Raw genomic sequence first — 461373 nt, 5'->3', positions numbered from 1 at the left:
CCGCCTGCTCAACTTTCTGCCGGGTGGCGGCAGAGACTTTCTCCGGGTTCATCAGCGCACGCGAAACGGTGGCGGTTGAGACGCCCGCTTTTTCCGCTACGTCTTTCATGGTGGCGGCGGGCGGTTGTTGATTCTGCTCCAACACATGCTCCTGACGCGTTATGGCGCGTTCGATTCTGTTTTGCCTGACCTAAAAGCAAGCCGGGCAACATTGTTAACGATTGCCCGGCTGGTTGTTACTTAATTTGCATAAAAATTGTGACTTATGCGACTTTTTTCGATCTGGCTCGCAGTGTCACGCGCATCAGCTCTCGGTGGGATCGATATCCAGCGTCCATTTTACTTTGCGCGCGGCGGGCAGGGTGGAAACCAGCGGCAATGAACTGCTCAGTAACTGTTGCAGACGCTGACGCGAAGGATGCTGGACCAGCAGCTGCCAGCGCCAGCGGCCGCTGCGTTTTGGCTGCAGGGCAGGCAGGGGGCCCATAAACCACATCGCGCTGTCATTGAGCGGGCTCGACTCCAGCAGATTTCGCAGCTGCTGCAGGAATTCCGCCGCTTGCTGATTATCCATATCTTCCGCCCGGAACAGCGCGTGGCGGCTCCATGGCGGCAGGAACACCGCCTGGCGCTCCAGCAGCGCCTGCTGGGCAAAGGCGAAATAACCTTTATGCAGCAGGGTCTGCAACAGCGGATGTTCAGGATGGTGGGTCTGCAGCAGCACTTCGCCCTGTTTACCGGCGCGACCGGCGCGACCGGCAACCTGAGTGTAAAGCTGGGCAAACCGTTCAGCCGCACGGAAATCAGCGGAGAACAGCGCACCATCCACATCCAGCAGCGAGACCAGCGTGACGTCGGGGAAGTGGTGGCCTTTTGCCAGCATCTGGGTACCGACCAGTATGCGAGCGCCGCCGCGATGGACATCGGCCAGATGCTGCTCCAGCGCACCTTTGCGGCTGGTGGTATCGCGGTCGATGCGCGATACCGGGATGCCGGGAAACAGCGAGCCGAGCTGCTGTTCCAGCTGTTCAGTACCGACACCCACCGGCAGCAAATGGGTCGAGCCACATTGCGGACACTGATTAGGCAGCGGTCGCTGGCTGTCGCAATGGTGGCAGCGCAGCTGGCGGTGGTGCTGATGCAGCGTGTAGTAGCGGTCACAGCGCGAACATTCGGCAATCCAGCCACAATCGTGGCATAGCAGGGCCGGCGAAAAGCCACGGCGATTCAGAAACAGCAGCACCTGATTGTCAGCCTGCAGATGCTGGCGCATTTTGCCGATCAGCGCCGGTGCCAGGCCGCCGGTCAGCTGCACGCCTTTCAGATCGATCAACTGTTGCAGTGCCGGTCGGGCATTACCGGCGCGTTTCGTCAGGTCGAGCTGACGATATTTACCGCTGCGGACGTTGTGCAGCGTCTCCAGTGCCGGCGTCGCCGATCCCATCACTATTGGGATGTTCTCTTCATGCGCGCGGAATACCGCCAGATCGCGTGCCTGGTAGCGCCAGCCTTCCTGCTGTTTATAGGAGCTGTCGTGCTCTTCATCAATAATGATCACCCCGGGGCGCGCCAGCGGAGTAAACAGCGCCGAGCGGGTGCCGATCACGATGGCCGTTTCGCCCCGTCGCGCGCGCAGCCATACCGCCAGCCGCTCACTGTCATTTAAGGCAGAGTGGAGCACATCGATCGGCGCATCGAAGCGCTCACGGAAACGGGCGATGGTTTGCGGGGTTAAGCCAATTTCGGGTACCAGCACCAGCGCCTGCTTGCCGCGTGACAGCACATTTTCCAGCACGCTGAGATAAACCTCGGTTTTGCCGGAGCCGGTGATGCCCGCCAGCAGCCATGCGGCATACTGTTCATCTTCTGCCCGGATTGCGCCAACCGCCATCGCCTGATCGGTATTCAGCCGCAGGCGTTCGCCTTTAATCGCGAAGGTGGTGCGCCAGTCATGCATCTGCGGCTGATGTTCATGCAGCTCACACAGACCTTTAGCCCGTAGCGCCTGCATTGCCGCATCCGTCAGATCGTGTTCGCTGACCTGATGACGATAGAGCGGCCGCTGACGCAGGGCGGCCAGCGCCTGCTGCTGTTTCGGCGCGCGTTTTAAGCTTTCGGGTGCCGTGGCGCGGCCCTGCTCGGTGATCACCCATTGCCATAATGGATTGTCCTGCGCCGGTTTACCCTGACGCAGCAGCACCGGTATCGCATGGCTCAGCACTTCACCGAGCGGGGAATGATAATAGCTGGCCGCCCAGTTGAGGATGCGCCACAACGACGGCGGATAGAGTGATTCACTGTCCAGCACCTCCGCAACGCGTTTCAGTTGCGCTTCCGGCAGATCGCTGTTGTCACGCAGCGCAACGACAATGCCGATCATTTTGCGGTTGCCGAACGGCACGCTCACGCGACCGCCAATCACCGGCTGCGCACCGACCGGGGGCAGATAGTCAAACAGACGGGGCAAGGGGACGGGCAGGGCAACCTGAACAACGGGCATAGCAATCTCTTTCCGGCTCAATCATCGGGGGAAGATAGTGTACACGCTGGCCCCGGTGGCGGGTATCTCAGCATATATTTGCAGCAATCAGAAGTTAGCTGTATAATGTTGCGCCTTCGGTGAGAAAGATCTTGCCGGAGTCCACCCTTTATTGTTCAACCGCGTGTGGTGCTGTGCGGGTTACGACCTGGTACGGAGAGCGACACGGCCTTATATGAGGTTTCCCATGAAACAAGGTATTCACCCGAAATACGAAGCAGTTACTATCAAATGTACCTGCGGCAACGAGATTCACACCCGTTCGACACTGACTCACGAACTGAACCTGGACGTATGTGGTAAATGCCACCCGTTCTACACCGGTAAGCAGCGTGAAGTGGCAACTGGTGGCCGTGTTGACCGCTTTAACAAGCGTTTCAGCGTGCCAGGCGCTAAAAAATAAGATTAAAAGGCACCTGAACCTGCGGGTTCGGCGGCAAGAAAAAACCCAGCTTCGGCTGGGTTTTTTTATGTCGTTTGCTTACAGGCGCATGCTTTTATTACAGACCGGTGCCCGGTACTGAGGGCGCCACAGGTTTATTCAGTTCAAGTGATGGTGTCATATAGTTACCATCCAGATCGCGGATACTGGCAATCTTAGGCGCATTAATGATGATGTTATCCGCCGTCATGGTGCCTGAAGTACAGAATATCCACCATACACAGGATGAATTACTGATTTTCTCATCGGTTGCCAGTGCTAAGGTTTCTGCTTTCAGGGTGCCGGTATTAGTGATTCCTTTATCACCAGATACACTTAATAGACCGGTAGCCTGCATAACCCCTTCATTGCGGACTTCTCCCGCCATAATAATGGCATTCTGAGCGGTCAGATTTGCAGCATTAGAGAACTTTTTAGCAGAAAGATAAGCCAGACTTTGCGAGGTGACATCGCCGCCTGACAGGAGGTTTATTTCCTTAACCGCATCCACACTGATTGCACCTGCCTGCAATGACCCTGAGTTGAGCACCTGGGTTTGGTAGAGGGCTTTGGTTACGCCGTCAACCGGGCCATAACCTGTCTCTATTACCAGATTATTCTCCGCTGTAATTTTACCTCTATTCTCAATATCACCCGATAAAGAAGCGATCTTTATATTGCCTGAGGTACTGATTGTCGCCTTTTCGCTATTATAAAAATTTCCCACTGTCGCAATGGTGGCATTAGCAGTGGTTTTAATCCCCCCCTCATTATGGAACGCGCCTTTTATCTTTAATATTGTCTGATCAGAAGACAAATCACCTTTATTTATCATTCCGTTGCTGGCAGACGCACTGATAAGGCCACTTTCAACGGTGCCATTATTAGTTAACGCCCCATTAGACGAAATATAAAGGCTGTTGGCGTTAAGTATGCCACTATTATTTACTCCTGCTCCCGCCTCAGTGGTTTGCAGTTGAATAACCCCCGCCGTTACGCCTCCCAGCGCGCTTACATCGATACTGTTATCGTAACGCTGGCTGTTTCCGTTTACAGTTACCTGTCCCGACACGATATCGTAATCATAGCTACCTGCAATCGCGTTCAACTGGCTGGTTTCAATCTGCCCCATAACATTAATTTTTTGTGCCAGCAGATCGGTATAGTCGGCTCCTTTCAGGCCATTACCACTAACATTAATCGAACCTTGTTCTACTTTAAAGCCGGTTAATACGCCGTCAGAGAATTTTGGCGTGCCGGTGGTGAGCGTGGCCCGACCGGTATTAATAAAGCCACAGCCAGAACAGCTAATGCCGTTAGGGTTGGCGATAATGACATCCGCTTTTTGACCAGCAACTTCTATATAACCGTTGAGAAAAGACGGGTTTTTTGAAATGACTTCATTAAGAATCAGGCTGGCAGGACCTTCCAGATTACTGTTATGCGCAATATTACCGCTTTCACGGATTAAATCTGTTGTACTGTTGTTAATGATCATGCCCTGAGAGGGTACATTGAAACTCTGGTACATATTATGCGAAAGACCATTTGCATCGGCTTTATTAATGTTAACCACCGTTGAACCGTTTGCATGGGTGTAACTGTCAAGTGCAGCAAAGGCTGGCTGGCAGCTGAGCGTGGCCAGAGTCGCCAGAAATAATAGATTCATTTTATGCTTTTTCATTTTTATCCCTTAAAGTATTGATGTTTTTAACGCTGTGTACTGTGGTTATGTAAAATAATCCTCGTTTTCTCAGTATTTCCATTGCAGAGAGAAACCCAGCGTAAGAGGATCGGTGTGAAAGCCCTGTGGCTTTTTAAGTGGTGTGCCGGAAAAAAGGTCAAGGTAAGTTTGCCGGTATTTACCCCGTACACCGACAACGCTGCCGATAACCGTTTTTCCTGTGTAATATTGTTGACTGTAATGCCCATAAATCTGACCTGCATCCACACCGAGATAAGGTTGCACGGCTTTGCCGGGGACAATCCAGCTAATATCGTTGCGCCAGAACCATCCTTTATTATCCTGCAGCGAATTTTCGCCATCGAAGCCGCGCACCGTCCAGCGGTTTGCCAGCGAAAAACGGTTAAGCGAAGAGAGGTTATCGGGCGAATACTGCAGGCTAAAATGGGGTGAATAGTTCAGCCAGTTACCGTAAAAAGGAAAGTTTAGTGAGCCTTCCAGGTCAAGGGTGACAATCCTGCCCTGGTTATCAATAAGCTTATATTCCTGCTCAACAGTCTGATGACTACCAAACCATGGCATCTTCTTTTGATAACTCAGGCTGGTCGCAAGGCTGGCATTATCGTAACTGAGCTGATGTTGCAATACGGCTTTCCATCCCGCATTTTTTTTATGCATGCTGGCGAGATTGAAATCATTGAGCGCATAGCGTGATTCGGTATTAAATATTTGCAGGCCAGCGGTGGTGGTCTGATGCTCGGTGCGTGAGATCAGGCGATTAAGTTGCGCGCTGTAGTAGCTGTTTTTATTATTCAGCCGCCAGTTGGCCCAGTTACCGGTCATGTATTGCTGATACTGACTCTGACTGGCGTACAGATCGAGCCACCAGTAACCCCATGGCAGGGAATAGCCTATTGATTTATTACTGTTCCCTTTTACCGTATGCCTCGGCGCAATGTCCTGGCCATAGGAGACATATAATGTGTCGCTTAAAGACGTCAAATTATTTAAATAAAGTGCCCCTCCAGCCTGGTAACGGCCGGTTGCAACCGAACCCGCATCATTGATCCATGCTCCCACCTGCCAGTATTTATCCTGCTCGCGCTGGATATAAATATCACTTTCACCTTTATTGCTGCCCGGTAATAAATTAATCTTTACCCTCGAGCCCGGAACTCGCTGCAGGTTAAAACTACCTTGTTCGAGATCGCTAAGTTCGAGAATGTCGCCCGCTTTCAGCGGCAGGGTGTTTCTGAGATTGATATAATCGCCACTTGCTTTATTAACCACGATATTGCCAATTTTACCGGCATTGATTTCAAAGGTTAATGCATGATCTGACAGATTCTGATTAGGTAAATCAACCCGCGTAGTGATATATCCCAGCCTGATGATTTCGTTTTGCAATGTTTTTGCCAGCAGACTTATGCCCGCAGTACCCAGACATTTACCTTCTGCCTGCGAGGTGAAATATTTTAATTTTTCAAGGTTAAGTTTTTCGTTATCCGGACTTAAATAAACCTTCTCGATTGTGTAGCAGTTCGATTCATCTGGAAAAGCGATCTCTTTATGCTTAATACGTTTTTGTTCAGACGCACTTTTTCCCGGTTTAGGGATTAATTGCTCTTTGCGTATTTGATCCTGCAAAAATGCATGCGTTTCGCTATTCTTTTCTGCCACAGGCAGCGCTGCACTCGCCCGGTCAGAAAAGGAAAAGATCGCCAGAGAAAACAGGTTAATAATTAATAAGAATGTCTTTTGTTTTTTTGTTATACATTTGACTGCCATCATGCTTCCTGCAAATAATTGCTTTTGCAGAAATTTTACGGAGTCAGCTAATCGGGAACAATAGTAATTCCTCCATTAACGCCTTGAATAGACTCTCATACGGGAATGAAATTCCCCTGCTAAAAATAGAATGGATATTAATAATTATCTTAATAAATTATTCTGGCAGAGATAAAAATCACCGCAGAGGAGGAAGGATAAAGAGGCATTAGCGCACAGAAAGGTCAGATGAGCAGCAGCTGTGTGGCGTCTGCTCATCTGAAACATAGCAATGTTAAGCGAAACAGGCCTGACGGATTAATATTCCCAGGTATCAGGATCGATACCCATGTCACGCATGATTTTTTTCGCTTCTTCCGGAATCTCATCGCTGCGCTCTTTACGCAGATCGACATCATCTGGCAGTGGCTGGCCGGTAAAAGCATGCAAAAACGCTTCACACAGTAGCTCACTGTTGGTGGCGTGACGCAGGTTGTTGACCTGACGACGGGTCCGCTCATCCGTTAAAATCTTCAGCACACTCAATGGGATAGAAACCGTAATCTTCTTGACCTGCTCGCTCTTCTTACCGTGCTCGGCGTACGGGCTGATATATTCGCCGTTCCATTCAGCCATGGGATACCTTAATTAATAAACGTTAAAAGTGAGGAAATCAGCGAATTATGCCTGATTTTTCCCTGCCTGACCCCTGATATGGCGGGTTTTCTTCGCTCACAGCGTCTGAATTGTCGGCTGAGCGCCAGGCGATGACGCATAATTTTAGCGGTTATTGCGTTTCTGCTCAATCTATACGCAAAGACATTTAGATGTCCAGATGTATTGACGTCTAATTAGAGGGTGATATCCTGTGCCTCAACATTTCACACTTCAGGAACAATAAGCCCTATGACGCGCAAACAGGCAACCATCGCAGTCCGCAGCGGTTTGAATGATGACGAGCAATATGGCTGCGTTGTCCCACCGATTCACCTTTCCAGCACCTATAACTTCCTGGATTTCAATGAGCCACGCGCACATGACTATTCACGTCGCGGCAATCCGACCCGTGATGTAGTGCAGCGGACGCTGGCCGAACTGGAAGGCGGGGCGGGTGCGGTATTAACCAATACCGGGATGTCGGCGATTCACCTGGTGACAACGGTGTTTCTGAAGCCTGGCGATCTGCTGGTGGCACCACACGACTGCTATGGCGGCAGCTACCGGCTGTTTGACAGCCTGAGCAAGCGCGGCGCTTATCGGGTGAAGTTTGTCGATCAGGGTGACCCGAATGCACTGCAGGCGGCGCTGGATGAAAAGCCGAAGCTGGTGCTGATTGAAAGCCCCAGCAATCCCCTGTTGCGCGTGGTCGACATCAGCGCTATTTGCGCGGATGCCCGCGCTGCCGGCGCCCTGAGCGTGGTGGATAACACCTTTATGAGTCCGGCGTTACAGAATCCGCTGGCGCTGGGCGCGGATTTGGTCATTCACTCCTGCACCAAATACCTCAACGGTCATTCCGATGTGGTGGCGGGCACGGTCATCGCTAAAGATCCTCAGCTGGCGACCGACCTGGCGTGGTGGGCCAACAATATTGGCGTCACCGGTTCGGCATTTGACAGCTATCTGCTGCTGCGCGGTATCCGGACTTTAGCGCCACGCATGGCTGCCGCGCAGCGCAATGCATTAGCCATTGTTGATTATCTGAAGCAACAGAAACTGGTGAAAAAGTTGTATCATCCTTCGCTGCCGGAAAACGCCGGACACGAGTATGCCGCGCGCCAGCAGCGCGGCTTTGGCGCGATGCTGAGCTTCGAGGTCGACGGTGATGAGGCTTTGCTGCGCCGCTTCCTGAAAGCGCTGCGGCTATTTACGCTGGCGGAATCACTGGGCGGGGTGGAGAGTCTGATTTCCCACACCGCGACCATGACGCATGCGGGAATGTCGGCAGAAGCGCGGGCCGCCGCCGGCATCTCCGACACGCTGCTGCGTGTTTCTGTCGGCATCGAAGATCACGAAGATTTAATTGCCGATCTGGATAATGCATTCCGGATCGCAGCCGAGGATTAAGCATGACGATTTCAGCAGGCGCGGGAACGCCGGATATCAGGCAGTTGCATAAATTTGGCGGCAGTAGCCTGGCGGATGCGCGCTGCTACCAGCGTGTAGCCAGCATTATGGCGGACTACAGCCAGCCGGGCGACATGATGGTGGTGTCAGCGGCAGGCTCGACCACCAACCAGCTGATTAGCTGGCTTAAGCTCAGCCAGAGCGATCGGCTGTCTGCGCACCAGGTGCAACAGGCTTTACGGCGTTATCAAAGCGAGCTGATTAGCGCGCTGCTGCCTGCTGAGATCGCTGAACCGTTAGTCTCAGCATTCATCCGCGATCTGGAAAAACTGGCCGCCCTGCTGGATGGCACGCTAACCGACGCGGTGTATGCCGAAGTGGTCGGGCACGGTGAAATCTGGTCGGCCCGTCTGATGGCGGCGGTGCTGAGCCAGCGTGATATGCAGGCCTGCTGGCTGGACGCGCGCGATTTTCTGCGTGCTGAACGGGCGGCACAACCCCAGGTGGATGAAGGCAAGTCGTGGCCGCTACTGCAAACTCTGCTGGCACAGCATCCGCACCAGCGCATCGTAGTGACCGGCTTCATCAGCCGTAACGACGCCGGTGAAACGGTGCTGCTTGGACGTAACGGTTCCGACTATTCGGCGACGCAGATTGGCGCGCTGGCTGGCGTCGGTCGCGTCACCATCTGGAGCGATGTGGCCGGCGTTTACAGTGCCGATCCCCGTAAGGTTTCCGATGCCTGCCTGCTGCCGCTGTTAAGGCTGGATGAAGCCAGTGAACTGGCGCGCCTGGCCGCGCCGGTGCTGCATACCCGTACGCTGCAGCCGGTCTCGGGCAGCGACATTGATCTGCAACTGCGCTGCAGCTACCAGCCGGAGCAGGGATCAACCCGTATTGAGCGCGTACTGGCTTCCGGTACCGGCGCCCGTATCGTCACCAGTCACGATGACGTTTGCCTGATAGAGATTCAGCTGCCGGAACAGCACGATTTCAGCCTGCAGCATAAAGAGATCGATCTGCTGCTGAAACGCGCCCAGCTGCGTCCGCTGGCGGTGGGCGTGCATCCCGATCGGCAGCTGCTGCAGCTCTGCTATACCTCTGAAGTGGTCAACAGCGCCTTTTCGCTGCTGCAGGATGCCGGTCTGCCGGGCCATCTGCAGCTGCGTGACGGGCTGGCGCTGGTGGCGCTGGTGGGCGCGGGCGTCACCCGCAATCCGCTGCATACTCACCGTTTCTGGCAGCAGTTAAAAGACCAGCCGGTTGAGTTTATCTGGCAGTCAGAAGAGCACATCAGCGTGGTGGCGGTGCTGCGCGTCGGGCCGACCCGGCACCTGATTCAGGGATTACACCAGTCGCTGTTCCGGGCGGAAAAGCGCATCGGCCTGATGCTGTTTGGTAAAGGTAATATCGGTTCACGCTGGCTGGAACTGTTCGCCCGTGACCACGAAAACCTGTCGGCCCGCACCGGATTTGAATTTGTGCTGGCCGGTGTGGCGGACAGCCGCCGCAGCCTGCTGAGCTATGACGGACTGGACGCCAGCCGGGCGCTGGCCTTCTTTGATGATGAAGCGGTGGAACGTGATGAAGAGTCGCTGTTTCTGTGGATGCGGGCGCACCCGTTTGACGACTTAGTGGTACTGGACGTCACGGCCAGTACGCCGCTGGCGCAGCAGTATCTTGATTTTGCCAGCCACGGTTTCCACGTCATCAGCGCCAATAAGGTGGCGGGTGCGTCGGACAGCCAGACGTGGCGGCAAATCCGTGATGCGTTTACCAAAACCGGCCGTCACTGGTTATATAACGCCACAGTGGGTGCAGGCCTGCCGATTAACTACACGGTGCGCGATCTGCGCGACAGCGGCGACACTATCCTGGCGATCAGCGGCATCTTCTCTGGCACGCTGTCGTGGCTGTTCCTGCAGTTTGACGGCACGGTACCGTTCACCGAGCTGGTGGACCAGGCGTGGCAGCAGGGCTTAACCGAGCCCGATCCGCGGGTTGATCTCTCCGGACAGGACGTGATGCGTAAGCTGGTGATTCTGGCGCGTGAAGCGGGATATGACATCGAGCCGGATCAGGTTCGGGTTGAATCGCTGGTGCCGGATAACTGCCAGCAGGGTTCGATCGACCATTTCTTTGAAAATGGTGAAGAGCTGAATGAGCAGATGCTGCAACGGCTGGAAGCCGCGCAGGAGCTGGGCCTGCTGCTGCGCTACGTTGCCCGTTTTGATGGCAACGGCAAAGCGCGCGTCGGTGTCGAAGCCGTGCGTCCGGAGCATCCTCTCGCCGCGTTGTTGCCGTGCGATAACGTTTTTGCCATTGAAAGCCGCTGGTACCGGGATAATCCGCTGGTGATCCGCGGTCCGGGTGCGGGACGTGATGTCACCGCAGGCGCAATTCAGTCAGATATCAATCGCCTGGCGCAACTGCTGTAATCCTTTCTTCTCAGGCGCTTCGGCGCCTGCTTTCTCTCCGTCCTCGCCCATTATGAATTTCCTTCAGGTTGAATGAAAATTTATCACCGTTGTTGATCATTTTTTAGTTGACGCTGAAGAAGGATTCGGTCATTTTGAACATCTGGACGTCTAAACGTATGGATGTTTGCAGGTCGACAGTTAACCGATGTGATCGATGAGGATGCAGGATGAGTTTCTTTCATGCCAATCAGCGCGAAGCGCTAAACCAGAGCCTGGCCGAGCTGAACGGGCAAATTAACGTCTCATTTGAATTCTTTCCGCCTCGTACCAGCGAAATGGAAGCGACGCTGTGGTCCTCAATCGATCGCCTGAGCAGCCTGAAACCAAAATTCGTCTCTGTCACCTACGGCGCGAACTCTGGCGAGCGCGATCGCACCCACAGCATTATTAAAGGCATCAAAGATCGTACCGGTCTGGAAGCCGCGCCGCACCTGACCTGTGTCGATGCCACGCGGGAAGAGTTACGCACCATCGCGCAGGATTACTGGAACAACGGCATCCGTCATATCGTGGCGCTGCGCGGTGACCTGCCACCAGGCGGCGGTAAGCCAGACATGTACGGCTGCGATCTGGTCTCGCTGCTGAAAGAGGTCGGTGATTTTGATGTTTCGGTTGCGGCTTATCCGGAAGTCCATCCGGAAGCCAAAAGCGCGCAGGCCGATCTGATTAACCTGAAGCGCAAAATCGATGCAGGCGCGAACCGGGCGATCACCCAGTTCTTTTTCGACGTCGAAAGCTATTTACGCTTCCGCGATCGCTGCGTGTCGACCGGTATCGACGTAGAGATCGTGCCCGGTATTCTGCCGGTCTCGAACTTTAAACAGCTGCAACGCTTCGCCACGCTGACCAATGTACGCGTGCCGGGCTGGATGAATGCGATGTTTGCCGGGCTGGATGATGACGCCGAGACGCGCAAAATGGTTGGCGCCAACATCGCGATGGATATGGTGAAGATTCTGTCGCGTGAAGGGGTAAAAGATTTCCACTTCTACACCCTGAACCGTGCCGAAATGAGCTATGCCATCTGCCACACCCTTGGGGTGCGTCCTGCCGCCGCGGCGGCCTGATTCGTCCGCTTCAGCCAATAAAAAAGTCGGGATTATCCCGACTTTTTTATTATCACTACCCGGCGCGAGTGCCACGCCGGCACCGGCTTAACCGGTATTGCGCATGCCGGCTGCCACACCCGCAATGGTCACCATTAATGCCTGCTCAACGCGAGCATCCGGCTCATCACCGCGGGCTTCCTGAGCGCGCGAACGATGCAGCAGTTCCGCCTGCAGCACGTTAAGAGGATCGGTATAGACGTTACGCAACGCAATCGACTCAGCAATCCACGGCTGATCGGCCATCAGGTGAGAGTCGTTAGCAATGGTCAGTACTGCTTTGATGTCCGCATCCAGCTGGTCGCGCAGCTGTTTGCCCAGCGGCCAGAGTGACTTTTCGACCAGCCGCTGATCGTAATATTCCGCCAGCCACAGGTCGGCTTTCGAGAACACCATCTCCAGCATGCCAAGGCGTGTGGAGAAGAACGGCCAGTCGCGACACATCGCTTCCAGCTGATCCTGATGGCCCGCCGCCATCGCCTGTTGCAGCGCCGCACCAGCACCCAGCCAGGCAGGGAGCATCAGACGGTTTTGCGTCCAGGCGAAAATCCATGGAATCGCACGCAGCGACTCTACGCCGCCGGTCGGACGACGTTTAGCCGGACGTGAACCCAACGGCAGTTTGCCCAGCTCCTGCTCCGGCGTCGCTGAACGGAAGTAGGGTACAAAATCTTCATTTTCACGCACATAGCCACGATACATCGCACAGGAGTCGGCAGAGAGCTGATCCATGATGTCGCGCCATTCGCGTTTCGGCTCCGGTGGCGGCATCAGGTTCGCTTCAAGAATCGCGCCGGTATAGAGCGACAGGCTGGCGATGGTGACTTCCGGCAAACCATATTTGAAGCGAATCATCTCGCCCTGTTCGGTGACGCGCAGGCCGCCACGCAGGCTGCCCGGTGGCTGTGACAGCAGAGCCGCATGTGCCGGTGCGCCGCCACGGCCGATGGTGCCGCCGCGTCCGTGGAACAGGGTCAGCGAAATCCCGGCCTTTTCACAGGTTTTGATCAGCGCATCCTGCGCCTGATACTGCGCCCAGCTGGCAGCCATGACGCCGGCATCTTTCGCCGAGTCAGAATAGCCAATCATCACCATCTGTTTGCCCTGAATAAAGCCGCGATACCAGTCAATGCTCAGCAGCTGGCTCATCACGTCGTTGGCATTATTCAGGTCGTCGAGCGTTTCAAACAGCGGTGCCACCGGCATGGCATAGTTGATGCCCGCCTCTTTCAGTAGCAGATGGACCGCCAGCACGTCAGACGGCGTTTTCGCCATTGAGATCACGTAAGCGGCGATCGAGCCCTGTGGGGCTTCAGCCGCAACGCGGCAGGTTTCCAGCACTTCGCGCGTCTCATCGCTGGGTTCCCAGCTGCGCGGCAGCAGTGGACGTTTTGAATTCAGTTCGCGGATCAGGAAGGCCTGTTTGTCCGCTTCGGACCAGCTTTCATAATCGCCGAGGCCGAGATAGCGGGTCACTTCCGCAATCGCTTCGGTATGGCGGGTGCTCTCCTGGCGCAGGTCGATACGCACCAGCGGCACGCCAAAGCATTTCACGCGGCGCAGCGTATCCAGCAGCTGGCCGTTAGCGATGATGCCCATGCCGCACTGCTGCAGCGACTGATAAATGGCATACAGCGGATCCCATAGCTGATCGTTTGAGACCAGCAGATCTGCCGGACGCGGCAGACGCTCGCCTTTCAGACGACGCTCAAGGAATGCCTGCGTGGTCATCAGCTGACTGCGCAGACGTTTCAGGATCATCCGGTAAGGTTCCAGCGCGTCCGGATCGCCGCTCAGTCGGCGCACTTCTTCGCTGCACTCCGACATCGACAGCTCAGAGATCAGCACGCCGATGTCGCGCAGGAACAGATCGGCCGCTTTCCAGCGGCTCAGTTGCATCGCGTGGCGGGTAATGGCGGCCGTGACGTTAGGGTTGCCGTCACGATCGCCGCCCATCCATGAGGTGAACTGCACCGGCACGAAATCGACCGGCAGCTTAATGCCGAAGGCGTCTTCGACCTGCTCGTTCAGCTCGCGCAGAAAGGCCGGAACGCCTTCCCATAAGCTGTTTTCGACCACCGCAAAGCCCCATTTGGCTTCATCAATCGGGGTCGGACGATATTTGCGGATTTCATCGGTGTGCCAGGCCTGCGCCACCAGCTGGCGCAGACGGCGCATAATCTGGTTACGTTCGTAGTCGGAAATGTCACTGTGATCGAGTTGCTTGAGGCAACTGTTGACCTCCACCAGCTTGTGAATCAGCGTGCGGCGGGTGATTTCGGTCGGGTGCGCAGTCAGCACCAGCTCCAGCGACAGCGACTCAATCGCCTCGCGGATTGCGGCTTCGCTGATATTTTTCTGCTGTTTCAGGGTCTCGAAGGTCTTTTTCAGCAGTTCAGGATGGTTTGCGCCTTCACCGCTGTGCGAAATGGTCTGATACTGCTCAGCCACGTTGGTGAGGTTGAGAAACTGGCTAAATGCGCGGGCCACCGGCAGTAACTCGTCATTGGAGAGGTTTTGCAGCGTATTAAGCAGTTCCTTACGATGAGTGTCATTACCTGCACGGGATGACTTGGAGAGCTTACGGATGGTTTCCACCCGGTCGAGGATGTTCTCGCCCAGCGCATCCTTAATCGTATCCCCGAGCAGTTTGCCGAGCATACTGACATTACTTCGCATTGCGGAATATTGTTCGTTCATTGGACCCTGACACCCTTATCGTCTTGAAAAACTTCTACACCCGACCCTTTTCAGGCAGCAGAAAAAGCAGCAACTTTATCTTCCCGGTAATGTACGGGGAATTTGCTCAGTTGCCGCCTGTCTGCAATCTGAAAATATCTGGATAGTTACCCGGTGGGCATAACAACGTCTTTTATCTAGCCACGTAAACCTGTCCACGTCAAATGCGTTAAAGTGGGGCGAACGTGCGGCTAACTAACCGAAATTCATGGAATTTATTTGGGACGGAGCGGGATAAGTTATTCTTATTGTTAAATCCCGCAGAATGACCGGGCATTTTACTGATATCACAGTGAAATGCCCCATTTGCTGTTAATCAGTGACAAAAATGCTGCACAACCTGACTGATAAGCGCCCGCGTCGGCTTAATAAATGCGGTATCAATAAATTCGTCTGGCTGATGCGCCTGATTGATCGAGCCCGGACCCAGTACCAGCGTCGGGCAGAGCTGCTGAATAAAGGGTGCCTCGGTGCAGTAGTTCACCACTTCGGTTGGCGTACCGAGTAATTTCTCGACCACGCTGACCAGTTCATGGTTCGCCGGGCATTCGTAACCCGGAATCGGCGGATGCAGCTCTGCGACCGTCACACGGCCAGGCCAGCGCGCACTGACCGGGGCCAGCGCGTCGTTCAGCAGTCCATCCAGATCGCTGAGCGATAAGCCCGGCAACGGCCGGATATCCATATGCAGTTCACAGCAGGCGCAGATGCGGTTAGCCGCATCGCCACCGTGAATATGCCCGAAGTTCATGGTGGGATAGGGAATAGCGAAACCATCGTGGTGATAGCGCTCTTTTAGCGTATTGCGCAGTTGCATCAGATGGGTGATCGATTCATGCATCAGTTCAATGGCGTTGACGCCGCGCGCCGGATCGCTGGAGTGGCCCGACTTGCCTTCAATACGGATCACGTTCGACAGGTGCCCTTTGTGCGCGCGAACCGGCTTGAGTGAGGTCGGTTCGCCAATAATGGCGCAATCCGGACGCAGCTGGGTCGATTCAGAAAAGTATTTAGCGCCGGCCATGGTGGTCTCTTCATCAGCGGTGGCGAGGATGTAGAGTGGCTTGCTCAGCGTCGTGACATCCACATCCCGCAGCGTATCGAGAATAAAGGCGAAAAAGCCTTTCATATCTGCGGTGCCGAGGCCGTAGAGTTTGTTGTCGTGCTCGGTCAGGGTAAAGGGATCGCGGGTCCAGCGGCCATCGTCGAACGGCACGGTGTCAGTATGACCGGCTAACAGCAGCCCGCCTGCGCCGTCACCGGTCCGGGCCAGCATATTAAATTTATTGCGGGTGCCGGGCACCGGCTGAACTTCAACGCTGAAGCCGAGGTCGCGAAACCAGCCAGCCAGCAAATTGATTAAAGTTTCATTACTCTGGTCCAGTGCGGCATCGGTTGCGCTGATTGACGGTGTGGCGATCAACTGGCGGTAGAGTTCGATAAAAGGCGGTAATTTTGTCTTCACTGTTGACGGTCCTTGAGTTAGGATGTATCAATATTCATGCATTAATAGTGAATAAAAATACATTAACGTCGTCTGCATGTGAACCTTAAATCGCTGCAAACGACATTGTGGGCAACGGGGCAAGGCCGCGACCCGGAACGTGTGACTGTAAAAAGGGTTACAGCCTGATGTTGAATACGCTGATCGTGGGTGCCAGTGGTTACGCTGGCGTAGAGCTCGCCACCTTCCTGAATCGCCATCCAGATATCAACATAACCGCTTTAGCGGTTTCGGCGCAAAGTCCCGATGCGGGTAAGCGCTTGTCCGATCTGCATCCGCAGCTGAAAGGGGTGGTGGATCTGCCGCTACAGCCGTTGAGCCATGCGGCGGAATGGGCAGATAAAGTGGATGTGGTTTTTCTGGCGACGGCCCATGAAGTCAGCCACGATCTGGCTCCGGAATTTCTCAAGGCCGGTTGTGTGGTATTCGACCTGTCCGGTGCCTTCCGCGTCAATGATCCCGCGTTTTATACCCGCTTCTATGGCTTCACCCATCAGCATGGCGACTGGCTGGATAAAGCGGTCTATGGCCTGGCGGAATATCAGCATCAGCAGATTAAGCAGGCACAGCTGGTGGCCGTGCCGGGTTGTTACCCGACGGCGGCCCAGCTGGCGCTGAAACCGCTGGTGGAGGCGGGCCTGCTGAATACGGCACAGTGGCCGGTGATCAACGCCACCAGCGGCGTGAGCGGCGCAGGGCGTAAAGCCAGCGTCGGCACCAGCTTTTGCGAAGTCAGCCTGCAGCCTTACGGTCTGTTCAACCATCGTCATCACCCGGAAATCGTGGCGCATCTTGGTACGCCGGTGATTTTCACGCCGCATCTGGGCAACTTCCCGCGCGGTATTCTGGCGACGATAACCTGCCGGTTAAATCCGGGCGTGAGCCGCGAAGACGTGGCGGCAGTGTTCCAGCGCGCGTATCACGATAAGCCACTGGTCCGGCTCTACGAGCAGGGCGTTCCGGCACTGAAAGCGGTGGTGGGTCTGCCTTATTGCGACATCGGTTTTGAGGTCCAGGATGAGCACCTGATTGTGGTGGCCGCCGAAGATAACCTGCTGAAAGGCGCCGCGTCGCAGGCCGTCCAGTGTCTGAATATCCGCTTCGGCTTCCCTGAAACCACCTCACTGACCTAACGGACGAGTAAACCATGACCAATCCATTGATTATCAAGCTGGGCGGTGTGCTGTTAGACAGCGAAGAAGCGCTGGCCCGTCTGTTTGATGCGCTGCTGACTTATCGCAGTGCCCATCAGCGTCCGCTGATTATTGTTCACGGTGGCGGTTGCCTGGTGGATGAGCTGATGAAAAAGCTGGCGCTGCCGGTGAAGAAAAAGAACGGCCTGCGCGTCACGCCGGCCGATCAGATCGACATTATTACCGGTGCGCTGGCGGGAACTGCCAACAAAACCCTGCTGGCGTGGGCCAAAAAAACCGGCATCAACGCGGTTGGCCTCTGCCTTGGCGATGCCGGCATGGTTAACGTCACCCCGTTTGATGAAGAACTGGGCCACGTGGGTCACGCCATGCCGGGTAACCCGGCGCTGATGAACACCCTGCTGGCCGCTGGTTATATGCCGGTCGTCAGTTCTATCGGCATCACTGACGACGGCGAACTGATGAACGTCAACGCCGACCAGGCTGCGACGGCGCTGGCATCGACCCTTGGCGCTGATTTAGTCTTGCTGTCAGACGTCAGCGGTATTCTCGACGGCAAAGGTCAGCGCATCGAAGAGATGACCGCCGACAAAGCTGAGCAGCTGATTACCCAGGGCATTATTACCGATGGCATGATTGTGAAGGTGCACGCTGCGCTGGATGCGGCGCGTACGCTGGGCCGCCCGGTGGATATCGCCAGCTGGCGTCACGCTGAGCGGTTGCCTGACCTGTTTAACGGCGTGCCCATTGGCACCCGGATTCTCGCTTAACGACTCTGATTCAAGGATTACGAAATGCAAACGCAAGGCATCAAAAAAATCGTTCTGGCTTACTCCGGTGGTCTTGATACTTCCGCCATCATTCCGTGGCTGAAAGAGAACTACGGCGGCTGTGAGGTGGTGGCGTTTGTGGCCGATATCGGTCAGGAGCGCAGCGATCTTGAAGGCGTAGAGAAGAAAGCGCTGCAGTCCGGTGCCTCTGAGTGTCACGTGGTTGATCTGCGTGAAGAGTTCATCAGCGATTACGTTTACCCGGTGCTGCAGACCGGCGCTCTGTATGAAGGCACCTATCTGCTGGGCACCTCGATGGCGCGTCCTATCATCGCGAAAGCTCAGGTTGAGCTGGCGCTGAAAGTGGGTGCGGATGCACTCTGTCACGGTGCAACCGGTAAAGGTAACGATCAGGTGCGTTTCGAAACCACCTACACCGCGCTGGCTCCGCAGCTGAAAGTGGTCGCGCCATGGCGTGAATGGAATCTGCGGTCGCGTGAAGCGCTGCTGGACTACCTGAAAGAGCGCAACATTCCGACCACTGCGTCGCTGGAAAAAATCTACAGCCGTGATGAAAACGCCTGGCACATCTCCACCGAAGGCGGCGTGCTGGAAAGCCCGGCCAATGCACCAAATAAAGATTGCTGGGTCTGGACCGTCGATCCTTTAGAGGCACCGGCTCAGCCGGAGGAAGTGACCGTGACCGTGGAGAAAGGTCGGGTGGTGGCAGTGAACGGCGAAAAACTGAGCCCGTTCCAGTGCCTGGAAAAACTCAACGTGATTGGTGCGAAACACGGTGTAGGCCGGATCGATATCGTTGAAAACCGTCTGGTCGGCATCAAGTCACGTGGCTGCTATGAAACCCCGGGCGGCACCATCATGGTCAACGCGCTGCGTGCGGTTGAGCAGCTGGTTCTGGATCGCGATAGCTTCAAATGGCGTGAGCAGCTGGGCCAGGAGATGTCTTACGTGGTTTACGACGGTCGCTGGTTCGCCCCGCTGCGTAAGTCAATTCAGGCCGCGGCAGAATCACTGGCTGAAGAAGTGAATGGCGAAGTGGTGTTGCAGCTCTACAAGGGCCAGGCAACGGCGACGCAGAAGCGTTCACCGAACAGCCTCTACTCGGAAGAGTTTGCGACCTTTGGCGAAGACGAAGTGTACGATCATCGCCATGCTGGCGGCTTTATCCGTCTGTTCTCGCTCTCTTCGCGCATCCGCGCCCTGAACGAGCAGAAGAAGTAATTCTCAGGCGAGGTGCGCCTCGTCTCACCGTTTGAGCTCAGGGGCGGCATTTATGCCGCCCTTTGTTTAATGATTTGAAGGAGTTTTCCCATGGCACTTTGGGGTGGACGGTTTACCCAGGCAGCAGATCAACGTTTCAAACAGTTCAACGACTCGCTGCGCTTCGATTACCGCCTGGCGGAGCAGGACATTATAGGTTCTGTCGCCTGGTCCAAAGCGCTGGTGACGGTGAATGTCCTGACCGGGGATGAGCAGCAGCAGCTGGAAGCGGCACTGACTGCCTTGCTGGCGGAGGTGCGCGCTAATCCTGAACAGATTTTGCAGAGCGACGCCGAAGACATCCATAGCTGGGTTGAAGGTCAGCTGATCGACAAAGTGGGTGCGCTGGGCAAAAAACTGCACACCGGCCGGAGCCGTAACGATCAGGTCGCTACCGATCTCAAGCTGTGGTGCAAAATGCAGGTTGAGGCGCTGTTGGGCGCAACGCGTGAGCTGCAGCAGGCGCTGGTAGTGACCGCAGAAGCGAACCAGGATGCAGTAATGCCAGGCTATACCCATTTGCAGCGGGCGCAGCCAGTCACATTTGCGCACTGGTGTCTGGCCTATGTCGAAATGCTGGCGCGTGATGAAAGCCGCCTGCAGGATACCCTGAAACGGCTGGATGTCAGCCCGCTGGGCTGCGGCGCGCTGGCCGGCACCGCCTATGAAATTGATCGTCAGCAGCTGGCGGGCTGGTTAGGCTTCGCCTCGGCGACCCGCAACAGTCTGGATACGGTTTCTGACCGCGATCATGTACTGGAGCTGCTCTCTGACGCCGCGATCGGTATGGTCCATCTGTCGCGCTTCGCCGAAGATATGATCTTTTTCAACACCGGTGAAGCGGGCTTTATCGAACTCTCCGACAAGGTGACTTCCGGCTCATCACTGATGCCACAGAAGAAAAATCCGGATGCGCTGGAGCTGATCCGGGGCAAATGCGGCCGGGTACAGGGCGCGCTGACCGGCATGATGATGACGCTGAAAGGCTTACCGCTGGCTTACAACAAGGATATGCAGGAAGACAAAGAGGGATTATTCGATGCGCTCGATACCTGGCTCGACTGTCTGCAGATGTCGGCGCTGGTACTGGATGGCCTGCAGGTGAAGCGTCCGCGTTGTCAGGAAGCGGCCGAGCAGGGCTATGCCAACTCTACTGAACTGGCTGATTATCTGGTGGCCAAAGGGGTGCCGTTCCGCGAAGCGCACCACATTGTCGGGGAAGTGGTGGTCGAGGCGATCAAACAGGGCGTGGCGCTGGAAGCATTGTCACTGGCGCAGTTACAGTCATTTAGCGCGGTAATTGAAGAGGATGTCTATCCGATTCTGGCACTGCAATCCTGTCTGGATAAGCGTAATGCGCAGGGTGGCGTTTCACCACAGCAGGTTGCCCGTGCCATCGACGAGGCGAAGCAGCGTCTGGCATAAAACACAGACAAAAAAAAGCGGGCATGTACATGCCCGCCAACCTCTAGCTTCAGAATTACTACTTTTTTTATAGGCACATCATCAAAGGGCCAGCACTCCCGGCTGACACAGAGATAGGTTTACGCTGACAGCAGGAACTGCTCAAGGTCATCGCTGCCGCCAATATGACGGCCACCGATAAACACCTGTGGCACCGTTGCCCGGCCGGAGACGGCACGCAGGCTGACGGTGGTGGCATCCTGTCCCAGCACGATCTCTTCGTACTGAATGCCGTGGTCCATCAGCAGCTGTTTGGCTTTGGTGCAGAACGGGCAGCCCGGTTTGGTAAAGACCGACACTGATTCCTGTACTTTAAATTCCGGTGCCAGATAACGCAGCATGCTATCGGCATCTGACACTTCAAACGGGTCGCCTGGCTTGTTCGGCTCAACAAACATTTTCTCAACTACGCCGTTACGCACCAGCATCGAGTAACGCCATGAGCGTGGGCCAAAGCCGAGATCGGCTTTCTCAACCAGCATCTCCATGCCGCGGGTAAACTCGCCGTTGCCATCGGGGATAAAGGTAATGTTTTCCGCCCGCTGTTCCGCTTTCCACGCATTCATCACAAAGGTGTCATTAACCGAGACACACAGAATGCTGTCTACACCGTGCTGCGCAAAAACGCCTGACAGCTCGTTGTAACGCGGCAGATGGCTGGATGAGCAGGTAGGAGTAAACGCGCCTGGCAGAGAAAAAACGATCACCGTTTTGTTGTTAAACAGCTCATCGGTGGTCACATCGACCCAGCGATCGCCCTGGCGGGTATGAAAAGTGACCTGCGGAACGGCTTTACCTTCCTGACTTGCAAACATTTTTTCTCCTTAATGGCGAACCGCTTATTTTGATGCGTGCATTATTCCCGCCCACCCTTGATAGGGCTAATCGTTCATTGCTATTCTATCTATCGCCACGGACTATCGTGGTCTGGAGGGTAATAATGAATATTCGTGATCTTGAATATCTGGTTTCGCTTGCTGAACACCGTCATTTTCGCCGCGCTGCGGATGCGTGTCATGTCAGCCAGCCCACGTTAAGCGGGCAGATCCGCAAGCTGGAAGATGAGCTGGGTGTGATGCTGCTGGAACGCACCAGTCGTAAGGTGCTGTTCACTCAGGCGGGCCTGCTGCTGGTGGATCAGGCACGCACGGTGCTGCGGGAAGTGAAAGTGCTGAAAGAGATGGCCAGTCAGCAAGGGGAAGCGATGTCAGGCCCGCTGCATATCGGCCTTATTCCAACCACCGGTCCTTATCTGCTGCCGCAAATTATTCCGATGCTGCATCAGACTTTTCCAAAACTGGAAATGTATCTGCATGAGGCGCAAACCCAGCAACTGCTGGCACAGCTCGACAGCGGCAAGCTGGACTGCGCAATTCTGGCGCTGGTCAAAGAGAGTGAAGCCTTTATCGAGGTGCCGCTATTTGATGAGCCAATGAAGCTGGCGGTCTATGCCGATCATCCGTGGCGCGATCGCGATCGGGTGCCGATGTCCGATCTGGCCGGCGAGAAACTGCTGATGCTGGAAGATGGTCACTGTCTGCGCGACCAGGCGATGGGCTTCTGTTTTGAGGCGGGCGCGGATGAAGATACCCATTTCCGGGCCACCAGTCTGGAAACGCTGCGCAATATGGTGGCGGCAGGCAGCGGCATTACGCTGCTTCCGGCGCTGGCGGTACCGCCAGAACGTATTCGCGATGGCGTGTGCTATCTGCCTTGCTACAAACCGGTCCCTCAGCGCACTATCGCGCTGGTCTACCGGCCGGGCTCACCTCTGCGCAGCCGTTATGAACAGCTGGCAGAGGCAATTAAAACCCACATGCAACATCATTTCGACACGGCGTTAAAACAGGCGGTTTAAGCCGTTTAAAGCCGCCACGCGATAGGCTTCGGCCATGGTAGGGTAGTTAAAGGTGGTATTCACGAAGTACTCAATCGTGTTGCCACCGTTTTTCTGCTCCATGATCGCCTGGCCGATGTGGATAATTTCGGCCGCCCGCTCGCCAAAGCAGTGAATACCCAGAATCTCCTTGGTTTCGCGGTGGAACAGAATCTTCAGGCTGCCCACATTCATACCAACAATCTGCGCCCGCGCCAGATGCTTAAACTGTGCACGACCCACTTCATAAGGCACCTTCATCGCCGTCAGCTGCTGCTCGGTTTTACCCACGGAGCTGATTTCCGGAATGGTGTAAATGCCAGTCGGGATATCTTCGATCAGGTGCGCTGAGGCTTCTCCTTTAATGATGGCCTGTGCGGCAATCCGGCCCTGATCGTAAGCAGCCGACGCCAGGCTCGGATACCCAATCACGTCACCGACCGCATAGATGTGCGGCTGTGCAGTCTGGTACATGCTGTTCACTTTCAGCAGGCCACGGCCATCCGCTTCCAGTCCGACATTTTCCAGCGACAGCGAATCGGTGTTGCCGGTACGGCCGTTGGCATACAGCAGACAGTCTGCTTTGACCTTTTTGCCCGATTTCAGATGAATAATCACGCCATCTTCCACCCCTTCAATCTTCTCAAACTCTTCGTTGTGACGAATCACCACGCCGCTGTTCCAGAAGTGATAAGAGAGGGAGTCGGACATCTCCTGATCGAGAAACGCCAGCAGACGATCGCGGGTGTTGATCAGGTCAACCTTGACGTTCAGGCCGCGGAAAATTGACGCATACTCACAGCCAATCACCCCGGCACCATAAATGATTACGTGGCCCGGTTCGTGATGCAGGTTAAGGATCGAATCTGAGTCGTAGACGCGCGGATGGGTAAAGTCGACGTCATCAGGATGATAAGGACGCGAACCACAGGCGATGACAAACTTCTCCGCAGTCAGACGTTCACGCGTGCCGTCAGGCTGTTCAATTTCGATGGTGTTAGCGTCAACAAAACGGGCATCACCCTGATAAAGCTCACAGCGGTTACGCTCATAAAAACCCTGACGCATCGCCGTTTGCTGGCTGATCACGTTTTCAGTGTGATTAAGAATGTCAGCGAAAGAGGAGCGGAGCAGTCGGGTGTGGTCGCTGTAGAGCGGATTTTGGTTGAATTCGATGATGCGACTGACGGCGTGGCGAAGTGCTTTAGAAGGAATGGTGCCCCAGTGCGTACATCCGCCGCCGATGTTGTGGTAGCGTTCGATCACTGCGATGCGCGCTCCCTGCTTCACCAGCCCCATCGCCGCACCTTCACCGCCGGGTCCTGAGCCAATCACAATGGCATCGTAATCGTAAGACTTTTGCATACCGATACGTCCTATTATTTATACATTTTTACAACGAGATTCTAACATCTCGCCGCGCACTTCTGAATTCTATCAGCGATTTTCATCACAGTTTGGCAAAGAGTGAGGTTCACAGGCAGTGACAAAGTTTGACGCTCTGTACGCTGAAAATTTTGTTATAGTGCCTCCTCAACACCGCAAAAGGCAGAGAGAATGGGCGTCAGAGCGCAACAAAAAGAACGTACACGACGCACACTGATTGAAGCAGCTTTCAGTCAGCTCAGCGCCGAACGCAGTTTTGCCAGCCTGAGTTTGCGAGAAGTTGCGCGTGAAGCGGGCATCGCCCCGACCTCGTTTTATCGTCATTTTAAGGATGTTGATGAGCTGGGTCTGACCATGGTGGATGAAAGCGGGTTGATGTTGCGACAGCTGATGCGCCAGGCGCGCCAGCGGATTGCCAAGGGCGGCAGCATCATTAAAACCTCGGTTTCCACCTTTATGGAATTCATCGGCAATAACCCCAATGCCTTTCGTCTGTTACTGCGGGAACGCTCCGGCACCTCTGCCGCATTCCGTGCCGCGGTCGCGCGTGAAATTCAGCATTTTATCGCTGAACTGGCGGATTATCTTGAGGTCGAAAACCGCATGCCGCGCAGTTTTACCGAAGCGCAGGCCGAAGCGATGGTAACTATCGTCTTCAGCGCCGGGGCAGAAGCGCTGGATGTCGATGCCGAACAGCGCCGCAAGCTGGAGGATCGTCTGGTATTGCAACTCCGCATGATCGCCAAAGGCGCCTATTACTGGTACCGCCGTGAACAAGAAAGACTGGCGGTCACCCTGGAAAAACCCGAAGAGCAATGAATAAGGATCAGGCCATGACCCACCCGAGTTCCCGCGATAAAGGCACATTATTACTGGCTTTTATTACCGGTTTAGCGATTAACGGCTCGTTTTCCGTGCTGTTCAGCGCTTTTGTTCCGTTTTCGATTTTTCCGCTGATCGCGCTCGGCCTGGCTGCCTGGTGTCTGCATCAGCGTTATCTGAACACCAACATGCCTGACGGTATGCCGGGACTGGCAGCGGCGTTTTTCCTGCTGGGGATTCTGGTTTATAGCGCACTGGTGCGGGCAGAATATCCGGATATCGGTTCGAACTTCATCCCGACCATTTTGATGGTGGCGTTGGTGTTCTGGATTGCGACGCGCTTTAAGCGCAATCGCAATCAGTAAGGGCGACAGATGAAACAACGGGAACCTCAGGGTTCCCGTTTTTTTCAGGCTTTGCGCGTCAGGAGTACGCCGCATTCCATATGGTGGGTATAAGGGAACTGATCGAACAGCGCCAGTCGCGTTACGTCATGCGTCTGCGACAGCGTCTGCAAATTTTCACTCAGCGTTTGCGGATTGCAGGAGATGTAAAGGATGCGCGGGTAAGCCTGCACCATCTTCACCGTCTCATCATCCAGTCCACTGCGCGGCGGATCAACAAAGATGGTCTCACATTCATAGCTGGTCAGATCAATCCCTTCCAGCCGATTGAAACGGCGCACGCCGGTCATCGCCTGGGTGAACTCTTCGGCGGCCATACGGATGATTTGCACATTATCAATCTGGTTAGCGGCGATGTTGTACTGCGCCGACGCCACCGACGGTTTGGCAATTTCGGTCGCCAGCACCCGGCGGAAATTACGCGCCAGCGCCAGTGAGAAGTTGCCGTTGCCGCAGTAAAGTTCCAGCAGGTCACCCTGCGAACCCTGGGTGACATCCAGCGCCCACTCCAGCATCTGAATATTCATCGCTGCGTTTGGCTGGGTAAAGCTGTTCTCAACCTGACGATAGATCATCTCACGTCCCGCCACCGGCAGACGTTCATCCACATAATCCCGATCGAGGCAGATTTTGGTTTTGGTGGCGCGGCCAATCAGCTGCACATCCAGGCCTTCTGCGCGCAGTTGATCGCGCAGTTCGCTGGCGGCCAGCTGCCACGCGTCATCCAGCTTACGGTGGTAGAGCAGCGAGATAACAATCTGATTGCTCAGGGTCGACAGATAGTCAATCTGAAACAGCTTATGGCGCAGTGTACGATTGTCGCGGATCGCCGCGATCATTTTGGGCATCAGCTGGTTGATCAATTCACTGGCGGCAGGGAATTGATCGACGCGGATCCGCTCGCGGGTCTGCTGATCAAAGATGATGTGATAGATGTCATCGCCATCGTGCCACAGGCGGAACTCTGCACGCATGCGATAGTGGCTGACCGGTGAACGGAACACCTCCACCTCGGGCGCAGCAAACGGCGTCATCATCGTCGCTAAACGACTGACTTTTTCCGCCAGTTGCGCGTCATATTGTTCAATAGGGAGATGTTCGGGTGTCATGTTCCGTCCTGATTAATAGCTTACCAGCGGGCGATTGTAGGGATTCACTTGCTGATGTCCAGTCCCGCAGCGATAAGAAGTTTGGAAGTCTGGACTTCCGTAGTGCCACTCCGTAGACTGCGTTCGCCGGCCTCAAGCCCGAGATAATAGGGAATCCAGTGTGAATCTGGAGCTGACGCGCAGCGGTAAGGAATGTCGTGGTGAGTGCAATTGCAGACACTGTCCTGCGGGATGGGAAGTCATCACCACTTATGGTTCCCAGCCCGAAGACCTGCCGGTGTACGTCGCTACTCGTACAATCATCGCGTGCTATTGATTGTATGCCTGCGGCATCCTGCTTTGTCTTTTGGATGCGATTAAAAAATGACTAAAACGACCGCATCGCTGTTCGCCTTTAGTGCAACGGCGGTTTCTCTCTGGGCACAAAACGGTTTTGCTCAGGGGAATGATGATACGCAAATAGTAACTGCCAATCGTTTCGCTCAGCCGGTATCCAGCGTGCTGGCCCCTGTCACGGTGGTGACGCGTAACGAGATTGACCGCTGGCAAGCCAAAAGCCTGACGGATGTGATGCGCCGCCTGCCCGGCGTCGATATCACCCAAAGCGGCGGCATAGGACAGCAAAGCTCGCTGTTTATCCGCGGCACTGAGTCCCGGCACGTGCTGATTCTGATCGATGGTATCCGGCTCAACCAGGCCGGCATTACCGGATCATCCGACCTCAGCCAGATTCCGCTTTCGCTGGTGCAACGCATTGAATATATCCGCGGCGCGCGTTCGGCAGTCTACGGTTCGGATGCGATAGGCGGCGTGGTCAATATCATTACAGGCCGTGCGCAACCGGGCACCACTCTGTCGGCTGGCGTCGGGTCCAACGGTTATCAATCATACGAGGGTTCCACCCAGCAGAAGTTGAGCGACGCGACCAGGCTGACCCTCGCCGGTAACTATACCTATACCAAAGGGTATGACGTGGTGGCCGGTTATCCCAACGCGTATGGTCCGGCACAGCATGATCGCGATGGGTTCATGAGCAAAACCCTGTACGGCAATCTGGAGCATCAGTTCAGTGATGAACTCAGCGGCTTTGTGCGTGGATACGGTTTTGATAACCGTACCGCCTACGACGGGTCAGATAGTTATGATGCCAGCTACAGCAACATTATCGGCCTGGCTGATACCCGTCAGCTGTATAGCCAGACCTGGGACACGGGTTTGCGCTTCAATCATGATGTCTATTCGACCCAGCTTATTGCCAGCTATGGGCGTACCAAAGACATCAATTACGATCCGCGCAACGGACGCTACGGGGCGGCGTCGACTTTCGACGACGTGACCCAATACAATCTGCAATGGGGCAACAGCGTGCAGATTGGGCAGGGCGCCATCAGCGCCGGGGTTGACTGGCAGAAAGAGACGACGCAACCGGGGACCAACTATCTGGCAGACAGTTATGAACAGCGTAACACCGGATTTTATCTGACCGGCCAGCAGCAGTTTGGCAGCGTGACGCTTGAAGGTGCGGTACGCGGTGACGATAACAACCAGTTTGGCTGGCATAACACCTGGCAGACGGCAGCTGCCTGGGAATTTATCTCCGGGTATCGCGCTTTTGCCTCTTACGGTACCGCGTTTAAGGCACCGAACCTCTCTCAGGTTTACAGTCCTTTTTATGGTAACCGCGATCTCGATCCGGAAAAAAGTAAGCAGTGGGAAGGCGGGTTTGAAGGTCTGACCGGGCCGCTTAACTGGCGGATTTCCGGCTATCGAAATGACATTGATAACCTGATTGATAGCGACCCGGCGACCTATCGCTACTACAACATTAAGCAGGCGCGTATTAAAGGTGTGGAAGCGACCGCTTCATTTGATACCGGGCCGCTGGCGCACCAGCTCTCTTACGATTATGTCGATGCTCGTGATGGCAGCACCAATCAGCCGCTAATCCGTCGGGCTAAACAGCAGGTGAAGTATCAACTCGACTGGACGCTGTATGAGTTCGACTGGTCAGTGACGTATCACTATCTGGGCGATCGTTATGATACCGACTTCAACAGCTCCCCCAGCCGTCGGGTGAAGCTGGGCGGTGTCAGCCTGTGGGATGTGGCGGTCTCATATCCGCTCACTTCACAACTCACGGTTCGTGGTAGAATTGCCAACCTGTTCGATAAAGATTACGAGACAGTGTATGGCTATCAAACCCCAGGACGAGAATATTACCTCAGCGGCAGCTACAGCTTCTGATTTGCGACCCACCGTGCTGGTATTCGACTCCGGCGTCGGTGGGCTTTCCGTCTATGATGAGGTCCGGCAACTGCTGCCGGATCTTCACTATCTTTACGCCTTCGATAACGCCGGCTTTCCCTATGGCGAGAAAAGCGAAACCTTTATTGTGGAACGCGTGGTGGCGATTGTTGATGCCATTACCCAGCGTTATCCGCTCTCTTTAGTGATCATCGCCTGTAATACGGCCAGCACCGTCTCCCTGCCGGCGTTGCGTGAGCGCTTTGCTTTTCCGGTGGTCGGGGTAGTGCCGGCGATTAAACCGGCGGCGCGTATGACGCGTAATGGCGTGGTGGGCCTGCTGGCGACGCGCGCGACGGTGCGTCGTCCTTATACTCACGAACTGGTGGCGCAGTTTGCGGGTGCCTGCAACATCGAAATGCTGGGCTCGGCGGAGCTGGTGGAACTGGCAGAAGCCAAGTTGCATGGTGCAGAGGTTGCGCTGGAAGCCGTACGCCGGATTGTTCAGCCGTGGCTGCGCATGGCGGAGCCGCCGGATACTGTGGTGTTGGGCTGTACCCACTTTCCTTTATTGCGTGACGAGCTGCAGCAGGTATTACCGGAAGGTACCCGCCTGATTGATTCAGGTGCGGCGATAGCGCGCCGTACGGTATGGCTACTGGAACACGAAGCGCCCGAAGTGCGTTCTTCGCAACAAAATGTGGCATTTTGTACCGAACTGGATGGAGAAGCTGTTCAGTTATTACCCGTTCTACAGCGTTATGGCTTCCCATTGCTGGAAAAACTGGCAGTTTGACGGCTTTTAGTTGAAAAAATCAGCACTCAGAATTTTATTTGAAATTAGCACTTGTCAGCCTCCGGAAACTCCCTATAATGCGCCTCCACTGACACGGAACACCGGCTTACGGAGAGACGGGTCAGCAGGCACAGGAGACTGCGCCGCCGGAGAAAAGCTTCTGAAAAAGAAGTTGACTCTGAAGGAGGAAAGCGTAATATACGCCACCTCGCGACAGACGGTTAACCCGCTGCTCGCACTGCTCTTTAACAATTTATCAGACAATCTGTGTGGGCACTCGCAGGATTGATATCAGCGTCTCCGGACGTAAAAAATATCAAGTCTCACGAGTGAACACATAATGAAATTCATTATGACGTTTTACAGATGAGCACCGCTTAACTTGTTTAAGCAAATCAAACTTAAATTGAAGAGTTTGATCATGGCTCAGATTGAACGCTGGCGGCAGGCCTAACACATGCAAGTCGGACGGTAGCACAGAGGAGCTTGCTCCTTGGGTGACGAGTGGCGGACGGGTGAGTAATGTCTGGGGATCTGCCCGATAGAGGGGGATAACCACTGGAAACGGTGGCTAATACCGCATAACGTCGCAAGACCAAAGAGGGGGACCTTCGGGCCTCTCACTATCGGATGAACCCAGATGGGATTAGCTAGTAGGCGGGGTAATGGCCCACCTAGGCGACGATCCCTAGCTGGTCTGAGAGGATGACCAGCCACACTGGAACTGAGACACGGTCCAGACTCCTACGGGAGGCAGCAGTGGGGAATATTGCACAATGGGCGCAAGCCTGATGCAGCCATGCCGCGTGTATGAAGAAGGCCTTCGGGTTGTAAAGTACTTTCAGCGGGGAGGAAGGCGATGCGGTTAATAACCGCGTCGATTGACGTTACCCGCAGAAGAAGCACCGGCTAACTCCGTGCCAGCAGCCGCGGTAATACGGAGGGTGCAAGCGTTAATCGGAATTACTGGGCGTAAAGCGCACGCAGGCGGTCTGTTAAGTCAGATGTGAAATCCCCGGGCTTAACCTGGGAACTGCATTTGAAACTGGCAGGCTTGAGTCTCGTAGAGGGGGGTAGAATTCCAGGTGTAGCGGTGAAATGCGTAGAGATCTGGAGGAATACCGGTGGCGAAGGCGGCCCCCTGGACGAAGACTGACGCTCAGGTGCGAAAGCGTGGGGAGCAAACAGGATTAGATACCCTGGTAGTCCACGCCGTAAACGATGTCGACTTGGAGGTTGTTCCCTTGAGGAGTGGCTTCCGGAGCTAACGCGTTAAGTCGACCGCCTGGGGAGTACGGCCGCAAGGTTAAAACTCAAATGAATTGACGGGGGCCCGCACAAGCGGTGGAGCATGTGGTTTAATTCGATGCAACGCGAAGAACCTTACCTACTCTTGACATCCAGCGAACTTGGCAGAGATGCCTTGGTGCCTTCGGGAACGCTGAGACAGGTGCTGCATGGCTGTCGTCAGCTCGTGTTGTGAAATGTTGGGTTAAGTCCCGCAACGAGCGCAACCCTTATCCTTTGTTGCCAGCGATTCGGTCGGGAACTCAAAGGAGACTGCCGGTGATAAACCGGAGGAAGGTGGGGATGACGTCAAGTCATCATGGCCCTTACGAGTAGGGCTACACACGTGCTACAATGGCGCATACAAAGAGAAGCGACCTCGCGAGAGCAAGCGGACCTCACAAAGTGCGTCGTAGTCCGGATCGGAGTCTGCAACTCGACTCCGTGAAGTCGGAATCGCTAGTAATCGTGGATCAGAATGCCACGGTGAATACGTTCCCGGGCCTTGTACACACCGCCCGTCACACCATGGGAGTGGGTTGCAAAAGAAGTAGGTAGCTTAACCTTCGGGAGGGCGCTTACCACTTTGTGATTCATGACTGGGGTGAAGTCGTAACAAGGTAACCGTAGGGGAACCTGCGGTTGGATCACCTCCTTACCTGAAGATACCTTCCCGCGCAGTGCTCACACAGATTGTCTGATAAAAAGTAACGAGCAGAAAAAACCTCTACAGGCTTGTAGCTCAGGTGGTTAGAGCGCACCCCTGATAAGGGTGAGGTCGGTGGTTCAAGTCCACTCAGGCCTACCAAATTTCTTCTCATGCTGCGTTATGCGCGCGGTCGTTTACCCAAGTAAACGTCCCTTACGCATGCCTTGCCTGAAAAGAAATTGCATCCTTAACGCAAGGATGTTTACTCGGTTGAGTGGTAGTAGTGGTCTCTGCAGTAACTGTATGGGGCTATAGCTCAGCTGGGAGAGCGCCTGCCTTGCACGCAGGAGGTCAGCGGTTCGATCCCGCTTAGCTCCACCATACCGTTTTACTGTTTTTTCTGAAAAATACTTCAGAGCGTACCGGCAACGGTGTGCTGCGAAGTATTATGCTCTTTAACAATCCGGAACAAGCTGAAAATTGAAACGACGCAGCGCGTTATTCCTCCGTAATAAGGAATAACAAGGCGATGCGTTCGAGTCTCTCAAATGCTTGCAGCACGCAGCGTTGAAAAACGCCTGTGGGTTGTGAGGTTAAGCGACTAAGCGTACACGGTGGATGCCCTGGCAGTCAGAGGCGATGAAGGACGTGCTAATCTGCGTAAAGCGACGGTAAGGTGATATGAACCGCTACAGCCGTCGATGTCCGAATGGGGAAACCCGGTGCACTCAGTGCATCATTGCAGCATGAATACATAGTGCTGCAAGGCGAACCGGGGGAACTGAAACATCTAAGTACCCCGAGGAAAAGAAATCAACCGAGATTCCCCCAGTAGCGGCGAGCGAACGGGGAGCAGCCCAGAGCCTGAATCAGCTTGTGTGTTAGTGGAAGCGTCTGGAAAGTCGCAGGGTACAGGGTGATACTCCCGTACACAAAAACACACAGGCTGTGAGCTCGATGAGTAAGGCGGGACACGTGGTATCCTGTCTGAATATGGGGGGACCATCCTCCAAGGCTAAATACTCCTGACTGACCGATAGTGAACCAGTACCGTGAGGGAAAGGCGAAAAGAACCCCGGCGAGGGGAGTGAAACAGAACCTGAAACCGTGTACGTACAAGCAGTGGGAGCCTTCTTTATGGGGGTGACTGCGTACCTTTTGTATAATGGGTCAGCGACTTATATTCTGTAGCAAGGTTAACCGTATAGGGGAGCCGCAGGGAAACCGAGTCTTAACTGGGCGTTAAGTTGCAGGGTATAGACCCGAAACCCGGTGATCTAGCCATGGGCAGGTTGAAGGTTGGGTAACACTAACTGGAGGACCGAACCGACTAATGTTGAAAAATTAGCGGATGACCTGTGGCTGGGGGTGAAAGGCCAATCAAACCGGGAGATAGCTGGTTCTCCCCGAAAGCTATTTAGGTAGCGCCTCGTGAACTCATCTTCGGGGGTAGAGCACTGTTTCGGCTAGGGGGCCATCCCGGCTTACCAACCCGATGCAAACTGCGAATACCGAAGAATGTTATCACGGGAGACACACGGCGGGTGCTAACGTCCGTCGTGAAGAGGGAAACAACCCAGACCGCCAGCTAAGGTCCCAAAGTCATGGTTAAGTGGGAAACGATGTGGGAAGGCACAGACAGCCAGGATGTTGGCTTAGAAGCAGCCATCATTTAAAGAAAGCGTAATAGCTCACTGGTCGAGTCGGCCTGCGCGGAAGATGTAACGGGGCTAAACCATGCACCGAAGCTGCGGCAGCGACACTATGTGTTGTTGGGTAGGGGAGCGTTCTGTAAGCCGTCGAAGGTGGCCTGTGAGGGCTGCTGGAGGTATCAGAAGTGCGAATGCTGACATAAGTAACGATAAAGCGGGTGAAAAGCCCGCTCGCCGGAAGACCAAGGGTTCCTGTTCAACGTTAATCGGAGCAGGGTGAGTCGACCCCTAAGGCGAGGCCGAAAGGCGTAGTCGATGGGAAACAGGTTAATATTCCTGTACTTGGTGTTACTGCGAAGGGGGGACGGAGAAGGCTATATCAGCCGGGCGACGGTTGTCCCGGTTTAAGCGTGTAGGTGTGTGTTCCAGGCAAATCCGGTTCACTTTACACTGAGGCGTGACGACGAGGCACTACGGTGCTGAAGTGATAAATGCCCTGCTTCCAGGAAAAGCCTCTAAGCATCAGGTAACACAAAATCGTACCCCAAACCGACACAGGTGGTCAGGTAGAGAATACCAAGGCGCTTGAGAGAACTCGGGTGAAGGAACTAGGCAAAATGGTGCCGTAACTTCGGGAGAAGGCACGCTGGCGCGTAGGTGGAGGGACTTGCTCCCCGAGCCGAAGCCAGTCGAAGATACCAGCTGGCTGCAACTGTTTATTAAAAACACAGCACTGTGCAAACACGAAAGTGGACGTATACGGTGTGACGCCTGCCCGGTGCCGGAAGGTTAATTGATGGGGTTATCCGCAAGGAGAAGCTCTTGATCGAAGCCCCGGTAAACGGCGGCCGTAACTATAACGGTCCTAAGGTAGCGAAATTCCTTGTCGGGTAAGTTCCGACCTGCACGAATGGCGTAATGATGGCCAGGCTGTCTCCACCCGAGACTCAGTGAAATTGAACTCGCTGTGAAGATGCAGTGTACCCGCGGCAAGACGGAAAGACCCCGTGAACCTTTACTACAGCTTGACACTGAACATTGAGCCTTGATGTGTAGGATAGGTGGGAGGCTTTGAAGCGCAGACGCCAGTCCGCGTGGAGCCAACCTTGAAATACCACCCTTTAATGTTTGATGTTCTAACGTGGCCCCGTGATCCGGGGTGCGGACAGTGTCTGGTGGGTAGTTTGACTGGGGCGGTCTCCTCCTAAAGCGTAACGGAGGAGCACGAAGGTCAGCTAATCACGGTCGGACATCGTGAGGTTAGTGCAATGGCATAAGCTGGCTTGACTGCGAGAGTGACGGCTCGAGCAGGTGCGAAAGCAGGTCATAGTGATCCGGTGGTTCTGAATGGAAGGGCCATCGCTCAACGGATAAAAGGTACTCCGGGGATAACAGGCTGATACCGCCCAAGAGTTCATATCGACGGCGGTGTTTGGCACCTCGATGTCGGCTCATCACATCCTGGGGCTGAAGTAGGTCCCAAGGGTACGGCTGTTCGCCGTTTAAAGTGGTACGCGAGCTGGGTTTAGAACGTCGTGAGACAGTTCGGTCCCTATCTGCCGTGGGCGCTGGAGAATTGAGGGGGGTTGCTCCTAGTACGAGAGGACCGGAGTGAACGCACCACTGGTGTTCGGGTTGTCATGCCAATGGCATTGCCCGGTAGCTAAGTGCGGAAAAGATAAGTGCTGAAAGCATCTAAGCACGAAACTTGCCCCGAGATGAGTTCTCCCTGACCCTTTAAGGGTCCTGAAGGGACGTTGAAGACGACGACGTTGATAGGCCGGATGTGTAAGCGCAGCGATGCGTTGAGCTAACCGGTACTAATGACCCGTGAGGCTTAACCTTACAACGCCAGAGGCGTTTTTGAGGGACAGATTTTCAGCTTGTGACGGATAAAAATTAGCGGGAACGAAGGATTCTGCGGCATGGCGCACGGTCATGACGTAAAAGATTCGTTCCGTGCACCAAGATTTGCCTGGCGGCTGTAGCGCGGTGGTCCCACCTGACCCCATGCCGAACTCAGAAGTGAAACGCCGTAGCGCCGATGGTAGTGTGGGGTCTCCCCATGCGAGAGTAGGGAACTATTTGTTCCTTTTCCCCTGACAAGGAAAGCAGCAGGAACAGACGGGTATCAGCCAGTAGCTGATAGCTGTGAAAGAATCGGTGGAGCGGTAGTTCAGTTGGTTAGAATACCTGCCTGTCACGCAGGGGGTCGCGGGTTCGAGCCCCGTCCGTTCCGCCACCCTATTTAGGGGCGTAGTTCAATTGGTAGAGCACCGGTCTCCAAAACCGGGTGTTGGGGGTTCGAGTCCCTCCGCCCCTGCCAGAAAACGATCCTTTGCTTCGGCAAAGGATTTTTTTTTGCCTGTAAAAAGCCCAAAACAAAAAACCAGCTAAAATGCACTGGCTTTTGACGCGTATTTATCCCACCTTCCTGCTGTTAATTCAGTTGTTTTGCCTCACCAGAACCGGAAACTTCAGCAGCTGACGAATATGCGCTTGCTGATCGCTGTTCTGTAACCAGACGGCATACAGCGGGCGTACCGCGACCGGCGTATCGGGAATAACCATCAGTTCACTGTAAAGGCCATGCCAGAAGTCAGGCAGAAAGGCGCAGGCGCCGGTGGTGTGTAACAGCTCTCGTGTCACATGCGCCGATGTCGTGGTCAGAACCGGCACGTCATCCCCGCCCGAGAGATAGCTCTCATGCTGATGAAAATCGGCACCCCATTCCAGCTTAATATAGTCATACTTCTCACGTTTCTCACTCTGGCGCGCGCAAAACAACGCCAGTGAGATATGGCCAATCTGCTGGCTGGTCAGCTCATCCATTTTAGGGGCTTCTGTGGTGATCAGCAGATCCAGCTGACGCTCATGCAGCTGCTTAACCAGCAAATGACGCTGTGCCACACGTGCTTCTAAATGCAGGCTCTCCCGGTTCTCATACAGCGTCTGCAGCCACGGAGTGAGATAAGCCTCCCAGAGCGAAGCACTGGCACCAATTGACAGCTCATGATGCTGCTGAGTGTGGGAGACCTCCTTCTTAGCCATCAGCCAGGTGCTCATCAGACTCTCGGCATACGGCAATAGCCGTTCGCCTGCTGCCGTCAACCGTATGTTGTTGCGGTGTCTGGTAAAAAGATTAACACCAAGCTGATTTTCCAGCTGACGGATGCGAAAACTGACAGCAGATTGCGTAAGGTAAAGTGCTTCCGCAGCACGCCCGAAATGGCGTGTGCGGCTCACTTCCAGGAAAGTCTTCAGTAATTCCGTATCCACAGCGTTCTCCCAAAAATTGTTTGTCGTATAGATTTAAATGTTTTGTTTTACACTCTGTCAAGCCTATCTAATACTCCGCGCCATAAATAGTAAGGCTTAATAGAATCAGGAGCGTGTAACATGGCGGAAAGCTTCTTAACCGAAAATCGTTTCTTTGATAACAAACATTACCCACGTGGTTTTTCACGTCACGGTGATTTTACGATTAAAGAAGCCCAGCTTCTTGAACGCCACGGTTTCGCCTTTAATGAGCTTGATTTATCAAAGCGTGAACCTGCAACAGAAGAAGAACGGTTATTTATCGAAGTGTGTCGTGGTCAGCGTGAGCCGCAAACAGAAGCTGAGCGTGTATGGACCAAATACATTACACGCATCAAGCGTCCGAAGCGTTTTCACACTCTGTCTGGCGGGAAACCGCAGATGGATACTGTCGAAGATTTCAGCGACAGCGACGACTAATAAAAAGGGGCTTATGCCCCTTTTTTTATTGCAGGCTGTTATGCAGATGGATCATTAACCGGTCAATGCTGCGATAGCTAACTGCCTCCTGTAAATGGGTACGGTTTATTGTTGTTTCTCCCGCCAGATCGGCCAGCGTACGAGACACTTTCAAAATTCGCTGCCATGCCCGGACCGATAACCCCAGCTTCTCCAGCACCGACTCCAGCCATTCAGCATCTTCTTTGCCAATCTGACACCAGCGCAGAATTTCTGCGTTGTTCAAATGAGCATTAATCTTGCCTGCGCGCGCCAGCTGGATCGCGCGTGCAGCGACGACCCGCTGACGTACTGTCGCCGATCCTTCTGCTGTCCGGCGTTGTTGACGCAGCATCCCGCTGGGCAGCAGCGGAACTTCCAGCGAGAGATCAAAGCGATCAAGAAAAGGCCCCGACAATTTACTGAGATAACGCAGTACCTGCTGGGGTGAGCAGCGATTGTGTTGCCCCTGATAATGTCCGGTGGGACTGGGATTCATCGCGGCAATCAGCTGAAACCGCGCCGGGTAGGTCACTTTTGCCCGGGCACGGGAAATGGCAATCAGCCCCGATTCTATCGGTTCGCGCAGTGAGTCGAGTACCCTGCGATCAAATTCCGGTAATTCATCTAAAAACAGCACACCATTATGTGCCAGAGAGATTTCACCGGGCCGCGGTAACGAGCCGCCGCCAATCAGAGCATAGAGTGAGGCGCTGTGATGAGGCGACCTGAACGGCCTTGTGCGCCACTGTCGATGTGAAAGATGGCTGTTGACCAGGCTGGCGATCGCCGCACACTCCAGTGCTTCCTGATCGCTTAAGGGCGGCATAATACCTGGTAGCCGGGTCGCCAGCATGGTTTTGCCGGTGCCGGGCGGGCCAATCAGCAACAGGTTATGCCCACCCGCGGCGGTAATCTCTAACGCTCTGCGACCCTGCTGCTGTCCAATAATGTCAGCCATATCGTCGCCATGCGCTTCATTCTGGTCGTCAGGATAGGCGGCGACCGGCAGCACGAGTTGATTATGCAAAAAGGCGCACACCTCACTGAGATGCGAAGCAATCAGTGATGCATCCTGACGAATCAGTCCGACATCGGACTGGTTTTCGCTTGAGAGCACCAGTTGTCGCCCGGCCTGCATCGCCACCATCGCCGCAGGAATCGCGCCCTGAACACGACAGAGCGCGCCATCAAGGGCAAGCTCACCCAGAAACTCATAGCGGGTCAGCTTGTCCGCAGGAAGCTGTTCAGAGGCAACCAGAATGGCAATCGCCATCGGCAGGTCATAGCGTCCGCCTTCTTTCGGTAAATCCGCCGGCGCCAGGTTGATGGTGACCCTTTTAGCCGGAAACACAAACCCGCTATTGATGATGGCGCTGCGTACCCGCTCACGCGCCTCTTTTACCGTAGTCTCTGGCAGGCCGACCAGCGTCAGCGCGGGCAGACCATTGCTGATATGTGCTTCGATAGTCACCAGGGGGGCGTTTACCCCCAATGCAGCGCGGGTCAGGACTTTTGATAATGACATACTCGCTCCTTAAGGCTGCCAGTCTGCGGTCAGTCAAAAAGAAAAGCGAAAGCCTGATCGGCCTGTTGCGGGGTGAAGCACAGCAGATCGTTAATCGTTGCACACTGTGACAAAACGATAAGAGACTGTACGCAAATTCAGCAAAATATTATTACGGCACTAAAGTGATGAATATTTATCATCCGCAAATTATCCGTTTTATTACAACCCGATAGGTCAATAACTACCCCCGGCTACTGAAAAAAGCAGACAAAAAATGTTGTGTAAGTGCCCCTGACTATGTTAACTCTGTAGGCATTACTTCGAACACGAAGAAGAATTGAATAACACATGAAAGCCCTTCTACAAGTGATTAGCCTGGTTGTGATTAGCGTGGTGGTGATTATTAACCTACCGTGCGGGGCTACACTTGGAGAAAGAAAGGCTTAAAAATCAAGCCTCGAATCCGAAAAAACCCCCGCACCGAAAGGTCCGGGGGTTTTTTTTTGACCAGGCAAAATATCAGTAAATCCACAAGGAACAAACAATGAACAGTAGCATAAAATTCTGTTGTTCCGGTCAGGACACAGGAGAATAGCGATGACAGGTGCACAGTGGGTAGTTCAGGCTTTACGCGCGCAGGGTGTCGATACCGTATTCGGTTACCCTGGCGGTGCCATCATGCCGGTATACGACGCGCTCTACGATGGCGGCGTGGAACACCTACTGTGTCGTCATGAGCAAGGCGCAGTGATGGCCGCGATTGGTTATGCGCGTTCGACCGGTAAAACCGGTGTCTGCATTGCAACCTCCGGACCAGGCGCAACCAACCTGATCACCGGCCTGGCCGATGCGATGATGGACTCGGTACCCGTTGTGGCGGTAACCGGCCAGGTCTCTTCCGCCTTCATTGGCACCGACGCGTTTCAGGAAATCGACGTGCTGGGTTTATCGCTGGCCTGCACCAAACACAGCTTTCTGGTCGAGTCGTTAGATGAGTTGCCTGCGATCATGGCCGAAGCGTTTGCCCTGGCGCAGTCGGGCCGTCCGGGTCCGGTACTGGTTGATATTCCTAAGGATATTCAGATTGCACAGGGTGAGCCTGTGCCGCATCTGGTGCCGGTAGAAGAGGGGATAGACCTGCCGCATCAGGCGATTATCGAAGCCCGTGCGCTGATGGCGCAGGCAAAAAAACCGATGTTCTATATCGGTGGCGGCGTCGGGATGGCGCAGGCAGTGCCGGCGTTGCGTGCGCTGGCTGAAGAAACCGGCATCCCTGCCGTAGCAACCCTGAAAGGGCTGGGCAGCGTCGATGCCGACAGCGAACTCTATCTCGGTATGCTGGGTATGCACGGCACCAAAGCGGCCAACCTGGCGGTGCAGAGCTGTGACTTACTGATCGCGGTCGGTGCGCGCTTTGACGACCGGGTAACCGGCAAGCTGGACACCTTCGCCCCTCACGCCAGCGTCATTCACCTTGATATCGACCCGGCTGAACTGAACAAATTACGCCGCGCCCACGTCTCCCTGCAGGGTGATCTTAACCATCTGCTGCCAGCGCTGAGCCAGCCGTTGCACATCGATGCCTGGCGCAATGAGGTTAAAGCGCTCAAAGCCAGCCACAACTGGCGCTACGATCATCCGGGTGACGCCATCTATGCGCCGCTGTTGCTGAAGCAGCTCTCCGATCGCAAGCCCGCCAGCGCGGTGGTGACGACCGACGTCGGTCAGCATCAGATGTGGGCGGCGCAGCATATGGCGTTTAGCGCGCCAGAGAATTTCATCACCTCCAGCGGCTTAGGCACCATGGGATTCGGCTTACCGGCCGCCATTGGCGCGCAGGTCGCCCGGCCGCAGGACACCGTCATCTGTGTCTCTGGCGATGGCTCAATCATGATGAATATCCAGGAACTGGGCACCATCAAACGTGGCAAGCTGCCGGTCAAAATCGTGCTGCTGGATAATCAGCGTCTCGGTATGGTCCGCCAGTGGCAGCAGCTGTTTTTCGATGGTCGCTACAGCGAAACCAATCTGTCCGATAATCCCGATTTCCTGACGCTGGCCAGCGCCTTCAATATCCCCGGCCAGCGCATCACCCGTAAAGAACAGGTCGACGCCGCACTTGATGCTCTGCTGAACAGCGAAGGTCCCTACTTCCTGCATGTTGCAATTGATGAGCATGAAAACGTCTGGCCACTGGTACCGCCGGGTGCCAGCAATGCAAACATGATGGAGAAAACCGTATGAACCAGCATCAATTGTCTATCGAAGCCCGCTTTCGCCCTGAAATATTGGAGCGCATCTTACGCGTGGTGCGTCACCGCGGTTTTCAGGTTTGCTCAATGAACATGGCCTCAGTGGCCAACGCTGAAAACATTAATATCGAAATGACCGTTGCCAGCCAGCGCTCCGTCGATTTACTGTCTTCGCAGTTAAGCAAACTGATCGATGTCGCCTGCGTTCAGATTCAACAACAGACAACACAACAAATCCGCGCCTAGCCGCGAGAGGGAATAAAAATGAGCACGAAGAAAGCAGACTTTATTTGGTTCAATGGCGAGATGGTTAAGTGGGAAGAGGCGAAGGTTAGCGTCATGTCCCACGCGTTGCACTATGGTACGTCGGTATTTGAAGGCGTGCGCTGCTACGACTCTCACAAAGGACCGGTTGTGTTCCGTCATCGCGAACACATGCAACGTCTGCACGACTCCGCCAAAATCTATCGTTTCCCGATTAAAAGCAGCGTTGATGAGCTGATGGAAGCGTGCCGCGAAGTCATCCGCGTCAATAAACTGAAAAGTGCCTATATCCGTCCGCTGGCGTTTGTCGGTGACGTGGGCCTGGGTGTGAACCCGCCAGACGGTTTCAGCACCGATGTAATCATTGCCGCCTTCCCATGGGGTGCTTACCTCGGTGCCGAAGCGCTGGAAAATGGTATCGATGCGATGGTTTCTTCGTGGAACCGCGTAGCCCCGAATACCCTGCCAACGGCGGCTAAAGCCGGCGGTAACTACCTCTCCTCATTGCTGGTGGGCAGTGAAGCCCGTCGCCACGGCTATCAGGAAGGCATTGCGCTGGACACCAACGGCTACATCTCGGAAGGTGCCGGTGAAAACCTGTTTGAAGTAAAAGATGGCATTCTGTTCACCCCGCCATTTACCTCTTCAGCGCTGCCAGGCATCACCCGCGACGCCATCATCAAACTGGCGATCGACATGGGTATCGAAGTTCGCGAGCAGACGCTGTCACGCGAATCGCTCTATCTGGCGGATGAGATTTTCATGTCCGGTACCGCAGCAGAAATCACGCCGGTGCGTAGCGTTGACCGTATTCAGGTTGGCGAAGGCAAACGTGGCCCGATTACTGCCCGTATCCAGCAGGCCTTCTTTGGTCTGTTCACTGGCGAAACCGAAGACAAATGGGGCTGGTTAGATCCGGTAAACCCGTAATCAGATTCAGCGCGGGCGTTATCTGACGCCCGCGAGCCTATTCTTACTGGAGTAAATAGAGCATGCCTAAGTACCGTTCCGCCACCACCACCCACGGCCGTAACATGGCGGGTGCTCGTGCCTTATGGCGCGCGACAGGAATGACCGACGACGATTTCGGTAAACCGATTATCGCAGTGGTTAACTCATTCACCCAATTTGTACCCGGCCACGTTCATTTGCGCGATCTCGGCAAACTGGTCGCCGAGCAGATCGAAGCGTCAGGCGGTGTGGCCAAAGAGTTCAACACCATCGCGGTGGACGACGGTATTGCCATGGGTCATGGCGGCATGCTGTATTCACTGCCTTCGCGTGAGCTGATCGCTGACTCCGTCGAGTACATGGTCAACGCGCACTGCGCCGACGCCATGGTCTGCATCTCTAACTGCGACAAAATCACTCCGGGAATGCTGATGGCGTCGCTGCGCCTGAATATTCCGGTGATCTTCGTTTCCGGCGGACCGATGGAAGCGGGTAAAACCAAGCTTTCCGATCAGATCATCAAGCTGGATCTGGTTGATGCGATGATTCAGGGTGCCAACCCGAACGTCAGCGACGCCGACAGCGAGCAGATTGAACGTTCAGCCTGCCCGACCTGCGGCTCCTGCTCCGGTATGTTCACCGCCAACTCGATGAACTGTCTGACCGAAGCGCTTGGCCTGTCACAGCCAGGCAACGGTTCACTGCTGGCGACCCACGCCGATCGTAAAGAGCTGTTTATCAACGCCGGTAAGCGCATCGTCAGCCTGACCAAACGCTACTACGAGCAGGATGATGTCAACATGCTGCCGCGTAACATCGCCAACAAGGCCGCTTTTGAGAACGCCATGATGCTGGATATCGCGATGGGCGGCTCCACCAACACCGTGCTTCACCTGCTGGCAGCGGCACAGGAAGGCGAGATCGACTTTAATATCTCCGACATCGATCGCCTGTCACGCAAAGTACCTCAGCTGTGTAAAGTGGCGCCAAGTACCCCGAAATACCACATGGAAGATGTGCATCGCGCGGGTGGCGTCTTCGCCATTCTCGGCGAGCTGGATCGTGCCGGCCTGTTCGACAGCAGCGCCCGTAATATCCTGCAGCAGACCATGCGTGAAACGCTCGATCAGTACGACATCATGCTAACCAAAGATCAGGCAGTGAAGGATATGTTCCGCGCCGGTCCGGCCGGTATTCGTACCACCCAGGCGTTCTCGCAGAATTGCCGCTGGGATACGCTGGATGACGACCGCGCAGAAGGCTGTATCCGCACCCGCGAGCACGCTTATTCACAGGATGGCGGCCTGGCCGTGCTGTACGGCAACATCGCGGAAGATGGCTGTATCGTTAAAACCGCCGGCGTGGATAAAGAGATCCTCACCTTCAGCGGTCCGGCCAAAGTCTATGAAAGCCAGGATGATGCGGTTGAAGCGATTCTGGGCGGTAAAGTAGTGGCGGGCGACGTGGTGGTGATCCGCTACGAAGGGCCTAAAGGCGGTCCTGGCATGCAGGAGATGCTCTACCCAACCACCTATCTGAAGTCGATGGGACTGGGCAAAAGCTGCGCGCTGATCACCGATGGCCGTTTCTCTGGCGGAACATCCGGCCTCTCTATCGGTCACGCCTCGCCTGAAGCAGCCAACGGCGGCACCATTGCGCTGGTCAAAGATGGCGACACTATTGAAATCGATATCCCTAACCGCGGCATTAAGCTGGCCGTGCCGGATAACGAACTGCACGCCCGCCGTGAGGAACAGGAAGCGCGCGGTGATGCGGCGTATACGCCAGTCAATCGTCAGCGTGAAGTTTCTTTTGCGCTGCGTGCCTACGCATTACTCGCGACCAGTGCTGACAAAGGTGCGGTCCGCGATAAGAGCAAGCTGGGAGGCTAAAATGGCCGAGTCTCAACCGCTACCCGAGGCGCCCTGTGGCGCCGAGTATTTGCGCGCCGTGCTGCGTGCGCCGGTGTATGAAGTGGCACAGGTAACGCCACTGCAGGTTATGGAAAAAATTTCATCGCGTCTGGGCAACACTATTCTGGTGAAGCGTGAAGATCGTCAACCGGTGCACAGTTTCAAACTGCGCGGGGCCTACGCGATGATCGCCGGACTGAACGAAGAGCAAAAAGCGCGCGGCGTGGTGACGGCATCAGCTGGCAACCATGCGCAGGGCGTGGCGCTCTCCGCCAGCAAGCTGGGCATTAAGTCGCTGATTGTAATGCCGCTGGCGACAGCCGATATCAAGGTTGATGCAGTGCGCGCATTTGGCGGTGAGGCTTATCTGTTTGGCGCCAACTTTGACGAGGCAAAAGCCAAAGCGATTGAGCTGTCAGAGCAGCGGGGCTACACCTTTGTGCCGCCTTTTGACCACCCGGCAGTGATTGCCGGGCAGGGAACGCTGGCGATGGAGCTGCTGCAACAGGACGCGCATCTGGATCGGGTGTTTGTTCCGGTTGGCGGCGGCGGCCTGGCGGCTGGCGTGGCGGTATTGATTAAGCAGCTGATGCCGCAAATCAAAGTGATTGCAGTGGAGTCTGAAGATTCCGCCTGCCTGAAAGCGGCGCTGGAGGCGGGCCATCCGGTCGATCTGCCGCGCGTCGGACTGTTCGCTGAAGGCGTCGCGGTCAAACGTATCGGCAGTGAAACCTTCCGGCTGTGTCAGGCCTATATCGACGACATCATTACCGTCGACAGCGATGCAATCTGCGCTGCGATGAAAGATCTGTTCGAAGATGTGCGGGCCGTGGCGGAACCCTCTGGCGCGCTGGCGCTGGCGGGCATGAAAAAGTACATCCAGCAGCACGACATCAAAGGCGAACGGCTGGCGCACGTCTTATCGGGCGCTAACGTCAATTTCCACGGACTGCGTTACGTTTCTGAGCGTTGCGAACTGGGCGAACAGCGCGAAGCGTTGCTGGCGGTGACCATTCCGGAACAGCAGGGCAGCTTCCTGCGGTTCTGTCAGACGCTGGGCGGACGATCGATTACCGAGTTCAACTACCGCTATGCCGATGCCGACAAAGCCTGCATTTTTGTTGGCGTGCGGCTGACCCGCGGTCTGGAAGAGCGCAGCGAAATCATCAGCCAGCTCACCGACAGCGGTTACCAGGTGGTCGATCTTTCTGATGATGAGATGGCCAAGCTGCACGTGCGTTACATGGTCGGCGGACGGCCCTCCAAGCCGCTGCGTGAGCGGCTGTTCAGCTTTGAATTCCCGGAAGCGCCAGGCGCCTTGCTGAAATTCCTGCAAACGCTCGGCACCCACTGGAATATTTCGCTGTTCCACTACCGCAGCCACGGAACTGACTACGGTCGGGTACTGACGGCGTTTGAGCTGGGCAACGATGAGCCGCGCTTTGAAGAGCATCTCACCGACCTGGGTTATGACTTTCACGACGAAACGCAGAACCCGGCATTCCGCTTCTTCCTGGCGGGCAGCTGATTACAACTGACTCCAGAAAGCACTGATCAGCGGCTCGCCGAGCCGCTTTTTCTGCACGCAGACACCGAGTTCAAACGGTGCCACTGATTCAACATTCTCCAGCATCATGACGCGGTTGCGCACCGGTTCCGGGCTGTTCTCCAGCACCACGTCCGGCAACAGGGCGATACCGCATCCCAGCGCCACCATGGAAACAATCGCCTCATGGCCCGATACCGTGGCGTAAATTAACGGATTCGCAATGCGATGACGGCGGAACCATAAATCGATACGCCGGCGCGCCGGTCCCTGCTCCGGCAGGATAAACGGGATTTGCGACCACTCCGGCACTGCCTGGGTGGCCTGAGTCCGCACCGCGCAGGGCAACGCTGGCGCAATCAGCACCAGCGGAATCAGCCCGAGCGGCATAAAATCGATGCTGGCCGGTAAGGTTTCAGGTCGTCCGGCAATCGCCAGATCGGCTTCGCCGGAGTGCACTTTTTCAACCGCATCGGCGGCATCGCCGGTGTTAAGTTTGATTTCTACCTGCGGATGCTCGGCACGAAAACGGTCGAGGATCGGCGGCAAATGGCTGTAGGCTGCGGTCACCGAGCAGAACAGGCGCAGCTCGCCGCTGAGCGACGGGCCGTTAAGATCCATCACGTGGCGCAGCTGCTGATACTGCAACAGCGTCTGCTGTGCAAACTGGCGCAGGCGTTCACCCGCTTCTGTCAGCGTGACGGTGCGGTTATCACGCAGAAACAGCGCGTGACCGACATCCTCCTCCAGCCGCTGAATCTGGCGCGAAAGCGTGGAGGGACTGACGTGCATCGCACGCGCGGTGCGGCCGAAGTGGCAGCTTTCGGCCAGATGAAGAAACAGTTTCAGATCTCGTAAATCCATATGCGCGTCGCCTTAACGTGATGTTGCATTTATTGCAATGTGACGTTGTTAATATATCAATTTAAGCAACAGAATTCCTGTCATATGATGGGGTCATTCGCGGCGCTGCACCACACGCCGTCCCTGAACAAAAAAAGCAAACACAACCTCACTGGAGTACCCATGGCTAACTATTTCAACACATTGAACTTGCGCAACCAGTTAGCGCAATTAGGTAAATGTCGTTTCATGGCGCGCGAAGAGTTCGCTGATGGCGCCAGTTTCCTGAAAGGCAAAAAAGTCGTTATCGTTGGCTGTGGCGCGCAGGGCCTGAATCAGGGTCTCAACATGCGTGATTCCGGTCTGGATGTCGCCTACGCACTGCGTGCCGAAGCGATTGCGGAAAAACGCCCATCATGGCGCAAAGCGACCGATAACGGTTTCAAAGTGGGTACCTACGAAGAGCTGATCCCGCAGGCGGACCTGGTCGTTAACCTGACGCCGGACAAGCAGCACTCCGCAGTGGTTCAGGCGGTTCAGCCTCTGATGAAAGATGGCGCAGCGCTGGGATACTCGCACGGTTTCAACATCGTGGAAGTAGGTGAAACCATCCGTAAAGACATCACCGTAGTGATGGTCGCGCCGAAGTGCCCGGGCACCGAAGTGCGTGAAGAATACAAACGTGGTTTTGGTGTGCCGACGCTGATCGCGGTTCACCCGGAAAACGATCCTAAAGGCGAAGGCATGGCGATTGCCAAAGCCTGGGCGGCTGCGACCGGTGGCGATCGTGCTGGCGTGCTGGAATCCTCCTTCGTGGCAGAAGTAAAATCTGACCTGATGGGCGAGCAGACCATCCTGTGCGGCATGCTGCAGGCGGGTTCATTGTTATGTTTCGATAAGCTGGTGGCAGAAGGAACCGATCCGGCCTACGCCGAAAAACTGATTCAGTTTGGCTGGGAAACCATCACCGAGTCGCTGAAGTTCGGCGGCATCACGCTGATGATGGATCGCCTCTCTAATCCAGCAAAACTGCGTGCTTATGCACTGTCAGAACAGCTGAAAACCATCATGGCACCGCTGTTCCAGAAGCATATGGATGACATTATTTCGGGTGAGTTCTCTTCCGGTATGATGGCTGACTGGGCCAACGACGATAAAAACCTGCTGACCTGGCGTGAAGAGACCGGCCAGACTGCGTTCGAAACGGCCTCACAGTATGAAGGTAAAATTGAAGAGCAGGAGTACTACGACAAAGGTGTATTGATGGTAGCGATGGTTAAAGCGGGCGTTGAGCTGGCGTTTGAAACCATGGTTGATGCCGGCATTATCGAAGAGTCAGCCTATTATGAATCGCTGCACGAGCTGCCGCTGATTGCCAACACTATCGCCCGTAAGCGCCTGTATGAAATGAACGTGGTCATCTCCGATACCGCTGAATACGGCAACTACCTGTTCTCATTCGCCGCGGTGCCGTTGCTGAAAGAGTTCATGACCACGCTGCAGCCGGGTGACCTGGGTAAAGCGGTTGAAGGAACGCAGGTAGATAACGCGCAGCTGCGTGACGTCAACGAAGCCGTTCGCCAGCATCCAATTGAAGCGGTCGGCCGCAAACTGCGTGGCTACATGACTGACATGAAGCGCATCGCTGTCGCCGGCTAATTAGCGTCACCACCGTTTTCAGCAAAACAAACCCCGGCTTGCCGGGGTTTTTTGTTTATCAATCGATGGGCACCTCCTGTAGACGTGCCTATGGTCTGGCCGCTTCACTGTGAAACCGTAGCTGTACAAGCAACACGGTCAGATCGGAAAGACGCAAAATCCGCCTTCCCTGGCACGCCTGGCTCGCGCGATTACGCATCTCATCCCTGAGTGCACCCGTCACCGGGCCAATGACTGGCGTTTTTTTCCCGGGGACGGATGCTTTCCTCCTCTACCCGTATTGCCTGCGCATTGAGTTTATTCGTTGCGGCCAGAATTACCCTGATTGGGTTTGTGAGCCGTCTGAAGCGTTCCGCTGACCGCCTGAAACGTATGCCGAAGTCAACGCGATGGGCGCATACGCCTGTAGCAAAGCATCGCGGGCCAGGGATGGCCCGCGCTGAGCATGCCAGGGATGGCGTCTTTTGCGTCTTTGCGAAAGGCGTATGCGCCCTGAGCCTGCGCACTAACCTCAACACGACGCCTTTAGGGCTGCGCATTAACCTGAGCCTTCAGCCTGCCGTTTTTCTACCTGATGATGCCAGCGCCAGGCGAGAGCCATAAAAAAACCCGGCGGCTGCCGGGTTTTTCAATGACCTTCATACGACGGGATTAGACGTCATACAGCGTCTGATTGCGCGTCTCTTTACAGGCGATCAACGCAATCAGCGTCAGCACCGCCATCGAAGCCAGATACAACCCTACCGCCTGCAAACCGTAATTGGCATTCAGCCAGGTGGCGATATAGGGCGCGACAGAGGCACCGAGAATCGACGACAGGTTGTAGGAAAACGATGCGCCGGTATAACGTACTTCAGTCGGGAACAGCTCTGGCAGCAGCGCGCCCATCGGACCGAACGTCAGACCCATAATGCTCAGACCCAGCAGCAGGAAGCCCATCACCAGCGCCTGTGAACCCGATCCTAACAGCGTCGGGAACAGGAATGAAAAGGCAATAATCATTAGCGTAATGGTGATCATCGTTTTACGACGACCGAACCGGTCAGCCAGCAGACCGGCAATCGGCACCATTACGCCAAAGCCAATCACGGCTAACATCAGCATCCACAGCATATTGTTACGCGGAATGCCCAGTCCGGCCGGTGCCGGCGTGGTGCCGTAACTCATCGAGTAAACGGTCATGATGTAGAACAGGGTATAGGTCGCCAGCATGATAAAAGTGCCGAGAATGGTGGCGGTCAGGTGCTTACTCAGCAGTGCGGCAATTGGTACCCGCACCTGTTTTTTCTCTTTCTGCACTTTGGCAAACACCGGGCTTTCATGCAGTGACACCCGCACATAGAGGCCGATCAACACCAGCACCGCAGACAGAATAAACGGCACACGCCAGCCCCACTGCATGAACTGCTCATCGGTCAGCAGCCATGACAGCAGCAGGAAGGTCCCGTTAGCGAAGAAAAAGCCAATCGGAGCACCCAGCTGGGGGAACGACCCATACAGTGCGCGCTTCTTCGCCGGGGCATTTTCGGTGGCCAGCAGCGCCGCGCCGCCCCATTCTCCGCCGAGTCCCAGACCCTGACCAAATCGTGCCAGCGCCAGCAGCAGCGGAGCCAGCACGCCAATGGTTTCATAACCCGGCAGCAGGCCGATCACCACGGTCGAGATCCCCATGGTCAGCAGCGAGGCGACCAGAGTGGCTTTACGGCCAATGCGATCGCCAAAGTGACCAAACACCGCCGAACCAATCGGGCGTGCAATAAACGCGATCGCAAAGGTCGCCAGTGACTGTAGCGTGGCGACGGTGGCGTCACCCTGCGGGAAAAAGATGTGCGGGAAAACGATGACCGCGGCAGTGGCATAAATATAAAAATCGAAGAACTCAATGGCCGTACCGACCAACGAGGCGATCACCACTTTGCTGCGCGAATTAACCGGCGTGGGGTCCTGTTGCTTGTCGAGTGTTTCTGAGATGGAGGCTTGCATAACTGTTTCTTATTTGTAAATACAGATAAAGAATCTTACGCACCTGCCAGACGTCATTCAATGCTGAAACCCGCGTCGTTACTGGCTTCGCCGGGCAAAGAGAGGATAATTTCTGAGGTCCGGGGAATGTCGGAGGATGTCGGGGTAAACCGGGCTAAATCTGGCGGGATACTCTACGAAAGGGCTAAATAAAAGTGACCCCTCAGCTATTCATCCTGTTACATGGATAAAAAATAGCCTCGGGGTGATATTTTCCGCTGTTGTTAACTGATAGTGATTATTGCGGATGCGAAGAGCGACCAGCCTGTGGCATTTGCGGGTCGTCTTTATATTTGGCGGTAGCGATCCAGGCGGCGCAGAACAGCGTCAGGCGGGCAAAGAAATAGAAGAACGCCATCAGACCGAGCACCGAACCAAACGCCGCGCCAGACGGTGAGGTCGCCAGCTTCGGCAACGTCAGCGTCATAACGAATTTGATCACCTCGAAACCGACCGCCGCCAGCAGCGTACCGCGGAACAGCGCTTTCTTGCGCGGCTTGTGACGCGGCAGGATCCAGAAAATCCATAAGAACAGCAGGTAGTTAGCCAGCACTGAAATCGAGGTGGCGATAATGGTCATCGCCGGGCGGAGCCAGTCGATGCCATCCAGTCCCAGCGCGCTGACAATCATCGCCTGTGCCGAACCGGCAACCGAGGTCAGCGACAGCGTAATCACCAGCGCCAGCATCAGGCCGGTCAGCGACAGGAAATCGCGAATATAGCGTTTCCAGATTTTCTCTTTATCGTCGGGTTTGCGTTCCCACACGTCGCGCGACTGGGCGCGGATCGCTTCCCGCAGATTTCCCATCCAGTTAAGACCCGAATAGAGCGCCAGCAGTAACCCGGTAATACCGACGGTGGCGCGCTGCTGAATCGCTGTATTGACGGTATTTTTCAGGGTGGTGGCCAGCGTCGGATCGCTGATGCTGCTGACGATTTTGTTGATGATATCGGTCAGCAAATCCTGGTTCGATGCCAGCACAAAACCGACGGCGGCAAACGACACCATCAGAATCGGAATCAGCGATAAAAAGGAGAAGTAGGTAATCGCTGCGCCAAACTGGCTGCCGAGCCGATCGTTAAACCGCTCCAGCGCGCGAATAAAGTGTGCCACCGCCGGAATCGCCTGAAACCAGGCGGCAAAGCGCGAAACGCGCACAATCGATTGGTCAACAGAATGGTTGCCGGTTTTAATATCGATCAGCGGCTTTGGCGGCTGCGTATCCTGTGAATTTTCCTGCTTGTCTGTCATAGACCTTCACTGTCCTGTTTATCATTAAAATCAAAGTATAGCCGCTCAGGTGACGTACTCCTGTAGTACCTGACTCAGCCACTCCATAAATACCCGCACCCGTCGGGCGACGTTGCGCCGATGCGGATAGAGCAGGTGGATCGGCATCGGCCTGGCGGGAAAGTGGTGCAGTACTTCAACCAGTTCACCCTGCTCAAGCAGCTTCTGAATGCCGATCGCCGGCACCTGAATAATGCCTAAGCCGGCCAGACAGGCGGCGCGGTAGGTCTCGGTACTGTTCACCGTCACTACGCCACCGGTGTGCACATAGTGGCACTGCCTGCCGTCAAAATATTCAAACCCTGGCGACGGCTGACCCAGTTGCTGGCTGTAGTGCACCATGGCGTGCTGCGACAACTCTTCCAGCCGGATTGGCCTGCCGAAGCGCGAAAGGTAGCCGGGGCTGGCGCAATTGATCAAGGTGTAAGTCCCAATTTTTCGCGCAATTAAACCTGAATCTTTCAGCTCGCCGACCCGAATCACGCAGTCAAATCCTTCGCGGATCACATCGACCTGACGATCGCTGCTGCTCAGCTCAATCTCCACGCCCGGATAGTGCTGCAAGAACTCCGGCAGCCGCGGCAGGATGAAGCCGGTCGCCATCGCCACTGACATATCGACCCGCAGTTTGCCGCTGAGCGTGGCGGGATCGTGCTGAAACAGGCTGTCCATATCGTCAATCATCGACAGCAAATCAAGGCAGCGATCGTAATAGACCAGGCCATCCTGCGTCAGTTGTACCCGGCGGGTAGTGCGATGCAGCAGGCGGGTCGCCATCTGATTTTCCAGCGCCTGAATCTGCCGCGACACGCTGCCTTTGGGTAAACCTAAACTTTCTGCGGCGCGGGTAAAACTGCCCATTTCAGCAACCCGAACAAACACCTGCATTGCGTGAATTTTATCCATGTTGTGCACCGATTGTTGTTCTTAATGAAACAGTGATCTCTATTTCGATCTGTTTATAGATCAATTATTCAGGAATATCTTTAAACCGTGTTCAATTTTCCAACAGGTGTGCAACATGAATCATAAAATTGCGTTAATTACCGGAGCAAACCGCGGTTTAGGCCGCAATGGGGCGTTAAAACTGGCTGCCAGAGGCGTTGATATCATACTGACCTATCGCAGTCACGCCGACGAGGCCCAGGCGGTAGTGAAAGAAATTGAAGCGCTGGGAGCCCGCGCGGTGGCGCTGGCGCTGGATGTCGGTGAAAGCAGCCGCTTTGATGCGTTTGTTGAGCAGGTCCGCCAGCAGCTGCAGCAGCACTGGCAGCGCGAGCGGTTTGACTATTTAGTGAACAACGCCGGTCATGGCCATTACAAAGCCTTTACCGACACCACCGAACAGGAGTTTGACGCGCTGGTTAACGTCCATTTTAAAGGACCTTACTTCCTGACGCAGAAGCTACTGCCGCTGATGCAGGATGGCGGCCGCATCCTCAATATTTCCAGTGGTCTGACGCGGCTGGTGTATCCGGGTTCCGGCACCTACGCGGCGATGAAAGGGGCGATGGAGGTCCTGACGCGTTATCAGGCGAAAGAGCTGGGTGCGCGGCGGATCCGCGTCAATATCCTGGCGCCGGGCGCAATTGAAACCGACTTCGGCGGCGGTCGGGTGCGTGACACCAAAGAGCTTAACGATCAGATTGCCGGCCTGACTGCACTGGGTCGGGTGGGATTGCCGGATGACATTGGTGACGCCATCAGCGCCATTCTGAGTGACGAAACCGGCTGGATCACCGCCCAGCGTATCGAAGCGTCAGGCGGCCAGGGAATTTAATCGCCGTCGGCCTGGCGGACAGGAAATCTACCGGGCCGCGGCGTGTCAGAGTGAAATAGTACCGTCAATCACCGTCACGGTATTGCCGCCAATCCAGATTTCATCTCCGGCAAAAGAGACCTGCACCCGACCCGCGCGTTGCAGTACGGTGCCCTGACGCACCCGGTAATCGGTGGTCTGGCCGGCCGCCGCGAAGTAACGGGCCAGGCAGGCGTTGGCGCTGCCGGTGATCGGATCTTCGGTCAGGCTGCCATGTTCAACCAGCAAGCCGCGCACTTCATACTGCTCACTTTCGCCCTGTGGCAAACGGCCGAAGGGCATCACCCCCGTCACGCCGGCATGTTTAAGCAGCCGCTGCAGATCGCTGACGTTGGGCTGAAGCGCCAGCACCGCGTCGGCGCTGACCATCGGCACCAGCAGCCAGCGAATCCCCATATCCACCACCGTCGGGCTTTGGGTCAGATCGAACGCGTCGCTGTTTAACGCATTGCCCATCAGGGCGTCCTGCCATGGCGTAATGGTGGCTGTCGGGGCGGCAAACGCCAGCGCGCCGTCTGCGGCAATCCTGATCCGCACGTTACCGACGCCGCACTGCTGCACAATTTCGCCCGGCGTCCGGGTCGGCCAGCCCGCTTCCAGCAGCGCATGCGCGGTGCCGAGCGTCGGATGACCGGCAAACGGCAGTTCACCCTCGACGGTAAAAATGCGCACCCGATAATCTGCCTGGGCATCCTGGGGCGGCAGCACAAAGGTGGTTTCCGACAGGTTGGTCCAGCGGGCAATGGCCGCCAGCTGGCTGTCGCTCAGCCCCTGGGCATCCATGATCACCGCCAGCGGATTACCGTTAAAGGCGGATGAGGTAAACACATCGACTTGCTTAAACGCGACCTTCATTGTCACTCCTTGCTTATTGTGGTCAGACCGGCCTTTTCTCTGCCGGATGATTGCTTATAGCAGGTAACAGGACTATGAATAAGTTAAAGATTTCACTGGAGACTGTGAATGTTAACCATCCTCGGACGTACCTCTTCTATTAACGTACGCAAAGTGTTGTGGCTCTGCGCCGAGCTTGACCTCGATTACCTGCGGGAAGAGTGGGGCGATGGCTTTCAGTCAACCCACTCACCTGAATTTATGGCGCTTAACCCGAATGCGATGATCCCGGTGCTGAAAGATGACGAGCTGGTGATCTGGGAATCCAACGCCATCCTGCGCTATCTGGCAAACGCCTATGGCGGCGAATGGCTCTACCCGCTCCACCCGCAGTCGCGTGCGCCGATCGATCAGTGGATGGACTGGCAGTCTACCGAGCTCAACACCTCATGGCGCTACGCTTTTATGTCACTGGTGCGTCACTCGCCGGCCCATCAGGACCCGCGCCTGCTGGCGGCAGCCTGCAAAGGCTGGTCGCATACCATGAGTATTCTCAACCAGCAGCTGGAAAAAACCGGCCGCTACGTCGCCGGGCGCAACTTCACCCTGGCGGATATACCGGTTGGCCTGGCGGTGAACCGCTGGTTCGAAACGCCGCTCGACCATCCTGATTATCCGGCGGTGCGCCACTATTACGAGCGCCTGACCGAGCGCCACGGCTACACCGTCTGGGGCCGCAACGGCACCCCGTGATCCTCGCCAGAGGGCAGGCCGGCTAACTCGCAGGCTATTTCACCGGCGCGGCGGATTGCCCAGCTGTAGCGATCGTCAAACGGATAGCAGCAGGAGAGGCGCAGCGCGTGGTCATAGCGTTCGCTGAGCGAGTAAAGGGCGCCAGGCGTGACGCAAATCTGCTCCTGCAACAGCCGATCAAACATCTCGGTAGTATTAACGCCGCCCGGCAGTTCGACCCAGAAGACAAAGCCACCGCGCGGCAGCGTGGCGCGGGTGCCCTGCGGGAAGTGGCGGGCGATTAATCCGCGCGCCTGATCCAGATTGGCGGCATAGCGACGGCGCAGGGTGCGCAGATGGTGATCGTAGCCACCGTTTGCCAGAAATTCCGCCAGCGTTTCCGACAGCAGCGCCGATTCCGCCATCGACGACACCGCTTTTAACCGGGCAATGGCGCTGTGGAAGCGCCCGGCGGCGATCCAGCCGATACGAAAATCGGGTGCCACGGTTTTGGTAAAGCTGGTGCAGTAGAGCACCCAGCCATCGCGATCAAAGGCTTTTACCGCCGGTGAGAGCGGCCAGTCGAACTGCAGTTCGTCATACAGTCCATCCTCAATCAGCGGAACGTGGTAAGTATTCACTAACTTCGCCAGCCGCTTCTTGTTTGCCAGCGACATGCAGTAGCCAAGCGGATTCTGGGCGCTCGGCATGGCGATCAGCGCCTTAATACGCTGCTCCTGTAGCAACATCTCCAGTGCATCCAGCGACAGGCCATGCTGTGGATCGGTCGGAATTTCCAGCGCCTTCAGGCCCAGCGACGCCAGCAGCGGAAACAGAAAGAAGTAGGTCGGCGACTCCAGTCCGACGCAGTCGCCCGGCTGCGTCACGGCCCGCAGCGCCAGCTGCAACGCCTCCATGCAGCCATGGGTCAGGGTGATCTCATCGGCGGTCAGCGTCTGTCCGGCGTGCAGCGCCCGCCGCGCGATCTCCTCCCGTAAGCGCTCACTACCGGGCGGAAGCGCATAGCGCCCAATCATATTGGGATGACGGCGCAGCAGCGCGGCGGTTATCCGGCCGATACGTGCCGCAGGAAACAGCTCACTATCCTGCGGGCAGGCCAGCGAGATATTGATGTAGTCGGGATGATTCTGGGCGGCAAACACCTTATCAATCAGGTCGAGCTTTTCACTGCTGGGATCGCGCACCCGGGCTTTATGCGAATCGTGCCGGGTCACCGCCGGCAGCACACCGCGCACGTAGTAGCCCGACTGGGGACGCGCCTCAATCAGGCCGCGATCTTCCAGCAGCTGCCAGGCGTTCAGCACGGTATTGACGCTGACCTGGTGCGATTGCGCCACGCGCCGGATGGCAGGCAGGCGTTTGCCGGGCTTCAGCGTGCCCTGATGGATCGCCTCAGCGAAGTTGTCAGCCAGCTGCTGATAGAGCCGCTGATCGGGTGAAGGAGCAAGGGACACAATAGCCTCCGGACGCGATGGGTACAATTGCTGTTAATCGAAACTGTAACCATCACAATAGTGATTTTGTGTCACTGTTACCATTCCTTTTCCCGCCGTAGCATGAAGCTCTGTTGATAATCAGGAGTGCCATCATGCTCGATCCCTCTTTTTTCAGTTACGTGACCGTTATGTCGATTACGCCTGGCCCGAATAATTTGCTGCTGGCGACCTCAGGCGTTAATTTCGGCATGCGCCGCACGCTGCCGATGGTGTTTGGCATACTGGTGTGTTGTGCGCTGCAAACGGTGATCGCCGGGGTCGCGCTGGAGCTATTACTGCACTGGATGGCGGCGATTCGCCTGCCGCTGACGCTGGCAGGCTGCGCCTATCTGTTGTGGCTGTCGTGGAAGATTTTTCGGGCGGCGGCACCGGAAGCGCGCAGTAAACCGCAGCCCATGACGCTGCTGGGCGGCGCCTGTTTCCAGGCGATCAATCCCAAAGCATGGCTGATGGCGACCAATGTGGCACTGTTGTACAGCGCCAGCAGCGGCGTACTGACGGTGATGATCGGCTTTATGCTGCTGAATCTGCCCTGCATTTTGATCTGGGCTGCGCTCGGCGATCGCCTGCGCAGCCATCTGCAAATTGCCTGGAAGCGTCAGCTGTTTAACAGCCTGATGGCGCTGTCGCTGGTGGCGACCACCGTCTGGATGCTGACGGACGCGTTGCAGGCGGTTTAATCCGGTGCGCCGGGTGCCGTTGCCGACGGCCATTTCCAGTTCTGCACCTCCGGCACATCTTCACCGTGTTCACGCACGTAGCGATGATGTTCAGCGATGCGCTCCTGCAGATCGTCCAGCAGCTCAGGATGCGCATCAGCCAGCCCCGGCACGCGCAGGATCGCCTCCTGCGCCAGATGATAACGGTCAAGCTCATTCAGTACCGTCATATCGAAAGGCGTGGTGGTGGTTCCCTCTTCAATAAAGCCGCGCACGTGGAAGTTACGGTGATTATTGCGCTGATAGGTCAGCCGATGCACCAGCGTCGGATAGCCGTGGAAGGCGAAAATAACCGGTTTATCCACGGTAAACAGCGCATCAAACTCCTGGTCTGACTTGCCGTGTGGATGCTGCTCCTGGGTCTGCAGCGCCATTAAATCGACCACGTTAACCACCCTGATTCGCAGCGCGGGCAGATAGCCACGCAGCAGGTCAACCGCCGCCAGCGTTTCCATGGTCGGCACATCACCGGCACAGGCCATCACCACATCCGGTTCGGCATCGTCCGGCGTGGTACCGGCCCAGCGCCACTCTCCCATGCCCGCTTCGCAATGGCGAATCGCGCTCGGCATATCCAGCCACTGCGGCGCGGGCTGCTTACCGGCCACAATCACGTTGATGCGATCCCAGGTACGCAGACAGTGATCGCCAACCCATAACAGCGTATTGGCATCGGGCGGCAGGTAGATGCGCACGATATCGGCTTTTTTATTGGCAACGTGATCGATAAAGCCCGGATCCTGATGGCTGTAACCATTATGGTCCTGACGCCAGACGTGAGAAGAGAGCAGGTAGTTGAGCGAGGAGACCGGCTTACGCCAGCCCAGTTTGCGCGTCACTTTGAGCCACTTGGCATGCTGGTTAAACATCGAATCGACGATATGAATAAAGGCTTCGTAGCAGTTGAACAGGCCGTGACGGCCGGTCAGCAGATAGCCCTCCAGCCAGCCCTGACACTGGTGCTCGCTCAGGATCTCCATCACCCGGCCATCGCGTGCCAGCTGCTCATCGTAAGGTTCTATTGCTTCCAGCCAGGTGCGGCTGGTGGCATCAAATACGGGCGTCAGACGGTTAGAGGCGGTTTCGTCCGGGCCAAACAGGCGGAAGTTATCGAGGTTACGTTCAAACAGGACCCGCAGATAGCGGCCGAGCTGTTCGGTGGCCTGCGCCATCTGCGAGCCCGGCTCACCGGTATCGAAAGCAAATTCGGCAATATCTGGCGTATCCAGTTCGCGACGCAGCAGGCCGCCGTTGGCATACGGAGAGGCGCCCATGCGTTTATCGCCCTGCGGTGCCAGCGCCTGCAGCTCCGGTTTCAGCCGTCCCTGCTCGTCAAACAGATCGTCAGGCTGATAGCTTCGCATCCAGGCTTCGAGAATCTGACGATGACCTTCATCCTCACGGCAGGCCGCGACCGGCACCTGATGCGCCCGCCAGAAACCTTCCACTTTTTTGCCATCCACGGTTTTGGGGCCGGTCCAGCCTTTCGGGCTGCGCAGCACAATCATTGGCCAGCGCGGAACGCCGCTGCTGGCTTTGCCCGCGCGCGCCTGCTGCTGGAAGGCGGCTATTTTACTGAAGGCGTTATCCAGCGCTTGCGCCATCAGCGGGTGCATTTCTTCAGGCCGATCGCCGCTGACGAACAGCGGCTCATAGCCGTAACCGCTGAACAGCTGGCGCAGGTCTTCATCACTGCTGCGGCCGAGGAGGGTCGGATTGGCAATCTTGTAACCGTTGAGATGCAGAATCGGCAGCACCGCACCGTCCCGCGCAGGATTGAGGAATTTAATGCCGTGCCAGCTGGAGGCCAGCGGCCCGGTTTCCGCTTCGCCGTCGCCAATCACGCACGGCACAATCAGTTCCGGATGATCAAATGCTGCGCCAAACGCATGCGCCAGCGAGTAGCCCAGTTCGCCGCCTTCATTAATGGAGCCGGGCGTTTCCGGTGCCGCGTGGCTGGGAATACCGCCTGGAAAGGAGAACTGCTTAAACAGGCGTTGCATACCCGCTGCATCCTGGCTGACATGCGGATAAATTTCGCTGTAGCTGCCTTCCAGCCAGGTATTGGCGACCATGCCGGGACCACCATGACCCGGTCCGCAGACATAGATCAGATTCAGATCGCGCTGGCGAATAATCCGGTTGAGGTGAGCATAAATAAAATTCAGACCGGGCGTGGTGCCCCAGTGACCCAGCAGGCGGGGTTTGATGTGCTCTGGCTTCAGCGGTTCGCGCAGCAGTGGATTGTCCATCAGGTAAATCTGCCCGACAGACAAATAGTTAGCCGCGCGCCAGTAGCGGTCAAGAAGCTCGAATTCCGGTGCAACGTTGGGTTGAGACATGCCGTTTCCTTCTGAAAGTTCAGCTAAACGATCTCTTAACCCTAATAGAGAATAGGGCAGTCAACCAGGCGAGCGGCAAACAAAAAGGCCCCACAGCGGGGGCCTTGAGAGAGCAGGGACTGAATTACTTACCGACAACAAACGCGGTTTCGCGCCCTTCATCGTTGGCCGCCATCGGCGTGACCGGGGTGTAATCGAGCTGCAGAATACGGCTGGTTTCCGCCAGCACTTTCTCGGTCAGCGCCACGTCACCGTTCAGCTTGCGGCCCCAGGACGGAATAACGGCCCGGATTTTATTCTGCCATTCTGGCGATGCCATCTGCTCAGGGTAGACCTTATGCAGCAGCTCCAGCATGATCGGCGCAGCCGTTGAGGCTCCTGGCGAAGCACCCAGCAGCGCCGAAATCGAGCCATCCTGCGAGGCAACCACTTCGGTGCCAAGACGCAGTACCGCGCCCTCTTTCTCATCTTTTTTGATGATCTGCACGCGCTGACCGGCGGTGACTAAACGCCAGTCTTCCTGCTTCGCCTGTGGCACATAGGCGCGCAGGGCATCCATCCGATCGCGATCGCTTTGCAGCACCTGATCCATCAGATATTTCACCAGATCAAAGCTTTTCAGCCCGACTTTAACCATCGGCAGCATATTGCTGCTGTTCAGCGAGGTGAACATATCCAGCAACGAACCCTGCTTCAGGAACTTGGTGGAGAAGGTGGCAAACGGCCCGAACAGCAGCACCTGCTTGCCATCCAGCACGCGGGTATCGACATGCGGTACCGACATCGGCGGTGCGCCGACGCTGGCTTTGCCGTAGACCTTGGCCATGTGCTGCGCCACCACCTGCGGATTTTCAGTCACCAGGAATGAGCCGCCCACCGGAAAACCGGCATAGCCGTTGGCTTCCGGTACGCCTGCTTTCTGCAACAGCGGCAGCGCCGCGCCGCCAGCACCGATAAAGATATTTCTGGCGGTCAGGGTTCGGCGGGTGCCGCTTGCCAGACACTGCAGCGTAACCTGCCAGCGGCCATCGCTCAGCCGCGTCAGTTCACGCACTTCCTGACGCAGACGCAGACGAAAATTGTCTTTCTTTTCTAAAGAAGCGATCAGCTGGCGCGTCACTTCACCGAAATTGACGTCGGTTCCCATTTCGGTCCAGGTGGCCGCCACTTTCTGACTGCGGTCACGGCCTTTCATCACCAGCGGGATCCATTCGGCAATCTGCTGCGGATCTTCGGAGTAGGCCATGCCACGGAACAGGGTGCTTTTCTGCAATGCCTGAAAGCGTTTGCGCAGGAACGTGACATTGTCGTCGCCCCAGACAAAGCTCATGTGCGGCGTGCTGTGGATAAAGCTTTTTGGATTGCGCAGGTTGCCCTTCTGAACCTGTGAGGCCCAGAACTGACGGGAAATCATGAACGATTCGTTGATCGTCACCGCTTTGGAGATGTCGATGCTGCCATCGGCACGCTGTGGCGTATAGTTCAGCTCGGCCAGCGCGGCATGGCCGGTGCCTGCATTGTTCCAGCCATTGGATGACTCTTCTGCCACGCTGTCCAGCCGCTCTACCATTTCGATAGACCAGTCCGGTTCCAGATCCTGCAGCCATGCGCCCAGGGTGGCGCTCATCACGCCCGCGCCAATCAGCAACACGTCAACGTCTTTGCGCTCCTGCGCGGTAGTGGTGTCCTTTGCCATGGCACTCATCGCGAGCGCAAGGTTTACAGCTGAATTGCACATGAGGCGACATCTCCTCTTCTGTTGACCTGAAGCTCAACAGTTTTGCAGGCGAAATAGTCACGCTTCTTTCGAGCGCGTTGCGCTATTTCTCAAAGGTTAAGACTCAGGTATAGGTTAAAGCGGTGATAACGGGTTAACTGCACGTTATGCTTTGTCATGCGAATATAACATTCTCGCATCTGAATTAAACATTTGTTTATTTTTTAAATGCAGAAATGATTCAGCATAAGAATTAATCATAGCGGTCGCGGCAGTATAAGCGGATTTTTATCGATAACTCAGTGGGTTAACGGAATCGGTTGTTGCAGGAACGCGCCATTGTGGTGCAGCGCCTGCTGCGCGGGTAACCGAGAGGAATTATTTAATTCACTGAATTTCAGGCAGTTATCGGCGGGTAAGGAATAGTCTAAAAGTGCATCAACGGCGGTTTCAGGCACATGGTGTAAAAATAATGTTACATTTTTGTGAGGATGAAATGCGCGCGCCACGGCGCACGCATCGAACGGGATCACTGACCGGACACAGCTGCCGGGAGCTTTTTCAGACTGATTGCCATGCGGTTGTAGGTGTTCATCAGACCGATGGCGATATTCAAATCGACTATCTCTTTTTCGCTGAAGCAGGCCTGAAGGGCGGCATAATCCTCATCGGGTGCGCCCGCGCTGGCGATCAGCGTCAGGCACTCCGCCCAGCGCAGGGCCGCCTTCTCGCGATCGCTGAATAAATTCCCCGATTCATTCCACACTGCGGTCAGCACAATTTTATCCCAGCTCACCTCCGCTTTATGCAATGCTTTGCTGTGCATGTCGATGCAGTAGGCGCAGCCGTTAAGCTGCGAGATACGCAGGAACACCAGTTCCAGCAGGGTTAACGACAGGTCGGTTTGTGTCAGATAGTGATAAACACCACCGAGCGCTTTCATCCCAGCCGGGGCGACTTGATTAAAATCGATACGTTCACTCATTTTTTTGCCTCATTGATGTGGATTGAGGCGATTGTCGGTTTTTCCATGGAACAGTAAAAGTGCCAAAAAATGACGATTTAACTGGCCCATCGATCTTCACTACGCTAACGCTGAAACGCGGGCAGGCGCGGGGACTGAGTGAGCAGCTGCGGCAGCAGATTGAGCAGGCAATAATCGATCGGCGCTTGCCGCCGGGCGCACGGCTTCCTTCCTGCCGTGATTTAGCGGCCCAGCTCGGCGTCGCACGCGGTACGGTGCGCGCCAGCTATGACATGCTGGTGGATCGCCAGTTTCTGCAGACCCGGGGCGCGGCCGGCACCTTTGTGAACCCGCTGCCGATGCTGAGTGAGACGGCTGGTGCACAGGCAAAAGTGCAGGCTGGTGTGCATGCAGTACCGCTGTCACTGCGCGAGGGCGAAGAGAATGACGACTCGCCGCCCCTGACGTTCCAGATGGGCATCCCGGCCAGCGACAGCTTTCCGGCCAAAGTCTGGCTGCGCATTCTGCAACGTCAGACACGGGCGCTGGTCGGTAAACCGGCCAGTTACCCCGATCCACGCGGCACGCCGGCACTGCGTCAGGCACTGGTTGCCTGGCTGGCGGTGGCGCGCGGGGTACGCTGTCATGCCGATCAAATTTTTATCACCAACGGCTATGCCGGGGCGATGGGCCTGATTGGCCTGGCAATGGATTTTCAGGGGAAACAGGCGTGGCTGGAAGATCCAGGCTTTATGGTCGCCCGGCGGGCGATAGAAACCCTGCGGGTAAGGCCGGTTGCCGTGCCGGTCGACGCCGAAGGTTTGCAGGTTGAGGAAGGTCTGGCGCGGGCACCGGATGCGGCGTTTGCGCTGGTCACGCCGGGCCAGCAGGCACCGCTCGGCGTAACGATGTCGCCGGCACGCCGCCATGCGTTGCTTAACTGGGCCAGCCGCCAGCAGCGCTGGATCATTGAGGATGATTATCTGGGCGAACTGCAGCCCGGCCACCGGGCTGCACCGGCGCTGGCGGCGCTCGACAGTGAGGGCCGGGTGCTGCATATCGGCACCTTCAGCAAATCGCTGACGCCGCGCTTGCGGCTCGGCTTTTTAGTGGCGCCACCCGCTCTGGTCTCGCGCTTTGCGGATGTCAGTGCGCTGTTAGCCCCTGCATCGTCGGGACTGCTTCATGATGCGGTGGCGGTGTTCCTGCGGGAAGGGCACTTCATGCGGCATCTGCGGCGCATGAAGCGGGTCTACCATGAACGACTGGAGCAGATGATGGCCGCTCTGCAACCCCATTTTCCCGCGGTGCAACGTGCCGGGCTGTCGGTGATTGTCAGGTTGCCGGCCGGTACGCCGGATCGGCTGATTGCGCAGCAAGCATTGGCCTATGGTATGGCCCCGTCACCGCTGTCGATCTGGTATCAGCGCGACGAACAACGCTGCGCCGGACTGCTGCTCGGAGCGGCTCAGTTACCGCGAGACGGCTATGCGCGCAGCGCAGCCCGCCTGAAAGCGCTGGTCGATGCGCATACCGCCCGACTCAGCTGCTGAACCAGCGACGCCAGACGAAGCGAATCACAAAAAACTCCACCGTGCCCAGCAGTAAAAACCAGATACAGAACACCAGGGTGTAGAGCTGGTTAAGATCCTGCAAATGCAGCATCTGCTGCAGGTGCTGTGCCATTGACAGGCTAAAGGCTGGCGCAGGCAGCAGCAGGGCAGAGAGAAACCCCAACAGCAAAATGCCGCCAGGCACGATTAACGTTTCAAAAGGGTTATTCATAACGGGCATCCGGTAATAATAAGCCGGGCATTTTCCGGCAATCCGCGCTGGGGTTCAATCAGGGAATGCAGACGCTGCGGCCAGACAAGCCCGAAATCCGCCCGGAAAACCATCAGAAAATGCTTTGCCACCATCGACTTAGCGCGAAACATAGCGAATGATAAAAGTTATAGCCTTGGCTATACTTAAATCCATGATTTTACTGTCTTTTTATCTTTGCGGTTGCGTGGTAGACTGCGCGCACTTTTTCATTACTGAACACTTTGTGTGGTGAATACAGCGTGAATTGCCGCTTTTTCGCCCCAGGTGAATAAATCATGACCTTTATTGCCACCTTAATTCTTGCCCTGGGTATGTCGATGGACGCGTTTGCTGCTGCACTGGGCAAAGGTGCCACCTTGCATCGTCCTGGTTTTAAAGAAGCGCTGCGCACCGGTCTGATTTTTGGCTCAATCGAAGCCTTAACGCCGCTGATTGGCTGGGCGCTTGGCCTGGCCGCCAGTCGTTACATCATGGCGTGGGACCACTGGATCGCTTTTATTCTGCTGGCGTTTTTAGGCGGGCGGATGATGATGGAAGGTTTTCGTCAGACCGCCGTCGCTGAACCCTGCGAAGCGCCGCAAAGCCATGGCTTTATGGTACTGGCCACCACCGCAGTGGCGACCAGCCTTGATGCGCTGGCGGTCGGTGTGGGCCTGGCCTTCCTGCAGGTCAACATTATTACCACTGCGCTGACCATCGGGGCCGCTACCACCGTTATGGCCACCACCGGCGTGTTGGTGGGACGCTTTATTGGTCCGGTACTCGGCAAATGGGCGGAAGTGCTCGGCGGTCTGGTGTTGATAGCCGTCGGTGCGACCATCCTGCTGCAGCATCTTGGTCAGGCTGCTTAACGGCTTTTTGCGCATAAAAAGCGCAATTTTGTGATCCGGTTCAAAATTTATTGCCGATAAAACGCGCTGAAGTTATACTTTTCGCGTATTTCTTCAACTAATTTTGCATCAGGTGTCACATGAAACGCATTTTTAACTACGTGTTCCGCGCTTACGTCGAGACCTTCAAACACGTACCGCCGGGTGCGATGTACTAAGCACTCCGCAAGAAACCCTCGATAATCGCGGTCAGGGATCGACCGATGATTATCACTTTTTCTTCTGTTCCAGCCTCTCTGGTTAGCCTCATTCTGCTGTTCTGATTCGCTTATCGGCTGTTGTCATAAGCGTCGCCTCTGACTATACCCTCAGGTTATACCCCAGCATTAAACAAGCATTCGTCTCGCTGTCATCCGCATGAAATATTCAGCTCAGGCCCTATCACCTGTCTGAAAAAGAGAAACGTCATGCTGATCCCTCAACCCTATCTACTTTTCCTTGGCGATGTCACCGATCCGCTGGCGGCGAAAACGGCGCGCGGCATTCAGGTCTGGCGTCCGGAACAGTGCGTTGGCGAAATGTCCCTGCCCGGCTGTACCGTCAGTCTGGGACTTGAGACGCTGGACATTGTCAGTGCCAAAGCGCGCGGTGCGAAAACGCTGGTACTGGGAACCGCTAATGCCGGTGGCTATCTACCGGCACACTGGCTTGAAACCGTGACCGGCGCAATTAAAGCGGGCCTGAACGTGGCCAGCGGTTTGCACCATCGTCTGGCCGATGAGCCGGAACTGGTGGCGCTGGCGGCAGAACACGGGGTGGCGTTGTTTGATATCCGCCATATGCGGCCAGCACTGACGGTCGGCAGCGGTAAAAAACGTAGCGGCAAACGGGTACTAACGGTGGGCACCGACTGCTCTGTTGGCAAGATGTACACCTCACTGGCCCTGGAAGCGGCGATGCGCGATCGCGGCATGAAGGCGGATTTCCGCGCCACCGGCCAGACCGGCATTCTGGTAGCCGGTGAGGGTATCGCGATTGATGCAGTGATCGCTGACTTTATCGCCGGGGCCGCCGAAGCGCTGTCACCGGCGAATGAAGACGATCACTGGGATATTGTCGAAGGTCAGGGCTCGTTGTTTCACCCCTCTTATGCGGGCGTCAGCATGGGGCTGATTCACGGTGCGCAGCCGCACTGGCTGGTGATGTGTCATGAGATGGGACGTCCGCATATGCGCCACCTGCCGCATCAGCCGATGGTCAGTCTGGCAGAGTGTGTGGAAGCCAATTTGCGGGCGGCCAGCGTAACCAGTGATCAGGTGAAGCTGGCCGGATTCGCCCTCAACACCTCCGGTTACGGTGAACAGCAGGCCCGCGACTATTGCGCACAGGTCAGTGCAGAATTTGGCGTGCCGGCTACCGATCCGGTGCGGTTTGGTATTGATGCCATCGCGGCACTGTTGCAGGAACGTGGCTGAGATGCGCCGCATGCAGATCGCGGTGGCTGAACTGCCGCTGGCGAAGCCCTTTGCAATTTCACGCGGCACCCGCACTGCCGTCACGGTGATTCGCGTCACGCTGGAGCAGGACGGTTTTATTGGTCTCGGCGAGTGCACGCCGACGCCGCGCTACGGCGAAAGTATCGCCAGCGTCAGTGCGCAGCTGGCGGCACTGCAAAGCGAAATCGAAGCCGGACTGAGCCGTGCGGCGTTACAGAATCGACTGGCGGCAGGCGCGGCGCGCAACGCGCTGGACTGTGCCCTGTGGCGGCTCAATGCCGCCCGGGCCAGAGAGACGCTCTGGCAGCAAACCGGCCGTGAAAAGCCACATGCTGTGGTAACAGCGGAGACCCTGAGTCTGGACAGCATTGAACGCATGGCGAGTGCCGCCGCGGACGCCGTATCACGGGGCGCACTGCTGCTGAAAATCAAACTCGACCACCAGCACATTGTCGGGAAAGTGGCGGCCATCCGCGCCGCTGCTCCCGAGGCGACGCTGATTATCGACGCCAATGAGGCCTGGCACGGTCTCGATCTGCCTTCGCTCTTCACCGCCCTGCAGGCGTATGACATCGCCATGATTGAGCAGCCCTTACCAGCGGGTCAGGATAGCGAGTTACTGGATTTTCCCCATCCGATTCCCGTTTGTGCTGATGAAAGCTGCCATACCGTGGCGGATATCGCCGCGCTGCGGCATCGCTACGAAATGATCAACATCAAGCTCGACAAGTGCGGCGGCCTGACGGAGGCGCTGGCGATGGTGGCCGCCGCCCAACAGCAGCACATGCGCCTGATGGTGGGCTGCATGCTTGGCTCATCGCTGGCGATGGAGGCGGCACTGCCGGTAGCAATCGGCGCAGAGTATGTCGATCTTGATGGGCCAATCTGGCTGGCGGCTGACAGCTCGCCCTTCCTCTCGTATTCGCAAGGCCGTATCTGGCTTTAACGCACCCGGAGCAACGATGACGGACACTTCTTCTCTTAATCCGACCGCCCGGAGTGCCGCTGCGCCGGTTCTCACCATTGACAATCTTTGCGTCAGTTTCCGCGGACGCAGCGGCGTACACCGGGCGCTGAATGGCATCTCGTTTGAGATCAACCCTGGCGAAATCGTCGCGGTAGTGGGGGAAAGCGGATCGGGAAAATCTGTTACATCTCTGGCCATTATGGGGCTGTTAGCCGCCTCAGCGCGCACCGAACGCGGCTCAATTCTGTTTCGCGATCGCAGCGGTAAGCAGCACGATCTCAGCACCCTCAGCGAAGAACAACGACGCAAGCTGCGCGGCCGCGAAATGGCAATGATCTTTCAGGAGCCGATGACCTCGCTGAATCCGGTATTGCGGGTAGGCGACCAGCTGACGGAGGCGCTGCGCGATCACCAGCTGTGCGATAACGCGCAGGCGACAGCGCGGGCCCGAACATTGCTGCAGCAGGTACGGATAGCAGATGTTGATCGGGTGATGAAAAGTTACCCGCACGCACTCTCCGGCGGCATGCGGCAACGGGTAATGATTGCGCAGGCGCTGGCCTGCGATCCGCAATTGCTGATCGCCGATGAGCCGACTACCGCGCTGGATGTCACCGTTCAGGCGCGCATCCTGCACATCCTGCGCGATTTGCAGCAGCAGAAGCAGATGGCGGTGCTGTTTATCACCCATGATATGGGCGTGGTGGCAGAGGTCGCCGATCGGGTGGTGGTGATGTATCGCGGTAACGTGGTCGAACAGGGCCCGGTAGCGGAGATCTTCAGCGCGCCTCAGCATGACTACACCAAAGCGTTATTAGCCGCGGTGCCGAAGCTGGGTGATATGCGCGAGCATGCCTGGCCGCAACGTTTCCCGCTGCTGGGCGCGGCCGCGACGCCCGCCGGCAGCCAGAAAACCGCCCGCTATGACCAGCAGCCGCTGCTCGACGTGCGCGGCCTGAAAGTGTACTTCCCGGTTCGAAGCGGCATTTTCTCAGCGCTGACGCATCGGGTTCACGCGGTGGAGCAGATTGACTTCAGGCTGTGGCCAGGTGAAACGCTGGCAATTGTCGGTGAAAGTGGCTGCGGTAAATCGACCACCGGACGGGCGCTGATGCGTTTGCTGACCAGCGAGGCGGAAAGCATCTATTTTCAGGGCAACGAAATCGCCACGCTGAAGGAGGCGCAGTTTCAGCCGCTGCGTCGTGAAATACAGATGGTGTTTCAGGACCCTTATGCCTCACTCAATCCCCGGCTGACCGTTGGCTTCACCATTGCCGAACCGCTGCTGTTGCACGGGCTGGTCTCCTCGCTCAGCGAAGCCACACCGCAGGTTGAGGCACTGCTGAAAAGTGTCGGTCTGTCCCCTGAGCACGCCCAACGTTATCCCCATGAGTTTTCCGGCGGTCAGCGTCAGCGTATCGCCATTGCCCGCGCCATGGCGCTGCGGCCCAAAGTGATCATCGCCGACGAAGCGGTGTCCGCGCTGGATGTGTCAATACAGGCACAGGTGGTGAACCTGATGATGGATCTGCAACAGCAAACCGGCGTGGCATGGATTTTCATCTCGCACGATATGGCCGTGGTGGAACGCATCGCCAACCGTGTGGCGGTGATGTACCTCGGGCAGATTGTCGAGATTGGCCCGCGTCAGTCACTGTTTAACCAGCCACAGCATCCTTATACCCAACGACTGCTGGCCTCGGTGCCGGTGGCCGATCCGCTCAGCCGTCCGGTTCGTCAGTTTGATGACAGTGAAATCCCCTCGCCGCTGCGCAGGGCAGGAGAGACGGTAGAAAAAAACCGTTACCGCCAGGTCGCGCCCGATCACTGGGTGGCCGAATCCCCTTTGTTGCGTTAATTCATCAATACCAGGAGACACCATGAAGCCATTATTACGTCGCACTACTCTTGCCACGGGATTGCTATTGTCTCTGGCCACCGTCGCCGCGCAGGCACAGGATTTGCGCATTTCAATGTATGCCGATATTACCGGTCTGGATCCGCACGATACCTCCGACAACATCAGCTACTCGGTGCAAAGCGGCATTTTCGAACGTCTGTTCCAGTTCGATGCCCGAATGACGCTAACCCCCTGGCTGGCGACCGGCTACACCAGTAATGAAGATGCTACCCGGTTCACCCTCACGCTGCGGCAGGGCGTGACGTTTCAGGATGGCACCCCCTTTAATGCGGAGGCGGTGAAAGCCAACCTCGATCGCCTGGCCGACCAGAGCAAAGGGCTGAAGCGTAATAGCCTGTATCGCATGATTAAAACCGTTACCGTGCTGGCACCCGATAAAGTGCAGATCGACCTTAACCAGTCATTTGGTGCGTTTATTAATACGCTGGCGCATCCATCAGCGGTGATGTGGAGCCCGGCGATCCTCAGCCAGTATCCGCAGGAGGCGCAGCTGCGGCTGCATCCGGTCGGCACCGGTCCGTTCCGGTTTGTGGCGTGGCAGCCGGGCAAAACCGTCAGCATGGTGAAATATGACGGCTACTGGAAAACCGGCTGGCCGAAAGTCGACAAGGTAATTTTCTCGCCGAGTCCGGAAGATGCGACCCGGGTGGCGGCACTGAAGTCCGGCCAGGTTGATGCGATCTATCCGCTGCCGTCAGACCTGATTGGCACGGTGCAGAGCGACACGAAGCTGGCTATTCAGCGCGATCCCAGCATTTACCTCTACTACATGGCGATCAATACCCAACACAAAGCGCTGGCTGATGTGCGGGTTCGTCAGGCGATTAACTACGCCATCGACCGCTCGCTGTGGCTGAAAGTCGGTTTCGCCGGAATGGGCACGCCCGCCCGTTCAGCCATCCCCGAGGGTGTCCAGTTCTATCAGCCACAGAGTGAGCCCAACTATCGCTATGCGCCGGATGAAGCCAAAAAGTTGCTGCAGGCGGCGGGTTACGGTCAGGGACTGGACCTTAAACTGTGGTGTACCAATGCCACGGCCAGCGTCCGGGCTGCGCAGTTCCTGAAGGCGCAACTGGCGACGGTCGGTATCCGCGTCACGGTCACCCCGATGGATTCCGGTAGCCGCAACGCGAAGCTGTGGGGTGTGAAGGATCCAAAGCAGGCGGAGTTTGACCTCTATTACGGTGGCTGGTCGACCTCAACCGGCGATGCTGACTGGGCGTTGCGTCCGCTGTTCGCCACCGAATCCTGGGTGCCGACCTCCTATAACGTCTCCTATTACAGCAATCCGGCTGTGGATAAAGCGATCGCCGGCGGACTGGCTACCGCCGACCCGGCAAAACGCGCCGCTGCTTACGCTGAGGCGCAGACCCTGCTGTGGAAAGCGGCCCCCATCGCCTTCCTTGGTACGCCCGATAACTTAGTCGGCAAACGCAAAGGGCTGAACGGCGTGTCGATGCTGCCGGACGGTAACCTGCTGTTTAACCAGGCCGCGTTTGAATAAGTGAGTGTGCGGCCGCCCGCCGCTGATAGCGCCAGCGGGCAACCGTGCATAGCGGCTTTCACTGAGTCAACCGAAAGGATCGCCATGTTCGCCTATATCCTCCGACGACTGCTGGAAATGATCCCGGTTCTGCTGGTGGTTTCATTACTGGTTTTTGGCTTTATTAAACTGCTGCCAGGCGATCCGGCGCGCATCTATGCCGGGCCGGATGCGCCAATCGAGGCGGTGGAAGCTGCCCGTCAGCATCTCGGCCTTAACGATCCGCTGCCGCAGCAGTATCTGCACTGGATCGCGGGCCTGCTGCGCGGCGACCTGGGCGTCACCTATCGCACTCAACAGCCGGTAACCGAGGTGATCCGGCAGGGCTTTATGCCCACGCTGTGGCTGGCGCTGGCGGGTTTCAGCTGGTCGGTGCTGCTGGGCCTGATGCTCGGCGTTATCGCGGCGTTGCGGCGTGGCAAGTGGCTCGACTGGACGCTGATGAGTCTGGCGGTTGGCGGGATCTCAATGCCCGCATTCTGGCTCGGACTGCTGCTGATTCAGTTCGTCGCCATGCCGTTTGGCCTGTTCTCAGTCAGTGGCTTCAGTCAGCCATCCGATTTGATCCTGCCTGCGATTACGCTCGGCTCGTCGGTCGCCGCGGTGATGGCGCGTTTCACCCGCTCGGCGTTTCTTGAAGTCGCCCAGGAGGACTACGTACGCACCGCCCGGGCGAAAGGTTTACGTCAGCGGCTGGTCACCTGGAAACACGTGATGCGTAATGCGTTGATCCCGGTGATCACCATGCTTGGCCTGCAGTTTGGTTTTCTGCTGGGGGGATCGATCGTGGTCGAAAGCGTCTTCAACTGGCCCGGACTGGGCTGGTTGTTGATCGAGTCGATCAAGTCGCAGGATCAGCCCGTGATCCAGGCGCTGGTGATGCTGTTCGTGTTCGAATTTATCGCCATCAATCTGCTGGTTGATCTGCTTTACGCGGTGGTCAATCCCGCGATTCGTCTGAAATAGGAGACGCTGATGAGCGAAACTCTCTCTGTTGCGGTGCCGGAAGCGATTCGGTCGCCGTGGCGCGATTTTCTGCATGCGTTGGTGCGTAACCCGCTGGCGCTGGTCTCTGGCGGATTTGTGCTGCTGTTGCTGCTGGTGGCGCTATTCGCGTCCTGGCTGGCACCCTGGGATCCGATGGCACCGGACTGGATGGCCCTGTCAGCGCCGCCTTCCGCCGCGCACTGGATGGGCACCGACGACCTGGGGCGCGACGTGATGAGCCGGATTATCTACGGCGCGCGCATCTCGCTCTACGTCGGCGTGGTCTCTGTCACGCTCGGCATGCTGGTGGGGATCGTGCTGGGCCTGCTGGCTGGCTACTACGGCCGCTGGGTAGATATGCTGATCATGCGCGGCTCGGATGTGCTGTTCGCTTTTCCGGGCATGCTGCTGGCAATTGCAGTGGTGGCGATTCTTGGGCCTGGTCTGAACAATGTGATCATTGCCGTCGCGGTATTCAGCGTGCCGGTGTTTGCGCGCATCGTACGGGCCTCCACCCTGTCGCTAAAGCAGGCGGCCTACGTTGAAGCAGTGCGCTGCGCCGGTGCGCCGGATCGGGTGATTCTGCTGCGCCATATTTTGCCGGGTACGCTGCCTAACGTTATTGTCTATTTCACCCTGCGTATCGGCACCAGCATTCTCACCGCCGCCGGGTTAAGTTTTATCGGCCTCGGACCGGAGCCGGATGTGCCGGAATGGGGCAACATTCTTGCCATGAGTCGCAGCATGATGATGGCGGGTGCCTGGCACGTCAGTGTCTTTCCCGGGCTGGCGATCTTTATCACCGTACTGGCGTTTAACCTGCTGGGCGATGCCCTGCGAGACACGCTGGACCCGAAACTGAAGAGCTGAGGATGAATTTTCAACAGATGCAGCGTGATGTGCTGCTACAACGCTGGCGCAGCGAGCGTCAGCTTGGCCTGCCGCGCAGCACGCCAGGTGAACACAATCGGATCAGCGATGTGCCAGGCGTGCGCGTCGGCCATTTTACGCTGGATCAGGGTGAGCAACAGAGTGGGGTGACGGCGATCATGCCGCCGGGCGATAACCTGTTTAGTCAGCCGCTACCCTGTGGCGCGGCGGTATTTAACGGCTTTGCCAAGCCGGTAGGACTGGTGCAGCTGGAGGAGTTAGGGCTGCTGCAAACGCCGATTCTGCTCAGTAACACGCTGGCCGTTGGCACGCTGTTCACCACTCTGGTACGGGATGCTATCCGGCGCAATCCCGAGCTGGGCCGCAGTTTACCCACGGTGAATCCGCTGGCGCTGGAGTGCAACGATGGCTGGCTCAACGACATTCAGGCGCTGGCGATCACTGAAACGATGGCGCAGCAGGCGATGGCGAGTGCCAGCGTGGAGTTTGCCCGTGGCAGCGTCGGGGCCGGTCGCGGCATGAGCTGTTTCAGTCTGAAAGGCGGGATTGGCACAGCTTCACGTTGCATTGAACCGCTTAACGCTTCGCTCGGGGTACTGGTGCTGGCTAACTTCGGCGCGCTGACGGCATTAACCCTGGACGGCGTTCGCCTCGGCGAGATGATTGCGCCACTGTTGCCCGAACTGGCACCTCAGCGGGATGCCGGCTCGATCATTATCATCATGGCGACGGATGCGGCGCTGGATGCGCGTCAGCTGAAACGGCTGGCGCGTCGGGCCGGGGCCGGTTTAGGCCGTCTCGGCAGCTACTGGGGTCACGGCTCCGGAGATATTGCCGTCGCCTTTTCCACTCAGCCGTCACCCCAGCCACCTGACGATGCGAGGCTGGAGCCGCTGCTGGCCGCCGCGGCGGATGCCACCGAGCAGGCGGTGCTGGATGCCTTACTTTGCGCCACTGCAGTGACCGGCTTTCGCGGTCATCATCGTCCGGCGCTGTCTGAGGTGCTGGATCAGCTGGTTTCACACGGAGAAGCGATGCGATGAGAATTTTTATTTCTGCCGATATTGAAGGAATTGCCGGGGTGATGCGCCCGGAACAGTGTGCGCCGGGCCATGCCGAACATCAGCTGGCACGCGGCCTGATGGAGCAGGAGGTGAATGCCGCCATCGACGGGGCCTTTGCCGCCGGAGCAACCGAGGTGGTGGTGGCCGACAGCCATGCGCAGATGACCAACCTGCGGGCAGAGCAGATCGACAGCCGCGCCCGGCTGGTACAGGGTAAACCGCGCGGCCTGTCGATGGTGGAGGGGCTGCAACAGCAACGCTTCGACGGCATGATGTTTATTGGCTTTCACAGCGCCGCCGGCGAAGCTGGCGTGCTGGCACACACCATCAACGGGCGGGCATTCTGGCGTATTGAGGTCAACGGTCGGGTGATGGGAGAGAGCGATCTCTATGCCACCGTCGCCGCAGAGTACGGTACCCCGCTGTGGCTGGTAAGCGGCGACGATTGTCTGCAACGCTGGATCGGCGAGCACTATCCTGCGGTGGATTATGTGGCGGTAAAACGGGCGATTTCCCACACCTGCGCTGAATCACTCAGTCCGCAGGCGGCGCAGCAGGCAATCCGCACGGCGGCTGAACAGGCGGTGCGTCGCGCTGACCGCCAGCCAGTCTCGTTACTGACCGCGCCGTATCAGCTGCGGCTGCAGGCCAGTAAACCGGTGCTGGCCGATTTGTTCAGCCTGATCCCCGGCGTGACGCGGCTCGATGCGGTCACGGTCGGTTATCAGGCTGACGCGATGGCAACGCTGATCGGGTTACTCAGTGCATTTTCTTACCTCGCCAGCACCCAGAATTAAACACCGGAGATCCGATGAGCAGAACTCTGTACGATTTTCTGCGCGACATTTGTTACCCTGCGCGGCTCTTTGCTCAGTAAAATCTGAAAATACGCGATTACAACGAGGCAGCAATGCAGCTTTGCAGTTTTTATCTTCCTGACCAGGACAAAAAAAGTTTCGGCCTCGTGCTGGAGGAGGGCGTGGTCGATCTGGGTCTGCGGTTCGGTTCCGCCTGCCCGGATCTCAAAACCTTTCTGACCCGTTCATCGCTGGCCGATCTCAGCGCTTTTCACGCCGTGCCGGTCGATTATCCGTTTAGCGCCATCCGCTTTCTGCCGGTAATTGAGAACCCGGGCAAGGTGTTTTGCGTCGGGATGAACTACGCCGATAAACGAAAAGAGTTTGCCGAGACGCTCGATGCGCCGACGCTGTTTGTGCGTTTCGCCGACTCGCTCACCGGGCATCAGCAGCCGCTGCAAAAGCCTGCTACTACTCAGGAGTTCGACTTTGAAGGTGAGCTGGCGGTGATCATCGGCAAAGCAGCCCATCAGGTCAGCGCCACCAACGCGCTGGAGGCGGTGGCGGGCTACAGCTGCTTTATGGATGCAACGGTGCGCGACATGCAGTTTACCTGGTTTACCGCCGGCAAAAACTGGCCGCAGACCGGCGGCTTTGGCCCGTGGATGACCACTGCGGATGTCATCCCCGATCCGCAGCAGCTGGCGATCAAAACCTGGCTAAACGGACGGGAAGTGCAGAATGATACCACCGGCAGTATGGTGCACCCGGTAGCAAAAATTATTGAATATATTTCGGCCTTCAGTCCGCTGTCGCCCGGCGATGTGATTATTACCGGATCGCCGGGTGGCGTCGGTAAAAAACGCACCCCGCCGCTGTTTATGTTCTCCGGCGATGTGGTCGAAGTCGAAATTGAGAAGATCGGCCGCCTGCGCAATACCATTGCCTGATCGCGACAGTGGCCGCCCGCTTCATTCGGGTGAGCGCTGAAAAGTGACCACCCGGCTCCGGCTCAGCTGGAGCCGGATGCGGTCCTCGTGACGTTGAATCACAAAGCGTTTTTGCCACGGGCCATCTTTGCCGCTGGCCAGTACCCGATCCTGCCCCAGCGACCGCAGCGTGGCGGTCTGTGCTGCCGGGCCGATTCCCATCGTCAGACGATCGCCGGTCACCTGCAGTTCTGCCTGCTGTGCTGGCGCATACCAGCGACCCTGTAGCGCCGCTATGTCAGCATCATCTGGCTGCACCGGCAGAAAGCGCCGGGCGACATGACCGATCTCGCCGACAACCGCCGTGCCCTGCTGGCGCAATCGCAGCGGAAAGGTACTGGAGAGTGAAATGGCATCGCCGTGCACCTCATCACGCCGCAGCGTGTCGCTCGCGCCGAGCCAGGTCGCGGTGTCGCCAGCGATCTCCAGCCAGTCCGCCTGGGGTGCCTCAGCGACATACAGCCCTGGCCGCAGATCGTGACCCTGTTGCGGTAAAGAGCGATTGAGCAGGGCCGCCATCACCCGCAGGGCATTTTCTGAGGTCACCGTATCTTCCCGATTGGAAACCAGTGCCACCCCGAGCCGCAACTCCGGATGCAGCAGAAAATAACTTTTATAGCCGGCGTGTGAGCCGCCATGACCAAACACCGTCTGACTTCCAAGCGTGCTGCTGGTCAGCCCAAGGCCATAGCCGCTGGTGCGCCCATCGGTCAGCAGGCGCGGGGCGCTAAGACGTTGCAGTACGCCCGTGCCCGGTCCGCTGTCGGCCAGCAGAGATTGCAGCCAGCGCGTCAGGTGACGCAGGCTGCCCGCCACGCTGCCGGAGGCGGAGAGATGCAGTCCGGCACTGGCCAGCAGCCAGCGCTGACCATCATGCCAGTACCCCGGCACCAGCCCCGGCACCACGTCAAACCAGCTGTCAGCGGCGGTCAGCTCAATGCCCAGCGGATCGCAGATATACTGTTGCAGCAGCGCATCAAAACTGACGCTTTTGGCATTCAGCGCCGCCTCCACCAGCCGGTAACCGGTATTGGTGTAAGAGATCTCACTGCCTGGCGGATAGTTCAGCGCGCCCTCACTGGCGATATAACGCAGCAGCACGTCAGGTTGGGTGGCGTTATAGAGTGACAATCCCAGCAGCGACAGACTTTCGCGGGTATCGGGCAGGCCGCTGCTCATATCCAGCGCCTGACCGACGGTAACCTGGCCGTTTGCGCCCTGTAGCTGCGGCAGATGATCGACCAGTTTATCCTCAAGCGATAGGTAATGGCGGCCGGGGCCGGTCACCAGCGCACTAAACAGATGCTTGGTGATCGAGGCGACGCGCACCACGCTATCGAGGCTGAACGGGGTTTGCTGGGCCAGATCCGCCAGTCCGGCGCAGTGGGCGCTGTGTATCTGCCCGGCATCAAACAGCACGATTGCGCCGCCGGGCGCACCAGGCTGCTGCCAGCGCTGGGTAATCTGTTGGGCGACGTCTGCTGCGCGTTGCCAGTGGGCTGTCATGCCGGCTCCTCAAGCGTCATGCTGAGATCAAAAAGTTGGGCAGTGTGCGGATGCTGAATACGCCCGGCACGCAGGTCGTCTGTGCTTAACTGCTCGACCATTTTACCGTGCTGCATTACGCCAATCCGCTGACACAGGTGCGCCACCACCGCCAGATTATGTGTCACCATAATGTAGGTTAATTTACGTTCAGTACGCAAATCACTGAGCAAGTTGAGGATTTCCGCCTGCACCGACACATCCAGCGCGGAGGTCGGTTCATCCAGTAACAGCACTTCCGGCTCGGCGATCAGCGCCCTGGCGATAGCGACGCGCTGGCGCTGGCCGCCAGACAGCTGATGCGGATAACGAAAGCGCAGTGCGGCGGGCAATCCCACTTCATTCAGCGCCTGACTGATACGCTGCTCGGCGCGATCGATACGGTGAACCAGCAGCGGCTCGTGCAGGATGCGGTCAAGGGTCTGACGGGGATGCAACGATCCGTAAGGGTCCTGAAACACCATCTGCACCTGACGATAAAAATTGCGGCCACGACGCGCATCCAGCGCCAGACCGCCAAAGGTCATGCGGCCGCGCCAGGCGTGGTTCAGTCCGGCCAGCGCGCGCAGAATGGTCGATTTACCCGAACCGCTTTCGCCCACCAGACCAAAGCTTTCGCCGTTAGCCACCGTAAAACTCACGCCTTTCACCACCTCCTGCCCGGCAAAGGCGACGCGCAAATCATCAATGTCTATCATGTCGCCTCCTCACCGCGCCAGGCCGCATCGCGTTGTAATACTGGTAAACGCGCCCGTGGATGGCGCAGGGAAGGCAGGCAGGCCAGCAGTCCCTGGGTGTAGGGATGGCGCGCCTGATGCAGTTCGCCGGCATTCAGCAGCTCGACAATCCGACCGGCATACATCACCGCCACCCGGTCGCAGAAGTGCGACACCAGCGGTAAATCATGGCTGATCAGAATCAGCCCCATACCGCGGGCGGACACCAGTTCATCGATCAGTTTGAGGATCTCCGCCTGCACCGTAGCGTCTAGCGCGCTGGTGGGTTCATCGGCAATCAGTAGTTCGGGATCGGGGGCCAGCATCATCGCAATCATCACCCGCTGACCCATCCCGCCTGAAACTTCATGCGGATAGCGTTTCGCGACGGCTGCCGCATCATGAATCTTCACCTGTTCAAGCAGGCCGATGGCCGCCAGCATCGCAGCTCGACGGTTACCGCCTTTATGCTCCCGCCAGGCTTCAGCGATTTGCTGACCAATGGTCATCACCGGATTAAGCGAATATTTGGGGTCCTGCAGAATAAACCCGACGCGCTTACCGCGCAGGGTGCGCATCACTTTTTCACTGGCACCGCGCAGGTCGATGCCGTCAAAGCGCAGCACATCGGCGCTCACCTCCGCCTGGCCCGGCAGCAGTTGCATCAGGCTGCGGGCCGTGAGCGACTTACCCGAGCCACTTTCACCGACGATGGCAAACTTCTCTTTGCCGACGCTGAAGCTGACGCCGCGCACCGCCTCCACGGTTTCGCTGCGACTGCGGAAGGCCACGCGCAGGTTTTCAATTTCAACCAGCATTTAGCGCTCCTTTGGATCGAGGACGTCGCGCAGACCGTCGCCCAGAAAATTAAACGCCAGCGAAGTCAGACAGATAGCGATGCAGGGCATCAGCGGCACCCACCATTCACTGAACAAAAAGCGGCGCGCGGTGGCGATCATCGTGCCCCATTCCGGCGAAGGCGGCTGGGCACCCATCCCGAGAAAGCCCAGGCTGGCGGCGGTGATAATAATGGAACTCATATCCAGCGTGACGCGCACAATCAGGCTGGGCACGCACAGCGGCATAATGTGACGCAGAATAATGCGCAGCGGTGACGCGCCGGTAATCCGGCTGGCGGCAATGAAGTCGCTGTGACGAAACTGCAGGGTTTCGGCGCGGGCCAGCCGGGCATAGGGCGGCCAGGAAGTCAGGGCGATGGCCAGAATCGCACTTTCGACGCCCGGCTTCAGCGCGGCGACAAACGCCAGCGCCAGAATCAGACGCGGAAACGCCAGGAAGATATCGGTGATGCGCATCAGCGCTTTGTCGATCACGCCGCCGCAGTAGCCGGCAACGCAGCCAATCAGCAGGCCGAGTGGGGCCGTCAGCAACACCACGGCAATCACCATACCGAGCGTGGTGCGCCCGCCATAGATAATGCGGGTCCAGACATCGCGTCCCAGTTCATCCGTACCCAGCCAGTGCTCCGCTGACGGAGCGGCAAGGCGGTTTTCCAGATGTTGCGCACCCGGCTCACCGCCGCTCAGCAGCGGCGCGAACAGCGCCAGCATCAGCATCAGCAGAATCACCACCAGACCGGCGACGGCCAGCGGATTACTGCGCAGGTTAAGCCACAGGCGATAGCGACGGCCCCACACCGCCTGACGGCGATTCGCGGGGCTGTCATCAAGCAGCCAGCTACGGGAGAAAAAAGTCATTTTACGCGAGGATCCCAAAGTCGATAGAGCAGGTCAGCCAGCTGATTCAGCAGCACGTACACCGCCCCCACCAGTAGCGTTGCGCCGACCACCGGGTTCATGTCGGCATTCATTAGTGAGGTGGTGAGATACTGGCCAAGGCCGGGCCAGGAGAAGACATTTTCAGTGACTACCGCGCCCTCCAGCAGCCCGGCGTAAGTCAGCGCCAGTACCGTCACCAGCTGCACTGCCACCGTCGGAAAGGCGTGCCGCCAGATCACGCGTCGCGAAGATAATCCCTTGGCGCGAGCGGTAATGACGAATTCACCGCTTAATGCATTGAGCATGAAGGTGCGGGTCATGCGGGTGATGTACGCCATGCTGAAATAAGCGAGGATCAGTACCGGCTGCGCCATATGCGCCAGCGCGTCCCAAAAGGCGTCATATTCTCCCGCCAGCAGCGAATCGATGGTAAGAAAACCGGTCACCTGCGGCACCATATCCTGCCAGATAATATCCTGCCGCCCCGGTCCCGGCGCGATGCCCAGCACCGCGTAAAACAGCAGCAGGCTAAGCAGCGCCAGCACGAACACCGGTAAGGAGTGACCGGCAAGGCAGATCACGCGAATAGTCTGGTCAATCCATGAATGCTGGCGCACCGCAGCCCACACGCCGAGCGGAATGCCAGTCAGCGCCGCGAGAATAATGGCCGCGGTTGCCAGCTCCATGGTGGCCGGAAAAAAGCGCGCAATGTCACTGAGTACCGGATTCGAGGTCAGCACCGAACGCCCCAAATCGCCGTGCAGCAGCTGATTGAGGTAGTGCCCAAACTGGACGTAGAGCGGCTGATCCAACCCCATCTCCGCCCGCACCCGTTCCACCACTGCCTGGGGGGCGTTATCACCGACCGCAGCCAGCACCGGATCGGTGGGCATGACTCTGCCAATGAAAAAGGTCAGCACCGCCAGACCAGATAGCGTCAGCATCAGGCTGCCCAGCGTATTGAGGCCCTGTTTTAACGCCGGCATCAGGCTTTTTTCACCTGCTGATAAGGCCACTGCTCCAGCACGCTAAGATGCACCTCCGAGACGTTTTTGGTGCTGGCCACGGTTTGTACCTGCTGCATCATAAAAATGAACGGGCTCTTTTCACGACCGAGCTGCTGAATTTGCTGATAGAGCGCGATGCGTTTCGCGGCGTCGCTTTCATGCAATGCCTGATGCGTCAGTTGGTTGAACCGATCGTCAGACCAGCCGCAGCGCCACGCCAGCGTACGGTTACGTGCGTTAGTGCTGTTATCGGTGTTGACGCAGAACGCTTCGGTGTTGGAGTTGGGGTCGAAGTAATCCGCGCCCCAGGAGGTGATCGCCAGCTGATGCTGACGGGCGCGCATTTTGGTCAGCACCTGACGATTTTCAGAGGCGATCAGCGACACCTTAATGCCAATTGCCGCCAGCTGGGTTTGAACCGCCTGGGCAATATCCGGATAAGGCTGCATCGAATAGTGGTCGAGCGTGATTTCAAACCCATCCGGATAACCCGCTTCCGCCAGCAACGCTTTGGCTTTGCCGACATCTTTATGAAACGGTGTGTCGTCGAGTGCAGCAGGAAACCCTAGCGGCAAAAAGCTCTGATGCACGGTGTAGGTCAGCGCCAGAATATTTTTCTGGATGCTGTCATAGTCCAGCGCCCACTTGATTGCCTGCCAGACCTGCGGCTTTGCCAGTTCGGGATGCGTAGTGTTGCAGGAGATCAGCATAATCGCCGACAGCGGCTGCCTGACCAGTGCGACGCTGGCATCCTGAGTCAGCGGTTTGAGCTGTTCGGTGGTGAGATCGTAAGCCACATCGACATCGCCTTTTTTGAGCATCAGCGCCTGGGCAGCCGGGTCGGCAATATGTTTCAGGATCACCCGTTTGATGGTGCTCGGGCTGGCAAAGTGGGGATTGCGTTCGAGAATTACGCTTTCGCTGGCTTTCCAGCCGCGCAGTGTAAAGGCACCAGACCCGGCGCTATGCTGCTTCAGCCAGCCATTACCGAGGTCATTTTGCTGCTGATTCGCCAGACAGGCTTGCTTCGACACAATGCTGCCGACGGTGGCGGAGAGGCAGTAGAGCAGAAAGGTTTCAGAGGCGGGCGCCTCAAGGGTCATTTCCAGCGTATGCGCATCTTTTGCCGTCACCCGCTGATCGACGTTTTCTTTTGTAAAGCCGAACTGATTGATAATAAACGCCGGACTCTTATCCAGTTTGACGATGCGTTGCAGGGAAAAAGCCGCATCCTCCGCCGTCACGGCCGATCCATCGGCAAAGGTCGCTGCGGGATCGAGGAAAAAGGTAAAGACGCGGCTGTCGCTGCTGACCTGCCAGCTTTTCGCCAGCTGGCCAATCACTTTATCAGCCTGTACCGGGTCAGCCATCACCAGACGTTGATAGAGATTGCCGCAGATCTGCCCGCCGGTCGCTTCGAAGCTTTCATGTGGGTCGAGGCTGGTCATATTGTCCAGCTGCATTGCCATCACCAGCATGCTGGCGGGGGCGGCGGCGAAGGCCGAATTCTGGCTCAGCCAGCAAACCACGGGAACGGCACTGCATCCTGCGAGAAAACGTCTTCTGGTGACCATGCTATCTCCAAGTAATTGATTATAAATGTAAAGTTAAGCTGTAACGTCGCGTTATTGTCTTGACATCCCACCCTGAGCAGAGGATTAATAGAAATCTCATGCGGTTTCAGCGCGGCTGGAACTGCCTCTTTATGGTGCGATCGCCCTGCGGGCTGGCATCGTTTGCGTCATTTCTGTCATTAACGGAATCGATGAATATGTCTGATAGACACGCTGCTGCAATCCCGGTATTCGATGGTCATAACGATGTGTTAAGCCGGCTGTGGCAGCACCATCTGGCGGACCCGGTTAACGCCTTTTTGCAGGGAACCGCCACCGGCCAGCTCGATTTTCCGCGTATCCGACAGGGAAAAATGGCGGGCGGTATTTTTGCTGTCTGGGTGCCTTCACATCCGGTTATTGCAAGAAGTGAGCCAGATCCCACTCATTTTCCTCAGGAAATTATTAACGCTGCTCGCGAAGCCACCTTTTCGATGCTGGCCCTGCTGCTACGCATTGAGGCCGCCTCCGACGGTCAGGTAAAAATCTGCCGATCGGTGCGCGAGATTCGTCATTGCATGGCCCACAACGTGCTGGCAGTGGTAATGCATATTGAAGGGGCCGAAGCACTGGACACCGGGGGCGAGCTGCTGGATATCCTCTACGCCAGCGGTCTGCGCTCGCTGGGGCCGCTGTGGAGCCGGAACAATCAGTTCGGCTACGGCGTCCCGTTCCGCTATCCCTCCTCTCCGGACCTTGGCGACGGCCTGACGGCAGCCGGTAAACAGCTGGTGCGCGACTGCAATCGCCGCCGCATTCTGGTTGACCTGTCGCACATGGATGAGCAGGGTTTCTGGCAGACCGCCAGCATCAGTGATGCGCCGCTGGTGGCCAGCCACTCCAACGCACATGCCCTGAGCGCGCAGTCGCGTAACCTCACCGATCGTCAACTGGCGGCGATTGCGGAAACCGGCGGTTTTGTCGGTGTGAACTTTGCCGTCCCTTTCCTGCGAGAAGATGGCGATCGTGATGCGCCCACCGGCGTTGACCAGATCGTGCGACAGGTGGAATACCTGCTGGAAAAAGTCGGTGAGGATGGCGTGGGGTTTGGCTCCGATCTCGACGGCGCCACCATGCCGGGCGATTTAGCAGATGTGGCGGGTTTTCCCCATCTGGTCAGCGCACTGGCGCAGCGTGGCTATTCAGAGACGTTGCTGAACAAAATCTGTTACGGCAACTGGTTACGCGTACTCGACGCTACCTGGGGCGGCTGACAATGCGGCTGCGCCACATCGAAGTATTTCAGGCAATTGTCCAGACCGGCTCCATCAGTGGTGCGGCGCGGCTGCTTAACGTGTCGCAGCCCAACGTCAGTCGGGTACTGAATCACGCCGAGCAGCAACTCGGGTTCGCGCTGTTTGAGCGGCGCGCGCAGGGAATGGTGATCACTGAAGAAGGGCGGCGCCTGTTGCCGGAGGTGGATGAGCTTTATCAACGCCTGCAGGCGATCACCCAGCTGGCTGAACAGTTGCGGCGCGGTGAAGGACAGCGGGTGAGGGTCGGTGCCGCCCATGCGTTTGGGCAGAGCGTGCTGGCACCGGCGCTGGTCGCGTTTCGCCAGCAGGCTGCGCGGGTCAATGTCGAACTGGTCACCGAACACTTCAGCACGCTGTGCAGTGCGATTCTCGATAACCAGCTTGATTTTGCGCTGGTATTTGGTCAGCAGGTCGATGCCGATCTGCTGGCTGAGCCGCTGTTTCAGTCGTCAATGGTGGCGCTGCTGCCGCGCGATACCGCGCTGCGCGGGCCGGTGACGCTGGAGTGGCTGTGCGGTAATAATCTGCTGATGATGCAGCAGCAGGACCCGCTGGGTCGGGTTCTGCACCGGGCACTGCGCGATCGGCAGCTGCATTCGGCACACTCCCTGTCGATCAAAACCTATTCGGTGATTGCCGATATGGTGCTGGCGGGCGGTGGCGTCGGGGTGGTCGATCTGTTTACCGCCTGCCGTTATGCCGATCAATTAACGCTGTTGCCGGTGGCCCAGCCGCTGCCGTTTGAAGTAATGCTGATCAGCCGTCGTGACCAGCCACAGTCGCAATCTACCCTGCATCTGAAGCAGGTCATCCGCAGCCAGCTGTGGGCGATTGCGCGTCAGTGTGAAGCGCAATTTGTCACACCGTTAATCTGATAACCCGCCTGCTGCGAAATCCCGTCCTACACTGAGTTATCCCCCCCGAAACAGGAGCAGCGGATGATCCAGAAGCATCGACGAAAACAGGCGGCCATAGTGGCAGGCGTTGGGTTAGGTGTGGCGGCCACACTGTGGGGCATGAAACGCTGGCAGCAGCTGAAACAGACGCCGCCGGTGTCGCCGCGCAGTCACCATGCCGGGCTGGCCGGTTATTATCAGCAGGTTGGCGACTGGCGGATGTTTACCCGCGTCACACCGAATGAAAATCAGGGGCTGCCGGTGGTGCTGGTGCACGGTCTGGTGATGTCCGGCCGGGCGATGGAACCGCTGGCGCTGGCATTAAGCCGTGATTATCACGTGCTGGTGCCCGACCTGCCGGGTTTCGGGGCCAGTGCGCTGCCAGCGTCGGCGCCGGTAATGTCGGTGGATCAACTGGCCGACGCGCTGTGGCTGTGGCTGCAGCACAACGGTTTCCAGCGCGCCATCTGGGTGGGCAACTCGTTTGGCTGCCAGATTCTGGCGGCGCTGGCGGTGAAATATCCGCAGGCGGTGGCGGGACTGGTGCTGCAGGGGCCGACGGTCGATCGTCACGCCCGCAGCCTGCCGCGTCAGATCTGGCGCGACTGGCGTAACGGCCGACTGGAAGCACGTCGTCCGCCGGGACCGCTGGCGCGCATTGATTACGCCAAAGCCGGTCTGCGGCGCGCCTTCGGCACTATGCGTGCCATGATGCGTGACCATATTGAGCATCGCCTGACGTACATTAGCGCGCCGACCCTGCTGCTGCGCGGCTCGCGTGACCCGGTCTGTCCCGCGCGCTGGCTGGATGAACTCGCCGCCCTGATGCCGCACAGCGAAACCCTCACGCTGCGCGACGGGACGCACACCCTGCATTATGTCTATCCGTGGAGTTTCTGTAGCGCCATCCGCCCGTTCCTGGCGCGTATCCAGCAGGAGGATCAGCATGAGTAAACCACCGAAAGGGATTGCCCGCTTCGACTCTGCCGCGGCGATGCTGCTGGCGCTGGCCAATGCGCTGCACGATCGGCCCTTCGCCAGCCCCAGTCAGTCACCGACGCTGGATCGTCTGCTGCCGTCGCTTAACCGCTTGCCGACCGGACTGCGCGAGTGGGGCTACGCGCTGGGCGGCATGGCGGAAGGCATCACGCTGCGTCAGGCCGGTGAGCTGGATGTAGAAGGGATCGCCGAATGGATGGTGAGTGAATACCCGCAGCAGGACTATCCGGCGGCCTTTATCGGCTCCTCGAACGGCGCGCTGATACATCTGGCGGCGGCGATGGGCGTGCCCTGGCTGCCCCAGACGTTTCTCTGCCCGGTGCGGGCCGCCAATAACGATCCGGATGATGCGCAGGCGAGCTTTGAGCAGGGCAAGGAGATTGCCGCCGCGCTGCTGGCGGCCTGGCCACGGCTGGCGGTGCATCACATGCAGGACCCGAATCAGGATCGGCTGATGCTCGATCAGATGCGTTACTTCCGGCTGAAACTGCGCGCGCTGCCGCTGGCGTTCAACGAATTCCTGATGGGCAGCCTGCCGGCCGGATCAACGCTGTTTATCAACCACTGCACCCGGCAGTGGCCGGTGACCCGCACCAGCGATCGCTCGTTCTTTCAGTTTGGCGCGCTCGGCGGCGCAACTGAAAAAGAGTACTTACAGGGGGGGCCGCGGGTGGCGGAATACCTGGCGCGCTACGGCATTGACCGCGAACGCTGGACGCCGCCTGCCATTACCGATCACGTGCCGGAAGCGGAATGGGGACTGGATGGTTATCTGATCTCGCCGCTGAAAAAACTGGCGCAGGCGCAGGGCCTGACGCTGATGGAGATTCGTTATGAAGATCCGGAAGCGCTGAGTTATGTGGTGGCGGAGATCTACCGCGACTGGTATCTGGCCGCCGGCATTTTACCGACCCGCCTGACGGTGGACAGTTTTCTGCTGATGGACCCGTGGTGCAGCATGCAGCAGCACGCCATTCCGTTCTGGCTGGTGTTCTGCACCGAGCCTTCCGCTGCGACACTGCAGCGTTTCCTTGAGAAACAGCCGCCGTTTCGCAACATCGACATGATGCTGTTTTCGCACGGCACCGACAGCATCGGGCTGGCGGAGATTGCGCGCTGGCAGGCGCTGCTGGGGTATGCCCGGGAGGAGGGGGCATTGATTGGCGTGGATGAGGAGCGCTTCCCGCGCGATTTCGCCACTTTCGCCCGCTTTGACTCAGCGTTACGGGAACGCGCGCCGCTGTTACCGCCGCCGCCGCCGCTGAGCGTGGAGAAGGTGATCACCGGCATCCAGCGTTATGGCGCGAAACACGGAGTGACCCTGACGGCGCTGACCTAACGCCTGCGCCGTCAGGCGGGATTACTCGCCGTCGGTGATCGGTTTGCGCACCAGCAGCAGGTAGGCCAGTGCGCCAACCAGCGTCACGCAGGCACAAATCATCAACGCCATGCTGAACGATTTGGTGGTGTCGAGCACCCAGCCGGTGATCACTGGCGCGAAGGAGGCGAAGATAAAGCTGGCGAAGTTCTGAATACTGCCGACCGACGCGGTCATGCGGGCCGTCACATTGGCGTGAATCAGGCCCCAGCATGAGGTGCCAGCGAAGTGAATGCAGAACAGCGCCATGCCAATCAGGGTAACGGCACTGGTGGTGTCGGTGGCGCGGGTCACTACGGCGGTAAAGCCGGCGGACAGCAGCATACCGCTGACGATGCAGACCTTGCGGGTTTTCACCGCGTTAAAGCCACGGCGCACCAGTGAATCGACCACATAGCCATTCAGCAACATCCCCGCCGCACCAAACAGGAACGGAATCGCCGCCAGCAGGCCGGTGCTTTTGAGATCCAGATGATAGGTCGACTGCAGATAACCCGGCAGCCAGGCGATATAGAGCCATGCGGTGTAGTTGATGCCGCTGAAGCCAATCATCATGCCCCACATGGTGCGCTGCTTAAACAGGCCGCGCCACTCTTTGAAGCTGATCGGTTCTTTACGCGAGGCAACGCTGCCCGCCTGCAGATAGTGGATCTCTTCCGCGCTCAGGGTGCTGTTGTTGCGGTCGCGATAGATCATGTACCAGCCGATAGCGAGAAACATCCCGAGGATACCGATGGTGACAAACATACCGCGCCAGCCCATCACCAGCATCATCGCTGCCAGAACCGGTGGCGCTACCGACAGGCCAATCATTGAAGCGGCATTAAACATCCCCATCGGCATGCCGCGATCTTTGATATTGAACCAGTCGTTGATCACTTTAACGCCGCACGGGTTCATCGGTGCTTCACCAATGCCGAGGCCGATACGCACCAGGATGAACTGGGTGAAGTTATGCACCAGACCCGATGCCGCCTGAAACAGCGACCAGATAAACATGCCGATGCCGAGCATAATGCGCGGCCCTTTACGGTCCAGCAGCGCACCGCACGGCAGCTGCGCCAGGCCGTAGGCCAGCGAGAAGGCGGAGAGCAGGAAGCCGATTTCGGTGGCGCTCAGGCCCATCTCCTCGCGGATGGTCATGTTAGCCACCGACAGCGAACTGCGGTCGAGGTAGTTGATAATGGCGGCGAACAGCAGCAACAGCATGGCTGTCACCTGAATTTTGCGGATACGCGGTGAGCGGACGATATCGCCGCGCATTGGAACGTAATCCTGGCCTGGCGCCGCTCCGCCGGACACGTTGTCGTGGCCGGTCACTGATGTCTTTTCCATTGCACACTCCCGAAGCTGGGTCGTTATCGTTATGGTGAAGAGGGGGTTCGCGCAGCGGCAAGTGGCCGCCATGACGTTGCAGTCGAGACTAAGAGCAAAGGAGAAGAGATGTTGCAAAGATGTTTCTGAATCGTGCGGGAGCTAATGCTTTGTGGTTTTTAATCGGTTTTTAATTGTACTGACTAATCGAGCGCACCATCGAGGTTTTGGCGGTCGCCAGATGGTTATGTAATGCACAAAGCGCATCGACATCCTGTCGGCCAATCAGCGCGGTCAGAATCGCCATATGCTCCTCCAGTGCCACAATATTTCGCTGCTTCAGATCGCTCTCATCCCACTGATAATGTGAGTGAAATATCACTGAGATAATCTCCAGCGACTGGTTGAAAAACGGATTATTGGCGGCGGATAAAATCAGTGAATGCATCTGCCGATCCAGGGCGGCAAAGTGGCGGTAGTTGCTGGCGATGGTGTCACGCATCGATCGGTGACGATCCAGCAGATCCCGCGCCTGGATCCAACGCTCATCGCTGGCCGGCAGATTTAAAAAACGGCTCAGCGCGTGGGTTTCCAGCATCTCCCGCAGCTCAAACAGTTTCTCCGCGTAGTCCTGGCTGAATTTCTTCATCCGCCACTGGCCGCGTTTGACCGTCTCCAGCAGATCGTACCGCATAAAGCGCAGCAGAAACTCCCGCACCACCACCGGACTGACTTTGACCTGCTGAGCCAGTTGCAGCTCGCTGAAGGTGTCGCCAGGCACCAGCTGGCGCTGATTAATCATATTAAAAAATACCTGCTCAAAGTGGCTGGCCTGCTGCTCAATCGGCGGCGTTAGCGCACTGAACCCGTCTTCTTCGCTCGGATCGCGCACGATCACCCAGGTTTGATCGACCTTTTCCAGCACGCCGCGCTGATGCAGATAGTGCAGGGTGTGACGCACCGTGGTGCGGCTGATATTGAACATCTCAGCCAGCGCCGCCTGCGGCGGCAGCGGCGACTGAATATGGCGCTGGGCGATACTTTCCAGCATCTGGTTAATCACGTTGTGACGTAAATTCTGGCTGCGGCTCATTCCGTCCTCCGGTTTTTTACGCATTAAAAACCATTCAAAGCCCAAAAAAATCGTTGTGCTTCACACTTCCCGCTACCGAATCCCGCGCCGCAGGCAGGATTCGCCATAACTGCGTGCAGGACAACCCGGAGAATCACCATGACAACAATGAAAGCACTGGTCATCGCCGAGCCACGTAAGATGGTATGGGCCACGCGCGAACAACCAACACCCGGCGCCGGTGAAGCGCTAATCAAAATCCTCACCGCCGGTATCTGTGGCACCGATATTCACGCCTGGTCCGGCAATCAGCCGTTCTTCAGCTATCCGCGGGTGCTGGGTCATGAACTCTGTGCTGAAGTGGTGGCGCTGGGCAGCGGTGCGAGCGGGGTTGAACCGGGCCAGCGCGTCGCGTTAATGCCTTACATCTCCTGCCTGCGCTGCGACGCCTGTCAGAGCGGCAAGACCAACTGCTGCGAGCAGATTTCGGTGATTGGCGTCCATCAGGATGGTGGTTTTTGTGACTACCTGAGCGTACCGGCCAGCACGCTGCTGGCGGTTGATGACGTCGCGCCGGAAGCCGCCGCGCTGATTGAGCCGTTCGCCATCAGCGCCCATGCGGTAAGACGTGCCACGATCGTGGCCGGTGAACAGGTATTGGTGGTCGGTGCGGGTCCGATTGGCCTCGGTGTGGCGGCGATTGCGGCCGCCAGTGGCGCGGAGGTGGTAGTGGCCGATACCAGCGCGTTCCGTCGCCAGCACGTGGCTGACCAGCTCGGTCTGGCGGCGCTTAATCCGGCGGACGAGGATTTTTACACTGCGCTACGCCAGCAGTTTGGCGGGCGTCTGGCGCTCAAAGTGATCGACGCCACCGGCAGCCCGGCGGCGATGAACAACGCGGTGAACCTGATGCGTCATGGTGGCACCATCGTTTATGTCGGGCTGCATAAAGGCGATCTGACGATTCCGGACAGCGAATTCCACAAAAAAGAGACCACCCTGATGGGCAGCCGCAACGCCACCCGCGAAGATTTTGATCGGGTACGTGAGTTAATGGCCAGCGGCGCATTGCGGGCTGAAATGATGCTTAATCACCATCTCGACTTTTCAACCCTGGCGGAGACCTTTGAGCCGCAGGTGATCAACAACCGCGAACTGATCAAAGGCGTGATTCACTTCGATCGCTGATCGCTTTGCAGCAGCGTCAGGGTCTGAAAGAAGTGTGACCGTACCGCCCCGGCGTCCACCGCCAGCGCGATGCGCTGAGACGGCAAGCCAGCAAACGGATCGTGACGCGAGGCCAGCGCGCTCAGCTTACGCACCGTCTGGCCGCAGGCGATGCCCTCGGTGATCACCCGCAGCGGGCTTTCCGTTAAGGTGAAGGCCTCCGGCAGGCTGAGCCACGCCAGCGCCAGCGTGTCGTGCAGCGCCATGCCGGCAAAGCCCTCTTTCGCCAGGCTATAGGCGAGATAGGGCCGGCAGATGGCGCTCAGAACCGGCTGGTTGAGCCGCTGAACCTCATCGCCGGTGATCAGCACCTGGTGGGTGACATCCAGCGGTATCACCACCACCTTCAGCGCTGACGTCAGCACCTGATCGGCGGCGTGCGGATCTTTCCAGATGTTGAATTCACTGAACGGCGTCACGTTGCCGCTATGGCCGCCGGTTCCGAATGCGCCGCCCATGATCACCAGCTCTTTAACCAGCGGAATAATGTCCGGTGCCTGATTAATGGCGCTGGCGATGTTGGTCAGCGGGCCAATCGCCACCAGAGTGATCTGCTGCGGATGGGCCCGCACGCTGTCGATAATGAACTGCACCGCACTGGGCGCTGCGTCGCTGAACGGGTTATCAAACGCATCGCCCAGCCCATCTTCGCCGTGCAGCGTGGCGGGCGCACTCATACGCTGCGCCAGCGGCCGGGAACAGCCGCGATAAACGTCCGCCTCAATCGCCATTTTCTGGCAGAACAGCCGGGCATTTTTCACCGCCTGGCCCACCGCCACGTTGCCAAAAACGGTGGTGATGCCCAGCAGCCGCTGGGTGTGTGCCGCGTAGGCCAGCGCAAACGCATCGTCGACGCCAATGTCAGTATCAATAATCAGGGTACGCATAGACTCTCCGGGTCGCTGCCTTCAACGCTCAGCATTACCCTGACCGCCGCGCCGTCGTCAAGGTTTTCAGCGGCAACCGCTGCGGTGGCCACTCAGTTGCCAGCCGGAGAGTCGCATCGTATTATCCTTCGCTTAAGGTGATGGCGTGCCACCTTCCCCAACCGCCGGCGGGCTTTACCCCGGCTGATGACGCCTGACACTCGGTGTATCCTTTCGCGGGAGCTGAGGTGTCAGGCGCGGTTTATCTCTGCCTCTCCCCTCAGCCCGGCGTGAAATCTGCAATCAGGAGCAAGACATGTTGAAACCGTTGTTCGCCGTCATGATTGGCGGCTCTGCTGGCTGTGTGCTGCGGTGGCTGTTCGCGGTACGTTTCAATGCTTTATTTCCCAACCTGCCGCCCGGCACGCTGCTGGTTAATCTGATCGGCGGGTTGATCATTGGCGCGGCGATGGCCTGGTTTGTCCGCCATCCGGAAATTGACCCGGCGTGGAAGCTACTGATCATCACCGGCCTGTGCGGCGGGCTGACCACCTTCTCCTCGTTTACGGCAGAATTAATGGTATTGCTACAATCAGGTAAGTACCTCTGGGCGATGGCCAGTGCGCTGGTGCATGTCATCGGCTCGCTGCTGATGGCGTTTGCCGGTTTCGCACTGATGACGCTGCTGGCCTGACGGACCGTGAATCGCGGCTTGCCATAACGCTTAAGAGGTAGATACTGTTTTAGCTGCGATGTTGCCCAGGCCGCAAGGTGTGCGGCGTTGCAGCTGATTATTCTTCACCGATTATTCCGGACGATTAAGGAGCAGAGAGATGAGTCGTAATCCAACATTCCTTAACCTGGTGTTGTTAAACGGTGAGCCCGAAGAGAAGCTACAGGCGGCGCATAATGCCGGTTTTGACCAGGTCGAAATCTGGCGTGAGGACGTGGAGGCCTGCGACGGCGGTGCCGCGGCGCTGGCCCGGATTGCCGCTCAGCAGGGACCCGGCTTTACCAATCTGCAGGTGCTGCGTGATTTCACCGGCGCGCCCAGCGCGCTGCGCGGGCAGAAGCGCGAAGAGCTGCGTCAGTTTATCCACATTGCCCAGGCGCTGGGGTGTGACACCATTCAGGCTCCGGCCAGTACCCGTGAGGATTGCCGCGCCGATCAGATTGATGATGACCTGCGCTGGATGGCGTCGGAAGCCGCGCGCTACAACATGCGCATCATGTATGAGCCGATGGCGTGGTGCAGCGTGGATAACACCCTGCCGCTGGCGTGGCAGCGATTACAGCGTCTCGATCAGCCCAACATCGGGCTGGTGGTCGATCTGTTCCATATCTGTGCGCTGGGCGGCGACGCTTCACAGCTGGATGGCATTCCTGCCGAGCGGATTTACGAGGTGCAACTGTGTGATATGGCTGCCGTTCCGCCGCAGGATAAGCAGAGTCTGATCGACATCGCGCGTCATCAGCGCCTGCTGCCCGGTGACGGCATTATCGACATCGGACGCTTTGTGGATAAGCTGAAAAGTGCCGGTTATCAGGGTCCGGTTGGCATTGAAGTGTTTAATGATACGCTGAAACGCCTGCCGCCTGAGGTGGCTGCCCGGCAGGCGTGGCAGGCGTTAACCCGCTACTGGTCGTCGTGATTAACCCGAGAGAGACTTAGTCCTGCAGGCATTGCCCGATAAACGCGGCGGCATGCAGAGCGCCCTGTGCTGAAATGGTGTGGCCGGTCGCTGGCTCAAACAGGGTTTCAACCGGCACTGCCGCCTGTTTCAGCCGCGCAGCCGCGGATTCGCTCTCCTGCCACGGGATCACCTCATCGGCATGGCCGTGGATCAGCATGGCCGGCAGATGAGGCTGCGGCGTCAGCTCGCCGTCAAACGCCAGACGCCCTGAAAATGCCACCACGCCCGCCAGCGGATAACGGCCGGATGCCAGCGCATCCAGCGCCATAATCGACCCCTGCGAAAAGCCCACCAGCACCACCTCGTGCCAGCGTTCGGCGAAGCCGTGCTGGCTGATAATGTTGCTGAGATTGGCGTCAAACGCTGCCCGCGCCGCCCGAACCCGCCCCGGACGGTTCTCTGGCGTAACACCGGCCAGGCTGAACCACTGATAGCCAAAACCGCCATCAAACGCTGCAGGCGCATCCGGCGATGCAAACACCACATCCGGTAATAAGGCCGCCCAGTGACGCCCAATCGGTGCCAGATCGTCGCCGTTACTGCCGACGCCATGCAGAAATATCACCAGTGCTTTTGCCATTGCTGTTCCTTAAAAAGGGGCTTTATAAACCGTACTCGCTTAGATCCGGGCCTGCCGGAACAATTCCGTTCGGGTTCAGCGCCGTAATCGAGTAATAACCCTGTTTGATGTGTTCAATGTTGACGGTCTCACGGATGCCGGAGACTGACAGCATGCTTTTCAGATAGCGATTGAGCAACGGGTAGTCGCGCACCCGGCGCAGATTGCATTTGAACAGGCCATGGTAGGCCACGTCAAAGCGAATCAGGGTGACGAACAGCCGGATATCGCTTTCGGTCAGGCGTTCACCGAGCAGAAAGGTGCGGCCATCACTGAGCATCAACTCCAGTTCGTCGAGCTGGCTGAACACCTCACTGAACGCCTGCTGGTAGCTGATCGCGGTGGTGGCGAAGCCGGCGCGGTAGACGCCATTGTTGAGCCGGGGATAGAGGCTGGCATTAAGGGCATCGATTTGCTCACGCAGCGCAGCGGGATAGAGATCGAGACGGTTGTCCGCCAGATCGCCGAAGCCGCTGTTAAACATCCGCACGATGTCAGCCGACTCGTTATTCACGATGGTGGCGGTTTTCTTGTCCCACAGCACCGGAACGGTGGCCCGGCCGGTAAAATCGGGCGCGGCGCGGGTGTAAATCTGATGCAGATAGTGCGCCCCGTCCAGCAGATCGCGGTCAGCAGCGGTTGCCTCACCGAAACGCCAGCCCTGCGCGCCGAGCTGCGGCTCGACCACCGTCACGCTAATCAGCGATTCCAGTCCTTTGAGTTTACGGGCGATCAGCGCGCGCGAGGCCCACGGACAGATCAGCGCCACATAGAGATGATAGCGGTCCGGTTCCGCAGCAAATTCCGTTGAACCGTCGTGGCTGATCCAGTGCCGGAAACCGGCATCCTGACGGACAAAACCGCCTTGTTTATCGGTAGCCTGCACCGGATGCCAGTCACCACTCCATTTCCCCGCTACTAACATGATGCCACTCCTCTGTTGATCTGAGCAGTAGCTTAACTGATGACAGAATGCGTGATAATCCAGCCAAAAAGACAATCATTTATTCCATTATGGACGGAATCAATCTGGCGGAACCTGGCTGAAATGGGTGGCGAGAAAGTCAATCAGCAGGCGCGCCCGGTGCGCCAGATGGCGGGCTGGCGGATAGACAGCAAACAGGCCGAGCGGCGGAATATCAAAGTTCTCCAGCAATCGGACGATCTCACCGCGCCGCAGCGCGGGCGCGGCGATGAACCCCGGCAGTCGCGCAATGCCCAGCCCGGCAATCGCCGCCTGCAAACAGGCTTCGGTATTGGCGAAGCGCAGGCGGCCCTGAATCGGGATGCTGACCATCTCGCCGCTGCCATCGGCAAACGGCCAGTGCAGCGGATCGCGAAAGTTGGTGTCGATAATGCACTGATGCTGGCGGATATCCTGCCAGTGCTGCGGTTTACCGAACTGCTCAAGATAGACCGGTGACGCGGCGATGCGCACATGGACCTCGCCCAGCTTACGCGCCACCAGGCTGCTGTCGCTTAAGTTGCCGATGCGAATCGCCAGATCAAATCCCTCATCGACGATGTTCACCGCACGATCGGAAAAGCTGACGTCGAGTTCAATCAGCGGATAGCGCCGGGCGAACGCCACCAGCACCGGCGACAACACGGCGGTGCCGAAAGAGCCGGGTGCGCTGATCTTCAGCCGGCCGGTGGGCGTATTGGCGCTTTCGCGCACGCTGGCATCCAGTGCATCAAAGGCATCCAGCAGGTTTTTTACCCGCTCGTAATAGCTGCGCCCGACGTCGGTTGGCGACAGGGCGCGGGTGCTGCGTTTAAAAAGCTGAACCCCAAGCTGTTGTTCCAGCTTCGATACCCGCTTGGAGGCCTGGCTGCTGCTGGTGCCCAGCCGTAACGCCGCCGCCGAAAAACTGCCGGTTTCCAGCACCGTGACAAACATCCGGTCACACTCGAGTCGATCCATGGCGATTCCAGTCAGGAGGCAAAATCGCAGTATAGGGCGTGCGGGCAGGCTGTGCAGCCTTCACATTGCGTGCCTTCACCCTTTCGCTGGCGCAGAAAACCTGCTTGACTGATCGTTCGCCCGTTGCTGTCTGGAGTTTTTCATGTCGCTGTTTCACCTGACTTCGCTGGCGGAGATCGCCGCCGCCGAGTGGGATGCGCTGTTGCCTGACGATCAGCCTTTTTTGCGCCACGCTTTTTTGCTTACCCTGGAACAGAGCGGCAGCGTGCGGCCCGAATCGGGCTGGCAGCCGGATCATCTGCTGTGGCGTGACGGCGGCATCACCCGTGCCGCGCTGCCGGGCTACCGTAAACGCAATTCGTGGGGCGAGTATGTGTTCGATCACGCCTGGGCAGATGCCAGCCAGCGGGCCGGCATCCGCTATTACCCTAAATGGCTGGGAGCTATTCCCTTCAGCCCGGTCAGCGGGGCGCGCCTGCTGGGCGACAGCGTGGCTGCGGCGCAGTTGCTGGCGGCGTTACCGGAGAGGTTATTACAGCAGGGGTTAAGCGGGGCGCACATTAACTTTACCGATGCGCAGGCCAACCTGCTGCTGGCCGAACAGCCTGACTGGCTGGCGCGGCTCGGTTGTCAGTACCACTGGCACAACCGCGGCTACCGTGATTTCCAGGATTTCCTCGACACGCTGATGTCGCGTAAGCGCAAACAGCTGCGCAAAGAGCGTGAGCAGGTGATGCAAAGCGGTTTTGTGTTCGAGCGCTACCGTGGCGATCGGCTGCGCGAAGATCAGTGGGATTTTGTCTACACCTGCTACGCCAACACCTACGCGGTGCGCGGTCAGCAGCCCTATCTGACGCGGGATTTCTTCAGCCTGCTGGCGGAACGGATGCCGGACAACATCATGGTGGTGATTGCACGCCTGCAGCAGCAACCGGCGGCGATGGCGTTCTACCTGCGGGATGAGAAGGCGTTATACGGTCGCTACTGGGGCTGCCTGGCGGAGTTCGATCGGCTGCACTTCGAAACCTGTTTTTATCAGGGAATGGATTTTGCGATTGAGCAGGGCCTGACGCGGTTTGATGCCGGTGCGCAGGGCGAACATAAGCTGGTACGCGGCTTTGAGCCGCAGATTACCCACTCCTGGCACTATCTGCTGCATCCCGGCTTACGCGATGCGGTGGCGGATTTTCTGCAGCAGGAGCGGGAAGGCGTGCGCGGCTGGGCCGAAGAAGCACGCGACGCCTTGCCTTACCGACGCGGCGATTAATCGACGCCGACAAAACCGCCGGTCTGATGCTGCCACAGGCGCGCATACAAGCCATTGTGCGCCAGCAGTTCAGCGTGGCTGCCGGTCTCGACAATCCCGCCTTTATCCAGCACCACCAGCCGGTCCATTTTCGCGATGGTCGACAGACGGTGCGCAATGGCGATGACGGTTTTGCCCTGCATCAGCGACTCCAGGCTCTCCTGAATCGCCGCTTCCACTTCTGAGTCCAGCGCTGACGTCGCCTCATCCATGATCAGGATCGGCGCATCCTTCAGCAGCACGCGGGCAATCGCCACCCGTTGACGCTGACCGCCCGACAGCTTCACGCCGCGTTCCCCGACGTGCGCATCGAGCCCGGTACGTCCCTGCGGATCGGAGAGTAGCGGAATGAACTCGTCAGCGCGGGCGCGGCGAATCGCCAGCTGCAACTCCGCTTCACTGGCATCGGGACGCCCGTAAAGCAGATTTTCACGTATCGAACGGTGCAGCAGCGAGGTGTCCTGAGTGATCATGCCGATCTGACTGCGCAGACTCTCCTGAGTCACCGTGGCGATATCCTGATCGTCAATCACAATCCGGCCACCGTTCAGGTCATACAGCCGCAGCAGCAGATTAACCAGCGTCGATTTACCGGCGCCGGACGGGCCGATCAGGCCAATCTTCTCGCCGGGTTTGATATCGAGGTTGAGCTGGTTAATCACCTGACGTCCGCCGCCGTAGTCAAAGCGCACATTTTCATAGCGGATCTGGCCACGCGTCACCTTCAGCTGCTTCGCGCCGGGTGCATCCTGCACGCTGAGCGGCTGAGAAATGGTGTTCAGGCCATCCTGAACCATGCCGATGTTTTCGAAAATGCCGTTCACCACCCACATGATCCAGCCAGACATGTTCACCAGACGGATCACCAGACCGGTGGCCAGCGCAATCGCCCCGACGCTAATCAGCGACTGGCTCCACAGCCACAGTGCCAGTCCGGAGGTCGAGACAATCAGCAGGCCGTTCAGCGCCGACAGCGTCAGATCCATGCTGGTGACCATGCGGCTGGCGTGCTGGGTTTTGTCGGTCTGCTCCTGAATCGCTTCGCGTGCGTATCGGCGCTCCAGATCGCTATGGGCAAACAGTTTGATGGTGGTGATATTGGTGTAGCCGTCGACGATGGTTCCCATCAGCTTAGAGCGCGCTTCTGATGAAACCACCGAGCGCGCCTTAACGCGCGGCACAAAGAAACGCAGCGAGGCGCTGTAGGCCAGAATCCACAGCACCAGCGGGATCATCAGTCGCCAGTCCGCTTCGGCAAACAGCACCAGCGAGGTGACCGAGTAGATCAGCACGTGCCAGATGGCGTCGACCAGCTGCACTGATGAATCCCGCAGCGAACTGCCGGTCTGCATAATGCGCTGTGCGATACGGCCGGCAAAATCGTTCTGAAAGAAGTTCAGGCTCTGACGCAGCACGTAGTTGTGATGCTGCCAGCGGATCATGCTGGTCATGCTCGGGCTGATGCTCTGGTGCACCAGCATGTCGTGCAGGGCGATGAAAATCGGTCGCAGGATCAGCGCCACCGCGCCCATCCACAGCAGCAGCGGCCAGTTGTCGCTGAACAGGGTGGCGGGCGTCGAATGATTCACCAGGTCGATAATGCGGCTCAGATAGCTGAACAGCGCCACTTCGATTAGCGCTGACGCCAGCCCGACCAGCAGCAGGGCAGCAAAACTCGGCCAGACCTGACGCAGATAGTAGGCGTAAAAGGACCAGACCGTAGCAGGGGGTGAATCGCTGGGTGCGTCATGAAAAATATTGATAAAACGTTCAAAACGGCGATACAACATAGCAGTACTCTTTCCGTCCGATGAAGAGGTACAGCTTAGTGCATCACACCCGTTCGGCTAACAGGAGAAAATATGGAAATTACCATCCGGGGACGAGAGCCTCACGATGCCGCCGCCTATCAGCGGCTCTACAGTCATCCTGATGTCTACCCCTGGACGCTACAGCTGCCGTTTCCCAGCGTCGCGACCTGGGAGAAGAAGTTCCTGAAAATGGATGCTGAAGGTTATATCGCGTTTGTGGCGGAAATCGACGGAGAAATGGCCGGTGAACTGACGCTGTTTGTCGACAATAAACCGCGCACCCGCCACAGCATCAGTTTTGGGCTGGGCGTGGATCCGGCTTTCAGCGGCCGCGGCGTAGGCGAACGGCTGATCCGCACCGCGCTCGACTATTCGCGTAACTGGCTCGGCATCAGCCGCATGCAGCTGGAGGTGTTCCACGACAACGAACGGGCGCTGCGGCTCTATCATCGTCTGGGGTTTGAGCGCGAAGGGGTGCTGCGTCAGGCGGCGCTGCGTGACGGTAAGCTGCATGATGTGGTGGTGATGGCGAAACTACTGCATCAGGCGTGACAGACCAGATGAGCAGGCACGGCATCGCTGCCGCGCCTGCCAGCCTTACGGATTTTTATCCTGATAATGCTGCCTGTTTTGCGGTGTTACCAGCTCAAACGGGATCCACTGGTGGGAATCGACCTTTTCGCCTTTGATCATCTGCTGCGCCACCTCTACCGATTTTTTGCCCTGACCCACGGCGTCCTGGAACACCGTCACCGCCAATTTGCCACTCGCCAGCGCTTTCAGGCCATCCGGCGTGGCATCAATGCCGCCGACCAGAATAGTTTTTTTCGGTTTCGCCTGGGCGATCGCCATGGTGGCACCAATCGCCATTTCATCGTTGTTGGCGGCAACAATATCGATATCTTCCCCGTTCGACAGCCAGTTGAGCATCAGGTCCATGCCCTCATTGCGGGCGTAGTTGGCGGTCTGCTTCAGTACCACTTTCATGTTGGGATATTTCGCCACCACCTGCTCCACATCCCGCGTCCGTTGCAGCGCACCGGCGTCAGTCAGGTTACCGATCATGATGGCGACGTTGCCGCGATAGTTGGCCTGCTTTGCCAGCGCCTCCATCTGCAGCGTGCCGGATTCACGCTCATCTGAACCGACGAACACTACGCCAGGCGGCAGGGTTTTATCGCCCGGCGTGCGGTTAACATAGACCAGCGGGATGTGGGCCTGCTGCGCCAGGCGGGTCAGGGCGGGCGTACTGGCCGAGTCCACCGGATCGACAATGATGGCATCCATCCCGGCGCTGATAAAACTCTGCACCTGATCGGTCTGACGGCCGACATCGCCGCGCGCATCTTCGAACTGCGCATCCAGCTTGCGCGCTTTGGCTTCCTTATCGATCGCCTGACGGATAATGGTCAGGAAGTTCTGATCGAAATAGGCCATTGAGACGCCAATTTTCTCTGCCAGCGCCGGGGTGGAGAGCGACAGCAGACACAGCATTGCCCATGCACTTTTTTTCATTGCAGACTCCCAGGGGTGAAAGGTTGGAATTTATTTTTCATTTATTTTGAAAATGGATAAATGCGATCATTTGCAGCCTACGAAGGGCGGCGGAGTTTGACAATCGGGCGTTTTCACACTTGCAGGCGAGACCACATTTTGCGGAAAAATAGCGCCGCTATAGCTGTCGCCTGGCGCTAATACTTCGATCCTGCGCACATTCTTCTGCACAGCGCGGCGGCTTTTTCTGCTTTTGTGCAGCGCCGCACTGCGGTTTGTGGCGGTTGCCAGAATTAAGCTAAATCAGCGTAAGCAATCTCAACATTCGCACAATGACCAATGGTTAGCCTCCTATCTATATTTCCTCAACAGGGGAATCTCAGCGGTATTCCTGAAAAAAACCTCGCGGCATAACTGGCCGCTTTTTAAGGAATTCACCTCATGGTTAAAGACAAAATGACCACCCGCACTACCCATGTCCGCATCTGGATCCTGTGTCTGATCCTGCTGCTTTCGGTAGTGGCGTATGCCGATCGGTCGATCCTGTCGATCTCCGGATCGGCCATTAAAGAGGAGTTTGGGCTGTCGGCGATCCAGCTCGGCCTGATCCTCTCCGCGTTCAGCTGGGCCTACGTGATTGGGCAGATCCCGGGTGGGCTGTTTCTCGATCGCTTTGGTGCCAAAAAGGTCTATGGCGTGACGCTGGCGCTCTGGTCAATCTCGACGCTGGCGATGGGCTTTGTCGGCGAGTTCTCCAGCGGCCTGACCGGTGCACTGATGCTGATGTTCGGCCTGCGTTTTCTGCTGGGACTGATTGAGGCCCCGAGCTTTCCGGCCAATGCACGGGTGGTCATTATGTGGTTCCCCGGCGCAGAGCGGGGTCGCGCCTCGTCGCTGTTCAGCTCGTCGCAATATTTCGCCGTCGCCATCTTCTCGCCGCTGTCGGGCTGGCTGGTCTCGCGCTTCGGCTGGGAGTGGCCGTTCTTCGTGCTGGGCGGTATCGGCGTGCTGGCGGTGTTTGTCTGGGCCGCCTATATGCGCGAGCCGCGCAACCATCCCGGCGTATCGGAAACCGAACTGCAGCACATTATTAACGGCGGCGGGCTGGTGGATATCGACGCCGAACAGACCCTCCGGGCGCGTCCACCGGTCAGTAAAGCGATGTTCAAAAAGCTGCTGACCAACCGCATGCTGTGGTGCGCCTACCTCGGTCAGTACTGCATTATCGCGCTGAGCTACTTCTTTATTACCTGGTTTCCGATCTATCTGGTGCAGGCGCGGGGCATGGACATCATGGAGGCGGGTTTCGCCACTATTGCGCCGGCGGTGTTCGGTTTCCTCGGCGGCATCAGCGGCGGCTATATCTCGGACAAACTGATCGCCCGCGGCTGGAGCGTCTCCTGGGCGCGCAAAACGCCTTATATCGTCGGCATGCTGATGGCGGCCAGCCTGGTACTGGCGGCGATAATCCCCAGCAACGTCGGCATTATCGCCGTGATGTCGTTTGCCTTTTTTGGCAAAGGGGTGGCGGCGGGGGCCGGTACCTGGACGGTTATCAGCGACACCGCACCGAAAGAAGCGGTTGGCCTGGCGGGCTCAATCTTTAACGGCATCGGCAATATCGCCGGTTTCACCACGCCGCTGCTGTTCGGCATCATCGTCGGCCTGACCGGAAGCTACGGCATCGGGCTGGCATTCGTTGCCGCTCACTGTGTGGTCGCGGCACTGCTGTTCCTGCTGGTAATGGGTCCGATCGAACGGGTCGGCGAGCAGAGTGAACGTCCGGCATCGTATGAAAAACAGGGGAAAGAAGATGGCATTGAAGCAATGTAATGTACTGATTAAGGGAAAGTTTCTGCCACCGCAGCTGATAGAGAAGATCGAAAACACTTTTACCGCCTTTCGGCTGTGGGAAGCGGAAGACGAAGCGGCGTTTCTGGCGGAAATGGGGGGCAAAATCGACCTGCTGGTCACCAGCGGCAATGCGGTGATGGGCGCATCGGCCGCGCTGATTGCGGCGCTGCCCAACCTCAGGGCGATCTGCAGTAACGGGGTTGGCTATGACAGTATTGATATTGAGGCGGCCCGGGCGCGCAACATTGCGGTGACCAATACGCCGGAGGTACTCAATGAGTGCGTCGCGGACCTCGGTATGGCGCTGCTGCTGGATGTGGCGCGGCGCATCAGTGAAGCGGACCGCTTCACCCGCGCCGGCCACTGGCAGCAGGGACGTTTTCCGCTCAGTCGTAAAGTGAGTGGCAAGGTGTGCGGCATCGTCGGGCTGGGCAATATTGGCCAGGCGGTGGCGAAGCGGGCGCAGGCGTTTGATATGGCGATTCACTACTACAACCCGCGTTCACGTCCGGATGTGCCCTATACCCGTCACGACAGCCTCGTCTCGCTGGCACAGCAGGCTGATTTTCTGGTGCTGACCCTGCCCGGCGGGGCGGCCACCCGGCAGATCATCAACGCTGAGGTACTGCAGGCGCTGGGACCGCAGGGTTATCTGATTAACATTGCGCGCGGCAGCGTGGTCGATCAGCAGGCGCTGATTGCGGCGCTGGAAAGCGGCCAGATCGCCGGGGCCGGGCTGGATGTGTTCGAGCAGGAGCCGCAGGTGCCGGCGGCGCTGCGTCAGTGCGACAAGGTCGTGATCACCCCGCACATCGCCAGCAACACCAGCGAAACCATGGCGGCGATGGCCGATCTGGTGTTTGAAAACATGCTGGCGTTCGCCGCTGGCAAACCGTTGCTGACTCCGGTCACCTAGCGCTGTTCGCCTCACGGTCGATGCCGCAACCGGCATCGCCGTGGTGGCCGTATTAACCGGTGAACCAGCCGGTTGCCCCGAACAATCCTGCCTCCTCCGACCACACACTCCGCACAAAACGGCCTGAAGAAATTTTGCGCAGCTGCCGATATCACCTTACCACCCACTGATATTAAGGAGTGATATCGTGATAAAGCTGATTACCGTTGACGAACTACGTCCAGGCATGTTTATCCACAAGCTGGAGGTCTGGTGGATAAAAGACAAACGTATTCGCAACCAGATGCTGATCACCGATCCACGACAAATCGCTATGTTACGCAACGAAGGGATCCAGCAGCTGTGGATCGACCTCGATCGATCGGTGCAGGCCCCGATCGCGCCGGTCGTGGCAAAAAGATCGATAGCCCGGACGCCGTTTTTTCAGGAGCTGGATCAGGCGCAGCAGATTTTTCAGCAGGGCAAATCCAAAGTGCTGGCGATGTTCAACGAAGCGCGCCTCGGTAACAGCCTTAACCTGGATTATATGATCGATCTGGTGGATGAAATCTCCGGATCGATTCGGCGTGAACCCTCTGCACTGCTGAGCGTGGCGCGGCTGAAAAATCACGATGACTACACCTATCTGCATTCGATGGCGGTCTGCGGGCTGATGATTTCGCTGGGTAAAAGACTCGGGCTGAATGAGATCCAGCTGCGGCGCGTCGGGATGGGCGGCTTGCTGCACGACGTCGGCAAAGCGGCCGTACCGCTGGAGATCCTTAACAAAGCCGGCAAGCTGAACGACGACGAGTTTACCATCATGCGTCAGCATCCGATCGTCGGCGCGCAGATGCTGATGGAGGCCAATGCCGATGCCGATCTGCTGGATATTGCGTTGCACCACCATGAAAAATATGACGGCAGCGGCTATCCGCACGGTCTGAAAGGCGAGGAGATTTCGCTGTATGCCCGCATGGCGGCGGTGTGCGATGTCTATGACGCTATCACCTCGACGCGCGTCTACCGCACCGGCTGGACCCCCGCCGAGGCGATGCATCAGATGCTGAGCTGGCGCGGCCACTTCGATAACGGCCTGCTGCACGCCTTTGTCCGCACCATCGGCATTTATCCGGTCGGCTCACTGGTGCGGCTGGCGTCAGGCCGGGTGGCGCTGGTGGTCAAAGCGGGTGATAAATCGCTGCTAAAGCCCTGTGTCCACGTCTTCTGGTCGCTGCACGCTCAGCGCGAAGTCAAACCGGAAGAACTCGACCTCGGCGATAGCTTCTGTACCGACAGCATCGTCGGAGCAGAAGACAGCACGCTGTGGGGCAATGTCGATCTCAACCGCATCTGGGCGCTGGAAGTCGCCTGATATTTCGCCATTTTTACACTATTTTTACGCCCGCCCGCTGCATTTTAACCCCTTCTTTATACGCCGCCGCGCAAGCTAATCAGCAAATCCAAACCTCTGGAGGTTCCTGTGAGCGTGGGCGTAATAACCGGCATTGTGCTGGTGGTGTTGTTACTGGGCTATCTGATCTATGCCCTGTTAAATGCGGAGGCTTTCTGATGGCGGCCAATGCTTTTTTACTCATCGGATGTTATCTGCTGCTGCTAATGGTGCTGGCGCAGCCGCTCGGGCGTGGCCTGGCGGCGCTGGTGGCCGATAAACCGCTGTTCGCCCGCGCCGAAGCGCCGCTGTGGCGGCTGCTGGGCGCACAGCAAAGCGGGATGCGCTGGCCGCACTACCTGCTGGCGATTCTGCTGTTTAACGCGCTCGGCTTTGCGCTGCTGCTGGCGATTTTACTGCTGCAGGGCACGCTGCCGCTTAACCCACAGGGATTGCCAGGTCTGAGCTGGCATCTGGCGCTGAACACCGCGGTCAGCTTTGTAACCAACACCAACTGGCAGTCCTACAGCGGCGAAAGCACCCTGAGTTATTTCAGCCAGATGGTGGGGCTGACGGTGCAGAACTTCCTGTCGGCGGCTACCGGTATTGCGGTTGCGTTTGCGCTGATTCGCGGATTTGCCCATCGCGGAGGCGGGACGCTCGGCAACGCCTGGCGTGACCTGACGCGCATCACGCTCTATGTGCTGCTGCCGATCAGCCTGCTGATGGCGCTGATCTTTGTCAGCCAGGGCAGCGTCCAGACGCTGTTGCCGTACCACTCGCTCACCACGCTGGAAGGCACACAGCAGACGCTGGCGATGGGTCCGGTGGCCTCGCAGGAAGCGATCAAAATGCTCGGCACCAACGGCGGCGGCTTCTTCAACGCCAACTCCGCGCATCCGTTTGAAAACCCGACGCTGCTGACCAACCTGATACAGATGCTGAGCATCTTCCTGATCCCGGCAGCGCTCTGCTTTGCCTTTGGTGAAAGCGTGCGCGATCGCCGTCAGGGCAACATGCTGCTGTGGGCGATGGCGCTGATGTTTGTGGTGGCGGTGGCGGTGGTGATGTGGGCAGAACTGCGCGGCAATCCACATCTGCTGACGCTGGGCGCCGACAGCGCGGTCAACATGGAGGGCAAAGAGACCCGGTTTGGCATGCTTAACAGCAGCCTGTTTGCGGTGATCACCACGGCTGCCTCATGCGGCGCGGTTAACGCCATGCACGACTCCTTTACCGCGCTGGGCGGAATGGTGCCGATGTGGCTGATGCAGCTGGGTGAAGTGGTGTTCGGCGGCGTCGGGGCTGGCCTGTACGGCATGCTGCTGTTTGTGCTGCTGGCGGTGTTTATCGCCGGGCTGATGATCGGTCGTACCCCGGAATTCCTCGGTAAAAAAATCGACGTCTGGGAGATGAAAATGACCGCGCTGGCGATTCTGGTGACGCCTGCGCTGGTGTTAATCGGCACTGCGCTGGCGATGATGACCGACGCCGGACGGGGCGCGATGGCTAACCCCGGCATTCACGGCTTCAGTGAAGTGCTCTACGCGGTCTCCTCGGCGGCCAATAACAACGGCAGCGCGTTTGCCGGACTGAGTGCCAACACCCCGTTCTGGAACCTGCTGCTGGCCAGCTGCATGCTGCTGGGCCGCTTCGGCATCATCATCCCGGTGATGGCGATTGCCGGTGCGATGGCGGTGAAAAAAGTGCAGCCGGTGGGCAACGGCACGCTGCCCACGCACGGGCCGCTGTTTATTGCGCTGCTGGTCGGCACCGTGTTGCTGGTTGGTGCGCTGACCTTTATTCCTGCTCTGGCGCTGGGCCCGGTGGCTGAGCATCTGCAACTTGTTCAGGGACAATCCTCATGAGTCGTCAACAACAGGCATTATTTGACGCGGCGCTGCTGCGTACTTCAGCCTGGGATGCGCTGAAAAAGCTCGATCCGCGGGTGCAATTTCGTAATCCGGTGATGTTTGTGGTCTACCTCGGCAGCGTGCTGACCACCTTACTGGCGCTGGCTATGCTGGCCGGCAAGCTGAACGGCAGCGCCAGTTTTACCGGTGCGATTGCGGTCTGGCTGTGGTTCACCGTGCTGTTTGCCAATCTGGCAGAGGCGCTGGCAGAAGGGCGCAGTAAAGCCCAGGCCAGCAGCCTGAAAGGGGTGAAAAAGACCAGCTTTGCGAAAAAACTGTCGGCAGCACGTTACGGCGCGGACTGGCAGCAGGTCGCAGCCGATCAGCTGCGCAAAGGCGATGCGGTGCTGGTGGAAGCGGGCGATATCATTCCGTGCGACGGCGAAGTGCTGGAAGGCGGCGCGTCGGTGGATGAGAGCGCAATTACCGGCGAATCCGCGCCGGTGATCCGTGAATCGGGCGGTGATTTTGCTTCGGTGACCGGCGGGACCCGCATTCTCTCTGACTGGCTGGTGATTAGCTGTAGCGCGAATCCCGGCGAGACCTTCCTCGACCGCATGATCGCCATGGTGGAAGGCGCCAGACGCCGTAAAACCCCGAATGAGATCGCCCTGACCATTTTGCTGGTGTCGCTCACTATCGTGTTTCTGCTGGCGACCGTGACCCTGTGGCCGTTCTCGGCGTGGGGCGGGACGCCGGTCAGCGTCACGGTGCTGGTGGCGCTGCTGGTCTGTCTGATCCCGACCACCATTGGCGGCTTACTGTCGGCGATTGGCGTGGCGGGAATGAGCCGCATGCTTGGTGCCAACGTGATCGCCACCAGCGGCCGCGCGGTGGAAGCCGCGGGCGATGTTGATGTGCTGATGCTGGATAAAACCGGCACCATTACCCTCGGTAACCGTCAGGCGACCCAGTTTCTGCCGGCACCGGGCGTCAGCGAAGAGCAGCTGGCGGATGCCGCACAGCTCGCCTCGCTGGCGGATGAGACGCCGGAAGGCCGCAGCATCGTCATCCTGGCGAAACAGCAGTTTAACCTGCGTGAACGCGATCTCAGCAGCATGGGCGCCAGCTTCATTCCGTTCTCGGCGCAGACCCGGATGAGTGGGGTTAACGTACAGGATCGGCTGATCCGTAAAGGGGCGGTCGATGCGGTACGTCGTCATATTGAAGCCAGCCATGGCGCGTTCCCGGCCGAGGTGAACGCCCGGGTCGAAGAGGTGGCGCGCACCGGCGGCACGCCGCTGGTGGTGGCAGAAGGGGCGAAAGTGCTGGGCGTGGTGGCGCTGAAAGATATCGTCAAAGGCGGCATCAAAGAGCGGTTTGCCGAGCTGCGCAAGATGGGCATCAAAACCGTAATGATCACCGGCGATAACCCGCTGACGGCGGCGGCGATTGCCGCCGAAGCCGGCGTGGATGACTTTCTTTCTGAAGCGACGCCCGAGGCCAAACTGGCGCTGATCCGTCAGTACCAGGCGGAAGGACGGCTGGTGGCGATGACCGGTGACGGCACCAACGATGCGCCGGCGCTGGCTCAGGCGGATGTGGCGGTGGCGATGAACTCCGGCACTCAGGCGGCGAAAGAGGCGGGCAACATGGTCGATCTTGACTCTAACCCGACCAAACTGCTGGAAGTGGTGCACATCGGTAAGCAGATGCTGATGACGCGCGGTTCACTGACCACTTTCAGTATCGCCAACGACGTGGCCAAGTATTTCGCCATTATTCCGGCCGCGTTTGCCGCCACCTATCCCCAGCTCAACCTGCTCAACGTGATGCATCTGCACTCACCGGCCAGCGCGATTCTGTCGGCGGTGATCTTTAACGCGCTGGTGATTGTGTTTCTGATTCCGCTGGCGCTGAAGGGCGTCAGCTATCGCCCGCTGAGCGCAGCGGCGTTACTGCGCCGCAACCTGCTGATCTACGGGCTGGGTGGCCTGCTGGTGCCGTTTGTCGGCATCAAAGCGATCGATTTGCTGTTAGTCCTGACAGGCATGGCCTGAGGAGAAGAAAATGAGTCAGTTACGTCCGGCGATTTTACTGTTGTTGCTGCTTACCGTTATCAGCGGCGTGGTTTATCCTTTGCTCACCACCGGCCTGGCGCAATGGCTGTTTCCGGCGCAGGCCAACGGTTCGTTACTGGAGAAACAGGGTGTGGCGCGCGGGTCGGCGCTGATTGGGCAGAACTTTACCCAGCCCGGCTATTTCTGGGGTCGTCCTTCTGCCACTGGCGATCGGCCCTATAACCCGCTGGCGTCGGGCGGCAGCAATCTGGCCGCCAGTAACCCGGCGCTGGATAAAGCCGTCGCCGAACGGGTTGCCGCGCTGCGGGCCGCCAATCCGCAGGCGCCGACCGCGGTGCCGGTTGAGCTGGTGACCGCCTCGGCCAGCGGACTGGACCCGGATATTTCACCTGACGCGGCGCGCTGGCAGGCTCCTCGCATCGCCGCCAGCCGTCAGTTACCGTTAGCCCAGGTAGAGGCGCTGATTGAGCAGCAGACCCACCGGCCGCTGATGCCGTTCCTCGGCGATCCGACGGTCAATGTGCTGCAGCTCAACCTGGCGCTCAGCGATCTGTAATGCCGACAAGGACCCTATGAACCACGAACCGACGCGCCCCGATCCCGATGCCCTGTTGCAGGCTAACCGCGACAGCCATCGTGGCCGGCTGAAAATCTACTTTGGCGCCTGCGCGGGCGTCGGAAAAACCTACGCCATGCTACAGGAGGCGCAACGGCTGCGGACGCAGGGGCTAGATGTGCTGATCGGCGTGGTGGAGACCCACGACCGGCCGGAAACGGCGCAGCTGCTGACCGGCTTAACCCTGCTGCCGCGCCGGGCGACCGGCCGCTCGCGCCATGCCGAGTTTGACCTTGATGCGGCGCTGGCCCGCCATCCGGCGGTAATCCTGATGGACGAGCTGGCGCACACCAACGTTCAGGGTTCGCGCCATCCCAAACGCTGGCAGGACATTGAGGAGCTGCTGGAGGCGGGCATCGACGTGCTGACCACCGTCAACGTTCAGCATCTGGAGAGCCTCAATGACGTGGTGGGCGGCGTTACCGGTATTCAGGTACGGGAAACCGTGCCCGATCCCTTTTTCGACAGCGCCGATGAGGTGGTGCTGGTCGATCTGCCGCCTGACGATCTGCGGCAGCGGCTGAAAGAGGGCAAAGTCTATATCGGCGACCGCGCCGAACGGGCGATTGAAAATTTTTTCCGCAAGGGCAACCTGTTCGCCCTGCGTGAACTGGCGCTGCGCCGCACTGCGGACCGGGTAGACGATCAGATGCGCGCCTGGCGCGATCGGCAGGGGCGGGATCGCGTCTGGCACACCCGCGATGCGATTCTGTTGTGCATCGGCGATGATACCGGCAGCGAAAAACTGGTGCGCACCGCCGCGCGGCTGGCGGCGCGGCTGGGCAGTGAATGGCATGCGGTGTATGTTGAGACGCCCCGGCTGAACCGGCTGCCGGAAGCACGGCGGCGGGCGATTCTGCGAACCCTGCAACTGGCGCAGGAGCTGGGTGCGGAAACCGCCACGCTCTCTGAGCCTGACGAAGCGGAAGCGGTGCTGCGCTACGCGCGCGAACACAATCTTGGCAAAATCGTCACCGGCCGTCGTCCGCTGCGGCGCTGGCGGCGTGACAGTTTTGCCGAACGGCTCGGCCAGCTCGGCCCCGATCTCGATCTGCTGGTGGTGGCGCTGGATGAGCCGCTGCACGACGCGCCGCATCCGCTGGCGGACGGGCGGGTCAGCAGCGACAAGTGGCGTATGCAGCTGCGCGGCGTGATGATGGCGCTGGTGCTGTGCATCGCGGTGACCGTCGCCGGCCAGTCGCTGTTGATCGGTTTCGATCCGGCCAACTGCGTGATGATCTATCTGCTGGCGGTGGTGATCGTGGCGCTGCGCTATGGCCGCTGGCCATCGGTGATCGCCACGGTGATGAATATCCTCGCCTTCGACCTGTTTTTTGTGGCCCCTACCGGCACGGTGGCGGTTTCCGACCTGCAATATCTGGTGACCTTTGGCGTGATGCTGGCAGTGGGGGTGATCGTCGGCAACCTGACGGCCGGGGTGCGTTATCAGGCGCGGGTGGCGCGCTACCGCGAGCAGCGGGCGCGTCAGCTGTATGAGATGGCCAAATCGCTCGGCAGCGCGTTAACGCCGCAGGATATCGCCGCCACCAGTCAGCGGGTGCTGGACGCCACTCTGCAGGCGCGCTGCCTGCTGTTGCTGCCGGATGAGCAGGGCGAACTGCAACCGGTGGGCGATGCGCTGCCCGCCAGTGAGCCTGACCGCGCCATTGCGAAGTGGAGCTACAGCAAAGGCCAGCCGGCCGGTGCCGGGACCGACACCTTACCGGCGGTCCCGTATCAAATCCTGCCGTTAAAAAGCGGCGCGCACTGCCGTGGCCTGCTGGTGGTGGAGCCGCAAAATCTGCGTCAGCTGATGATCCCCGAGCAGCAGCGGCTGGTGGAAACCTTTACCGTGCTGATCGCCAATGCGCTGGAGCGGATGGCGCTGTCGCACAGCGAGGCGGCATCGCGACTGTCGGCGGAGCGTGAGCAACTGCGCAATGCGCTGCTGTCGGCGCTGTCACATGACCTGCGCACCCCGCTGACCGTGCTGTTTGGCCAGGCGGAAATGCTGATGCTCGACCTCGCCAACGACAACTCGAAATATGTGCCGCAGGCCAGCCAGATCCGTGAGCAGACGCTGAGCACCATCCGGCTGGTGAGTAACATGCTGGATATGGCGCGCATTCAGTCGGGCGGGCTGAACCTGCGTGAGGAGTGGCTGTCACTGGAAGAGGTGATCGGCGGGGCGCTGAGCAGCATGGCACCGTCGCTGAAAGGGCACGAGGTGCAGCTCGATCTGCCGGACGACATCGTGCTGATCAAGGGCGACAGCAGCCTGCTGGAGCGGGTCTTTACCAACCTGATTGAGAACAGCCTGAAGTATGCCGGTAACTGCGCGCCGCGCGGGATTCGTGCCTGGCGTGCCGGGACGCGGCTGGAGATTGCGCTCTGGGATGGCGGACCCGGCATTGCGGAGGCGGATTTAAGCCGGATTTTTGACAAGTTTACCCGGGGAGATAAGGAGTCCGCCGTGCCGGGCGTTGGGCTGGGGCTGGCGATCTGTAAGACCATTATCGAAAGTCATGGCGGGCAAATCTGGGCTGAAAATCGGCCGGAAGGCGGCGCCGTATTTCGTCTGTCGCTGCCGCTGCCGCCGGTTCCGGAAATTTCTGACGAAGGGCTGAAATAACTTCACAGTTGATCAGTTATACTGCCCGACCTGTCTGATTATTATTGGGAATTTATGGAACGTTTTACCGAAAACCTGATGTATGCATCGCGCTGGTTGCTGGCTCCGGTTTACATTGGACTTTCACTCGGCCTGCTGGCGCTGACCATCAAATTTTTCCAGGAAATTTTCCACCTGCTGCCCAACATTTTCAGCATTGCGGAAAACGATCTGATCCTGCTGCTGCTGTCGCTGGTCGACATGACGCTGGTTGGCGGGCTGCTGGTGATGGTGATGCTGTCGGGCTACGAGAACTTTGTTTCTAAACTCGATATCGACGAAAGCAAAGAGAAGCTGAGCTGGCTGGGCAAGATGGATTCCGGCTCGCTGAAGAACAAAGTCGCGGCGTCGATTGTGGCCATCTCCTCGATTCACCTGCTGCGGGTGTTCATGGAGGCGCGCAACGTCGCCAACGACAAACTGATGTGGTACGTGATTATCCACCTGACGTTTGTGCTGTCGGCCTTTGTGATGGGCTGGCTGGACAATATGTCGCGTGGCGATAAGAAAGGCCACTGATAAAGGCGGGTGCACAGGCACCCGCTTTTTTTTCGCCCGCAGCAGCAGCTTATTCCCCTGGTTCTGCCTGACGGCGCGCAGCCGTGGCCGGCCGGGTGCCCGCCAGCTGCGGCATTACCGCTTTAATCATGCTAAAGAAATGCTGCAGCCTGGCCGGGTAGTAGCTGGCCCACGGATAGGTCAGCCATATCGGCAACGGCGGCGCCTGCCACTGCGGCGTCAGCTGAATCAGTCGCCCCTCGGCTAAATCCTGCTGTACCACCCACGACGACACGATCGCCGCGCCCATTCCCGCCAGCGCCGCTTTACGCACCGCATACAGACTGTCACTGCTCAGCCTTGGGGTTATCGCCAGGTTAACCGGCTGGCCGTCGTCAATCTTCTGTAATGCGACTTCATTACGATAAAAGCTGGTCAGCGCCAGCCACGGCAGATCGCGCAGCTGTTCAACCTGCTCAATCGGCGGCTGGCGGGCCAGCAGATCGGGCGACGCAACCACGATGCGCGGCACTTCGGCCAGCAGAATCGCCACCACTGACGGATCGGTTGGTGCACCGACCTGAATGGCGCAATCGACATTCTCGGCCATAAAGTCGGGCGTGCGGTCATTCAGCATCCACTCAATATTGAGCCGCGGATAGCGGCGCAGGTAGTCGACCAGCGGGGCGATCAGCTGATCCTGACCAAATGCGTGCGGCGCGCGGACCCGCAGCGTGCCGACCGGATCGTCGCTGGCACCGGTCAGTTCATCTTCCAGCGCATGCCAGGTCGCCAGCAGTTGCCGCGCCTGAGCGTAACAGCGCTCACCATCATCGGTGAGCTTAAGCGCGTGGGTGGTGCGCAGGATTAACTTCAGCCCGAGCCGCTGCTCCAGCGTTTGCAGCCGCCGGCTGATGGTCGGCTGGGTGGTCCCAAGCTGGGCGGCGGCGGCCGATAAACTGCCGCTCTCAACGATACGAATAAAAGTCTGCATCAGTTCGATGCGGTCGCTGGTATTAGGGTTGCTCATACGCACCACGCATAACAGTTTTGTCTGACGGCAGTCTACCGCGTATGGCCGCAGTATGCGCTAATAGCGTTACGCATTTATGAGGATCACACCATGTCAGCGACCCGCAGTATCACCACTTCTTCGAGCGAAACGCTCCCCGCTCCGCTGGTTTTTACCCTGGCGGCAGGCGCCGGTCTGAGCGTGGCATCGATTTACTACAGCCAGCCGATGCTGGATATCATCAGTAAACAGTTTAACGTCGGCGTTGGCGCAGTCGGCATGGTGCCGATGCTGACCCAGGCGGGTTATGCCCTTGGCATTCTGCTGCTGGCTCCGCTTGGCGATCGTCATGACCGCCGCACTATTATTTTTATCAAAGGATTACTGCTGGTGGCGGCGTTGCTGCTGTGTGGTTTCTCCGGCGGGCTAAGCGCGTTACTGATCGCCAGTTTCGTCACCGGCCTGACCGCCACGGTGGCGCAGGATATCGTGCCGGCGTCGGCGGCGCTGGCTCCGGAACGCAGCCGTGGCAAAACGGTCGGTACGGTGATGACCGGACTACTGGTTGGCATTCTGCTGTCGCGGGTGGTCAGTGGCGTGGTGGCTGAGTATTTCGGCTGGCGCACCATGTATATGGTGGCGGCGCTGGCGGTACTGCTGATCAGCCTGACGCTGTGGCGGGTGCTGCCGCGCTTTACGCCCGGCACCTCGGTCAGCTATCCGCGCCTGCTGCTGTCGCTGGCCCATCTGTGGCGTCATCATCAGACGCTGCGCCGCGCCGCGCTGGCTCAGGGGCTGCTGTCGGTCGGCTTCAGCGCCTTCTGGTCAACGCTGGCGTTAATGCTCAGTGAGCGTTTTCATCTCGACAGTGCGGTCGCCGGGGCCTTTGGTTTAGCCGGAGCGGCCGGTGCGATGGCCGCGCCGCTGGCTGGCAGCTTTGCCGACCGCATCGGCCCGGCCAGAGTGACCCAGGCCGGCGCCGCGCTGGTGACCGTCTCGTTTGCCCTGATGTTCCTGCTGCCGTTACTGCCGCTGCCGGCTCAGCTGGCGTTGATTGTGGTCAGCACCATCGGTTTCGATTTAGGGGTGCAGGCGACGCTGGTGGCGCACCAGACGCTGGTGTATGGCCTGGCACCGGAAGCGCGCAGTCGCCTGAATGCGCTGCTGTTTACCGTGGTGTTTATCGGCATGGCAAGCGGTGCGGCACTGGGTAGCCTGGCGCTGGCGCACTGGGGCTGGAATGGGGTGGTCGCGCTATCAACCCTTGCGGGTGCAGCCAGCCTTGCGGTGCGCTTCGCCAGCCGCCATCTTAAGAACTGATTTTCGCAGCCGTCAAAAAATGTGCCAGGCTTATTCATAAACCCAAAATTACCTGGAGAATTATGAGCTTTTTAGCCTGGACAGCCGCAACAGGCGGCCTGCTGCTGCTGATGTCACTGGCTTCCGGTTGGATACACCGGGGGCCGGTAACTTCTTTTGGCCTGTTTCTTATCGCCGGGATGTTATGTGGGCCGTGGGGATTTGACGTGCTGCACATCGATATCGTCACCCATTCAGAAGCGGTGGCGCACATCACTGAAATCACCATGGCCGCCTCGCTGTTTATCACCGGCCTGAAGCTGCGTCTGCCGCTACAGAATAACTGCTGGCACACCGGCCTGCGGCTGGCCTTTCCCGCCATGCTGCTGACGGTTGCGGCGATGACGCTGCTGGCACACTGGCTGGTCGGGCTGGACTGGCCGATTGCGCTGGCGTTTGGCGCGATTGTCGCGCCAACCGATCCGGTGCTGGCGAGCTTAATTTCGGTCAACGATGCGCAGGATGACGATTCGCTGCGCGTCGCCATCTCCAGCGAAGCCGGCATGAATGATGGCTCGGCCCTGCCGCTGCTGGTGCTGGCGTTGCTGCTGTTCAATGGCGAAAGCCTGAGCGGATCGCTGCTGACCCATTGGGGCGCAAAAGAGGTGATCTGGGCGATTGGCGGCGGGCTGGCGATCGGCTTCGGCCTGGGCCGCTTAATCGGCGTACTGGCCACCAAATTGCGTAACGCCAATGGCGACGTCGCACCCAACGATTTTCTGGCGCTGGCGCTGATTGCACTGAGTTATTCGCTGGTGCAGTGGCTGGGTGCCTCCGGTTTCCTGGCGGCGTTCGCGGCCGGTCTGGGACTGCGCCGCGCTGAGCTGGGCGTTTTCCGGCGTCATCAGCCCGAGGATCTGTCAGAGGATGAGCGGGTGCTGCCTTCCGAGGCGCTGGTCAATCCGAATAAGCGCCTGGCGCATCAGGGCGATAACAGCATGGTCAAGTCGATCGGCTTTGTGGTCGGCGACGCGCTGTCGTTTGGCGACACCATTGAACGGTTACTGGCGGCGGGCATGATGGTGGTTCTCGGCGTCACGCTGGCGCAGCACTGGAACATCTATGGCGTGTTGCTGGGACTGGTGCTGTTTGTCGTGGTGCGTCCGCTGGCCGTCTGGCTGGTGACGCTGCGCGCCGGCCTGCCGATGGGGCAGCGGTTGCTGATTGGCTGGCTCGGTATTCGCGGCATCGGCAGTCTGAACTACATCGCCTATGCCTGGACGCACGGCATGGAAGGGCCACAGATGGAGATCATGACCAATATGGCGTTAACCCTGGTGGTCTGTAGCGTGGTAATACACGGCACAACCGTGTCGCCCCTGCTAAACTGGCGTCAAAAGCGTCTGGAAGCCCTTCAGCGCAAGGTTTAACCCGAAAACAGGAGTAGAGAATGAAAGTGACCCACATACTGCTGCTGAGCGCACTGGCCTCTGGCAGCGCCCTGGCGGCAGACGATAGCGAACAGAATGTCTATGCCAGCCAGCTGTGTCACATCGTCAGCAGTGAAAAACAGGTCGCCAGTGCCGATCAATATGTTGAGCAGATGAAATCGTACGTGGCGCGCAGCCAGTCATCGACGGCGATGAATCAGCCTGGTTTTGATGAAGACACCGCGCGTGAAGTGGCCAGCGCCTGGCTGCAGCTGGGCGATGACGAGCGCGCCAAACTGCGGGTCAATGAACAGCAGTGTGAACAGGCGGTGATGGCCCAGTTCCAGCAGGAAGATTAATTCCCTCAGTCAAGGCAAAAACGCGCCACCCGGGCGCGTTTTTTTATGGATTTTGGCACCGCATTGCGTACATAATCGCCAGCCTCTGGCACCGGACTTGCATCACACTTTTTCCTGCAGCCCACCGCAACGGCTGGCTGAGCGTTTTGATATCACTTAACAGGCATCATGATTACGCGTCGACGTTTTATTCTCGGCACGGGAGCGCTTGGGCTCTCCATGACCACCGGCAAAATATTTGCCCGCGATGACATTATTCCTCTCTGGCCGGATGATCCGCCCGGCGGCGGCGGCCCATCGGGCGAACTGCATGTTAATGCCAGCGGCTCGTGGTCGAATATTGTCAGCCCGGCGATCCAGCGCTTTAAACCGGAAAATCCTAACGGTGAGGCGGTGCTGATTGCTGCCGGCGGCGGCTATCGCTGGATTGGCATGGGACGCGAAGCCTGGCCGGTGGCGCGCTGGCTGAACGCCAACGGCTACACCGCCTATGTGCTCAGCTACCGCTTGCCGCATGAGAAGTGGCAGGCCGGCCGGCTTGCCCCGCTGCAGGATGCACAGCGCGCCATTCGCCTGGTGCGCTCGTTTGAGCGTAAGGTCCATGTACTCGGCTTCTCGGCCGGCGGGCACCTGCTGGGTATGGCGGCCGCGCGCCCCAGCTTTGAATCTTATCCGGCCATCGATCCGCTGGATGAGGTGGTGCCAAAAGTCGACAGCGTGGGCCTGATCTATCCGGTGATTACGCTGGAATCCCCTTATCAGCACACCAATACCCATCTGATGATGGTCGGTAAAAACGCTACGCCGCAGGATGAAGCGAACTGGTCGGTACAAAACTACGTTACCCGCCAGTATCCACCGACCTTTCTGGCGCAGGCTGAAGATGACCACACCTCGAATCCGTTTAACACCGAACTGATGCACGATACCTGTCGCCGCAATCGCGTGCCGGTCGAGCTGATTCAGATCAGCAAAGGCGGTCACGGTTTCGGGCTTGGTAAGGCCGGGACGCCGGCGGCGTTATGGGATCAGGCCTATGTGCGCTGGCTGGATCGCGTGAGCTAAGTTGCCCTATGGCGGTGCAGGCCTGCACCGCTGTGCCTGGCGCAGGCAAAAAAAACAGGCGACCGGAGTCGCCTGTCTGAAGCACACCGCCGCGGCGGCTTAGCGCATGGTGACAAACTCTTCCGCTGCCGTCGGGTGAATCGCCACGGTATTGTCGAAGTCTTTTTTGGTGGCACCCATCTTCAGTGCCACCGCGAAGCCCTGCAGCATCTCATCCATGCCAAATCCGATGCCGTGAATACCGACGATTTTCTCGTCAGCACCGACGCAGACCAGCTTCATCCGGCACGGCTGGCGATGCTGGGTGACAGCGGTGTACATGGCGGTAAACGCTGATTTATACACTTTTACCTGGTCGTCGCCATACTGTTCCCGCGCCTGCGGTTCGGTCAGGCCGACGGTGCCAATCGGCGGGTGGCTGAAAACCACGGTCGGGATGTTGCTGTAGTCGAGATGCTCGTCCGGCTTGTTGTTAAACAGGCGCTCAGACAGGCGACGGCCGGCTGCCACCGCCACCGGTGTCAGTTCTACCGCACCGGTGTTATCACCGACCGCATAAATGCCTGACACGTTGGTGTTCTGAAATTTATCGACCTTAATGTAGCCTTTTTCGTCCAGCGCCACGCCCGCCGCCGCAATGTTCAGGCTGTCATTGGCCGGTTCACGGCCAATCGCCCATACCAGGCAATCGACGGTATAGTCGCTGCCGTTTTCCAACTGCAGCGTCAGGCTGCCGTCGTCGTTTTTAACGATCGCTTTCGGAATCGCTTCGGTGTGCAGCGTCGGGCCTTCGCTGTTCATTACTTCTACCAGCGTTTCGGTGATCAGCGGGTCGAAGCTGCGCAGCGGGGCATGCTTACGCACAAACAGGTGGGTTTCCGAGCCCAGTGCATTCACCACGCCCGCCAGCTCAACGGCGATGTAACCCGCGCCGATGACCGCAGTACGCTTCGGCAGCGCGTCCAGCTCAAAGAAACCGTCGGAATCAATCCCGTACTCAGCGCCCGGAATCGATGGATGGCTGGGACGGCCGCCGGTGGCAATCAGAATGTGGTTAGCGGTGATGATCTCGCCGTTCACTTCGACGCTGTGCGCATCGACAAAACGGGCGAAGCCTTTGATCACTTCAACCTTGTTTTTACCCAGCACGTTGTCGTACGAGGTGTGGATACGATCGATATAGGCGCTGCGGTTTTTGACCAGCGTGGCCCAGTCGAAGCGGTTAACGGTGGTATCGAAGCCGTAGTCCGGCCCGTACAGATGGATAGCTTCGGCAATTTGCGCAGCATGCCACATGATCTTCTTCGGGACGCAGCCTACGTTAACGCAGGTGCCACCCAGTTCTTTGGCTTCAATCAGGGCGCATTTCTGGCCATACATGGCCGCACGGTTAATCGAGGCGATGCCGCCGCTGCCGCCGCCGATGGCGAGATAGTCGAAATGTCGGGTCATTGAAGTATCCATCCGGTTGCATGAAAAATTGGCATAGAGTGTAACGCTGCGGGTCGAATTGACGCAAAGTTTGCGCCTATGATTGTAATAGGGTTCTGTTTTTTCTCACACTGACAGGGAAGCATACCATGCACCTTACTTTTCTCGGCACCGGCGGCGGTGCGCCCAGCCTGCAGCGTAACGTGACCGCTATCGCCTTTACCCGGGCGCAGAGCGGCGAAAGCTGGCTGTTCGACTGCGGCGAGGGGACACAGCTTCAGTTTATGCGTTCCGATCTCAAACCGGGCAAGCTGGATAAGATCTTCATCACCCATTTGCATGGCGACCATATTTTCGGGCTGCCGGGCTTGCTCACCAGCCGTTCTATGGCCGGGCTGACCACGCCGATGACCGTGTATGGCCCCCGGGGCTTAAAGCGCTTCGTTGAAACCGCGCTGTCGATCAGTGGCTCTTACACCGATTATCCGCTGACGATTGTTGAGATTGAGGCGGGCTGGACGCTGGATGATGGTGAGTTCCGCATCAGTGCCTGGCCGCTGAATCATACGCTGGAATGTCTGGGTTATCGGATTGAGCAGCATGATAAACCGGGTTTTCTCGATGCGCCGCGCCTGAAGGCGGAAGGCGTGCCGCGCGGCCCGTGGTATCAGCAGCTGAAGCAGGGCGAAACCGTGACGCTGGAGGATGGCCGGGTGATCAAGGGCGCGGACTATCTGGGCCCGGCGATTAAAGGCAAAACGCTGGCGATTTTTGGTGATACCGCGCCAACGGAGGTGGCATTGCAGCTGGCGGCCAACGTGGATCTGATGGTGCACGAAGCCACGCTGGAAGCGGCGATGATTGAGAAGGCCAACGGACGCGGCCATTCGACCACCTTGCAGGCGGCGGAAGTGGCGAAGCACGCCGGTGCAAAACGGCTGATCGCCACGCACTTCAGTTCACGCTATCTGGCGAAAGATATGCCCCGTTTGCTGGCTGAATGCCAGACCATCTTCCCCGCTACCGAGCTGGCCTATGATCTGGCGGTGTTTACGCTTTAGTGATGCAGTGCCGGATAAGTGAAAAGCAGTAAATGGGTCATATTGAGTCCAAAGTGCAGGGCGGTCGAAATCCATAACCGGCCGCTCCAGTGCCACGCCAGCCCATACAGCAGTCCGGCGAGGGTCGCAAAGATCACCAGCAGCAGACCGCCGCTCAGATGCACCAGACCAAACAGCAGCGCACTCAGCACCAGCGCGGGTATGCCGCCCAGTGCCAGCGTTAATTTCTGTTGCAGATAACCACGAAACAGCGCCTCTTCCGCCAGCGAGACAAAGAACAGGTTGGCGAGCATAAAGGTGCCAAGCCAGGCCGGGAAGTGCGGTTCAAACGCTAATCCACCCAGTAATACGGCACTGTATAACAGCAGCGGAACGGCGGCGACCAGCGCCAGCGCGGCCAGCAGCTTATAACGCGGCGGGCGGGCCGGGGCGCGAAACAGCGTCGGCAGACCGGCCAGCAGCACAAAGGGGATCAGCGCTTTATCGAAATTAAACGAGAAGCCGAAAGCCACACTGCGGGCGCCGACCTGCACCTCATCAAGTTTGCGTGGATTATCAAAACCCGGGAACAGATGGAGGAATAAGCCGATGGCGATCAGCACCAGCACCGCTTCAGTCAGCATTTGCCGCCGATGATGGTCACGATCGTAAATACGGCATGCCACCACGCCGGCGGTGACCGCGAACAGCAGCAGCGCGGGCCACGCTAATACGTCCTGATAAAACCCCAGCAGCGTGGCGAGCGCCAGTAATAATAGTGCCAGCCGCCGGGCCGGTTGCAGCGCGGCTAGCGCGCCAGCCAGTATGATCCACATGGTGACAGACCTGCAGTACCACGCCGCAGCACCGGCAGTGTGCGGCGTAAAAGGAGAAGAGAGTTATTCGGGTACGATCTGGTTGACCACAAAGTGGCCGGTGCCAGCCGGAACCAGTTTTTTATGCAGCCACGGCAGCAGCTCGTTCATCTGGGCAGCCAGCTTCCACGGCGGGTTAATCACAATCATGCCGGATGCGGTCATGCCGCGCTGGTCGCTGTCGGGACGGGCGGCCAGTTCGATCTGCAGAATATTGCGAATGCCGGTCGCTTCCAGATCGCGCAGCATATGCTTGATCTGCTGGCGTAATACCACCGGATACCATAGCGCGAATACGCCGGTCCCGAATCGCTTATGGCCTTCCTGAATCCCTTTCACCACCGCCTGATAATCGCTTTTCATCTCATACGGCGGATCGATCAGAACCAGACCGCGACGGGATGGCGGCGGCAGTTTGGCTTTTAACTGCTGATAGCCGTCGCCACGTTCTACGCGCGCGCGACTGTCTTTGCTGAACTCGTTACGCAGCAGCGGGTAGTCGCTGGAGTGCAGTTCGGTCATTTGCAGGCGGTCATCTTCACGCAGCAGATGGCGGGCAATCAGCGGCGAACCGGGATAATAACGCAGCGTTCCGTTACGGTTGAGCGCACGGATGGCGTCGAAGTAAGGTTGTAGCAGCTCTGGCGCGTCCGGCTGCTGCCAGATGCGGGCGATGCCTTCCAGATACTCGCCGGTGCGCTCAGCGTGCTCACCGCTCAGTTGATAACGTCCTGCACCCGCGTGGGTATCAAGATAAAAGAACGGTTTCTCTTTCTCTTTCAGCGCGGTGATGATCAGGCTCAGTACGGTGTGCTTCAGCACGTCAGCGTGGTTGCCAGCATGGAAGCTATGGCGATAACTCAGCATTGTTTATCCTGTTGAATGTATAAGGTTTTAATTGATGGAAAATCAATTTATACCAATTATTACCTCACGTATTACCCACAGAACGACGCACAGCAACCGACGCAGGAACAGCATGAGAACCATTAAGCGGGCGATTATATCAGGGATGTCCCGCCGATGGGTCGAAAGCATGATAACTAATCCCGCCGGGGCCGCACGCTGCAGGTGGAAAGCCGACAGCTGTCGCAACGGCGGCATTAGACCCTAACCGCAGCGGCTGCGCTTTGATGCAACGCAAATTCTGCCGGTCGATCGGCGATGGCATTCCGCTCGTTTCTTCCGCAGCGAAGCCAGGCCCCATTGATTTTCGCTACACTTAGCCGCATGTTACTTAGATTGCGTTGCGCGACCCATCGCGCCCCACACATCAATAAAGGACTGCGCTATGACCAATCCGCTACTGACATCTTTTACGCTTCCCCCTTTTTCTGCCATCCAGCCTGAACATGTGGTTCCTGCCGTTACGGAAGTCCTGAACGACTGCCGCGCGATGGTCGAAAAAGTGGTGGCGCAAGGCGCACCCTATAGCTGGGACAACCTGGTTCAGCCGCTGGCGGAGAGCGATGACCGTCTGAGCCGCATTTTTTCCCCGGTCAGCCACCTGAACTCGGTTAAAAACAGCCCGGAACTGCGTGAAGCCTATGAGCAGACGCTGCCGCTGCTGTCTGAATACAGCACCTGGGTCGGCCAGCATGAAGGCCTGTATCAGGCGTACCGCAACCTGAAAGAGGGTGACCAGTACGCCGCGCTGGATCTGGCGCAGAAGAAAGCGGTCGATAATGCGCTGCGCGATTTCGAACTTTCCGGTATCGGCCTGGCGAAAGATAAACAGCAGCGCTACGGCGAAATTGCTGCCCGCCTCTCCGAACTGGGATCGGCTTACAGCAACAACGTGCTGGATGCCACCATGGGCTGGAGCAAGCTGATCACCGATGAAAACGATCTGGCGGGCATGCCGGAAAGCGCGATGGCTGCGGCCAGGGCCCAGGCGGAAGCCAAAGGTCAGGAAGGCTGGCTGCTGACGCTGGATATCCCCAGCTATCTGCCAGTGATGACCTACTGCGATAACGCTGCGCTGCGCGAAGAGATGTATCGCGCCTACGCGACCCGCGCGTCCGATCAGGGGCCGAATGCCGGTAAATGGGATAACGGCCCGATCATGGCGGAAGAGCTGGCGCTGCGTCATGAACTGGCGCAGCTGCTGGGCTTTGACTCCTACGCCGATAAATCGCTGGCGACTAAGATGGCGCAAAGCCCGTCTCAGGTGATCGACTTCCTTAACGATCTGGCGGAACGCGCCCGTCCTCAGGGTGAAAAAGAGCTGGAGCAGCTGCGCGCCTTTGCGCAAAAAGAGCACGGCGTGACCGAGCTTAATCCGTGGGATCTCACCTATTACGGTGAAAAACAGAAGCAGCATCTCTACACCATCAGCGATGAACAGCTGCGCCCTTACTTCCCGGAATCCCGGGCGGTGGCTGGCCTGTTCGAAGTGGTTAAGCGTATTTACGGCATCACGGCAAAACAGCGTACCGATGTGGAAGTTTATCATCCTGACGTGAAGTTCTTCGATCTGTTCGATGAAACCGGCGAACTGCGCGGCAGTTTCTATCTGGATCTGTATGCGCGTGAACACAAACGCGGCGGAGCCTGGATGGATGACTGCGTCGGCCAGATGCGTAAAGCCGATGGCAGCCTGCAGAAGCCGGTCGCCTACCTGACCTGTAACTTTAACCGTCCGGTGCAGGGCAAACCGGCGCTGTTCACTCATGACGAAGTGATCACCCTGTTCCATGAGTTTGGTCACGGTCTGCATCATATGCTGACCCGGGTTGAAGTACCTGGCGTTTCCGGCATCAGCGGGGTGCCGTGGGATGCGGTCGAACTGCCAAGCCAGTTTATGGAAAACTGGTGCTGGGAGCCGGATGCGCTGGCGTTCATCTCCGGTCACTATGAAACCGGTGAACCGCTGCCGAAGGCGCTGCTGGATAAAATGCTGGCGGCCAAGAACTACCAGGCGGCGCTGTTTATTCTGCGTCAGCTGGAGTTCGGCCTGTTCGACTTCCGTCTGCATACCGAATTTGACCCGGCCAAAGGGGCACAAATTCTTGAGACGCTGCGTGAAGTGAAAAGCCGCGTTGCGGTGGTGCCGAGTCCGGAATGGGGCCGTTTCCCGCACGCCTTCAGCCACATCTTCGCCGGTGGCTATGCGGCCGGTTACTACAGCTACCTGTGGGCGGATGTGCTGGCGGCGGATGCCTATTCACGCTTTGAAGAAGAGGGCATTTTCAACCGCGAAACCGGCCAGTCGTTCCTCGACAATATCCTGACGCGTGGCGGTTCCGAAGAGCCGATGGAGCTGTTCAAACGCTTCCGCGGCCGTGAACCGCAGCTCGACGCCATGCTGGAACATTACGGTATTCAGGGATAAGTCATCAGGTGAAAATCTGTTTGCTCGATGAATCAGGCGCCGGAGACGGCGCCTTATCACGTTTAGCGCAGCGCTGGCAGCTGGAGCACGACGAGAACGCCTTGCTGGCGCTGGTACAAACCCCGACGCATCTTGAGCTGCGTAAGCGCGATGAGCCGAAGCTGGGCGGCGTTTTTGTCGATTTTGTCTCGGGTGCGATGGCGCACCGACGCCGTTTTGGCGGCGGACGCGGTGAAGCGGTGGCAAAAGCGGTCGGGATTAAAGGTGACTATCTGCCGGATGTGGTGGATGCCACCGCCGGACTCGGACGCGATGCCTTTGTTCTGGCGGCGCTGGGCTGCCGGGTGCGAATGCTGGAGCGCCATCCGGTGGTGGCAGCGCTGCTGGAAGATGGTTTACAGCGCGGCTATCAGGATGCGGAAATCGGCGGCTGGCTGCGTCAGCGGCTGACGCTGATTCACGCCGCCAGCGCCGAGGCGCTGAGCGATATCACCCCGCAGCCGGACGTGGTTTATCTCGACCCGATGTATCCGCATCGGCAGAAAAGCGCGCTGGTGAAAAAGGAGATGCGGGTGTTTCAGTCGCTGGTCGGTGCTGATGAGGATGCTGACGCGCTGCTGGAACCGGCCCGCCGGCTGGCAAAGAAGCGGATCGTGGTGAAGCGGCCCGACTATGCGCCGCCGCTGGCAGGCGTGGTTACCCAGGCGGCGGTGGTGACCAAAAGCCATCGTTTCGATATCTACCCGCCGCTGGTCAGTTAACCCCATAATAAAGCCGGCAATCAGCCGGCTTTATGGTCTTTGAGCGTCACTCAGGCTTCGTCTTCATCGCGTAGCGGCACAATCAGCATGTCGATATGCACGGTGTTGATCAACTGGCGCGCCGACGACATCAGCTTGCTCCAGAAGTCCTGGTGATGACCACATACCACCAGATCGACGTCATACTTTTTAATCGCATCCACCAGTACCTGGCCGAGATCGCCGCTGCCGCTCAGGGTTTCACTGATCGGGTAGCCCGCGGAATCAGACAGACCTTTCAGAGCAGAGTGCGTCTCTTCAGAAATACGCTTCTGCATATCGCCGAGGTTGACATCAATCAGGCCGGTGTAGAGATCGGAATAATTCACATCAACGTGAATCAGGGAAATTTTGGCGTCGTAAGGGCGGGCCAGCGAAACGGCTTTATCCACCAGTAACTGGCTTTCGGGAGAAAGGTCTACTGCAATCAGGATATGTTTATAAGCCATGATAAAACTCCTTTCACGAGATTAAGGATGGCATCCGGGGTTCCTGCCGCGTCACAGCTTAGCGAAATCCTTTGCGCGAGCGGGCGATGAGCGCCACCAAAGTGTGTACCTGCGGTGCAGGTGGTCATGTTGTTATGTTTCTGAGTATAGCCTTCTCTGCGGGCAAATGCTGCCGTTGCCGCCTGGCTTGTGAATAAGATCAACGATGCGGAAATTTTACTCGCACCAAACGAAATTCATCGCTGGAAAAAATTTAAACATTTCTCCTACACTGAAAAAAGGCGGTCTGGTTTGTTACCGCCCAGGCGTTCAGAACACTATCGCAGTTGGGTGATTCAGAGGTTGGCTATTTCTGTGGGCGTGCTCAGCGTTTTCCCGCTGCGTCTGTTCCTGCGGCTCCAGCCAGGAGGGGAGAATATGATCAGTACTATTGCGCTTTTTTGGGCGCTTTGTGTGGTGTGTATTGTGAATATGGCGCGCTATTTTTCTTCTCTGCGTGCGCTGCTGGCAGTATTACGCGGTTGCGATCCGCTGCTGTATCAGTATGTCGACGGGGCGGGATTTTTCACTTCTCATGGCCAGCCCAGCAAGCAGGTGCGGCTGGTGACCTATATCTGGGCGAAACGCTATCTAGATCATCATGATGACGAATTCATCCGTCGCTGCGAGCGGGTAAGAGGACAGTTTATGCTGACCAGCGCGCTATGTGGACTGGTGGTGATCAGCCTGGTGGCGATGGCGATCTGGCATTAAAAAGGGCGACTTTCGTCGCCCTCTGGTCTGGCTGGCATTACACCAGTTTTAACGCAATCCAGTAGAGCGAACCTGACAGCACAATACATACCGGCAGCGTGAAGATCCACGCCATGGCGATGTTTTTGATGGTCCGGCTCTGCAATCCGCCGCCGTCAACCAGCATGGTACCGGCGACTGACGAAGAGAGGATGTGGGTGGTGGAAACCGGCATCCCGGTATAGCTGGCGACGCCGATAGAGAGCGCTGCCGTAACCTGGGCTGACATTCCCTGCGCATAGGTCATGCCTTTTTTACCAATCTTCTCACCAATGGTGGTGGCAACACGACGCCAGCCAATCATGGTGCCGATGCCCAGCGCTAACGCGACCGCAACGATAATCCAGATTGGCGCATACTCGATGGTGCCAAGCAGATCGCTTTTCAGCTTGTTAAGGAAGCGTTTGTCGTCCGGGGTGGTTTCCGGCAGCCTGGCCGCTTTGTCCGCCGTGTCTGAGATACACAGCAGCAGGCGACGCATCTGGCCGCGCTGTTCGACCGTCAGCTGATCGTAACTTTGCAGGTTATTCAGCAACACCTGTGCGCGCTGAACCGCCTGTAACGCGCGGGCGCTGTCACAGTGGAACTCCTGCGGGCTGGTGGATGGCACTTCTTCCGGCGTTGGCAGCTTAGGCGGTGCCATCTGGATAATATGCGTCAGCGAAGCGTTGTGCTGCTGATAATACTGCTCCAGATGATTAACCGCATCGCGGGTGCGGGTGATGTCGTAGCCTGAGGCATTCATGTTCACCACGAAGCCGGCCGGTGCCACGCCAATCAACACCAGCATGATCAGACCAATGCCTTTCTGGCCGTCATTCGCGCCATGCGAATAGCTGACGCCGATCGCCGAAACAATCAGGGCGATGCGGGTCCAGAACGGCGGCTTTTTCTTGCCGTCGATCTTTTCGCGGTCGGCTGGCGTCATATGAATGCGGGCACGTTTTTTAGTGCTGCTCCAGTAACGACGCAGAATAAAGATCAGGCCACCGGCAATCACCAGGCCGATAATCGGCGACAGGATCAGAGACAGGAAGATGTTCAGCACTTTCGGGATGTTGAGCGCATCAACCACCGAGGTACCGGTCATCAGGGCGTTGGTCAGACCGATACCAATAATGGCGCCGATCAGGGTATGGGAGCTGGACGCCGGCAGACCCAGATACCAGGTGCCGAGATTCCAGATAATCGCCGCCAGCAGCATAGAAAACACCATGGCGAGACCGTGAGCCGATCCAACATTCAACAACAGATCGGTGGGGAGCATATGAACAATGGCATAGGCGACACTCAATCCACCGAGTAGCACGCCAAAGAAGTTAAACACGCCAGCCATAACCACAGCAAGCTGGGCACGCATGGCACGCGTATAGATGACCGTCGCAACTGCGTTGGCCGTGTCGTGGAAGCCGTTGATTGCTTCGTAAAACAATACAAACAGCAGGGCAAGAACCAATAACAGGCCAGTACTGAGGTCTAGACCAGCAAACAGATGTAGCATAAACGTTACGCCATTTTTGGAGGACATGAACGCGGCGCATTATCCGCGACAACGTGCTGTATGGGAAAGGAAAATATAGCCTTAATTTGACCTTTAGCAGTAACGTAGCCGGGTTAAAGGGGTAAAAAGGCCCAGATATTAGTCAGTTACATTATGACACATTTACGGCAAATTTTTGACACTGGCGTCTCAGTGAGCAGATCACTACAATCTGCGCCTTTCCGATTAAGTGAGTAAACCGCCGTGGAACAGTTTGACGTTATCATCATTGGTGCCGGGGCCGCAGGGCTGTTCTGTGCCGCCCAGGCCGGACAGCGCGGGCGTCGCGTATTGCTGCTGGATAACGGCAAAAAGCCGGGACGTAAGATCCTGATGTCAGGCGGCGGGCGCTGCAACTTCACCAATCTGTACACCGAACCGGCAGCCTATCTGTCACATAACCCCCATTTCTGTAAGTCGGCGCTGGCGCGTTATACCCAGTGGGACTTTATCGATCTGGTTAATCGTCACCAGATCGCCTGGCATGAGAAAACCCTCGGCCAGCTGTTTTGTGACGATTCCGCCCAGCAGATTGTCGATCTGCTGCTGGCCGAGTGTGAAAAGGGCCAGGTGACGCTGCGGTTACGCAGTGAAGTACTGAACGTGACGCGTGACGACAGCGGCTACACCCTGCAACTGAACGGCAGCACGGTGCAGGCGGAAAAACTGGTGATTGCCAGCGGCGGCCTGTCGATGCCCGGCCTGGGCGCGTCGCCGTTTGGCTATAAAATTGCTGAACAGTTTGGTCTGACTGTTTTCCCGACGCGCGCTGCGCTGGTGCCGTTTACCCTGCATAAGCCGCTGCTGGAACAGCTGCAGACGCTGTCCGGCGTAGCACTGGAAACCACCATCGACGCGCAGGACGGCACCCGCTTTAAAGAGGCGATGCTGTTTACCCACCGTGGGCTCTCTGGCCCGGCGGTGTTGCAGATCTCCAGCTACTGGCTGCCGGGTGAGTTCGTCACCATCGATCTGTCGCCTGCCACGCCGCTTGATGCCTTTCTGACCGTTCAGCGTGAGGCGCATCCGAACCTTAGCCTGAAGAACAGCCTGGCAAAAATTCTGCCGAAACGGCTGGTGGAAGTGCTGCAAACGCTGAAGGTGGTGCCGGATATCACTCTGAAGCAGCTCAACAGCAAGCAGCAGGCAGAGTTGGTGCAGACGCTGCACGCCTGGCGTATTCAGCCGAACGGAACCGAAGGCTATCGCACTGCCGAAGTGACGCTGGGCGGGGTGGATACCAGCCAGCTCTCTTCGAAAACCATGGAAGCGCGGACGGTGCCGGGCCTCTATTTCATTGGTGAAGTGGTGGATGTGACCGGCTGGCTGGGGGGATATAACTTCCAGTGGGCGTGGAGTTCCGCCTGGGCGTGCGCCCAGGCGTTGTAAATCGTACGACTACCAGCGCTGATGCACGTAAGGCGCAATCTTCGCCTGATAAATCTGCTGCAGCGCCGCCATAGTCTGGTCAGACAGCGCGTCAACGCTGCTGGCGCGGGCATTGTCTGCCGCCTGCTGGCGATTTTTCGCGCCGGGGATCACCACGCTGACATCGTCGTTCATCAGGATCCAGCGCAGCGCCAGCATCGCCATGCTGATGTCGCCCGGCACGTAACGACGAATCTCCTCTACCGCCTCCAGCGCCACCTCATACGGTACGCCGGAAAAGGTTTCGCCTTTATCGAAGGCTTCGCCATTGCGGTTGAAAGCGCGGTGGTCGTCGGCAGCAAACTGGCTGTCCGGGCCCATTTTTCCGGTCAGCAAGCCGGATGCCAGCGGGACGCGGGCGATAATCCCGACATTACGCCGTTTCGCCTCTCGCAGCAGCAGTTCCGCCGGACGCTGGCGGAAGATGTTGTAGATCAGCTGAATGGATGAGACGTTGGGAAATTCCAGCGCCTTCAGTCCCTCTTCGACTTTTTCTACCGACACGCCGTAATGACGAATTTTCCCGGCGGCAACCATCTCATCCATCACTGCAAACACCTCCGGATTGTAATAGACCTCGGTTGGCGGGCAGTGAAGCTGCACTAAATCCAGCGTGTCGGTTTGCAGGTTCTCACGCGAGCGGTCAACAAACGCGTTGAGGTTGCTGGCGTTATAACCGTCAGCAACGTGCGGCGAGAGACGCCGGCCCAGCTTGGTCGCCACAAACGGACGTTCACCACCCCGCTGATTCAGCACCCCGGCGATAATCTTTTCAGAGCGGCCGTCACCATACACATCGGCAGTATCAATAAAGGTGATGCCAGCATCCAGCGCCGCGTGCAGCGCGGCCTCGGCATCCTGCTGACTGACTTCTCCCCAGGTCCCGCCAATCGCCCATGCGCCAAAGCCAATCTCCGAGACGCGCTGACCGGTACGACCTAACGTGCGTTGTTTCATCTGAATCTTCCTCAATACAGGGGTGACAGTAAGCTGACAAAAATTGAGCTTAGCGTTAACCGGCGAAGAAGGGATGAAGCCCGGTCACAGACTGCGAAGCGGAAAAGGGCAGGCGACGCTGCCAATCTACTGGTTATGCTGGCTATTTCGGCAAAATGCGGCCGGAGATGAACGATAGCCGCTTCGCTAATTAATTGATTTTAAGAAATTTCACCTGAAATTAACCAGGCGAGAGTGTCGTTTCGGTCACATACTTTCTCTTTTAACCAGATAAGTGGATCGCCATGTTCAATTTCGTTAAATCGCTGTTTGCCAGTCCCGATAAATTTCTGCAGATCATGACCCGCCAGGACATCAACGACTCCATCGCCGAAGGCGAGCGCATCATAATTGATGAGAACGGCAATATCTCGGTCAACACGCTCAGCGAAGAAGTACACGAAGATTTTGCCCGCCATGTGAATACGTTAAAGGGAGTCTGAGGTGGGTACCGCAATATTCATGGTGTTAATGGTCAGTGGTTACTGGTACACCAGCCGCGATTTGAATAGCCGGTTTAAAATTCGCCGCTCGTCGGGCTGGGACGTCTATTTCCTGGTTGCCCTGTATGGCTGTATTTTCGTTCTGCAGGGGGTGTTTGCCACCGGTATTGTCTGGCTACTGCTGCTTGCCGTCTCTGCTATCGCCAATGCGGTACAGATGATCCCCGGCGTCCATCTCAAATGGCAGATGGAGTTCATGAACTGGAGCTTCCTCGGCATCCAGGCACCGATTGTGATCATGCTGGCGTTTGCCATTCTGCTCTGCCTGTATCGTTCGAACTGGGCGGGCAGCGCACGACTTAACGTCTCCGGGCGTAAAGATCTCTATCAGCAACTGTCGCGCTCGAATGGCGTTGAGCAGCTGCTGTTTCAATGTATGGAAGAGGGTGAACTGGCGTGGATTACGCTCAAGTCCCGCCGCATTTACATCGGAATGGTGCACGCCTCAACCTTTGAGTATGAAAGCACCAAAAATATCGTTCTGATCCCGATGCTCAGCGGCTATCGCGACAGCAAAACGCTGAAGCTGGCGGTAGAGCATAACTACAGCAAGTGGTATGCCGAGCATGACATTACGCTGGACTCTACGCCGAAAGACGCGATGTCATTTCGTAAAGTAATTATGGTCGATCAGATTGAAAGCCTGTCACTGTTTGACCCGGCCAGCGCCACTGCGCTATCGATGGGCCATCCCCAGGAAGTCGAGAAGAGCCAGGGCAGCGATAACGATAAGAGTCCGGATGATGAGAGCCGGGAGCCACCGCAGTAACCTTTGTGCTGGCCCCTTACTGCGTGAGGGGCTACACCATATTCTCCGCCGTAAACAGCCGGAACGCGACTTTACCCTGCTGATAGACATCCGGCTGATAACCGGTTTCCAGATGCCGCAGCAGCAGGTCAATCGATAACCGGGCATGCTGCCGGGCGTGCTGATCGAGGGTAAACGCCACTTCATCATTCAGCAGCAGCTGACGGGTCACCGAATAAAGCTCGTGGGTAATGTAGGTACAGCGGCCCAGCAGCTGATGGGCGCGCAGCGTTTCACTGACGTCGGTATTGCCCATGCCGGTGTTGTAGACGCCCGCAATCGCCTGCGACTGGGTCAGATTACGCGCCAGCAGGCTGCGGATGGTGCCGCGGTCGTCCTGACCCAGCAGCACTTCACGCAGGTGCCGCTGCGGCGCGCGCTGGCTCATCACTTCACGGAAACCGGCGATGCGCTGCCGGTGTGCCTGGTAATCGAAACGGCCGCTGACCATCACGATATCGCCGGGCTGATGAGCGGTTTTACTCATCAGCAACCCGGCTGTCCGTCCCGCCTGATACTGGTCGATACCGACATGGCACAGGCGATCGGCGGCGGGCAGATCGGTCACGATGGTGATCACCGGCACGTTACGGCTGCGACACAGCGCCAGTGCGCGATAGATCGGCGGCGAATCGTGGGCGAAAACAATGATGCCGTCGCGATTGGCGCTGCGGGCAATAATGCTCTGCGCCAGCTTTTCGGGCTGCGCTTCGGTTACCAGGGTTTTGTGCAGCTTAAGACGGCGATAGCCGAGCTGGCTGGCGACGTCGCTGAAGTGGGCGGTCAGCTGCTGGAAAAACGAAGAACCGTTGTTGCTGAGGAACACTTCTATTTGCCACGGATGCTGATACTCCTCCGGTAACAGGCGCTTCAGGCCGACTTCGCGCGCTGCTTTCAGCACTTTGCGGGTGGTGTCCAGCGACACGCCGCCACGTTCATTCAGCACCCGATCAACCGTCGCGATACCGACCCCGGCCATTTTTGCTACCGTGTCTAAGGTGAGCTTTTTCATTCAGACTCCACGTGAAAGAAGCGGGCGAACATCGCACAGCCTGCCACGCAATCGATATCTTCTAACCGGTTAAAAGTAAAAGATAAAGCGAAATATTGATGGAAAACCATCAAGAGAAACGGCCCCCGCTGGCTTAGCTGCCCGGCGGGCGCATTTTACCGGCTGTGCGGTCGCCGGACGAAATAGCACCTGCGGCTGCTGGCAGGACAGATTTGCCATTAAGCTGATAGATGACATCATCAATGAGGAATCAATATGGCTCAGCAAGGTAAAGCATTAGTGATCGGCGCATCACGCGGTATTGGTCTGGCGGTGGTGCAGGCATTTGCCGCCCAGGGCTGGCCGGTTATCGCCACGCATCGCAGCGGCATTCCGGCACAGGGCGAACAGCCGGGCGTCACCTGGCATGCGCTGGATATGACCGAATCGTCGGCGGTGCAGCAACTGGCAGACCAGCTCGCCGGACAGACGTTTGATGCGATTCTGATTAATGCCGGCATCTATGGTCCGGCGCACCAGACGCTGGCGCAGAGTGAGGCGCAGGAGCTGGCTCAGCTGTTCCTGACCAATGCGGTGGCACCGGTACGCAGTGCCGAAATTTTGCTGCCGCTGCTCAGCAAGCAGAAGGGCGTGCTGGCGATCACCTCATCACAGCTGGCCAGCCTGAGCGAAAATCCGCGCGCCGACATGCCGCTCTATTCCGCCAGTAAAGCGGCGCTGAATATGCTGAGCCGGTCGCTGGCTGAGGAGGTTGAAGCCCAGGCCGGCACGCTGGTGACGCTGCATCCGGGCTGGGTAAAAACCGATATGGGAGGCGATGCTGCGCCGTTAACCGCTGAAGAGAGTGCGGACGGTATTGTCCGGCAGCTGACCGCCTGGCAGGGCCGTGGCGGTCATCACTACATTGATTACACCGGTAAAACGCTGCAATGGTAATCACCGGCGGGGCGGTTACGCCCCGATATCACGCAAGGCTTTGCCCTTCATCAGGTTGCGTTCGATATGCTCCAGCGTGACGTGCTTTGTCTCTGGCACCAGCAGCATGGTCAGCACGATAAACAGCAGATTGAGCGCGCCGTAGAACCAAAAGGTATTGGCGTTGCCCAGCTGATCGAGCATGGTCAGGAAAGTGGCACCGACAATCATGTTACCGACCCAGTTGGTGGTGGTCGAGGCGGTAATGCCGAAATCACGCCCTTTCAGCGGCTGGATCTCTGAGCACAGCAGCCAGATTACCGGACCGGCAGCCATCGCGAAACCGACGATAAACATCAGCAGCATGGCAATGGCGAAATATTTGCGGAAGTCAGTCTCCACGCCCAGATGCAGTAACGTCCCGAGCACGCCCATGCCGATCGCCATCACCAGAAAACTGGTGGTGAGCATCGGTTTACGTCCCCAGCGGTCAACCAGGAAAATGGCAATCAGCGTCGCCAGCATGTTGACCAGTCCGACGATAACGGTGCCCCACATCTGCTCGCGGGTGCTGGAGAAGCCGGCGATATTGAAGATTTTCGGCGCGTAATACATCACCACGTTCATGCCGGTGAACTGCTGCATAATCTGCAACAGCATGCCGAGCCACACGGCGCGGCGGAAGTGGCTGTTAGAGCGAAACAGTGACCAGCCGCGTTGCTTCACCTGCAGGCTTTCACGGATCTCTTCCAGCTCCTGGCGGGCCTGTTCGCTGGTGTTGCGCAGCCGATCCAGCACCCGCTGTGCCTCATTAAAGCGGCCATGCGCGGCCAGCCAGCGTGGGCTGTTGGGCAGAAACAGCACGCCGACAAACAGAATCACCGCCGGAATGGCGATAATGCCCAGCATCCCGCGCCAGTTACCGCTATAGCTGAAGGCGGTATCGGACAGGTACGCCACCACAATGCCGGTGGTCAGCATCAGCTGATACATCGAAATCATTGATCCGCGAATACGCTCAGGCGCAATTTCAGCCAGATAGAGCGGGGCGGTGTAAGAGGCGATGCCGACCGCCAGGCCCAGTATCACCCGGGCGCAGACCAGCGATTCGACATCCGGTGAAAACGCCGACCACAGTGAACCGATCACAAACAGCGTGGCTCCGGCCAGCATGCTTTTCTTGCGGCCCAGCTTTGATGACATCCAGCCGGCACCCAGCGCCCCCAGCGCAGCACCAAACATCATGGAGCTGACCACCCACTCCTGCTGATGATTCGTGATCTGCAAATCTTTGGCGAGAAACGGCAGCGCGCCGGCAATCACGCCGATATCCAGGCCAAACAACAGGCCGGACAGCGCGGCCATAAAACAGACGAACCAGGTAAAGCGGTTCTGCCCCTCCCCCGATCTCTTTGCTGCAGCCATGCTTCACTCCTTGCCTTGAGACTTTGTCAATATTGTTAATGTTATGTAAACATAGTCGATGGCAGTGTGTTACCGGTCACAGTTTGCGCATTCGCAGCCTGATTAAACAGCGGAACCGCGCCAGTAGCCCGGCGGCGCGCGGCATGGCGGTCAACGCGCCGACTGATAACAGCGCACAAATACTCAAAAGCGCCGCCTGCCGGGGAATTTTGCAACCGGTGGCGTGCGCGATTACACTGCGTTTTTTCAGCCAATGATTGAAGGTGCTTATGTCTCAGCCTTATCAGCGCCAGCCGCTGCCGTTACCTGGCGGCCACAAAAAAGTCCTTTTGCACTCCTGCTGTGCGCCCTGTTCCGGTGAAGTAATGGAGGCGATGCTGGCATCCGGCATTGACTACACTATCTATTTCTACAACCCAAATATTCATCCGCTTAAAGAATATGAGCTGCGCAAAGAGGAGAATATTCGTTTTGCAGAAAAATTTGGCGTGCCGTTTGTGGATGCTGATTATGACCGTGATGACTGGTTTAAACGGGCGCGCGGCATGGAATGGGAACCGGAGCGCGGCGAGCGCTGTACCATGTGCTTTGATATGCGCTTCGAACGTACTGCGTTATATGCCCATGAAAATGGTTTTCCGGTGATCACCAGTTCGCTGGGTATTTCACGCTGGAAGAATATGCAGCAGATAAATGATTGCGGTGTGCGTGCGGCGGCCCACTATCCCGACCTGCTTTACTGGGAATTTAACTGGCGTAAGGGCGGCGGATCGGCGCGGATGATTGAAATCAGCAAGCGCGAAAGTTTTTATCAGCAGGAATATTGCGGCTGCGTTTATTCACTGCGCGACACCAATCGTCATCGCGTCACGCAGGGCCGTGAGCGAATTCAGATTGGTGTGCAATATTATCAGCCGGACGATATCTGATCACAGGCTGCGGGCTGACTCTGCCGCACCATAGTGATGAGCAGACAGGCTAATGTTCTGGGTGATGCCGCAGCCGCTTTTTTCACGGGTTTCGGGCCGGGCATAGCGGCATAACGCGCAGGGATTGGCGGCTTCAGATAACTGCTGGCGCGCCGCCTCATCCAGATGACGCCGACGGCAGACGCTCGGCGTACAGCCCATCACCTGCTTAAATGAGCGGGTGAAAGATTGCTGGCTTTCAAAATGGTATTTTAGCGCCAGGCTAATAATTGGCGTGCGGCTATTTTTCAAATCATTGACACAGGCAGCCAGCTTGCGCTTGCGAATATAACGCGCCAGTGTTTCATTGTGATAGCGTGCAAATAATTTCTGTAAATACCATTTTGAATACCCGGCCTTCTCCGCAATATCATCAACGCTTAACCGCTGATCGAGATTGTTATCAATCCACTCGGTGACAGAGAAGATCACACTTTCATTATATTTACGCTCATTCATAACATCCCCCTTGTTATCGTCGGCGCAGTTTAAAATAACTTATCTTTTTCTGCCCATTTGTTACGTAAAGATTTATCAGGAAATGAATCGTTATCTCCGCCAGCGCTGTTTTAATAATCATTTGATAATGGGGGTGGTTTGTTTGTAATAATAATGTTGATGAAGTGGGTGAAATTAGTAGAGTGAATAAGCGGAAAGCGTAATTTTAATTAAACGGTTTCGCTTAGCGCAATTTTACCGATAGCGAAGCTAATCAGCGGCAATCGAATCACTGACATCGCACAGCCCATCAATACACTTTTCGGTGCTTCATGCCAGGCTTAAGCCGCACCGTTAACCTTACTTTTAACTTACCTTTAACTGGAGAACTCTGGATGAGCCCGACATACGCGTTGAAGAAACCGCTTGCCGCCTTGCTCACCTCGCTGGCTTTACTCAGCACGGCACCGGCACTCGCCGCCAGCGTTTACGGCGAGCAGCTGGAAGGATTTGATTATCCTTACCCTCTGCAGCATTTCAATTTTTCCTCCCAGCAGCAACCGCTGAGCATGGGCTACATGGATGTGAAACCGGCGCAAAAAGCCAACGGACAAACCGTGGTGCTGATGCACGGTAAAAATTTCTGCGGCGCGACCTGGGAAGAGACGATTCGCGCACTCAGTCAGCAAGGCTATCGCGTGGTAGCGCCCGACCAGATCGGTTTCTGCAGTTCAACCAAACCGGCCCATTATCAGTACAGTTTTCAGCAGCTGGCAGAGAACACTCATCAGCTACTGGCGCAGCTGGGGGTAGAAAAAGCAGTGATCATCGGCCACTCCACCGGCGGGATGCTGGCAACACGCTATGCGCTGATGTATCCGGCCGGGACGCAGAAGCTGGTGCTGGTCAACCCGATCGGGCTGGAAGACTGGAAGGCCAAAGGCGCGCCGTGGCGGTCTGTCGATCAGTGGTATCAGCGCGAACTGAAGCTGAGTGCCGAAGGAATTAAGAAATATGAGCAGCAGACCTACTATGTCGGACGCTGGAAACCGGAGTATGACAAATGGGTCGATATGCTGGCGGGCCTGAACAGCGGGCCTGGACACCAGAAGGTGGCATGGAACTCAGCGCTGATCTACGACATGATTTTCACCCAACCGGTGTTCTATGAATTCAGCGATTTGACGGTGCCCACCACCCTGATGATCGGAACCGCCGACACCACCGCGATTGGCAGCGATATCGCGCCTGCAGCGGTCAAAGCGCGGCTCGGTGATTACACTGTGCTGGGTAAAGAGGTGGCGAAGCGGATTCCGGACGCGCGGTTAATTGAATTCCCGGGAATGGGACATGCGCCACAGATGGAAGAGCCGGCGAAGTTTAATCAGACCCTGCTCGACGACCTGGCGCGACAGTAACCCCCTCAGGCGTAATCGGTCAGGCGCACGGGCGCCTGCCGTTACAGCAGCGCGCGCTTCTGTTTTTTATTGCGGTACATTTGCTCATCGCTGTCATGCAGTAACTGCTCCAGCGATCGCGGATGGGCCGCATCAAACTCCACCACGCCATAGGAGAAGTGCAGATGGTAGCGGCGGTTCAGGCTGACCGACTGCTGGGCTAAGTAGCGGGCAAACTGCTGCAGCAGCGCTTCCGTCTGCTGCTGTTGCAGGCCGTTAAACAGCACCACAAATTCATCGCCGCCTAAGCGGGCGAACAGATCAGAATGTTTAAACACCACTTTCATCGCATCAGCAAAATCCATCAGCGCCCGGTCGCCCTCGCGATGGCCGAGTGAGTCATTGATCTGCTTAAATTTATCCAGGTCGAGAAAGGTCAGACAGGCAGGCCGGTTCTTCATCCGGCACTCGTTCAGCACCATCTCACCCAGCGTCATAAAGCCACGGCGATTGGTAATCTGCGTCAGCTCATCGCAGGTTGCGGCCTGAAACGCCACCAGTTCCGCTTCGGCCATCGCCGCCAGGTCGCGTAGCGTGGCCCGATCTTCCTCGTCGAACTGGCGTGGCTCACGGCCAATGATGCACAGCGTGCCCATTTTCGCGCCGCCCGGTGCCCGCAGCGGGCAGCCGGCATAGAAGCGAATGTGCGGCTCGCCGGTCACCAGCGGATTGTCATAAAAGCGTTCATCGGCGGCGGCATCTTCGACGATCATGATCTCATCCTGCAGGATGGCATGGCCGCAAAATGAGATATTGCGGGGCGATCCGGCGGGCTCAAAACCCTGGGAAGATTTAAACCATTGGTGATCGGCTTCCAGCAGGCTGACTAAGGCAATCGGAACGTCAAACAGGCGGCGCGCCAGACGGGTCAGACGATCGAAACGCTCTTCTGCAGGGGTATTCATAATATTCAACGCACGCAACTGCGATAAACGTTGTGCCTCATCGGCAGCGATCTCGGGTGCTTTCATCGCAGAGCCCTTTATTTTTTGGTGAAGCCAGGTTCTGGTGTGTGCCTTACGGCAAAGAAAAAAGACAGTGATCGAAGCGATTCAATTCACTGTCTTATTGAGGAGGGGATCAGAGCACTTTTTGTTCGGCGAGATCAAGCGCGAAATAACTGAAAATCAGGTCCGCACCGGCACGTTTAATTGCACCCAGGCTTTCCAGCACCACATTGCGTTCATCAATTGCACCGGCCTGCGCGGCAAATTTGATCATGGCGTATTCACCGCTCACCTGATAGGCCGCCAGCGGCAGCTCAGTGCGCTCGCGGATGTCACGCAGGATATCCAGATAGGCACCTGCCGGTTTCACCATCAGCGAATCTGCGCCTTCCGCCGCATCAATCAGTGATTCACGGATCGCTTCACGACGATTCATCGGATTCATCTGGTAGGTCTTACGATCGCCTTTCAGCGCGGTGCCCGCTGCTTCACGGAACGGACCGTAAAACGACGAGGCGAACTTAGTCGAGTAAGACATGATGGCGGTCTGGGTAAAGCCCGCCGCGTCCAGCGCCTGACGAATCGCCTGCACCTGGCCATCCATCGCTGCAGAAGGGGCGATGAAGTCCGCGCCCGCCGCGGCCGCCACTACCGCCTGCTTGCCGAGGTTGATCAGCGTCGCGTCGTTATCCACGCCGTGATCGCACAGCACGCCGCAGTGACCGTGACTGGTGTATTCACAGAAACAGGTATCGGACATGACGATCATTTCCGGCACGGTCTCTTTGCAGATGCGCGACATCCGCGCCACCAGGCCGTTTTCATTCCAGGCATCGCTGCCGGTGGCATCGGTATGGTGTGAAATTCCAAAGGTCATCACCGAGCGGATACCGGCTTTCGCGATGCGTTCAATCTCATAGGCGAGACGTTTTTCCGGAATACGCATCACGCCAGGCATCGCCTGAATCGCTTTGTAATCGTCAACACCCTCTTCAACGAAAATCGGCAGAGCCAGATCGTTCAGGCTGAGGGAAGATTCCTGGAACATTTCGCGCATTGACGCGCTGGCGCGCAATCTTCTTGGGCGCTGGATAAGGGAATAATCAGGCATATTCATTCTTACGCAGGTGAAAAAAGTGACAACAGTTTACTCCCTTTGGCGGGGAGGTATGAAGGTTTGTGTGCGGTAACGGCGCGGGAAAAAACTCTCCCGCCGGGCGGCGGGAGAGGGAGACGATTACTCGTTAATGTCCGGGTGCTGCTGCACCAGGTTTTTACGTTTCGCTTCGAGGCGGGCGATCTCTTCGTCGATATCTTCGATTTTGTGCTCGATGTTATCGTGATGCTCCTGCAGGATTTCGCGCGCTTCTTCCATGTCAGAGGCGGCTGGCGTTGCACCTTTCAGCGGTTTATTGGCGGTCTCTTTCATGAACAGACCGGTAATCAGGCCAATGACCGCAACCACCATCAGATAGTAGGCTGGCATGTAGAGGTTGCTGGTGGTTTCTACCAGCCAGGCGGCCAGAGTCGGGGTCAGACCGGCGATCAATACCGAGATGTTAAACGCACTGGCCAGCGCACTGTAGCGGATGTGGGTCGGGAACATCGCCGGCAGCGACGAGGCCATCACACCGGTAAAGGCGTTGAGGATCACCGCCAGCAGCAGCAGACCGGCAAAAATCAGTCCCAGCACGCCACTGTTGATCATCATAAAGGCTGGAATCGCGAAGATCATCAGGGCGATACTGCCGATGATGACAAACGGACGACGGCCGAAACGGTCACTCATCATGCCGATCATCGGCTGGACAAACAGCATACCGATCATGATGGCGATGATAATCATCACCCCATGATCTTCGCTGTAGTGCAGGTTATGTGACAGGTAGCTCGGCATGTACGTCAGCAACATGTAGTAGGTGACGTTAGTGGCGATCACCAGACCGATACATGAGAGCAGGCTGCGCCAGTGTTTAGTCGCAATCTCTTTAAACGAGACCTTCGGGCCATCCTGCAGGCCTTCGCGGTCGCCCTGTTCCAGTTTGTCCACGTGCTGCTGGAATGCCGGCGTCTCTTCCAGCGCATGGCGCAGGTAAAGACCGATAATCCCCAGCGGCAGCGCCACGAAGAACGGCAGACGCCAGCCCCACTCAAGGAAGCTATCTTCACCAATAATGGAGGAAATCAGCACCACCAGGCCCGCGCCGAGCACGAAACCGGCAATCGAACCAAAGTCGAGCCAGCTTCCCATAAAGCCGCGTTTGCGGTCAGGCGAATATTCAGCCACGAAGATCGAGGCGCCGGTATATTCACCGCCGACCGAGAAGCCCTGCGCCATTTTGGCTAACAGCAGCAAAATCGGTGCCCAGATGCCGATCGAGGCATAGGAGGGTATCAGGCCGATACAGAAGGTACTGACCGACATGATGATGATGGTGATGGAGAGGATTTTCTGACGACCATATTTGTCGCCCAGCATACCGAAGAACAGCCCACCCAGCGGGCGAATCAGGAAGGGAACAGAGAAGGTGGCGAGCGCCGCAATCATCTGAACGCCCGGCGAGACGTCCGGGAAAAACACTTTACCCAGCGCGTAAGCCACAAAGCCATACACACCGAAGTCAAACCACTCCATCGCGTTACCCAGAGAGGCCGCAGTGATGGCTTTACGTAAACGGGCATCATCGATGATAGTCACATCATCGATGCCAATTGGTTTTACACGCTTCCTACGCAATTTCATAGAATTACCCTGTAATGGAACATGAAAGTCCTCAACGGCGCGAACCGAGCGGAATCGTTCAGACCGCGGCGTTGAGGAAATTAAAGCATAGCCGTAAACAGGTGCATTTTATCGGCCAGCCAACGCAATAATTAGTGCCGGGATTATTGCATTAAGCGGCAGAGTATACCGTTTTTAGGTTATATCTGTCATGTTTGGCCTAAAAGTGAGCCGTCGGGCCACTAGTTTACCCTGTTTATCACCCTGAAAAAAATAATCACTCTGCGTGATGAATGACGCTTTTTTCAGCAGAGTTGCCGCCATTTCTGCCGCTTCGGTTAGTTTTCAGGCGATTTACTGCGGGTGAGTGGGGGATGGCGACGGCGTTGAAATATTCAGACACATTTGCCGCAGCAGGCGAGCGGTAGTGAAAAGGCCTGCAACAGCAGCCCGCGTGGAGATTGCTGCGGGCGGATTCAGGCTGGCTAAACGGCAGTCTGGAACGGCGATGTTTCGCGCTGACGGTTAACTGAAATCTACCGGGCCGTTAAACAGCGGCGTCATGCTGCAACGGGCGCTGCCCGTGTTGCTCCAGCCAGGCGATCAGCGCAGCGTTATCCATCGGGCGGGCATAGTAGTAACCCTGAATAAACACCACACCACGCTGTTGCAGATAGCGGAACTGCAGGGCGGTCTCAACCCCTTCGCCCAGCACCTGCAGCTGCAGTTTATGGCTGAGGTTAATAATGGCGTCCAGCACCGGGGTTTCACCGTCCAGCGATTCAATGGCGTTAATAAAGCCGCGATCGATTTTCAGGTAGTCCAGTGCGAAGGTCTGCAGATAGCTCAGTGAGCAATTGCCGGTACCGAAGTCATCAATCGCCACCTTCATGCCGGTCTGCCGCAGCTGTTCCAGCTTACGCGCCACGCCTTCGCCATCTTTAATCAGGCTGCGCTCCGTCAGCTCAAGGGTGATCACAAACTGCTTCTCTTTCACCCGCTCGGCAAAATGCAGCATATCGCTGACAAATTCAGGATGCTGCAGATGATCGGCGGCAACGTTAATCGCCAGATGGAAGTGCGCAGGCACCTGCCAGCCTTGCACATCCTCCGCTATCAGATCGAGCAGATGACGGGTCAGCGGCACAATCATCCCTTCGGCTTCGGCAGCACCGATAAAAATGTCCGGCCGCACGCCAATACCATCGGGCATGGTCCAGCGCAACAGCGCCTCCACGCCACTGCAGCGTTGCAATCGATCGTCATAAACCGGCTGATAGTGCGCCCTGAACTGGCCGCCAGCGATGGCGCGACGGATCTCATCACGCCAGGAGATACGGCGTCGGAGCCAGTTCGAGGTCAGGATCATCAGCAGAATGGAAAAAATGGCCGCCATCGGCAGGAAGATAAACAGCACCTGTCGCCAGGCCGTTATCAGTTCACCTGGCGGCGCGATCACCGTGACGCTCAGCGGATAACGCCGGGAAGCGGCATGGTAAACCAGCGGTTCAAACCAGCCCTGCGCGGTGGTTTGCGCTGCGCCATAAGCGATCGGCGCGCCGCCGCTAAACTGCATGCTCAGCTGATAGCCACGTGCGCTGCCAATCGCCCGCATAAAATCGATCAGATACTGGCCATCAATCACCGCCCAGAAACCTTCTCCGCCCGGCAGTTCACGCACGAACAGCACCGCCGGACGATCCGGCACCGCGTACGTCCCGGCGATCGACAAACTCCACCAGGCTTTGCCGGTCACCGGCACATCGCGCATCATCATTTCTGCTAGCGAGCCAGAATTTAACCCGTAGGCGGAAGAGCAGGCAATCTGATCGTTTTCCAGTTTACCAATGGCCCGGAAATAGGCGTTGAGCGTGCCGAGTCGCTGCAGGGTATCTTCAATCTGGCTGCAGGGCTGATTCTGGAACTGGCGTAGTGAGCTGATCATATCCCAGGCGCTGTCGCTCATTTTCTCGGCCTGAGATAAAAGCGTATTGGCGGCGCTCACCTGCTGCTGGTGGACCGTATGACGTGCATCGAGGGCGGTGAAAAAAATGCCAAGTATTAAGGGCAACACGCCGGATACGATAATAATCAGCCTGGCGTAATCGCGTTTTCGTTGCAATATCGGCACCGCAAAATCCTCTGAGTGTTATAGGCGTTATGAGGAGGTGCTAATCAATCGGCGCAGCATAGCATGTCTCCGGGCGATGCAGGTTAGCGTTTTGGCCATCAACAGAACTGATTAAGGTCAATTATCGTCCAGAGAATGCATTAGTTGACAATGTTTTGCTTTTGCTGGCATTCAGACATGATTTTAAACGTATTCAGACCACAATGGCAGGTCGCCGGGCGGCAACGCCGGTTGCTGAGGCAGGACGGGGCAGGACAAGATGGCGGCAGAACGGGGCGCTCAACGGTGACACCGGCCCCGGCCGGCAGCAGGCCGAACCCAGGGCCAGTCGGGTTAACTCAGTGGTTAAAATAGATCTGTTTCAGGGCCACTTCGACACCACGTAATTCCGCCAGTCCTTTAAGACGTCCAATGGCAGAGTAGCCGGGGTTGGTGCGTTTGTGCAGATCGTCCAGCATCTGATGTCCGTGATCGGGCCGCATCGGGATAGCCCGATGGTTGCCTGCCTGCCGCCGACGCTGCTCTTCAGCCAGAATCACTTTGATTACCCCAACCATATCGACGTCGCCTGCAAGGTGGGCGGCTTCGTGGAAGCTGTTGGGATTGTCCTCACGTTTGGTGGCCCGCAGGTGCACAAAATTGATCCGGTCGGCAAAGGCTTCCGCCATCTCAACCAGCGGATTGTCGGCGCGAACGCCATACGAGCCGGTACAGAAGCAGAAGCCGTTATGCAAACTATCGACCGTCTGTTTCAGCCACTGCATATCTTCCTGAGTCGAGATAATGCGCGGCAGGCCGAGAATCGGGCGCGGCGGATCGTCCGGATGCACCGCCAGTTTGATACCCACCTCTTCCGCCACCGGCACAATGGCGCGCAGGAAGGTAGCCATATGCTCGCGTAACCGGGCTTTATCTATGCCGTCATACTGCGACAGCTGCGCCTGGAACTGCTCCAGAGTGTAACCCTCTTCGGCACCCGGCAAACCGGCAATAATATTGCGCACCAGGGTGTTTTTTTCCTCTTCGCTCATGGCGGCGAACAGCCGGGCGGCGGCCTGCTGCTCGGCGGCGCTGTAATCCTGTTCGGCACCCGGCCGTTGCAGCAGATGCAGTTCAAAGGCGGCAAAGGCGTCGGCGTCAAAACGCAGCGCTTTCGCCCCGTCCGGCAGCGTCCAGGCGAGATCGGTGCGGGTCCAGTCCAGTACCGGCATGAAGTTGTAGCAGACGGTATCAATGCCACAGGCGGCCAGGTTGCGTATCGACTGCTGATAATTAGCAATATAGCGAAGGTAGTCGCCGCGCTGGGTCTTGATCGATTCATGCACCGGGATGCTCTCGACCACCGACCAGACCAGCTCCTTTTCCGCCAGCAGCGCCTGGCGGGCTTTAATCTCCTCGACCGGCCAGATTTCGCCGTTAGGAATATGGTGCAGCGCGGTTACGATGCCGGTTGCGCCAGCCTGACGGGCATCATCCAGCGAGACCGGATCGTTCGGGCCGTACCATCGCCATGTATGTTCCATATTTACTCCTCAACTGTGATGTGGCCCAGTGGTCAGGCCGCTGGACCAAGAGTATGATAGTCAGCAAAATGAGGCCGTGATCCGGATCGCAGCATGACAAACTGCACCCGCGGCTCAGCCAGATAACAGGAGAGGGTGATGGCGCTGCCAGTGGTAAAAACCGAACGTCTCTATCGTCAAATTGCCAACGCCATTATGGCGGGCATTGAACGCGGCGAGTTTGTCGCCGGTGGGATGCTGCCGCCGGAGCGTGAGCTGGCGAAGCAGCTGGGGGTCAGCCGCTCTTCAGTGCGTGAAGCGTTGATTGCGCTGGAGATGACCGGCTGGGTCGATATCCGCACCGGCACCGGCGTCTATGTCTCCCAGCCGTTGCCTGAGGCGGCGGCCACGCCGCAGGAGAGCGAAGCCTGTAGCCTGCAGGACCTGTTGCAGGCCAGAGAAGCGTTTGAAGGAATGCTGGCGGGATTTGCCGCGCGCAACGGCACTACGGCGCAGCGCGCCGCCCTGTTAGTGCTGACGGCGGAACTGCAACAGCATGCTGAAAATGATGCTGCCTTTCTGGAGCAGGATAAGCGCTTTCATCTGCTGATTGGTGAGATGAGCGGCAACGACCTGCTGCGTGAGCTGCTGGAACAGTTATGGAACAAGCGCCACAGCCCGCATGTGCAGCGGCTGGAGCGCCATTTTGCCGATAACAGTTTTGCCCTTGAGATGAACGCCGATCATCAGCAGATCGCTAACGCTATTGTGGCCGGTGACGAAATAGCGGCCCGTCAGGCGATGGAGAATCATCTGCGCCACGTTCAGCAGCGGCTACTTGGTTAAGCCGCGCGCCCGTTTCGGTCGTCCGGTACCCAGCATAATCGCCAGCCGGCTGCCGCCCGGCGTGGTCTCCATCAGGATTTTGGTAATGCTGGTGAGCGGCACCGACAGCAGCATACCGACCGGACCGAGCAGCCAGCCCCAGAACACCAACGACAGAAACACCACCAGGGTGGATAAACCCAGTCCCCGGCCCATCAGGCGCGGCTCCAGCATATTGCCAAACACCATATGGATGGCGGTAAACAGCGCCGCTACCATCGCCGCATCAAACAGGCTGTTGAGTAATAACGCCTGTAGAAAGGGCGGAATGCCGGCAATGATCGGGCCGATATTGGGAATGAAGTTGAGGATAAACGCCACCACACCCCACAGCAGCGCAAATTTCACATCCAGCAGATAGAGGCTGAGCCACACCGCCAGACCGGTTATCACACTCACCAGCGTCTTCAGCGCCAGATAGTGCGTTACCCCTTTCAGCGCTTTGTGCAGTCCGGCGATACGGATCTTGGGGTTAACCAGCGCGTTACGCATTTTGTAGGGCAGGTGATGCACTTCAAACAGCATAAACACCACGGTCAGGATCAGCAGCACCGTATTGGTCATCGCGCCCGAAAAGCCGCTCAGCGCCACCGTTGCCAGGTTCATCATGGTGTTCGGGTCGAAGCGCTGAATTAACACATCGGTCGAGATGTTGAGGTGAAAGCCGGCCGCCAGATGCTGCAGCACCGTCATTTTCTGCTCCATGGTGGCGCGCAGCTGCGGATAGAGATCGGAGAACTCACTCATTGAGCTGGCCAGTACCGCGCCAAGCAGCAGGATGACGAAGAAGATCACCGTGATAACCAGCGTAATCGCCAGCCCACGGCGAAAACCGCGCCGCATCAGCATGGTGACCAGCGGGTTAAGCACAATAGCAAAAAAGGCCGCCAGCAACAGTGGCACCAGAATATCGGACGCGGCGCGCACGCCGGCGAGGATAATCACCAGCATCGCCAGTTTGATCAAAATATTTTGTCCGATTTTTTCCCGTTGCAGCTCGCTCATTCCCTCTCCCGTCACACAAATTGGCTGAGGAAAGTGTAGCTGAAGTAAAATTAACAAGCTGATTTATCAGAGAAACGGTAAAAACAGCCGCCGGATTTGAGTCCATCATAATCTCTGGTACGCCAGCCGATAAAAACCCGATCGCCCTGACCCGACATTGGCAGCGTTAGCGTGGATGACAAAAATGACAACCACCGATCGCTGCCGGGATGCGTTGTCGGTGAAAGCGGGTATAGTTAACAGTTAACCGTTACCTTTCAGCTAACTACGCACGTGAGGACTGATGCCTGACCAACCTGCAGCGGAGCCGACTACCGCATCCGGTAGCGTAAAAATTTCTCTGCTGATCCTCTCTATCGTGATCTATAACTTTGCCAGTTATCTCACTATTGGTCTGCCACTGGCGATTCTGCCGGGCTGGGTGCACGACACTCTCGGCTTCAGCGCCTTCTGGGCCGGGTTAGTGATCAGCCTGCAGTATGTGGCGACATTACTGAGCCGGCCGCATGCCGGACGCTATGCCGATCTCTGGGGACCCAAGAAAGTGGTGGTGATCGGGCTGGTGGGTTGTCTGATCAGCGGCGTCTGTATCCTGCTGGCGGCGCTGACGCTCGACAGTCCGCTGCTGAGCCTGACGTTATTGTGCATCGGCCGGTTGATCCTCGGGGTCGGGCAGAGTTTCACCGGCACCGGCACTTCACTGTGGGGCGTGGCGCGGGTCGGTTCGTTGCACATTGGCCGGGTGATTTCATGGAATGGCATCGTCACCTATGGCGCGATGGCAATTGGCGCGCCGCTCGGCGTGCTAATCTACCGACTCGGCGGACTGCTGTGGCTGTCGGGGATTATCATCGCCATTTGTCTGGTGGGGATTGCCGGGGCACTGCCGCGCCCGGCCGTCAAAGGCAGTAAAGCCAGACCGCTGCCGTTTCGCGCGGTACTGGGGAAAATCGCTGGCTTCGGCGCGATTCTGGCGATGGGCTCTGCCGGTTTCGGCGTGATTGCTACCTTTATTACTCTGTTTTATCAGGATAAAGGCTGGGAAGGTGCCGCCTTTGCGCTGTCGCTGTTCAGCGGGGCTTTCGTCGGGGCGCGGCTGTTGTTTCCGAACGCCATCAACCGGCACGGCGGTTTGCGGGTTGCCAGTCTCTGTCTGGCGGTGGAAGCGATCGGGCTGTTTCTGGTGGCCGCCGCTGGCGATCCGTGGATGGCCAAAGCGGGTGCCTTTCTCACCGGTGCCGGTTTCTCGCTGGTGTTCCCGGCGCTGGGGGTGGTGGCAGTGAAAGTGGTGCCGCAGCAAAATCAGGGTAGCGCGCTGGCAACCTACACCGCCTTTATGGATCTGTCGCTTGGCATTACCGGGCCGATTGCCGGGCTGATCATGAGCTATGCCGGGGTTTCTCAGGTTTACCTGCTGACGGCACTGCTGGTCTGTCTGGCATGCGTCTGCACGCTGCGTCTGCAGTTCAGGCAACCGGCCACAGAGCCGCATCAGGGATAAAAAAAGGCCCCGACCGGGGCCAAACGTCTTTTCAGACACAGATAAGACTATGTTCAGGACTATGTTTAAGGCTGTGTTCGCGCGGTGACAGGTGACGCGCAGGTTCAGGCCTGCAGCAGTTCGATACTGTAACGAATCTGGCGTTCAATCTCAGCCGGCGTCCAGCTATCCAGCTGGCTGGAGAACGGTTCAAACGCGTAAATTCCCTTATAACCCAGCATCTCCAGCCGTTTGACCTGCACCACGCTGTTCAGGACATCACTGTCGCTTAACATCACCCGTTCCTCATCAGTCAGTTCCGCCGTCGGGCGCAGATCTTCCACTCCAGAGAGATGCACCAGCCCGATTTGCTCAACATCAATGCCCAGCGAAAACTCCTGTTCAGCCTGCTCATACAGATGATGATGGAAGGTATCCAGCACCAGCTTAAACGGCACCGCGGCCTCAGCAATCAGCTGCTGTGCCTGCACAGCCGAACGCAGTGAGCTGACCGGAAACCCCAGCGGCTCGACCAGCCCCTGAATGCCATAATGGGCAAAGCGCGGAGCCAGCTGCTGCATTGCCGCCACGGTCTGCTGCGGCGATATGTCGATGCCCTCATTCAGCGGGCACATCACCAGCGCGCGGGCACCAATCCGTTTCGCCTGCTGTAACAATGCTTCCGCCCGGGTCAGCAGATCGTCATCAATGCGGTTAAAAGGATAGAGGGCATTAATGGTGACGATATCAATGTGGTATTTGTCGGTCAGCGCGCGCAGCTGTTCAGCAGTGAGGCCGTCAGTGACCCTGCCGCCCGGCATATCATTACGCAGCTCTACCTTGCTCAGCCCCAGGCGCTGGACCAGCTGGAAAAAAGCCTCCAGTGAGAGACGGGGCGCGATTTTGCGATTAATACAGAAGCGGGTGGGATCGATGGCCATGCTGCGACTCCGGTGACAGGGAAGAGGAAGATAGGGCTAAAGAGAACATTTATTTCATTATTTATGAATTATGAAATGGTAATTATTAGATCAGCCTCGCATTAATTTCATATTCCGTTTCACTGCGGACCGGTAAAAGTGGATCTCGCCTGCAAGAAACGTCGCCTTTTTGCCTGCCGAACGGATTTGTCAACGGCCGTAAAGAGCCTGACAGACTGGCGCTGGCCCGATTTGCAGGGGCATCGGCCGGGGGACCAAAAAAATGCGATCTGTGCCGCTAAAAGGAAATTTTCTAAAAATATCCATTTGAAAAATTTGTTCCACTGTAATAGTTTCATAGCACGCTTTCAGGTTTGCCTGATCAGGCTGCGGGACAGGCCGTACAGAGGCCGCACAGTAAGTCTGCAGGGAACTTAACCATTTAAAGAGGCAACATCATGACTATCACAGGAAACTTTATTGGCGGTAAAACCACCTTCAGCGCCAGCAACGAAACTATCCCGGTTTACGATCCGGCAACCGGAAAAGTGGTACGTGAACTGACGCAGAGTACTGCTGACGAAGTGGCTCATGCGATTGAGGTTGCGCACAACGCCTTCCCGGCCTGGTCAAAAACCTCACCGCTGCGCCGTGCCCGTGTGCTGTTCAACTTCAAAGCGCTGATGGAACAACATCGCGATGAACTGGCGGCGCTGATTGTCTCCGAACATGGCAAAGTCTGGTCTGATGCGCTGGGTGAACTGACCCGCGGCATTGAGGTGATTGAGTTTGCCTGCGGTATCCCGCACCTGCTGAAAGGGGAATACTCACCGAATGTCGGCAGTGGCGTTGACAGCTACTCGCTGATGCAGCCGGTCGGCGTCGTGGCGGGCATCACGCCGTTCAACTTCCCGGCGATGGTACCGCTGTGGATGTTCCCGATCGCGCTTGCCTGCGGCAATACCTTCGTCCTGAAGCCGCCGGCGCTCGATCCGTCTGCCGCGGTCCGCATGGCGGAACTGCTTACCGAAGCGGGTCTGCCAGATGGCGTATTTAATGTGGTACACAGCTCAAATGAAGATGCTGAACAGTTGTACAAAGATCCGCGCATCGCGGCGGTGAGCTTTGTCGGTTCATCCGGCGTAGCAGAACACATCTACAAAACGGCCAGCGCCCACGGTAAGCGAGTCCAGGCGTTTGGCGCCGCCAAAAACCACGCCATCGTAATGCCGGACGCCGATCTGGATGCCACCGTGAACGCCATTATGGGCGGCGCGTTTGGCTCTGCGGGCGAGCGCTGCATGGCGCTGCCGGTGGTGGTCGCGGTCGGTGATGATACGGCTGACAAACTGATTGCCCGCCTGACGCCGCTGGTGAAAGCGCTGCGTGTCGGGCCTGGCATCAATAAAGGCGCTGAAGAGAATGAGATGGGGCCGGTGGTTTCGGCGGCGCATCAGAAGAAAGTGCTCGGCTACATCGATAAAGGCGAGCAGGAAGGCGCGAAGCTGGTGGTGGATGGCCGCACGATTCAGGTAGCCGGTCACGCCGAAGGTTACTACGTCGGCGGCACGCTGTTTGATAACGTCACCTCTGAGATGGTGATCTGGCGTGAAGAGATTTTTGGCCCGGTGCTGAGCATCATGCGTGCGCCAGACTACGACAGCGCGCTGCAGCTGGTTAACAGCCATGAGTTCGGCAACGGCAGCGCCATTTTCACCAGCAACGGCAACACCGCGCGTGAATTTGTTCAGAACGTTGAAGCCGGCATGGTCGGGGTAAACGTGCCGGTTCCGGTGCCGATGGCTTTCCACAGCTTTGGTGGCTGGAAGCGTTCGGTGTTCGGCGCGCTTAACGTCCACGGTCCGGACGGTGTGCGTTTCTACACCCGAATGAAAACCGCCACGGTGCGCTGGCCAGCGGGTCAGCAGACCGTTTCAGAATTCAGTATGCCTACGCTAAGTTAATTCAATGAACTCTGTTTGAGATGCCCGACCGGCAGGCTGCATTACAATGGCCTGCCGGTTAGCGGTTTCAGGCGCCTGGTTAAATCCGGGCTACTGCGGCGGCGAACGCATCCATCATGCAGAGAGGAGGAATGGGATGTCTTTACTTTCGAAAGCACAAGCACCTGATAGCCAGGGCCGTATTCAGCATGTCACACCGGAGCGCGCTGGCTGGCGTTATGTTGGCTTCGACGCTTATCTGCTGAAAAAAGGTGAAACCCTGCGTCTCAGCAGCGGTGATAAAGAGCTGTGCCTGGTGTTAGTCGCCGGGCTGGCCTCGGTGAAAACCCGCCATGCAGAATTCCCTGGCATCGGAAAGCGCATGTCGCCGTTTGAACGCGTGCCGCCGTGGTCAGTCTATGTCCCGCATGACGATGAAGTCGAGGTGCAGGCCGACAGCGATCTGGAACTGGCGGTCTGTAGCGCGCCGGGTCACGGTAATCTGCCTGCGCGGCTGATTGCGCCGGAAGATGTCGGGGTTGAGCATCGCGGGAAAGGGCGTAACCAGCGGCTGGTTCACAATATTCTGCCGGATAATAAACCGGCTGACAGCTTGCTGGTGGTGGAAGTCTATACCAATGAGGGCGATACCAGCTCTTATCCCAGCCATAAGCACGATCAGGAAGAGAGCGAAGACGAAACCTATCTGGAAGAGACCTATTATCACCGTTTCGATCCGGAACCGGGCTTCGCCATGCAGCGGGTTTACACCGACGATCGCTCGCTGGACGCCTGCATGGCGCCCTACAATCGCGATGTGGTGATGGTGCCGCGTGGCTATCATCCGGTGGCGACGCTGGCGGGTTACAACAACTACTACCTGAACGTGATGGCCGGACCGGTGCGGCTGTGGAAGTTTACCTGGGAGAAAGATCACGCCTGGGTCAACAGCGACGACTATCCGCGTCAGTCATAACCGCTCCACCGCTGGCGGTGACTCAGCTCACCGCCGACCAATAAAAAAGGCAGCATGTTGGCTGCCTTTTTTAATTGCCTGAATCAGGGCGTTTCCGCATTGTTCAGTGCCAGTGATACTGCCAGCGTCTGCGCCAGACAAAGTGATGCAACCTGCGACCGGAAGCCATCTACCTGCGCTTCACGCACCACAAAACAGACGTCGCTGAAGGCGGCCAGTGGGCTGACCTGGCTGTCGGTGATGGCGATCTGATGCGCACCGCGCTTGGCACCCATTTCAACCACTTCAACCGCTTCACGCGCATACGGCGAATAGCTGATGGCAATCACCACATCTTTAGGATTCACCAGGCTGAGCTGTTCGGTAAACATGCCGCCGAGGCCGTCGATCAGGAAGGCCCGACGCTCAAGATGGCGCAGCGCATACACCAGATAAGAGGCAACGCTGAAAGAACGGCGCAGGCCAATCACATAGATATTCTCGGCCTCGTTCAGCAACTTCACCGCTTTGTTCAGCTGCTCCGGATTAACCTGCATCGCCAGCTGTTGTAACGCCTGGCTGTTAACCATGGTAAACACGTTGAGGATCTCAGCCGGGCTTTCGGGCGCACTGGCGCTGTCATCGGTTGAGGTCTGGCGGAACAGACGGGCGCGTTCAGTGTAGTTAACCGTCTCTTCCATCAGGTGCTGACGAAAAACCTGTTTCATTTCGTTGAAGCCGCTAAAGCCAAAGGCGTTGGCAAAGCGAATCAGGGTTGATGGCGGAACATCAGCCTGCTGGGCGATAGAGGCCACGGTATCAAAGGCAATGCTATTGCTGTTATCAAGAATGTAACGCGCAACCTGTTTAAGACGTTTGCTCAGCGTTTCGTAGCGGCGACGAATATCGTCCTGCAATAAAGAAAGTTGGGTGGGATTATTGGTCATTACTTCTGCCCGTGTAATAAGAATAATGGCTGGATAATGAGCGCTATAGTACCAGATGGATGGAAAATTTCATTTGTTTGCGTCAACAGAGCGGTTTATTTCATGGCTTTATGAATTGCTTCACAGAATGTCCCGACGCGGCCAGCTGAAGAGTCAACCGGTGGCGCGCGAGCAGGAAACGGCGCGGATTCGCGACGGTCAGGGAGATGAGAGTGAGGATAGCAGGGCGGATGAGCAGAAGAATAACGGTGGGAGATATAAAAAAGCCATCCTCAGGCCTGAGGATGGCGTCTGGCGGGCTGCATCAGGCGCGGGCGGCGCGCCAGTACTCAATCAGCCGCAGGTAATTACCTTTTACGGTGTCGATCAGCGACTGATCGTCCAGCTCGCCCTGTAACCACTGACGCGATGGCTGACCAAAAATCGTCCGGCCGACGGCAAATCCTTTTACCCATGGCGCTTTTGCCGCAGCGGCGAAACCGGCTTTGAGCTGCTCTTCCGGTGCGTCCAGACCGAGTAGCAGAATGCCGCGGCAGTGCGGGTCCTGCTGTTCGATCAATCCGCTGATCGCCTGCCAGCTTTCGGCCGACAGCGGCGGCAGTTTCCACCAGTCCGGCTGAATGCCGAGGCTGTAGAAGTGGCTGAGAATATCAAAATAGTAACCTTCATTACGATCCGGGTTGCTCTCCGGCAAAATCACTTCCAGCAGCAGTTCATGGCCACTTTTGTTACAGCCGTTCCAGACATCCAGAACCTGCTCATCCTGCTCTTTACGCAGTTCGGCGCTGTCGTGCGGATGATAAAATACCAGGCATTTCACCACGTGTTCGGCTGGCCAGTCGATTAGCTGTGAGCCGATGTTGCCATGTTCCAGCCGCAGCGGGCGCGAACCCGGCAGTTCAATCGGGCGACCAATCCACCACTGTTTACCGGTAATCGCATTCAGCGCTTTCTGGCCGTAAGTGGTATCCGCCAGAATACCGCTTTTGTTCTCCAGCCCGGCGGTTTGCGCCGCTTCCTCGGCCGCTTTCAGCAGCAGCAGTTTTAGCTGTGGAATTTTGCTGTCATCAACGCCCGCTTCGCGCGCCATGTCCACCAACTGTTTGCGATGGTCAAAGGCGAACACGTTCAGTTCCGGCCACTGCTGTTTGCGGGTGGTCACGCGGTGCAGATGGTTAAGGCGGCTGTCGAGATCGGGCCGTTTCACCTCATTATCGCGACTCAGAAAATCATCCAGCTCCGCTTTGGTCGGCATGGCGGGCGCGCAGCCATGGCGTGACACCACCAGTGCGCCGCAGGCGTTGGCGTAGCGACACGCCTGTTCCCAGCCCTCATCGTTCAGCCAGCCACGCAGCAGGCCGGACATAAACGCATCGCCTGCGCCCAGCACGTTTAACACTTCGACCTGCACCCCGCTGTGCAGCCGGGTCTGTTCCCAGCTATCCGGGATCTCACCTTCAAACACCACGCAGCCCAGCGGACCGCGTTTGCAGACCAGCGTCGCCTGACTGGCCTGACGCACGTTCTTCAGGGCGGTCAGCGTATCGGTGCTGCCACCGGCAATATGAAACTCTTCTTCGGTACCGACGATTAAATCGAAATAATGCACCACTTCCTGTAGCTGCTGCGTCACCTGCGACGATTCAATGAAACGGGTTTCACCATCGCCGAGCGAGGTCAGTCCCCACAGCACCGGACGATAATCGATGTCCAGCGCGGTGCGCAGGCCGTTGCGGCGGGCAATATCCAGCGCTTTCAGCACCGCTTCGCGGGTCTGCGGGTGAGATAAGTGGGTGCCGGTCACCGCGACTGCGCGCGAAGAGGCGATAAAATCTTCCTGCACGTCGTCCGGCACCAGGCCCATATCGGCGCAGTTATCACGGTAGAAAATCAGCGGAAAAGTCTCTTCATCTTTAATACCGAGGATCACCATGCCGGTCAGGCGTTTTTCGTCGGTGATTAAGGCATCGGTATTACAGCCGACGCGCTGCAGCTCTTCGCGCAGAAAGCGACCATTGTGCTCATCTCCCACCCGCGCCAGCATCGCCGATTTCAGCCCCTGAATCGCGGTGCCATAGGCGACGTTGCCGGAGGAACCGCCCAGATATTTGGCGAATGAGGTGACATCCTCCAGCCGCGCCCCGATCTGCTGACCATAAAAATCGACGGCGATGCGCCCGATACAAATCACATCAAGCCGCTTCTGTTGTGTACTCATACCTGTGGTTTCCTTCTGTGATTAGCAGACACTGCGGGCAAAAAGCCCGACGACGCGCGGTTTGCTTCCGGGTCTATAGGTGCCTGATTGGCTATGAGGGCAGTATGAGGAATAAAAATTCCAAGTTCAATATGAAATGAAATATCCATCGCGATTTTGTGAACCAGGTAAAACTCCTGATCCCGCTCAGCGATAGTCGTAAGCAGGCTGGCGGTGCCCGGCATATCAGGGTTGTGAGAGAGATCGCAGGAATCTCCTTGCTAACAGAGGAAGCTACTGAAGTGAAATGAATTTTTTCATCGTTCTATGATGTCCGTAAAACGTTCCAGTTTTCCCGACCCGGATCGCCTGCCAGCCCCGGCAGCGTCACTAAATTTGATCTCACTCGCAAAATGAAATGTTTCTTCTGTAATTGTATTTTATGAAAAATATATTTGTTTATAATCGCCTCACGTTTCAATTATACCGGTCGCCTTTTCCGCTGTATGACTTCGCCTGGCGCGTTGTACCGGAGTCAGGTACCACCAGCATGTAAAGGAAGAGCATATGGGCACAATCAGACTGACCACTGCACAGGCGCTGGTTAAATTTCTTGATAATCAATACATTGATGTTGATGGCGTTGAGACAAAGTTTGTAAAAGGCATCTTTGCCATTTTCGGTCATGGCAACGTACTGGGGATGGGACAGGCGCTGGAGCAGGACAGCGGCGATCTGGTGGTGTATCAGGGTCGCAATGAGCAGGGCATGGCGCATGCTGCCACCGGCTTTGCGAAACAGTCACTGCGTCGTCAGATTATCGCCTGCAGCTCGTCAGTCGGACCGGGTGCCGCCAATATGATTACCGCGGCCGCCACCGCCACCGCGAACCGTATTCCGCTGCTGCTGCTGCCTGGCGATGTGTTCGCTACCCGCCAGCCCGATCCGGTTTTGCAGCAGATTGAGCAGAGCTACGATCTCAGCATCAGCACCAACGACGCTTTCCGGGCCGTCAGCAAATACTGGGACCGCGTCAGCCGTCCGGAACAGCTGATGTCGGCCTGCATTAATGCCCTGCGCGTACTGACCGATCCGGCCGAAACCGGCGCGGTAACGCTGTCACTGCCGCAGGATGTGCAGGGTGAAGCCTGGGATTACCCGGACTATTTCTTCCAGAAGCGGGTGCACCGACTGGATCGGCGTCTGCCGGTTGCGGCGCAGCTGGCCGATGCCCTGACGCTGATCGGCCGTAAGCGCAAACCGCTGATCGTCTGTGGCGGCGGGGTTAAATACTCTGAAGCGGGCGAGGCGCTGCGCCAGTTCGCCGAGCGTTATCAGATTCCGTTTGCCGAAACGCAGGCCGGCAAAGGCACGGTGATCTCTGACCATCCGCTTAACGTCGGCGGCGTCGGTGAAACCGGCTGTCTGGCGGCGAACCTGCTGGCAAAAGAGGCCGATTTAGTCATCGGCATTGGTACCCGTTACACCGACTTTACCACCGCCTCGAAATGGATTTTCCAGAATCCGGACGTCAGCTTCCTCAATATCAACGTCAGCAATTTCGACAGCTACAAGCTGGATGGCGTACAGCTGCTGGCCGATGCCCGTGAAGGGCTGACCGCGTTGACCGCTGCGCTGGCGTCACAGCATTACAGTAACGACTGGGGCAGCCAGATTGAGCAGGCGCAGAGCAAACTGCTGAAAGAGACTCAGCGTGTCTATCAGGTGGAGTATCACCAACAGGACTTTGTGCCGGAGATTGCTGACCATCTCGATCGTGACGCGGTGTTCGCCGAGTTTAACCGCCTGACTCAGTCAGTCCTGACGCAAAGCAGCGTGCTCGGCACGCTGAACGAACAGTTACCCAAAGAGGCGGTGATTGTTGCGGCGGCAGGCAGCCTGCCCGGCGATCTGCAGCGCGTCTGGCGCACCAAAGATTACAACGCCTATCACGTAGAGTACGGCTACTCCTGTATGGGTTATGAAGTTAACGCCGCGCTGGGCGCAAAACTGGCGCAGCCGCAGCGTGAAGTCTATGCGCTGGTCGGCGACGGCTCTTTCATGATGCTGCATTCCGAGCTGGTGACCTCGATTCAGGAAGGGGCGAAGATCAACGTGGTGCTGCTGGATAACATGACCAACGGCTGCATCAATAACCTGCAAATGGAACACGGGATGGACAGCTTTACCACCGAGTTCCGCTTCCGTAATCCGGAAGGCGGCAAGCTGGACGGCGGTTTCGTGCCGGTTGATTTCGCCGCCATCGCGGCAGGTTACGGCTGTAAAACCTACCGCGTCACCACGCTGGAGCAGTTAAAAGCCGCGCTGGAAGATGCCAGAACGCAGACCGTTTCCACGCTTATTGATATCAAAGTGCTGCCAAAAACCATGATCCACAAATATTTCAGCTGGTGGCACGTTGGCGTCGCGCAGGCCTCCGATTCTGAACGGGTTCAGGCGGTAGCAGACAAGCTGAAAACTCATCTGGATCAGGCGCGTAAATACTAATTTCAGGGCCGGATCCCGGCCCCTTTCCTCTTATCTCAGCACGAACCCTACACAGGTGTAATTATGACTTTGAAACTTGGCGTCATCGGTACCGGTGCAATTGGTCAGGAACATATTCGCCGCTGCAATCACGTGTTGCAGGGCGCGCAGGTGGTTGCCGTCTCGGATATCAACGTTGACGGCGCGCGCGCCGCGCTGCAGCGCCTGAACATCGAGGCGGAAGTGTTTCAGAACGGACATGACGTGATCCAGTCGCCAAACGTCGATGCGGTGCTGGTGACGTCATGGGACCCGACCCATGAAGAGTTCACCTTAGCTGCGATTGCCGCCGGCAAACCGGTGTTCTGCGAAAAGCCGCTGGCGATGAGCGCCGAAGGCTGCCGCCGGGTGGTTGACGCTGAAATTCAGGCCGGCAAACGGCTGGTGCAGGTCGGCTTTATGCGGCCTTACGATGCCGGCTATCGCGCGCTGAAAAAAGTGATTACCGACGGGGATATCGGCGAGCCGCTGATGCTGCACTGCGCGCACCGAAACCCGACGGTGCCGGAAAATTACACCACGCCCATGGCGATCACCAACACGCTGATCCACGAACTGGACGTGCTGCGCTGGCTGACCAATGACGATTATAAAACGGTGCAGGTGGTGTTCCCGCGCGTTACCTCAAAATCCCATGCCCAGCTGAAAGATCCGCAGATTGTGCTGTTTGAAACCCAGAAAGGGGTGCGCATCGACGTCGAGATCTTCGTCAACTGCGCCTATGGCTATGACATCCAGTGCGAAGTGGTCGGGGAAGAGGGCATTGCCCGGTTGCCTGAGCCGTCGTCGGTGCAGCTGCGTAAAGATGCCCGACTGTCGAACACCATTCTGGTTGACTGGAAAGATCGGTTTATCGAAGCGTATGACGTGGAGCTGCAGGCGTTCATCAATGACGTGAAAGCGGGCACGCTGACCGGTCCGTCTGCCTGGGATGGCTTTGCCGCCTCAGTGGCCGCCGATGCCTGTATCAAAGCGCAAAACAGCGGTGCGATTGAAACGGTAGAGATGCCGCCACGTCCTGCTTTCTACTCTTAATTCAGCACAGTCCGGCGGGATGACCGCCCCGGCTCAGGAATAAAATGATGAACAAAGACCATGTAAAACTGGCTATCGCCCCGATTGGCTGGACCAACGATGACATGCCGGATCTCGGCAGTGAGAACACCTTCCAGCAGACGGTGAGTGAGATGGCGCTGGCCGGGTTTACCGGCAGCGAAGTCGGCAGTAAATATCCGCGCGATCCGGCGATCCTGAAACCGATGCTCGACATTCGCGGCATTGAGATATGCAACGCCTGGTTCAGCACCTTTTTTGCCAACGGCGACAAAGCCAAAACCATCGACGAGTTCATTAACCACATGAACTTCCTGCATGCGATGGGCGCGCGGGTAATTGGCTGTTCAGAACAGAGCAAAAGTATTCAGGGCACCACGCTGGCGGTGTTTGAGCAGAAACCGGTGTTCAGTGATGAAGAGTGGCAGCTGACGGCAGAAGGTTACAACGAACTGGCGCGGATTGCGGCTGAGAAGGGGATGCGGGTCACGCTGCATCATCATATGGGGACCGGTATTCAGACGACTGAAGAGATAGACCGCTTTATGGCCCTGACCGACGATCAGGTTGGCCTGCTGTATGACACCGGTCACGTCTATTACTCTGAAGGCTCGCAGCAGAAGATGCTGGCGGTGCTGGAAAAATATCTGCCGCGTATCTTCCACGTTCATCTGAAAGACGTGCGTGACGAGGTGGTCGCCGAGGTACGCGACAATCATCTCTCCTTCCTGGAAGGGGTGAAAAAGGGCACCTTCACCGTGCCGGGCGATGGCGTGATCGATTTCAAACCGGTGTTCAAAATCCTTGACGATTACGGCTACAAAGGCTGGATGGTGGTGGAAGCGGAGCAGGACCCGGCGCTGGCTAACCCGTTTGAATATGCGGTGAAAGCGCGCAAATATATTCGTGAGAACGCAGGATTGTAAGCGCAGGCGGGAAACCGTGAGATAAACCGGCTTCCCCGGAGAGGGGAAGCCGCAAGCCAGCAGGGCGGTCGCCCGGCCTTATTTCAGCGCAATACTCTTTACAATGTTGTCGGCATCGCTTTGTGCCTGCTGCTGGTTGTCGCCTGGCAGAGTAATCTGCAGCGTCACCAGTTTGCCGTCAACTTTAGCCAGAATCACCGATGACCATGAAGTCTGGTTGTTGGCAGAAATCACCGTATCCAGCTGCTGTGCCGGCTGATCTTTCAGCGTGACCGCTTTGTTCGAGACCACCTGCAGTTGCGGATCGCGGTTGCGCTGCTGCTGCTCCATACGCTGTGACAGCACGTCCAGCCCATCGCTGGTCGGCTCACCGGCAATCACAATAATCGCGCGCGCACCGGTTTCATCAGCATACACGTGCATATTGGTAGTCTGCGAACCAAGCTTACCGCTCTTATCCGACATGCCCGGCGGCAGCGAGAAGCTCAGTTTGCCATCCATCAGCGTTACGGTTTGCGCCGACTGACTGGCGCTGACGCCGTTGTCATTCGCCGCGTCATCTTTCTTCTGGTCACAGGCGGCTAAGCCGAGCACCAGTAAGCCCATTCCTACATATTTCACCAGGTTGCGCATCAGAATCCCTTTTTTAAGTTTCCAGTCAGCCGTTAATACAACAGGAATCAGGTTGCAAACGCAACCTGATGATTGTCAGCAGATCTTAGCGGGTAATGGCGTAAACCGGTATGGCGGGTTAGCCGAAATTTATCTGGCTGGTGGCACGGTGCTCAGCCAGCCGTTTCAGCGCGGCATTGAGCAATACGCCGTAGGCCGGCAGGAAGAACACCATGCAGATCAGCACTTTGAAGCTGTAGTCCACCAGGGCAATCTCGACCCAGTGCTGGGCCATAAACGCATCAGGGCTTTTATAAAAGGCGATGAAGAAAAAGGCCAGCGTATCGCTGATGTTGCCGAGGAACATGGCGCAGCCCGGGGCGATCCACCATTGCGGCAGGGCGCGCAGACGGTTGAAGACGTGAACGTCGAGGATCTGACCCAGCGCGTAAGCCATAAAACTGGCACAGGCGATACGCGCGACAAACAGATTGACCTGTTCCAGTGCTGCCCAGCCCTGCCATTCGCCCTGATAAAACAGCGACGAGACACCATAGGAGATAAACAGCGCCGGGATCATCACCGCCAGAATAATGCGTCGGGCCAGCGGCGCGCCAAAGATGCGCACGGTCAGATCGGTTGCCAGGAAGATAAACGGGAAGCTGAACGCGCCCCAGGTGGTGTGGAAGCCGAAAATTGAAATCGGCAGCTGCACCAGGTAGTTACTGGAGGTGATCACCAGCAGGTGAAACAGCGATAACCAGAACAGCGCATGCATGCGCTGACGCGAAGAGAATGCGAGCATAATCAACCTTTTTAATGTTGGGGTGAGGGAACCCATTGCGGGACGCCGTTCGGGCAGCGCCTGGCAGTTTTATGAGCAAAAAGCGGCGGCATCTTACCGCGTTGTGCTATTTATGCAATGGTTAATTTTAGCGCAATCGTTATCGCCTTGCGTCATTGGCACTACGCGCTAGAATGAGCGCCCTAACCCTGAACCGAGTCCATTATGAGCGATGCTTTTTCCTCTGCCGACCATCAACTGGATGCCCGTGGCCTGCGTTGTCCGGAGCCGGTGATGATGGTGCGCAAAACCGTTCGCAGCCTGCAGGATGGCGATACGCTGTTGATCATTGCCGACGATCCGGCCACCACCCGCGATATTCCCGGCTTCTGCCGCTTTATGGAGCATCGCCTGCTGGCACAGCAGACCGATAACCTGCCGTATCAGTTCCTGATCCAGAAAGGCATGGCGGAGTAACGCTGGATGCCCATTGGCAGCGCGGCCCGTCATCTGACCGGCCGCTCGTCTTCAGCTTCGGTTGCGCAGTAATCGCAGCGCGTTAGCGGTGACCAGCGCCGTTGCGCCGGAATCCGCCAGCACCGCCAGCCACAATCCGGTCAGCCCCAGCAGGGTCGTGACCAGAAATACCGCCTTCAGCCCCAGCGCAATGGTCAGGTTCTGCCGAATGATGCGGCGCGTACGGCGCGCCAGCACAATCATCGGTGCCAGATTGCTGAGCTGATTGCGCGTCAGCGCGGCATCGGCCGCCTCCAGCGCAACGTCGGTGCCGCTGCCCATCGCGATCCCCAGCGTCGCCGCTTTCATCGCTGGCGCATCATTAATGCCATCCCCGACCATCGCCAGCGGCTGCTGCTGGCTCAGTTCTGCTATCGCCGCCACCTTATCGGCCGGCAGCAGGCTGGCACGGTACTCAATGCCCAGCTGCCGGGCGATGGCTGCCGCGGACCGCGGGTTGTCGCCGGTCAGCATCAGGCTCTCAATGCCCAGTTTTTTCAGCGCCTGTAGTGCGGCGATCGCATCGCTGCGCAGCTGATCGCGCAAGGCCAGCGCGCCCAGCGCCTCGCCATTGCGGGTCAGCACCACCACCGTTTCACCGGCCGCTTCACGCTGGGTAATCTGTTCGGTTTGCTGCACCGTCAGTCCGGTCATCTGCGCGGGCGTCAGCAACCGGATCGGCTGACCATCGACCACCGCGGTAATGCCACATCCGGCCTGAACCTGCTGATCGCGGGCGGCCGGGATGGTCAGCTTACGTGCCTCAGCGGCCGCCACAATCGCACTGGCCAGCGGATGCGTCGCGCCCTGTTCAACCGCCGCGCTGAGCGCCAGCATCTCCGCGTCGCCGGTCTCGCCAAAGCGCAGAATCCCGGTGAGCTGCGGCTTGCCAACGGTCAGAGTGCCGGTTTTATCGAACGCCATCATGCGCAGGGAACTCAGACGTTCTAAGGCTGCACCGCCTTTGATCAGCGCGCCCTGACGTGCGGCAGCAGCCAGCCCGGAGGTAATCGCCGCTGGCGTAGAGATCACCAGCGCACAGGGGCAGCCAATCAGCAGTAAGGTCAGGCCCTTGTAGATCCACGGCTGCCATTCTCCCGCGCCGAGCAGCGGAGGCACCACCATCACCAGCAGCGACAGCAGCATCACCAGCGGCGTATAGAGACGGCTGAACCGATCGATAAAGCGCTCAACCGGGGCGCGGTGGGTTTCCGCTTCTTCAATCAGCTGCAGTATCCGGTCAATCGCGCTTTCGCCCGGTTTCGAGACCACTTCCAGCGTCACCAGCCGGTCAATGCTGGTGGCACCAGCCAGTATTTTTTCGCCGCTGTTGCGTGTTACCGGCAGCGACTCGCCGGTTAACGCACTTTCATCAAAGCTGGCGAGCGGCGTAATGAGGCGGCCATCGACCGGCAGACGGCTGCCGGCTGCCACTTCAATCTGATCGCCGGGCTGCAGCGCAACCAGTGGCACCTCGCTGCGACGACCCTGCTCAAGTCGGATTGCCGATTCCGGCCGCAGCGCCATCAGACGGGTCACGCCACTGCGCGCCCGCGAGGCGGCATAGCTTTCGAGCTGTTCGCCAAGCTGAAACAGTACCAGCACCATCGCTGCTTCAGCGTGGGCACCGATGATCAGCGCACCCGCTGAGGCCAGCGTCATCAGGGTTTCGATAGTGAAAGGCGAGCCGCTGCGCAGCCGTTGCCAGGCGCTGCGAGCCACCGGGAACAGGCCGACCAGGGTGGTGACGACAAACAGGCGATCGCCCCACAGCGGCGCGAAATGGCTGAGCAGGCTGCTGGCGAGCACCAGCAGCGCCAGCGCAATCAGCATGCGGTTATGCTGCCAGCGTGGGCTATCGGCTGTCGTTTCGGTCTGGGTACTGAGCCGGAAGCCAGCTTTTTTGACCGCCTGCTCCACCGCCTGCCGCACGTCGCTGTCCGCATTGACCACCAGTTTTTCACTGCTGAACAGGACGCGCGCTTCGGTGACGCCCGCGACCTGCTGAACGGCGGTTTCAATGCTGCGGGCGCAGCCGGGACAATCCATCCCGCTGACCTGCCAGCTAAAAGGGAGACTGCCGACGCGTCGCCGGTCACTCTCCTCATCGGCGTCGTTGCCGGGGCTGCTGTTACTGTCGCAGCAGCAGCCTGCGCTGTCGGGCGTGACCGGAGTCGCGGCCTGAATAGAGAGCGTCAGGGGACGGGACTGAGGGAGCTGGCACAGGGGTTTGGCTGCGGCGTGGCTGGCACGCGGTTTGCCGCAGCCGCAGCCACAGGCGTTTTGTTGATGCATATGACCTCCGGAAAAGGGATGGACGAAGCTGCCCATCCCGCTATCCTACACTCTGGAGTGAACTCCAGAGTCAAGGTCAATTTTTTAAATCACCCACAGTGAACGGACAATCATAAAGTGACCGGCAAAGTAGCAGGCTGCAACGATAGCGCTGTCGGCACTGAAACGACGGCGATAGTGGCTGATAAACCAGACAATGTTAGCCAGCAGCAGCAGACCTGCACCGACCATGATTGAGAAGCTGTAATCGGTAGGGCGGAAGAAGTATTGCTCCGTAGCGATCCAGGTCATCACCAGCGTCATGCCGATAAAGGTACAGATCGGCCAGCGCAAATCTTCCAGCCTGCTCCACAGAATACCAATCAGCACCGCGCCGATAACCAGCAGCGTCAGCGGAATCGGCCAGAAAAAGGTCATGGTCATACTGGCGGCGAAGCAGAGGGTATACAGCAGATGTGAAAGGAAAAATGCGCCAATCGCATAGAGCATCTGCTGACGGGGCAACAGCGTCAGCGCATCACCGACCAGCGTGGCGATCAGGCCGGCCAGAATCAGATAGTCAGTGGTATTCAGCGTCGGAGCCTGCCAGGCCAGGCCGACCAGCAGCAGCAGCGTGACCGGTTTAAACAGCCAGCGTTGCCATTGCGGACCGCGATAGGTGGCATCAACGTAGAGCCAGCCGGAGAAAAGTACAGCGAGGAAAGACCAGAGCATTGTTTCTCCCTTTTTTAACCCAAATGGTGAAAGATCCCAAAATATCCCTTCCAGTTTAGGTTACGTCCCGACGATGTGACAATCAGGCAACTCTGGTTGTATGCTTTGCCGCGCAGTTAACGCCATCCGCACCCTTTAAGCACGAGAGAACTATGAGCAAACCACCGCTAATCTTTATTATCGTTCTGGCAATTATCGCCGTGCTGGCCACCCGTCAGTTCATCAAACAGCGCCGGGAAAGCGCGGTCAATGACGCCTCTCCGGTACGATCCCTGACGGCGCAGGTTAAAACCAAACGGGAATTTCCGGCACCCAATCGGCGCTCACGTCAGCGTGAAGTGATTGCCGGCGAAGAGATGCGTTACGAGGCGCTGTTTCACCCGCTTAACGGAGCCAGCGACATAAAAGTGCAGCTTCAGGAAGCGCAGTATCATCAGCTGGATAAAGGGGCGAGGGGTGAATTGAAAATGCAGGGGACGCGCTTTATCAGCTTTACGCCAGCGCAGTAATCAGCGGGCAGGGTGCCCGCTCTGAAGACTACTTTTTCCGCGGGAAGTGTTTTTTCTGCCAGGCGACCAGCTCAAATACGCCAAACACAAACACTTTCGCCTGGGTAAGGCGGTCGATTGGCGGGGCATCTTTGGTCTGTGTGGCACGCAGTAACACCAGCTGCAGGCCGTGCATCATGATCATGAAAAACAGCGCGACATTAATGAAGTAGGTCAGCGGCTTCGGGTAGGGATGGACTACGTTAACCAGTAAAAAACCCCACACGCACAGCATCAACAGACGCCCCAAATTAAGTAACATCCTGCGTCTCCAGTTGACGTTGATATAAACGATAAGCCACTTGTCCGGCTATTTTCTCGCGATAAAGGTTCCACTCTGGCGGCACCGGCGGCGCGCCATTTTCCACTTCACTTTCGACGTAGATCAGCGCCTCGTCTGCCAGCCAGTGGTTCTGTTCCAGCAGTTGTAGCGTTTGCTCCAGCAGGCCCTGACGAAACGGCGGATCGATAAACACCACGTCAAACGGTTGGCCCGGCTGGGCCAGAAAGCTGAGTGCATTGGTCTGAATCACCTTGCCGTTGCAGGCGTTAAGCGTCTGCAGGTTCTTCATCAGTTGCTGTGCCACCGGACGCTCCAGCTCCAGTAGCGTAGCCGATTCAGCGTAACGCGACAGCGCTTCCAGACCTAACGCGCCGCTGCCGGCGAAACAGTCGAGACAACGTGCGTCGGGCAGTACCGGCGCCAGCCAGTTAAACAGCGTTTCACGTACCCGATCGGTGGTCGGGCGCAGTCCGGCACTATCGGGCACCGGCAATTTGCGTCCGCGCCATTGTCCGCCGATGATGCGGATCTGGCCGGCACCGCCGGTACTGCGGGGGTTTTTAGTCATCTTGCTCACAACTCGTCATAATTTGTTGCGTAGTTTAACGGGCGAATCGGTGAGAAGAAACGTTAAAAAAGGGTGCTGTGGTGAGCTGGCTGGAAAGTGTTAGACTACTGAGTTGCTGAAGTCATGCAGTATTCTGCGGTTTTACGCCGGTCTGGCGTTAGCCAATTTTAATTGATTCACCCCTGGAAACGACGTGCGACCGGGACAAAGCCATCGAGGAGTGTAGTCACACAATGGCAAAAGAGAAAAAACGTGGCTTTTTTTCCTGGCTGGGATTTGGCAAAGAAGAAGAGAAGCAACCCTCTGCGGAGGAGCAGGCGCAGCAGGCGGCTGAGTCTGCTCAGCAGCAGTCAGAGCAGCAAGCCGCAACCTTAACCCAGGCTGAAGCGCAAGCGGAAGAGACTGTCGCCATCACCGAAACGGTGGCCGGACAGCAGCGTGATGCGGATGTGACGGCCGCTGCGCCGCACGAAGCCGCGCCGCAAGCCCTGGCGGAGCCGGAGCCGATTCAGGCTGACCCGGAAGCCTTACTGGAAACGGAGATCGCGCCGGAGGCTGACGTCGCCCCGGTCGTCGAGGCTGACGCCGTTATCACGCCGGCGGCTGATGCTGAACTGCATCAGGCCGACGCGCCGCTGAGCGACGAAGAGCTGGACGCGCTGGCGCTGGGCGAGGCGGAGATCATCGAAACGCCAGCGGCCGACGCGCCACTGAGCGACGAAGAGCTGGAAGCCCTGGCGCTGGGCGATGCGGAGATCATCGAAACGCCAGCGGCCGACGCGCCACTGAGCGACGAAGAGCTGGACGCGCTGGCGCTGGGCGAGGCGGAGATCATCGAAACGCCAGCGGCCGACGCGCCGCTGAGCGACAAAGAGCTGGAAGCCCTGGCGCTGGGCGATGCGGAAATCATCGAAACGCCATCGGCCGACGCGCCGCTGAGCGATGAAGAGCTGGAAGCGCTGGCGGAAAGCGAAGAAGCCGATGGCGTGCCGGATACCGTCAGCGATCTGCCGTTAGCCGCGGCGCCAATCATCACGCAGGAGCAGGAACGTCCCAGCAAGGAGGGCTTCTTTGCTCGTCTGAAGCGCAGCCTGGTGAAAACCCGTCAGAACCTTGGTTCCGGTTTTGTCAGTCTGTTCCGTGGCAAAAAGATTGATGATGACCTGTTTGATGAGCTGGAAGAGCAGTTACTGATTGCCGACGTCGGCGTCGATACGACCCGCCGCATCATTACCCATCTGACGCAGCAGGCGAACCGTAAGCAGCTGCGTGACGCAGAAGCGCTCTACGGCTTGCTGAAAGCCGAAATGGCCTCGATTCTGGCCAAAGTCGATGCGCCGCTGGATGTCTCCGGCAAAACGCCGTTTGTCATCCTGATGGTTGGCGTCAACGGGGTGGGGAAAACTACCACCATCGGTAAACTGGCGCGGCAGTATCAGGCCGAGGGCAAATCGGTGATGCTGGCTGCCGGTGACACCTTCCGCGCCGCTGCGGTCGAGCAGCTGCAGGTCTGGGGTCAGCGCAACAATATTCCGGTAATTGCCCAGCATACCGGTGCGGATTCCGCGTCGGTCATCTTCGACGCGATTCAGGCGGCCAAATCACGCGGTGTGGATGTGCTGATCGCGGATACCGCCGGTCGTCTGCAGAACAAATCGCACCTGATGGAAGAGCTGAAGAAAATTACCCGCGTCATGAAGAAGCTGGACGAAGATGCGCCGCATGAAGTGATGCTGACGCTTGACGCCAGCACCGGGCAGAACGCGGTCAGCCAGGCCAGACTGTTCGATGAAGCGGTGGGTTTAACCGGCATCGCGCTGACCAAGCTGGATGGCACCGCCAAGGGCGGCGTGATCTTCTCGATCGCCGATCAGTTCGGCATTCCGATTCGCTATATCGGTGTCGGGGAAGGCATCGAGGATTTACGACCGTTTAAGGCGGACGATTTTATTGAGGCACTGTTTGCCCGAGAGGACTAATTAGGATGATTCGCTTTGAAGAGGTCAGTAAGGCATATCTCGGCGGACGTCAGGCACTGCAGGGGGTGGATTTCCATCTGCGTCCCGGCGAAATGGCGTTCCTGACCGGCCACTCCGGTGCCGGTAAAAGTACGTTGCTGAAGCTGATTTGTGGCATTGAGCGTCCGAGTGCCGGACAAATCTGGTTTAGCGGCCACGATATTTCCCGCTTGCGTAACAGTGAGGTGCCTTTCCTGCGCCGTCAGATCGGCATGATCTTTCAGGATCACCACCTGCTGATGGATCGTTCGGTGTATGACAACGTGGCGATCCCGCTGATTATCTCCGGTGCCAGCGGCGAAGATATCCGTCGTCGCGTCTCGGCAGCGCTGGATAAAGTCGGCCTGCTCGACAAAGCGAAAAGTTACCCGATTCAGCTGTCAGGCGGTGAACAGCAGCGTGTCGGTATCGCCCGTGCGGTGGTAAACAAACCGGCGGTGCTGCTGGCGGATGAACCGACCGGTAACCTTGATGAAGCGCTGTCGGAAGATATTCTGCGGCTGTTCGAAGAGTTCAACCGGGTTGGCGTCACGGTATTAATGGCGACGCACGACAACGGCTTAATCGCCCGTCGTAACTACCGCGTCATGACGCTGAATCAGGGACGCCTGCACGGAGGCCACGATGGTCAATAAACGCAATAAACGCCCGACGGCGCAGAAAGTGAAGCAGTCGCCGTCGAAAAGCAAAGCGCTGAAAGGCGGCTGGCAGGAGCAGTGGCGCTATGCGCTGCGCGGTACCCTGTCTGACATGTGGCGTCAGCCGCTGGCGACGCTGCTGACGGTGATGGTAATCGCCATTTCGCTGACCCTGCCAAGCGTCTGCTATATGGTGTGGAAAAACGTCAGTCAGGCGGCGACGCAGTGGTATCCGGCACCGCAGCTGACGGTCTATCTCGACAAAGCGCTGGATGACACTGCTGCGGAAAACGTGGTGGCGCAGCTCAAACAGGTTGATGGCGTGGATAACGTCAATTACCTGACGCGGGAAGAGGCGCTCAATGAGTTCCGCAACTGGTCAGGCTTTGGCGGTGCAATGGATATGCTGGAGCAGAATCCGCTGCCTGCGGTGGCGATTATCACGCCGAAGCTTAATTTCCAGAACTCTGACACCATGCAGAGCCTGCGCGATAGGGTCACCAAAGTGCAGGGCGTGGATGAAGTGCGGATGGACGACAGCTGGTTCGCACGGCTGGCGGCGCTGACCGGACTGGTAGGGCAGATTGCTTCAATGATCGGCGTGCTGATGATTGTGGCGGTGTTCCTGGTGATCGGTAACAGCGTACGGCTCAGCATTTTTGCCCGCCGCGATACCATCAACGTACAAAAGCTGATTGGCGCGACCGATGGCTTTATCCTGCGGCCGTTCCTGTATGGCGGCGCGTTGCTGGGCTTCAGCGGCGCGGTACTGTCGCTGGTACTGTCAGAAGTGTTGGTGCTGCGGTTACAGTCGGTGGTGGCCCACGTGGCGACCGTATTCGGCACCACCTTCTCACTGGAAGGGTTCTCCTGGGATGAGGCGCTGTTGTTATTACTGATTGCCGCTATCATCGGCTGGGTGGCCGCCTGGCTGGCGACGGTACAACATTTACGCCGATTTACGCCCCAGTAAACGCCTGCAACATTTTTTTGTTATAATAGTCCTCTGCTACCGAAGATGGGATGCAGAGGACGCATTACCCGCTTCCCTTCCTGTCATCTGTGTGTAAAATATTCACTGCTATAATTGTTGTTGTGGATAACTTTGTTGTCCCGGTAGCACAGATTGCTTTCGGATTTCGCGCGACGTTGACATACTGTATCGTCTGCGCAAGGAAATGTGCGGCAATTCCACTGAATTTGTGAGGGTTTGAATGACCAAAGAAATGCAAACTTTAGCTATTGCTCCTCTTGGTAACCTGGAGTCTTACGTCCGGGCTGCCAATACCTGGCCGATGCTCTCGGCAGAAGAGGAAAAAGCGTTGGCTGAACGGCTGCATTACCAGGGCGATCTGGATGCGGCAAAGACGCTGATCCTGTCTCACCTACGCTTTGTAGTTCATATCGCTCGTAACTACTCCGGCTACGGCTTGCCGCAGGCTGACCTGATTCAGGAAGGTAACATCGGCCTGATGAAAGCAGTGCGTCGCTTCAACCCTGAAGTGGGCGTGCGCCTGGTCTCATTTGCCGTGCACTGGATTAAAGCCGAGATTCATGAATACGTGCTGCGTAACTGGCGTATCGTGAAAGTCGCGACCACTAAAGCACAGCGTAAGCTGTTCTTTAACCTGCGCAAAACCAAGCAGCGTCTGGGCTGGTTCAACCAGGATGAAGTCGAGATGGTGGCGCGCGAGCTGGGCGTGAGCAGTAAAGACGTGCGTGAAATGGAATCACGTATGGCAGCGCAGGATATGACTTTTGATATGTCGGCCGACGATGAGAGCGGCGAAGGCAAATCAATGGCACCGGTGCTCTATCTGCAGGATAAAACCTCTGACTTTGCCGACGGCATCGAAGAGGATAACTGGGATGCCCACGCCGCAGACAAGCTGAGCTATGCGATGGAAGGTCTGGATGAGCGTAGTCAGCATATCATCCGCGCCCGCTGGCTGGATGAAGACAACAAAACCACGCTGCAGGAGTTAGCCGATCAATACGGCGTCTCGGCGGAACGTGTCCGCCAGCTGGAAAAGAACGCCATGAAAAAACTGCGCATGGCGATCGAAGCGTAATACCCTAAGGTAACCTTCAGGGGCGACATCATGATGTCGCCCTTTTTGTTTTCTGCGTCCGCCTAACCGACCGCTAATACCCAGCCATCCGCCTGCGCCCTGAAACCACACGCCTGCATAAACGCCGCCCGCACCTGCTGATCGTCGCTGCCATCATCTGCCATCCACCAGTCCGCTAATGAGCCGTTCTGCCTGATGGTCTCTTCCAGCAAGTATTGTCCGACTCCCCGTCGACGGGTGACATCGCGCACCGCCAGCCGATGAATCTTGCCGTGAATGCCTGAAATCTCCAGCTGCAACGCACCCAGCAGACGATCGTTGAAGCGCGCCGCGTAAATGCGATGCCGTTCATTCAGGCTCTGTTCCAGACTATCAATCTCCAGATCCGGCCAGATTTTTGCCAGATCAATGCGGTCCTGCGGCGTCAGCGCGGTTAAACGCTGGATGGTGAGCTTCATGACAAACACCTGTACTTGTAAAAGGGGAAAGTGTAGCGAAAGTATACAACCAGAGCGCTGACACATTTTCATCAATAAAACAGGTCAAAAGATGGCCTGGCTGCCAGGATGATAGTTGTAAACAGGCCCCGGATGCGATCAATCCAGCATAACCCGCTGGCAAAGTGGTGAAAAACCGGCCGTTGCATCCAGTGTATTATGCTGTTGCACTCAGGCAATTCTGAATATGTCAGTTGATTTACAGAAGAAACTTCCTGTTTAATAACCTGAAAAATAAAGCCTTATTACTAATAAATGCCAGAAAAGTGCGCTAACTCATTATTGCTTAATCAGTTTTTGATCTTTATCTGGCAGTTTGCACTCACACATACACGACATAACACATGGGGTAGTCCGGATGAAAATGAAAGGTCGCGCATTACTGGCGGGATGCGTAGCACTGGCGATGAGCCATGCAGCGCTGGCTGAAGATATTAAAGTGGCGATTGTTGGGGCGATGTCTGGCCCGGTTGCGCAGTATGGCGACATGCAGTTTGCCGGAGCGACTCAGGCGATTGAAGATATTAATGCCAAAGGCGGCGTCAACGGCAACAAACTGGTTGCGGTGAAATATGACGATGCCTGCGACCCGAAACAGGCGGTGGCGGTAGCCAACAAAGTGATCAACGACGGCATCCGCTATGTTATCGGCCATCTCTGCTCCTCATCGACCCAGCCGGCGTCTGACATCTATGAAGATGAAGGCGTGCTGATGATTACCCCTGCCGCCACCGCACCGGATCTCACCGCCCGCGGTTATAAACTGATTATGCGCACCACCGGTCTCGACTCCGATCAGGGCCCGACTGCAGCCAAATATGCCATGACCGAACTGAAGCCGCAGCGGATCGCCGTGGTTCACGACAAGCAGCAGTATGGCGAAGGCCTGGCGCGTTCAGTGCAGGATAGCCTGAAAAAGCAGGGCGCCAACATCGTGATGTTTGAAGGTATCACCGCAGGCGATAAAGATTTCTCCACCCTGGTGGCGCGCTTTAAGAAAGAGAACGTCGATTTCGTCTACTTCGGCGGTTATTACCCGGAGATGGGCCAGATTGTTCGCCAGGCGCGTGCTGCCGGTCTGAAAACCCAGTTCATGGGGCCGGAAGGGGTCGGTAACGCCTCGCTGTCCAACATCGCCGGTGCCGCCTCTGAAGGCATGCTGGTGACCTTACCGAAACGCTACGATCAGGTTGAGACCAACAAACCGATCGTTGATGCGCTGAAAGCGAAGAAACTCGATCCAACCGGTCCGTTCGTCTGGACCACCTATGCTGCCCTGCAATCGCTGGCGGCCGGGATGGAGCGCAGCAAGAGCGCAGAGCCGGAAGATATCGTGAAAAACCTGAAGGAAGGCGCTGCGGTGCCAACCGTGATGGGCAACCTGAGCTGGGATCAGAAAGGCGATCTGAAAGGCTTTGAGTTCGGTGTCTTCAAATGGCATGCCGACGGTACCTCGACCGCTGTGAAGTAAATCAGGCTGTTTACTGGCGGGTCAGGTAGCGGGTAACCGTTGCCTGCTCCCCTGCAACACTAACGCCTGGTCTGTGCTGCCAGGCGTTTTTTGTACTCCGTTCGGTCACGAGCGGATAAGTAAGGGTTAAGGTATGTCCGAGCAGTTCCTCTATTTTATCCAGCAGATGTTCAACGGTGTTACCCTCGGCAGCACCTATGCGCTGATCGCCATCGGTTACACCATGGTTTACGGCATCATCGGCATGATCAACTTCGCCCACGGCGAGGTTTACATGATCGGTAGCTACGTCTCCTTTATCGTGATTGCCGCCCTGATGATGATGGGCATCGACACCAGCTGGCTGATGATTGCCGCCGGGTTTGTGATGGCGGTAATTATCTCCAGCGCCTACGGCTGGAGCATTGAACGCGTCGCCTACCGGCCGGTGCGCTCCTCTAAGCGCCTGATTGCGCTGATCTCCGCCATCGGGATGTCGATATTCCTGCAAAACTACGTCAGCCTGACCCAGGGATCGCGCGACCTGGCGCTGCCGAGCCTGATTACCGGTCAGTGGACCGTCGGCGAGAGCAACGGCTTTGCCGCCACCATCTCCACCATGCAAATTGTGATCTGGGTGGTGACGTTCCTGGCGATGCTGGCGCTGACCACCTTTATTCGCTATTCGCGTATGGGCCGCGCCTGTCGCGCCTGTGCCGAAGATCTGAAAATGGCCAGCCTGCTGGGCATCAATACCGATCGCGTCATCTCACTGACCTTTGTCATCGGTGCCGCCATGGCGGCGGTCGCGGGCGTGTTGCTGGGCCAGTTTTACGGATCGATCAACCCGTTCATCGGCTTTATGGCCGGCATGAAGGCGTTCACCGCTGCGGTACTGGGCGGCATTGGCAGTATTCCGGGCGCGATGATTGGTGGCCTGGTGCTGGGAATCGCCGAAGCGCTGACTTCCGCCTATCTGAGCACCGAGTATAAAGATGTGGTCTCCTTTGCCTTACTGATTGTGGTACTGCTGGTGATGCCGACCGGGATTCTGGGCCGTCCGGAGGTGGAAAAAGTATGAAGTCTTCCTTACTCAACGCCCTGATTTCGTCGCTGATGCTGCTGCTGCTCGCCAGCTTCTTTATGGGGCTGCGCCTGAATCTGGACGGCACTAACCTGGTGGTGCAAAACGCCGGCAGCGTGCGCTGGAACTGGATTGCGGTCGCCTGTGTGGTGGTATTTCTGTTCCAGCTGCTGCGGCCGGTCTGGCAGAGCGGCCTGAAGAAAATCTCGGGTCCGGCGCTGGTGTTGCCAGGCATTGATGGCTCAACGCCGAAGCAAAAACTGGTGATGGCGGTAATGATCGTGGCGGCGCTCGCCTGGCCCTTCCTGGTGTCGCGCGGCACGGTCGATATTGCCACCATGACGCTGATCTACGTGATGCTCGGTCTCGGGCTGAACGTGGTGGTCGGCCTGTCGGGCTTACTGGTTTTAGGTTACGGCGGCTTCTATGCCATCGGCGCCTATACCTTCGCCTTGCTGAATCACTATTACGGGCTGGGCTTCTGGCAATGCCTGCCGCTCTCGGGCATGGTGGCCGCGCTGTTTGGTCTGCTGCTGGGTTTCCCGGTCTTGCGGTTGCGCGGCGACTATCTGGCAATTGTGACGCTGGGCTTTGGTGAGATCGTGCGTATTCTGCTGCTCAACAATACCGCCCTGACCGGTGGTCCGAACGGCATCAGCCAGATCCCGAAACCGACCTTCTTTGGTCTGGAATTTGGCCGGACGCCGCGTGAAGGCGGCTGGGATACCTTCCACCATTTCTTTGGCCTGAAATACGATCCCAGTGACCGGATTATCTTCCTCTATCTGGTGGCATTGCTGCTGGTGGTGCTGACGCTGTTTGTGATTAACCGTCTGTTGCGGATGCCGCTGGGCCGCGCCTGGGAAGCATTGCGTGAGGATGAAATCGCCTGCCGTTCGCTTGGCCTCAGCCCGACCCGGATTAAACTGACTGCCTTCACCATCAGCGCCGCCTTCGCCGGCTTTGCCGGCAGCCTGTTCGCCGCGCGCCAGGGCTTTGTCAGCCCGGAATCCTTTACCTTTGTCGAATCGGCTTTTGTGCTGGCGATTGTGGTACTCGGCGGCATGGGCTCGCAGTTTGCGGTGATACTGGCCGCCATTCTGCTGGTGGTGTCGCGCGAGCTGATGCGTGATCTCAATGAGTACAGCATGCTGGTGCTGGGAGGCTTAATGGTGCTGATGATGATCTGGCGTCCGCAGGGACTGTTGCCGATGAAGCGTCCGCATCTGAAGCTGAGACAAGGTAAACAAGGAGAACAGGCATGAGTCAGCCTTTATTAGCCGTTGAAGGCCTGATGATGCGCTTCGGCGGCCTGTTAGCGGTTAACAACGTGGCGCTGGCGCTGCATCCGCAGGAAATCGTCTCGCTAATCGGGCCGAACGGTGCCGGTAAAACCACGGTGTTTAACTGCCTGACCGGCTTCTACAAGCCGACCGGCGGCAGCATTAAACTGCGTGAGCAGCATCTGGAAGGATTGCCCGGCCAGAAGATTGCGCGGATGGGGATTGTGCGCACCTTCCAGCACGTGCGGCTGTTTCGTGAAATGACGGTGATTGAAAACCTGCTGGTGGCGCAACATCAACATCTGAAGAGCGGGCTGTTTGCCGGCCTGCTCAAAACACCGGCGTTTCGTCGCAGTGAAAGCGAGGCGCTCGATCGCGCAGCCAACTGGCTGGAGCGGGTCGGTCTGCTGGATCTGGCTAACCGTCAGGCCGGTAACCTGGCTTATGGTCAGCAGCGTCGTCTGGAGATTGCGCGCTGCATGGTGACCCGCCCGGAAATCCTGATGCTGGATGAACCGGCGGCCGGTCTTAACCCCAAAGAGACGCACGAGCTTGATGAGCTGATCGCCGAACTGCGTGGCGAGCACAAAGTTTCCGTGCTGCTGATAGAACATGATATGAAGCTGGTGATGGGTATTTCCGATCGCATTTACGTGGTCAATCAGGGAACGCCGTTGGCTAACGGCACGCCGGAAGAGATCCGCAATAATCCGGACGTGATCCGTGCCTATTTAGGAGAGGCGTAAGATGGCAAATGCGATGTTAACCATTGATAACGTGAGCGCTCACTATGGCAAAATCCAGGCGTTGCATAACGTCAGCCTTTACATTAATCAGGGCGAGATCGTCACGCTGATTGGGGCCAACGGTGCCGGAAAAACCACGCTGCTGGGTACGCTGTGTGGCGAACCGCGAGCCAGCCACGGCACCATCACCTTTGACGGTAAAACCATTACCGACTGGCAAACGGCACGTATCATGCGTGAAGCTATCGCCATCGTGCCGGAAGGCCGGCGGGTGTTTTCGCGTATGACGGTGGAAGAGAATCTGGCGATGGGCGGCTTTTTTGCCAGCCGCCCGCAATATCTGGAGCGGATTAAGCGCGTTTATCAACTGTTCCCGCGGCTGGAGGAGCGCAAAATCCAGCGTGCCGGCACCATGTCCGGCGGTGAGCAGCAGATGCTGGCGATTGGCCGTGCGCTGATGAGCCAGCCCCGCCTGCTGTTGCTGGATGAACCGTCGCTGGGTCTGGCACCGATTATTATTCAGCAGATCTTCGACACCATCGAACAGCTGCGCAGCGAAGGAATGACCATCTTCCTGGTGGAGCAGAACGCCAACCAGGCGCTGAAGCTGGCTGATCGTGGCTACGTGCTGGAAAACGGCCACGTAGTGCTGGAGGATAGCGGGGCCGCGCTGCTTTCCAATGAAGCCGTCCGAAGCGCATACCTGGGTGCCTGATGGGGCACGGCCTGGCTTGCTGGTCAGGTTGTGGTTGGGCAGTGCTCGTAATCCTCACGTACTGAATGTACGCTCCGGTTACTGCGCCCTTTGGTACATCGGCCTGGCTTACTGGTCAGGTTGTGGTTGGGCAGTGCTCGTAATCCTCACGTACTCAATGTACGCTCCGGTTACTGCGCGCTGTCCGCCCGCAACCTGCCTGCGCCGCCGACGGCCTTCGATATAAATGCGCGCTGCGCCGCCGACGGCCTTCGAAATGGGTGCGTGATGTGCCGCCGACGGCCTTCGATATAAATGCCCGCTGCGCCGCCGACGGCCTTCGAAATGGGTGCGTTATGTGCCGCCGACGGCCATCAAAATGGGTGCGTAATCGCGCGGGCCGAGCGTGTCATGGATTGGCTTTAGCGTCTTTCCGATCTGACCGTGTTCTCTGTGCAGGGCTCAGTCTTACCGCAACCAGGCCAGACCTTATCAAAAATCTCAGCCCGGCCGGTAGCCGCTCCGTCTTTTCCACGCTTAAGCCTGTCATCTGGCTGTCATCTGCCCGTTATTAATCCTTCATTTTCCCGTGTCATGTTACTTCGCGAACCACAAATGCGTGATTTCACGCGTATTTACCTGCACAGGAAAATTCTATGTCCGTCGTTACCTATCGTCGTAGCCTGATCGGCGCACTGCTTAGCCTAGCGCTCAGCGGCCAGGCGCTGGCCGCCACTGAGATCCCGTTCTGGCACTCTATGGAAGGCGAGTTAGGCAAAGAAGTTGACTCGCTGGCGCAACGCTTTAACCAGGCCCATCCCGATTACAAAATTGTTCCGACCTACAAAGGTAACTACGAGCAGAGCCTGGCGGCAGGTATCGCGGCCGTGCGCACCGGCAAAGCACCCGCCGTGTTGCAGGTGTATGAAGTCGGTACCGCCACCATGATGGCGTCGCAGGCGATTGTGCCGGTGCATCAGGTGTTTAAAGATGCCGGTATTCCGTTTGATGAAAAACAGTTTGTGCCGACGGTGGCGGGCTACTACAGCGACAGCAACGGTCAGCTGATCTCTCAGCCGTTCAACAGCTCGACGCCGGTGCTCTACTACAACAAAGACGCGTTCAAAAAAGCGGGTCTTAATCCGGACCAGCCGCCTAAAACCTGGCAGGAGCTGGCGAAAGATGCGGCGGCGCTGCGTAAATCGGGCATGAGCTGTGGTTACGCCAGCGGCTGGCAGGGCTGGATTCAGATCGAAAACTTCAGTGCCTGGCATGCGCTGCCGGTAGCGACCAAAAACAACGGTTTTGACGGACACGATGCGGTCCTGGAGTTCAATAAGCCGGTGCAGGTTCGTCATATCCAGATGCTGGAAGAGATGAATAAACAGGGCGACTTCACCTACTTTGGCCGCAAAGATGAGTCCACCGCCAAGTTCTATAACGGCGATTGCGGTATCACCACCGCCTCATCCGGCTCGCTGGCGGATATTCGTCATTACGCCAAATTTAACTTCGGCGTAGGCATGATGCCGTATGACGACACCGTCCCTGAGGCACCACAAAACGCCATCATCGGCGGGGCCAGCCTGTGGGTAATGAAGGGCAAAGATGCGGCCACTTACAAAGGTGTGGCTGAGTTTATGCAGTTCCTCGCCCAGCCAGAAATCGCTGCTGAATGGCATCAGAAAACCGGCTATCTGCCGATCACCACGGCTGCCTATGAGCTGAGCAAACAGCAGGGCTTCTACGATAAAAATCCGGGTGCCGATATCGCGACCCGTCAGATGCTGAACAAGCCGCCGTTACCGTTCACCAAAGGGATGCGTCTTGGCAACATGCCACAGATTCGTACCGTGGTGGATGAAGAGCTGGAAAGCGTCTGGACCGGCAAACAGTCGCCGCAGGGCGCACTGGATAATGCGGTTAAACGCGGCAATGAACTGCTGCGTCGTTTCCAGCAGCAGGTGAAGTAATCCGCTGTATCGGGCCAGCACCGGCTGGCCCTTTCTCTTTCTGAATCAGAGTACGCCATGTCCTCATCTCGTCCGGTATTTCGCACCAGCCTGTTGCCCTATCTTTTGGTGCTGCCGCAACTGGTGATCACCGCCATCTTCTTTCTCTGGCCGGCTGGCGAAGCCTTATGGTATTCGCTGCAAAGCCTCGATCCTTTTGGCATCTCCAGCACCTTCGTCGGGCTGGATAACTTTAAACGGCTGTTTGCCGATCCTTACTATCTGGATTCATTCTGGACCACCATCAAATTCAGCGGTCTGGTCACGGTGTGCGGCATGGTGCTGTCGCTGCTGCTGGCGGCGCTGGTGGATTACGTGGTGCGACTGCGCAAACTTTATCAGACGCTGCTGCTGCTGCCGTATGCCGTCGCGCCGGTGGTGGCGGCGGTGCTGTGGATGTTTCTGTTTAATCCCGGCCTTGGCCTGTTCAGCTACCTGCTGAACCACATCGGCTACAACTGGAACTACGCGCAAAACAGCGGCCAGGCGATGTTCCTGATTGTGCTGGCGTCAATCTGGCAGCAGATGAGCTACAACTTCCTGTTCTTTTTCGCCGCGCTGCAGTCGATCCCCAAATCGCTGGTTGAAGCCGCCGCGATTGACGGTGCCGGGCCGGTGCGGCGTTTCTTTCAGCTCTCATTACCGCTGATTACGCCGGTCAGCTTCTTCCTGCTGGTGGTGAACCTGATTTATGCCTTCTTCGATACCTTCCCGGTGATCGATGCTGCCACCGGCGGCGGACCGGTGCAGGCCACCACCACGCTGATCTACAAAATCTATCGCGAAGGCTTCACCGGTCTGGATCTCTCCTCATCTGCTGCCCAGTCGGTGGTGCTGATGGTGCTGGTGATCGGTCTGACGGTGATTCAGTTCCGTTTCGTTGAACGTAAGGTGCAATACCAATGATTGAGAACCGACGCGGGCTGGATATCTTCAGCCACATCGTGCTGATCCTGGGCGTGCTGACCATCCTGTTCCCGCTCTACGTCGCCTTCGTGGCGGCAACGCTGGATAACGATGCGGTCTATCAGGTGCCGATGACGCTGGTACCCGGCAGCCACCTGTGGGAAAACGTCTCGCGCATCTGGACCCACGGCGTGAACGGCAACGGCCCGGCATTCGGCCTGATGCTGCTGAACAGCACCATCATGGCGCTCGGGATCACCGTCGGCAAAATCACCGTCTCGATGCTCTCGGCATTTGCGCTGGTCTGGTTCCGCTTTCCGCTGCGGACGCTGTTCTTCTGGCTGATTTTCATCACCCTGATGCTGCCGGTCGAGGTGCGTATTTTCCCGACGGTGCAGGTGATCGCCGAGCTGAATCTGCTCGACAGTTATAGCGGCCTGACCCTGCCGCTGATGGCATCGGCGACCGCCACCTTTTTGTTCCGCCAGTTTTTTATGTCACTGCCGGATGAACTGGTGGAAGCCGCCCGGATTGATGGTGCCAGCGCGCTGCGTTTCTTCCGCGATATCGTGCTGCCACTGTCGAAAACCAATCTGGCGGCGCTGTTCGTTATCACCTTTATCTACGGCTGGAATCAGTATCTCTGGCCGCTGCTGATCATCAATGACCCCAGCCTCGGCACGGCGGTGGCGGGGATTAAAAGCATGATCTCCACCAGCGGTTCACCGACCCAGTGGAACGAAGTGATGGCGGCGATGTTATTAACCCTGATCCCACCGGTGGTGGTGGTGTTAGTCATGCAGCGTGCCTTTGTGCGCGGCCTGGTTGAGAGTGAGAAATAAGATGGCAGGCGTAACCCTTCAGGCAGTGACCAAGTCCTACGACGGTAAAAATCAGATCATTCAGCCGCTGAACGTCACGGTAAATGATGGCGAATTTATGGTGATGGTGGGCCCCTCCGGCTGCGGTAAATCGACTCTGCTGCGGATGGTAGCGGGCCTCGAGCGCGTCAGCTCCGGCGACATCTACATCGACAACAAACGCGTTACCCAGCAAGAGCCAAAAGATCGCGGCATTGCGATGGTGTTCCAGAACTATGCGCTCTATCCCCATATGTCAGTGGAAGAGAATATGGCCTATGGCCTGAAGATCCGCGGCATGGGCAAAGAACAGATTCGGCTACGGGTGCTGGACGCCGCGCGCAGCCTTGAGCTGGATCATCTGCTGACCCGCCGGCCGCGTGAGCTCTCTGGCGGGCAGCGTCAGCGCGTTGCCATGGGCCGCGCGATTGTGCGTGAACCGGCGGTCTTTCTGTTCGATGAGCCGCTCTCCAACCTTGATGCGCGCCTGCGGGTGCAGATGCGTCTGGAGCTGCAACAGCTGCATCGGCGTTTGCAGACCACCAGCCTGTATGTCACCCACGATCAGGTTGAAGCGATGACGCTGGCGCAGCGGGTGATGGTAATGAACAAAGGCGTGGTCGAGCAACTGGGCACGCCGGTTGAGGTTTACGAGCGTCCCGCCAGTCAGTTCGTCGCCTCGTTTATCGGCGCACCGGCGATGAACCTGCTGAAAGGCGCATTCAACAGTGATGGCAGCCGTTTTAATCTGGACGCGTCGTTCGCCCTGCCGCTAAGCGAAAGCAAAGCGAAGTGGGCCAACCGTCCGGTGGTGCTGGGTATCCGGCCGGAACATATCCGGCTCAGCAGCCGTGAGCAGGGCGGGGTGCCGCTGCGGGTTGATACGCTGGAAATGCTGGGGGCTGACAATCTTGCCCATGGCCGCATCGGAGATACGCCGCTGGTGGTACGCTTAGGCCACAGCGAGCGGCCACAGCCCGGCAGCACGCTGTGGCTGCATCTGCCGGCAGATGCGTTACACTTCTTCGATTCAACCCATGGAAAGCGTCTGGAATGAGCACACAACACTGGCCCTATCCGCACATCGTCGCGCACCGCGGCGGCGGCAACCTGGCACCTGAAAACACCCTGGCGGCAATTGACGTCGGGGCGAAATATGGCCATCAGATGATTGAATTTGATGCCAAATTATCGGGCGATGCGCAGATTTTCCTGCTGCACGACGACACGCTGGACCGCACCAGCAACGGCTGGGGCGTTGCAGGGCAGCTGCCGTGGGATAAACTGTCGCAACTGGATGCCGGCAGCTGGTTCAGTAAAGCGTTTAACGGCGAGAAGCTGGCGCGGCTGGATCAGGTGGCGGATCGCTGTCGTCAGCATCAGATGATGGCGAATATCGAAATAAAACCGACCACCGGCAGCGAGGCGGAAACCGGACAGGCAGTGGCGCAGGCAGCAGCCAGCCTGTGGCAGGGGCAAACGCCGCCGTTACTCTCGTCGTTCTCTTACATTGCGCTGGAGGCAGCGATGCAGGCCGAACCGCAGCTGCCGCGCGGTTTACTGTCGCACAGCTGGGATGAGCAATGGCGCGAGAAGACGTCGGCGCTGGCCTGCGTTTCAATCCATCTCAATCACAAAGTGCTGACCGAAGCGCGGGTGGCGGAGCTGAAAGCGGCGGGCCTGAAAATTCTCGCCTATACCGTTAACCGCCCGGAGCGGGCGCGGGAACTGCTGAAATGGGGCGTTGATGCCATCTGTACCGACTGCATCGACATCATCGGCCCCAATTTTAGCTAGTTCTGATTCTGGTTCTGCTGGCCCGGCTGGGAGGTGATCACCCGCTGCTGGGCGCTGTTGCGCTGCTCCTGCATCTTACGCTGCATATCCTGCGTCTGACGCTGCTGATCCTGGCGCAGCTTCATCTGCTGTTGCTGCTGTTGCGTCTGCATCTGGTTCTGCATCCGTTGCTGGCTCGGGTTATAGCCGGGCCGGTTAGGATCGTTGGTACTGTTCAGCGTATTCGCCAGCGTGGCGAAGGGCAGCAGAGCCGCCAAAGCAATAATCCACTTCTTCATCATTCCTCCTTCCTGAAAGCGACAGGTGCTGGATGCTGAACGCCATCGTCCGGCGTCCAGGGTCGCATGCATAAGTTTACGCGATATCACAGACCTTACCTTCAGATGTATTCCTGATTTGACTTAACCCTGACTAATTTGCTGTATTTGTAGCCACTTGCGGAAATGATAAAAAAATGTAAATAACAAATAAGGATGGTGGCGGGATGAAAATGCAGGCAACAGTGCGCCAGCTCGGCTGGTCGTTGGTGATGAGCTTTACCGTGGTGGCGGGGGCGAATGCGGCCCCGACGCAGGCACCGCCGGTTTCCTACGGCGTCGACAGCGACACCTTCCACCCGGTAAAAGCACAGCACGGCATGGTGGCGTCGGTTGATGCGATGGCAACCCAGGTCGGAGTCGAGATTCTGCGTCAGGGCGGCAACGCCGTTGATGCCGCAGTGGCGGTGGGCTTTGCGCTGGCCGTCACCCATCCACAGGCCGGTAACCTCGGCGGTGGCGGCTTTATGCTGCTGCGCACGGCCTCCGGACGCACCAGCGCCATCGATTTCCGTGAAATGGCTCCGGGCCACGCCTCGCGTGACATGTTCCTCGACAAGCAGGGAAATGCCGACAGTAAGCTGTCGCTCACCTCGCATCTGGCCTCCGGCACACCCGGCACGGTGGCGGGGCTGGCGCTGGCCGCCCATAAATATGGCACGCTGCCGCTGAGTACGCTGCTGGCTCCGGCGATAAAACTGGCGCGTGATGGCATCGTGGTCAATGATGCGCTGGCGGATGACCTGAAAACCTACGGCAAAGAAGTGCTGATTAACCATCCCAACAGTAAAGCGATCTTCTACAAAGCGGACGGCACGCCGTGGCAGCAGGGCGACCGGCTGGTGCAGAAAAACCTCGCCCACAGCCTGCAATTAATTGCCCGTCAGGGACCGGATGCTTTTTATAAAGGCGCTATCGCCGATGAGATTGCGGGCGAGATGGCGCAGCACGGCGGCCTGATCAATAAAGCCGATCTGGCGGCCTACCGCGCGGTTGAACGTAAGCCGATCAGCGGCACCTACCGTGGTTATGAGGTCTTCTCGATGCCACCGCCGTCGTCCGGTGGCATCCACATCGTGCAGATCCTCAATATCCTCGAAAACTTCGATCTGGCGAAGATGGGCTTTGGCAGTGCTGATGCGATGCAGGTGATGGCCGAAGCGGAGAAATATGCCTATGCGGACCGCTCTGAATACCTTGGCGATCCCGATTTCGTTAAGGTGCCGTGGCAGGCGTTAACCAGCAAAGCCTACGCCAAAACCCTGGCGCAGCAGATTGATGTCGCCAAAGCGCGTCCTTCCAGCGAGATCAAACCCGGCAAGCTCGAACCCTATGAAAGTAACCAGACCACCCATTTCTCGGTGGTGGATAAACAGGGCAATGCGGTGGCGGTCACTTACACCCTGAATACCTATTTCGGCAGTGGGATTGTGGCGGGCAACAGCGGCATTCTGATGAATAACGAAATGGATGATTTCTCGGCGAAACCGGGGACGCCAAACGTCTATGGGCTGGTCGGCGGTGAAGCCAATGCGGTGCAGCCGGCGAAACGTCCGCTCTCTTCCATGTCACCGACCATCGTGGCTAAAGGCGGTAAAACCTGGCTGGTCACCGGCAGTCCGGGCGGCAGCCGTATCATCACCACGGTATTGCAGATGGTGGTGAACAGCATTGATTTCGGGATGAACGTCGCCGAAGCCACCAATGCACCGCGTTTTCATCATCAGTGGCTGCCGGATCAGCTGCGCGTTGAGAAAGGCTTCAGCCCGGATACGCTGCGTCTGCTGGAAAGCAAAGGCCAGCATGTGAAAGTGCTGCCGGCGATGGGCAGCACCCAGAGCATTATGATTGGGCCGGACGGCATGCTGTATGGCGCGTCCGATCCGCGCAGCATCGACGATCTCAGCGCCGGTTATTAAGGCACAAGGGCACCCTGGGGTGTAATGCTCGTCAGTTAAGCAGCAGGTGATAACGCAGTCTGGCGCCGCTCAGGGGCTGGCGGTCCTCGCGCCGCTGCGCGGTTCCTTCACTTCATTCGTCTGCCTGACGGACCGCCGGAGATGGCTCATCCTGTGCCGCCCCGCCTTTCGCCCGCGTCCTGCGGGCTCTCCTGGCAGACTCATTCTGTTCAGCGCTGCGGATTGCCTGCCGCTGATCGGCACCCGCCTGCTCTGAAGCTTCGGTGTGTGCTGTTGAAAGAGCATGAGAGTGGCGCTCAGGCCCGCATTCCGGCACGCTCGCCCAGTAAAAAAGCTGCCACGTTTGACCGTGACAGCCTTTACAAATTTAACCTTAACTGACGAGCATCATACCTCAGAGTGCCCTTTTTTATTCTGAGGCGTCAGGATTTCAGCCGCGCCATATAATGCGCGTCGATCAGTTCACCGTGCCGCACTGCGAAGCCCTTAGCCGTTCCCTCGATCTCAAAACCGAAACGACGATAAAGGGCGATGGCCGGCGCATTATCAACAAACACCGTCAGTTCCATCCGCGAGACCTGCAGCCAGTTGTCGCACAAGCTAACCATCTCCTGCATCAGGGCGCGGCCCACACCGCGCTGGCGGTAACGTTCGTCGACCCCCATGCCCAGCGTGGCGGAGTGACGCCGTCGGGCGCGCTCGGGCACTTCCAGGGCGCATTGCCCGACCACCTCGTCATCCATACAGGCGACCAATAGACGTACGCCTGGCTGGGGAGTGCTGAGCCGGGTTTGCCACATCTGTAACGACGAGTGGGGCAGATGTAGCGTATTCGCCTGGGTATCGGGCTGACTATAAATCCTCTGTAGTGCAGCCGCATCTTCCGGCATAACGTGGCGAATGGTTATCTCACTCATGGTGCCTCCCCGGCGAATTAAATGGGTAAATCCCTTTTAACATCAAGGGATTCACGCCAATAATCAACAAAAAAATCGGCAAAATCGCTTTACAGACGCGAATGATAATGATTATTATTGCGATGCGTTCTCGGGTAGTCGCCCGACAGCCTGAGAAAGCACGACATTGCTCACATTGCTTCCAGTATTACTTTAGCCAGCCCGGGTGCTGGCTTTTTTTTTGGCTGCCACTCACCGATTGGCGGAGGCGGGCGGTCAGTACTCTCCTCACCGGATCTGCGGGTGATCCTGTGGTTAATATGTTGTGCCCGGCAATGACAATCTTTCCCTGCAGCTACTGCTGCTGCAACGGCAATAATTCAATTAAAAATAAAGCCAGAAAGTTATATCAGGTGGTGTCAGTTGTTAATAAAAAACTTCTGCGGCGGTTTTTACTGCGCCCTGAAAGACCGATGCGAAACGGCATTGATGAACCAGAAAAATAAAGCCAGTGCGATGGGTTTATTAATAGCGGTTAACATCACACTTGCTCCATACCCGCTGCACCTGGTTAATAAATAACTTACCTTGATGCGGATGCTGTTATTCTGAAATTATCCGCTTTATTTAGCCGCTGGTTTACTCAATAATTTATTCTGTATATCCCGCAATGAGGTATTGATATGCGTTTTAATACCCTGTCCGATAGCGCAATTATTTCTGAATTGTGCAGCAGAATTAAAGAAACCCGTATGCAGCTTGGGCTCTCGCAGATTGAACTTGCTGAACGCGCGCGCGTCGGCACCGCCACCATTAAACGGGCAGAGTTGGGTGAATCAGTCACCCTGAGTACGTTAATCGGTATTTTACGTGGTCTTGGGCGGCTGCATCAGCTGGAGTCAATTCTGTCCGATTCACACATGCGAACCTTTAACGCGCAGTTTACCGCCGCGTCACCGGCCCGCATTCGTATCCGGAAAAAACAGCGCTGCCCGTCTCCGGTGGCGGATAACACGGAATCAGTGGCTGAGCAGCCTGCCAGCGCAACCATAAATGAATGGTATACCTCTTCTGAAGTGCGCAGCATGGTCTGGTCAGATCTGGCCACCGAAAGCGAAGCAAAATAACCCCGCTCACAGCATAGACCCGGTCAGTGCCGGGTTAATCAAGCAACCGCCAGCCTGACTGCCAGCGGTTTTCAGGTCATTACGCTTCGCAGACCGCGACTTTGATCGCCAGACCGCCACGCGCTGTTTCACGGTATTTAGCGTTCATGTCTTTGCCGGTTTCAAACATGGTTTCAATGATCTTATCCAGCGACACTTTGGGATCGCTGGTGCGGTACATCGCCATACTGGTTGAGTTAATGGCTTTGACGGCCGCAATCGCATTCCGTTCTATACAGGGCACCTGGACCTGACCGGCAACGGGATCGCAGGTCAGACCCAGATTATGCTCCATACCGATCTCAGCCGCGATGCAGACTTTCTCCGCATCGGCGCCCAGCAGTTCGGCCAGGCCCGCCGCCGCCATCGAACAGGCCACGCCGACCTCTCCCTGACAGCCGACCTCAGCGCCAGAAATCGACGCATTCATCTTATAGAGAATGCCAATTGCGCCTGCCGTCAGGAAATAACGCATATAGAGTTCAGGCGTTACCGGCTTGATGAAGCGATCGTAATAAGCCAGTACCGCCGGGATAATGCCGCATGCGCCATTGGTGGGGGCGGTGACCACCCGTCCTCCCGCGGCGTTTTCCTCACTTACCGCCATCGCGAACATATTCACCCAGTCCATCGCACTTAGCGGAGTAATAGACTGACTCTGGGGGGCCAGAATGCGATGCAGAGAAGAGGCGCGACGCGGCACCTTCAGCGGGCCGGGTAACACGCCTTCAGTACTGATGCCACGGGTGATCGCATTGCGCATGGTTTGCCACAGTTGTGCCATATTGTCTTCGACTTCCCGGCGGCCATAGCGTGCTATCTCATTTTTCATCATCACGGCCGAAATCGACAGGTTGTTATTATGGCAATGCGCCAGCAGGTTACGGGCGGAGTAGAAGGGGAAGGGAATATCGACTTCGCTATCCAGGTTTTTACCAAAATCGTCTTCGGTGACAATAAAGCCGCCTCCGACAGAATAATAGGTCTGGGCGTGAACGCTTTTGCCGTCACAAAAGGCGGTGATGCTCATGCCGTTTTCATGTAACGGCAGAAACTCACTGTGAAAGCGCATGCACTCTGCCACCGGGAAGGCGATATCCCGTTGGCCTTCTTTGATGCGCAACTGTTGCAGAGTATTCACGTCGCGAATGATGGCTGGGATCTGATCGATATCCACGGTGTCGGGCAGATAGCCACTCAGGCCGAGAATAATCGCAATATCGGTATGATGACCTTTTCCCGTCAGGGAAAGAGAGCCATAAATATCCACCACCAGCCGGGTCATGCTATCCAGCAGGCCCTTTTCCTTTAGCGTATCAACGAAATGTTTACCCGCTTTCATCGGCCCGACGGTATGCGAACTGGATGGCCCGATGCTGATTTTAAAAATATCGAAAACGCTAATCATGATTCACCCATGCGGATTGCAATATAAACGAGGTGCTGACCGGTATGGCAAGCGACGGCATTAGTTCAGTAAAGAAAAGGCGATGGCGGAGATAGCAATCAGGCCGATGATGACGACAAAGAGATTGCTCAGATGACCGCTATATTTACGCATCGCCGGGACTTTATTGATGGCGTACATCGGCATCAGGAACAGGATCATGGCGATAACCGGTCCGCCCAGCGTTTCAATCATGCCAAGAATGCTGGGGTTCAGGGTGGCAACAAGCCAGGTGGTGGCCAGCATAAAGAAGGCGGTGATGCGGTTCAGTTTATTAATTTCGATCGACTTACCTTTGCTGCGAAGCGATTTAATCACCATGCCGTTGAAACCTTCACGCGCACCCAGATAGTGGCCGAGAAAGGATTTGGTGATCGCGATAATGGCGATAATCGGGGCCATCCAGGCAATCAACGGGGCATTAAAATGGTTAGCGAGGTAGGAAAGGATGGAAATATTCTGCGCCTTCGCCTCCGCCAGGTTTGCCGGGGAGAGACTCAGGACGCAGCTGAAGACGAAGAACATCACGGTGAGGACCATCATGATATGGGCGCAAGCCAAAATGCGTGAACATTTTGACGCCGCCTGATCGCCGTACTCCTGACGCTTGGCCACTGCAAACGATGAAATAATCGGCGAGTGATTGAAGGAGAACACCATCACGGGAATGGCCAGCCACAGCGTGAGCCATAATCCGCCGCCGGTGGTTTCGGAACCCTTCATCGAGAGCGTATCCAGAATGGCTCCGTTCCACTGCGGGATCAGATACAGCGCGAGCAGCATCAGGGCGGCCACGAACGGGAACACCAGAATACTCATCGCCTTCACAATCGCTTTTTCGCCGAAGCGCACAATCGCCATCATGCCGACAATCAGAATGAAAGCCAGTACCGCACGCGGTGGCGATATTAAATGAAGCTGGTGGGTGAGAAAGCTGTCGACGGTGTTGGTAATCGCGACGCTGTACACCAGCAGAATAGGGTAAATAGCAAAAAAATAGAGCAGGGTGATCAGTTTTCCCGCGCCGGTTCCAAAATGTTCCTCCACCACTTCAGTAATGTTTTCTCCAGGATTCTTGCCGGAAAGAACAAAACGGGTGAGCCCACGATGAGCAAAGAAGGTCATCGGGAAAGCCAGCAGCGCCATAATGATTAACGGCAGTAAACCGCCAGTGCCGGCATTGATCGGCAAAAACAAAACGCCAGCACCAATTGCTGTGCCATACAGTCCCAGCATCCAGACGGTATCGCTTTTTCTCCAGCGTGGAGTTTCATCTGATATCAGCGTATTTTGAACGGCATCCATAATTGGGTTCCTAATAATAATCAGAAATAAAATGAATCGGAGAGTATTTAAAGCCACAGGCTTTTTATTTGCTGGCTATTTTAGTAGGGTTTGAGTGGGCGGGGCGTTTACAGCGATCACATTATTCATTTTATAAATAAACTTTTAAGGTATCAAAAGTCATCCCTTATTAAGGGTTATTTTTAAATTATCATTTTTAATGCGTTAATTATTTCTCTAACACCTTAAATTTAGCCTGAATATGCCCGGGCCGGTAAAAAGAAAAAATAAAGTCAAAACTGATTATCCCGCTTTCATTATCCGGCAGATTTATCCGTCTTTCCGGTATGTCCGCGCTCTCCCTTCATTGCCTCAACCCTTCACCAACGGCGTTCGTTCGATCTGTTTCAGTGATAAGTCCGCTTTTGTTCAATGATTTTGAACAGAGGCGTGAAGTTTTTCAGCTATCAATCAACGCGCCTCAGGGAGAGACTATAAAAAACATTGAGGAGATTTGAACATGATTTATGTACGTAAAGCTGAAGAACGCGGTCACGCTAACCACGGCTGGCTTGATAGCTGGCACACCTTTTCCTTCGCCAGCTATCACGACGCTAACTTTATGGGTTTCTCCGCGCTGCGGGTGATCAATGAAGATGTGGTGGAAGGCGGCCAGGGTTTTGGTACCCATCCGCATAAAGATATGGAAATTCTGACTTACGTGCTCTCCGGCACGGTTGAGCATCAGGACAGCATGGGCAACAAAGAGCAGATCCCGGCCGGGGAATTCCAGATTATGAGCGCCGGTACCGGTGTGCGTCACTCGGAGTACAACGCCAGTGCCACCGAGCCGCTGCATCTTTACCAGATCTGGATCATTCCTGAGCGTACCGGCATTGAGCCTCGCTACGATCAGCGTCGCTTCCCGGATGTGCAGGGACGTCAGCTGGTGCTGAGTCCGGATGCGCGAGAAGGCTCGCTGAAGGTTTATCAGGATATGACCTTATCACGCTGGGTGCTGGCGGCAGGTGAGCAGGACAACGTCGCAATTGATGCCGGTCGACGCATCTGGATTCAGGTGGTTAAAGGTGATGTTACCGTCAACGGTCAGGCGGTTACCACCAGCGATGCGCTGGCTATCTGGGATGAAAGTGCACTGACCATCGAGGCCAGCAGCGCCGCCGAAGTGCTGCTGTTTGATCTGCCACCGGTCTGATTCGGTTACGGGCGCGCAACGTCGCGCCCGGTTGGCAATCTGGTGACAGAAAAGTGATAGACTCATCGTACTTAAGCTATGAGGGCGATCCCAGGCGCTACGATGAAGAAGAAAAGACCGGTATTACAGGACGTTGCCGATCGCGTCGGCATTACTAAAATGACCGTCAGCCGTTACCTGCGCAATCCTGAGCAGGTCTCCATTGCCCTGCGCGATAAGATTGCCGTGGCGCTGGATGAGCTGGGTTATATCCCTAATCGCGCACCCGACATGCTTTCTAATGCGACCAGCCGCGCCATTGGCGTGCTGCTGCCGTCGCTCACCAACCAGGTTTTCGCCGACGTTCTGCGCGGCATTGAAGCCGTCACCGATGAGGCGGGCTACCAGACGCTGGTGGCTCACTTCGGCTATAACCCGCAAAAAGAAGAGTTACAGCTGCGCTCGCTGCTCGGCTGGAACATTGATGGGGTGATCCTGACCGAACGCACCCATACTCCGGGCACGCTGCGGATGCTGGAGGTGGCCGGCATTCCGGTGATTGAGATGATGGACAGCGTGACGCCCTGCCTGGATATGGCGGTAGGCTTCGACAACGTGGAAGCGGCACGTCAGATGACCCAGGCTATTCTGCGTAAAGGCCATCGTTATACGGTTTACCTTGGCGCGCGGCTGGATGAACGTACGCTGCAAAAGCAGCGCGGTTATGAAGCGGCGATGCGCGAAGCGGGGCTGACGCCGCGCAGCGTAATGATGGAAGATGCCTCGTCGTTCAGCGCCGGTTGCGATCTGCTGCGAGAAGCGCAACGACTCTATCCTGAAACCGACAGCCTGTTCTGTACCAATGATGACCTGGCGGTTGGCGCGATGTTTGAATGCCAGCGGCAAGGGTTGCAGGTGCCGAGCCAGATGGCGATTGCTGGTTTTCACGGTCACGACATCAGTCAGGTGGTGACGCCGCAACTGGCAACGGTACTGACGCCGCGCGACCGGATGGGACGTGAAGCGGCGGCGCTGCTGCTGGCGCGTATCGCCGGTGACAGCAGCGTGAATCAACCGCTCGATGTCGGTTTTGAAATCAGTGAAGGTGGCAGCATCTGATTCTGGCGATTTTATGAGTCAGCTCACACTTTCGTGCTTTTCCCGGTAAAAAGGTTGCCAGGCTGTTAAGCGGTCAAGACAATGAGAAACGACATTGTTATCGGTAACATTGGCAAACTCATCCCTGCCGGAGCAGAAAAATGACAACGCAATCCCCGTCGCATCACGTTTTTATCCTGATGGGCGTTTCAGGCAGCGGTAAGTCTGCCGTCGCCAACCAGGTGTCACATCAACTGAATACCGCCTTTCTCGACGGTGATTTTCTCCACCCGCGCGCCAACATCCTGAAAATGGCCGACGGTCATCCGCTGGATGATAACGACCGTCAGCCGTGGTTACAGGCGCTGAACGATGCCGCTTTTGCGATGCAACGTACCCAGGCGATTTCGGTGATTGTCTGCTCAGCGCTGAAAAAAAGTTATCGCGATATTCTGCGTCAGGGGAATGACAACCTGCGTTTCGTCTATCTGAAAGGCGACTTCGACACCATCGAAGCCCGTCTCAAAGCGCGTAAGGGTCACTTCTTCAAGCCGCAAATGCTGGTCACTCAGTTTGCGACGCTGGAAGAGCCCGGCAGCGATGAGCCGGATGTACTGGTGGTGGATATCGATCATTCACTCGACGAGGTTGTGGCGGCTACGGTTGCGACTATCAGGGACGCAATCAGCCAGGGTTAGAGATGAATACCGCAACACTTGTTTTGACTGCAGCAGGCTCTGTCCTGCTGCTGCTTTTTCTGGTGATGAAAGCGCGCATGCACGCCTTTGTCGCCCTGATGTTAGTGTCGATTGGCGCTGGGTTATTCTCCGGTATGCCGCTGAATCAGATCGCCGAAACCATGCAGAAGGGGATGGGCGGCACGCTCGGCTTCCTCGCTATTGTGGTGGCGCTGGGCGCGATGTTCGGCAAAATCCTGCACGAAACCGGCGCCGTCGATCAGATCGCTATCCGGATGCTGAAAACCTTTGGTCAGAGTCGCGCTCATTACGCAATGGGCATTGCCGGCCTGATCTGCGCGCTGCCGCTGTTTTTTGAAGTGGCGGTGGTGCTGCTAATCAGTATCGCTTTTGCCGTGGCGCGGCGTACCGGTGGCAACCTGGTTAAGCTGGTGATCCCGCTGTTTGCCGGGGTTGCCGCCGCGGCCGCCTTCCTGCTGCCGGGTCCGGCACCGATGCTGCTGGCCTCGCAGATGCACGCTGACTTTGGCTGGATGATCCTGCTTGGTCTGTGCGCGGCGATCCCCGGCATGTTGATTGCCGGTCCACTGTTCGGCAATTTCATCGGGAATCACGTCTCCTTCAGCGCGCCACCGGAAGATCATCAGCCGGATGTCGATGAGAGTAAGCTGCCCTCGTTTGGCTTCAGCCTGTCATTGATTCTGTTCCCGCTGGTGCTGGTCGGCCTGAAAACTATCGGCGCGCGCTTCACCACCGAAGGCACCACCTTATATGAGTGGCTGGAGTTTATCGGCCACCCGTTTACCGCCATTCTGCTGGCGTTGCTGGTGGCGATTTATGGTCTGGCCTACCGTCAGGGCATGGACAAAGAGCGGGTGATGCAGGTGTGCGGCAGTGCGCTGCAACCGGCGGGTATTATCCTGTTGGTGATTGGTGCGGGCGGGGTGTTTAAGCAGGTGCTGGTGGATTCCGGCGTCGGCCCGGTGCTGGGTAACGCCCTGACCGGTGCGGGACTGCCGATTGCGCTGGCCTGCTTTATCCTGTCGGGCGCAGTGCGGGTGATTCAGGGGTCGGCGACGGTCGCCTGTCTGACCACGGTCGGCCTGATTATGCCGGTGATTGAACCGCTGCACTACAGCGGCGCTCAGCTGGCGGCACTGTCGATCTGTATCGGCGGCGGGTCGATTATTATCAGTCACGTCAATGATGCCGGTTTCTGGCTGTTTGGCCGCTTCACCGGGGCCAGCGAAGCAGAGACCCTGAAAACCTGGACGCTGATGGAAACCATTCTCGGCACCGTTGGCGCGGTGGTGGGGATGATCGCCTTTACGTTGTTATCGTAACGGTGCCGCTCTCCGGTTCCGTTCTTCCCTGCTGTGACGGGGGGAAGAACGGAGCTGATGACAGCGACTCACTACAGCTTCAGATAGGCCCGAATCCCATCAAGGAACATCTGGGTCGCCAGCATAATCAGAATCAATCCCATCAGCCGCTCCAGCGCATTGACTCCTTTATCGCCCAGCAGGCGCAGGAACAGGCCCGACAGCAGCAAAATGCCGACCGTAACGCCCCAGGCAATCAACAGCGCACCCACCAGATGCGTCATCTGGTGCGGGTACTGATGTGACAACAGCATCAGGGTCGCCAGCAGCGACGGTCCGGCGACCAGCGGGATCGCCAGCGGCACCAGAAACGGTTCTTCACCTGCCGATAAGCCGGTGCTGCTGCTCTCCTCCGATGGGAAAATCATCTTAATAGCGATTAAGAACAGAATTATCCCGCCAGAAATCGACACCGTCTCGGTACGCAGATTCAGAAACGCCAGAATGCGTTCACCGGTAAACAGAAACAGCAACATGATGATTAATGCAATCAGCATTTCGCGTATCAGAACCACTCGCCGCCGTTTCGGTTCCAGATGCTTTAAAACCGACATAAAAATGGGCAAATTGCCCAGTGGGTCCATAATTAACAACAATAATAGGGTTGCTGAAATCATTTCAGTCATTCGTTTTGCGCCGTCTCGTGAGCTAAAAAGGGCTGTTATTAGTTACGCTGCTGAAAAAGTTAGCGTAATCGAATTAATTCACTTGCCAGAAAGCCTGCATTTTGTAGAGTTGGTAGTCACAGCTAAATCTTATTATTACGCAGAGCGGCGTGAAAATAACACGTCGTTCCCTCCTCTGAAATGAAAAGCAGGTGTGAAACCGCCTGAGACGGACACGACATGAAGAATGTAGGTTTTGTTGGTTGGCGCGGTATGGTCGGCTCAGTGCTGATGTCCCGCATGAGCGAAGAGCGCGATTTTGATCTCATCAATCCGGTGTTCTTCTCGACGTCGCAGCACGGCCAGGCGGCCCCGGCTTTTGGCGGTAAGCAGCAGGGTGTTCTGCAGGATGCGTTTGATATCGAGGCGCTGCGTGCGCTGGATATCATCATCACCTGCCAGGGCGGTGACTACACCAGCGAGGTCTATCCGAAGCTGCGCGAGAGTGGCTGGCAGGGTTACTGGATCGATGCCGCCTCTACGCTGCGGATGAAAGACGATGCGATCATCATCCTCGACCCGGTTAACCATCAGGTGATCCGTGAAGGTATCGATCGCGGCATCAGGACCTTTGTCGGCGGAAACTGCACCGTCAGCCTGATGCTGATGTCACTCGGCGGGCTGTTTGCGCAGGATCTGGTGGAGTGGGCCTCGGTGGCGACCTATCAGGCGGCGTCAGGCGGCGGTGCGCGTCATATGCGTGAGCTGCTGACCCAGATGGGCATGCTGCACGATCACGTGGCGCCTGCGCTGCAGAATCCGGCCTCGGCCATTCTCGATATCGAGCGTAGCGTCACCGACTTCACCCGCTCCGGTACCCTGCCGACCGATAACTTCGGCGTGCCGCTGGCTGGCAGCCTGATCCCGTGGATCGACAAGCAGCTGGATAACGGTCAGAGCCGTGAAGAGTGGAAAGGGCAGGCGGAAACCAACAAGATCCTCGCCACCCGTAACGTGATTCCGGTTGATGGACTGTGTGTACGCGTCGGTGCGCTGCGCTGTCATAGCCAGGCGTTTACCCTGAAGCTGAAACGCGACCTGCCGCTGGCCGAAATCGAGCAGCTGCTGGCTGCGCACAATCAGTGGGTCAAAGTGGTGCCGAACGATCGCGAACGCACGATGCGCGAGCTGACGCCAGCGGCGGTGACCGGCACGCTGACCACGCCGGTTGGCCGTCTGCGTAAACTGAATATGGGGCCGGAGTACCTCTCGGCCTTTACCGTCGGTGACCAGTTACTCTGGGGTGCAGCGGAACCGCTACGCCGTATGCTGCGGTTGTTAACCAACTAACCGATGACGCTCGTCAAAGGCCGGATTTATCCGGCCTTTTTTGTTTTTGTCGCAGCATATCTGAGCTGCCGTTTCGCTTACTCAGTGATCAGCTTCCCTTTTTTACCGCTCGGTGAATAATTTTTTGTTTTCAGCCATGGCAACTGCCGCTACCAAGCTATGATTTAACCATGATGTGCCGCAGGTTGACTGTTTTGCTTTCCGGACTAAATGGTTGTTGTACACGGCAAAGACACTTTTCCCATGGAATGGCCTGACTCCTTTTGTCGTCGTACGTATGGCTCAATGAAGAGCAGTGCATGTGAAGCGCGACAAGTCGTGTCGTGTTGTTCATTTCGCCTGCCAAATATCACAGGAAGAAAGTCATGTCAGAGCTTCCCGATCGCGATGCGATCAATGCCCTGTTTGCAGGTAATTATTCTGACCCGTTTGCGTTACTGGGGATGCACCAGACTCAGCAAGGCCTGGAAGTCAGGGCTTTGTTACCTGAAGCGCTTGAGGTGTGGGTAATCGAAACCTCCACCGGGCGCAAACTTGCGCAGCTGGCGTGCGAAGATGCACGCGGCTTCTTCAGCGGGGTGATCCCACGCCGTAAAAACCGTTTCCGCTATCAGCTGGCGGTGAACTGGCACGGCCAGCAGAACCTGATCGACGATGCCTACCGCTTTGGCCCGCTGCTGCAGGAGATGGACCTGTGGCTGCTGGCCGAAGGCACCCACCTGCGCCCTTACGAAACGCTGGGCGCCCACGGTGACGTGATTGATGGCGTCACCGGTACCCGTTTCTGCGTCTGGGCGCCCAATGCCCGTCGCGTGTCGGTAGTGGGGGATTTCAACTTCTGGGATGGCCGCCGTCACCCGATGCGCCTGCGTAAAGAGATGGGCATCTGGGAGCTGTTTGTGCCTGGCGCGGTTAACGGGCAGCTGTATAAATTTGAAATTATCGATGCCAATGGTCAGCTGCGCATTAAAGCGGATCCGTTCGCTTTTGAGGCGCAGATGCGACCACAAACGGCTTCGATGATTTGTGGCCTGCCCGATGCCATCGAAATGAAAGATGCGCGCAAAGCGGCCAACGCCTTTGATGCACCGATCTCGATTTATGAAGTGCATCTCGGTTCATGGCGACGTCATACCGACAATAACTTCTGGCTGAGCTACAAAGAGCTGGCTGAACAGCTGGTGCCCTACGTCAAAGAGATGGGCTTTACCCATATCGAACTGCTGCCCATCAACGAACACCCGTTTGATGGCAGCTGGGGTTATCAGCCGCTGGGCATGTATGCGCCGACCCGTCGCTTCGGGACCCGTGACGAATTCCGCGCCTTTATCGACAGCGCCCATGCCGCCGGCCTGAACGTGCTGCTGGACTGGGTGCCGGGCCACTTCCCGAGTGATGACTTTGGTCTGGCAAAATTTGATGGCACCGAGCTGTACGAACACAGCGATCCGCGTGAAGGTTTTCATCAGGACTGGAACACCCTGATCTATAACTTTGGCCGCCGTGAAGTCAGCAACTACCTATCGGGCAATGCGCTCTACTGGGTTGAACGTTTTGGCATTGATGGTCTGCGCGTCGATGCGGTGGCGTCGATGATTTACCGCGACTACAGCCGCGCGGAAGGCGAGTGGGTGCCTAACCAGTATGGCGGGCGCGAAAACCTCGAAGCGATTGAATTTCTGCGCTACACCAACCGCACGCTGGGCACCGTGGCACCCGGATCGGTCACCATGGCGGAAGAGTCGACCGATTACCCTGGCGTGACGCGGCCGACCGAAGGCGACGGACTGGGCTTCTGGTTCAAGTGGAACCTCGGCTGGATGCACGACACGCTCGACTACATGAAACTCGATCCGATTCATCGCCGTTATCATCACAACCTGATGAGCTTCGGCATGATGTACAACTACACCGAGAATTTTGTGTTGCCGCTGTCACACGACGAAGTGGTGCACGGTAAGCGCTCGATTCTCGACCGCATGCCGGGCGACGCGTGGCAGAAGTTCGCCAACCTGCGCGCCTATTACGGCTGGATGTGGGGCTTCCCGGGCAAGAAACTGCTGTTTATGGGCAATGAGTTCGCCCAGGGCCGCGAGTGGAATCATGACGTCAGCCTCGACTGGCATCTGCTGGAAGGCGGTGACAACTGGCACCACGGCGTTCAGCGTCTGGTGCGCGATCTTAACCATACCTATCAATACTACACGCCGCTGCATCAGCTCGACTTCGATCCGCAGGGATTTGAGTGGCTGGTGGTCGACGATGCGGAGCATTCGGTGTTTGCCTTTGTCCGTCGCGATCGTGAAGGCAATGAAGTGATCGTGGTCAGTAACTTTACGCCGGTGCCGCGGCCGGGTTACCGCTTTGGCGTGAACCAGCCCGGCAAGTGGCGCGAAGTGCTGAATACCGACCAGCATGAGTACCACGGCAGCGACGTGCGCAACCACGGCGTGCAGACCGATCAGCAGCCGAGCCATGGGCGACCGCAGTCGCTGAGCCTGAATCTGCCGCCGCTGGCAACGCTGTGGCTGGTGCGGGAGGGCGAATGACCATAACGGCCGGCGATCCGCAGCCGCCTGGTGCCAGTTACGATGGCAAGGGCGTCAATTTCACCCTGTTTTCACAGCATGCCAGCCGCGTTGAGCTGTGCCTGTTTGATGAAAACGGCGTGGAGCAGCGTAGCGATCTGCCGGGCCGCAGCGGCGATATCTGGCATGGCTATGTTCCGACACTAAAGCCAGGGCAGCGTTACGGCTTTCGGGTCCACGGTCCATGGGCGCCCCGTCAGGGGCATCGTTTTAACCCGGCGAAGCTGCTGGTGGACCCATGCGCCCGCGCGGTAGAAGGCGACGTGCCGGACGATGCCCGTTTTCACGGCGGTATCAGCGAGCCTGATCCGCACGACAGCGCGGCGATCGCGCCGAAGTCGCTGGTGGTGGCGGAAGATTTCGACTGGCAGGACGATGTTGCGCCGCGCACCCCGTGGGGCAACACCGTGATTTATGAGGCGCACGTGCGCGGCCTGACCCGGCAGCATCCGGAAATTCCGGAAACGCTACGCGGCACTTACGCGGCGCTCGGCCATCCTGTTATGGTGGATTATCTGCGCCGTCTCGGTATCACGGCGATTGAGCTGCTGCCGGTGGCCCATTTTGCCAGCGAGCCGCGTTTGCTTCAGCTTGGGCTAAGCAATTACTGGGGCTATAACCCGTTTGCCCTCTGGGCGGTCGATCCGCGCTACGCCGCCGGACAGGATGGGCTGACGCCGCTGCAGGAGTTTCAGCAGGCGGTCAAAAACCTGCATGCGGCGGGGATAGAAGTGCTGCTGGATGTGGTGTTTAACCACACCGCCGAACTGGACGCCATCGGTCCGACCATTTCAATGCGCGGCATCGATAACGCCAGCTATTACTGGCTGGATGAGCAGGGCGACTACCAGAACTGGACCGGCTGTGGCAACACGCTCAATCTGCATCATCCGCAGGTGATGGCGTGGGTGCTGGATGCGCTGCGCTACTGGGTGCGGGTTTGTCACGTCGACGGTTTCCGCTTTGATCTGGCACCGGTGCTGGGGCGCACGCCCGATTACCAGCGCGATGCGCCGCTGTTTGAGGCGATACGCGCCTGTCCGCTGCTGTCCAAGGTCAAGCTGATTGCCGAACCCTGGGATATCGGACCCAATGGCTACCAGGTCGGCCAGTTTCCTGCGCCGTTTGCTGAATGGAACGATCGCTTCCGCGACACCGCGCGACGTTACTGGCTGCACGGTGCAATGAGCAACGGCGAGTTTGCCCGTCGCTTTGCCGCCTCCAGCGATCTTTTTCAGCAAGAGGACCGGCAGCCACACGCCACCGTCAACCTGATCACCGCTCACGACGGCTTTACGCTGTGGGATGTGGTGAGCTTTGAACGCAAACACAACGAAGCCAACGGGGAAGATAACCGTGACGGACACGGCGATAACTACAGCCATAACCATGGCAAAGAGGGGCTGAACGTCAGCTTCGATGTGATTGAGCGCCGCCGTCGCAGCGTGCGGGGCTTGCTCACCACCCTGTTACTGTCGCAGGGCACACCGATGCTGCTGGCGGGCGACGAGCGCGGCCACACGCAGCACGGTAACAACAACGCCTACTGTCAGGATAACGCCCTGAGCTGGCTTGACTGGCGGGCGGATGAGAAAGGATTGGTCGGATTCACTGCGGCCCTGATCCGGCTGCGTCAGCAAATTCCGGCGCTGACGGCGGATCGCTGGTGGCAGGAAGGTGATGGCAATGTGCAGTGGCTCAATGCCGGTGGCCAGCCACTGCAACACGATGAATGGGCACAGGGGACGCACAGATTGCAGATCCTGCTGTCCGGCCGCTGGTTAATAACAATAAACGCCACGGACTCGGTGAATGACATCGTGTTACCAGACGGAGAATGGCGTGCCCTTCCTCCTTTCGCCGGGGACGATAACCCCATCCTGTTAACTGTCTGGCATGGTCCCGCACACGGTGTGTGCGTGTTCCAAAAGCAATCATAAGGAGTCAGACATGGTTAAATTAGACAGAACAGATCACCTGATGCTGGCGCGCCAGCTCCCTACACAAACGGTTGCTCTGATCCTCGCCGGTGGACGCGGTACACGGCTGGTCGACCTGACAGCAAAACGTGCCAAGCCGGCGGTGCACTTCGGCGGCAAGTTCCGCATTATCGACTTTGCCTTGTCCAACTGCGTTAACTCCGGTATCCGCCGCATTGGCGTGATTACCCAGTACCAGTCCCACACCCTGACCCAGCACATCCAGCGTGGCTGGTCGATCTTCAATGAAGAGATGAATGAGTTTGTGGATTTGCTGCCAGCGCAGCAGCGCTTCTCCACCGAACAGTGGTATCGCGGCACCGCCGATGCGGTAACGCAAAACCTTGATGTGATTCGCCGTTATCAGGCGCAGTACATCGTGATCCTCGCCGGGGACCACATTTATAAGATGGATTATTCGCGCATGCTGCTGGATCACGTGGTCAACGAGGCGAAATGTACCATCGCCTGTTTGCCGGTGCCGGTGCATGAGGCCACCGCGTTTGGCGTGATGGCGGTTAACGAAGAGAACATGGTGATCGACTTCGTTGAGAAGCCGCCAAAACCGCCGACCATGCCGGGTGATGACACCCAGGCGCTGGCCAGTATGGGGATCTACGTCTTCAACGCCGACTATCTTTATGCGTTGCTGGAAGAAGATCTGCAGACCCCCGGCTCAAATCACGATTTTGGCAAAGATATTCTGCCGAAAATCGTGGCGAGCGGTGAAGGCTACGCGCACTCCTTTGCGCTTTCCTGCGTGCAGAACGACGACAAAGCACCGCCTTACTGGCGCGATGTCGGCACGCTGGAAGCTTACTGGCGCGCGAACCTCGACCTGGCCTCGGTGATGCCGGAACTGGATATGTATGACGTGACCTGGCCAATTCGCACCCATATGGAGCCGCTGCCGCCCGCCAAGTTTGTCCAGGATCGCTCAGGCAGTCACGGCATGACCATGAACTCACTGGTATCGGGCGGCTGCATTATTTCCGGCTCGGTGGTGGTGAACTCGGTGCTGTTTCCCCGGGTTCGCGTTAACTCGTTTTGCAACATTGATTCAACCGTGCTGCTGCCCGATGTGGTGGTTGGCCGATCCTGCCGTCTGCGCCGCTGTGTGATCGATCGCGCCTGCGAGCTGCCAGAAGGAATGGTCATCGGCGAAAACCCAGATGAAGACAGTCGCCGGTTTCACCGTTCGGATGAAGGCATCGTACTGGTTACCCGCGCCATGCTGGCTAAACTGGCCAATGCGGGGCAGTAAGCGATAGCGGAACACACGCAATCGGCACGCGGATCGTGCCTGATAACTTAATGAGGTCGAGGATGCAGGTTTTACATGTCTGTTCAGAACTTTTCCCGCTGCTCAAAACGGGCGGACTGGCTGATGTAGTCGGGGCATTACCTCAAGCACAAATTGCGGGTGGCACGGATACGCGGGTGTTATTGCCCGCTTTTCCAGCATTGCGCAAGGGCATACCTGATCTTCAGGTGGTAACAGAATTGGATACGTTTGCCGGACATGTACGATTACTGTTTGGTGAGTTTAACGGGGTAGGTATCTACCTGATTGATGCGCCGGCGCTCTATGACCGTCCGGGCAGTCCGTATCATGATGAGTCGCAGTTTGCCTACGTCGATAACTACCTGCGCTTCGCGCTGCTCGGCTGGATGGGCTGTGAGCTGGCGTGTGGGCTGGATGCAATGTGGCGTCCGGATATTGTTCACGCCCACGACTGGCATGCTGGCCTGACCTGCGCCTATCTGGAAGCGCGTGGTCGTCCGGCCAAATCGGTGTTCACCGTGCATAACCTGGCTTATCAGGGGCTGTTCGCGGCGCATCACATGGAAGAGATTGGTCTGCCGTGGTCGTTTTTCAGCATGTACGGACTGGAATTTTTCGGTCAGATCTCTTTCCTCAAAGCGGGTCTCTATTACGCCGATCACGTCACGGCGGTCAGCCCGACCTACGCGCATGAAATCACCTCGGCCGAGTTCGGTTATGGCATGGAAACCTTACTGGCGCAGCGTATGCGTGAAGGTCGCCTGAGCGGCATTCTGAACGGCGTGGACCCGTCAATCTGGGATCCGGCGCATGACCTGCTGCTCAACGCGCGCTATAACCGCGACACGCTGGAAGCCAAGGCGGAAAACAAACGCCAGCTGCAGGTGGCGATGGGGCTGAAGGTGGATGATAAGGCCCCGGTATTCTGCGTCATCAGCCGTCTGACCAAACAGAAAGGGCTGGACCTGGTGCTGGAAGCGCTGCCGGGCCTGCTGGCGCAGGGCGGACAGCTGGTGCTGCTGGGGCAGGGCGATGCCGAGTTGCAACAGGGATTCCTGGCCGCGGCGGCAGAACATCCTGGCAGCGTCGGGGTGCAGATTGGCTATCACGAAGCGTTCTCACACCGCATCGTTGGCGGCGCGGATGTGATTGTGGTGCCGAGCCGATTCGAGCCGTGTGGCCTGACTCAGCTTTATGGCCTGAAGTATGGTACGTTGCCGTTAGTGCGACGTACCGGCGGCCTGGCCGATACGGTCAATGACAGTTCATTAGAGAATCTGGCGGACGGTATCGCCAGTGGCTTCAGTTTTGAAGATGCAAACGCCTGGTCGCTGTTGCGGGCCATCCGGCGTGCGTTTGTATTGTGGTCTCGTCCTTCGTTGTGGCGTTACGTTCAGCGCCAGGCCATGGGGATGGATTTTAGCTGGCAGGTGGCGGCACAAGCCTACCGTGATCTCTACCAACGTTTGATGTAACGGATTGGGAAAACTGGATATGAATGCACCTTTCACTTACGCCTCACCAACGTTGACGGTTGATGCCTTAAAGCATTCGATTGCCTACAAACTGATGTTTACCATCGGTAAAGATCCTTCTATCGCCAATAAGCATGAGTGGCTTAACGCCTCGCTGCTGGCGGTGCGCGACCGGATGGTTGAGCGCTGGCTGCGTTCAAGCCGTGCCCAGCTGTCACAGGACGTGCGGCAGGTTTATTACCTGTCGATGGAGTTCCTGATGGGCCGCACGCTGGGCAATGCGCTGCTGGCGATGGGGATTTATGACGATCTGAACCAGGCGCTGGATGAGATGGGGCTGGACCTGGCCGAGCTGATGGAAGAAGAGAACGATCCTGGCCTCGGTAACGGCGGTCTGGGTCGCCTGGCGGCCTGTTTCCTCGACTCCCTGGCGACGCTGGGTATGCCCGGCCGCGGCTACGGTATTCGTTATGACTACGGCATGTTCAAACAGAACATTGTGGAAGGTGAGCAGAAAGAGTCGCCGGATTACTGGCTTGAGTACGGAAATCCGTGGGAATTCCAGCGCTTCAATACCCGTTACAAAGTGCGTTTTGGCGGCCGGGTGCAGCATGAAGGGGCGAAGGTGCGCTGGCTGGAGACAGAAGAGATTCTGGCGATGGCGTATGACCAGATCATCCCGGGTTTCGACACCGATGCCACCAACACACTGCGGTTGTGGGGCGCGCAGGCGAGTAACGAGATCAACCTCGGTAAATTTAACCAGGGCGACTATTTCGCGGCGGTGGAAGATAAAAACCACTCCGAGAACGTTTCCCGCGTGCTCTATCCCGATGATTCAACCTATTCCGGCCGTGAACTGCGGTTGCGTCAGGAGTATTTCCTGGTGTCCGCCACCGTACAGGACATTCTTAATCGTCACTGGCGGATGCACCAGACCTGGGACAACCTGGCCGATAAAATCGCTATCCACCTGAATGACACCCACCCGGTGCTGGCGATCCCCGAACTGATGCGTCTGCTGATTGACGAACATAAGTTCAGCTGGGACAACGCGTTTGACGTCTGCTGTCAGGTGTTCTCTTACACCAACCACACGCTGATGACCGAAGCGCTGGAGACCTGGCCGGTCGATATGATTGGCAAAATTTTGCCACGTCATCTCAGCATCATTTTCGAGATTAACGACTTCTTCCTGAAAACCATTCAGGACTACTACCCGGATGACTGGGATCTGCTGTCGCGCATTTCGATCATCGATGAGAACGACGGCCGCCGGATTCGCATGGCGTGGCTGGCGGTGGTGGTCAGCCATAAGGTCAATGGCGTCTCTGAACTGCACTCCAACCTGATGGTGCAGTCGCTGTTTGCTGATTTCTCGCGGCTGTTCCCCGGCCGTTTCTGCAACAAGACCAATGGCGTGACGCCGCGTCGCTGGCTGGCGCTGGCGAACCCGGCGCTCTCTGAAGTGCTGGATGAGGAGATCGGCCGCAACTGGCGTACCGATCTCAGCCAGCTCGGCGAGCTGAAAGCGCAGATTGATTATCCGGCCTTTATCGAAAAAGTGGCGGTCGCCAAACATCAGAACAAACGTCGGCTGGCTGACTGGGTGGCGAAAAACCTTGATGTGGTGCTGGACCCGAATGCGCTGTTTGACGTGCAGATTAAACGTATCCATGAGTACAAGCGGCAGCTGCTCAACGTGCTGCATGTGATCACCCGCTATAACCGCATCAAAGCCGATCCACAGGCGGACTGGGTGCCGCGCGTCAATATCTTTGCCGGCAAAGCCGCCTCGGCCTATTACGTCGCCAAGCACATCATTCATCTGATCAACGATGTCGCGAAAGTGATCAACAACGATCCGCAGGTGAAAAATAAGCTGAAGGTGGTCTTCATTCCGAACTACAGCGTCAGCCTGGCGCAGATCATCATCCCGGCGGCCGATCTTTCAGAGCAGATCTCTACCGCCGGTACCGAAGCCTCCGGCACCAGTAACATGAAGTTTGCGCTCAACGGCGCGCTGACCATCGGTACGCTGGATGGCGCCAACGTCGAGATGCTGGATCACGTCGGCGAGGAGAATATCTTCATTTTCGGTAACACCACGCCGCAGGTTGAAGCGCTGCGTAAAGGCGGATATAACCCGCGTCAGTACTACGAAGAGGACCCGGAGCTGCATCAGGTGCTGACCCAGCTGGCCTCTGGCGTATTCAGCCCGCAGGAGCCAGGTCGCTACCGTAACCTGTTTGATTCGCTGGTGAACTTCGGCGATCACTATCAGCTGCTGGCGGATTACCGCAGTTATGTCGATACCCAGGACAAGGTGGATGCGCTCTATCGCCAGCCGGACGAATGGCAGCGGCGTGCCGCGATGAACATTGCCGGCATGGGCTATTTCTCGTCGGACCGCACCATTCAGGAGTATGCCGATGAGATCTGGAATATTTCGCCGATAAGATTATAAGACGCGCACGTCACCGCCCGCGGTGACGTTATCATTCGCGGCGGCCGAGGGAGCGGCCGCACTGCTTCACGCCCGTCATTTCCGCTACCGCCGATCCACCGTGACGTTCAGCGCTTCCCCTGATCAGGCTGATACCTGCACTCATCCCGCTTTGCCGTGACGGCAGCGGATCGCCGATCCCGCCCGATTGACTCCCCGGCAGAACTACCACGGCAGACACGCCAGATCATAACGCCCTCGCTGAGGTATCGGCTATTATGCCGCCCGGCTTACATGCGTTTCATCTTTTGACCAGACAGGCAGAACAGACAATGAGTGACAACATTAATCATGAGATTACCTTCCGCAAGCTCAGCGTCTTCATGATGTTTATGACCAAAGGCAATATCGCTCGCACCGCAGAAGCGCTGGAACTGAGCAGCGTCAGCGTCCATCGCGCGCTGCACACACTGGAAGAAGGCATCGACTGTCCGTTGTTTATCCATAAAGGCCGCAACCTGGTGCCGCTGCCCGCCGCCTGGACGCTGCTGGAGTATTGCCGGGATGTGACGGCGCTGATGGGAAAAGGGATCGAAGAAGCACGGCTGGTGGCTGGCGTCGGCTGTGGTCGTCTGCGGATCGGCACGCTCTACTCGCTGACGCTGGAAACCATCCCGCGACTGATCATGGGCATGAAGCTGCGCCGGCCGACGCTCGAGCTTGATCTCACCATGGGCTCAAATCAGATGCTGCTCAATATGCTGGAGGATGATGCGCTTGATGCGATCCTGATCGCCACCAACAACGGCGAGTTCAGCAATTCGCTGTTCGATGTGGTCCCGCTGTTTTATGACGATATTTTCCTGGCCGCACCGGCCGGTGAAACGCTGGATCTGAGCCGCCCGGCGGATCTGCGCGACTATGCCGATCGTGATTTCGTTTCGCTGGCCGAAGGCTTTGCCACCTATGCCGGTTTTCAGGAGGCGTTTCAGGTGGCCGGATTTGAACCGAGAGTGGTGACGAAGGTGAATGACATTTTTTCGATGGTCAGTCTGGTGCAGGCTGGCATGGGGCTGGCGTTAATTCCGGGTCGGATGAAAAAAGTCTACGAAAACAATATCCAGCTGGTCAGCCTGGCCGAGCCTTATCAGATGCGTCAGCAGATTTCGATTGTCTACTCACACCGCCGCGAGCGCGACCAGGAGCTGCTGGCGCTGGCCGCAGAAGGGCGGATGTACGCCCGCGGTCTTACTGACTCAGCCGTTTAGCCAGATGCAGTGCCACCTCAACGCTGTTGCGTTCCATGCAAATGGCTTCGCCCTGCCAGCCTGCCTGCAGGGTGAGGCCGGTCAGCACATTGCCTGGCGGCATTTCAATCGCCAGGCGGGCATCGCGCTGGTTGGCTGAAATCACCGCATCATTCCACTGCACCGTGCGCGCCATGTTATAGGCGAGGTCGTCGGCAATTTTACCCGGCTCCCAGATTACCCGCCCGGTCGAACCGCTCAGATAAGCGCAGCCAGGACGTGACAGCCTGACAGATTCAAACGCGGCAGCCAGTTCAGCAGCAGGCTTATCCAGCAGTGCGCAGTGAGATGGCACGCTGACCGCCAGCCTGACCGCTTTGCTGGCACCGGCTGCCAGCGCTTTTTGCGCCACCCGCGCCATATCCTCATCCCGTCCGGCAATCACGATCTGCGTTTCTGCATTGAGGTTGGCAATATAGGTATTGCTGTCGACCAGCAGCTTCTCCAGCCGGCTGAGCGTCAGTCCGGTAATTGCGGTCAGGCCGTAGCCCTGCGGATAGGCCTGCTCCATCAGATCGCCGCGCAGAGCCACCAGCCGTAGCGCATCGCTGAAATCGAGTGCGCCAGCAATCACCGCGGCGGGATAAGCGCCAATCGACAGGCCGCTGACAATGTCCGGCTTCAGCCCGTGTCTGATCAGCTCACGCGCCCAGGCTACGCCGGCAATCAGCAGACTGAGCTGGACGGCGCGGGTATGGCGCAGCGCATCAGCGCTGTCGAGCTGGTCGGTCTCTTCACCAAGCACGGCGCGCACGCTGTTTAACAGCGCCTCACCGTCGGGAAGATGTTGCAACATACCGACCCGCTGGGTGCCCTGGCCGGGAAAAGTAAAAAGGATTTTCATGCGGGATCTCTGCTCCAGGGTGACGCGGTCAGTCTCGGACCGGTGGCGGTTTTCAACAGTACGCGGCCTTCACGCAGCCATTCGTTGAGGGCAAAAGCGCCGAGCGGTGTTTCCACCTGAGTATCGACGCGGCAGGGCAGCGTTTCAGTCTGGTTCTGCCACTGCTGCAGCGCGTCGCGTGCCAGCGGCTGCGGCGCACGAATCAGTAAGTCCAGATCGCTGGCGGCGTGCAGCGTCGGCCGCTGTGTCGCCAGTGCATAACCGGTGCTGCCGGTGACGCCCCAGCGCCATGGCCAGTCGCTGTCGCTGAGCGCGATTGCCGCCCTGACCGGCGGATAATCAACAAACGGCGACGCGAGCAGACGGCTGCGATCAGCCAGCATCTCCGGTGTGACGACGCGTTCAATATCGGCCGCGTCTGTCCATCCGGCGGCGCGCTGTTCACGTTTTTCACCGCGCACGCCGACCGGAATCAGCCCCGATTGATTCACATCGCGCCGCACCACCACTGGAAAAGCGTGCTGCCAGTGCTGGCTGACCCAGGCGTCGCTGATGGCTAACAGCGCGCTGTCTGAGCGCAGCCAGAGGAGATCGTGGGGGCGCGGTGTGAACGTCATATTACATTCCGGAAGTCAGAGTAATGAACAGGGGTAACGATAAAATACACAGAATCGAACTTAACAGCAGCACGGCTTCAGCATCCGGCGACTGCACACCGAAGCGGTTACCAAACACCACGCCAAAGAAGCCGGCTGACAGCGCAATCATCAGAATCGCAGTAATCGCCACCGGACCACTCAGACCCAGCGCCAGCACCAGACCCCAGGCAATAAAGGGCTGAATCAGCAGTTTGGTAATTGTGCCGACACCCACCACGGCGTTGAGTTTCAGTTTACGCGCAGAGAGGATCACCCCGGTCAGGAACAGCGCGGCTGCGGTCGCCGCCAGGCCCAGCGGTTTAATCGCCGCCAGCACCAGATCCGGCATTTTAACGCCCAGCGCCGACAGCACCACACCAATCAACGGACCCATCACGATCGGTTTCTTTACTGAACGCCACATCAGGACTGGCAGCATGGTCAGGGTCGAACCGTGTGCGGTTCCCGCCGCAAAGGCTTTTTCGCGTTCCAGAATCAGCAGGCACAGCGGCGTCAACAGGACTGAACCACAGGCAATAGATACCGCGACAGAAAGCGACGTTGTGGGGTTTTCACCCAGTACGCTGGCGAGAATCGGCAGACCGAGTGCCGCGTAGTTTGGCAGTGCAACGGTCAGCGTCAGCACTGCGGCATCCTGCGGCGACTTTTTGAAAACTTTAGTGGCGGTAAAATAGATCCCCGCATAGGTGATCCACATGGCACCGGTAAGCACCACGATTAACGGCCATTGCGCCACGATGCCTGGCCAGGGCGTCTGTACTGTCGCGCTGAACAGGGCAGCGGGCAGGGCAAAATCCATCACAAAAATATTGAGCAGTGAAACGTCTTTGTTATTGACCATTCCAGCCTTACCGGCCCAGAAACCCAGCAGCATGATCACAAAGATTGGAGCAAGGGCATGAACAATTATATAAATCATAAATCACCTGTATTTTAAGAAGAATTCTTGGCTAACACGATGTTTATAATTCTAAAAGCGGCCCTTATTGCGGGGCGGTCATCCGCCCCGTCCAGGCCGTTTCCGGCAGGTTTTTTTGTTTTGTAGTCGGGTTTACCAGCTGGCGCGCATCCGCTCACGGACCAGCGAGGAGCTGCGGCGATTTTCAGCGCCCAGCCGGTTTTTCAGGCTTGGATCCTGACGGGCATCAGCGATAGCTTTCTGCAGGGCAATCTCAACCATCGCCAGATCGGCATCTGACGGCGCATCAGGATTGGCCACGGTCAGCAGGTCGGACAGAAGGCCCAGGGTGTGGAAGTTGCTGACGTCATAGGCCATCGGCGGAATGGTCGCCGCCAGTTTTTCCAGCGCGTCGACGGTACGCAGCGTGATGCGCGCAGCGGACTCTTTACCCATTGCGTGCACCAGCACGCCCTGGTCGTTGAGCGCGATCAGCCGGTTTGCCTGATAGCCGTGCGCCAGAAATGCGCCGGACATCGCTTTACCGACAATCAGGCCAATCACCGGGTGACCGGCCAGACGGGCTTTAGCATAGGCACCGGCGGCACCGGCCAGCGCCTGGTGAATACCAAACGCCTCTTCACGGCGGCCATAAGCCTGACTCGGCACATCGATCACCGCCACAATCGGACGTTTCACCGCGCTGTTGCTGTCAGCGTCGATGGTTTCATTCACCACTTTCGCCAGCGTCCAGCCTTCCAGCAGGCCGACTTCACCTCTGGCGGCACGGGGATAGTGATTGTCTGCGTCAGGGACTACGGCGATAAAGCGGACGCTTTCGCCATTAAGTTCGCCGTCAGCGACCTGAACAGAGGGGCACAGCCCACTCAGGCGTTGCGCATCGGGTGCGAGTTTTGCCAGCCATGTTGCACCGCGGCTGTTGGTCTGGGTCATTATTTATCCTCCCGGGCGAAAAGCTGTTTAATCGTGGCGGTATCGGCCTGCTGACGGGTGTCGAAGTTGCTCAGACGTGGCAGGAAATCCGCATATTTATCACTGCGATGCTGCGCCGGTACGCCTTTGGCAATGAAGTCATTCATCGCAGTTTTAACCGCATTGACGCCATCGCTGACCAGCGCATCCACCAGGCCGCTGGCGTAGCGGATTTCGCCGCCGGTCATGCTCCAGATAAACGGACGGTCGCGAGAGTCATACTCTTCAATGCCCGCTTCCTGCTCGATAACCTGCGGTCCGTTAAGGCCGAGGCGTGCTTCGCGGGTGACGATCAGGTAGCTGCAGAGCGCGGCAGCGATAGACATACCGCCAAAGCAGCCGACGGTGCCGGCAATGATGCCGATAACCGGGGTATAGCGACGCAGGTCGACAATCGCCGCATGGATGTCGGCAATCGCCGCCAGTCCCAGATTAGCCTCCTGCAAACGGACGCCGCCGGTTTCGAGGCACAGCACCGCCTGAGTCGGAATGCCGTTGCGATTGTCTTCAGCGGCCAGTTCGAGCGCCGCGGCCATTTTCGCGCCGGAGACTTCGCCCATGCTGCCGCCCTGGAAGGTGCCTTCGATGGCAATCACCACCGCTGGCTGACCGTTCAGCGTACCGCGCGCCACCACCATGCCGTCATCAGACTGCGGCACCACACCCTGCGGTGCCAGCCACGGTGACATGATGCCTTCAAAGGGATCCAGCAGTTCGCGATAGCTGCCATCGTCCAGCAGCGCACGAGCGCGCTCACGGGCACGTAATTCAATAAAACTGGCATCGTTACGCATGGCTCACCTCTTCAAATACCTGTTCAATACGGATACGCGCGACGCCGGGCGTTGCGCCAAAGTCGTGAATAACCAGCTGTCCGGCGGGCAGGCCGCTGATCAAATTCAGGCGGTCAAACAGCGCCTTCCAGCGGGCGTCGCTGTTATCCAGTGAAGTGGTGATATCAATATTCAGCGTTTGCCCTTCGGTTGCGGTGTACAGCACTTCCATATCACCGGAACCAACGACCCCTGCCAGGGCTTTACCGCTGAGTGCGCGGTTAGCAGGGAAAGATAATGTGATGTGTTCCATAACGACCTCTAATTAAAAGAGTGGTTGGTGGCCGGACATACCCTGTCGACAAACAGCGTCGCGGCCAGCAAATCGGCGGCACCGCCCGGGGAGGCGTTCAGGGCCAGCATGCGGTGATCCAGACGGGCGAGGGCGGCCTGACCTTCAGCGGTACCGCAGCCACCGGCCAGCAGCACCGCGCGGGCGCCGCGCTGCATGGTTTCCAGTCCGGTCATGCCGGCACGTGACAGCACGCAGGTATCGCTGAGTGAGGTCATGATCGCCATCAGCGCATCCAGACGGGCTTCGCTTTCGCTGGCACCGGCTGCGCGGCTGCGCAACAGCTGCGGCAGCGCCAGTTGCATCACGTGAGGAAAAGCCTGCTGGGCCTCCTCACGTGCGCCGGGTACCTGATAGCGGTGACTCGCTTTCAGCCCCTTGCTGAACACTTTCGGTGCCGCCCGGTCGGGCAGGCTTGCCAGCGTCGCGGCAGTCTGCGTCAGGCTGTCAGCCGTGGCGTGACCGCCGTGCATTGCGGCCGCGCTGACCAGCAGACCCAGCGCCCAGATAGCACCACGGTGGGTATTCACGCCGCCGGTGGCCGCCATCATCTGCCGCTCGCCCTCACGACCCAGACGACCCACCGTTTCGCGCAGGGCGATGTCGGCTGGCCGCATCCAGCTCTGACAGGCCAGCGCCAGGAAGGTCGGCACCAGACTTTCGGCGGAACGCTCCATCAGGGCCAGCGTCAGGTCCTGATGCGCGCCGTTGCCCCGGCTGTCGACCAGACCCGGCTTGGGACTCAGCCGCGCTTCATCGGTCAGACAATCGCGTGCTGTGGTCGCCAGCAGGCTGGCCTGCGTCTCGGGTTGAGTCTGCGACAGGAGTTTCATTACCAGCTCCGGAATTTTGCCGGTGGGTTATAAAGACCGCCCGACCATTCAACCAGGTCAGAGACACTGCTGGCGGCGAGCAGCGAGCGGGTGGCATCTGAACGACGGATGCCCATATCTTCCGGATAGACGACTTTGCCGCTTTTACGCAGGGCCGCTACGCGCGCCGCATCAACGCCAAGACCGATATCGGTAATCCCGGCCACCGCAGCGACCATCGCGCGGCGCTCTTCGAGACTTTCTGCCCGATAGAGATAGGCAATACCCTCTTCGGTCAGCACGTGGGTAACGTCATCGCCATAAATCATCACCGGTGCCAGCGGCATGCCGGTCGATTTTGCCACTTCAACCGCATCCAGCGTTTCAACAAAGGTGGGTTTGGCACCGGCCTGGAAGGTTTCAACCATCTGAACCACCAGTTTTTTACCGCGCTGCATCGGGTCTGGCTCGGTGATCATATTGAGCCAGGCGGGCGAAGCATGACGGCGGCCGTGCGGATCGTGGCCCATGTTAGGCGCACCGCCGAAGCCGGAAAGACGACCGCGGGTCACGGTAGAGGAGTTTGCCAGGCCATCGACCTGCAGGGTGGCACCGATAAACATATCCACCGCATACTGACCTGCCAGCTGACAGAAGGCGCGGTTAGAGCGCATTGAACCGTCGCTGCCGGTGAAGAAGATATCGGGGCGGGCGCGGATGTACTCTTCCATCCCCAGCTCACCGCCGAAGCAGTGCACGCTCTCAACCCAGCCGCTCTCAATCGCCGGGATCAGCGTCGGATGCGGGTTCAGCGTCCAGTGCTTACAGATTTTGCCTTTCAGGCCGAGTTGTTCACCGTAGGTTGGCAGCAGCAGTTCAATCGCGGCGGTGTTAAAACCAATGCCGTGGTTAAGCGACTGCACCTGGTGTTCGGCGTAGATCCCTTTGATCGCCATCATCGCCATCAGGATATGTTCCTGCTTGATCAGGCGTGGGTCGCGGGTAAACAGCGGTTCGATAAAGAAAGGTTTGTCCGCCACCACGATATAGTCGATCCAGGAACCGGGGATGTCGACGCGTGGCAGGTCGGTTTCGTCATCGACCAGTTCATTCACCTGAGCAATCACGATACCGTCACGAAACGCGGCAGCTTCTACCAGCGCCGGCGTATCTTCGGTGCTCGGGCCGGTATACAGATTGCCTTTGCGGTCAGCTTTATAACCGGCAATCAGCGCGACGTTAGGGCTCAGGTCAACGTAGAGGCGGGAATAGAGTTCGATGTAGGTGTGGATCGCGCCTATTTCCAGTTGTCCATCTTCTAACAGCTGGGAAATACGCAGGCTTTGCGGGCCGGAAAAAGAAAAATCGAGTTTGCGGGCGATGCCTTTCTCGAAAATATCAAGATGTTCGCTGCGACCGACGCTCGGCATAATCATATGCAGGTCGTGGACTTTGGCCGGATTAACGTCCGCCAGGGTACGCGATAAAAAATCTGCCTGTTTCTGGTTATTACCTTCCAGCACGACCCGGTCACCGGGCGCAATCAGTTTTTCAAATGCTTCAACAGCTCTTTCAGTAGGAATGACTTTGCCATCAACAGGGAAAGATGCCAGACGCCGCGCTTTCTCACTGCGGCGTGTGTTCCATTCCCGAGCAGGCGTTTGGCCTGTGTTCATTTCAACCTCCTGATTAAAATAACGGATATGTCGTTTTTGCTAACAGAAGTCTGGACTTTCTTAATGCGTGGTTCAATTAAGCAAAACTCACGAACGTTAGATTTAAGGTAACAATGGGTGCGGCGTGGCCGGGATAACCGAAACAGGAAAGTTTGAGTTTAGGCGGTAATTCAGAAATAAAAGGAATAAATATTGATCGGGGTTAATATTGGCGTGAATCTGACAGGATTAATAAAAATTTAATAAAAAGCAGATCTTCTGCTAATGCGGCTTATTAGCGGTGTCAGCATGACAGTTATATTACCGTTAAATAACCGCAGCACTGACGTGACAATGCGCGACTGACGCTTAGCGCGAAAGCCTGCTGCCGCAACCCGGTTGCGGCGCAAAAAAAAGCAGGCCGCAGCCTGCTTTGTTCAATATTGCCAGCTTATGACGCCAGCGACAGCGTGGGTTTGGCTTTCTGCGCCAGCCATTCTGCCACGCGGGCCTGCTGATCTTTGCTCAGCCACATGCCCTGCTTGGTACGGCGCCAGATAGCATCGTCAACTTCACGCACCCATTCATGCTGCACCAGGTAGCGTAATTCAGCTTCGTAGAACTCATGACCAAAGTTCTCACCCAAATCCTCCAGACTCTTCGCGCCAGCCAACAGCGTTTCGGTGTTGCTGCCGTAGGTACGGGCGAAATGGCGTGCCATATTTTCGCTAATGAACGGATAACGGCGACGCAGGCTGGCGGCGTAATCTTCCCGGGTACCGGAAATATTGCCGCCCGGCAGCACGCAGTTCTTCGTCCAGGCCGGACCGGCATTCGGGTAGTACTTCGCCAGTTTCTCCAGCGCATGTTCCGCCAGCTTACGGTAGGTGGTCAGCTTGCCGCCGAACACTGACAGCAGCGGTGTCTGGCCGTTATCGTCACGTACATCCAGCGTGTAATCACGGGTAATCGCCTGCGGTGAATCCGATTCGTCATCACACAGCGGACGCACACCGGAGTAAGACCAGACAATATCGTCCGTGGTCAGCTGCTTTTTAAAGTGGCCATTGAACACTTTCAGCAGGTAGTCGGTTTCGCTGTCGTCGATGTGAACGTTTTTCGGATCGCCTTTGTACTCAACGTCAGTGGTGCCGATGATAGAGAATTCATCCATCCACGGGATCACAAACACGATACGGTTATCTTCGTTCTGCAGAATGTAAGCCTGCTTCTCGGTGTGCACACGCGGCACCACGATGTGGCTGCCTTTGATCAGGCGAATGCCGTAAGGCGATTTCAGCTTCAGGCTGTCATCGAACAGCTGTTTAACCCACGGGCCTGCCGCATTGACCAGGCCTTTAGCGCGCCAGGTGTAGGTTTTGCCGCTGTCGACATCTTCCGCTTCGACCATCCACAAACCGCCTTCACGCCAGGCGCGGGTCACGCGGGTGCGGGTACGCACTTCACCACCACGCTTCACCACTTCCTGCGCATTCAGTACCACCATGCGGGCATCATCTACCCAGCAGTCTGAGTATTCGAATCCGCGCGTGATTTCTGGCTTCAGGGCCGAATCCGCGCCAAAACGCAAACTCTTACTGCCTGGCAGACTGGTGCGTTTACCCAGATGATCATACATAAACAGACCGGTGCGGATCATCCACGCCGGACGCAGGTGCGGACGATGCGGCAGGCGGAAGCGCATCGGGAAAGCGATGTGCGGGGCCATTTTCAGCAGCACTTCACGTTCTGCCAGCGCTTCACTCACCAGACGAAACTCATAGTGTTCCAGGTAACGCAGGCCGCCATGAATCAGTTTTGAACTGGCAGAGGAGGTCGCGCAAGCCAGGTCCCGCGCCTCCAGCATCAGCACCGACAGTCCGCGTCCTGCAGCATCTGCTGCAATGCCGGCACCGTTGATGCCGCCGCCGATCACGATCAGGTCTTTGGTTTCCACGTCATCTCCTCCGATGTTCGGAATAGTTCATTAATGTTCGTTTTCGAGCATAATCATAATCGCAAACCAACATTGATGCCAGCTTTTAACCAGGTAAAAACAATTTTGCGTGATATAGCTAACATTCTGCCGGTGAAAAAATTACAAAGCCGCAATGATTGTCAGGTTATAGGCGTTGATTATCGGGTTACACTAGGCGTCATTGTGTAGGCGTCATTGTGACGATGTTATGAGAGACACCATGGAAACGTTTGAATGTATTAATGTGCAGCAGGCGCAGGATCGTCTGGCGCAGGGTGCCCTGCTGGTCGATATCCGTGACCCACAAAGCTTTGCCCTCGGTCATGCCGCTGGCGCGCTGCATCTGACCAACAGCAATCTCAGCGACTTTGTCGCCGGCGCGGACCACAGCCTGCCGGTGCTGGTGATGTGTTATCACGGCAACAGCAGTAAAGGTGCCGCACAATTTTTGCTGGGACAGGGATTCAGCGCCGCCTACAGCATTGATGGCGGTTTTGACGCCTGGCGTGCCGCTTTTCCCCAGCAGGTTGCTCACGGCAGCGAATAAATTGCCGCTCGTCACATGGAGAGTTACTGATGCGCATTACCCAATTTAACCAGCCGCGCATGGCGCAGGCGTTTGTTGACTACATGGCAACGCGCGGCGTCACGCTGCGCATTGAGCGTGAAAGCCACTACGTCATCATGCTGGATGATGAAAGCCAGCTGGAAATGGTCGAAAACGAACTTCAGCAGTTTGTGCAGGATCCTAACCATCCGCGCTATCAGGCGGCGAGCTGGCACAGCGGCAAAACCGACAGCGGCTTACGCTACGAGCGCAGCAACATCTGGGCCAACATCCGCGAGCGCGCCGGTCCGCTGACCATGACGGTGATGCTGTTGTGCATTGCGGTTTTTATTCTGATGCAGATTGTCGGCGATCGCACCGTGATGTACTGGCTGGCGTGGCCGGATACCGATCAGCATCTTGAGGTCTGGCGCTGGTTCAGCCACGCGCTGCTGCACTTTTCACTGCTGCACATTCTGTTCAACCTGATGTGGTGGTGGTATCTGGGCGGGGCGGTAGAGAAGCGGCTCGGCAGCGGCAAGCTGTTCGTAATTATGCTGATCTCCGCGCTGCTGAGCGGCTGGATGCAGGCCAAATTCAGCGGCATCTGGTTTGGCGGTCTGTCGGGTGTGGTATATGCCCTGATGGGCTATTGCTGGCTGCGCGGCGAACGCGATCCCGACAGCGGCATCTATCTGGAACGTGGTTTAATCGGCTTCGCGCTGGTCTGGCTGGTGATTGGCTGGTTTGGCGCGTTTGGTCTGGCGATCGCTAACGCGGCGCACGTCGCCGGTCTGGTGGTCGGCTTAGCCATGGCGCTGGTCGATACGCGAAAAATCGCGCGCCGTTAGTCGGGCATTTCAGGATTAAGCGAGTCAACAGGAGAGGAACGTGAAGCAGACGCAACGTCATGACGCGATTATCGATTTAGTCCGACGTCAGGGATATGTCAGTACTGAGGAGCTGGTAGATCATTTCGAGGTGAGCCCGCAGACCATTCGTCGCGACCTGAACGATCTGGCCGATCAAAATAAGATTCAGCGCCATCACGGCGGCGCGGCGCTTCCCTCCAGTTCTGAAAACACCGCCTGGCACGATCGTAAAATGATGCTGTCGGCGGAAAAAGCGCGGATTGCGCAGCGGGTGGCCAGCCAGATCCCGGATGGTGCCACGCTGTTTATTGATATCGGCACCACGCCAGAAGCGGTGGCGCACGCGCTGCTGAACCACAACGATCTGCGGGTGGTGACCAACAACCTGAACGTGGCGATGCTGCTGATGGGGAAACCCGATTTCCGGGTGATCATCGCCGGTGGCGAAGTGCGTACCCGTGATGGGGCGGTAATGGGGGAAGCCACGCTCGATTTTATCTCTCAGTTCCGCCTTGATTACGGCATTCTCGGCATCAGCGGAATCGATATGGATGGCTCACTGCTGGAGTTCGACTATCACGAAGTGCGAACCAAGCGCGCCATCATTGAAAATTCACGCTGCGTAATGCTGGTTGCGGACCACTCTAAATTTGGCCGCAACGCGATGGTTAACCTCGGCAACATGAGCCTGCTGGATCATCTTTACACCGATAAAATGCCGCCAGCCAGCGTGATGAAAGTGATTGAGCAGCATGAGGTTCACCTCGAACTCTGCTGATTTCTCCCGTCGCCAGCTGCCCGGCTGGCGTTTTTATTTGATTACTGTCGCTTTTTTCCCCACTCCCGTCTTTACTTAACACGTCGCTGGCACCCTGTTGCCAGCGACGTGCGCTTGCTCGTTTTGCTTCACCTCATTGCGTAACAGAAGGGAGTGATATGCCGCAGCAAAAATTCAATAAAGCCCGTTTCAACGCCGCATTAACCCGTCAATGGCAGCACTTAGGTCTCACCTCCGCACAACAGATGACCACGCACCAGTGGTGGCAGGCGATTAGCGCTGCGCTGGCGGAATTACTGGCTGCGCAACCGGCTCCCCGCGTCTCTGAGCGGCAGCGCCACGTTAATTATCTGTCGATGGAATTTCTGATCGGCCGTCTGACCGGCAACAACCTGCTCAATCTTGGCTGGTATGACGACCTGAAAGCGCTGCTGGCGGAGCAGCAAATCGATTTAACCGAGCTGCTGGAGCAGGAGGTTGACCCGGCGCTCGGCAACGGCGGGCTGGGCCGACTGGCTGCCTGCTACATGGACTCGATGGCCACCGTCGGTCAGTCGGCCACCGGCCATGGACTCAACTATCAGTACGGCCTGTTTCGCCAGTCTTTCGATCAGGGGCAGCAGATTGAAGCGCCTGATGACTGGCAGCGCGAACGCTATCCGTGGTTTCGCCACAATGCGGCGCTGGACGTTGAGGTCGCGATGGGCGGCAGCGTGGAGAAACTGGAGCAGGGCGGCGTGCGCTGGCTGCCCGATTTTTATCTGCGCGGCGAGGCGTGGGATCTGCCGGTTACCGGCTACCGCAATGGCACCACGCTGCCGCTGCGTTTGTGGCAGGCGACCAGCGCCCATCCTTTCGATCTGACCCGCTTTAACGACGGTCAGTTTTTGCAGGCGGAGCAGCCCGGCATTGATGCGGCAAAACTGACGAAGGTGCTCTATCCCAACGACAACCATCAGGCCGGCAAACGCCTGCGCCTGATGCAGCAATATTTCCAGTGCGCCTGTGCGGTGGCCGATATTCTGCGCCGTCATCATCTGGCGGGGCGCAGCATTCACAGCCTGCCCGATTTTGAAGTGATCCAGCTGAATGATACCCATCCGACCATCGCCATCCCCGAAATGCTGCGGCGGTTGCTGGACGAGCATCAACTGAGCTGGGATCAGGCCTGGCATATCACCAGCCGGTTATTCGCCTATACCAACCATACGCTGATGCCCGAAGCCCTGGAGCGCTGGGATGAAAAACTGATGCGCAGCCTGCTGCCGCGTCACATGTTGATTATCAAACAGATCAACCAGTGGCTGAAAAAGCAGGTGAAGCAGCGCTGGCCGGATGACAAAGCGCTATGGCACAAGCTGGCGGTGGTGGCGAACGGTGAGGTACGGATGGCGAACCTCTGCGTGGTCAGCGGTTTCGCGGTAAACGGCGTGGCGGCGTTGCACTCCAGCCTGGTGGTGACCGATCTGTTTCCGGAGTATTACCAGCTGTGGCCGCAGAAATTCCATAACGTCACCAACGGCATTACGCCACGCCGCTGGTTAAAACAGTGCAATCCGGCGCTGGCGTCCCTGATTGATGACACGCTGAAGGTGGAGTGGGTCAATAACCTTGATGCGCTCAAAGGGCTGGAAGCCTATGTCGACGATCCGGCATTTTGTCAGCGTTACCGCAGCATCAAGCAGCAGAATAAAGCGCGGCTGACCGACTACATCGCGCGGCACACCGGCATTATCGTCAACCCGGATGCGATGTTCGATGTGCAGATCAAACGCTTACATGAGTACAAACGTCAGCACCTCAGCCTGCTGCATATTCTGCACTGTTATCAGACCCTGCTTGATAACCCGGACGATGCGCGTTTCATCCCGCGGGTCTTCCTGTTTGGTGCCAAGGCGGCTCCCGGCTATTACCTCGCGAAAAATATTATCTACGCTATCAATAAAGTGGCGGAGGTGGTCAACAACGATCCGCGGGTCGGCGACAAGCTCAAAGTGGTGTTCATTCCCGACTACCGCATCACCGTGGCCGAGATGATGATCCCGGCCGCAGATTTGTCTGAGCAGATCTCCACCGCCGGTTATGAAGCGTCCGGGACCGGCAATATGAAGCTGGCGCTGAACGGTGCGCTGACCATCGGCACGCTCGACGGCGCTAATGTTGAAATCGCTGAACAGGTCGGCGAGGAGAATATCTTTATCTTCGGTCACCGCGTGGATGAGGTGAAAGCGCTGAAAGCCGCCGGGTATAACCCGAAAAAAGTGCGCAAGCAGAATAAGCAGCTCGACGCGTTACTTAAATCGCTGGAGAAGGGCAAATTCAGCGACGGGGACAAACAGGCGTTTGACCTGATGCTGGCCAGCCTGACCAAAAATGGCGATCCGTGGCTGGTGCTGGCAGATTTTCAGGCCTACATCGAGGCACAGCAACGCGTAGAAGCGCTGTGGCGCGACCCGCTGAGCTGGACCCGAGCCGCCATCCTTAACACCGCGCGAACCGGCATGTTCAGCTCGGATCGCGCTATTCGGGATTATCAGCAACGTATCTGGCAGGCAGCGCGCTAAGGAGCAGCATGAAACAGAACTCACTTGATCAGGCCGCCCGTGCGGCCGGTATTTCACTGGATTACATCAACGTTAACGGCGAGAAAGAAGCGATCGGCGACGACACCAAACGCGCATTGCTGGCGGTGATGGGCGATCCTCATGATGCAAAGAAGTCACCCTTACCGCCGGTCGCGGTGTTCAGCGGCAGTGGTAAACGTCAGCTCACGCCGCAGGGCAGCGGTGTTTATCACTGGCAGCTCCAGACCGAGAAGGGCAAGCAGCTCAGCGGTGAACTGACGGCCGGCCAACCCTTTACGTTGCCGGGTCCGCTGGCGCAGGGCTATCACCAGCTGACGCTGAGTAAGGGCAAAAAGCAGTGGCAGACCCGGATCATTGTCACGCCGCGCCGCTGCTATCTGCCGCCGGCGCTGGACGCGGGCGAGAAGCGCTGGGGCGCACTGGTACAGCTCTATACGGTGCGTTCGGCGCACAACTGGGGCATCGGTGACTTCGGCGATCTGCAGACGCTGCTGGAGCAGCTGGCGGCCCGCGGCGGCGATTTCGTCGGGCTTAATCCGCTGCATGCGCTCTATCCGGCCAGCGCCGATTTTGCCAGCCCCTACAGTCCATCGTCGCGTCGCTGGCTGAACATTATCTATATCGACGTCGGTCAGGTGGTCGACTTCCAGCAAAGCCCGGCGGCGCAGAAATGGTGGAAAAGCGCCAAAACGCAGCGGGCGCTGAGCAAAGCGCGTGAGGCGGAGCTGGTCGATTATGAGGCGGTGATGGCGCTTAAGCTGGCCGCGCTGCGCCTCGCCTGGGCACACTTCCAGGCGCGGGATGCAGAGAGCGAAGATAAACAGTCGTGGGCGGCCTTTGTCCGTGAGGGCGGAGACAGCCTGCGCTATCAGGCGGCCTATGATGGCATCCAGCTTGAGCGGCGGGCGGGCAATGCGCAGCACTGGGGCTGGCCCGCGTGGCCGGAAGGCTGGCGTAACAGTCAGTTGCCGGAGGTGCAGCACTGGTGCGAACAGCATGAAGAGGAAATCGCCTTCTGGCAGTGGTTGCAGTGGCTGGCACAGCAGCAGTTCTCCCGCTGCTGGTCGCGCAGCCAGGCGCTGGGGATGAGCGTGGGTCTCTACCGCGATCTGGCGGTCGGCGTGGCGGAAGGCAGTGCCGAAACCTGGCACGATCCGGAACTGTATCGTCTGCAGGCATCAATTGGCGCGCCGCCCGACCGCCTCGGTCCGCTGGGTCAGTACTGGGGCTTACCGCCGATGGATCCGCACGTCATGCAGGCGCGGGGTTATCAGCCGTTTATCGACATGCTGCGTGCCAATATGCGCGACTGCGGCGCATTGCGTATCGACCATGTGATGTCGCTGCTGCGTCTGTGGTGGGTGCCGGCCGGGGAAACGGCCGATAAAGGGGCTTACGTGGCCTATCCGGTTGATGATCTGCTCGGCATTCTGGCGCTGGAGAGCCACCGGCTGCGCTGTATGGTGATCGGGGAGGATCTTGGCACCGTACCGAAAGAGATCGTCAGCCTGCTGCGTAAAAGCGGGGTGTTTTCGTGGAAGGTGCTGTGGTTTGAGCAGGAGAAAAACGGCAGCTATCGCGCACCGGCGGCCTATCCGCGCCAGTCAATTGCCAGCGCCAGTACCCATGATTTACCTACGCTGACCGGGTTTTGGGAGCAGGGCGATCTGTCACTGGGTGAGAAGATTGGCCTCTATCCGGGGGATGCGGTTAAGGCGCTGCATCAGCAGCGGGCAGAGCAGAAGCAGGCGCTGCTTGATGCGCTGCATCAGGCGGGCGCGCTACCGGCTCGCAGCCCGAAAAAAGCCGATAAGCTGGCGATGACGCCGACGCTGAATCGGGCGATACATCGCTTTCTGGCCGATACCGACAGCGCCTTGCTGGGCCTGCAGCCGGAGGACTGGCTTGGCATGACCACGCCGGTGAATGTGCCGGGCACGGTTGAGCAATACCCCAACTGGCGGCGCAAACTGAGTAAAACGCTGGAAGAGATGTTTGCTGACGAGGAAGTGAATAAGCTGCTTAAAGCGGTCAGCAAGCAGCGTAAGCCTGGCTGAACAGATCAGCGCGACAGCCGGGCTGTCGCGCCTGATCATTAATAGAAAGAGTGTTCACCGCGCTGATGCTCGGTGATATCGCGCACGCCTTTCAGCTCCGGGAAGGCGGCCAGCAGCTCTTTCTCGATGCCATCTTTCAGGGTGACGTCGATCATGGAACAGCCGTTACAGCCGCCGCCGAACTGCAGGATGGCGTAACCGTCATCGGTGATCTCCATCAGCGACACGCGACCACCGTGGCCAGCCAGCTGTGGGTTGATCTGCGCCTGCAGCAGATACTCAACGCGCTCTACCATCGGCGCATCGTCAGAGACCTTACGCATTTTGGCGTTAGGCGCTTTCAGCGTCAGCTGCGAACCGAGGTTATCGGTGACGAAATCGATTTCAGCGTCTTCCAGATACGGCGCGCTCAGTTCGTCAACGTAGGCGGAGAGCTTTTCGAACTTCAGCTCGGTATCCGTCGCTTCAACCGCATCGGGTGGGCAATAAGAGACACCGCATTCGGCAGTTGGCGTACCCGGGTTAATCACGAATACGCGAATCTGGGTGCCATCTTCTTGTTTGGATAGCAGTTTGGAAAAATGCTCTTGGGCAGAATCAGTAATTCGGATCATGTCGATTGCTCAATAGTTGACTAATTTAGTTGGTTATAATACGCCCATCAATGACGCTCTACAAGGTACGGCACAGGCACCAGATCTGCACGCTGGCCGCGCCCTGCGCCAGTAACAGGCGACTGATTTCTTCTACCGTACTGCCGGTGGTGACTACGTCATCCAGCAGGGCGATATGGCGTCCGTGCACCGCCATTTCAAGGCGGAAGGCACCGCGTAAGTTTCTGCGGCGCTGGCGGGCGTTCAACTGATGCTGTAACGCCCCTTGTCGCTGACGATGCAATCCCATCCCCCGCTCGCAACCCAGCCAGTGTGCCAGCGGTGCGGCCAGCAGGTCGGTTTGGTTGTAGCCGCGCTGCCAGCATCGTCGCGGGTGCAGCGGGACCGACAGTAGCAGGTCAGGGCGTGGCAGGTTGCCACGTCGGTAGCTATCCTGCCAGCTTAGCAAAAGCAGCCGCGCCAGCATCACCCTGAGTGCGGTAACGCGAGAAAATTTGAGCTGATTAACCCAGCGACTGAACGGCGGACAGTAACTGTTAACGCAGATCAGCGCCTGCCACGGCGGCGGCTTCAGCAGACAGCGTCCGCAGGGCAGCCGCAGGTTACCGGCCGGTAATCCACAGCGCGGGCAGAGCAGCGGCAGGGCGGGCAGCTGGCGTAAACAGCGGCTGCACAGGCCGTGTTGCGCGATCCGCAACGGTAACCGGCATAGCCAACACAGGGCAGGCATTGATAGCATAGCGACCTCCTTATCATTTTCGGGATAGTAACTGATGACGTCGCTTTACTGGCACACCTGTGGAACAGGGAATGTTGATCTTGTGCTGCTGCACGGATGGGGACTGAATGCGGAAGTCTGGCAAAGCATTATTCCTCGACTCAGCCCGCACTATCGCCTGCATCTGGTCGATCTGCCCGGCTATGGTCGCAGCCAGGACTTCGGCGCGCTGACGCTGGCCGAAATGGCGCAGCAGTTACTGCCAATGCTGCCGCAGCAGGCGATCGTCGCAGGCTGGTCGCTGGGAGGACTGGTGGCAACCCAGCTGGCGCTGACCGCGCCGGATCGGCTGCGTGGGCTGATTACCGTCGCCTCCTCCCCCTGCTTCACCGCCACCGCAGAGTGGCCAGGTATCAAACCCGATACGCTGCACAATTTTCAGCAGCTGCTCAGCAATGATTTTCAGCGCACGGTCGAGCGCTTTCTGGCGCTGCAGACGCTGGGAACAGAGAGCGCCCGGGCCGATGCGCGCCAGCTGAAAGAGGTGGTACTGTCGCAGCCGATGCCGTCGGTGGCGGTGCTGGATAGCGGACTGGATATTTTGCGGCAGGTCGATTTGCGTAGCGCGCTGCCGCAGATCTCGCTGCCGTTCCTGCGGCTGTATGGCGCACTGGATGGCCTGGTGCCGCGCAGCATTGCTGCCCGCCTCGATCAGACGCTGCCCGCTTCGCCTTCGTGGGTGATAGACAAGGCGGCCCATGCGCCTTTTATTTCCCATCCAGAGGCGTTTTGTCAGCAGATTATGAAGTTCATCAACGATTTGCTGACATAATTGCGCCAGTGACTGGCAAAATTGCCGGTAGCGGTAATACTTCTCTTCGTGAGCAAGGCCGCTGCATTTTTATGTGATTAGTCACGGAGGACTATGCCGTTCCATGCTGCCTTACGCGATTCGCGGCTGCTTACATCTCACAATGGACCATGAATGAGGGTAAACATAATGAAGGTTTTTAAATGGGTTGTGGCTTCAATGATGATGGGCGCGATTTCATTTTCTGCAATGGCAGCGAAAGAGGTCACCAAAGAAGAAGTTAAAACGATGAACCTGCAGAAAATTGGTACGGTTAATACCACGGCGGAAACCACCTCGCCAATGGATGCGAAAAAAGTGCTGTCACAGCTTGCTGATGAGAAAGGGGGGAAATACTTCCTGGTCATCGCAGGCCGCGAGCACGGTAAATTCAGCGCCACGGCTGACGTCTATAAATAATTAGCGTAGCCACATAAACTGCCAGGCATCCAGCCTCACCGGCTGGGTGCCATCAATCTTTCTGCCGCTCACCACATCCTGCAACGTATGCGCTACCGGCAACCTCGTCTCTATCGGGCGTCCGCCGAGATTAAACACGCACAGTAATCCGTCACCGCTTTCTGGCTGATGCCGCCGCATCACCAGCAGCGCATTTTCGCTGTCGTAGAGCGTCATCGGGTTATCGGGATGAAACGCCGGCTGACGACGACGCAGCTGAATCAGTTTACCCAGTTGGGTATAGATTTGCTGGCGCAGCCAGTCACCTCCTGCCAGCGCCGCCTCAATCTCTTTGAGAGGGTACTTTTGACGGTTAATCGCCCGGTTATGTCCTGCCGCCCGCACGCCATCATAGTGGTTGCGTGAGCCAAGAATGCTCTGAATATAGATAGCCGGCACGCCGGGGAAGGCCAGCAGAATGGCATGTGCCAGTAAAAATCGCTGCAGGCGGGTCGCGTCATCATCGGTTTCGCGGTTTAACGCATCCAGATAGGTGACGTTGATTTCATACGGGCTGGTGCTGCCGTCCGGGTTGTTTTTATAGGAGACCAGCGCGCCCTCCAGCGCCAGATCGCGCACCAGCGCCACGATCTCTACCTCGCTCAGAATGCCGCGTGCCGGATTCAGCCCGATACCGTCGTGCGATGCCAGGAAGTTGAAAAAGGTGGTGTCATTACTGCTGAGATCGAGGCTGCTGGCCCACTGCCGCAGGGCGCGCGCCGAGCCGGTATGGATGCCGTGCAGCACCAGCGGCGGCAGTGAAAACTGGTAGACCATCTGCGCCTCATCATGGCCGTTGCCCAGATAGCTGATGTTGTCCTGATGCGGCACATTGGTCTCGGTGATAATTACCGTGCCCGGCGCGACAATGTCGGCGATGGCACGGAACAGTTTCACCAGCTGATGGGTCTTTTCCAGATGAATGCAGCGGGTGCCGGGCGTTTTCCACATGTAGCCCACCGCATCCAGCCGCACATAATCGGCCCCGCGTTTCAGGTAGTCGAGCAGCACGTTGACCATCCGCAGCAGCACCGCCGGATTGGCAAAGTTGAGGTCAATCTGATCGGCGCTGAAGGTGGTCCAGATAAAGCGGGTTTCACCATCGGCCATCTGATACGGCGTCAGCAGCGGTGAGGTGCGCGGCCGCGTTACCGCGCTGAGGTCGGTGGCGGGCGGCATGCTGATAAAGAAGTCATCCCAGCCGGGGTCCTGCGCCAGAAAGTGTCTGAACCACGCGCTGTGCGACGACATATGATTACAGACAAAATCAAACATCAGCCGGGTTTCCTGATGCAGCCGTGCAACGTCCTGCCAGTCGCCACACAGCGGATCAACCTGATGATAATCAATCACCGAGAAGCCATCGTCAGACGACCAGGGGAAGAACGGTAGCAGATGCACCAGCGGGAAAATAGATTGCAGGTGCTGCTGATAAAAGCGCGAAAAGGTGCTGAGCGTCGGTTTGTCGGCTTCGCGAAACTGATCGGCGTAGCTGATTAGCACCACGTCCTGTTCATCCCAGTGCGCTTTACGCGGCAGCTTAATGGCATCGCGCGCTTGCGCAATATCCGCCAGCAGCTGGGTACGCATTGCCGCGGGAAAAGTGCCAGCATAAATCTTATCGATTAGATCGGTGATCGTTTCCATCGTGAGTTGGGTGCCACAGCAGGTGTTGTTTTTATGACAGGCGTCTTTCTAGCGTAGCGTTACGGCGGGGATTTTCCACTGAGGGAGTGAGATTGAAAGGGGGGCAAGCTGCGCCCCCCTGAAAAACCTAGCGTTTTTTACCGAATGCGGCGGCCAGCGCATCGCCCATCGCGCTGTTACCGGCTGGCTGACTGGCGGGACGAGGACGTCCTTTGCCGCCGGCGGGCCGTTTGTCGTCGCGCGGCGCGGCGTTCTTCGCGCCACCACGGGCGTTGCCTTCACCGGGCTGCTCATCCAGACGCATCGTCAGGGCAATTCGCTTACGCGGCAGGTCGACTTCCATCACCTTCACTTTGACGATATCACCCGCTTTCACCACCTGATGAGGATCGTCGACGAAGCGGTCGGAGAGCGACGAGATGTGTACCAGACCATCCTGATGCACCCCGATATCGACGAACGCGCCGAAGTTGGTGACGTTGGTTACTGCACCTTCCAGAATCATGCCCGGCGTCAGGTCGTTCAGCGTTTCGACGCCTTCAGCAAACTGCGCGGTTTTAAATTCAGGACGCGGGTCGCGGCCCGGTTTCTCCAGCTCTTTCATGATGTCGGTTACGGTCGGTAAACCGAAACGCTCATCGGTGAAATCGTGGGCGCGCAGGTTACGCAGGCTACCAGCGTTGCCCATCAGGTCGCTCAGCGCCTGTTCGGTGGCGGCCAGAATCCGCTCCACCACCGGATAGGCTTCCGGGTGGACGGTCGAGGCATCAAGCGGGTTGTCGCCATGATTGATGCGCAGGAAGCCGGCACACTGTTCAAAGGCTTTTGGGCCCAGACGGCTGACTTTCAGCAGCTGCTGACGATTCTGGAACCGTCCGTTCTCATCACGCCAGCCGACAATATTCTGCGCCATCATTCGCGTCAGGCCGGCAACGCGGGTCAGCAGGGGCACCGAGGCGGTATTCAGATCCACACCGACGGCGTTGACACAGTCTTCCACCACCGCATCCAGTTTTTTCGCCAGCTGACTCTGACTGACGTCATGCTGGTACTGGCCGACACCGATCGATTTCGGGTCGATCTTCACCAGCTCCGCCAGCGGATCCTGCAGACGCCGCGCAATGGAGACCGCGCCGCGCAGCGAAACATCGAGATCCGGGAACTCCAGCGCCGCCAGTTCAGACGCCGAGTAAACCGAGGCACCGGCTTCGCTGACAATCACTTTCTGCGCCGTGACCTGCGGGAACTGCTGTTGCAGATCGAGGAAGAAACGCTCGGTTTCGCGCGATGCGGTCCCGTTGCCAATCGCCACCAGCTCAACCTGATGTTTGATGCAGAGCGCGGCCACGGCGGCAGCCGCTTTCGCCGTCTGGCCGGTGTGCGGATAGACGGTGTCGGTCGCCACCAGTTTGCCGGTCGCATCCACGACCGCCACTTTGACACCGGTACGCAGACCCGGATCGAGACCCATGGTGGCGCGCATGCCGGCCGGTGCCGCCATCAGCAAATCGTGCAGGTTGCGGGCGAAAACGTTGATCGCTTCATCTTCAGCACGCTCGCGTACCGTGCCCATCAGCTCGGTTTCCAGATGCAGCATCACCTTAATGCGCCAGGTCCAGCTGACCACCGCTTTGCGCCAGCTGTCCGCCGGAGCGTTATTCAGACGCAGGTTAAGGTGCTCGGCAATCAGCGTTTCGCCATGGCTTTCACGTGGCGCTTCATCGAACTGCGGATCGGCGTTGAGCGACAGCTGCAGTACGCCTTCGTTACGGCCACGCAGCATCGCCAGCGCGCGGTGCGACGGCACGCTGCTCAGCGCTTCATGGTGATCGAAATAGTCGCGGAACTTGGCACCCGCTTCCTCTTTGCCTTCCACCACGCGCGAGACCAGATGGGCATTTTTCCACAGGTAGTTACGCACTTTGGCCAGCAGGGCGGCGTCTTCGGCGAACCGCTCCATCAGGATATAGCGGGCGCCATCCAGCGCAGCGCGCACGTCGGCCACGCCTTTATCGGCGTCGACGTAGCGTTCAGCCAGCTGTTCAGGCGAGTGGGACGGATCCTGCCATAAGGTATCGGCCAGCGGTTCCAGACCGGCTTCAATCGCGATCTGGCCACGGGTGCGGCGCTTCGGTTTATACGGCAGATAGAGATCTTCAAGCTCGGTCTTGCTGAGGGTGGTATTGATGGCGCGAGCAAGGTCGTCGGTGAGTTTACCCTGCTCGTCAATCGACTTCAGAATCGACTGACGGCGCTCTTCAAGTTCACGCAGATAGCTGAGGCGGGTTTCCAGCTGGCGCAGTTGGGTGTCATCCAGCCCACCGGTGACCTCTTTACGATAACGTGCGATAAACGGCACGGTATTCCCTTCATCCAACAGGCGAACGGCGGCATCAACTTGCTCTGCCCGCGCCTGTAGCTCACTGGCAATTATCTGGCTCAGAACTTTCATCATCAGGACTGTCTTGCTTTCGGGGTTGAGAAATAGCCGACAGTTATACGGATTGATGGTTGAAAATGCCAGAGATGCGGCCGGCTTTCAGCGATATTCTGAATCACCCTTCCTGATAGCGGATTTCATTGACATACCACAGCGCCGGACCGGCTGGCGTCTCGACGGTAGCGGCATCACCGACCTCTTTTTTCAGCAGCGCTCGCGCCATCGGCGAGTCAATGGAGATGTAATCTTTGCGGCCGAAAATCTCATCATAGCCAACGATGCGAAAGCGCTTAATGTCACCGTCATCGTTTTCAATTTCGACCCAGGCACCAAAGAACACTTTGCCATCCTGCTGCGGCGAATAGTCAACGATGCGCAACTGCTCCAGACTTTTGGTCAGGTAACGCACACGGCGATCGATTTCACGCAGACGCTTTTTATTGTACTGATAGTCGGCATTTTCACTGCGATCGCCGAGGCTGGCAGCCCAGGTGACTTTTTTGGTCACTTCCGGTCGCTCTTCACGCCACAGGTAGTCGAGTTCTGCTTTCAGCTTATCGAAGCCTTCGCGGGTAATCAGTCGGGTTTTCATGCTGCACTGGCCAGAAAGAGTCAAAGAGCGTCAGTGTAAGGCAAAGGGGGCGTGGCAAAAAAGAGTCGGGGAAAGGGTTTTTAAAGTCTAAAAACCCGCGTTGACTTCCCCGGCGGCGAAAAGGGTTGCTGCAAAAGCGTGTCTGAAGCTGAGAGCGGCCGAAGCCAATAAAGCAGAGGGTAAGAATTATTTTCCGGCGTGGGTCGCCGTGGTCGTCGAGGTGCTGCCGTGTCCGTCACCGCCGCCACCGGCGGTAGCCAGTGCAACACCGAGCAGGGCGGCAACCGCGCCGACGCCGATGGCATTAGAGTTCCCCTGGGCAGTGGTGGTCGCCTGAGCGCCCGCCGCTTCACCGGTCGCGGTGGCGGCGTAAGTTGGGCTGACGCTGCTAAATGCCAGCGCGCTCAGCAGTAAAATTGTTTTTTTCATTGTGTTATCCCCGTTGAGACGTCAATTGATGCCAGAGCAGTCTGGTTGAAATTATCCGGGGCGAAAAGTTGGCTTTACTGATTGATTTAATGCACTTTATTTTTAAATGGCCTTGCTAAAGGCGTCGCTCAAATTAATCCGAGAGGAGTCAGGCAGGAATAAACGGTTTGCTGGGATTTTATGCTGCGAAAGCGGCAATGCTGTAGATTATCTGGAGCTAATCAATAATGATGGCTGATGTTTAAGTCAAATTCTCTGTTAACCTGTTGAATTTGCTGACTGAATAAAAGCTGGCGCGCTTCTGACGCCAGCAATGAAGAGAAAACGGGGCGATATTTCGGAATTGCCGTAATTCTGTTATGCCCGGCTGAAAAGCGGTTATATCCCGGACCTGATGCGGATAAATTAAATATAAGCTGCTGTTTAATATGCTTTGTAACAATTTCGGCTAGAATATAAACCATTAATGACTGTCACTATAAGGCATCTTTTTTTAACAATGTTGGCTCAGGCAATAGCGCCTTTGGGAGTTGAAAATGCAAGAGAACTACAAAATTCTGGTCGTCGATGATGATATGCGTCTGCGTGCACTGCTGGAACGCTATCTCACCGAGCAGGGCTTTCAGGTGCGCAGTGTTGCTAACGCCGAGCAGATGGACCGTTTGTTAACCCGTGAATCTTTTCATTTGATGGTGCTCGACCTGATGTTACCTGGCGAAGATGGTCTTTCGATCTGTCGCCGTCTGCGCAGCCAGAGCAATCCGATGCCGATCATCATGGTGACCGCCAAGGGCGAAGAAGTAGATCGCATCGTCGGGCTGGAAATTGGCGCGGATGACTACATCCCGAAACCGTTTAACCCGCGTGAGCTGCTGGCCCGTATCCGGGCGGTACTGCGTCGTCAGGCCAATGAACTGCCTGGCGCACCTTCGCAGGAAGAGGCGGTCATCGCCTTTGGTAAGTTCAAGCTTAACCTGGGGACCCGCGAGATGTTCCGCGAAGATGAGCCAATGCCGCTCACCAGCGGCGAGTTCGCGGTGCTGAAAGCGCTGGTCAGCCATCCTCGTGAGCCGCTGTCGCGCGATAAGCTGATGAACCTGGCACGTGGCCGTGAATACAGCGCCATGGAACGCTCGATCGACGTACAGATCTCCCGCCTGCGTCGTATGGTGGAAGAGGACCCGGCGCATCCGCGTTATATCCAGACCGTCTGGGGCCTGGGCTACGTCTTTGTGCCGGACGGCAGTAAAGCATGAGGCGACTGCGCTTCTCGCCACGCAGTTCGTTTGCCCGCACTCTGCTGTTGATCGTGACCCTGCTGTTTGTCAGCCTGGTCACGACCTACCTGGTGGTGCTGAACTTCGCCATTCTCCCCAGTCTGCAACAGTTCAATAAGGTGCTGGCCTACGAAGTGCGTATGCTGATGACCGACCGGTTGCAGCTGGAAGATGGCACGCAGCTGGAAGTGCCACCGGCGTTTCGCCGGGAAATCTACCGCGAACTGGGGATCTCGCTCTATACCAATGCAGCAGCAGAGGAGAGCGGATTGCGATGGGCGCAGCACTATGAATTCCTGAGCGAGCAGATGGGCCAGCAGCTTGGCGGTCCAACCGATGTGCGAGTGGAAGTTAACAAGAACTCGCCGGTGGTGTGGCTGAAAACCTGGCTGTCACCCGACATCTGGGTGCGGGTGCCGCTGACCGAAATCCATCAGGGCGATTTTTCGCCGCTGTTCCGCTACACCCTGGCGATTATGCTGCTGGCGATTGGCGGTGCCTGGCTGTTTATTCGCATTCAGAACCGACCGCTGGTCGATCTGGAGCACGCCGCCTTGCAGGTCGGACGCGGCATTATTCCGCCGCCGTTGCGCGAATATGGCGCCTCGGAGGTGCGTTCGGTTACCCGCGCCTTTAACCAGATGGCGGCAGGCGTCAAGCAGCTGGCCGACGATCGCACCCTGCTGATGGCGGGCGTCAGCCATGATTTGCGTACCCCGCTGACCCGCATTCGTCTCGCCACCGAGATGATGAGCGAGCAGGATGGTTATCTGGCCGAGTCGATTAATAAAGATATCGAAGAGTGCAACGCCATCATTGAGCAGTTCATCGACTACCTGCGTACCGGTCAGGAGATGCAGACCGAGCGCGCCGATCTCAACAGCGTGCTGGGTGAGGTGGTGGCCGCGGAGAGCGGATATGAACGTGAGATTGAAAATGCGGTGATGCCGGAAGAGCTGATGCTGGATATCAATCCGCTGTCGATCAAACGCGCGCTGGCGAATCTGGTGGTCAACGCGGCGCGCTACGGGAATGGCTGGATCAAGGTCAGTAGCGGACGGGAACTGCATCGCGCCTGGTTTCAGGTGGAAGATGATGGTCCGGGTATTAAGCCGGATCAGCTGGCGCATCTGTTCCAGCCGTTTGTGCGCGGTGATAGCGCCCGCAGCACCAGCGGCACCGGGCTGGGACTGGCGATTGTGCAGCGTATTATCGATGCGCATCAGGGATCGCTGGAGATTGGCGAGAGTGAACGCGGCGGGTTACGCATCCGTGCCTGGCTGCCGTTAGTCGAGACCCTGGCGCTGAGCCATAACAACAGCAGCAACAGTGTTTCAGGCTGATAAAACCGGCGCGGGCAGGCTGCCGCGCCGGTTATTGTTAGCGTTGCGGACCGGCTTTTACCAGCGCCGCGCCGGCTTGGTTGTCGGTATATTTAGCGAAATTATCAATAAACCGCTGCGCCAGACCCTCGGCTGCCGCGGTCCACTGCTCCTCACTTTCCCAGCTGCGGCGCGGATCGAGCGTAGCGGCATCCAGCTCACCCAGGTTCACCGGCATCTGCAGATTAAAAATTGGCAGGGTTTCTGTCGGTGCATCATCCAGTTCACCGGCCAGAATCGCGTTGATGATGGCGCGGGTGTTCTTCAGAGAGATACGTTTGCCGCTGCCGTTCCAGCCGGTGTTAACCAGATAAGCCTGCGCCCCGGCCGCTTCCATCCGCTTCACCAGCACTTCGGCGTACTGCGTCGGATGCAGCGTCAGGAACGCCGCGCCGAAGCAGGCAGAGAAGGTCGGAGTCGGCTCAGTCACACCGCGCTCGGTACCGGCCAGCTTGGCGGTGAAGCCCGACAGGAAATGATACTGGGTCTGCTCCGGGGTCAGGCGGGAGACCGGTGGCAGCACGCCAAAGGCATCGGCGGTCAGGAAGATCACTTTCTTCGCGTGGCCCGCTTTGGAGACCGGCCGCACAATGTTGTCGATGTGGTTGATCGGATAAGAGACGCGGGTATTCTCGGTTTTGCTCCCGTCGGCATAATCGACAGTGCCATCTTCGCGCACTACCACGTTCTCCAGCAGCGCATTGCGGCGAATTGCACGGTAGATTTCCGGCTCGGCCTGCTCAGAGAGGTTAATGGTTTTGGCGTAGCAGCCACCCTCGAAGTTAAACACTCCGTCGTCGTCCCAGCCGTGCTCATCATCGCCAATCAGCTGACGGTCCGGGTCGGTAGAGAGCGTGGTTTTGCCGGTGCCGGACAGGCCAAAGAACACCGCGACGTCGCCCGCTTTGCCGACGTTGGCGGAACAGTGCATTGAGGCGATGCCTTTCAGCGGCAGCAGGTAGTTCATCACTGCGAACAGCCCTTTTTTCATCTCGCCGCCGTACCAGGTTCCGCCAATCAGCTGCATGCGCTCGGTCAGGTTAAAGGCGACGAAGTTCTCTGAATGCAGCCCCTGCGCCTGCCAGTCCGGGTTAGTGCACTTCGCACCGTTCATCACCACGAAGTCGGGAGTAAAGCTGGCCAGCTCCGTCTCATCCGGCTGGATAAACATGTTTTTCACGAAGTGCGCCTGCCAGGCCACCTCGGTGACGAAGCGCACGCTCAGACGGGAGTCGGCATTGGCCCCGCAGAAAGCATCCACCACAAACAGGCGCTTGCCGGAAAGCTGGCGGGTGACGCACGCTTTCAGCGCGTTCCAGGTTTCCTGGGACAGCGGCTGATTGTCGTTTTTGCCGGTGCCCTGGTCATTCCACCACAGGGTATCGCGCGTGGTGTCGTCACGCACAATGTACTTATCCTTTGGCGATCGCCCGGTGAATATCCCGGTATCCACAGCAATCGCGCCGCTCTGCGTCAGGGTGCCGCGTGCAAAACCATCGAGGTCCGGGCGTGTCTCTTCCTGAAACAGCGTGTCGTAATCAGGGTTGTAGACCACTTCCGTGGTATCCACGATGCCCAAAGCGGCAAGGTCTTGCGAGGTCAGGCCGTTAACGCGCATTTTACTGCTCCTTAAATCGGTGTCTGTTCTGCAAAGCAGAGATAGGTTGGGATCGTGCCGCCCGACACCCTTCATTGAGGATTAACAGCGCGTCGCCAGCTTGCCGCGTCCGAAAAGCAGGCTGGTTCAGGCATCTGCCTCTGGATTATGGGCGGGTGCACGATCGCGCGCAGTTTACTCCTCTGCGTTTCGGGAAAAAGTCTGGCGATCTAAAAATGCGACTCAGGGCGCGTTAAGACTATGTTTCGAACGTTTTGAAGATGTTATGAAAGTAAAAAAAGATAATTTCTCAAGAAAATTATGGGGATAGGCGGAGCGGGAAGGGAAAAGGCGGCCAAAGCCGCCCGATAAATCAGTGCAGACGGTCGCTGTTCTCAAGTGAATGGCTACGGATGCCGGCAATATCGACAGCATCAAACACGTAGTTTGAGCCGCAATAATCACAGTGCATGTCGATTTTGCCATCTTCCGCGATGATCTCATCGACCTCTTCCTGCGGCAGCGTTTTCAGCACTTCGCCACAGCGTTCACGCGAGCAGGTGCATTTGTAGATCACCGGCTGCGGATCGTAAAGGGTCGCTTCTTCCTGGTGATAAAGACGCCACAGCACTTCATTGGCTGGCAGATCGATCAGCTCGTCGGTTTTGATGGTTTCGGTCAGGGTTGCCAGATGGTCGAACGCTTCTTTCTCAGTCTCCTGCGCCGGCATAACCTGCAGCAGGATACCGGCTGCGCCTTTCTCGCTGGTCCGGATAAACAGCCGCGTCGGCAGCTGCTCTGAACGCATGAAGTAATCTTCCAGGCATTCGGCCAGCGTCTCGCCTTCCAGCCCGACCACGCCCTGATAGCGTTCACCTTTCTCCGGCGAGATGGTGATCACCAGATAGCCGTTGCCGACCATGCTTTTCAGCGTGCTGTCGGCCGGAATCTCGCCTTTAATCCGCGCCACGCCGCGCAGCTCCTGGTTGTTGTTGCCGTTAATCACCGCCAGCGACAACGGACCGTCACCCTGCAGCTGCACGGTGATTTCGCCGTCAAACTTCAGCGTGGCGGTCAGCAGGCTGGTCGCGACCAGCATCTCACCCAGCAGGGTATTCACCGCGGCCGGATAGTCGTGATTCTTCACGGTTTCGCGCCAGGTGTTAGAGACGTTCACCAGCTCGCCACGTACCGCGGCATTTTCAAACAGATAACGGTGCAGTTGATCCTGGACTGACATATTTTTTTCTCTCGTTGGGGCGGGGCGGTGACGCGTCTGTTAAGACGGCGCTACTCATCGCCCGATAATTTAAACTTCATCAAATCGCGACGCTCTTTCTTATCAGGTCGCCGATCGGGATGTGGCATCGTCAGGGCATTCATCTTGCGCGCCTGCGCCACTTTCTCGCGTTTTTCGATGCTGGCATCCGTTTCCCGGTAGAGCTGCTGGGCTTCACTGGCCGGGCGACGTTGATTGCTGATCTCCGCGACCACTACCGTCCGTTCATCGTTGCCCTGGCGGAGTGTCAGCTCTGCATTCAACTCCACCAGCTTGCCGGGTTTGCTGCGCTGACCGTTGTAGTGCACCTTGCCGCCTTCAATCATCTCGCGCGCCAGCGCACGGGTTTTGTAAAAGCGGGCTGCCCACAGCCACTTATCGAGGCGCACGCCTTCGCTGCTTTTCTCTTTCATTGCTGCTCCTGACTCAGATCAGCGTCTGGTAATCGCTCACCGCGACGTGACGCTCGAAGATTTGCTCAGGACGGCCCGAATCGGGATTACTTACGCCTAAGCACCAGCCGATGCCGGCTAACGTCGCCGCATCCAGAATCACTTCGTTGTCATCGATAAACAGCGTACGCCGTGCGCAATAGCCGGTGTGCTGTTGTACCGCCTGCCATAAACGTTGGTCTTCTTTCGGATACCCAAAGGTATGGGTAGAAAGTAATAAATCAAGGTGTGGCGCTAAACCTGTCTGCGCCAGTTTGACGTCCAGATTGTAAGGATGCGCATTGGTGAGCAGGATGGTGCGCTTGCCTGCGCGTCGCAGCGCCTGCAGAAACGGCAGCGTATCGGCACGAAGCGTCACGCGGCTGCGCAGTTCCCAGGTCATGGTGCGGATATCCAGCGCCAGTGCCTGCGCCCAGTAATCCAGACAATACCAGTTTAGCGTATGGGCTACGGCCTGATACTTTTCCGCGATGATCTGTTGCGCCTCATCCGGCGTGATGCCGCGTTGCTGGCTGAGGACTGCAGGCACATGCTCCAGCCAGAAATGACGGTCAAACGCCAAATCCAGCAGCGTGCCGTCCATATCCAGCAGTACGGTATCAATCTCAGACCAGTCGACGATCATGGTGTCTCACCCTGTAAAAAACCGGGCGACAGGGTAGCACAGAAGGGCAGGGCTCAGAATAACGAGCGCACGCCCTGCAAAGTGCCGAGGTTATGGTTGAAGCACTTGTCGTAATAGTGCTGGATGTCGATCATCCGCTGACGATTACGGTGCATGCGGCGCAGCGCCAGCAGACCGTTAATCACGGCGCAGGCGACCAGCACCAGCAGCAGCAGGGCGGTGCCGAGATAACGCCACTGCGCCATCGCATCCGGTTCATTATGCAGCGCGATGTGGCGCGTACCGTTGGCATCGGTCGACAGGCTGGTGATGATGCCGCTGGCGCTGAACGGCGTATGCAGCAGCATGGCGGACATACGCTGCAACTCGCGCCACTGAGACGGCGGATCGAGGTCAAACAGGGAAACGGTCGGCTGAGGCTGATTCACCAGCTGGCGACCCTCATCGCTGACAATCAGGAAACCGCCTGGCGGTGGGCTGTTAAGATTTTCCGCCGCGCGCCGGGTTTCACGAAAGAAGAAGGTTGAGGTGGCGGTATTCACCAGATTTTCCAGCGCCTCGGCACTGACCGGGCGCAGCAGCACATTCATGCCGTTCAGCTGACCCGAATCGGCTCGGCGCACCAATGCTTCCCAGTCTTTCGCGTTGCCTAAATTAACCAGCGCGTTCTTCAGACGTACGCAATCCTGCGGCTGATTACATAAATCCTGAGTCTTCATCACCAGATCGGAGAAATCATCCAGCAGGATCATGCCGGATTTCTGAATCGCTGAGGCCAGCTGCGGGTTCAGTTTAGGATCGGTGTTAGTTTCCGGGTGCAGCTGCCGGTTGGTGGTATCCAGCAGGGCTGTGGCCTTGTCGATGATGTCCGACTGCGGCTGCGGCAGAGGCGTCGCGTTATTCCAGTACACCGCCGAGCAGTCGAACGGCATAAAGGCGTAAGTGCGGTTGCTCTGATAGTTGTCAGGCACCGAACACATGCCGGTGCCCGTGACCTTGAGGTTGTCACCGATATTCAGTGCCACGCTGCTGAGCTTATCAACGCTGTTTACTTCCAGGCTATCAGTGCCTTTGGCCCAGGCCAGACTGAGTTTGATCGGCATACTGAGCGGGATCCACGTCACCAGCAGAGCCAGTACCACCAGCGAACCACAGGCCAGCACCACATTTTTACGCCAGCGCTGAATGGGAAAGTTTTTCACCTCATCCTGCAGCGACAGGAACCGGCCCTGACGCACTACCTGGCGGTTCAGGTAGATTTCCACGTCGGTAACCTGACCGAGATCGTGCGCCACATAAGGTTGCCAGTGCGGCGGGTAGGCGAGATCGATAATCCCCAGCGTGATGTTGCTCTGCTCCTGATTGGACTCGCTAAACAGACCCCAGCGCTTCGGCGCGCCGCGCAGACAGTGAATATCACGCAGGCCGCGTTCACCGGGAACGCGATAGAGCAGCCACAGGCTGGCGGCAATCATCGCGGCGCCAGCCAGCACCAGCCAGATCATCAGGGTGGCCGGCACCAGCAGGCTGAAGAAGAATAACAACAGGGCGAGCGAGATAATGACCGCTTCACGCGTGCCATCCGGACGTGACAGACGATACTCTTCCGGCGTCTCTTTACGCACCTTAAGCAGTTCAACGCTCTCGGTTTCCGCTTTGCGGATTGACGCATTGGTTGAGACCGGACGCATCAGCGTCGGCAGGCTTTGCTGATCAACGGCGTAATCGACCAGTGAATGACCGTTTAAGGAGATCACCAGCGGGATTGACTGGGTCCGGATCAGTTCAACGTAGTTTTCATCGGTGATGTACTGCTCCCACAGCGGCGGCAGATGAACTTCGACCTCATCGAGGTAGTAGCGCCATTTATGCGGATCGTCGGTCGACAGGCCATAGCGGGTAATCGCGCGGGTGACCGGATAGACGTTATTACTTTGCGCGGTCAGGGTCAGACGTTCAGGCGCGGCGCGTTTGTCGCTGGTAACGGTGGTGCGCGGTTGCTTTTCCAGCGCAGCGACATACTTATCGACCGCTTTACGTTCCTGATCAGACAGTTTGCGGCAGGGCGGACTGATAAATGGCAGTGGTTTCGCCAACGGCGGACGATGCCGCATAGCGTACCAAAACCCAATGCCTGCCAGAATTGAACAGGTTAGCACTATGGCCAATATCGTAAAGATTGTGCTCATACTCTGCTCAACTCAGCCAAAATGCTGCCTTCACTTTAAACTTACGCTCCCGGATACGCCCATTATTTAAGACAAATTATGGGGGGTTAAACAACTCTGACGAGTCAAGCATACAAAAAAATAGTACTGAAAATCATTAAATTAGCATTTGTTAAACCCTGCCTTGTCCGAATGGTAACCGTCTGAGACTGAATTAAATATCGGTATTATCTGAAACTGATCGGGGCGTATTGACTAATGCAAATTTTTTCATACTGATAACCCCAGGGGTGAGTCACCCGCCATAAACGGTGTAACGATAACCTCGTGGTCTGACTGTCGCACAATTGTCTGCGGTTAGGTATGCTAATTCGTTCCTGAGAGCCGGCGCAGTAAAGTTTGAGGCTGATATGAAAAACCCGTTAAAAAAACCTGACATCCTCAATGTAACCGCCGTGGCGCGTTCACGGTTGTTTACCATCGAATCGGTCGATCTGGCCTTCAGCAATGGTGCGCGACGCGTTTATGAGCGGATGAAACCGTCAGAACGTGAGGCGGTCATGATTGTGCCGATCATTGATGACCACCTTATTCTGATTCAGGAATATGCAGTGGGGCTGGAAAGCTACGAGCTAGGCTTTCCCAAAGGACTGATCGATGCCGGTGAGACGGTTAATCAGGCCGCCGACCGCGAACTTAAAGAAGAAGTAGGGTTTGGCGCGGGTCAGCTGACCCCGCTGGGCAAGCTGACGATGGCACCCTCCTACTTTTCCAGCAAAATGAATATTGTGATCGCCGAAGGGCTGTATGCCGAAAAGCTGGAAGGGGATGAGCCAGAGCCGCTGATTGTACATCGCTGGCCGCTGAGCGACATGTTGTCGCTGTTGCAGGAGCCTGATTTCCGCGAGGCACGTAATGTCAGTGCGCTGTTTATGGCGCGCGAATGGCTGGTGAAGCAGGGGCGTCTTATTTACTGAGTCAAAGGCGCTGAGTAAACGTTTTGCATAAACCGTTTTGCATAAAAAAAGGCCGACAACTGTCGGCCTTTTATGATCTGCGTTTCACATCAGAACAGTTCGTGGCTCTCGCCATTATCCATAATGGTGGTGCCGACATCATGTACCGAATATTCGGTTGGCTGAGTCCCTTCGATGAAGTACTCCTGACGGGTGTTGCCGCCGCCGTTGGCCAGCTTGCCGGTACTGCGATCGATGGTCACCGTGACAATGCCTTCTGGCGGCGTTAACGGCTGCACCGGCACGCCATCCAGCGCACTCTTCATGAATTCATCCCATGCTGGCTGCGCGCTCTTCGCGCCGCCTTCATAGCCTGAAATCTGATCGGGGATCGCGCCTGACAGCGTGCTGCGCCCTAAAGTGCGGCGGGCATCGTCAAAGCCAATCCATACCGACGTCACCACGCCCGGACCGTAACCGGAGAACCAGGCATCTTTCGAGCTGTTGGTGGTGCCGGTTTTGCCGCCGATGTCATTACGCTTGAGATCGCGACCGGCACGCCAGCCGGTGCCCATCCAGCCTGGCTCACCGAAGATATTCGAGTTCAGTGCGCTCTTGATCAGGAAGGTCAGCGGTGTGTTGATCACGTGCGGCGCATAGTTGCCCTGCTCAGGCGGAGTGGGTACCTGCTCCAGTTCTGGCTGTGGCACCGCCTGATTCTGGTTTTTATCAGAAGCCGCGACGTTCTCAACGCTCTCTTCGTTCAGCGCCAGCGCTTTTTTGGTATCGCCGTAGATCACCGGCAGATTGCACTGTGGACAGGCAATTTTCGGTTTCTCTTCGAATACCACGCCGCCCTGTTCATTCTCGATTCGGGTGATGAAGTAAGGATCGACCAGGAATCCGCCGTTAGCCATTACCGAGTAGCCGCGCACCACCTGTAGCGGGGTAAACGAGGCCGCACCCAGCGCCAGCGACTCGGTATGCACGATGTTTTGCGCCGGGAAGCCGAAGCGCTGCAGATACTCTGCGGCATAATCAACGCCCATCGCCCGCATCGCACGTACCATCACCACGTTCTTCGACTGGCCTAAGCCCTGACGCAGACGAATCGGACCATCATAAGTTGGCGGGGAGTTTTTCGGACGCCAGTCAGCACCGGCACCGGCATCCCAGCGTGAAATCGGCACATCATTAAGAATCGAAGCCAGCGTCAGGCCACGATCCATCGCGGCGGTATACAGGAAAGGTTTGATGTTCGACCCCACCTGACGCAGCGCCTGAGTGGCACGGTTAAACATGCTCTGGTTGAAATCGAACCCGCCGACCAGCGCACGTACTGCGCCATCATTTGGATCGAGTGAGACCAGCGCGGAGTTCACATCCGGAACCTGACCCAGCCACCACGCATCGTCGACCTTGCGCACCCAAATCTGCTGACCAGGCTGTAACACCTGGCTAACGCTTTTCGGCGTCGGGCCCTGCACGGTGTCAGATTTATAAGGACGCGCCCAGCGAACGCCCGCTAACGTCAGCGAGACATTGCTGCCATCTTTCATCATCACGGTCGCTTCATCACTGCGTGCTTCGGTAACCACCGCCGGCTGAAGCGGACCGTAGACCGGCAGCGTCTTCAGGGCTTTCTCGATCTGCGTCTGATCCCAGGCCGGTTCGCCGACTTTCCACAGCACGCTGGTCGGGCCGCGATAGCCGTGACGCATGTCGTAGGCCATCACGTTATTGCGCACTGAGGTCTGCGCCGCCTGCTGCAGGCGACGGGTTACCGTGGTGTAAACCTTGTAACCGTCGGTATAGGCATTTTCACCGTAGCGTTTCACCATCTCCTGGCGCACCATCTCGCTGAGATAAGGGGCGGAGAAGGCGATTTCCGGACCATGATACTTCGCCACCAGCGGCGTATTACGTGCCTCTTCATACTGCTGCTGGGTGATGTAGTGCTGATCCAGCATGCGCGCCAGCACCACGTTGCGACGTGATAAGGCGCGGCTGTGCGAGTAAAGCGGGTTGAAGGTCGACGGCGCTTTCGGCAGACCGGCAATCATCGCCATTTCACTCAGCGACAGCTGATCGACCGGCTTACCAAAATAGACCTGCGAGGCAGCACCGACGCCGTAGGCGCGATAGCCGAGATAAATTTTATTGAGGTAGAGCTCAAGAATTTCATCTTTATTCAGCAGCTGCTCAATGCGAATTGCCAGAAACGCTTCCTTTATTTTACGCATCAGGGTGCGTTCCGGACTCAGGAAGAAGTTACGTGCCAGCTGCTGAGTAATGGTACTGGCGCCCTGCGAGGCGTGGCCCGACACCAGCGCAATGCTGGCGGCACGGAAGATGCCGACCGGATCGACGCCGTGATGTTCATAAAAACGGCTATCTTCAGTCGCAATAAACGCTTTTACCATCTCAGGCGGGATTTGCTGCAGCTTTAAAGGAATACGGCGCATTTCACCGTACTGAGCGATCAATTCGCCCTCAGCGCTGTAAACCTGCATCGGCGTTTGCAGCCGCACATCTTTCAGCGTGTTCACATCGGGCAACTGGGGCTCTATGTATTTGTACAAACCATAAATCGAGCCTGCTCCCAACAACATGCAACACACTGCAAGGATCAATAAATACTTTACGAACTTCACCTGGAATTTCCCATCTGTTGTCGTTTGAGCAGTTTATAAACAACCGCGCGGTAGTATAAAGGCAAGCCAGACGCTTTGATATGTCCATTTTCCCGGACGATAAGGAGATCGCGCGCATGGCTTTTCATACCTGGCAAATTGGGCTGGATATTCAGAATAGGCAGATTTGTGCCCTGGCCCTCCAGCCTCAACGCGATGGCTGGCAGCTACGCCACTGGTGGCAGCAGCGGCTGCCGCAAGATACGTTAAGAAACGGCATGCTGCAATCTTCGCCTGAATTACTGGCGGTCTTAACCGCCTGGCGGCAGCGCCTGCCACGGCGCTATTCGCTGCGTGTCGGTTTGCCGGTTCAGCTGGTATTACAGCGCCGGTTATCGCTTCCGTCACAGCCACTGCACGAGCCGGCTCTGGGGCACTATGTGCAGGCGGCAGCACGGCGTCTTTTCCCGCTGGAGCCTGACGCGCTGGCGCTGGATTACCGGCATGACGACGTCGGCGGTCAGCTTTGCGTTACCGCCGCCCGGCTGGAGGTGATCGACCAGTGGGCCGCGCCGCTATTGCAGGCTGGCCTAACGCCTCAGGTGTTTGAACTGACTACCGGGGCACTGAAGCGGCTGGCCCAACAGGCCCGGTTACCTGCCGGAAGCGTGCTGCTATTGCAGCAGGATGAGCGCTGGCTGTGGAGCGATGGGCAAACCGCTGCGGATGCGGGAGACGCAGTGTCTATTGAGGCGTTGCAACAGCAGGCATTTCCGCAGGCCTCACAAATTCTGGCTTGTGCCTCGCAGCCGGTGACCTGGCCTGCAGCCGTGACGCCCTTCTCACCCTTTGATCTGTTCCAGTATAAGCAGCCGCCGTTACCCGCCAATCCAGGTGCCTTCGCGCTGGCGACCGGTCTGGCGCTGCGGATTAAGGATTGCTGATGGTGGCGGTCAATTTGCTGCCCTGGCGACAGCGACGCGCAGCGCGGCAGCAGCGGCAAAGCCTGACGGTACTGCTGCTGGTCACCGTCAGTCTGATACTGATAGTGATTCTGCAGTTTTGGCGGATAAAGGCGCAGCAGCAGCGGGCCGCAGCGGAAACCGCCACGGTGCAGCTGGCGCTGGACGATATTCTCGCACGCTTATCCCGGCAGAAAGCGCTGATGGAACAGCTGGCGGCTCAGCAAAAGCGGCATAATAAGCAGCAGGAAAAGGCGATGCAGCGGGCCGCCTGGCAGCAATTCTGGCTGGATTTACCCGTGCTGCTGCCTGAGACCGCCTGGCTGAAGCGGCTGGAGAAACGCGACAGACAGTTCACGCTGGACGGCCAGGCGCAGGATATGCAGGCGATACGGCAATTTCGTCAACGACTGGCAGCGCTGGCGCTGTTCAGCCGGGTCGCGCAGGGCCGCGTTCAGCGTCAGCCTGGCGGGGGATATCATTTTACCCTGCGGGCGCAGCTGCGGGCGGTTGGCGGTGAGTGAGTGGTGGGCGGGCTGGTGGCAGCTGAAGGGAATTGCCCGCTACGGCACGCTGGCGGCAGTGGCTGTCGGCTTACTGATGCTGAGCTGGCTGGTGTGGCTGCGGCCGGAACTCACGGCGCTGGCGGCGGAACAGCAGCGGCTGAAGCCACTGACGAAGAAGCTGCAGCTGCGCCAGCAGCAGTGGCAGCAGAATCCGCCGAATGCGCGGCTTCAGGCAGAGTTGATACCGCCCGCAGCGCGCCCTGCGTCAGGAGCCTCAGCGACATCAGGGCAGGCGATTGAAATTCTCCTCACTTCACGACGCGACCAGCTTGAACAGTGGCAGCCCGATATCCAGCCACGCACCCTGACGCTGCATCTGCAATGGCTGGAATTTCAGCCGCTGTTTGCTGACCTTGCGCAGGCGGCGGCTCCGTTTCCGCTGCATTTCCTGCTGCTGGCTCAGCCACAGCATCTGGTGGCGCAACTCTGGCTGGAGCCTGACGATGCGCCGTAGCCTGCTGATTCTGTTGCTGTGCTGCGGCAGCGCGCCGGCCCGCGATCCGTTTCAGCCGCTTGCCGGGGCCGCCTGCCTGCCAGCGGTGGAACCGCTGACCGGCTGGCGGCTGCAGGGAATCGTTGGCCGGGAATCCCGTTTTCACGGCTGGCTGATTACGCCGCAGGGGCAGGTGAGGGCGATACGCGCCGAACAACCTTTTGCCCTGACGCCGTGGCAGCTTATCGCCATCGACCGGCGCAGCCTGACTCTGGCGATAAAAAACAGCTGCAGTGGGCAACGCCATTCATTTTATTTAAAAGGAAGCCCGCATGAGAAGGATTATGACGTTATTGCTGGCAATAAGCTGCCTGTCGCCGGCCTGGGCCGCTGACGAGCAGCGCCTCAGCCTGGCCTTTGATAATGCGCCGGTTGAACGCATTTTACAGGCCCTGGCAGACTACCAGCAGATCAACCTGATTATTGCGCCGGAGGTTGAGGGATCGTTGTCGCTGCGGCTGGATAACGTGCCGTGGCAGCAGGCGCTGGAGCTGGTGGCGCGCATGGCAAAGTTGACGCTGGTTGAGCACGAGAATGTGCTGCTGGTCTATCCGGCAAGCTGGCAGCAGGCGCAACGGCAAGCCCGCGATGAAGAACAGCAGCAGCGGCTGCAACAGCTGCCGCTGCAACAGCGCGCGGTGCTGCTGCAGTATGCCAGTGCCAGCGAGATACACCGCAGCCTGCTGGCTGAGCGTCAATCACTGATGACTCCGCGTGGCAGCGTGACGGTCGATAAACGCACCAACACGCTGTTACTGCGTGATACGGTGGCGGCATTACAGCAGACAGAGCGCTGGCTTAAGGCGCTGGATCTGCCGCTGGAGCAGATTGAACTGGCGGCGCATATCGTCACCATCAGCGAAGAGCATTTACATGAGCTCGGCGTGAACTGGGGATTACAGGCGGGCGAGGCGGCGGTGACTGAGGCGCTTCATCATCCGCAGCTGGCGATTCCGCTGGCGCTAAGTTCGCCTGGCGTGAGTGTCGGAGTGGCGCTGGCACGCATCGGTGGACAGCTGCTGGACCTGGAGTTAAGTGCGCTGGAACAGGAGAACCAGATCGAAATTATCGCCAGCCCGCGTCTGTTTACCTCCCATCAGCAAACGGCTTCGATCAAACAGGGCACCGAAATTCCGTATGAAGTGTCGGCGGGCAACAGCGGCGCCACCAGTATTGAATTTAAAGAAGCGGTACTGGGCATGGAAGTCACGCCCAGCATTTCCGGCAATGGCCGTATCCAGCTCAATATTCACATCAGCCAGAACATGCCGGGCCGCAGCATCCGGACCGGTGATAGCGAGGTGCTCTCGATTGATAAACAGGAAATTGAAACTCAGGTCACGGTCAGGGATGGGCAGACGCTGGCGCTGGGCGGCATTTTTCAACAGCAGCGAACCCGGGGCGAAAACCGGGTGCCGTTACTGGGTAAGCTGCCGCTGATCGGCGGGCTGTTTCGTCAGCAATCAGAGCAGCGCAAAAAAAGGGAGCTGGTCATCTTCATTACGCCGCGATTGGTCAGGGAAGCAGCGCTTACGGCTGGATAAAACGGAAAATGCGTCCCAGAAGGCCTTCCGAATTGACGCAGGGCAGGAATTAGCTTACAAGGTTTAGCGATTTTCAATACGGTGTAACCGTCTATGTTGGGTAAATCCCAGCAAACAGATCAGAAAATTCCTCTGTGAGCAGCGTTGTAAAGACGCAGCGCTGGCGCGTTACAGTTTCGCGAACCACAGGCCAATTCAGAAATGGATCAGCTGCAGGCAATATAATCGGTTGCCAAACAGCCTTGAGTGTTGAGATAATTTTTCGTCTGACTCTTGCTAACGCTCATGAGGTCTCAGTTCCTGTCCCGCCAGCAAATGCTGAACGCGGGGTATCATTAACGAATTCTTAGTAATACCGACAAAATGGCAGAGAAACGCAATATCTTTCTGGTTGGGCCGATGGGTGCCGGCAAAAGCACTATTGGTCGTCAGTTGGCTCAGCAACTCAACATGGAGTTCTTCGATTCCGATCAGGAAATTGAGCGACGCACCGGAGCGGATGTGGGCTGGGTTTTTGACGTCGAAGGCGAAGCTGGCTTTCGCGATCGCGAAGAAAAAATCATTAACGAACTGACTGAAAAGCAAGGCATCGTCCTGGCAACAGGTGGTGGCTCCGTCAAATCCCGGGAAACGCGTAATCGTCTCTCCGCCCGCGGCGTCGTGGTTTATCTTGAGACCACCATCGAAAAGCAACTGGCGCGCACCCAGCGTGACAAAAAACGTCCGTTGCTGCAGGTGGATTCACCGCCGCGTGAAGTGCTTGAAGCGCTGGCTGGCGAACGTAACCCGCTTTACGAAGAGATCGCCGATGTGACTATTCGCACAGATGATCAAAGTGCGAAAGTGGTGGCGAATCAGATTATCCACATGTTGGAAAAAAGTTGATCCAACGTTCGAAGGCTCTTTAACAGGTATCGAGCATCATGGAGAAGATCACCGTCTCACTGGGGGAACGCAGTTACCCCATCACTATCGCCGCCGGACTGTTTAACGATCCGGCTTCTTTTTGGCCGCTGACCGCGGGCGAAAACGCCATGGTGGTGACTAACCAGACGCTGGCTCCGCTTTATCTCGACAAACTGTCAGCGCTGCTGACGGCGGCGGGTGTGACAGTGGATCAGGTGATTTTACCCGACGGCGAGCAGTACAAAACGCTGGCCGTGATGGATCAGGTCTTTACCGCTTTACTGCAAAAACCGCACGGTCGTGATACCACGCTAATCGCCTTAGGCGGTGGCGTGATTGGCGATCTTACCGGTTTTGCTGCAGCCAGTTATCAGCGTGGTGTGCGCTTTATTCAGGTGCCGACTACCTTACTGTCGCAGGTTGACTCTTCGGTTGGCGGCAAAACAGCCGTAAACCATCCGCTCGGCAAAAACATGATTGGCGCGTTTTATCAGCCCGCTTCGGTGGTGATTGATACCGCGTGTTTGCGCTCGCTGCCGGCACGTGAAATGGCGTCCGGTCTGGCCGAAGTGATTAAGTACGGCATTATTCTTGATGGTGCGTTTTTCCAGTGGCTGGAGCAGAATCTTGACGCCTTGCTGGCGCTGGATGAATCGGCACTGGCTTATTGCATCCGTCGCTGTTGTGAACTGAAAGCGGAGGTGGTGGCTGCCGATGAACGGGAAACCGGACAGCGTGCACTGCTCAATCTCGGCCATACCTTCGGTCATGCCATTGAGGCGCAGATGGGCTACGGCAACTGGCTGCACGGTGAAGCGATTGCTGCAGGCATGGTAATGGCCGCGCGTACCGCTGAACGTCTGGGCCAGTTCAGCCCACAGCAGACTGAACGTATTATCACGCTGCTGCAGCGTGCCGGTTTACCGGTGCACGGTCCGCAGGAGATGAGCGCAGAGATGTACCTGCCCCATATGATGCGCGACAAGAAAGTGCTGGCGGGTGAATTACGGCTGGTGCTTCCGCTGTCGATTGGCCGCTCTGAAGTGCGTGGCGGCGTGGCGCATGATATGGTGCTGGCTGCAATTAACGATTGCCAGAAATCTTGAAATTAAGCAGTTAAGTGGTGACGCGGCGCGCCGGGTGCGCAGTGCGGAATGCCGCTTTACGGAGGAGGCATAATGGATGAGTTCAAACCGGAAGACGAGTTAAAACCTGACGCCAGTGACCGTCGTCCCTCGCGCCCACGTAAGGCGTCTACCGCAGCCAAAATACCGGTTTCGCGCCAGCGCATCATGATGGGTGTGGGCATTCTGGTGCTGTTGTTACTGGTGCTGGGCATTGGTTCGGCGCTGAATGGCCCGGACGATAAAAAACCTGCGACCGGCAGCAATGCGCCCGCCACTGGCGGTGGATCGAACAGCGAGAAAAATATCGATCTGACCGGCTCCTCCTCAATGTCGGGCGGACAGACTTCGCCGACGGCGGCGGAAAACAGTGCGCCGGCCAGTGGTGATGCCGCCAGCAATCCGCAGCGCGATGTCTCAATGCCGCCGGTGGCCTCAACGCCAACTCAGGCAGCCCCGGTAGATACGCCAGCCAATCAGCAGCGCGTCACCTTACCAGGCGATCTCAACAGCGCGCTGACGAATCAGCAGCAGCAGGTCGACAGTGCCGCGACCGGCGCGCAAAATGGCAGCTCGCTGCCGACTGCGCCCGCCACCGTCAGTGGCAATGCCGGCACTGCAGCAAATCCGGTCACTGCCCCGGTCAGCCGTCAGACGCCGAACAAAACGACGTCGCCGACGCGACCTGCGCACGATGCCGGCCATAAGACCGCTTCGAAGCCTGCGACCAGTGACAGCCGGACGCATACCACGCCGGCCCGTACGCCAGCCGGCAATACCGCGGCCAGCAGTACGGCCGCAGCCAGCAGCGGTTCAGCCAGTAAATCACTGCCAGGCGGCAGCTATACGCTGCAACTGAGCGGCGCGTCCAAAGCGGAAAGCCTGAATGCCTGGGCGAAAAAACAGAATCTGAGTGCGTATCACGTCTACAAAACCACCCGCAACGGTCAGTCGTGGTACGTGCTGGTGAGTGGATCATACGCAACACCGGCGGATGCCAAACGCGCTGTGGCATCGCTGCCAGCGGAAGTCCGGGCACAGAATCCGTGGGTTAAACCGGTTAGCCAGGTTAAGAAAGAAGCCAGTCAATAATTGATGTGGGGCCAGCGTTACTGGCCCCGTTTTAAGCGCAGATCTGCTGTCGGTCCAGCCACAGCCTCACAATAAGATGTAATAACCACGACAGCATGAAAAAAAATCGCGCTTTCCTGAAATGGGCAGGGGGGAAATTTCCCTTAGTAGAAGAGATCCATCGCTACCTGCCGCAAGGCGACTGCTTGATTGAGCCGTTTGTTGGTGCGGGATCGGTGTTTCTCAATACCGACTTCGATCGCTACCATCTTGCCGATATCAACAGCGATCTGATCAATCTCTACAACATTGTCAAAACGCGCACGGCGGATTTTATTCGTGACGCGCAGCTGCTGTTTACCCCGGAAGGGAACAACGAAGCCTGCTATTACCTGCGTCGTACCGAATTTAATCTCAGCACCGATGCCTATCAGCGCGCGCTGCTTTTCCTCTATCTGAATCGTCACTGTTACAACGGCTTATGCCGCTATAACCTGCGTGGTGAATTCAACGTGCCGTTTGGCCGCTATCGCAAACCCTACTTTCCGGAAGCAGAACTGTTATGGTTTGCCGAGCGCGCGCAAAAAGCGACGTTTGTCTGTGAATCGTACGATGTTACCCTGACCAATGCCGCTAAAGGCTCGGTGGTATATTGTGATCCGCCCTATGCGCCGCTGTCGGCGACGGCGAACTTTACGGCTTATCACACCAACAGTTTTAGCCTGCGCGAGCAGCAGCACCTGGCGACGTTAGCGGCACAGCTGGCCTCGTCAGAACACCGGATTCCGGTACTGATTTCTAACCACGACACTGCACTGACGCGTTTATGGTATCAGGATGCAGTGTTACATGTGGTCAAAGCCCGGCGTTCCATTAGCCGAAGCATAGCCGGTCGCACTAAGGTCGACGAACTGCTGGCGCTCTATAGCTAGTCTGTTTCGTCCGCGACCAACGCATTACGCCAGCCGCAGGGCTGGCGCACAACAGTGGGAGAATCGGATGAAACAATATTTGCTGGCCCCTTCAATCCTTTCGGCGGACTTTGCTCGCCTGGGCGAAGATACCGCGAAAGCGCTGGAGGCCGGAGGCGACGTAGTTCACTTCGACGTGATGGATAACCACTATGTTCCCAACCTGACCATGGGACCGATGGTACTGAAAGCGTTGCGCGACTATGGCATTACCGCGCCGATCGATGTCCACCTGATGGTCAAACCGGTGGATGCGTTGATCCCCGAGTTCGCCCGTGCAGGCGCGACCTACATCACCTTTCATCCCGAAGCCAGCGAGCACGTTGATCGCACCCTGCAGCTGATTAAAGAACATGGCTGCAAAGCCGGGCTGGTCTTCAATCCGGCAACCCCGCTGAGCTACCTCGATTACGTCATGGATAAGCTGGATATTATTCTGCTGATGTCGGTTAATCCGGGCTTTGGCGGCCAGTCGTTTATTCCAGGTACGCTGGATAAGCTGCGTGAAGCGCGCAAGCGTATCGATCAGAGCGGTTACAATATCCGTCTCGAAGTGGATGGCGGCGTGAAGATTGATAACATCGGTCAGATCGCGGCGGCAGGTGCCGACATGTTTGTCGCCGGTTCTGCCATTTTCGGTCACCCGGATTACAAGAAAGTGATCGATGAGATGCGTAACGAACTGGAGAAAGCCAATGGCTCATTTCACTGATATCCGGGCGCTGGCGTTTGATCTCGACGGCACGCTGGTCGATAGCGCGCCGGGCCTCGCTGAAGCGATCGATCGGACGTTGAACGATCTCAACCTGCCGCTCGCTGGCCTTGAGCGCGTCTCAACCTGGATTGGTAACGGGGCAGACATCATGATGTCGCGCGCCATGACCTATGCGTTGGGCCGTGAGCCGCAGCCGCACGAGCAGCACGATGCGCGCGCCCTGTTCGACAAACACTATGCTGACACGGTTGATGCGGGCAGCACACTGTTCCCGCAGGTGAAACAGACGCTGGCTGCACTGCAGGCCACCGGTTTACCGCTGGCGATTGTCACCAATAAGCCGACGCCGTTTGTCGCGCCGCTGCTTCAATCGCTTGGCATTGCCGAGGCTTTTTCGCTGATTATCGGCGGTGACGATGTGCCGGTGAAGAAACCGCATCCTGCCGCAATCTTTCTGGTGCTGGGCACCTTTGGTGTCCTGCCCGATCAGCTGCTGTTTATCGGCGATTCGCGCAACGATATTCAGGCTGCCCAGGCGGCGGGCGTGCCCAATATCGGCATGACCTATGGCTACAACTATGGCGAATCGATCGCCAGTAGCCAGCCCAGCCTGACACTCGACTCTTTTGACCAACTTTTGCCCGCTCTCGGGCTGTAATTATCAGGACTTAAGCATGAGCAAACCCATTGTTTTCAGCGGCGCACAGCCGTCCGGCGAACTGACCATTGGCAACTATATGGGTGCGCTGCGTCAGTGGGTGCAGATGCAGGATGATTTCCACTGCATTTACTGCATCGTCGATCTGCACGCCATTACCGTTCGACAGGATCCCGTGGCGTTGCGTAAAGCCACACTGGATACGCTGGCGCTCTATCTCGCCTGCGGTATCGATCCGCAAAAGAGCACCATCTTTGTTCAGTCGCATGTGCCAGAGCACACCCAGCTGAGCTGGATCCTTAACTGCTACGCCTATTTCGGTGAACTCAGCCGTATGACGCAGTTCAAGGATAAGTCGGCGCGCTACGAAGAGAACATCAATGCCGGCCTGTTCGACTATCCGGTGCTGATGGCGGCTGATATTCTGCTCTATCAGACCCATCAGGTCCCGGTTGGTGAAGATCAGAAGCAGCATCTGGAGCTGAGCCGCGATATCGCCCATCGCTTCAATGCGCTGTATGGCGACGTTTTCAAAGTGCCAGAGCCGTTTATTCCGAAGTCAGGCGCGCGCGTCATGTCGCTGCTGGAACCGACGAAGAAAATGTCCAAGTCGGATGAAAACCGTAATAACGTGATCGGCCTGCTGGAAGATCCGAAATCGGTGGTGAAGAAGATCAAGCGTGCGGTAACCGACTCCGAAGAGCCGCCAGTGGTGCGCTACGACGTGAAAGAGAAAGCGGGCGTCTCTAACCTGCTGGATATTTTGTCGGGTGTGACCGGAAAAAGCATCGTTGAGCTGGAGCAGGAGTTCGAAGGCAAGATGTATGGCCACCTGAAAGGGGCGGTAGCGGATTCGGTCTCAGGCATGCTGTCCGAGCTGCAGGAACGCTACCATCGTTTCCGTAACGACGACGCGCTGCTGGAGCAGGTGATGCGAGACGGCGCGGCGAAAGCCCGTGCCCAGGCGCAGGAAACCCTGAAGAAAGTCTACCAGGCTGTCGGTTTTGTCGCCATGCCGTAACGGCATTGCCAACAGCACAGACGGCGGGCTTATAGCCCGCCGTTTTCATTTATGCCGGTGGCACAATCGTTAAAACCAGCGCAGCTTATCGCGCAGGCTGACCACGCTGCCGATGATCATCAGGCTCGGGCTGCTGACCTGCTGCGCCAGCGCCGCCAGTTCGGTCAGGGTGCCGGTGACTACCCGCTGACGGGTGCTGGTGCCGTTTTCTACCAGCGCGACCGGCATATCACTGCGCATACCGTGCTGCAGCAGCTGATGCTGAATCTCTGCGGCCTGCGTCAGCCCCATATAAAACACCAGCGTTTGCTGCTCCGCCGCCAGCGTCTGCCAGCAGAGCGTTCCCTCTTTCTGCAGATGCCCGGTAACCAGCCTGACGCTTTGTGCATGATCGCGGTGGGTCAGAGGAATGCCGCTGTACGCCGCACAGCCTGAGGCCGCCGTGATGCCGGGCACCACGCTGAACGGGATCTGGTGCTGCGCCAGCATCTCCAGCTCTTCGCCACCGCGGCCAAAGATAAACGGATCGCCGCCTTTCAGCCGCACCACCCGTTTACCGCGCTGCGCCTGCTCCAGCAGCAGCTGGTTGATCGCCTCCTGCGGGACGCAGTGGTGACCGGCGCGCTTGCCGACAAAGATCCGCTCGGCATCGCGTCGCACCAGGTTTAGCACCTCCTCAGAGACCAGCCGGTCATACACCACGATATCCGCCTGCTGGATCTGCTGCAGCCCTTTCAGCGTCAGCAGACCGGCATCGCCAGGACCAGCACCCACCAGCGTCACTTCACCCTGTGTCGGCAAATCCGCCGCAAACAGCGTCTCAGTTAACTGCTGCGCACGTTCGCCGTCGCCGTTTGCCAGGGTTTGCGCCAGCCGTTCGCTGCTAAAGAAACGTTCCCAGAAGTGGCGGCGTGTGGCAATCGACGCAAACTGCTGCCTGACCCGCGCCCGTAAGTTGCCCGCCAGCTGCGCCAGCTGGCCCAGATGTTGCGGCAACATCGCTTCCAGCTTTTCCCGCAGTAAGCGAGCCAGCACCGGCGCACGGCCACCCGATGAGACCGCCACCATCAGCGGCGAACGGTCGATGATGGAGGGCATAATGGCGCTGGCCTGCTGCGGCGCATCGACCAGGTTACAGAAAATTCGCTGACGTTCGGCCACCGCCGCCACCTGCTGATTGACTGCATCATCGTTGGTGGCGGCGACCACCAGCCAGCAATCGGTCAGCCAGTGCGGATCAAACTCGCCCGGCAGCAGGGTCACGGCTTGCTGCTGTGCCCATTGCCGGAAGGCGGGCGAGAAGTCGCGTGCGCCAACCCACAGATCGGCCCCGGCCTCCAGCAGCAGGCGGGCTTTGCGCTCAGCCACTTCGCCCGCGCCGACCAGCAGGCAACGTTTACCCTGCAAACGGCAAAACAGCGGGAAATAGTCCATAAGCGGTCCTCAAAAAAAAAAGCCCGCCAGCGGCGGGCTGTAGACAAAAATCAGAGACAGACTTCGACCTGACCGGCATTCACCCGTACCGGATACGCCGCCACTGAGCGTGTTTCATCTTCCATGCAATAGCCATCGCTAAGACGAAAATGCTGCTTTTTCAACGGGCTGGCGACCCAAAGCGTTGACTGATGCTCGGCGATGATACCGCGTGATAGCACGCTGGCCTCGGCAAACGGGTCGATATTGCTAATGGCATACAGTTGCTCATCGTTACGCGGACGAAAGATGGCAATCTGCTGGCCTTTGACCAGTGCGCAAACACCGGTGGCGGGCAGGATTTGTGTCAGCTGACACACCGCATTCCACTGGCTCATTATTCAGTCTCCTCAATCAGGGTGACGGCGATGCGTTCTTCAGGGCGCGCCGGACGATGCTGATCGCGTTCGGCCACCACCTGTATCGCCGGATCGCGCTGCGATGAGTTAATAAAGTGGGCGAAGTGCGTCAGGTTGTCGCTCTGTTCCAGCGTGGTTTTCCACTCGCAGTGGACGCTGGCGCGCAGCCGCTTCAGTTCCTGCTCGAGATGATTGTTAAGGCCCAGCTTATCGTCAACGATCACTTTACGCAGATAGTCGATACCGCCTTCCAGGCTTTCCAGCCAGGTTGAGGTGCGCTGCAGGCGATCGGCGGTGCGAATATAGAACATCATGAAGCGGTCGAGATAGGCGATCAGCGTCTGCTGATCGAGATCCGCAGCCAGCAGATCGCCATGGCGTGGTTTCATGCCGCCGTTGCCGCAGACGTAGAGATTCCAGCCTTTTTCGGTGGCGATGATGCCAACATCTTTACCCTGTGCTTCAGCACACTCACGGGTGCAGCCGGAGACGCCGAATTTCATCTTATGCGGGGTGCGGATCCCTTTGTAGCGGTTCTCCAGCATCACGCCAAAGCCAAGGCTGTCGCCCACGCCATAGCGGCACCAGGTACTGCCAATACAGGTTTTCGCCATACGCAGCGCTTTAGCGTAGGCCTGGCCGGTCTCAAAGCCCGCAGCAATCAGCTCAGACCAGATGGCGGGTAAATCCTCTTTGCGGGCACCAAACATGCCGATGCGCTGTGAGCCGGTAATTTTGGTGTAGAGCTGATAGCGCTCGGCAATCTCGCCGACCGCTTTCAATCCCTGGGGCGTGATTTCACCGCCAGGTGAACGCGGGATCACCGAATAGGTGCCGTCTTTCTGAATATTGCCGAGGTAGAGATCGTTGCTGTCCTGCAACGGAGCATGTTGCGGCTTGAGCACATACTCATTCCAGCACGAAGACAGCAGGGAACCGACCGTCGGTTTACACACTTCACAGCCGTAACCCTGACCATATTTCGCCAGCAAATCGTCAAACGTTTTGATCTCTTCAACCTGAATCAGGTGATACAGCTCCTGACGCGAATAAGCGAAGTGTTCGCAAAGATGATAATTGACCTCAATTCCCTGACGGCTCAGTTCGCTGTTCAGCACCTGGGTGATTAACGGAATACAGCCGCCGCAGCCGGTGCCGGCGCGGGTAGCGCTTTTCAGTGCCGCTACGGTGTGGCAGCCAGCCTGAACCGCATTAATGATGTCGCCTTTGCTGACGTCAAAGCAGGAGCAGATTTGTGCACTGTCGGGCAGGGAGTCAACCCCGATGGCCGGTTTTTCGCCGCTGCCGGCCGGTAAAATCAGCGCTTCCGGATTAGCCGGCAGCGGTATCGCATTCAGTACCAGCTGCAGTAGATTGCCGTAGTCGCTGGTATCACCCACCAGCACCGCGCCGAGCAGAGTTTGCTGGTCTTCGCTGAGGATTAAGCGTTTGTAGATCGATTTGCTCTCATCCAGCCACACCACACTGCGTGCGCCAGGCGTGGTGCCACGCGCATCCCCAATGCCGCCCACATCGACGCCCAGCAATTTCAGTTTGGCGCTCATGTCAGCGCCGGTGAAGGCGTTAGGACGGCCCAGCAGGGTATCGCTGGCAACCTGCGCCATTTTGTAGCCGGGTGCCACCAGTCCGTAGACCCGGTTTTGCCAGGCGGCGCATTCACCGATGGCGTAGATATCGCTGTCGCTGGTCAGGCACTGGTCATTAATGGCGATGCCGCCGCGCGGCCCCAGCGCTAATCCACACTGTTTCGCCAGCTTGTCCTGCGGCCGGATACCGGTCGAGAAGACGATGAAATCAACCTCCAGCTCCGTGCCATCGGCAAACTGCAGCGTTTTACCGCCGTGCTCGTGATGGTGGATCTGTTGGGTATTTTTACCGGTATGCACCCGCACACCCATCTGCTCGATTTTACGGCGTAACTGCTCGCCGCCTTGTCGATCAAGCTGCTCGGCCATCAGCACCGGCGCGAACTCAATCACATGGGTTTCGACCCCGAGGTTTTTCAGCGCGCCCGCCGCTTCCAGCCCCAGCAGTCCGCCACCGATCACCGCACCGCGTTTGCTGCGGCGCGAGCAGGCTTCGATAGCATTCAGATCTTCGATGGTGCGATAAACAAAGCAGTCGCTGCCTTCCGCGCCGTTAATCGGCGGGATCCACGGATAAGATCCGGTGGCAAAGACCAGCGTATCGTAATGCACCGCGCGGCCGGTATTGGAATGGATCAGCTTCTCGTCGCGGTTGATGGTAATGGCACGCTCACCCAGCAGCAGATTGACCTGATGCCGCTCATAAAACCCGTCGCGAACCAGGGAGAGCTCTTCGGCTGTATGGTGGGAAAAGTAGGCGGAAAGGTGGACACGATCGTAGGCGACACGCGGCTCTTCACAAAAGACGGTTAGCGAAAACTGGTCAGGCTCAGCTTTCTCAAGTAATTCTTCTATAAAACGGTGCCCGACCATGCCGTTACCGATAATGACGACATTGTGCTTGCTCATTTTTGCCTCAAATTTACGATATCTGCGGCTACAATAGCGCGCCATTTCTGACGCTCATTGATATACATCAACCGCCCCTCCATATACCTATTTAGAGGTATGTGGTTGATTTGAATTAACTTTATCCGACGAGCCTGTAAAGGGAATAACGGCGTTGTCCGCGACGCGGTGAATCGTGCTAGTTTTAACCGCAGACGGTTAACCGGAAAAGGAGCGGCTAATGGCTTCACTTAAGTGGATTAATAACGTGCGTTTACCCTGGCGAGAGGGCTTATGGCAGATTGAAATTGCCGACGGTCACATTGCCCGTATCACTCCCCAGCCGCAGCAGGCGACGCCGGCTGAAGCATCGCTTGACGGTGAGGGCGGCCTCGCCTGTGCGCCGTTCATTGAGCCGCATATTCATCTCGATACCACCCAGACGGCCGGTGAACCGGCCTGGAATCAGTCCGGTACGCTGTTTGAAGGCATTGAGCGCTGGGCTGAGCGCAAGGCGCTGCTCAGCCATCAGGACGTGAAGCAGCGGGCATTACAGACGCTGAAATGGCAGATCGCCAACGGCATTCAGTTTGTCCGTACCCATGTCGACGTCTCCGACCCCAGCCTGACCGCGTTAAAAGCGATGCTGGAGCTGAAAGAAGAGGTGGCACCGTGGATAACCTTGCAGATTGTCGCTTTTCCGCAGGAGGGCATTCTCTCTTATCCCAATGGTGAAGCGTTGCTGGAAGAAGCATTGCGGCTCGGCGCAGATGTCGTCGGGGCGATTCCGCATTACGAGTTCACCCGCGAATATGGCGTTGAGTCACTGCACAAAACTTTTGCGCTGGCCAACCGCTACGACAAGCTGATTGATGTGCACTGTGATGAGATTGACGATGAGCAGTCGCGCTTTGTCGAAACCGTGGCGGCACTGGCACATCGTGACGGTAACGGCGCACGGGTCACCGCCAGCCACACCACCGCTATGCACTCTTATAACGGCGCATACACCTCGCGGCTGTTCCGTCTGTTAAAACTGTCAGGCATTAATTTTGTCGCTAATCCACTGGTTAACATTCATCTGCAGGGCCGTTTCGACCACTATCCTAAGCGGCGCGGCATTACGCGGGTGAAAGAGATGCTGGAGGCGGAGATCAACGTCTGCTTCGGGCACGATGATGTATTTGATCCCTGGTATCCGCTGGGCACCGCCAATATGCTGCAGGTGCTGCATATGGGATTACACGTCTGCCAGTTGATGGGTTACGAACAGATTGATGCCGGCTTAGATCTGATTACCCACAACAGCGCCAGAACCCTGCAGCTATCCGGCTACGGTATTCAGAGCGGCCACGAGGCCAGCCTGATCATTCTGCCTGCTGAGAGCGGTTTTGATGCGGTACGAAGGCAGGTGCCGGTGCGCTACTCACTGCGTCGCGGCGAAGTGATTGCGGCAACCAGACCGGCAGAGAGTGAGATTTACTGGCGGGAGCAGGAGCGCGTCGACTTTCGGCGCTGACAAGCAGGGCGGCGAGGGATCGCCGCCCGGAGAAGATTAATGGGTGACGTGACCGTGCGAACGATGTTTGGTCACCAGTCCCAGCAGGACACACATGACAAACACCACCGCATACAGCCCGTTAGCGGTGACCAGCGCGGTATGTACGCCGCTCTTCTCGACGATAGGCGCGGTAACCACAAAGGTCAGCATGGTGCCGACGGTGCCGCAGGTCAGAATGAAGTTCACCAGTTTTGGTGAAGCTACTTTGGTTTGCAGTGAGCCGAGCGTGATGATGGTGGTGTAAATCGCGCTGGAGCTAAAGCCCAGAACCATAATGATCCACTTCAGCATGCCGGCATCCTGGCTGCTGACGAACCAGTACATCAGCAGCGTCGCCAGGCCAGCCAGCACCATCAGGATACGTTGCAGATCGAAGAAGCGCAGCAGGAAGCTGAACGCCCACATTCCGACCATATAGGCGGTCCAGAAGCTGCCAACCAGCTGTCCGGCATTATCGATATTCATGCCCATCACTTTGGTGGCGTATTCCGGTACCCACGAGATAAAACCGAGCTGACCGAGGATGTAGCACAGGGCGGCAACCGCGAGCAGCAGCACGCCAACGCCCCATTTTTCCTTTTCAACCGTCGGGCTGTTTTCCGGCTTGCGCAGCACCGGGAACTCGACAAACAGCGTCATGATGAAAATCGCCACATAGATAAAGCCGATGCAGACGTAAACCCAGTACCATGGCAGTTGACGCGCCAGCAGGATACCCGCCAGCACCGGGAACAGCGTGCCCGCCATGCTGAAGAAGGAGTCGGTAAACAGCAGGCGTGAGCCGCGCTGGCGTCCTTCATACATGTGGGTAATCAGGAATGTCCCGATCGACATGGTAATGCCGCTGACCACACCCAGCACGAACATGCAGAGCGAGAAGATGCTGAGATCGCGGCTGGTCATTAAGCCAATAATCGCCAGTACCATCAGGACGAAACCGAAAATCAGCTGGCGCTTGAGTGGCACGATCACCATCAGCCAGGCATTGAGGAAAACGGCGGCCAGGATCCCGCTGTTCAGGAAAGTGAAGGTGTTACTCATGCTGGAGATGGGGATCTGGAAATCTTTCGCGATATCGCCCATTACCATGCCGGTGACGATCACCAATGCGCCGGTAAGCGCATACGAGAAGAAGCTTATCCAGGTAAGGCCGATACGATTACGGTTTGTCATGTTCTGAACCTGTTAGGAAACCGGTGGCAAAAAGTGTCAGAAAGTGTAAACGGAACTGTGATCTTAATAAACAACCAGTGAAACTGGAGATCTACATTTCATGTGTTGTGTGATTTTAATCACGCAATTGCCGGGGTTTATCGATTGCTCGCGCTTTTTGAGCCGCAGCGTAAATATAGGTAAAACGCTGGCTCTTGTATTACATGCTCTTTACAATCAATCACGTTTTTGAGCTAGCTCTCCAAGGTAAGGAATCTTTCATGTTTAAACGTACTTTAACAGCGGCGATTACCCTGTTAGCGCTCTCATCTGTTTCTGCCTCGGCCCTGGCCGCAAAAGGCGATACTCATGTTCTGCTCACCACCTCCGCCGGCAATATCGAACTCGAACTGAATGACCAAAAAGCGCCGGTCTCGGTGAAAAACTTTGTTGATTACGTCAACAGTGGCTTCTACAACAACACCATTTTTCATCGCGTGATCCCAGGCTTTATGGTGCAGGGCGGCGGCTTTACCACCGACATGCAGCAGAAGCAGACCAATGCGCCGATCAAAAATGAGGCGGATAACGGCCTGCGTAACCTGCGCGGTACCATCTCAATGGCCCGCACCGCTGATAAAGACAGCGCCACCAGCCAGTTCTTCCTCAACGTGGCCGATAACGCGTTCCTCGACCATGGCCAGCGTGATTTTGGCTATGCGGTATTCGGTAAGATTGTGAAAGGTCAGGATGTGGCTGAAAAAATTTCTCAGGTACCGACCAAAGATGTCGGTCCTTACCAGAATGTCCCGTCTAAACCGGTAGTTATCCTCTCCGCTAAAGTTCTGCCTTAACGCTTCAGGCCGTCATCTGTCGATGGCGGCGCTTTCCCCCCTCCGGCAAAGCCAGAAAATGCTCTTATACTTAGGGCAAAAACCTGAGCAGGAGGCGGCATGGCGAACAAACTCACCGAGAAACAAAAGGCCACATTGTGGCAACAGCGGCGCAGCGCCAGCTATCAGGCCAGCTGTCGGCTGGAAGGCTTCAGTCACAATGAATCTGCGGTAAAAGGCGACGAGGCGGCGGCACGACTGGCTTCGCTGAGGAGGCAATATGGTCTCTAATATCGCGGTCAGCCAGGATCCCTACCTGTGGCATAACGACAACGTGCTGAAGAACCTGCTCGATATTCACGACGCTGTCCAGCTGCGTAAAGCGGAACTGAGCTTCAGTGCGGCTCGGCTGGCGACACTGGAGTTGGGCCCGCGTAATGCCGGCTTGCCGTGGCTGCGGCTGATTCATCGTACCCTGTTCCAGGATGTTTACAGCTGGGCCGGTGAGCTGCGCACCATCGATATCTGGCGCGACGAGACGCCGTTCTGCCATTTCGAATATATCGAAAAAGAGGGCAATGCGCTGATGGCGGCGCTGGAAGAGGAAAACGGCCTCGCCGACCTGCCGCGTGACGCCTTTGTACAGCGTATCGCCCACTACTACTGTGAAATCAACGTGCTGCATCCTTTCCGGGAAGGAAATGGCCGGGCGCAACGCATCTTTTTCGAGCAGCTGGCGCTGCATGCTGGTTATCTGCTGGCATGGGAGGCGACCGATGCCGAAAGCTGGCGGGCGGCGAATCAGGCAGGCGTTGCCGGCGACCTGCAGCCGCTGGAGCAGGTATTTGCGAAAGTGGTGAGCGAGCCGACGTAACCGCGTAGAATAGCGGCGCTGTTAACCACTCTGGATTAGTCATGCTGCTGCTGATCGACAACTACGACTCCTTTAGCTGGAATCTCTATCAATATTTCTGCGAGCTGGGCGCGCAGGTTCGGGTGGTGCGCAACGATGCCATCACCCTGCAGCAAATGGATGCGCTGCCGCTGACCCATCTGGTGATCTCCCCGGGACCCTGTACTCCCAACGAATCCGGTATTTCACTGGCGGCGATTCGCCACTTTGCCGGACGTTTGCCGGTGCTGGGCGTTTGCCTCGGACATCAGGCGATTGCTCAGGCGTGGGGCGGCGAGGTGGTGCGCGCCCGTCAGGTGATGCACGGTAAAACCTCGCTGATTCAGCACAGCAACAGCGGCGTGTTCCGCCAGCTGAATAATCCACTTACCGTCACCCGTTACCATTCATTGATCGTAAAACGCGATACGCTGCCTGACGCCTTTGAAGTCACCGCCTGGAGCCTGCGTGACGGTCAACCCGACGAAATCATGGGGATCCGCCATAAAACTCTGGCGCTGGAAGGGGTGCAATTCCATCCTGAAAGCATTCTCAGCGAGCAGGGACACCAGCTGCTGCGCAACTTCCTGTCGCAATAGTTTGCCTTTAAGTGATTTTTTATGCATATTTTGTGATTATTATTTCATGGCAGTACAACAATCATTCAAATGGGGTCACTAATGGCAGCCGAAAAAATTGCGGTCACACGGGAAACGTTCGATAACGTTATTTTGCCTGTTTATGCACCAGCGCAGTTCGTGCCGGTGAAAGGCAAGGGCAGCCGCGTCTGGGATCAGCAGGGCAAAGAGTATATCGACTTTTCGGGCGGCATCGCCGTGACCGCGCTCGGCCATTGCCATCCTGCGCTGGTGGAAACGCTGAAAAGCCAGGGCGAAACGCTGTGGCATACCAGTAACGTCTTCACCAACGAACCGGCGCTGCGTCTCGCCAGCAAGTTAATCAGCGCCACCTTTGCTGAGCGGGTGTTTTTCGCCAACTCCGGTGCAGAAGCGAATGAGGCGGCGTTTAAGCTGGCACGCTATTACGCCTGCAAACGTCACAGTCCGTTCAAAAGTAAGATTATCGCCTTCCACAACGCTTTCCACGGCCGGACGCTGTTTACCGTAACAGTTGGCGGACAGCCAAAATATTCTGATGGCTTTGGCCCCAAACCGGCCGATATCGTCCACGTGCCGTTCAATGATTTGGCTGCGGTTAAGGCGGTTATCGACGATCACACCTGCGCTATCGTGGTTGAGCCGATTCAGGGCGAGGGCGGCGTGGTGCCCGCAACCGAAGAATTTATGCATGGGCTGCGTGAACTGTGCGATCACTATCAGGCGCTGCTGGTGCTGGATGAAGTCCAGAGCGGTATGGGACGCAGCGGCAAGCTGTTTGCTTATGAGCACTATGGCGTGCAGCCCGATATTCTGACCTCGGCCAAAGCACTGGGCGGCGGTTTCCCGGTCAGCGCCATGCTGACCACCCATGAGATCGCCTCTACCATGGCGCCTGGCGTGCACGGCACCACCTACGGCGGCAATCCGCTGGCCTGCGCCATTGCCGAGACCGCGCTGGACATTATCAATACCCCGGCGGTGCTGGAAGGCGTTGGCGTCCGGCGTCAGCAATTTGTCAGCGCGCTGCAGGCGATTGATGCGAAGTACGATCTGTTCAGTGATATTCGCGGCAAAGGCCTGCTGATTGGCGCGGCGCTGAAGCCTCAGCATAGCGGCAAGGCGCGCGATATCCTCAATGCGGCAGCCGCAGAAGGGGTAATGGTGCTGGTGGCCGGCACCGACGTGATGCGTTTTGCACCTTCGCTGATCATCGAACCCGCCGACATCGAAGAGGGCATGCGCCGCTTCGCCGCCGCCGTCGGCAAGGTGATTAGCGGCTGATTTAGTTTTTGCGTAACCGTCTGATCAGCCAGCGGCCATGTTGCGGTCGCTGGCTCCACGCCAGAGAAGAAATGGTGTGCATCACGCTCAGATGATCCAGAATACGGCGCACATGCTGTTCGACGACTGTCACCGGCCCTTCATTAATATTTTCTACCTCATCCAGCAGGTTAACCTGCGAACTGGCACCGTCATATTCCAGCCGCTGCTGACAACGTTGCAGCGCAATTTCGCAGGACTGCAGATAGCGCTCAGCTAACGAGGCGGTCAGCATGGTGTGTTCGCGCGCCAGAATCGTCATTGCATTGATGTGCTCAACAATAAACTGGCTGTGGGTGACCCACAGACGCATATCTTTGAGGTACTGAGCGTTGAAAGCCGGTTCCTGCATCGCCTGGTTCAGGGAGTTAAACAGCGCATTGTGCGCCTGATTGACCCGTATCCGCTGGTACGCCAGTTTCTCCGGCGACTGTTCCGCCCCCAGCAGCAGCCGTAGCGCATCCTGATAGGTTTCCAGTGCGTCGTGGGCGTTCTGCCGCAGTAAGCCGCTCTGCCACTGCGGCCACAGCCACAGCATTCCGCCAAAGGCGATCAGGCAACCCATCAGCGTATCCATCAGGCGTGGCAGCAGGAACTGCGCCCCGTTCAGCGACAGCAGCTGCAGCGAGTAGACCGCCGTCACCGTAAAACCAATCATCGACCAGCCGTAAAACTGGCGGGTAAACCGGTAGCTGATAAAGGTGATCAGCAGCATGATCAGCAGCACCAGCGACTCCGGCACCGCCAGGCGTAAGGTGGCAGCCGCAATCACCAGACCGGCAAACGTGCCCAGCGCCCGGTGCTGGATGCGGACGCGGGTGGCACCGTAGCCGTTCTGGCTGACGAACATAATGGTCATCAGAATCCAGTACGGCTTAGGAATGTTGAAAAACAGCGCCAGCGCGCTGCCCAGCATCAGCATCACCGCAAAGCGACCGGCGGTGCGCAGCGCCGATGAACGCCACGACAGGTAGCTGCGCAGTGCCGGCAAAAGCGGCAGACGGCGCTGGCGATCGGCCATCAGGTCACGTTGATAGAGCGGCTTTTGGGTGCGAAGCACCCGCGCAATACGATTGAAGTGATAGAGGCAGAAATTCCCCACCGGATTATCAGGATGCTGACGGGCGATTTTTTCCAGCGCGCTGAGCTGCTTCTCCATGCCAAAACGATCCGGTAACTGGTGATAGAGAATGTTATCCGCCAGCACCCGTAAGCGGGCCGAAATAGTCTGGGCATTCCAGCGGATCACCGCTTCGGCATGGCTCTGCTCCACCAGTTTCTGCACCTCTTCCGGCTGATGCAGGCTGACCGAGATGTGTTCCTGCAGGTCCAGCGCCACCTGAAAGGCGCGGGTCAGCCGCTTATGGCTGTGATCCCGGCTGGCGGAAAGCATGTGCATCTGCTGGTAACAGGTGGTGATCATATCGACCACTTTCTGCTGGCGCGCCAGCAGCGGCGGCAGGGCCTTTTCCGGGTCGGTCAGCTGGGTCAGCAGGGTATATTTGGCATCGCAATAGTTGGCCAGTTCGCGGTAGATCAGGCTCAGGCTTTCACGCATCGGCTGCTCTTTCCACAGCCAGAACCAGAACCAGTTAAACAGCCCATACCATAGCGTGCCGCCGATATAGAGCAGCGGCGGCACATAGATCGGCATACGGCCAATCAGGCTCAGCGTGAAGATGGCGGCGATCAGGGTGCCGGGCAGCAGGCGGCCGTGCAGCGGACTGATTTCGCCGGTGACCCCCAGCAGCAACGGCAAGGCGAACAGAATCAGCGGCAGCGGAATGGCGTGCTGCGTCAGCCACTGAATCAGAAAGCTGCCGAGCGCAAACAGGCTGCCGCCGACAATCAGGCGTTTGAAGAAGCGTTTATGCGGGGTATCCAGACCGGCGATATTGCAACAGGCGGGAACTAACGAGAACAGCAGACCTTTTTGCAGGTCGCCAGCCAGCCAGCCCAGCGCCACGGGCAGACAGAGCACCAGGGTTTGCCGCAAGGCGTAGTTGACTTCAGGATGGTAAATAATTCGACGCCACATCGGCCCAACACAAACAATAACGGCGCGATGTTGCCATCACGCCGTGGGTGACAGGAATTAGCGGGTGCCGTAAACGACGATGGTTTTGCCGTGTGCAGAGATCAGATTCTGATCTTCCAGCATCTTCAAAATACGGCCCACGGTTTCACGTGAACAACCAACGATTTGGCCAATTTCCTGACGAGTAATTTTAATTTGCATGCCGTCGGGATGCGTCATGGCGTCTGGCTGCTTCGCCAGGTTAAGCAGAGTCTGAGCAATGCGTCCGGTCACGTCGAGGAAAGCGAGGTTACCCACTTTTTCAGACGTAACCTGCAGGCGACGCGCCATCTGCGACGACAGTCGCATCAGGATATCCGGGTTAACCTGGATCAGCTGACGGAATTTCTTGTAGGAAATCTCCGCCACTTCGCACGCGGTTTTCGCACGTACCCAGGCGCTGCGCTCCTGACCTTCTTCGAACAGGCCAAGCTCGCCAATGAAATCGCCCTGATTCAGGTAAGAAAGAATCATCTCTTTGCCTTCTTCATCTTTGATCAGAACCGCAACGGAACCTTTCACGATGTAGTAAAGCGTTTCAGCTTTTTCACCTTGATGAATCAGCGTACTTTTGGATGGATACTTGTGAATATGGCAATGGGACAGGAACCATTCGAGTGTAGGGTCTGTTTGCGGTTTGCCGAGAACCATTCGCTATTATCCTCTGTTGTAATCGTGCCCAAAATACAGGGGGCAGTTTTCCCTGTCAGGCGATGAAAGCTTCAAGCGTTTCCCTTACAGGAAATTATTCGGGCTGCATTCGGCGCAGTGCGCATCATTCTTCCCGGCTTCGCCATCAGGTGACGAAAAATATTTTCAGCACTGTTTGTAGCACAGCTTTTGCCGACTGTCTTCTGTTGTCTCGCTTCAGCTAACAGCGGATTTCTCTGGATTGCTGTTTACCAGGCGAAAGCGTACTCTGACGGCAAAACCGCATATTCTGGAGCGAAAATCATGCAGGCAAGAGTGAAATGGGTAGAAGGACTGACATTCCTCGGTGAGTCGTCATCCGGTCATCAGGTGTTAATGGATGGCAATTCGGGTGATAAAGCGCCCAGCCCAATGGAGATGGTGCTGATGGCGGCGGGCGGATGCAGCGCCATCGACGTGGTTTCAATTCTGCAAAAAGGTCGCAACGATGTGGCTGATTGTGAAGTGAAACTGACCTCAGAACGTCGTGAAGAAGCGCCGCGAATCTTTACGCACATCAACCTGCACTTTATCGTGAGCGGCAAAGCGCTACAGGATAAGGCGGTCTCACGCGCGGTGGATCTTTCTGCTGAAAAATATTGCTCGGTCGCTATCATGCTGGGTAAAGGCGTCACCATCACCCACAGCTATGAAGTGATCGAACTGTAATAGCCGCAAGGGTCATTGCAGACCTGCTAACTTCACTTCCAGTATCTGATGCAGGTTGATTTAAGACTGTGCCTGGGCAGGGAATCCGTTTTGATACTGTGCCTGGGCAGGGAACCGGGTCAGATCGGAAAGTCGCTTAAGCCAATCCCTGGCCGCTCGACCCGCGCCGTCCCTGGCGCGGGACGCTTTCCTCTTCTGACCCGGTTCCCTGCGTGTTGAACTTATCTATTGCTGCCAGATTCTTTCTGCCCAGGGTTTGTCTGTAGCGACCTTCCTGAAACCGGATGCGGTTGTCGGACGTGAAGCGAAGGGAGCATATGCCTGTAGCAAAGCATCGCGGGCCAGGGATGGCCCGCGCTGAGCCTGCCAGGGATAGCGGTTTTGCGTCTTTGCGAAAGGTGTATGCTCCCTGAAGCCTGCCCAGGGGTAAGTCTTTAGCCGCAGGAAAGCCAGTTTTACTATCTTTGTTAAAGACATCTGCTCTCAGAGCGGTTTTTGCTGGCCTCTTACTCTATCCGCTTGCCTTCCACCAGCCGCTTCACCAGCGGACCCATGATCAGCTCCATCGCCAGCCCCATTTTCCCGCCCGGCACCACCAGCGTATTGATATGCGAAATGAACGATCCCTGCAGCATCGCCAGCAGATAAGGAAAGTCGATATCGTCCAGCGCCTGAAAATGGATCACCACGAAGCTCTCATCCAGTGACGGAATCGCGCGGGCGGCAAACGGATTCGAAGTGTCGACCGTCGGCACCCGCTGGAAGTTCAGGTGGGTGCGCGAGAACTGTGGCGTAATGAAATTAATGTAATCTTCCATTGAACGCACCACCGAATCCATTACTGCTTCACGCGAATGGCCGCGTTCGCTGGTGTCACGCACCAGCTTCTGAATCCACTCGAGGTTAACAATCGGCACCACGCCTACCAGCAGGTCGACATGTTCCGCCACGTTATGCTGGGCGGTCACTACGCCACCGTGCAGTCCTTCGTAAAACAGGATATCGGTGTTTTGCGGCAGCGGCTGCCACGGCGTAAAGGTGCCCGGCACCTGATTCCACGGCACCGCTTCATCATAGGTATGCAGGTACTTACGCGACTGGCCCTGGCCGTCGAGCCCATACTGCCTGAAGCTCTGCTCCAGTAAGCCAAAGTCATTGGCTTCCGGACCGAAATAGCTGACATGACGGCCTAAATCGCGCGCCTTGCGGATCGCCATATCCATTTCAGGGCGGGTGAAGCGGTGGAAACTGTCGCCTTCCAGTTCGGCTGCGTGCAGATCAAGCTGCTGAAAAATTTTACGGAACGCGAGACTGGTGGTGGTGGTCCCCGCGCCGCTGGAACCGGTGACGGCGATTATCGGATGGCGTGCTGACATAAAAAAGCTCCCTGTGAAATCGGGCCATGCGCATTGTTACCATGAATTGCCGCTGGCTGCATCAGCCGCGAAATTCTTTGCGCGGCATGATATTGACCGATTCATGCAGTTCCGACCACACCAGCACTACTTCGCCGGTTTCCAGCTGGCGGCGCACGTCAGCCACTTTTTCGTTCAGGCTGCGTTCCTGCTCGCCGTAGTCGGTGCCTTCACGCAGTACGAAAGTTTCAATCAGATTTTCAAGCGTCTCAGGTGAGACCTGTTGCCAGGGAATAATCACAACATTAGGTTTCCAGAAAAGGGGCAATCCACTGGGGTATGCGCTGTTCAAGCCACATTTCGGGCTGGCGCAACGTCCCGCCGACAAAGCCAACGTGACCGCCGTGCGGCGTCAGTTGATAAGTAATAGTGGCAGATAATTGGCTGCTGTGCGGTATCACTTCATCACTCATGAACGGGTCATCTTTGGCATGAATGATCAGCAGCGGCTTATCGACCTGTTTCAGCCACGGCAGGGCGCTGGCGCGCTGATAATAGTCAGCCGCATCGCTGAAACCGTGGGCGCGGGCGGTGATTGCGTCATCAAAGTCGCGCAGCCGGCGTAGCGCTTTAAGCTGCGCCAGGTTCACCGGCAACGTTTCCGGCCAGGCGTGCAGTTTGCGCCGGGCATTCTTCTTCAGCTGCGCCAGTAAATAGTATTGATAAAAGCGTGAAAAGCCGCGCTCCAGCTTGAGGCTGCACGGCGCCAGCAGCAGCGGCGCGGAGACGATGACGCCCGCATCAACCGGCACAGCGGATCCCTGCTGGCCCAGCAGGCAGCCCAGCATGTTGCCGCCCAGCGAAAAACCCACCGCCACGGTCGGTACCCGGCCCCAGCGGGTTTGCAACCAGTGCAAAAAATAGCGCGCATCTTCGGTTTCGCCGGAGTGATAGATGCGGTTCAGCCGGTTAGGTTCGCCGCTACATCCGCGAAAATGCATCACCACCGCCAGCCAGCCGCGTGCGCGACAGATCGCCATCAGGCCGTGAATATAGGGACTGTGGAAACTGCCCTCCAGTCCGTGAAACAACACCACCCGCGGTTTGTGCTGCGCCAGCTGCGGATCTTCACTCCAGGCGAGATCGACAAAATCGCCATCGGGCAGATCGAGACGCTGCCACCAGGGATCGAGGTTGATCTGCCGCCGCAGCAGGCGTGGCAGCACCGTTTGCAGATGGGCATTACGCATGCCGGCCAGCGGCGTAAAATCCCCGGCTTCCGGCCCGCTAAATTTCATGTTGTAAAAGCTTGTCTGTTCCATATCACACTGTTAGCTTCGATAGGTTTTTTGCTTGCTGGGGGTGAGGAGCACCCGATTGCCATGGAACTGAGTCTTTTCTTGTCGATGTTGGGATTTCTATGGGTCGCCGCAATCACGCCAGGCCCTAATAATATGTTACTTACCGCGGGCGGCGCCAATTTTGGCTTTGTGCGGACCCTTCCCCTGATGATTGGCATCATGATCGGCATGCAGGTGATGCTGCTGATGGTGGCGTTTGGCGTTGGTGGACTGATTCTGCTCTATCCTTCGCTGCATCTGGTGCTGAAAATTGCCGGCAGCCTCTACCTGCTGTGGCTGGCATGGAAAATTGCCACCGCCAGCTACGAAAAGCTGGAAACCGACCGGGTAGCAGAGTCGCCCATGCCGTTCTGGCAGGGCGGGTTGTTGCAGCTGATCAATCCCAAAGCCTGGCTGATGGCGCTAGGGGCGGTCGCCAGCTTTAGCCTGGCGGGCGACGCCTATCGACAATCAGTGATGGCGATCAGTCTCGGCATGTTTATCGTCAATCTGGTGTCCGGCCTGATCTGGATGGGATTCGGCGCAATGATTGGCCGCATTTTGCGCAGCCGTCGCGCCTGGAAAATCTTTAATCTCGCTATGGGGCTGCTGACGGCAGCCTGCGTACTGTTGATCTGGCACTGAGTTAACTGGAGGCGCGTTCAACGCGCTTCCACGGCAGGACTTCACGGATCACCGGCGCGTGCGGCTGACGAATTTTCTGCAACAATAGCTGCACGCTGCGCGCCCCGAGCTGATACATCGGTTGTTCGATGGTGGTCAGTGGCGGGTTAAGGCTACCGGTAAATGGAATGCCGTCAAAACCGACCACCGCCAGATCTTCCGGCACGCGCAGCCCCGCTTGCAGCGCGGCATGAATCACCCCCACAGCCAGCACATCCGATACGGCAAAGATCGCATCCGGCGGTTGCGGCATCGCCAGCAATTGCTGCAATGCCTGGCTGCCCGCTTCAGTGGAGATATCGCTGGCGTAGGCGACACCTGACCAGTCCAGTCCCAGCGCGTTTATTGCCTGTTGGTAGCCCTGTTCGCGATGGTGCGAGTAGAGGTAACGCATATCCCCGTTAACCAGCCCGATGCGTTTGCGGCCTTTGCCGGCGAGGTAGTGCACGGTATCGCGCGCCGCGTCGAGATGATCAATGGTGACCGAAGAGGCTGGGATGGCCGGATCGAATTCCGAGCACTGGACCCACGGCGCGCCTGCGATGATATGCTGCAAATCCTGCAGTCCCGACGCCGCATCCATGGTGATCACCCCATCTACCACTTTGCCGGTCAGCAGCGTGAGATAGGCGGCTTCACGCTGTAACTGCGAAGCGGAGTGGCACAGCAGGATGTGATAACCGTGCAGTTCAGCCTCCGCCTCAATCCCCTGTACCACCCGCGAGCAGAAAGGGTTGGTGATGTCTGAAATCAGCACCAGCAGCATGTGGCTTTGCGCCGTGCGCAGCTGTCGGGCTAATAAGTTGGGCTGGTAGTCACAGGCGGCGATAGCCGACAGCACTTTCTCACGCGTATCGGGTTTGACGCCGGGATGGGCGTTGAGAACCCGCGACACCGTGGCTTTAGAGACGCCAGCCAGCTGAGCGACTTTCTCAATCGACATCGAACACAAAGACCTTTTACAAGCAATAAACCGGAACGCATATCAATAGCACAGGCCGAATGTGAGCGCCTGACATTTTTTATGCTGGCGCGGTTTTTCAGCATTTGCGATTTTTAGCTTAGTTTTGCAGATAGTGATCTAAGAACTTATTTCTATTAGGGATAATTTTTAATTCCTTGGTGAAATTATTGCCGCCAGAGACACTGCTGCCATCATAAAAAGGGTGGGGTAGCAATCATGGCAGTCACAGCACGTTTAACGTTTTTAGCCGCAGCCCTGACGCTGCTGGCCTTCAGGGCGGACGCGGTCAATGTCACCGTGGCGTATCAGACTTCTGCCGAGCCGGCTAAGGTGGCGCAGGCGGATAACAGTTTCGCCAAACAGAGTGGCGCCAGCGTCGACTGGCGTAAGTTTGACAGCGGTGCCGGTGTGCTGCGTGCGCTGGCATCGGGCGACGTACAAATCGGCAATATCGGCTCCAGCCCGTTAGCGGTCGCCGCAGCGCAGAAACTGCCCATCGAAGCGTTTTTACTGGCCTCCCAACTCGGTAACTCCGAAGCATTAGTGGTGAAGAAAAACATCACCACACCGCAGGATCTGATTGGTAAGCGCATCGCCGTGCCGTTCATCTCAACCACCCATTACAGTCTGCTGGCGGCGCTGAAACACTGGGGCATCCAGCCGTCACAGGTGCAGCTGGTCAATCTGCAGCCGCCGGCAATTATCGCTGCCTGGCAGCGTGGCGACATTGACGGTGCCTACGTCTGGGCACCTGCGGTCAATGAGCTGGAGAAAAACGGCAAGGTGTTAACCGACTCTGCACAGGTGGGAAGCTGGGGATCGCCGACTCTCGACGTCTGGGTGGTGCGCAAAGACTTTGCCCGGCAGCATCCGGAGATCGTCACCGCCTTTGCCCGCAGCGCACTGGCCGCGCAGCAATCCTATCTCGACAATCCTGATAGCTGGCTGAAGCAGCCCGACAATCTCAGCAAGCTGTCGCGCCTGAGCGGCGTACCGGAAGCGCAGGTGCCCGGCCTGGTAAAAGGCAATACCTACCTGACGGCGCAACAGCAGATTGAACAGCTGGGCAAGCCGGTGAACAAGGCGATTGTCGACACCGCTCAGTTTCTGAAAGCGCAGGGCAGAGTGCCGCAGGCGGATAACGATTACAGCAGTTACGTAACCTCCCGCTTTGTCGAGCCGTTAGCCAAACCTTAAGGAGTCCTCATGCTACGCATCGCTCATCTGAATGCGCGTTATGCCGGGCAACCGGTGTTGCAGGATATCAATCTGCAAATCGATCGCCGTGAACTGCTGGTGGTGCTGGGGCCGTCGGGCTGCGGCAAGACCACGCTGCTCAACCTGGTAGCCGGTTTTTTGCCGGTGGAATCGGGCAGCATCACGCTGGATAACCAGCCGGTCACCGGGCCGGGCGCTGACCGCGGAGTGGTGTTTCAGCATGAAGGCTTACTGCCGTGGCGCAACGTGCTGGATAACGTCGCCTTCGGTTTGCAACTGGCCGGTATGGCGCGTCAGGAGCGTGAAGCTATTGCGCGCCGCTTGATCAGGCAGGTCGGGCTGGAAGGGGCAGAAAAGCGGGCTATCTGGCAGTTATCAGGCGGTCAGCGGCAGCGGGTTGGCATTGCGCGCGCGCTGGCGACCGATCCGCGGCTGCTGCTGCTGGATGAGCCATTTGGTGCGCTCGATGCCTTTACCCGCGAACAGATGCAGACCTTGCTGCTGACGCTGTGGCGCGACAGCGGCAAACAGATCCTGCTGATTACTCACGATATTGAAGAGGCGATTTTCCTCGCCAGCGAACTGATTCTGCTGTCGCCGGGACCCGGACGCATTGTCGAGCGACTGCGACCCGATTTTGGTCAGCGCTTTGCCGACGGTGAGCCGTGCCGCAGCATCAAATCTGATCCGCAGTTTATTGCCCAGCGCGAATATGTGCTGAGCCGGGTGTTTGAGCAACGGGAGGCATTCGCATGAGTGCGTTGATCAACGACAAAACCTTGCCGGTGCGACGCCGGCTGCGCTGGCCATTTTCCACCCGCTTCTCGTTAAGCGTACTGAGCGTATTACTGCTGTTGCTGGTGTGGTGGAGCGTGACCGCGCTGGGGTTAATCGCGCCGCTATTTTTACCGCCGCCGCAGCAGGTATTCAGCAAGCTGTTGCTGATTGCCAGCCCACAGGGATTTATGGACGCCACGCTGTGGCAGCATCTGACGGCCAGCCTGACCCGCATGCTGATCGCGCTGTTTGCCGCCGCTGCTATCGGGATTCCGGTCGGGATTCTGATGGGCCTGAGCCCGGTGGCGCGTGGGCTGCTTGATCCGCTGATTGAACTCTATCGTCCGATCCCACCGCTGGCCTATCTGCCCCTGATGGTGATCTGGTTCGGTATTGGTGAGACCTCGAAAATCCTGCTGATTTACCTGGCCATTTTTGCGCCGGTCACCCTCTCTACCTTAGCCGGGGTGCGCAATGCGCAACAGGTACGCATCCGGGCGGCGCAGTCGCTGGGTGCATCCCGCTGGCAGCTGCTGCGCTGGGTCATTCTGCCGGGCGCACTGCCCGAAATTCTGACCGGGCTGCGCATCGGTCTGGGGGTGGGCTGGTCAACGCTGGTGGCGGCTGAACTGATTGCCGCCACCCGCGGGCTCGGTTTTATGGTGCAGTCGGCTGGGGAGTTTCTCGCCACCGATGTGGTGCTGGCGGGCATCGCGGTCATCGCCTTAATTGCGTTTAGTTTAGAACTCGGCTTACGGGCCCTGCAGCGCCGTCTGACGCCGTGGAATGGAGAACAATCATGAATGAACGTCTGAATTTTCAACCGCTCGGCCCGTATATTGGTGCCCAGGTTTCCAACCTTGATGTTTCACGGCCGCTCAGCGATGCGCAGTTTGAACAGCTCTACCATGGCCTGCTGCGTCATCAGGTGCTGTTTCTGCGTGACCAGGTGATTACACCGGAGCAGCACCGGGCGCTGGCGATCCGCTTCGGCGATCTGCATATTCATCCGGTCTATCCGCACGCCGACGGGGTTGAAGAGATCATCGTGCTGGACACGCACCAGGACAATCCGCCGGATAATGATAACTGGCATACCGACGTGACGTTTATCGAGACGCCACCGGCGATTGCATTGCTGGCATCAAAAGTTTTGCCGGAGGCGGGGGGGGACACGCTGTGGACCAGCGGCATTGCTGCCTATCAGGCGCTCTCGGCACCGTTTAAAACGCTGCTGGCTGGGCTGACCGCCGAACACGATTTTAAAAAGTCTTTTCAGGAATATAAGTACCGTAAAACGGAAGAGGAGCATCAGCGCTGGCAGCAGGCGGTGGCGAAGCATCCGCCGGTGCAGCATCCGGTTATCCGTACGCATCCGGTCAGCGGCAAAAAAGCGCTGTTTGTGAATGAAGGCTTTACCACGCGGATTGTTGATCTGAGCGAGAAAGAGAGTGAAACGCTGCTGAGTTTCCTGTTCAGCCACGTCACTAAGCCGGAATTCCAGGTGCGCTGGCGCTGGCAGCCGAACGATTTGGCTATCTGGGATAACCGGGTTACCCAGCATTATGCTAATGCCGATTACTACCCGGCGCGGCGGATAATGCAGCGGGCAACGGTGCTGGGGGATAAGCCATTTTAAGGCGTAGAGACAGAGGGTTTCTCCCCCGGTGATGGGGGAGAACGTCAGCCGTTTAACTGGCCATCATCTGCTCTAATTTTTCCTGCGCGTCCAGCCAGGCCATCTCGACCTCTTCCAGCGCCGACTTACTTTCCGCCTGACGCTGCAGGGCGGCCGTCAGATCCGCTTTACGGTTCTGCTCATAAATCGCGCTGTCGGCCAGCTGGCTTTCCGCTTCGGCCAGCTGACTTTGCCAGCGGGTCATCTGCTTTTCCAGCTTCTCGATCTCTTTGCGTAGCGGTTGTGTCTGGCTGCGCAACTCCGCGTCCCGACGCTTCTGATCTTTACGTGCCTGAGCGCTGTTGCCATTATCCTGCTTTGGCGGCGCATCCTGTTGCGCCTGCTGCTTCTGCAGATCGCTCAGCCACTGCTGATAATCTTCGAGGTCGCCCTCAAACACATCCACTTTGCCATCATGCACCAGATAGAGATCGTCGGTGGTAGCCCGCAGCAGATGGCGATCGTGCGATACCACCACCAGCGCGCCTTCGAAATCGATCAACGCTTCGGTCAGCGCCTGTCGCATATCCAGATCGAGGTGGTTGGTCGGTTCATCGAGCAGCAGCAGGTTAGGGCGCTGCCAGACGATCAAGGCCAGCACCAGTCGCGCCTTTTCACCGCCTGAGAAGCGTTCGGTGATTTCGCTGACTTTGTCGCCCTGAAAACCGAATCCGCCGAGGTAGTCACGCAGCTGCTGTTCCAGCACGTTGGGCGCGATGCGCGCCAGATGCTGCACCGGTGACTCATCAGCCCGTAAGTACTCCAGCTGATGCTGTGCGAAGTAGCCCAGCTTGATCCCTTTTGCCAGACCAATTTTGCCCTCCATCGCCTCAAGCTCGCCAGCCAGCAGTTTGATCAGGGTCGATTTACCGGCCCCGTTGCGGCCGAGCAAACCGATGCGAGAGCCGGGCACCAGGTTGAGTTTGATCGCGTCGAGAATAATGCGATCGCCATAACCGGCCGTGACTTTTTCCATCTTCAGCAGCGGATTCGGCAGGTTTTCCGGTGCGCGGAAGCTGAAGCTGAATGGGTTATCGACGTGAGCAGGCGCGATCATCTCCATGCGTTCCAGCATTTTGATGCGGCTCTGCGCCTGTTTGGCTTTGGAGGCTTTGGCTCGGAAGCGGTCGATATAGCTCTGTAAGTGCGCCACTTTCTCTTGCTGACTCTCATACAGCGACTGCTGCTGCGCCAGTTTGGCGACGCGCTGCCGCTCAAACGAGGTGTAGTTGCCGGTATATTCGTACATCGCCTGTTGTTCGATGTGCACAATCTTGTCGACCACCGGATCGAGGAAGTCGCGGTCATGGGAGATCAGGATCAGCGTGCCTTCGTAGCTTTTCAGCCAGCGCTCCAGCCAGATTACCGCATCGAGATCGAGGTGGTTGGTCGGTTCATCAAGCAGCAGCAGATCGGAACGGCAGATCAGCGCCTGCGCCAGATTAAGACGCATGCGCCAGCCGCCGGAAAAGTCGCTGACCGGACGCTGCAACTGCTCCTGACTGAAGCCCAGGCCGTGCAGCAGACTGGCGGCGCGCGCATGGATGCTCCACGCCTGCACCGCATCAAGCTTGCCGTGCAGCAGGGCAATGGCATTGCCGTCGTCGCGCTGGTTGGCGTCTGCCAGTTGCGCCTCAAGCTGGCGATACTCACGGTCACCGTCAATCACGTACTCCAGGGCCGGTTTACCCAGCGCTGGCGTCTCCTGATTGACCCAGGCCAGCGCCCAGTTGGACGGAAACGTGACGGAGCCGGCGTCGCTGGTGATCTCACCTTTTAACAGCGACAGCAGCGTGGATTTACCACAGCCGTTTTTACCCACCAGACCGACCTTCTGGCCAGGATTGATGGTGGCGGTGGCGTTATCGAGCAGAACGCGGATGCCGCGGCGAATTTGTAAGGAAGAGAAGACAATCATGTAAGCGCCGTATCGTCAGAATATGTTAATTTACAGGCAACATAATGAGATTTTGCTGCGTCGTGCATGGTAGCGGAAAACCGCGCCAATGACGACGCTTTGGAGGGAAAGGATGTCGCAGCCACCCAAGGTTTTACTGCTTTATGCTCATCCGGAATCGCAGGATTCGATTGCGAATCGGATTTTACTGCAGTCGGCTCAGGCGCTGGACCATGTCACGGTGCACGATCTGTACGCCGCCTACCCGGATTTTTTTATCGATATTCATCACGAGCAACAGCTGCTGCGCGAACATGAGGTGATCATTTTCCAGCATCCGCTCTATACCTACAGCTGCCCGGCGTTGCTGAAAGAGTGGCTGGATCGGGTGCTGTCGCGCGGGTTTGCTAACGGCGTGGATGGCAATGCGCTGGAAGGTAAGTACTGGCGCAGCGTGATCACCACCGGCGAACCGGAAAGCGCCTTTAAACACCATGGTCTGAATCGCTATTCGATGAACGATATTATGCGGCCGTTCGAACTGACGGCGCAGATGTGCCGAATGCACTGGATGCCACCGATGGTCGTCTATTGGGCGCGCCGTCAGAATCCCGATTTAATGAAAAATTATGCCCGTGCCTATGGCGACTGGCTGGCAGCACCGCTGCCGAATGGAGGGGTGTAAATGGAAGGACAAACGCTGCTGACCGCGGGGGTGATCTATCTGGTGGCGGCGGTTCTGCTCGTACCGGTGGCCGCTCGCCTCGGTATCGGTGCAGTTCTGGGCTATCTGGTGGCGGGTATTGCCATTGGACCGTGGGGATTAGGCTTTATCAGCGACGTCGATGAGATCCTGCACTTCTCTGAACTGGGTGTGGTGTTTCTGATGTTTATCATCGGGCTGGAGCTGAACCCGGCCAAGCTTTGGGCACTGCGGCGTTCAATCTTTGGCGTCGGTGCCGCGCAGGTGATCTTCTCTGCCGCAATTCTGGGCGGCCTGTTGTGGCTGACCCACTTTAGCTGGCAGGCGGCGGTGATTGGCGGGATTGGTCTGGCGATGTCCTCCACCGCCATGGCGTTGCAGTTGATGATGGATAAGGGCATGAACCGCAGCGAAGCGGGGCAGCTGGGCTTCTCGGTGTTGCTGTTTCAGGATATCGCGGTTATCCCGGCGCTGGCGCTGATTCCACTGCTGGCAGGCACCGATAGCGGGCATGTCGACTGGATGAAGGTCGGCATGAAGGTGCTGGCGTTTGCCGGCATGCTGGTCGGTGGACGCTATCTGTTGCGGCCGATCTTCCGCTATATCGCAGCATCCGGGGTGCGTGAAGTGTTTACCGCCGCCTCGCTGCTACTGGTGCTGGGCTCGGCGCTGTTTATGGATGCACTTGGCCTGTCGATGGCGCTCGGGACCTTTATCGCCGGTATCCTGCTGGCGGAAAGTGAATATCGCCACGAGCTGGAAGTCGCTATCGATCCGTTTAAAGGGTTACTGCTTGGCCTGTTCTTTATTTCGGTCGGCATGGCGCTTAACCTCGGGGTGCTCTATACCCATATTATTACCATTCTGCTGGGCGTGCTGACGCTGGTGGTGGTCAAAACGCTGGTGCTGTACGTGCTGGCGCGGATTTACGGTTTGCGCAGTTCAGAACGGCAGCAGTTTGCCGGCGTGCTGAGCCAGGGCGGTGAATTTGCCTTTGTGCTGTTTTCCGCTGCCGCCTCTGCGAAGCTGTTCTCTGGCGATCAGCTGCCGATGCTGCTGGTGACAGTAACGCTGTCGATGATGACCACGCCACTACTGATGAAAGGCATCGATCGCCTGCTGGCACGCCGTTTCAACGAGCCGGACGATGAGGCGGAAAAACCGTTTGTCGAAGACGATCAGCCGCAGGTGATTGTGGTGGGCTTTGGTCGCTTTGGCCAGGTGGTGGGGCGTTTACTGATGGCCAACCATAGCCGGATTACCGTGCTGGAGCGCGATATCAGCGTGGTCAGCCTGATGCGGAAATATGGCTATAAGGTTTACTATGGCGATGCGACCGAACTGGAGCTGTTACGCGCCGCCGGGGCTGCCAGTGCGCAGTCGATCGTGATTACCTGTAATGAGCCTGAAGATGCGATGACCATCGTGCATTTATGTCAGCAGCATTTTCCACACCTGCAGATTCTGGCACGCGCCCGTGGCCGTGTTGAAGCGCACGAGTTGTTGCAGGCCGGCGTAACCCAGTTCTCGCGTGAAACCTTCTCCAGTGCGCTGGAGCTGGGACGTAAAACGCTGATATCGCTGGGGGTGCATCCCCATCAGGCGCATCGCGCTCAGCAGCATTTCCGTCGGCTGGATATGCGCATGCTGCGCGAACTGATGCCAAATCTCACCGACAGTGCCCAGGTTTCACGGGTACGTGAGGCGCGGCGGGAACTGGAGGATATCTTCCAGCGCGAAATGCAGCAGGAGAAGCGGCAGCTCGATGGCTGGGACGATGATGAATAACGTGATTAAACAGGCGGGATATCATGCGTAAACGTTTTATTGCCGGTGCGACCTGTCCGCACTGTCAGGAAAAAGACACGCTGGCGATGTGGCGTGAAAACAATGTTGATGTGGTGGAGTGCGTTAAGTGCGGCCACCAGATGCGTGAGGCCGATAAACAGGCCCGCGATCAGGTTCGCACCAATGAGCAGGTTATCGGGATTTTCCATCCCGAGTAGCGGAATGGCTCAGCTTTTTTTAAGCTTAAACTTACAGCGGGATTGAATTCCGTTACAATTGGCGCCATTAACGCTGTGGTCGCAAGAGAAAGGTTATGTCCTCTTGCACTCAGCAACGAACCTTTCTGGTTGGTGTTATTGCACGCAAGAATAGACCAATGAGACGGGATCTCAGCTCTCAACGGTTAGGAGATATCATGAAAGTAGCAAAAGACCTGGTGGTAAGCCTGGCCTATCAGGTACGTACAGAAGACGGCGTGTTAGTTGACGAGTCACCGGTGAGTGCACCGTTGGACTATCTGCACGGTCATGGTTCCCTGATTTCTGGTCTGGAAAATGCGCTGGAAAACCACGTAGCCGGCGACAAGTTTGACGTGCATATTCCGGCAAACGACGCGTACGGTCAGTACGATGACAACCTGGTACAGCGTGTACCGAAAGACGTTTTCATGGGCGTTGACGAACTGCAGGTTGGCATGCGCTTCCTGGCAGAAACCGATCAGGGTCCGGTGCCGGTAGAAATTACCGAAGTGGAAGACGATCACGTCGTGGTTGATGGTAACCACATGCTGGCGGGTCAGAACCTGAACTTTAACGTCGAAGTGGTCGCGATTCGTGAAGCCACACCGGAAGAACTGGCCCATGGTCACGTTCACGGTGCAGACGGCCATCATCACGACCACGACCATGATCACGGCCATGACCACGATCACGGCAAGGGTGGTTGCGGTACTGGCGGTTGCGGCTGCAGCCACTAAGACTGATTATCAGTTTCAGGGCCACCTTCGGGTGGCCTTTCTTTTGGCTGCACAGCGTACGCCGCTGCCACCGGTTCAGGCTGATCTGGCCAGGCGGCAGATCAGTAGTGCGGCGGCGGCGTCTCTTCAGACTGTGACGCGACCATCGACGGCGCGTTAGCTTTGAGCTTGTCGGTCAGAATACGCATCTGCTCACGCATCTTATTCATCTCCAGTTCGTGCTGCACCACCGCGCTGTTTAACTGCTCAATGGTCATCTCCTGGAAGGCCAGTTTACTCTCTAACGTCTCCAGACGCTGTTCCCACTCAGATTGTTGCATGACCTGTTCCTCTGTTAAGGTGCGACTCGGACGTGATTCTACGGGCTGGACGTGAAGAATCACCTGATTTTTAAACTATCTGTGGCGTTTCGCTTGAAAAAGCGCAGCGCGGCATCATCTCTGATGAAACTTCCTGATGCAAAAAAGGTCGGAGGTTAACCGGGTAATTACATTGTGGCAGTGTTCGCCACTGCCACGTAAAGTTATAGTGTGGACTCTGAAGTCCGCAATGATTCCCGAGGTTAGACGCTTCGGTTTTGGAGAATGGATGAAATCACTGTTTAAAGTCACATTGTTAGCTACCACTATGGCCGTCGCGCTGAATGCACCGCTGACAATGGCGGCAGAAACCGCGGCTGCACCGGCAACGGCAGCGGCACCACAGTCTGCTCCTCAGGCACCGAAAAATGCTGCCTTCAAAGATGAAGACCAGCAGTCTGCCTATGCACTGGGCGCCTCACTGGGTCGCTACATGGACAACTCCCTGAAGGAGCAGGAAAAACTGGGCATCAAGCTGGATAAGCAACAGCTGATCGCGGGTGTTCAGGATGCCTTCGGCGGCAAGAGCAAGCTGTCTGACGAAGAGATCGAGCAGACGCTGCAGGCTTTTGAAGGCCGCGTGAAAGGCGCAGCCTCCGCGAAAATGGAAAAAGATGCGAAAGAGAACGCCGAAAAGGGTGATGCTTACGCAACCAAATTCGCGAAAGAGAGCGGCGTGAAGAAAACTGAAAGCGGCCTGCTGTATAAAGTCGAGAAAGAAGGCACCGGCGCTGCCCCGACTGATAGCGACACGGTGGTCGTGAACTACAAAGGGACGCTGATCGACGGTACTGAGTTCGATAACTCCTATACTCGCGGTGAGCCGCTTTCCTTCCGTCTGGATGGTGTGATTCCGGGCTGGACCGAAGGTCTGAAGCACGTGAAGAAAGGCGGTAAGATTAAGCTGGTGATCCCACCACAGCTGGCTTACGGCAAAAATGGCGTTCCGGGTATTCCGGCTAACTCCACGCTGGTATTTGATGTCGAACTGCTTGATATCAAACCGGCCCCTAAAGCAGACGAAAAAGCGCAGGCACCTGCGGCTGACGCGAAAAAAGCACAGTAATCTGCTCACCGCCGCCTTCGGGCGGCGGTTTCATTTCTGCTTCATGACAAACCACTGGCATAAGCCGACGACATTTGCCAGACTAGCGCCTGCCTAATTATCCCAATATTGAGTCTGCCCATAAGCCGCTGTGACAGGCTCCAGCCATTCAGGGTGATCTCTTCAATGTCTAATCCATTCAATCCCGGTGAACTGAGCGACTTCGATCTGCTGGAGCAACGCCCGTTCGAACAAACAGATTACGATATTCTGAAATCATACGAGGCTGTCGTCGACGGACTGGCGATGCTGATCGGTTCGCATTGCGAAATTGTCCTGCACTCGCTGGAAGATCTCAAATGCTCGGCGGTGCGTATCGCCAATGGTGAGCACACCGGCCGCAAAGTGGGATCGCCGATTACCGATCTGGCGTTGCGGATGTTGCATGATATGCACGGCGCCGACAGCAACGTCTCCCGTGCCTACTTTACCCGCGCCAAAAGCGGGGTGCTGATGAAATCCGTCACCATCGCCATCCGCAACCGGCAGCAGCGGGTGATTGGTCTGCTCTGCATCAACATGAACCTGGATGTGCCGTTCTCGCAGATTATGTCGACTTTCCTGCCGCCGGAAATGCAGCAGGTTGATTCCAGCGTTAACTTTGCCAGCTCTGTCGACGACCTGGTGATGCAGACGCTTGAATTTACCATCGAGGAAGTCAGCGCCGATCGCAACGTCTCAAACAACGCTAAAAATCGGCAGATCGTCCTGAACCTGTACGAGAAGGGAATCTTCGATATTAAAGATGCGATCAACCAGGTTGCCGAGCGTCTTAATATTTCGAAGCACACGGTTTATCTCTACATTCGCCAGTTCAAAAACGGCGATTTTCAGGGACAGGATCGGTAATGCGTTACACCTTACTGGTCACCGGGCCAGCTTACGGTACGCAGCAGGCGACCAGCGCGCTACTGTTTGCCCGGGCGCTGGTGGCAGCCGGTCATCAGCTGGAGAGCGTCTTCTTCTATCGTGAAGGGGTGCTGAATGCCAATCAGCTGACCGCGCCGGCCAGTGATGAATATGATCTGGTACGGGCATGGCAGGCGCTGAATCAACAGCAGGGTGTGGCGCTTAATATCTGCGTTGCGGCGGCGTTGCGGCGTGGCGTGACCGATCAACAGGAAGCGGCACGCCTGCAGCTGTCCGGCAGTAATCTCCAGCCAGGGTTTACCCTGAGCGGTCTGGGAGCGCTGGCCGAAGCGGCGCTAAGCTGCGAACGACTGGTGCAGTTCTGATGAATCGAGTGGCTTTTGTATTTACCCGCGCACCGCACGGCAGCAGTGCCGGACGTGAAGGGCTGGATGCCGCCCTGGCGACTGGCGCACTGAGTGACGACATCGGGCTGTTCTTTATTGGCGATGGTGTACTGCAGCTCAATACACAGCAACAGCCCGAGGCGATAGAGAGCCGCCACTATGCGCCGACCTTTGGCGTGCTGGCGCTGTACGACATTGAGCACTGCTATCTCTGTCAGGAGTCGCTCACCGCGCGTGGAATGCAGGTTGACGCCGCCCGGGTGATGGATGTTACGCTATTGTCCGCGGTGGAACTGCGCCAGACGCTGGCCGGTTATGACCGCATACTTACCTTTTAAGGGCTCTTCATGCTGCATACTCTCCTGCACTCACCGGCTTACAGCGATCTTGAGACTCTGCTGTTAATGGTGGATGCGGATGACGACATACTGTTACTGCAGGATGGTGTGATCGCCGCCTTAGCCGGTAGTCGGGCACTGCAACAGCTTTCAGGCTGTGCGGCTGCACTGTGGGTACTGGACGAAGATGTGCGTGCTCGCGGCCTCGCTGGACAAATTTCGACCAGTGTGCGTCCGGTAGACTATACTGGTTTCGTCGCGCTGACGGTAAAGCATCCGCAACAAATGACCTGGTAATCGTCTAAAACCTGGTTATTTCTTGACACCCTTTTGACGCAGCCCTAAAATTCTGCCTCCTCGTAATTCTACGAGGCGATTTATTACGTGTTTACGAAGCAAAAGCAAATCCAGGAGCTATTTAATGGCAACAGTTAACCAGCTGGTTCGCAAACCACGCGTCCGCAAAGTTGCAAAGAGCAACGTGCCGGCGCTGGAAGCTTGCCCGCAAAAACGTGGCGTTTGTACTCGTGTGTACACCACCACTCCTAAAAAACCAAACTCAGCACTGCGTAAAGTTTGCCGTGTGCGTTTGACTAACGGTTTTGAAGTTACCTCCTACATCGGCGGTGAAGGTCATAACCTGCAGGAACACTCCGTGATCCTGATCCGTGGCGGTCGTGTAAAAGACCTGCCAGGTGTGCGTTACCACACCGTTCGTGGCGCGCTTGACTGCTCAGGTGTTAAAGACCGTAAGCAGGCTCGCTCCAAGTACGGCGTGAAGAAGCCAAAGGCTTAATGGTTCTCCGTTAAGTAAGGCCAAACGTTTTAAATTAAATGTCAAAATAAACTCGTAGAGTTTTGGACAATCCTGAATTAACAACGGAGTATTTCCATGCCACGTCGTCGCGTCATTGGTCAGCGTAAAATTCTGCCAGATCCTAAGTTCGGATCAGAGCTGCTGGCCAAATTTGTAAATATCCTGATGGTAGATGGTAAAAAATCTACTGCTGAATCAATCGTTTATACCGCGCTTGAGACCCTGGCTCAGCGTTCAGGTAAAAACGAACTGGAAGCCTTTGAAGTAGCCCTGGAAAACGTACGTCCGACTGTCGAAGTTAAGTCACGTCGCGTTGGTGGTTCTACCTATCAGGTACCAGTAGAAGTCCGTCCGGTTCGTCGTAATGCTCTGGCAATGCGTTGGATCGTAGAAGCTGCTCGTAAACGCGGTGATAAATCAATGGCTCTTCGCCTGGCGAACGAACTTTCTGATGCTGCAGAGAACAAAGGTACTGCAGTTAAGAAACGTGAAGACGTTCACCGCATGGCAGAAGCCAACAAGGCGTTCGCACACTACCGTTGGTAATCACCACGTAGATGTTAAACCAGCGGGCGCTCAATTAGCCAACCCGCTGGGGTCGACTTACCTTGAACGCCCGAGAATCAGAGGAATCAAATGGCTCGTAAAACACCCATTGCTCGCTACCGTAATATCGGTATCAGTGCGCACATCGACGCCGGTAAGACTACCACTACCGAACGCGTTCTGTTCTACACCGGTGTAAACCACAAAATCGGTGAAGTACATGACGGCGCAGCAACCATGGACTGGATGGAGCAGGAACAGGAACGTGGTATTACCATCACTTCCGCTGCGACCACCTGTTACTGGTCTGGTATGGCTAAGCAGTTTGAACCACACCACATCAACATCATCGACACCCCAGGACACGTTGACTTCACCATCGAAGTTGAACGTTCTATGCGTGTGCTTGATGGCGCGGTAATGGTTTACTGTGCAGTTGGTGGCGTTCAGCCACAGTCTGAGACCGTATGGCGTCAGGCTAACAAATATAAAGTTCCACGCATTGCGTTCGTCAACAAAATGGACCGCATGGGTGCTAACTTCCTGAAAGTTGTAAACCAGATGGAAGTTCGTCTGGGCGCAACTCCAGTTCCTCTGCAGCTGGCTATCGGCGCAGAAGAGAAATTCACCGGTGTTGTTGACCTGGTGAAAATGAAAGCAATCAACTGGAACGACGCAGACCAGGGTGTAACCTTCGACTACGAAGATATTCCAGCTGATATGCAGGAACTGGCTGAAGAATGGCATGCGAAGCTGGTTGAAGCCGCTGCTGAAGGCTCTGATGAGCTGATGGAGAAATTCTTCGGTGGTGAAGAACTGACTGAAGAAGAGATCAAAACATCTCTGCGTAAGCGCGTTCTGAACAACGAAATTATCCTGGTAACCTGTGGTTCTGCATTTAAGAACAAAGGTGTTCAGGCGATGCTGGATGCAGTTGTTGAATATCTGCCAGCACCGACTGACGTTACCGCGATCAACGGTATGCTGGACGACGGTAAAGACACGCCGGCTGTTCGTCACTCTGATGACAACGAGCCGTTTGCTGCACTGGCGTTCAAAATCGCTACCGACCCGTTCGTGGGTAACTTAACCTTCTTCCGCGTTTACTCTGGTGTTGTTAACACGGGTGACACCGTGTTCAACCCGGTTAAGTCAAACCGTGAGCGTCTGGGCCGTATCGTTCAGATGCACGCTAACAAGCGTGAAGAGATTAAAGAAGTTCGTGCGGGTGATATCGCAGCTGCGATCGGCCTGAAAGATGTGACCACTGGTGACACCCTGTGTGACCCAGATAACGTCATCATCCTTGAGCGCATGGAGTTCCCGGAGCCGGTAATCTCTATCGCCGTTGAGCCAAAAACCAAAGCTGACCAGGAAAAAATGGGTCTGGCTCTGGGCCGTCTGGCAAAAGAAGACCCATCATTCCGCGTATGGACTGATGAAGAATCTAACCAGACCATCATCGCCGGTATGGGTGAATTGCACCTCGACATCATCGTTGACCGTATGAAACGTGAGTTCAACGTTGAAGCAAACGTGGGTAAACCACAGGTTGCTTACCGTGAAGCGATTCGCACCAAAGTTACCGATGTTGAAGGTAAACATGCCAAGCAGTCTGGTGGTCGTGGTCAGTATGGTCATGTTGTTATCGACATGTACCCACTGGAGCCAGGTTCGAACCCGAAAGGCTACGAATTTGTCAACGACATCAAAGGTGGTGTGATTCCTGGTGAATACATCCCTGCGGTTGACAAAGGTATCCAGGAGCAGCTGAAATCAGGCCCTCTGGCTGGTTACCCGGTTGTGGATCTGGGCGTGCGTCTGCACTTCGGTTCTTACCACGATGTCGACTCCTCAGAACTGGCGTTTAAACTGGCCGCGTCTCTTGCCTTCAAACAAGGCTTTAAACAAGCGACACCTGTTCTGCTTGAACCTATCATGAAGGTTGAAGTTGAAACGCCAGAAGAGAACACGGGTGATGTCATCGGTGACCTTAGCCGCCGTCGTGGTATGCTTAAAGGGCAGGAATCTAACGCTACTGGCGTTCAGATTCACGCTGAAGTTCCGCTGTCTGAAATGTTCGGATACGCAACTCAGCTGCGTTCTCTGACCAAAGGTCGTGCTTCGTACTCCATGGAGTTCCTGAAGTATGACGATGCGCCGAACAACGTAGCGCAGGCCGTTATTGAAGCTCGTAGCAAATAAGCTACGGTTTAAATTTGAACTGATGCCTTCACCCAGACGGTGAAGGCACAACGTAAGGAATTATCGCCATGGCGAAAGAGCAATTTCAGCGTAACAAACTGCACGTAAACGTGGGCACCATCGGTCACGTCGACCACGGTAAAACCACCCTGACTGCAGCTATCACCACCGTACTGTCTAAAACTTACGGCGGCCAGGCGCGTGCATTCGATCAGATCGATAACGCACCAGAAGAGAAAGCACGTGGTATCACCATCAACACTTCACACGTTGAGTATGAAACCCCGACTCGTCACTATGCACACGTTGACTGCCCAGGCCACGCCGACTATGTGAAAAACATGATCACCGGTGCTGCGCAGATGGACGGCGCGATCCTGGTTGTTGCTGCGACTGATGGCCCAATGCCACAGACCCGTGAGCACATCCTGCTGGGTCGTCAGGTTGGCGTTCCTTACATCATCGTGTTCCTGAACAAGTGTGACATGGTTGATGATGAAGAGCTGCTGGAACTGGTTGAGATGGAAGTCCGTGACCTGCTGTCAGCCTATGACTTCCCAGGCGACGACACTCCAATCGTTCGTGGTTCTGCTCTGAAAGCGCTGGAAGGCGAAGCAGAGTGGGAAGCGAAAATCATCGAACTGGCTGAGCACCTGGATAACTACATTCCAGAGCCACAGCGTGCGATCGACATGCCGTTCCTGCTGCCAATCGAAGACGTATTCTCAATCTCTGGCCGTGGTACTGTTGTTACCGGTCGTGTTGAGCGCGGCATCGTTAAAGTCGGCGACGAAGTTGAAATCGTGGGTATCAAAGATACTGCGAAATCAACCTGTACCGGTGTTGAGATGTTCCGTAAGCTGCTGGACCAGGGTCAGGCAGGCGAAAACTGTGGTGTTCTGCTGCGCGGTATCAAGCGTGAAGACATCCAGCGTGGCCAGGTTCTGGCTAAGCCAGGCAGCATCAAGCCACACACCCAGTTCGAGTCAGAAGTTTACGTTCTGTCTAAAGATGAAGGCGGCCGTCATACTCCGTTCTTCAAAGGCTACCGTCCTCAGTTCTACTTCCGTACTACTGACGTAACGGGCTCAGTTGAGCTGCCAGAAGGCGTTGAGATGGTAATGCCAGGCGACAACATCAAAATGGTTGTTACCCTGATCCACCCAATCGCAATGGACGAAGGTCTGCGCTTCGCAATCCGCGAAGGCGGCCGTACCGTTGGTGCGGGTGTTGTTGCTAAAGTTATCGCTTAATTGTGATATCTGCTGTGGTCGTGCAAACGGCCACTGCAACAGAATAAAAGAGCACTTCGGTGCTCTTTTTTTTTGCCGGTCGGAAAAGGGGATGTCCCTACAAATGCTGGGTTTGAAATAAAAACGATTCGCATTTACACTGTGTACAGAAAATGTACCAGAGTGATGAATCAATGTACGTCTGCCTGTGTAATGCCATTAGTGATAAAACCCTTCGTGAAGTCGTTCGCCGCTATCAGCCCCGATCAATCCAGCAGCTTCGGCAGTTTGTGCCGGTTGGAAAGCAGTGTGGCAAGTGTATTCGCGCCGCGCGTGAAATCATGGACGCAGAAATGCAACATGCCCCGCTGTATAAAGAGATAGCCTGAGCATAAAGCACATGACCGATCGTCATGCACTCTGTGCTGCGTGCTAATAACCACATTATTTGTCGCGTTTTTTTGACTTCTTTTTAACCGCATCTACGCTCTAATAAACCGGACGCGGAGGGTTAACAATGAAGGGCGATATAAAAGTTATCAGTCATCTCAATAAACTGCTTGGAAATGAGCTGGTTGCTGTCAACCAGTACTTTTTGCATGCGCGCATGTTCAAAAACTGGGGGCTGATCCGCCTCAACGATGTCGAATACCATGAATCAATCGATGAGATGAAGCATGCCGACAAGTACATTGAGCGCATTCTGTTTCTGGAGGGTATTCCCAATCTGCAGGATCTAGGCCGGCTGCGCATTGGTGAAGATGTCGAAGAGATGCTGGGTTCCGATCTCAGCCTGGAGCTGGAAGGCGCAAAAGATTTGCGTGAGGCGATTGCCTACGCAGACAAAGTCCATGACTACGTCAGTCGGGACATGATGATTGAAATCCTGGCGGATGAAGAGCATCACATCGACTGGATTGAAACCGAACTTGAGCTTATCCGCAAAATGGGCATTCAGAATTACCTGCAGGCGCAGATCAAAGAAGAGTAAACCGCGTCTGCAGCACCATCATCATCCAGCCCGCAATGGCCAGGAATGGGCCAAACGGCAGCGGGCTGTTACCTCTCTCTGTTGACCCTCGCCACCGCCCGACCAGTACCGTCCCTAACGCCAGAGAGGTTGCCCCTACCGCAATCCAGGGAAGTGCCTGCCAGCCACAACAGCTTCCCAGCGCCGCAAACAGCTTCATGTCGCCATATCCCAGCCCCTCAATGCCCCGGGCTAGCCGATACCCCCATCCCAGCAGCCATAGCGTGCTGTAGCCTGTCAGGCCGCCGATAACAGCCGCCGCCCCCGATCCGGCGGTCAGTGCATGGGTTAAGCCGAGCCAGAGCAGCATATAGTTGAGCGGGTCCGGAAGACAGAAATGCCGGCGGTCAATCGCGGCCAGCACCAGTAGCAGACATGAGCTGGCAATGATGAACAGGCTGTCGGTTATTCGCTCAAAGGTACTAAACGCCAGCAGGCACAGCAGCGCTACCAGTGTTTCGACAACCAGGCTGTGCGGACTAAAGGGGTGGCGGCAGACGCGACATTTACCGCGTAAGGCTGGCCAGCTAATCAGCGGTAAACGATCGCGCCATAACAAGGGGCGCTGACAGTGCTCACACTGCGAGCCGGGGACGCAGAGTGAATGGAACCACTCGGCGGGCGAATCAGTCGGAGAGAAGCGCTGACAGACCAGAGCGATAAAACTACCCAGAGCGCTGGCGATAATAAAAATGACAATATCGATCATGAAGTAATGCGGCACGGTCAGGGCTCCTGATTCAGCAACGGGTCTGAGGTGACTTTGCGCATAACCCGGTTGTCTGTCATGACGGGAATGCTGATACAGGAAAACAGCGCACAATAAAAGTGGCGGACTCAACCGCAGGATGGCAGGGCAGTGCGAGCTGGATCTGAAAAGCACGGACGATAAACCCGGTTAAAACCACAACACGGGTTGCTTCCTGAGCAGATTTACGTATAATGCGCGGGCCTGCAGATATTGCAGGCGCGATTCGAGCAGAATCGCAGACGGCAGAATTTTAGGCCGCCTGACAATACTCCCAATTGGGGAGTTATATGCTGAACGATTACACTCTCCCATCAATCGTAATGGGCTCGAGTAGTAATTTTTTTCGTCTATAAAAAGTTTGGAGCTCTGGTCTCATGCAGAACCAAAGAATCCGTATCCGTCTTAAAGCGTTTGATCATCGTCTGATCGATCAATCAACCGCGGAAATCGTTGAGACCGCCAAGCGCACTGGTGCGCAGGTTCGTGGTCCGATCCCGCTGCCAACCCGTAAAGAGCGCTTTACCGTTCTGATCTCTCCGCACGTTAACAAAGATGCGCGTGATCAGTACGAAATCCGCACTCACAAGCGTCTGGTAGACATCGTTGAGCCAACTGAAAAAACCGTTGATGCTCTGATGCGTCTGGATCTGGCTGCCGGTGTTGACGTGCAGATCAGCCTGGGTTAATCAGGTCATCGAGCGATTGAGAGGTTGAAACAATGATTGGTTTAGTCGGTAAAAAAGTGGGCATGACCCGCATCTTCACTGAAGATGGCGTTTCTATCCCCGTCACCGTAATCGAAGTTGAAGCGAACCGCGTTACTCAGGTCAAAGGCCTGGAAAACGATGGTTACCAGGCAATTCAGGTTACCACCGGTGCTAAAAAAGCAAACCGTGTGAACAAACCTGAAGCTGGTCATTTTGCTAAAGCTGGCGTTGAAGCTGGCCGTGGCCTGTGGGAATTCCGCACCGCTGAAGGTGAAGAGTTCTCTGTAGGTCAGAGCATCAGCGTTGAGATTTTCGCTGAAGTTAAAAAAGTTGACGTAACCGGTACCTCTAAAGGTAAAGGTTTCGCCGGTACCGTTAAGCGCTGGAACTTCCGTACCCAGGACGCGACTCACGGTAACTCCTTGTCTCACCGCGTTCCGGGTTCTATCGGTCAGAACCAGACTCCGGGCAAAGTGTTCAAAGGCAAGAAAATGGCAGGTCAGCTGGGTAATGAGCGCGTAACCGTTCAGAGTCTGGACGTAGTACGTGTTGACGCTGAGCGCAACCTGCTGCTGGTTAAAGGTGCTGTCCCGGGTGCAACCGGTAGCGACCTGATCGTTAAACCAGCTGTGAAGGCGTAAGGGGATAGCAATGGAATTAGTATTGAAAGACGCGCAGAGCGCGCTGACTGTTTCCGAAACTACCTTCGGTCGTGATTTCAACGAAGCGCTGGTTCACCAGGTTGTTGTTGCTTACGCATCTGGCGCCCGCCAGGGTACTCGTGCGCAGAAAACGCGTGCAGAAGTAACCGGTTCAGGCAAAAAGCCATGGCGTCAAAAAGGCACCGGCCGTGCGCGTGCAGGTTCTGTAAAGAGCCCAATCTGGCGTTCAGGTGGTGTGACCTTTGCTGCGAAGCCGCAGGACCACAGTCAAAAAGTTAACAAAAAGATGTACCGCGGCGCGCTGAAAAGCATCCTGTCCGAACTGGTACGTCAAGATCGTCTGATCGTTGTCGAATCATTCGCTGTAGAAGCACCGAAAACCAAGCTGCTGGTACAGAAACTGAAAGACATGGCGCTGGAAGACGTGCTGATCATCACTGGCGAACTGGATGAGAATCTGTTCCTGGCTGCGCGTAACCTGTACAAGGTAGACGTGCGTGATGCATCAGGTATCGATCCAGTTAGCCTGATCGCCTTCGACAAAGTCGTTATGACTGCTGATGCAGTTAAGCAAGTTGAGGAGATGCTGGCATGATCCGTGAAGAACGTCTGCTGAAAGTACTGCGCGCGCCGCACGTATCTGAAAAGGCATCTAGCGCGATGGAAAAAACCAATACCATCGTACTCAAAGTAGCTAATGACGCGACCAAAGCAGAGATCGTTGCTGCTGTTGAGAAACTGTTCGAAGTAGAAGTGAAAGACGTAAACACCCTGGTCGTTAAGGGTAAAGTTAAGCGTCACGGACAGCGTATCGGTCGTCGTAGCGACTGGAAAAAAGCTTACGTCACCCTGAAGGAAGGCCAGAATCTGGACTTCGTCGGCGGCGCTGAGTAAGTCGGAGGAGAAAGACAATGGCAGTTGTTAAATGTAAACCGACATCTCCGGGTCGTCGCCACGTCGTAAAAGTGGTGAACCCAGAGCTGCACAAGGGCAAGCCGTTTGCTCCATTGCTGGAAAAAAACAGCAAATCCGGTGGCCGCAACAACAACGGTCGCATCACTACCCGTCACATCGGTGGTGGTCATAAGCAGGCTTACCGTCTGGTTGACTTCAAACGCAACAAAGATGGTATCCCGGCAGTTGTTGAACGTCTTGAGTACGATCCGAACCGCTCTGCGAACATCGCACTGGTTCTGTACAAAGACGGCGAGCGCCGTTATATCCTGGCCCCTAAAGGCCTGAAAGCCGGCGACCAGATCCAATCTGGCGTTGATGCTGCGATCAAAGCAGGTAACACTCTGCCGATGCGTAACATCCCGGTGGGTTCTACCGTGCATAACGTAGAAATGAAACCAGGCAAAGGCGGTCAGATTGCTCGCTCAGCCGGTGCTTACGTGCAGATCGTTGCGCGTGAAGGTTCTTACGTTACCCTGCGTCTGCGTTCTGGTGAAATGCGTAAAGTCGAATCTGACTGCCGCGCAACACTGGGCGAAGTCGGCAACGCTGAGCATATGCTGCGCGTTCTGGGTAAAGCTGGTGCAGCCCGTTGGCGTGGTGTTCGTCCGACCGTTCGTGGTACCGCGATGAACCCAGTTGATCACCCGCACGGTGGTGGTGAAGGTCGTAACTTTGGTAAGCACCCGGTAACTCCGTGGGGCGTTCAGACCAAAGGTAAGAAGACCCGTAGCAACAAGCGTACTGATAAATTTATCGTACGTCGCCGTAGCAAATAATATTAGAGGATAAGCCATGCCACGTTCTCTCAAGAAAGGTCCTTTTATTGACCTGCACTTGCTGAAGAAGGTAGAGAAAGCGGTGGAAAGCGGTGACAAGAAGCCTTTGCGCACTTGGTCCCGTCGTTCAACGATCTTTCCTAACATGATCGGTTTGACCATCGCTGTCCATAATGGTCGTCAGCACGTTCCTGTCTTTGTTTCCGACGAAATGGTTGGTCACAAACTGGGTGAATTCGCGCCGACACGTACTTATCGCGGTCACGCGGCTGATAAAAAAGCCAAGAAGAAATAAGTAGGAGGAAGAGATGGAAACTATTGCTCAACATCGCCATGCTCGTTCTTCTGCTCAGAAGGTACGCCTGGTGGCGGACCTGATTCGCGGTAAGAAAGTGTCGCAGGCTCTGGATATTTTAACCTACACCAACAAGAAAGCGGCTGTACTGGTTAAGAAAGTCCTGGAATCTGCCATTGCTAACGCCGAACACAACGATGGCGCTGATATCGACGATCTGAAAATCACGAAAATTTTCGTAGATGAAGGTCCGACCATGAAACGCATTATGCCGCGTGCCAAAGGTCGTGCAGATCGCATCCTGAAGCGCACCAGCCACATTACTGTGGTTGTGTCCGATCGCTGAGACTCTGGAGACTAGCAATGGGTCAGAAAGTACATCCTAATGGTATTCGCCTGGGTATTGTAAAACCATGGAACTCTACCTGGTTTGCGAACACCAAAGAATTCGCTGACAACCTGGACAGCGACTTTAAAGTACGTCAGTTCCTGACAAAAGAACTGGCTAAAGCGTCTGTATCTCGTATCGTTATCGAGCGTCCAGCGAAGAGCATCCGTGTGACTATTCACACTGCTCGTCCGGGCATCGTGATCGGTAAGAAAGGTGAAGACGTAGAAAAACTGCGCACGGTCGTCGCGAACATCGCTGGCGTTCCTGCACAGATTAACATCGCTGAAGTCCGTAAACCGGAACTGGACGCGAAACTGGTAGCTGACAGCATCACTTCACAGCTGGAGCGTCGTGTGATGTTCCGTCGTGCTATGAAGCGTGCGGTTCAGAACGCCATGCGTCTGGGCGCGAAGGGGATTAAAGTTGAAGTTAGCGGCCGTCTGGGCGGCGCCGAGATCGCACGTACCGAATGGTATCGTGAAGGTCGCGTGCCGTTGCACACTCTGCGTGCTGACATTGACTACAACACCTCTGAAGCGCACACCACTTATGGTGTAATCGGCGTTAAGGTATGGATCTTCAAAGGTGAGATCCTGGGTGGTATGGCTGCTGTTGAACAACCGGAACCGGCTGCTCAACCTAAAAAGCAGCAGCGTAAAGGCCGTAAGTAAGGAGAGTCGCTGATGTTACAACCAAAGCGTACGAAATTCCGTAAAGTGCACAAAGGCCGTAACCGCGGTCTGGCTGCGGGTACGGATGTCAGCTTCGGTACTTTCGGTCTGAAAGCTGTTGGCCGTGGTCGTCTGACTGCTCGTCAGATCGAAGCAGCACGTCGTGCTATGACCCGTGCAGTTAAGCGTCAAGGTAAGATCTGGATCCGAGTATTCCCGGACAAACCGATCACCGAGAAGCCGCTGGAAGTGCGTATGGGTAAAGGTAAGGGTAACGTAGAGTATTGGGTTGCCCTGATCCAGCCTGGTAAAGTCCTGTATGAAATGGACGGCGTACCAGAAGAGCTGGCCCGTGAAGCATTCAAGCTGGCAGCAGCAAAACTGCCTATCAAAACCACCTTTGTAACTAAGACGGTGATGTAATGAAAGCAACAGAGCTGCGTGAAAAAAGCGTTGAAGAGCTGAACACTGAGCTGCTTAATCTGCTGCGTGAGCAATTTAACCTGCGCATGCAGGCAGCATCTGGCCAACTGCAGCAGACTCATCTGCTGAAGCAAGTGCGCCGTGATGTTGCACGCGTTAAGACTTTACTGACTGAGAAGGCGGGTTCGTAATGACCGATAAAATCCGTACTCTGCAGGGTCGTGTAGTAAGTGACAAAATGCAGAAATCTGCAGTTGTTGCTATCGAACGTTTCGTGAAACACCCGATCTACGGCAAATTCATCAAACGTACGACTAAGCTGCACATCCATGACGAGAACAATGAATGTGGAATTGGCGACGTGGTAGAAATCCGCGAATGCCGTCCACTGTCCAAGACTAAATCCTGGACCCTGGTTCGCGTAATTGAGAAAGCTGTTCTGTAATAAGAATGGTTTTTTCTGAGAAAACCCTCTGCTTCGGCAGGGGGTTTTTTTTGCCTGTGGATCGGGCATCGATCCCTTTATCAGAGGATCATCGGAGATGAGGATCAGCTGTGCGGTGGAACAGGTTGTGGCTTTTGGTCAGGACGGCTTAAGCCTGCGGGCTGTAAAAGGCGGACACTTATTGTTAGCTTGTTAGCTTGTTAGCTTGTTAGCTTGTTAGCTTGTCAGCGCGCGAGCGTCGTGTGATACCAGAGCGCTGCTAATCAGTGACTCAGCGTCTGGTCTGCCGCTATCATCCATTGCCCCTTAATGACATCCAGCAGGTGATAGCATGCAAAGAACGCTGTTATTTAAGCACGCCTGTGATAGGCATGGATGCTGCACGGCGAGAAATCCGTCACGCCAGCATCCTGATTAAGGCAAATACTCTCATCGCCGTAGGGCGCTGAGCCAGTGCCTTAATGCGCGGATGAAATCGTCGAGCGGTACAGGTACATCGTTATTGCCGGATTGATCAATCCCCATCATTACGTGTCCCGGAGCCTAACCTGGGCTATCCCCGCGGTGCAAACTGCTGAGGTGTTCAACTGGCTGACCCCACTCTATCCGCTGTAGCAGCACCTGACACCAGAGATAATATGCATTTCAACTCAGATATCGAAGGTGGGCTGCTGCTCACGAGCTTTCCCACCATAAGCGATCGCCTGTATTTCAATTCCTACTGCCGGCCAGATGACAGCATTGAAACGGCGACTGGAATAGGAATGCATTTCCATGCCAGTCACGGCAGCATGAGTGCGGTGGGCTGCCGCCCGACGGGCTGGTAAACGATGAGGCGACGATAGTAACCGATGCCCGGCGGGTGACAGATCGCTATCACGGTGCCCGCCATGGGGCGATGCTCCATGTGGGGATAGCGCCATGCTCGTCATTTTCATTCAGCCGAAAGCTGTAAGTCCCGCTGCTGCGCTGGTGCGTACCAGGGTGTTTCAATGCCAACTCATCCGGAAGAAAATGATAACCATATCCGTTTTAGCCTTAAGACATTCCCTATGTTGCCGGCACAGCAGATGAATGAGGGCATGACGGCTGTTATGCGCACTGCGTTAAGCGGGAGCGGTATGGCATTGAGCGGTTTGCGCAAGCCGCAGCGGGTGTCGCGCTCGGTCCCGGCTCCAGTATGCGGCCTGGGTCGGGGAGGAACACCCCGATACATCATATATGCGATGCCGCTGTCCCTGTCGGGTTGGATGTTAATGGCTCTGCTTCTAAATGACAGCGCAGAGAGATGACAGCAGCAGTGCGTCAGGCGATGCTGCTGCAACGTGTCGGCTTTGGACCCGATGCGATGACAGCGCCTCCGGCACCTGAGCTGGCGACGCTGGCAGCCGAGAAAGGGTTTAATCGTGCTGAGATGGGAATCCTCACTCCCGGCACAATGGCCACGCGGGCGGCTTTCGACCTGAACCAGACGGAGAGGCCGGGGCATGATCTTGCCCCGGCACGGGTGTTCTGTAATCCGGAGCCGGTGGCATACAGCATCGTCAACGGCCCAGGGGACACGGCCACCTGGTCGGAATTGACCTTCCGGCGCTGCTGCGTCAGCATAACCAACCGGCCAGTAAACGGGTTAGTGGGGCCAATCAGACACTTTATTACAGAAGCGACGAAAAATAAGGCAGATTACATTTGCTACTGTTCGCACTATTCCCTAGAATACGCCCTCCCTGTCATCAGGGAAAATCAGCGGCTCGATTGAGAGCCGTTTATTTTTTCTACCCATCTGTGAGAACCGGTGTTACAATGCCGCGCCCTCAATTATGGGGCTTTCTAACGACCTGAGGTTTAGGTCCCGAAGTAGTAGTTGACATTAGCGGAGCACTAAAATGATCCAAGAACAGACTATGCTGAACGTCGCCGACAACTCCGGTGCACGTCGCGTAATGTGTATCAAGGTTCTGGGTGGCTCGCACCGTCGCTACGCAGGCGTCGGTGACATCATCAAAGTTACCATCAAGGAAGCAATTCCGCGTGGTAAAGTCAAAAAAGGTGATGTCCTGAAGGCGGTAGTGGTGCGCACCAGGAAGGGTGTTCGTCGCCCGGACGGTTCTGTCATTCGCTTCGATGGTAATGCATGCGTTATTTTAAACAATAACAGTGAGCAGCCTATCGGTACGCGTATTTTTGGGCCGGTAACTCGTGAACTTCGTACTGAAAAGTTCATGAAAATTATCTCTCTGGCACCAGAAGTACTCTAAGGAGCGAACAATGGCAGCTAAAATCCGTCGTAACGACGAAGTTATCGTGTTAACCGGTAAAGATAAAGGTAAGCGCGGTAAAGTTAAGAATGTCCTGTCTTCTGGTAAGGTCATCGTTGAAGGTATCAACCTGGTGAAGAAACATCAGAAGCCGGTTCCGGCTCTGAACCAACCAGGTGGCATCGTTGAAAAAGAAGCTGCAATTCAGGTTTCTAACGTTGCACTGTTCAATGCGGCAACTGGTAAGGCTGACCGTGTAGGCTTTAGATTCGAAGACGGCAAAAAAGTCCGTTTCTTCAAGTCTAACAGCGAAACTATCAAGTAATTTGGAGTAGTACGATGGCGAAACTGCATGATTACTACAAAGACGAAGTAGTCCAGAAACTCATGACAGAGTTTGGCTACAATTCTGTCATGCAAGTCCCTCGGGTCGAGAAGATCACCCTGAACATGGGTGTTGGTGAAGCGATCGCTGACAAGAAACTGCTGGATAACGCAGCAGCTGACCTGGCAGCAATCTCCGGTCAAAAACCGCTGGTCACCAAAGCACGCAAATCAGTTGCAGGCTTCAAAATCCGTCAGGGCTATCCGATCGGCTGTAAAGTAACTCTGCGTGGCGAACGCATGTGGGAGTTCTTTGAGCGTCTGATCACCATTGCTGTTCCACGTATCCGTGACTTCCGTGGCTTGTCCGCTAAGTCATTCGATGGTCGTGGCAACTACAGCATGGGTGTACGTGAGCAGATCATCTTCCCAGAAATCGACTACGACAAAGTCGATCGCGTTCGTGGTTTGGATATTACCATTACCACTACTGCGAAATCTGATGATGAAGGCCGTGCTCTGCTGGCTGCCTTTGACTTCCCGTTCCGTAAGTAAGGTAGGGTTACTTAATGGCTAAGCAATCTATGAAAGCACGCGAAGTTAAGCGTGTGAAATTAGCAGACAAATTCTTCGCAAAACGCGCTGAACTGAAAGCGATCATTTCTGATGTGAACGCTTCCGACGAAGATCGTTGGAATGCCGTTCTGAAGCTGCAGAGTCTGCCGCGTGATTCCAGCCCTTCACGTCAGCGTAACCGCTGCCGTCAAACAGGTCGTCCGCACGGTTTCCTGCGGAAGTTTGGGTTGAGCCGTATCAAGGTCCGCGAAGCCGCCATGCGCGGTGAAATCCCGGGCCTGAAGAAGGCTAGCTGGTAATTGTCACCAATTGAATCACGGGAGTAACACAGATGAGCATGCAAGATCCGATCGCGGATATGCTGACCCGTATCCGTAACGGTCAGGCCGCGAACAAAGTTGCGGTCACCATGCCTTCCTCCAAGCTGAAATTGGCAATTGCCAACGTTCTGAAGGAAGAAGGATATATTGAAGATTTCAAAATCGAAGGCGACACCAAGCTGGAACTGGAACTGACTCTTAAGTATTTCCAGGGCAAAGCGGTTGTGGAAAGCATTCAGCGAGTAAGCCGTCCTGGTCTGCGCATCTATAAGAAAAAAGATGAGCTGCCAAAGGTAATGGCTGGTATGGGCATCGCTGTAGTTTCTACATCTAAAGGTGTCATGACTGATCGTGCAGCGCGCCAGGCAGGTCTTGGTGGCGAAATTATCTGCTACGTAGCGTAATCGGAGGATACTATGTCTCGTGTTGCTAAAGCACCTGTCGTTGTTCCTGCCGGCGTAGAGGTAAAACTCAACGGTCAGGTAATTTCGATTAAAGGTAAGAACGGCGAGCTGACTCGTACTATCAATGATGCTGTTGAAGTTAAGCATGCTGACAACGCTCTGACTTTCGCTCCGCGCGAAGGTTTCGTTGACGGCTGGGCGCAGGCGGGTACTTCTCGCGCGCTGCTGAACGCAATGGTTATCGGTGTTACCGAAGGCTTCACTAAGAAGCTGCAGCTGGTTGGTGTAGGTTATCGTGCAGCCGTTAAAGGCGACGTGGTAAACCTGTCTCTGGGCTTTTCTCATCCAGTCGATCACCAGCTGCCCGCAGGTATCACTGCAGAATGTCCGACTCAGACTGAAATCGTGCTGAAAGGCGCTGATAAACAGCTGATCGGCCAGGTTGCAGCTGACTTGCGCGCCTACCGTCGTCCTGAGCCTTATAAAGGCAAGGGTGTCCGTTACGCCGACGAAGTCGTGCGTACCAAAGAGGCTAAGAAGAAGTAAGGTAACACTATGGATAAGAAATCTGCTCGTATCCGTCGTGCGACCCGTGCACGTCGCAAGCTCAAAGAGCTGGGTGCTACTCGCCTGGTGGTACATCGTACCCCGCGTCATATTTACGCACAGGTAATCGCCCCGAACGGTTCTGAAGTTCTGGTCGCTGCTTCTACAGTAGAAAAAGCTATCACTGAACAACTGAAGTATACCGGTAATAAAGAAGCCGCAGCTGCAGTAGGTAAAGTTATTGCAGAACGCGCAATCGAAAAAGGCATCACTGGTGTTTCTTTCGACCGTTCCGGTTTCCAATATCATGGTCGCGTCCAGGCACTGGCAGATGCTGCCCGTGAAGCTGGCCTTCAGTTCTAAGGTAGAGGTCTAAGATGGCACACATCGAGAAACAAGCTGGCGAACTGCAGGAAAAACTGATCGCGGTAAACCGTGTTTCTAAAACTGTTAAAGGTGGTCGTATTTTCTCCTTCACAGCACTGACTGTGGTAGGCGATGGTAATGGTCGCGTAGGTTTTGGTTACGGTAAAGCGCGTGAAGTTCCAGCAGCGATCCAGAAAGCGATGGAGAAAGCCCGTCGCAACATGGTTAACGTCGCGCTGACCAACGGCACCCTGCAGCACCCAGTTAAAGGTGCACACACGGGTTCCCGCGTGTTCATGCAGCCGGCTTCAGAAGGTACCGGTATTATTGCCGGTGGTGCAATGCGCGCCGTCCTGGAAGTCGCTGGAGTTCATAACGTTCTGGCAAAAGCCTATGGTTCCACCAACCCGATTAACGTGGTTCGTGCAACTATCGACGGCCTGGGCAATATGAAATCTCCGGAAATGGTCGCTGCTAAGCGTGGTAAATCCGTTGAAGAAATTCTGGGGTAATCACGATGGCTAAGACTATTAAAATCACTCAAACCCGCAGTGCTATTGGCCGTTTGCCTAAGCATAAAGCCACTCTGGTTGGCCTGGGTCTGCGTCGTATTGGCCACACCGTTGAGCGTGAAGATACGCCTGCAGTACGCGGTATGGTTAACGCGGTTTCCTATATGGTTAAAGTGGAGGAGTAAGAGATGCGTCTAAATACTCTGTCTCCGGCCGAAGGGTCTAAGCACGCGAGCAAGCGTCTGGGTCGTGGTATCGGTTCTGGTCTCGGTAAAACCGGTGGTCGTGGTCACAAAGGTCAGAACTCACGTTCTGGCGGTGGCGTACGTCGCGGTTTCGAGGGCGGTCAGATGCCTCTGTATCGTCGTCTGCCGAAATTCGGTTTCACCTCTCGCAAAGCAATGATCACCACAGAGATTCGTCTGTCTGATCTGGCGAAAGTTGAAGGCGGTATCGTAGACCTGAATACGCTGAAAGCGGCCAATATTATCGGTGTCCAGATTGAATTTGTTAAAATCATTCTTTCTGGTGAAGTTTCTGCACCGGTAACGGTTCGCGGCCTGCGTGTCACCAAAGGTGCTCGTGCTGCAATCGAAGCTGCTGGCGGTAAAATTGAGGAATAAGTAGCAGATGGCTAAACAACCGGGGTTAGATTTTCAAAGTGCCAAAGGCGGCTTTGGTGAACTGAAACGCAGACTGCTGTTTGTAATCGGTGCACTGATTGTCTTCCGTATTGGCTCTTTCATTCCGATCCCTGGTATTGATGCCACTGTACTTGCCAAACTGCTTGAGCAACAGCGTGGCACCATCATTGAAATGTTTAACATGTTCTCTGGTGGTGCTCTCAGCCGTGCTTCTATTTTCGCACTGGGTATCATGCCGTATATTTCGGCATCGATTATCATCCAGTTATTAACGGTGGTTCATCCAGCGTTAGCGGAAATCAAGAAAGAAGGGGAGGCTGGCCGTCGTAAGATTAGTCAGTACACCCGATACGGTACGTTGGTATTGGCTATATTTCAGTCGATCGGTATTGCTACCGGTTTACCGAATATGCCAGGAATGCAGGGCCTGGTGATGAATCCAGGCTTTGCCTTCTACTTTACCGCTGTTGTGAGTCTGGTCTCAGGGACAATGTTCCTGATGTGGCTGGGCGAACAGATTACTGAGCGCGGTATCGGTAACGGTATTTCGATCATTATCTTCGCAGGTATTGTTGCGGGTCTCCCGCCGGCCATTGGCCATACCATCGAGCAAGCGCGGCAAGGTGACCTGCACTTCCTTCTGTTGCTGTTGGTTGCAGTACTCGTATTCGCCGTGACCTTCTTTGTTATTTTCGTTGAGCGTGGTCAACGCCGCATTGTGGTGAACTATGCAAAACGTCAGCAAGGTCGTCGTGTCTACGCTGCACAGAGCACACATTTACCGTTGAAAGTGAACATGGCGGGCGTAATCCCGGCTATTTTTGCTTCCAGCATTATTCTGTTCCCGGCAACGATTGCATCGTGGTTCGGGGGCGGTACCGGTTGGAACTGGCTGACAACAATTTCGCTGTATTTGCAGCCAGGACAGCCGCTTTATGTGCTACTCTATGCGACTGCAATCATCTTCTTCTGTTTCTTCTATACGGCGTTGGTTTTCAACCCGCGTGAAACAGCAGATAACCTGAAGAAGTCTGGTGCATTCGTACCGGGAATTCGTCCGGGAGAGCAAACGGCGAAGTACATCGATAAAGTTATGACGCGTTTAACCTTAATCGGTGCGCTGTACATCACTTTTATCTGCCTTATCCCGGAGTTCATGCGTGATGCGATGAAGGTTCCCTTCTACTTTGGCGGTACTTCACTGCTCATCGTAGTGGTCGTCATCATGGACTTTATGGCTCAAGTGCAAACTCTGATGATGTCAAGTCAGTACGAGTCGGCACTGAAGAAAGCTAACCTGAAGGGCTACGGCCGTTAATTCAGGTGGTTGAGAAGTTACGGAGAGTAAAAATGAAAGTTCGTGCTTCCGTCAAGAAATTATGTCGTAACTGCAAAATCATTCGTCGCGACGGTGTCGTCCGTGTGATCTGCAGCGCCGAGCCAAAGCATAAACAGCGCCAAGGCTGATTTTGTCACATATTTTTCTTGCAAAGTCGGGTTGAGCTGGCTAGATTAGCCAGCCAATCTTTTGTATGTCAGTGCGTTTCCATTTGAGTATCCTGAAAACGGGCTTTTCAGCATGGGACGTGCTTATTTAATTATAGGAGTGCATAGTGGCCCGTATAGCAGGCATTAACATTCCTGATCAAAAACATACCGTTATCGCATTAACTTCGATCTTCGGTATCGGTAAAACCCGTTCAAAAGCCATCTGCGCTTCAACGGGTATTGCTGAAAATGTTAAGATCAGTGAGCTGTCTGAAGAACAAATTGATCAGCTGCGTGATGCAGTTGCGAAATTCGTTGTAGAAGGTGATCTGCGCCGTGAAATCACCCTGAGCATCAAGCGTCTTATGGACCTTGGTTGCTACCGTGGTTTGCGCCATCGTCGTGGTCTTCCGGTTCGCGGTCAGCGTACTAAGACCAACGCACGTACCCGTAAGGGTCCGCGTAAACCGATCAAGAAATAATCGGGGTGAGTAAATAATGGCAAAGGCACCAGTTCGTGCACGTAAGCGTGTAAGAAAACAAGTCTCAGATGGCGTGGCTCATGTCCATGCTTCTTTTAACAACACCATCGTTACTATTACTGATCGTCAGGGTAACGCACTGGGTTGGGCAACCGCCGGTGGTTCCGGTTTCCGCGGTTCACGTAAATCCACTCCGTTTGCTGCTCAGGTCGCTGCAGAGCGCTGTGCAGAAGCGGTAAAAGATTACGGTATTAAGAACCTGGAAGTTATGGTTAAGGGTCCGGGTCCGGGTCGCGAATCAACAATTCGTGCACTGAACGCCGCTGGTTTCCGCATCACTAATATTACTGATGTGACTCCGATCCCTCATAACGGTTGTCGTCCGCCGAAAAAACGTCGCGTATAACGCCCGTTTTTTAGGATAGTTGGAGAAAGAAAATGGCAAGATATTTGGGTCCTAAGCTCAAGCTGAGCCGTCGTGAGGGCACTGACTTATTCCTTAAGTCTGGCGTTCGCGCGATTGATTCCAAGTGTAAGATCGAACAAGCGCCTGGTCAGCATGGTGCGCGTAAACCGCGTCTGTCTGATTACGGCGGTCAGTTACGTGAGAAGCAGAAAGTTCGTCGTATCTACGGCGTGCTCGAGCGTCAGTTCCGTAACTACTATAAAGAAGCAGCACGTCTGAAAGGCAACACCGGTGAAAACCTGTTGGCTCTGCTGGAAGGCCGTCTGGACAACGTAGTTTATCGTATGGGCTTTGGTGCCACTCGTGCGGAAGCACGTCAGCTGGTGAGCCATAAGTCTGTTCTGGTAAATGGCCGCGTTGTTAACATCGCTTCTTATCAGGTATCTCCGAATGATGTCGTTAGCATCCGTGAGAAAGCCAAAAAGCAATCTCGCGTGAAGGCCGCTCTGGAGCTGGCTGAGCAGCGTGAAAAGCCAACCTGGCTGGAAGTTGATGCGACTAAGATGGAAGGTGTGTTCAAGCGTATTCCTGAGCGTACTGATCTGTCTGCGGACATTAACGAACACCTGATCGTCGAGCTTTACTCTAAGTAAAGCTTAGTACCAAAGAGAGGACACAATGCAGGGTTCTGTGACAGAGTTTCTAAAACCGCGCCTGGTAGATATCGAGCAAGTGAGTTCGACGCACGCCAAGGTGACCCTTGAGCCTTTAGAGCGTGGCTTTGGCCATACTCTTGGTAACGCACTGCGCCGTATTCTGCTTTCTTCCATGCCGGGTTGCGCGGTGACCGAGGTTGAAATTGATGGTGTACTACATGAGTACAGCACCAAAGAGGGCGTACAGGAAGATATCCTGGAAATCCTGCTCAACCTGAAAGGGCTGGCGGTAAGAGTTCAGGGTAAAGATGAAGTCATTCTGACCCTGAATAAATCTGGCATTGGCCCTGTGACTGCAGCCGACATTACCCATGATGGTGATGTCGAAATCGTCAAGCCTCAGCACGTGATCTGCCATCTGACCGATGAGAACGCCGCTATCAGCATGCGTATCAAAGTTCAGCGTGGTCGTGGTTATGTGCCGGCTTCTGCCCGAATTCATTCGGAAGAAGATGAGCGCCCAATCGGCCGCCTGTTGGTTGACGCTTGCTACAGCCCTGTAGACCGTATTGCCTACAATGTTGAAGCAGCGCGCGTCGAACAGCGCACCGACCTGGATAAGCTGGTCATCGAAATGGAAACCAACGGTACAATCGATCCTGAAGAGGCGATTCGTCGTGCGGCAACCATTCTGGCAGAACAACTTGAAGCTTTCGTTGACTTACGTGATGTACGTCAGCCGGAAGTTAAAGAAGAGAAACCAGAATTCGATCCGATCCTGCTGCGCCCTGTTGACGATCTGGAATTGACTGTCCGCTCTGCTAACTGCCTTAAGGCAGAAGCTATCCACTACATCGGTGATCTGGTACAGCGTACCGAGGTTGAGCTGCTTAAAACGCCTAACCTGGGTAAAAAATCTCTTACTGAGATTAAAGATGTGCTGGCCTCACGTGGTCTTTCTCTGGGCATGCGCCTCGAGAACTGGCCGCCGGCAAGCATTGCTGATGAATAACCCGATCACAGGTTAAGGTTTCACTGAGAAGGATAAGGTCATGCGCCATCGTAAGAGTGGTCGTCAACTGAACCGCAACAGCAGCCATCGTCAGGCTATGTTCCGTAACATGGCTGGCTCTCTGGTTCGTCATGAGATCATCAAGACGACTCTGCCGAAAGCCAAAGAGTTGCGCCGCGTAGTTGAGCCGCTGATTACTCTTGCCAAGACCGACAACGTAGCTAATCGTCGTCTGGCATTCGCCCGCACTCGTGATAACGAGATCGTGGCAAAACTGTTTAATGAGCTGGGCCCGCGTTTCGCGAGCCGTGCCGGTGGTTACACTCGCATTCTGAAGTGTGGCTTCCGCGCTGGTGACAACGCTCCGATGGCATACATCGAGCTGGTTGATCGTCCAGAAGCTCAAGCAGAAGCAGCTGCAGAGTAATCTGTAGTAAAGTAAAAAACCCGCTTCGGCGGGTTTTTTATTGCCCAAAATTTACTACCTTTAGGGCTGAGTAATTCGCTAAGCTGAGGAGTCGACAATGTGGCTGGTTGATCAACTTGCAGAGCAACACATTAAAGCCGCGCTGGAAAAGGGCGAACTGAGCCAGCTACCGGGTGAAGGTAAGCCGCTTCAGCTTGATGATGACAGTCATGTGCCGCCAGAACTTCGCGCTGGCTATCGCCTGCTAAAGAACGCCGGTTTCCTGCCGCCCGAACTCGAATTGCGTCGTGAAGCGATCGAAGTTAACGATTTGCTACGCCAGCTCGATCCCGCCGATCCACGTTATCAGGATCAGCATCGCCGCCTTAAGGTTCTGGAACTCCGGCTTCAGCAAGCCGGCATGCGCACCGATTTTCTGCATGGTGACTATGCCACTGCACTCCAGCAACGTTTTAATCAGGAGAAATAGATGTTCAGGATTGGTCAGTTGGCAAAACTCGCCGACGTTACGCCAGATACCATCCGTTTCTATGAGAAACAGCAAATGATGGATCATGATGGACGAACTGAAGGCGGTTTCCGCTTGTACAGTGAAAGCGATCTGCAACGCCTGAAGTTTATCCGCTACGGCCGCAAACTTGGCTTCAGTCTCGAAGCCATCCGGGAGCTGCTATCAATCCGCGTTGATCCGGCACATCACACCTGCCAGGAATCGAAGTCGATTGTTGAAAAACGACTCAATGAGGTTGCGCAGATGATTGCAGAGCTGGAAACCATGCAGCGCTCGCTTCAGCATCTGTCGGATGCCTGCTGTGGTGACAGTCACAGTAGCATTTCGTGCTCAATTCTCGAAGCCCTCGAACGCGGTGAGAGTCTGAGCAGTTAGAGATATTGTTTTTTTCATCCAAAGGAATAAAGTATCTCCGATTCCAACAGGAGGAACCATGAGTAAATATCAGCATACTAAAGGGCAGATTCGCGACAATGCGATTGAAGCACTGTTACATGATCCACTATTTCGGCAGCGCATAGAACAGAAGCAAAAGGGGAAGGGAAGTTTTAAACGCAAAGATAAACACGTTAAGGGACAGAGTTGGGAGGCCAGTGATAAGACAGCATCTTATCACTGGCCTTCTGCTTTCAGCGCGAAAAAAACCGCCAGGCAGGCGGCTTATTTTTCTTAAACCCGGGTATTTTGCTGCTTCAGTAAATCACGAATTTCTGTCAGCAGGACTTCTTCATTGGATGGCTTGGCAGCCGGCTTCTCGACTTCTTTTTTAGTGTAGAGGCGGTTCATCAGCTTGATCGCCATGAAAATGGCAAAGGCGATGATGACAAAGTCGAAGATGGTCTGCAGAAACACACCGTACTGCATCACAACGGCAGGCGTATCACCGACCGCAGGCTTAAGCACCCAGCTAAACGATTTGAAGTCGACACCACCAATCAGCAGACCCAACGGCGGCATAATGATGTTGGCAACTAATGACGACACGATCTTGCCAAACGCGGCACCGATGATCACACCCACCGCCAGATCCACCACGTTACCGCGCATTGCGAAATCACGAAACTCTTTGAATAAACTCATACTTATCTCCTTGCCCTGGCCAATGCCCTAAAGTCTAACAAACCCTGCTGTTTTTGCCATTATCCCATGGAATTAAGCGGCAGTTTCCCGCTGGGTTAATTCACCGGTAATCAGGCTGCCGTTACAGGAAAAACGGACTCGGCTGGAACAGTCTTTCGACATCCGAGACAAACTTCTTGTCGGTCAGGAACATGATGACATGATCGCCTTGCTCAATGCGCAGGTTGTCATTGGCAATCATCACATCATCGCCGCGTACTACCGCACCAATGATGGTGCCAGGCGGCAATTTAATATCATCAATTGAGCGACCGACCACGCGTGAGGTGGTTTCGTCACCGTGTGCTATCGCTTCGATCGCTTCGGCTATGCCACGTCGGAGTGAAGATACGCCAACGATATCAGCTTTACGTACGTGGCCCAGCAAGGCGGAAATGGTGGCCTGCTGCGGCGAAATCGCAATGTCGATCACGCTGCCCTGTACCAGGTCGACATAGGCGCGGCGCTGGATCAGCACCATCACTTTTTTGGCTCCCATCTTTTTCGCCAGCATGGCGGACATGATGTTGGCTTCATCGTCATTAGTGACGGCGATGAACAGATCGACCTGCTCGACATGTTCTTCTGCCAGCAGCTCCTGATCGGACGCATCACCATAAAAAACGATGGTGTCCTGCAGATGTTCTGCCAGTTCTGCGGCGCGCTGTGGATTACGTTCAATCAGCTTAACGCTGTAATTTTTCTCCAGCCGCTGCGCCAGACCAAAACCAATATTGCCGCCGCCCACCAGCATAATGCGTTTGTACGGTTTCTCCAGTCGCTGCATTTCGCTCATCACTGCCCGAATGTTTTGGCTGGCGGCGATGAAAAACACTTCGTCGCCCGCTTCAACAATGGTTGAGCCTTGCGGACGGATGGGGCGATCCTGACGAAAAATGGCGGCTACGCGCGTATCGATGTGCGGCATGTGCTCACGCAGGATAGAGAGCGGATTACCGACCAGCGGCCCGCCATAATAGGCTTTCACCACTGCCAGGCTGACTTTGCCTTCGGCAAAATTCACCACCTGTAACGCACCGGGATACTGGATCAGCCGGTAAATATTATCGATCACTAACTGTTCGGGTGAGATCAGGTGATCAATAGGGACCGCTTCAGGAATAAACAGTTTATCCGCATCGCGCAGATAGTCTGCTGCGCGGATCCGGGCGATACGATTAGGCGTATTGAAAAGCGAATAGGCAATCTGGCAGGCGATCATATTGGTTTCATCGGAATTAGTCACGGCGACCAACATGTCGGCATCTTCCGCACCCGCTTCACGCAGTATCCGCGGATGCGAACCATGACCCTGTACCACGCGCAGATCGAACTTGTCCTGCAGATGACGTAAGCGCGCTGCGTCGGTATCGACCACGGTGATATCGTTGTTTTCACCGACCAGGTTTTCTGCCAGCGTCCCGCCGACCTGTCCTGCACCCAGAATGATTATTTTCATCGCTCATCAACGCTCATATCAATTAGCATCCGGTTTTTTTATCAGCTTAGCGTAGAAGAAACCATCTCCTCCTTCAGCCTCCGGAAAGACCTGCCAGCCACTGGCCGGCGCATCCCGCAGCGGCTGCGCTTCAGCATTGGACTGACGCTGTAAAAAGGCTTCAATTTGTTGATGATTCTCTTCCGGCAGGATCGAACAGGTGGCGTAGAGCAGGGTGCCGCCAGGTTTGAGATGTGGCCAGACCGCATCCAGAATTTCGCTTTGCAGCCTCGCCAGTTCAGCGATGTCGCGATCGCGACGCAGCCATTTAATATCCGGATGACGACGAATGACGCCGGTTGCTGAGCAGGGCGCATCCAGCAGAATACGATCAAACTGACGTTCGCCGCACCACAGCTGTGGGGTACGTCCATCACCCTGTTTCACTTCAGCTTTCATTCCCAGACGCTGAAGATTTTCATCTACGCGTTTAAGGCGCTGCGCATCCACATCCACCGCCAGTACCTGAGCCTCAGGAGCCACCTCCAGAATGTGGGTTGTTTTGCCGCCTGGCGCAGCGCACAGGTCAAGAATCTGCTCGCCATCCTGTGGCTCCAGCAGTAACGCGCAACGCTGGGCTGATAAATCCTGAACGGTCACCCAGCCCTGGTCGAAACCGGGTAACTGGCCGACCGGTGCCGGTGATTCAAGACGCAGCGCATCCGGTGCATCTGCGGCGGGGTGCGCAAGCTTACCGCTGTCGGTCAGCATCGCCAGCCATCCGTCACGGTCGTGATGCTGACGGTTGACGCGCAACCACATCGGCGGTCGCAGGTTGTTTGCTTCTACGATCTGCTGCCACTGCTCCGGCCAGGCGTGCTGTAATCGCTTTAACAGCCAGCCCGGGTGCAGATAGCGTTGCGGACCCTTCTGAATACTGGCAAGCAACTCTTCTCTCTGACGCTGATACTGACGCAAAACGCCGTTCAGCAACCCTTTCAGGCTGGTCCGTTTCAGGACCTCAGCACCGGCAACCGTTTCAGCCAGTGCCGCATGAGCAGGAACGCGGGTATATTCCAGCTGATAAAGGCCGACCATAATCAGGTAATGCAGAACACGTTGTTTACCGGTAAGTGGACGCTCCATCAGCTTGCCGATTAAGGCTTCAAGCTGCGGCAGCGTACGCAATACGCCAAAGCAGATCTCCTGCACTAACGCGCTGTCTTTATCAGAGAGTTTTTTCTGCGCCGCCGGTAATGCCGTATTGAGCGATTCGCCCTTATCGACAACGCGTTCAATGAGCTGAGCGCAGAGGCTACGCAGGTTAGTTGATTTATTCATAGGGTTTTGTCATCAAACAAAAAGCCCGGTGCATGACCGGGCCAGAGAGTCAGTCCAGAAGGGTTCCAGCTTCAAACCATTCCCGGCGCGAGTTGAGAAGATCCTGAGCCAACATCGGTTTTTTACCGGCGGGCTGCAACTGCAACAGATTAAGCACACCCTGAGCGGTAGCCACCTGGATGCCATACTTATCAGCTCGGATGATTTCACCGGGCTGATGATCGCTGTGGGGCAATACGCTGGCCTGCCAGACTTTAACCGGCTGGTCATCAACCGTGAAGAAGCTCATCGGCCAGGGGTTAAATGCCCGGATACAGCGTTCGAGCTGTTCGGCCGATAGCATCCAGTCCAGACGTGCCTCTTCTTTACTCAGCTTCTCAGCGTAATTAGCGAGTGAATTATCCTGCTTTTCGGGCACCGCCTGCTGGCTGGCGAGTAAGCTCAGCGTATCAAGCAAGCCCTGCGGCCCCAGCTGCGCCAGCTTGTCGTACAGTGTCGCGCTGGTATCCTGAGCGGTGATCGGGCAGGTCAGTTTATGCAGCATATCACCGGTATCTAAGCCCACATCCATCTGCATGATGGTGATACCGGTTTCGCTGTCACCCGCCCAGAGCGCACGCTGAATCGGCGCTGCGCCACGCCAGCGCGGCAGCAGGGAACCATGCACATTGATACAGCCGAGACGCGGCATATCGAGCACCGCTTTCGGTAAAATCAGCCCGTATGCCACCACAACCATCACATCGGCCTGTAAATCGGCGACCAGCTGCTGGTTCTCTTCAGGTCGCAGCGACTTAGGCTGATAAACCGGAATATCGTGTGCCAGCGCCAGCGTTTTAACCGGGCCGGGCGTTAACTTGTTACCGCGACCGGCGGGACGGTCGGGCTGGGTGAATACGCCAACTACCTGATGCTCAGAAGCAAGCAGCGCGTCAAGATGACGCGCTGCAAAGTCAGGTGTGCCGGCAAAGATAATTTTTAGCGGGGCAGACACGTTTATCCCTTCTTCGATGCTCAGGAAGCCTGCGCGTTCTGGCGCGCCAGCTTCTCTAACCTGGTTTTGATTCGCTGGCGTTTTAAAGGCGACAGGTAATCAATAAACAGCTTGCCCTCCAGATGATCGATCTCATGCTGGATGCAAATGGCCAGCAGATCGCTGGCTTCCAGTTCAAAACTGTTACCGTCACGATCCAGTGCGCGAACTTTTACCCGTTCCGCGCGCGGCACAAAAGCACGCTGTTCAGGGATAGAGAGACAACCCTCTTCGATACCTGTTTCGCCGCTTTTTTCCAGCAGTTCCGGGTTGATCAATACTAAACGCTCTTCACGACTCTCAGAAACATCGATAACGATGATGCGCTGGTGGATGTCCACCTGAGTAGCGGCCAGACCGATACCTTCTTCGGCGTACATGGTCTCGAACATATCATCAACGATACGCTGAACGTCCGCGTTAACCTCTTTGACGGGCGCTGCGATTTTGCGGAGGCGCTCGTCAGGGAAATGTAATACCTGCAAAACTGACATAAATATCCAGATCTGTATTCGGTTATGAAAAGATTACTACCTCATATTGTAGACTTTTTGAGGGCTGATTGACAGCATTCTGCGGCAGGAAGCCAGCGGGATCAGGGAGTCAGAAATGGACAAAATAGCGCGCTATGTACGGCTGGCTACGGTCAGTGGAATGACCGGCAGACGCTGGGTTGAAATGGCTACTCATCTGGACGCCGCAGGTGACAATCTTACGCTGGCCGGGCTGGATGCCGCGCAACGCCAGCAGTACCATGCGCTGCCCGAAAAGCGGGTGGATGAGGTCCGCAACTGGCTGGTAAGCAGCCACCATCATCATCTGATCACTGCCCTCGATACCGGTTATCCTGCCCTGTTAACAGAAACCGCACGTTTTCCTCCGGTGCTGTATATTCAGGGCGATCCTGGTGTACTAAATCATCCTCAGCTGGCCGTAGTAGGCAGCCGTAACGGGTCACACTCTGGCCGTTACTGGTGCGACTGGTTTACCCAGCAACTGGCGCTGAGCGGCCTCACCATTACCAGCGGGCTGGCACGCGGTATTGACGGTGTGGCGCATCAGGCTGCCCTCAACGTGGGAGGTAAAACGGTGGCGGTATTAGGCAGTGGCCTTCAGCACCTCTACCCGAAGAGTCATCTGCGTCTGGCCGGCGAGATTGTTGAGCAGGGCGGCGCGCTTATCTCAGAGTTTCCACTGACCACTATTCCCCATCCACACAACTTTCCGCGTCGTAATCGTATTATCAGCGGTTTAAGCCTGGGCGTGCTGGTGGTTGAAGCGTCGCTGAAGAGCGGTTCACTGGTAACTGCCCGTTATGCACTGGAACAGAACCGGAATGTCTACGCACTGCCTGGCGCATTAGGTAATCCGCTGAGTGAGGGCGTTAACTGGCTGATTCAACAGGGGGCGCTGCTGGTGGCTCATCCGAATAATATTTTGGAGGATCTGGCGAGTGCGCTGAACTGGTTACCGATTACACACTCAGACCAAATTTATTCTGATGTCAGTGACGTTGCTCCATTGCCATTTGCTGATGTGTTGGCTAACGTAGGTGATGATGTTACACCTGTTGACGTTGTCGCTGAACGTGCCGGCCAACCTGTGCCAGTTATCTCAGCTCAGTTGCTGGAACTGGAGTTAGCAGGATGGATCGCAGCTGTACCCGGCGGCTATGTCCGATTAAGGAGGGCATGCCATGTTCGACGTACTCATGTACTTGTTTGAGACATATATCCACAACGAAGCAGAAATGGGTGTTGATCAGGACAGATTGACAGATGACTTGACGGATGCCGGGTTTCATCGTGAAGATATTTACAGCGCGTTGAACTGGTTAGAAAGGTTGGCCGACTATCAGGAAGGGCTGGTTGCGCCAATTTTGCTGGCAAATGATCCGCTCTCTATGCGCATCTATACCGATGAAGAGAGCAACCGTTTAGATGCTGAAAGCCGTGGTTTCCTGCTTTTCCTGGAACAAATCCAGGTGCTGAGTCTGGAAACGCGCGAAATGGTTATCGAACGAGTCATGGCGCTTGATACCCCTGAGTTTGACTTAGAGGATCTCAAATGGGTGGTGCTGATGGTGTTGTTTAACATCCCTGGATGTGAAAACGCGTATCAGCAAATGGAAGAACTGCTATTCGACGTCAATGAAGGTATGCTGCATTAAATTTCCTTTCATGCATTCATCGTTATGAGTAAAGCTGCACTCTTCACCGTGCGTAAACAGGATCCCTGCCCCGCTTGCGGGGCAGAACTGGTTATACGCTCCGGCAAACACGGCCCGTTTTTGGGCTGCGCAAACTATCCTGCATGTGACTATATTCGGCCCCTGAAAAGCCAGGCGGACGGACACGTGGTCAAAGTGCTGGAAGGACACGCCTGCCCGGACTGCGGCGCGGATAAAGTATTACGTCAGGGGCGCTTTGGCATGTTTATCGGCTGCAGCCACTATCCGGAATGCGGCTATACCGAAACCATCGACAAACCGGATGAAACTACGCTGGCGTGTCCGCAATGTCAGCAAGGTAAATTAGTGCAGCGACGTTCACGCTACGGCAAAACGTTTCATTCCTGCGATCGTTATCCGGCTTGTCAGTTTGCGGTGAACCTGACGCCCGTGGCTGGCACCTGTCCCTATTGCCAGTTTCCACTATTAGTAGAAAAGAAGACGGCGCAGGGCGTTAAACGCTTTTGTGCCAGTAAGAGTTGTGGCAAAGCCATCGCTGAAGAGAACTAAGACATTATGGATAATCATCATCTCGCCGGCTCACTTGAGCATTGTGTGAATCAACTGAACCGTCAGGCGGTTATTGCCTATCCGACTGAAGCGGTGTTTGGGCTGGGTTGCGATCCTGACAGCGAGTCTGCCGTTATGGCATTGCTGGCGCTGAAACAGCGTCCGGTCGAAAAGGGGCTGATCCTTATTGCTGCGGATTATTCGCAGCTCGAACCCTATATTTCCGATCGCGAACTTTCGGTGATTCAGCGTGAACGGATGTTCGCCAGTTGGCCGGGCCCGGTGACCTTTGTGGTGCCAGTTCCACCGCAGACGCCACGCTGGTTAACCGGACAGTTCGATTCGCTGGCTATTCGCGTCAGCGATCATCCCGATGTGCAGGCGCTTTGCCGCTCGTTTGGTAAACCGCTGGTTTCAACCAGTGCCAATCTTTCGGGCCAGCCTCCATGCCGCACGGTCGAAGAGGTGAAGCGTCAGTTTGGCGATGAGTTCCCGGTCTTATCGGGCAAAACGGGTGGACGGCAGAACCCCTCAGAAATCCGCGATGTCATCAGCGGCGAACTTATACGTCAAGGCTAACTCATGGACCAATTCGCCGTTTTCGGTAATCCCATCAACCACAGCAAGTCGCCGTTAATTCATCAGGCTTTTGCAGAACAGACCGGGATAGAGCATCGTTATGGTCGGATCTGCGCGCCGGTAGAGGGATTTCCGCAGGCGCTGACCGCATTTTTTGAACAGGGAGGGCAAGGTGCGAATGTCACTCTTCCTTTCAAACAGCAGGCGTGGGAGCTTGCCGATCAGCTCAGCGAGCGTGCTGCCCGTTCGGGTGCGGTAAATACCGTGAAGAAACTCAGCGATGGTCAGATCTTTGGTGATAACACCGATGGCATTGGCCTGTTGAGTGATCTTCAGCGGCTGGCGATGATCAAACCCGGTGATAAAGTGTTGCTGGTGGGGGCAGGCGGCGCAGCTCGCGGTGTGATCCTGCCGCTGCTGTCAGCCGGGGCCACAATTACGATCGTCAACCGTACCTTTACCCGGGCCGAAGAGCTGGCAGACCTGTTCCGGCAAAACGGCGCAATTTATGCTTGTGGCTTTGAGCAGCTGGCAGACAAATCCTTTGATCTGGTGATCAATGCAACATCAAGCGGCGTAGACGGCAAAACGCCGCCTCTGCCTGTGACACTTATTCATGCTGATTTGCGCTGTTATGACATGTTCTACCAACGCGGGCTGACGCCTTTCCTGCAGTGGTGCCAGGCGCAGGGCGCACGCTATCTGGCGGATGGATTGGGGATGCTGGTGGGCCAGGCAGCACATGCCTTTCATCTATGGCACGGCGTGATGCCAGAAATTACCCCGGTGATTGCGCAGCTGAAGCAGGCCATGCGGTCATGAATCAGGCAATCCAGTTTCCCGATGATGAGCACTATGACGCAGCACGTCAGGCCATCTGTTTTCCGGTGCTGGTAAACGGCATGCGGCTGACCTGTGCCATCGGCATCGGGCCATTAAAATCCCGCTTTGGTGAGGGAGAAGCGATGATGCTGTTTCAGCACCATCGCTGGGATCTGGAAGAGGAAGCCGAAGCGGCTATCCGTCAGGACGAGGTCGATAATCAGGGCTGGGTCTGGTTATCTGCGCCAGGGTAATCATTTTTCCAGCTGACATAGTTGCTGGCCGAGTAGCGTAACCCTTCTTTTTCCTGCTCGTTAAGCGGACGGACCTGCCTGACCGGACTGCCGAGGTATAGGTAGCCGCTCTCCAGTCGTTTACCCGGCGGCACCAGGCTTCCGGCACCAATCATCACCTCTTCTTCTACTATTACCCCATCCAGCAGGATTGACCCCATGCCGATCAGTACACGATCGCCAATAGTGCAGCCGTGCAGCATCGCTTTATGTCCTACCGTGACCTCCTGACCAATAATAAGCGGAAAGCCTTGCGGGTTTGACGCCGACTTATGCGTGACATGCAGCACGCTGCCATCCTGAATATTGCTACGGGCGCCAATGCGAACCTGGTTCACGTCGCCGCGAATCACGACCAGTGGCCAGATACTGACGTCATCTTCCATAATGACGTCACCGACGACGACACTACTTGGATCGACCATAACGCGCTGGCCGGTTTGCGGGAAAAGATCTTTATACGGGCGAAGGGCGGAAGTCATCATGTTCTCCTTTATGCTGAATTGATGGCAGCCTGATGTGATTTCAGGCAGCTGACAAGCCTATTCTGGCTCGGATCGCTGGCGATCTCACCAATCTGGATCATTTATAACCATTCAGAAAAAAGATCCAAAAAAAGGGTTGTGCTCTGAAGCGGGATCCCTATAATGCGCCTCCATCGACACGGAACAACGGCTTACCGGCCGCCGGGTTGAAAGGCACAGGAGACTGCGCCGCCGGAGAAAAACTTCTGAAAAAGAAGTTGACTCTGAGGGAGGAAAGCGTAATATACGCCACCTCGCGACAGACGGTTAACCCGCTGCTCGCACTGCTCTTTAACAATTTATCAGACAATCTGTGTGGGCACTCGCAGGATTGATATCAGCGTCTCCGGACGTAAAAAATATCAAGTCTCACGAGTGAACACATAATGAAATTCATTATGACGTTTTACAGATGAGCACCGCTTAACTTGTTTAAGCAAATCAAACTTAAATTGAAGAGTTTGATCATGGCTCAGATTGAACGCTGGCGGCAGGCCTAACACATGCAAGTCGGACGGTAGCACAGAGGAGCTTGCTCCTTGGGTGACGAGTGGCGGACGGGTGAGTAATGTCTGGGGATCTGCCCGATAGAGGGGGATAACCACTGGAAACGGTGGCTAATACCGCATAACGTCGCAAGACCAAAGAGGGGGACCTTCGGGCCTCTCACTATCGGATGAACCCAGATGGGATTAGCTAGTAGGCGGGGTAATGGCCCACCTAGGCGACGATCCCTAGCTGGTCTGAGAGGATGACCAGCCACACTGGAACTGAGACACGGTCCAGACTCCTACGGGAGGCAGCAGTGGGGAATATTGCACAATGGGCGCAAGCCTGATGCAGCCATGCCGCGTGTATGAAGAAGGCCTTCGGGTTGTAAAGTACTTTCAGCGGGGAGGAAGGCGATGTGGTTAATAACCGCGTCGATTGACGTTACCCGCAGAAGAAGCACCGGCTAACTCCGTGCCAGCAGCCGCGGTAATACGGAGGGTGCAAGCGTTAATCGGAATTACTGGGCGTAAAGCGCACGCAGGCGGTCTGTTAAGTCAGATGTGAAATCCCCGGGCTTAACCTGGGAACTGCATTTGAAACTGGCAGGCTTGAGTCTCGTAGAGGGGGGTAGAATTCCAGGTGTAGCGGTGAAATGCGTAGAGATCTGGAGGAATACCGGTGGCGAAGGCGGCCCCCTGGACGAAGACTGACGCTCAGGTGCGAAAGCGTGGGGAGCAAACAGGATTAGATACCCTGGTAGTCCACGCCGTAAACGATGTCGACTTGGAGGTTGTTCCCTTGAGGAGTGGCTTCCGGAGCTAACGCGTTAAGTCGACCGCCTGGGGAGTACGGCCGCAAGGTTAAAACTCAAATGAATTGACGGGGGCCCGCACAAGCGGTGGAGCATGTGGTTTAATTCGATGCAACGCGAAGAACCTTACCTACTCTTGACATCCAGCGAACTTTCCAGAGATGGATTGGTGCCTTCGGGAACGCTGAGACAGGTGCTGCATGGCTGTCGTCAGCTCGTGTTGTGAAATGTTGGGTTAAGTCCCGCAACGAGCGCAACCCTTATCCTTTGTTGCCAGCGATTCGGTCGGGAACTCAAAGGAGACTGCCGGTGATAAACCGGAGGAAGGTGGGGATGACGTCAAGTCATCATGGCCCTTACGAGTAGGGCTACACACGTGCTACAATGGCGCATACAAAGAGAAGCGACCTCGCGAGAGCAAGCGGACCTCACAAAGTGCGTCGTAGTCCGGATCGGAGTCTGCAACTCGACTCCGTGAAGTCGGAATCGCTAGTAATCGTGGATCAGAATGCCACGGTGAATACGTTCCCGGGCCTTGTACACACCGCCCGTCACACCATGGGAGTGGGTTGCAAAAGAAGTAGGTAGCTTAACCTTCGGGAGGGCGCTTACCACTTTGTGATTCATGACTGGGGTGAAGTCGTAACAAGGTAACCGTAGGGGAACCTGCGGTTGGATCACCTCCTTACCTGAAGATACCTTCCCGCGAAGTGCTCACACAGATTGTCTGATAAAAAGTAACGAGCAGAAAAAACCTCTACAGGCTTGTAGCTCAGGTGGTTAGAGCGCACCCCTGATAAGGGTGAGGTCGGTGGTTCAAGTCCACTCAGGCCTACCAAATTTCTTCTCATGCTGCGTTATGCGCGCGGTCGTTTACCTGAGTAAACGTCCCTTACGCATGCCTTGCCTGAAAAGAAATTGCATCCTTAACGCAAGGATGTTTACTCGGTTGAGTGGTAGTAGTGGTCTCTGCAGTAACTGTATGGGGCTATAGCTCAGCTGGGAGAGCGCCTGCCTTGCACGCAGGAGGTCAGCGGTTCGATCCCGCTTAGCTCCACCATACCGTTTTACTGTTTTTTCTGAAAAATACTTCAGAGCGTACCGGCAACGGTGTGCTGCGAAGTATTATGCTCTTTAACAATCCGGAACAAGCTGAAAATTGAAACGACATGTCGTTTTCATTCTCCGTAATAAGAATGAAAGCCACGACATGTTCGAGTCTCTCAAATGCTTGCAGCACGCAGCGTTGAAAAACGCCTGTGGGTTGTGAGGTTAAGCGACTAAGCGTACACGGTGGATGCCCTGGCAGTCAGAGGCGATGAAGGACGTGCTAATCTGCGTAAAGCGACGGTAAGGTGATATGAACCGCTACAGCCGTCGATGTCCGAATGGGGAAACCCGGTGCACTCAGTGCATCATTGCAGCATGAATACATAGTGCTGCAAGGCGAACCGGGGGAACTGAAACATCTAAGTACCCCGAGGAAAAGAAATCAACCGAGATTCCCCCAGTAGCGGCGAGCGAACGGGGAGCAGCCCAGAGCCTGAATCAGCTTGTGTGTTAGTGGAAGCGTCTGGAAAGTCGCAGGGTACAGGGTGATACTCCCGTACACAAAAACACACAGGCTGTGAGCTCGATGAGTAAGGCGGGACACGTGGTATCCTGTCTGAATATGGGGGGACCATCCTCCAAGGCTAAATACTCCTGACTGACCGATAGTGAACCAGTACCGTGAGGGAAAGGCGAAAAGAACCCCGGCGAGGGGAGTGAAACAGAACCTGAAACCGTGTACGTACAAGCAGTGGGAGCCTCTTTATGGGGTGACTGCGTACCTTTTGTATAATGGGTCAGCGACTTATATTCTGTAGCAAGGTTAACCGTATAGGGGAGCCGCAGGGAAACCGAGTCTTAACTGGGCGTTAAGTTGCAGGGTATAGACCCGAAACCCGGTGATCTAGCCATGGGCAGGTTGAAGGTTGGGTAACACTAACTGGAGGACCGAACCGACTAATGTTGAAAAATTAGCGGATGACCTGTGGCTGGGGGTGAAAGGCCAATCAAACCGGGAGATAGCTGGTTCTCCCCGAAAGCTATTTAGGTAGCGCCTCGTGAACTCATCTTCGGGGGTAGAGCACTGTTTCGGCTAGGGGGCCATCCCGGCTTACCAACCCGATGCAAACTGCGAATACCGAAGAATGTTATCACGGGAGACACACGGCGGGTGCTAACGTCCGTCGTGAAGAGGGAAACAACCCAGACCGCCAGCTAAGGTCCCAAAGTCATGGTTAAGTGGGAAACGATGTGGGAAGGCACAGACAGCCAGGATGTTGGCTTAGAAGCAGCCATCATTTAAAGAAAGCGTAATAGCTCACTGGTCGAGTCGGCCTGCGCGGAAGATGTAACGGGGCTAAACCATGCACCGAAGCTGCGGCAGCGACACTTATGTGTTGTTGGGTAGGGGAGCGTTCTGTAAGCCGTCGAAGGTGGCCTGTGAGGGCTGCTGGAGGTATCAGAAGTGCGAATGCTGACATAAGTAACGATAAAGCGGGTGAAAAGCCCGCTCGCCGGAAGACCAAGGGTTCCTGTTCAACGTTAATCGGAGCAGGGTGAGTCGACCCCTAAGGCGAGGCCGAAAGGCGTAGTCGATGGGAAACAGGTTAATATTCCTGTACTTGGTGTTACTGCGAAGGGGGGACGGAGAAGGCTATATCAGCCGGGCGACGGTTGTCCCGGTTTAAGCGTGTAGGTGTGTGTTCCAGGCAAATCCGGTTCACTTTACACTGAGGCGTGACGACGAGGCACTACGGTGCTGAAGTGATAAATGCCCTGCTTCCAGGAAAAGCCTCTAAGCATCAGGTAACACAAAATCGTACCCCAAACCGACACAGGTGGTCAGGTAGAGAATACCAAGGCGCTTGAGAGAACTCGGGTGAAGGAACTAGGCAAAATGGTGCCGTAACTTCGGGAGAAGGCACGCTGGCGCGTAGGTGGAGGGACTTGCTCCCCGAGCCGAAGCCAGTCGAAGATACCAGCTGGCTGCAACTGTTTATTAAAAACACAGCACTGTGCAAACACGAAAGTGGACGTATACGGTGTGACGCCTGCCCGGTGCCGGAAGGTTAATTGATGGGGTTATCCGCAAGGAGAAGCTCTTGATCGAAGCCCCGGTAAACGGCGGCCGTAACTATAACGGTCCTAAGGTAGCGAAATTCCTTGTCGGGTAAGTTCCGACCTGCACGAATGGCGTAATGATGGCCAGGCTGTCTCCACCCGAGACTCAGTGAAATTGAACTCGCTGTGAAGATGCAGTGTACCCGCGGCAAGACGGAAAGACCCCGTGAACCTTTACTACAGCTTGACACTGAACATTGAGCCTTGATGTGTAGGATAGGTGGGAGGCTTTGAAGCGCGGACGCCAGTCCGCGTGGAGCCAACCTTGAAATACCACCCTTTAATGTTTGATGTTCTAACGTGGCCCCGTGATCCGGGGTGCGGACAGTGTCTGGTGGGTAGTTTGACTGGGGCGGTCTCCTCCTAAAGCGTAACGGAGGAGCACGAAGGTCAGCTAATCACGGTCGGACATCGTGAGGTTAGTGCAATGGCATAAGCTGGCTTGACTGCGAGAGTGACGGCTCGAGCAGGTGCGAAAGCAGGTCATAGTGATCCGGTGGTTCTGAATGGAAGGGCCATCGCTCAACGGATAAAAGGTACTCCGGGGATAACAGGCTGATACCGCCCAAGAGTTCATATCGACGGCGGTGTTTGGCACCTCGATGTCGGCTCATCACATCCTGGGGCTGAAGTAGGTCCCAAGGGTACGGCTGTTCGCCGTTTAAAGTGGTACGCGAGCTGGGTTTAGAACGTCGTGAGACAGTTCGGTCCCTATCTGCCGTGGGCGCTGGAGAATTGAGGGGGGTTGCTCCTAGTACGAGAGGACCGGAGTGAACGCACCACTGGTGTTCGGGTTGTCATGCCAATGGCATTGCCCGGTAGCTAAGTGCGGAAAAGATAAGTGCTGAAAGCATCTAAGCACGAAACTTGCCCCGAGATGAGTTCTCCCTGACCCTTTAAGGGTCCTGAAGGGACGTTGAAGACGACGACGTTGATAGGCCGGGTGTGTAAGCGCAGCGATGCGTTGAGCTAACCGGTACTAATGACCCGTGAGGCTTAACCTTACAACGCCAGAGGCGTTTTTGAGGGACAGATTTTCAGCTTGTGACGGATAAAAATTAGCGGGAACGAAGGATTCTGCGGCATGGCGCACGGTCATGACGCAAAAGATTCGTTCCGTGCACCAAGATTTGCCTGGCGGCTGTAGCGCGGTGGTCCCACCTGACCCCATGCCGAACTCAGAAGTGAAACGCCGTAGCGCCGATGGTAGTGTGGGGTCTCCCCATGCGAGAGTAGGGAACTGCCAGGCATCAAATTTAGTGTGCTGATATGGCTCAGTTGGTAGAGCGCACCCTTGGTAAGGGTGAGGTCCCCAGTTCGACTCTGGGTATCAGCACCAGTTAAGACATGAGTTCGGTAAATAAAGAATTTGCCTGGCGGCTGTAGCGCGGTGGTCCCACCTGACCCCATGCCGAACTCAGAAGTGAAACGCCGTAGCGCCGATGGTAGTGTGGGGTCTCCCCATGCGAGAGTAGGGAACTGCCAGGCATCAAATAAGAGAGAGCCCTTCGCGTATGCGAAGGGCTTTTTTCGTTGTGGCAGCCGTCAGAATCCCTCCTCTTTATTCGCTGCAAACCACCGCATTCAACAGCCGCAGCCTGTTTTGTCGGCAATAAAAAACCCGGCACCAGGCCGGGTGATAAGAGATTACACGCTACATCAGTGAATCACCTGCGACAGAAAAGCACGGGTGCGTTCTGATTTAGGATGAGCAAAGAACTCCTGTGGTGGCGCTACTTCAACGATCTCCCCCCGATCCATAAAGATCACCCGGTCGGCAACGGTGCGGGCAAAGCCCATTTCATGAGTAACGCACAGCATCGTCATACCATCTTCAGCCAGGCCGATCATGGTATCCAGCACTTCCTTCACCATCTCAGGATCGAGCGCTGACGTCGGCTCATCGAACAGCATAATTTTCGGCTTCATGCAGAGCGATCGTGCGATGGCTACACGCTGCTGCTGGCCGCCGGAGAGCTGGCCCGGAAACTTGTGCGCATGCTCGGCAATACGCACCCGCTGCAGATAGTGCATCGCCAGCTCATCGGCCTCTTTCTTTGGGATCTTTCTGACCCAGGAAGGCGCCAGCGTACAGTTCTGTAACACGGTCAGATGCGGAAACAGATTAAAGTGCTGGAAGACCATTCCCACTTCGGTACGGACCCGCTCAATGTTGCGCACATCATCATTCAGATGAATACCATCGACGACAATGCGTCCCTGCTGATGCTCTTCAAGATGATTTATGCAGCGAATGGTGGTCGATTTACCGGAGCCCGATGGGCCACACAGCACGATGCGCTCGCGGGGTTTAACCTGCAGGTTGATGTCTTTCAGTACGTGAAACTGTCCGTACCATTTATTCACGTTCTCAAGCGAAATCATCAACGCGTCGGAAGAGTGTGTCATAGAGTGTGTCATGTAAAACCTCAGTGCGATTTACGCCCGGTGTGAAAGCGCTTTTCCAGATACTGGCTGTAGCGCGACATGCTAAAACAGAAAATCCAATAGACCAGTGCGGCAAAGACATAGCCTTCGGTCGACATGCCCAGCCACGTCGGATCGACGGTAGCCTGCTGGACGCTGCTGAACAGATCAAACAGGCCGATGATGATGACCAGGCTGGTATCTTTAAATAGCGCAATAATGGTATTCACCAGACCCGGAATGGTCATCTTGAGAGCCTGCGGCAGAATCACCAGCATCTGTGTTTTCCAGTAACCCAGCGCCAGAGACTCGGCGGCCTCATACTGACCTTTCGGCAACGCCTGCAAACCGCCACGCACCACTTCAGCAACATAGGCGGACTGGAATAAAATCACCCCAACCAGCGCACGTACCAGTTTATCGATGGTGGTGCCTTCAGCCATAAACAGCGGCAGCATCACCGATGACATAAACAGCACGGTGATCAGGGGAACGCCGCGCCAGAACTCGATGAAGATAATCGACAGCGTACGCACCACCGGCATCTTTGAACGACGTCCCAGTGCCAGCAAAATCCCCAGCGGCAGGGCGCCGGCAATCCCGACCGAAGCGATAATCAGTGTCAGGGTTAAACCGCCCCACTGCCGGGTTTCGACCCGCTCGAGTCCCAGATAGCCGCCATACAGCAGCAGCCAGACAATCACCGGATAAACCACCACCCAGAGTGCGATGTAGCGCCCACGAGACGGCAGGCTTTTGATAAACATCGGAACGATCGACAGCAGCCCAATCACCAGCGCCAGGTTGATTCGCCAGCGCAGTTCATGCGGATAGAGTCCATACATGAACTGACCGAAGCGGGCGTGAATAAACACCCAACAGGCACCTTCTTTGGTGCAGTCGGCACGGGTGGTACCGAACCAGTTAGCCTGAAAAATCAGCCAGTTCAGCGCAGGCGGGATCACGTGCCAGATGACCCAGATGCAAAACAGCGTCAGCAGGGAGTTAAACCAGCTGGAGAATAAATTCTTACGCGCCCAACGCCAGGCGCGACTCGCCAGATTCGTCGGGACCGGGGGCGTTTCATGTGTTGTAACAGACATAGTCATCCCGTTCTCTTAACGCTCAACCAGCGCGATTTTGCGGTTGTATAGGTTCATTAACAGTGAAATCAGCAGGCTGATAATCAGATAAACGCCCATGGTGATAGCAATGGTTTCAATCGCCTGTCCGGTCTGATTGAGTACCGATCCGGCAAACAGCGACACCATATCGGGATAGCCGATGGCGGCAGCCAGTGAGGAGTTTTTCACAATGTTCAGATACTGGCTGGTCAGCGGAGGAATAATCACACGCATCGCCTGCGGAATAATCACCTGCCGCAGGGTCACTGGATTAGGCAGACCCAGCGAACGTGCCGCCTCATGCTGCCCGTACGGCACGGACTGGATCCCTGAGCGAATCACCTCAGCAATAAACGATGAGGTGTAGATCGACAAGGCGAGGGTCAGCGCTGCCAGCTCAGGGATCATCACCGAGCCTCCACGGAAGTTAAAACCGCGTAGCTGTGGCACATCCCAGTGGGTCGCTGCGCCAAAACCAAGGTGCGCAATCAGCGGGAACAGAATCAGCATCGCGATAGCCGCCGGCCACGAACGACGTAGCTGACCGGTTTTCAACTGATGCTTGCGGTTGTAGCGGTACAGCCCATAGCTGGCGGCTATCGCCAGCAGCAGTGCGATCACAAACGGCCAGCTGCCTGGCGCATAGGTTGGCCACGGAACGTATAAACCACGGTTGCTGACATACGCCAGGTCAAACGCATTCAGTGCCTGACGCGGGCCTGGCAAATTGCGTAACACGGCAAAGTACCAGAAGAAGATCTGCAGCAGCGGCGGGATATTACGGAAGGTTTCGATATAGATATTGGAGAGCTTCCGCAGCAGCCAGTTGTCGGAAAGGCGCGCCAGACCAATAGCGAAACCGAGAACAGAAGCAAAAACGATACAGAGCGCGGAGACCAGCAGGGTGTTGGTTAATCCGACCATAAACACCCGGGCGTAGGTATCTCCCTCAGTGTAATCAATCAAATGCTGAACGATACCAAAACCGGCAGTGCGCTCAAGAAATCCAAACCCGGAGGTGATACCGCGGTTAGCCAGGTTGATAATGGTGTTATGAACCAGATAACCCACCACACCAAGCACCGCGACTATCGCTATTAACTGATAAAGCCAGGCGCGAACCGTGGGATTACCGAATGAAAAATCCCTTTTCACGGTTGGGCGTTGTGACATGTTGAAACCTCAGTAACGAAAGCTGGGGTAGGGCACCGCAGAATACGGTGCCCGATTGGCGAGGGAGAATTAACGTACTGGCGGTGCGTACTGAATGCCGCCCTGGTTCCACAACGCATTCTGACCACGCGCGATCTTCAGAGCGCTATCTTTACCGACGTTACGATCAAAGCTTTCCTGATAGTTGCCCACTTGCTTAATGATGTTGTAGGCCCATTTATTGTCCAGCTTCAGATCCTTGCCAAAATCACCCTCGGCACCCAGCAGGTGCGCCATATCTGGCGTGGTCGGTTTGGCAGTCATCTGATCAACGTTTTTCGATGAAACGCCCATCTCTTCAGCATTCAGCATGGCGTAGAGCGACCATTTAACGATGGTGAACCAATCGTCATCACCGCGACGGACCACCGGACCCAGCGGCTCTTTTGAGATAACTTCCGGCAGCACGATAAATTCGTCAGGTTTGCCCAGCTTGATGCGCAACGCATAGAGCTGAGACTGGTCAGAGGCCAGCGTATCGCAGCGACCGCTGTCCAGCGCCTTGGCGGACTCATCGGAGCGGTCAAAGGTCACCGGCGTGTACTGCATCTTATTGGCTTTGAAGAAGTCAGCCACGTTCAGTTCGGTATCAGTACCCGCCTGAATACAAACCGTGGCCCCGTCCAGCTCTTTAGCGCTTTTTAGCCCGGCTTTCTGGTGAGTCAGGAAGCCAATGCCGTCGTAATAATTGACGCCCGCAAACAGGAAGCCCATGCCGCCATCACGTGATGAGGTCCAGGTGGTATTGCGCGACAGGATGTCGACTTCGCCTGATTGCAGCGCAGTGAAACGCTCTTTGGCAGTCAGCGGGGTATATTTCACTTTGGTTGCGTCGCCAAACACCGCTGCAGCCGCTGCCCGGCAGACGTCAACATCGATACCGGTAAACTTGCCGCTGGCATCTGCATAAGAGAAGCCGGGTAAGCCGTCACTGATCCCGCATTGAACAAAGCCTTTCTTCTTAATTGCATCCAGAGTCGTGCCGGCGTGTGCCTGCTGAGCAACGGCCAACAGCGAGGCCGCAGCAACCAGCGTAGAGAGCATCATCTTTTTCATAAAGCATCCTGTGTGGAGGAATCATGTTGTTATGTTTGCGCACTTTAATGTGCGTTTTTACTGTCTGTGGCGGTCAGCCATTCACGACTCTGCAAAGCTGATGCCAGGTTTGCAGAATCCTGAATTCTCATGAAGGTACGGTTAATAATCAGAAGTGATTTGAAAGTTCCGCTAATATCGCGCACCAAAAGGAAGCAATGCGAGTCGACCCGATCACATTTAGTGCAATTAGTTTCACTATATGGAAGCAATGTGAGCCATCGCTCAGGCGTAAATGTATGTGGAAGATGCTTTGCTTTTTAAGGTGTACAGGATCACAGAAGCCAGTGCTGACCGGGAACGGCTGGCAGGCAAACGCGGTGGGAAGGAGGGGGCAGAAGAACAGGGTAAGAAAGCGAGGCAGTGAAATATCACCTCAGCGATTGCAACTATAGTTACCATATTGACGGTAACTGTTTCACGGGTTTTGCCGACGCTTTGTGGAACAGCGCACAAATAAAAACGCCAGCCCAAAGGCTGGCGTAATTAACAGACAGAACCAGAATCAGTTCATGCCGTATTTTTTCAATTTCTTACGCAGCGTACCGCGGTTGATACCCATCATCAGGGCAGCACGGGTCTGGTTGCCACGGGTATACTGCATCACCATGTCCAACAGAGGCTGCTCGACTTCAGCCAAAACCAGCTCATACAGGTCACTAACATCCTGACCGTTCAGTTGAGCAAAATAGTTCTTCAGTGCCTGTTTAACCGAATCACGCAAAGGTTTTTGAGTTACCTGATCCTGTGAGTTAACGGTAGAAACGGTCAGTACGTCAGAATTTACGCGTTGTTCGAACATAGTTCTTTCAGCTCTTTATTTCGTTACGCAAGATTTTCGAAGTATGCCTCCAACGCCTCCAGCTGTTCGCTGGCATCCTCAATGGCGTTGAATGTGCGCCGAAACTGGTCATTCGGGGCGTGCTCCTGCAGATACCAGGAGACGTGCTTTCGCGCTATACGGTATCCCTTGCCTGAACCGTAAAAGTCGTGCAGCTCACGTATATGCGAAACAAGCAAGCGCTTGACCTCTGCCATTGGCAGCGGGGCAAGCAGCTCCCCAGTGTCCAGATAATGCTGGATTTCCCGGAAGATCCACGGTCTTCCCTGAGCAGCGCGTCCTATCATCAGAGCATCGGCCCCTGTATAGTCGAGCACCGCTCTGGCTTTATGCGGGTCAGTTATGTCTCCATTCGCGATAATCGGAATAGAAACACTCTGCTTAACTGTCCGAATGCTGTCATATTCAGCTTCCCCGTTGAACAGGCAGGCACGAGTGCGGCCATGTATCGTCAGAGCCTGAATACCACAGCGTTCAGCCAATTGGGCAATCGCGACACAGTTCCTGTTTTCAGGATCCCAGCCAGTACGAATTTTCAGTGTTACCGGCACATCCACTGCATTGACCACTGCGGAGAGGATTGACTCCACCACGGCGGGATATTGCAGCAAGGCTGAACCCGCCATTTTGCGGTTAACCTTCTTGGCAGGGCAGCCCATATTAATGTCGATAACCTGTGCACCGGCCTCAACATTAATCCGTGCAGCTTGCGCCATTTCGCTGGGATCGCAACCGGCGATTTGCACGGCGCGAATGCCTGGCTCATCACTGTGCACCATACGTAAACGAGATTTGTCGCTGGCCCAGACTTCCGGGTTCGAAGACAACATCTCAGAGACCGCCATGCCTGCACCCATTTCATGACACAGCGTCCTGAATGGCCTGTCGGTAATCCCGGCCATCGGTGCTGCAATCAGTCGATTTCTCAGCTGGAGGTTTCCAATACGCATGAAGTCAGAATGGCCATACTGTGTCTGCAAGGCGGCGTATATTACGCATTTTTTCCGGAAGATGAAAGGCCAAACTTTGAACAATTGGCAAGAAAGATCAATGAAATCCGGGTGATTACCACTCGACGTTAAAATTATACTTAAATATCATGATATTAGGCATTTATGCTGAAATTGTGAGCAAACGTTTTTCCGAAAAAGCAGATCTCTTAGCCAGATAATAAACGTCACATGCCGTGATTAACGATACAAGCAACCATTGATAATGCAGAAAGCCCGTAACTTACGCTACGGGCTGGCTGAATATGCTGTTAAGCCCTTTCAGCGTTGGCCTGGAGGGCATTCAGGCAACAAGCGCGCTTCGCAGATTCAGTTCTTCACACCGGTAATCCGGCACCATTCTTCTTTGACCGCCACCGGGTCGAGCGCGAACTGCGCTGCATAGGCTTCGCAGACGCCTTCCGCCTGGCTCTCCAGTACGCCAGAGAGTCCCAGATGGCCGCCGGGCTTCGGCAGTACGCTAATCAGCGGTGCCAGCTCACGTAACGGGCCCGCCAGGATATTGGCGACCACCACATCCGCCTGCAGATTTTCCGGCTGCTGGTGGGGCAGGTAGAGCGACAGACGATCGGAAACGCCATTGCGCTCAGCGTTATCGCGGCTGGCCTGGATCGCCTGTGGATCGATATCGATACCAATCGCCTGCGCCGCGCCGAGCTTGAGCGCAGCGATCGCCAGGATCCCTGAGCCACAGCCAAAGTCGATCACCGTTTTACCGGTCAGATCCAGCCCATCCAGCCAGGTCAGGCACAGCGAGGTGGTCGGATGCGTGCCGGTGCCGAACGCCAGGCCCGGATCGAGCATCACATTCACCGCCTCGGGGTCCGGTACATCGCGCCAGCTTGGACAGATCCACAGCCGCTCGCCAAAACGCATTGGGTGAAAGTTTTCCATCCACTCGCGTTCCCAGTCTTTATCCTCGATCTGTTCGATCTTATGACGGAAATCAGCACCTAACAGTGGATGTTGCGCCAGTTCAGCGACGATCGCCGCCATATCACTTTCGGCATCGAACAGGCCGATAACGTCAGTATCGCCCCACAGGCGAGTTTCGCCCGGCAACGGCTCATAGACCGGGTTGTCATGCGTATCCTGAAAAGTGACCGAAACAGCACCGGTCTCCATCAGCACATCGCTCAGCGTTTCAGCGTGTTCACCCGAGCTGTTTATCTTGATTTGAATCCACGGCATAACGTCTCTCTTACATTCAATGTTGCGGCGCGTCGGCAGTTTGCGGCGCGCGTCCAAACAGGTTGCCGACTAAAAATGCCAGCAGGCTTAAAAGCAGGGAAGGCACAATCGGGTGGAATCCCATGATTTGCAGGTTAAGGCTCGCCAGAAACGCGTAGCAACCGCCGCCGGTGACCATGCCGGTAATGGCTCCTGCTGCGTTGGCGCGTTCCCAGTAAAGTCCCAACACCAGCGGCCAAAGAAATACCGCTTCCAGACCGCCAAACGCCAGCAGGTTGAGCCAGATAATCATATCGGGCGGATTCCAGGCGGCAATCAGCAGCAGGATGCCGAGCGCAAAGGTAATGGCGCCAGATAACAGTCGCAGCCGCGGCTCATTTTCCATCTGCTGCGGTGCCACGCGCAGATAGAGATCTTTAATCAGCGTAGCGGATGCCTGCAACAGCTGGGCATTAATGGTCGACATAATCGCCGCCATCGGTGCCGCCAGAAACAGCCCGGCCGCCAGCGGCGGAAGGACGGTGATCATTAACGTCGGGATCACCCGATCCGGAACCGTCAGATCGGGCAGTATGGCCCGCCCCAGCGCACCCGCCAGATGCATACCCAGCATCAGGATCACCACCACGATGGTGCCCAGCATGATCGCCCGATGTACCGCCTTGCTGTCTTTATAGGAGATGCAGCGCACGGCGGTATGGGGCAGGCCGATCACGCCGAAGCAGACCAGCACGATAAACGAACTCAGAAAGGTCGGGGTAATGATCTCGCCCGGTCCCTGTGGCGTCAGTAATTGCGGATCGATAGCGTGCAGCTTCTGCACGGCAGTACCCAGTCCGCCAGCCTGATGGATCACGGCGAACAGCAGCAGGAACGTGCCGATCAGCATCACCACGCCCTGCATCGCGTCATTGAGCACGCTGGCACGGAAGCCGCCAAAGGCGGTATAAAGCGCAATGGTGCCGCCGAAAATCAGTAAGCCGGTGTCATACGGGATGCCCGCCGCGGTTTCCAGTAACCGTGCGCCGCCGATAAACTGCACCGTCATGGCCCCGATAAATGCAACCAGCAGGCTCAGGCTGGCCAGCCAGATCAGCAGCGGACTTTGATAACGCGCATAGAGCATGTCATTCAGCGTCACCGCATTGTGCTTACGCGCCAGAATAGCGAATTTCTTGCCCAGCACGCCGAGGGACAGCCAGACGGCAGGCACCTGCACCATTGCCAGCAAGACCCATCCCAGACCATATTTATAGGCGGCACCGGGCCCGCCAATAAACGAGCTGGCGCTGATATAGGTGGTGGTCAGGGTCATGGCCAGAACGAACCCGCCCATAGAGCGGCTGCCAAGAAAGTATTCGGTCAGAAAGTTGCCCTGACGCTGTTTACGGACCGCGAAGACTGACAGCGCGGCAATCAGCACCAGATAAATTAATAACGGCAGGATAATTTCAAAATTCATTTTTATCCTCCAGCGACATGTCGCGGAAAATCACGCGGACCATCAGCCAGCATAAAAAAATGAACAGCAGCGGAGCAAACACGCAGGAAAGTTCGAACCAGCGCGGCAAGCCGGTGATCCCCGTTTCACTCCCGCCCAGCCAGGCGGCAAGCCCCCAAACGGCCAGCCAGAGCAGGGTCAGATAGAGTGACCAGCGGGCCTCTTTATGCGCCTGTATAAAACGAGCATCCATGTTTCAACCTTAACGCTAGCGGCAAAAGAAAAAGGCCGGATTAACCGGCCTCAGACTAACTCAGCGTTGCGATTACTTCTCGTGCAAGCCGAGTTTTTTCTCCAGATAGTGGATATTGGTTCCACCATGCTGGAAGTTTTCGTCGGACATGATCTTCATCTGCAGTTCAATATTGGTCTTGATACCGTCGATGATCAGTTCCGCCAGCGCATTCTTCATGCGGGCAATCGCCACCTCACGGGTTTCGCCGTAGGTGATCAGTTTGCCGATCATGGAATCGTAGTAAGGCGGCACGCTGTAACCGGAGTAAATATGCGACTCCCAGCGCACGCCGAAACCGCCTGGCGCGTGGAAACGGGTGATTTTGCCCGGGCTCGGCAGGAAAGAAACCGGATCTTCAGCATTGATACGGCATTCAACCGCATGGCCGCGAATAATCACCTCTTCCTGTTTGATCGACAGCGGCTGACCGGCAGCAATACGCAGCTGCTCTTTGATCAGGTCAACGCCGGTAATCATCTCGGTCACCGGATGCTCTACCTGAATACGGGTGTTCATCTCAATGAAGTAGAACTCGCCGTTTTCATACAGGAACTCGAAAGTACCTGCACCGCGGTAGCCAATCTCAATACAGGCTTTGGCACAGCGATCGCCGATGAAGCTACGCAGTTCTGGCGTGATGCCTGGCGCTGGCGCTTCTTCCACGACTTTCTGGTGACGACGCTGCATTGAGCAGTCGCGTTCGCCCAGATAGATGGCGTTGCCCTGACCGTCGGCCAGTACCTGAATCTCGATATGACGCGGATTCTCCAGATACTTCTCCATATAAACCATGTCGTTGTTGAAAGCCGCTTTGGCTTCCGCTTTCGTCATGTTAATGGATTGTTCCAGATCTTTGTCGCTGCGCACTACGCGCATACCACGACCGCCGCCGCCGCCGGAGGCTTTGATGATCACCGGGTAACCAATGCGCTTCGCGAACGCACGGTTCTTTTCCATGTCATCGGTCAGCGATCCGTCAGAACCGGGGACGGTTGGTACACCGGCTTTCTTCATGGCGTTAATCGCGGACACTTTATCGCCCATCAGGCGAATGGTATCGGCTTTCGGGCCAATAAAAATAAAGCCTGAGCGCTCAACCTGCTCGGCAAAATCAGCATTCTCAGACAGGAAGCCGTAGCCGGGGTGAATCGCCACCGCGCCGGTGATTTCTGCTGCGGAGATCAGCGCCGGGATGTTGAGATAACTTTTGACTGACTGCGCCGGGCCGATGCAGACGGTTTCGTCCGCCAGTAGCACGTGCTTCAGGTCACGGTCCGCGCTTGAGTGTACCGCCACAGTCTTGATGCCCAGTTCTTTACAGGCACGCAGAATGCGCAGCGCGATCTCACCGCGGTTAGCAATAACAATTTTATCCAGCATGGTCCGCCCCGTTATTCGATGACAACCAGTGGCTCGTCAAACTCGACCGGCTGACCGCTCTCGACCAGAATGGCTTTCACCACACCAGATTTGTCGGCTTCGATCTGGTTCATCATCTTCATAGCTTCGACGATGCACAGGGTATCGCCAGCGTTAACTTTCTGACCCACTTCGACGAAGGCTTTCGCGTCCGGGCTCGGGGTGCGATAGAACGTCCCGACCATTGGCGAACGCACGATGTGGCCGCTGATTTCAGCTGGCGCCGCTTCCGCGATGGTAGCAACAGGTGCTACGGCGGTCGCCAGGGCAGGCTGCTGTACTGGCGCAGCATAAGCCTGCTGCATCATCGGATAGCCAACATTTGCAGGTGCACGGCTGATACGAACGGACTCTTCGCCCTCGGAGATTTCCAGCTCGGAGATGCCAGATTCTTCAACCAGTTCGATCAGTTTTTTAATTTTACGAATATCCATGAGTGGGGTTCCGTACTCAGTGTGATTAATTAGTTTGAGACAGGCGTTTTACTGCCGTTTGTAAAGCCCATGTGTAGCCGTCAGCGCCAAGCCCACAGATGACGCCAGCTGATACATCAGAGAGATAGGAGTGATGGCGAAAGGGCTCGCGTGCATGCACATTTGAGAGATGAACCTCAATAAACGGAATCGACACCGCTAACAGGGCATCACGCAGCGCGACGCTGGTATGGGTAAACGCGGCAGGATTGATAATGATGTAATCCACATTGCCTTTGGCCTCATGAATGCGATCAATCAGCTGAAATTCAGCGTTGGATTGCAAGTGGCTTAACTCCACATTCAGTTGGTCTGCCTGACGAGCAAGATCGTCCACAATCTGCTGCAGCGTGGTGTGACCATACTTATCAGGTTCACGGCTGCCCAACAGATTCAGGTTGGGACCGTTTAAAAGCAGAATATGTAATTTATGCGCCATCTTGCTGCCATCTCCCGCAATCATTGAGGCATCGCGTAAAATACCTTGCCAATCTCCATTTGTCACCTTTCACGATGAAAAACAAGACCCGCTTTGCAATAAAGCCGGGCATTATATCCGTTTCGTGTCATTTCGCAGCAAAATACTGGTCTTATCTGCGAAGATGATCGGATGTGACCCGAAGGCCACATCTTTTAGCAGATAGTCGGGGAGGAAAACAACCACAGAAGGACTAGCGGGGCCACCATTTAAGAAACTTTTTGTAACGCCACGCTAACAATAAGGCGGCCAGTCCGGCATAGATAAGTGGCTGGGGCGACACGGTTTTGACCGACCAGATGTAGTGAATCGGCACCAGGATCGCTACCAGATAGATGGCGTTATGCAGCGTTTGCCAGCGTTTGCCGAGCCTGCGCTGCGCCCGCTGAAATGAGGTCAGCGTCAGGACCAGTAGTATCAGCCAGCTGATAATACCGAGTGTCAGATAGGGACGAGAAATTAACTCGCTGCCGAGCAGTCGCAGGTTATCGGCACCCAGTTCCAGCAGATAGTAGCTCAGCAGATGGAGAGAGGCCCAGACAAAGGTCCAGACGCCCAGCAGACGGCGGGTGCGGATCAACAGCGGCTGTTTGCCATAGCGCGCCAGAGGCGATACCAGCAGCGTGCCCAGCAGCAGTTTCAGCGCCATGCGCCCGGTAAAATGTTGAATATCCTTCGCCGGGTCTGCGCTTAATCCACCCTGCATGGCGGCAAGGATCAGATAAACCAGCGGCAACAAAGCCGCCAGATGCAGGATCACCTTGAGCCAGGTGATCTGTTTTAACGACAGGCGTACCACTCAGTAATTCTCCCGCAGGTCGAGTCCGCGATAGAGTGAAGCGACCTGATCGGCATAGCCGTTAAACAGCAGGGTAGGTTGACGCTCCACTTTCAGGCTGCCACCGGGGCCAATAAAGCGCTCGGTGGCCTGCGACCAGCGCGGATGATTGACGTGCGGATTGACGTTGGCATAGAAGCCATATTCATCCGCCGCAATCTGGTTCCAGGTCGTCGGCGGCTGATTAGCGGTCAGGGTGATTTTGACGATCGATTTAATCCCTTTAAAGCCATACTTCCACGGCACCGTCAGGCGAATCGGCGCGCCGTTCTGCGGCGGAAGCGCCTTGCCATAAACGCCGGTGCTCAGCAGCGTCAGAGGGTGCATCGCTTCATCCAGTCGTAGCCCTTCAACATAGGGATAATTCAGCCCGCCGCCGATAAAACGATCTTTCTGGCCCGGCATTTGTTCAGGGTCATACAGCGTCTGAAAGGCGACGAAACGCGCTTTGCTGGTGGGTTCAGCCAGAGAAATCAGCTTATTCAGCTCAAAACCGACCCACGGCACCACCATCGACCAGGCTTCGACACAGCGCATGCGGTAGATACGCTGCTCCATGGCAAAGCGTTTGAAGATATCATCCATGTCCAGAGTGATCGGTTTCGCCACTTCGCCATCAATCGTCAGTTTCCAGGCATCGGTTTTCAGCGTGCCGGCATTGGCTGCAGGATCGGCCTTATCCAGGCCAAACTCATAAAAGTTGTTATAGCCAGAAACCTTCTCTGCCGGCGTTAAGGTCAGGTCGGCCTGATACTGTGGCGGTTTGCTAAAGTCCAGCGCCCGACCGGCGGGGGCGGGCGGGCGATCGTTGCCCTTGAACCAGCTGAGAATGTCCGCATTGGCCACGCCGGGCAGACCGATCGCCGCTGCGCTCAGTCCCAGCGTTTTCAGCACCTGGCGGCGCTTCATATTAAAGATGCTTTCCGGCGTTACGTCGGCTTCCGTCAGATAATCATTGCGCTTCATGGTGCACTCTCCAGCCGTGGTCTTATTGACCAGCATGATGACTATTACCGATCGCCGCCAGTTTCGCCGTTAAAATGTGAAATTTCCTGGTTGCCAGCGTCGATGAGAATGCGCCGAAAAGCGCCGGGATCAACATCAGCTTCGCTTTCCCGACGATATACTTCCGCTTCAGTCGTCACGATACTGTCGCTAAAGGCAAATTATGCTATTTTGCTCGCGTTTTCGTCAGGCTGACGGTACAAGGTTGGGTGATCCGGTTATCACCGCAGTAACACAGGCACAGGGATGCGATTAACCACAAAACTATCTGCGTTTATTACCTTTCTTAGCATACTGGCAATGATATTAATGCTGGTGGGCTGTGCTTTTAGCGTTTTCTGGTTCAGCCAACAGCGGGGAGAACAGCGCGCGCAGGTGCTGGCAACCGAGGTCGATCAGGCGCTGCTTGTCCAGTCGCCCGACCAGTTGCACGGCTGGATTACCCGATTAATGCCGATCATTAATGCCGAGCAGATTCAACTTTACAGCGGCGACCACATCTTTTTCTCTCTTTCCCGTCACGAAAACCTGATGCTCGACCACCAGCCCAATCGCTTCATCCAGTTTGAGGTGCCGTTAATCCATCAGCCGGGTGTAAATGTACGGGTTGTCACCCTCGATCCCGCCCGGACCTGGCTGCGCTCAATTATTGGCACCTATGCAATGGGCACGGTGTCGACGGTAGTGCTGATAATGAGCCTGCTGCTGTTTATTTTGCATCGCTGGCTACGCCGCCAGTGGCGCGGCATGGAGCACCTGGAAATACGCGCAGAAGCGATTATTGACGGTGAGCGTGGGGTGGGGCCAAAACGCAATCTGGATGAATGGCCGCCCAGGGCGAGCCGCGCGCTGGATGTACTGCTCACCGATTTACAGGAAGCCGGGGAGCAGCGTCTGCGTATCGATACGCTGATCCGCACCTTTGCTGCTCAGGATGGCCGTACCGGTCTGAATAATCGCCTGTTCTTTGATAGCCAGCTCGCCACGCTGCTGGAGGATCAGGAGGATGTCGGCACCCATGGCGTGGTGATGATGGTGCGGCTGCCGGATCTGGAGACGCTGAGCGAAACGCTGGAGCCAGGGCTGGTCGATGAGTATCTGTTTAATATCGTCAACATGCTCTCCACCTTTGTGCTGCGTTATCCTGGCGCACTACTGGCGCGCTATTTCCGCAGTGATTTTGCCGTGTTACTGCCGCACCGCAGCCTGAAAGAGGCCAACAGCATCGCCGATCAGCTGATCAATGCCGTCGATTCTCTACCGCCGATGCGGATGGTGAATCGCGATGACCTGATCCATATCGGTATCAGCGCCTGGCACAGCGGGCAGACGGTGCCGCAGGTGATGGACAATGTCGAAATGGCTACCCGACGCGCGGCGCTGTTAGGAGGCAACAACTGGACCAACGGGGCCGGTAATCCTCAGGATGCCGGGCGCGGAAGCGTGCGCTGGCGTACTCTGCTGGAAAACACCCTCAGCCGCGGCGGTCCGCGCCTGTATCAGAAACCGGCGGTCAATATTGAAGGCAAGGTGCAGCACCGCGTGATGCTGACCCGTATCTTTGATGGTGATAAAGAGGTGCTGGCGGCTGAATATATGCCGCTGGTGCAGCAGCTCGGCATGGCCGATAGCTGGGATCGCCAGATGGTCACCCGCATTGCCGCCTTATCTGAACTCTGGCCGGAAGAGACGCTGGTGATACCGGTCACTATTAACTCGCTGCTGCACCGATCTTTCGTGCTCTGGTTGCAGAATATGTTGCTGCAATGCCCCAAAGGGCAAAGAAAGCGATTTTTATTTGAACTTGCCGAGGCAGATGTCTGTCAACACATCAGCCGTTTAACGCCGGTGTTCCGCGCCCTTAAGGCATTTGGCTGTCGTGTCGCGGTTAATCAGGCTGGTTTAACCGTGGTCAGCAGCGCCTACATTCGCCAGCTTCCGGTTGAACTGATCAAACTTGATGCCGGTCTGGTGCGCAATATTGAGCGCCGCACCGAAAATCAGCTGTTTGTGCAGAGCCTGCTGGAAGTGTGCAAATCGACCCATACCCAGGTATTTGCTGCCGGCGTTCGCACTAAAGCGGAGTGGCAGGCGCTGGTGGCGTTAGGCGTGGCGGGCGGACAGGGCGACTTCTTTGCCCCTTCGCAGCCGGTAAACAGTAATGTGAAAAAGTACTCACAACGTTACCGGATTTAGCGGATTGCCAGCTTTTGACGCTGACGCAGGCTTTTTTTAGCCTTGAGTCCGGGTCGGGGCGCAAAACTGCTGGCCGGAAATGTTAGATTTTATGTCGGAAACATCGGCCTCTACGGCGATAAAAAGCGGCACCGATGGCGTCTTATCGCCCTTCCGCTGTCAATGATGGCCGGTTCCGATGACTTAAACGCAATTTGGCGTCTTTTTTCACCGAAGCAGAACGTTTTTGCGCCTTGTGGCAGCTTCGTGTGGTTGGTAAAGTAAGCGGATTTTATTTTCCGCCCCCAGCTTGCAGGATTATCCCTTAGTATGTTTAAAAAATTTCGTGGCATGTTTTCCAATGACTTGTCCATTGACCTGGGTACCGCGAATACCCTGATTTATGTGAAAGGACAAGGCATCGTGCTGAACGAGCCTTCCGTGGTAGCTATTCGCCAGGATCGTGCCGGTTCACCGAAAAGTGTCGCGGCCGTGGGTCATGACGCAAAACAGATGCTTGGCCGAACGCCAGGCAATATCGCAGCGATTCGCCCGATGAAAGATGGCGTAATTGCTGACTTTTTCGTCACCGAAAAGATGCTGCAGCACTTCATCAAACAGGTTCACAGCAACAGTTTCATGCGTCCCAGCCCGCGCGTGCTGGTCTGCGTACCCGTTGGGGCAACGCAGGTAGAACGTCGCGCCATCCGTGAGTCCGCTCAGGGTGCTGGCGCACGTGAAGTCTTCCTGATTGAAGAGCCGATGGCGGCAGCGATCGGCGCTGGCCTGCCGGTATCAGAAGCGACCGGTTCAATGGTAGTCGATATCGGTGGCGGTACCACAGAAGTGGCGGTGATCTCGCTGAACGGCGTGGTTTACTCCTCGTCGGTCCGTATTGGTGGCGACCGTTTCGATGAAGCTATTATTAATTATGTGCGTCGTAACTACGGTTCACTGATTGGTGAAGCGACCGCAGAACGTATCAAGCATGAGATCGGCTCAGCCTATCCAGGCGATGAAGTTCGCGAAATTGAAGTCCGTGGCCGTAACCTGGCTGAAGGTGTACCGCGCGGCTTTACGCTGAACTCCAATGAAATTCTTGAAGCGCTGCAGGAGCCGTTAACCGGCATCGTTAGCGCGGTGATGGTCGCCCTGGAACAGTGTCCGCCAGAGCTGGCGTCGGATATCTCCGAACGCGGCATGGTGCTGACCGGCGGCGGTGCGCTGCTGCGTAATCTGGATCGTCTGCTGATGGAAGAGACTGGCATTCCGGTGGTTGTCGCTGAAGATCCGCTGACCTGTGTGGCGCGCGGTGGCGGCAAGGCGTTGGAAATGATCGACATGCATGGCGGCGATTTGTTCAGCGAAGAATAATTGCCTCAACCGGCTGGGAACGTCATGACGATGCGCAGGAAGTCGCGTGTCAACCGGCGCGCTATGCGCCGGTGCAATGCGTCCAGCTCAGGGAAGCACGGTTTTATACCGGGCTTCCTTACCTGTCGTCGAGGATCACGCAGATTATATGAAGCCGATTTTTAGCAGGGGACCATCCCTGCAGTTGCGTCTTTTCCTGGCCGTCATCGTGGCGATTGCCATTATCATTGCTGACAGCCGTGTGGGTTCTTTTACCCAAATACGCAACTATCTGGATACGTCGGTCAGTCCGTTTTACTTCCTGGCCAATGGGCCGCGCCAGATTCTGGATGGCGTGTCAGAGTCGCTGGCGTCACGTCAGCAGCTTGAGCAGGAAAACAAAGCCTTACGTCGCGAGCTCTTCCTGAAAAACAGTAACCTGCTAATGCTGGGGCAATACAAGCAGGAAAACGCACGCCTGCGTGAACTGCTGGGTTCACCGCTGCGTCAGGACGAGCAAAAGATGGTAACGCAGGTCATCTCAACCGGCACTGACCCTTATACCGACCAGGTGGTGATCGACAAAGGCAGCGTTAACGGTGTCTATGAAGGTCAACCGGTCATCAGTGATAAAGGGGTGGTCGGACAGGTGATTGCGGTCAGTCAGCTGACCAGCCGCGTATTGCTGATTTGCGATGCCTCGCATGCGCTGCCGATCCAGGTATTGCGTAATGACATTCGCGTCATTGCCGCCGGTAACGGCTGTACCGAAGATCTCCAGCTTGAGCATCTGCCGGGTAACACCGATATCCGGGTCGGTGACGTGCTGGTGACTTCCGGTATTGGCGGCCGCTTCCCGGAAGGTTATCCGGTGGGGGTGGTTTCCTCGGTTAAGGTCGATACCCAACGCGCTTATACCGTGATTCAGGCCCATCCGACCGCAGGCCTGCAGCGTCTGCGCTATCTGCTGCTGCTGTGGGGAGCCGACCGCAATGGTGATATGCCGCTGCCGCAGGATGAAGTGCATCGCGTCGCCAACGAACGGCTGATGCAAATGATGCCGCAGGTTCTGCCGCCAGCCGGAGAAATGGGACCGCCTGCGCCAGCGGCGCAGATGGGCCCGCCAGCACCGGCAAACGGCAGCAATGCCGGACAGGGTAATTCTTCGCGTTCACGCGGAGGTCAGCCTTGAGTCGATATCGTAGCCAGGGACGTTGGGTCATCTGGCTCTCTTTCCTGGTTGCGCTGGTCCTGCAAATCATGCCGTGGCCGGATCAGATCTATATGTTCCGGCCCTCATGGTTGTTATTGATCCTTATCTATTGGGTGCTCGCCCTGCCGCATCGGGTTAACGTCGGCAGCGGCTTCCTGCTGGGCGCCATCATGGATCTGATCGCCGGTTCCACCCTCGGCGTGCGGGCGCTGGCGCTCAGCATTATCGCCTATCTGATCGCCTTTAAGTTCCAGTTATTCCGCAACTTAGCGTTGTGGCAGCAAGCGTTAATGGTTATGGTGCTGTCTCTGGCTATGGATGTGATTGTCTTCTGGGCGGAATTCCTGGTTATCAACGTTTCATTCCGACCTGAAATTTTCTGGAGCAGTGTCGTCGACGGTATTCTCTGGCCATGGCTATTCTTACTCATGAGAAAGATTCGTCGTCAGTTTGCTGTTCAATAAGGAAATTTATGGTAACCCTTTATCTTGCTTCCGGTTCACCGCGTCGGCGTGAGCTGTTAACGCAGCTTGGCCTGACCTTCGAGCGCATCGTGACTGACGTTGAAGAACAGCGTCAGCCAAATGAAGTGGCAGAAAACTATGTTCGCCGCCTGGCCAATGACAAAGCGCAGGCGGGTGTCCGGCTGGCCGCGCAGGATCTGCCGGTGCTGGGGGCTGATACGATCGTGGTGCTGAACGGTGAAGTACTGGAAAAACCGCAGGATGCGGCGCATGCGGCCGAAATGCTGCATAAGCTCTCCGGACAGACGCATCAGGTGATGACCGCAGTGGCGCTGGCCGATCGTCACCAGGCGCTGGATTGTGTGGTGACCACCGATGTGACATTTCGCACCTTAACCGCCTCCGATATCACCGATTATATTGCCACCGGTGAGCCAATGGATAAAGCCGGTGCATACGGCATTCAGGGCAGGGGCGGCAACTTTGTCCGCAAAATTAATGGGAGCTACCACGCGGTGGTTGGACTGCCTTTGGTTGAGACCGAAGAGTTGCTCAGTCACTTTCAGTCACTGCGTGCCGTAAGGGGTCAACATGACGGCTGAATTACTGGTTAACGTCACGCCTTCTGAAACGCGTGTTGCCTATATTGATGGTGGCATACTGCAGGAAATTCACATTGAGCGCGAAGCCCGACGCGGTATCGTCGGCAATATTTATAAAGGCCGGGTGAGCCGGGTGTTGCCGGGCATGCAGGCCGCGTTCGTCGATATCGGTCTGGATAAGGCCGCTTTTTTGCACGCCTCAGACATCATGCCGCACACCGAATGTGTGGCAGGTGATGAAAAGAAAAACTTTGTCGTGCGTGATATCGCCGAGCTGGTGCGTCAGGGGCAGGACCTGGTGGTGCAGGTGGTGAAAGATCCGCTGGGCACCAAAGGCGCACGCCTGACTACTGATATCACGCTGCCGTCGCGCTACCTGGTGTTTATGCCGGGCGCGTCGCACGTCGGCGTTTCTCAGCGTATCGACAGTGAAAAAGAGCGCGAACGTCTTAAGGCGGTGGTCGCCGACTATTGCGATCACCTGGGCGGCTTTATCATCCGCACTGCCGCAGAAGGCATCGGCGAAGAGGAGCTGGCGCAGGACGCGGCGTTTCTCAAGCGTCTGTGGACCAAAGTCAGCGAGCGTAAAAAGCGCAACCAGACTCGCTGTCTGCTCTACGGTGAGCTGGCATTAGCCCAGCGTATTTTGCGTGATTTCGCCGGCGCAGCGCTGGACCGCATCCGGGTCGATTCGCGTCTGACCTGCGATATGCTGGTGGAGTTCACCAGTGAATATATCCCGGAAATGGCCGGTAAGCTGGAGCTCTACAATGGCAAACAGCCGATATTTGATCTGTTTGATGTAGAAAATGAGATTCAGCGCTCGCTGGATCGCAAAGTTGAACTAAAGTCTGGCGGATACCTGATCATCGATCAAACCGAAGCGATGACCACCATCGACATCAACACCGGTGCCTTTGTCGGCCATCGTAACCTTGATGAGACCATTTTTAATACCAATGTTGAAGCCACTCAGGCGATAGCGCGTCAACTGCGGCTGCGTAATCTTGGCGGCATCATCATTATCGACTTCATCGACATGAGCAACGAAGAGCATCGCCGTCGGGTGCTGCACTCGCTGGAGACCGCCCTCAGTAAGGATCGGGTGAAGACCGGCATCAGTGGCTTCTCGGCGCTCGGCCTGGTGGAGATGACGCGCAAACGAACGCGTGAAAGTATTGAGCACGTGCTGTGTGAAGATTGTCCGGTGTGTAAAGGACGCGGCACGCTGAAGACGGTTGAAACGGTCTGTTATGAAATCATGCGTGAGATTGTGCGGGTACATCATGCCTATGATGCTGACCGCTTCCTGGTCTACGTCTCGCCGACCGTCGGCGAAGCACTGAAAACCGATGAGTCCCATGCGCTGGCAGAGGTCGAAATATTTGTCGGTAAACAGGTCAAAGTCCACGTCGAAGCGCTCTATACCCAGGAGCAGTTTGACGTGGTGATGATGTAAAATCAGACCCGTCAGCCCGACCGGCTTTGCTCAAATCGTCGGGCTAAAAAATCGCCCTTGTCTGCGATAACATCCGCCTTGCCGGCGCTGTTGTCTGAAGACGGCCGGGTATCAGAACTAACTATCCGTCGTTTACGGAAGGCAAGGAGAGGTGTGAGTGAGGCAGTTGCCGAGGATCTTGTTACTGCTGGTCGCCGCGATCATCGTGATTGTCGCGCTGCTGGTCAGCGGGCTGCGTCTGGTGATGCCGCATCTCGACAGCTATCGCAATAACCTTCTGCAATTCGTCTCGGATCGCACCGGCGTGCCGGTTCACGCCAGCCAGCTGCAGGGCAAGTGGGAGAATTTTGGTCCCACCCTGCAGGTACGGGATCTCAGCGTCGATCTGCAGGAAAACGGCAAGCTGACCATCGCCCGCATCAATCTGGCGCTCGACGTCTGGCAATCCCTGCTGCACTGGCGCTGGCAATTCCGCGACCTCACTTTCTGGCAGCTGCACCTCGACAGCAACCGCCCGCTGCTGGACAGCGACAAAGAGAAGAACAGCTTCCGTCCGGCGCAGATTAATGAACTGTTCCTGCGCCAGTTTGACCACTTCGATCTGCGTGACAGCACCATTCGTTTTCGTACGCCTTCCGGGCAGCATGCCGAGCTGGCTATTCCGCGACTCACCTGGCTGAATGAGAAAACCCGCCATCGGGCAGAGGGTGAAGTCAGCCTGTCGAGCTTTACCGGCCAGCACGGCGTGGTTCAGGTGCGGCTCGATCTGAATGACAGCAACGGGCTGCTGAATGATGGCCGTATCTGGATGCAGGCCGATGACGTGGATGTGCGCCCGTGGCTGGGGCGCTGGATGCGGGATAATACCCGGCTCGAGAGCGCCCGTTTTAGCCTGGCGGCCTGGGTCAACCTGCGCGACGGCGATATTTACGCCGGTGATCTGCTGCTGCGTCGCGGCGGTGCCAGCTGGCAGGGCGAAACCGGCCAGCATACGTTGCAGGTGGACGGCCTGACGGCGCACCTGTCGCGCTTCCAGAACGGCTGGCTGGTGAATGTGCCACAAAACCGCCTCAGCACCGACGGCAATCCCTGGCCGGCTGGCCACTTCTCGCTGCTGTGGCGACCGGAAGATAAACAGATGCTGGGCGCCAATGGTCAGCCGGAAGTGCGGGTTCGCGCGACCCAGCTGGCGCTGGATCATATTGCTCCAGTCGTGCCGCTGTTTGCGCCGCTCTCGCCGGCGCTGTTTGAAAACTGGCGTACGCTGCGGCCTCAGGGCACCATTGATGGCCTGGCGCTGGACATTCCGTTACAGCAGCCTGAACAGACTCGTCTGCAGGTGAAATGGCGCGACTTCAGCTGGCAACAGTGGAAGCTTCTGCCCGGCATCAGCCATTTAAGCGGCGAAGCGCGAGGCAGCATGAATCACGGCCAGGTCAGCGTTGATATGGGCGCGGCGACCGTGCCTTATGGCGATGTTTTCCAGGCTCCGCTTGAGATTAAGCAGGTTACCGGTGCCGTAAGCTGGCAGCGCGATGAACATGGCCTGACGTTGAGTGGGGAAAACCTCGATTTGCAGGCGCGCTCGCTGTGGGCGCGGGGCGACTTTAGCTACCAGCAAAATAGTGGAGGCGAGCCGCGGCTGGATATCCTTGCCGGTATCCGGATAACCGATGCGGGCGATGCCTGGCGCTATTTCCCGGTGCCATTGATGGGCAACGGACTGACGCATTATCTGAGCGGGGCGGTGAAGGGCGGAAAAGTAGATAACGCCACGCTGCTGTTTGCCGGTAATCCGGCGCTGTTCCCATTCAAGCACAACGACGGTATGTTCCAGGTCTGGGTACCGCTGCGCCAGGCGACCTATGCCTTCCAGCCCAAATGGCCAGCGCTCAGCGATCTGGATATCGATCTTAACTTCCTGAACGACGGCTTGTGGATGAACGCCCCAAACGCGCGCCTTGGCGAGGTTGAGGCACGTAACGTCAGTGCGGTTATCCCGGACTACCTCAAAGAGAAGCTGATTATTGATGGCGACGTCAGCGGAGACGGGAAACAAATCGCCGACTACTTCCAGCAGACCCCGTTGAAAGCGTCACTCGGCGCCGCGCTGGAGCAGCTGGAAATTAAAGGCACCACCCGTGGCCACCTGAATCTCGATATCCCGCTGGATGGCCAGCAGGTCCATGCCAGCGGTAACGTGGTCATGAACAATAATTCGCTGTTTATCAAGCCGCTAAAAACCACGCTCACCAATCTCACCGGTCGTTTTCGTTACAACAACGGCAATCTGGAAAGTGAAGAGATGCAGGCGTTGTGGTTCGGACAGCCGCTGGGTGTCAGTTTCAGCACCAAAGAGAACCCGGATGATTTTGGCGTTAAGGTGAAACTGCTGGGTGACTGGCAACCGGCTAAAATCAGCCAGCTTCCTGCCGCCGTTAGCCGCCAGCTCGCCGGGCATCTGCCGTGGCAGGGCGACGTGGATATCACGCTGCCGCATCGGGGCGGGGCGCGGTATGAGGTAGAGCTAAAAGGCGATGCCAAAGAAGTGAGCAGTCGCTTACCTTCACCGCTGGATAAAAAGGCCGGTGAAGCGATGCCGGTGAATATCAAAGCCAGTGGCGACCTTCAGCATTTCGATCTCAGTGGCAGCGTGGCTGCGCGCCATCGGTTTAACAGCCGCTGGCTGCTCGAGCCGACCTTACGCGTCGATCGCGGCATCTGGCTGAATGACGCAGCGAAAACCCCAGCGCTTCCCGATCATGCCGGCATGGTGCTGAATCTGCCGCCGCTGGATGGCGAAGCCTGGGTGGCGATGATGGCTGGCGCAAATGGTGCTGCCGGCGGCAGCGGCGGAGAGCGTCAGCTGGGCGGCGTGACGCTGCCGGGCAACCTCACACTGCGCAGTCCGGCGGTCACGCTGGCGGGGCAGCAGTGGCATGCGGTAGACGCGACGCTGGCAGAAACGGCCGGTGGCAACGCGCAGGTCAGCATTAACGCTGAGGAAATACGCGGTAAGCTGGAAATAGCCGCGAAGGCGCCGTGGCAGATCGGGCTGGATTACCTCTATTACAATCCGCAATGGGATCATGACGCGCAGCAGGGCGGCAACGCCAGCGCTCAGCAAGCCAGCCAGATTAACTTCAGCGGCTGGCCAGCCTTGCAGTTGCGCTGCGCGGAGTGCTGGGTGCTGGGCCAGAAATATGGCCGGGTCGCGGCGACGCTGCAACCGAAAGGCGATACGTTAGCACTGACTAACGGCACGGTAGACACCGGCAGCTCGCAGCTGAAAATCAAGGGGGAATGGGTTAACCGTCGCGATGACCCGCGCACCTCACTGAAAGGCACGCTGAAGGGGCCGAATATCAATAACGCCACCAACTGGTTTGGCGTGAATACCCCGCTGCGCGATGCGCCGTTCAATATCGATTACGATTTGCACTGGCGCGCAGCACCGTGGCAGCCATCAGCCGAAACCCTGAGCGGCACCCTGAAAACGCACTTTGGCAAAGGCCAGATTGCCGATGTGAACACCGGGACCGCTGGACAAATTCTGCGTCTGTTCAGCTTTGATGCACTGCTGCGCAAGCTGCGCTTCGATTTTAGTGACACCTTTAATGATGGCTTCTATTTTGATTCGATTAACGGTACCGCCTGGATCGAAAATGGCGTAATGCGCACCGATAACCTGCAGGTCGATGGACTGGAAGCGGACATCGCGATGCAGGGCAATATGGACCTGGTTAAACGTCGAATCGATATGGAAGCGGTCATCACCCCGGAAATCTCTGCCTCGGTCGGCGTCGCGGCGGCGTTCGTGGTCAATCCGGTGATTGGCGCGGCGGTGTTCGCCGCCAGTAAAGTATTGGGACCGGTGTGGAACCGGATTTCGCTGCTGCGTTATCACATCAGCGGCCCGCTGGATAAACCGGAAATCAATGAAGTGCTGCGTAAACCGCGTGAAACTGACAACAAGTGAATTTGACGCGGTACCGGAATTACCGCAGGCTATGATTATCCGAGCACATAATGAGTGAGAAACGATGACTCTGAACCTGGTAAGTGAGCAGTTACTGACTGCTAACGGCATTAATCAGCAGGACCTTTTTTCCCTGTTAGGGCAGCTTTCAGAACGTCGTCTGGATTATGCCGATCTCTATTTTCAGTCCAGTTTCCACGAATCCTGGGTGCTGGAAGACAAAATTATTAAAGATGGCTCTTACCATATTGACCAGGGCGTCGGCGTGCGCGCCGTCAGCGGTGAGAAAACCGGCTTCGCCTATGCCGATCAGATCACCCTGAATGCGCTGCGCCTCTCATCGGAAGCGGCGCGCAGCATCGTACGTGAACAGGGCAACGGTAAGGCGCATACCCTTTCCGCAGTGATGAACCGCTCGCTCTATTCCCCGGTTGATCCGCTTAGCAGCCTGACGCGTGAAGATAAAATTGCCCTGCTGCACCGTGTCGATCAGGTGGCTCGTGCTGCCGACCCGCGCGTGCAGGAGGTCAACGCCAGCCTGAGCGGTGTATACGAGCAGGTGCTGGTCGCCGCGACGGACGGCACGCTGGCGGCCGATGTGCGTCCGCTGGTGCGTCTCTCAATCAGTGTGCAGGTTGAAGATCAGGGTAAACGTGAACGCGGCTCAAGCGGCGGCGGTGCGCGTACCGGTTATGAATTTTTCCTCGCCGATGAAAACGGCGATGTGCGCGCTGACGCCTGGGCGCGTGAAGCGGTGCGGATGGCGCTGGTTAACCTCTCTGCCGTGGCGGCACCTGCCGGTACGCTGCCGGTGGTGCTGGGCGCAGGCTGGCCGGGCGTATTGCTGCATGAAGCCGTCGGACACGGACTGGAAGGCGACTTCAACCGTCGTGGCACCTCGGTATTCAGCGGCAAGATGGGTCAGCTGGTGGCATCAGAACTCTGCACCGTGGTCGATGACGGCACCCTTGAAGGGCTGCGCGGTTCACTGGCGGTCGATGATGAAGGCGTGCCGGGTCAGTACAATATGCTGATTGAGAACGGCGTACTTAAAGGCTATATGCAGGATAAACTCAATGCGCGCCTGATGGGCGTCAGTCCTACCGGTAACGGTCGTCGTGAATCTTATGCCCACCTGCCGATGCCGCGCATGACCAACACCTACATGCTGGCCGGTAAGTCGACGCCGCAGGAGATCATTGAAAGCGTGGAATATGGCCTGTATGCGCCCAACTTTGGTGGCGGCCAGGTGGACATCACTTCAGGCAAATTTGTCTTCTCAACCTCAGAAGCCTATCTGATTGAGAACGGCAAAATCACCAAACCGGTGAAAGGGGCGACGCTGATTGGTTCCGGCATTGAAGCGATGCAGCAGATCTCAATGGTAGGGAATGATCTGGCGCTGGATAAAGGCGTTGGCGTTTGCGGCAAGGAAGGCCAGAGCGTGCCGGTTGGCGTCGGTCAGCCTACTCTGAAGCTGGATAAACTGACGATTGGCGGCACCGCCTGATAGTCTGTTAACAACCCGCCGCCAGGCGGGTTGTTAGCTTTTACGCTGCTGTTGATACTGTTCCGCCACCTGCTGGAAATAGCCGGTCAGATAGTCGATACAGACCTGCACCTTAAGCGGCAGCTTATCCTTTTCGGTATAAAGCGCATAGACCGGACGGGGCTCGGATTGATACTGCGGAAACAGAATATCGATCTCACCGGCGTTGATCTCATCAATCACCCACATCATCGGCACATAAGCGATGCCGTTACCCGCCTTCAGCCAGCGAATCAGGGTCAGGGAATCATTGGTGACAAAGCGCCCCTGCGGTGCCAGTCGCGTTACCAGACCTTCTGGCGCAATCAGCTCAAAGTTATTATCGGGACGTACGCTGTATTCCAGCCAGGCGAAATTATCGATATCTCCCGGTTTTTCCGGCGTGCCGTGCTGTGCCAGATAACTTTTGGCTGCGCACACCACCATCGGCATCGCCCCAAGGCGACGCGAAAACAAGCTGGAATCTTTTAACGCCCCGACCCGAATCACCAGATCCAGTCCATCGGCGATCAGGTCCGGGGCCGGAATGCCGGTGACCAGATTAACGCTCAGTCCCGGATACTCACGCAGCATATCGCTGGTCATGCCGGCCAGCACGTTCTGCGCCATGGTCGAAGAGCTGCCAATACGCAGCACGCCAATCGGGGTGTTGTTAAAGGCATAAAGCTGTTCGTGCACCTGAGTGGCTTCGGCCAGCATGCGACGACAGCCCTGATAATAAATTTTGCCCGCTTCGGTCAGTCCGATGCTGCGGGTGCTGCGATTAAGCAGTTTGACCTGTAGCTCATCTTCCAGTTTTGCCACGATCTGGCTGATGGATGAGACGCTCAGATGAAGCTGGCGCGCGGCAGCGGTAAATGAACCCAGTTCAACCACTTTGGCGAAAATGGACATGCCCTTCAGTCGTTCCATTATTTACTCTGGCTTAAAAGTGATTTAGATCACATTCTGTAGAAAACTTATAGTCAGGCGCGTTACTATAAGCGCGCCGGGGTATCTCCCGGTGATTCTTCATTGCCTGATGCCCTTCGATGATACGCTATTATTAAGCCAGCTGGGGTTCGGATAGAGCAGCCAGTGGGTTTTCCTGCGACATCTGACGAGGCAAAGGAGTCTCCCGGCAAGGTCGAACTAAGGATTTCTGATGAGTGTGCTTCCGGTATTTGTCATGTTTGGGCTCTCTTTTCCGCCCGTTTTCATCGAATTAATTATCTCGCTAATGCTGTTCTGGTTAGTGAAACGCGTGCTGACGCCGAGCGGTATTTATGATCTTGTCTGGCATCCGGCACTTTTTAATACAGCGCTTTACTGCTGTGTGTTTTACCTTGTATCCCGTTTATTTGTCTGAGGTTTAAGTGAAAGCACTCATAAGAAAAATCGCGCGTTACGCGATTACGATCCTGCTGGTCATCATTGCTGTGGTGATTATTTTCCGTGCCTGGGTGTTTTATACCGAATCGCCCTGGACCCGTGACGCAAAATTCGCTGCCGACGTCGTCGCTATCTCACCCGATGTCACCGGTCTGATTACCGATGTTCCGATTCACGATAATCAGCTGGTGAAGAAGGGCGATACCCTGTTTGTGGTCGATCGGCCGCGCTACCAGAAAGCGCTGGATCAGGCACAGGCAGACGTCGAATATTATCAGGCGCTGGTCAGCGAGAAACGCCGTGAAGCGGGACGTCGTAACCAGCTGGGCACCTCCGCCATGTCACGCGAAGCGATCGACCAGGCGAACAACGATCTGCAAACCAGCGAACATCAGCTGGCGAAATCGGTGGCGACCCGCGATCTGGCGAAGATCGATCTGGAACGCACCACCGTGAAAGCGCCGTCCGATGGCTGGGTGACCAACCTGAATGTCTACGAAGGGGAGTTCATCACCCGCGGCTCGGTGGCGGTGGCGCTGGTTCAGCAGCACTCCTTCTACGTGCTGGCCTACCTGGAAGAGACCAAACTACACGGCGTTGAACGGGGTTTCCGCGCGGAAGTGACGCCGCTGGGCAGTAATGTAGTGCTGCGCGGTACGGTGGACAGCGTGGCTGCCGGCGTTACCAACAGCAGCAGTTCGGTCGACAGCAAAGGGATGGCAACCATCGACTCTAATCTGGAGTGGGTCCGTCTGGCGCAGCGTGTGCCGGTGCGTATTCGTCTTGATCAACAGCCAGGCAACCGCTTCCCGGCAGGCACCACGGCAACGGTGGTGATCACCGGCCAGGCCGATCGCCAGCCGGAACAGGTTTCGCCGATGACCCGACTGTTCAATCGCCTGCGTGAGTTTGGTTAAGAGGGCGATATGATCGAGTTTTTGCGTTTCCCGGTGAAGCTGACCTTCGCGCTGGTTGCAGCGCTGATGATTGGCTTTCACCTTAATCTTGAAACGCCTCGCTGGGCGGTGATGACCGCGGGCATTGTGGCCGGCGGTACCGCCTTCGCCGCCGGTGGCGATCCCTATTCAGGCGCACTGCGTTATCGCGGCATTCTGCGTATTATCGGCACCTTCATCGGCTGTATCGCCGCGCTGACCATCATGATTGCCACGGTGCGTGCGCCGGTGGTGATGCTGCTACTGTGCTGTATCTGGGCCGGGCTTTGCGTCTGGCTCTCTTCGCTGATTAAAGTTGAAAACTCCTACGCGCTCGGGCTGGCGGGCTACACCGCGCTGATTATTGTGGTCACCGCGGACGCCAGTGGTGGCCTGACGCTGGCACCGCAGTACGCGGTAGAGCGTTGCAGTGAAATCGTGCTCGGGATTCTGTGCGCCATTCTGGCGGATATGATCTTCTCGCCGCGCTCGATTAAAAAAGTGATCGACGCTGAAGTGGATTCCCTGCTGGTGGCGCATTATCAGCTGCTGCAGCTGTGCGTGGCGCACGGCGATAAAGAGGAAGTTGATAAAGCCTGGAGCGCGCTGGTGCGGCGTACCACGGCGTTAAACAGTATGCGCAGCCAGCTGATGATGGAATCTTCGCGCTGGCAGAACAGCAACCGTCGTTTGCAGATGCTCAACACCCTCTCTCTGACCCTGATTACTCAGGCGGCAGAAACCTTTCTGATCCAGAATTCACGACCTGACTACATTCCGCCGCAGTACCGTTTGCTGGTTGAAAAAGAGGCGACAACCGCTGATGAGGTTCATAAGCGGATGAAGGTGATGCGACGGGTGATTGGCGCCAGCGGCAAAACCACGCCGGTTACGCTGGTGAGCTGGGTCGGTGCGGCGACCGAATATCTGTTGCTGCGCAACGGCATTAAAAGTAACAGCCGTATCACCCCGCTGGAGGAGGAGATCCTGCAGCGCGAGGTGCTGATTCAGGCGCGATCGGCTGAGACCCATCATGCGATGATCAACGGCATCCGCACCTTTGTGGCCACCGCGCTGGGGTCGCTGTTCTGGTTGTATACCGGCTGGACGTCCGGCAGCGGCTGCATGGTGATGCTGGCAGTGATTACCGCCCTGGCGATGCGCATGCCGAATCCGCTGATGATGGCGAAAGATTTCCTCTACGGCATGACGGTGGCGGTGCCGCTCGGCGCGCTCTACTTTATCTATGTGCTGCCCAACACCCAGCAGAGCGCGCTGCTGCTCTGTATTGCTATCGGCCTGCTGGGCTTTATTGGCGGGATCTTCATTCAGCGACGACAGCTGGGCACCCTGGGGGCGTTAATCGGCACCATTAACGTGCTGGTGCTGGATAATCCGATGAAGTTCGAATTTAACGTCTTTCTCGACAACGTGCTCGGCCAGGTGATTGGCTGCTTCGTGGCAATGATGGTGATCCTGCTGATCCGCGATAAATCTAAAGCGCGTACCGGCCGTAAACTGCTTAACCGCTTTATGTATGCCGCGGTGTCGGCAATGACCACCAATCAGGCGCGCCGCCGTGAAAACCATCTGCCGGCGCTCTACCAGCAACTGTTTCTGCTGCTGAATCTGTTCCCTGGCGATATCGACAAATACCGTATCGCGCTGACGCTGATCATTGGACATCAGCGGTTACGCAATGCGGAAATACCGGTGAATGATGATTTGTCAGCCTACCACCGGCAACTGCGCTACACCGCCGATCGGGTGATCTCCGCCAGCAGCGACGACAAGCGCCGCCACTACTTTGAGCAGCTATTGCAGGAGCTGGAGGTGTATCAGGAAAAACTGCTGCACTACGATGCGCCGATTAGCGTCACCGAACCGGTAAAACGGCTGGCGACCATGCTGAACAAGTATCAGAACACCCTCATCCAAATCTGAAACCGGCCGCTGTCACCCGCAGCGGCCTGCGCAATGCCATCCCGTCACAAAACCTGTCGCTTTTGCCAACTATACTCTTCGGACGGAAGGGTAAAATGACAGGAGCGAATCAATGACATCACTGCAATCAAGCGAACTATTCCAGACTGGCTATTTAGCCGATGGTCAATGGCATCGCACCTCCACCACGTTTGACGTCACCAATCCCGCCACCGGCGAGGTGATCGCGCAGGTCGCTAAAGCGGGCAAAGCAGAAACCGAACAGGCGATAGCCGCCGCCGAGCGGGCCTTCCCCGCCTGGCGTGCCCGGACGGCCAAAGCGCGCGCTGAAATCCTTTATCGCTGGTATCAGCTGATGATTGAAAACAAACGCTGGCTGGGCCAGCTGATGACTGCCGAGCAGGGTAAACCGCTGAAAGAGGCGGAAGGCGAAGTCGAGTATGCCGCCAGCTTTATCCAGTGGTTTGCCGAACAGGCAAAACGCGCCAACGGCGAAATTATTCCACCAGCCAAACCGGGTTCCCGCATTCTGGCAACGCGTGAACCGATTGGCGTCGTCGCCGCCATCACGCCGTGGAATTTCCCGATGGCGATGCTGACCCGCAAACTGGGGCCGGCGCTGGCCGCTGGCTGTACCGGCATCATTAAACCGGCGAACAACACGCCACTCTCGGCCTTCGCGCTGCTGGCGCTGGCGAAACAGGCGGGCGTGCCGGATGGCGTGCTCAACGCGGTGGCAGGTGATACGCATGCCATCAGTGACGCCATCATGGCCAGCAAAGCGGTGCGTAAAATCTCGTTCACCGGCTCGACAGAGGTCGGCAAGCTGCTGATGCGCAATGCGGCAGAAACCATGAAAAAGGTCTCAATGGAGCTGGGCGGTAATGCGCCTTATATCGTATTCGAGGATGCGGATATCGATGCGGCGGTGCAGGGGGCTATCGCCAACAAATTCCGTAATGCAGGCCAGGTCTGCGTCAGCGTTAACCGCTTCTACATTCATAACGCCATCTATGACCGTTTTACCCGCCAGCTGGCAGAGGAAGTGAACAAGCTGAAAGTGGGCAACGGCATGGAGGAAGGGGTGATTGTCGGGCCGCTGATTGAAGCCTCTGCGCTGGAAAAAGTGGAGCAGCACGTGAAGGACGCGGTCGCCAAAGGCGGCAAACTGCTGGCCGGCGGTGAACGCCACGCGCTGGGCGGCAATTTCTGGCAACCGACGGTCATTACCGAGGCGCACGAAGGGATGCAGCTGGCGCAGGAAGAGACTTTTGGTCCGGTCGCGGCCTGCTTTCGTTTCGATGACGAAGATGAGGTGATTCGCCGTGCCAACGATACGCCGTTCGGTCTGGCCGCCTACTTCTACACCCAGAACCTGCAGCGGGTATTCCGCGTCTCTGCCGCGCTGGAAAGCGGCATGATCGGCATTAACGAATGCGCGGTATCGACCGAACTGGCGCCGTTTGGTGGCGTGAAAGAGTCTGGCCTGGGCCGCGAAGGTTCAGTGCTGGGCATGGAAGAGTATCTGGAGGTCAAAGCGCTGCACCTCGGCGGTTTGGGCTAGCGGATATGAACGGGCGGCGCGGGTCGCCCGCAGACGGAGCATGGGAGCCGTCAGCATGAAAACCGAGCGTTTTGATTTCAATGAGATCGTCGATCAGGCCCACTTCTTTCGCCAGTTCAGCGAGCGTTTTTCGCTGGAGGAGCGGCGGATCTGCGACCTGGATGGATTATGGGATGTGGTCACCGGCGAATCATTGCCGATGCCGCTGGAAATAGAGTTTGTGAACCTGGGGAAAGGGCAGCGACGACGTTATGGCGCGCTGATTCTGCTGTTTGATGAAGCGGAAGAGGAGCTGGAAGGCCAGCTGCATTTTAACGTCAGATGAAAAAGGGCCCCGGCGAGCGGGGCCAAAGGGTTCGTCATGAATCTGACGAGGAATTATTTATACAGCTGAGCGGTGAAGTGATAGTTATCACCGGTGCGCGCTTCAATCACTTTATAAGCGCTGGCACCCTGTTCATCGGCTTTCTGAGACAGCTCAGCGCGATAATCCATCGGGGCTCCCGCTGTACCGCTGATGGTTACGGTGCCCGCAGGCTGCAGAGTCTGCGCTTGCTCGCCGGTTACCAGCTGGGCGGCAGATGCGCCGAACGCCATAACGGAAAGCAGGCTGACTGTAGCGATGGTTGTTTTGATTTTCATTTTTCGTCTCCTCAATACGTTCAACAACCTGCGGTGAAAAGAAGAAGCGGGTCGTCGACTCTGTTCTCTCAGGCGCCTTTCACGGCGTCATAACGGTTAATTATTTATACAGCTCAGCGGTGACGTGATAGGTGTCATCCTGGTTGTTTTCGATGATGCGATAGTGGCTGGCGCCCTGCGCATCCGCTTTCTCTGACAGAACCTGACGGATATTGGTCTGATCGCCGTCACGACCGCTGACGCTGATAGTCTGATTCATCGGCTGCAGATTCTGGCTCTGTGCCTGCTGGTTAGAAACCAGGCTGGCTGCGCTGGCTCCCACTGAGAACAGCGAAGCCAGACCGAGTACGGCAATAGCGAATGTGGTTTTCATGGTCAACTCTCCTGAACTGTGTTGCCGTTTCCCACCGAGGCGCATAACCGCGCATCAAAAAGTGGGCTACTGGCGATATGGGGTTGGGCTGAACTTAGTTGTACAGACGGGCGGTAGCGTGATAGTTACCGTTGTTGTACGCCTCAATCACGCGGTAGGCTTTTGCACCCTGCTGATCGGCTTTTTCGCTCAACTGCTGATTAATTTCCATCGGTGAGCCCGCAACGCCGCTGACGCTAATGGTACCCGCCGGTTGCAGATCCTGAGCCTGTGCGGCTGTGACAGATTCTGCTGCTACAGCACCAAAAGAGAGGGCAGAGAGAATGCTCAGGGTGGCGATAGTCGTTTTTACGTTCATATATTTTTCCTCGTCGTCAATTTTTATCTTTTTAGTTGGTGTGATTTGCATCACGAAAAGAAGTATAGAACTAATAACGGAAGAAATTAATACTCCGCTAATAATGTTTTTTTGTGATTCTTTATCCTTATGGCTACTTTTAATAACTCAACGTTATAAAAAACGGCGGAAAAATGACCTTTTCGCCGTTTTTTATTGCGAAAACAGGGAGATAAACCAATTTATCTTTTTGTGCGAAAATCACTGGTCGATCAGACTGGTCTTTGATTTAGATCTGGGTAATGACGCCAGAGTAGTGATGTAAAGCAGTGTAAAATACCGCAAAAGGTTAAGCAGACCAAAAGGTATGACCAATATTTTCAAAGACAAAATTAGGTCGAAGTGCGGACTAACTGTTTGATTTAAAACAGGATAAGGCCGGGAGAGATGCAGGGGCGGGCAGAAAGGGCTGTTGACCGGTCGCGCGCGGCCCGATCAACAGCCTCGTTATCAGAGTTCCTGTTCAAACAGGTTAAGAATCGCCCCGTGCAGCTGCTTAACCGTAAAGTCGCGCGCGCGGGTAATAAAGATAGTGTCATCGCCAGCGATGGTGCCGAGGATGCCTTCTGATTTACCCAGCGAGTCAAGCAGGCGCGCAATCAGCTGCGCGGCGCCTGGGCTGGTATGAATCACGACCAGCGCATCGTTGTAATCGATGTCGAGCACCAGATTTTTTAACGGGCTGGTGGTAGTCGGCACGCCAAGCTCGGCGGGCAAGCAGTAAACCATCTCCATCTTGGCATTACGGGTGCGTACCGCGCCAAACTTGGTCAGCATACGAGAAACTTTTGACTGGTTAATGTTCTCGAAGCCTTCATCCTGGAGCGCCTGAACGATTTCGCCCTGGGAACTGAATTTTTCTTCTTTTAATAAGGCTTTGAAAGCCTTGATCAGATCGTCTTGTTTCGATGGGTTTCGCATAGGTTACCAATAAATAGAGGGAATAACCGCACATCCGCCCGCGGCAGAGTGGTGATTATGCATTTAAATGCATTTTTATGCAATCGGTTGATTGATGAGCAGGGTTCGGGCGGCTAGCGGGCGGCGATAATAGCAAAGAAATCGTCCCAGACCAAAACCCCTGTCACAGCGCCGAAAGGCGAAGGTTGCAAAGTTGTTATATTATTGGTGGTGTAGTAACAGAAAACGCACGTAGCCGTTCTCTGTCTGCCGACGGCAAAGTTGTCGGTCATTCAGGTATTAAGATGATAAGTAACTTATGAATCCGGCGATCGCGTGTGAAAACACGTAGAATTAACAACGGATACGCGTCATCACCTGAGCAGTTGATTAAGGTCTGACACAGATGGAATTCCGGCTCTTCTCTGCCCCACCTTAATAAGGAGTTAAGAATGAAAGTTGCCGTACTCGGTGCCGCTGGCGGCATAGGCCAGGCGCTCGCACTTCTACTCAAAACCCAGCTTCCCGCAGGTTCAGAACTTTCACTGTATGACATCGCGCCGGTGACACCGGGCGTTGCCGTCGATCTCAGCCATATTCCGACTGCGGTGGCGATCAAGGGATTTAGTGGAGAAGACGCCACGCCAGCATTGCAGGGTGCCGATGTGGTACTGATTTCTGCCGGTGTGGCACGCAAACCCGGTATGGACCGCGCCGACCTGTTCAACGTTAACGCCGGCATTGTGCGTAACCTGATTGACCAGGTGGCGACCACCGCGCCCAAAGCGTTAATCGGTGTGATCACCAATCCGGTCAATACTACGGTGGCGATTGCGGCTGAAGTCCTGAAAAAACACGGCGTCTATGACAAAAATCGTCTGTTCGGCGTCACCACGCTGGATATTATTCGTGCCAATACCTTTGTCGCGGCGCTGAAAGGCAAACAGCCTGGCGAGATTGAGGTGCCGGTTATCGGCGGTCATTCCGGCGTGACCATCCTGCCGCTGTTGTCGCAGGTTTCAGGCGTCAGCTTTAGCGAGCAGGAAGTAGCTGACCTCACCAAACGCATCCAGAATGCCGGAACCGAAGTGGTTGAGGCCAAAGCCGGTGGCGGTTCTGCGACGCTGTCGATGGGGCAGGCTGCGGCTCGCTTCGGCTTGTCGCTGGTGCGGGCGCTTAACGGCGAGGCTAACGTGGTGGAGTGTGCTTACGTAGAAGGGGACGGCGAATATGCGCGTTTCTTTTCACAGCCGCTGCTGCTGGGTAAAAACGGCATTGCCGAACGCAAGCCGATTGGCACCCTGAGCGCTTTCGAACAGCAGGCGCTGAACGGCATGCTGGAAACGCTGAAGAAAGATATCGAGCAGGGCGAAGCGTTTGTGAAGCAGTAATCGCCGCCTGAATCCAACAACGCCCGGCTTAGCCGGGCGTTGTCGTTTACAGGCCGCCTGATTTATAGGCGCGTGCGGCCGGTGTCCCGTTGCTGGCCGGCAGTTTCTTGCCCAGCGTTTCCATTCGCATCTGGAAAGGCGGGAACGGCATCTCGATGCCGTGCTGCTCAAATCCGCTCAGAATCAGCTGATGCAGTTCGTGACGCAGCGGCATGCGATGTCCCATCTCGGCTGCATGCACACGCAGTTCGAACAGCTGGATCCCCTGCTGTAAATCGACCAGGAACACTTCCGGCGGCGGCGAATCCAGCACATAACTGCAACGTTCAGCCGCCTGCTTCAGGATGGTGGTCACCTCTTCACTGCTCACCTTCGCCGGTGCCGGGATAGTCAGCACCACGCGCGTCACCGAATCTGACAGCGACCAGTTAACAAACTGCTCGGTGATAAAGGCCTTATTCGGCACAATTATCTCTTTGCGGTCCCAGTCGGTAATGGTGGTGGCGCGCGTATTGATGCGGGTAATGCTGCCAGTCAGATCGCGAATGGTAACGGTATCGCCGATACGAATCGGTTTCTCAAACAGGATGATCAGACCCGAAATAAAGTTGGCGAAAATTTCCTGCAAACCAAAACCCAGTCCGACACCCAGCGCGGCGACCAGCCACTGCAACTTCGACCACTCAATACCAATCAGCGAGAAGCCAATCAGTCCGCCAATCAGCAACAGCAGATATTTGGTCAGGGTAGTGATGGCGTAGCCGGTACCGGGCGTCAGGTTAAGGTGCTGCAACAGCGCCAGCTCCAGCAGCGCTGGCATATTACGCACCAGTTGGGTGGTGATAATAAACACCAGAATGGCGATCAGCACCGAGCCCAGCGTAATCGGCTGGATAGACTCCACGCCCTGCACCGAGGTGCTGACATCCCACAGCTGAATATTCTCCAGGAAGCCGAACGCGGAGTGGATCTCCGACCACAGTACGATCACCGACACCAGCGCAATCAGCGTCAGGATTGAGCGCACCAGCCGCAGGGACTGAGCACTGATGGCATCCAGATCGATCACCGGCTCTTCGATTTCAATCGCGTCGGTATTCTGTGCGCCTTGCTCTTTCTCTTCTTCACTGCGCGCACGGTTAGCCAGCATGTCAGCACGACGCTGACGGGCGCGATCAAAGCCGAGACGACGCCGCTGAATCAGCATCCAGCGGCGGATGATGTGATAGATCACCAGTAGCAGGAACCAGATAGCTACCGAAGTTTCCAGCCTTGCCAGCAACGCCTGCGCCGTCGCCAGATAACCGATCGCCGAGGCGAGGGCCGCCATCAGCGGCATGGCGATCATCAGGTTCCACAACATGCGGTTGACCATGTTGTCGCCGTTGCCCTCTTTATCCAGATAGAGCGGAATACCGGCGCGTTTCAGGCTGACGGTAACGATGCTGATCGCACCGCAGATCAGGATGAAGCAGAGACGTCCCAGTGACGAGGAGAACTGGCGATCTTCCAGATTGCTGAAGGCGATTAACAGCATGATCAGCGGCACAATCAGCCCGATACTCAGGGAGTAATAGCGCATGGCACGCGCCACGCGGTTTTGCGGCCAGCGGAAATGAACGATAAACAGTCCGTTCGGGCGGGCAAAGGCGGCGCTGATCATAAAGGCCCACAGCAGTGGCAGCGTCGCGGTAATCCCGTCACCAATGGCGACCGCAATCGGGTAGGGCCAGGCGTTCTGCAGTCCATAACCCAGCGTCCCCCACAGTACCGGCAGCGGCAGCGCCACCAGAATCGACCAGAAAACGGTACGGATAGTGAGCCGGAAGCGATCCTGCGTTACTTTGCCGACTTTACTGGCGGAGCGCTCAAGGAAGGCATTGAAGTGACGCCGTGAGCTGATACTAAAGCCGACCAGCAGCAGGGCGCCAATGATCGGCAGTACGGTGCTGCGGCTGGTGAACATCATGGCCATCGCTTTGCCGAGCTGGCCCAGCGTATCCAGCGACAGCAGACGCGACAGATCCTTAGCCAGATCGAGCGGGTAACTCAGGCCGATCGGGCTAACGTCGGCGGTCCAGAACAGATAACGGTGGGTGGCATCTTTCACTTCGGTCAGCGCATCCTGCAGCTGTGTATTGCCGACCTTCAGCTTGGTGATCTCCAGGATCAAGGTATCGCAACCGGAGATCAGCGAATTAAGCAGTTCGCGCTGGGTGCGAAGCTGGGCATCAAGGATGCGCTTCTGTTCGCTGGTGTAGGGCTGACCATCGGCCTGGTGACCCTTTCGTAGCGCCTCCTGGCGCTCCAGCAGATCTTCATAAGAGAGACGCTGAACCCGCAGCTGGGCCATCTCATTATCAATCTGCTGCGACTTTGGCATTTCCGGCAGGCGCGCCACCTGGGCCCGCAGCGCTTCGCCCAGCAGATTGGACGCGCCCAGCCACTGTGACTGTTCGCGCAGGGTAGAGAGCGCCTGACGCACCTGAATAATTTGATTGGTCGCCAGTCGCTGCTGCGACGCCACCAGATCCATCCGCTGCGCCTGCTGATTCAGGGCGACGGAGAGATCGCGGTTAATGCGGAATTGATCGCTGATTGCTGGTGGCAAATCACCACTGTTTTCGGCCAGCTGTTCGGTACGCGCCAGCGCCAGTTCGGCTTCACGCTGACGTTGATCGTTGAGCTGATTGCGCAGTGCCTGCAGATAGTTATCCAGCTGGGCAGCCTTACGCTGGTGCACTTCGGCCCGCATCCGCGCCAGTTCCTGACGGTTGTTGGCGGAGAGCTGCGCCAGCTCCAGCTCATCGACCCGGGCTTTATTGGCGGCATTTTCCGCCTGACGCGCCGCCAGTTGCAGCTGGCCCTGCGGCGAGGCGCTGTTGCTGGCCCCCTGCAAACGACGCTCACTTTCGGTCATGGCACGGCGCGCTTCGGTCTGCTGCTGCGGTAACTGCGACAGGGAGTCGCTGATCTCGCGTGCCCGATCCTGCTCCTGCTGCGCCTGGCGACCCTCTTCCAGCAGTTGACTGCTGACCTGCAGAATTTCCTGGTCCAGTTCGGCGCTGCTCATGTTGCTGCGCACGGTTTTCGCGCTGTCGCCCATCGTGGCGATCTGCTGGCGTAACTCGCGTGCCAGCCGCGGAAAATCGTCGATAACCTGCTGGTATTGCGCGGCGCGCTCCAGCGAGTCATCACGTTCAGAGAGGAAGTTTAACGCCGCTTCAATCGACTGGATTTGTTCCGCCTGGGCCGGTGAGCTTTTGGCGGCTTTGGTCTCTTCCAGTTGCTGTTTAAGCTGGCTGGCGTCAGGCAGGCTGGCCGCAAAGGCCGGGCTGCTGAGCCACAGGCTCAGCAGCAGGAGGAGAATCGAACGCACAGGAGATACTCAACTTAGTCGACGATAACGTCGGAAACGTCTGTTGCTACCGGCAGGGCAATCGCCAGCGGTTGGCCCAGACGGGTTTTGCTCTCAGCTTCGAGGCTTTCAGCCAGTTTAACCCGGCCAGGTGCGAACAGGTTGATGACGGTCGAGCCCAGCTTGAAGCGGCCCATTTCCTGGCCTTTCAGCAGCACCACCGCTCCTTCATCATCCGCTGCCGGATAATGCCAGCGCTTAATCACCCCTTCACGCGGCGGCGTAATGGTACCGGCCCATACCGTCTCGATGCTGCCGACAATGGTGGCTCCGACCAGAATCTGCACCATCGGTCCGATATCGGTTTCGAAATAGCAGATAACGCGCTCATTACGGGCAAACAGGTTAGGAATGTTGCGCGCGGTCAGCGGGTTGACCGAGTAGAGATCGCCGGGTACGTAAATCATCTCACGCAGGATGCCGTTGCACGGCATATGCACCCGGTGATAGTCGCGCGGCGCCAGATAGGTCGTGACGAATTCGCCGTCGACAAAGCGGGCGGCCATCTGCTCATTGCCGGCCAGCAGGGCTTCAAGCGTGTAGTGATGACCTTTCGCCTGGAAAATCTGGTCGCCATCAATGTGGCCGAGTTGGCTGATTGCGCCATCAGCGGGCAGGGCGATCAGGTTGGCGTCAGCATCCACCGGACGCGCATCGTCTTTTAACGGACGGACGAAGAAGTCGTTAAAGGTGCGATAGCTGGCGGTGTCTGGCTTACGCGCTTCCGCCATGTCGACTTTGTAAAACCAGACAAAGATGTCAATGACCAGTTTGGTCAACCAACCACCGCGGCGACTGGCGCCCCAACCGGCGAGTTCAGTCAGCCATTTCTTCGGGAGAATATGATTCAAGCCGAGTTTCAAACGATCAAACACCTTAGCCTCCTGGCTATTTTCATGACGTTGATAAAAAAGGGAGCGGATTGTAGCAGCGCCCCGGTCAGATGGCGACTATAGCCGATTTATGGCGCGCGGCGAATCGTCGGCCACAGGCCGATCCGCGCGTGGCACTGTAGCCCGGCGACACCTTGCTGTGGGTCGCACCGCGCGGCGGATGAAATCTGAACTCAGGACGCGGTTATACCGGTTAACTCTCGCCGTCAGGGAAATTTTTACGCGTTTTTACCTGCGCCATGCTTTCCAGAATGCGGTGATAGTTATCGAAACGGGAAACGTTGATTTTTCCCTGATCTACCGCTTCACGGATCGCACAGCCGGGATCGCTGCCGTGCTTACAGTCACGGAATTTGCAATCGCCGAGGTAGGCCCGAAATTCGACAAATCCACGGGTGATTTGTTCCGGTTCAAGGTGCCATAAACCGAACTCCCGCACCCCAGGCGAATCGATCACGTCGCCGCCGTGCGGGAAGTGATACAAGCGCGAGGCGGTGGTGGTGTGCTGGCCCAGTCCGGAGCCATCCGACACTTCATTGGTCAGAATGGCGACCTGCTCCTCTTTATCGAGGCCGAGCAGGGCATTTAGCAGGCTGGATTTGCCGACGCCCGACTGGCCGGCGAAGATGCTGACGCGGTCAGTTAACGCCGCTTCCAGCTCATCAAGGCCGTTTTTCGCCCGGCTGGACACCATCACCACCCGATAACCAATCTCGCGATAAATATCCATCTGTTGATCAACAAAAGCGCGTGCCTTGTCATCCAGCAGATCGGTTTTGTTCAGCACCAGCAACGGTTCGATATCCAGCGTTTCGCTGGCGACCAGATAGCGGTCAATGATGTTAAGTGACAGTTCCGGCAGGATCGCCGACACGATAATGATCTGATCGATATTGGCGGCGATCGGTTTCACGCCGTCATAAAAATCGGGACGGGTTAACACGCTGGTGCGTTCATGCACCGCCTCGACAATGCCTTTGCCGCCGCTCAGCGCCGGACGCCACATCACGCGGTCGCCGGTTACCAGCGAGCGGATCGTGCGGCGAATATTGCAGCGGTGGGCGACGCCTGCGCTGTCCTCGACATCGGCGTGCATGCCAAAACGACTGACAACGACCCCATCTGCAGTTTCACCAAACAGATTATCATCCGCATCCGGACGCTCTCTGCGTTGGTTGAGACGGCGATCGTGGTTAGCGCTTACGCGACGTTGTTGGCCCTTCGACAGTTTATTTTTGCTCACTCACCCTCACAGCGTTAGCCAGATTTCGCCCGGCTGGGCAAAACGTCTATGATACACCTTATTCATCCTGAATGACGACTACAGCAACCGCAGGAAACAGCATGGCTACTGGAAATGAACAGAATCTGATCTGGATTGATCTTGAGATGACCGGACTGGATCCGGAGCGCGATCGCATTATTGAGATTGCTACCCTGGTAACGGACGCCAATTTAAACATCCTGGCGGAAGGCCCGGTAATGGCGGTGCACCAGTCCGATGCACAACTGGCCCTGATGGACGACTGGAATGTCCGCACCCATACCAGCAGCGGGCTGGTGGAACGGGTGAAGGCGAGCCAGATTGACGATCGGGCGGCGGAGCTGGCGACCATTGCCTTCCTGCAACAGTGGGTACCGGCCAACACCTCGCCGATTTGCGGCAACAGCATTGGCCAGGATCGGCGTTTTCTGTTCAAATATATGCCTGAACTGGAAGCCTACTTCCACTATCGCTATCTGGATGTCAGCACGCTGAAAGAGCTGGCGCGCCGCTGGAAGCCCGACATCCTGCCCGGCTTCAAAAAGAGCGGTTCGCATCAGGCGCTGGATGACATTCGCGAGTCAGTGGCGGAGCTGGCTTACTACCGCGAGCACTTTTTGCAGCTTTAATCGACAATGGGTGCGCAGGAAATCACCAGGTTGCTGATTTAATCGGCAATCGCGCTGAAAGCGCAAAATTTTGCTTTCAGAGGCTTGCAGCAGCAACGATTTCTCGTATAATGCGCACCCCGTACCGGTGAAGAATTTATTAACGGTACAAGGCGCGGGAATAGCTCAGTTGGTAGAGCACGACCTTGCCAAGGTCGGGGTCGCGAGTTCGAGTCTCGTTTCCCGCTCCAGATTTAATTAGCAGTACCCTCTTTGCGGGAATAGCTCAGTTGGTAGAGCACGACCTTGCCAAGGTCGGGGTCGCGAGTTCGAGTCTCGTTTCCCGCTCCAGATTTTTTAGCAGTGCCCTTCTATGCGGGAATAGCTCAGTTGGTAGAGCACGACCTTGCCAAGGTCGGGGTCGCGAGTTCGAGTCTCGTTTCCCGCTCCAGTTTTACGTCAGACCCTATCAAGCCAATTACCAGGTTATTAATTGTTGCGGGCCAGGATAGTTTCCAGAAGGTTATCCACAGCGCTGCACCCCATCATTTGCGCCATATACCCCGATCTGTAAAATGCTTTTGAACAGAGTTATCCACAGCTTTATCTGTTAACCGAAGCGATAGACTCATTATTAAATAAACACAACTTTTCGATAACTTGTTGATAATTAACAATATGAAAATATTTCAGATTGTTATTTACCTGCGTTATCAGCCTTATGGCAGTTGAATGACAACGGCTTTTTATTTTTATTCACAGCATGTGGAAAACGCAATTCTGCGGGCTGGCTGTACACTCATGCATCACGCGGTAACCCCTTCTCAACTGCACGAACCAGGCGCTTTTGCTGCGCGGGCTGCACGTCGATAACCACCTGTTGACGCTTATCCTGCTGCCGGGCGATGGCCCACTGAATGTGCTCATCCAGCAAATCACTCTTACCCAGCCGCTGTTCCAGCACCGAAATAATCCCGGGCGACCAGGGCGCATTACCCAGCGCCACAGCAATATTGCGCAGCCAGCGTAAATGACCGATGCGCCGAATCGCCGATCCCTCCGTAATGCGCAGAAACTTCGCTTCATCCCATTGAAACAAATCGATCAGTTCGGGCGCATGCAGGGCGGCGCGTGGCGAAAAGTCGCTTTCATCGCTGAGCTGCCCGTAACGATTCCACGGACAGATCAGCTGACAATCGTCACAGCCATAAATCCGGTTGCCCATCAGCGGACGAAATTCTTCCGGAATGGCCCCTTCCAGTTCGATGGTGAGATAGGAGATGCAGCGCCGCGCATCGACCACATAGGGTTCAACGATGGCGTTGGTCGGGCAGATGGTCATGCAGGCAACGCAGCGTCCACACTGCTCCGGCTGAGGCGTATCCACCGGCAGCGGCAGATCGATCAGCAGCTCGCCGAGGAAAAACCATGAACCCGCCTCACGATTGAGAATCAAAGAGTGTTTACCGGTCCAGCCCAGTCCCGCTTTGGCCGCCAGCGGGCGCTCAAGCAGCGGGGCGGAGTCAACAAACGGCCGGAAATTAAGCTCACCGCAATGCTGCTGGATCATTTCTCCGAGCTTTTTCAGTCGATTGCGCAATACTTTGTGGTAATCACGACCGAGGGCATAACGGCTGACATAGCCCAGTCGGGGATTTTTCAGCGTACTGGCAAAAGCCGCTTTGGCTGGCAGGTAGTTCATGCGAACGCTGATGACGCGCAGCGTACCGGGTAGCAGTTCATGCGGACGCGCCCGCATCATACCGTGGCGCGCCATCCACTCCATCTCGCCATGATATTGCTTGTCCAGCCACGCCTGAAGACGCGGCTCTTCCGCACTCAGATCGGTATCGGTGATGCCGACCTGCTGAAAGCCGAGATCCAATCCCCACTGTTTAATCTGTTGTGCGAGTTGATGAAGATCGAGAGGGTATGACATGAGTGACCAGGGTTCGAAAAAAAACAGCCGCAGTTTACCATATTCTGTCTGGCCTGCGCAGGCCGTGGCGCAACTGGAGCGTGAAGGTGCTGATGCGCTCGGCATCACCTTATATGAACTGATGCTGCGCGCCGGACAGGCAGCCTATGAACACCTTACCGCCTGCTGGCCTGACGCCCGACACTGGCTGATTCTGTGTGGTCATGGCAATAACGGCGGCGATGGCTACGTGGTGGCTCGTCTGGGGCAGGCGGCGGGCCGGCAGGTCACACTGCTGGCCTGTGACGATGAGAAACCGCTGCCCGAGGAGGCGCAACGCGCCCGGGACGCCTGGCTGGATGCGGGCGGCGAAATTCATGCCGCCGATGCCGCCTGGCCAGAGCAGGTCGGGGTGATCGTTGATGCGCTGCTGGGAACCGGCATTAATCGCGCGCCGGGCGAACCTTACCGCACCCTGATACAGCAGGCGAATGCTCATGCTGCGCCGATCCTCGCTATCGACATGCCGTCCGGACTAGTTGCCAGCACCGGCAGCGCGCCCGGCGAGGTAATACAGGCCACGCACACCCTGAGCGTGGTGGCGCTTAAGCCGGGCCAGATTACCGGTAAAGCGCGGGACTATATCGGCGAGCTGTTCTATGCCGATCTCGGCCTGCAGGCTTTTCTGGCGGCGGAAACCGCCCCGATGGCGCGCTATGATGCCAGCGCGCTCACCCAGTGGCTCAGACCGCGTAAGCCGACCTCGCACAAAGGCGATCACGGCCGCCTGCTGGTGGTGGGTGGCGATGCCGGTACCGCCGGCGCGGTTCGGATGACGGCAGAAGCGGCGTTACGCAGCGGTAGCGGGCTAGTGCGAGTACTTACTCACAAAGATAATATTATCCCGATCCTGACGGCGCGGCCGGAAATCATGGTCGATGAGCTGACCGATGAACAGCTCAGCGCGGCGCTGGAATGGGCTGATGTGATTGCGATTGGTCCGGGCCTGGGGCAGCGTGAGTGGGGCAAGCGGGCGCTGGAACGGGTCGCGGCAAGCGAAAAGCCGATGCTTTGGGATGCGGATGCACTTAACCTGCTGGCAATCAGTGCAGAGAAACGTCAGAATCGCATCATTACGCCGCATCCTGGCGAAGCAGCGCGCTTGCTCAACATCAAGACCAGTGAAGTTGAGAGTGACCGCTTACATGCAGCGCAGAGCTTAGCCCAGCGCTACGGTGGCGTGGTGGTACTGAAAGGTGCCGGAACACTGATCGCCAGCGAGCAGGGTGAAATGGCGTTTGCCGATGTAGGCAATGCTGGCATGGCCTCCGGCGGCATGGGCGATCTCCTGAGTGGGATTATCGCCTCGCTGATGGGGCAGAAACTGAGGCTGTTTGATGCGGCCTGTGCCGGCTGCGTCGCGCACGGTGCGGCAGCGGATGCGGTGGCCGCACAACGTGGCACGCGCCGTATGCTGGCAACAGATTTACTTGAGCTGCTGTGGCAATTTGTTAATCCTGAGATGAATCAAGAAGCATGAAGACCTGTGTTATTTCTTTGCCCGATGAGGCGGCTACGCTCGGTTTGGGCGCTCAACTGGCGCGTGCCTGTGGCAACGCGGCGGTCATTTATCTCTATGGCGATCTGGGGGCGGGTAAAACCACCTTCAGCCGCGGCTTTCTGCAGGCGCTGGGTCATCAGGGCAACGTAAAAAGCCCGACCTACACGCTGGTTGAGCCTTACACCCTGGGTGAGCGCTCACTTTATCATTTTGACCTCTATCGACTGGCCGACCCGGAAGAGCTGGAATTTATGGGTATCCGCGACTATTTCAGCGGTGACGCCATCTGTCTGGTCGAATGGCCACAGCAGGGCGAAGGGTTTCTGCCGCCGCCCGATCTCTCCTTAACCCTGCGCTATGTTGATGATGCGCGTGAAGCGGAGCTGGCGGCCCACACGCCGCAGGCAGAGCAGTGGATGATCTCACTCACACAACACAGGGACCCGGCATGAAGTCACGGATGAAATTAGCCCTGGCGACCCTGCTGCTGGTCTGCACGCCGCTGTTCGCGGCCACCCTGTCGGATATCAAAGTCGCCAATGGCGATAACCAGGCCACGGTGACCCTGAACTTTGCCGGGCAGCCGGTGTATGGCTTCTTCCCGCTGCGCAACCCGGATCGGGTGGTGCTGGACGTGCGCCAGAGCGGTGTGGTGCAGGGACTGCCGCTGAACTTCAGCGGAGAAAACATTGTAAAGCGCATCCGCACCAGCACGCCAAAAGATAAACAGAGCGTACGGTTGGTGTTTGAACTGACGCAGCCGGGCAAAACCCGGGCGGTAACGCAGCGTAACGGCAGCAGCTACAGCGTGGTATTTACCATTACCGGTTCACGGCCGGCGGTAACCCGTCCGGCACCGAAGCCGGATCCTGCGCCGGTCCGCGCCCCGGTTCAGAGCGCCGCCGCTAACCCGTTTAATGCCAATCCGGTTACCGCCGTCACCAGCACAGCCAGCACGGTACGTCCGGGCAGCACAGTCAGCCGCAACGACACGGTGATTGTGGCGATTGATGCCGGACACGGCGGTCAGGACCCCGGCGCTATCGGACAGCGCGGACTGAAAGAGAAGAATGTCACCATCGCTATCGCCCGTAAGCTGCGTGTGTTGCTGAACAACGATCCGATGTTTAAAGGCGTACTAACCCGTGATGGCGACTATTTTATTTCGGTGATGGGCCGTTCTGACGTGGCGCGTAAAGCCAACGCCAACGTGCTGGTTTCTATTCACGCCGATGCCGCGCCAAGCCATGCGGCGACCGGTGCGTCGGTCTGGGTGTTGTCAAACCGTCGTGCCAACAGTGAGATGGCAAACTGGCTGGAGCAGAAAGAGAAGCAGTCTGAACTACTGGGCGGCGCAGGCGATCTGCTGGCGAACAGTCAGGCGGACCCTTATCTCAGCCAGGCGGTGCTCGACCTGCAGTTTGGTCATTCACAGCGCGTCGGTTATGACATTGCCCAGCGGGTATTACAGCAATTACGCGGCGTCACCTCGCTGCATAAACGCTTACCAGAGCATGCCAGCCTTGGCGTGCTGCGTTCGCCGGATATTCCTTCGCTGTTGGTGGAAACCGGCTTTATCAGTAATTCCTCGGAGGAGCGACTGCTGGGCAGTAGCGCACACCAGGATAAGATTGCGCAGTCGATCTATAAAGGTCTGCGCACTTATTTCCTGGCGCACCCGCTGCAATCCATCCCAAAGGAGGAAAACCGGCCGCTGGACTCGTCGCCAGCGGTTAGCGTCGCCAGCAATCCGGCGACCGGCGTGACGCAGTATACCGGTGCTATTCAGCGTCATACGGTGACGCGCGGCGAGACGCTGTCGGGCATCGCCGCGAAGTACGGCGTTAGCATGGCCACCCTGCGCGAGATGAATACGCTGAAGCGAGATGTGGTGTGGGTTGGACAGCGCCTGAAAGTGCCGGCCAGCGCTGCCGCCAGCCGGACCAACCGAGCCTCCACGCGCGGCGGCATAGTCCGGCATAAAGTGGTGCGCGGCGACTCGCTGACCGGTATTGCCGCCCACTACGGCGTCAGTCCGAAAGCGATAATGCAGACCAATAATCTGAAGTCGACCAACGTGATGTTGGGGCAGAACCTTAAAATTCCTGCATCCTGAATGTTCGCCCGGCCACTGCGCCGGGCTATCAGCTAAAAGGATATCCACCATGCCGATACAAATTTTACCGCCGCAACTGGCAAACCAGATTGCGGCGGGTGAAGTGGTCGAGCGTCCTGCATCGGTTGTGAAAGAGCTGGTGGAAAACAGCCTTGATGCTGGCGCAACGCGCATTGATGTTGAGATTGAAAAGGGCGGCGCGAAGCTGATACGCATCCGTGACAACGGGTGCGGCATCGTAAAAAGCGAACTGGCGATGGCGCTGGCCCGCCATGCCACCAGCAAGATTGCCTCACTGGATGATCTGGAGGCGATCATGAGCCTCGGTTTCCGGGGCGAAGCGCTGGCCAGTATCAGCTCGGTCTCTCGCCTGACCCTGACCTCGCGCACCGCCGATCAAACTGAAGCCTGGCAGGCCTATGCCGAAGGGCGCGATATGGCGGTGACGGTTAAGCCTGCTGCGCATCCGTGCGGCACCACGCTGGAAGTGCTGGATCTGTTTTACAACACCCCGGCGCGCCGCAAATTCATGCGTACCGAAAAAACCGAGTTCGGTCACATCGATGAAGTGATACGCCGCATCGCGCTGGCTCGCTTTGACGTGGCGATTTCGCTCAGTCACAACGGCAAAATGATGCGTCAGTATCGGGCGGTCAGTGATGAGAGTCAGCGCGAACGGCGGCTGGCGTCTATCTGTGGCGTCACCTTCATGCAGCATGCGTTACGCATCGACTGGCAGCACGACGATCTGTCGCTGCGCGGCTGGGTGGCCGATCCGACCGGTTCGCGTCAGGTCAGCGACCTGCAGTATTGCTACGTAAACGGCCGCATGATGCGGGATAAACTGATCAATCATGCTATCCGTCAGGCTTTCCAGACCCAGCTGCAGGAGGATCAGCAGCCTGCCTATGTGCTCTATCTGGAAATCGATCCGCACCAGGTGGATGTCAACGTTCATCCGGCAAAACATGAGGTGCGGTTTCATCAGTCGCGGCTGGTGCATGATTTTATCTATCAGGGTGTGATGAGCGTGTTACAGGCGAGCGCGGCCCCGGTACTGCCGACACGGCAGGCGGAAGAACCCGCGCCGCGCTGGCAGCCCGAGAATCGTCAGGCGGCCGGGGGAAACCATTTTTCACAGCCCGCCGCGCGTCGCAGCGAGCCAGCGCCGGCAGCTTCGGCGTCGGGACCCGCTCCAGCCTGGCAAAGCAAAGAGAGCGGTTATCGTCAGCGGGAAGGTGCTGTCTATCAGCAGCTGCTGAAAACCCCCACCGGCAGTGCGCCACCGGCACAGCCTGCTGAACCGGCACCGCGTGCCGTCGTCAAAGCGTCACCGCTGGCGGCGCATGCGCAGAGTTTTGGCCGCGTACTGACGGTGCTGCATCACCACTATGCGCTGCTGGAGCAGGACCAGAAACTGCTGCTGCTGGCGCTGCCGGTGGCGGCGCGCTGGGTAAAACAGGCGCAGCTTCAGCCCGGCGAAACCGGCTTAAAACCGCAGCCATTACTGATTCCGGTGCGGCTCAAAATTGACGAGGCTGAACGGCAGGCTGCACAGAAAAACAGCAGTCTGCTCAATCAGATGGGAATAGAACTGCAGCTGGAAGGTGACCATGTGACCCTGCGCGCGGTTCCTTTACCGTTACGAACACAAAATTTACAAATCTTGATTCCTGACCTGTTAGGCTATCTCGCCCGGCAGCAAGATAACTCTGCGACGCAACTGGCCCAGTGGCTGGCGCGACGTCAGGATGCAGAGTCATCTGACTGGAATCACTCACAGGCGATTAACCTGCTGGCTGAGCTGGAACGGCTCTGTCCACAGCTATTAAAATCGCCGCCTTCAGGTCTGATACAGGCCATAAAGATTGAGAGCGCGATTGACGCGTTGAAGCATGAGTGAACTAAACCAGGCTGGCCGGCCAAAGGCTATATTTTTGATGGGACCCACGGCGTCTGGCAAGACGGCGTTAGCGATTGAGCTGCGTAAGCATTTGCCAGTGGAACTAATCAGCGTAGATTCTGCCTTAATCTATCGTCAGATGGATATTGGCACGGCGAAACCGTCGGCTGAGGAGTTAGCAGTGGCGCCCCATCGTTTGCTGGACATACGCGACCCCGCGGAAGCCTATTCGGCGGCGGAGTTTCGACGTGATGCGTTAGCAGAAATGGCGGATATCGTTCAGGCCGGACGAATTCCGTTGCTTGTTGGTGGAACCATGCTCTACTTCAAGGCGTTACTTGAAGGATTGTCGCCGTTGCCCTCGGCCGATCCCGAGGTTCGTCAGCGGATAGAGCAAACGGCGCGTGAAAAAGGCTGGGAAGCTTTACACCGCCAGCTGTGTGAAATCGACCCGGTTGCCGGCAGTCGTATTCATCCGAATGATCCGCAGAGACTTTCGCGAGCACTGGAAGTTTTTTTCATTTCGGGTAAAACTTTAACGGAACTGACAAAAACGTCCGGTGAAGCGTTACCCTACGACGTGTACCAGTTTGCCATCGCCCCCGCGAGCCGTGAACTGTTACATCAGCGCATCGCGTTGCGTTTTGAGCAGATGTTAGCGTCAGGATTTGAAGCGGAGTCTCGGGCCCTGTTTGCACGAGGTGATTTGCATACGGACATGCCTTCCATTCGTTGTGTTGGCTATCGCCAGATGTGGTCTTATTTATCGGGCGAAATCGATTATGACGAGATGGTTTATCGGGGAATTTGCGCAACCCGGCAACTCGCTAAGCGCCAGATGACCTGGTTACGCGGCTGGGAAAATGTCCACTGGCTCGACAGTGACGAACCCCAACTGGCGCGTGACAAGGTGCTACAGGTTCTTAGTGCGAAGCATGGGTGATTGTGTACAATTGACGGGTTATCGTGCGCAAATTTTTACGCAGTTTTTTCAGAACCATAGGTTCTACGAGCAACAAACAACAAGCATATAAGGAAAAGATAGAATGGCTAAGGGGCAATCATTACAAGACCCGTTTTTGAACGCACTGCGTCGTGAACGTGTTCCGGTTTCGATTTATTTGGTTAACGGTATCAAGCTGCAGGGTCAGATTGAGTCATTTGATCAGTTTGTAATTTTGCTGAAAAACACGGTAAGTCAGATGGTTTATAAACACGCCATTTCTACCGTTGTTCCTTCGCGCCCGGTTTCTCACCATAGTAATAATACCGGTGGCGGCAGCAACAATTACCATCATGGCGGCAGCAACTCATCTGCGCAGCCACAGCCACAACAAGACGGTGATAACGCAGAATAACGCGTCGCCGTACAGCCAGGACCGGAGAGCGTAAATGGTTTTCCGTCCTGGTCTTTTATTTTAGCGAGGTTATAGCTTGTTTGACCGTTATGATGCCGGTGAGCAGGCCGTACTGGTACACATCTGGTTCTCCCAAGACAAAGAAGTAGAAGATCTTCAGGAGTTTGAAACCCTGGTCTCTTCTGCTGGCGTTGACGCGCTGCAAGTGGTCACTGGCAGCCGCAAAGCGCCACATCCCAAGTATTTTGTCGGTGAAGGAAAGGCCGTTGAAATTGCCGATGCGGTAAAAACAACAGGAGCATCGGTCGTCTTATTCGATCATGCCCTTACGCCCGCTCAGGAAAGAAATCTCGAGCGCCTGTGCGAATGCCGGGTGATTGATCGTACCGGCTTAATTCTTGATATCTTCGCCCAACGCGCACGCACCCACGAAGGTAAATTGCAGGTTGAGCTGGCACAGCTACGCCACCTTGCCACGCGTCTGGTACGTGGCTGGACGCACCTTGAACGCCAGAAAGGCGGAATCGGCTTACGCGGTCCGGGTGAAACACAGTTAGAAACGGACCGCCGCCTATTACGCGGCCGTATCAGCCAGATTTTATCCCGTCTGGAACGGGTAGAGAAACAGCGTGAGCAGGGACGTCAGGCACGCGCCAAGGCCGATGTGCCAACCGTGTCGCTGGTCGGTTATACCAACGCCGGTAAATCGACGCTGTTTAACGCCATGACCTCAGCCAACGTCTTTGCCGCCGATCAGCTGTTTGCGACCCTTGATCCAACGCTGCGCCGCCTGAACGTCGCCGATGTCGGTGAAGTGGTGCTGGCGGATACGGTCGGCTTTATCCGCCATCTTCCTCACGATTTGGTTGCTGCCTTTAAAGCGACTCTGCAGGAGACGCGTCAGGCGACGCTGCTGCTGCATGTGATTGACGGTGCTGACGTTCGCGTCACGGAAAATATTGAAGCCGTTGATACCGTACTGGAAGAGATCGACGCTGACGAAATTCCCACCTTACTGGTCATGAATAAGATCGATATGCTCGATGGCTTTGAACCGCGCATCGATCGTAACGAAGAAAATCTGCCGATTCGCGTCTGGCTGTCTGCCCAGACCGGTGCTGGCATTCCGTTATTATGGCAGGCGCTGTCTGAGCGGCTGTCGGGCGAAATTGCCCAATACGAATTACGTCTGCCACCCGAAGCGGGGCGCTTGCGCAGCCGTTTCTACCAGTTGCAGGCGATTGAGAAAGAGTGGAATCAGGAAGACGGCAGTGTAGGATTGCAGATTCGTATGCCAATCATTGAATGGTTGCGCTTATGCAAACAGGAACCGTCGCTGACCAGTTATATTGTTTGATATTGCCCAAACGCATTTACCTTAAAAATTGAAGATTGTCGCACTTTCGTTGCAGACCCGAATACGCAGGCGTTACCCGAGTATTTCGGATTTCAGCAAGGCGGCAACTGAGTGAATCCCCGGGAGCTTACGCAGGTAAGTGAACGGGGTGAGCGAAGGCAGCCAACACCGCTGCAATCCGAAAGATGAAGGGTAAAAATCGCAAATACAATAAATGGAGTAGAGACATGGCGTGGAATCAGCCCGGAAATAACGGACAGGACCGCGACCCGTGGGGAAGCAGCAATAATCAAGGCGGCAACTCTGGGGGGAATAAAGGAGGACGGGAATCCGGGCCTCCTGATCTGGATGATATCTTCCGTAAGCTGAGCAAGAAGCTTGGTGGTCTGGGCGGTGGCAAACAGAACGACAACGGTCAGCGCGGCTCCGGCAGCGGCGGCAAAATTGTTGGTATTGTAGCTGTTGCAGCCGTCGTCATCTGGGCAGCAAGCGGTTTCTACACCATCAAAGAAGCGGAACGTGGCGTGGTAACGCGCTTCGGCAAGTTCAGTCATCTGGTTGAGCCGGGTCTGAACTGGAAACCGACCTTTATCGATCAGGTGCGTGCGGTTAACGTTGAAGCAGTACGTGAACTGGCCGCGTCAGGCGTGATGCTGACCTCGGATGAGAACGTGGTGCGGGTTGAGATGAACGTCCAGTACCGGGTTACCGATCCGGAACGTTATCTTTATGCCGTTACCAGCGCGGATGACAGTCTGCGTCAGGCGACCGACAGCGCACTGCGCGGCGTCATTGGTCGTTCCACCATGGACCGTATCCTGACCGAAGGCCGTACCGTAGTTCGTAGCGAAACCCAGCGTGAAATCGACGAAACGATTCGCCCTTACAATATGGGCATCGCGGTGCTGGACGTTAACTTCCAGGCGGCCCGTCCACCGGAAGAAGTGAAGTCCGCGTTTGATGACGCGATTGCTGCACGTGAAAACCGCGAGCAGTATGTCCGCGAAGCGGAAGCCTACGCCAACGAAGTTCAGCCGCGTGCTAACGGTCAGGCGCAGCGTATTCTGGAAGAAGCCCGCGCGTATAAAGAGCGGACGGTACTGGAAGCGCAGGGTGAAGTGGCGCGGTTTGCCAAGATCCTGCCTGAGTACAAAGCGGCACCGGAAATCACCAAAGAGCGTCTCTATATCGAAACGATGGAACGGGTGCTCAGCCACACGCGTAAAGTGCTGGTTAACGATCGGGGTAATAACCTGATGGTGCTGCCACTCGATCAACTGATGCGTGGCGGTCAGGCATCAACCGGCCACAACGGTCAGAAAGGGGGCAATGGTGCGCAGCCTGCGCTCTCCGATCGCAGCGCCAGCCGCAGTGACACGTCGTCATACAGTCCGGACAGCATCATGGATCAGCGTCGGGCTAACGCTCTGCGCAACGACAGCCAGCGCGAAGGGAGAGAGTAATCGATGCGTAAGCCAATAGTAGTATTAATCATCGTCGTGCTGGTGGCGCTCTATGCGTCGCTGTTTGTGGTGCAGGAAGGTCAGCGCGGCATTGTACTGCGCTTCGGTAAAGTTCTGCGCGACGACGAAAACAAACCGCAGGTGTTTGAGCCGGGTCTGCATTTCAAGATCCCATTCCTCGAAACGGTTAAAACGCTGGATGCCCGCATTCAGACCATGGACAACCAGGCCGATCGCTTCGTCACTAAAGAGAAGAAAGATCTGATCGTTGATTCCTACATCAAATGGCGTATCAGCGACTTCAGTCGTTACTACCTGGCCACCGGTGGCGGCGATGTTTCTCAGGCAGAAGTACTGCTGAAACGTAAGTTCAGCGACCGTCTGCGTTCTGAAATGGGTCGTCTGGATGTGAAAGACATCGTGACCGACTCGCGTGGTCGTCTTACCACCGACGTGCGTGATGCGCTGAACACCGGTACCGCAGGCAGCGATGACGAAATCGCCACCCCGGCCGCCGATGATGCGATTGCCAGTGCAGCGGCCCGCGTAGAACGTGAAACCAACAGCAGCGAACCGGCACCGAACCCGAACAGTATGGCGGCGTTAGGTATTCAGGTGGTGGATGTGCGGATTAAGCAGATCAACCTGCCGACCGAAGTTTCTGACGCGATCTTCAACCGTATGCGTGCAGAGCGTGAAGCGGTAGCGCGTAGCCAGCGTTCACAAGGTCAGGAAGAGGCGGAAAAACTGCGCGCCCAGGCTGATTACCAGGTAACGCGTACCCTGGCCGAGGCCCAGCGTGAAGCGCTGATTACCCGTGGTGATGGCGATGCGGAGACGGCGCGACTGTTTGCCGCGGCATTCAGTCAGGACCCGGACTTCTACGCCTTTATCCGTAGCCTGCGAGCTTATGAAAACAGCTTCAATGACAATCAGGATGTGATGGTGTTGAGCCCGGACAGCGACTTCTTCCGATATATGAAAGCGCCCTCTAACGCGACACGTTAAGAACTGATATAACCTACAGGCCGACAATGTTGTCGGCCTTTTTTTTGGGTATCAGTATGAAAACAAGCATCTGGATGGCACTGGCGCTGGTATTAGTGCTGGAAGGGTTGGGACCGATGTTTATGCCGCGCGCCTGGCGCCGGATGATCCTGGCAATGACGCAGCTGCCCGATCGCCTGTTGCACCGTTTTGGTGGCGGGCTGGTGGTGGCCGGAATGGTGATCTATTGCATGCTCAGCCTGCACGGTAACCTGTCATAGTGGCTGGCCTGGCGCATAAATTGTGCCTGTTACCGTTATTTTCCCCAACATGTTGTAGAGATCAAAACGCAGGCAAAAAAGCGCGCAATCGTATGCTAAAAGTGCTGAAAACCACCGGATCAGATGGTAGAATCCTTTTTTAAGCAATCGGTGATTTTGAGAAATGGGTAAGAACGTCGTCGTACTGGGCACCCAATGGGGTGACGAAGGTAAAGGTAAGATTGTAGACCTTCTGACTGAACGCGCGAATTACGTTGTGCGTTATCAAGGCGGCCACAATGCGGGCCACACACTTGTCATCAACGGTGAAAAAACCGTCCTCCACCTGATCCCTTCTGGCATTCTGCGCGATAACGTCACCAGCATTATTGGTAACGGCGTAGTGCTCTCTCCTGAAGCCTTAATGAAAGAGATGAAAGGCCTCGAAGAGCGCGGGATTCCGGTACGCGAACGTCTGCTGATTTCTGAAGCCTGTCCGTTGATTCTGCAGTATCACGTTGCCATGGACATGGCGCGCGAAAAAGCGCGTGGTGCGAAGGCGATCGGAACCACCGGCCGCGGTATTGGTCCGGCTTATGAAGATAAAGTCGCCCGCCGTGCGCTGCGCGTCAGCGATCTGTTCAACAAAGAGACCTTTGCCGCCAAGCTGAAAGAAGTGGTTGATTTCTACAACTTCCAGCTGGTTCACTACTACAAAGAGCAGGCGGTCGACTTCGATAAAGTGCTGAACGATGTGATGGCGATTGCCGACATCCTGACCAGCATGGTGGTTGACGTCTCTGAGCTGCTGGACGGCGCGCGTAAGCGTGGCGATCTGATCATGTTTGAAGGCGCGCAGGGTACGCTGCTGGATATCGATCACGGTACCTATCCGTACGTGACCTCGTCCAACACCACCGCTGGCGGCGTGGCGACCGGTTCAGGCATTGGCCCGCGCTATGTCGATTACGTGCTGGGTATTGTGAAAGCGTACTCAACCCGCGTCGGTGCTGGTCCATTCCCGACCGAGCTGTTTGACGAAACCGGTGAGTTCCTCTGTAAGCAGGGTAACGAGTTCGGTGCCACCACCGGCCGTCGTCGTCGTACCGGCTGGCTGGATGCGGTTGCGGTGCGTCGTGCGGTGCAGATCAACTCCCTTTCTGGTTTCTGCATGACCAAACTGGACGTGCTGGATGGCCTGAAAGAAGTTAAAATCTGCGTGGCTTACCGGATGCCGGATGGCCGTGAAGTAACAACCACGCCACTGGCGGCAGAGAACTGGGAAGGCATTGAGCCGATCTACGAAACGCTGCCAGGCTGGAGCGAGACCACTTTTGGTGTCAAGACGCTGGAGGGCTTACCACAAGCTGCTCGCGACTATATCAAGCGTGTTGAGGAAGTGACGGGTGTTCCGGTTGATATTATCTCAACTGGCCCGGACCGCAGTGAAACGATGATTCTGCGCGATCCGTTCGACGCATAATCACCCAGGCCGGACCCTGTCCGGCCTTTGTTTTTCCACTCATTGATGCCACTAAACCTCCCTTCGCTTGTCCAACCCAGTGCTGGCTGAAAAAAACGCACGATCAATCAGACTCTGGTTTATCATCGTAGCCAATCGCATGGCGATCCGATTTATTCCTGACATCAATCGCAAGGCGAGTTATGCGATGCCACTTTTGATGATTCACTGAGGTTACTGTGCAGCTGACGAGTTTTACTGATTATGGTTTACGGGCCCTGATTTATCTGGCTTCGTTACCCGAAGGCCGGCAGACCAACATCACTGAAGTGACCAACACTTACGGTGTATCACGTAATCACATGGTCAAAATTATTAATCAACTGAGCCGGGCGGGATATATCGCAGCAACGCGCGGCAAAAACGGGGGACTTCGTCTTGGCATGCCAGCCAGTCAGATTGTGATTGGTGACGTAGTGCGTAAGATGGAGCCACTACAGTTAGTGGACTGCGCATCCTGTTCCATCACGCCCGCCTGTCGCCTGAAGAAGGCGCTACATGACGCGGTGCAGTGCTTCCTGCAGGAACTGGATAGTTACACGTTGGCGGATTTGGTTGAAGGGAACACCCAACTATATGAAATCATATTGTCCGAACCGCCGGTGGCAATAAATACTCAATGACATCGGAGGAACCGCTATGTCAAAAGATCCTTTTCAGGATAGAGAAGCTGAAAAATACGAAAACCCTATTCCAAGCCGTGAATTTATTCTGGCGCTATTAGAAAAACGTGAAAAACCGGCCAGCCGCGAAGAGCTGGCGCAAGAGATGAACCTGCAGGAAGAAGAGCACATTGAGGCGCTGCGTCGCCGTCTTCGCGCCATGGAGCGTGATGGTCAGCTGGTGTTCACCCGCCGTCAATGCTATGCCCTGCCGGAACGTCTGGATCTGCTGCGCGGGAAGGTCATCGGCCACCGTGATGGCTACGGCTTCCTGCGGGCAGAAGGTCAGAAGGACGATCTCTACCTCTCCGCCGAACAGATGAAGTTTTGCATGCACGGCGACGTTATCCTGGCACAGCCGCTGGGTGCCGATCGTAAAGGCCGCCGCGAAGCGCGCGTGGTCCGGGTACAGGAACCTCGCAACAACCAGATTGTTGGCCGTTACTTTACCGACGCCGGTGCTGGTTTTGTGGTGCCGGACGACAGCCGCCTGAGCTTTGACATCCTGATCCCACCGGAAGAAACCATGAATGCCCGCATGGGCTCGGTCGTGGTGGTGGAGTTAGTTCAGCGTCCAACGCGTCGCAGCAAAGCGATCGGTAAAGTAGCTGAGATTCTGGGCGACGATATGGGCACCAGCCTGGCGGTCGATATGGCGCTGCGGACCCATGAAATCCCGCACAGCTGGCCGCCAGAGGTTGAAGAGCAGGTCAGCAAGCTGAAAGAAGAAGTGCCGGAAGAGGCCAAAAAAGGACGCGTTGACTTACGTAAGCTGCCGCTGGTCACGATTGATGGCGAAGACGCCCGTGACTTTGACGATGCGGTTTACTGTGAGAAAAAACGCGGTGGCGGCTGGCGGCTGTGGGTGGCTATCGCCGATGTGAGCTATTACGTTCGCCCCGGCACGCCGCTGGATAACGAAGCCCATCAGCGCGGTACCTCGGTCTATTTCCCGTCGCAGGTGGTACCGATGCTGCCGGAAGTGCTGTCGAACGGTTTATGTTCGCTCAATCCACAGGTCGATCGCCTGTGTATGGTGTGCGAAATGACCGTTTCCTCGAAAGGGAAACTGACCGGCTTCAAACACTACGAAGCGGTAATGAATTCGCATGCGCGTCTGACTTACAACAAAGTCTGGAACATTCTGCAGGGCGACAAAGAGCTGCGTCAGCAGTATGCGCCGCTGGTGAAAGACCTTGAAGAGCTGCACAACCTGTATCAGGCGCTGGAAGCAGCACGTGAAGAGCGTGGCGGTATCTCGTTTGAGACTGAAGAAGCGAAGTTCATCTTCAACGCCGAGCGCCGCATTGAGCGTGTTGAGCGTGTTTCACGTAATGACGCCCACAAACTGATTGAAGAGTGCATGATCCTGGCGAACATCGCCTCGGCACGCTTCGTTGAGAAAAATCAGGAACCGGCGCTGTTCCGCGATCACGATCGCCCAACCGACGAAAGCATCAAAAGTTTCCGTACCGTATTAAACGAGCTGGGACTGAGCCTGCCCGGCGGCAACAAACCGCAGCCGATCGACTACGCGGCGCTGCTGAAACAGGTGGCCGATCGTCCGGATGCGGAAATGCTGCAAACCATGCTGCTGCGTTCGATGAAGCAGGCAGTTTACGATCCGGAAAACCGCGGCCACTTCGGTCTGGCGCTGACTTCCTATGCCCACTTTACCTCGCCAATCCGCCGCTACCCGGATCTGACATTGCATCGCGCCATCAAATATCTGCTGGCAAAAGAGCAGGGTGAAGGTAAAGGTCTGGTACAACGCGCCATCAAATATCTGATGCCGAAAGACAGCAACGCGATCAAAGATCGGATGACCGCGACCGGTGGCTATCACTACGATATGCCGGAGATGCTGCAGCTGGGGCTGCACTGTTCCCTGACCGAACGCCGGGCTGATGAAGCGACCCGCGACGTCGCGGACTGGCTCAAGTGTGACTTCATGCAGGACCAGGTCGGTAACGTGTTCAATGGCGTGATCTCCAGCGTCACCGGCTTTGGCTTCTTTGTTCGCTTAAGCGATCTGTTTATCGATGGTCTGGTGCATGTTTCGACGCTGGATAACGACTACTACCGTTTTGATCCGGTGGGTCAGCGCCTGATAGGCGAGTCCGGCGGCCGCACCTATCGTCTTGGCGATATTGTGGAAGTGCGGGTCGAAGCGGTGCACATGGACGAGCGTAAAATCGACTTTGCCCTGATCTCCAGCCAGCGTCAGGTGCGCGGCGAAGGTAAAACCGAGCGCGATCGGGCGAAACGTGATGGTAAGCCACCGTCAAAACGCCGTCGTGATGTCAGCAAGAAGTCCAATTTTGAACCAGACGCTGCTTTCCGCGGTGACAAGGGCAAACCGGCAGCGGCAAAAACCGAGAAAAAAAGTAAAACCGTCTCGGAAAAAAGCCGTAAAATCGCCGCCGCCACGCGGGCTAAGCGCGCCAGCAAAAAAGCGCAAACTGACTGATGCGCATAGCCGCCCTTTCTCAGCCGGGAAAGGGCGGTAATTTATTCATTTCCAAACACTGAGCAGATCGATGAGCGAAATTATTTTTGGTATCCATGCCGTGCAGGCGCTGCTGGAACGCGACCCACAACGTTTCCAGCAGGTCTTTATCCTCAAAGGCCGCGACGATCGTCGCCTGCAACCCCTGGTCGCCGCGCTGGAAGCTCAGGGGATCGTGATTCAACTGGCAGAGCGTAAGTGGCTGGACAGCCAGGTTGAAGGCGGCGTGCATCAGGGTATCGTGGCGCAGGTTAAGCCGGGCCGTCAGTATCAGGAAGGCGATCTGCCGGATCTGCTGCAGAGCCTGGAGAAACCGTTTCTGCTGGTGCTGGACGGGGTTACCGATCCGCATAACCTCGGAGCCTGTCTGCGCAGCGCCGATGCGGCGGGCGTGGATGCGGTGATCGTGCCAAAAGATCGCTCCGCTCCGCTGAATGCCACCGCTAAAAAAGTAGCCAGCGGTGCGGCAGAGAACGTGCCGTTAATCCGCGTCACTAACCTGGCCCGGACGCTGCGTCTGCTGCAGGAGTACAACATCTGGGTAGTCGGCACCGCCGGTGAAGCCGATCATACCGTGTATCAGAGCAAAATGACCGGCCCGATGGCGCTGGTGATGGGCGCAGAGGGTGAAGGTATGCGTCGCCTGACCCGTGAACATTGCGATGAGCTGATCAGTATTCCGATGGCGGGCAGCGTCTCTTCGCTGAACGTCTCGGTCGCGACCGGCGTCTGCCTGTTTGAAGCGGTGCGCCAGCGCAACGCCTGATCCCCGCTGTGATCCTCGCCACAAATTAGTTTCTGTACCAGGCATAACTGCGCGTCATTCGTATATACCCAAAGGATTTCGGGTTGCATTGAGGCGGCAAGAGAACGAATCCCGATGAGCTTACATGAGTAAGTGATTCGGGTGAGTGAACGCAGCCAACAAAAATGCAGCTTGAAAGACGACGGGTATACTTACTGAGTGACATCCGCGAGGAGTGGTTATGACCTGGACAACACACACCGTTTTTAATCAGCCCCATCCTCTCAGTAACAGCAATCTGTTCCTTTCCGATACGCCGCTGAGTGAAGCGCTACAGCGCGAGGGCGCGGAGTGGGATCGCGAATGGCTGGCTTCCGTCGGACTGCAGCTTGGCAGTGCTGAATCGCTGGAGCTTGGCCGGCTGGCCAATGCCGAACCGCCTGAACTGCTGCGCTACGATGCGCGTGGCGTGCGGCTTGATGAAGTGCGTTTTCATCCCGCCTGGCATCTGCTGATGCAGGGCGTCTGCGCCAGCCGTCTGCACAATCTCAGCTGGCAACCAACGGTGCGCGAACATGCCAGTGTGGCGCGTGCCGCCCGTTTTATTCTGCATGCTCAGGTTGAAGCGGGCACGCTCTGCCCGGTGACGATGACCCACGCGGCCATCCCGCTGCTCCAGACCTATCTGCCGGCCGCGTTCGAAGGCTGGCTCGATCCGCTGCTCAGCGATCGCTATGACACCCATGCCCAGCCTGGCTCTCAAAAACGCGGCTTGCTGATCGGCATGGGCATGACAGAAAAACAGGGCGGCAGCGATCTGCTCACCACCACCACCCGTGCTGAGCCGCTGGGCGCGCGCGGCCCCGGTGAAAGGTACCGGCTGACCGGTCATAAGTGGTTTTTCTCAGTGCCGCAAAGCGATGCGCATCTGGTGCTGGCGCAGACGCCGGCCGGCCTGAGCTGCTTCTTCCTGCCGCGCCTGCTACCGGACGGTTCCCGCAATGCCATCCTGATTGAGCGACTAAAAGATAAGCTGGGCAATCGATCCAATGCCAGCAGCGAAGTTGAGTTTCGCGATGCCACCGGCTGGCTGCTGGGGGAAGAGGGCGAAGGCGTGCGGCTGATCCTGAAAATGGGCGGCATGACCCGCTTTGACTGCGCGCTTGGCAGTCACGGTCAGATGCGGCGCGCTTTTTCAGTTGCGCTCTATCATGCGCACCAGCGTCAGGTGCTGGGTAAAAATCTGGTGGATCAGCCGCTGATGCGTCAGGTGCTGGCGCAGCAGGCGCTGCAGCTGGAAGGGCAGACCGCCTTACTGATGCGGCTGGCCCGCGCCTGGTCGCAGCCGGCAAAACCGCATGAGGTTGCCTTTGCCCGCCTGTTTACCCCGGCGGCGAAGTACCAGATATGCAAAGCAGGCGCGCCGTTTGTGGCGGAAGCGATGGAGGTGTTAGGCGGCATCGGCTACTGCGAAGCCAGTGAGCTGCCGCGCCTGTATCGCGATATCCCGGTTAACAGTATCTGGGAAGGGTCGGGCAACGTGATGTGCCTCGACGTGTTGCGCGCGCTTTCGCGGCAGAGCGATGCGGCAGAGATGCTCAGCCAGGAATTTGAGGCGGTCAAAGGCAGCAACCGCCATTTCGATGCGCGCTGGCGACAGTTGCGTCTGCGGCTGCACAAAATACCGGAGGCGCAGGCGCGGGAACTGACCCGCAGCCTGCTGCTGCTGGCAACGGGCGCACAGCTGCTGAAATACGACGAGCCACCGCTGGCGGATGGCTGGTGCCGGCAATGGCTCGATCAGCGCGGCTCACGTCCACTTGACGCCGCGCTGGCCGACCGCTTACTGGCCCGCGCCTGCGGTGGGTGAAGCGCCGTAGAGGATCGCGCTGGCGTACCATAAGCCAGGCATCACCGTTTCACTCAGCGCCACGATCTGATAGTAGGTCGCACCGGACTGATTGGCCCGGGCGGCCACGGCGCGCTGTGCATCATCGGGTGAACCGTGCACGTTGACGGTGATATTGCCCAGCTTCGGTAAACCGGCACTTTGCGCCCGTGAAATTTCCTGCGCCTGTTGCGTCGGCGCGGGCGGCGCTTTTGGGGTCGTCTGAAACGCAGAACAGCCTGCCAGTGACAGGCTTAACACCAGTAAGTAAGCGAAACGCATAGAAAAACCCTCATGCAGGACGAAGCATTAAGTGTATGTCATCGTCCCGAATGCCGTCAGGATTTGAGGCTAAAAACGCTGACCAGTTGGGTCAGATGATGGCCTTTATCGCTCAGGTTCTGGGCGCTGTTTTCCGCCTGTGCCACCAGTTCACTGTTCTGATGCGTCGCCTGGCTGATCTGGTTCATCGCCAGATTAACCTGACCAATGCCGGCAGCCTGCTGTTGCGCCGCCACGTTGATCTCGCCCATCAGCGCCTGGACCTGCTCAATGTGCGTCACGATATGGGTCATCGCGTCGCGGGTCTGCTCAGATAACAGATGGCCTTCCGCCACGTTGCCGATTGAGGTGGCGATCAGCCCATCAATCTCTTTCGCGGCCTGCGCCGAGCGCTGCGCCAGCGCCCGCACTTCGGCCGCTACCACCGCAAATCCGCGTCCCTGTTCACCGGCGCGCGCGGCTTCAACCGCCGCATTCAGCGCCAGGATATTGGTCTGGAAGGCGATAGATTCGATCACATGGGTGATATCAGCAATGCTCTGCGACGAGATTTTAATGGCCGACATGGTGTTAACCGAGCGCACCACGGTCTGGCTGCCCTGGCTGACGATAGCGCTGGCTTCAGACACCAGCGACATCGCCTGGCGCAGGCTATCGGCGGTATGTTCTACCGTCGCGCCAAACTGCTCCATGCTGGCCGAGGTCTGCTCAACGCTGCTGGCCTGACGACCAATCTGTTCGCTGATATTGTGGCTGCTGGCGGCGATGGTATCAGTGCCGTCACTGATCTCCTGCGCGGCGCTGCGCACCTGGCCGACGATCTTCTCCAGGCCATCGCCAATGCCGTTGATGGCGTTGATCAGCTGGCCCACTTCGTCGCGACGCGGCGTATCAAGATGCACCTGCAAATTACCGGCGGCATACTGCTGCGCCAGATGAATCACCTGCTGCAGCGGGCGGGTAATCGCCCGGCGGCTGTACCAGACAAAGCCAAGCGCAAACACCAGCACCAGCGCCAGGCCGGTGAGTAAAAACAGGTTACGACTGTGTGTAATCGGTGCCAGCAGGCTGGCGCGGTTAACCTCGCCGACAATCACCCAGTTCCAGCCCGGTAACTGCTGCCAGGCCAGCATGCGGGTCTCACCGGCTACCTCCAGCTGTTGTATCCCCTGCGGCTGGGTCAGCAGTTGCTGCTGTATCGCGTTATCCCAGCCCGGCAGCTTCCCTTCGTTTTGCTGATCAAACAGATACTGACCCTGAGCGCTGCCGGGCGCGCCGTTAATCACATAAAAATGGCCGCTGTCGCCCAGCCGGCGTGCGAGGATCTTCTCCCGCATCAGGGCATATTGTTGATCGATTCCGACCCCGACAAACAGAATGGCGACTACCGTGCCGCTGGCATCTTTGACCGGCTGATACTGGGTGATGTAGCGATGGCCAAACAGCGTGGCGAGGCCGCGGTAGATTTCCCCCTGATGCACGCTTTTCCAGGCGGCGCTGGCGCGGTCGAGCTGGGTGCCGATGGCGCGACTGCCATCCTGCTTCTTCAGTGAGGTGGAGATACGGATAAAATCATCGCCGTCACGCACGAAAATGGTGGCGACCGCGGCGGTGCGCTCGGTGAAATCGTCCACCGCCGTCTGATCGAGGTTGAGCGTCTTTAAGCCGGCACGCAGCACCGGCGTCGAAAAGCTGCCCACCTGCACCCGGGCACTCTCATCGAGGCTAAAGCGCTTGGGTAAAAAGCTGCTAAACAAAGTGGTGTAGTTGCTCACCTCTTCGGAAAGCGTGGCGTTGAACATGGTCGCCATTTCACTGATGCCCTGCACCTGATTGTGCATATCATCAATCGCGAGGTTTTCCAGCTGGCGTGAGGCGGTGTGGCTCTGGGTCAGCGTCAGAACCAGCAGTAATAACGCTACGCTGAGAGACGTCAGTACAGACAGCTTAACTCCAAGACTCAGGCCGCTGAGAGAGAGACGCTTCATAAATTACCTTTGATCACTTGAGGGGGATACCGGATCAACGGCAGCAACACGGAAAAGTTTAGTGCGGAAGCTGACGACGGGCTGCGAGGAATGGCTTCGCAAATGGGGTGGCAGAACCTACACTCAAAGCCTGTGCTTTGCCCCTTCAGGAGAGAATATGATCGAACTCAACACGGAAATGCTGGCAGGAATTGAGTGTCTGCACGCCGCGCCGGCTGGTCAGCGGCGTAACCGGCTGCCGACCGTGCTGTTTTATCACGGCTTCACCTCGTCGAAAGAGGTCTATGCCTATTTCGCCGTCGCCTTAGCGCAGGCCGGATTCCGGGCGGTGATGCCGGATGCGGATCTGCACGGCGCACGCTATCACGGCGATGCCGAAAGCCGCCTGAGTCGCTTCTGGGATATCCTGAAAAAAAATATTGATGAGCTGCCGCAGCTGGAATCGGCGCTGCGCAGTGCGGATTTGATTGCCGGAGAACGGTTTGCGGTCGCCGGGGCGTCGATGGGTGGTATGACGGCGCTGGGGGCGATGGCCCGCTATCCGCAGATTCACAGCGTCGCCTGTATGATGGGCTCCGGTTACTTTATGCAGCTCAGCCAGACGCTGTTCCCACCGCTGGTGGTGCGCTCGCCGGAACAGCAGGCACAGTTTGAGGCCCGCATGGCCCCGCTGGCAGAATACGATCCCAGCACCCGGCTGGAGACGCTGGCCAATCGTCCACTGCTGCTGTGGCATGGCGAAGCCGATGAGGTGGTGCCCTTTGCTGAAAGCGCCCGGCTGGAAACCGCGCTGCGCAGCAAAGGATTAGCGCAGCATCTGACTTCCCTGTCGGAAACGCAGATTGGGCATAAGATTACGCCGTCAGGTTTGACGGCGCTGGTGAGCTTCTTTAAGCATCAGCTTTAACCTCAGACGTAAAAAAGGGCGGAGGGGTCTGCTCCGCCCGGGTCCGACCCGTTTATCAGCGGGCAGTGAACCGTTCTGACAGTCGGGCTGGCGCACTGACCGGATTATTCTCCGGTGCATCCAGTCGATTAACGTAAACATAACCCGCGGCCGCTTTGCTGCTGTGACTTCTCATCTGCTGCGCACAGTCAGCATTGCTGGCAAGAGCGGGTAGAGACAGGAAGAGACCCAGTAAAGTGGCGATGACGTACCTTTTCATGGCCGACTCCTCACTTCAGGGAAGACACTCTGTTAGACGCCGATAAGCCAAACCGTAACGTCTGCATTAAGTTTAGCGACTGGCGATATTATCGCCAGATCGTCCGCCTGAACCTCTTTATCAACGTTTTTGAACAATCCCCGTTTAACCCGCTGTATTCACATGATTAGCACGAAAAGGCTGCGTATCTGGCACGCCGGATGGCATTTGTTGAAATGTGCGCTTGAGTTTAGTGGTCGCCGCCAGTATGATTACGCGTCAATTTTTCAGCCGCATTCTCAGGCTGTGTCCCACAAGCGCTCGTCACAACGAACCTTTGTGGGACACAGCCTATAACGTTCCTTGCTTCCATGGGCCGCGGTTGACCCCGACAGGAGGCTGAATAATCCGTAAGGAGCAATTTCGATGCGTCATTACGAAATCGTATTTATGGTCCATCCTGACCAGAGCGAACAGGTTCCGGGCATGATCGAGCGTTACACTGGTGCCATCACTGGTGCACAGGGCACGATTCACCGTCTGGAAGACTGGGGCCGCCGTCAGCTGGCTTACCCGATCAACAAACTGCACAAAGCGCACTACGTTCTGCTGAACGTTGAAGCGCCGCAGGAAGCGATCGATGAGCTGGAAACGAACTTCCGCTTCAACGACGCCGTTATCCGTAGCATGGTTATGCGCGTTAAAAACGCGGTAACTGAAGCATCACCGATGGTTAAAGCGAAAGACGAGCGTCGTGAGCGCCGCGAAGATTTTGCTAACGAATCCGCTGATGACTCAGATGCTGGGGATTCTGAAGAGTAATCCATCGTGACGGTTAATCGACTGCGCTTGTCTGGCACGGTGTGCAAGACGCCGGTTCGAAAAATTAGCCCGTCAGGAATTCCGCACTGTCAGTTTGTGCTTGAGCACCGCTCAGTGCAGGAGGAGGCCGGGTTTCACCGGCAAGCCTGGTGTCGTATGCCGGTGATTATCAGCGGCACTGCCCATCAGGTGATTACTCAACATATAACGGTCGGCACGCAACTCACACTCGACGGTTTCATTAGCTGCCATCAGGCACGCAATGGCCAGAGCAAAATGGTGTTACATGCCGAGCAGATTGAATTGATAGATTCTGGAGACTAGCCAAATGGCACGTTATTTCCGTCGTCGCAAGTTCTGCCGTTTCACCGCGGAAGGCGTTCAAGAGATCGATTATAAAGATATCGCAACGCTGAAAAACTACATCACTGAAAGCGGCAAGATCGTACCAAGCCGTATCACTGGTACTCGCGCAAAATACCAGCGTCAGCTGGCTCGTGCTATCAAGCGCGCGCGTTACCTGTCTCTGCTGCCGTACACTGATCGTCATCAGTAATCGGCAACTGTCCATTAACGACTTTAAGAGGATAAGGTAATGCAAGTTATTCTGCTTGATAAAGTAGCAAACCTGGGCAGCCTGGGTGATCAGGTTAACGTTAAAGCGGGCTACGCTCGTAACTTCCTGGTACCACAGGGCAAAGCTGTTCCTGCTACCCGGAAAAACGTTGAATTCTTCGAAGCACGCCGTGCAGAACTGGAAGCTAAACTGTCCGACGTTCTGGCTGCAGCAAATGCACGCGCTGAGAAAATCAATGCACTGGGCACCGTAACCATCGCGTCTAAAGCAGGCGACGAAGGTAAACTGTTCGGTTCTATCGGTACCCGCGACATCGCTGATGCAGTTTCTGCAGCTGGCGTTGAAGTGGCTAAGAGCGAAGTTCGTCTGCCGAACGGCGTTCTGCGCACCACCGGTGAGCACGAAGTGAACTTCCAGGTTCACAGTGAAGTATTCGCGAAACTGATCGTGAATATCGTTGCTGAGTAATTTTTATTACTGAGCACTGCGGGAACGCCGGCCTTGTGCCGGCGTTTTTGTTTTTATCGCCGCCAGAACGCTATTGCGCGCGAATAAAGCTGCCATCCGGCTGACGCGTGAACAGCACCGGGCCGTTAGCGCCCTCGATGGTCAGTCCGGTCACTGCGCCCTGTGCATCCTGACGGATTTTGACCTGTTGACCGCTTTTCAGTGAACTCAGCGGCTGATCGCTGCCTTCCACCCGCGCCATCGCAAACACATCATTCACCGGCAGACTGTTGTCACGGAACAGCTGGGCCAGCGTCTGGCCTGAGGCGACCGTATAGTTGCGCCACTCTCCCTGTGAATCCGCTTTTGGCGTCGGCTGCGGCTGAGAAGCGGATGAGTCGGTTTTGTTGTCATAAATATCCGCCTGCATCGGCACCTCTTTCTCAGCCGACGGCGTAACCGGACGCTCCACCGGATAGCGCGGTGTACTGACCGGCCAGAGAAACGCCAGCAGCATCACCAGCAGCGCGATAACAATGCCACGGCGATGCGGCGCAGGCAGCGGGTCCATCCAGCCGATGTGGTCGGTAACATGCCAGATACGATGAAGCCATGTCGGTAGCCGTGATGACGCGTCTGAAGCCATTCGTGGTTCCTCCTCTCCAGCGGGTTGCTGCGGCTTGCGTGCGGCCAGCCAGGTTTGCAGCCGGGATACAATACGCGTTGCGCGCGTCCTGCGGCGTCGTGGGGCGATCTGGCCCATGTGTTCTCTCTTTTGGTGTGTAACAGACGGCGTAATTCCGTCAACAGTTATAGTATGGGCAATACCGGCGCGAAGTGCCTGCCAGCATTGATAAATTTGACCGGGGTATTGTTTCTCTTTCGCCGCGAAAAGTCATCTGCGATGCAGGGCATTTTACGCCAGCGGCCTGCACTGCTATGCTGCCGGTTCGAATTTATCCGAGAGTGAAAGGAACGAAGATGACTACCCCTTCTTTCGACAGCGTCGAAGCACAAGCAAGTTACGGTATTGGTTTACAGGTTGGCCAGCAGTTGCTGGAATCTGGTCTGCAGGGGCTGCAGCCAGAAGCACTGCTCGCGGGCCTGCGCGACGCGCTGGAAGGGAACTCGCCGGCGGTACCGGTTGATGTGGTTCATCGCGCACTGCGTGAAGTGCATGAACGCGCAGAAGGCGTGCGCCGTGAGCGCACCGAAGCGATGGCGGCAGAAGGTCAGGCATTCCTGCTGGAACATGCGCAGCGTGAAGGCGTGAGCAGCACCGAATCCGGCCTGCAGTTCAGCGTCATCACTCAGGGCGAAGGTCCTATCCCTTCACGCCAGGACCGCGTTCGCGTGCACTACACCGGCAAACTGATTGACGGCAGCGTGTTCGATAGCTCCGTAGCACGCGGTGAGCCAGCAGAATTCCCGGTCAGCGGCGTGATCGCCGGCTGGATTGAAGCGCTGACCCTGATGCCGGTTGGCTCAAAATGGGAACTGGTGATCCCACACAACCTCGCGTACGGCGAGCGTGGTGCCGGTGCCTCTATCCCGCCATTCAGCACCCTGATTTTTGAAGTAGAGCTGCTGGAAATCCTGTAATACCCCGGCGCTGCTCCCCTGGCGGGGGCAGCGTTGCGTCCCCTCGCGGGCCTGACCTGAGCCTCTGTCAGATGACCAGACAAAGGGAACGCCAGCGGCGGCTCTGCCCGCCGCTGCCTCTTCCTTCTTACTGCTGTAAATTTACCTGCCAGAGAGCAAAACCGATCGCATCCGTGCCCGTTGGCTGGAGCGGATACTGTGCATGCTGCTGAATAAAGTGGGTCGCTTTATCGCCAGGCGCGGTTTCAAAGCGGATATCCAGCGGCGTGGCAGAGGCAATCGGCGCCAGACGCCAGTTATTATCCGCCTGCGGCCTGACTTCACCCTGTTTTTTGGTTTCCGCGCTGATATAGGCGGCCACCACGGAACGGTTCTCATCCGGTGAAGCAAAGGCAATGTACTTATCGCCGGTGCCGGCAAACTTGCCGCCGTAAGCGCGATAGTTGTTGGTCGCCACCAGGAAGGTTGCCTGTGGATCGATCGGCTTGCCCTGCCAGCTCAGCTGGCGAATGCGCGACGCCTGCGGATGGATCAGCTGACACTCAGCGTCATAACGCGCTGGCTGGGTTACATCGATCTGATAATTAACCCCATCAATCACGTCAAAGTTGTAGGTACGGAAATTCCAGTTGATCAGCGACTGGGTTTTGCTGCTGTGCGGATCGATCTGATTGAACTGGCCCGCCGAACATTCCAGCCACTCTTTCACCTGCGCACCGCTGATTTTCATCACCACCAGGGTATTCGGATAAAGATAGAGATCGGCGGCATTGCGGAAGGTCAGCGGTCCTTTCTCTACTTCAACATAGCTGGCCGGATCGTTCCTGCGGCCACCCGCTTTAAACGGTGCTGCCGCAGAGAGGACCGGCAGTCGACCGAGATCCGGATCGCCCTGAATAAAATGTTCAACGTAGGCGCGCTGCGCATTATTCACGATCTGCACGGTCGGATCGTCCTGCACCAGTGACAGATAGCTGTACATCACATCGGCGGATTTGCCGATCGGCTTAGCGACAAATGCCCGCGTAGCACGATGATCGTCAGCCAGCACCTGCACCAGCGCCGGATCTTCCGCCGCTAACGACTTTTTCGCTGCGCTGTCATAAATCGGCCGCGCCTCGGCTTTGCCGCTGCTGACCTGCCAGCGTCCGCCGTCATTATTCAGCACCAGATCGACCACACCCAGATGATCGCCCCACATGCCGGGCATCACGGCCGGAACGCCGTTCAGCGTTCCCTGGGCGATATCTGCGCCTTTGATAGTGGCGAAGTCACTGCCCGGGAACACCGCATGCGCATGGCCAAACATAATGGCGTTGATACCTTCAACCTGGCTGAGGTAGTAAACCGAGTTTTCCGCCAGCGCGTGATACGGCTCGCTGCTCAGGCCGGAATGGGGAATGGCGACGATAATATCGGCACCCTGAGCGCGCATTTCAGGAACGTAGCGGCGGGCGGTTTCGGTGATGTCATCCACCCGCACTTTGCCCTGCAGATTGGCTTTATCCCACACCATAATCTGTGGCGGCACAAAGCCGATGTAGCCAATCTTCACCGTCTGCGCGTTGCCGTCACGATCTACCACCTCGGTCGATTTAATCAGGTAGGGGGTGAACAGGGGCTTGCCGCTTTTGAGATCAATAACGTTGGCGTTGACATAAGGAAAGCGTGCGCCGGCCAGCGCTTTTTTCAGGTAAGGCAGGCCATAGTTAAACTCGTGATTACCCAGATTGCCGACGCTGTAGTCGAGAGTGTTAAGCGCTTTGTAAACCGGATGGATCTCGCCCGCGTTCAGCCCTTTGGCTGCCATATAATCGCCGAGCGGGCTGCCCTGGATGATGTCGCCGTTATCGACCAGTACGCTGTTTTTAACCTGCTGGCGCGCCGCATGAATCAGCGTGGCGGTCCGGACCAGGCCAAATTTCTCGGTCGGAGTATCTTTGTAGTAGTCGAAATCCATCATGTTACTGTGCAGATCGGTGGTTTCGAGTATCCGCAAATCGACCGTTGCCGCCGATGCGGCGACGGAAACGCTCAGGGCCAGTAACATCATTCCAGGCTTAAACATGCTTGCTCCTGCTGCCAGATAAGTTAAGGCTCTCAAAGTAATGTAAAAGCCTGACGAGTGGTCAGTTTAAATCGTGATGGATGTATCGTTTTGGCGCATCGCTCAGCGGTTTATAGCTTTCAGACTGTGGCAGGGCCGGCAGGCGTGGCGATAAGCAGTTAACTATGATATTGATATATCTATAAATTGCTCCGGACTGCCGTCGCGTGATCGGCTGGCGGAGCGGAACTGCTAAAATGTAACCATCAGGCGTTGAACTGAACGTGCAGCAGATGGACACAACGAGGTGAAAAATGTTAGAGCAAATTTGCCAACTGGCACGCGAAGCGGGCGACGCGATTATGCAGGTTTACAACGACGCCGCGCCGCTTGACGTTTCTCACAAATCGGATGACTCGCCGGTCACCGCGGCCGATATCGCCGCGCATCAGGTGATCGTTAACGGTCTGGCGCAGCTTTCGCCTGACCTGCCGGTCCTGTCAGAAGAGGACCCGCCGGCCTGGGAGGTGCGTCAGCACTGGCAGCGCTACTGGCTGGTCGATCCGCTCGATGGCACCAAAGAGTTCATCAAGCGTAACGGCGAATTCACCGTCAATATTGCGCTGATTGACGCTGGCAAACCGGTGCTGGGCGTGGTCTATGCGCCCGCGCTGGGGGTGATGTACTCTGCCGCAGAAGGCAAAGCCTGGAAAGAAGAGGGCGGCCACCGTGAACAGATTCAGGCGCGTGACGCCCGGCCGCCGCTGGTGGTGGTGAGCCGCTCACACGGCGACGATGATGAGATGAAACAGTATCTGAAACAGCTGGGTGAACATCAGACCGTGGCGACCGGTTCATCGCTGAAGTTCTGCCTGGTGGCGGAAGGCAAAGCCCAGCTCTATCCGCGCTTCGGGCCGACCAACATCTGGGATACCGGCGCAGGTCACGCGGTGGCGATGGCGGCGGGTGCCCACGTACACGACTGGCAGGGCAAAACCCTGGATTACGCGCCACGCGAATCCTTCCTCAATCCCGGCTTTCGCGTCTCTCTGTTCTAGTCGGTTAAGCGGGAGGACGCTCGCCTCCCGCCACTCTGCAACCGCTACTGCGCCAGCAGGGAGGTCACCAGCGTCACCACCTGCTGTACTTCTTCCTGCGTTAGCGGCCCATCCTTAACAAATTTCACCGTGCCGCGTTTATCGAGTACCACAATGGCAGAGCCGCCCTGTTGCAGCTGCCAGGCGCGCTGCACATTGCCTTTGTCATCGACGATGAACTGTGACCATGGGTACTGCTGCTTATTGCTCTCAATGCTGCTGCGCACAAACATGCCGGTACCCGGAATCGCGTCATCGGTATTAACGATGGTGGTGGTCTGATAACGTTCATGCGGCAGCTTCGCGGCTTTGATCGCTTCAATTAAGGCCGCATTCATTTGTTTGGCTGATGAACGCCCGGCAATATGCTGAATCACGCGAACTTTCCCGCTCAGCTGCGCACTGTTCCAGTTTTTATAGCTAAACTTATCCTGCTGCAATAACAGCTCACCTTTGTCATTCACGCCGACGGCCGGTACACGCGCATCCTGCTTCAAATCATGCGCCATAACGCTTGCCGGTATCAGTAACGACAAAACTATCGCTGCCAGAGTGATTCGCATCGCTGTTTCCTTAAGTGATCAGACCAGTTAGTCATTTTATTGCAATAGTAGGCGGGGATGATGCAGCTGTCCTGGAAAGGTGTCAGGTTTGTTATCAGCACCACAAATCCTTAACGACTGAAGGTTTATACTGTGTTGTGTGAGCGTAATAACAGAGTGTTCTGTAATGATGTGTCAACTCAGTAAAAAAATTCATTTTTCGGAACACCAGCAGCGCTGAGTGTTCTATAGTTTACCCCGAATTCGCGCTTCATGGGCTCGTACCTATTTTGGAAACGGCGAAGCGTGCTTAAAATTGTACAGGAGTTAATCAGTATGAAGATCTTCCAGCGCTATAATCCGCTGCAAATAGCGAAATATGTAAAAACGCTGTTCAAAGGAAGGTTGTATATCAAGGATGTCGGCGCGTTTGAGTTTGATAAAGGGAAAGTGTTAATCCCGCGCGTCAAAGACAAACAGCACCTGAGCGTGATGTCAGAAATTAACCGCCAGGTCGTTCGTCTGAAACTTGAGTTCAACTAATCACAAGGGCGCCGATGGCGCCCTTAGCGTTTATCCAGTCAGGCTATGTTATTTGTCAGTCTGAACGTTGCCAGTCTTAACCGGGTCAGTGCGCCCAACCCTTACCTAGTACCTGTAAGCCTGCTTGTTCCGCGCTGTCTGAGTCCAGACTGTCTGCAAAAATTACGCCTGATGGGCCAGGCGCTTAGTCAGTCTACTCTTCTTCGCTTTTGGTCATATTCAGCACCGGCGGCCGCTCATCAATGCGGGTCACCAGTAGCTGGTCGATGCGATAACTGTCGATGTCCACCACTTCGAACTTATAACCGGCAAACTTCACGAAGTCGGTACGCTTAGGAATTTTACGCAGCATATACATCATAAAGCCGCCGATGGTTTCGTAGTTGCCTGACTGCGGGAAGTCATCGATGTCCAGCACCCGCATCACATCATCAATCGGCGTACCGCCTTCTACCAGCCATGAATTCTCATCACGCGCCACAATCTGCTCTTCCATGCCCTGACCGACCAGGTCGCCCATCAGCGTGGTCATCACGTCGTTCAGGGTGATGATGCCAACCACCAGCGCATATTCGTTCATGATCACCGCGAAGTCTTCCCCGGCGGTTTTGAAACTCTCCAGCGCCTCAGACAGCGTAAGCGTATCCGGCACAATCAGCGCAGAACGGATCTGCAAACCGCTGTTCAGCGCCATACTCTGATTTCCCAGCACCCGCAGCAGCAGCTCTTTCGAGTCAACGTAACCGACGATATGATCGATATCGCCGCTGCAGACCAGGAATTTAGAGTGGGGATGTTGGGCGATTTTGGTTTTAAGGCTGGTTTCATCTTCATGCAGATCAAACCAGACGATGTTTTCGCGTGAGGTCATCGACGACGGAACGGTACGTGACTCCAGCTCAAACACGTTCTCGATTAACTCATGTTCCTGTTTACGCAGCACCCCGGCCAGCGCCCCGGCTTCCACCACCGCGTAGATATCATCAGAGGTGATATCGTCTTTACGCACCATTGGCAGTTTAAAGATGCGGAAGAAGACGTTAGCCAGACCGTTAAACAGCCACACCAGCGGGCGCATTAACAGCAGGCAGAAACGCATCGGATTGATGATGCGCAGGGCGATGGTTTCCGGGGCGATCATACCGACCCGTTTTGGCGTTAAGTCGGCGAACAGGATAAACAGGCTGGTGACGATGGTGAACGAGCAGATGAAACTGAGCTGCTCCGCCAGTTCCGGCGCGACAAAGCGGTTAAACAGGCTGCTGAACGCCGGTGAAAAAGCCGCATCGCCGACAATACCGCCGAGGATGGCCACCGCGTTCAGGCCAATTTGCACCACGGTAAAGAACATGCCCGGCGTTTCCTGCATTTTCAATACGCGTTGCGCATTGATATTGCCCTCATCCGCCAGCAGCTTGAGTTTTATCTTGCGGGCGGCTGCCAGCGAGATTTCCGACAGGGAAAAAAATGCACTGATTACGATCAGTAACAGGATGACAAGTAAGCTATCTAACATAAGAGATCCAAAGGGTTATCCACTTGTCATTTTTGGCCTGGGCAGCGTACAGGTGAGATCGCAAGTGATCTGCTTACCCGTCAAACAGGGCTATCCGTGCCAAAAATGTCTGCGCCAGTTCGACAGGAAAAGACAATGTCGGGGCAGAAATGAAAACAGGCGAAATGCCTGTGGTGGCAGATTATAGCAGGTGCTATCACCGGGCCGCCAGAGGGCAAACGCCCTGTTGACGCGCGGAGAGCTGACCGGTCCGGCCTGGCCGCACTCGGATTAATCTGAGTGGAGTCAGCGGCGACAATCATTCCTCACCACAGCGGTTGTATCGTCCGCGTCATTTACCGACAATACCCGGGCATTTGACTTAGAAGTCGATTTTACGCCGCCGATTAGCATAAAGTGCGGCTATGATGAGGGTGTTGCCGTCGCGCTAGCGCAGGCAAAGATGATTAATAAGTGCCCCGCGGAAAAGGGGCCGGCATGTTTAACAGGAGTACAGGTGCCACGATTTTATGTCTATTGCATGGCCAGCCTGCTGCTTGCCGCGCCCGCCCTTGAGGCGGCAACGGTACGATTACAGGTAGAAGGCTTAACCGGGGATTTGCAAAAAAACGTCAGGGCGCGCCTGTCGACCATTGGCAACGATGAGGTTTCGAACGACGGCCGCTTTCGCGCGCGCGTCTCGGTAGCGATAAAAGAGGGCCTGCGCGCGCTCGGCTATTATGAGCCGGTGATTGACTTCGAATCCCGCCCAGCGCCGGCAAACGGCGGTCGTCCGGTGCTGGTGGCGCGGGTCACGCCCGGCGAACCGGTTAAAATTGGCGGCAGCAGCATCGTCATTGAAGGCGATGCGCGTAACGATGCCGACTATAAAGCCTGGGTGGCGCAGGGACGCCCCAAAGTGGGCACCCAGCTCAATCACGGTCAGTATGACAAATTCAAAAGTGGTTTTTCTAATCTTGCTCTGCGCAATGGTTACTTCGATGGCAACTTTAAGAAAAGCCAGTTAGGCGTATCGGTCGAACGGCGCGAAGCGTTCTGGGATATCGACTACGACAGCGGTCAGCGTTACCGTTTTGGCGACGTCAGCTTTGAAGGCTCGCAAATTCGCGAGGAGTATCTGCAAAATCTGGTGCCCTTTAAGCAGGGCGACTACTACACCTCCCGCGATTTAGCCGAGCTGAACCGCCGCCTCTCCGCCACCGGCTGGTTTAATTCCGTGGTGGTGGCTCCGGAGTTTAAACAGGGGCGCAAAACCAAAGTTCTGCCGCTCAATGCGGTGATGTCGCCACGCACCGAAAACACCATTGAAACCGGGGTCGGCTACTCGACGGATGTCGGACCGCGACTGAAAGGCACCTGGAAAAAACCGTGGATCAACGATCGCGGCCACAGTCTGGCGGCCAGCGCCTATGTTTCAGCGCCGGAGCAGCAGGTCGATCTGAGCTATAAAGTTCCGCTGCTGAAAAGCCCGCTGGAGCAGTATTACACCTTCTCAGGTGGCCTGAAGCGCACCGATCTCAACGATACCAAAGCCGATACCACCACGCTGGCGATGTCGCGCAACTGGGACAGCAGCAGCGGCTGGCAGAAAGCGATTAATCTGCGCTGGAGCCTGGACCACTTTACCCAGGGCAGCGTCACCGACACCACCATGCTGCTCTATCCTGGGGTCAGCGTGAACCGAACCCGCTCACGCGGTGGCTTAATGCCGACCTGGGGCGACTCACAGCGCTACTCGGTGGATGTCTCCGATACCACCTGGGGCTCGGATGTCGACTTCCTGATTCTGCAGGCGCAGAACGTCTGGATCCGCACGCTCGGCGATAAACACCGTTTCGTCGCGCGCGGCAATCTCGGCTGGATCGAAACCAACAACTTCGAAAAAGTGCCGCCGGATCTCCGCTTCTTCGCGGGCGGCGACCGCAGCATTCGCGGTTATAAATACAAAGACATTTCACCACGCGATGAGGACGGCAAACTGACCGGTGCCTCTAAGCTCGCCACCGGATCGCTGGAATATCAGTACAACGTCAGTGGCAAATGGTGGGGAGCGGTATTTGTCGACTCGGGCGAAGCCGTCAACGATATCAAACAGAGCAACCTTAAAACCGGCGCCGGTTTCGGCGTACGCTGGTCTTCACCGGTGGGGCCGATCAAGCTGGATATCGCCCGACCGATTGGGGATGACGAGGAGCATGGATTGCAATTTTACATCGGACTGGGGCCTGAACTATGAAGCTGTGGAAAAAGGTCCTGATCGGCATTCTGATTTTTCTGGTGCTGCTATTAGGCGGCGTGGCGTTTTTAGTCGGCACCACGCCCGGTTTACATCTGCTGCTAAACGGCGCTTCGCGCTGGGTGCCGGGTTTATCGATCAAGCAGGTCGATGGCGGCTGGCGTAATCTGACCCTGAGTGGGCTGCGTTATGAAATGCCTGGCGTCAGCGTCGATGCCGGGAAGATTCACCTCGCTGTCGATCTCAACTGTCTGCTGCACTCATCGGTCTGCGTCAACGATGTTTCGCTGAGTGATATCAGCGTGGTGGTCGACAGCAAGAAGATGACGCCGGCCAGCGAGCCGCCGCCGGAAGAGCAGAGCGGCAACGCCAACCTCAGCACGCCTTATCCGATCACCCTGCGGCATCTTGGCCTGCACAATATCAATGTGAAAGTTGATGATACCGCCATCTCGCTGCTGGATTTCACCACCGGGCTGCAGTGGCAGGATCGGGCGCTGACGCTCAATCCGACTCACATTCAAAGCCTGCTGATTGCCCTGCCGAAAGCGGCGCAGGTGGCTGATGAGCAGGTGGTACAACCGAAAGTGCAGCAGCCGCAACCGGCGGAAAAGCCGCTGGGTGAAACCCTGCAGGCGATGTTCGCGCAGCCGTTGCTGCCGGCGTTACCCGATTTCCGCTTGCCGCTGGATATTGATGTGCAGCAGATCCTTGGCGAACAGCTGCGCATCACCGGTGATACCGACATTGCGATTAGCCGGCTGCTGCTGAAAGCCAAAACCGCTGACCGCCAGATGCAGCTCAGCACGCTGGAGGTGGACTCGAACCTCGGCAAGCTGAACGGCAGCGGTCAGGCAACGCTGGCGGATAACTGGCCGGTCGATTTCTCGCTTAACGGTGACGTGAATAGCGAGCCGATCAAAGGCGAAAAAATCGCGCTGAAGCTTAACGGTGCGATGCGCGATGAGCTGAAGCTGGCGCTCAACCTTTCCGGTCCGGTGAAAGCACAGCTGGATGCCACCACCCAGCTGGCGGTAGCGGGTTTGCCGCTGTCGCTGCGGCTCACCAGTCCGCAGCTGCGCTGGCCGTTAACCGGCGCAGTGCAGTACCAGGCCGATAACCTCGACTACCAGTTCAAAGGTAAAGCGACCGACTACGTGATGTCGCTGCGGACTGCGGTGAAAGGGGATGCAGTGCCACCGGCCAATATTTCACTGACCGGTAAAGGTAACGTCGAGCAGTTCAGCCTCGATAAACTGCGCATCGCGGCACTGCAGGGCAATATCGATCTGACCGCGCTGGTCGACTGGAGTAAGGCGATCAGCTGGCGCAGCGAACTGACGCTGGCCGGCATCAACACCGCTCAGCAGTATCCCGACTGGCCCGCCCGCCTGGACGGCAAAATCACCACCCGCGGTAGCCTTTACGGTGGCAGCTGGCAGTTAAGCGTGCCGCAGCTGCAGTTGAAAGGGAACGTGAAGCAGAACGCGGTCACGGCGGATGGCTCGCTCACCGGCAACAGCTACAACCAGTGGACAATACCCGGCATTAAACTGGCGCTGGGTCGTAACCATCTGGACGTGAAGGGCGCTTTGGGTGAGCAGCTGGATCTTGATGCCCGCATCGACGCGCCGCAGCTCGACAATGCGCTGCCCGGTCTGGGCGGCGTGGTCAACGGCACAATCAAAGCGCGTGGCACCCTGAGCGCGCCGCAGCTGCTGGCCGATCTTAATGCCCGTGGCCTGCGCTGGCAGCAGATGCAGATTAACCGCGTCACGCTGAACGGAGATGTCCGCTCCGGCGAGCAGGTGGCTGGCAAGCTGCAGTTGCGCGTTGAACAGCTGAAGCAGGATGCGCTCAGCATTAACCTGCTGACCCTGAATGCTGACGGCAACGAGCATCAGCATCAGCTGAAGCTCAATGTGCAGGGCGAGCCGGTGTCAGGTCAGCTGGCGCTGAACGGCAGCTTTGATCGCCAGGCGCAGCGCTGGAAAGGCGAACTGAACAATACCCGCTTCGATACCCCGGTAGGGGAATGGCGCCTGACGCGCGCCATGGCCATCGACTACCTCAATAGCAAACAGACCGCCACCATCGGGCCGCACTGCTGGCAGAACCCGAACGCCCAGCTCTGCGTACCGGAACCGGTGGAGGCCGGTCCGAGCGGCAAGGCGCACGTGGTACTGAATCGCTTCGATCTGGCGATGGTTAAACCGTTTATGCCTGATGCGACCCAGCTCAGCGGGGTGTTCAGCGGTGACGTGCGGGTTAACTGGCGTGCCGGCGAGGGCCTGCCAACCGGTACGGTGGCGCTGAAAGGTAACGGCGTCAAAGTGCAGCAGGACGTGCAGGGCAATACGTTGCCCGTCGCCTTCGACACCCTGAACCTGAATGCGGCACTGCGTGACGGCCGTGCGCAGCTCGACTGGCTGATCCGCATTGCCAACAACGGTCAGCTGGATGGTAACGTCCAGATCACCGATCCGGAAAACCGCCGCACGCTGGGCGGTAACGTCAATATCCGCAATCTGTCACTGGCGATGCTGAACCCGGCGCTGATGCAGGGTGAGAAGATCAAAGGCAACCTGAACAGCAGCTTACGGCTGGGGGGGAGCGTGCAGCAGCCGCAGGTGTTTGGTCAGCTCGGCCTGTCGGATGTCGATGTTGACGGCAGCTTCATGCCGGTCGATCTGACCGCCGCTAACCTCAATCTGGTGTTTAACGGCATGAGTTCGACCCTCAACGGGCTGATTCAGACCGCGCAGGGCAACATTAACCTCAACGGTAACGCCGACTGGAGCCAGCTTGATAACTGGCGTGCACGCGTGGCGGCGCAGGGCAGTCGGGTGCGGGTGACGGTGCCGCCGATGGTGCGGATGGATGTCTCGCCGGATCTGGTGTTTGAAGCCACGCCAGCCGCATTTAACCTGTCGGGCCGGGTGGATGTTCCCTGGGCGCGCATCACGGTGCAGGAAGTGCCGGAAAGCGCCACCGGGGTCTCTTCGGATGAAGTGATGCTGGATCAGAACCTCAAACCGATTCAGCCGCAAACCGCCGCCATTCCGATCAACAGCAACCTGGTGATCCACGTCGGTAACGATGTCCGCCTCTCTGCGTTCGGGCTGAAAGCGAAGCTCAATGGCGATCTTAAACTGGTGCAGGATAAATCCGGTCTCGGCCTCAACGGCCAGATCAATATTCCTTCCGGCCGCTTCCACGCCTATGGTCAGGATCTGATTGTGCGTAAGGGCGAACTGCAGTTTGCCGGACCGCCTGACCAGCCTTACATCAACCTTGAAGCGATCCGTAACCCGGAGGCGACTGAAGATGATGTCACCGCCGGACTGCGCGTCACCGGCCTGGCGGATGAGCCAAAAGCTGAAGTCTTCTCCGATCCGGCGATGTCGCAACAGGAAGCGCTCTCTTACCTGCTGCGCGGTCAGGGACTCGGCAGCGACGGCGACAGTAATGCGCTAACCTCAGCGCTTGTTGGCTTAGGGGTTGCACAAAGTGGGCAGGTTGTGGGTAAAATCGGCGAGACCTTCGGTGTCAGTAATCTGGCCCTTGATACTGCCGGTGTTGGCGACAGCCAGCAGGTGCAGGTCAGCGGCTATGTGCTACCGGGTCTGCAGGTAAAATACGGTGTCGGCATTTTTGATTCACTGGCGACGTTAACCTTGCGTTACCGCCTGATGCCTAAACTCTATTTGGAAGCCGTGTCCGGTGTGGATCAGGCTCTCGATTTGCTCTATCAGTTTGAGTTTTAGCAATGCGAATAATTGTCTACGGCAGTTTACGGCGCAAACAGGGAAACAGTCACTGGATGACGAATGCGCAATGGCTGGGTGATTTCCAGATTGAGGGCTTTGAGCTTTACAGTCTGGGACATTATCCCGGCGTGATTGAAGGCAATGGAACGGTACAGTGTGAAGTGTACCGCATTGATGCCTCCACCCTTGGCGAGCTGGATGCGTTACGCACTAAGGGTGGGGAGTACAAACGTCATCTGATTCAGACGCCGTTTGGCAGCGCATGGCTTTATGTTTATCAACGCTCAGTGGCAGGACGCCAGCGTATCATGAGCGGGGACTGGCTAAAGCGTGATGAGGAGCCAGAGGCCTGAACAAAAACACCGTCCAGTTGGACGGTGTTTTTTTTTCGACTTATCGGCTGACAGCAGAATTATTTCTTCTGTGCGCGCTCGTAAGAAGAGATGATTTCGGCTTTGGCAGCTTCGGCATTATCCCAGCCATCTACTTTCACCCATTTGCCTTTTTCCAGATCTTTGTAATGTTCAAAGAAGTGGGTGATCTGTGCGCGCAGCAGTTCTGGCAGGTCGTTCACATCTTTGATGTGATCGTACTCTTTAGAGAGTTTGGTGTGCGGAACCGCCACCAGTTTGGCATCTTCGCCAGACTCGTCGGTCATTTTCAGCACGCCAACCGGACGGCAGCGGATCACAGAACCTGGCTCCAGCGGGTAAGGTGTTGGGACCAGCACGTCAACCGGATCACCATCCAGTGACAGGGTGTGGTTGATGTAGCCGTAGTTGCACGGATAGAACATGGCGGTAGACATGAAACGGTCTACAAACAGGGCACCAGATTCTTTATCAACTTCATATTTGATCGGATCGGCATTGGCCGGGATCTCAATGATTACGTAGATATCTTCTGGCAGGTCTTTACCTGCTGGCACCTGGTTCAAACTCATCGGGCATTCCTTCAGTAGTCGTATGTTGAGTGTCGGCTATTATAGCCAACTGACTCTGAAAGTATGCCCTCTTTTTGGCGTTTCGGAATGCACCCTAACGCTACTTTGCCGTGACAAACAGCGAAACAATCCCGGCTGCAATCAGCGGTCCAACCGGCACGCCACGGAAAAACGCCACGCCAATCACCGTACCAATCAATAACCCGCCAATGACCGAGGGCTGAACGCTCATAAAGTTAACGCCGCGACCGCCCAGCCAGGCGACAAAAATGCCGACCAGAATCGCCACGATCGACTTCCAGTTGGCAAAGGATTTGAGCAAGGTTGAGGCGGGCAGCGATCCGCTGGCCAGCGGCGCCATCACCGCCACGGTCAGGATAATGATGCCTAAGGTAATGCCCTGCTTCTCCACGTAGGGGAAAAACTGCGCCAGCGGCGTGATCTTGATCGCCAGCAGCACCAGAATGGAGAGGGTGACGGCGTTGTTATGAACGAAATAACTCAGAATGGCGAGGCAGATCAGAATAATGGTCGAGGCATAAGCAGCCATGGTTTCTCCCTGAAAATGAATGGATGCGCTGAGGACTTCAGCCAGCGCATAAACGGGTGGTCATCAACAATCATCCGGATTAGCGCAGCTGCCGGTGTTCAGCGATTGCAGCATCAACGCCTGGTTACGCACCAGGCTAACGCTCTGCGCACTCAGCGCCACGCTGCCGAGCGTGCCCTGGCTACTGAGCTGACTGCGGCTGGCCGCCAGCCAGCTGTCGCGGTAGCTAAGCCACGCACGCTGGGCCTGACGTAAGCTGTTTTTAGGCTCGCCGGTTAACCGGTTCATCAGTTTGCCATACTGATTATTCATCTCCAGATCCCAGGCCTTACTGGCTGTGGCATAGCACTGATTCATCGCAAGGGTGGTCGATGCGCCGTTCAGGCAGCGTGTCAGTGCGGCATCCGCTGGCAGATCCTGCGCCATTGCCACGTCGCTGGCCAACAGCAGGGCCAGAAGCCATCCTGTTTTCATTATTCTTCTCCGGGTAACTGATAAGCGGCGTCCAGCTTGATAGATGTCTCCGTGATGATCAAGCCGATAACCATTCATTAAGGTTAAAGTTTAGCGGGGTGATGGCCGATACCTGTTCCGTTTTAGGGCCGCTGGAAATTTCGCCTTTTCTCATACACGGAAACTATCAAGATGAAACAGTTATCACTTCGCACGGGGTTGCTGGCATTGCTGGCATTTATGACACTGCTGCTGTTGGCGGTGAGTTTTATGGGTATCGTGGCAATTAACAAAGGGAACCGATCGCTGGATGTGATTAATCGCATTCAGGGAGTTGAGCTGAACAGCCTGTATCAGAGCAACGCGGATTTAATGCGCGCCCGTGCCAACGCGGCGCTGGCGGTGCGGAAAATTGAAATTGGCTTGCTGGAAGAAGGTGCCGGCGTCACTAAGCTGGCGCAGGCCGATGTAGTGACATCGCAGCAGAACCTGAAACGTTTTATTGATGCGGGCACGGTCACGGCACACGGCAAAACGCTGGCGGATGCGGTGGCGGGCAGCTACAAAGCCTATCTTGAGCAAGGCATCCGGCCGATGATGAGCGCGCTGGATAAGCAATATACCGACGAATATTACCAGCTGCTGGAGGGTAACCTGGCCTCACTGGCCGCCCGCTACAGCAAAGCGGTGGACGATTTCGGCCAGTACGCCAATCAGGTGACCGCCGCGCAGCTGGCGCAGGCGGCCTATAACGAAACCAAAATGAAAGTTCTGATCGCCGTCGCGGTGGTGCTGACGCTGCTGCTGCTGGTACTCGCCTGGCAGCTGCTGCGCCGGATGCTGCTTCAGCCGCTTAACAACGCCATTGTGCACCTCGAACAGGTTGCCGCTGGCGATTTATCACAAACCCTGCCGGCAGCGGGTAACAATGAGCTGGGACGGCTCAACCATGCGCTGGCAGAGATGCAGCAGGCGTTGCGCGCCTCGGTCAGCCAGGTGCGGGAAGCCAGCCTGCAAATCGACATCGGCAGCCGTGAACTGGCCGCAGGCAACGTCAATCTGTCGCAGCGCACCGAAGAGTCCGCAGCCTCGCTGGAGCAGACGGCAGCCAGTATGGAGCAGTTAACCGCAACGGTGCGGCTCAATGCCAGCAACGCGCAGCAGGCACATCAGCTGGCAAACGCGGTGTCAGATACCGCCGATCGCGGCGCTGAAGTGGTGTGCTACGTAATGGAGAAAATGCATGAGATCACCGACAGCGCCAATCGCATCGGCGACATTCTCAGCGTAATCGACGGTATCGCCTTCCAGACCAATATCCTGGCGCTTAATGCGGCGGTAGAAGCGGCGCGCGCGGGTGAACAAGGCCGCGGCTTCGCGGTGGTCGCCAATGAAGTACGCACCCTGGCGCAGCGCAGTGCCAACGCCGCCAAAGAGATCCGCACGCTGATCGGCGATTCGCAGTCGCGGGTCAAAGAGGGCAGCGAGATGGCGACGCGTGCCGGGGAAACCATGGATGAAATTTCAGGTGAGGTGATGCGCGTCACCGCGCTGATGAAAGAGATCTCGATGGCCTCTGACGAGCAGAGCCGCGGCATTGAGCAGGTCAACCTGGCAGTAACGCAGATGGATGAAGCTGCGCAGCAGAACGCCGCGCTGGTGGAGCAGGCAACTGCGGCAACCCAGTCGCTGGAGGCCCAGTCCGGTCAGCTACAGGCGACCATGGCGCAGTTCCGCTTGCAGCCGGTCTGAAAGCAAAAAAAAAGGGCGCGATATTCGCGCCCTGAGATTGTCGTCAGATTAGCCCTGGCGGCAATCCGGGAATTCGCCGAGGAAACGTTCAACGTCGTTGACCATCGCCTCATTACCGCAGTAGAACGGGCAGCGCTGATGCAGCGTGACCGGGGGGATATCCAGAATACGTTTCTGACCATCGCTGGCCTTACCGCCCGCCTGCTCCGCGAGGAACGCCATCGGGTTGCACTCATACAGCAGACGCAGCTTACCTTGCGGATGGCTGGCGGTGCTCGGGTAGAGATAGATGCCGCCCTTCAGCAGGTTACGGTGGAAATCAGCCACCAGCGAACCGATATAGCGGGAAGTGTAAGGACGGTGCGTAGCAATGTCCTCTTCCTGACAGAACTTCAGGTATTTCTTCACGCCCTGCGGGAAACGAATATAGTTGCCTTCGTTAATCGAATAGGTATAACCGGTTTCCGGGAAGGTCATGCGCTCGTGGCTCAGGCAGAAAACGCCCAGCGACGGATCGTAAGTAAACGCATGCACGCCTGCGCCGGTGGTGTAGACCATCATGGTTGACGAACCGTACACCACATAACCGGCAGCGACCTGTTTGTTGCCCGGCTGCATAAAGTCAGCTTCGACCACCGGGGTACCCGGCTCACTGACGCGGCGATAGATAGAAAAGATGGTGCCGACCGAAACGTTAACGTCGATGTTTGACGACCCATCCAGCGGATCCATCAACACCACGTACTTACCGTTTTCCTCACCTTCAAAGATAACGAACTCGTCCTCTTCTTCAGACGCGATACCGGCGACGATGCCACGGGCTTTCAATGCCGCTTTCAGTTTTTCGTTGGCGAACAGATCCAATTTCATCTGCTGCTCACCCTGAACATTCTCAACCCCACTGGCACCGAGAATATCCACTAAACCGGCTTTGTTAATGTCGCGGTGGATAATTTTGGCACCCAGCTTGATGGCTGAAATCAGCGCCGTCAGTTCACCTGTGGCGTGCGGAAAGTCGTGTTGCTTCTCGACGATAAATTCGCCTAACGTTTTCATAACACATTCCCTGAATCTTCGATGGAGTGGCAGCATGCGTAACAGTCTGCCAACGTATGCGTACGCAGTTTAGCCGATTGAACTTCAAAAACCATAGTCCTAATCCGTTTCTTCCGTCTGCGAGCAGGGTTACACTGTGCGCCGAACTTTTGAGTAATGGATCTCGTTATGCGCATTCACATCCTTGGGATTTGTGGCACGTTTATGGGCGGTCTGGCGATGCTGGCCCGTTCGCTTGGCCACCAGGTGACCGGTTCGGACGCCAACGTTTACCCGCCAATGAGCACGCTGCTTGAGCAGCAAGGCATTGAATTAACAGAAGGTTATGACGCAAGCCAGCTCGACCCGGCACCGGACTTAGTGATCATCGGTAATGCGATGACGCGCGGTAATCCTTGTGTGGAAGCCGTTCTGGAACGCAACATTCCTTACCTCTCTGGCCCGCAGTGGCTGCACGACTTCGTGCTGCGCGATCGCTGGGTGCTGGCCGTGGCGGGAACCCATGGCAAAACCACCACCGCCGGCATGGCAGCGTGGATTCTGGAGGCCTGCGGGCTGGAGCCGGGCTTCATTATTGGTGGTGTGCCAGGAAACTTCGACGTTTCGGCAAAATTAGGAAAAAGTCCATTCTTCGTGATCGAAGCGGATGAGTACGATTGCGCGTTTTTTGATAAGCGCTCCAAGTTTGTCCATTACTGCCCGCGCACGCTGATCCTCAATAACCTTGAATTCGATCATGCGGATATTTTTGACGATCTGCGGGCGATCCAGAAGCAGTTCCATCATCTGATCCGGATCGTGCCGGGGCAGGGTAAGATCCTGCTGCCAGAAAACGATCATAACCTCAGGCAGGTAATGGCGATGGGCTGCTGGAGCGAGCAGGAGAGTATCGGCGAGCACGGCCGCTGGCAGGCGAAAAAACTCACCGCGGATGCGTCGCAGTGGGAAGTGTGGCTTGATGGTGCCAAAGTGGGCGAAGTGAACTGGGCGCTGGTGGGTGAGCACAACATGCACAACGGACTGATGGCGATCGCCGCAGCACGGCATGTCGGCGTGAAGCCAGAAGATGCCGGCCATGCGCTGAACAGCTTCATCAACGCGCGTCGCCGGCTGGAGCTGCGCGGCGAGGTCAACGGCATCAAAGTGTATGACGATTTCGCGCATCACCCGACCGCGATTCTGGCGACCCTGGCTGCGCTGCGCAGCAAAGTGGGCGGAACGGCCCGGATTCTGGCGGTGCTGGAGCCACGGTCGAACACCATGAAAATGGGTGTGAATAAAAACGAACTGGCACCGTCACTGGCGCGTGCTGACGAAGTTTTTCTGTTCCAGCCGCACCACATCCCGTGGCAGGTTTCAGACGTCGCTGACGCCTGTATGCAGCCTGCCCACACCACTGCGGATATCGATACCCTGGTCGCGATGATTGCCAAAGCGGCGCAGCCGGGTGATTCGATCCTGGTGATGAGCAATGGCGGATTCGGCGGTATTCACCAGAAGCTGCTCGATAAACTGGCTTAACCGAACAAGCGCCCACCGGGGCGCTTTTTTTACCTCAGCCTGACAACGCTCCGCATTTTATTGCCCGCCCGACTTCGCCGCTCCTGACTTCACACGCCACGGCACGCTTAACGTAGCGCCGTGCTGCAACTGCAACCGTATCGCCGCGCGCCGTGAGGGCTAACCTGAGCTGAAGCCAGTACGCGTGATGTGGCGTCTGCCGTGAGAGTGACCGGCAGCGAACTGCCTGACAGCGTGCCGGGGCGGGATGAATAAGCGGGCCGACAAAGACAATGCCCGATCGTTTACTCACCCGTAGCCTGAGAATGCGGAGAAGGGCCGTGCATCCTGGCGCCTGGGGAGCGCGTCGGACTGCGGCAAAGGATTGGGGATTATCGCGGAGGTCCGGCCGCTGCCGGTAAACGCCTGCTGTGATGGCACAGCGGCATCGGGTCGCGTAACGCTGCCTGCAGGCGGGCAAACTGCCCGCCCCGACATCGCTTAGCTTTCGGCCAGCTCGCGCAGATACTGGAAGATCTGTCGCGCAGATTTCGGCGGCTTGTTGCCCGCTTTCTCTTTCTGCGCATTACGGATCATGCTGCGCAGTTGCTGACGATCGGCCTGAGGATAGAGGGCGATCACATCCGTCATGGCGTCATCGCCCTGTTCAATCAGGCGGTCACGCAACATCTCCAGCTTATGGAACAGCGCAACCTGCTGGTTGTGGCGGTTCTTCAGCTTATCCAGCGCCTGGCGGATCGGCTCGACGTCCATGCTGCGCATGATTTTACCAATCAGCTGCAACTGGCGACGGCGACCCTCTTTCTTAATGCGCTGCGCGAGTTCGATTTCGGCACGCAGACGCTCATCCAGCGGGATCTTATCAAGGGCATTTTTGCCCAGGTCGACCAGTTCGGCACCCAGGCGTTTCAGCTCTTCAGCGTCGCGCTTTATTTCGCTCTTACTGACCCAGATAATCTCTTCATCTTCTTCTTCATGATTATCTGGCACATCGTCGAGCCACTCATCGGGCTGTTTGGTCATTAGTGGACTCCCAAAAAAAGAGGCTAATCCTACCAGTTTATCGGGTGACTGCGAAATTGTTCTCTGACTCTGATAGACTCAAATCATACATACATAAGATTAGACGGCAGGTCGATGAACGTATCTACTCAGGTTGCAGAACAGCGAAAAGTGTTAGAGCAGGCGATTGCGCAGGCGCTCGAACTGGCTAAAGCAAGCACTGACAGCGCGGAAGTGGCGGTCAGTAAAACCACTGGCATCGGCGTCAGCACCCGCTACGGTGAAGTGGAAAACGTCGAATTCAACAGCGACGGCGCGCTTGGCATCACCGTTTATCATCAGAATCGTAAAGGCAGCGCCTCGTCGACCGACCTCAGCCCGGACGCGATTAAACGCACCGTGCAGGCGGCCATCGATATTGCGCGTTATACCTCGCCCGATCCGTTTGCCGGTCCGGCGGATGCTGATCTGCTGGCATATGACGCGCCCGATCTGGATCTCTACCATCCGTGGGAGATCGATGCCGATCGCGCGATTGAGCTGGCGGCGCAGGCAGAACAGGCGGCGTTGCGGGCCGACAAACGCATCGTCAATACCGAAGGCGGCAGCTTCAACAGCCACGTCGGCATCAAAGTGTTTGGTAACAGCCACGGCATGTTGCAGAGCTATTGCTCCAGCCGTCACTCGCTCTCCAGCAGCGTGATTGCCGAGCAGGATGGCAACATGGAGCGCGATTACGCTTACACCATTGGCCGCGCCTTTGAAGATTTGCAGAGCCCGGAGTGGGTCGGTGAGGAATGTGCGCGTCGCACGCTGTCGCGTCTGGCACCGCGTAAGCTTTCCACCATGAAAGCGCCGGTGATTTTCGCCGCTGAAGTGGCAACCGGCCTGTTCGGCCATCTGGTCGGGGCGATCAGCGGCAGCAGCGTTTACCGCAAATCGACCTTCCTGCTCGATTCAATGGGACAGCAGATCCTGCCAGAGTGGCTGACGATTAACGAACAGCCGCACCTGCTGAAAGGTCTGGCGTCGACGCCGTTCGACAGCGAAGGCGTGCGGACTCAGGCGCGCGACATTATTAAAGATGGCGTGCTGCAAACCTGGTTAATGACCAGCTACTCAGCCCGCAAACTTGGCCTGAAAAGCACCGGTCATGCCGGTGGCATCCATAACTGGCGCATCGCCGGTCAGGGCCACAGCTTTGACGACCTGCTGAAGCAGATGGGGACCGGCTTAGTGGTCACCGAACTGATGGGGCAGGGCGTCAGCGCCATTACCGGCGATTACTCGCGCGGTGCGGCTGGCTTCTGGGTCGAGAATGGCGAAATTCAGTATCCCGTCAGTGAGATCACCATCGCCGGCAATCTGCGAGACATGTGGCGTAACATGGTGACCGTCGGTGATGACATCGAAACCCGTAGCAACATCCAGTGCGGTTCGGTGTTACTGCCCGAAATGAAGATCGCGGGACAATAAGAAAGATGGATTCTGAAAGCAGCCTGATGGCTGCTTTTTTTTCATCACAATAAGAAAGGAAAGAGCGATGCGTAAGCATGTGATTGCAATGTTGTCTGCTTCTCTGTTGTTCTCCAGCGTCAGCCTCTATGCGGCCGATCTGGAGCAGGATATGGATACGCTGAATGCCAACCTGAAGATCGTCAAGAAAACCGACGATGCGCAGGAGATGCAGCAGGCGCTGACCAAAATGCGTGCCGCGGCGCAGGATGCGCGTAAGGGCACGCCAGACAAGCTGGAAGGCCAGCCGGCTGACAGCGCGCAGGTCAAAGATTTTCACGCCGGTATCGACTCGCTGATTGCGCAGATTGATGTGGTCAGCACGCTGGCAAAAGCCAATAACGTCGACGGTGCGAAACGCGAAGCGGCGAAATTTGACGACATCCGCAACGCCAACCATAAGAAATTCCGTTAACGCTCTCGCCGGTCACTCCCGACCGGCGAGTTTTATCATCACTTCTGCTTATTACTCACCGTTTTTCCCCTCGCCTCGCCGAACTTCACCGCACAGCCTGCGCGCATCCTGCTGACCTGACACATATTTAACGCATTTTGAGAGCTGTGTCGCACTAAGCGTGCAGCCTGCGATCTGGCGCACGCTCTTCACCTCGATTTCCGCTTGGTGCTGGAAATGTTGCGTCTCCACAGGGATCGCTATCAGGGGTAATTTATTTTCAACGCGAATTATCCGGTCTAACAGGAGTAGCAAGGTGAGCAATAACGGCGTTCCGGTGCAAGACGCGCCACCGGAGAAAGTGCAGCAGCTGGCGGACAGGGTAATGGCGCAGATTGCGACGATCTATCAGCAGCACGGCATTGTGCCGAATGCGGTCCAGCAGCAGATGCTGGTGTCGCATGTCGGCGCAATGGCATCACGCTCCCTGAGCGGTGAACCGCTGCCCGAGGTGGAAGCCGAGCTGTTCGAGGATATCCCGCCAGAAACGCTGCAGCTGGCGCAGCAGGTAGTGGATCTGTTTGGCAATCTGCCACGCGAAGAAGCATGGCTGCTCTCGGTGCATATCGAAGTCGCCCGATCAAACAACTGAAGAGGAAATGAACATGGTAACCGTAGTGATTGGCGATCGTTTAGGTAAAGGACAGAAAGTTGCGGCAGGCATCGAGAAAGCCGGTGGACGCGCGGTGGTGGTACCGGGCGTGGCAGCAGACATGAAGCTCGGCGACGTGATGAAGGCAGAAAATGCCGATTTCGGCATCTCCTTCTGCGGCAGCGGTGGCGCAGGTGCCATCACCGCCCAGAACAAATATGGCTACAAGGCGAAACACGGCATGCGTTCCATCGATGAAGGCGTCACCGCCATCAACGAAGGCGCTAACGTCCTGGGTTTCGGTTTCATGGATAAAGAAGAGCTGGGCGAACGGCTGGTGCAGGCCTGGAACAAGAAGCACGGCAGCTGATTATGAAACAACAATACGTTACGCAGGTGACGGTAGAGGGCAAAGGCGACAGCAAAGCGAAAGCCTTTGCCGATGCCCTGAGTCGCGTACAGAACCAGGTTCTGCGCGCGACGCAAAAAATTCTGCTGCGGATTGAGCCCGAAGATGTGCGGGTGCTGAACGCACGGGAGAGCGTCAAAACCGAAAAATTTCTGTTCTTCTTTTTGGCGCGCCAACGGCGGAGCTACAGCGTAGAGCTGGAGATCACCGTCAGCGTCACCGTTTTCGACACCGAACAGGTCACGTTCACGGTGACACCTTAAAAACAGTGCCCTTTCATGTCAGAAAGCCGGTTGCCCGACGGCGCGCTGGCCGCAGCGTCGCGGCGGTCAAGGCGACGGCTGACGCGTGATGGGTAAAAACGACAACAAAGGTACAACAACATGTTTTTAATCATTTTGTTTAAGTCGTTGATCATTGGCGGGCTGGTGGGTGTCGGCGTCGGTGCCGGCGCTGCGCGGATGTTTCACGCGCCGACCACCCAGGGAATGGGCGCCTTTCGTACATTGGGCGAACTGAACTCGTGCGAAGGCGATCCAGCCTCTCACTTCTCCTTTGGTCTTGGCTTCTTCTTTAACGCCTGGGCATCTTCTGTTGCAGCCGGTTCGTTCACGCAGGATGTGGATCACCGCATCATTCCAAACTGGGGCGCCGCCGCGTTGATGGTCAAAAACCGCAACGTGGCCGAAACGCTGCACGACCCGAAAAAAATGGCTATCGCCTGCGGCATCATCGGCATGATCGTGGTCGCCTTTCTCAACTCTACCGCCTCAGCGGTACCGGCCGCGCTGCAGGTTACCGCGGTGAAAGTGCTGGTGCCAGCGGCTAACCTGCTGGTCAATACCGTGATGCCGGTGATCTTCTGGCTGGCGGCGATTGATGCGGGCCGCAAATCGGGCTTCTGGGCCACTATTTTTGGCGGCCTGGCGCAGCTGATTATGGGAAACGCGGTGCCGGGACTGGTGCTGGGTATTTTGATCGGCAAAGGCGTGGAAGAGAGCGGCTGGAACAAGGTCACCAAAGTGATGATGACCGCCATCGTGTTGCTGTTTGTCCTCAGCGGTTTCTTCCGTGGCTTCGACATGAAGCTGTTGCAGTCCTTCCAGCTCGGCATTCCTGGCTGGCTCGACATGATTCATAACTCAGTAAGCGGCAAATAAGAGGCGATGCTGATGAACGAAAATAAAGGCTTCTGGTACGCCGACTGGTCCTTCCCGATCTTTGTTGGCCTGCTCTCATCCGGCGTATTTGCCGGGACGCACATGTACTACCTGTATGGCATTGGTGCCTTCAACGAGGTGGCGTTTGTCTCGATGCTGCGTGCCGGCATGGAGACCGGCGTCTACGGCGCGGTCGCCGCATTCGGTGCCAGCTTTCTGTTCGCCCGCATTATTGAAGGATCGCTGGTCGGCATTCTCGATATCGGCGGCGCAATTCAGACCGGCGTCGGGCTGGGCGTGCCGGCGCTGTTGCTGGGTGCCGGTATCATCTTCCCGGTTGCCAACTTCGCTGCCTCGCTGGTGACCGGTCTGGTCATCGGGGTGGCGATTGGCTACCTGATTATTCTGGCGCGTAAATTCACCATCAATCAGAGCGACTCCACCTACGGGGCCGACGTGATGATGGGAGCCGGTAACACATCGGGCCGCTTCCTGGGGCCGCTGATCATTCTGTCAGCGATGGCCGCCTCTATTCCGATTGGCCTCGGTTCGCTGCTGGGCGCATTGCTGTTCTACCTGTGGAACAAGCCCATCACCGGCGGCGCTATCCTCGGTGCGATGATCCTTGGTGCGATTTTCCCGATTGCGCTCTGATGTCACCGGCGGTCCGGCAGCGGGCCGCCGCTAAGGAGTCCCCATGTTCGACTTAATTATTCGCCGTGCACGCCTCAGCGATGAGCAGGTGGTGGATATTGCCTTGCAGGACGGCAAAATCGCCGCCATCGGCGAGGTACAGGGCCAGGCGCACAGCGAGCGCGATCTGGCTGGCCGCTGCTACCTCAGCGCTGGCTGGATCGATTCCCACGTTCACTGCTACCCGAAATCGCCGATTTATCATGATGAAGCGGATGCAATCGGCGTCAGTCACGGCGTTACCAGCGTGGTGGATGCCGGCAGCACCGGCGCGCAGCACATTGATGATTTCTATCAGCTGACGCGCGCGGCACAGACCCAGGTTTATGCGCTGATCAACATCGCCCGCACCGGCATTGTCACTCAGAACGAACTGGCTGACATGACGCAGATTGACGAGCAGGCGGTGACTGAGGCGGTGGCCCGACTGCCCGATTTTATCGTTGGGCTTAAGGCACGCATCAGCAGCAGCGTAGTGGGCAAAAACGGCGTTCAGCCGCTGGTGAAAGCCAAGGCGATCCAGCAGTCAGTCGGCGGCCTGCCGCTGATGGTTCACATCGGTAACAATCCGCCCGATCTGGCGCAGATTGCCGATTTACTCACCTCCGGCGACATCATCACCCACTGTTTTAACGGCAAGCCTAACCGCATTCTGACGCCGCAGGGTGAACTGAAAGCGGCGGTAAAACAGGCTATCGCCCGTGGCGTTAAGCTGGATGTCGGCCATGGCAGCGCCAGCTTCAGCTTTGAGGTCGCGCGCGTGGCCATCGCTCAGGGCATTCTGCCGGACACCATCAGCTCCGACATCTATTGCCGCAACCGGCTGGCGGGGCCGGTACACAACCTGGCACACGTGATGTCGAAATTTTTCAGCGTCGGCATGACGCTGCCGCAGGTGATTAACTGCGTCACGGCCCACGCGGCGGACGCGCTGCGCCTGACGCGTAAAGGCCGGCTGGAGGTAGGTTACGACGCCGACCTGACCATTTTTACCGTCAAACAGCAGACCCGACCGTTTATCGATTCAGAAGGTGAACAGGTGGCGGGTGAGCAGCATCTGGTCCCGCTGGCGGCAGTGGTCGCCGGTCAGTGGATCGCGACAGAAGAAGGAGCAGTAAATGAGCTCGGTATATGAAAAGTATGGCCTGAAGCCGGTAATTAACGCCTCTGGCCGTATGACGATTCTTGGGGTTTCCACCCCGTCCTCTGATGTGATCGATACGGTGAAATATGGACTCGATCACTACTTCGAAATGAAGGATCTGGTGGACAAGACCGGTGCCTACATTGCCGGTCTGCTTGGCGCAGAGAATGCGCTGGTGGTCTCCTGCGCCTCAGCCGGCATCGCCCAGAGCGTGGCGGCGGTGATCGTTAAAGATAACGACTGGCTGCTGGATAATCTGCACGCAGCGCCGCTCAGCGTGCCGCACCAGATTGTGGTACCGAAAGGACATAACGTTAACTACGGCGCGCCGGTCGGCAGCATGGTGGCGCTGGGCGGCGGACAGCTGGTCGAAGCGGGCTACAGCAACGAGTGTTCGCCAGCACAGCTGGCGGCGGCGATCACCCCACAGACTGCGGCGATCCTCTATGTAAAATCGCATCACTGCGTGCAGAAAAGCCACCTCGACGTGGCGCAGGCGGCGGCAGTGGCGCGTGAACATGGCGTGCCGTTGATCGTCGATGCGGCCGCGGAAGAAGATCTGCACTGTTATTACCAGGCGGGCGCGGATCTGGTGATCTACAGCGGCGCAAAAGCGATCGAAGGGCCGACCAGCGGGCTGGTGATTGGCCGTCACGACTACGTTGAGTGGGTGAAACGTCAGACCAACGGCATTGGCCGTGCGATGAAAGTCGGCAAAGAGGGCATCCTTGGCCTGACGCAGGCCATTGAAAACTATCTGACGCAGCCGAAAATCAGCGGCGCGCAGATGGTGGAAAAAATGACGCCGTTTATCAACCAGCTTAACCAACTGAAAGGCGTCACGGCCCGGGTAGTGTGGGATGCGGCGGGACGGGATATCGCCCGTGCTGAGATCGCCTTTGATGAGGCGACGATCCAGCAGCGCACCGGCGATCTGGTGCAGGCGCTGAAAAAGGGTGACACCGCCATCTATTTTCGCGGCTACAAAGCTAACGAAGGGATCATTGAGGCGGACGTGCGCAGCGTCAGCGCCGATCAGTTGCAGACCATTTTTGCCCGTATTCAGGCGCTGTTAACCGGAGAGAAAAACGCATGACGCTGACACCCAATTTTTATCAGGATCGCCTGTGCCTTAACGTGCTGGCAGGATCGAAAGAGAATGCGCGCGCCATCTGGCAGGCGGCGGAAGGGCACGTGCTGGTCGGGGTGCTGTCAAAAAACTACGCCAGCAATGAGGCGGCGATCGCCGATATGCGGGAATATGCTGCATTGATCGATAATGCGCTGTCGGTCGGCCTCGGAGCGGGCGATCCGGGTCAGTCGCAGATGGTGAGTGAGATCTCGGCCGTGCTGCAACCGCAGCATGTGAACCAGGTGTTCACCGGCGTCGCCACCAGTCGTGCGCTGCTGGGTCAGTCGCAGACGGTGGTCAACGGTCTGATCTCGCCCACCGGCACGCCGGGCAAGGTGAAAATCTCCACCGGACCCCGCAGCGCAAAAAGCGACGACGCGATCGTCCCGATCGGCACCGCCATCGCCATGCTGCAGGACATGGGCGGCAACTCGGTGAAGTACTTCCCGATGGGCGGGCTGCAGACAATTGATGAATATCGTGCGGTGGCGGAAGCCTGCGCCAGACAGGATTTCTGGCTGGAGCCAACCGGGGGTATCGATCTGGATAACGTTGAGCAGATCATTCGTATCGCGCTGGAGGCGGGCGTCAGTAAAGTGATCCCGCACGTCTACAGTTCGATCATTGATAAAGCCAGCGGTGAAACCCGGATTGAAGATGTGCAGCAACTGCTGGCAATCTGTAAAAAGCTGCTGGCCTGAGGATCTTTGCCAGACGCCCGCCGCTAACCGGGTGGGCGTCAGACAACATGGACGTTGCCCCACGATCCCCGTAGGCTGACCGCTGAATCCCGGCTTTTTTCCAACCGCAGCAACAGGTAAACCATCGTGAGATTTCCCAATCAGCGCCTTGCGCAACTGTTTGATGCCCTGCAAAACGAAACGCTGCCCCAGGATGAACTGGCGCGGCGTTTTGCCGTGTCGACGCGCACCGTGCGCACCGATATCAGCGCGCTGAATGCGCTGCTGGCGCAGCACGGCGCGCAGTTTATCCTGAACCGCGGCGCAGGTTACCAGTTGAAGATTGAGGATGCTCAGCGTTTCCAGCACCTGCAACAGCAGACCGCGTCGCCGCTGCGGGTGCCGCGAACCTCGCCAGATCGTGTGCGCTATCTGCTGACCCGTTTTCTCACCGCCGCCTATTCGATCAAGCTTGAGGAGCTGGCGGAAGAGTGGTTCGTCAGCCGCGCCACCTTACAAAATGATATGGCGGAAGTGCGGGAGTGGCTGGGCCGCTATCACCTGACGATTGAGAGCAAGCCGCACTACGGCATGAAGCTGTTTGGCAGCGAAGTGGCAATCCGTACCTGCCTGACCGATCTGCTGTGGGAAATCGATCAGGCGCAGCCGGACAGCCCGCTGCTGACGATCGAAGCGTTAAACAGCGGCATGCTTGATACGCTGCGTCCGCTGTTGCAAAGCTGCTTTGCCCAGCACAACATCCGCATCAGCGATGAAGGCGAACGTTACCTGCGGCTCTACTGTGCGGTGGCGGTTCGGCGTATCAGTGAAGGCTATCCGCTCAACGATCCCGGCGCGGAAGAGATTGGCGACGAGGTGCGGGAAGCGGCGCATCAGCTGATTAACCTGATGCGCCCGCTGGTAAGCAAACCGATCTCGCCCGCTGAAGAGAACTGGCTGCGGGTGAATATCGCCGCGCGACGCATTCAGGCAATCGCTCCCAGCGCCATCAATGCCGATGATGCCGATGCCCTGGTCGATTACCTGCTGAGTTTTATCAATACCCACTACAACTTCAACCTGCAAAACGACCAGCAGCTGCGGGCCGATCTGCTCACCCATATCAAAACCATGATCACCCGGGTGCGCTACCAGATTCACATTCCTAATCCGCTGCTGAGCAACATCAAACAGCACTATCCGATGGCCTATGACGTCACGCTGGCGGCGGTAACCAGCTGGGGCAAATATACTCCTTACGTGATCAGTGAAAACGAAATCGGCTTCCTGGTGCTGCATATCGGCGTCGGGCTGGAGCGGCATTATGATGTCGGCTATCAGCGCCATCCGCAGGTGCTGCTGGTGTGCGACAGCGGTAATTCAACCTTACGCATGATTGAGGCGATGCTGCTGCGCCGTTATCCGCAGCTGCAGGTGACGGGGCGATTGTCGCAGCGGGAATATGAGGCGCGCAGCCGGATTGATGAGGATTTTGTCATCTCAACCATCCGCCTCAGCGAAAAAGAGAAGCCGGTGGTGGTGATGTCGCCGTTCCCGACCGGTTTCCAGCTGGAGCAGATAGGCAAGCTGGTGCTGGTGGATCGCACCCGGCCTTACATGTTGGCTAAATTTTTTGATGCTCAGCATTTTCACATCGTTGACCGGCCAATGACCCAGTCTGAACTGTTCCGGCAGCTCTGTGACCAGCTGGAGGCGGAGGGCTATGTTGATGCGGCGTTTTATCCGTCGGTAGAGGAGCGTGAAGCGATTGTCAGCACCATGCTGGGCGAAGGCATTGCGCTGCCGCACTCGCTGGGGCTGCTGGCGAAGAAAACCGTGGTCTACACCGTGCTGGCCCCGCACGGCATCGCCTGGGGAGACGACACCGCCTACGTGATTTTTCTGCTGGCCATCAGCAAAAGTGAATATGAAGAAGCGATGGCGATCTACGATCTGTTCGTGACGTTTCTGCGCGAAAGGGCGATGAGCCGGCTGCGCGACAGCACCGACTTCGCCTGCTTTAAGGCGGTGGCGATCGACTGTCTCAGCCGGTTATAAGCGGCGAAGGGATGCTCCCCGGCGGCGCGGGGAGAGAGTCAGTTCTTTTTCGCCAGCAGGCGGGGGATCTCGCGCAGGCACCAGGCTTTGGCTTCACCCATGCTGTCACGACGCCACGCCATAATGATATCCACCTCACGGGTATATTCCGGACTCACCACCCGCAGACGGCCTTCGGCAATATCCTGCTCGACCAGCGAATAGGGCATGGTGGCGACGCCCAGCCCGGCCAGCAGGGCCCGGCGTTTGTCTTCCATGCTGCTGACGGTCAGGCGCTGTTGCTTGTCCAGCAGCTGAACGGTCAGCACCGGGCGCTCACGCGCGGTATCCGCCACTGCAATACCGCGATATTTCACGCGCGTCACTTCAGACTGCGGTTCGGGCTCGTCATGAATCGGGTGGTCGGCGCTGGCGACATAGACACTCATCATGGTGTAAAGCTTGCGGGTGTTGATCTCGGTCGAAGCGCGGAAATGCAGATCGGGGGCAATCACAATGTCGGCCCGTCCCTGTTCCAGCCGTTCCCACGCGCCAGCCAGCACTTCAGTGACCAGCGAAAACTGGGTATTGGCTTTGTCAGCCAGCCGCGTCACCAGCGGAAACAGCGCCTCGGTCGGCACCAGCGCTTCGGTAACGATGGTCAGATGGGTTTCCCAGCCGCGCGCCAGCGCTTCCGCATCGGTGGTCAGCTTATCGGCCGCTTCCAGCAGCACCCGGCCACGTTCCAGCAGCATGCGTCCCACATTGGTAAATTTAGTGCGGTGACCGGAACGGTCGAACAGCACCACATCCAGCTCTTCTTCCAGTTTTTGCATGGTGTAGCTGAGAGCGGAAGGCACGCGGCCCAGCTCGTCAGCGGCTGCTGCAAAACTTCCGCGTCGATCAATTGCATCCATAACGCGTAAAGATTCAAGGGTTAACGCACGCTCTTTAGCCATCCCGGTTCTCTGTCAGGAAATTTGAACATGCCAGGCAGATTAACTGGCTAACAATCCGGCGTCCAGACTTTTACCATATGGGCATAAAGTCCGTGGCCGATCCTTGCCACCGGATGCTGGAGGTAAACAATGATAACAACACGCAGTGCGTCCGCTTGTGGTCAGGCCGATTTCGGTTGGTTGCAGGCGCGCTACAGTTTTTCTTTTGGGCACTATTTTGATCCCAAACTGATGGGCTATGCCTCACTCCGGGTCCTCAACCAGGAAGTGCTGGCACCGGGCGCTGCTTTTCAGCCGCGCACCTATCCGCAGGTCGATGTACTGAACATCGTACTGCAGGGTGAAGCGGAATACCGCGACAGCGAGGGCAACCACATCATCGTTCGTGAAGGGGAAGCGCTGCTGCTCTCTGCCCAGCCGGGCGTGAGTTACAGCGAGATCAACCTGAGCAAAGAGCGCCCGCTGACGCGGATGCAGCTGTGGCTGGCCGCTTGTCCGGAGCGGGAAAACCCACGGATGCAGAAAATCGCGCTGTCAGAGGGGCAAACCACCCAGTTGCTGGCCTCGCCAGACGGTGCGGACGGCAGTCTGCAACTGCGGCAGCAGGTGTGGATTCATCAGGTGGAGCTGGCTCCCGGTGAACAGCATTTGATGCAGCTGCACGGACCGCGCGCCTACCTGCAGTCGATTCATGGCTCGCTGGACGCGGTCTCTGGTACCGAGTATCAGGAGAAGCTCGGCTGTGGTGATGGGGCATTTTTGCAGGAAGAGCAGCAGCTCAGGCTGACGGCGAAAACCGCCACCCGGGCGTTAATTATTGATATCCCGGTCTGATGATTCAGCCATAAAAAAAGGCGGCCATGGCCGCCTTTTTGCTGTCTGAAGGTTTACTTCAGCATGGTAAATGCGGTGGTCACGTGCTTCACGCCGCTTACCCGACTGGCCACATCGGCTGCTGCCTGCGCTTCCTGCGGCGTCACCAGACCCAACAGGAACACTTCGCCATTTTCAGTGGTGACTTTCACATTAGATGATTTCACCTGATCGCTGCCCAGCAGCTGCGAACGGATTTTAGTGGTAATCCAGGTATCTGAAGAAGAGGTTCCCAGCGTCACTTTCTGGCCGATACGAATTTCGTTATACACCTCGGTTGCGCCATCAACGCCCATGGTAATCTGTTTGGCGCGGTTGGCGATCTCCTGCGAAGGGGCCTGACCGGTCAGCAGGACTTTGCCCTGATAAGCGGTGGCGATAACGCGTGCATCACTTTTGATTTGCTGATCTTTGGCTAAGGCGTTAGAGACGCGTAATTCCAGCGTGCCATCGTCGACCTGGGTGCCGACGGTGCGTGGATCGGTGGCCGTTTTGGTGGCGACAGCAGCGCTGCCGGCAACCACGGCAACACAGCCTTGCAGCAGCATTGCGGTTAACAGGATGGCTACAGCGTTCAATGCTTTCATTGGAGCTCCTTCGGTCATTCCTGGTGTGGAAACAGGGTGTTATCGATCAGATCGCATAAACAGTTGAGGGTCAGCATGTGCATCTCCTGAATACGGGCACTGCGGTGCGACGGGATGCGAATTTCCACATCATGTGGGCCCAGCAGTCCGGCAAGTTCGCCCCCATCATACCCGGTAAGCGCAACGATAGTCATATCGCGCGTCACTGCTGCCTCAACGGCTTTAACAATGTCACGGGTATTGCCGCGGGTGGAGATGGCCAGCAGCACATCGCCTGCCTGGCCGAGGGCCCGCACCTGCTTGGCGTACACCTCGTCATGCAGGCGATCGTTGCCAATCGCGGTCAGCATCACATTGTCGGCACTCAGCGCCAGCGCGGGTAAGCTGGGGCGCTCGGTTTCGAAACGGTTGATCATACTGGCGGCAAAGTGCTGCGCATTGGCTGATGAGGCACCATTGCCGCAGCTGAGGATTTTATTGCCGTTCAGTAACGACTGCACCAGCGTCATCGCCGCACGGGAAATGGCATCGGGCAACGCTTCTGCAGCGGCAATCTGGGTTTGGATACTTTCGGTAAAACACGCTTTAATTCTGTCCTGCACACGACCACCTGGTTCTAAACGTCTGCATTAAAGGCATTCGGCAGCCACTCGAGCGCCGTGCCGGTAATGGCGATGATGTCGAAACGGCAATTCACTGTTTCAAAACTGCCGCCGCGTTGTGCCAGCCAGAGAGCGGCGGCACGCAGCAGCTTATGTTGTTTATCGCGGGTCACGCTGGCGAGGGCACCACCGTATCGCGCATCGCGCCGGTAGCGAACTTCGACAAACACCCAACAGTGCCCGTCACGCATAATCAGGTCAAGTTCCCCGCCGCGACAATGGACATTGCTGGCTTCCCATTTCAGGCCAGCCTGCTCCAGATAGCGGCGGGCACGCTGTTCGTGCCCGGCACCAATCTGACGGCGATTTAGTTGGCCGGCGCGATTTCGCCCCGACGATACTGGTTCCATGTCAACTTCCTGTTGATCACACAATCCGCATCGGCGCTGAGCTTGCCGGTATTGCCTTCCAGCGTAAAGCCCGGTGACTGACGCATCTGGTTAAAGTGATTCGCCAGCGTCCAGGCATCAATCCCCATCGCATACAGGCGCACCAGCGAATAGTCATTGTTAAAAGACTTAGACGCCTGCTGCATCAGACCCGGATTGGTGCCGGAGAGCAGTGGGATATCACTGAACTGCAGGCCATCCATCTCCAGCCGGAAGTCGGCACCGGTACCGGCCTGGGCGCTGCGGGAACTGGCATACAGCGCGATGTTGCTGCGGCTGCCGGTACGCATGGTGATCATCGGTTTAATCAGCTGCAGTTCGCCCTGTGTCGAGACGATATAGACCGCATCGACCGCGCCGTCACCGCTGGGGCTGGCGACGTCTGGCGTGCTCTGCTGCGGTGCCGGAATGTTCACGCCCGCAATCGAGACGCCCTGCGGCTCAGCAGGCGCGGGATTAACCGGCGTGCCGGATAAACTGATACCTGCGCCACTGTTGATGCCCTGTTTCAGCTCAGCAGTGGAACCGAAGCGCTGCTGCAGCACGGTGGTGCCGCCCAGCGACTGCCATTCCTGAGCAAATGCGTTGGTCACGCGATCGCCCAGTCCACTGCGCGGCACCAGCAGCAGCGGCTGACGCTTGCCCTGCTCCCAGATATGGTGCGCGGCATCGCGCGCTTCGTCTTCAGGAGAAAGCGCAAAGTAACAAATATTCGGATGGTTCTGGATCTTTTCCGGTTCGTTAAGCGCCAGCACATTCAGTGGTGTCTGGCTGTTAGCGACCTGCTCAACGTCACTCTTCAGCAGTGGACCCACTACGATGGTGGCGCCATCCTGCTGCGCCTGCTGCATCACCTGCTGAATCGGCTGGCTGCTGGTGTCGTAGACCTTGATCTGCGCGTTGCTGGCCGGTTCGGCGGCGGCGGGTGGGGTCGCCGCAGGTTGAGTCTCAGCAGGTTGGGTGGCAGCCGGCTGTGGCGTTGCCGCATCGGCTGGCTGCGCTTGCGGCGCGCTGATAGGGGCGGCAGAAGGACTGACCACCGCATCAGCAGCAGCGGGCTGCGCACTGGCGCTGGCATCCGCTGGCGCGGGCTGGGCTGCTGCAGGCTGCGGCGCTGGCGTCAGGGCACCATTTTTGGCGTCATTAAAGCCTTTCTGAATTGCATTGGCGAACACCTGCGCCTGGCCGTTGAGCGGCAGCAGCAGCGCAATGGTGCTGGTGGAGGCTTTGGTGTAGTTCTGCATCTGACTCAGCTGAGTCGGTAAGGTTTTGGCTGCCGGGTTCTGCGGATAGCGGGTCTGCCAGTCTTTAATAGCGGATTTCAGCATCTCAGCATCCTGGCTATTGGCACGCCAGACCGCGAGCAGATCCAGCCAGCCCTGCAAAACATTTTCGTCGGCGTTGATCACCAGATTACTGACTTCCTGCGGCGGCATCTGGGTCAGTGCCTGCCAGGTGGCGTCAATATTACTTTGATGATCCGGGCCTTTCAGCAGCGGCTCCTGCGCAATATAGGTGCGCAGCAGCGAGAGCGAGGGACGGCCCTGGGCGAGAGCAATCTGCAAACCGTAGTAGCGGGCCAGCTGATCCTGCGACAGTTCGCTGGTTTTCACCTGCTCTAAACGCGCCTGCGCCTCTTTAATCTGCTGTTTCGACAGCTGCAGCTGCGCCTGCAACAGCAAGAGTTCCTGCTGCTGAGTGTCTGAAAGCTGCTGCGGCAGCTGGCTGAGCTGCTGGGTCGCCTCAGGATACTTTCCTTCCTTCAACAGGGCGCGGATTGCAAGTAATTGCCAGTCGGTCTTGCTATCATCGCTGCTCTGCTGCGCTTGTTGCAGATAATAGGCTGAGCTGGCGGTAGCAGGCCCCTGAATATTGACGGTTGAGGTTTGCGGCCCCTGACCGCTACACGCGGCTAAAATCAGCCCGGCAAGAATGACAGGCAGAAAGCGTCCTGCTTTACGACGAACGACTTTTGAAGGAAGCATACTGTATCCAGTGATGTTTTTTTCAAGATGCTCAATATTAAATCGGCAATTCGGATGAAACAATGAAACAACTCGATCGGGCAGAGATTTCTGCCAGCACGCTCTACATCGTTCCAACCCCGATTGGTAATTTGGGTGATATCACCCAGCGGGCGCTGACGGTGCTTTCGAGCGTCGATCTGGTCGCTGCGGAAGATACACGTCATACCGGGCTGTTGCTACAACATTTCGCCATCACTTCGCGACTCTTCGCACTTCACGACCACAACGAGCAACAGAAGGCCGAGCTGCTGCTGACGAAGCTGCAAGAGGGTCAAAGCATAGCCTTAGTTTCTGATGCCGGCACGCCGCTGATCAACGATCCCGGCTACCATCTGGTACGACGTTGTCGCGAAGCGGGGATTCGGGTGGTGCCGCTGCCAGGCGCCTGTGCCGCCATCGCTGCCCTGAGTGCTGCCGGATTGCCGTCCGATCGTTTCTGTTACGAAGGGTTTCTGCCGGCCAAAACCAAAGGCCGATGCGATACCCTGCGTGCGCTGGTGCAGGAGCCACGTACCCTGATCTTCTACGAATCGACCCACCGTCTGCTGGACAGCCTGCAGGACATGGTGACTGAACTGGGCGCTGACCGATATGTGGTGCTGGCGCGCGAGCTGACTAAAACCTGGGAGTCGATTTACGGTGCGCCGGTCGCCGAGCTGCTGGCGTGGGTGAAAGAGGATGAAAATCGTCGCAAAGGCGAGATGGTGCTGATTGTCGAAGGCCACAAGGCGGACGAAGAGGCGCTACCGCCTGACGCACTGCGCACGCTGGCGCTGCTGCAGAAAGAGCTACCGCTTAAGCGAGCCGCTGCCCTGACCGCTGAGATCCATGGCGTGAAGAAAAATGCGCTCTACAAATATGCGCTGGAGCAGCAAGAGGCGTGACAAATGGCGGCGAATGCCCTATCATCCCGCGCCGAAGCTGACCAGACAGTCGCCGCTTTGTCGTCGTCCTCACTTGTGGGGAGACGGGCAGAGGGGAGGAAAGTCCGGGCTCCATAGGGCAGGGTGCCAGGTAACGCCTGGGAGGCGCAAGCCTACGACCAGTGCAACAGAGAGCAAACCGCCGATGGCCCAGAAATGGGATCAGGTAAGGGTGAAAGGGTGCGGTAAGAGCGCACCGCGCGACTGGCAACAGTTCGTGGCACGGTAAACTCCACCCGGAGCAAGGCCAAATAGGGGTTCACAAGGTACGGCCCGTACTGAACCCGGGTAGGCTGCTTGAGCCAGTGAGTGATTGCTGGCCTAGATGAATGACTGTCCACGACAGAACCCGGCTTAACGGTCAGCTTCGACTACTTCTAAAAACCCCGCTTCGGCGGGGTTTTCCGTTTAAAGACCCAACCCTTCTCAGGTGCCACCACCCTCACCCGGAACTGGAGCGCGTCTGCCGGGCGACATGAGCCCTTTTCCTGTTCCGGCACCCGTTGTTTACCTTATTCCTGTGCCCCCTTGGTTAGCGATCCGGTTTACGGTCAGCCGATCGCACAGCGGCGGCTCCCTGCTGACAGAATCAATCCCGTCATGCGATTTTTCACAGTTAACGGCAGTCATGCTTTTGTCGTCAGCAGCAGGCCGGGCTGTTTCAGGCTGGGCTGGGCTGGGCTGGGCTGGGCTGGGCCAGAGGGAATGTAACGTTGTGGTCATAGTCCGCAGTGTGCGGGAGAGATGAGTGCATCCCGTCGGCGAACAGCCGACGGGATGCCGCACAAGATGGATGCTGCACCATTGCGATAACGGATTTCCCCGTCACCCTGTTGCATGCTGCCCGGCAGCTGAGATACCCCTATTTTATTTCAGTCATTCACTGCCTGAATCTGTGGGTTTAGCGGCCGATAGACAAAATGCAGCACCGCCTGGACAGGGCTTTTTTGCGGTTTGACATAGATAAAGCCGTCTGGCTGCATATTTAATACCAGCTTATCGTGCTGGGTCGCACCATCAATAAAGTAGTCTTTATCCTTATCCAGCCGGTAGGACTGCTGCTGTTCAGTGCTTTTAAACAGCGCCTGCTGCGACGTCAGGCTGAGGCTATCCACTTCAAAATCCCGCAATGAGTTTCCGATAGCAATCACCACCTCAGCGGTGACCATTGGAATATAAATTGAGAAAAAACCGTCGAAGGTGCTGGTGGCAAACAGCTTTTCCGTCAGCGGAGGCTGATCGTTGCGGATAAATAATACCTCCAGCGGTTGCTGACGCTGTGAGCTTTGAGAGAGCGACCAGGAGAGTGCGTTGCGGGAAGCCGACAGCAGTGACAGAGAATATTCAATACCGCAATGACGCAGTTCAGAAGGGGTATTGGTGCGGCTCTCGCTGTTTTCATCCTGCGCCAGACGCGCTACGCCGTAGCGGCGCATATAGCCAATCGCCTTCTCCGCATCAACCATTTGCTGCGTCGCATCGGTTCCCATATTAATGTCGAACGTCAGGTGTTGCAGCAGATCAGTTTCAATCGCCAGCGGGAAATAGGTATAACGGACCAGATCGATAGCCGCAGAGTCCCACAGCGCCGGTGAAGCCGGGATTGCCCGTTCTCCCGCCTGGCGGACACACCTTAAGGCTTCATGCTGAATCGCCTTTACCGCCGAGATCATTTTCTCTGAATGCATCACGCCTTCACCTATCGGCTCGCCATCATCGGTGTAATCCACCACCGAAAAACCGTGCGAAGAGCAGAGCATTTCAAACGAGGCGATGAAGCGGGTCAGGGTGCGAATCAGGCGGAAATCAGCGGTGTCAGGATTAACCAGCGCGGTGCGATTCTGCTGCCAGCCGGCTGTCCAGGCGGCAATCAGGTAGCAGCCGCGGACCTGTATATTCAGCGCTGCTTCCAGCAGCGGTGCCAGCAGGTTTTGCGCCGTGCCCGCATAGCCAAGATCGATCAGCATCAGGGTTTCGCCCAGCTGCAGCTGCAGCTTATTTTGCAGATGGGTTATCAGTCGCTGGCGGCAGGTCGCTGAACGGGCAAGTGTTTCCTTCACCACCTCATGGCTCAGAAGTGACTTATAGAGGTAATCTGCCGAGTGATTGTGTAATTGAAGCTGCGATGCGATCTTTTTTTTCCGCCGTTCGCTCAGCATCAGATGACGGCTAATCATGTCGAATCCCGCCGCAGTGACTCGCTCCGCCGCACGTAATGTTTTTCCTAAATAGTCGACGATGCTTTGGCGAGAGTGAAAGGCACTTTTTATGGCGGTGAAACGGGAAATATTCAGCGAGGCAGATTGTTCGTCAGGATAAAGCGCATGATACGCCTCGCGGAGCATGTAGCCATCCCGCATCAAAAAGCCCAGCCGGACGCCGGGCATAAGGTCGCGTTGCTGTTTAATAAAGAGCGCAAATGCATACAGTATCGGACCCAGCGTGGTCCAGCCGGTGAGTTGCTCGCTGCTGATCTCATTACGCAGCGCGACGGAGTAACAGGCATGGAACAGTGAGGGGACCGGTGCTGTCGCCCCGCAGGCCGGGAACAGCAGCTTAGCCGCAACGCTGCGCTGTTCCAGCACGTTGGTCACCAACGCTTCATTCTGTTTAAAGTGAATGGCAGTGATGCCGGACTTCACCGGCTGCAGGTAATCCGCCCGGTGATTATCGCCGACATGAAAAATATCCTGCGGCTTAACCTGCTCGCGCTGAACGATCTCTGGCCAGAGCGAGCCTGATTTGCTGTGACCAAATTCTGACGAACAATAGATATGGTCAATCAGGTCTGGAATCTCATCACAGTGCGCCGCTAACAGGCGACTCAACTGGCCGGCATCTAAATAGGTATCGCTGACAATAATGGTGCGGATACCGCGTGCTTTTGCCTGACGTAATAGCGCCAGCGCCGGTGGAAACAGAAAGCCGTTGTCGATCTCCAGTGCCAGCTCGTGCTCCATCATCTGCTGCTGTTGTTCAGCATCAAACTGGCCTTTCAGCTCGCCATAAATTTCCGCCAGGCTGACTTCCTCCAGCCCGGTTGCGATACGCTTTTTCTTTCTGGCATCGGCTTCGGCTACGCCTCTGGCAAGCGGACACAGGCCATGTTGCAGTCGGGTAAATATATCAAACGGGCGAGAAACGTTACGCCAGAAAAGCGTATCGAAACAGTCAAGGGACAAGACTTTAGCATTACTTTGCTGAAATATTTGTTCTATACGTTCAAATGAAACAGAGGGCATATTCATCATAAATATCCGTAAAAATTATTGTTATATAGACATTTTTATTTTACCTGATCGATGTTAATGAATATTGAAAGAGTAGCGGAGGTTAGTGTCAGCTTTTTGCCCGTTAACCCCTGGCCGGAAACAGATATTTACCGTTTACCGGCCTGGAAAAAAACAGGTATTTCCGATATCAATGAGATACGTGGGCCTTAGCGCAATTTTTCTTGCTCGCGCGTGAAGGGGGATGGCATAAGCTACAAATAAATAGCGTATTGATGTAGCGTGGTGCCGAAATGAATTTCCCGCCACAGGTCGAGCAGGGAATCTGCTCCAGCATGTTGCAGTCAATAAAGCGCAGCAACGTCCAGGCGCGGGTAAATTCCAGTACCGGTTTTTCACCAGGTTCGCACGGACACTGTTCGCTGTAAAGTCTGTATGCCTTTAGTAACGATTCGACAGGACGTTTGTTCTCTGTTTTATGCAGATAAAGATAGATGTTATAAAATAAAGAAGAGTGAATATTTTGTTCCCATGAGGTAAACCAGTCGGGTGAAAAGGGCAGCATGCCTTTAGACGGTGAACAGCCTTTTATCTCTTTATACAGGCGCAACAGCTTGCGGCGGCTAAGTGATGTTTCGCTCTCCAGTACCTGCATACGTGCACCAGAAGAGACCAGCTCCATCGCCAGCTGCGTGTCATAAATTTCATCCAAAATGCTTTGATCATTCATGGGGTTATCTTCACTTTGCCAGGGTTGGTTCAGAAAGAGAATGCAGAATATCACTCGAAAGAATGATACCGGTATGAATATGCTGGAGCGCGTCAAGACGGGAATCTTTAGTCAGGAATTCGATCACCGCTTCACTGTTAATCCGCAGCTGGCAAATAAGCTGATTGGTCGAAGCTAATTTTATCAGCTGTGAAATTGACAGGTCTTTAAGCATAGAAATCAATGGGTCAGGCAGTCCAAGCCGGAAGCTTGCGGCGTCTTTATCTCCCTGGTTTATTAATTGTTGCGCCAGCAACAGATAAGATAAGTTCAAATCATTGATATTCTGAACATGCTCGTTTGTTGTATTCTGGTAATGCATATTTTTCATTTGTTGGTATTTCCTTTGGTTATGTTACCTTTATGTTTCGACAGATGCTGACATGCGAGGCAGGTAATGTCAGCGCCGTAGCGCTGCTTATTACCGCCTTACTATTGCCAGGGGGAAATAAAAAGATTATTTACATAAGTATACCATTGTAATTTTTCTGAGCGAAGCCTGATGTCACTAAATAAGCAAAATAATAGAGGCTATTTTGCGAGTAACCACATTATTTAAAAGGTTATTCGCGAGCGCGGAAATTTATTCAATTTGATAATCGCTATCGGAACAGTCGGTTGTCTCAGCGTCTATGATTTAGATCATTACACTGTTTCCGTCGTAAAGAAATTCATTTTCTGAAGGTGCGATTATTCAGTGTGATTCATTTTGTCAGATCTGGCTGTGACTTTTGGTGCAGCATGTTTTTTGTCATGCCTCTGATTTAAATAATGCTGGTTTTTGAAAAGAGAATGTTATGAGAATTATTGCAGTTTTTGAAATGCTACCGGACACGGTCGATCTAAGCGAATGATGATTAGCGAAGAAGAAGGTGCTGGAATAACCATTTAGAGGTATATGTGAGGCAGTGACTGCCGTACTGTTCTGCTACTTTGAGATAAGCCTGGACAATTCCTGCCGTCATGAAACCGTTATTCTCCGGTCATCCTTCCCCCTGTATTGGGGGTATTTTACGGCTTATCTCTTTGGCCGGGCATCCTCTGCCATTAAATATTGATGTTGTACGCCATTCCTTTGAGGTTTTGCTGTGCGGTACCATCCGCGCCATACAGCGCTGCGCGATGGCTCACCTGCTTTACCATACTTTTCAGAGTTAAGGCTTTCTGCATCTGAAGTTCTAAAATCGGATAGATGCTCATATTCATCGAGCTGGTCTGGCGGGCAATGGCGATCACATTGTCCCACAGCGAATTCAGCAGGGGCTGTTGGTGATAAGGTGCGGCCATACCCAGCCGGTTTTCTTCTACTTTGCGCTGCTCTTCGTAAAAATTAATCGTCGATAGCAGACGACTTTTATTGTCAGACAGCATCTGCAGGGTCACCGGATTAAGCTGTGGCCGGTTGAGCTGGCTTAGCTCTTCTTCCAGCACCGGTTTCAGTTCTGCTAACAGACTGTGCAGTTTTACCAGGGTAATACGGAGATCATTCATCAGTTAACTACTCACGTCAGATTATCTGAAACATTTCTTTGGTCAGCGCGCTGGCAATCTTGTCGGTATCAATCGGCAGTTCACCGGCGCTGAGTGCGGCTTTGATCTTGTCCAGATGTTCAATGTTGATATCCTGGCTGCTGTTAGTTTGCAGCGACTGGATTTGATTACTCAGGCTGACTTTCGTCCCGGTACGGGTTTTGCTGGCGGAGGTGGCTCCCTCCACATGACGTCGGTCAGCACGCTTTGAGGCTTCCGGATGAATTTCGGTGAATACGGCAGGCGTAATCTTTTGGCTGCGTTCTATGCTCATCAATATCCTCGACAATCTGTTCGGTAAAAATATTTTCCAGTTAAAGTAAATTATCGGGCGTTGTCGAAATTACTGAAGGCGGCCGACCGGTTATCTTTTACGCCAGCCGGATTAATCTACCGCCACGGCGGCCTGGCCTGTGCCCGTCGCCGTCACGGTGAGGATCTGACCTGTCGGGGTCTGCACCCGTAAATGTTGCGCCAGCGCGGCATTGTCCAGCGCCTTCGCGGCGGCATGGACAGTAAAGCCATCCCCCTGATAACTGACTTCCAGCTTTTCTCCGGCAACGATCGCCCAGCGCTGGCGCAGCTGACTTTCGACCAGGTTCTCACCCGGATGAATCGCGCGTAACGTGACGCGCCCGATAATCCGCTGCGGATCGTAGATCAGCCCGCTGGGCAGATGTTCAGGCGAGCCGCGTTGCGGATGAATCGATTCCCGGCTGACCCGCTCTCCGGGCCGCAACAGGCGGCTTGCCTGCCACCAGGTCGCCGTGACATCCAGATGAATCTGAATAAAGTGCCGGTGGGCGTCGCACTGCGCAATGATGCTGTGCGCGCCAGCCAACCGGCTCAGATTTCCGCTCAGCGTCAGTACCGGACTGGCACAGAGGGTGGCAAGTTGCGCCCTGGGCGTGAGCAACCGCACCCTCAGGCGCGGTCGCACCGATGGCGGTAAATTGATGTTGTTGTTCAACAGGGCGGTAATTGCTTCCGTTAGCTGAATATCCGCCTGCGCGGCACTGCAAATATCGGCGGCTGTCAGCAGCGCGATGAGCGTGATGATTTTAATGATAACGGAATATTGTGTTGCCACGATATGAATGTCCTGAACGGAAACAATGAAAAGTTGCGGATTAATAATGATCTGGCCTGAACCATCGGCATTGAATAATTCTACGGTAAAAGCTTAACTTTCTGATGAAGAAAGTAATGACATAAATGTGGCTATTTAGCCGGATTGCACCTGCGCTTCTTTTTTAATTGCCTTGTTAACCGACCAAGTAGTGCTGCTTCTGTCGATTTTTCAAATTATAGATTTTTGCTGCTCTCTTTTAAAATGGCGCAATTAGAATTCCACCGGCACGAGATAAATAATCCTTATGCTTGATAAACTCGACAGGGAGTTAGGCTTCCAGCAGGCCGCGCTGTCTCTGCTCAATAAGCGCCAGAATATTCTGGCTTCAAATGTGGCAAATGCTGACACGCCGGGCTATCTGGCCAGAGATATCGATTTCTCGTCGCAGTTAAACGCGGCGGTCTCCCGCACCGCCAGTCAGTCGGGGCCGCTGGCATTAACCCTGACCTCAGGCCAGCACATTGCGGCAAAGGCACCGGCGATGAGTGACCCCAATCTTTTGTATCGCATTCCCGATCAGCCCTCTGCAGACGGGAATACGGTTGATATGGATCGCGAACGCGCCAACTTTGTTGACAACAGTGTGAAATATCAATCAGGCCTGACGATTCTCGGTGCGCAAATTAAAAATATGATGAATGCGATTAATCAGGGGTAATTGTTGAGATGTCACTGCTCAGTATTTTTGATATTTCCAGCTCAGCCATGACGGCGCAATCGAAAAGGCTCAATGTCAGCGCCAGTAATATGGCCAATGCCGACAGCGTTGCCGGTCCGGATGGTAAACCTTACCGGGCAAAACAGGTTATTTTCAAAGTTGATGGCGCGCCGGGCCAGCAAATTGGTGGCGTTCGGGTGAGTGAGGTGGTGGAAAGTACCGCGCCGGATCGGATGATGTATGAGCCGGGTAATCCTTTAGCGGACGGTAAAGGTTATGTCCATATGCCGAATGTCGATGTGGCCGGTGAAATGGTGAATACCATTTCCGCTTCACGCAGCTATCAGGCTGATGTCGATGTGATGAATACCGCGAAAACCTTAATGCTTAAAACGCTGACGCTGGGTCAATAAGGAATAACAGAATGGCAGTCTCGCCAGTAATGGGTAGTAACAACAACAGCAACGTGAATAGCACCACCACTGCGGCCACGGATGGCACCAGCAGCGCGGACTTAATGAATAATTTCATGACGCTGCTGGTGGCGCAAATGCAAAACCAGGACCCGACAAACCCGATGGATAATAACCAGATGACCTCGCAGCTGGCGCAATTTAATACCGCCTCCGGGGTCGAGAAGCTTAACGACACGCTTAACAGTGTCGGAACGCTGGTGTCCAGTATGCAGCAGATGAATGCAGCGGAATGGGTCGGCCGCACGGTGATGGTTGAAGGCAAACCGGTGGTCGATACCAGCGGCCAGCAGGGCGCCAACAAGGTCTTCTCATTCGCGCTGGATAGCGATGCGGATAATGTCGAAGTGACGCTCACTGACAAAGAAGACCGCGTTTACCACGCCGAACTGTCAAACGTCAAAGCGGGCGTTAAGAGCTACAGCCTTGATGACCTGAGTAACTTTGATCCTGCTTTACCGCCGGAAGGCACCCGCTTTGACGTCTCCTTTACCGCCACCAACAGCAACGGTGACACACCGAACATTGTGGCGCTGAAAAAAGCCAAAGTCGACAGCGTAGCCTTCTCCTCCGGCGGCTCACTGCTGGAACTTGGCGTTAACGGCACCGCGACGCTCGGACAGGTTTACGAAATCGAGTAATTCAATCATTTAGTGATCGACCAGGAAAAAGAATAATGAGCTTCTCACAAGGCCTTAGCGGGTTGAATGCGGCGTCACAAGCGCTGGATGTTGTTGGTAACAATATCGCTAACTCCCAGACGGTAGGGTTTAAAACCGGATCAATTGCCTTCGCCGACGTGTTCGCCGGTTCGCAGGTCGGTATGGGGGTACAGGTCTCGGCGGTAAACCAGAGCTTCACCGATGGTGTGCTGGGCGCAGGCACCGGCAGCCTGGATATGGGTATCCAGGGCAACGGTTTCTTCCGTCTGCAGAATGAAGCCGGACGGGTTTTTTACAGCCGCAATGGACAGTTCCAGAAAGATGCCAATGGCTATGTGATTAACAACCAGGGCATGTTCCTTACCGGCTATCAGGCCACCGGCACGCCGCCAACGATTCAGCCGGGTGCCGCCGTCGGCCCGATTCAGATCCCTGACGGCCAGATGCCAGCGCGCGCCTCGGACAGCGGCACGCTCAACGGTAACCTGCCATCCGGCAGCGAGGTGGTCACCAACACCACCTTTGATCCGACCGACAGCACCAGCTACAGCACCGCGCCAACCATGATTGACGCCTACGACAGTCTGGGTAACAAGCACACCATCAACGTTTACTTCGCCAAAACGGCGGATAACCAGTGGACAGCCTATTCCCAGGACATTACCGCGCCAGGCACGGGTTTTCAGCAGACCGCGCTGCAGTTTGATACCTCCGGCCAGCTCACCACCAGCCCGGCGAAACTCAACGTTCAGGGCGCGGCCTATGACGGCGGTGAAGCGCTTAATTTCGATTTAGACCTGACCGGCATGACCCAGCAGGCGTCAGAGTTCTCAATGAACAGCCCCTCCACCACCGGTTATGCTCCCGGCCTGATGAATGGCTACACCGTCGGTGATAGCGGCCAGGTGATCGCCTCTTACAGCAATGGCCAGCAGCAGTTACTGGGCCAGGTGGTGTTGAGCAACTTTACCAATCCAGGCGGACTCTCGTCGCAGGGCAATAACTGCTGGAGCGAAACGCCAGAGTCGGGTCAGCCGGTGACCGGCATCTCCGGCTCAGGCAGTCTCGGCACCCTGTACGGCAATAAGGTGGAAGCCTCTAACGTCGATCTGAGTAAAGAGATGGTCAACATGATCGTCTTCCAGCGTAACTACCAGTCCAATTCACAAACCATCAAGACCCAATCAGAGCTGCTGCAGACTCTGGTTAACCTCGGCTAACGGCGGATCACTATGGATCGTGCGATTTACACCGCCATGGGCGCGGCGAATGCGGCGCTTAACCGCCAGGCGGTCACGGCAAATAACCTGGCTAACGCCTCAACCACCGGCTTCCGGGCGCAGCTGATGGCGTATCGGGCGGTGCCGGTTGAGGGACCGTCGGTGGCGACCCGCACGCTGGTGGCGGAATCGACTCCGTGGAACGACACCACCATGGGCGCGGTGCATCAGACCGATCGCGACCTGGATGTTGCGCTACCGCAGGATGGCTGGCTGGCCGTTCAGCTGCCGGATGGCAGTGAGGCCTACACCCGCGATGGCAACATTGAGGTGGACAGCGAAGGCGGCTTGCTGGTGCATGGTCTGCCGCTGATGGGTGACGGTGGCCCGCTCAGCGTACCGCCGCAGTCGCAGGTCACCGTTGCGCCCGATGGCACCCTGAGTGCGCTGGGTGCCGGCGATCAGCCAACGGCACTGGCGCAGGTCGGGCAGATCAAGATGGTAAAGGCTGAGGCCGCTGCCCTGAAGATGGGAGATGACGGGCTGTTCCATCTCAGTAACAGCGCAGCCGCGGGCAATACTGCGCCCCTGCCGCTGGACCCGACGCTGCGACTGATGCCGGGCATGCTGGAAAGCAGCAACGTCAGCCCGGTGAAGACCATGGTCGATATGATCGCCACCGCGCGTAGCTTCGATATGCACATGAAGATCATCAGCACCGTTGATGAAAATGAAAAAAGCGCCAATCAGTTGCTAACGCTGGGCTAAACCCGGCGAGGAGAATTCAAACCATGATCCGTTCTTTATGGATTGCTAAAACCGGTCTCGAAGCGCAGCAGACCAATATGGATGTGATATCCAATAACCTGGCTAACGTCAGCACCAACGGATTCAAACGCCAGCGTGCGGTATTTGAAGACCTGATCTACCAGACGCTGCGTCAGCCCGGCGCCCAGTCCTCTGAGCAGACCACCATTCCTTCCGGTCTGCAAATTGGTACCGGCGTTCGTCCGGTGGCGACGGAGCGTATCCACAGCCAGGGCAGCATGACGCAGACCAACAACAGTAAAGATGTGGCGATTCAGGGCGGCGGTTTTTTCCAGATCCAGCTGCCGGATGGCACCATCGGTTATACCCGCGATGGCTCGTTTCAGTTTGACCAGAATGGTCAGCTGGTGACCTCCAGCGGCTATCCGGTTCAGCCCGCCATCACCATCCCGCAGGATGCCGAGTCGCTGACTATCGGCACCGACGGTCTGGTGAGCGTAACCCTGCCGGGACAAACCGCACCGCAGCAGGTGGGGCAGCTAACGCTCACCACCTTCATCAATGAGTCCGGGCTGGAAAGTCTGGGTGAGAACCTCTACCACGAAACCCAGGCGTCCGGCGCACCGAATGAAACCACACCGGGCATGAACGGTGGCGGGACGCTCAGACAGGGCTATGTCGAAACCTCTAACGTCAACGTGGCGGAAGAGCTGGTCAATATGATCCAGACCCAGCGCGCCTATGAAATTAACAGTAAAGCGGTCTCAACATCCGATCAGATGTTGCAGCGGCTGTCGAATTTATAACGCGGGTCGCCGCGGGCTGTTAACGGCACCGCCGCATAAAGAGATGTGGTTATAACATGAATGGTAAGGCTTATTCGGCGATGACGCTCATCGCCCCCCCTCGTATTTTGCGCCGTTCTGGCACCCTTTTTTTTGGCATCGCGTTGGTGTTAGCGCTCAGCGGCTGTGCGTATATCCCGCACGCGCCGCTGGTAGAGGGAAAAACCACCGCCGCTCCGGTTGTTGCGGTGCCGGCGGTAAACAACGGTTCGGTGTTCCAGACCGGCCAGGCGATGAATTATGGCTATCAGCCGATGTTTGAAGATCGCCGGCCGCGTAACGTCGGCGACATCCTGACCATCATCCTGCAGGAAAATGTCAGCGCCAGTAAAAGCTCCTCGGCCAACGCCAGCCGGGATGGCTCTGATTCGCTGGCATTTGATGCGACACCGCGATTTCTGGCTGGCTTATTTGGCAGTGACCGAGCCAACACCAGCATCAGCGCAAACAATGATTTCAGCGGCAAAGGCGGCGCAGCAGCCAAAAATACCTTTAGCGGCACGCTGACGGTGACCGTCAACCAGGTGCTGGAAAATGGCAACCTGCGGGTGGTGGGAGAAAAGCAGATTGCGATCAATCAGGGAACCGAGTTTATCCGTTTCTCCGGCGTCGTGAATCCGCGCACCATCAGTGGCATGAACACCGTTGCCTCAACGCAGGTAGCTGACGCCCGAATTGAATATGTCGGCAACGGCTATATCAACGAAGCGCAGCAAATGGGCTGGTTACAGCGCCTTTTCCTTAACCTTTCTCCGTTTTAACTCACTGATTATGAAAATCACACACCTAAAGCGTTATCTGACTCTGCTCTGCGTAGGTCTGAATATCTTACTCCCGGTTGCGGTGCATGCAGAACGCATCCGCGATTTAACCTCAGTGCAGGGCATACGTAGCAATTCCCTGATGGGATACGGTCTGGTGGTCGGGCTGGATGGCTCCGGCGATCAGACCATGCAGACGCCGTTTACCACCCAAAGCCTGAACAACATGCTCTCTCAGCTGGGCATTACCGTGCCGTCCGGCACCAACATGCAGCTAAAAAACGTGGCCGCGGTGATGGTCACCGCCGAACTGCCGGCTTTTGCCCGGGCAGGCGATAAGATTGATGTGGTGGTCTCTTCCATGGGTAACGCCAAAAGCCTGCGCGGCGGCACGCTGCTGATGACGCCTCTCAAAGGGGTAGATAACCAGATTTATGCCCTGGCCCAGGGGAATCTGCTGGTCAGCGGCGCAGGTGCGCAGGGCGGCGGCAGCCGGGTTCAGGTTAACCAGCTGAACGGCGCGCGCATCAGCAATGGCGCGATGGTCGAACGTGAAGTGCCGACCAGCTTCGCCGGTGACAACGTGCTGCGTCTGCAGCTGAATGAAGATGATTTTTCCGTAGCGCAGCAGATCAGCGATGAAATCAACCGGCGCTACGGCGGCACCACCGCGTCGGCGGAAAATGCCAGAACCGTGCGTCTGAACGCGCCGCAGGACAGTGCGGCGCGGGTCCGTTTTCTGGCTAATATCCAGAATATCCCGATCAGGGTCGATGCGGGTGACGCCCGGATTATCATCAACTCCCGTACCGGTTCGGTGGTGATGAATCGCCATGTGTCGCTGGATGCCTGTGCGGTGGCGCAGGGGGATTTAACCGTCGAAGTGACGCGCAACAACCAGGTCAGCCAGCCCGATACGCCACTGGCAGGCGGTAACACGGTGGTCACGCCTGACACTCAGGTGTCGGTGCGCAACAGCGGCGGATCGCTGCAGCGGCTCAACACCAGCGCCGATCTCAACAGTGTGGTACGCGCGCTAAACAGCCTGGGCGCGACGCCGAACGATTTAATGGCGATTCTTCAGTCGATGAAAAGCGCCGGTTGTCTCCACGCCCGACTGGAAACTGACTGATGAGCGACAGCAGCATTACCAGCGGAGCCGCCTTCGATTTACGCAATCTGGAAGCGCTCAAACTGACGGCAAAGCGTTCACCTCAGCAGGGGCTGAAAGCCGCGGCTCAGCAGATGGAAGGGCTGTTTATCCAGATGATGCTGAAAAGCATGCGTGAGGCGTCCTTCAAAGGCGGGCTGTTCGATAATCAACAGTCGCAGATGTTTACCTCAATGTACGATCAGCAGATTTCTCAGGATATCGCGGCGCAGGGAACGCTGGGCTTTGCCGATCAAATGATGCAGCAGATGGCGGCCAGCGAACCCGAGCCCGCTGCACCGGCGCACGAAACCCTGATTTCAACGCTGATCAACGCCAGCCTGCGTCCACAGCCGATGGCGCAGACGGCAGAGCCCTACACCCACCCGGCGCATCCGCGCGCGCCGGTGGAGGCGCAGCCGGACAACGACAGCTTTATCGCACGCCTGATGGCACCCGCCAGGGAAGTGGCGCGTCACAGCGGGATACCGCATCAGCTGATTATCGCCCAGGCGGCACTGGAGTCAGGCTGGGGAAATCGTGAGATCCCGACCCGACATGGCAAGCCGAGCCATAACCTGTTTGGTATCAAAGCGACGCCTGGCTGGAAAGGGGAAACCACTGAGATCACCACCTCGGAATATATCAACGGCGCACTGCGGAAAGTAAAAGCCTCGTTTAAGGTTTATAAAAATTACGCGGATGCCTTAACAGACTATGCCACTTTCTTAACCGGCAATCCGCGTTATCAGAACGTGATTAATAGCCCGTCAGTTGAAAAAGCGGCGCATGCTTTACAGGAAAGCGGTTATGCAACCGATCCGAATTATGCGAAAAAGTTAATGAACATTATTCATTATGTTCAGGGAAATGTTGCAAAGCGCGCGGGTGGCGTGAAAAAAACGCTGGAGGAAATATTTTAGCGTTTTCATTTTAGTTTTAGCCGGAACTCACGATAAATAAATAACGATATAAAATTTCCAGGCCAGAGTCTGGCCTCGACTCATAAAATATGAGGCTGGTAAAGCGATGAGTTTATTTAATATTGCCCAGGGCGGACTGGATTCAGCCCAATCTGCCCTGATTGTGGTAGGTAACAACTTAAGTAATGCGATGACCGACGGGTACAGCCGACAAAATATCATTCTGGGGGAAGCCGGCGGTCGCAGCACTAATTACGGCTTTTTCGGCTATGGCGTTCAGACAAATGATGTTAAGCGCAGCTACGACAGTTTCCTGAATAATCAGGTTCGCGGTGCTAACGCGCAGTTTGAAGGGTTGAACGGGCGTTACGAGCAGCTGAGCCAGATTGATAACATGTTCGGTGATACCACCAATAATGTCTCCGTCACGCTGGGAAATGTATTTACTGCGCTAGAAGAGATCAACGGTAATGCCGCCAGCCCGGCGGCACGCCAGGAAGTCTATTCACAGTTCAAGGCACTGACGAATCAATACCGCACCAGCAGCGATACGCTGAAAGGGTTAGAAAAAAGCACCAATACTAAAATCAGTCAGGCGGTTGACGATATCAATGCCTGCGCCAGCCAGCTCGCCAACCTGAATAAAGAAATCGCCAAAGTGCATGCCTCCAGCGGCAAACTGCCCTCTGACCTGATGGACCAACGCGATCAGGTATTAGGCCAGCTCAGCGGGCTGACCGGCATTAAAGTGAATGAGAACAGCACCACGGGCCGGGTCGATGTCACGCTAGCGAACGGTTACTCACTGGTGAATGGCGATGATACTTGTCAATTAAAAGCCAAGCCCTCAGCCGCGGACCCGAACACACTGGTGGTGGCGTACACCGATAATACCGGTGCCGACCGGCTGCTGGATGACAATACCATCAGTACCGGTACGCTGGGTGGGTTGCTTAAATTCCGCAATACCGATCTGAAAGACGCCGAAAATCAGCTTAATCAGCTGGCGTTGCAGATGGCAAATACATTCAATCAGGTTAACCAGGCGGGTTACGATCAGAATGGCGACGCCGGTACCGCTATTTTCGCCCTTGACGAGCCGCAGGCGATTGCCAACAGCAATAACAGCGGCAATGCGTCACTGACGGTTTCACGTAGCGACAACAGCGCAGTCCAGGGACAGGATTATACCCTGACCTTCACCGGTCCCTCCGCCAGCGACTGGACGGTAAAAACTGCTGACGGACAAGCGATTACCCCGACGGTCGGCAGCGATGGCTCGCTGAGTTTTGATGGCATCACGGTTACCCCGCAGGGCACACCGCAGGCTGGCGACAGCTTTGAATGTAATCCGCTGGCCGGTGCCGCTGCCTCGCTGACGGTGGCGATTAGCAGTGGTGATCAAATTGCCGCCTCAAGCTCTGCTGATGCAACCGAGGAAAGCAATAATGAAAATATTAAACAGATGGTTGATATCAAAAATCAGCAGCTGATTGGTAAAGCGACCCTGAGCGAGGCCTACGCCAGCCTGGTGAGTTCGGTGGGTTCTTCAATGACATCGGTGAAATCGGCCTGCTCGACCGCTGCCGGCGTACTGGATCAGTGGGGCCAGCAACAGCAGTCGGTTGCTGGGGTAGATATCAACGAAGAGTATATCAACATGCAGATGTATACCCAGTACTACCAGGCTAATTCCCAGGTATTACAAACGGCCACTACGCTGTTCGATACCATACTTAATATTAAATAGATCTTTTCGTGGCCGATTTTCATTAATTAACAGAGGGTATAGGGATGCGTTTTAGTACTCACTATATGTACCAACACAATATTGATAGCATCACTAAATCAATGTCCAGCGGAAATAACGTTAATGCACGCCTTGCTGCCGGGCAGACCCTATTAACACCGTCGGACGACCCTGCTGGCGCGTCTGAGGCGGTGGCATTGCAAAATAGCTTAGCCGGAATGAGCCAGTACGATACGGCCAGAACTCACGCACAGGATGCGTTAGGCCAGGAAGATAACACCCTGAGCAGTATTCAAAGCGTGCTGACCGGTAATCTGACGTCAAAAATTATTGCCGGCGGCGATGGCGCTTATTCCGATCAGGACCGTCAGGCACTGGCGACTGAGTTACAGGGCATTCGCAACAATCTGGCCGATTTGGGCAATACCCGCGACAGCAGCGGGCGCTATATCTTTGCTGGTTATAAAACCGGCAGCGCGCCGTTCGCTGAGGATGGCAGCTACGTGGGCGGCGATACGCAGATAACTCAAAAGATCAGCGATAACCTTGAGATACCGGTAAGCCATACCGGGCAACAGCTTTTCATGAGCGGCAGCAGTGATGATCTGCTGGCCGCTGTCGACAAGGCGATCGCCGCATTAAATAAGCCCTGTGCCAGTGATGCCGATCGTCAGGCGCTGATGGATACGCTGGACAGCGTGAACGTTACCGTCAAAAAAAATGTGGATAACATTGGCAAAATCCAGTCAGAAGTGGGGACTAACCAGCAACACCTCGACACCCTGACCTTCAGCGCCGAGGCGCAAAAAATCAACGTCACGGCGCGACTGCAGCAGGCGATAGGATCAGATTCTGACACCCAGATTGGCCTGATTACCCAGTCTAAAATGTCTGAATTTGCCCTTACCTCGTCAATGACAGTATTTCAGGCCATGCAGAAAATATCGATTTTCAACTTCACATAATAAAAATCTATTACTCATTTTTCGGCTTAATGGCAAAGTGAAAACATCAGTAATTATTCATCGATTCATTAGAATCCTGTAGGGTTATCATGTTAAAAAATATTAAAGTTTCAACAGGGATAAACTCCCTGATGTATGTTTTTATCTTGTTCCTGGCGTTAATTTCGTTCTTTAATATCTCTGGTGCACATCGGTTCGACAGACAGCGGACGGAAGCACTCACTATCTCAAATGCAGATAATGTCATTCAGGATTCCGTCGGCAGGCTCAATATTGCACTGGGTTCAGTTTCGCTTTCATCTATTGCTCAGCATGAGGAGTTTGTTAAAACAGGCACCAGCAATCTCGATGAACAGGCATTAGCAGAAATTAACGAAGACATTAAATTAGCGGACGATAACTACAAGCTATTTATGAGTCAGCCTGTGATATCGCATAGGGAAACGGAAAAAAAGAAAGAGATTAAGAAAGCGTATGACGATTTACATAATTTCACCCTAAGAATTCGCGATACTATTATTGATCCGAAGAAATCCCTGCTTTCTCCGGATGAAGTCGCAGATGAAACGGCCAAATACAATACCGCAATAAGACAAGCGTTGTATGAATACCGCGTCATTCTCAACACGTTAATGGAAGAGCGTAAAGCGCTGGCAGATGCGCAAAACTCAAGAATGCTGAGCTACGCCTGTGTCATCCTGTTAGTGGCGATAGGCATGATGATTTTCATGCGTATCTGGCTGAAAAGAACCGTGTTCACCCGCTTACATCAGACCCGCGAAACCTTTGCGATGCTGGCTTCCGGTGACTTAAGTCAGCCGATTGATATTGGCTCGAAAAATGAAATCGGTGAAATGCTGGCCGAGCTGGAGAAAATGCGCGTCACGCTGACCGCAACCGTGTCGGATATCCGCCATGGTGTCACCAGCATTTACGGCAGTGCAAAAGAAATTGCCAACAGCAACAACGAACTCTCTTCGCGCACCGAGCAGCAGGCCTCGGCGTTACAACAAACCGCGGCCAGCATGGAAGAGTTAAAAATTACCGTGCGTCAGAACGCCGACAATGCCCACAGCGCCAAACAGCTGGTTGAAACGGCCAACAGCAGTGCCCGTAAGGGTGGCGATGTGATGGTTAACCTCGACAGCATCATGCGTGAAATTACCGATAATTCACGGCAGATTGCGGATATCAACGGCGTGATCGACAGCATTGCTAACCAGACCAACATTCTGGCACTGAATGCGGCCGTTGAGGCGGCGCGTGCCGGGGAACAAGGTCGTGGATTTGCCGTGGTGGCCGGTGAAGTTCGTAGCCTGGCGAAGCGCAGTGCGGATGCAGCGAAAGAGATCCGTCAGCTGATCAATATCGCCGTCGCCAACATGAATACCGGTTCGCAGGAAGTGGAACTGGCCGGCACCGCGATGAACGAAGTGGTGAAATCGGTTACCCAGGTTACCGATATCATGTCAGAGATCACCTCGGCGTCAGATGAGCAAAGCACCGGCATCAACCAAATCGCGCAGGCGGTGAATGAGATGGATTCCGTCACCCAACAAAATGCCGGCATGGTGGAGCAGGCTGCCAGCGTTGCGCGCAGTGTCGAAGAGTATGCGCATAATCTGGAGCAGGCGGTGTCGCAGTTTTCACTTCAGGAAAGAAATCAGGCAAGTGAAGAAAAAAGCAGCAAATATGCCGCAACTAACACCATTAAAAAAACCATGGTACTGAGCGAACCGGCGTTCGGAAAAAATAAATCTGAAGGCGACTGGTCTGATTTCTGAGTAAATAACAGCTAAGTCGATAAACAAACAAGGGTATTTCACCGTTGTTTGTTTATCCCTTATATTCATTTCCCCCGGCAGGCGAAATGCGCGTAGTTATACGGGCTTATCAGACTATTTGATTATTGGTCAATCGTTAATAATCGTCTTCTGTTTTGTTGTAGTGGAATAGCTAATTTTGGATGGTATCTATACCTCAGAAGGTGTGATCGATAAAAATGCGCTGTGGTTGAAGTACCGTTTCTGGGTGCGTAAAGAAGCGCTGACGTTAAAGGTGAAATTACCGGTCAGCGTGGAACTGGACGATCTTATTCAGGCCGGGGCCGTTGGGTTATTAAATGCGATTGATAATTATGATCCAAAAAAAGGCATTGCTCTGAGTACCTATATCAGTCAGCGGGTTCGTTGGGCATTAATCGACGAATTACGTGAGCGTGACTGGGTACCTCGGCGGGTTCGCAGTAATTCCCGTCGGCTCTCTACAGCGATCCAGCGGATTGAGCAGGAGAGTGGGCAAACGGCTACAGAGGCGGACGTGGCGCAGGAAATGGGCGTTTCGCTGGCAGAATATCAGTCGATGCTGGCAGAAAATAACAACAGCATGATCTATTCGCTGGATGAGCTGCAGGAAGAGTATGGCGATAACTTTGAACAGCCAGACAGCAATCACGAAGCGTTAAATCCACTCAACGAAGCGCTGTTTACCCGATTAACCGCTCACATCAGCCGGGAAATAAAAAACCTGCCTGACCGGGAGCAAACCTTGCTGAATCTCTATTACCAGCAGGAGCTGAATATGAAAGAGGTGGGCTACGTGCTTGGCATCACCGAAACGCGGGTCAGTCAGTTGCACAGTCAGGCAATTAAACGACTGCGCGCCAGGTTAGATGTCAATAAATCATCGTAGTGCTGCCTGATTAATCGCGCTAATCGCGCCGGGCGACGCAAAAGTCTAATCGAGTGATAAATATGATGAAAACAGGTATGTATAGTTATGATGATCGGCTGCAAAATATTTATGCATTCAATCTTTCTTACCTGCTGCTTGCTCAGCATCTTATCCAGCAGGACGCCTGTACGGCAGCTTTTTTTTTAGGCATTAATGAAGAACTGATTAATTTGTTAAAGAATCTGCCGCTGCCGGAATTATTACGGCTGGCGTCGGTAGACAGATTGATCTGTCAGTTACGCATTGAAAGCGAAGCGGTATTAAATACCATTACCAAAAGCTCGCGTCTTGAAGCGCTGCAGGGGATTCATGCCGGCATTATTTTATCGACCCATTTGCTGCACGGCATGGAGAAAAAAGAGTCTCTCTCAGATTCGATGAACAACGTTGTCAGCCTGGCGAGTGCGGATAAAAAAGCCTTTCCGGTTTAATCCGAACGACGGGTTATTGCAGCGAATGCTGAAGAGACCATGAAATAACGCTGTTCAGCCAGGTAAACCCTTTTGGCTCGCCGGGTCGTTAACGGCTATTTAGGTATCCCCCTTTTATCACCTGGGATCGGTTCCGGCTGGCGAAAGGTTTGTTAATAATGAAGAGGTTATTGTGCTGGTTGTTCTGGGCTATATCGTGGTTTTTGCCGCAGTCATTGGCGGATTTTTACTGTCGGGTGGCGAATTAGGCGCGCTGTTTCAGCCAACTGAACTGTTAATTATTGGTGGCGCAGGCGTCGGTGCCTTTATCGTGGGGAATAATGCGAAAGCGATAAAAGCCACGCTTAAAGCGTTGCCGCAGCTCTTTAAAGGCGCCGGTTATACCAAAGCGGTGTATATCGACCTGCTGACGTTGCTTTATCTGCTGCTGGCCAGCGGTCGCCAGAAAGGAATGATGTCACTGGAGGCGGAGATCGAAGATCCACAAAATAGCGCCATCTTCACCCGTTATCCGCGGTTACTGGCTGATAGCTTCCTGATGAATTTCTTACTCGATTATCTGCGCCTGATCATCAGCGGCAGTACCAATGCGTTTGAAATTGAAGCGCTGATGGATGAAGAGATTGAAACCGCTGAACATGAAGCGGCGGTCCCCGCCGACAGTCTGGGCGCGCTGGGTGACGGCTTTCCGGCGTTTGGTATTGTCGCCGCGGTGATGGGCGTGGTGCATGCGCTGGCGTCCGCCGATCGTCCGGCTGCCGAACTCGGCGAGTTGATCGCCCATGCCATGGTCGGCACCTTTCTCGGTATCCTGCTGGCTTACGGCTTCGTCAGTCCACTGGCGGCGTTGCTGCGTCAGAAAAGTGCGGAAAAAACCAAAGCGCTGTTCTGCATTAAAGCGGTGTTGCTGGCGGCGATTAATGAATCCGCACCGCAAATCGCAGTGGAGTTTGGTCGCAAAACGCTCTACTCCTCGGTGCGCCCGACCTTCTATCAGCTGGAAGAGCACATTCGTGATGTGAAAGCGGCACCTTCAGAGCCAGCGGCGGCAGCGGAAGAGGCTGCATGAATAAGAAAAACAATGCCGTCATCGTGGTCAAACGGAAGCGTAAGTCTGCCCATGGTGGCCATCACGGTGGCTCGTGGAAAATTGCTTATGCCGACTTTATGACGGCAATGATGGCCTTCTTTTTGGTGATGTGGTTACTCTCAACCTCAACACCGCAAACCCGTGAGCAGGTGGCGGAGTATTTTAAAATGCCGTTACGGGTTGCACTGGCGAAGGGCAACAAATCGAGCCTGAGTGACAGCGTGATCCCCGGCGGCGGCGATAACGTGATTAAGCAGGACGGTGAAGAGCTTAAGCAAACGCCGGATAAGCTGGAAAATAAGAAGCAAAAGTCCGATCACAATTTACAGGCGCTGCGTGAAAAGCTGCAGAGCCTGATCGTCCAGGATCCACGGCTGAGTAATTTCCAGTCCAATATACGACTGTCGCTGACTGATAATGGGCTGCTGGTTCAGATCACCGACAGTCAGGACCGGCCGATGTTTAAGGTTGGCAGCCGCGAACCCGAGCCGTATATGCGCGCCATTCTTGAGGCGCTGGCACCGGCGCTGAATGGCTTAACCAATCGCATTACCCTCTCTGGTCACACCGATTCGTTGCGTTATGCCGGTGGTGATGCCGCCTACAGTAACTGGGAGCTGTCGGCCGATCGTGCTAATGCCTCGCGTCGCGCGTTAATTAAAGGTGGCATGTCGGCGGATAAATTCCTGCGCATTGTCGGCATGGCTGATAGCGTCAGTCTCGATAACGGCGGCCAGGATAATCCGCTTAATCGACGGATAACCATACTGGTTCACAGTAAAGAAAAAGAGAAGGAAATTCTCAAAGAGCAGTCGCTTTTAAATAAACTCACTGCAACCCCGGAAACGGAAAAATTAACGTCGGCGTTAAAGATTGTGCCTGCCGATGCGCAAGCCCCTGGGCAGCCGGTTATCTCTCCAGGAAAAATAGAGCAGAGGGAAAACGATGGACATAAGTGATTTTTATCAGACTTTTTTCGATGAGGCTGATGAGTTACTGGCAGATATGGAGAAACATCTGCTGGATCTGGACTTCCTTTCACCCGATAAGGATTTATTAAATGCCATATTTCGGGCCGCTCACTCAATCAAGGGTGGTGCCGGCACGTTTGGCTTTACGGTATTACAAGAAACAACCCATATACTGGAAAATTTACTCGATGAGGCCCGTTGCGGCGAATTACAGCTGACCAGTGAAATTATTAATTTGTTTCTTGAGAGTAAAGATATTATGCAGGAACAACTGAATGCGTATAAATCTTCGCAACAGCCGGATGAAGAAAGCTTCCGCTATATCTGCGAAGCGCTGCGGCAAATTGCGTTAGAGAGCAAAGCTGAGCCGCCGTCTGCTGCCACGGCGTCGCAGCCTGCCGTTGCGGCGGCGCCAGAGCCGGAGAGCGTGCCACCGGTAGCCGCCCAGCAAGCGCAACCGGAGCCGGCAACCGGCGGTTCGGTACTCGCTGTCAGACTGACCGGCATTAATGAGCTGGATAAACAGCCGTTAACCGATGAGCTGGCTAATCTGGGGACCATTATCAACAAGCAGGATGATGGCGGCCAGATTGACATTACCCTCGAAACCACCACCAGTATCGACGACATCATCGCGGTGATGTGCTTTGTGCTGGAACCGCATCAGATAGTGATTACCCCAGCCAGCGCTGCTGAGGCGGTTGAAGCTGAAGCCGCCGCTGTCCCGGTGGCACCCGTGGCGAAGCCGGACGCGTCCGCCGCACCCGCCCCAGCCAGACACAAAGCGCCACCGAAAGCACCCGCCAGTGAAAGCGGCAGCATCCGGGTGGTGGTTGATAAGGTTGACCAGATTATCAATCTGGTGGGTGAACTGATCATTACGCAGGCGATGCTGACGCAGCTCTCGTCGCGGCTCGATGCCTCCCAGCATGATGCGCTGGTGAACAGCATTGCCCAGCTGGAACGCAATGCGCGGGATCTGCAGGAATCGGTGATGTCGATTCGTATGATGCCGATGGAATATGTCTTCAGCCGCTTCCCAAGACTGGTGCATGACCTGGCGACAAAACTGAATAAGAAGGTTGAGCTGATCCTGCGTGGCGGCTCGGCGGAACTGGATAAGGGGCTGATTGAAAAAATTATCGATCCGCTGACCCACCTGGTGCGTAACAGCCTCGATCACGGCATTGAACCGGTCGAAGCCCGAGTGGCCAAAGGAAAGCCGGAAAAAGGCAATCTGATCCTGTCTGCTGAGCATCATGGCGGCAATATTGTGATTGAAGTGATTGACGACGGTGCCGGCCTGAACCGCGAGAAGATCCTCGCCCGGGCGCAGTCGCAAGGCCTGATGGTGGCTGAAAACGCCAGTGATGAAGAGATCTGGATGCTGATTTTCGCACCGGGCTTCTCCACCGCCGAGAAGGTGACGGATGTCTCAGGCCGCGGAGTCGGCATGGACGTGGTGAAACGTAACATTCAGGCGATGGGCGGCCATGTCGAAATCTATTCTGAACAGGATAAAGGCTCGACCATCCGCATTATTCTGCCGCTGACGCTGGCGATTCTTGACGGGATGTCGGTGCGGGTCGGTGACGAAATTTATGTTCTGCCGCTCGGCACGGTGATGGAGTCGCGGCTGCCGTCAGAGAAAGCGCTCTACCGCATGGCCGGTGACGAACTGATGCTTCAGGTCCGCGAAGAGTATCTGCCGCTGGTTGAACTGCGACAGGTGTTTAATCTGCCGGGCCAGGCTGATGAGAGCAATCAGGGCATTGCGGTGATTGTGCAGAGTGCCGGCTGCCGTTACGCCCTGTTAGTGGATCAACTGGTTGGTCAGCATCAGGTGGTGGTCAAGAATCTTGAGCTTAATTACCGCCGGGTTCCTGGCGTGTCGGCGGCGACCATTCTTGGCGACGGCAGCGTGGCACTGATACTGGATGTCGCGGTATTAGCCATGCTGGCGAAGGAAAAGCGACAGGCAACCAAAGCCGGTTAATAGCGTGCTGTTTTAAGGTGAAAAAATGAATTTATCTGGCTCGGAAAATAAAGATGCTGGCGATATTGCTGGCCACGAATATCTGGTCTTCAGGTTAGGCAATGAAGAGTATGGCATTGATATTCTAAAAGTTCAGGAGATCCGCAGTTGTGAACGGATGACCCGTATCGCTAACTCTCCTGACTTTATTGCGGGCGTCACCAACTTGCGTGGTGTCATTGTCCCGATAGTCGACCTGCGGGTTAAATTCCGCCTGAGTTCCGCCGAATTTAATGAACACACCGTGGTGATCGTGCTGAATTTCGGCAGCCGGGTGGTGGGGATTATTGTCGATGGCGTTTCTGACGTGTTGTCATTAATTGCTGAGCAAATTCGTCCGGCACCGGATTTCTCGGTGACGCTGTCGACGGAATATCTCGAAGGGTTAGGATCGATTGATGACCGGATGCTGATTCTGGTTAATATCGAAAAGCTGTTAAACAGTGAAGAGATGGAGCTGGTCGAAAAAAATAGCGCCCTCGCGACCTGCGACTAAACGCCGTTTTTATCTATTGCCAGGCCACAACACGCGTTCAGTGTCGGCCTGGCGTGCTTTTCACGCCATTCGCCTGCCATTCCCCCCGATAAGACCTGCTCTGAACTCAGCCGCCCTCACACTCAGCCCTTAATCTGAAGCAAGCCATGCAACGCTGCAATCTGGCGGTTGCCGTATGGCTTGCGCCATGGAAATTTCCCAGGATACTGCCAGCGTGCGCCGTTGTGACGCGGGGTAAACGCGGACGCTGTTGCAGCGGGTTGCCGCCCATCGACCGGTTTCTCTGCGAGCGACTCGGGGTGCGCTGAAGCTGTCAGCCGATCCGCACCGGCGACAGCCTCCAGCGGCGACCTCATGAGATCAACCGGCAGGCTGGATGCGCGCCGGCGGTGCGCTGTGGCGATTCAGGCTGTCAGAGGATGACGCTGTACTGGGATAGTGTTAAGGAAAGCGGAATAGGGTAGTTACGGGCTGTTCAGCCGCTGTCTACCGGGCGGGGAGCCGGGAAACGCGCTAAAGGAGAGGTGAAAAAACGATAATCTTTAATGCAAAAAAGCCCGATGTCGGTAGCAACCGGCATCGGGCCTTGCGCATTGGATGATAGTAACCCGCCCGACGACTTTAATACTGTCAGTCTGTCGGGCGGTTTAATATTAACGCAGCAGCGAAAGAATATTGTTTGGAGTCTGGTTCGCCTGCGCCAGTACCGCGGTACCTGCCTGTTGCAGGATGTTACCTTTGGACATATTGGACACTTCGGTCGCCATATCGGCATCCTGAATACGTGACTGAGAGGCCGACAGGTTAATCACGGTGCTGTTCAGGTTGTTGATGACTGAGTCAAATCGGTTTTGCACCGCACCCAGATCGGAGCGCAGTGAGCCGACCATATCCAGTGCGGCGTCAACTTTTTTGATCAGACCGTCTGAACCGGTACCGTCGATGGTGGTGACGTCATAAGAATCCATGGCCAGAGTGGTAGCATCCATTTTCTGCAAACCGATTGAAATCGACTGGGCATCGTCGGCGCCAACCTGGATGTTCAGTGAGGTGTCTGCGCTCAGCACTTTCACGCCGTTGAATTCGGTTTGTTCAGAGATACGGTTAATTTCAGCCAGGCGCTGAGTAATCTCAGCCTGGATTGATTTTCTGTCCAAATCAGAGTTGGTGCCGTTGTTAGCCTGAACGGTCAGCGTACGGATTTTCTGCAGGTTATCGTTAACTTCGTTTAACGCACCTTCAGTGGTCTGCGCGATTGAAATACCGTCGTTAGCGTTACGCGAAGCCTGAGACAGGCCATTGATTTTAGCGGTGAAGCGGTTACTGATTGACTGGCCAGCAGCGTCGTCTTTAGCGCTGTTAATACGCAGGCCAGAAGAGAGGCGCTGGATCGCGGTGCCGAGGCTTGACTGTGAGCGATTCAGGTTGTTCTGCGCAATCAAACTCAGGGTGTTGGTGTTAATGACCTGTGTCATGTAATTTTCCTTCGCTAATATTAGGTTATTAAATGTGAGTATGCGTGTTCACTTCGCATGATATTAAATATCGGCGTGGTGAAAATTTACTGAAATTTTTTTTACTGCGGTTATAAGCGAAGGGAAATTTAAACCTGCGGTTCAGGCAGACAGGCCTGCACGTTTTTTTGACTGTATAAAGAGGGCAGCAAACCGGTTTTACCCGTCGCGGTAAAGTTAATCTTCTCTGTAAGGTGAATTAATGACAGAGTTGCCCTTATTTCGGGTGATTTGATTTTTTACTTATCGATGCGTCGATTTAAAAAAAGGTCAGAACTGGCGGGTAGTGGTGTAAAGATTAAACGGCGCAGTTAAATTTTTTATTCTGCCTTTATTTTTTCTGGCCGGCGCCGATATTTTATAGACCAAAAGAAAATGAAGATTGGTTAATATTAACAGGAGATTAACATGGCAATATCATCAATAGCCAGCGCGGGGGTTGGCGGCTGGGATTATACCGATCTGTTAAATAGCATGGCGGATAGCGAACAACTGCGTCTCAATCCTTACACCAATCTGCAGAATAGCTGTAAAAAGAAAATCTCTGCCTGGGGCAGCATTAAAAATTTAACCACTAACCTGCAGACCTCGATTGACGTACTCAATCATTCGGCCTTTGACACTATGAAAGTCACGTCTAATACCGCGTTTACCGCCACCGCCGCAAGTGGTGCCCTGGCGGACACCCATACGGTAAAAGTTGATCAGCTGGCGATTGCGCACAAGCTGAAAAGTACTGTCTTTGACAGCGCCATTACGCAACTTGGCGGCACGACCAGCGGCGGGACCCGTACCATTACCATTACCCAGGGAAACGGCGATACCGACGGGGACGGGGACATTGATGATGATGATATTAAACCGCTGCAGGTGGAATTAAAGGACGGTGAGACCGCACTGAACGACATCGCCAACCTGATCAACAAGGAAAACACCGCAAAAGGTGGCAACGTTTCCGCCTCGGTTCAGCGTGATGGTAACGGCGGTTATCAGCTGATGCTGAGTTCAAAAGTCACCGGGACAATTGGCGAGATGTCGATCAGCGTGGAGGGTGATGACAGTCTCGGCGCTATTCTTAATACCAGCAATGGCGGGACAGGCGCAGATAAGATGAGCGCTGTCTCTGCGGCTAAGGACGCTAAGTTCAGCGTCGACGGCATCGATTACACCCGTTTCAAAAATTCCATCAGCGATGTCATTGACGGCGTGACCCTCAACCTGAATGCGGTATCCGCAGCCGATAGTGAGCCGGAACAGCTGACCCTGACGGTGGACACCAGCGCCATCAAAGCCGGGCTGCAGGACTTTGTTAAGCAATACAATGCGCTGTTAACCGAAGCGACGGCCGACAGCAAATATGTCGCACCCAGCAAAGACGGGGATAGTGAGAAGACCACCGAGCAGAGCGGTGCGTTGCGGGGAGAATCATGGTTACGTAACCTGGTCAGCGACATTCGCAATGCCGTCAATGGCAGCTACAAAGGCAATATCTACACCTCTCTTTCGCAGTTGGGCATCACCACGGACAGCAAAACGGGCCTGATGACGCTTGATGAAACCAAAGTGGATAAAGCCATTGCCGATAATCCCGAAGATGTACAGAAAATGATTCAGGGCGTAGGGGGAAATGGCGGCCTGAACAATAGGCTGGGAGAAATTTTCACTCAATACCTTGTCGGTAATCCCGAGAAAAATATCAAGGGGGTGTTCGAAGCCGCTACCGATCTGCTCAATAGCCAAATCGATAATGCCACCGATCAGATAACCCGCACGCAGGCGTTGATCGACTCTAAAGTTGAGTTACTGAGAAAGCAGTATGCCAATGCCGATTCCCTGTTTAATCAGATGAACAATATGAGTACTACCCTGGCGGGTATGTTCAGCAAGTTGTAATCCCGACGCAGGGGTTGTCGCAGACCGGGCGATGTCCCTGTTTTATATGCAGGAAATGATAATGTACCAAATGCAAAGCTCACAGGCTTATGACCAGGTTTCGCTTGATGCGCGGCTGGCAGGCGCTACGCCACACCAGCTGATCGCGATGTTGTTTGAAGCGGCACATAATGCGCTGCTGCGGGCAAAAATCTATTTTGAAAAAGGCGCGGTAGCTAAGCGTTGTGAAATGATCGGTAAAGCGATCAACATCATCGATCAGGGATTACGCGCCTCACTCGATCATGAAAAAGGCCAGCAAATTGCGACGGATCTGGAACGGCTGTATGACTATATCTCCCGGCTGCTGTTACAGGCCAATAGCCAGGGTGATGTGAACAAACTGCTGGAAGCCGATCGGTTACTGACGGAAATGTCCGCCGTCTGGGATGAAATCTTACCGAAGATTCAGGCGGGGGCTGCATGACTGATGCATCGCTTTTCACCCTGGCTCAGATGAGTCAGGCCTTGCTGGAACAGCTCAGAGAGGGGCAGTGGGACGCGGTTGCCGTTAGCTCACCCCCTTATCTGGCAGCGGTGCAGCAGATGATCGGCGCTTACCAGCAGACGTCGGCTGCAGCAGAAAAGCAGGCGATGGCCGAACAGCTGCAGGCGATACAGCGCAGCCAGGGAGAGATTGTCGAGCGGTTGCGGGCCAGGATGCATCAGCTGGAACAGAATATGGTCAGACTACAACAGAGTAAGAGCGGCTGTCGGGATTATGCCGCGCAAACCCCGCGCCGCATTGGCTGACTGGCAACGCGGCGACATCAGGTTATCCACAGATTCCTTCAATGGTAGTTCACGTTCAACTGATTACTCACCACCTGCAGGGCCGGCATTAGCGGCCCGCGGCTGTTCACTGAATAAATAAAATGAAAAACGGTATTCGCCGGGTGCGGTGTGCTGAGCTGCAGCGTGCCGGATAAGCCCGGCAGCGGGAAGCAGGCCGCCTGGGCGCAGAGTTTAATCTGTAAGCCGGGCGGCGGCCGGTTGAGCAGGGTGATCCGCCATGTCAGCGAACGGAGGATTGCCGTAGCCGGCAGCGGTGCTGCCGGGCTGATGGGCCGGCTGACCAGCGTCTGCTGACCAACACTCACCCGACCGCCGACGCTGCTTCCGCTCCAGCTGCCACTGCCACCGCTCGCCGCTGCGCTCAACGCCACTCCAGCCAGCATCACCAGCCAGCGCTTCACTGTGCGCCGCCGATGGTACAGGACATGTGAACCGTGCGGTTGTGACTGATTTCCAGGTTGGACAGTACCACCAGCTGCGGATAAACCCGCCGCAGAAAGCGTGACAGCATGAGTCGCAGAGACTGATTAACCAGCAGAACCGGTGCGGCGCCCATCGCGTTTTGCTGGCTGATCGCCTGGCCGGTTTGTTCAATCATCTTCTCGGCGATACCGGGTTCCAGCGCGCTGCCATTCTGTTTCGCCTGAATCAGTAACCCTTCAAGGGCGGGCGCCAGCCCAATCACCTGAATATCCGGCTCATTGCCGAAACATTGATGGGTTATTGCCCGACCCAGCCGGATCCGCACCTGCGAGGTCAGATCATCGGCATCATGCTGGCTATCGGCATGTTCCGCCAGGGTATCAATAATGGTGCGCATATCGCGAATCGAAATATGTTCCGCCAGCAGGTTCTGCAACACCTTATGAAACAGCGAGAGCGACATAATCCCCGGAATGAAATCTTCAACCAGTTTTGGCATCTCGCGGGAGATGCGTTCCAGCAGCAGCTGAGTCTCCTGACGACTAAACAGTTCATCGGTGTGCATCTCAATCAGATGATTCAGATGGGTGGCGATTACCGACGCCGGATCGACTACCGTGTAGCCCATAATCTGGGCATGCTCACGCAGCACCTCATCAATCCAGACGGCCGGCAATTTAAAGGTAGGATCAAGCCCGGCAATACCCTCAAGTTCTCCCTCTGCGCAGCCGGGATCGATGGCCATTAAGCGTTCCGGCTTCACTTCGCCGCTGCCAATCTCGACGCCTTTCAGCATGATGCGGTAGGCGGTTGGTTTCAGATCTAGGTTGTCACAGATATGGATAGCGGGCGGCAGGAACCCCATTTTCTGCGCGAATTTTTTGCGAATTCCGCGGATCCGCATCAACAGCTGGCCATCCTGCGAATCATCCACCATGGCGATCAGCCGGTAGCCGACTTCCAGCCCCAGCACATCTTCCATTTCCACATCTGACCACGACGCCTCAGGCGCCTGCGTCGCTTCGCTGACGCTGCCCGCCATGCTGCCTGCGACGCCGTTCACGCTGGCCGGCTGTTTAAGTTGCTGACCGCGCAGCCACCAGGCCAGGCCGAGCAGGGCGGCGGTAAACAGCAGGAAGACCGTATTCGGCATGCCCGGGATCACGCCCAGCAGTCCGATGACGCCGGCCGCCAGTATCATCACGCGCGGACTGTTGAACAGCTGGCTGACCATCTGCTCGCCGACATCGGTCTCATTAGAAACCCGGGTGACAATCACACCGGCCGCTGTCGAGATAATCAGGGCCGGGATCTGGGCCACCAGACCATCACCAATGGTCAGCAGCGTATAGGTCTGTGCCGCGTCGCTGAAGGAGAGATCGTGCTGAGCGATGCCGATGATCAGGCCGCCAACAATATTGATCGCCATGATCATCAAGCCGGCCATGGCGTCGCCACGCACGAATTTACTGGCACCGTCCATTGAGCCGTAGAAGTCAGACTCCTGCGTCACCTCGCTGCGACGGCGTTTCGCCTCTTCCTCGGCAATCAGGCCGGCGTTGAGATCGGCATCAATCGCCATCTGCTTACCGGGCATACCATCCAGTACGAAGCGTGCGCCGACCTCGGCGATACGTCCGGCACCTTTGGTGATCACCATAAAGTTAATGATGATCAGAATGGCAAATACCACGATACCGATGGCGAAATTGCCGCCAACCAGAAAATGGCCGAAGGCTTCCACTACGCGGCCCGCTGCGCCAGCACCGGTATGCCCCTCCATCAGAATGATGCGGGTTGAGGCGATATTCAGCGCCAGCCGGAGCAGGGTGGAGAACAGCAGCACAATCGGGAATGAGGAGAATTCCAGCGTCTTTTGGGTAAACATCGCCACCAGCAATATCATCAGTGACAGCACAATATTGAAGGTAAAGAGCGTATCCAGCATAAATGCCGGCAGCGGCAGCACCATCATGGCCAGAATCATCAGGATCAGGATCGGCCCGGCCAGTATCTGCCACTGGGTCTGTTTTAAATCGGGCAGGCGGAGTTTAGTGGTTAAATTTGCCATCACTCTTGACTCTCATGGGCAAAATCCAGCGCCGCAGGCACTGAAAGGTTGACAGGTTTTTTGGGCTTACTGCCGCCGGATTTTCGCCAGCGGCGCAGGTTATAAACCCAGGCGAGGATTTCAGCGACCACGCTATACAGCTCCGCCGGAATCGGTTCGCCAATATCGCAATGGCGGTAGAGCGCACGCGCCAGCGGGGCCGCTTCCAGCATCGGAACGTTATGTTGCTGAGCCCGCTCACGGATACGCAGAGCGATGTCGCCTGCGCCTTTTGCCAGCACCACCGGTGCCGCCATTTTTCCCGCTTTCCAGCTGATCGCGACCGAATAGTGGGTGGGGTTATTCACAATCACATCTGCCTGAGGCACATCCTCCATCATCCGGCTCTGGGCCATTGCACGGCGCAGCTGCCTGATGCGGCTTTTTACATGAGGATCCCCTTCGCTCTGTTTAAATTCGTCACGGATCTCCTGGCGGGTCATACGCAATTTTTTTAGGTGACTCATTAACTGGTAAAAAACGTCATAGCCCATCATCGGAATAAGCGCGCAAATCACCATAATTAAACAGTGAGAGATCAACCGGTGAGCATCACCGAGTGAATCGCCGAGCGATTCATTAGCCAGCTGAATAAAATGACTTTTATTCTTAATAAGAAAGAAGGTAAATGCGCTGCCGACTAACAGGGTCTTCATCAGGCTTTTAGCGAGTTCAGAAATCACCTGAAAAGAAAATAAGCGTTTTAAACCGGCGCCTGGTGAAAGGCGGGTAAGGTCGATTTTTAGTGATTTCTTACTGAAATGCAGGCCGCCAATAAAGGTCGATGAGGCAATCGCCACCAAAAATAGCCCCAGCAGCATCGGCAGTAACGCGGTTAACATCAGCGACATTAATCCACTGGTTTTATGCAGCATGCTGGCGATATCGGTCAGCAGCAGACGGTCAAACATCAGGCCGTTATGCAGCAGCTGCGCCAGCTGGTCAGCCGTACTTGCACCACTGACAAAAATTAATGACCAGCCAGCCAGTAGCATCATTAAAGATGTCAGCTCTTTTGAACGCGGAATTTGCCCCTCTTCACGCGCTTTCTGCCGTCGCTGGGGAGTGGGTTCCTCGGTTTTTTCTACATCACTTTCTTCAGACATGACTCAACCTGGCGTGCCGGACTCGCAACGTTCAGTGGCTGACAGAGGTCAATCTGTCAGACGGAAAATAAGCGGGTTTGCCGGCCCGTTGAACACTGACCGCAACTTAAAAGCCCAGGTCGGCGAGCAGGTCATCCACCTGATCCTGGGTCGCCACCACGCCGGTTTGTGCGTGATTAATCTGCGGACCGTTTTTCAGGCTTTCCGGCTCGGCGGCCACCGGAATAGCCATGCCAGACATGTTTTCTATCAGCACCTGAATCAATTCTTTTTCAATATTTTCAATCAGGTGCATCATGCGCTGAATCACCTGGCCCGTCAGGTCCTGGAAATCCTGCGCCATCATAATTTCCATCAGTTGCGCATTGGTTTGGTCGGTCAGCGTCGGGACGTCACGCAAAAAAAGCCGGGTGTCGCTCACCAGATCACGGGCTATTGGCAGCTCAACCGGCTGCTCAAACCAGGCATCCCAGCGCCCGGTCAGCCCCTTAGCCTCGCTGTTTAATCGGTCCTGCAGCGGGCGTGCTTCTTCGACGCAGGTTAATGCCCGATCGGCCGCCTGAGAGGTCTTGTTAACGATATAATTAAGCCGTTCACGCGTATCCGGAATCGCCTCAGCGGCATCCATAATGGCGCGGTCCAGGCCGAGGCTGGACATCCCGTCGCGCAGCTGGCGGGTTAAATGCCCGATGCGCGAAAAAATAGATTTGAAATTATCTGATTCTGGCGTTTTTTCTTGAGTTTCCACTGATTACCACCCGATTTTTTCGAAAATTTTATTTAACTTTTCTTCCAGAATGGCAGCGGTGAAAGGTTTAACAACGTAACCACTGGCGCCAGCCTGAGCCGCCGCAATAATGTTCTCTTTCTTGGCTTCTGCGGTGACCATTAATACCGGCAGCGTACTCCATGCCGGCGTATTTCGGATTTGCGTCAGCAGCTGCAGTCCGTCAATATTGGGCATGTTCCAGTCACTGATGATGAAGTCAAAGTTGGTTTGCTGCATTTTATTCAACGCATCCTGACCATCCTCTGCCTCTTCGACATTATTAAATCCGAGGTCTTTAAGTAAATTACGCACAATACGGCGCATGGTGGCAAAATCATCGACGACGAGAAAACGTAAGTTTTTATCAGCCATAGTAATAATGGTCCTGTTAATTGCGCCTTTATCTGGGCTTGGTGGTGAATAACGACAGGTGGCTCGGAATAATAACGCGATACCGTGCCTAAATTCGGCGTGCCTGCCCGACAACATTTTTCAGAATAGTTTGTGCAATCTGGTCGAGATCAACGATTTCGCTTATCGCATTCAGGGCGACAGCTTCACGAGGCATGCCGTAAATAACACAGGTCTGTTCGCTTTGCGCCAGCGTTTTGGCACCGGTCTGGTTTAACTGGAGCATACCTTTTGCGCCGTCATGGCCCATACCGGTCAGGATCGCCCCGACGGCATTTTTGCCGGCCGCTTTCGCCACCGATTGCAAAAGCATGTCCACTGACGGGCGATGACGATTGACCGGCGGTGAGTCATTTAAGCGGATATGGTAGTTAGCACCGCTGCGGTACATCTCCATATGGCGACCGCCCGGTGCAATATAGGCGTGGCCGGGCAGGACGCGTTCGCCGTCTTCACCTTCTTTCACTGAGATCTGGCACATTTTATCCAGCCGTTCAGCAAAGGAGCGGGTAATGCCCTGCGGCATATGTTGCGCAATCACAATGCCAGGGCACGAGGCGGGCATCGACATCAGCACCTGACGGATAGCCTCGGTGCCGCCAGTCGAGGCGCCAATCGCAATGATCTTTTCGCTGCCGATCAGCGGGGTGCGGATAACTTTTGGCTGTTGTGCAGCCGTCAGGCCGCGGCGGATATGCGCTTTGGCGGCGGTGCGAATTTTTTCGGCAATCAGTTCCGCGTACTGCAACATGCCCTCATGCAGCCCCATCTGTGGTTTGGTGACAAAGTCGACCGCGCCTAACTCCAGTGCGCTCAGGGTAATGTCTGAGCCTTTGCTGGTGAGGGAAGAGATCATGATCACCGGCATCGGTCTCAGGCGCATCAGCCGTTCGAGAAAATCGAGGCCATCCATGCGCGGCATTTCGACATCCAGCGTCAGCACATCCGGATTATGCTGTTTAATTAAATCGCGGGCGATAATCGGATCGAGCGCGGTCGCCACCATCTCCATATCGGGTTGCTGATTAACAATATTGGTCATGATGGTACGAATCAGGGCTGAGTCATCAACACAAAGTACCTTTATTTTGCTCATACCTTATCCTTAGCCAGATAATAGACCGACTGACCCTGCAGACGGAAAGGACTGTCCATATTGTTGAAATGTTCAGAATGACCCACAAACAGCAGACCACCCGGCTTTAACAGTTTCGAAAAACGGTTTAATAATCGTTGCTGGTTAGGCTTATCGAAATAGATCATAACGTTGCGGCAAAAAATGGCGTCGAAAGGTGCGGGGATATTCCAGTTTTCGGCGATCAGATTTAACTGCTGAAAATGCACATCTTTCTGTAAAGAATTTCTGACCTTGACCTGCTGCTGTTCAGCGGTGGTAATTTTTCGCAGAAAATATTTCTTTTTCTGTTCCTGGGTCAGGTTATTAATATCATTCAGTCGATAGGTGCCGGCTCTGGCTTTGGCCAATACATTGGTGTCTATATCGGTAGCCAGAATGCGCGGACCGGTCAGAGTACTTCCCAGCACCTCATCCAGCGTCATGGCGATAGAGTAAGGTTCTTCACCGGTCGATGCCGCGGTACACCAGACGTTATAACCGCCGCTTCTGCTGGCCGCATGCTTCGCCAGAATAGGGAAGTGATACGCCTCGCGGAAAAAAGAGGTCAGGTTAGTGGTTAAGGCGTTGATAAATAATTGCCATTCATCATTGCCCGGCATCGATTCCAGCAGGGCTAAATAACGGCTGAAACTCTCTATGCCCAGCTCACGTAAACGCGGCGCCAGCCGGTTATAAACCATATCACGACGCTGCCGGGTAATGACGATACCGGCACGCTGATAAATTAATTTAATAATTTTATCTAATTCTATATCCGTCAGGTTGCTTTGTGCATACCGGTCAGCGAGAACCACTGTATTCTTATTCAATATCTCAGGCATGGATTATAGCTTCGTAGTCATTCAGTCAGGCGAAAGAGTCAGCCGGTAGCGGCATCGCACGCCGCCAGTCAATACGCTGGCGGAAAAATATGAGCAATATGCACACGTTAAAGGTCTGGGAAACCCGCTCAGGCGGTATGTTCTGCCACTGGCAAAGCATTCTGGCTGACGGCACGAGAACATGCTCGCGGGCGGTAAATAACGCTCTTCAAAATTTTATTATAATGACATTCCCATTATATCCTGATAAGCACTGACCAGTTTATTGCGCACCTGAATACCCAGATTGAGGGTGAGTGATGATTTCTGCAACGAGACCATAACATCATTCAATCCGATATCCGATGAACCTTTCATAAATGCCTGAGACTGATCTTTAGCCATATTTTGCGACTGATTAAGGCTGTTAATACTGTTAAGCAGCAGATCGGAAAACGGCATGGTGTTGCCCGTTTTCG

Annotated in this window: 435 protein-coding genes, 10 tRNA genes, 7 rRNA genes, 1 other RNA gene and 2 riboswitches (2 of these 455 only partly in view); of the genes, 288 read left to right on the top strand and 165 right to left on the bottom strand. The window is 56.4% G+C overall.

The annotated features are described in order from the left end of the window. Together cytR and priA are read right to left on the bottom strand one after the other, a co-directional pair. Window positions 1-142 carry the beginning of a DNA-binding transcriptional regulator CytR gene (gene cytR, locus AC6I8I_RS19360; RefSeq protein WP_497828204.1) on the bottom strand. Its footprint begins 896 nt before the window's first position, so only the first 142 of its 1038 coding nucleotides appear in the window; the start codon lies at window positions 140-142; its stop codon lies off the left edge, out of view. A gap of 162 nt (window positions 143-304) precedes the next feature. Next, entirely contained in the window at window positions 305-2500 is a 2196-nt protein-coding gene (gene priA / locus AC6I8I_RS19355) for a primosomal protein N' (protein WP_312055977.1), read from the bottom strand. Between the two features lie 226 nt (window positions 2501-2726). Here priA and rpmE point away from each other — a divergent pair, with 226 nt between their 5' ends. Next, window positions 2727-2942 (top strand): 50S ribosomal protein L31, encoded by a 216-nt coding sequence (rpmE, locus tag AC6I8I_RS19350; protein WP_003851227.1) that lies wholly within the window; start codon window positions 2727-2729, stop codon window positions 2940-2942. A 97-nt stretch (window positions 2943-3039) separates the two neighbouring features. Here the strand turns inward: rpmE and AC6I8I_RS19345 are convergent, their stop codons facing one another. The 3 genes from AC6I8I_RS19345 to metJ form a co-directional block, all read right to left on the bottom strand. Next, window positions 3040-4644 carry a filamentous hemagglutinin N-terminal domain-containing protein gene (locus AC6I8I_RS19345; RefSeq protein WP_497828203.1) on the bottom strand — a complete coding sequence of 535 codons (1605 nt, stop codon included), beginning with the start codon at window positions 4642-4644 and terminating at the stop codon, window positions 3040-3042. Between the two features lie 69 nt (window positions 4645-4713). Next, entirely contained in the window at window positions 4714-6435 is a 1722-nt protein-coding gene (locus AC6I8I_RS19340) for a ShlB/FhaC/HecB family hemolysin secretion/activation protein (RefSeq protein WP_497828202.1), read from the bottom strand. A gap of 294 nt (window positions 6436-6729) precedes the next feature. Further along, window positions 6730-7047: a met regulon transcriptional regulator MetJ gene (gene metJ / locus AC6I8I_RS19335; RefSeq protein ID WP_003851225.1), complete on the bottom strand. Its 318-nt coding sequence runs from the start codon at window positions 7045-7047 to the stop codon at window positions 6730-6732. Window positions 7048-7317: 270 nt separating this feature from the next. Between metJ and metB the strand changes: the two genes are divergently transcribed. The 3 genes from metB to metF all read left to right on the top strand — a co-directional run bounded on the left by metB (window position 7318) and on the right by metF (window position 12025). After that, on the top strand, window positions 7318-8478 hold the full coding sequence (metB, locus tag AC6I8I_RS19330; RefSeq protein WP_312760517.1) for a cystathionine gamma-synthase: 1161 nt from the start codon (window positions 7318-7320) through the stop codon (window positions 8476-8478). 2 nt (window positions 8479-8480) lie between these two features. Continuing rightward, window positions 8481-10916: a bifunctional aspartate kinase/homoserine dehydrogenase II gene (locus AC6I8I_RS19325; RefSeq protein ID WP_312057258.1), complete on the top strand. Its 2436-nt coding sequence runs from the start codon at window positions 8481-8483 to the stop codon at window positions 10914-10916. Between the two features lie 209 nt (window positions 10917-11125). After that, window positions 11126-12025 carry a methylenetetrahydrofolate reductase gene (gene metF, locus AC6I8I_RS19320; protein WP_312057259.1) on the top strand — a complete coding sequence of 300 codons (900 nt, stop codon included), beginning with the start codon at window positions 11126-11128 and terminating at the stop codon, window positions 12023-12025. A gap of 87 nt (window positions 12026-12112) precedes the next feature. Here the strand turns inward: metF and ppc are convergent, their stop codons facing one another. Further along, complete coding sequence (gene ppc, locus AC6I8I_RS19315) at window positions 12113-14764, bottom strand: phosphoenolpyruvate carboxylase (protein WP_312057260.1); 2652 nt, start codon at window positions 14762-14764, stop codon at window positions 12113-12115. Between the two features lie 355 nt (window positions 14765-15119). Then, window positions 15120-16268 (bottom strand): acetylornithine deacetylase, encoded by a 1149-nt coding sequence (argE, locus tag AC6I8I_RS19310; RefSeq protein ID WP_031377643.1) that lies wholly within the window; start codon window positions 16266-16268, stop codon window positions 15120-15122. A gap of 167 nt (window positions 16269-16435) precedes the next feature. Between argE and argC the strand changes: the two genes are divergently transcribed. From argC to argH, 4 genes are all read left to right on the top strand, one after another. Continuing rightward, complete coding sequence (gene argC, locus AC6I8I_RS19305; protein WP_031377642.1) at window positions 16436-17440, top strand: N-acetyl-gamma-glutamyl-phosphate reductase; 1005 nt, start codon at window positions 16436-16438, stop codon at window positions 17438-17440. 14 nt (window positions 17441-17454) lie between these two features. After that, the gene (gene argB / locus AC6I8I_RS19300; protein WP_031377641.1) at window positions 17455-18231 is read left to right on the top strand and encodes an acetylglutamate kinase; all 777 of its coding nucleotides are present in this window, start codon (window positions 17455-17457) and stop codon (window positions 18229-18231) included. A gap of 24 nt (window positions 18232-18255) precedes the next feature. Further along, a complete protein-coding gene (locus tag AC6I8I_RS19295) occupies window positions 18256-19473 on the top strand; it encodes an argininosuccinate synthase (protein WP_312057261.1) in 1218 nt (405 codons plus the stop codon). 90 nt (window positions 19474-19563) lie between these two features. Further along, window positions 19564-20937 carry an argininosuccinate lyase gene (gene argH / locus AC6I8I_RS19290; protein WP_312057262.1) on the top strand — a complete coding sequence of 458 codons (1374 nt, stop codon included), beginning with the start codon at window positions 19564-19566 and terminating at the stop codon, window positions 20935-20937. A gap of 119 nt (window positions 20938-21056) precedes the next feature. On the opposite strand, the gene AC6I8I_RS19285 is transcribed toward argH, so the two are convergent. Then, window positions 21057-21791, bottom strand: coding sequence for a glutathione peroxidase (locus AC6I8I_RS19285; RefSeq protein WP_312760526.1), 735 nt, complete (start codon window positions 21789-21791; stop codon window positions 21057-21059). A gap of 125 nt (window positions 21792-21916) precedes the next feature. Here AC6I8I_RS19285 and oxyR point away from each other — a divergent pair, with 125 nt between their 5' ends. Continuing rightward, on the top strand, window positions 21917-22834 hold the full coding sequence (gene oxyR, locus AC6I8I_RS19280; protein WP_031377635.1) for a DNA-binding transcriptional regulator OxyR: 918 nt from the start codon (window positions 21917-21919) through the stop codon (window positions 22832-22834). Here the strand turns inward: oxyR and sthA are convergent. Next, a complete protein-coding gene (gene sthA / locus AC6I8I_RS19275; RefSeq protein ID WP_233986297.1) occupies window positions 22817-24217 on the bottom strand; it encodes a Si-specific NAD(P)(+) transhydrogenase in 1401 nt (466 codons plus the stop codon). The genes oxyR and sthA overlap by 18 nt on opposite strands. Window positions 24218-24409: 192 nt before the next feature. On the opposite strand from sthA, the gene fabR reads away from it, so the two are divergent. Both fabR and AC6I8I_RS19265 read left to right on the top strand, forming a co-directional pair. Then, window positions 24410-25057 carry an HTH-type transcriptional repressor FabR gene (fabR, locus tag AC6I8I_RS19270; RefSeq protein ID WP_003851200.1) on the top strand — a complete coding sequence of 216 codons (648 nt, stop codon included), beginning with the start codon at window positions 24410-24412 and terminating at the stop codon, window positions 25055-25057. A 14-nt stretch (window positions 25058-25071) separates the two neighbouring features. Continuing rightward, window positions 25072-25425: a YijD family membrane protein gene (locus tag AC6I8I_RS19265; RefSeq protein WP_312057265.1), complete on the top strand. Its 354-nt coding sequence runs from the start codon at window positions 25072-25074 to the stop codon at window positions 25423-25425. Between the two features lie 44 nt (window positions 25426-25469). Here the strand turns inward: AC6I8I_RS19265 and trmA are convergent, their stop codons facing one another. Next, the gene (gene trmA / locus AC6I8I_RS19260) at window positions 25470-26573 is read right to left on the bottom strand and encodes a tRNA (uridine(54)-C5)-methyltransferase TrmA (protein WP_312057266.1); all 1104 of its coding nucleotides are present in this window, start codon (window positions 26571-26573) and stop codon (window positions 25470-25472) included. 110 nt (window positions 26574-26683) lie between these two features. After that, window positions 26684-26866, top strand: a riboswitch (cobalamin riboswitch). 70 nt (window positions 26867-26936) lie between these two features. Between trmA and btuB the strand changes: the two genes are divergently transcribed. From btuB to AC6I8I_RS19215, 9 genes are all read left to right on the top strand, one after another. Beyond that, a complete protein-coding gene (gene btuB, locus AC6I8I_RS19255) occupies window positions 26937-28817 on the top strand; it encodes a TonB-dependent vitamin B12 receptor BtuB (RefSeq protein WP_497828201.1) in 1881 nt (626 codons plus the stop codon). Then, on the top strand, window positions 28762-29613 hold the full coding sequence (gene murI, locus AC6I8I_RS19250; protein ID WP_312760531.1) for a glutamate racemase: 852 nt from the start codon (window positions 28762-28764) through the stop codon (window positions 29611-29613). The genes btuB and murI overlap by 56 nt, the downstream gene beginning before the upstream one ends. 403 nt (window positions 29614-30016) lie before the next feature. Then, window positions 30017-31558, top strand: a 16S ribosomal RNA gene (locus tag AC6I8I_RS19245). A 73-nt stretch (window positions 31559-31631) separates the two neighbouring features. Then, a tRNA-Ile gene (locus tag AC6I8I_RS19240) sits at window positions 31632-31708 on the top strand. Window positions 31709-31854: 146 nt separating this feature from the next. Beyond that, window positions 31855-31930: transfer RNA gene (locus tag AC6I8I_RS19235), tRNA-Ala, on the top strand. 210 nt (window positions 31931-32140) lie between these two features. Beyond that, window positions 32141-35046 (top strand): 23S ribosomal RNA (locus tag AC6I8I_RS19230). 129 nt (window positions 35047-35175) lie between these two features. Further along, a 5S ribosomal RNA gene (gene rrf / locus AC6I8I_RS19225) occupies window positions 35176-35291 on the top strand. Together the 16S, 23S and 5S rRNA genes with 4 tRNA genes alongside form the textbook arrangement of a ribosomal RNA operon. 75 nt (window positions 35292-35366) lie before the next feature. Then, window positions 35367-35443, top strand: a tRNA-Asp gene (locus AC6I8I_RS19220). A gap of 8 nt (window positions 35444-35451) precedes the next feature. After that, a tRNA-Trp gene (locus tag AC6I8I_RS19215) sits at window positions 35452-35527 on the top strand. Between the two features lie 119 nt (window positions 35528-35646). Here AC6I8I_RS19215 and hdfR read toward each other — a convergent pair. Then, window positions 35647-36480 (bottom strand): HTH-type transcriptional regulator HdfR, encoded by an 834-nt coding sequence (hdfR, locus tag AC6I8I_RS19210; protein WP_312054117.1) that lies wholly within the window; start codon window positions 36478-36480, stop codon window positions 35647-35649. 120 nt (window positions 36481-36600) lie between these two features. On the opposite strand from hdfR, the gene AC6I8I_RS19205 reads away from it, so the two are divergent. Further along, the gene (locus tag AC6I8I_RS19205; protein WP_094121630.1) at window positions 36601-36939 is read left to right on the top strand and encodes a MaoP family protein; all 339 of its coding nucleotides are present in this window, start codon (window positions 36601-36603) and stop codon (window positions 36937-36939) included. Window positions 36940-36964: 25 nt separating this feature from the next. Here the strand turns inward: AC6I8I_RS19205 and AC6I8I_RS19200 are convergent, their stop codons facing one another. Next, window positions 36965-38485, bottom strand: coding sequence for a YifB family Mg chelatase-like AAA ATPase (locus AC6I8I_RS19200; RefSeq protein ID WP_497828200.1), 1521 nt, complete (start codon window positions 38483-38485; stop codon window positions 36965-36967). Window positions 38486-38815: 330 nt separating this feature from the next. Here AC6I8I_RS19200 and ilvL point away from each other — a divergent pair, with 330 nt between their 5' ends. The 6 genes from ilvL to ilvA all read left to right on the top strand — a co-directional run bounded on the left by ilvL (window position 38816) and on the right by ilvA (window position 45375). Beyond that, window positions 38816-38914: an ilv operon leader peptide gene (gene ilvL / locus AC6I8I_RS19195; RefSeq protein WP_082097622.1), complete on the top strand. Its 99-nt coding sequence runs from the start codon at window positions 38816-38818 to the stop codon at window positions 38912-38914. A 150-nt stretch (window positions 38915-39064) separates the two neighbouring features. After that, complete coding sequence (gene ilvG, locus AC6I8I_RS19190; protein ID WP_497828199.1) at window positions 39065-40711, top strand: acetolactate synthase 2 catalytic subunit; 1647 nt, start codon at window positions 39065-39067, stop codon at window positions 40709-40711. Then, window positions 40708-40965: an acetolactate synthase 2 small subunit gene (gene ilvM / locus AC6I8I_RS19185; RefSeq protein ID WP_008926359.1), complete on the top strand. Its 258-nt coding sequence runs from the start codon at window positions 40708-40710 to the stop codon at window positions 40963-40965. The genes ilvG and ilvM overlap by 4 nt, the downstream gene beginning before the upstream one ends. An 18-nt stretch (window positions 40966-40983) precedes the next feature. Then, complete coding sequence (locus AC6I8I_RS19180; protein WP_031377328.1) at window positions 40984-41913, top strand: branched-chain amino acid transaminase; 930 nt, start codon at window positions 40984-40986, stop codon at window positions 41911-41913. A 62-nt stretch (window positions 41914-41975) separates the two neighbouring features. After that, window positions 41976-43826 (top strand): dihydroxy-acid dehydratase, encoded by a 1851-nt coding sequence (gene ilvD / locus AC6I8I_RS19175; protein WP_497820601.1) that lies wholly within the window; start codon window positions 41976-41978, stop codon window positions 43824-43826. A 1-nt stretch (window position 43827) separates the two neighbouring features. After that, entirely contained in the window at window positions 43828-45375 is a 1548-nt protein-coding gene (gene ilvA / locus AC6I8I_RS19170) for a threonine ammonia-lyase, biosynthetic (RefSeq protein WP_312054126.1), read from the top strand. Here the strand turns inward: ilvA and ilvY are convergent, their stop codons facing one another. Further along, window positions 45376-46257 carry an HTH-type transcriptional activator IlvY gene (gene ilvY, locus AC6I8I_RS19165; protein ID WP_312758745.1) on the bottom strand — a complete coding sequence of 294 codons (882 nt, stop codon included), beginning with the start codon at window positions 46255-46257 and terminating at the stop codon, window positions 45376-45378. A gap of 162 nt (window positions 46258-46419) precedes the next feature. On the opposite strand from ilvY, the gene ilvC reads away from it, so the two are divergent. Further along, window positions 46420-47895 (top strand): ketol-acid reductoisomerase, encoded by a 1476-nt coding sequence (ilvC, locus tag AC6I8I_RS19160; RefSeq protein WP_312758747.1) that lies wholly within the window; start codon window positions 46420-46422, stop codon window positions 47893-47895. A 651-nt stretch (window positions 47896-48546) separates the two neighbouring features. On the opposite strand, the gene AC6I8I_RS19155 is transcribed toward ilvC, so the two are convergent. The 3 genes from AC6I8I_RS19155 to AC6I8I_RS19145 all read right to left on the bottom strand — a co-directional run bounded on the left by AC6I8I_RS19155 (window position 48547) and on the right by AC6I8I_RS19145 (window position 52114). After that, window positions 48547-49878: an MFS transporter gene (locus tag AC6I8I_RS19155; RefSeq protein WP_312054128.1), complete on the bottom strand. Its 1332-nt coding sequence runs from the start codon at window positions 49876-49878 to the stop codon at window positions 48547-48549. 277 nt (window positions 49879-50155) lie between these two features. Further along, on the bottom strand, window positions 50156-51169 hold the full coding sequence (gene yhjD, locus AC6I8I_RS19150) for an inner membrane protein YhjD (RefSeq protein WP_312054130.1): 1014 nt from the start codon (window positions 51167-51169) through the stop codon (window positions 50156-50158). Between the two features lie 45 nt (window positions 51170-51214). Next, window positions 51215-52114, bottom strand: a complete 900-nt coding sequence (locus AC6I8I_RS19145; protein WP_031377335.1) for a LysR family transcriptional regulator — start codon at window positions 52112-52114, stop codon at window positions 51215-51217. A 115-nt stretch (window positions 52115-52229) separates the two neighbouring features. On the opposite strand from AC6I8I_RS19145, the gene AC6I8I_RS19140 reads away from it, so the two are divergent. Beyond that, on the top strand, window positions 52230-52988 hold the full coding sequence (locus AC6I8I_RS19140; protein WP_312054132.1) for an SDR family NAD(P)-dependent oxidoreductase: 759 nt from the start codon (window positions 52230-52232) through the stop codon (window positions 52986-52988). 45 nt (window positions 52989-53033) lie between these two features. Here AC6I8I_RS19140 and AC6I8I_RS19135 read toward each other — a convergent pair whose 3' ends face one another. After that, a complete protein-coding gene (locus AC6I8I_RS19135; RefSeq protein ID WP_312054134.1) occupies window positions 53034-53882 on the bottom strand; it encodes a PhzF family phenazine biosynthesis protein in 849 nt (282 codons plus the stop codon). 108 nt (window positions 53883-53990) lie between these two features. On the opposite strand from AC6I8I_RS19135, the gene AC6I8I_RS19130 reads away from it, so the two are divergent. Next, window positions 53991-54614: a glutathione S-transferase family protein gene (locus AC6I8I_RS19130; protein ID WP_312054136.1), complete on the top strand. Its 624-nt coding sequence runs from the start codon at window positions 53991-53993 to the stop codon at window positions 54612-54614. Here AC6I8I_RS19130 and AC6I8I_RS19125 read toward each other — a convergent pair. Continuing rightward, the gene (locus AC6I8I_RS19125; protein ID WP_312054138.1) at window positions 54581-56068 is read right to left on the bottom strand and encodes an aminotransferase-like domain-containing protein; all 1488 of its coding nucleotides are present in this window, start codon (window positions 56066-56068) and stop codon (window positions 54581-54583) included. The two genes, AC6I8I_RS19130 and AC6I8I_RS19125, sit on opposite strands and share 34 nt — an antisense overlap. A gap of 134 nt (window positions 56069-56202) precedes the next feature. Between AC6I8I_RS19125 and AC6I8I_RS19120 the strand changes: the two genes are divergently transcribed. Then, window positions 56203-56790, top strand: coding sequence for a LysE family translocator (locus AC6I8I_RS19120; RefSeq protein ID WP_497828198.1), 588 nt, complete (start codon window positions 56203-56205; stop codon window positions 56788-56790). On the opposite strand, the gene AC6I8I_RS19115 is transcribed toward AC6I8I_RS19120, so the two are convergent. From AC6I8I_RS19115 to AC6I8I_RS19100, 4 genes are all read right to left on the bottom strand, one after another. Beyond that, window positions 56787-59171 (bottom strand): phosphoketolase family protein, encoded by a 2385-nt coding sequence (locus AC6I8I_RS19115; RefSeq protein ID WP_497828197.1) that lies wholly within the window; start codon window positions 59169-59171, stop codon window positions 56787-56789. The two genes, AC6I8I_RS19120 and AC6I8I_RS19115, sit on opposite strands and share 4 nt — an antisense overlap. Window positions 59172-59295: 124 nt before the next feature. Next, on the bottom strand, window positions 59296-60909 hold the full coding sequence (gene mqo, locus AC6I8I_RS19110; protein WP_497828196.1) for a malate dehydrogenase (quinone): 1614 nt from the start codon (window positions 60907-60909) through the stop codon (window positions 59296-59298). Window positions 60910-61187: 278 nt separating this feature from the next. After that, window positions 61188-61421, bottom strand: coding sequence for a hypothetical protein (locus AC6I8I_RS19105; protein WP_497828195.1), 234 nt, complete (start codon window positions 61419-61421; stop codon window positions 61188-61190). Beyond that, window positions 61418-61873 carry a carboxymuconolactone decarboxylase family protein gene (locus tag AC6I8I_RS19100; RefSeq protein WP_312054142.1) on the bottom strand — a complete coding sequence of 152 codons (456 nt, stop codon included), beginning with the start codon at window positions 61871-61873 and terminating at the stop codon, window positions 61418-61420. The genes AC6I8I_RS19105 and AC6I8I_RS19100 overlap by 4 nt, the downstream gene beginning before the upstream one ends. Before the next feature lie 59 nt (window positions 61874-61932). On the opposite strand from AC6I8I_RS19100, the gene pdxR reads away from it, so the two are divergent. Then, window positions 61933-63405, top strand: a complete 1473-nt coding sequence (gene pdxR, locus AC6I8I_RS19095; RefSeq protein WP_497828194.1) for a MocR-like pyridoxine biosynthesis transcription factor PdxR — start codon at window positions 61933-61935, stop codon at window positions 63403-63405. Here pdxR and AC6I8I_RS19090 read toward each other — a convergent pair. Next, the gene (locus AC6I8I_RS19090; RefSeq protein WP_312054145.1) at window positions 63395-63637 is read right to left on the bottom strand and encodes a DUF1158 domain-containing protein; all 243 of its coding nucleotides are present in this window, start codon (window positions 63635-63637) and stop codon (window positions 63395-63397) included. The two genes, pdxR and AC6I8I_RS19090, sit on opposite strands and share 11 nt — an antisense overlap. Before the next feature lie 317 nt (window positions 63638-63954). Here AC6I8I_RS19090 and mntP point away from each other — a divergent pair, with 317 nt between their 5' ends. The 11 genes from mntP (at window position 63955) to AC6I8I_RS19035 (ending at window position 75125) form a co-directional block, all read left to right on the top strand. Beyond that, window positions 63955-64530, top strand: a complete 576-nt coding sequence (mntP, locus tag AC6I8I_RS19085) for a manganese efflux pump MntP (RefSeq protein ID WP_031377046.1) — start codon at window positions 63955-63957, stop codon at window positions 64528-64530. Window positions 64531-64649: 119 nt separating this feature from the next. Then, window positions 64650-64727, top strand: a complete 78-nt coding sequence (azuC, locus tag AC6I8I_RS19080) for a stress response protein AzuC (protein WP_122983632.1) — start codon at window positions 64650-64652, stop codon at window positions 64725-64727. Window positions 64728-64976: 249 nt separating this feature from the next. Beyond that, entirely contained in the window at window positions 64977-65984 is a 1008-nt protein-coding gene (dgcN, locus tag AC6I8I_RS19075) for an N-acetyltransferase DgcN (RefSeq protein ID WP_312054148.1), read from the top strand. A gap of 1 nt (window position 65985) precedes the next feature. Next, on the top strand, window positions 65986-66951 hold the full coding sequence (gene dgcA / locus AC6I8I_RS19070) for an N-acetyl-D-Glu racemase DgcA (protein ID WP_312054150.1): 966 nt from the start codon (window positions 65986-65988) through the stop codon (window positions 66949-66951). A 16-nt stretch (window positions 66952-66967) separates the two neighbouring features. Then, the gene (locus AC6I8I_RS19065) at window positions 66968-68830 is read left to right on the top strand and encodes an ABC transporter ATP-binding protein (RefSeq protein WP_312054152.1); all 1863 of its coding nucleotides are present in this window, start codon (window positions 66968-66970) and stop codon (window positions 68828-68830) included. A gap of 22 nt (window positions 68831-68852) precedes the next feature. After that, complete coding sequence (locus tag AC6I8I_RS19060; RefSeq protein WP_312054154.1) at window positions 68853-70397, top strand: glutathione ABC transporter substrate-binding protein; 1545 nt, start codon at window positions 68853-68855, stop codon at window positions 70395-70397. 84 nt (window positions 70398-70481) lie between these two features. Next, a complete protein-coding gene (locus AC6I8I_RS19055) occupies window positions 70482-71402 on the top strand; it encodes an ABC transporter permease (protein ID WP_312054156.1) in 921 nt (306 codons plus the stop codon). A gap of 9 nt (window positions 71403-71411) precedes the next feature. After that, a complete protein-coding gene (locus AC6I8I_RS19050) occupies window positions 71412-72293 on the top strand; it encodes an ABC transporter permease subunit (protein ID WP_312054157.1) in 882 nt (293 codons plus the stop codon). A gap of 2 nt (window positions 72294-72295) precedes the next feature. Further along, on the top strand, window positions 72296-73357 hold the full coding sequence (locus AC6I8I_RS19045; RefSeq protein WP_312054158.1) for a DmpA family aminopeptidase: 1062 nt from the start codon (window positions 72296-72298) through the stop codon (window positions 73355-73357). Next, the gene (locus tag AC6I8I_RS19040) at window positions 73354-74175 is read left to right on the top strand and encodes a M55 family metallopeptidase (RefSeq protein ID WP_312054159.1); all 822 of its coding nucleotides are present in this window, start codon (window positions 73354-73356) and stop codon (window positions 74173-74175) included. Before AC6I8I_RS19045 ends, AC6I8I_RS19040 begins: the two co-directional genes overlap by 4 nt. 113 nt (window positions 74176-74288) lie before the next feature. Next, the gene (locus AC6I8I_RS19035) at window positions 74289-75125 is read left to right on the top strand and encodes a fumarylacetoacetate hydrolase family protein (RefSeq protein WP_312054160.1); all 837 of its coding nucleotides are present in this window, start codon (window positions 74289-74291) and stop codon (window positions 75123-75125) included. Between the two features lie 21 nt (window positions 75126-75146). Here AC6I8I_RS19035 and AC6I8I_RS19030 read toward each other — a convergent pair whose 3' ends face one another. From AC6I8I_RS19030 to AC6I8I_RS19005, 6 genes are read right to left on the bottom strand one after another with little or no spacing between them, the layout of a single operon-like run. Beyond that, window positions 75147-76670: a serine hydrolase domain-containing protein gene (locus AC6I8I_RS19030; protein WP_497828193.1), complete on the bottom strand. Its 1524-nt coding sequence runs from the start codon at window positions 76668-76670 to the stop codon at window positions 75147-75149. Further along, entirely contained in the window at window positions 76667-77407 is a 741-nt protein-coding gene (locus AC6I8I_RS19025; protein ID WP_312758764.1) for an ABC transporter ATP-binding protein, read from the bottom strand. The genes AC6I8I_RS19030 and AC6I8I_RS19025 overlap by 4 nt, the downstream gene beginning before the upstream one ends. Continuing rightward, window positions 77404-78243, bottom strand: a complete 840-nt coding sequence (locus AC6I8I_RS19020; protein WP_312054164.1) for an ABC transporter ATP-binding protein — start codon at window positions 78241-78243, stop codon at window positions 77404-77406. Before AC6I8I_RS19020 ends, AC6I8I_RS19025 begins: the two co-directional genes overlap by 4 nt. Next, the gene (locus AC6I8I_RS19015) at window positions 78244-79143 is read right to left on the bottom strand and encodes an ABC transporter permease (RefSeq protein ID WP_497828192.1); all 900 of its coding nucleotides are present in this window, start codon (window positions 79141-79143) and stop codon (window positions 78244-78246) included. Next, window positions 79140-80150 (bottom strand): ABC transporter permease, encoded by a 1011-nt coding sequence (locus tag AC6I8I_RS19010; RefSeq protein ID WP_312054168.1) that lies wholly within the window; start codon window positions 80148-80150, stop codon window positions 79140-79142. The genes AC6I8I_RS19015 and AC6I8I_RS19010 overlap by 4 nt, the downstream gene beginning before the upstream one ends. Beyond that, window positions 80150-81745, bottom strand: coding sequence for an ABC transporter substrate-binding protein (locus tag AC6I8I_RS19005; protein ID WP_312054170.1), 1596 nt, complete (start codon window positions 81743-81745; stop codon window positions 80150-80152). Before AC6I8I_RS19005 ends, AC6I8I_RS19010 begins: the two co-directional genes overlap by 1 nt. 191 nt (window positions 81746-81936) lie before the next feature. On the opposite strand from AC6I8I_RS19005, the gene AC6I8I_RS19000 reads away from it, so the two are divergent. The 4 genes from AC6I8I_RS19000 (at window position 81937) to AC6I8I_RS18985 (ending at window position 86274) form a co-directional block, all read left to right on the top strand. Next, a complete protein-coding gene (locus tag AC6I8I_RS19000; protein WP_409519777.1) occupies window positions 81937-82998 on the top strand; it encodes a dipeptidase in 1062 nt (353 codons plus the stop codon). Between the two features lie 2 nt (window positions 82999-83000). After that, a complete protein-coding gene (locus AC6I8I_RS18995) occupies window positions 83001-83915 on the top strand; it encodes a LysR family transcriptional regulator (RefSeq protein WP_312054173.1) in 915 nt (304 codons plus the stop codon). A gap of 63 nt (window positions 83916-83978) precedes the next feature. Next, window positions 83979-84890, top strand: coding sequence for an alpha/beta fold hydrolase (locus tag AC6I8I_RS18990; protein WP_312054175.1), 912 nt, complete (start codon window positions 83979-83981; stop codon window positions 84888-84890). Next, the gene (locus tag AC6I8I_RS18985; protein ID WP_312054177.1) at window positions 84883-86274 is read left to right on the top strand and encodes a hypothetical protein; all 1392 of its coding nucleotides are present in this window, start codon (window positions 84883-84885) and stop codon (window positions 86272-86274) included. The genes AC6I8I_RS18990 and AC6I8I_RS18985 overlap by 8 nt, the downstream gene beginning before the upstream one ends. 21 nt (window positions 86275-86295) lie before the next feature. Here the strand turns inward: AC6I8I_RS18985 and AC6I8I_RS18980 are convergent, their stop codons facing one another. Together AC6I8I_RS18980 and AC6I8I_RS18975 are read right to left on the bottom strand one after the other, a co-directional pair. Beyond that, entirely contained in the window at window positions 86296-87648 is a 1353-nt protein-coding gene (locus AC6I8I_RS18980) for an MFS transporter (RefSeq protein ID WP_312054179.1), read from the bottom strand. Window positions 87649-87817: 169 nt separating this feature from the next. After that, complete coding sequence (locus tag AC6I8I_RS18975; RefSeq protein WP_497820594.1) at window positions 87818-88720, bottom strand: GntR family transcriptional regulator; 903 nt, start codon at window positions 88718-88720, stop codon at window positions 87818-87820. Between the two features lie 138 nt (window positions 88721-88858). Between AC6I8I_RS18975 and AC6I8I_RS18970 the strand changes: the two genes are divergently transcribed. After that, complete coding sequence (locus AC6I8I_RS18970; protein WP_497820593.1) at window positions 88859-89887, top strand: zinc-binding alcohol dehydrogenase family protein; 1029 nt, start codon at window positions 88859-88861, stop codon at window positions 89885-89887. Here AC6I8I_RS18970 and AC6I8I_RS18965 read toward each other — a convergent pair. Continuing rightward, on the bottom strand, window positions 89872-90813 hold the full coding sequence (locus tag AC6I8I_RS18965; RefSeq protein ID WP_497828191.1) for a nucleoside hydrolase: 942 nt from the start codon (window positions 90811-90813) through the stop codon (window positions 89872-89874). The genes AC6I8I_RS18970 and AC6I8I_RS18965 overlap by 16 nt on opposite strands. 127 nt (window positions 90814-90940) lie before the next feature. Beyond that, window positions 90941-91016, top strand: a riboswitch (Fluoride riboswitch). Window positions 91017-91108: 92 nt separating this feature from the next. Here AC6I8I_RS18965 and crcB point away from each other — a divergent pair. After that, a complete protein-coding gene (gene crcB / locus AC6I8I_RS18960; RefSeq protein ID WP_031377156.1) occupies window positions 91109-91486 on the top strand; it encodes a fluoride efflux transporter CrcB in 378 nt (125 codons plus the stop codon). 139 nt (window positions 91487-91625) lie between these two features. Next, a complete protein-coding gene (locus AC6I8I_RS18955; protein ID WP_497820591.1) occupies window positions 91626-92444 on the top strand; it encodes a sugar phosphate isomerase/epimerase family protein in 819 nt (272 codons plus the stop codon). Between the two features lie 16 nt (window positions 92445-92460). Here AC6I8I_RS18955 and AC6I8I_RS18950 read toward each other — a convergent pair whose 3' ends face one another. The 3 genes from AC6I8I_RS18950 to AC6I8I_RS18940 all read right to left on the bottom strand — a co-directional run bounded on the left by AC6I8I_RS18950 (window position 92461) and on the right by AC6I8I_RS18940 (window position 95029). Continuing rightward, entirely contained in the window at window positions 92461-93066 is a 606-nt protein-coding gene (locus AC6I8I_RS18950; protein WP_497828190.1) for an alpha/beta hydrolase, read from the bottom strand. 22 nt (window positions 93067-93088) lie between these two features. Continuing rightward, window positions 93089-94030 carry a glutathione S-transferase family protein gene (locus AC6I8I_RS18945; protein WP_497828189.1) on the bottom strand — a complete coding sequence of 314 codons (942 nt, stop codon included), beginning with the start codon at window positions 94028-94030 and terminating at the stop codon, window positions 93089-93091. A gap of 99 nt (window positions 94031-94129) precedes the next feature. Next, window positions 94130-95029: a LysR family transcriptional regulator gene (locus tag AC6I8I_RS18940; protein WP_497828188.1), complete on the bottom strand. Its 900-nt coding sequence runs from the start codon at window positions 95027-95029 to the stop codon at window positions 94130-94132. 142 nt (window positions 95030-95171) lie between these two features. Here AC6I8I_RS18940 and AC6I8I_RS18935 point away from each other — a divergent pair, with 142 nt between their 5' ends. Beyond that, entirely contained in the window at window positions 95172-96296 is a 1125-nt protein-coding gene (locus AC6I8I_RS18935) for a GNAT family N-acetyltransferase (RefSeq protein ID WP_497828187.1), read from the top strand. On the opposite strand, the gene AC6I8I_RS18930 is transcribed toward AC6I8I_RS18935, so the two are convergent. Beyond that, the gene (locus tag AC6I8I_RS18930; protein ID WP_497828186.1) at window positions 96293-98125 is read right to left on the bottom strand and encodes an ABC transporter ATP-binding protein; all 1833 of its coding nucleotides are present in this window, start codon (window positions 98123-98125) and stop codon (window positions 96293-96295) included. The two genes, AC6I8I_RS18935 and AC6I8I_RS18930, sit on opposite strands and share 4 nt — an antisense overlap. Window positions 98126-98197: 72 nt before the next feature. Here AC6I8I_RS18930 and AC6I8I_RS18925 point away from each other — a divergent pair, with 72 nt between their 5' ends. Then, window positions 98198-98698, top strand: coding sequence for a GNAT family N-acetyltransferase (locus AC6I8I_RS18925; protein WP_312054192.1), 501 nt, complete (start codon window positions 98198-98200; stop codon window positions 98696-98698). A gap of 45 nt (window positions 98699-98743) precedes the next feature. On the opposite strand, the gene AC6I8I_RS18920 is transcribed toward AC6I8I_RS18925, so the two are convergent. Next, window positions 98744-99661, bottom strand: coding sequence for a sugar ABC transporter substrate-binding protein (locus tag AC6I8I_RS18920; RefSeq protein ID WP_497828185.1), 918 nt, complete (start codon window positions 99659-99661; stop codon window positions 98744-98746). Between the two features lie 420 nt (window positions 99662-100081). On the opposite strand from AC6I8I_RS18920, the gene AC6I8I_RS18915 reads away from it, so the two are divergent. The 9 genes from AC6I8I_RS18915 (at window position 100082) to AC6I8I_RS18875 (ending at window position 111522) form a co-directional block, all read left to right on the top strand. Next, the gene (locus AC6I8I_RS18915; RefSeq protein WP_497828184.1) at window positions 100082-101473 is read left to right on the top strand and encodes an MFS transporter; all 1392 of its coding nucleotides are present in this window, start codon (window positions 100082-100084) and stop codon (window positions 101471-101473) included. After that, window positions 101454-102410: a 2-hydroxyacid dehydrogenase gene (locus tag AC6I8I_RS18910; RefSeq protein ID WP_312054197.1), complete on the top strand. Its 957-nt coding sequence runs from the start codon at window positions 101454-101456 to the stop codon at window positions 102408-102410. The genes AC6I8I_RS18915 and AC6I8I_RS18910 overlap by 20 nt, the downstream gene beginning before the upstream one ends. Window positions 102411-102597: 187 nt before the next feature. Beyond that, window positions 102598-103764: an HD-GYP domain-containing protein gene (locus tag AC6I8I_RS18905; RefSeq protein ID WP_312054199.1), complete on the top strand. Its 1167-nt coding sequence runs from the start codon at window positions 102598-102600 to the stop codon at window positions 103762-103764. A gap of 108 nt (window positions 103765-103872) precedes the next feature. Then, complete coding sequence (kdpF, locus tag AC6I8I_RS18900) at window positions 103873-103962, top strand: K(+)-transporting ATPase subunit F (RefSeq protein WP_010253443.1); 90 nt, start codon at window positions 103873-103875, stop codon at window positions 103960-103962. After that, window positions 103962-105650, top strand: coding sequence for a potassium-transporting ATPase subunit KdpA (gene kdpA, locus AC6I8I_RS18895; protein WP_312758800.1), 1689 nt, complete (start codon window positions 103962-103964; stop codon window positions 105648-105650). Before kdpF ends, kdpA begins: the two co-directional genes overlap by 1 nt. Continuing rightward, on the top strand, window positions 105647-107695 hold the full coding sequence (kdpB, locus tag AC6I8I_RS18890) for a potassium-transporting ATPase subunit KdpB (RefSeq protein WP_312054203.1): 2049 nt from the start codon (window positions 105647-105649) through the stop codon (window positions 107693-107695). Before kdpA ends, kdpB begins: the two co-directional genes overlap by 4 nt. 10 nt (window positions 107696-107705) lie before the next feature. After that, the gene (gene kdpC / locus AC6I8I_RS18885) at window positions 107706-108272 is read left to right on the top strand and encodes a potassium-transporting ATPase subunit KdpC (protein WP_312758802.1); all 567 of its coding nucleotides are present in this window, start codon (window positions 107706-107708) and stop codon (window positions 108270-108272) included. A 16-nt stretch (window positions 108273-108288) separates the two neighbouring features. Further along, window positions 108289-110964: a two-component system sensor histidine kinase KdpD gene (gene kdpD, locus AC6I8I_RS18880; protein ID WP_497828183.1), complete on the top strand. Its 2676-nt coding sequence runs from the start codon at window positions 108289-108291 to the stop codon at window positions 110962-110964. 54 nt (window positions 110965-111018) lie between these two features. Further along, the gene (locus AC6I8I_RS18875) at window positions 111019-111522 is read left to right on the top strand and encodes a TIGR00645 family protein (protein ID WP_031377731.1); all 504 of its coding nucleotides are present in this window, start codon (window positions 111019-111021) and stop codon (window positions 111520-111522) included. A gap of 49 nt (window positions 111523-111571) precedes the next feature. On the opposite strand, the gene AC6I8I_RS18870 is transcribed toward AC6I8I_RS18875, so the two are convergent. Continuing rightward, a complete protein-coding gene (locus AC6I8I_RS18870) occupies window positions 111572-112531 on the bottom strand; it encodes a LysR family transcriptional regulator (RefSeq protein ID WP_312758806.1) in 960 nt (319 codons plus the stop codon). Between the two features lie 93 nt (window positions 112532-112624). On the opposite strand from AC6I8I_RS18870, the gene AC6I8I_RS18865 reads away from it, so the two are divergent. The 4 genes from AC6I8I_RS18865 to AC6I8I_RS18850 all read left to right on the top strand — a co-directional run bounded on the left by AC6I8I_RS18865 (window position 112625) and on the right by AC6I8I_RS18850 (window position 116666). Beyond that, window positions 112625-113833, top strand: coding sequence for an MFS transporter (locus AC6I8I_RS18865; protein ID WP_312054211.1), 1209 nt, complete (start codon window positions 112625-112627; stop codon window positions 113831-113833). Between the two features lie 62 nt (window positions 113834-113895). Continuing rightward, entirely contained in the window at window positions 113896-115242 is a 1347-nt protein-coding gene (locus AC6I8I_RS18860) for a cation:proton antiporter (protein ID WP_312054213.1), read from the top strand. A 20-nt stretch (window positions 115243-115262) separates the two neighbouring features. After that, window positions 115263-115601, top strand: a complete 339-nt coding sequence (locus AC6I8I_RS18855; protein WP_312054214.1) for a hypothetical protein — start codon at window positions 115263-115265, stop codon at window positions 115599-115601. Between the two features lie 168 nt (window positions 115602-115769). Continuing rightward, complete coding sequence (locus AC6I8I_RS18850) at window positions 115770-116666, top strand: alpha/beta hydrolase (RefSeq protein WP_312758810.1); 897 nt, start codon at window positions 115770-115772, stop codon at window positions 116664-116666. 99 nt (window positions 116667-116765) lie between these two features. On the opposite strand, the gene gorA is transcribed toward AC6I8I_RS18850, so the two are convergent. Then, window positions 116766-118118, bottom strand: a complete 1353-nt coding sequence (gorA, locus tag AC6I8I_RS18845) for a glutathione-disulfide reductase (protein WP_312054217.1) — start codon at window positions 118116-118118, stop codon at window positions 116766-116768. A gap of 128 nt (window positions 118119-118246) precedes the next feature. On the opposite strand from gorA, the gene rnz reads away from it, so the two are divergent. Beyond that, on the top strand, window positions 118247-119158 hold the full coding sequence (rnz, locus tag AC6I8I_RS18840; RefSeq protein WP_497820583.1) for a ribonuclease Z: 912 nt from the start codon (window positions 118247-118249) through the stop codon (window positions 119156-119158). Here rnz and AC6I8I_RS18835 read toward each other — a convergent pair. Further along, complete coding sequence (locus AC6I8I_RS18835; protein WP_497820582.1) at window positions 119155-119973, bottom strand: CPBP family intramembrane glutamic endopeptidase; 819 nt, start codon at window positions 119971-119973, stop codon at window positions 119155-119157. The genes rnz and AC6I8I_RS18835 overlap by 4 nt on opposite strands. 63 nt (window positions 119974-120036) lie before the next feature. Next, a complete protein-coding gene (locus AC6I8I_RS18830) occupies window positions 120037-120879 on the bottom strand; it encodes a 23S rRNA (adenine(2030)-N(6))-methyltransferase RlmJ (protein WP_312054221.1) in 843 nt (280 codons plus the stop codon). A 424-nt stretch (window positions 120880-121303) separates the two neighbouring features. On the opposite strand from AC6I8I_RS18830, the gene prlC reads away from it, so the two are divergent. Beyond that, window positions 121304-123346 carry an oligopeptidase A gene (prlC, locus tag AC6I8I_RS18825; RefSeq protein ID WP_312054222.1) on the top strand — a complete coding sequence of 681 codons (2043 nt, stop codon included), beginning with the start codon at window positions 121304-121306 and terminating at the stop codon, window positions 123344-123346. An 8-nt stretch (window positions 123347-123354) separates the two neighbouring features. Next, window positions 123355-124107 carry a 16S rRNA (guanine(1516)-N(2))-methyltransferase RsmJ gene (gene rsmJ, locus AC6I8I_RS18820; protein ID WP_312054224.1) on the top strand — a complete coding sequence of 251 codons (753 nt, stop codon included), beginning with the start codon at window positions 123355-123357 and terminating at the stop codon, window positions 124105-124107. 50 nt (window positions 124108-124157) lie between these two features. Here the strand turns inward: rsmJ and uspA are convergent, their stop codons facing one another. Beyond that, window positions 124158-124595 (bottom strand): universal stress protein UspA, encoded by a 438-nt coding sequence (gene uspA / locus AC6I8I_RS18815; protein ID WP_031374845.1) that lies wholly within the window; start codon window positions 124593-124595, stop codon window positions 124158-124160. A 417-nt stretch (window positions 124596-125012) separates the two neighbouring features. On the opposite strand from uspA, the gene uspB reads away from it, so the two are divergent. Next, window positions 125013-125348 (top strand): universal stress protein UspB, encoded by a 336-nt coding sequence (uspB, locus tag AC6I8I_RS18810; RefSeq protein ID WP_031374844.1) that lies wholly within the window; start codon window positions 125013-125015, stop codon window positions 125346-125348. Between the two features lie 37 nt (window positions 125349-125385). Here uspB and pitA read toward each other — a convergent pair whose 3' ends face one another. Then, a complete protein-coding gene (gene pitA, locus AC6I8I_RS18805; protein ID WP_497828674.1) occupies window positions 125386-126888 on the bottom strand; it encodes an inorganic phosphate transporter PitA in 1503 nt (500 codons plus the stop codon). A 243-nt stretch (window positions 126889-127131) separates the two neighbouring features. On the opposite strand from pitA, the gene AC6I8I_RS18800 reads away from it, so the two are divergent. Continuing rightward, entirely contained in the window at window positions 127132-128316 is a 1185-nt protein-coding gene (locus tag AC6I8I_RS18800) for a BaiN/RdsA family NAD(P)/FAD-dependent oxidoreductase (RefSeq protein ID WP_312054226.1), read from the top strand. 9 nt (window positions 128317-128325) lie between these two features. Here AC6I8I_RS18800 and AC6I8I_RS18795 read toward each other — a convergent pair whose 3' ends face one another. After that, on the bottom strand, window positions 128326-129312 hold the full coding sequence (locus AC6I8I_RS18795) for an aldo/keto reductase (protein ID WP_312054228.1): 987 nt from the start codon (window positions 129310-129312) through the stop codon (window positions 128326-128328). A gap of 284 nt (window positions 129313-129596) precedes the next feature. Here AC6I8I_RS18795 and AC6I8I_RS18790 point away from each other — a divergent pair, with 284 nt between their 5' ends. Both AC6I8I_RS18790 and AC6I8I_RS18785 read left to right on the top strand, forming a co-directional pair. Then, window positions 129597-129794, top strand: coding sequence for a hypothetical protein (locus AC6I8I_RS18790; protein ID WP_312054229.1), 198 nt, complete (start codon window positions 129597-129599; stop codon window positions 129792-129794). Window position 129795: 1 nt separating this feature from the next. Next, complete coding sequence (locus AC6I8I_RS18785; RefSeq protein WP_312054231.1) at window positions 129796-130623, top strand: hypothetical protein; 828 nt, start codon at window positions 129796-129798, stop codon at window positions 130621-130623. Window positions 130624-130654: 31 nt separating this feature from the next. Here the strand turns inward: AC6I8I_RS18785 and AC6I8I_RS18780 are convergent, their stop codons facing one another. Next, window positions 130655-131674 (bottom strand): LacI family DNA-binding transcriptional regulator, encoded by a 1020-nt coding sequence (locus tag AC6I8I_RS18780; protein ID WP_312054233.1) that lies wholly within the window; start codon window positions 131672-131674, stop codon window positions 130655-130657. A gap of 255 nt (window positions 131675-131929) precedes the next feature. Between AC6I8I_RS18780 and AC6I8I_RS18775 the strand changes: the two genes are divergently transcribed. Next, on the top strand, window positions 131930-132610 hold the full coding sequence (locus AC6I8I_RS18775; RefSeq protein WP_497828182.1) for an SDR family oxidoreductase: 681 nt from the start codon (window positions 131930-131932) through the stop codon (window positions 132608-132610). Between the two features lie 15 nt (window positions 132611-132625). Here the strand turns inward: AC6I8I_RS18775 and AC6I8I_RS18770 are convergent, their stop codons facing one another. Then, entirely contained in the window at window positions 132626-134014 is a 1389-nt protein-coding gene (locus AC6I8I_RS18770; protein WP_312054237.1) for a sugar porter family MFS transporter, read from the bottom strand. 269 nt (window positions 134015-134283) lie between these two features. Here AC6I8I_RS18770 and AC6I8I_RS18765 point away from each other — a divergent pair, with 269 nt between their 5' ends. Then, window positions 134284-134943 (top strand): epoxyqueuosine reductase QueH, encoded by a 660-nt coding sequence (locus tag AC6I8I_RS18765; protein WP_031375263.1) that lies wholly within the window; start codon window positions 134284-134286, stop codon window positions 134941-134943. On the opposite strand, the gene AC6I8I_RS18760 is transcribed toward AC6I8I_RS18765, so the two are convergent. Continuing rightward, window positions 134944-135441: a helix-turn-helix domain-containing protein gene (locus tag AC6I8I_RS18760; RefSeq protein ID WP_312054239.1), complete on the bottom strand. Its 498-nt coding sequence runs from the start codon at window positions 135439-135441 to the stop codon at window positions 134944-134946. It abuts the gene before it with no gap. A 374-nt stretch (window positions 135442-135815) separates the two neighbouring features. Between AC6I8I_RS18760 and AC6I8I_RS18755 the strand changes: the two genes are divergently transcribed. Further along, complete coding sequence (locus AC6I8I_RS18755; protein ID WP_312054240.1) at window positions 135816-136838, top strand: alpha/beta fold hydrolase; 1023 nt, start codon at window positions 135816-135818, stop codon at window positions 136836-136838. 41 nt (window positions 136839-136879) lie between these two features. Here the strand turns inward: AC6I8I_RS18755 and AC6I8I_RS18750 are convergent, their stop codons facing one another. From AC6I8I_RS18750 to uxuA, 5 genes are all read right to left on the bottom strand, one after another. Beyond that, a complete protein-coding gene (locus AC6I8I_RS18750; protein ID WP_312054241.1) occupies window positions 136880-137848 on the bottom strand; it encodes a GGDEF domain-containing protein in 969 nt (322 codons plus the stop codon). A gap of 109 nt (window positions 137849-137957) precedes the next feature. Continuing rightward, window positions 137958-138935, bottom strand: a complete 978-nt coding sequence (gene hemB, locus AC6I8I_RS18745; RefSeq protein WP_312054243.1) for a porphobilinogen synthase — start codon at window positions 138933-138935, stop codon at window positions 137958-137960. A gap of 126 nt (window positions 138936-139061) precedes the next feature. Beyond that, window positions 139062-140567 carry a glycine betaine/L-proline transporter ProP gene (proP, locus tag AC6I8I_RS18740; protein WP_031375258.1) on the bottom strand — a complete coding sequence of 502 codons (1506 nt, stop codon included), beginning with the start codon at window positions 140565-140567 and terminating at the stop codon, window positions 139062-139064. A gap of 526 nt (window positions 140568-141093) precedes the next feature. Beyond that, window positions 141094-142677, bottom strand: coding sequence for an EAL domain-containing protein (locus tag AC6I8I_RS18735; protein ID WP_497828181.1), 1584 nt, complete (start codon window positions 142675-142677; stop codon window positions 141094-141096). A 338-nt stretch (window positions 142678-143015) separates the two neighbouring features. Next, window positions 143016-144200, bottom strand: a complete 1185-nt coding sequence (uxuA, locus tag AC6I8I_RS18730; protein ID WP_312054245.1) for a mannonate dehydratase — start codon at window positions 144198-144200, stop codon at window positions 143016-143018. 138 nt (window positions 144201-144338) lie between these two features. Here uxuA and AC6I8I_RS18725 point away from each other — a divergent pair, with 138 nt between their 5' ends. Further along, the gene (locus tag AC6I8I_RS18725) at window positions 144339-145025 is read left to right on the top strand and encodes a FadR/GntR family transcriptional regulator (RefSeq protein ID WP_312054246.1); all 687 of its coding nucleotides are present in this window, start codon (window positions 144339-144341) and stop codon (window positions 145023-145025) included. Here the strand turns inward: AC6I8I_RS18725 and AC6I8I_RS18720 are convergent. Then, complete coding sequence (locus AC6I8I_RS18720; RefSeq protein ID WP_312054248.1) at window positions 145014-146069, bottom strand: AI-2E family transporter; 1056 nt, start codon at window positions 146067-146069, stop codon at window positions 145014-145016. The genes AC6I8I_RS18725 and AC6I8I_RS18720 overlap by 12 nt on opposite strands. 283 nt (window positions 146070-146352) lie before the next feature. On the opposite strand from AC6I8I_RS18720, the gene AC6I8I_RS18715 reads away from it, so the two are divergent. Further along, entirely contained in the window at window positions 146353-147570 is a 1218-nt protein-coding gene (locus AC6I8I_RS18715; RefSeq protein WP_312054250.1) for an MFS transporter, read from the top strand. A gap of 104 nt (window positions 147571-147674) precedes the next feature. Here AC6I8I_RS18715 and AC6I8I_RS18710 read toward each other — a convergent pair whose 3' ends face one another. Beyond that, complete coding sequence (locus AC6I8I_RS18710; protein WP_497828180.1) at window positions 147675-148490, bottom strand: TIM barrel protein; 816 nt, start codon at window positions 148488-148490, stop codon at window positions 147675-147677. Between the two features lie 437 nt (window positions 148491-148927). Here AC6I8I_RS18710 and AC6I8I_RS18705 point away from each other — a divergent pair, with 437 nt between their 5' ends. Together AC6I8I_RS18705 and iolB are read left to right on the top strand one after the other, a co-directional pair. Then, window positions 148928-150433, top strand: coding sequence for a CoA-acylating methylmalonate-semialdehyde dehydrogenase (locus tag AC6I8I_RS18705; protein WP_312054254.1), 1506 nt, complete (start codon window positions 148928-148930; stop codon window positions 150431-150433). A gap of 136 nt (window positions 150434-150569) precedes the next feature. Continuing rightward, window positions 150570-151388 (top strand): 5-deoxy-glucuronate isomerase, encoded by an 819-nt coding sequence (gene iolB / locus AC6I8I_RS18700; RefSeq protein ID WP_312054256.1) that lies wholly within the window; start codon window positions 150570-150572, stop codon window positions 151386-151388. A gap of 83 nt (window positions 151389-151471) precedes the next feature. Here iolB and AC6I8I_RS18695 read toward each other — a convergent pair whose 3' ends face one another. After that, complete coding sequence (locus AC6I8I_RS18695; protein ID WP_046289370.1) at window positions 151472-152314, bottom strand: MurR/RpiR family transcriptional regulator; 843 nt, start codon at window positions 152312-152314, stop codon at window positions 151472-151474. Window positions 152315-152618: 304 nt separating this feature from the next. Further along, entirely contained in the window at window positions 152619-154532 is a 1914-nt protein-coding gene (locus AC6I8I_RS18690; RefSeq protein ID WP_312758835.1) for a bifunctional 5-dehydro-2-deoxygluconokinase/5-dehydro-2-deoxyphosphogluconate aldolase, read from the bottom strand. Window positions 154533-155078: 546 nt separating this feature from the next. Here AC6I8I_RS18690 and iolD point away from each other — a divergent pair. The 3 genes from iolD to iolE all read left to right on the top strand — a co-directional run bounded on the left by iolD (window position 155079) and on the right by iolE (window position 159037). Then, entirely contained in the window at window positions 155079-157019 is a 1941-nt protein-coding gene (gene iolD, locus AC6I8I_RS18685; RefSeq protein ID WP_497828179.1) for a 3D-(3,5/4)-trihydroxycyclohexane-1,2-dione acylhydrolase (decyclizing), read from the top strand. Between the two features lie 63 nt (window positions 157020-157082). Next, the gene (gene iolG, locus AC6I8I_RS18680) at window positions 157083-158093 is read left to right on the top strand and encodes a bifunctional inositol 2-dehydrogenase/D-chiro-inositol 1-dehydrogenase (protein ID WP_497828178.1); all 1011 of its coding nucleotides are present in this window, start codon (window positions 157083-157085) and stop codon (window positions 158091-158093) included. A gap of 47 nt (window positions 158094-158140) precedes the next feature. Continuing rightward, entirely contained in the window at window positions 158141-159037 is an 897-nt protein-coding gene (gene iolE / locus AC6I8I_RS18675; protein WP_312054426.1) for a myo-inosose-2 dehydratase, read from the top strand. Between the two features lie 78 nt (window positions 159038-159115). On the opposite strand, the gene AC6I8I_RS18670 is transcribed toward iolE, so the two are convergent. Both AC6I8I_RS18670 and AC6I8I_RS18665 read right to left on the bottom strand, forming a co-directional pair. Continuing rightward, window positions 159116-159670: a DcrB family lipoprotein gene (locus AC6I8I_RS18670; protein ID WP_031375244.1), complete on the bottom strand. Its 555-nt coding sequence runs from the start codon at window positions 159668-159670 to the stop codon at window positions 159116-159118. A gap of 118 nt (window positions 159671-159788) precedes the next feature. After that, on the bottom strand, window positions 159789-160454 hold the full coding sequence (locus AC6I8I_RS18665; RefSeq protein ID WP_497828177.1) for a 7-cyano-7-deazaguanine/7-aminomethyl-7-deazaguanine transporter: 666 nt from the start codon (window positions 160452-160454) through the stop codon (window positions 159789-159791). Between the two features lie 204 nt (window positions 160455-160658). Between AC6I8I_RS18665 and tusA the strand changes: the two genes are divergently transcribed. After that, on the top strand, window positions 160659-160910 hold the full coding sequence (gene tusA, locus AC6I8I_RS18660) for a sulfurtransferase TusA (protein ID WP_031375242.1): 252 nt from the start codon (window positions 160659-160661) through the stop codon (window positions 160908-160910). Between the two features lie 51 nt (window positions 160911-160961). Here the strand turns inward: tusA and AC6I8I_RS18655 are convergent, their stop codons facing one another. Both AC6I8I_RS18655 and AC6I8I_RS18650 read right to left on the bottom strand, forming a co-directional pair. After that, window positions 160962-163244, bottom strand: a complete 2283-nt coding sequence (locus AC6I8I_RS18655; RefSeq protein ID WP_497828176.1) for a zinc/cadmium/mercury/lead-transporting ATPase — start codon at window positions 163242-163244, stop codon at window positions 160962-160964. 84 nt (window positions 163245-163328) lie between these two features. Beyond that, window positions 163329-163958, bottom strand: a complete 630-nt coding sequence (locus tag AC6I8I_RS18650) for a lysoplasmalogenase (RefSeq protein ID WP_312054267.1) — start codon at window positions 163956-163958, stop codon at window positions 163329-163331. Window positions 163959-164110: 152 nt separating this feature from the next. Here AC6I8I_RS18650 and AC6I8I_RS18645 point away from each other — a divergent pair, with 152 nt between their 5' ends. Continuing rightward, window positions 164111-164467 (top strand): DUF2500 domain-containing protein, encoded by a 357-nt coding sequence (locus AC6I8I_RS18645; protein WP_312054268.1) that lies wholly within the window; start codon window positions 164111-164113, stop codon window positions 164465-164467. A gap of 28 nt (window positions 164468-164495) precedes the next feature. Here AC6I8I_RS18645 and AC6I8I_RS18640 read toward each other — a convergent pair whose 3' ends face one another. Next, entirely contained in the window at window positions 164496-164768 is a 273-nt protein-coding gene (locus AC6I8I_RS18640) for a DUF1145 family protein (RefSeq protein WP_312054269.1), read from the bottom strand. Further along, window positions 164758-165357, bottom strand: coding sequence for a 16S rRNA (guanine(966)-N(2))-methyltransferase (gene rsmD, locus AC6I8I_RS18635; RefSeq protein WP_312054270.1), 600 nt, complete (start codon window positions 165355-165357; stop codon window positions 164758-164760). The genes AC6I8I_RS18640 and rsmD overlap by 11 nt, the downstream gene beginning before the upstream one ends. A 233-nt stretch (window positions 165358-165590) precedes the next feature. Between rsmD and ftsY the strand changes: the two genes are divergently transcribed. The 4 genes from ftsY to rpoH all read left to right on the top strand — a co-directional run bounded on the left by ftsY (window position 165591) and on the right by rpoH (window position 170085). Beyond that, the gene (ftsY, locus tag AC6I8I_RS18630) at window positions 165591-167336 is read left to right on the top strand and encodes a signal recognition particle-docking protein FtsY (protein ID WP_497828175.1); all 1746 of its coding nucleotides are present in this window, start codon (window positions 165591-165593) and stop codon (window positions 167334-167336) included. A gap of 5 nt (window positions 167337-167341) precedes the next feature. Beyond that, window positions 167342-168010 (top strand): cell division ATP-binding protein FtsE, encoded by a 669-nt coding sequence (gene ftsE / locus AC6I8I_RS18625; RefSeq protein ID WP_031376707.1) that lies wholly within the window; start codon window positions 167342-167344, stop codon window positions 168008-168010. Beyond that, entirely contained in the window at window positions 168000-168986 is a 987-nt protein-coding gene (ftsX, locus tag AC6I8I_RS18620) for a permease-like cell division protein FtsX (protein WP_497828174.1), read from the top strand. Before ftsE ends, ftsX begins: the two co-directional genes overlap by 11 nt. Before the next feature lie 241 nt (window positions 168987-169227). Continuing rightward, window positions 169228-170085 (top strand): RNA polymerase sigma factor RpoH, encoded by an 858-nt coding sequence (gene rpoH / locus AC6I8I_RS18615; RefSeq protein WP_031376708.1) that lies wholly within the window; start codon window positions 169228-169230, stop codon window positions 170083-170085. 62 nt (window positions 170086-170147) lie between these two features. Here rpoH and panM read toward each other — a convergent pair whose 3' ends face one another. After that, the gene (panM, locus tag AC6I8I_RS18610) at window positions 170148-170543 is read right to left on the bottom strand and encodes an aspartate 1-decarboxylase autocleavage activator PanM (RefSeq protein WP_312054275.1); all 396 of its coding nucleotides are present in this window, start codon (window positions 170541-170543) and stop codon (window positions 170148-170150) included. Between the two features lie 397 nt (window positions 170544-170940). On the opposite strand from panM, the gene AC6I8I_RS18605 reads away from it, so the two are divergent. From AC6I8I_RS18605 to ugpQ, 10 genes are all read left to right on the top strand, one after another. Beyond that, entirely contained in the window at window positions 170941-172053 is a 1113-nt protein-coding gene (locus tag AC6I8I_RS18605; protein ID WP_089561860.1) for a branched-chain amino acid ABC transporter substrate-binding protein, read from the top strand. A 133-nt stretch (window positions 172054-172186) separates the two neighbouring features. Then, window positions 172187-173113, top strand: coding sequence for a high-affinity branched-chain amino acid ABC transporter permease LivH (gene livH / locus AC6I8I_RS18600; RefSeq protein WP_312054279.1), 927 nt, complete (start codon window positions 172187-172189; stop codon window positions 173111-173113). Beyond that, a complete protein-coding gene (locus AC6I8I_RS18595) occupies window positions 173110-174381 on the top strand; it encodes a high-affinity branched-chain amino acid ABC transporter permease LivM (protein ID WP_031376711.1) in 1272 nt (423 codons plus the stop codon). Before livH ends, AC6I8I_RS18595 begins: the two co-directional genes overlap by 4 nt. Then, window positions 174378-175145 (top strand): high-affinity branched-chain amino acid ABC transporter ATP-binding protein LivG, encoded by a 768-nt coding sequence (livG, locus tag AC6I8I_RS18590; RefSeq protein ID WP_312054282.1) that lies wholly within the window; start codon window positions 174378-174380, stop codon window positions 175143-175145. The genes AC6I8I_RS18595 and livG overlap by 4 nt, the downstream gene beginning before the upstream one ends. A gap of 1 nt (window position 175146) precedes the next feature. Further along, a complete protein-coding gene (gene livF, locus AC6I8I_RS18585) occupies window positions 175147-175860 on the top strand; it encodes a high-affinity branched-chain amino acid ABC transporter ATP-binding protein LivF (protein ID WP_312054284.1) in 714 nt (237 codons plus the stop codon). A 635-nt stretch (window positions 175861-176495) separates the two neighbouring features. Further along, on the top strand, window positions 176496-177812 hold the full coding sequence (ugpB, locus tag AC6I8I_RS18580; RefSeq protein WP_312054286.1) for a sn-glycerol-3-phosphate ABC transporter substrate-binding protein UgpB: 1317 nt from the start codon (window positions 176496-176498) through the stop codon (window positions 177810-177812). A 57-nt stretch (window positions 177813-177869) separates the two neighbouring features. Then, window positions 177870-178757: a sn-glycerol-3-phosphate ABC transporter permease UgpA gene (gene ugpA, locus AC6I8I_RS18575; RefSeq protein ID WP_312054288.1), complete on the top strand. Its 888-nt coding sequence runs from the start codon at window positions 177870-177872 to the stop codon at window positions 178755-178757. Continuing rightward, entirely contained in the window at window positions 178754-179599 is an 846-nt protein-coding gene (gene ugpE, locus AC6I8I_RS18570; RefSeq protein ID WP_312054290.1) for a sn-glycerol-3-phosphate ABC transporter permease UgpE, read from the top strand. The genes ugpA and ugpE overlap by 4 nt, the downstream gene beginning before the upstream one ends. A 1-nt stretch (window position 179600) precedes the next feature. Further along, window positions 179601-180674, top strand: a complete 1074-nt coding sequence (locus AC6I8I_RS18565) for a sn-glycerol-3-phosphate import ATP-binding protein UgpC (protein WP_312054292.1) — start codon at window positions 179601-179603, stop codon at window positions 180672-180674. After that, on the top strand, window positions 180671-181414 hold the full coding sequence (gene ugpQ / locus AC6I8I_RS18560; protein WP_312054293.1) for a glycerophosphodiester phosphodiesterase: 744 nt from the start codon (window positions 180671-180673) through the stop codon (window positions 181412-181414). The genes AC6I8I_RS18565 and ugpQ overlap by 4 nt, the downstream gene beginning before the upstream one ends. Here the strand turns inward: ugpQ and AC6I8I_RS18555 are convergent. Then, complete coding sequence (locus tag AC6I8I_RS18555) at window positions 181411-181692, bottom strand: DUF2756 domain-containing protein (RefSeq protein ID WP_312054427.1); 282 nt, start codon at window positions 181690-181692, stop codon at window positions 181411-181413. The two genes, ugpQ and AC6I8I_RS18555, sit on opposite strands and share 4 nt — an antisense overlap. Window positions 181693-181898: 206 nt before the next feature. Between AC6I8I_RS18555 and ggt the strand changes: the two genes are divergently transcribed. Then, window positions 181899-183650 (top strand): gamma-glutamyltransferase, encoded by a 1752-nt coding sequence (gene ggt / locus AC6I8I_RS18550; RefSeq protein WP_312054296.1) that lies wholly within the window; start codon window positions 181899-181901, stop codon window positions 183648-183650. 422 nt (window positions 183651-184072) lie between these two features. Here the strand turns inward: ggt and AC6I8I_RS18545 are convergent, their stop codons facing one another. Next, on the bottom strand, window positions 184073-184567 hold the full coding sequence (locus AC6I8I_RS18545) for a GNAT family N-acetyltransferase (RefSeq protein ID WP_312054298.1): 495 nt from the start codon (window positions 184565-184567) through the stop codon (window positions 184073-184075). 107 nt (window positions 184568-184674) lie between these two features. On the opposite strand from AC6I8I_RS18545, the gene AC6I8I_RS18540 reads away from it, so the two are divergent. Together AC6I8I_RS18540 and AC6I8I_RS18535 are read left to right on the top strand one after the other, a co-directional pair. Continuing rightward, window positions 184675-185052, top strand: coding sequence for a hypothetical protein (locus tag AC6I8I_RS18540; RefSeq protein ID WP_497828173.1), 378 nt, complete (start codon window positions 184675-184677; stop codon window positions 185050-185052). Between the two features lie 177 nt (window positions 185053-185229). Further along, window positions 185230-185673, top strand: a complete 444-nt coding sequence (locus tag AC6I8I_RS18535) for a helix-turn-helix domain-containing protein (RefSeq protein WP_312054300.1) — start codon at window positions 185230-185232, stop codon at window positions 185671-185673. Window positions 185674-185752: 79 nt separating this feature from the next. Here AC6I8I_RS18535 and AC6I8I_RS18530 read toward each other — a convergent pair whose 3' ends face one another. Further along, window positions 185753-187120 carry an L-serine ammonia-lyase gene (locus AC6I8I_RS18530; RefSeq protein ID WP_497820567.1) on the bottom strand — a complete coding sequence of 456 codons (1368 nt, stop codon included), beginning with the start codon at window positions 187118-187120 and terminating at the stop codon, window positions 185753-185755. A gap of 60 nt (window positions 187121-187180) precedes the next feature. Then, window positions 187181-188464 carry an HAAAP family serine/threonine permease gene (locus AC6I8I_RS18525; protein ID WP_312758860.1) on the bottom strand — a complete coding sequence of 428 codons (1284 nt, stop codon included), beginning with the start codon at window positions 188462-188464 and terminating at the stop codon, window positions 187181-187183. 499 nt (window positions 188465-188963) lie between these two features. On the opposite strand from AC6I8I_RS18525, the gene AC6I8I_RS18520 reads away from it, so the two are divergent. The 4 genes from AC6I8I_RS18520 to gntU all read left to right on the top strand — a co-directional run bounded on the left by AC6I8I_RS18520 (window position 188964) and on the right by gntU (window position 192777). After that, window positions 188964-189659, top strand: a complete 696-nt coding sequence (locus tag AC6I8I_RS18520) for a pirin family protein (protein WP_312054305.1) — start codon at window positions 188964-188966, stop codon at window positions 189657-189659. 102 nt (window positions 189660-189761) lie between these two features. Beyond that, the gene (gene gntR, locus AC6I8I_RS18515) at window positions 189762-190757 is read left to right on the top strand and encodes a gluconate operon transcriptional repressor GntR (protein WP_312758862.1); all 996 of its coding nucleotides are present in this window, start codon (window positions 189762-189764) and stop codon (window positions 190755-190757) included. Window positions 190758-190897: 140 nt separating this feature from the next. Then, complete coding sequence (gntK, locus tag AC6I8I_RS18510; RefSeq protein WP_233986880.1) at window positions 190898-191434, top strand: gluconokinase; 537 nt, start codon at window positions 190898-190900, stop codon at window positions 191432-191434. Between the two features lie 2 nt (window positions 191435-191436). Next, window positions 191437-192777, top strand: coding sequence for a gluconate transporter (gntU, locus tag AC6I8I_RS18505; protein WP_010253270.1), 1341 nt, complete (start codon window positions 191437-191439; stop codon window positions 192775-192777). 71 nt (window positions 192778-192848) lie between these two features. On the opposite strand, the gene AC6I8I_RS18500 is transcribed toward gntU, so the two are convergent. Continuing rightward, window positions 192849-193400 carry a YhgN family NAAT transporter gene (locus AC6I8I_RS18500; protein WP_312054428.1) on the bottom strand — a complete coding sequence of 184 codons (552 nt, stop codon included), beginning with the start codon at window positions 193398-193400 and terminating at the stop codon, window positions 192849-192851. Here AC6I8I_RS18500 and AC6I8I_RS18495 point away from each other — a divergent pair. The 8 genes from AC6I8I_RS18495 to AC6I8I_RS18460 all read left to right on the top strand — a co-directional run bounded on the left by AC6I8I_RS18495 (window position 193291) and on the right by AC6I8I_RS18460 (window position 205812). Continuing rightward, on the top strand, window positions 193291-193626 hold the full coding sequence (locus AC6I8I_RS18495; protein WP_312054430.1) for a hypothetical protein: 336 nt from the start codon (window positions 193291-193293) through the stop codon (window positions 193624-193626). The two genes, AC6I8I_RS18500 and AC6I8I_RS18495, sit on opposite strands and share 110 nt — an antisense overlap. Before the next feature lie 35 nt (window positions 193627-193661). Further along, a complete protein-coding gene (gene asd / locus AC6I8I_RS18490) occupies window positions 193662-194771 on the top strand; it encodes an aspartate-semialdehyde dehydrogenase (RefSeq protein ID WP_312054312.1) in 1110 nt (369 codons plus the stop codon). A gap of 365 nt (window positions 194772-195136) precedes the next feature. After that, window positions 195137-197320, top strand: a complete 2184-nt coding sequence (gene glgB / locus AC6I8I_RS18485) for a 1,4-alpha-glucan branching enzyme (protein WP_312054313.1) — start codon at window positions 195137-195139, stop codon at window positions 197318-197320. Next, window positions 197317-199299 carry a glycogen debranching protein GlgX gene (gene glgX / locus AC6I8I_RS18480; protein ID WP_497820566.1) on the top strand — a complete coding sequence of 661 codons (1983 nt, stop codon included), beginning with the start codon at window positions 197317-197319 and terminating at the stop codon, window positions 199297-199299. Before glgB ends, glgX begins: the two co-directional genes overlap by 4 nt. 10 nt (window positions 199300-199309) lie before the next feature. Then, entirely contained in the window at window positions 199310-200602 is a 1293-nt protein-coding gene (gene glgC / locus AC6I8I_RS18475) for a glucose-1-phosphate adenylyltransferase (protein ID WP_031375633.1), read from the top strand. 62 nt (window positions 200603-200664) lie between these two features. Beyond that, complete coding sequence (gene glgA, locus AC6I8I_RS18470; RefSeq protein WP_312054316.1) at window positions 200665-202098, top strand: glycogen synthase GlgA; 1434 nt, start codon at window positions 200665-200667, stop codon at window positions 202096-202098. A 19-nt stretch (window positions 202099-202117) separates the two neighbouring features. Continuing rightward, window positions 202118-204565 (top strand): glycogen phosphorylase, encoded by a 2448-nt coding sequence (glgP, locus tag AC6I8I_RS18465; protein ID WP_312054318.1) that lies wholly within the window; start codon window positions 202118-202120, stop codon window positions 204563-204565. Window positions 204566-204876: 311 nt separating this feature from the next. Beyond that, window positions 204877-205812 carry a LysR family transcriptional regulator gene (locus AC6I8I_RS18460; RefSeq protein WP_312054320.1) on the top strand — a complete coding sequence of 312 codons (936 nt, stop codon included), beginning with the start codon at window positions 204877-204879 and terminating at the stop codon, window positions 205810-205812. Here AC6I8I_RS18460 and mdcH read toward each other — a convergent pair. The 9 genes from mdcH to glpD form a co-directional block, all read right to left on the bottom strand. Beyond that, the gene (mdcH, locus tag AC6I8I_RS18455; RefSeq protein ID WP_497828172.1) at window positions 205793-206695 is read right to left on the bottom strand and encodes a malonate decarboxylase subunit epsilon; all 903 of its coding nucleotides are present in this window, start codon (window positions 206693-206695) and stop codon (window positions 205793-205795) included. The genes AC6I8I_RS18460 and mdcH overlap by 20 nt on opposite strands. After that, entirely contained in the window at window positions 206692-207312 is a 621-nt protein-coding gene (locus AC6I8I_RS18450; protein WP_497828171.1) for a malonate decarboxylase holo-ACP synthase, read from the bottom strand. Before AC6I8I_RS18450 ends, mdcH begins: the two co-directional genes overlap by 4 nt. Window position 207313: 1 nt before the next feature. After that, window positions 207314-208273, bottom strand: coding sequence for an AEC family transporter (locus tag AC6I8I_RS18445; protein ID WP_312054325.1), 960 nt, complete (start codon window positions 208271-208273; stop codon window positions 207314-207316). 132 nt (window positions 208274-208405) lie between these two features. Next, the gene (mdcE, locus tag AC6I8I_RS18440; RefSeq protein ID WP_312758874.1) at window positions 208406-209206 is read right to left on the bottom strand and encodes a biotin-independent malonate decarboxylase subunit gamma; all 801 of its coding nucleotides are present in this window, start codon (window positions 209204-209206) and stop codon (window positions 208406-208408) included. Next, a complete protein-coding gene (locus AC6I8I_RS18435) occupies window positions 209206-210039 on the bottom strand; it encodes a biotin-independent malonate decarboxylase subunit beta (protein ID WP_031375639.1) in 834 nt (277 codons plus the stop codon). Before AC6I8I_RS18435 ends, mdcE begins: the two co-directional genes overlap by 1 nt. After that, window positions 210032-210331, bottom strand: coding sequence for a malonate decarboxylase acyl carrier protein (mdcC, locus tag AC6I8I_RS18430; RefSeq protein WP_031375640.1), 300 nt, complete (start codon window positions 210329-210331; stop codon window positions 210032-210034). Before mdcC ends, AC6I8I_RS18435 begins: the two co-directional genes overlap by 8 nt. An 8-nt stretch (window positions 210332-210339) precedes the next feature. Then, window positions 210340-211203 (bottom strand): triphosphoribosyl-dephospho-CoA synthase, encoded by an 864-nt coding sequence (locus tag AC6I8I_RS18425; RefSeq protein ID WP_497828170.1) that lies wholly within the window; start codon window positions 211201-211203, stop codon window positions 210340-210342. Continuing rightward, entirely contained in the window at window positions 211203-212858 is a 1656-nt protein-coding gene (gene mdcA, locus AC6I8I_RS18420) for a malonate decarboxylase subunit alpha (RefSeq protein ID WP_312054332.1), read from the bottom strand. The genes AC6I8I_RS18425 and mdcA overlap by 1 nt, the downstream gene beginning before the upstream one ends. A 430-nt stretch (window positions 212859-213288) precedes the next feature. Continuing rightward, complete coding sequence (glpD, locus tag AC6I8I_RS18415; RefSeq protein WP_312054334.1) at window positions 213289-214794, bottom strand: glycerol-3-phosphate dehydrogenase; 1506 nt, start codon at window positions 214792-214794, stop codon at window positions 213289-213291. A gap of 241 nt (window positions 214795-215035) precedes the next feature. On the opposite strand from glpD, the gene glpE reads away from it, so the two are divergent. From glpE to malQ, 5 genes are all read left to right on the top strand, one after another. After that, window positions 215036-215362 (top strand): thiosulfate sulfurtransferase GlpE, encoded by a 327-nt coding sequence (gene glpE, locus AC6I8I_RS18410; protein ID WP_069729423.1) that lies wholly within the window; start codon window positions 215036-215038, stop codon window positions 215360-215362. A gap of 29 nt (window positions 215363-215391) precedes the next feature. Then, on the top strand, window positions 215392-216213 hold the full coding sequence (gene glpG, locus AC6I8I_RS18405) for a rhomboid family intramembrane serine protease GlpG (protein WP_312054337.1): 822 nt from the start codon (window positions 215392-215394) through the stop codon (window positions 216211-216213). A gap of 40 nt (window positions 216214-216253) precedes the next feature. After that, the gene (locus tag AC6I8I_RS18400) at window positions 216254-217012 is read left to right on the top strand and encodes a DeoR/GlpR family transcriptional regulator (protein ID WP_312054338.1); all 759 of its coding nucleotides are present in this window, start codon (window positions 216254-216256) and stop codon (window positions 217010-217012) included. Window positions 217013-217170: 158 nt separating this feature from the next. Next, the gene (gene malP / locus AC6I8I_RS18395; RefSeq protein ID WP_497828169.1) at window positions 217171-219576 is read left to right on the top strand and encodes a maltodextrin phosphorylase; all 2406 of its coding nucleotides are present in this window, start codon (window positions 217171-217173) and stop codon (window positions 219574-219576) included. Window positions 219577-219584: 8 nt separating this feature from the next. Continuing rightward, window positions 219585-221654, top strand: coding sequence for a 4-alpha-glucanotransferase (malQ, locus tag AC6I8I_RS18390; protein ID WP_497828168.1), 2070 nt, complete (start codon window positions 219585-219587; stop codon window positions 221652-221654). Window positions 221655-221692: 38 nt separating this feature from the next. Here the strand turns inward: malQ and nfuA are convergent, their stop codons facing one another. Both nfuA and gntX read right to left on the bottom strand, forming a co-directional pair. Then, a complete protein-coding gene (nfuA, locus tag AC6I8I_RS18385; RefSeq protein WP_031375648.1) occupies window positions 221693-222268 on the bottom strand; it encodes a Fe-S biogenesis protein NfuA in 576 nt (191 codons plus the stop codon). Window positions 222269-222326: 58 nt separating this feature from the next. Further along, a complete protein-coding gene (gntX, locus tag AC6I8I_RS18380; RefSeq protein ID WP_312054342.1) occupies window positions 222327-223007 on the bottom strand; it encodes a DNA utilization protein GntX in 681 nt (226 codons plus the stop codon). A gap of 34 nt (window positions 223008-223041) precedes the next feature. Here gntX and bioH point away from each other — a divergent pair, with 34 nt between their 5' ends. After that, window positions 223042-223818, top strand: a complete 777-nt coding sequence (gene bioH, locus AC6I8I_RS18375; RefSeq protein WP_497828167.1) for a pimeloyl-ACP methyl ester esterase BioH — start codon at window positions 223042-223044, stop codon at window positions 223816-223818. A gap of 168 nt (window positions 223819-223986) precedes the next feature. After that, window positions 223987-224256, top strand: a complete 270-nt coding sequence (locus tag AC6I8I_RS18370; protein WP_312054344.1) for a YdgH/BhsA/McbA-like domain containing protein — start codon at window positions 223987-223989, stop codon at window positions 224254-224256. On the opposite strand, the gene AC6I8I_RS18365 is transcribed toward AC6I8I_RS18370, so the two are convergent. From AC6I8I_RS18365 to AC6I8I_RS18345, 5 genes are all read right to left on the bottom strand, one after another. Continuing rightward, complete coding sequence (locus AC6I8I_RS18365; RefSeq protein WP_312054346.1) at window positions 224257-225942, bottom strand: sugar phosphorylase; 1686 nt, start codon at window positions 225940-225942, stop codon at window positions 224257-224259. 127 nt (window positions 225943-226069) lie between these two features. Next, a complete protein-coding gene (locus tag AC6I8I_RS18360) occupies window positions 226070-228397 on the bottom strand; it encodes a Tex family protein (RefSeq protein WP_312758883.1) in 2328 nt (775 codons plus the stop codon). Between the two features lie 100 nt (window positions 228398-228497). Then, entirely contained in the window at window positions 228498-228974 is a 477-nt protein-coding gene (greB, locus tag AC6I8I_RS18355) for a transcription elongation factor GreB (protein WP_312054349.1), read from the bottom strand. Window positions 228975-229160: 186 nt separating this feature from the next. Beyond that, complete coding sequence (gene yjbE / locus AC6I8I_RS18350) at window positions 229161-229403, bottom strand: exopolysaccharide production protein YjbE (RefSeq protein ID WP_312054351.1); 243 nt, start codon at window positions 229401-229403, stop codon at window positions 229161-229163. A gap of 221 nt (window positions 229404-229624) precedes the next feature. Next, window positions 229625-229867: a hypothetical protein gene (locus tag AC6I8I_RS18345; protein ID WP_312054352.1), complete on the bottom strand. Its 243-nt coding sequence runs from the start codon at window positions 229865-229867 to the stop codon at window positions 229625-229627. Between the two features lie 72 nt (window positions 229868-229939). Here AC6I8I_RS18345 and ompR point away from each other — a divergent pair, with 72 nt between their 5' ends. Further along, window positions 229940-230659, top strand: a complete 720-nt coding sequence (ompR, locus tag AC6I8I_RS18340; RefSeq protein ID WP_001157751.1) for an osmolarity response regulator transcription factor OmpR — start codon at window positions 229940-229942, stop codon at window positions 230657-230659. Then, a complete protein-coding gene (envZ, locus tag AC6I8I_RS18335) occupies window positions 230656-232023 on the top strand; it encodes a two-component system sensor histidine kinase EnvZ (protein WP_031375655.1) in 1368 nt (455 codons plus the stop codon). The genes ompR and envZ overlap by 4 nt, the downstream gene beginning before the upstream one ends. Window positions 232024-232060: 37 nt before the next feature. Here envZ and pckA read toward each other — a convergent pair whose 3' ends face one another. From pckA to AC6I8I_RS18310, 5 genes are all read right to left on the bottom strand, one after another. After that, a complete protein-coding gene (gene pckA, locus AC6I8I_RS18330) occupies window positions 232061-233680 on the bottom strand; it encodes a phosphoenolpyruvate carboxykinase (ATP) (protein ID WP_312054355.1) in 1620 nt (539 codons plus the stop codon). A 352-nt stretch (window positions 233681-234032) separates the two neighbouring features. Continuing rightward, complete coding sequence (gene hslO, locus AC6I8I_RS18325) at window positions 234033-234899, bottom strand: Hsp33 family molecular chaperone HslO (RefSeq protein ID WP_312054356.1); 867 nt, start codon at window positions 234897-234899, stop codon at window positions 234033-234035. Between the two features lie 50 nt (window positions 234900-234949). Further along, a complete protein-coding gene (gene hslR / locus AC6I8I_RS18320; RefSeq protein WP_312054358.1) occupies window positions 234950-235351 on the bottom strand; it encodes a ribosome-associated heat shock protein Hsp15 in 402 nt (133 codons plus the stop codon). A 13-nt stretch (window positions 235352-235364) separates the two neighbouring features. Further along, window positions 235365-236015, bottom strand: a complete 651-nt coding sequence (yrfG, locus tag AC6I8I_RS18315) for a GMP/IMP nucleotidase (RefSeq protein WP_312054360.1) — start codon at window positions 236013-236015, stop codon at window positions 235365-235367. 53 nt (window positions 236016-236068) lie between these two features. Then, the gene (locus AC6I8I_RS18310; RefSeq protein ID WP_312054362.1) at window positions 236069-238204 is read right to left on the bottom strand and encodes an intracellular growth attenuator family protein; all 2136 of its coding nucleotides are present in this window, start codon (window positions 238202-238204) and stop codon (window positions 236069-236071) included. Between the two features lie 389 nt (window positions 238205-238593). Between AC6I8I_RS18310 and nudE the strand changes: the two genes are divergently transcribed. Continuing rightward, window positions 238594-239160: an ADP compounds hydrolase NudE gene (gene nudE / locus AC6I8I_RS18305; protein WP_312054364.1), complete on the top strand. Its 567-nt coding sequence runs from the start codon at window positions 238594-238596 to the stop codon at window positions 239158-239160. An 89-nt stretch (window positions 239161-239249) separates the two neighbouring features. Here nudE and mrcA read toward each other — a convergent pair whose 3' ends face one another. Continuing rightward, on the bottom strand, window positions 239250-241793 hold the full coding sequence (mrcA, locus tag AC6I8I_RS18300) for a peptidoglycan glycosyltransferase/peptidoglycan DD-transpeptidase MrcA (protein ID WP_312054366.1): 2544 nt from the start codon (window positions 241791-241793) through the stop codon (window positions 239250-239252). Window positions 241794-241909: 116 nt separating this feature from the next. Here mrcA and pilM point away from each other — a divergent pair, with 116 nt between their 5' ends. The 12 genes from pilM (at window position 241910) to trpS (ending at window position 251803) form a co-directional block, all read left to right on the top strand. After that, window positions 241910-242716: a type IV pilus biogenesis protein PilM gene (pilM, locus tag AC6I8I_RS18295; RefSeq protein ID WP_312054367.1), complete on the top strand. Its 807-nt coding sequence runs from the start codon at window positions 241910-241912 to the stop codon at window positions 242714-242716. Beyond that, complete coding sequence (locus AC6I8I_RS18290) at window positions 242716-243258, top strand: PilN domain-containing protein (RefSeq protein ID WP_312054368.1); 543 nt, start codon at window positions 242716-242718, stop codon at window positions 243256-243258. The genes pilM and AC6I8I_RS18290 overlap by 1 nt, the downstream gene beginning before the upstream one ends. Next, entirely contained in the window at window positions 243251-243754 is a 504-nt protein-coding gene (locus AC6I8I_RS18285) for a HofO family protein (RefSeq protein WP_312054370.1), read from the top strand. Before AC6I8I_RS18290 ends, AC6I8I_RS18285 begins: the two co-directional genes overlap by 8 nt. Beyond that, a complete protein-coding gene (locus tag AC6I8I_RS18280) occupies window positions 243744-244127 on the top strand; it encodes a HofP DNA utilization family protein (protein WP_312054371.1) in 384 nt (127 codons plus the stop codon). Before AC6I8I_RS18285 ends, AC6I8I_RS18280 begins: the two co-directional genes overlap by 11 nt. Continuing rightward, window positions 244066-245337 carry a DNA uptake porin HofQ gene (hofQ, locus tag AC6I8I_RS18275; protein ID WP_312054372.1) on the top strand — a complete coding sequence of 424 codons (1272 nt, stop codon included), beginning with the start codon at window positions 244066-244068 and terminating at the stop codon, window positions 245335-245337. Before AC6I8I_RS18280 ends, hofQ begins: the two co-directional genes overlap by 62 nt. A 363-nt stretch (window positions 245338-245700) precedes the next feature. Next, entirely contained in the window at window positions 245701-246222 is a 522-nt protein-coding gene (gene aroK, locus AC6I8I_RS18270) for a shikimate kinase AroK (RefSeq protein ID WP_003852989.1), read from the top strand. 38 nt (window positions 246223-246260) lie between these two features. Further along, on the top strand, window positions 246261-247349 hold the full coding sequence (gene aroB, locus AC6I8I_RS18265) for a 3-dehydroquinate synthase (RefSeq protein ID WP_312054373.1): 1089 nt from the start codon (window positions 246261-246263) through the stop codon (window positions 247347-247349). A gap of 72 nt (window positions 247350-247421) precedes the next feature. Next, window positions 247422-248459, top strand: a complete 1038-nt coding sequence (locus AC6I8I_RS18260) for an SPOR domain-containing protein (RefSeq protein WP_497820553.1) — start codon at window positions 247422-247424, stop codon at window positions 248457-248459. Window positions 248460-248554: 95 nt separating this feature from the next. Then, the gene (gene dam / locus AC6I8I_RS18255; RefSeq protein ID WP_312054376.1) at window positions 248555-249370 is read left to right on the top strand and encodes an adenine-specific DNA-methyltransferase; all 816 of its coding nucleotides are present in this window, start codon (window positions 248555-248557) and stop codon (window positions 249368-249370) included. Between the two features lie 67 nt (window positions 249371-249437). Beyond that, window positions 249438-250121 (top strand): ribulose-phosphate 3-epimerase, encoded by a 684-nt coding sequence (gene rpe, locus AC6I8I_RS18250; RefSeq protein WP_031376791.1) that lies wholly within the window; start codon window positions 249438-249440, stop codon window positions 250119-250121. After that, entirely contained in the window at window positions 250105-250782 is a 678-nt protein-coding gene (locus tag AC6I8I_RS18245; RefSeq protein ID WP_497828166.1) for a phosphoglycolate phosphatase, read from the top strand. Before rpe ends, AC6I8I_RS18245 begins: the two co-directional genes overlap by 17 nt. Window positions 250783-250798: 16 nt before the next feature. Next, the gene (gene trpS / locus AC6I8I_RS18240; protein WP_497828165.1) at window positions 250799-251803 is read left to right on the top strand and encodes a tryptophan--tRNA ligase; all 1005 of its coding nucleotides are present in this window, start codon (window positions 250799-250801) and stop codon (window positions 251801-251803) included. 69 nt (window positions 251804-251872) lie between these two features. Here trpS and cysG read toward each other — a convergent pair whose 3' ends face one another. The 3 genes from cysG to nirB are packed head-to-tail and all read right to left on the bottom strand — an operon-like array spanning window position 251873 to window position 256151. Then, window positions 251873-253237 carry a siroheme synthase CysG gene (gene cysG / locus AC6I8I_RS18235; RefSeq protein WP_312054382.1) on the bottom strand — a complete coding sequence of 455 codons (1365 nt, stop codon included), beginning with the start codon at window positions 253235-253237 and terminating at the stop codon, window positions 251873-251875. Window positions 253238-253287: 50 nt separating this feature from the next. Beyond that, entirely contained in the window at window positions 253288-253614 is a 327-nt protein-coding gene (gene nirD / locus AC6I8I_RS18230; protein WP_312054383.1) for a nitrite reductase small subunit NirD, read from the bottom strand. Next, the gene (nirB, locus tag AC6I8I_RS18225; RefSeq protein WP_497828164.1) at window positions 253614-256151 is read right to left on the bottom strand and encodes a nitrite reductase large subunit NirB; all 2538 of its coding nucleotides are present in this window, start codon (window positions 256149-256151) and stop codon (window positions 253614-253616) included. Before nirB ends, nirD begins: the two co-directional genes overlap by 1 nt. A gap of 220 nt (window positions 256152-256371) precedes the next feature. On the opposite strand from nirB, the gene AC6I8I_RS18220 reads away from it, so the two are divergent. Further along, entirely contained in the window at window positions 256372-257649 is a 1278-nt protein-coding gene (locus tag AC6I8I_RS18220) for a cytosine deaminase (RefSeq protein WP_497828163.1), read from the top strand. Window positions 257650-257685: 36 nt separating this feature from the next. Here AC6I8I_RS18220 and tsgA read toward each other — a convergent pair whose 3' ends face one another. Next, complete coding sequence (tsgA, locus tag AC6I8I_RS18215; protein WP_031376798.1) at window positions 257686-258864, bottom strand: MFS transporter TsgA; 1179 nt, start codon at window positions 258862-258864, stop codon at window positions 257686-257688. A 260-nt stretch (window positions 258865-259124) separates the two neighbouring features. Here tsgA and ppiA point away from each other — a divergent pair, with 260 nt between their 5' ends. The 5 genes from ppiA (at window position 259125) to argD (ending at window position 262469) form a co-directional block, all read left to right on the top strand. Continuing rightward, window positions 259125-259697 (top strand): peptidylprolyl isomerase A, encoded by a 573-nt coding sequence (gene ppiA, locus AC6I8I_RS18210; protein ID WP_031376799.1) that lies wholly within the window; start codon window positions 259125-259127, stop codon window positions 259695-259697. A 99-nt stretch (window positions 259698-259796) separates the two neighbouring features. Beyond that, window positions 259797-259967, top strand: coding sequence for a FicA/YhfG family antitoxin (ficA, locus tag AC6I8I_RS18205; RefSeq protein WP_312054390.1), 171 nt, complete (start codon window positions 259797-259799; stop codon window positions 259965-259967). Further along, on the top strand, window positions 259957-260550 hold the full coding sequence (locus AC6I8I_RS18200) for a putative adenosine monophosphate-protein transferase Fic (protein ID WP_312054392.1): 594 nt from the start codon (window positions 259957-259959) through the stop codon (window positions 260548-260550). Before ficA ends, AC6I8I_RS18200 begins: the two co-directional genes overlap by 11 nt. Window positions 260551-260591: 41 nt before the next feature. Beyond that, the gene (locus AC6I8I_RS18195; protein ID WP_312054393.1) at window positions 260592-261167 is read left to right on the top strand and encodes an aminodeoxychorismate/anthranilate synthase component II; all 576 of its coding nucleotides are present in this window, start codon (window positions 260592-260594) and stop codon (window positions 261165-261167) included. A gap of 81 nt (window positions 261168-261248) precedes the next feature. Next, window positions 261249-262469: a bifunctional acetylornithine/succinyldiaminopimelate transaminase gene (gene argD, locus AC6I8I_RS18190; protein WP_312054395.1), complete on the top strand. Its 1221-nt coding sequence runs from the start codon at window positions 261249-261251 to the stop codon at window positions 262467-262469. A gap of 1 nt (window position 262470) precedes the next feature. Here argD and AC6I8I_RS18185 read toward each other — a convergent pair whose 3' ends face one another. Both AC6I8I_RS18185 and crp read right to left on the bottom strand, forming a co-directional pair. Then, window positions 262471-264546 (bottom strand): YccS/YhfK family putative transporter, encoded by a 2076-nt coding sequence (locus tag AC6I8I_RS18185; protein WP_312054397.1) that lies wholly within the window; start codon window positions 264544-264546, stop codon window positions 262471-262473. 57 nt (window positions 264547-264603) lie between these two features. Beyond that, complete coding sequence (gene crp / locus AC6I8I_RS18180; RefSeq protein WP_000242758.1) at window positions 264604-265236, bottom strand: cAMP-activated global transcriptional regulator CRP; 633 nt, start codon at window positions 265234-265236, stop codon at window positions 264604-264606. A gap of 303 nt (window positions 265237-265539) precedes the next feature. Here crp and AC6I8I_RS18175 point away from each other — a divergent pair, with 303 nt between their 5' ends. Further along, window positions 265540-265944, top strand: a complete 405-nt coding sequence (locus AC6I8I_RS18175) for an OsmC family protein (RefSeq protein ID WP_031376804.1) — start codon at window positions 265540-265542, stop codon at window positions 265942-265944. A 506-nt stretch (window positions 265945-266450) separates the two neighbouring features. Here AC6I8I_RS18175 and AC6I8I_RS18170 read toward each other — a convergent pair. The 3 genes from AC6I8I_RS18170 to AC6I8I_RS18160 form a co-directional block, all read right to left on the bottom strand. Beyond that, window positions 266451-267320: a phosphoribulokinase gene (locus AC6I8I_RS18170; protein ID WP_312054399.1), complete on the bottom strand. Its 870-nt coding sequence runs from the start codon at window positions 267318-267320 to the stop codon at window positions 266451-266453. Between the two features lie 61 nt (window positions 267321-267381). Continuing rightward, window positions 267382-267600, bottom strand: a complete 219-nt coding sequence (locus tag AC6I8I_RS18165) for a YheU family protein (protein WP_094120254.1) — start codon at window positions 267598-267600, stop codon at window positions 267382-267384. A 4-nt stretch (window positions 267601-267604) separates the two neighbouring features. Further along, window positions 267605-268621: a hydrolase gene (locus AC6I8I_RS18160; protein ID WP_312054401.1), complete on the bottom strand. Its 1017-nt coding sequence runs from the start codon at window positions 268619-268621 to the stop codon at window positions 267605-267607. A 60-nt stretch (window positions 268622-268681) separates the two neighbouring features. Here AC6I8I_RS18160 and AC6I8I_RS18155 point away from each other — a divergent pair, with 60 nt between their 5' ends. Then, complete coding sequence (locus AC6I8I_RS18155) at window positions 268682-269284, top strand: LysE family translocator (protein ID WP_312054402.1); 603 nt, start codon at window positions 268682-268684, stop codon at window positions 269282-269284. Between the two features lies 1 nt (window position 269285). On the opposite strand, the gene AC6I8I_RS18150 is transcribed toward AC6I8I_RS18155, so the two are convergent. Continuing rightward, window positions 269286-270266, bottom strand: a complete 981-nt coding sequence (locus tag AC6I8I_RS18150; RefSeq protein ID WP_312054404.1) for a LacI family DNA-binding transcriptional regulator — start codon at window positions 270264-270266, stop codon at window positions 269286-269288. Between the two features lie 237 nt (window positions 270267-270503). On the opposite strand from AC6I8I_RS18150, the gene tauA reads away from it, so the two are divergent. From tauA to tauD, 4 genes are read left to right on the top strand one after another with little or no spacing between them, the layout of a single operon-like run. Continuing rightward, complete coding sequence (tauA, locus tag AC6I8I_RS18145) at window positions 270504-271484, top strand: taurine ABC transporter substrate-binding protein (RefSeq protein ID WP_312054405.1); 981 nt, start codon at window positions 270504-270506, stop codon at window positions 271482-271484. A gap of 9 nt (window positions 271485-271493) precedes the next feature. After that, complete coding sequence (gene tauB / locus AC6I8I_RS18140; protein WP_031376811.1) at window positions 271494-272261, top strand: taurine ABC transporter ATP-binding subunit; 768 nt, start codon at window positions 271494-271496, stop codon at window positions 272259-272261. After that, window positions 272258-273085: a taurine ABC transporter permease TauC gene (gene tauC, locus AC6I8I_RS18135; protein ID WP_312054406.1), complete on the top strand. Its 828-nt coding sequence runs from the start codon at window positions 272258-272260 to the stop codon at window positions 273083-273085. Before tauB ends, tauC begins: the two co-directional genes overlap by 4 nt. After that, on the top strand, window positions 273082-273921 hold the full coding sequence (gene tauD / locus AC6I8I_RS18130; RefSeq protein ID WP_312054407.1) for a taurine dioxygenase: 840 nt from the start codon (window positions 273082-273084) through the stop codon (window positions 273919-273921). Before tauC ends, tauD begins: the two co-directional genes overlap by 4 nt. A 52-nt stretch (window positions 273922-273973) precedes the next feature. Here tauD and AC6I8I_RS18125 read toward each other — a convergent pair whose 3' ends face one another. After that, window positions 273974-275878, bottom strand: a complete 1905-nt coding sequence (locus AC6I8I_RS18125; protein ID WP_312054409.1) for an ABC transporter ATP-binding protein — start codon at window positions 275876-275878, stop codon at window positions 273974-273976. Between the two features lie 112 nt (window positions 275879-275990). On the opposite strand from AC6I8I_RS18125, the gene kefG reads away from it, so the two are divergent. From kefG to slyD, 4 genes are all read left to right on the top strand, one after another. Then, window positions 275991-276542 (top strand): glutathione-regulated potassium-efflux system ancillary protein KefG, encoded by a 552-nt coding sequence (kefG, locus tag AC6I8I_RS18120; RefSeq protein WP_312054411.1) that lies wholly within the window; start codon window positions 275991-275993, stop codon window positions 276540-276542. After that, window positions 276543-278348 (top strand): glutathione-regulated potassium-efflux system protein KefB, encoded by a 1806-nt coding sequence (kefB, locus tag AC6I8I_RS18115; protein ID WP_312054413.1) that lies wholly within the window; start codon window positions 276543-276545, stop codon window positions 278346-278348. 23 nt (window positions 278349-278371) lie between these two features. Then, window positions 278372-278566: a YheV family putative zinc ribbon protein gene (locus AC6I8I_RS18110; protein WP_010253033.1), complete on the top strand. Its 195-nt coding sequence runs from the start codon at window positions 278372-278374 to the stop codon at window positions 278564-278566. 197 nt (window positions 278567-278763) lie between these two features. Then, the gene (gene slyD / locus AC6I8I_RS18105; protein ID WP_312054415.1) at window positions 278764-279324 is read left to right on the top strand and encodes a peptidylprolyl isomerase; all 561 of its coding nucleotides are present in this window, start codon (window positions 278764-278766) and stop codon (window positions 279322-279324) included. A gap of 101 nt (window positions 279325-279425) precedes the next feature. On the opposite strand, the gene AC6I8I_RS18100 is transcribed toward slyD, so the two are convergent. Continuing rightward, on the bottom strand, window positions 279426-279644 hold the full coding sequence (locus AC6I8I_RS18100) for a SlyX family protein (protein ID WP_013359251.1): 219 nt from the start codon (window positions 279642-279644) through the stop codon (window positions 279426-279428). Window positions 279645-279912: 268 nt separating this feature from the next. On the opposite strand from AC6I8I_RS18100, the gene fkpA reads away from it, so the two are divergent. The 11 genes from fkpA (at window position 279913) to bfr (ending at window position 288173) form a co-directional block, all read left to right on the top strand. Next, the gene (gene fkpA, locus AC6I8I_RS18095; RefSeq protein ID WP_031376818.1) at window positions 279913-280749 is read left to right on the top strand and encodes an FKBP-type peptidyl-prolyl cis-trans isomerase; all 837 of its coding nucleotides are present in this window, start codon (window positions 279913-279915) and stop codon (window positions 280747-280749) included. 165 nt (window positions 280750-280914) lie between these two features. Then, the gene (locus AC6I8I_RS18090) at window positions 280915-281637 is read left to right on the top strand and encodes a helix-turn-helix transcriptional regulator (protein WP_031376819.1); all 723 of its coding nucleotides are present in this window, start codon (window positions 280915-280917) and stop codon (window positions 281635-281637) included. Continuing rightward, a complete protein-coding gene (gene tusD / locus AC6I8I_RS18085) occupies window positions 281637-282023 on the top strand; it encodes a sulfurtransferase complex subunit TusD (protein ID WP_312054419.1) in 387 nt (128 codons plus the stop codon). The genes AC6I8I_RS18090 and tusD overlap by 1 nt, the downstream gene beginning before the upstream one ends. Next, window positions 282023-282382: a sulfurtransferase complex subunit TusC gene (gene tusC / locus AC6I8I_RS18080; protein ID WP_279809634.1), complete on the top strand. Its 360-nt coding sequence runs from the start codon at window positions 282023-282025 to the stop codon at window positions 282380-282382. The genes tusD and tusC overlap by 1 nt, the downstream gene beginning before the upstream one ends. Window positions 282383-282391: 9 nt before the next feature. Beyond that, window positions 282392-282679, top strand: coding sequence for a sulfurtransferase complex subunit TusB (tusB, locus tag AC6I8I_RS18075; RefSeq protein WP_031376822.1), 288 nt, complete (start codon window positions 282392-282394; stop codon window positions 282677-282679). Between the two features lie 124 nt (window positions 282680-282803). Continuing rightward, window positions 282804-283178, top strand: a complete 375-nt coding sequence (gene rpsL, locus AC6I8I_RS18070; protein WP_003852912.1) for a 30S ribosomal protein S12 — start codon at window positions 282804-282806, stop codon at window positions 283176-283178. Between the two features lie 96 nt (window positions 283179-283274). Next, window positions 283275-283745, top strand: coding sequence for a 30S ribosomal protein S7 (gene rpsG / locus AC6I8I_RS18065; RefSeq protein WP_013510774.1), 471 nt, complete (start codon window positions 283275-283277; stop codon window positions 283743-283745). Between the two features lie 90 nt (window positions 283746-283835). Then, window positions 283836-285950: an elongation factor G gene (gene fusA, locus AC6I8I_RS18060; protein ID WP_031376823.1), complete on the top strand. Its 2115-nt coding sequence runs from the start codon at window positions 283836-283838 to the stop codon at window positions 285948-285950. Between the two features lie 68 nt (window positions 285951-286018). After that, window positions 286019-287203, top strand: a complete 1185-nt coding sequence (gene tuf / locus AC6I8I_RS18055) for an elongation factor Tu (protein ID WP_105099977.1) — start codon at window positions 286019-286021, stop codon at window positions 287201-287203. Window positions 287204-287376: 173 nt separating this feature from the next. After that, the gene (bfd, locus tag AC6I8I_RS18050; protein ID WP_312758939.1) at window positions 287377-287571 is read left to right on the top strand and encodes a bacterioferritin-associated ferredoxin; all 195 of its coding nucleotides are present in this window, start codon (window positions 287377-287379) and stop codon (window positions 287569-287571) included. A gap of 128 nt (window positions 287572-287699) precedes the next feature. Next, complete coding sequence (gene bfr, locus AC6I8I_RS18045; RefSeq protein ID WP_312758919.1) at window positions 287700-288173, top strand: bacterioferritin; 474 nt, start codon at window positions 287700-287702, stop codon at window positions 288171-288173. On the opposite strand, the gene AC6I8I_RS18040 is transcribed toward bfr, so the two are convergent. Further along, entirely contained in the window at window positions 288160-288921 is a 762-nt protein-coding gene (locus tag AC6I8I_RS18040; protein ID WP_497828162.1) for a prepilin peptidase, read from the bottom strand. The two genes, bfr and AC6I8I_RS18040, sit on opposite strands and share 14 nt — an antisense overlap. Window positions 288922-289337: 416 nt before the next feature. Between AC6I8I_RS18040 and rpsJ the strand changes: the two genes are divergently transcribed. From rpsJ to AC6I8I_RS17880, 32 genes are all read left to right on the top strand, one after another. Further along, on the top strand, window positions 289338-289649 hold the full coding sequence (gene rpsJ / locus AC6I8I_RS18035; RefSeq protein WP_001181005.1) for a 30S ribosomal protein S10: 312 nt from the start codon (window positions 289338-289340) through the stop codon (window positions 289647-289649). A gap of 32 nt (window positions 289650-289681) precedes the next feature. Continuing rightward, window positions 289682-290311: a 50S ribosomal protein L3 gene (gene rplC / locus AC6I8I_RS18030; protein ID WP_312057173.1), complete on the top strand. Its 630-nt coding sequence runs from the start codon at window positions 289682-289684 to the stop codon at window positions 290309-290311. Between the two features lie 10 nt (window positions 290312-290321). Further along, complete coding sequence (gene rplD, locus AC6I8I_RS18025; protein ID WP_003850711.1) at window positions 290322-290927, top strand: 50S ribosomal protein L4; 606 nt, start codon at window positions 290322-290324, stop codon at window positions 290925-290927. Then, window positions 290924-291226 carry a 50S ribosomal protein L23 gene (gene rplW, locus AC6I8I_RS18020; protein WP_031377828.1) on the top strand — a complete coding sequence of 101 codons (303 nt, stop codon included), beginning with the start codon at window positions 290924-290926 and terminating at the stop codon, window positions 291224-291226. Before rplD ends, rplW begins: the two co-directional genes overlap by 4 nt. A gap of 17 nt (window positions 291227-291243) precedes the next feature. Next, window positions 291244-292065 (top strand): 50S ribosomal protein L2, encoded by an 822-nt coding sequence (gene rplB, locus AC6I8I_RS18015; RefSeq protein WP_031377829.1) that lies wholly within the window; start codon window positions 291244-291246, stop codon window positions 292063-292065. Window positions 292066-292081: 16 nt separating this feature from the next. Next, on the top strand, window positions 292082-292360 hold the full coding sequence (rpsS, locus tag AC6I8I_RS18010) for a 30S ribosomal protein S19 (protein ID WP_001138115.1): 279 nt from the start codon (window positions 292082-292084) through the stop codon (window positions 292358-292360). A gap of 13 nt (window positions 292361-292373) precedes the next feature. Continuing rightward, on the top strand, window positions 292374-292706 hold the full coding sequence (gene rplV, locus AC6I8I_RS18005) for a 50S ribosomal protein L22 (protein WP_046289651.1): 333 nt from the start codon (window positions 292374-292376) through the stop codon (window positions 292704-292706). 17 nt (window positions 292707-292723) lie between these two features. After that, window positions 292724-293422 carry a 30S ribosomal protein S3 gene (gene rpsC / locus AC6I8I_RS18000; protein ID WP_009087585.1) on the top strand — a complete coding sequence of 233 codons (699 nt, stop codon included), beginning with the start codon at window positions 292724-292726 and terminating at the stop codon, window positions 293420-293422. A gap of 12 nt (window positions 293423-293434) precedes the next feature. Next, on the top strand, window positions 293435-293845 hold the full coding sequence (gene rplP / locus AC6I8I_RS17995) for a 50S ribosomal protein L16 (protein WP_008927134.1): 411 nt from the start codon (window positions 293435-293437) through the stop codon (window positions 293843-293845). Continuing rightward, window positions 293845-294036 carry a 50S ribosomal protein L29 gene (gene rpmC, locus AC6I8I_RS17990; protein ID WP_003850146.1) on the top strand — a complete coding sequence of 64 codons (192 nt, stop codon included), beginning with the start codon at window positions 293845-293847 and terminating at the stop codon, window positions 294034-294036. The genes rplP and rpmC overlap by 1 nt, the downstream gene beginning before the upstream one ends. Next, a complete protein-coding gene (rpsQ, locus tag AC6I8I_RS17985; RefSeq protein ID WP_003850147.1) occupies window positions 294036-294290 on the top strand; it encodes a 30S ribosomal protein S17 in 255 nt (84 codons plus the stop codon). Before rpmC ends, rpsQ begins: the two co-directional genes overlap by 1 nt. A 1288-nt stretch (window positions 294291-295578) precedes the next feature. Next, a complete protein-coding gene (locus AC6I8I_RS17980; protein WP_312057171.1) occupies window positions 295579-296049 on the top strand; it encodes a hypothetical protein in 471 nt (156 codons plus the stop codon). A gap of 127 nt (window positions 296050-296176) precedes the next feature. After that, entirely contained in the window at window positions 296177-296548 is a 372-nt protein-coding gene (rplN, locus tag AC6I8I_RS17975; RefSeq protein WP_006120590.1) for a 50S ribosomal protein L14, read from the top strand. A gap of 10 nt (window positions 296549-296558) precedes the next feature. After that, window positions 296559-296873, top strand: coding sequence for a 50S ribosomal protein L24 (gene rplX / locus AC6I8I_RS17970; protein WP_003850150.1), 315 nt, complete (start codon window positions 296559-296561; stop codon window positions 296871-296873). Window positions 296874-296887: 14 nt separating this feature from the next. After that, a complete protein-coding gene (rplE, locus tag AC6I8I_RS17965; RefSeq protein WP_031376676.1) occupies window positions 296888-297427 on the top strand; it encodes a 50S ribosomal protein L5 in 540 nt (179 codons plus the stop codon). Window positions 297428-297441: 14 nt separating this feature from the next. After that, entirely contained in the window at window positions 297442-297747 is a 306-nt protein-coding gene (gene rpsN, locus AC6I8I_RS17960) for a 30S ribosomal protein S14 (protein WP_010618564.1), read from the top strand. A gap of 32 nt (window positions 297748-297779) precedes the next feature. Beyond that, window positions 297780-298172: a 30S ribosomal protein S8 gene (gene rpsH / locus AC6I8I_RS17955; protein ID WP_031376675.1), complete on the top strand. Its 393-nt coding sequence runs from the start codon at window positions 297780-297782 to the stop codon at window positions 298170-298172. 12 nt (window positions 298173-298184) lie between these two features. Next, window positions 298185-298718 (top strand): 50S ribosomal protein L6, encoded by a 534-nt coding sequence (rplF, locus tag AC6I8I_RS17950; protein ID WP_003850161.1) that lies wholly within the window; start codon window positions 298185-298187, stop codon window positions 298716-298718. 9 nt (window positions 298719-298727) lie between these two features. Then, window positions 298728-299081: a 50S ribosomal protein L18 gene (gene rplR, locus AC6I8I_RS17945; RefSeq protein ID WP_031376674.1), complete on the top strand. Its 354-nt coding sequence runs from the start codon at window positions 298728-298730 to the stop codon at window positions 299079-299081. Window positions 299082-299095: 14 nt separating this feature from the next. Then, window positions 299096-299596, top strand: coding sequence for a 30S ribosomal protein S5 (rpsE, locus tag AC6I8I_RS17940; protein ID WP_003850164.1), 501 nt, complete (start codon window positions 299096-299098; stop codon window positions 299594-299596). Window positions 299597-299601: 5 nt separating this feature from the next. Next, a complete protein-coding gene (gene rpmD / locus AC6I8I_RS17935) occupies window positions 299602-299781 on the top strand; it encodes a 50S ribosomal protein L30 (protein WP_031376672.1) in 180 nt (59 codons plus the stop codon). 3 nt (window positions 299782-299784) lie between these two features. Next, window positions 299785-300219 (top strand): 50S ribosomal protein L15, encoded by a 435-nt coding sequence (gene rplO / locus AC6I8I_RS17930; RefSeq protein WP_159861842.1) that lies wholly within the window; start codon window positions 299785-299787, stop codon window positions 300217-300219. Window positions 300220-300226: 7 nt separating this feature from the next. Continuing rightward, window positions 300227-301558 (top strand): preprotein translocase subunit SecY, encoded by a 1332-nt coding sequence (gene secY / locus AC6I8I_RS17925; protein WP_003850175.1) that lies wholly within the window; start codon window positions 300227-300229, stop codon window positions 301556-301558. A gap of 32 nt (window positions 301559-301590) precedes the next feature. Further along, window positions 301591-301707, top strand: a complete 117-nt coding sequence (gene rpmJ / locus AC6I8I_RS17920) for a 50S ribosomal protein L36 (protein WP_004160566.1) — start codon at window positions 301591-301593, stop codon at window positions 301705-301707. Window positions 301708-301853: 146 nt separating this feature from the next. Further along, window positions 301854-302210 carry a 30S ribosomal protein S13 gene (rpsM, locus tag AC6I8I_RS17915; RefSeq protein ID WP_003850176.1) on the top strand — a complete coding sequence of 119 codons (357 nt, stop codon included), beginning with the start codon at window positions 301854-301856 and terminating at the stop codon, window positions 302208-302210. Between the two features lie 16 nt (window positions 302211-302226). Then, window positions 302227-302616 (top strand): 30S ribosomal protein S11, encoded by a 390-nt coding sequence (gene rpsK / locus AC6I8I_RS17910; protein ID WP_004160563.1) that lies wholly within the window; start codon window positions 302227-302229, stop codon window positions 302614-302616. Window positions 302617-302648: 32 nt separating this feature from the next. Continuing rightward, window positions 302649-303269 (top strand): 30S ribosomal protein S4, encoded by a 621-nt coding sequence (gene rpsD, locus AC6I8I_RS17905; protein WP_008927131.1) that lies wholly within the window; start codon window positions 302649-302651, stop codon window positions 303267-303269. A gap of 25 nt (window positions 303270-303294) precedes the next feature. After that, complete coding sequence (locus AC6I8I_RS17900; protein WP_003850179.1) at window positions 303295-304284, top strand: DNA-directed RNA polymerase subunit alpha; 990 nt, start codon at window positions 303295-303297, stop codon at window positions 304282-304284. Window positions 304285-304324: 40 nt separating this feature from the next. After that, complete coding sequence (rplQ, locus tag AC6I8I_RS17895; RefSeq protein WP_009087575.1) at window positions 304325-304711, top strand: 50S ribosomal protein L17; 387 nt, start codon at window positions 304325-304327, stop codon at window positions 304709-304711. A gap of 97 nt (window positions 304712-304808) precedes the next feature. Beyond that, on the top strand, window positions 304809-305180 hold the full coding sequence (locus AC6I8I_RS17890; RefSeq protein WP_312057167.1) for a DnaJ family domain-containing protein: 372 nt from the start codon (window positions 304809-304811) through the stop codon (window positions 305178-305180). Then, the gene (gene zntR / locus AC6I8I_RS17885; protein ID WP_312057166.1) at window positions 305181-305597 is read left to right on the top strand and encodes a Zn(2+)-responsive transcriptional regulator; all 417 of its coding nucleotides are present in this window, start codon (window positions 305181-305183) and stop codon (window positions 305595-305597) included. A 58-nt stretch (window positions 305598-305655) separates the two neighbouring features. Beyond that, window positions 305656-305895, top strand: a complete 240-nt coding sequence (locus AC6I8I_RS17880; RefSeq protein WP_312057165.1) for an alternative ribosome-rescue factor A — start codon at window positions 305656-305658, stop codon at window positions 305893-305895. Here AC6I8I_RS17880 and mscL read toward each other — a convergent pair. From mscL to def, 5 genes are all read right to left on the bottom strand, one after another. Next, window positions 305892-306302, bottom strand: a complete 411-nt coding sequence (gene mscL / locus AC6I8I_RS17875; protein ID WP_031376667.1) for a large-conductance mechanosensitive channel protein MscL — start codon at window positions 306300-306302, stop codon at window positions 305892-305894. The genes AC6I8I_RS17880 and mscL overlap by 4 nt on opposite strands. Window positions 306303-306423: 121 nt before the next feature. Beyond that, window positions 306424-307800, bottom strand: a complete 1377-nt coding sequence (gene trkA / locus AC6I8I_RS17870) for a Trk system potassium transporter TrkA (protein WP_312057164.1) — start codon at window positions 307798-307800, stop codon at window positions 306424-306426. A gap of 18 nt (window positions 307801-307818) precedes the next feature. After that, entirely contained in the window at window positions 307819-309120 is a 1302-nt protein-coding gene (gene rsmB / locus AC6I8I_RS17865) for a 16S rRNA (cytosine(967)-C(5))-methyltransferase RsmB (protein WP_497828161.1), read from the bottom strand. Between the two features lie 49 nt (window positions 309121-309169). Further along, a complete protein-coding gene (gene fmt, locus AC6I8I_RS17860) occupies window positions 309170-310114 on the bottom strand; it encodes a methionyl-tRNA formyltransferase (protein ID WP_312057162.1) in 945 nt (314 codons plus the stop codon). Window positions 310115-310134: 20 nt separating this feature from the next. Beyond that, entirely contained in the window at window positions 310135-310647 is a 513-nt protein-coding gene (def, locus tag AC6I8I_RS17855; RefSeq protein WP_312057161.1) for a peptide deformylase, read from the bottom strand. A 115-nt stretch (window positions 310648-310762) separates the two neighbouring features. Here def and dprA point away from each other — a divergent pair, with 115 nt between their 5' ends. Genes dprA through AC6I8I_RS17825 form a run of 6 tightly spaced genes read left to right on the top strand, consistent with a single transcriptional unit; the run spans window position 310763 to window position 314548 of the window. Further along, entirely contained in the window at window positions 310763-311878 is a 1116-nt protein-coding gene (gene dprA, locus AC6I8I_RS17850) for a DNA-protecting protein DprA (protein ID WP_312057160.1), read from the top strand. Further along, window positions 311850-312323: a DUF494 family protein Smg gene (gene smg, locus AC6I8I_RS17845; protein WP_069729811.1), complete on the top strand. Its 474-nt coding sequence runs from the start codon at window positions 311850-311852 to the stop codon at window positions 312321-312323. The genes dprA and smg overlap by 29 nt, the downstream gene beginning before the upstream one ends. A 24-nt stretch (window positions 312324-312347) precedes the next feature. Further along, a complete protein-coding gene (locus tag AC6I8I_RS17840) occupies window positions 312348-312893 on the top strand; it encodes a DNA topoisomerase family protein (RefSeq protein ID WP_312057158.1) in 546 nt (181 codons plus the stop codon). Between the two features lie 6 nt (window positions 312894-312899). Further along, entirely contained in the window at window positions 312900-313472 is a 573-nt protein-coding gene (gene tsaC, locus AC6I8I_RS17835; RefSeq protein ID WP_312057156.1) for an L-threonylcarbamoyladenylate synthase type 1 TsaC, read from the top strand. A 3-nt stretch (window positions 313473-313475) separates the two neighbouring features. Next, complete coding sequence (aroE, locus tag AC6I8I_RS17830; RefSeq protein ID WP_312057155.1) at window positions 313476-314294, top strand: shikimate dehydrogenase; 819 nt, start codon at window positions 313476-313478, stop codon at window positions 314292-314294. After that, a complete protein-coding gene (locus tag AC6I8I_RS17825; RefSeq protein ID WP_312057154.1) occupies window positions 314291-314548 on the top strand; it encodes a DUF1488 family protein in 258 nt (85 codons plus the stop codon). Before aroE ends, AC6I8I_RS17825 begins: the two co-directional genes overlap by 4 nt. On the opposite strand, the gene AC6I8I_RS17820 is transcribed toward AC6I8I_RS17825, so the two are convergent. Then, window positions 314515-315069 (bottom strand): gamma carbonic anhydrase family protein, encoded by a 555-nt coding sequence (locus tag AC6I8I_RS17820; protein ID WP_312057175.1) that lies wholly within the window; start codon window positions 315067-315069, stop codon window positions 314515-314517. The two genes, AC6I8I_RS17825 and AC6I8I_RS17820, sit on opposite strands and share 34 nt — an antisense overlap. Window positions 315070-315560: 491 nt before the next feature. Between AC6I8I_RS17820 and AC6I8I_RS17815 the strand changes: the two genes are divergently transcribed. From AC6I8I_RS17815 to rrf (AC6I8I_RS17785), 7 genes are all read left to right on the top strand, one after another. Then, window positions 315561-317102, top strand: a 16S ribosomal RNA gene (locus AC6I8I_RS17815). A gap of 73 nt (window positions 317103-317175) precedes the next feature. Next, window positions 317176-317252: transfer RNA gene (locus AC6I8I_RS17810), tRNA-Ile, on the top strand. Window positions 317253-317398: 146 nt separating this feature from the next. Then, window positions 317399-317474, top strand: a tRNA-Ala gene (locus AC6I8I_RS17805). A gap of 210 nt (window positions 317475-317684) precedes the next feature. Next, window positions 317685-320589: ribosomal RNA gene (locus AC6I8I_RS17800) — 23S ribosomal RNA — on the top strand. Between the two features lie 129 nt (window positions 320590-320718). Next, window positions 320719-320834: ribosomal RNA gene (gene rrf / locus AC6I8I_RS17795) — 5S ribosomal RNA — on the top strand. A gap of 14 nt (window positions 320835-320848) precedes the next feature. Continuing rightward, window positions 320849-320924, top strand: a tRNA-Thr gene (locus AC6I8I_RS17790). A 33-nt stretch (window positions 320925-320957) separates the two neighbouring features. Further along, window positions 320958-321073, top strand: a 5S ribosomal RNA gene (gene rrf, locus AC6I8I_RS17785). Between the two features lie 171 nt (window positions 321074-321244). On the opposite strand, the gene AC6I8I_RS17780 is transcribed toward rrf (AC6I8I_RS17785), so the two are convergent. From AC6I8I_RS17780 to AC6I8I_RS17710, 15 genes are all read right to left on the bottom strand, one after another. Further along, entirely contained in the window at window positions 321245-322006 is a 762-nt protein-coding gene (locus tag AC6I8I_RS17780; RefSeq protein WP_031375137.1) for an amino acid ABC transporter ATP-binding protein, read from the bottom strand. 8 nt (window positions 322007-322014) lie between these two features. Continuing rightward, complete coding sequence (locus tag AC6I8I_RS17775; protein ID WP_312057516.1) at window positions 322015-323115, bottom strand: amino acid ABC transporter permease; 1101 nt, start codon at window positions 323113-323115, stop codon at window positions 322015-322017. 15 nt (window positions 323116-323130) lie between these two features. Beyond that, the gene (locus AC6I8I_RS17770) at window positions 323131-324309 is read right to left on the bottom strand and encodes an amino acid ABC transporter permease (protein ID WP_312057517.1); all 1179 of its coding nucleotides are present in this window, start codon (window positions 324307-324309) and stop codon (window positions 323131-323133) included. 69 nt (window positions 324310-324378) lie between these two features. Continuing rightward, a complete protein-coding gene (locus tag AC6I8I_RS17765) occupies window positions 324379-325404 on the bottom strand; it encodes an amino acid ABC transporter substrate-binding protein (RefSeq protein ID WP_312057518.1) in 1026 nt (341 codons plus the stop codon). A gap of 544 nt (window positions 325405-325948) precedes the next feature. Continuing rightward, on the bottom strand, window positions 325949-326245 hold the full coding sequence (gene fis, locus AC6I8I_RS17760; RefSeq protein WP_003855228.1) for a DNA-binding transcriptional regulator Fis: 297 nt from the start codon (window positions 326243-326245) through the stop codon (window positions 325949-325951). A gap of 23 nt (window positions 326246-326268) precedes the next feature. Continuing rightward, complete coding sequence (gene dusB, locus AC6I8I_RS17755; RefSeq protein ID WP_031375133.1) at window positions 326269-327234, bottom strand: tRNA dihydrouridine synthase DusB; 966 nt, start codon at window positions 327232-327234, stop codon at window positions 326269-326271. 369 nt (window positions 327235-327603) lie between these two features. Next, on the bottom strand, window positions 327604-328485 hold the full coding sequence (prmA, locus tag AC6I8I_RS17750) for a 50S ribosomal protein L11 methyltransferase (RefSeq protein ID WP_312057520.1): 882 nt from the start codon (window positions 328483-328485) through the stop codon (window positions 327604-327606). Window positions 328486-328501: 16 nt separating this feature from the next. Further along, on the bottom strand, window positions 328502-329947 hold the full coding sequence (gene panF, locus AC6I8I_RS17745; RefSeq protein ID WP_312057522.1) for a sodium/pantothenate symporter: 1446 nt from the start codon (window positions 329945-329947) through the stop codon (window positions 328502-328504). Then, entirely contained in the window at window positions 329937-330179 is a 243-nt protein-coding gene (locus tag AC6I8I_RS17740) for a YhdT family protein (RefSeq protein ID WP_312057524.1), read from the bottom strand. The genes panF and AC6I8I_RS17740 overlap by 11 nt, the downstream gene beginning before the upstream one ends. Window positions 330180-330251: 72 nt before the next feature. Beyond that, window positions 330252-331601: an acetyl-CoA carboxylase biotin carboxylase subunit gene (gene accC / locus AC6I8I_RS17735; protein WP_312057526.1), complete on the bottom strand. Its 1350-nt coding sequence runs from the start codon at window positions 331599-331601 to the stop codon at window positions 330252-330254. 11 nt (window positions 331602-331612) lie between these two features. Further along, window positions 331613-332074, bottom strand: a complete 462-nt coding sequence (gene accB / locus AC6I8I_RS17730) for an acetyl-CoA carboxylase biotin carboxyl carrier protein (RefSeq protein ID WP_312057528.1) — start codon at window positions 332072-332074, stop codon at window positions 331613-331615. Between the two features lie 25 nt (window positions 332075-332099). Further along, the gene (aroQ, locus tag AC6I8I_RS17725) at window positions 332100-332552 is read right to left on the bottom strand and encodes a type II 3-dehydroquinate dehydratase (RefSeq protein ID WP_312057530.1); all 453 of its coding nucleotides are present in this window, start codon (window positions 332550-332552) and stop codon (window positions 332100-332102) included. Between the two features lie 232 nt (window positions 332553-332784). Next, window positions 332785-333390 (bottom strand): protein-methionine-sulfoxide reductase heme-binding subunit MsrQ, encoded by a 606-nt coding sequence (gene msrQ / locus AC6I8I_RS17720; RefSeq protein ID WP_497828160.1) that lies wholly within the window; start codon window positions 333388-333390, stop codon window positions 332785-332787. Further along, window positions 333391-334395 (bottom strand): protein-methionine-sulfoxide reductase catalytic subunit MsrP, encoded by a 1005-nt coding sequence (msrP, locus tag AC6I8I_RS17715; RefSeq protein ID WP_312053361.1) that lies wholly within the window; start codon window positions 334393-334395, stop codon window positions 333391-333393. Window positions 334396-334439: 44 nt separating this feature from the next. Next, complete coding sequence (locus AC6I8I_RS17710; protein WP_497828159.1) at window positions 334440-334574, bottom strand: hypothetical protein; 135 nt, start codon at window positions 334572-334574, stop codon at window positions 334440-334442. Window positions 334575-334680: 106 nt separating this feature from the next. Here AC6I8I_RS17710 and csrD point away from each other — a divergent pair, with 106 nt between their 5' ends. From csrD to tldD, 8 genes are all read left to right on the top strand, one after another. After that, window positions 334681-336630, top strand: a complete 1950-nt coding sequence (csrD, locus tag AC6I8I_RS17705) for an RNase E specificity factor CsrD (RefSeq protein WP_312053360.1) — start codon at window positions 334681-334683, stop codon at window positions 336628-336630. 309 nt (window positions 336631-336939) lie between these two features. After that, window positions 336940-337983, top strand: a complete 1044-nt coding sequence (gene mreB, locus AC6I8I_RS17700) for a rod shape-determining protein MreB (protein WP_003855260.1) — start codon at window positions 336940-336942, stop codon at window positions 337981-337983. A 148-nt stretch (window positions 337984-338131) separates the two neighbouring features. Beyond that, window positions 338132-339154 carry a rod shape-determining protein MreC gene (mreC, locus tag AC6I8I_RS17695; RefSeq protein WP_312053358.1) on the top strand — a complete coding sequence of 341 codons (1023 nt, stop codon included), beginning with the start codon at window positions 338132-338134 and terminating at the stop codon, window positions 339152-339154. Beyond that, window positions 339151-339639, top strand: coding sequence for a rod shape-determining protein MreD (gene mreD / locus AC6I8I_RS17690; protein ID WP_312053356.1), 489 nt, complete (start codon window positions 339151-339153; stop codon window positions 339637-339639). The genes mreC and mreD overlap by 4 nt, the downstream gene beginning before the upstream one ends. An 8-nt stretch (window positions 339640-339647) precedes the next feature. Next, complete coding sequence (locus tag AC6I8I_RS17685) at window positions 339648-340241, top strand: Maf family protein (RefSeq protein ID WP_312053354.1); 594 nt, start codon at window positions 339648-339650, stop codon at window positions 340239-340241. Next, window positions 340231-341700, top strand: coding sequence for a ribonuclease G (rng, locus tag AC6I8I_RS17680; RefSeq protein ID WP_279810019.1), 1470 nt, complete (start codon window positions 340231-340233; stop codon window positions 341698-341700). Before AC6I8I_RS17685 ends, rng begins: the two co-directional genes overlap by 11 nt. Window positions 341701-341857: 157 nt before the next feature. Continuing rightward, window positions 341858-345679 (top strand): AsmA2 domain-containing protein YhdP, encoded by a 3822-nt coding sequence (yhdP, locus tag AC6I8I_RS17675; RefSeq protein ID WP_497828158.1) that lies wholly within the window; start codon window positions 341858-341860, stop codon window positions 345677-345679. A 64-nt stretch (window positions 345680-345743) separates the two neighbouring features. Continuing rightward, window positions 345744-347189: a metalloprotease TldD gene (gene tldD, locus AC6I8I_RS17670; RefSeq protein ID WP_312053349.1), complete on the top strand. Its 1446-nt coding sequence runs from the start codon at window positions 345744-345746 to the stop codon at window positions 347187-347189. Window positions 347190-347222: 33 nt separating this feature from the next. Here tldD and aaeR read toward each other — a convergent pair whose 3' ends face one another. Beyond that, entirely contained in the window at window positions 347223-348140 is a 918-nt protein-coding gene (aaeR, locus tag AC6I8I_RS17665; protein WP_031375119.1) for an HTH-type transcriptional activator AaeR, read from the bottom strand. 232 nt (window positions 348141-348372) lie between these two features. On the opposite strand from aaeR, the gene aaeX reads away from it, so the two are divergent. The 5 genes from aaeX to AC6I8I_RS17640 all read left to right on the top strand — a co-directional run bounded on the left by aaeX (window position 348373) and on the right by AC6I8I_RS17640 (window position 353367). Beyond that, window positions 348373-348576 (top strand): p-hydroxybenzoic acid efflux pump operon protein AaeX, encoded by a 204-nt coding sequence (gene aaeX / locus AC6I8I_RS17660; protein WP_031375118.1) that lies wholly within the window; start codon window positions 348373-348375, stop codon window positions 348574-348576. A gap of 7 nt (window positions 348577-348583) precedes the next feature. Continuing rightward, complete coding sequence (aaeA, locus tag AC6I8I_RS17655; protein ID WP_312053346.1) at window positions 348584-349516, top strand: p-hydroxybenzoic acid efflux pump subunit AaeA; 933 nt, start codon at window positions 348584-348586, stop codon at window positions 349514-349516. 9 nt (window positions 349517-349525) lie between these two features. Further along, window positions 349526-351478 carry a p-hydroxybenzoic acid efflux pump subunit AaeB gene (aaeB, locus tag AC6I8I_RS17650; RefSeq protein ID WP_312053344.1) on the top strand — a complete coding sequence of 651 codons (1953 nt, stop codon included), beginning with the start codon at window positions 349526-349528 and terminating at the stop codon, window positions 351476-351478. A gap of 112 nt (window positions 351479-351590) precedes the next feature. Beyond that, the gene (locus tag AC6I8I_RS17645; RefSeq protein WP_497828157.1) at window positions 351591-353042 is read left to right on the top strand and encodes an NAD-dependent succinate-semialdehyde dehydrogenase; all 1452 of its coding nucleotides are present in this window, start codon (window positions 351591-351593) and stop codon (window positions 353040-353042) included. 55 nt (window positions 353043-353097) lie between these two features. Beyond that, window positions 353098-353367 carry a barstar family protein gene (locus AC6I8I_RS17640; protein WP_312053341.1) on the top strand — a complete coding sequence of 90 codons (270 nt, stop codon included), beginning with the start codon at window positions 353098-353100 and terminating at the stop codon, window positions 353365-353367. A gap of 53 nt (window positions 353368-353420) precedes the next feature. On the opposite strand, the gene yhcN (AC6I8I_RS17635) is transcribed toward AC6I8I_RS17640, so the two are convergent. The 4 genes from yhcN (AC6I8I_RS17635) to argR all read right to left on the bottom strand — a co-directional run bounded on the left by yhcN (AC6I8I_RS17635) (window position 353421) and on the right by argR (window position 355375). Further along, entirely contained in the window at window positions 353421-353684 is a 264-nt protein-coding gene (gene yhcN / locus AC6I8I_RS17635; RefSeq protein ID WP_312053339.1) for a peroxide/acid stress response protein YhcN, read from the bottom strand. Between the two features lie 100 nt (window positions 353685-353784). Further along, complete coding sequence (locus tag AC6I8I_RS17630; protein ID WP_312053337.1) at window positions 353785-354057, bottom strand: YdgH/BhsA/McbA-like domain containing protein; 273 nt, start codon at window positions 354055-354057, stop codon at window positions 353785-353787. A 94-nt stretch (window positions 354058-354151) separates the two neighbouring features. Next, window positions 354152-354415 (bottom strand): peroxide/acid stress response protein YhcN, encoded by a 264-nt coding sequence (gene yhcN, locus AC6I8I_RS17625; RefSeq protein ID WP_031375112.1) that lies wholly within the window; start codon window positions 354413-354415, stop codon window positions 354152-354154. 489 nt (window positions 354416-354904) lie between these two features. Continuing rightward, on the bottom strand, window positions 354905-355375 hold the full coding sequence (gene argR, locus AC6I8I_RS17620) for a transcriptional regulator ArgR (RefSeq protein ID WP_031375110.1): 471 nt from the start codon (window positions 355373-355375) through the stop codon (window positions 354905-354907). Between the two features lie 431 nt (window positions 355376-355806). Here argR and mdh point away from each other — a divergent pair, with 431 nt between their 5' ends. Continuing rightward, the gene (gene mdh, locus AC6I8I_RS17615; protein WP_312053335.1) at window positions 355807-356745 is read left to right on the top strand and encodes a malate dehydrogenase; all 939 of its coding nucleotides are present in this window, start codon (window positions 355807-355809) and stop codon (window positions 356743-356745) included. 46 nt (window positions 356746-356791) lie between these two features. On the opposite strand, the gene mscM is transcribed toward mdh, so the two are convergent. The 3 genes from mscM to rsgA form a co-directional block, all read right to left on the bottom strand. Next, window positions 356792-360124: a miniconductance mechanosensitive channel MscM gene (gene mscM, locus AC6I8I_RS17610; protein ID WP_312053333.1), complete on the bottom strand. Its 3333-nt coding sequence runs from the start codon at window positions 360122-360124 to the stop codon at window positions 356792-356794. Between the two features lie 14 nt (window positions 360125-360138). After that, window positions 360139-361038: an archaetidylserine decarboxylase gene (gene asd / locus AC6I8I_RS17605; RefSeq protein ID WP_031375108.1), complete on the bottom strand. Its 900-nt coding sequence runs from the start codon at window positions 361036-361038 to the stop codon at window positions 360139-360141. Window positions 361039-361249: 211 nt separating this feature from the next. Continuing rightward, complete coding sequence (gene rsgA / locus AC6I8I_RS17600; protein WP_497828156.1) at window positions 361250-362299, bottom strand: small ribosomal subunit biogenesis GTPase RsgA; 1050 nt, start codon at window positions 362297-362299, stop codon at window positions 361250-361252. A gap of 101 nt (window positions 362300-362400) precedes the next feature. On the opposite strand from rsgA, the gene orn reads away from it, so the two are divergent. The 4 genes from orn (at window position 362401) to AC6I8I_RS17580 (ending at window position 363379) form a co-directional block, all read left to right on the top strand. Continuing rightward, window positions 362401-362949 carry an oligoribonuclease gene (orn, locus tag AC6I8I_RS17595; protein WP_312053330.1) on the top strand — a complete coding sequence of 183 codons (549 nt, stop codon included), beginning with the start codon at window positions 362401-362403 and terminating at the stop codon, window positions 362947-362949. Window positions 362950-363103: 154 nt separating this feature from the next. After that, a tRNA-Gly gene (locus AC6I8I_RS17590) sits at window positions 363104-363179 on the top strand. Between the two features lie 24 nt (window positions 363180-363203). Beyond that, window positions 363204-363279: transfer RNA gene (locus tag AC6I8I_RS17585), tRNA-Gly, on the top strand. Between the two features lie 24 nt (window positions 363280-363303). After that, window positions 363304-363379 (top strand) — tRNA-Gly (locus AC6I8I_RS17580). Between the two features lie 348 nt (window positions 363380-363727). On the opposite strand, the gene queG is transcribed toward AC6I8I_RS17580, so the two are convergent. Further along, window positions 363728-364867, bottom strand: coding sequence for a tRNA epoxyqueuosine(34) reductase QueG (gene queG / locus AC6I8I_RS17575; RefSeq protein ID WP_497828155.1), 1140 nt, complete (start codon window positions 364865-364867; stop codon window positions 363728-363730). Here queG and nnr point away from each other — a divergent pair. The 15 genes from nnr to AC6I8I_RS17500 all read left to right on the top strand — a co-directional run bounded on the left by nnr (window position 364866) and on the right by AC6I8I_RS17500 (window position 383159). Further along, on the top strand, window positions 364866-366386 hold the full coding sequence (gene nnr / locus AC6I8I_RS17570) for a bifunctional ADP-dependent NAD(P)H-hydrate dehydratase/NAD(P)H-hydrate epimerase (protein WP_497828154.1): 1521 nt from the start codon (window positions 364866-364868) through the stop codon (window positions 366384-366386). The genes queG and nnr overlap by 2 nt on opposite strands. Further along, on the top strand, window positions 366383-366859 hold the full coding sequence (gene tsaE / locus AC6I8I_RS17565) for a tRNA (adenosine(37)-N6)-threonylcarbamoyltransferase complex ATPase subunit type 1 TsaE (RefSeq protein WP_497828153.1): 477 nt from the start codon (window positions 366383-366385) through the stop codon (window positions 366857-366859). Before nnr ends, tsaE begins: the two co-directional genes overlap by 4 nt. Next, a complete protein-coding gene (amiB, locus tag AC6I8I_RS17560; RefSeq protein ID WP_497828152.1) occupies window positions 366856-368523 on the top strand; it encodes an N-acetylmuramoyl-L-alanine amidase AmiB in 1668 nt (555 codons plus the stop codon). Before tsaE ends, amiB begins: the two co-directional genes overlap by 4 nt. 49 nt (window positions 368524-368572) lie before the next feature. Further along, window positions 368573-370426 carry a DNA mismatch repair endonuclease MutL gene (gene mutL / locus AC6I8I_RS17555; protein ID WP_497828151.1) on the top strand — a complete coding sequence of 618 codons (1854 nt, stop codon included), beginning with the start codon at window positions 368573-368575 and terminating at the stop codon, window positions 370424-370426. Next, a complete protein-coding gene (miaA, locus tag AC6I8I_RS17550) occupies window positions 370419-371369 on the top strand; it encodes a tRNA (adenosine(37)-N6)-dimethylallyltransferase MiaA (RefSeq protein ID WP_312053320.1) in 951 nt (316 codons plus the stop codon). Before mutL ends, miaA begins: the two co-directional genes overlap by 8 nt. A gap of 103 nt (window positions 371370-371472) precedes the next feature. Continuing rightward, the gene (hfq, locus tag AC6I8I_RS17545; RefSeq protein ID WP_279771160.1) at window positions 371473-371784 is read left to right on the top strand and encodes an RNA chaperone Hfq; all 312 of its coding nucleotides are present in this window, start codon (window positions 371473-371475) and stop codon (window positions 371782-371784) included. A 76-nt stretch (window positions 371785-371860) separates the two neighbouring features. Next, window positions 371861-373141 (top strand): ribosome rescue GTPase HflX, encoded by a 1281-nt coding sequence (hflX, locus tag AC6I8I_RS17540; RefSeq protein ID WP_312053316.1) that lies wholly within the window; start codon window positions 371861-371863, stop codon window positions 373139-373141. Window positions 373142-373368: 227 nt separating this feature from the next. Next, window positions 373369-374604 carry an FtsH protease activity modulator HflK gene (gene hflK / locus AC6I8I_RS17535; RefSeq protein ID WP_312053314.1) on the top strand — a complete coding sequence of 412 codons (1236 nt, stop codon included), beginning with the start codon at window positions 373369-373371 and terminating at the stop codon, window positions 374602-374604. A gap of 3 nt (window positions 374605-374607) precedes the next feature. Next, complete coding sequence (gene hflC, locus AC6I8I_RS17530; protein ID WP_312053313.1) at window positions 374608-375612, top strand: protease modulator HflC; 1005 nt, start codon at window positions 374608-374610, stop codon at window positions 375610-375612. A gap of 56 nt (window positions 375613-375668) precedes the next feature. Then, window positions 375669-375872, top strand: coding sequence for a DUF2065 domain-containing protein (locus AC6I8I_RS17525; protein WP_312053311.1), 204 nt, complete (start codon window positions 375669-375671; stop codon window positions 375870-375872). A 163-nt stretch (window positions 375873-376035) separates the two neighbouring features. Further along, a complete protein-coding gene (locus AC6I8I_RS17520; protein ID WP_312053310.1) occupies window positions 376036-377334 on the top strand; it encodes an adenylosuccinate synthase in 1299 nt (432 codons plus the stop codon). Window positions 377335-377552: 218 nt separating this feature from the next. Beyond that, a complete protein-coding gene (gene nsrR, locus AC6I8I_RS17515; protein ID WP_312053308.1) occupies window positions 377553-377996 on the top strand; it encodes a nitric oxide-sensing transcriptional repressor NsrR in 444 nt (147 codons plus the stop codon). A gap of 16 nt (window positions 377997-378012) precedes the next feature. Continuing rightward, window positions 378013-380505: a ribonuclease R gene (gene rnr, locus AC6I8I_RS17510; RefSeq protein ID WP_312053307.1), complete on the top strand. Its 2493-nt coding sequence runs from the start codon at window positions 378013-378015 to the stop codon at window positions 380503-380505. 70 nt (window positions 380506-380575) lie between these two features. Further along, a complete protein-coding gene (gene rlmB / locus AC6I8I_RS17505; RefSeq protein ID WP_031376415.1) occupies window positions 380576-381310 on the top strand; it encodes a 23S rRNA (guanosine(2251)-2'-O)-methyltransferase RlmB in 735 nt (244 codons plus the stop codon). A gap of 220 nt (window positions 381311-381530) precedes the next feature. Then, window positions 381531-383159: an isovaleryl-CoA dehydrogenase gene (locus AC6I8I_RS17500; RefSeq protein WP_497828150.1), complete on the top strand. Its 1629-nt coding sequence runs from the start codon at window positions 381531-381533 to the stop codon at window positions 383157-383159. On the opposite strand, the gene bsmA is transcribed toward AC6I8I_RS17500, so the two are convergent. Together bsmA and AC6I8I_RS17490 are read right to left on the bottom strand one after the other, a co-directional pair. Then, window positions 383133-383459 carry a biofilm peroxide resistance protein BsmA gene (gene bsmA, locus AC6I8I_RS17495; RefSeq protein WP_031376413.1) on the bottom strand — a complete coding sequence of 109 codons (327 nt, stop codon included), beginning with the start codon at window positions 383457-383459 and terminating at the stop codon, window positions 383133-383135. The genes AC6I8I_RS17500 and bsmA overlap by 27 nt on opposite strands. A 56-nt stretch (window positions 383460-383515) precedes the next feature. After that, entirely contained in the window at window positions 383516-385447 is a 1932-nt protein-coding gene (locus tag AC6I8I_RS17490; protein WP_497820535.1) for a methyl-accepting chemotaxis protein, read from the bottom strand. Between the two features lie 157 nt (window positions 385448-385604). Between AC6I8I_RS17490 and yjfP the strand changes: the two genes are divergently transcribed. Then, the gene (gene yjfP, locus AC6I8I_RS17485; protein WP_497828149.1) at window positions 385605-386354 is read left to right on the top strand and encodes an esterase; all 750 of its coding nucleotides are present in this window, start codon (window positions 385605-385607) and stop codon (window positions 386352-386354) included. 55 nt (window positions 386355-386409) lie between these two features. On the opposite strand, the gene AC6I8I_RS17480 is transcribed toward yjfP, so the two are convergent. Beyond that, complete coding sequence (locus tag AC6I8I_RS17480) at window positions 386410-386613, bottom strand: hypothetical protein (RefSeq protein WP_312053303.1); 204 nt, start codon at window positions 386611-386613, stop codon at window positions 386410-386412. A 405-nt stretch (window positions 386614-387018) separates the two neighbouring features. Between AC6I8I_RS17480 and rpsF the strand changes: the two genes are divergently transcribed. Genes rpsF through rplI form a run of 4 tightly spaced genes read left to right on the top strand, consistent with a single transcriptional unit; the run spans window position 387019 to window position 388459 of the window. Next, window positions 387019-387414 (top strand): 30S ribosomal protein S6, encoded by a 396-nt coding sequence (gene rpsF, locus AC6I8I_RS17475; protein ID WP_031376410.1) that lies wholly within the window; start codon window positions 387019-387021, stop codon window positions 387412-387414. 6 nt (window positions 387415-387420) lie between these two features. After that, complete coding sequence (gene priB, locus AC6I8I_RS17470; protein ID WP_312053301.1) at window positions 387421-387738, top strand: primosomal replication protein N; 318 nt, start codon at window positions 387421-387423, stop codon at window positions 387736-387738. 4 nt (window positions 387739-387742) lie between these two features. After that, window positions 387743-387970: a 30S ribosomal protein S18 gene (rpsR, locus tag AC6I8I_RS17465; RefSeq protein ID WP_000135199.1), complete on the top strand. Its 228-nt coding sequence runs from the start codon at window positions 387743-387745 to the stop codon at window positions 387968-387970. A 39-nt stretch (window positions 387971-388009) separates the two neighbouring features. Further along, window positions 388010-388459 (top strand): 50S ribosomal protein L9, encoded by a 450-nt coding sequence (rplI, locus tag AC6I8I_RS17460; RefSeq protein WP_312758709.1) that lies wholly within the window; start codon window positions 388010-388012, stop codon window positions 388457-388459. A 70-nt stretch (window positions 388460-388529) separates the two neighbouring features. On the opposite strand, the gene AC6I8I_RS17455 is transcribed toward rplI, so the two are convergent. Continuing rightward, window positions 388530-389201, bottom strand: a complete 672-nt coding sequence (locus tag AC6I8I_RS17455; protein WP_497820534.1) for an OapA family protein — start codon at window positions 389199-389201, stop codon at window positions 388530-388532. 218 nt (window positions 389202-389419) lie between these two features. Here AC6I8I_RS17455 and bamJ point away from each other — a divergent pair, with 218 nt between their 5' ends. Further along, window positions 389420-390040: a BamJ family beta-barrel-assembly machinery protein gene (gene bamJ / locus AC6I8I_RS17450; protein WP_031376406.1), complete on the top strand. Its 621-nt coding sequence runs from the start codon at window positions 389420-389422 to the stop codon at window positions 390038-390040. A 127-nt stretch (window positions 390041-390167) separates the two neighbouring features. Here the strand turns inward: bamJ and AC6I8I_RS17445 are convergent, their stop codons facing one another. Further along, window positions 390168-392108 (bottom strand): bifunctional 2',3'-cyclic-nucleotide 2'-phosphodiesterase/3'-nucleotidase, encoded by a 1941-nt coding sequence (locus AC6I8I_RS17445; RefSeq protein WP_497828148.1) that lies wholly within the window; start codon window positions 392106-392108, stop codon window positions 390168-390170. Window positions 392109-392401: 293 nt separating this feature from the next. On the opposite strand from AC6I8I_RS17445, the gene cysQ reads away from it, so the two are divergent. Continuing rightward, window positions 392402-393145, top strand: a complete 744-nt coding sequence (gene cysQ, locus AC6I8I_RS17440; protein ID WP_312053295.1) for a 3'(2'),5'-bisphosphate nucleotidase CysQ — start codon at window positions 392402-392404, stop codon at window positions 393143-393145. 44 nt (window positions 393146-393189) lie between these two features. Here the strand turns inward: cysQ and AC6I8I_RS17435 are convergent, their stop codons facing one another. Next, complete coding sequence (locus AC6I8I_RS17435; protein WP_312758702.1) at window positions 393190-393747, bottom strand: YtfJ family protein; 558 nt, start codon at window positions 393745-393747, stop codon at window positions 393190-393192. 315 nt (window positions 393748-394062) lie between these two features. Here AC6I8I_RS17435 and AC6I8I_RS17430 point away from each other — a divergent pair, with 315 nt between their 5' ends. After that, complete coding sequence (locus AC6I8I_RS17430; RefSeq protein WP_003855513.1) at window positions 394063-394269, top strand: DUF1107 domain-containing protein; 207 nt, start codon at window positions 394063-394065, stop codon at window positions 394267-394269. Window positions 394270-394462: 193 nt separating this feature from the next. Here AC6I8I_RS17430 and paeA read toward each other — a convergent pair whose 3' ends face one another. Beyond that, entirely contained in the window at window positions 394463-395785 is a 1323-nt protein-coding gene (gene paeA / locus AC6I8I_RS17425) for a polyamine export protein PaeA (RefSeq protein ID WP_031376402.1), read from the bottom strand. 520 nt (window positions 395786-396305) lie between these two features. Between paeA and tamA the strand changes: the two genes are divergently transcribed. From tamA to AC6I8I_RS17410, 3 genes are read left to right on the top strand one after another with little or no spacing between them, the layout of a single operon-like run. Beyond that, entirely contained in the window at window positions 396306-398021 is a 1716-nt protein-coding gene (tamA, locus tag AC6I8I_RS17420; protein WP_312053375.1) for an autotransporter assembly complex protein TamA, read from the top strand. Then, window positions 398018-401788: an autotransporter assembly complex protein TamB gene (gene tamB / locus AC6I8I_RS17415; protein ID WP_312758700.1), complete on the top strand. Its 3771-nt coding sequence runs from the start codon at window positions 398018-398020 to the stop codon at window positions 401786-401788. The genes tamA and tamB overlap by 4 nt, the downstream gene beginning before the upstream one ends. Before the next feature lie 2 nt (window positions 401789-401790). Further along, entirely contained in the window at window positions 401791-402144 is a 354-nt protein-coding gene (locus tag AC6I8I_RS17410) for a gamma-glutamylcyclotransferase family protein (RefSeq protein WP_312053291.1), read from the top strand. A 59-nt stretch (window positions 402145-402203) separates the two neighbouring features. On the opposite strand, the gene ppa is transcribed toward AC6I8I_RS17410, so the two are convergent. The 3 genes from ppa to AC6I8I_RS17395 all read right to left on the bottom strand — a co-directional run bounded on the left by ppa (window position 402204) and on the right by AC6I8I_RS17395 (window position 403758). Then, a complete protein-coding gene (gene ppa, locus AC6I8I_RS17405) occupies window positions 402204-402734 on the bottom strand; it encodes an inorganic diphosphatase (RefSeq protein ID WP_031376399.1) in 531 nt (176 codons plus the stop codon). Between the two features lie 100 nt (window positions 402735-402834). Continuing rightward, window positions 402835-403284 carry a DUF441 domain-containing protein gene (locus AC6I8I_RS17400; RefSeq protein WP_312758697.1) on the bottom strand — a complete coding sequence of 150 codons (450 nt, stop codon included), beginning with the start codon at window positions 403282-403284 and terminating at the stop codon, window positions 402835-402837. A gap of 63 nt (window positions 403285-403347) precedes the next feature. Continuing rightward, the gene (locus tag AC6I8I_RS17395) at window positions 403348-403758 is read right to left on the bottom strand and encodes a lysozyme inhibitor LprI family protein (protein ID WP_312053288.1); all 411 of its coding nucleotides are present in this window, start codon (window positions 403756-403758) and stop codon (window positions 403348-403350) included. Window positions 403759-403929: 171 nt separating this feature from the next. Between AC6I8I_RS17395 and AC6I8I_RS17390 the strand changes: the two genes are divergently transcribed. After that, window positions 403930-405489 carry a methyl-accepting chemotaxis protein gene (locus tag AC6I8I_RS17390; protein WP_312053286.1) on the top strand — a complete coding sequence of 520 codons (1560 nt, stop codon included), beginning with the start codon at window positions 403930-403932 and terminating at the stop codon, window positions 405487-405489. Window positions 405490-405537: 48 nt separating this feature from the next. Here the strand turns inward: AC6I8I_RS17390 and fbp are convergent, their stop codons facing one another. Further along, a complete protein-coding gene (gene fbp, locus AC6I8I_RS17385) occupies window positions 405538-406545 on the bottom strand; it encodes a class 1 fructose-bisphosphatase (RefSeq protein ID WP_312053285.1) in 1008 nt (335 codons plus the stop codon). Window positions 406546-406713: 168 nt separating this feature from the next. On the opposite strand from fbp, the gene mpl reads away from it, so the two are divergent. Then, window positions 406714-408066 (top strand): UDP-N-acetylmuramate:L-alanyl-gamma-D-glutamyl-meso-diaminopimelate ligase, encoded by a 1353-nt coding sequence (gene mpl, locus AC6I8I_RS17380; RefSeq protein ID WP_312758693.1) that lies wholly within the window; start codon window positions 406714-406716, stop codon window positions 408064-408066. Window positions 408067-408546: 480 nt separating this feature from the next. Here the strand turns inward: mpl and yjgA are convergent, their stop codons facing one another. Further along, window positions 408547-409089, bottom strand: a complete 543-nt coding sequence (yjgA, locus tag AC6I8I_RS17375) for a ribosome biogenesis factor YjgA (RefSeq protein ID WP_031376393.1) — start codon at window positions 409087-409089, stop codon at window positions 408547-408549. A gap of 114 nt (window positions 409090-409203) precedes the next feature. On the opposite strand from yjgA, the gene pmbA reads away from it, so the two are divergent. The 11 genes from pmbA (at window position 409204) to AC6I8I_RS17320 (ending at window position 418905) form a co-directional block, all read left to right on the top strand. Beyond that, on the top strand, window positions 409204-410544 hold the full coding sequence (gene pmbA, locus AC6I8I_RS17370) for a metalloprotease PmbA (RefSeq protein ID WP_497828147.1): 1341 nt from the start codon (window positions 409204-409206) through the stop codon (window positions 410542-410544). Between the two features lie 67 nt (window positions 410545-410611). Continuing rightward, complete coding sequence (gene cybC / locus AC6I8I_RS17365; RefSeq protein ID WP_031376391.1) at window positions 410612-410998, top strand: cytochrome b562; 387 nt, start codon at window positions 410612-410614, stop codon at window positions 410996-410998. Between the two features lie 295 nt (window positions 410999-411293). Then, window positions 411294-411629, top strand: a complete 336-nt coding sequence (locus AC6I8I_RS17360; RefSeq protein WP_031376390.1) for a glycine dehydrogenase — start codon at window positions 411294-411296, stop codon at window positions 411627-411629. Window positions 411630-411636: 7 nt separating this feature from the next. Next, entirely contained in the window at window positions 411637-411999 is a 363-nt protein-coding gene (locus tag AC6I8I_RS17355) for an SFCGS family glycine-rich protein (RefSeq protein WP_312053280.1), read from the top strand. 2 nt (window positions 412000-412001) lie between these two features. After that, a complete protein-coding gene (locus AC6I8I_RS17350) occupies window positions 412002-412301 on the top strand; it encodes a DUF4312 family protein (RefSeq protein WP_312053278.1) in 300 nt (99 codons plus the stop codon). Between the two features lie 120 nt (window positions 412302-412421). Further along, entirely contained in the window at window positions 412422-413198 is a 777-nt protein-coding gene (locus tag AC6I8I_RS17345; protein WP_312053277.1) for a DUF4311 domain-containing protein, read from the top strand. Window positions 413199-413210: 12 nt separating this feature from the next. After that, on the top strand, window positions 413211-413852 hold the full coding sequence (locus AC6I8I_RS17340; protein ID WP_031376386.1) for a DUF4310 family protein: 642 nt from the start codon (window positions 413211-413213) through the stop codon (window positions 413850-413852). A 43-nt stretch (window positions 413853-413895) separates the two neighbouring features. Then, complete coding sequence (locus tag AC6I8I_RS17335) at window positions 413896-415026, top strand: amidohydrolase/deacetylase family metallohydrolase (RefSeq protein WP_312053275.1); 1131 nt, start codon at window positions 413896-413898, stop codon at window positions 415024-415026. Next, entirely contained in the window at window positions 415010-416131 is a 1122-nt protein-coding gene (locus AC6I8I_RS17330; RefSeq protein WP_497828146.1) for a DgaE family pyridoxal phosphate-dependent ammonia lyase, read from the top strand. Before AC6I8I_RS17335 ends, AC6I8I_RS17330 begins: the two co-directional genes overlap by 17 nt. Then, on the top strand, window positions 416128-416868 hold the full coding sequence (dagF, locus tag AC6I8I_RS17325; RefSeq protein WP_497828145.1) for a 2-dehydro-3-deoxy-phosphogluconate aldolase: 741 nt from the start codon (window positions 416128-416130) through the stop codon (window positions 416866-416868). Before AC6I8I_RS17330 ends, dagF begins: the two co-directional genes overlap by 4 nt. A gap of 126 nt (window positions 416869-416994) precedes the next feature. Further along, window positions 416995-418905, top strand: coding sequence for a BglG family transcription antiterminator (locus tag AC6I8I_RS17320; RefSeq protein WP_312053271.1), 1911 nt, complete (start codon window positions 416995-416997; stop codon window positions 418903-418905). Between the two features lie 38 nt (window positions 418906-418943). On the opposite strand, the gene AC6I8I_RS17315 is transcribed toward AC6I8I_RS17320, so the two are convergent. After that, window positions 418944-419843: a LysR family transcriptional regulator gene (locus AC6I8I_RS17315; protein ID WP_031376382.1), complete on the bottom strand. Its 900-nt coding sequence runs from the start codon at window positions 419841-419843 to the stop codon at window positions 418944-418946. Between the two features lie 129 nt (window positions 419844-419972). Here AC6I8I_RS17315 and AC6I8I_RS17310 point away from each other — a divergent pair, with 129 nt between their 5' ends. Continuing rightward, window positions 419973-420677: a pirin family protein gene (locus AC6I8I_RS17310; RefSeq protein WP_312758684.1), complete on the top strand. Its 705-nt coding sequence runs from the start codon at window positions 419973-419975 to the stop codon at window positions 420675-420677. 53 nt (window positions 420678-420730) lie between these two features. On the opposite strand, the gene dolP is transcribed toward AC6I8I_RS17310, so the two are convergent. Genes dolP through AC6I8I_RS17290 form a run of 4 tightly spaced genes read right to left on the bottom strand, consistent with a single transcriptional unit; the run spans window position 420731 to window position 424339 of the window. Beyond that, window positions 420731-421303, bottom strand: a complete 573-nt coding sequence (gene dolP, locus AC6I8I_RS17305) for a division/outer membrane stress-associated lipid-binding lipoprotein (RefSeq protein ID WP_312053267.1) — start codon at window positions 421301-421303, stop codon at window positions 420731-420733. 14 nt (window positions 421304-421317) lie between these two features. Beyond that, on the bottom strand, window positions 421318-421905 hold the full coding sequence (diaA, locus tag AC6I8I_RS17300) for a DnaA initiator-associating protein DiaA (protein ID WP_031376379.1): 588 nt from the start codon (window positions 421903-421905) through the stop codon (window positions 421318-421320). A 14-nt stretch (window positions 421906-421919) separates the two neighbouring features. Next, window positions 421920-422315, bottom strand: coding sequence for a YraN family protein (locus tag AC6I8I_RS17295; RefSeq protein ID WP_312053266.1), 396 nt, complete (start codon window positions 422313-422315; stop codon window positions 421920-421922). Continuing rightward, window positions 422273-424339 (bottom strand): penicillin-binding protein activator, encoded by a 2067-nt coding sequence (locus AC6I8I_RS17290; protein WP_312758682.1) that lies wholly within the window; start codon window positions 424337-424339, stop codon window positions 422273-422275. The genes AC6I8I_RS17295 and AC6I8I_RS17290 overlap by 43 nt, the downstream gene beginning before the upstream one ends. 62 nt (window positions 424340-424401) lie before the next feature. Here AC6I8I_RS17290 and rsmI point away from each other — a divergent pair, with 62 nt between their 5' ends. Beyond that, window positions 424402-425265, top strand: a complete 864-nt coding sequence (gene rsmI / locus AC6I8I_RS17285; protein ID WP_497828144.1) for a 16S rRNA (cytidine(1402)-2'-O)-methyltransferase — start codon at window positions 424402-424404, stop codon at window positions 425263-425265. A gap of 33 nt (window positions 425266-425298) precedes the next feature. Next, window positions 425299-425677: RNase P RNA component class A (gene rnpB / locus AC6I8I_RS17280), an RNA gene on the top strand. A gap of 499 nt (window positions 425678-426176) precedes the next feature. Here the strand turns inward: rnpB and AC6I8I_RS17275 are convergent. The 6 genes from AC6I8I_RS17275 to flgA form a co-directional block, all read right to left on the bottom strand. Then, window positions 426177-428486 carry an HAD family hydrolase gene (locus AC6I8I_RS17275; protein ID WP_497828143.1) on the bottom strand — a complete coding sequence of 770 codons (2310 nt, stop codon included), beginning with the start codon at window positions 428484-428486 and terminating at the stop codon, window positions 426177-426179. 238 nt (window positions 428487-428724) lie between these two features. Next, window positions 428725-429264, bottom strand: a complete 540-nt coding sequence (gene flhC, locus AC6I8I_RS17270; protein ID WP_312053260.1) for a flagellar transcriptional regulator FlhC — start codon at window positions 429262-429264, stop codon at window positions 428725-428727. A gap of 10 nt (window positions 429265-429274) precedes the next feature. Then, window positions 429275-429634, bottom strand: a complete 360-nt coding sequence (gene flhD / locus AC6I8I_RS17265) for a flagellar transcriptional regulator FlhD (RefSeq protein WP_497828142.1) — start codon at window positions 429632-429634, stop codon at window positions 429275-429277. Window positions 429635-430350: 716 nt separating this feature from the next. Then, a complete protein-coding gene (locus tag AC6I8I_RS17260) occupies window positions 430351-430794 on the bottom strand; it encodes a flagella synthesis protein FlgN (RefSeq protein WP_312053259.1) in 444 nt (147 codons plus the stop codon). Window positions 430795-430810: 16 nt separating this feature from the next. Further along, complete coding sequence (gene flgM / locus AC6I8I_RS17255) at window positions 430811-431107, bottom strand: flagellar biosynthesis anti-sigma factor FlgM (RefSeq protein WP_497828141.1); 297 nt, start codon at window positions 431105-431107, stop codon at window positions 430811-430813. Window positions 431108-431218: 111 nt separating this feature from the next. Further along, on the bottom strand, window positions 431219-431923 hold the full coding sequence (gene flgA / locus AC6I8I_RS17250) for a flagellar basal body P-ring formation chaperone FlgA (RefSeq protein WP_497828140.1): 705 nt from the start codon (window positions 431921-431923) through the stop codon (window positions 431219-431221). A gap of 286 nt (window positions 431924-432209) precedes the next feature. Here flgA and flgB point away from each other — a divergent pair, with 286 nt between their 5' ends. The 18 genes from flgB to cheW all read left to right on the top strand — a co-directional run bounded on the left by flgB (window position 432210) and on the right by cheW (window position 449896). Further along, window positions 432210-432623: a flagellar basal body rod protein FlgB gene (gene flgB / locus AC6I8I_RS17245; RefSeq protein WP_497828139.1), complete on the top strand. Its 414-nt coding sequence runs from the start codon at window positions 432210-432212 to the stop codon at window positions 432621-432623. 8 nt (window positions 432624-432631) lie between these two features. Further along, a complete protein-coding gene (flgC, locus tag AC6I8I_RS17240) occupies window positions 432632-433036 on the top strand; it encodes a flagellar basal body rod protein FlgC (RefSeq protein ID WP_312053252.1) in 405 nt (134 codons plus the stop codon). Between the two features lie 11 nt (window positions 433037-433047). Continuing rightward, the gene (locus AC6I8I_RS17235; protein ID WP_312758671.1) at window positions 433048-433737 is read left to right on the top strand and encodes a flagellar hook assembly protein FlgD; all 690 of its coding nucleotides are present in this window, start codon (window positions 433048-433050) and stop codon (window positions 433735-433737) included. A gap of 35 nt (window positions 433738-433772) precedes the next feature. Further along, window positions 433773-434978, top strand: a complete 1206-nt coding sequence (flgE, locus tag AC6I8I_RS17230) for a flagellar hook protein FlgE (protein ID WP_312053249.1) — start codon at window positions 433773-433775, stop codon at window positions 434976-434978. 12 nt (window positions 434979-434990) lie between these two features. Beyond that, the gene (locus AC6I8I_RS17225) at window positions 434991-435746 is read left to right on the top strand and encodes a flagellar basal body rod protein FlgF (protein WP_497828138.1); all 756 of its coding nucleotides are present in this window, start codon (window positions 434991-434993) and stop codon (window positions 435744-435746) included. A 23-nt stretch (window positions 435747-435769) separates the two neighbouring features. Continuing rightward, complete coding sequence (flgG, locus tag AC6I8I_RS17220) at window positions 435770-436552, top strand: flagellar basal-body rod protein FlgG (protein ID WP_312053246.1); 783 nt, start codon at window positions 435770-435772, stop codon at window positions 436550-436552. 80 nt (window positions 436553-436632) lie between these two features. After that, entirely contained in the window at window positions 436633-437352 is a 720-nt protein-coding gene (locus tag AC6I8I_RS17215; RefSeq protein WP_312053372.1) for a flagellar basal body L-ring protein FlgH, read from the top strand. A 10-nt stretch (window positions 437353-437362) separates the two neighbouring features. After that, window positions 437363-438484, top strand: a complete 1122-nt coding sequence (locus AC6I8I_RS17210) for a flagellar basal body P-ring protein FlgI (RefSeq protein ID WP_497828137.1) — start codon at window positions 437363-437365, stop codon at window positions 438482-438484. Next, complete coding sequence (gene flgJ, locus AC6I8I_RS17205) at window positions 438484-439425, top strand: flagellar assembly peptidoglycan hydrolase FlgJ (protein WP_497828136.1); 942 nt, start codon at window positions 438484-438486, stop codon at window positions 439423-439425. Before AC6I8I_RS17210 ends, flgJ begins: the two co-directional genes overlap by 1 nt. Window positions 439426-439531: 106 nt before the next feature. Next, a complete protein-coding gene (flgK, locus tag AC6I8I_RS17200; RefSeq protein WP_312053242.1) occupies window positions 439532-441175 on the top strand; it encodes a flagellar hook-associated protein FlgK in 1644 nt (547 codons plus the stop codon). 44 nt (window positions 441176-441219) lie between these two features. Beyond that, on the top strand, window positions 441220-442140 hold the full coding sequence (gene flgL, locus AC6I8I_RS17195) for a flagellar hook-associated protein FlgL (RefSeq protein ID WP_312053240.1): 921 nt from the start codon (window positions 441220-441222) through the stop codon (window positions 442138-442140). 425 nt (window positions 442141-442565) lie between these two features. Then, window positions 442566-443924 carry a methyl-accepting chemotaxis protein gene (locus tag AC6I8I_RS17190; RefSeq protein ID WP_409455968.1) on the top strand — a complete coding sequence of 453 codons (1359 nt, stop codon included), beginning with the start codon at window positions 442566-442568 and terminating at the stop codon, window positions 443922-443924. Window positions 443925-444102: 178 nt separating this feature from the next. Further along, window positions 444103-444831, top strand: coding sequence for an RNA polymerase sigma factor FliA (locus AC6I8I_RS17185; protein WP_312053236.1), 729 nt, complete (start codon window positions 444103-444105; stop codon window positions 444829-444831). Window positions 444832-444893: 62 nt separating this feature from the next. After that, window positions 444894-445304, top strand: coding sequence for a flagellar transcriptional regulator FlhD (gene flhD, locus AC6I8I_RS17180; protein WP_497820695.1), 411 nt, complete (start codon window positions 444894-444896; stop codon window positions 445302-445304). Between the two features lie 172 nt (window positions 445305-445476). Further along, window positions 445477-446373 carry a flagellar motor stator protein MotA gene (gene motA, locus AC6I8I_RS17175; RefSeq protein WP_312053234.1) on the top strand — a complete coding sequence of 299 codons (897 nt, stop codon included), beginning with the start codon at window positions 445477-445479 and terminating at the stop codon, window positions 446371-446373. Next, the gene (gene motB, locus AC6I8I_RS17170) at window positions 446370-447353 is read left to right on the top strand and encodes a flagellar motor protein MotB (RefSeq protein WP_312053232.1); all 984 of its coding nucleotides are present in this window, start codon (window positions 446370-446372) and stop codon (window positions 447351-447353) included. The genes motA and motB overlap by 4 nt, the downstream gene beginning before the upstream one ends. Beyond that, window positions 447340-449361, top strand: coding sequence for a chemotaxis protein CheA (gene cheA, locus AC6I8I_RS17165; protein ID WP_497820518.1), 2022 nt, complete (start codon window positions 447340-447342; stop codon window positions 449359-449361). Before motB ends, cheA begins: the two co-directional genes overlap by 14 nt. Window positions 449362-449386: 25 nt before the next feature. Then, on the top strand, window positions 449387-449896 hold the full coding sequence (cheW, locus tag AC6I8I_RS17160; protein ID WP_312053228.1) for a chemotaxis protein CheW: 510 nt from the start codon (window positions 449387-449389) through the stop codon (window positions 449894-449896). 653 nt (window positions 449897-450549) lie between these two features. On the opposite strand, the gene AC6I8I_RS17155 is transcribed toward cheW, so the two are convergent. Beyond that, a complete protein-coding gene (locus AC6I8I_RS17155; RefSeq protein WP_312053226.1) occupies window positions 450550-451371 on the bottom strand; it encodes a flagellin N-terminal helical domain-containing protein in 822 nt (273 codons plus the stop codon). Between the two features lie 447 nt (window positions 451372-451818). On the opposite strand from AC6I8I_RS17155, the gene fliD reads away from it, so the two are divergent. The 3 genes from fliD to fliT all read left to right on the top strand — a co-directional run bounded on the left by fliD (window position 451819) and on the right by fliT (window position 454095). Beyond that, window positions 451819-453303: a flagellar filament capping protein FliD gene (fliD, locus tag AC6I8I_RS17150; protein WP_312758651.1), complete on the top strand. Its 1485-nt coding sequence runs from the start codon at window positions 451819-451821 to the stop codon at window positions 453301-453303. Window positions 453304-453364: 61 nt separating this feature from the next. Beyond that, window positions 453365-453769 carry a flagellar export chaperone FliS gene (fliS, locus tag AC6I8I_RS17145; RefSeq protein WP_312758649.1) on the top strand — a complete coding sequence of 135 codons (405 nt, stop codon included), beginning with the start codon at window positions 453365-453367 and terminating at the stop codon, window positions 453767-453769. Beyond that, window positions 453766-454095, top strand: coding sequence for a flagellar protein FliT (fliT, locus tag AC6I8I_RS17140; protein ID WP_312053222.1), 330 nt, complete (start codon window positions 453766-453768; stop codon window positions 454093-454095). The genes fliS and fliT overlap by 4 nt, the downstream gene beginning before the upstream one ends. A gap of 38 nt (window positions 454096-454133) precedes the next feature. Here the strand turns inward: fliT and AC6I8I_RS17135 are convergent, their stop codons facing one another. The 8 genes from AC6I8I_RS17135 to fliE all read right to left on the bottom strand — a co-directional run. Beyond that, window positions 454134-454538: a flagellar protein FlhE gene (locus AC6I8I_RS17135; protein ID WP_312758646.1), complete on the bottom strand. Its 405-nt coding sequence runs from the start codon at window positions 454536-454538 to the stop codon at window positions 454134-454136. Beyond that, the gene (flhA, locus tag AC6I8I_RS17130; RefSeq protein ID WP_497828135.1) at window positions 454535-456631 is read right to left on the bottom strand and encodes a flagellar biosynthesis protein FlhA; all 2097 of its coding nucleotides are present in this window, start codon (window positions 456629-456631) and stop codon (window positions 454535-454537) included. Before flhA ends, AC6I8I_RS17135 begins: the two co-directional genes overlap by 4 nt. Beyond that, window positions 456631-457776 (bottom strand): flagellar biosynthesis protein FlhB, encoded by a 1146-nt coding sequence (gene flhB / locus AC6I8I_RS17125; RefSeq protein ID WP_312758642.1) that lies wholly within the window; start codon window positions 457774-457776, stop codon window positions 456631-456633. Before flhB ends, flhA begins: the two co-directional genes overlap by 1 nt. Before the next feature lie 106 nt (window positions 457777-457882). Then, entirely contained in the window at window positions 457883-458524 is a 642-nt protein-coding gene (cheZ, locus tag AC6I8I_RS17120) for a protein phosphatase CheZ (protein WP_312758640.1), read from the bottom strand. Window positions 458525-458527: 3 nt separating this feature from the next. Continuing rightward, on the bottom strand, window positions 458528-458917 hold the full coding sequence (cheY, locus tag AC6I8I_RS17115; protein ID WP_312053214.1) for a chemotaxis response regulator CheY: 390 nt from the start codon (window positions 458915-458917) through the stop codon (window positions 458528-458530). Window positions 458918-459005: 88 nt separating this feature from the next. Next, the gene (locus tag AC6I8I_RS17110) at window positions 459006-460052 is read right to left on the bottom strand and encodes a protein-glutamate methylesterase/protein-glutamine glutaminase (RefSeq protein WP_497828134.1); all 1047 of its coding nucleotides are present in this window, start codon (window positions 460050-460052) and stop codon (window positions 459006-459008) included. Continuing rightward, window positions 460049-460915, bottom strand: a complete 867-nt coding sequence (locus AC6I8I_RS17105; RefSeq protein ID WP_312053211.1) for a CheR family methyltransferase — start codon at window positions 460913-460915, stop codon at window positions 460049-460051. The genes AC6I8I_RS17110 and AC6I8I_RS17105 overlap by 4 nt, the downstream gene beginning before the upstream one ends. Window positions 460916-461134: 219 nt before the next feature. After that, window positions 461135-461373: the 3' portion of a flagellar hook-basal body complex protein FliE gene (gene fliE / locus AC6I8I_RS17100; RefSeq protein ID WP_312053210.1), read on the bottom strand. It continues 94 nt past the right edge of the window; the window shows 239 of its 333 coding nt (coding positions 95-333); the start codon falls outside the window, past its right edge; its stop codon occupies window positions 461135-461137.

It is taken from the genome of Pantoea sp. X-Soil-YNGN-775 (assembly GCF_059730575.1).
Note: the sequence above shows the minus strand (reverse complement) of the source record. Positions and strands in the feature narration are given on the sequence as shown.

Bases quoted from the DNA above. Each gene is read 5' to 3' on its own strand.
- priA (WP_312055977.1), bottom strand. From the start codon at position 2,500: ATGCCCGTTGTTCAGGTTGCCCTGCCCGTCCCCTTGCCCCGTCTGTTT.
- rpmE (WP_003851227.1), top strand. From the start codon at position 2,727: ATGAAACAAGGTATTCACCCGAAATACGAAGCAGTTACTATCAAATGT.
- AC6I8I_RS19345 (WP_497828203.1), bottom strand. From the start codon at position 4,644: ATGAAAAAGCATAAAATGAATCTATTATTTCTGGCGACTCTGGCCACG.
- AC6I8I_RS19340 (WP_497828202.1), bottom strand. From the start codon at position 6,435: ATGATGGCAGTCAAATGTATAACAAAAAAACAAAAGACATTCTTATTA.
- metJ (WP_003851225.1), bottom strand. From the start codon at position 7,047: ATGGCTGAATGGAACGGCGAATATATCAGCCCGTACGCCGAGCACGGT.
- metB (WP_312760517.1), top strand. From the start codon at position 7,318: ATGACGCGCAAACAGGCAACCATCGCAGTCCGCAGCGGTTTGAATGAT.
- AC6I8I_RS19325 (WP_312057258.1), top strand. From the start codon at position 8,481: ATGACGATTTCAGCAGGCGCGGGAACGCCGGATATCAGGCAGTTGCAT.
- metF (WP_312057259.1), top strand. From the start codon at position 11,126: ATGAGTTTCTTTCATGCCAATCAGCGCGAAGCGCTAAACCAGAGCCTG.
- ppc (WP_312057260.1), bottom strand. From the start codon at position 14,764: ATGAACGAACAATATTCCGCAATGCGAAGTAATGTCAGTATGCTCGGC.
- argC (WP_031377642.1), top strand. From the start codon at position 16,436: ATGTTGAATACGCTGATCGTGGGTGCCAGTGGTTACGCTGGCGTAGAG.
- argB (WP_031377641.1), top strand. From the start codon at position 17,455: ATGACCAATCCATTGATTATCAAGCTGGGCGGTGTGCTGTTAGACAGC.
- AC6I8I_RS19295 (WP_312057261.1), top strand. From the start codon at position 18,256: ATGCAAACGCAAGGCATCAAAAAAATCGTTCTGGCTTACTCCGGTGGT.
- argH (WP_312057262.1), top strand. From the start codon at position 19,564: ATGGCACTTTGGGGTGGACGGTTTACCCAGGCAGCAGATCAACGTTTC.
- AC6I8I_RS19285 (WP_312760526.1), bottom strand. From the start codon at position 21,791: ATGTTTGCAAGTCAGGAAGGTAAAGCCGTTCCGCAGGTCACTTTTCAT.
- oxyR (WP_031377635.1), top strand. From the start codon at position 21,917: ATGAATATTCGTGATCTTGAATATCTGGTTTCGCTTGCTGAACACCGT.
- sthA (WP_233986297.1), bottom strand. From the start codon at position 24,217: ATGCAAAAGTCTTACGATTACGATGCCATTGTGATTGGCTCAGGACCC.
- fabR (WP_003851200.1), top strand. From the start codon at position 24,410: ATGGGCGTCAGAGCGCAACAAAAAGAACGTACACGACGCACACTGATT.
- AC6I8I_RS19265 (WP_312057265.1), top strand. From the start codon at position 25,072: ATGACCCACCCGAGTTCCCGCGATAAAGGCACATTATTACTGGCTTTT.
- trmA (WP_312057266.1), bottom strand. From the start codon at position 26,573: ATGACACCCGAACATCTCCCTATTGAACAATATGACGCGCAACTGGCG.
- btuB (WP_497828201.1), top strand. From the start codon at position 26,937: ATGACTAAAACGACCGCATCGCTGTTCGCCTTTAGTGCAACGGCGGTT.
- murI (WP_312760531.1), top strand. From the start codon at position 28,762: ATGGCTATCAAACCCCAGGACGAGAATATTACCTCAGCGGCAGCTACA.
- AC6I8I_RS19205 (WP_094121630.1), top strand. From the start codon at position 36,601: ATGGCGGAAAGCTTCTTAACCGAAAATCGTTTCTTTGATAACAAACAT.
- AC6I8I_RS19200 (WP_497828200.1), bottom strand. From the start codon at position 38,485: ATGTCATTATCAAAAGTCCTGACCCGCGCTGCATTGGGGGTAAACGCC.
- ilvL (WP_082097622.1), top strand. From the start codon at position 38,816: ATGAAAGCCCTTCTACAAGTGATTAGCCTGGTTGTGATTAGCGTGGTG.
- ilvG (WP_497828199.1), top strand. From the start codon at position 39,065: ATGACAGGTGCACAGTGGGTAGTTCAGGCTTTACGCGCGCAGGGTGTC.
- ilvM (WP_008926359.1), top strand. From the start codon at position 40,708: ATGAACCAGCATCAATTGTCTATCGAAGCCCGCTTTCGCCCTGAAATA.
- AC6I8I_RS19180 (WP_031377328.1), top strand. From the start codon at position 40,984: ATGAGCACGAAGAAAGCAGACTTTATTTGGTTCAATGGCGAGATGGTT.
- ilvD (WP_497820601.1), top strand. From the start codon at position 41,976: ATGCCTAAGTACCGTTCCGCCACCACCACCCACGGCCGTAACATGGCG.
- ilvA (WP_312054126.1), top strand. From the start codon at position 43,828: ATGGCCGAGTCTCAACCGCTACCCGAGGCGCCCTGTGGCGCCGAGTAT.
- ilvY (WP_312758745.1), bottom strand. From the start codon at position 46,257: ATGGATTTACGAGATCTGAAACTGTTTCTTCATCTGGCCGAAAGCTGC.
- ilvC (WP_312758747.1), top strand. From the start codon at position 46,420: ATGGCTAACTATTTCAACACATTGAACTTGCGCAACCAGTTAGCGCAA.
- AC6I8I_RS19155 (WP_312054128.1), bottom strand. From the start codon at position 49,878: ATGCAAGCCTCCATCTCAGAAACACTCGACAAGCAACAGGACCCCACG.
- yhjD (WP_312054130.1), bottom strand. From the start codon at position 51,169: ATGACAGACAAGCAGGAAAATTCACAGGATACGCAGCCGCCAAAGCCG.
- AC6I8I_RS19145 (WP_031377335.1), bottom strand. From the start codon at position 52,114: ATGGATAAAATTCACGCAATGCAGGTGTTTGTTCGGGTTGCTGAAATG.
- AC6I8I_RS19140 (WP_312054132.1), top strand. From the start codon at position 52,230: ATGAATCATAAAATTGCGTTAATTACCGGAGCAAACCGCGGTTTAGGC.
- AC6I8I_RS19135 (WP_312054134.1), bottom strand. From the start codon at position 53,882: ATGAAGGTCGCGTTTAAGCAAGTCGATGTGTTTACCTCATCCGCCTTT.
- AC6I8I_RS19130 (WP_312054136.1), top strand. From the start codon at position 53,991: ATGTTAACCATCCTCGGACGTACCTCTTCTATTAACGTACGCAAAGTG.
- AC6I8I_RS19120 (WP_497828198.1), top strand. From the start codon at position 56,203: ATGCTCGATCCCTCTTTTTTCAGTTACGTGACCGTTATGTCGATTACG.
- AC6I8I_RS19115 (WP_497828197.1), bottom strand. From the start codon at position 59,171: ATGTCTCAACCCAACGTTGCACCGGAATTCGAGCTTCTTGACCGCTAC.
- mqo (WP_497828196.1), bottom strand. From the start codon at position 60,909: ATGTGCAATTCAGCTGTAAACCTTGCGCTCGCGATGAGTGCCATGGCA.
- AC6I8I_RS19100 (WP_312054142.1), bottom strand. From the start codon at position 61,873: ATGAGTGAACGTATCGATTTTAATCAAGTCGCCCCGGCTGGGATGAAA.
- AC6I8I_RS19090 (WP_312054145.1), bottom strand. From the start codon at position 63,637: ATGAATAACCCTTTTGAAACGTTAATCGTGCCTGGCGGCATTTTGCTG.
- mntP (WP_031377046.1), top strand. From the start codon at position 63,955: ATGACCTTTATTGCCACCTTAATTCTTGCCCTGGGTATGTCGATGGAC.
- azuC (WP_122983632.1), top strand. From the start codon at position 64,650: ATGAAACGCATTTTTAACTACGTGTTCCGCGCTTACGTCGAGACCTTC.
- dgcN (WP_312054148.1), top strand. From the start codon at position 64,977: ATGCTGATCCCTCAACCCTATCTACTTTTCCTTGGCGATGTCACCGAT.
- dgcA (WP_312054150.1), top strand. From the start codon at position 65,986: ATGCGCCGCATGCAGATCGCGGTGGCTGAACTGCCGCTGGCGAAGCCC.
- AC6I8I_RS19065 (WP_312054152.1), top strand. From the start codon at position 66,968: ATGACGGACACTTCTTCTCTTAATCCGACCGCCCGGAGTGCCGCTGCG.
- AC6I8I_RS19060 (WP_312054154.1), top strand. From the start codon at position 68,853: ATGAAGCCATTATTACGTCGCACTACTCTTGCCACGGGATTGCTATTG.
- AC6I8I_RS19055 (WP_312054156.1), top strand. From the start codon at position 70,482: ATGTTCGCCTATATCCTCCGACGACTGCTGGAAATGATCCCGGTTCTG.
- AC6I8I_RS19050 (WP_312054157.1), top strand. From the start codon at position 71,412: ATGAGCGAAACTCTCTCTGTTGCGGTGCCGGAAGCGATTCGGTCGCCG.
- AC6I8I_RS19045 (WP_312054158.1), top strand. From the start codon at position 72,296: ATGAATTTTCAACAGATGCAGCGTGATGTGCTGCTACAACGCTGGCGC.
- AC6I8I_RS19040 (WP_312054159.1), top strand. From the start codon at position 73,354: ATGAGAATTTTTATTTCTGCCGATATTGAAGGAATTGCCGGGGTGATG.
- AC6I8I_RS19035 (WP_312054160.1), top strand. From the start codon at position 74,289: ATGCAGCTTTGCAGTTTTTATCTTCCTGACCAGGACAAAAAAAGTTTC.
- AC6I8I_RS19030 (WP_497828193.1), bottom strand. From the start codon at position 76,670: ATGACAGCCCACTGGCAACGCGCAGCAGACGTCGCCCAACAGATTACC.
- AC6I8I_RS19025 (WP_312758764.1), bottom strand. From the start codon at position 77,407: ATGATAGACATTGATGATTTGCGCGTCGCCTTTGCCGGGCAGGAGGTG.
- AC6I8I_RS19020 (WP_312054164.1), bottom strand. From the start codon at position 78,243: ATGCTGGTTGAAATTGAAAACCTGCGCGTGGCCTTCCGCAGTCGCAGC.
- AC6I8I_RS19015 (WP_497828192.1), bottom strand. From the start codon at position 79,143: ATGACTTTTTTCTCCCGTAGCTGGCTGCTTGATGACAGCCCCGCGAAT.
- AC6I8I_RS19010 (WP_312054168.1), bottom strand. From the start codon at position 80,150: ATGCCGGCGTTAAAACAGGGCCTCAATACGCTGGGCAGCCTGATGCTG.
- AC6I8I_RS19005 (WP_312054170.1), bottom strand. From the start codon at position 81,745: ATGGTCACCAGAAGACGTTTTCTCGCAGGATGCAGTGCCGTTCCCGTG.
- AC6I8I_RS19000 (WP_409519777.1), top strand. From the start codon at position 81,937: ATGAATATGTCTGATAGACACGCTGCTGCAATCCCGGTATTCGATGGT.
- AC6I8I_RS18995 (WP_312054173.1), top strand. From the start codon at position 83,001: ATGCGGCTGCGCCACATCGAAGTATTTCAGGCAATTGTCCAGACCGGC.
- AC6I8I_RS18990 (WP_312054175.1), top strand. From the start codon at position 83,979: ATGATCCAGAAGCATCGACGAAAACAGGCGGCCATAGTGGCAGGCGTT.
- AC6I8I_RS18985 (WP_312054177.1), top strand. From the start codon at position 84,883: ATGAGTAAACCACCGAAAGGGATTGCCCGCTTCGACTCTGCCGCGGCG.
- AC6I8I_RS18980 (WP_312054179.1), bottom strand. From the start codon at position 87,648: ATGGAAAAGACATCAGTGACCGGCCACGACAACGTGTCCGGCGGAGCG.
- AC6I8I_RS18975 (WP_497820594.1), bottom strand. From the start codon at position 88,720: ATGAGCCGCAGCCAGAATTTACGTCACAACGTGATTAACCAGATGCTG.
- AC6I8I_RS18970 (WP_497820593.1), top strand. From the start codon at position 88,859: ATGACAACAATGAAAGCACTGGTCATCGCCGAGCCACGTAAGATGGTA.
- AC6I8I_RS18965 (WP_497828191.1), bottom strand. From the start codon at position 90,813: ATGCGTACCCTGATTATTGATACTGACATTGGCGTCGACGATGCGTTT.
- crcB (WP_031377156.1), top strand. From the start codon at position 91,109: ATGTTGAAACCGTTGTTCGCCGTCATGATTGGCGGCTCTGCTGGCTGT.
- AC6I8I_RS18955 (WP_497820591.1), top strand. From the start codon at position 91,626: ATGAGTCGTAATCCAACATTCCTTAACCTGGTGTTGTTAAACGGTGAG.
- AC6I8I_RS18950 (WP_497828190.1), bottom strand. From the start codon at position 93,066: ATGGCAAAAGCACTGGTGATATTTCTGCATGGCGTCGGCAGTAACGGC.
- AC6I8I_RS18945 (WP_497828189.1), bottom strand. From the start codon at position 94,030: ATGTTAGTAGCGGGGAAATGGAGTGGTGACTGGCATCCGGTGCAGGCT.
- AC6I8I_RS18940 (WP_497828188.1), bottom strand. From the start codon at position 95,029: ATGGATCGACTCGAGTGTGACCGGATGTTTGTCACGGTGCTGGAAACC.
- AC6I8I_RS18935 (WP_497828187.1), top strand. From the start codon at position 95,172: ATGTCGCTGTTTCACCTGACTTCGCTGGCGGAGATCGCCGCCGCCGAG.
- AC6I8I_RS18930 (WP_497828186.1), bottom strand. From the start codon at position 98,125: ATGTTGTATCGCCGTTTTGAACGTTTTATCAATATTTTTCATGACGCA.
- AC6I8I_RS18925 (WP_312054192.1), top strand. From the start codon at position 98,198: ATGGAAATTACCATCCGGGGACGAGAGCCTCACGATGCCGCCGCCTAT.
- AC6I8I_RS18920 (WP_497828185.1), bottom strand. From the start codon at position 99,661: ATGAAAAAAAGTGCATGGGCAATGCTGTGTCTGCTGTCGCTCTCCACC.
- AC6I8I_RS18915 (WP_497828184.1), top strand. From the start codon at position 100,082: ATGGTTAAAGACAAAATGACCACCCGCACTACCCATGTCCGCATCTGG.
- AC6I8I_RS18910 (WP_312054197.1), top strand. From the start codon at position 101,454: ATGGCATTGAAGCAATGTAATGTACTGATTAAGGGAAAGTTTCTGCCA.
- kdpA (WP_312758800.1), top strand. From the start codon at position 103,962: ATGGCGGCCAATGCTTTTTTACTCATCGGATGTTATCTGCTGCTGCTA.
- kdpB (WP_312054203.1), top strand. From the start codon at position 105,647: ATGAGTCGTCAACAACAGGCATTATTTGACGCGGCGCTGCTGCGTACT.
- kdpC (WP_312758802.1), top strand. From the start codon at position 107,706: ATGAGTCAGTTACGTCCGGCGATTTTACTGTTGTTGCTGCTTACCGTT.
- kdpD (WP_497828183.1), top strand. From the start codon at position 108,289: ATGAACCACGAACCGACGCGCCCCGATCCCGATGCCCTGTTGCAGGCT.
- AC6I8I_RS18875 (WP_031377731.1), top strand. From the start codon at position 111,019: ATGGAACGTTTTACCGAAAACCTGATGTATGCATCGCGCTGGTTGCTG.
- AC6I8I_RS18870 (WP_312758806.1), bottom strand. From the start codon at position 112,531: ATGAGCAACCCTAATACCAGCGACCGCATCGAACTGATGCAGACTTTT.
- AC6I8I_RS18865 (WP_312054211.1), top strand. From the start codon at position 112,625: ATGTCAGCGACCCGCAGTATCACCACTTCTTCGAGCGAAACGCTCCCC.
- AC6I8I_RS18860 (WP_312054213.1), top strand. From the start codon at position 113,896: ATGAGCTTTTTAGCCTGGACAGCCGCAACAGGCGGCCTGCTGCTGCTG.
- AC6I8I_RS18855 (WP_312054214.1), top strand. From the start codon at position 115,263: ATGAAAGTGACCCACATACTGCTGCTGAGCGCACTGGCCTCTGGCAGC.
- AC6I8I_RS18850 (WP_312758810.1), top strand. From the start codon at position 115,770: ATGATTACGCGTCGACGTTTTATTCTCGGCACGGGAGCGCTTGGGCTC.
- gorA (WP_312054217.1), bottom strand. From the start codon at position 118,118: ATGACCCGACATTTCGACTATCTCGCCATCGGCGGCGGCAGCGGCGGC.
- rnz (WP_497820583.1), top strand. From the start codon at position 118,247: ATGCACCTTACTTTTCTCGGCACCGGCGGCGGTGCGCCCAGCCTGCAG.
- AC6I8I_RS18835 (WP_497820582.1), bottom strand. From the start codon at position 119,973: ATGTGGATCATACTGGCTGGCGCGCTAGCCGCGCTGCAACCGGCCCGG.
- AC6I8I_RS18830 (WP_312054221.1), bottom strand. From the start codon at position 120,879: ATGCTGAGTTATCGCCATAGCTTCCATGCTGGCAACCACGCTGACGTG.
- prlC (WP_312054222.1), top strand. From the start codon at position 121,304: ATGACCAATCCGCTACTGACATCTTTTACGCTTCCCCCTTTTTCTGCC.
- uspA (WP_031374845.1), bottom strand. From the start codon at position 124,595: ATGGCTTATAAACATATCCTGATTGCAGTAGACCTTTCTCCCGAAAGC.
- uspB (WP_031374844.1), top strand. From the start codon at position 125,013: ATGATCAGTACTATTGCGCTTTTTTGGGCGCTTTGTGTGGTGTGTATT.
- pitA (WP_497828674.1), bottom strand. From the start codon at position 126,888: ATGCTACATCTGTTTGCTGGTCTAGACCTCAGTACTGGCCTGTTATTG.
- AC6I8I_RS18795 (WP_312054228.1), bottom strand. From the start codon at position 129,312: ATGAAACAACGCACGTTAGGTCGTACCGGTCAGCGCGTCTCGGAGATT.
- AC6I8I_RS18790 (WP_312054229.1), top strand. From the start codon at position 129,597: ATGTTCAATTTCGTTAAATCGCTGTTTGCCAGTCCCGATAAATTTCTG.
- AC6I8I_RS18780 (WP_312054233.1), bottom strand. From the start codon at position 131,674: ATGAAAAAGCTCACCTTAGACACGGTAGCAAAAATGGCCGGGGTCGGT.
- AC6I8I_RS18775 (WP_497828182.1), top strand. From the start codon at position 131,930: ATGGCTCAGCAAGGTAAAGCATTAGTGATCGGCGCATCACGCGGTATT.
- AC6I8I_RS18770 (WP_312054237.1), bottom strand. From the start codon at position 134,014: ATGGCTGCAGCAAAGAGATCGGGGGAGGGGCAGAACCGCTTTACCTGG.
- AC6I8I_RS18765 (WP_031375263.1), top strand. From the start codon at position 134,284: ATGTCTCAGCCTTATCAGCGCCAGCCGCTGCCGTTACCTGGCGGCCAC.
- AC6I8I_RS18760 (WP_312054239.1), bottom strand. From the start codon at position 135,441: ATGAATGAGCGTAAATATAATGAAAGTGTGATCTTCTCTGTCACCGAG.
- AC6I8I_RS18755 (WP_312054240.1), top strand. From the start codon at position 135,816: ATGAGCCCGACATACGCGTTGAAGAAACCGCTTGCCGCCTTGCTCACC.
- AC6I8I_RS18750 (WP_312054241.1), bottom strand. From the start codon at position 137,848: ATGAAAGCACCCGAGATCGCTGCCGATGAGGCACAACGTTTATCGCAG.
- hemB (WP_312054243.1), bottom strand. From the start codon at position 138,935: ATGCCTGATTATTCCCTTATCCAGCGCCCAAGAAGATTGCGCGCCAGC.
- proP (WP_031375258.1), bottom strand. From the start codon at position 140,567: ATGAAATTGCGTAGGAAGCGTGTAAAACCAATTGGCATCGATGATGTG.
- uxuA (WP_312054245.1), bottom strand. From the start codon at position 144,200: ATGGAACATACATGGCGATGGTACGGCCCGAACGATCCGGTCTCGCTG.
- AC6I8I_RS18725 (WP_312054246.1), top strand. From the start codon at position 144,339: ATGGCGCTGCCAGTGGTAAAAACCGAACGTCTCTATCGTCAAATTGCC.
- AC6I8I_RS18720 (WP_312054248.1), bottom strand. From the start codon at position 146,069: ATGAGCGAGCTGCAACGGGAAAAAATCGGACAAAATATTTTGATCAAA.
- AC6I8I_RS18715 (WP_312054250.1), top strand. From the start codon at position 146,353: ATGCCTGACCAACCTGCAGCGGAGCCGACTACCGCATCCGGTAGCGTA.
- AC6I8I_RS18710 (WP_497828180.1), bottom strand. From the start codon at position 148,490: ATGGCCATCGATCCCACCCGCTTCTGTATTAATCGCAAAATCGCGCCC.
- AC6I8I_RS18705 (WP_312054254.1), top strand. From the start codon at position 148,928: ATGACTATCACAGGAAACTTTATTGGCGGTAAAACCACCTTCAGCGCC.
- iolB (WP_312054256.1), top strand. From the start codon at position 150,570: ATGTCTTTACTTTCGAAAGCACAAGCACCTGATAGCCAGGGCCGTATT.
- AC6I8I_RS18695 (WP_046289370.1), bottom strand. From the start codon at position 152,314: ATGACCAATAATCCCACCCAACTTTCTTTATTGCAGGACGATATTCGT.
- AC6I8I_RS18690 (WP_312758835.1), bottom strand. From the start codon at position 154,532: ATGAGTACACAACAGAAGCGGCTTGATGTGATTTGTATCGGGCGCATC.
- iolD (WP_497828179.1), top strand. From the start codon at position 155,079: ATGGGCACAATCAGACTGACCACTGCACAGGCGCTGGTTAAATTTCTT.
- iolG (WP_497828178.1), top strand. From the start codon at position 157,083: ATGACTTTGAAACTTGGCGTCATCGGTACCGGTGCAATTGGTCAGGAA.
- iolE (WP_312054426.1), top strand. From the start codon at position 158,141: ATGAACAAAGACCATGTAAAACTGGCTATCGCCCCGATTGGCTGGACC.
- AC6I8I_RS18670 (WP_031375244.1), bottom strand. From the start codon at position 159,670: ATGCGCAACCTGGTGAAATATGTAGGAATGGGCTTACTGGTGCTCGGC.
- AC6I8I_RS18665 (WP_497828177.1), bottom strand. From the start codon at position 160,454: ATGCTCGCATTCTCTTCGCGTCAGCGCATGCATGCGCTGTTCTGGTTA.
- tusA (WP_031375242.1), top strand. From the start codon at position 160,659: ATGAGCGATGCTTTTTCCTCTGCCGACCATCAACTGGATGCCCGTGGC.
- AC6I8I_RS18655 (WP_497828176.1), bottom strand. From the start codon at position 163,244: ATGCATCAACAAAACGCCTGTGGCTGCGGCTGCGGCAAACCGCGTGCC.
- AC6I8I_RS18650 (WP_312054267.1), bottom strand. From the start codon at position 163,958: ATGCTCTGGTCTTTCCTCGCTGTACTTTTCTCCGGCTGGCTCTACGTT.
- AC6I8I_RS18645 (WP_312054268.1), top strand. From the start codon at position 164,111: ATGAGCAAACCACCGCTAATCTTTATTATCGTTCTGGCAATTATCGCC.
- AC6I8I_RS18640 (WP_312054269.1), bottom strand. From the start codon at position 164,768: ATGTTACTTAATTTGGGGCGTCTGTTGATGCTGTGCGTGTGGGGTTTT.
- rsmD (WP_312054270.1), bottom strand. From the start codon at position 165,357: ATGACTAAAAACCCCCGCAGTACCGGCGGTGCCGGCCAGATCCGCATC.
- ftsY (WP_497828175.1), top strand. From the start codon at position 165,591: ATGGCAAAAGAGAAAAAACGTGGCTTTTTTTCCTGGCTGGGATTTGGC.
- ftsE (WP_031376707.1), top strand. From the start codon at position 167,342: ATGATTCGCTTTGAAGAGGTCAGTAAGGCATATCTCGGCGGACGTCAG.
- ftsX (WP_497828174.1), top strand. From the start codon at position 168,000: ATGGTCAATAAACGCAATAAACGCCCGACGGCGCAGAAAGTGAAGCAG.
- rpoH (WP_031376708.1), top strand. From the start codon at position 169,228: ATGACCAAAGAAATGCAAACTTTAGCTATTGCTCCTCTTGGTAACCTG.
- panM (WP_312054275.1), bottom strand. From the start codon at position 170,543: ATGAAGCTCACCATCCAGCGTTTAACCGCGCTGACGCCGCAGGACCGC.
- AC6I8I_RS18605 (WP_089561860.1), top strand. From the start codon at position 170,941: ATGAAAATGAAAGGTCGCGCATTACTGGCGGGATGCGTAGCACTGGCG.
- livH (WP_312054279.1), top strand. From the start codon at position 172,187: ATGTCCGAGCAGTTCCTCTATTTTATCCAGCAGATGTTCAACGGTGTT.
- AC6I8I_RS18595 (WP_031376711.1), top strand. From the start codon at position 173,110: ATGAAGTCTTCCTTACTCAACGCCCTGATTTCGTCGCTGATGCTGCTG.
- livG (WP_312054282.1), top strand. From the start codon at position 174,378: ATGAGTCAGCCTTTATTAGCCGTTGAAGGCCTGATGATGCGCTTCGGC.
- livF (WP_312054284.1), top strand. From the start codon at position 175,147: ATGGCAAATGCGATGTTAACCATTGATAACGTGAGCGCTCACTATGGC.
- ugpB (WP_312054286.1), top strand. From the start codon at position 176,496: ATGTCCGTCGTTACCTATCGTCGTAGCCTGATCGGCGCACTGCTTAGC.
- ugpA (WP_312054288.1), top strand. From the start codon at position 177,870: ATGTCCTCATCTCGTCCGGTATTTCGCACCAGCCTGTTGCCCTATCTT.
- ugpE (WP_312054290.1), top strand. From the start codon at position 178,754: ATGATTGAGAACCGACGCGGGCTGGATATCTTCAGCCACATCGTGCTG.
- AC6I8I_RS18565 (WP_312054292.1), top strand. From the start codon at position 179,601: ATGGCAGGCGTAACCCTTCAGGCAGTGACCAAGTCCTACGACGGTAAA.
- ugpQ (WP_312054293.1), top strand. From the start codon at position 180,671: ATGAGCACACAACACTGGCCCTATCCGCACATCGTCGCGCACCGCGGC.
- AC6I8I_RS18555 (WP_312054427.1), bottom strand. From the start codon at position 181,692: ATGAAGAAGTGGATTATTGCTTTGGCGGCTCTGCTGCCCTTCGCCACG.
- ggt (WP_312054296.1), top strand. From the start codon at position 181,899: ATGAAAATGCAGGCAACAGTGCGCCAGCTCGGCTGGTCGTTGGTGATG.
- AC6I8I_RS18545 (WP_312054298.1), bottom strand. From the start codon at position 184,567: ATGAGTGAGATAACCATTCGCCACGTTATGCCGGAAGATGCGGCTGCA.
- AC6I8I_RS18540 (WP_497828173.1), top strand. From the start codon at position 184,675: ATGATTATTATTGCGATGCGTTCTCGGGTAGTCGCCCGACAGCCTGAG.
- AC6I8I_RS18535 (WP_312054300.1), top strand. From the start codon at position 185,230: ATGCGTTTTAATACCCTGTCCGATAGCGCAATTATTTCTGAATTGTGC.
- AC6I8I_RS18530 (WP_497820567.1), bottom strand. From the start codon at position 187,120: ATGATTAGCGTTTTCGATATTTTTAAAATCAGCATCGGGCCATCCAGT.
- AC6I8I_RS18525 (WP_312758860.1), bottom strand. From the start codon at position 188,464: ATGGATGCCGTTCAAAATACGCTGATATCAGATGAAACTCCACGCTGG.
- AC6I8I_RS18520 (WP_312054305.1), top strand. From the start codon at position 188,964: ATGATTTATGTACGTAAAGCTGAAGAACGCGGTCACGCTAACCACGGC.
- gntR (WP_312758862.1), top strand. From the start codon at position 189,762: ATGAAGAAGAAAAGACCGGTATTACAGGACGTTGCCGATCGCGTCGGC.
- gntK (WP_233986880.1), top strand. From the start codon at position 190,898: ATGACAACGCAATCCCCGTCGCATCACGTTTTTATCCTGATGGGCGTT.
- gntU (WP_010253270.1), top strand. From the start codon at position 191,437: ATGAATACCGCAACACTTGTTTTGACTGCAGCAGGCTCTGTCCTGCTG.
- AC6I8I_RS18495 (WP_312054430.1), top strand. From the start codon at position 193,291: ATGATGATTAATGCAATCAGCATTTCGCGTATCAGAACCACTCGCCGC.
- AC6I8I_RS18500 (WP_312054428.1), bottom strand. From the start codon at position 193,400: ATGGACCCACTGGGCAATTTGCCCATTTTTATGTCGGTTTTAAAGCAT.
- asd (WP_312054312.1), top strand. From the start codon at position 193,662: ATGAAGAATGTAGGTTTTGTTGGTTGGCGCGGTATGGTCGGCTCAGTG.
- glgB (WP_312054313.1), top strand. From the start codon at position 195,137: ATGTCAGAGCTTCCCGATCGCGATGCGATCAATGCCCTGTTTGCAGGT.
- glgX (WP_497820566.1), top strand. From the start codon at position 197,317: ATGACCATAACGGCCGGCGATCCGCAGCCGCCTGGTGCCAGTTACGAT.
- glgC (WP_031375633.1), top strand. From the start codon at position 199,310: ATGGTTAAATTAGACAGAACAGATCACCTGATGCTGGCGCGCCAGCTC.
- glgA (WP_312054316.1), top strand. From the start codon at position 200,665: ATGCAGGTTTTACATGTCTGTTCAGAACTTTTCCCGCTGCTCAAAACG.
- glgP (WP_312054318.1), top strand. From the start codon at position 202,118: ATGAATGCACCTTTCACTTACGCCTCACCAACGTTGACGGTTGATGCC.
- AC6I8I_RS18460 (WP_312054320.1), top strand. From the start codon at position 204,877: ATGAGTGACAACATTAATCATGAGATTACCTTCCGCAAGCTCAGCGTC.
- mdcH (WP_497828172.1), bottom strand. From the start codon at position 206,695: ATGAAAATCCTTTTTACTTTTCCCGGCCAGGGCACCCAGCGGGTCGGT.
- AC6I8I_RS18450 (WP_497828171.1), bottom strand. From the start codon at position 207,312: ATGACGTTCACACCGCGCCCCCACGATCTCCTCTGGCTGCGCTCAGAC.
- AC6I8I_RS18445 (WP_312054325.1), bottom strand. From the start codon at position 208,273: ATGATTTATATAATTGTTCATGCCCTTGCTCCAATCTTTGTGATCATG.
- mdcE (WP_312758874.1), bottom strand. From the start codon at position 209,206: ATGACCCAGACCAACAGCCGCGGTGCAACATGGCTGGCAAAACTCGCA.
- AC6I8I_RS18435 (WP_031375639.1), bottom strand. From the start codon at position 210,039: ATGCGTAACGATGCCAGTTTTATTGAATTACGTGCCCGTGAGCGCGCT.
- mdcC (WP_031375640.1), bottom strand. From the start codon at position 210,331: ATGGAACACATCACATTATCTTTCCCTGCTAACCGCGCACTCAGCGGT.
- AC6I8I_RS18425 (WP_497828170.1), bottom strand. From the start codon at position 211,203: ATGAAACTCCTGTCGCAGACTCAACCCGAGACGCAGGCCAGCCTGCTG.
- mdcA (WP_312054332.1), bottom strand. From the start codon at position 212,858: ATGAACACAGGCCAAACGCCTGCTCGGGAATGGAACACACGCCGCAGT.
- glpE (WP_069729423.1), top strand. From the start codon at position 215,036: ATGGAAACGTTTGAATGTATTAATGTGCAGCAGGCGCAGGATCGTCTG.
- glpG (WP_312054337.1), top strand. From the start codon at position 215,392: ATGCGCATTACCCAATTTAACCAGCCGCGCATGGCGCAGGCGTTTGTT.
- malP (WP_497828169.1), top strand. From the start codon at position 217,171: ATGCCGCAGCAAAAATTCAATAAAGCCCGTTTCAACGCCGCATTAACC.
- malQ (WP_497828168.1), top strand. From the start codon at position 219,585: ATGAAACAGAACTCACTTGATCAGGCCGCCCGTGCGGCCGGTATTTCA.
- nfuA (WP_031375648.1), bottom strand. From the start codon at position 222,268: ATGATCCGAATTACTGATTCTGCCCAAGAGCATTTTTCCAAACTGCTA.
- gntX (WP_312054342.1), bottom strand. From the start codon at position 223,007: ATGCTATCAATGCCTGCCCTGTGTTGGCTATGCCGGTTACCGTTGCGG.
- bioH (WP_497828167.1), top strand. From the start codon at position 223,042: ATGACGTCGCTTTACTGGCACACCTGTGGAACAGGGAATGTTGATCTT.
- AC6I8I_RS18370 (WP_312054344.1), top strand. From the start codon at position 223,987: ATGAAGGTTTTTAAATGGGTTGTGGCTTCAATGATGATGGGCGCGATT.
- AC6I8I_RS18365 (WP_312054346.1), bottom strand. From the start codon at position 225,942: ATGGAAACGATCACCGATCTAATCGATAAGATTTATGCTGGCACTTTT.
- AC6I8I_RS18360 (WP_312758883.1), bottom strand. From the start codon at position 228,397: ATGATGAAAGTTCTGAGCCAGATAATTGCCAGTGAGCTACAGGCGCGG.
- greB (WP_312054349.1), bottom strand. From the start codon at position 228,974: ATGAAAACCCGACTGATTACCCGCGAAGGCTTCGATAAGCTGAAAGCA.
- yjbE (WP_312054351.1), bottom strand. From the start codon at position 229,403: ATGAAAAAAACAATTTTACTGCTGAGCGCGCTGGCATTTAGCAGCGTC.
- AC6I8I_RS18345 (WP_312054352.1), bottom strand. From the start codon at position 229,867: ATGGTTTATATTCTAGCCGAAATTGTTACAAAGCATATTAAACAGCAG.
- ompR (WP_001157751.1), top strand. From the start codon at position 229,940: ATGCAAGAGAACTACAAAATTCTGGTCGTCGATGATGATATGCGTCTG.
- envZ (WP_031375655.1), top strand. From the start codon at position 230,656: ATGAGGCGACTGCGCTTCTCGCCACGCAGTTCGTTTGCCCGCACTCTG.
- pckA (WP_312054355.1), bottom strand. From the start codon at position 233,680: ATGCGCGTTAACGGCCTGACCTCGCAAGACCTTGCCGCTTTGGGCATC.
- hslO (WP_312054356.1), bottom strand. From the start codon at position 234,899: ATGTCAGTCCAGGATCAACTGCACCGTTATCTGTTTGAAAATGCCGCG.
- hslR (WP_312054358.1), bottom strand. From the start codon at position 235,351: ATGAAAGAGAAAAGCAGCGAAGGCGTGCGCCTCGATAAGTGGCTGTGG.
- yrfG (WP_312054360.1), bottom strand. From the start codon at position 236,015: ATGATCGTCGACTGGTCTGAGATTGATACCGTACTGCTGGATATGGAC.
- AC6I8I_RS18310 (WP_312054362.1), bottom strand. From the start codon at position 238,204: ATGAGCACAATCTTTACGATATTGGCCATAGTGCTAACCTGTTCAATT.
- nudE (WP_312054364.1), top strand. From the start codon at position 238,594: ATGAAAAACCCGTTAAAAAAACCTGACATCCTCAATGTAACCGCCGTG.
- pilM (WP_312054367.1), top strand. From the start codon at position 241,910: ATGGCTTTTCATACCTGGCAAATTGGGCTGGATATTCAGAATAGGCAG.
- AC6I8I_RS18290 (WP_312054368.1), top strand. From the start codon at position 242,716: ATGGTGGCGGTCAATTTGCTGCCCTGGCGACAGCGACGCGCAGCGCGG.
- AC6I8I_RS18280 (WP_312054371.1), top strand. From the start codon at position 243,744: ATGCGCCGTAGCCTGCTGATTCTGTTGCTGTGCTGCGGCAGCGCGCCG.
- hofQ (WP_312054372.1), top strand. From the start codon at position 244,066: ATGAGAAGGATTATGACGTTATTGCTGGCAATAAGCTGCCTGTCGCCG.
- aroK (WP_003852989.1), top strand. From the start codon at position 245,701: ATGGCAGAGAAACGCAATATCTTTCTGGTTGGGCCGATGGGTGCCGGC.
- aroB (WP_312054373.1), top strand. From the start codon at position 246,261: ATGGAGAAGATCACCGTCTCACTGGGGGAACGCAGTTACCCCATCACT.
- AC6I8I_RS18260 (WP_497820553.1), top strand. From the start codon at position 247,422: ATGGATGAGTTCAAACCGGAAGACGAGTTAAAACCTGACGCCAGTGAC.
- dam (WP_312054376.1), top strand. From the start codon at position 248,555: ATGAAAAAAAATCGCGCTTTCCTGAAATGGGCAGGGGGGAAATTTCCC.
- rpe (WP_031376791.1), top strand. From the start codon at position 249,438: ATGAAACAATATTTGCTGGCCCCTTCAATCCTTTCGGCGGACTTTGCT.
- AC6I8I_RS18245 (WP_497828166.1), top strand. From the start codon at position 250,105: ATGGCTCATTTCACTGATATCCGGGCGCTGGCGTTTGATCTCGACGGC.
- trpS (WP_497828165.1), top strand. From the start codon at position 250,799: ATGAGCAAACCCATTGTTTTCAGCGGCGCACAGCCGTCCGGCGAACTG.
- cysG (WP_312054382.1), bottom strand. From the start codon at position 253,237: ATGGACTATTTCCCGCTGTTTTGCCGTTTGCAGGGTAAACGTTGCCTG.
- nirD (WP_312054383.1), bottom strand. From the start codon at position 253,614: ATGAGCCAGTGGAATGCGGTGTGTCAGCTGACACAAATCCTGCCCGCC.
- nirB (WP_497828164.1), bottom strand. From the start codon at position 256,151: ATGAGCAAGCACAATGTCGTCATTATCGGTAACGGCATGGTCGGGCAC.
- AC6I8I_RS18220 (WP_497828163.1), top strand. From the start codon at position 256,372: ATGGCTTCACTTAAGTGGATTAATAACGTGCGTTTACCCTGGCGAGAG.
- tsgA (WP_031376798.1), bottom strand. From the start codon at position 258,864: ATGACAAACCGTAATCGTATCGGCCTTACCTGGATAAGCTTCTTCTCG.
- ppiA (WP_031376799.1), top strand. From the start codon at position 259,125: ATGTTTAAACGTACTTTAACAGCGGCGATTACCCTGTTAGCGCTCTCA.
- ficA (WP_312054390.1), top strand. From the start codon at position 259,797: ATGGCGAACAAACTCACCGAGAAACAAAAGGCCACATTGTGGCAACAG.
- AC6I8I_RS18200 (WP_312054392.1), top strand. From the start codon at position 259,957: ATGGTCTCTAATATCGCGGTCAGCCAGGATCCCTACCTGTGGCATAAC.
- AC6I8I_RS18195 (WP_312054393.1), top strand. From the start codon at position 260,592: ATGCTGCTGCTGATCGACAACTACGACTCCTTTAGCTGGAATCTCTAT.
- argD (WP_312054395.1), top strand. From the start codon at position 261,249: ATGGCAGCCGAAAAAATTGCGGTCACACGGGAAACGTTCGATAACGTT.
- AC6I8I_RS18185 (WP_312054397.1), bottom strand. From the start codon at position 264,546: ATGTGGCGTCGAATTATTTACCATCCTGAAGTCAACTACGCCTTGCGG.
- crp (WP_000242758.1), bottom strand. From the start codon at position 265,236: ATGGTTCTCGGCAAACCGCAAACAGACCCTACACTCGAATGGTTCCTG.
- AC6I8I_RS18175 (WP_031376804.1), top strand. From the start codon at position 265,540: ATGCAGGCAAGAGTGAAATGGGTAGAAGGACTGACATTCCTCGGTGAG.
- AC6I8I_RS18170 (WP_312054399.1), bottom strand. From the start codon at position 267,320: ATGTCAGCACGCCATCCGATAATCGCCGTCACCGGTTCCAGCGGCGCG.
- AC6I8I_RS18160 (WP_312054401.1), bottom strand. From the start codon at position 268,621: ATGGAACAGACAAGCTTTTACAACATGAAATTTAGCGGGCCGGAAGCC.
- AC6I8I_RS18155 (WP_312054402.1), top strand. From the start codon at position 268,682: ATGGAACTGAGTCTTTTCTTGTCGATGTTGGGATTTCTATGGGTCGCC.
- AC6I8I_RS18150 (WP_312054404.1), bottom strand. From the start codon at position 270,266: ATGTCGATTGAGAAAGTCGCTCAGCTGGCTGGCGTCTCTAAAGCCACG.
- tauA (WP_312054405.1), top strand. From the start codon at position 270,504: ATGGCAGTCACAGCACGTTTAACGTTTTTAGCCGCAGCCCTGACGCTG.
- tauB (WP_031376811.1), top strand. From the start codon at position 271,494: ATGCTACGCATCGCTCATCTGAATGCGCGTTATGCCGGGCAACCGGTG.
- tauC (WP_312054406.1), top strand. From the start codon at position 272,258: ATGAGTGCGTTGATCAACGACAAAACCTTGCCGGTGCGACGCCGGCTG.
- tauD (WP_312054407.1), top strand. From the start codon at position 273,082: ATGAATGAACGTCTGAATTTTCAACCGCTCGGCCCGTATATTGGTGCC.
- AC6I8I_RS18125 (WP_312054409.1), bottom strand. From the start codon at position 275,878: ATGATTGTCTTCTCTTCCTTACAAATTCGCCGCGGCATCCGCGTTCTG.
- kefG (WP_312054411.1), top strand. From the start codon at position 275,991: ATGTCGCAGCCACCCAAGGTTTTACTGCTTTATGCTCATCCGGAATCG.
- kefB (WP_312054413.1), top strand. From the start codon at position 276,543: ATGGAAGGACAAACGCTGCTGACCGCGGGGGTGATCTATCTGGTGGCG.
- AC6I8I_RS18110 (WP_010253033.1), top strand. From the start codon at position 278,372: ATGCGTAAACGTTTTATTGCCGGTGCGACCTGTCCGCACTGTCAGGAA.
- slyD (WP_312054415.1), top strand. From the start codon at position 278,764: ATGAAAGTAGCAAAAGACCTGGTGGTAAGCCTGGCCTATCAGGTACGT.
- AC6I8I_RS18100 (WP_013359251.1), bottom strand. From the start codon at position 279,644: ATGCAACAATCTGAGTGGGAACAGCGTCTGGAGACGTTAGAGAGTAAA.
- fkpA (WP_031376818.1), top strand. From the start codon at position 279,913: ATGAAATCACTGTTTAAAGTCACATTGTTAGCTACCACTATGGCCGTC.
- AC6I8I_RS18090 (WP_031376819.1), top strand. From the start codon at position 280,915: ATGTCTAATCCATTCAATCCCGGTGAACTGAGCGACTTCGATCTGCTG.
- tusD (WP_312054419.1), top strand. From the start codon at position 281,637: ATGCGTTACACCTTACTGGTCACCGGGCCAGCTTACGGTACGCAGCAG.
- tusC (WP_279809634.1), top strand. From the start codon at position 282,023: ATGAATCGAGTGGCTTTTGTATTTACCCGCGCACCGCACGGCAGCAGT.
- tusB (WP_031376822.1), top strand. From the start codon at position 282,392: ATGCTGCATACTCTCCTGCACTCACCGGCTTACAGCGATCTTGAGACT.
- rpsL (WP_003852912.1), top strand. From the start codon at position 282,804: ATGGCAACAGTTAACCAGCTGGTTCGCAAACCACGCGTCCGCAAAGTT.
- rpsG (WP_013510774.1), top strand. From the start codon at position 283,275: ATGCCACGTCGTCGCGTCATTGGTCAGCGTAAAATTCTGCCAGATCCT.
- fusA (WP_031376823.1), top strand. From the start codon at position 283,836: ATGGCTCGTAAAACACCCATTGCTCGCTACCGTAATATCGGTATCAGT.
- tuf (WP_105099977.1), top strand. From the start codon at position 286,019: ATGGCGAAAGAGCAATTTCAGCGTAACAAACTGCACGTAAACGTGGGC.
- bfd (WP_312758939.1), top strand. From the start codon at position 287,377: ATGTACGTCTGCCTGTGTAATGCCATTAGTGATAAAACCCTTCGTGAA.
- bfr (WP_312758919.1), top strand. From the start codon at position 287,700: ATGAAGGGCGATATAAAAGTTATCAGTCATCTCAATAAACTGCTTGGA.
- AC6I8I_RS18040 (WP_497828162.1), bottom strand. From the start codon at position 288,921: ATGATCGATATTGTCATTTTTATTATCGCCAGCGCTCTGGGTAGTTTT.
- rpsJ (WP_001181005.1), top strand. From the start codon at position 289,338: ATGCAGAACCAAAGAATCCGTATCCGTCTTAAAGCGTTTGATCATCGT.
- rplC (WP_312057173.1), top strand. From the start codon at position 289,682: ATGATTGGTTTAGTCGGTAAAAAAGTGGGCATGACCCGCATCTTCACT.
- rplD (WP_003850711.1), top strand. From the start codon at position 290,322: ATGGAATTAGTATTGAAAGACGCGCAGAGCGCGCTGACTGTTTCCGAA.
- rplW (WP_031377828.1), top strand. From the start codon at position 290,924: ATGATCCGTGAAGAACGTCTGCTGAAAGTACTGCGCGCGCCGCACGTA.
- rplB (WP_031377829.1), top strand. From the start codon at position 291,244: ATGGCAGTTGTTAAATGTAAACCGACATCTCCGGGTCGTCGCCACGTC.
- rpsS (WP_001138115.1), top strand. From the start codon at position 292,082: ATGCCACGTTCTCTCAAGAAAGGTCCTTTTATTGACCTGCACTTGCTG.
- rplV (WP_046289651.1), top strand. From the start codon at position 292,374: ATGGAAACTATTGCTCAACATCGCCATGCTCGTTCTTCTGCTCAGAAG.
- rpsC (WP_009087585.1), top strand. From the start codon at position 292,724: ATGGGTCAGAAAGTACATCCTAATGGTATTCGCCTGGGTATTGTAAAA.
- rplP (WP_008927134.1), top strand. From the start codon at position 293,435: ATGTTACAACCAAAGCGTACGAAATTCCGTAAAGTGCACAAAGGCCGT.
- rpmC (WP_003850146.1), top strand. From the start codon at position 293,845: ATGAAAGCAACAGAGCTGCGTGAAAAAAGCGTTGAAGAGCTGAACACT.
- rpsQ (WP_003850147.1), top strand. From the start codon at position 294,036: ATGACCGATAAAATCCGTACTCTGCAGGGTCGTGTAGTAAGTGACAAA.
- AC6I8I_RS17980 (WP_312057171.1), top strand. From the start codon at position 295,579: ATGACAGCAGCAGTGCGTCAGGCGATGCTGCTGCAACGTGTCGGCTTT.
- rplN (WP_006120590.1), top strand. From the start codon at position 296,177: ATGATCCAAGAACAGACTATGCTGAACGTCGCCGACAACTCCGGTGCA.
- rplX (WP_003850150.1), top strand. From the start codon at position 296,559: ATGGCAGCTAAAATCCGTCGTAACGACGAAGTTATCGTGTTAACCGGT.
- rplE (WP_031376676.1), top strand. From the start codon at position 296,888: ATGGCGAAACTGCATGATTACTACAAAGACGAAGTAGTCCAGAAACTC.
- rpsN (WP_010618564.1), top strand. From the start codon at position 297,442: ATGGCTAAGCAATCTATGAAAGCACGCGAAGTTAAGCGTGTGAAATTA.
- rpsH (WP_031376675.1), top strand. From the start codon at position 297,780: ATGAGCATGCAAGATCCGATCGCGGATATGCTGACCCGTATCCGTAAC.
- rplF (WP_003850161.1), top strand. From the start codon at position 298,185: ATGTCTCGTGTTGCTAAAGCACCTGTCGTTGTTCCTGCCGGCGTAGAG.
- rplR (WP_031376674.1), top strand. From the start codon at position 298,728: ATGGATAAGAAATCTGCTCGTATCCGTCGTGCGACCCGTGCACGTCGC.
- rpsE (WP_003850164.1), top strand. From the start codon at position 299,096: ATGGCACACATCGAGAAACAAGCTGGCGAACTGCAGGAAAAACTGATC.
- rpmD (WP_031376672.1), top strand. From the start codon at position 299,602: ATGGCTAAGACTATTAAAATCACTCAAACCCGCAGTGCTATTGGCCGT.
- rplO (WP_159861842.1), top strand. From the start codon at position 299,785: ATGCGTCTAAATACTCTGTCTCCGGCCGAAGGGTCTAAGCACGCGAGC.
- secY (WP_003850175.1), top strand. From the start codon at position 300,227: ATGGCTAAACAACCGGGGTTAGATTTTCAAAGTGCCAAAGGCGGCTTT.
- rpmJ (WP_004160566.1), top strand. From the start codon at position 301,591: ATGAAAGTTCGTGCTTCCGTCAAGAAATTATGTCGTAACTGCAAAATC.
- rpsK (WP_004160563.1), top strand. From the start codon at position 302,227: ATGGCAAAGGCACCAGTTCGTGCACGTAAGCGTGTAAGAAAACAAGTC.
- rpsD (WP_008927131.1), top strand. From the start codon at position 302,649: ATGGCAAGATATTTGGGTCCTAAGCTCAAGCTGAGCCGTCGTGAGGGC.
- AC6I8I_RS17900 (WP_003850179.1), top strand. From the start codon at position 303,295: ATGCAGGGTTCTGTGACAGAGTTTCTAAAACCGCGCCTGGTAGATATC.
- rplQ (WP_009087575.1), top strand. From the start codon at position 304,325: ATGCGCCATCGTAAGAGTGGTCGTCAACTGAACCGCAACAGCAGCCAT.
- AC6I8I_RS17890 (WP_312057167.1), top strand. From the start codon at position 304,809: ATGTGGCTGGTTGATCAACTTGCAGAGCAACACATTAAAGCCGCGCTG.
- zntR (WP_312057166.1), top strand. From the start codon at position 305,181: ATGTTCAGGATTGGTCAGTTGGCAAAACTCGCCGACGTTACGCCAGAT.
- AC6I8I_RS17880 (WP_312057165.1), top strand. From the start codon at position 305,656: ATGAGTAAATATCAGCATACTAAAGGGCAGATTCGCGACAATGCGATT.
- mscL (WP_031376667.1), bottom strand. From the start codon at position 306,302: ATGAGTTTATTCAAAGAGTTTCGTGATTTCGCAATGCGCGGTAACGTG.
- trkA (WP_312057164.1), bottom strand. From the start codon at position 307,800: ATGAAAATAATCATTCTGGGTGCAGGACAGGTCGGCGGGACGCTGGCA.
- rsmB (WP_497828161.1), bottom strand. From the start codon at position 309,120: ATGAATAAATCAACTAACCTGCGTAGCCTCTGCGCTCAGCTCATTGAA.
- def (WP_312057161.1), bottom strand. From the start codon at position 310,647: ATGTCAGTTTTGCAGGTATTACATTTCCCTGACGAGCGCCTCCGCAAA.
- dprA (WP_312057160.1), top strand. From the start codon at position 310,763: ATGGACAAAATAGCGCGCTATGTACGGCTGGCTACGGTCAGTGGAATG.
- smg (WP_069729811.1), top strand. From the start codon at position 311,850: ATGTTCGACGTACTCATGTACTTGTTTGAGACATATATCCACAACGAA.
- AC6I8I_RS17840 (WP_312057158.1), top strand. From the start codon at position 312,348: ATGAGTAAAGCTGCACTCTTCACCGTGCGTAAACAGGATCCCTGCCCC.
- tsaC (WP_312057156.1), top strand. From the start codon at position 312,900: ATGGATAATCATCATCTCGCCGGCTCACTTGAGCATTGTGTGAATCAA.
- aroE (WP_312057155.1), top strand. From the start codon at position 313,476: ATGGACCAATTCGCCGTTTTCGGTAATCCCATCAACCACAGCAAGTCG.
- AC6I8I_RS17825 (WP_312057154.1), top strand. From the start codon at position 314,291: ATGAATCAGGCAATCCAGTTTCCCGATGATGAGCACTATGACGCAGCA.
- AC6I8I_RS17820 (WP_312057175.1), bottom strand. From the start codon at position 315,069: ATGACTTCCGCCCTTCGCCCGTATAAAGATCTTTTCCCGCAAACCGGC.
- AC6I8I_RS17780 (WP_031375137.1), bottom strand. From the start codon at position 322,006: ATGACACACTCTATGACACACTCTTCCGACGCGTTGATGATTTCGCTT.
- AC6I8I_RS17775 (WP_312057516.1), bottom strand. From the start codon at position 323,115: ATGTCTGTTACAACACATGAAACGCCCCCGGTCCCGACGAATCTGGCG.
- AC6I8I_RS17770 (WP_312057517.1), bottom strand. From the start codon at position 324,309: ATGTCACAACGCCCAACCGTGAAAAGGGATTTTTCATTCGGTAATCCC.
- AC6I8I_RS17765 (WP_312057518.1), bottom strand. From the start codon at position 325,404: ATGAAAAAGATGATGCTCTCTACGCTGGTTGCTGCGGCCTCGCTGTTG.
- fis (WP_003855228.1), bottom strand. From the start codon at position 326,245: ATGTTCGAACAACGCGTAAATTCTGACGTACTGACCGTTTCTACCGTT.
- dusB (WP_031375133.1), bottom strand. From the start codon at position 327,234: ATGCGTATTGGAAACCTCCAGCTGAGAAATCGACTGATTGCAGCACCG.
- prmA (WP_312057520.1), bottom strand. From the start codon at position 328,485: ATGCCGTGGATTCAAATCAAGATAAACAGCTCGGGTGAACACGCTGAA.
- panF (WP_312057522.1), bottom strand. From the start codon at position 329,947: ATGAATTTTGAAATTATCCTGCCGTTATTAATTTATCTGGTGCTGATT.
- AC6I8I_RS17740 (WP_312057524.1), bottom strand. From the start codon at position 330,179: ATGGATGCTCGTTTTATACAGGCGCATAAAGAGGCCCGCTGGTCACTC.
- accC (WP_312057526.1), bottom strand. From the start codon at position 331,601: ATGCTGGATAAAATTGTTATTGCTAACCGCGGTGAGATCGCGCTGCGC.
- accB (WP_312057528.1), bottom strand. From the start codon at position 332,074: ATGGATATTCGTAAAATTAAAAAACTGATCGAACTGGTTGAAGAATCT.
- aroQ (WP_312057530.1), bottom strand. From the start codon at position 332,552: ATGGCGCATAAATTACATATTCTGCTTTTAAACGGTCCCAACCTGAAT.
- msrP (WP_312053361.1), bottom strand. From the start codon at position 334,395: ATGAAGCGCAATGATTATCTGACGGAAGCCGACGTAACGCCGGAAAGC.
- csrD (WP_312053360.1), top strand. From the start codon at position 334,681: ATGCGATTAACCACAAAACTATCTGCGTTTATTACCTTTCTTAGCATA.
- mreB (WP_003855260.1), top strand. From the start codon at position 336,940: ATGTTTAAAAAATTTCGTGGCATGTTTTCCAATGACTTGTCCATTGAC.
- mreC (WP_312053358.1), top strand. From the start codon at position 338,132: ATGAAGCCGATTTTTAGCAGGGGACCATCCCTGCAGTTGCGTCTTTTC.
- AC6I8I_RS17685 (WP_312053354.1), top strand. From the start codon at position 339,648: ATGGTAACCCTTTATCTTGCTTCCGGTTCACCGCGTCGGCGTGAGCTG.
- rng (WP_279810019.1), top strand. From the start codon at position 340,231: ATGACGGCTGAATTACTGGTTAACGTCACGCCTTCTGAAACGCGTGTT.
- tldD (WP_312053349.1), top strand. From the start codon at position 345,744: ATGACTCTGAACCTGGTAAGTGAGCAGTTACTGACTGCTAACGGCATT.
- aaeR (WP_031375119.1), bottom strand. From the start codon at position 348,140: ATGGAACGACTGAAGGGCATGTCCATTTTCGCCAAAGTGGTTGAACTG.
- aaeX (WP_031375118.1), top strand. From the start codon at position 348,373: ATGAGTGTGCTTCCGGTATTTGTCATGTTTGGGCTCTCTTTTCCGCCC.
- aaeB (WP_312053344.1), top strand. From the start codon at position 349,526: ATGATCGAGTTTTTGCGTTTCCCGGTGAAGCTGACCTTCGCGCTGGTT.
- AC6I8I_RS17645 (WP_497828157.1), top strand. From the start codon at position 351,591: ATGACATCACTGCAATCAAGCGAACTATTCCAGACTGGCTATTTAGCC.
- AC6I8I_RS17640 (WP_312053341.1), top strand. From the start codon at position 353,098: ATGAAAACCGAGCGTTTTGATTTCAATGAGATCGTCGATCAGGCCCAC.
- yhcN (WP_312053339.1), bottom strand. From the start codon at position 353,684: ATGAAAATCAAAACAACCATCGCTACAGTCAGCCTGCTTTCCGTTATG.
- AC6I8I_RS17630 (WP_312053337.1), bottom strand. From the start codon at position 354,057: ATGAAAACCACATTCGCTATTGCCGTACTCGGTCTGGCTTCGCTGTTC.
- yhcN (WP_031375112.1), bottom strand. From the start codon at position 354,415: ATGAACGTAAAAACGACTATCGCCACCCTGAGCATTCTCTCTGCCCTC.
- argR (WP_031375110.1), bottom strand. From the start codon at position 355,375: ATGCGAAACCCATCGAAACAAGACGATCTGATCAAGGCTTTCAAAGCC.
- mdh (WP_312053335.1), top strand. From the start codon at position 355,807: ATGAAAGTTGCCGTACTCGGTGCCGCTGGCGGCATAGGCCAGGCGCTC.
- orn (WP_312053330.1), top strand. From the start codon at position 362,401: ATGGCTACTGGAAATGAACAGAATCTGATCTGGATTGATCTTGAGATG.
- nnr (WP_497828154.1), top strand. From the start codon at position 364,866: ATGAGTGACCAGGGTTCGAAAAAAAACAGCCGCAGTTTACCATATTCT.
- queG (WP_497828155.1), bottom strand. From the start codon at position 364,867: ATGTCATACCCTCTCGATCTTCATCAACTCGCACAACAGATTAAACAG.
- tsaE (WP_497828153.1), top strand. From the start codon at position 366,383: ATGAAGACCTGTGTTATTTCTTTGCCCGATGAGGCGGCTACGCTCGGT.
- amiB (WP_497828152.1), top strand. From the start codon at position 366,856: ATGAAGTCACGGATGAAATTAGCCCTGGCGACCCTGCTGCTGGTCTGC.
- mutL (WP_497828151.1), top strand. From the start codon at position 368,573: ATGCCGATACAAATTTTACCGCCGCAACTGGCAAACCAGATTGCGGCG.
- miaA (WP_312053320.1), top strand. From the start codon at position 370,419: ATGAGTGAACTAAACCAGGCTGGCCGGCCAAAGGCTATATTTTTGATG.
- hfq (WP_279771160.1), top strand. From the start codon at position 371,473: ATGGCTAAGGGGCAATCATTACAAGACCCGTTTTTGAACGCACTGCGT.
- hflK (WP_312053314.1), top strand. From the start codon at position 373,369: ATGGCGTGGAATCAGCCCGGAAATAACGGACAGGACCGCGACCCGTGG.
- hflC (WP_312053313.1), top strand. From the start codon at position 374,608: ATGCGTAAGCCAATAGTAGTATTAATCATCGTCGTGCTGGTGGCGCTC.
- AC6I8I_RS17525 (WP_312053311.1), top strand. From the start codon at position 375,669: ATGAAAACAAGCATCTGGATGGCACTGGCGCTGGTATTAGTGCTGGAA.
- AC6I8I_RS17520 (WP_312053310.1), top strand. From the start codon at position 376,036: ATGGGTAAGAACGTCGTCGTACTGGGCACCCAATGGGGTGACGAAGGT.
- rnr (WP_312053307.1), top strand. From the start codon at position 378,013: ATGTCAAAAGATCCTTTTCAGGATAGAGAAGCTGAAAAATACGAAAAC.
- rlmB (WP_031376415.1), top strand. From the start codon at position 380,576: ATGAGCGAAATTATTTTTGGTATCCATGCCGTGCAGGCGCTGCTGGAA.
- AC6I8I_RS17500 (WP_497828150.1), top strand. From the start codon at position 381,531: ATGACCTGGACAACACACACCGTTTTTAATCAGCCCCATCCTCTCAGT.
- bsmA (WP_031376413.1), bottom strand. From the start codon at position 383,459: ATGCGTTTCGCTTACTTACTGGTGTTAAGCCTGTCACTGGCAGGCTGT.
- AC6I8I_RS17490 (WP_497820535.1), bottom strand. From the start codon at position 385,447: ATGAAGCGTCTCTCTCTCAGCGGCCTGAGTCTTGGAGTTAAGCTGTCT.
- yjfP (WP_497828149.1), top strand. From the start codon at position 385,605: ATGATCGAACTCAACACGGAAATGCTGGCAGGAATTGAGTGTCTGCAC.
- AC6I8I_RS17480 (WP_312053303.1), bottom strand. From the start codon at position 386,613: ATGAAAAGGTACGTCATCGCCACTTTACTGGGTCTCTTCCTGTCTCTA.
- rpsF (WP_031376410.1), top strand. From the start codon at position 387,019: ATGCGTCATTACGAAATCGTATTTATGGTCCATCCTGACCAGAGCGAA.
- rpsR (WP_000135199.1), top strand. From the start codon at position 387,743: ATGGCACGTTATTTCCGTCGTCGCAAGTTCTGCCGTTTCACCGCGGAA.
- rplI (WP_312758709.1), top strand. From the start codon at position 388,010: ATGCAAGTTATTCTGCTTGATAAAGTAGCAAACCTGGGCAGCCTGGGT.
- AC6I8I_RS17455 (WP_497820534.1), bottom strand. From the start codon at position 389,201: ATGGGCCAGATCGCCCCACGACGCCGCAGGACGCGCGCAACGCGTATT.
- bamJ (WP_031376406.1), top strand. From the start codon at position 389,420: ATGACTACCCCTTCTTTCGACAGCGTCGAAGCACAAGCAAGTTACGGT.
- AC6I8I_RS17445 (WP_497828148.1), bottom strand. From the start codon at position 392,108: ATGTTTAAGCCTGGAATGATGTTACTGGCCCTGAGCGTTTCCGTCGCC.
- cysQ (WP_312053295.1), top strand. From the start codon at position 392,402: ATGTTAGAGCAAATTTGCCAACTGGCACGCGAAGCGGGCGACGCGATT.
- AC6I8I_RS17435 (WP_312758702.1), bottom strand. From the start codon at position 393,747: ATGCGAATCACTCTGGCAGCGATAGTTTTGTCGTTACTGATACCGGCA.
- AC6I8I_RS17430 (WP_003855513.1), top strand. From the start codon at position 394,063: ATGAAGATCTTCCAGCGCTATAATCCGCTGCAAATAGCGAAATATGTA.
- paeA (WP_031376402.1), bottom strand. From the start codon at position 395,785: ATGTTAGATAGCTTACTTGTCATCCTGTTACTGATCGTAATCAGTGCA.
- tamA (WP_312053375.1), top strand. From the start codon at position 396,306: ATGGCCAGCCTGCTGCTTGCCGCGCCCGCCCTTGAGGCGGCAACGGTA.
- tamB (WP_312758700.1), top strand. From the start codon at position 398,018: ATGAAGCTGTGGAAAAAGGTCCTGATCGGCATTCTGATTTTTCTGGTG.
- AC6I8I_RS17410 (WP_312053291.1), top strand. From the start codon at position 401,791: ATGCGAATAATTGTCTACGGCAGTTTACGGCGCAAACAGGGAAACAGT.
- ppa (WP_031376399.1), bottom strand. From the start codon at position 402,734: ATGAGTTTGAACCAGGTGCCAGCAGGTAAAGACCTGCCAGAAGATATC.
- AC6I8I_RS17400 (WP_312758697.1), bottom strand. From the start codon at position 403,284: ATGGCTGCTTATGCCTCGACCATTATTCTGATCTGCCTCGCCATTCTG.
- AC6I8I_RS17395 (WP_312053288.1), bottom strand. From the start codon at position 403,758: ATGAAAACAGGATGGCTTCTGGCCCTGCTGTTGGCCAGCGACGTGGCA.
- AC6I8I_RS17390 (WP_312053286.1), top strand. From the start codon at position 403,930: ATGAAACAGTTATCACTTCGCACGGGGTTGCTGGCATTGCTGGCATTT.
- fbp (WP_312053285.1), bottom strand. From the start codon at position 406,545: ATGAAAACGTTAGGCGAATTTATCGTCGAGAAGCAACACGACTTTCCG.
- mpl (WP_312758693.1), top strand. From the start codon at position 406,714: ATGCGCATTCACATCCTTGGGATTTGTGGCACGTTTATGGGCGGTCTG.
- yjgA (WP_031376393.1), bottom strand. From the start codon at position 409,089: ATGACCAAACAGCCCGATGAGTGGCTCGACGATGTGCCAGATAATCAT.
- pmbA (WP_497828147.1), top strand. From the start codon at position 409,204: ATGAACGTATCTACTCAGGTTGCAGAACAGCGAAAAGTGTTAGAGCAG.
- cybC (WP_031376391.1), top strand. From the start codon at position 410,612: ATGCGTAAGCATGTGATTGCAATGTTGTCTGCTTCTCTGTTGTTCTCC.
- AC6I8I_RS17355 (WP_312053280.1), top strand. From the start codon at position 411,637: ATGAACATGGTAACCGTAGTGATTGGCGATCGTTTAGGTAAAGGACAG.
- AC6I8I_RS17350 (WP_312053278.1), top strand. From the start codon at position 412,002: ATGAAACAACAATACGTTACGCAGGTGACGGTAGAGGGCAAAGGCGAC.
- AC6I8I_RS17345 (WP_312053277.1), top strand. From the start codon at position 412,422: ATGTTTTTAATCATTTTGTTTAAGTCGTTGATCATTGGCGGGCTGGTG.
- AC6I8I_RS17340 (WP_031376386.1), top strand. From the start codon at position 413,211: ATGAACGAAAATAAAGGCTTCTGGTACGCCGACTGGTCCTTCCCGATC.
- AC6I8I_RS17335 (WP_312053275.1), top strand. From the start codon at position 413,896: ATGTTCGACTTAATTATTCGCCGTGCACGCCTCAGCGATGAGCAGGTG.
- AC6I8I_RS17330 (WP_497828146.1), top strand. From the start codon at position 415,010: ATGAGCTCGGTATATGAAAAGTATGGCCTGAAGCCGGTAATTAACGCC.
- dagF (WP_497828145.1), top strand. From the start codon at position 416,128: ATGACGCTGACACCCAATTTTTATCAGGATCGCCTGTGCCTTAACGTG.
- AC6I8I_RS17315 (WP_031376382.1), bottom strand. From the start codon at position 419,843: ATGGCTAAAGAGCGTGCGTTAACCCTTGAATCTTTACGCGTTATGGAT.
- AC6I8I_RS17310 (WP_312758684.1), top strand. From the start codon at position 419,973: ATGATAACAACACGCAGTGCGTCCGCTTGTGGTCAGGCCGATTTCGGT.
- dolP (WP_312053267.1), bottom strand. From the start codon at position 421,303: ATGAAAGCATTGAACGCTGTAGCCATCCTGTTAACCGCAATGCTGCTG.
- AC6I8I_RS17295 (WP_312053266.1), bottom strand. From the start codon at position 422,315: ATGGAACCAGTATCGTCGGGGCGAAATCGCGCCGGCCAACTAAATCGC.
- AC6I8I_RS17290 (WP_312758682.1), bottom strand. From the start codon at position 424,339: ATGCTTCCTTCAAAAGTCGTTCGTCGTAAAGCAGGACGCTTTCTGCCT.
- rsmI (WP_497828144.1), top strand. From the start codon at position 424,402: ATGAAACAACTCGATCGGGCAGAGATTTCTGCCAGCACGCTCTACATC.
- flhC (WP_312053260.1), bottom strand. From the start codon at position 429,264: ATGAATGATCAAAGCATTTTGGATGAAATTTATGACACGCAGCTGGCG.
- flhD (WP_497828142.1), bottom strand. From the start codon at position 429,634: ATGAAAAATATGCATTACCAGAATACAACAAACGAGCATGTTCAGAAT.
- AC6I8I_RS17260 (WP_312053259.1), bottom strand. From the start codon at position 430,794: ATGAATGATCTCCGTATTACCCTGGTAAAACTGCACAGTCTGTTAGCA.
- flgM (WP_497828141.1), bottom strand. From the start codon at position 431,107: ATGAGCATAGAACGCAGCCAAAAGATTACGCCTGCCGTATTCACCGAA.
- flgB (WP_497828139.1), top strand. From the start codon at position 432,210: ATGCTTGATAAACTCGACAGGGAGTTAGGCTTCCAGCAGGCCGCGCTG.
- flgC (WP_312053252.1), top strand. From the start codon at position 432,632: ATGTCACTGCTCAGTATTTTTGATATTTCCAGCTCAGCCATGACGGCG.
- AC6I8I_RS17235 (WP_312758671.1), top strand. From the start codon at position 433,048: ATGGCAGTCTCGCCAGTAATGGGTAGTAACAACAACAGCAACGTGAAT.
- flgE (WP_312053249.1), top strand. From the start codon at position 433,773: ATGAGCTTCTCACAAGGCCTTAGCGGGTTGAATGCGGCGTCACAAGCG.
- AC6I8I_RS17225 (WP_497828138.1), top strand. From the start codon at position 434,991: ATGGATCGTGCGATTTACACCGCCATGGGCGCGGCGAATGCGGCGCTT.
- flgG (WP_312053246.1), top strand. From the start codon at position 435,770: ATGATCCGTTCTTTATGGATTGCTAAAACCGGTCTCGAAGCGCAGCAG.
- AC6I8I_RS17215 (WP_312053372.1), top strand. From the start codon at position 436,633: ATGACGCTCATCGCCCCCCCTCGTATTTTGCGCCGTTCTGGCACCCTT.
- AC6I8I_RS17210 (WP_497828137.1), top strand. From the start codon at position 437,363: ATGAAAATCACACACCTAAAGCGTTATCTGACTCTGCTCTGCGTAGGT.
- flgJ (WP_497828136.1), top strand. From the start codon at position 438,484: ATGAGCGACAGCAGCATTACCAGCGGAGCCGCCTTCGATTTACGCAAT.
- flgK (WP_312053242.1), top strand. From the start codon at position 439,532: ATGAGTTTATTTAATATTGCCCAGGGCGGACTGGATTCAGCCCAATCT.
- flgL (WP_312053240.1), top strand. From the start codon at position 441,220: ATGCGTTTTAGTACTCACTATATGTACCAACACAATATTGATAGCATC.
- flhD (WP_497820695.1), top strand. From the start codon at position 444,894: ATGATGAAAACAGGTATGTATAGTTATGATGATCGGCTGCAAAATATT.
- motB (WP_312053232.1), top strand. From the start codon at position 446,370: ATGAATAAGAAAAACAATGCCGTCATCGTGGTCAAACGGAAGCGTAAG.
- cheA (WP_497820518.1), top strand. From the start codon at position 447,340: ATGGACATAAGTGATTTTTATCAGACTTTTTTCGATGAGGCTGATGAG.
- cheW (WP_312053228.1), top strand. From the start codon at position 449,387: ATGAATTTATCTGGCTCGGAAAATAAAGATGCTGGCGATATTGCTGGC.
- AC6I8I_RS17155 (WP_312053226.1), bottom strand. From the start codon at position 451,371: ATGACACAGGTCATTAACACCAACACCCTGAGTTTGATTGCGCAGAAC.
- fliD (WP_312758651.1), top strand. From the start codon at position 451,819: ATGGCAATATCATCAATAGCCAGCGCGGGGGTTGGCGGCTGGGATTAT.
- fliS (WP_312758649.1), top strand. From the start codon at position 453,365: ATGTACCAAATGCAAAGCTCACAGGCTTATGACCAGGTTTCGCTTGAT.
- fliT (WP_312053222.1), top strand. From the start codon at position 453,766: ATGACTGATGCATCGCTTTTCACCCTGGCTCAGATGAGTCAGGCCTTG.
- flhA (WP_497828135.1), bottom strand. From the start codon at position 456,631: ATGGCAAATTTAACCACTAAACTCCGCCTGCCCGATTTAAAACAGACC.
- flhB (WP_312758642.1), bottom strand. From the start codon at position 457,776: ATGTCTGAAGAAAGTGATGTAGAAAAAACCGAGGAACCCACTCCCCAG.
- cheY (WP_312053214.1), bottom strand. From the start codon at position 458,917: ATGGCTGATAAAAACTTACGTTTTCTCGTCGTCGATGATTTTGCCACC.
- AC6I8I_RS17110 (WP_497828134.1), bottom strand. From the start codon at position 460,052: ATGAGCAAAATAAAGGTACTTTGTGTTGATGACTCAGCCCTGATTCGT.
- AC6I8I_RS17105 (WP_312053211.1), bottom strand. From the start codon at position 460,915: ATGCCTGAGATATTGAATAAGAATACAGTGGTTCTCGCTGACCGGTAT.